A 461,373-nucleotide genomic window follows, 5' to 3' on the forward strand; every position below is an offset into this window, starting at 1 on the left:
GAGGTGGACGGTCGTTATCAAGTGCCGGGCCTGCCGGATGCCAATCCGGGCGATTTCCTGCCCGGGCTTTTGCTCGATCCTTTGGACGGAATCGGTTTTACCCCGGCATGGGTTGCGGATATGTCGAACTACCGCAACTATTGCTTGGCGGAAAACTTACTCTTGAGTCCAGTGCTCGACGAGCAGGCGCCAGCGAATGAGGCCATCGCGCGCTGGTTGCAGCTGACCAACAGCGAGCTGGTGTGGTCTGCCGGTCAACTCAAGGTGATCCCCTACGGCGACCAGGCTGTCACCGGCAACGGTGTGACGTGGTTTCCGAACATCACGCCAGTGGCGGATCTGACCGATGACGATTTTCTCTCAGAGGAGGGTGGGCCTCCGGTCTCGCTCAAGATCAAGAGCCAGGCCGACAGCTACAACGAGGTGTCGCTGGAGATCCTTGATCGCGATCACGAGTACAACACGGACGTGGTGCGCGCGCCTGACCAGGCTGCGATTGAGCAATTTGGTTCCAAACCGATGGACACCATCAAAGCGTACGAGATCTGCAATATCGCCATCGGCGCCCATGCGGCGCAGTTGTTGGTGCAGCGCAAGCTGTACGTGCGCAACGAATATGAATTCTCCCTCGGCTGGCAGCATGTGCTCCTAGAGCCCATGGACCTGGTGACGATCACTGATCCAGGCTTGAACCTGCATCAGCGCCTGGTCCGGTTGATTTCGGTCGAGGAGGACGAAATGGGTAAGTTGGCGATCGTGGCCGAGGATGCGTTGCTGGGCGTCGGCAGCGCGCCCAATTATCCCGTGCAGAGCAAGAGCGGTTATCAGGGCAATCAAAACGTTGCGTCAGGCCCCGTCCTTCCGCCCATCATGTTCAACCCACCCGAAAGCCTGCTGCCCGCCGGTACGTTGCAGATCTGGGGAGGTGTTGCCGGTGCGGGTGAAGCCTGGGGCGGTTGCGAGATCTGGATCAGCGCTGATGGTGACAGCTATCGGTTAGCGGAGACGATTTACGGCAGGTCGCGCATTGGGCAGTTGACCGCAGCGCTCGCGTCCGGAAGCGACCCCGATACGGTCAACACCTTGTCCATTCAGTTGGCAGCGGCGACCGAGTTGGCAGCCGCCACTACCGCTGAGGCAGATAGTGGCGCCACGCTGTGTTGGGTTGCTGGTGAATTGCTGAGTTACCGTGACGCGGTGCTCACCGGAGTCGGAGGGTATGAGCTGAGCTATCTGAGACGCGGGCGTCTGAGCACGGCCATCTCCAGTCACTCGATCGGCTCGCCGTTTGTGCGGTTGGATGATGCGGTCTGGAAATACAGCTACACGTCCGACCAAGTCGGCAAAACTGTCTGGGTCAAGTTCCGCTCATTTAACGTGTTCGGCCGAGCGCTTGAGGATCTGGCGGATGTCACGGCCTACAGCGTCACGTTATCACCCGCCCGGGTAGCGCCTGATACTGCGCAAAACCTCGCTCTGGTCGGCGCCTTCGAGGCGCCGTACTTCACCGTGAGCTGGGTGGCCGGAGCTCGTGCAGAGGATCGCTTGGTACGTGTTCGTCACGCGGGCAGCAATGCTCTCCTGCGAGAGGTGGCGACCACCAGTACGGCATTCACGTACCAACGTGAAGATGCGTTGGTGGATGGTGCGCTCATTCGCAGCTATCGGGTGGAGGTCATCGAGCGCAACGCTGCAGGCCAGGCACAGTTGGTGTCGTTGTTGGTCACCAATACGGCGCCGGCGCCCGTTACGGGAACCGCCGCCACGGTCACTGGCACCACCACCGCGGATGTCAGTTGCGCGGCCAGTGCAGCTGCAGACACAGCGGGCTATGTGTTTGTGTATTCGACAGAGGAGGACTTTGATCCGGCAACAGCAGGAGCAGTCGGCTATCAAGGCATATCGCGCACCGGGCAGGTCACGGGACTGACAGCTAATACCACGTATTACCTCTGCGCTGCAGCGTACGACACCTGGAGCAGTGTGCGCAGTCAACTCAACTTCGCCCCGGCGATCACCTTCAACACCTGATAGAGACTCATCATGCAACCTATTCAATTCTTTGCCGCAAGGGCTGAGGACGGCGTATTGCTGCCTGGAGCCACCGTTCACGTCTACAGCAGTGGTACCTCAATTCTTACGGCGTTGTTTAGCGACGCAGAGGCGACTGTCCCACTTGCCAATCCGACTCATGCGGATGCGAGCGCACGGGTGTTTTTTTATGCAAAAGAACGAAGGATTGACGTATCGATTGGTTACGGAGGGTATGTTGCGCCTCTGCTGAAGGACATCGTAACGACGGATCCCGAGGATATTTTAAATGTGGTGGTTGAGGCTGCAGATCGGGCTGAAATTGCAAGTAGTCAAGCCCAGCTATCTGCAGGAATCTATGCGACTACGGCGCTCGGTTTAGCAGGTACGGTGTCGGGGAAATACTTCAGTGTGCCAACCGCTGATAACAATGAATATTTGATTCTGTATCAGAACAGTTCCGGGGTTGCGATTGAGGTCAAGCGCTACCCAAGCGCAGCAGCCGTGAGTGGTGTGACATCCCGAGTGGCAAGTATCGAGCCTCCGGTGAAGTCACTCAGCATCCAGGTCGGTAAAAACCTTTACAACAACGCCACGCAGGTTGCGGGAGGATCCTTTAATACGACAACTGGGGGAGATACGGCGCCGGGTGGGTCTTGGTATCGTAGCGAGTACATCCCAGTGGCAGCTGGCGCAACGTATAAGTTCTCTCTTGCTGCTGTCCCTGCAGCAGCGAATATGGCTTATGCCTTTTATACCGCCGCTAAAGCGTTTATTTCTGGCGCTGGAGGTGCCAACAGCGTGAGTGCTCCGGCTGGAGCTGCATACCTGCGGGTAAGCTTTAACTGGGCAGGTCCCATCACGGCAATCGTTGCTGCAGATGCGCTTCCTGGTCAGTACGTTCCATACCGGCTGGAGATGAACGGTAATAGCAGCGAGGCGGGGCTGTACATTGGTAAAGACCTGTTATCGAAAACGCTTGTTGAAACGGGGTCTGCCATAGTCGCCGGGTTGTCACCTCAACTGGATTATGTGACTGAGCGACATGCCTCTTTTATCGATACACCCTCTAATTTGTTTGATTACAGAGCACGGATAATCGGGAAAAATATAAGTTCGACAAATGGCTTGGAGGTCAACGTTGAAGGCTGGTGGGCGACCGGTTTTATTCCCGTTGCTAATGACGGTGCGACTTACCGATCAACAACAAAGTCATCAACCATCAACGTCATGCCCCAGCCGCAGTTCAGTACGCAAGGTGTGACAGGTGCATGGTATGACGCCGACAAGCGTTTCTTGGCCGGAATAGTGAACTTGAACAGCCTGACCGCGCCTGCAGATGCCGCTTATATACGTATTTCCTCCAACAGTGCTTCACCGGATAAGATCATGTTTACCAAGGGCGCCGACTTGCCTATCAGGTATGAGCCCTATCATTCTTCGTTATCGCTAACACGTGTGACCAATATGCTCCCACCGTTCTGGGGGAAGAAATGGTGCGCATTAGGGGACTCGTTCACTCAGCTGAATTTGTACGCGGCGAAGTTGTGTGACGTTACCGGGCTGCAGCAAACTAAAAATCTGGGAGTCAGCGGCCAGCTGTTGCGTACGATGGCGGATAACTTGGCGGCCGGTGATTTGGACGGGATTGATGTGGTGACCACCTGGGGCGGTACGAATGACTACGGCCACGGCAACTGTCCATTGGGCACCCTGACCGATCCGAAGGAAACGATCTCCATTCACGGCAACGTTCGCTATTTGATCGATAAGATCCTGACCATCAAGCCTACGGTTCAGCTGTTTTTTTTCACGCCGACGAACCGGGGTCAATTTGGCTCTGAGCCGGCGCCGCCGGCATTGAACAGTTATGGCTTGAGCATCCAAAGTATTGGCAAGGCCATGATGGATGTGTGTCGGGAAGTGGGCGTTCCGTGTTTTGACGTGGGCGGTCACTGCGGTATCAACAGTTACAACCTGTCGCTGTACACGACAGACAACCTTCATCCAAATCAACTGGGGGCTGACGTTCTTGGTGTTTTGATGGGTAAATTTATTAATAATCACTAACTAAGTTTAAGGTGTGAATATTAATTGATCAGTGGTAAATAAATACTCTATGTTTTTAGTTTTCGTGTGTGGCTATAGAGTGGTTAAATAATTAGCTAGATATTGCCTTCCGTGGCAATGGACCATACATAACTAGTAGAAAGATTATCATTTTTTGAGACGATACTTTTCCCACCCTACCTTAGATTCAATTCTTCCAGAATCTCCGAAGACGGTATAGCGTGTGGCCCTGTAAAAAGCTGTAGTTCTAGAAAATCCAAAACCTCTCACCTTTCGATACGCCCACAACCAACCTTTTTTTTCCGGTTTTTCTACGGGGTTAGTGGTCATCCAACTGTCCTTCATGTTGATGCTAAATTTTTCAGTGGATGATATCAAATAGCTGCGATGCAGAGTTTGACAAATAATAACTTTATGTTTTTAAGTTCTAGATTGAGTAGTTGGAAGATGTAAATTTCTGCATTGCAGTTTGTATAACTTACCTGAAACTAATCGCGTTGCGATTTTTGGAGTTAGGAAAATGTCACAGCTCTTAGTTGCTCAGGCGGGCAGCAGTAACGCACTCGCCTTTCTCGATATGCTCGCTTGGTCTGAGGGAACCAGTAGATCGCCGGTCACGGTATTGTATGGCTACGATGTCATTGTCACCGGAGTCGACAGGAAACCCGAGATCTTCAAGGACTTCAGTGATCATCCTTTCGCAAAAGGGCGTCCGTCGAAAGTCATCAACAGCAAGGGTCTGACCTCGAATGCCTCGGGCCGTTACCAGCAAATGTTGAGGGACTGGCCGTACTACCGAACGCTACTGGCCCTGCCTGACTTCAGTCCGATCAGTCAGGACCTGCTGGCTCTGCAGCACATCCGCGAATGCCGCGCACTATCGGACGTACATGCAGGCCAAGTTGAGTCCGCTATCGCAAAGTGCCGGAATATCTGGGCAAGCCTGCCTGGTGCAGGGTATGGCCAGCGAGAACACCGGCTTGACGATCTGATTCAGCAGTACCGCTTGGCGGGTGGGGCGCTGTCATGACGGCATTACGGAAGGGGTCCCGCGACCTTGCCCAAGCCGAGGAGGACCGTCTGTATTTTCCGTGCCCTGTCTGCGGCATCGCCCATGGTATTTCGCACAGCGCAGGGATTGGTCAACGTTGGGGGTGGAATGGGGAACTTGGACGCGCCGACGTTCCCGCCAAGCATTCTGGTCCGATACGACTGGTCGGACGGTCCGAGGGTTTGCCATTCGTTCGTGCCTGGTGGGCGCATTCAGTTTCTTGAGGACTGCACTCACCATCTGGCGGGGCAGACCGTCGATCTACCCCATTGGGAGGATTAGTAATGCTGACCACACCACAGAAACTAGCAGTCTTGCTGATCGCGATGATCATTGCGTTCGGCGCGGCCTGGCAGGTGCAAGCGTGGCGTTACGCTGGAAAGCTCGCAAGCCAGGCGGCGCTGCAGGCTGACGATCTAAACAATCTGACTCAGGCCGCACTCCGCCAGCAGCGGACCGAACAAGACAAGCGCCTGACCACAGAGCAACAACTTGCCATCTCCGATCAACAGCACACCCGAGAACTGTCCGATGCCAACCGTAAACAGGCTCTTTTGCGTGACCGGCTTGCTACTGCTGATGTGCGGCTGTCAGTCCTTCTCGACCCCAAGGACCCAGCCATTGGCTGCAACGTGTCCGCCACCCCCGCCACCGTCGGCGTGGTTCATGCAGCCCGTCGAGCCCAACTTGACCCAGCGCATGCTCAACGAATTTTCGGCATCACCGACGCCGGTGACCAGGGATTGATTGCCCTGCGTGCCTGTCAGGATTACGCTAGAAAAATTTCGAAGTTAAGGAAAAATTAATTTATAAGCTATAACTAATAATGTACGAGAACATTGCAGGTGTAATGATTATATCTGCCGTCAGTCGTTTATCGAACCATCCCTGGTAGGTTGGAATTACCTCGGTTTCCGTCAGTTTCGTGTATTTATTTTCTTAGGGCTTGATTGATGGGCTATCAGGTTTCTACATGAATATATTGTGTCAGGTAATAACCTCTATTTCTTACTGAGCGGAAAAGTTTATCTCCATATGAAGATTTTTTAAATTTTGCCTGCAGTCTGCTCATGCACATGCAAAGGCCCTTATAATTGTCAGGGTCCTTGTGAATGCGTTCTATTATCGTTTCGTTTTTTACGGGCTGTCCTGAGCAATTTGAAATTATAACAATCACGTCCCTCTCTGTTCTAGTAAGAGAAATGACAATCTTGTTGCAAGAGCTTACTAGTATTTTATCTTTTTTTTTAATATCCAATAGTTGACTTTTCTTGCTGTGACGGTGGCGAGCTTTGCTGTGTCCAGATACAATTTGTTAAATACCTGTATAGTTAAGTTTTTAATTGTTTTTTGGTGTTGATTTTTTCTAATCGATTTGATAGCTGCTTTTTATAATTGAGGGTCACCCTTTTTACCTAACTGCGGATCCGAGGATTCAGCCGCGTGTAATTATAAGGGGGGGTTCCGAGAATGGTCGATGAATGTTAGGTTTTGTCAGTGTATGGATAAGCGCCTAAGTTTAATATGTGTAACGATAATTTGGCGTCAAATTTATGGTTTTGGGTGCGCTGGCATGTGTCAGGCTCAAGCTAAAAAAAGTATAAATTTTAATTAGTGCATATTGGTTTGGGGTGGGGCTGTGAAATCGGTAGATGTGAAAGAAGGAGTACTCTTTGCGCGAAGAATATACTTCCCTAGAGTTTTAGGTACATTGTTATGCGGGTTTATTATCGCGGTTACAGCTTACGGGGGAATGTCATTGGTAGAGTGTATGCTCCTTACTCTCAATAGTTTTATATGGGCTCATGTCGCTTTTTGCTTATCTCGCAATTCGAGTAATCCATTTAAAATGGAGAAGATAAACCTTCTAGCGGATTCTCTGTTTTGTGGTTTTTGGATCGCGGTTATGCACGTGAGGCCACTTCCTTCAGTTGTAATATTTTCAATGGTAGCTATGAATAGCGTGGATGTTGGAGGTCCGAAATTTTTATTTAAAAGCCTAGGTTTCCAAAGCCTAGGTTTTGCTGTGGTATTTTTGTTTTCTGACGTGGATTATAAGTTTGATATTAGTACTGTGTCTGAGGTTTTACTGTGTCTTCCTTTGGTGGGTATATACCCGATTGTGCTAGGGCTATCTTTTTATAATTTGGCCGCTGAATTAAAGAGTAGTAAGGTGTTGTTGAGGCAGTTAAGTTGTACTGATTCTTTAACGGGTTTACTTAACCGTCGATATTGGTGTGAGCTGGTCTCGGGACATATGAGTCGGCCAAAATTAATGGAGTCAGCTATTCTTGTAATGGTTGATATTGATCGTTTTAAGTTTATAAATGATGCATATGGCCATAATGCTGGCGATAAAGCACTCTGCATTTTGGCAGATACTTTTAGGTCAAAGCTTAGAGGCGTAGATTGTATATGCAGATTTGGTGGGTGCGAGTTTTGCATATTTCTCAAGAATATTTCGGCTAAAGAGTCAGTTGCGAGAATGGTTGAGGTTAGTGAAATATTTGAGGCCGAGGTAGAGAGGGCTTTTCCGGCATCTAATGCGACCCTAAGCGCGGGAGTTATGCCTTGGGATCCTAGTATTGTTGACGTGGATAGTTGGCTCGCGCTTGCTGACAAAAATTTATACAGTGCAAAAAGAAATGGACGCAATCAGGTTTTTATAGAGCTCGTAGTATAAGCTTTGAATCGCCCCGGGTTTTCTAGGCTCTCTCCAAGCTCACTGTGTAGCGCTTTTCAAAACTCTATCGATGACAGCTGATTGTTGAAACCATGATGTCGCTTTGGGTTGTAAAAATTATCTCGATGCAATCGAATACATCCCCACGAGGATCTTGCCGAGGGGTGTGGATTTTTCTCTTGATTCTTTGACACTTCAGCAGCTGGAAAAAACTCTCAGCTACGACATTGTCGTGGCAGTTACCTCGACGGCTCATGCTGGCGACCAGGGTTTTGGCCTTTAAAAAGCTGCGCCAAACAGAGCTGCTGTGCTGGCTGCCCTGATCAGAGTGAACCCTCCTTCTGCTTCGGCTTACGCCTCCACACGGCCATCAGCAGTACATCAATGGCCAAGTCGCTGGCCATGCGACTTCATTGACCAACCAACGAGTTGGCGTGAAAACAGATCGAGCGCAACGGCCACATACATCCAGCCTTCATGTGTTCGGATGTAGGTGATGTAGGTGACCCAAACTTTGTTGGGTGCTCTGACATCGAACTGGCGCTTAGGTAAGTTTGGTGAGAAAACTGCTGGAAGGAGGGAGCGCCGATTGTACGTGTATTTGTACGTCTGGCAGAAGCAACAAGGGCCTGCATCGCTGCAAGCCCTTGTTTTTTAATGGTGCCGGCACCAGGAGTCGAACCCGGGACCTACTGATTACAAGTCAGTTGCTCTACCAACTGAGCTATACCGGCGTGTTAGGGCGACGATTATAGCGATTGGAAAGGTTCTGTAAACCCCTGAATTCTGACTATTTTTGCAAAACCCAAGCTTTTCTCACAGTCGCCCCTTTTTTCGACCAGCAAGGGTAGGATTCTTCTCTTAATGCCGGAGGGTCTATCTCGGCAATCTTGTCCAAACCAAAGGAAGCCCCATATGAAACGGACTCTCTCCCTGTCCCTCGTCCTCCTCACCGCCGCTCTCGGCGCGTGCTCCACCCATCAGTCGGCCAACGACCCCGCGCTGGTTGGCACTTGGAAAGGCTTGCGCACCGAGACCGGTAAATGCCAGTTCCTGTCGTGGACCAATACCCTCAAGCCTGACGGTCGTTTCATTATTACCTTCTACCGCGATGCGCAGCAGACGCAGGTGATACAGACCGAGCAGGGTTCGTGGGCGGCGGCCAATGGTAAGAATGAGCTGCGCACAGATGGCGTGCGCTCGCCGGATGTGTACACCTATAAGCTGCTGGACGCAGACACCGTTCACTATGTGAGTGTGGCATCGGACCCCACCAGCGATTGCCAAGACGACTACCAGTTCACCGAGCGCCGTGTCCGCTGACAAGGCAGGTTTGCTTCAAAACCGGGCACTCGGGTGCCCGGCCGTCACAAGTTTCAACTCCCTTGCGCGCACTTGCCCGCACCTTTCTCGTAGTCCAATACCTTTTTTTGCCTGGCGTGAGCATCAGCAGCAAAAGCCTACAGCCTGACTGCGATCAATTTGGTCTAGTTAATGGGGCGTATCTTTCAGGCTCAGCAGGTTTAGCGCTCTGGAGGTGTCGGCCCTGTGTCATTCGGCGTGGGTTTTGCTTCGTGGTCTTGGCTGTCTGCACAGCGATATACGGTCCGTGGCTTTGCGGGCGGTTGCGGCTCGACCGCTCGGCAGTTTCGCCCTTGAATACAGGCGAGGTTTCCGTATTCTGTCGCGCGATATAAACCGTCTGTTTAATCGCGGTTGTGTGTAGGCAAATTTTTGAGACAGTGTAGGGCAATCGAATATTTGTTTATGGGTATGTCAGATTAGTGCCGTTTCTGACCACTCAGCCAACAAAGAATACGATAAATCAGTGCAAGTTCATGTTCTTACAGCGAATGCATTCTCTCTAAAGAATTCGTCATAAAAATGGCGCCATGCCGTTCGTCGGATAAGATTGAGCGAAAAGCATCAAAATACTGACACCATCATTGTGATATCACAGAATGCGCCCGACACCACATAACTAAAAAAATACAAGGTCAGCCTATTGCTGACCTTTTTATCGCCTTTAAAGCGCAAACCAGGTGGGGAGGGGCAGTGAGTGAGTCGAGCAGATGACATTTCAAAACTATTCAACAAGCTGGGTGCCAACCCGAGTGGCTACCGCGAGATCGACTTCGTCCACGAGTTCATCGAGGACGATGTAGAGGTCCTGGAAACCCCGGCGGTCGTTCGAGCCCTGCCTGTGATTGAAGCGCCGTCAGCGCCTTTGCTGCGTCTGTTGGAAGAGCTGAGCCAAGGCGAAGCCGACCACCTGCAGCCGCCCGAAGTGGTGGAGGGGCGAAACGGTGAGGTGTACTCGGAGCATTCCAGCCCCAAAGTCGTGGTGGTTGTCTCGGTAAAAGGCGGCGTCGGCCGCAGCACCCTAACTGCCGCGATTGCCAGTGGTTTGCAGCGTCAGGGGCGCCCGGCACTGGCCCTGGACCTGGACCCGCAAAACGCCCTGCGCCACCACTTGTGCCTCGGTCTCGACATGCCCGGCGTGGGCGCGACCAGCTTGCTCAATGAAAGCTGGGAAGCGCTGCCCGAGCGCGGTTTTGCCGGGTGCCGCTTGGTGGCATTCGGTGCTACCGACCACGAGCAGCAACAGAGCCTGAATCGCTGGCTGGGCCAGGATGACGAGTGGCTGAGCAAACGCTTGGCCGGCCTCAAATTGAACGGCCAGGACACCGTGATCATCGACGTCCCGGCCGGCAATACCGTGTACTTCAGCCAAGCCATGTCGGTCGCCGACGCAGTGCTGGTAGTGGTGCAGCCGGACGTGGCGTCGTTCAGCACGCTCGATCAGATGGACAGCGTGCTCAAGCCCTCTCTCAATCGCAAAAAACCGCCACAACGCTTCTATGTGATCAACCAACTGGACGGTGCGCACCGCTTCAGCCTGGACATGGCCGAGGTGTTCAAGACCCGCCTGGGTGCTGCCCTGTTGGGGACGGTCCACCGCGACCCCGCGTTCAGCGAAGCCCAGGCCTACGGGCGTGATCCCCTTGACCCCACCGTCAACAGTATCGGCAGCCAGGACATCCATGCCCTGTGCCGCGCATTGCTCGAACGAATCGACTCGGACCTCCCATGACCGACACTACGTCCTCCACGCCCTTCGTCGAAGGGCGCGCTGAACAGCGCCTAAATGGCGCCATCGCGCGCTTCAATCGGTGGCCTTCGGCGCTGCGTACGGTACTGGTTGTTGCCAGTTGCGTGCTCGGCGCCATGCTGCTGCTGGGCATTATCAGCGCGCCGCTCGACCTCTACAGCCAATGCCTGTTTGCCGCCGTGTGCTTCCTGGCGGTGCTGGTACTGCGCAAGATCCCGGGGCGCCTGGCGATCCTCGCCTTGGTGGTGTTGTCGCTGGTGGCGTCGTTGCGCTACATGTTCTGGCGCCTCACCTCCACCCTCGGCTTTGAAACCTGGGTCGACATGTTCTTCGGCTACGGCCTGGTCGCGGCCGAGTTCTACGCCCTGATCGTGCTGATCTTCGGCTACGTGCAAACCGCCTGGCCGCTGCGCCGCACGCCGGTGTGGCTCAAGACCGAGCCGGAAGAGTGGCCGACGGTCGACGTGTTCATCCCGACGTATAACGAAGCGCTGAGCATCGTAAAGCTGACCATTTTCGCCGCCCAGGCAATGGACTGGCCCAAGGACAAGCTGCGGGTCCACGTGCTCGACGACGGTCGCCGCGACGACTTCCGCGACTTCTGCCGCAAGGTCGGCGTGAACTACATCCGGCGCGACAATAACTTCCACGCCAAGGCCGGTAACCTCAACGAAGCGTTGAAGGTCACCGACGGCGAATACATCGCCCTGTTCGACGCCGACCACGTGCCGACGCGTTCCTTCCTGCAAGTGAGCCTGGGCTGGTTCCTGAAAGATCCGAAGCTGGCGATGCTGCAAACGCCGCACTTTTTCTTCTCGCCGGACCCGTTTGAAAAGAACCTCGACACGTTCCGCGCCGTGCCCAATGAAGGTGAGCTGTTCTACGGCCTGGTGCAGGACGGCAACGACCTGTGGAACGCCACCTTCTTCTGTGGCTCCTGTGCCGTGATTCGCCGTGAGCCGCTGCTGGAAATCGGCGGCGTAGCCGTTGAGACCGTGACCGAAGACGCCCACACCGCGCTCAAGCTCAACCGCCTGGGCTACAACACCGCTTACCTGGCCATCCCGCAAGCCGCGGGCCTGGCCACTGAAAGCCTGTCGCGCCACATCAACCAGCGTATTCGCTGGGCACGGGGCATGGCGCAGATTTTCCGCACCGACAACCCGCTGCTGGGCAAAGGCCTGAAGTGGGGCCAGCGCATCTGTTATGCCAACGCCATGCTGCACTTCTTCTATGGTTTGCCGCGCCTGGTGTTCCTGACCGCGCCGTTGGCCTACCTGGTGTTCGGCGCAGAAATTTTCCATGCGTCGGCGTTGATGATCGTTGCCTACGTGCTGCCGCATTTGGTGCACTCCAGCCTGACCAACTCGCGGATCCAGGGGCGCTTCCGTCACTCGTTCTGGAACGAGGTGTACGAGACCGTACTGGCTTGGTACATCCTGCCGCCGGTGCTGGTCGCGCTGGTCAATCCCAAGGCGGGTGGCTTCAACGTCACCGACAAGGGCGGCATCATCGACAAGCAGTTCTTCGACTGGAAACTCGCCCGCCCCTACCTGGTGTTGTTGGCGGTCAACCTGATCGGTCTCGGCTTCGGTATCCACCAGTTGATCTGGGGCGATGCGTCCACTGCCGTGACGGTGGCGATCAACCTGACCTGGACCCTCTATAACCTGATCATCACCAGTGCCGCCGTGGCCGTGGCCTCGGAAGCACGCCAAGTGCGTTCCGAGCCGCGTGTCAGCGCCAAGCTGCCCGTGAGCATCATTTGCGCCGACGGCCGCGTGCTTGATGGCACCACCCAGGACTTCTCGCAAAACGGCTTCGGCTTGATGCTTTCCGATGGTCACTCGATCACCCAGGGTGAACGCGTGCAATTGGTACTGTCGCGCAACGGCCAGGACAGCCTGTTTGACGCCCGCGTGGTGTTCAGCAAGGGCGCGCAGATCGGCGCCCAGTTCGAAGCCCTCAGCCTGCGCCAGCAAAGCGAACTGGTTCGCCTGACCTTCTCCCGCGCCGATACCTGGGCCGCGAGTTGGGGCGCCGGTCAGCCGGATACGCCGCTGGCGGCCCTGCGCGAAGTCGGCTCCATCGGCATCGGCGGCTTGTTCACCCTCGGCCGCGCCACCCTACACGAACTGCGTCTGGCCTTGAGCCGCACCCCCACAAAACCGCTAGATACGCTGATGGACAAGCCATGACCTCGAACATATTCGCTCGCCCTCATCCGCGCCGTGCACTGGCGCTGATGATCGCCTCGCTGATGGGCCTCAACACCCTCGCGCAAGCTGCCGAGCAAGCGGTTGCCACCGTGCCGGTACAAAGTACCGACACCGGCTACAGCCTGACCCTCAAGCAATTGGGGCGTCGCGACACCATGAACCTGCAAGGTGTGGAGTCGTCCGACAGCGTCAACTTTGATATCCGTGCCGATGAAGTGGTGAAGGGCGCGCAACTGTTGCTCAAGTACAGCTACTCGCCGGCGCTGCTGGCCGATCTGTCGCAGATCAACGTGCTGGTCAACGGCGAAGTCGCCGCCAGCCTGCCGCTGCCTAAAGAAGGCGCGGGCACGCCGCAAGAGCAGTTGGTGCAGATCCCGGCGCACTTGATCACCGAGTTCAACCGCCTGAGCCTGCAGTTCATCGGCCACTACACCATGTCTTGCGAAGACCCGCTGCACAGCAGCCTGTGGGCCAAGATCAGCAACAGCAGTGAGCTGAAAGTGCAGGTCGAGCCGATCGTGCTCAAAGACGACCTGGCCGTGCTGCCGCTGCCGTTCTTCGACAAGCGTGACGCACGCCAGGTGAGCCTGCCGTTCGTGTTCGCCACCGCTCCCGACAGCGCCGCGCTGGAAGCCGCCGGCGCTCTGTCGTCGTGGATCGGCGGCCTCGCCAGCTACCGCGGCGCGACGTTCCCGACCACCCTCGGTGAGTTGCCGGCCAAAGGCAACGCCATCGTGCTGGTGCAAACCGCCGACGCGATGGACATACACGGTGTTGCCGTTGCCAAGCCGGCCGGCCCGACCCTCACCCTCATCGCCAACCCGAACGACGCCAACGGCAAGCTGCTGATCGTCACCGGCCGTGACGGTGCAGAGCTCAAGCGCGCCGCCAACGCGGTGGTGCTGGGCAACCCGGTATTGGCCGGTAACAGCGTGGTGATCACCAAGCTGGATACCCTCGCACCGCGTCGTCCATACGATGCCCCGAACTGGCTGCCAAGCAACCGCCCGGTCCGCCTGGGCGAGTTGATCGAGCAGCAAAAACTCAGCGTGTCGGGCTACAACCCAGGCGCGATCAGCGTCGATATGCGCCTGCCGCCAGACCTGTTCAACTGGCGTGAAGAGGGTGTGCCGCTCAAGCTCAAATACCGCTACACGCCGCAGCAGGTGTCGACCAACTCGTCGCTGCTGATCGGCCTGAATGATCAGTTCATGAAGTCCGTCGCATTGCCGTCGGTGACCAACCTGGGCGGCGGCCAAACCCTGCTCGACCAGTTGAAGAAAGACGAAAGCCTGCCGCGTGAAGTGACGACCCTGTTGCCGATCAGCTCGGCATCGCCCAAGTCCAAACTGCAAGTGCGCTTCATGTACGACTACATCAAAGAAGGCGAATGCCGCGACATCATCGTCGACAACATGCGCGGTACGGTCGACCCGGACTCGACCCTCGACGTCACGGGCTACCAGCACTACATCGCCATGCCGAACCTGGGCGTGTTCAACGACTCGGGTTTCCCGTTCACCCGTTTGGCTGACCTGTCGGAGTCGGCCGTGGTCATGCCCGACAATTACGGTACCGACGAGCTGACCGCCTACCTGACGGTGCTTGGCCGTTTTGGCGAAGCCACCGGCTACCCGGCCACTGCGGTAAAAGTAGTGCAGGCCAAAGACGTGCAAAGCGTTGCCGACAAAGACCTGTTGGTGCTCGCCACCGCTGCCAACCAACCGCTGCTCAAGCAGTGGCAGCAATACCTGCCGGCGACCAGCGATGGCGAGCAACACCAGTTCCTACTGTCTGACCTGCCACGTTATGTGCGCAGCTGGATCAGCCCGGACCCGGCGGCCAACCAACACCCGGCCAACACCGGCATTACCTTCAAGGGCCTGAGCAACAGCACGTGGCTGGCGGGTTTCCAATCGCCGCTCAAGAGCGGTCGCAGCGTGGTGCTGATCGCCAGCAACCAGCCTCAGGGCCTGCTGGAAGCGACCAACGCGCTGATCGGCGGTGACGACTATAAAGACTCGATCCAAGGCAGCCTGGCGGTGGTGCAAGGCACGCAAATCAGCTCGCTGGTAGGCGATGAGCAGTACTACGTCGGCAAGCTCAACTACTTCAAATTCATGCAGTGGCAACTGTCGCAGAACCTGGGTTGGATGCTGTTGATCACCTTCCTCGGCCTGGCCGTGGTCACCAGCCTGATCTACTTGTCGCTGCGTGCCCGTGCAAAACGGCGGTTGGCATGAGCCCGCTTAAGAGCATGGCCCTGGCGGCGCTGGGCGCGGTGATGTTCGTCGGTAGCGCGCAAGCGCAAACCTGCGACTGGCCGTTGTGGCAGAACTACGCCAAGCGCTTCGTGCAGGATGATGGGCGCGTGCTGAACTCGTCCATGAAACCCACCGAGAGCAGCTCGGAAGGCCAATCCTATGCGATGTTCTTTGCCTTGGTCGGCAACGACCGTGCGAGCTTCGACAAGCTGTGGACCTGGACCAAGGCCAACATGTCGGGCGCCGACATCGGCCAGAACCTGCCCGGCTGGTTGTGGGGCAAAAAAGCCGATAACACATGGGGTGTGATCGACCCGAACTCCGCCAGCGACGCCGACTTGTGGATGGCCTACGCCTTGCTCGAAGCGGCACGCGTGTGGAATGCACCGCAGTACCGGGCCGACGCGCAATTGTTGTTGGCCAACGTTGAACGCAACCTGATCGTGCGTGTGCCTGGCCTCGGCAAGATGCTGTTGCCAGGCCCGGTGGGCTACGTGCACGCCGGTGGCCTGTGGCGCTTCAACCCGAGCTATCAGGTGCTGGCGCAACTGCGTCGCTTCCACAAAGAACGCCCGAATGCCGGCTGGAATGAGGTGGCCGACAGCAACGCCAAAATGCTTGCCGATACGGCCAGCAACCCTCACGGCCTAGCGGCCAACTGGGTCGGTTACCGCGCCACCAGCGCCAACACCGGGCTGTTCGTGGTCGACCCGTTTTCCGATGACCTGGGCAGCTATGACGCGATCCGCACTTACATGTGGGCCGGCATGACCGCCAAGGGCGATCCGCTGGCGGCGCCCATGTTGAAATCCCTGGGCGGCATGACGCGGGCCACCGCAGCATCGGCCACCGGCTACCCACCGGAAAAAATCCATGTACTGACCGGCGAAGTCGAGAAAAACAACGGCTATACGCCGATGGGCTTCTCGGCCTCCACCGTCGCCTTCTTCCAGGCTCGCGGCGAAACCGCGCTGGCGCAGTTGCAGAAGGCCAAGGTCGACGACGCGCTCGCCAAAGCCCTGGCCCCTTCGGCGCCGGACACCGCGCAGCCGATCTACTACGACTACATGCTCAGCCTGTTCAGCCAGGGCTTTGCCGATCAGAAGTACCGTTTTGAACAAGACGGTACGGTCAAACTTTCCTGGGAGGCCGCATGCGCCGTCACACGCTAGCCATTGCGATTCTCGCCGCCCTGGCCTCCACCGCCAGCGTCGCTGAAACCAGCGACCCGCAGTCCCTGCTGATTGAGCAGGGCTACTACTGGCAGGCGAAAAAGAACCCCGAACGCGCCCTGGAAACCTGGCAGAAATTGCTGCGCCTGAGCCCGGACCAACCGGATGCGCTGTACGGGATCGGCCTGATCCAGGTGCAACAGAACCACCCGGCCGAAGCGCAAAAGTACCTGGCCCGTTTGCAAGCGTTGAGCCCGGTGCCGCGCCAGGCCTTGCAACTGGAACAGGACATCACCGTTGCGGTTCCGGACAACGCCAAGTTGCTGGAACAGGCGCGTGAACTGGGCGAGCCGGAGGCCGAGCGTGAACAGGCTGTGGCGTTGTATCGCCAGATTTTCCAGGGCCGTCAGCCTCAAGGCCTGATCGCCCGCGAGTACTACAACACCCTGGGCTTTACCGCCAAAGGCAGCAGCGAGGCCATCGCCGGCCTGCAGCGCCTGACCCGTGAACGCCCGAACGACCCGATCGTTGCGCTGTTCCTGGCCAAGCACCTGGCGCGTAACCCGGCCACCCGGCCTGACGGTATCCGGGCCCTGGCTAAACTGGCATCGAACAACGACGTGGGCGGCAACGCCGACGAAACCTGGCGCTTCGCGCTGGTCTGGCTCGGCCCGCCGAAGCCGGACCAGGTTTCGCTGTTCCAGCAGTTCCTCACCGTGCACCCGGATGACAGCGAGATCCGCGCGCTGATGAACAAAGGCATCGCCCAAGGTAAAGGCGGTGGCACCTGGCAGCGTGATCCGCAGATGACCAAGGCTTTCAAGGCGTTGGATGACGGCGACCTGAAAACCGCCGAGCCTCTGCTGGCGGCGCGCCTTGCGCAAAAGTCCAATGACGTTGATGCCCTCGGCGGCATGGGCGTGTTGCGTCAACAGCAAGAGCGCTACAGCGAGGCGGAAAACTACCTGGTCCAAGCCACGCGCTTGCCGGGTGGCGCTGCTTGGCAGTCGGCCTTGAATGATGTGCGCTACTGGAACCTGATCAGCCAAAGCCGTGACGCCCAGCGTGCCGGTCGTAGCGCCCAGGCCCGCGACCTGGTGGCCCAGGCCGAACGCCTGAACCCAGGCCAGCCTGGCGCGGCTATTGCGCTGGCGGGCTTCCAGGCCCAGGACAACCAGTTCGACGACGCCGAAGCGGGCTACCGCAAAGTGCTGGCTCGCCACCCTGGCGACCCGGATGCCTTGAGCGGCTTGATCAACGTGCTGTCCCAGTCGGGCCAGCCGGATGAAGCCTTGAAGCTGATCGACTCGGTGTCGCCGGCCCAGCGCGCCAAGTTCGCACCGAGTGTGAAAATCAACGCGTTGCGCGCGACCCAGGTGGGCAAACTGGCCGAGCAGCGGGGGGATCTGAAGGCCGCGCAAGCCGCCTATCGCCAGGCCCTTGATGCCGACCCGGAAAACCCCTGGACCCGCTTCGCCTTGGCGCGCATGTACCTGCGCGACGGGCAGATCCGCAACGCGCGAGCCTTGATCGACGGCTTGCTCAAGTCCCAGCCCAACCAACCCGATGCGCTGTACACCAGCACCTTGTTGTCGGCGCAATTGAGCGAGTGGAAGCAAGCCGAGGCCACCTTGGGGCGCATCCCCACGGCACAGCGCACGGCGGACATGAACGAACTGGCGACCGACATCGCGCTGCACCAGCAGACCGACATCGCTATCGAAACCGCTCGCCGTGGCCAGCGCCCGGAAGCCTTGGCGTTGCTCGGACGTTCCGAACCGCTGACCCGCAATAAACCCGAGCGTGTGGCCGTGTTGGCCGCCGCCTATGTGGAAGTGGGGGCTGCGCAGTACGGTCTGGACATGATGCAGAAGGTGGTGGAGAACAACCCCAACCCGACGGTCGACCAGAAGCTGCTGTACGCCAACGTGCTGCTCAAGGCCAACAAATACAGTGAGGCGGGCGAGATCCTGCGCGAAGTACAAGGCCAGCCTTTGACCGAGACCGGCCGCCAGCGCTACGACGATTTGATCTACCTGTACCGGGTCAAGCAGGCCGACGCCCTGCGTGAGAAGAACGACCTGGTGGCGGCTTACGACATGCTGTCCCCGGCCCTGGCCCAGCGCCCGAACGACGCCTTGGGCGTCGGCGCCCTGGCGCGGATGTACGCCGCCAGCGGCAATGGCAAGAAGGCCATGGAGCTGTACGCGCCGTTGATCCAGCAGAACCCCAATAATGCGCGCCTGCAACTGGGCCTGGCGGACATCGCCCTGAAAGGTAATGACCGTGGCTTGGCGCAAAGCGCCAGTGACAAGGCGTTGGCCCTGGAGCCGGGTAACCCGGAGATCCTCACCTCGGCCGCGCGCATCTATCAGGGCCTGGGCAAGAACAGCGAAGCCGCGGAACTGCTGCGCAAGGCCCTGGCGATTGAAAACGCCATGAAGGCCAAGACCCAGGTAGCCCAGGCCAGCGCTCCAGGTACGTCGTATAACCCGTTCGTGGGCTTGCCAGGCCAGCGTCGCCAGGTCACCGACCTGACCGTTGCCGGCGCGGTACCGCCACCGATCGATGCACCGACCAAGTCCGTGACGTCCAACGCGTTTGCGAGTGCCACGTCCAACGACTTGAGCGACCCGTTTGTGCCGCCATCGAGCATTGCGTCGATCGACAGCCCCGAGCTGAGCCCGGCGCGTCGTGCGCTGGACACTATCCTGCGTGACCGTACCGGTTATGTGGTGCAGGGCTTGAGCGTACGCAGCAACAACGGTGAGAAAGGCTTGAGCAAAATCACCGATGTGGAAGCGCCGTTTGAAGCGCGGATGCCGGTGGGGGATAACACTGTGGCGCTGCGGGTGACGCCGGTGCATTTGAGTGCTGGTAGCGTCAGCGACGATGCTGCATCGCGCTTCGGCGGCGGCAAGACAACCTCGCCACGTACCCAAAGCGATACCGGTGTTGGCTTGGCCGTGGCATTTGAGAACCCTGATGAAGGCCTTAAGGCAGACGTCGGCGTAAGCCCATTGGGCTTCCTCTACAACACCATCGTCGGTGGCGTGAGCGTGTCGCGTCCGTTCGAGGCCAACTCGAACTTCCGCTACGGCGCGAATATCTCGCGGCGCCCGGTCACAGACAGCGTCACTTCCTTCGCAGGTTCCAAAGACGGCGACGGGTTAAAGTGGGGCGGCGTGACCGCCAACGGCGGGCGTGGTGAGTTGAGCTACGACAACCAGAAACTGGGTGTCTACGGCTACGGCTCCTTGCACCAACTGATGGGTAACCACGTTGACGACAATACCCGCATGGAATTGGGCAGCGGTATCTATTGGTACCTGCGCAATAACCCACGCGACACGCTGACCCTGGGCATCAGCGGTTCTGCACTGAGCTTCAAGGAGAACCAGGACTTCTACACCTATGGTAACGGCGGCTATTTCAGCCCGCAGCGCTTCTTCTCCCTGGGTGTACCGATTCGTTGGGCGCAAAGCTTTGATCGCTTCAGCTATCAGGTAAAAAGTTCGGTGGGCTTGCAGTATATCGGCCAAGATAGTGCGGATTTTTTCCCGGGCCACAAAGAGCTGGGTGGGCAGAAGTACAACGGCTCGGATAAAACCGGCGTCGGCTACAGCTTCAACGCCGCCGCCGAATACCGCTTGAGCTCGCGCTTCTACCTGGGCGGCGAAATCGGTCTCGACAACGCCCAGGACTACCGCCAGTACGCCGGTAATGCTTATCTGCGCTACTTGTTCGAAGACCTGAGCGGGCCTATGCCCTTGCCGGTCAGCCCGTACCGTTCCCCTTATTCCAACTGATTAATCGGAGTCATTCATGCCTGTTTCTGCGATTGCCGGCCTAACCATGCTGGTATTGGGCGAAAGTCATATGAGCTTTCCCGATTCGTTGCTCAACCCGCTGCAAGACAACCTCACCAAGCAAGGCGCGGTGGTTCACTCCATCGGTGCGTGCGGTGCCGGTGCGGCGGATTGGGTTGTGCCGAAAAAAGTCGAATGCGGCGGCGAACGCACGCCCACCGGCAAGGCCGTGATCTATGGCAAAAACGCCATGAGCACCACGCCGATCCAGGAGCTGATCGCCAAAGACAAACCCGACGTGGTCGTGTTGATCATCGGTGACACCATGGGCTCCTACACCAACCCGGTGTTCCCTAAAGCCTGGGCCTGGAAAAGCGTGACCTCGCTGACCAAAGCCATCACCGACACCGGCACCAAGTGCGTGTGGGTCGGCCCGCCATGGGGCAAGGTCGGTTCGCAGTACAAGAAAGACGACACCCGCACCAAGCTGATGTCGTCGTTCCTCGCCAGTAACGTGGCGCCGTGCACCTACATCGACTCGCTGACGTTCTCGAAGCCAGGCGAGTGGATCACCACCGACGGCCAGCACTTCACCATCGACGGCTACCAGAAGTGGGCCAAGGCCATCGGTACAGCCTTGGGTGACCTGCCGCCATCGGCCTACGGTAAAGGAAGCAAATAATGAAACGGATGACCCTGGGCCTGGCGACCTTGCTCGCCAGTGTCAGCGCCTACAGTGCCGACATCCCGCTGTACCCGACCGGCCCGGAGCAAGACGCAGCATTCCTGCGTTTTGCCAACGGCACCCCTGGCGAATTGAAGCTGGTGGCGGACGGTTCCAAGGCCAGCCTGGTGTTGAGCGGCGACAAACCCGTGTCGGCGTTCCTGCCGGTTGTCGGCGGCGACAAGCCGATCAAAGGCGTATTGAGCAGCGGCGGCAAAAACGCTGATTTCTCGGTGAAAGTGGCGCCGGGCGAATTCGCCACGGTGGTTGCACTGGTCGATGCCAAGGGCGCCACGCGCCAATTGGTGGTGCGTGAAGTGCCGGACGACTTCAATGCGCTCAAAGCCTCACTGGCCTTCATCAACGCCGACGCCACCTGCGCCGACGCCAGCCTGGAAGCCGTGGCGCAAAAGGCCGAGCTGTTCAAGCAGGTCGCTGAAGGTGCCGTGCAGCGGCGCATGATCAACCCGGTGGAATTGTCGGTGCAGCTCAAATGCGCCGGTTCGCCGGTGGGCCAGCCGCTGACGTTCACCCTCAAGGCGGGCGAGCGCTACAGCGTATTGGCCGTTCCTTCAGACACAGGCTCGAAGTTGCTGTTCGCCTCTGACGCACTCGCTAACTGATCGGGCCCGACACCACCATGGTCTTTGCCTCACTCGAATTCCTCACGCTGTTCCTGCCGGCCTTCCTGTTGATCTATGCCCTGGCTCGTCCGAGCTGGCGCAACGTGATCCTGTTGATCGGCAGCTGGTTGTTCTACGGCTGGTTGAGCCCGTTGTTCCTGTTCCTGCACATGGTGTTGACCGTGGTGGCATGGGTCGGCGGCTTGCTGGTGGACCGCTCCCGTGAGGACGGCAAAGGCCGGGTGCGCCTGTTGATCGCGTTGATCGTGTTCAACACGGCCGTGCTGTGTTGGTACAAGTACGCCAACATCGTCGCTGGCACGGTGAGCGAGGTGATCACCTGGTACGGTGCGATGCCGCTGGACTGGCAGCGCGTGGCCTTGCCGGCGGGCTTGTCGTTCATCGTGTTGCAGGCGATTTCCTACCTGGTGGATGTGCACCGTCATACGGTGCCGGTGGAGCGCAGCTTCATTAACTACGCCACCTATATCTCGATGTTCGGGCACTCGATTGCGGGCCCGATCATCCGTTACGACTGGGTCCGCCGTGAGCTGAGCCAGCGGTATTTCAACTGGGCGAATTTCTCCCTGGGCGCACGGCGCTTCATGATCGGCATGGGCATGAAAGTGCTGGTGGCCGACACCTTGTCGCCGCTGGTGGACATTGCCTTCCACCTGGAAAACCCTAGCCTGGTGGACGCCTGGATCGGTTGCTTGGCGTATTCGCTGCAACTGTTTTTCGACTTCGCCGGCTACAGCGCCATGGCCATCGGCCTGGGCTTGATGCTGGGCTTCCACTTCCCGGAAAACTTCAACCGGCCGTACCTGGCCAGCAGCATCCAGGACTTCTGGCGGCGTTGGCACTTGTCGTTGTCCAGCTGGCTGCGCGACTACCTGTACATCGCGCTGGGCGGTAACCGTGACGGCGTCTGGCGCACCTACCGCAACCTGTTCCTGACCATGGCGATTGCCGGGTTGTGGCACGGCGGCGACAGCTGGAACTACCTATTGTGGGGGGCCGCCCACGGCGTGGCGCTGTGTGTTGACCGCGCATGGTCGCGGTCGAGCTTGCCGAGCATTCCGCCGGTGCTGTCGCACGTTCTCACGCTGCTGTTTGTGTGCCTGGCCTGGACGTTGTTCCGCGCGCCGGACTTCCATTCGGCACTGACCATGTACGCCGGCCAGTTCGGTCTGCACGGCATGGCCTTGGGTGACGCGATGGCCGTGGCCATGCGCCCGGCCCATGGCATGGCGGCGTTGCTGGGGCTGGTGTGCATCATCGCGCCGATCTGGCAGGTGCGTTGCGAACAGCGCTTCGGCACCCAGCCGTGGTTTGTGATGGCGGCCTCGCTGTGGCCGGTGGCCGGGTTTGTGTTGTCGTTCGCGCTGATTGCCAGCCGCGACGCCGTACCGTTTCTGTACTTTCAGTTCTAAGGACGCCCGACCATGCCTGCTCCTACCGCGCCGACTCCACCGAGCGACTTGGCCGTTCGCACCAGCCCCTTGGCGGCCTGGGTGCTGGTGCCCTTTTTGGCGGCGGGGCTGCTGTCCTGCGTTTGGCTGATGGTGAAGGGGCCGATCAGTTATGTGCCGGCCAAGGTCGACAGCGACATGTTGCTGCACGGTGACCTGACCCATCGGTTTGCCAAGGAACTGGCCAAGGCGCCGATGGCGATCCAGGCCGCCAACCTGGAGCGCGGCGGCAGCTGGCTGGCGTTTGGCGACACCGGGCCGCGCGTACGTCCGGGTTGCCCCGGCTGGCTGTTTATCAGCGATGAGCTGCGCATCAACCGGCATGCCGAGGCCAATGCCCAGACCAAGGCCCAGGCGGTGATCGACCTGCAAAAACAACTGGGTCAAAAAGGTATCGACCTGCAAGTGGTTGTGGTGCCGGACAAGAGCCGCATCGCCGCCGCCCAACGCTGTGGCCTGTACCGCCCGGCGGTGCTCGATAACCGGGTGCGGGATTGGACCGCCATGTTGCAGGCCGCCGGCGTTTCCGCGTTGGACCTGACCGAAACATTGAAACCGCTGGGCGCCGAAGCCTACCTGCGCACCGACACCCACTGGAGCGAAATCGGCTCCAACGCGGGGGCCAAGGCCGTGGCGCAGCGTACTCAGCAGCGCGGCATCAAGGCCACGCCGGAGCAAACCTTCGACATCTCCCAGGCGCCGCTCGCCGTGCGTCCGGGCGATTTGGTGCGCCTGGCCGGTCTCGACTGGCTGCCGCCCACGTTGCAGCCGCCAGGGGAATCGGTCGCGGCCAGCACGGCCCATGAAACCGGTGGTGCGACCAGTAATGCCGACGACCTGTTTGGCGATGCCGGCCTGCCCAATGTGGCGCTGATCGGCACGTCGTTCTCGCGTAACTCCAACTTTGTCGGCTTCCTGCAAAAGGCCCTGAATGCGCCTGTGGGCAATTTCAGCAAGGACGGCGGCGAATTCTCCGGTGCGGCCAAGGCGTACTTCGACAGCCCGGCGTTCAAGCAAACCCCGCCTAAGTTGTTGATTTGGGAGATTCCAGAGCGCGATTTGCAAACGCCGTACGATGTCATCACGATTGGCCAGTAATTTGACGATTGTCCGTTTGTCTAAAAAATAAACAGTGCAAGCATCAAAATAATGACACTTTTGCGGGCTTGAAGCAGACTGCCTGCACAAGGGCGACGACAAAAAGACCTGCGGTAAGCAGCCGGATGAGCTGGCCTTTTCACGTCGTTAAGCTTCGCCGTGATGAGGAATCCGCTATGAGCTTTACAGATGGTCTTCTCGTTCTGCTGGGCAAAGATGTCAGCCGTGATGCCCAAGGGCTGGATGCGCGGCTGCATTTTTTTGGCAGCATTCCCGTGGATGACGGCACCCCGTTTCCCCCTCAAGCCCCCAGTGCGCAGGCGCAGTCCCAGTCCGTGGATAAGGGGGTACGACGTCCGTGCGTGGTGGCGTTGGTGTCGGTCAATGGCGGCGTGGGGCGCAGTACCTTGGCGACGGCCTTGAGCAGCGGTTTGCAGCGCCTGGGTGAGTCGGTGGTCGCCGTGGACCTGGACCCACAGAACGCCCTGCGGATGCACTTCGGTGTCAGCCCTGCCTCGCCGGGTATCGGCCCGACAAGCCTGCGCAATGCGCAGTGGCACAATATCCAGCAGCCAGGCTTTGTCGGCAGTCGTGTGATCACCTTTGGCGATACCGATATGCGCCAGCAGGACGACCTGCAACGTTGGCTCAAACATGAACCGGACTGGTTGGCGCAGCGCCTGTCTGCATTGGGCCTGAGCGCCCGTCATACCGTGATCATCGACACCCCCGCCGGCAATAACGTCTACTTCCATCAAGCCTTGAGTGTGGCCGACGTGGTGCTGGTGATTGCCCAAGCCGACGCCGCCTCCCTGGGCACACTGGACCAACTCGACGGGCTGTTGGCACCGCACCTTCAGCGCGAGCGCCCACCGCATGTGCACTTTGTGATCAACCAACTGGATGAGGACAATGCCTTCAGCCTGGATATGGTGGAGGCGTTCAAGCAGCGGCTCGGCACCAGAGAGCCTCTGGAGGTGCACCGCGATATGGCGATCAGCGAGGCGCTGGCGTTTGGTATCGATCCATTGGATAGCCAGGCATTGAGCTTGGCGGGGGACGATATCACCGAGCTTTGCCGGCTGCTGATTGCACGTAAAAAGCGGCTATAAATTGCGCTTTATTCGCTTAACGCCAGATGCTTATGCACAATCGGTTGGAGGGCAATGTCCCGAAACAGCCGTTGTGTGGAGGCGTTCTCATCACGCCGCAACTGCCTGTTTTGAGTGCGTTTTATTTTGTGAACAAAAAATGACCAGCCTGGCTTTTGGCCTGTAACGCAGATGGCTACGGGCTCTGTAAAGAATTCATCAACAGAGTTATCCACAGGCTGTGCCGCGACAATTTCGCCCCTTAATCGCGCTCGGCAAGCACCATCAAGTTGCGCGGCGTCAATGCCGGTTCGCAAAAGGTGCCGACTTCCACCCTGTAGCCGTTTTCGCTGAGAAACAGTGCCCGATCCAGCACCAGCCATAACTCCAGCGGCCGCCGAAACAGACCACGCACCAATTCCAGGTTTCTGACCTCTGCCAGGCGTCGCCAGCCATACGCCTCTAAACCCGCCCAATCCTGTTCGTCTGTGGATAACCCTTTGAGCTTTGCCAGCGCGTGGCAGTAGTCCGCGAAGGGCCTGTCCAGCCAGCTCGCGGGCAGGGACGGCGTGGGCAGGTACTCGTCACAGCCACGCAACTGGCGTTGCAGTTGATCGAAACCCAGGCGTCGCGCCATGGACGTGTCCCGCTGCAAACGCACCCGTTTGCCCGCGGTGACGGTTTCGCTCAGCGGCAGGCCGAGGTCATCGATCGACAGTTGCAGGGGTGAAGCGCGACCGGCGCTGGAGAGTGGCTGGTAGGTCTGGGCGTTGATGCGGTTGTAGCAGCAGGGCGCCAGCGCCAACTGTTTGCAGCCGGCGGCGCTGGCCAGGTGCAGCAGGCGTACATGCAGGTCGCCACAGGCATGCAGGGCGACGGGCGTGTGTTCGGGGCCGATAGCCACAGCGGCCATCACGTCTTGCAGGCAATGCGTGACGGGCAGGCCGTGATGCTCGCTCAAGGCCTGGCCTGCGGCGATCAGTGCCGGGTCGTATTCCAGGCAGGTCAATGCTTGATCTGCCTGCAACAGGCGACGACCCAGATGGCCTTTTCCCGCACACCAGTCCAGCCAGTGCCTGGGCTTTTGCGCAAACTGCAGCGCGGCGCCGAACGCTTCGATTTGTGCCCATTTACGGCCAGGTACATCGACGCTAAGGCGATGGCGAGCGGGTGCCAGGGGCTGCATCGGTAACTTATCCACAGCACTGAGCTGCCGGGCTTGCGCGGCAAGCTGCGGAAACGGCGCGGGTGCCGCCAGGTCGTGGGGCTGATTGTGGCTGGCTTCGGCAGCGGCTAACGAGCGTCGGCGTAGCCACTGGGCGAGTTCGGGGTGCTGGGTTTCCCAAGGTAAATACAGGTGCGTAAAGGGCCGTGGTTTCCACAGCCCTTGGTGTTCGGTCAGGAATGCATCCAGCGCCTGGAAGCGTGCCTCAACGTCCTTGACAGGCATCGACGCGCAGCCAGCGTTCCAGCAGTTTGAAGCCGCGTACCAGCAGGTACGACATCAGCAGGTAGAACACACCGGCGGTGAAGAACATATCCACTGTCAGGTAGTTGCGCGCAATGATCGTCCTGGCCATGCCGGTCAGCTCAAGCAGCGTTACCGTACTCGCCAGCGAGCTGGCCTTGAGCATCAGGATCACTTCGTTGCTGTAGGCCGGCAAGCCGATACGCGCGGCGCGCGGCAGGATGATGTAGAACAACGTCTTGGGCTTGGACATGCCCAGGGCGCGAGCGGCTTCGATTTCGCCCGGGGGAATAGCCTGTATCGCACCGCGCAGGATCTCGGCGATGTACGCGGCGGTGTGGAGGGTCATGGTGGCCGTGGCACACCAGAACGGATCACGCAGGTACGGCCACATGGCGCTGGTACGCACGGCATCGAACTGGGCCAGGCCGTAGTAGACCAGGAACAGTTGCACCAGCAGCGGTGTGCCACGGAAGAAAAAGATGTAGGCGTAGGGCAGCGAACGCACATACCAACGCTTGGACGCACGAGCGACGCCCAGCGGAATCGCGAGTATCAGGCCAAGAATGACAGCGATGCCCACCAGTTCCAGGGTCAGGATGGCGCCTTGGATAAACTTTGGCAGCCACTTGATGATGACTTCCCATTCCATTACGTCGTCCTCACGAAGCCGCGGGCGGCGCGTTGTTCCAGGAAATGCATGCCGACCATCGACAGCGAGGTCAGGCCCAGGTAGATGAAGGCCGCGACCAGATAGAAGGTGAAGGGTTGCCGGGTAACGGTGACCGCGATCTGCGCGTGACGCATGATTTCTTCGAGGCCGATGACCGTGACCAGCGCAGTGTCCTTCATCAGGATCATGAACAGGTTACCCAGGCCTGGCAGCGCGATGCGCCACATCTGCGGCATGATCAGGCGGGTGAAAATCCGGGTTTTCGACAGCCCCAGCGCCAAACCGGCTTCGCGATGGCCCTTGGGGATGGCGATGATCGCGCCACGCAGAACCTCGGTGGCATAGGCGCCGTAGCACAACCCCAAGGCGATGACCCCGGCGGCGAAGGCGCTGAGTGAAAGGTCGGGGATGCCGAAAACTTCACCCAGTTCGCGCACTACATTGATCGTGCCGAAATAAATGAGCAGCACCCACAACAGTTCCGGCACGCCACGCACGATGGTCGAATAGGCTCCGCCCACCCATTGCAGCGGTTTGTGCGCAGAAGTCTTGGCCAAGGCACCGGCCAGGCCGAGCATCAGCCCCAGGCACAGGGCCGTGAGCGCCAGTTTGACGGTCATCAGCGCGCCAGCGGCAAGCGCCGGGCCGAATCCGTAGAGATCGAAATTCATGGTGTTTTCATATCGCGGCAGGCAGTGCAAAAAGCCGACGCGCTCAACTGAGCGCGTCGGGCATACCGTTCAGATCATTCGATGCTGAAAGGGAAGTACTTGTCGTTGATCTTCTTGTAGGTGCCGTCCGCCTTGATCTCTGCCAGGGCTTTGTTCAGGCGCTCGCGCAGTGGGTCGCCCTTGCGTACAGCGATACCGATCTTGTCGCTTTCGACCACCGGATCGCCTTTGAACTCGTAGGCGGAACCGTCTTTGCTCTTGAGCCATTCGTACTGCACGTACTTGTCGGCGAGGATGCCGTCGAGACGACCGGAGGTCAGGTCGAGGTAGGCGTTTTCCTGGGTGTCATAAAGCTTGGCTTCGGTTTCAGGCAGCTTGTCTTCCAGGTAGGTGCCGGCCAAGGTCGCACGCTGTGCACCGATGACCTTGCCTTTCAAGTAAGCCGCGTCAGTCTTGAAATCGGCGGTGGCTTTCGGCGCGATGAACTGCAGCTTGTTGGAGTAGTACGGGTCGGTGAAGTCGACGGCTTGCTTGCGCTCATCGGTGATCGACAGCGAGGACACCAGGAAGTCGAATTTCTTGGCGTTCAGGGCCGGGATGATGCCGTCCCAGTCGGACACATACACTTCGCACTTTTCGATTTTCATCTTGGCGCACAGGGCGTCGCCGATGTCTTTGTCGAAGCCCACGACGTTGCCGCTGGCGTCTTTGTTGTTGAACGGCGGGTAGGCCGCTTCGATCCCCATTTTCAAGGTTTCTGCCATGGCCGTGGCGCTGAACGCCATCGAGACGGCCGCGGCCAGAAGGAATTTTTTATAGTTCTGCATGCATGTTGCTCCGTTAGCGGTTGCTGGACATGAATTGTTTGCAGCGCGCCGAAAGCGGGTTTTCAAACACCTGCTGTGGCGATCCTTGCTCTTCGACCAGGCCTTGGTGCAGGAACACCACTTCACTGGACACCTGGCGGGCGAAGCCCATTTCATGGGTGACCAGCAGCATGGTGCGGCCTTCTTCGGCCAGCGCGCGGATCACATTAAGTACTTCCTGAACCATTTCCGGGTCAAGGGCCGAAGTGGGCTCGTCAAACAGGATGACTTTAGGCTGCATCGCCAGGGTGCGTGCGATGGCCGCCCGTTGTTGCTGGCCGCCGGACAATTGCGCCGGGTAAGCATGGCGCTTGTCGGCGATGCCGACCTTGTCCAGCAGGGCTTCGGCCACTTCGATGGCCTCGGCCTTGCTTTGGCCGAGCACGCGGCGAGGGGCCTCGATGATATTGTCGAGGATGCTCATGTGCGGCCACAGGTTAAAGTTTTGAAACACAAAACCGATTTCGCTGCGCAGGCGGTTGATCTGCTTGCCGTCGGCGGCCATCAGCTCGCCGTTTTTCGCGGCCTTGAGCTTGAGTTCTTCGCCGGCCACCAGGATCTGGCCCTGGTGCGGGTTTTCCAGCAGGTTGATGCAGCGCAGGAAGGTGGACTTGCCGGAACCGGAGGAACCCAGGATCGAGATCACATCGCCGTCGCGAGCGGTGAGCGAGATACCTTTGAGTACCTCCAGCTCACCATAGCGTTTATGCAAGTTGCGGATTTCAAGCGCGGGCGTGGCCTCGGCCATGTGGGGTCCTCATTGTGTTCATTGCGATCTTCGCTGTTGGGCCGCCTTCCTGGCGAGGCGCCAAGCTAGCATAGCGTCTTGATAGCAGCCAACAGCGTGGCTTGGGGTAAACAGGTGGTGTGCGGCAGGGTGTCGCATCGGCACAGCAGCGTGTCGCGCCATCAACAACCGAACAACCGTTTGAACCCGAAAAACCGCGGGCTTCGCTTAAAAAGGGCGCGATGGTGCCAGCTTTGGCCGGGTGTTGGAAGGGTTAACCGGGCAAACGGTGCGTATCAGCCCTTTTGTGGGGCGTCACGTACTTTTTGTGTGTGTTTATGGTGCGTTTATTCGTCTTGAATGTGAGTCGCACGGTAACGCTATAGCGGAATGCCATTGTTCTCAATGACTTGCGATGGTTGTTGAATCGTCCTGCAGCCCGCGTCAATCGTGGATCTGTAACATTTTGGCGCAAATATTGCGTAAAAAATAAAGAACGCCCCGTTGGTTTCTTTTCACGAGAAAGATCCCGGGCCGGGCCGACCGTTTTCGCAATTCCTCGTAAAGGTGTGTCAATGAGTAGTACGCAAAGCTCCAATGACCTCGAACAGGGGCTCAAACCGCGTCACGTCACCATGCTCTCGATTGCCGGCGTCATCGGTGCCGGTCTGTTTGTCGGCTCCGGCCACGCGATTGCCGCCGCCGGCCCGGCCGTACTGCTGGCGTATGCCGCTGCGGGCACACTGGTGGTATTGGTGATGCGCATGCTGGCCGAAATGGCCGTCGCGTCGCCTGACACCGGTTCGTTCTCCACTTACGCCGACCGCGCAATCGGTCATTGGGCCGGGTTTACGATCGGTTGGTTGTACTGGTGGTTCTGGGTGCTGGTGATTCCGTTGGAAGCCAACGCTGCCGCGACCATCCTGCACGCCTGGTTCCCGGATGTGGCCATTTGGGCCTTTACCCTGATCATCACCTTACTGCTGACGGCCACCAATCTATTCAGCGTGAAGAACTACGGCGAGTTTGAGTTCTGGTTTGCGTTGATCAAGGTCGTGGCGATCGTGGGCTTTGTGATCCTTGGCCTGGCCGCGATTTTCGGCTTCCTGCCGACCAGCCAGGTCAGCGGTGTTTCGCACCTGTTTGACACCCAAGGCTTTATGCCAAATGGCATGGGCGCCGTACTGGCCGCGATCCTCACCACCATGTTCTCGTTCATGGGCACCGAGATCGTCACCATCGCCGCCGCTGAATCGAAGAACCCAGGCCAGCAGATCACCAAGGCCACCAACTCGGTGATCTGGCGGATTGGTTTGTTCTACCTGCTGTCGATCTTCATCGTGGTGTCCCTGGTCCCTTGGAACGATCCGACCTTGGCGGCCGTAGGTTCCTACCAGACGGTGCTGGAACGCATGGGCATTCCGAACGCCAAGCTGATTGTCGACCTGGTGGTGCTGGTTGCCGTAACCAGCTGCTTGAACTCGGCGCTGTACACCGCTTCGCGCATGCTGTTCTCCCTGGGCCGTCGCGGTGATGCACCGGCCGTGGCCAAGCGCACCAACAAGAGCGGCACGCCGTATTGGGCAGTGTTGTTGTCCACCGGCGCCGCGTTCCTGGCGGTATTCGCCAACTACGTGGCTCCGGCGGCCGTGTTCGAGTTCCTGCTGGCCAGTTCCGGCGCCATCGCGTTGCTGGTGTACTTGGTGATTGCGGTGTCGCAACTGCGCATGCGCCAGAAGCGCACGGCGGCGGGCGAGAAGATCGTCTTCAAGATGTGGCTGTTCCCGGGCCTGACTTACGCGGTGATGGTGTTCATCGTGGGTACGTTGACCATCATGCTGTTCCAGGAAGCGCACCGGGTTGAGATCATCGCGACCGGCGTGCTGAGTTTGCTGGTGGTGGCGGCAGGACTGTTTGTATCAAGCCGTCGCAAGGCGCAGAGAGCAGGCGCTGCGGTGTTGAGCTGACGAAGTGCTGTAGAAAATGTGGGAGGGGGTTTGCCCCCGATTGCGGTGTGTCAGCGTCAGATGTGCTGGCTGATCTACCTCAATCGGGGGCAAGCCCCCTCCCACATTTGGTTTTGTATCAGTCCTGGGAGCTGGTCAGCGCCTGTGATGCCGCCACGTAATCGGCCTGGAACTGCGGCGACTCGATCCACGCCAGCGCGGCGGCTTCATCGTCGGTGTCCGTGGCCCACTGCCGATACTCGATCAGTGCGGCAAGAATGAAGTCGGTGGCTTCCTCCTCGCCTTCCTGTTCCAGCACCAGCGCCAGCAACGGGTGAGCCAGGAACACGGCACACAATGCCTGCTGGCTGATCTCGCCTGCGGTGCGCATCTCCACGAACAGCTCGGTCAAATCCACTGACTCAAGGTCGATGCGGCTGTCATCGCCGGCAAACGCGTCCGGCTTGGTCGCGACAGCGCGTTGGGTACGGTTTTGCTTGGCCTTGGCCTTTGCCCGGTGGGCGCGTTTTTGCTGCTTGTTCGGCGAGGCCATGGCTCAACGTCCTGGAATGCTGGATCTGGGTGGGGTATTGAAGCGCAGGTTGGCAGAAATCCCAAGGGTATCCGCCGTTAATTGCCCGTTTTGAAGCCATTCCAGTGCAATCGGCCACAACCGATCCTGATACTCGCTGCGAAAAAAAGCGAAATGTCCGACTTCCTTTTCGCCGATGTCTTCAGGGGCGATGCGCAGATGTGTGCGCCCACTGCTGTCGAAGTAACCCAGTAGCCGCTCGATGGCCGCGACTGTCCCGAACGGATCATCGGTCATGCTGATGGCCAGTATCTGCGCGTTTACACGACTGAAAGGCAGCTCACCCAACGCTCGTCCACTGGGGCGCGTTTCATACCTGGGCGTCAGCGTGCTCCAGTCCCGTACCACGCCCGCCGGCGTGTCTTCCAGCCAGCCCAGGCGCTTGCCGGGGAAGTGCCCGCACAGCGCCGTCACCAGCGGCATCACCACATGCCACTTGGCAAACATCCGCCAACGCACGCTCGCCGCATAGTCGCGCCAGTACGCAAACTGCGCACCGACTGTCACCATCCGCCGAATGACCGCGCCCGACGCCCCGAGCCCTGCCGCGCAGCCGCCAAAACTGTGGCCGACGACGTCAATCGGCTGCCCTGGAAACTCCCGCTGCGCTCGCTGCAGCATCGCCTCGAAATCCAGCACGCCCCAATCCGACCACGAGGCGTTGAACCCCCGCAACGACCCGCTGCGAGATTCGCCGATGCCACGGTAGTCGTAGGTGATGACATCGAAGCCGTTGGCGAACAGGTAGTCGGCGAAGCGGGCGTAGTGGCGGCAGCGCACGGAAGTGGCGGCGTTGATGATGACGAGTGGGCGTTCGACGTCGGTGCGCAGGTGGCGCCAGGTGAAGCCGCCCAGGGAGTAGCCGTCGGTGGCGGGTTCGTGGAACGCTAGCGGGGTGGGGCGGGTTGGAAGGTTCATGGCGCTACTGGGTCCTTACGCCTCGGGTGAGGGCATGCAGGCTCACGCGTTTTTATAAGACGTCGAACTTAACAAATTCCGTGCACCGTGATCGCGGAGATTGTCAGGGTGCTCGACCTTGCCACCTCGTATGCTTAGGCTGACCACCTTTCGATCCATCTGAGCCAGCCTTCATGTCCCGCGACACCCTCGAACACAACCAGATTCCGGTCTACTTCGCAGCCGTGCTGCTGGCGGCCGTTTTCGGCCTGCTCGCCCCCTCATGTGCCCACAGCCTCAGCGCACTGGTCACGCCCGCGATCGCGGTGCTGATGTATGCGATGTTCCTGCAAATCCCGTTTCTGGACCTGCGTCAAAGCTGGGGCAACAAGCGCTTCCTGTCGGCATTGCTGCTGGCCAACTTTATTCTCGTTCCGTTACTGGTGTGGGCATTGACCCAAAGCCTCGTGGGCCGTCCGGCGTTGCTCGTGGGCGCTTTGCTGGTGTTGCTGACGCCCTGCATCGACTACGTAGTGGTGTTTACCCACATCGGTAAGGGGGATTCGCGGTTGATGCTGGCGGCTACGCCGGTCCTGTTGCTGCTGCAGTTGGCGCTGTTGCCGATCTATCTGGGCCTGATGCTCGGCGCGCAATCCGAGGGGGTGGTCGAGGCGCGGCCGTTTATCGAGGCGTTCCTCTTGTTGATCGTGGTGCCGATGCTGCTGGCCGTGGTCACGACTGCGCTGGCGCGGCGATCATCGATTGCCAGTGTCTGGAACAGCGCCTGGGCGTGGCTGCCGGTGCCGGCGATGGCGCTGGTGTTGTTTGTGGTGGTCGGCTCGCAAATCACCTCTGTGGTGCGGGATATCAACCTGTTGCTGCCGGTGATTCCGGTGTACATCGGCTTCGTGTTGCTGGCGCCGCTGATGGGGGCGCTGGCGTCGCGGCTGTTTGCGCTTCCTGCGGTAACGGCGCGGGCGGTGACGTTCAGCGCGTCGACACGTAACTCGCTGGTGGTACTGCCCTTGGCATTGGCTTTGCCCGAGGATGTGCGCGGGTTGGCGGCGACGGCTGTGGTCCTGCAAACCCTGGTCGAACTCATGGGGGAGTTGATTTACGTTCGGTTGATCCCGCAGTGGATATGGCCCGCAGGTCGGTAAACGCGGGAATGTTCAGGTCTGTTCAGGCGCTATTCAGCAGGGCGGTCTGCACCATAAGTCGGCGTCCCTTACCTGACAGGTCAACCGATGGATCACCGCAGCCGTTTTCGCCTGGAATCACTGGGCATTTTTGTGTTCGCCCTAGTGCTGTTCACCTTGGGAATCTGGGATCAGCAGCCCCAAGGATTTGACGGCCGCTGGGCGCTGTTCCTGCAAGAAATGTTTCGCCATGGTGCGAGTCTTTTCCCGACCACCTACGGGCAGCCTTACGCGGATTACCCCGGCACCGCGACCTTCTTCAGCTGGGTGTTTGCCCGACTGTTGGGGGCGCCCAACCATCTGGCGAATGTGCTGCCTACCGCCCTGGCGTCCGCTGGGGTGGTGGCCGTGATCTATCGCTTGCTGGTTCCGGCGAATCGCCAGTGGGCGCTGCTCACGGTGTTGTTGACCCTGCTCACCACCCAACTGCTCGAAAAATCCCGCTCGGTGTGCCTGGACCAGATGGTGGCGTTGCTCTGTGTCGGCAGTTTCTACCTGCTGCACAGCGGTGGTCGCTGGAGGCGGCTTGCGGTATTCCCTCTGTTCATTCTGGGCTTCGCGATACGTGGGCCGTTGGGCTTGATCGAGGTCTGCGGCGTGGTGTGCGTGTATTGGGCGCTGGGCAAGCCTGGAGAGCGTGTGAAGCAGGTGCTGATCCACGGCAGCGTCGGCCTGGTGCTGTTGGCAGCCTGTTGGTGGTTGTTGATGAAGTTGGCGCGCATCAGCGGGGGTGACGCATTTGCCGATGAGGTGTTCAAGATGCAGGTGGGTGGGCGTCTCGATGAAATCGGCGAGCCGTTCTATTTCTACTTCCAGCTGAGCTTGTACCGCTACTTCCCGGTGGTGCCGTTGGCGCTGGCCACAATGATTGCCCTGCGTCACCGCTGGCCCGAGCGGTTCGAGGGCACTCTGCACTTGGTGGCGCGGCTCGGCGCCTGCGGCTTGATGATCCTGCTCGGGCTGTCGGTGCCGCACTTCAAGCGCGCCTATTACATCCTGCCCATGGTGCCGATGTTTGCGGCTGTCGCAGCCTATGGGCTGCTGCAGGCGCAAGGGTGGCTCGCGGGCGTACGTCGATGCTACGAAGGGCTTGTCGCGGCGGTGCCGGCGTTGTGCGGGGTGGTGGTCTTTGTCTGTCGGCATGCCTGGCAGAAGCATGGCTATTGGCCAAACGTATCGTTGCCGTTGCTGATCGGCGTGCTGGTGGTGCTGCAAATGGCGGCGCTGGTCGCCTGGCGTCGGGTTGGCCGTTTGGTATGGCTCAGCCTGATTGCATTGGCGGCGCAATGGCTGCTGTTGGTGTCGGTGGTGGAGCCGGCCAAGGATCTGCAGTTCGATACCCGGCAGTTTGTTGGCCAGGTAGAGGCGCTGCGTGCCGAGCAGCCGGGTCCGCTGGTGTTTATCAACCTGGGTCGGGACACGTGGGCGGTGCGTTACATGATGAACCTGGATCACGACGAGCAACCGGTATTTATCGGCAGTAAAGCGCTTGAGCAACTGGGGGGCTTGCCCCGACCGGCCTGGGTGATAGTGGCGCGTAAGGAAACTGCGCTGCTGTACGGAACGCCTCTGGAGTATCTGGCTCCAAGCTTTGAAGGGCGGTTGAACGACAATCCACTGATGGTGTTTTTGCTGAAATAAATCAGCCACTTGCTGTATTTTCGGCTAGCTGAGTGACCGACTGGTCATTCAGTTGTGCTGTTTTTTTGAGTTGTCGTACTGGAAGCATCATGGATATGACGAAAAAGGACGTTAAGCGGCCTGACGGAGGCCACGTGATCGGCCGCTCCCGATTTGGCCGGTTGAGCATTTGCTTTGACGGTGGCTGCAGCTACCCGGCGATGATCAATGTGTTGAGGGCTGTCTTCAAGCGCTACGGGCGACTGGTGCGCTTTGGGGAGAGGCTGTCGGCGCAGGGTTGGATTGATCGGGTCGAGGCGCGGGGGTTTCAGATTTCCGATCAGGAGCGGGTGGCGGTGTTTACGTTGATGTGGGATCGGGGGGCAGCGATCCGTTGGGGCGAGGTTGAATCGCCTCAGGCGGGTGACAGAGACCGAATCGAACCCGCCGATACACCCCTTCATGTCCGAACCGCTTGAAACCACGGGTTACTGTGACCTGCGCAAAATACACTGACGCACATTTTCAAGGATTGAAATGAAAGCCACATTGCTTGTGTTATCCGCCTTCATGTTGCTCTACGGCTGCGCTACGCCGCTTACCTCCGACATGTCTAGTCCGTCGATTGCCGACACCAAAACGGTGGTGTTCGGCGGCAAGACGTTCGTCCTGAAATTCCAAAAACCGGGCTTGTGGGAGTATTTCCCCGCAGAGGAAAGCATCGATGCCTGGAATGAAATGGTGGACTTTACCGTCGTACCTCGCGAGATGAACCGCTTCAAACCCCTCGACCTCGCCAAGCGCGCCATCCAGCTTCACCAGCAAGAAAATCCGAACATGCCGGCGATCCTGCTGACCGACAATAAAACCGGAATCGATTATTCGATGATGTTTTATCCCACGTCATTGCGTAAAGACGGGCAATTCTCGGAAATCAGTTATTTCAAGTATTACAAGGACGGCCCCACCGGGCAGACCATTATCTTTCACTTTGCCAGGAATATCCCAAGACCGAGCGATCCCTCGGAAAGTGCAATAGAGACAGGCCGGGAAATAGTGCCGCTGATAGAGGCATTCCCGCTGTATCGGCCGTAATGTCGTTGAGCGGACACAGAGCGCAGCTTGAAGGTCCAGAAACGAAAAAACCCCTGAGACCTTGCGGAATCAGGGGTTTCGGTATTTGGTGCCCAGAGACGGAATCGAACCGCCGACACGGGGATTTTCAATCCCCTGCTCTACCGACTGAGCTATCTGGGCAACGGGGCGCATTAAACGGGTTTTTCAGGGGGTCGTCAAGCAAGTTTTCAAAAAATATTTAATTATTACCGTCGCTTACGTGCCGACCCTGGTTTTTGATCAATTATTGAGCAGGCGGCACGTAGCCGTCGGCCTTGGCGTATTCCTCGCCGGAAAAGAACTTGTCCATCTCGCCCGCCAGGTATTTACGATCTTCGGCGTTCATCATGTTCAGGCGTTTTTCGTTGATGAGCAGGGTCTGGTGTTTCAGCCAGTCGCCCCAGGCTTTGGCGGAGACGTGATCGAAAATGTCCTGGCCCTTGGCGCCCGGATACGGAGGGCGTTCCAGGCCTGGCAATTCTTCTTTGTACTTGCGGCAGATAATGGTGCGGGTCATGACGAAACTCCTGCGTTCAATACGTCGGCCGCGCGCTTCAGCAGTTTTTTCACCGGGGCGGCAAGGCCCAGGCGCGGCGGGGTGGCGAGGTTATACCAGAGCCAGTCGGCCTCGGCCACGTGATGGGCGGATTCCTCGACCTGGACCAGCCAGGGTTCGATGGCGAGCTGGAAGTGGCTGAAGGTGTGGATCAACCCCGGCAGTTCCTGTGGCTTGCCCAGTTCCAGCGCGTGCTGGTTGGCCAGGTGTTCGAGGTCTTGCAGGTCGTCCAGCTCGGGCAAACTCCACAGGCCGCCCCACAGGCCCGTGGAAGGGCGACGGTAAAGCAGGATCGCGCCCTCGGCATTGGCCAGCAGCGGCATCAGCGTGCGCTTCTGCGGGATGGTCTTGCGCGGCTTGGGGATCGGGTAGCGCGTCTCCAGGCCGAGCATGTGGGCTTCGCAGCCTTTTTCCAGCGGGCACAGCAGGCAGCTGGGTTTGCTGCGGGTGCAGAGGGTGGCGCCCATGTCCATCATCGCCTGGGTGTAGGCATTGACGCGATCATGCGGCGTGAAGCGTTCTGCGGTGGCCCACAGCTGCTTGGCCACCTTGGGTTCGCCGGGGTAGCCCTCTTGTGCGGTAAAACGTGCCAGTACGCGTTTGACGTTGCCGTCGAGGATCGGCGCACGCAGTCCCATGCTCAGGCTGGCGATCGCGCCGGCGGTGGACAGGCCGATGCCCGGCAGTTCGGTCAGCTTTTCGACGTCCCTGGGAAACTCACCACCGTACTCGGCCACGACAATCTTCGCGGTCTTTTGCAGGTTGCGCGCCCGGGTGTAGTAACCAAGGCCGGTCCACAGGTGCAGCACTTCGTCTTCCGGCGCGGCGGCCAGGGCTTCGACCGTCGGCAGCGAGGCCATGAATCGGTCGAAGTAATTGAGCACGGTGCTCACCTGGGTCTGCTGCAGCATGATCTCCGAGACCCACACCCGATAAGGCGTGATGCCCTGTTGCCAGGGCAGGTCATGGCGGCCGTGGCGGTCGTACCAATCGAGTACGGCCTCTGAAAACTGCTCGTTTCTCATCGCTTGAACAGGCCCTTCAAAGCGTCTTTAAGCTGCGGGTTCACCTTGTCGAGTTTCTCTTCCAGCTTGTCGCTGAGCTTGTTGCCGGCCGCCTTGATGGCGACCTGGGTCAAGCCGTCCTTGTCCAGGCGGCACGCCTTGGCGCCCAGTTCCAGCGGGCCACGGCAGCGCAGCGGCACTTCGATGCCCTGGAAGTTGGCGCCGACCTGGCAGGCGGGGTCCGGCGTTTCACGCTGGTCGCCTTCGACGATGATGCCGACGCGGTAATCCATGCCCAGCACACGCAGGTCGACGTCGCCATTACCGTTGACGGTCAGGCCTGGGATGCGCACTTTCAGGTCAGGGTTGCTGGCGACCCCGTTGCGGAAGGTCAGGTTGCCCTTCAGCTCCTGGAACGGCGTGTCCTTGCCTTGCGGCGTGCTGCTCAAGGTCTTGCGGTTGAGCAAGGCGATGCCGGTGCACAGTTGCTGCTCAAGGTTGGCATTGAGCAGCACACCGTTGTTGATCACAAAACTGGCGGTGCCGTTGAGGCTGTCGATCAAGGCTTTCTGGCTGTTGCCACGGCCTGTGAGGTTGCTGTCGAGGGTGATCTGGCCCTTCACCGGCGGGGTTTGCCCCTGGGCTTGCAGGATGCGCTCGACCGGTACTTGCTTGATCCGGCTCTGCAGCGCCAGCACGGGAATGTCCTGGCGCACATCAAGGTTGCCGTTGGCCTGGAAGCTACCGTTGTAGAGACCGCCACTCAAAGTGTCGAGCTTGAGCTGGCCATCAAGGCCAGAGGCTTTGAGCACCGCATTCTGGATCGGCAACTTGCTCAGGGTCAGTTGGCCGAACGCAAGGTCGGCGTCCACGTCCAGCGTGCGCAGGCGGGTCAATGGCAATAGTTTGTCGGTGCTCCAGGCGCCTTTGGTCGGAGCGTCGGGCAGCGGCGTGGTGCCGCCGGCGGCCATGGCTCCGGCTTCGCTGTTCTGTACTTCGGCCTGGCGTGCGGCCGCCGCACCCTTGGCCGATTCAGACTTGGCCGGCAGGTAGTTGTCGGCGTTGAAGGTGTCGCCCTTGAGCTGAACGCGCAGGGATTGCTTGGCGAAATCCTCCACGGCGACGCGACCGGTGAAGGTGCTGCCGTCGAGTTTCAGGTTCAGGTCTTCCAGGGCCACGCTGGTCGGCGTGCCCTTGAGGCGGCTGACCAGCTCGACCTTGCTCAGGCTGCCGTCGGCCATCGGCGGCAACGGGTGGCCGACGCTGTCGAGGAACTTGGCCAAGTCAAACTGGGCGATCGACAGGGCGCCGCTGAGCTGCGGAGTCTTGTCCAGGTCGTTGACCTTCAGTTCGCCCAACGCGCGCAGTTGGTTGGCCGACAGCTTCAGGTTGGTCCATTCGGCGATATTGGCCGCCTGGTCCACCAGCAGTTGGCCCTGGGTGGAGAACGTCACGGTCTTGCCTTGCAGCGGCTCGCCCGTGGCTTCGCCGGTGATCTTCATGTCTTCAAGCTGATAGCGCTTGAGTGCCCGCTGGATCCGCAGGTTGCCGTTGAGCTCGGTCTTGACGCGCATCACCGGCTGGTTGCTGCCGAAGAAGGCGGTGAGTTTCACCGGGATGCTGGCGCCTTCGTGCACCGCACCGGCGCTCAGTTGAATGCTTTCGGCGCTGAACTGTTTGCCGGTCTGCTCATCGTTGTATTCAACGCGGGCGTTGTTGATGGTCAGGCTGTCGATGTCCAGGCGGATGGGTTTTGCCGGCTTTTCCGGTTCGGATTCGGCCGGCTGCTCAACCGAGCCAGGGCTGCCGACGCTCGCCTCAGTCACGTTCTTGCCGATGTCTTCCCAGTTGCCATGACCTTGCTTGTCACGGTTGAGGCGCAGGTTCAGGCCTTCGACACGCACGTCGCTCATCTGCACTTCGCGGCGCAGCAAAGGCAGCACGCGCACCGAGAGGCCGAGCATCTGCAGGTCGGCGAACGGTTGGGTCGGCGCGGTCAGGGTTGCCACGCTGGCTTCGTGCAGTTCAAGGCCGAGCCACGGGAACAGGCTCCAGCCGATATCGCCATTGAGCGTCAGCTCGATGTGGGCCTTGTCGCGGGCAATCTGGCGAATCTCGTCTTTATAGTCGTTGGGATCGAAGAGATGGGTCAGGGCAAAACCCAGAGCCACAATGATCAGCAACAGCCCGAGAAGTACCAGACCCAGGATTTTGCCGAACGCTTTCATGGGCGAGTCCTTGTATGTCGATTTCAAAATTTAGCCGCAGAGTATAACGCCCGACGGCCTGCGTCAGTGCCCTGATCGTTACATTGTATCCAGGGGCGGGGAAAGCGGGTTTTTGGCGTCAAAAAAACAAATTTCCTGAAAAAGGTGATGTCACTTTGGTTTTTCTGTCATCGACAGGTGCTAATCTCTGCACGTTCGTCCGCCTTCTGCGACCTAAGGTCGCGCCTAAAATGGAGCTTCACTCAACAAAACGGCCACGCTTTGCGTGCAAGGCCGAGGGAGAGAGCGCCTGACGGACACATACTAACAACTGGGGGAAACACCAATGAGCACTAGCACTGCGGCAGGTTCATCTGCTGCAAAGCCAGCGTTCCTGTCCAAGGAACGCATCATCGCCAAGCCCGGCTTCAACCGCTGGCTGGTTCCACCGGCCGCCCTGGCCATCCACCTGTGCATCGGCATGGCCTACGGGTTCTCGGTGTTCTGGCTGCCTCTGTCCAAGGCACTGGGCGTTACCAAACCGGTCGCCTGCGCGCCGGACATGAGCTTCATCGCCCAAGTCTTCTCGTCCCAATGCGACTGGCCCATCTCCATGCTGGGCTGGATCTACACCCTGTTCTTCATTTTCCTGGGCTGCTCGGCAGCGATCTGGGGTGGCTGGCTGGAACATGCCGGGCCACGTAAGGCCGGTGTTGTATCGGCGTTGTGCTGGTGCGGCGGGCTGCTGATTTCGGCGTTGGGTATCTATACCCACCAGATCTGGCTGATGTGGATCGGCTCCGGGGTCATCGGCGGTATCGGCCTGGGCCTGGGCTACATCTCTCCCGTGTCGACCCTGATCAAGTGGTTCCCGGACAAGCGTGGCATGGCCACCGGTATGGCGATCATGGGCTTTGGCGGCGGCGCGATGGTAGGTGCACCCCTGGCCGCAGCGTTGATGGGCCACTTTGCCACGCCGACCAGCGTGGGCGTATGGCAGAGCTTCCTGGTGATGGCGGCGATCTACTTTGTGTTCATGATCGGCGGCGCACTGTCTTATCGCGTTCCGCCGACCGGCTGGAAACCTGAGGGCTGGACCGCCCCGGCGAAAAAGGCCAGCAACGCGATGATCACCCACCGTCACGTGCACGTGAACGTGGCGTGGAAAACCCCGCAATTCCGCCTGGTTTGGTTGGTGTTGTGCCTGAACGTATCCGCCGGTATCGGCATCCTCGGCATGGCTTCGCCGCTGCTGCAGGAAGTGTTCGGCGGCAAGTTGCTGGGTGTTGATGTGCCGTTCGGTCAACTGGATGCCGGTCAACTGGCCTCCATCGCGGCCATCGCGGCAGGTTTCACCGGTCTGTTGAGCCTGTTCAACATCGGCGGCCGCTTCTTCTGGGCGTCGTTCTCCGACTACCTGGGCCGTAAAAACACCTATTTCGTGTTCTTCGCCCTGGGCTTTGCCCTGTACGCGCTGATCCCGAACCTGGGGCACTTGGGCAACGTGGCGCTGTTCGTGGCGGCGTTCTGCATCATCCTGTCGATGTACGGGGGTGGTTTTGCGACCGTTCCTGCCTACCTGGCCGACCTGTTCGGTACGCAAATGGTCGGCGCGATCCACGGTCGCCTGCTGACCGCCTGGGCCGCTGCGGGCGTCTTGGGCCCGGTGCTGGTGAACTACCTGCGTGAATATCAGTTGAGCATCGGCGTTGAACGCGCGGCTGCCTATGACATCACCTTGTACATCCTCGCCGGCCTGCTGGTGCTGGGTTTCATCTGCAACCTGCTGGTTCGCCCGGTGGCGGACAAGTACTTCATGACCGATGCCGAATTGGCCGCCGAACAGGCGCTGGGTCATGACAAAGGGGCGGATGCCACCACTTCCCTGGAGTGGAAAGCCGCTTCCGGCACCGTGCCATTGGCCATCGCGGCCTGGCTGGTGGTGGGTATTCCGTTGGCGTGGGGTGTGTGGGTGACCTTGCAGAAGACTGCGGTGCTGTTCCACTGATTTAGATGCGCTCTGTGTGGCAGCCCGCTTGTTGTAGTGAGCGGGCTTGCCCCGCGCTGGGTTGCGAAGCGACCCAATGAAGCCACCTCGTTCTTTCAGTCAGCGCGCCGTGGCTGTTTCTGGGGTTGCTTCGCAACCCAGCGCGGGGCAAGCCCGCTCACCACACAAGCCTGCTCCCGCAGTTGTATGCACATGTCTATCTCCGACACTCCATCAGTCTTATCCCCTCCGATGTTTCTGTTTAGCGCCCGCGCCCCTATAATGGCTGCCTTTTTCGCCCAATGATTTTGCGGAGCTGGTGATGGCCGAACGTAAGGCGTCCGTCGAGCGCGACACTCTGGAAACCCAGATCAAAGCCTCGATCAACCTGGATGGCACCGGAAAGGCCCGATTTGATATCGGTGTACCTTTTCTTGAGCACATGCTGGACCAGATCGCCCGTCACGGGCTGATCGACCTGGATATCGTCAGCAAGGGCGACCTGCATATCGACGACCACCACACGGTGGAAGACGTAGGCATCACCCTCGGCCAGGCATTTGCCAAGGCCATCGGCGACAAAAAAGGCATCCGTCGCTACGGCCACGCCTATGTCCCGCTGGACGAAGCGCTGTCGCGTGTGGTCATCGACTTCTCTGGCCGCCCAGGCCTGCAGATGCACGTGCCCTACACCCGCGCCACCGTCGGCGGCTTCGATGTCGACCTGTTCCAGGAATTTTTCCAGGGTTTCGTCAACCACGCACTGGTCAGCCTGCACATCGACAACCTGCGCGGTACCAATACCCACCACCAGATCGAAACCGTGTTCAAGGCCTTCGGCCGCGCACTGCGCATGGCCGTAGAGCTGGACGACCGCATGGCCGGGCAAATGCCTTCGACCAAGGGCGTCCTGTAATGCAGACGGTCGCGGTTATCGATTACGGCATGGGTAACCTGCACTCGGTGGCCAAGGCCCTCGAACATGTAGGCGCCGGCAAAGTGCTGATTACCAGCGATGCCAACGTGATTCGCGAAGCTGACAGGGTGGTGTTTCCCGGCGTTGGCGCGATTCGCGACTGCATGGCCGAGATCCGCCACCTGGGCTTTGACAGCCTGGTGCGCGAAGTCAGCCAGGATCGTCCGTTCCTCGGCATCTGCGTAGGCATGCAAGCCTTGCTCGACAGCAGTGAAGAGAACGATGGCGTCGACTGCATCGGCCTGTTCCCAGGCCAGGTGAAGTTCTTCGGCAAAGACCTGCATGAAGACGGCGAACACTTGAAAGTCCCGCACATGGGCTGGAACGAAGTGCGCCAGAGCGTCGATCACCCGCTCTGGCACGAAGTGCCGGACATGGCGCGCTTCTACTTCGTGCACAGCTACTACATCGCCGCCGGTAAGCCGGGCCAGGTGGTGGGTAGCGGGCACTACGGCGTCGACTTCGCCGCCGCGCTGGCCGAAGGTTCGCGGTTTGCCGTGCAGTTCCACCCGGAGAAGAGCCATACCCATGGCCTGCAATTGCTGCAGAACTTCGCCGCCTGGGACGGGCGCTGGTAAATGGCCAGGAAGCCGAAGCAGCCGGTCTTGAACCTCACGCCCGAACAGGAGAGTGAGGCTACCCTCAAGATCAAGCGCTTCATGGAGGACCGCTTCGAGCTCAAGCTGGGCTCGTTCGAGGTCGCCGAAATTCTTGAGCTGTTCACCACCGAAGTGGCTCCGCACTATTACAACAGGGCGATTTTCGACACGCAGACGCTCCTTAAAGAAAGGTTCGAAAGCATCGAAAGCGACCTGTGGTCGCTTGAGAAACCCTGATTTCCCAAGCATTGCTGAATATCGAATAAGGTTTGCCAGATGCTGATTATTCCCGCTATCGATCTCAAGGACGGCGCCTGCGTACGTCTGCGCCAAGGCCGCATGGAAGACTCCACCGTGTTCTCCGATGACCCGGTGAGCATGGCTGCCAAATGGGTGGAAGGGGGCTGCCGTCGTCTGCATCTGGTGGACTTGAACGGCGCCTTCGAAGGCCAGCCGGTCAACGGCGAGGTGGTCACCGCGATCGCCAAGCGCTACCCGAACCTGCCGATCCAGATCGGCGGCGGTATCCGCTCGCTGGAAACCATCGAGCACTACGTAAAAGCCGGCGTGAGCTACGTAATCATTGGCACCAAGGCTGTGAAAGACCCTGCTTTCGTCGCCGAAGCCTGCCGCGCGTTTCCTGGCAAGGTCATCGTGGGCCTGGACGCTAAAGATGGTTTCGTCGCCACCGACGGTTGGGCCGAGATCAGCACTGTGCAGGTGATCGACCTGGCCAAGCAGTTCGAAGCTGACGGCGTGTCCGCCATCGTTTATACCGACATCGCCAAAGACGGCATGATGCAGGGCTGCAACGTGCCGTTCACCGCTGCGCTGGCCGCTGCGACCAAGATCCCGGTGATCGCTTCCGGCGGTATCCACAACTTGGGCGACATCAAGTCGCTGCTGGACGCCAAGGCCCCCGGCATCATCGGCGCCATCACCGGCCGCGCGATCTACGAAGGTACCCTGGACGTCGCCGAAGCCCAGGCTTACTGCGACGCCTACAACGGCTGAGGACTGACCATGGCGCTGGCCAAACGCATCATCCCTTGCCTGGACGTCGACAACGGTCGCGTGGTCAAGGGCGTCAAGTTCGAGAACATCCGTGACGCCGGAGACCCGGTGGAAATCGCCCGTCGCTACGATGAGCAGGGTGCCGACGAGATTACCTTTCTCGACATCACTGCCAGCGTCGATGGCCGCGACACCACCCTGCATACCGTCGAGCGCATGGCCAGCCAGGTGTTTATCCCGCTGACCGTGGGCGGTGGCGTGCGCACCGTGCAAGACATCCGCAACCTGCTCAATGCCGGCGCGGACAAGGTCTCGATCAACACTGCTGCGGTGTTCAACCCGGAGTTTGTCGGCGAGGCCGCGCAGCACTTTGGCTCGCAATGCATTGTGGTGGCCATCGACGCCAAGAAAGTCTCCGGCCCAGGCGAAACCCCGCGCTGGGAGATCTTCACCCACGGCGGCCGCAAGCCGACCGGCCTGGATGCGGTGGAATGGGCGATGAAGATGGAAGGCCTGGGCGCCGGTGAAATCCTGCTGACCAGCATGGACCAGGACGGCATGAAAAACGGCTTCGACCTGGGCGTGACCCGTGCCATCAGCGATGCGTTGGGTATCCCGGTGATCGCTTCCGGCGGCGTCGGCAACCTGCAGCACCTGGCTGACGGTGTGATCGAAGGCCACGCCAGCGCGGTGCTGGCGGCGAGTATTTTCCACTTTGGCGAATACACCGTCCCCGAGGCCAAGGCCTACATGGCGGCGCGCGGTATCGTCGTTCGCTAAACGCTGCTGGACACCATGGCAAGCGCGCGGCAATCTCTGCGCTTGCCATGGATTCCGGTAACCTTCATGTTCAAACACCTGCTGCTCGCCCTCGCCAGTACGTCGCTCCTGTTGGCTGGCCCTGGCCACGCCGATGAATCGTCTGACGCCTCCCTGGTGTTGCTGACGGAAAACTTTCCGCCCTACAACATGGCGAAAAACGGCAAGAATTTCGCCAAGGACGAGAACATCGAAGGCATCGCCGTGGACATCATGCGCGAGACCTTCAAGCGCGCCGGCATTTCCTACAGCCTCACCCTGCGTTTCCCTTGGGAGCGAATCTACAAACTCGCCCTGGAAAAACCCGGTTACGGCGTGTTCGTGATGGCCCGCCTGCCGGACCGTGAAGCGCTGTTCAAATGGGTCGGGCCTATCGGCCCAGACGATTGGGTACTGCTGGCCAAGGCAGATAGCAAGATCCAGTTGAGCGACCTCGAGCACGCCCGTCGCTACAAGATCGGCGCTTACAAAGGCGACGCCATCGCCGAGACCCTGGAGAAGCAGGGCCTTAAGCCGATGGTGGTGTTGCGCGACCAGGACAACGCGCAAAAGCTGCTGGAGGGGCAGATCGACCTGTGGGCTACCGGCGATCCGGCCGGCCGGTACCTGGCTCGCCAGATCGGTGTGACCGGGCTCAAGACGGTGCTGCGTTTTAACAGTGCTCAGCTTTACCTCGCGCTGAACAAGGACGTGCCTGATGAGCTTGTGGACAAGCTTCAAGCAGCGTTGAACCAACTGCGCAAAGAAGGGCGTGTTGACGAGATCATGGCGCGTTACCTCTAGTGGTCAACGTGGTTTGAGCAGGTCCACGCGCAAATCTGAAGGCCGGCCTGCCTGGTCGAATGCGTAGGTGCAGATTTTTATCGGCTGGTTATGCGTGGAAATAATCTGCGCGAACTTCTGATGCGGTGCATCGGGGGCCTGGTCCAGGGGAGGCATGCCGAAGAGGTCCTCTGCGTCATCGGATTCTTCCGTATCGCTGCGCTTGGGCGGCAGTGTCCGATAGCCTTCGGGTGCCAGGCAATCTGTGCGCTGAGCTGGGCCAAATTTGTAGGTGTAGCGGCTTACAAAGGGTGGCGCCAGGTTCCAGATAACGGTGTAGCGCTGCAAGAACTGCCTGTCGAGCACTATGCTGACATCTGGGGCGCGGGTCGCCGCCGGTTCAGCGAGTTCGACCGCCAGCGTCAAGGCATTGCGCATCGCGCTGTTGCTCACCGCCTGGTCTGATTCGACCCCCAGGATGCACAACAGATGCATGCCGGTTTGCGGGCCGATGGGGTCCTTGATCGATGCGTTGTGGCTGTTGATCGGCGGGCTGTAATGCACGGGGTTTTCACATTCGCTGGCACGGCGTACGGCCTTGTAGCGATAGAGCCGGCTGGTGGTAGTAAATTCCAGGTTCCAGCCTGGCGTGATATTCCGGCCCTTGTCTCCGGGCCTTTTGACGAAATATTGTTGCAGCGGCTCAGGGCTGCTGAAGGTGATGGACGTCGCGGGGTAGAGGTTGCAGGTCTGCTCGTTGTCAGTCAGCACGCCCTCCACAAAACAGTGCTTGAGGAACACGACAGGACTGCCGTAGTTACTGTCGGCATGCCAACTCGCCTTGCCATCCCTCACCTCGCATGGTGCGTCGCGCTGACACTTTTTAGCTGCGGCCTGGCCGATGGTTGTACTGCTGAGAATGCCGAACAGCGTATTGGTGGCGCGATCCACCAGCGGTGCACCGAATGCGCCTGATTGCACGCCCTTGCACTGGTTTTTCATGGTTACGCGCCAGACAAAAGGTTGCTCCACCACCTCTTGAGAGGCCTGTTGAAGGCACGCTGACAGGTGTAGCGTGTTCCATTCAGGGACGATCAGAGCAAGAATCGGGCGTGCTTCGGCAGGTAGGTCCTCGGCCAGTTTCATCGGCTCGATGCCATTGCTGATCAAGGCGGACAGCGGAATATCGAGCTCGATGAGTGCCAGGTCGACGCCGTGGCTGCTACCCCACTTCAGGGTCTTGAGCGGGTAGGTCTTGAGCTGCTCCAACGTGTCATCAAAGTAGTTGAAGCTGATATGACCCTTGAGTACCTGGTCCTTGATGACGGCACCACTGACACGGTGAATGCAATGGCTGCTGGTGATGATGTAAGCCGGGCCGGAAATGCCTTGTTCATCGCGGGTATCCAGTAGGGTCGCGGTGCAGAGTGCCTTATCGTTGCGGATGCGGCCGATGCCGCTCCAGTGATTATGTTGTTGGTTGGCGTTGGTCAGCAGGCGTGGAGCGCTGGCGTTGGCCAGGCCTTCACCAAAGTCTTTGGACGCGCCCCACAGATACACAGGGCACGCAGTCAGCAGCGCGCAGATCAGCGCGGGATAAAGGGTTTTCATGGTCATCCTCGAATTGATGCGGGGCAGGCGTCAACTATCGAGGGGGCAACTGGCAGAGCAGGGGTAGTTATTTAGTCGGCGATGGGCGGTAGGTGCCATTTTTGCCGTGCCCGGCCACGGCCTGGTTGCCGCGTACGCTGATCATCAACTTGATATCAATCCAGTCGACGCCCTGGGCCTTGAGCTTGGGCAACTCGCGCTCCAGCACTGCCAGGGTTTGTGGGTAAGGGTGGCCGATCATCACGGCCGAACCTTGTTTGTGTGCCAGCTTGATTGCGGTTTGCAACTGCGTGGTAATCGCCGCCTCGGTGCGCTCGTCATCGAGGAACACATCCCGCGAGACATGCGCCAGGCCGATCTTCTGCGCTTCTGCCGCCGCGACGGTTTGCGCGCTGGTGCGGCTGTCGACAAAGAACTTGTTGCGCCGTTGCAACTCGGCCATCAACCAGGCCATGGCGGCCGGTTGCGCCGTCATGCGGCTGCCCATGTGGTTGTTGATGCCGGCGGTATAGGGCACCGCCTGGAACGCGGCATCCAGTCGCTTGCCAAGTTCTTCGATAGGCAATTCGGGGTGCCAGGCGAACGGCCCCGTGGCCGGGTCCATGGGCATGTGGAGGATCACGATCTTGCCGGCCTTGTGGGCTTCGCGGGCGAATTCGGCGGCGTGGGGCGTGTCGGGCATGATCGCGGTGGTCACCGGCCCGGGCAAGGCCAGCACGCGACGATCCCGGGGCAGGTTTTGCCCGAGGTCGTCGATGATGAGGGTCAGGTAGGCTTTTTGAGGCTCGCCGGCAGGCGTCGCGTGGGCGACGCCTGCCAGGCTGCACAGCACAGCGATGATCAGGGCAAAACGCATATCAACGGCTGCGGGTGATGCTCAAGCCCTTGAGCAGGCTAAGCGCCTGGGCCAGCTGGTAGTCATCGTCCTGCGGCATTGGCTTGGCTTTCTTGCCGCTGCCGGTCGGCTGGTCGGCGCCGCCGTTGCCATTGCCCAGGTGACCTTGCAGGTCAGCTTCCTTGTAGTACTCGCTGTCGATCTCGTTGGTGATCTTGGCCTTGCGCACCTCGATGTCCGGCACGATGCCTTGAGCCTGGATCGAGCGGCCGTTCGGCGTGTAATACAGCGCGGTGGTGATCTTCAGCGCACGCTCGTTGTTCAGCGGCAACACGGTTTGCACCGAGCCTTTGCCAAAGCTGGTGGTGCCCATCAGCACGCCGCGCTTCTGGTCTTGCAGAGCGCCCGCGACGATCTCCGACGCCGAAGCGCTGCCGCCGTTGATCAGCACGGCCAGCGGTACGTTTTCGCTGAGGTCATTGCCGGTCGCCGAGAAGCGCAGCTCGGAGTTGGCGATACGGCCTTTGGTGTACACGATCAGGCCCTTGGTGATGAAGTGGTCGACCACTTCCACCGCCGACTGCAGCACGCCGCCTGGGTTGTTACGCAGGTCGAGCACGATGCCGCTGAGTTTCTTGCCGTTGTCCTTGCGCAGCTTGGCCAGCGCCTTGGCCACTTCGTCGCCGGTCTTGACCTGGAATTGGGTGATGCGGATGTAGCCGTAGCCCGACTCCAGCAGCTGGCTCTTCACGCTCTTGACCACAATGGTCGCGCGGGTCAGCGTCACGTCGAACGGGTTGCCGCCGTCGCGTACCAGGGTCAGGGTGATTTTCTGGCCGATCTTGCCGCGCATCTTGTCGACGGCTTCGGTCATGGTCTGGCCACGGGTCGGCTGGCCGTTGATCTTCACGATGAAGTCGCCGGCCTGGATGCCAGCCTTGGACGCCGGGGTGTCATCGATCGGCGAGACGACCTTGATGTTGCCGTCTTCGGCGCCGACTTCAATGCCCAGGCCGCCGAATTCACCGCTGGTGCTCTCCTGCAGCTCGGCAAAATCTTCCGGGCCCAGGTAAGCGGAGTGCGGATCGAGGTTGCTGAGCATGCCCTTGATGGCATTCTCCAGCAGGGTCTTGTCATCTACGGGTTCGACATAAGCGGCCTTGATCCGGTCCATGACCTCGGCAAAGGTGCGCAGCTCGTCCAGCGGCAACGGCGCCTTGGTGGTTGCGGCCGTGGCGGCGGGTGCAGCCGGAGCGGCCTGGTCGGCGAATGCCAGAGGCGCGCCGATCACCAGGGCGATCGTCAAGGCCAGCGAAGTGAGGCGGGACAAATGCAGCATGTCGAACGAACTCCTAATGTAGATGCGACCCTATCCTTGGGATCTGCACCATTGTGCAGGATCGCTCGGGCGACCCTGCTGACGAATAGCGAAGTACAGCGCCGGGGTGTCCTGGCCACCACTGTTACCGACAGTGGAGATGGATTCACCGGCTTTTACAACATCACCTGCCGACTTGAGTAAAGTCTGATTGTGGCCGTAAAGGCTCAAATAGCCATTGCCGTGGTCAAGAATCACCAACAAACCGGCGCCCCGCAGCCAATCGGCAAACACGACACGGCCACCGTGAACAGCGTGGACCTGGCTGCCGGCGGAGGCGCTGATCATCACACCATCCCACTTGGCGCGGGTGTCATCGCCACGGGTTTCCCCAAAGCGTGCCAGTAATCGACCATCAACCGGCCATGGAAGTTTGCCGCGCGCTGAAGCAAAAGGGCCACCGAACGATTCGCCGGCGCTGGAAACCAGCGGGCCAGGGGCTGCATGCGCCGGTTTACGCGGTGCCGGGGCGTCCGAGGTGGCAGCCATCTCGGCCTCACGCTGGCGCTTTTTTTCGGCTTCCTGCTGGGCGATCAGCGCTTTTTGCCGCGCTTCTTCGGCCTCGCGTGCCTGGCGAGCCAGGGTTTCTTCGATGGTCTTGAGCACTTTGGCCAGGTCGGCCTGGTCCTGCTCGCGGGCCTGCAGCTTGGCGTCACGGGCTTTTACGTCGTCATTGAGCTTGGCCAGGGCGACCTGGCGCTCCTTGCGCACCTTGTCCAGCTCGTCGCGCTGGGCAGTGAGGCTGCTTTTCTGGTCTTCCAGCTGCGATTGCTGGTTGGCGATTTCCTGTTCGACGTTGACCAACTGGCGCAGGGTCTCGTTGAAGCTTTTCAACTGCTCCATACGGGCCTTGCTCAGGTAGTCGTAGTAGGTCAGGGTGCGCGCGAATTTTTCCGGGTTCTGCTGGTTGAGCAGCAGCTTGAGGTATTCCTGGCGGCCGTTCTGGTAGGCGGCACGGGCCTGGATAGCGATCAGGCGTTGCTGTTCAACGCGGGCGCTCTGGAGTTTTTTTTTCTCAGCGTCGAGTCGCTCCAGTTCCGACTCGCTCTTCTTTAATTCTTTTTGTAGCTCCTGGACCTGCTTCTCGAGCTTGCCCATCTCGGTTTCCGTACCGCGCAGGTCTTTCTGGACCCCGGATTTTTCTTCCTGGAGCTTGCCGAGCAGTTTTTTCAGCTCGGTAATGTCCTGACGCGTAGCGTCCAACTGTTGTTGGGTTTGTGCGCGCTCATCGGCAAACGCCGGTTGGAGCAGGCAGACAAGAGCAAGGGTAATCAAGGCGCGAAGCATAGAGGCGGGCGACACCAGGGAAAGGGACGGCCTAGTATGCCCGCCAAGCGCGGCAAAAAAAACGCCCAATTCGGGCTGGAAGGCAAGATAGGTGCCGAGCGGCGCTGGAATGGCGAAAAGATATCTACCAAACACAGAAGATCCAATGTGGGAGGGGGCTGGCCCCCTCCCACATTATTTTTCGGTGATGCTGGGAATCAGACCAGGATCGAAGTGCCCGTCATTTCCACCGGCTTCTCCAACCCCATCAGCATCAACATTGTCGGTGCCACATCCGCCAGCACGCCGCCATCACGTACTTTGAAGTCGCGCTTACCGACGTAGATGAACGGCACCGGCTCGGTGGTATGGGCGGTGTGGGCTTGCCCAGTGGATTCGTCGGACATCTGCTCGCAGTTGCCGTGGTCTGCAGTGATCAGTGCTTCACCGCCAACGTTCTCCAAGGCATCGACGATGCGGCCGACGCACAGGTCCAGGCATTCCACGGCCTTGGTCGCGGCTTCCAGGTTGCCGCTGTGGCCGACCATGTCGCCATTGGCGTAGTTGACCACGATCACGTCGTAACGCTGGTTGTCGATGGCGTCGACGATCTTGTCGGTGACTTCCGGCGCACTCATTTCCGGTTGCAGGTCGTAGGTGGCGACCTTTGGCGATGGGATCAGGATGCGTTCTTCGCCTGGGAACGGTTCTTCGCGGCCACCGGAGAAGAAGAACGTCACGTGGGCGTACTTCTCGGTTTCGGCGATGCGCAGTTGGGTCTTGCCGTTTTTCGCCAGGTAGTCGCCCAGCACGTTATCCAAAGTGCCGGCGGCAAAGGCGGCGGGGGCCGGGATGCTGGCGGCGTATTGGGTCAGGCCCACATATTGGACTTTTGGCTGACGGGCGCGCTCGAATTCCTTGAAACCATCTTCGACAAATACGCGGCTCAGCTCGCGTGCGCGGTCTGCGCGGAAGTTCATGAACACCACGGCGTCGCCGTCTTCGACCTTCACCGGCTCACCGATGGTGGTGGCTTTGACGAACTCGTCGCTTTCGCCACGGGCATACGCGGCTTCAAGGCCTTCCTGGGCGGTGGCGGCGTGGAAGTCGGCCTGGCCGTCGACGATCAAGTTGTAGGCCTGGGAGACGCGGTCCCAGCGGTTGTCGCGATCCATGGCGAAGTAGCGGCCCACCAGGCTGGCGATACGGCCCTTGCCCAAGGCGGCGAACGTGGCGTCCAGCAGCTCAATGGAGGATTGCGCGCTTTTCGGCGGTGTGTCGCGGCCATCGAGGAAGGCGTGCAGGTAGATCTTGTCGGCGCCGCGCTTGAAGGCCAGTTCGGCCATGGCGACCAGGTGGTCCTGGTGGCTGTGGACGCCGCCATCGGACAGCAGGCCCATGAAGTGCACCGCTTTGCCGGCGGCGACGGCTTTATCGACCGCGGCGCAGATGGTCGGGTTCTCGAAGAACTCGCCGTCGCGGATCGCTTTGGTGACGCGGGTGAAGTCTTGATAGACCACTCGTCCGGCGCCGAGATTCATGTGACCGACTTCCGAGTTGCCCATCTGGCCGTCCGGCAGGCCCACGTCCATGCCCGAGCCGGAGATCAGACCGTTGGGTACGGTGGCGGTCAGGCGGTCGAGTACGGGCTTCTTGGCCGCGTATACCGCGTTGTCGTGGTGGCTTTCACTGTGTCCGAAGCCATCGAGAATTATCAGGACCAAAGGTTTAGGCGTAGTAGTCATAGATCCTCTCGCGGCGGTAATAAAGGAAGACAATTGAAAAGGGAGTGGCAGTTTAAAGCGAAGTTCCGACCACGTCACCGCTTTACGGGGGTTGGCCCCCCCTGGCGGCTGTGTATACTTACCGCCATTTTAACGCCCTGGAACCTCCTTGATGGTTGATCACCTGATTGCATTTGCCACTGCCCACTATCTGCTCGTGGGTGCCTTCGTCATCCTGCTGGCGCTGCTGATTGCTCATGAAATGAGCCGTGGTGGCCGCAGCCTGAGCACGTCGGAGCTGACCGCGCTGGTCAACAAGGATGAGGCCGTTGTCGTTGATATCCGCCCGGCCAAGGATTTCGCCGCCGGCCATATCGTCGGCGCCCTGAATATTCCACAGGACAAGCTGATCGCACGCCTGGCCGAGCTGGAAAAATACAAGGCCAAGACCATCATTCTGGTCGACGCCCAAGGCCAGCACGCCGGCACTCATGCGCGCGAAATGCTCAAGGCCGGTTTCACCGCCGCCAAGCTGTCCGGTGGCATCAGCAGCTGGCGCGGCGATAACCTGCCACTGGTGAAGTGATATGAGCCAGGTCGTCGTGTATTCCAGCGATTGGTGCCCTTACTGCATGCGGGCCAAGGCCTTGCTGGAGAAAAAGGGCGTTGCCTTCGAAGAAATCAAGGTCGATGGCAAACCCCAGGTGCGTGCCGAAATGGCCCAGAAGGCGGGGCGCACGTCAGTGCCGCAGATCTGGATCGGCGCCAAACACATCGGTGGCTGCGACGACCTGTTCGCCCTGGAGCGCGCGGGTAAACTCGATGCGCTGCTGCTCGTCTGACTCCCAACCCCTAAAAGACCCCAAGATCAAGGATCTGAGATGACTGACCAACAGAACACCGAAGCAGCAGAAGCCCAAGGCCCACAATTCTCGTTGCAGCGCATCTACGTGCGTGATCTGTCGTTCGAAGCGCCGAAAAGCCCGGCCATCTTCCGTCAGGAATGGACCCCAAGCGTTGCGCTGGACCTGAACACCCGCCAGAAAGCACTGGAAGGCGACTTCCACGAAGTCGTGCTGACCCTGTCCGTTACCGTGAAGAACGGCGAAGAAGTGGCCTTCATCGCTGAAGTGCAACAGGCCGGTATCTTCCTGATCCAGGGCCTGGACGAAGCATCCATGAGCCATACCCTGGGCGCGTTCTGCCCGAACATCCTGTTCCCGTATGCCCGCGAGACCCTGGACAGCCTGGTCACCCGTGGCTCGTTCCCTGCGCTGATGCTGGCACCGGTGAACTTCGATGCCCTGTACGCGCAAGAGCTGCAGCGCATGCAACAGGAAGGTTCGTCGACGGTTCAATAAGTCGACGCGGTAAAAATGTGGGAGGGGGCTTGCCCCCGATAGCGGAGTGTCAGTCACATAGATGTCGACTGGCACTCCGTCATCGGGGGCAAGCCCCCTCCCACACTTGTTTTACGGTGTTATTTGAAGCCGAGTTGGCGCCAGCCTTCATAGACGGCGACGGCCACGGTGTTGGACAGGTTCAAGCTGCGGCAACCCTCGCGCATCGGCAGGCGCAGGCGATGGCCGTCGGGCAGGGCATCGAGTACCTCGGCCGGCAGGCCCCGGCTTTCCGGACCGAACAGGAAAGCATCGCCCTCGGCAAAGCTGGCATCATGGAACGGCCGTGAACCCTTGGTGGTGAACGCGAACAGTCGCGGATGCCCCAGGCTCTCCAGGCAGCTGGCCAGGTCGGCGTGGCGCTTGAGGGTGGCGTACTCGTGGTAGTCCAGCCCGGCGCGGCGCAGGCGCTTGTCGTCCATGTCAAAGCCCAGGGGCTCGATCAAATGCAGGTGGCAGCCACTGTTGGCGCACAGCCTGATAACGTTGCCGGTATTCGGCGGAATTTCTGGTTGAAAAAGGATGACGTGAAACATGCACGGCTCCGAAGGCAAAGATGCGCTGCATTCTACCCCCGAAGAGGACCCAAGGCCGAAGCTAATGCCGAGGGTCATGGGTTCGTTGGCGATTGTCGGCCTGATGGTGGGCCTGATGATTGGCCGGCTGACCACGCCGGACCCGGTCGAGCTGCAGCAGGTCGAGACTGTGGCGGACGGCGTGGTGGTGTGGTTCAACAGCGAACCCAAGCTGCACGGCGAGCTGATCGACGGCACGGTGGCGCTGCTATTCGACGCACAGGGCAAGGCGGCCAGTGGGCAACTCAAGTTCAATGAAAAGGACGTGAACTGGCGCGTGCGCAAGACCGATGCTGGCCTGCTGCTGAACCTGGTGGCGGCTCGGCCGTTGCGAGGGGAGTGGAAAGGCGAGAAAGCCGATGGCCGCTGGCGGCTGGAGATCCATCTCCAAGAGCAATAAAAGAGGGAATCCCCGGCCTGCCTGTACCAAGGTCCCCAAAACGGGCTGGGGCTATGGGCGCTGCGCCACATAAGCCCCGGGTGTAAAGAAGGGAGTTCCCGGCCTGCCTGTACCAGGGCTCCCAAAACGGGGTGAAGCCTCGAAGGCTTCGGTGTTAAAGAGGGGATTCTCGGCCTGCCTGTACCAAGGTCCCCGAAACTGGGTAGTACGAGGGTTATTGCAGGGCGCGTGCCAGAGTTGCCAGATTGTGCCAAAAAAATTCTCCAGAAAGCGCAAAGCCCCGGAATACGGGGCTTTTGTGTTTTTGGTGTTCAGTTTTTTTTCAATGAGGCATAGGTTTCAGGTGTCGGATCCATGCCCGATGCCGGTTCATGGTGCATTGAAGCGGTGCACAGTCTTGAACCTTGTGAAGATCCAAATGTGTAGGTGATCCAAATGTGGGAGGGGGCTTGCTCCCGATGGCGAGTGTCAGTCGACATCCATGTGACTGATCCACCGCCATCGGGAGCAAGCCCCCTCCCACATTGGATTCTCAGAAGATTGGAGGTTGGGATTCAGCCCTCATCACCCTCGTCATCATCCCCACCATCAACCTTCATCCCCAGCTCCTTGATCTTGCGCGTCAGGGTATTACGGCCCCAGCCCAGCAGCACGGCGGCGTCGCGACGGCGCCCGGCGGTGTGCTTCAGGGCGGTTTCGATCATGATCCGCTCAAACGCAGGCACGGCGCTGTCGAGCAGGTTTGACTGGCCGCGTGCCAGGGCCTGATCGGCCCATTGGCGCAGCGCCTGTTCCCAGTTGGTGACGGGGGCAGAGTCCTGCGGCAGGCTCAACAGCTCCGGCGGCAGGTCGCTGATGTGCACTTCGCGCCCGGACGCCATCACGGTGATCCAGCGACAGGTGTTCTCCAGCTGGCGCACGTTGCCCGGCCACGGCAGGTTCTTGAGGTATTCCTCGGTCTCGCTTTTCAGCAGCTTCGGCTCGACGGCCAGCTCCTGGGCGGCGCGGCTGAGGAAGTGACGGGCGAGGGTCGGGATGTCTTCGCGACGGTCCGACATGCGCGGAATATGGATGCGGATCACGTTGAGGCGGTGGAACAAGTCCTCACGGAATTTGCCTGCATGCACCAGGGTTTCCAGGTTCTGGTGAGTTGCCGCGATGATGCGCACATCAACTTTGACCGGCGTGTGCCCGCCCACCCGATAGAACTCGCCGTCCGCCAGCACGCGCAACAGGCGGGTCTGGGTATCGGCCGGCATGTCGCCGATCTCATCGAGGAACAGGGTGCCGCCGTCGGCCTGTTCAAAGCGACCGCGACGCAGGTTGGCCGCGCCGGTAAACGCCCCTTTTTCATGGCCGAACAGCTCGGACTCCATCAAGTCCTTCGGGATCGCCGCCATGTTCAGCGCGATAAACGGCGAGGCCGCCCGTGGGCTGTGACGGTGCAGGGCATGGGCCACCAGCTCTTTACCGGTACCCGATTCGCCGTTGATCAGCACGGTGATGTTGGAGTGGCTCAAGCGCCCGATGGCGCGAAACACTTCCTGCATCGCCGGCGCTTCGCCGATGATCTCCGGGGTGCGGGTCAGGGCGGGCGGAGCTTCTTGGTTCTGCTGCTCCTGGGCGTGCTGGTTGGCGCGCTTGACCAGCGCCACCGCCTCGTCCACGTCGAACGGCTTGGGCAGGTATTCAAAGGCGCCGCCCTGATAGGACGCGACAGCGCTGTCCAGGTCCGAGTGCGCGGTCATGATGATCACCGGCAAGCGTGGGTGCTGCTCGCGAATCCGCGCGAGCAGGTCCAGGCCGCTGGCGCCGGGCATGCGGATGTCGGAGATGATCACGTCGGGCTGCTGGCGAGCCAGGCGGCTCATCACCCCGTCCGCGCTGTCGAAGCTCTGGGTGGTCATGCCTTCCTGTTGCAAGGCTTTCTCGAGGACCCAGCGGATAGAACGGTCGTCATCGACGATCCAGACGGTTTCACTACGGCTCATGTCGATGGGGCTCCTTGTTCCAGAGGCAAAAAGATCGAGAAGGTGGTGTGGCCAGGATGGCTCTCACATTCGATCAGACCCTGGTGCTGGCTGATGATGTTCTGGGTAATGGCCAGGCCCAGCCCGGTACCGTCCGGGCGGCCGCTGACCATGGGAAAGAAGATGGTTTCCTGGAGTTCCGCAGGAATGCCTGGGCCGTTGTCGATGATCTCGACTTTGGTCACCAGGCGATGGCGCACATGGCCGATGGTGAACTGGCGCAGGGCACGGGTGCGCAGGCTGATGCGGCCCAGGCGCAGCTCGTTCTGGCTGCTGATGGCCTGCATGGCGTTACGCACGATATTGAGCACCGCCTGGATCATCTGTTCGCGGTCGATCAATACGTCGGGAATGCTCGGGTCGTAGTCGCGCACCAAGGTGATGCAGCCCTGGCTTTCGGCTTCCACCAGGTGACACACGCGTTCGAGCACTTCGTGCACGTTGGTCATCGCCAGCGATGGCAGCTTGTTGGAGCCGAGCATGCGGTCTACCAGGTTACGCAGGCGGTCGGCCTCTTCGATGATGACGTTGGTGTAGTCCTTGAGGTGTTCCTCTGGCAGCTCGCGGGCCAGCAGTTGTGCCGCACCACGAATGCCGCCCAGGGGGTTCTTGATTTCGTGCGCCAGGCCGCGCACCAGCATCTTGCTGGTTTCCTGCTTGGACAGTTGCGCTTCTTCCTTGGTGATGCGCAGCAGGCGGTCGCGGGGGTGCACTTCCAGCAGCAGCAAGGTCGCACCGTTGCTCAGGATAGGGGTCACGGCGTAGTCGACCGTCAGCGTCTGGCCGGTAAGCGCAGTGAGCATGGCTTCGCGCTTGGTGAACGGGTGTGCTTGCTCCACTGCCTGGCGCAATGAGCTCAAGGCTTCGGCCGACTCGGTGAACAATTCGCTGATGAACTGCCCATGGCTGCGCTGGCCGCTGATGGCCAGGAGCATCTCTGCCGCCGGGTTCATGTACTCAAGGCGCAAGTCGTCATTGAGCAAGATGGTCGCGGTGGTCAGGTTGTCGAGTAGCAAACGGTGCAGTGCATCGCTGATGGTCATTGGGACCTCTTTTGGAGCAAGGCGCGGGCTTGAGGCACACGCTGATACAAGGAAAATGCAAAAACCAAACCAAGGCTCCGAAAAGAAGCGTGCAAGCCCTGAAATGGGGGATTTAGGCGCGAAACTGTGGCGTTCTGCCAGCTTGCTCGGGAAGTTTCGAACCAAAATGGGCTGGCCAGGTGGGAAGGGTGCAGTCTATCGCACCAATATAGTGCGGTTTTATGAAGGTTGTTCAGGAAGTGGCGAGTGGATCGTTTTCAGGGCGGGATGAAAACGATCCGGAGTGGGGGATGGATCAGTGTTGTTCGGACAGTGGCATGCCCGGACGGCCCGCGTAAAAGACCAGCAGCTCGACCGGGGTGTTGCCGGTAATACCACGATGTTCAATGCCTACCATCTCGGCCAGGGTTTGCCCTTGCCTCAAGGTGCGCGTCAGTCCGCCCTTACGGGTTTCAACGGTCAGTTCTCCCGAAACGATGTAGGCGGCATTTGGCATTGGGTGAGTGTGCCAGGGCAATTGCGTGTGCGCAGGGATCTTGAGGCGTATGAGCGTCAGTTGCGGCGGACCTGAGGGGTAGGCTTTGTAAGGTGTGCCATCCCATGACGCGCTGCGTTCAAGCAACACCTCTTTTTCGATGTGTACGGCGTTCTTTGGGTGGGTGCCGCAGCCAAGCAACGACAAACCCACCGCTGCTGCAATCAAGCACTTGAGGGTGATCATGGTTCCATCCTGTTCGATAAATGAACAGTCAGGCTATGGCTACCGACCTCGGTGAAGATGCAGGACGGGTCCTCAAATCAAGTAGGTCCAGTGCACAGTTCGGCTGTGGCGCGGATCATCGCCAGCTGACGCAACGGATCGTTCAGTGGCTCATGCACGGCCTCGGCCAACCATTGCGGGCACTGCGGGTCGGCACGCTGCGGGGTGAAGTCGGCCAATTGCTGCAGCAGGCGTTTCTGCAGCTCGTCCAATTGCGGACGGATCTGTTTCACTAGGTCGGGGCGTGGATCGTCAGGTGCCTTGCCCTGGAATTGCCAGTCGGAGAGGTGGGTGTACTGCACCAGTTTGTTGGCTTCGATCTGCGCCGAGAAGAACTGCTCGGCAGCGCCAGGTGGCAGCTTGTAGCTCGGTGCCTGGGCGGCGACGCTGGCGATCACCTCTTGTTCGCGCTTTTTATCTTCTACAGGCTTTTTGCTGTCCCATTTGCTCAGTGCGACCTGATCGGCAATCTCCAAGCGTTCGGCGATGCTGTTGAGCAGCGGTTCGAGCGTGGGTGGCGCGGCACTCGCAGTGGCACTGACGAACAACAGAGCTAACACAAATCGAAACTTCAAGGGTGATCTCCTGTGGGAGGGGCTTGCTCCCGATGGGGGGGTATCAGTTGACCTCTATTTGACTGAACCACCGCCATCGGGAGCAAGCCCCCTCCCACATTTAGATTGGGTTTGCAGGTTTTGAGCGGCGTCAGTCAGAGGCTACCTTAACTTGCGTGGTTGCCTACAGGTGCGCCAGAATCCGCCGGCTTGTACGGCTGGCTTGTCGTCTCTAAGGTTGCTCGGTCGCTGCTCATCAGCGATCAGGTTTAGTAGCCTGAGGGTTAAGTTAAGCTCGTACCGCGCCGATCTTATGGCGGCTGTGTGCAGGGCATCTTCGGATGCGCCGGTTTTTGCTTAACTTCCCCGGTCTACTAACCTGCGCATAGCTGCCACCCCTATCGTTTAGTAGCGAGTCGATGGCGGCCTCATTCGAGGAAGTTAAGACATGTTCAAGCCAACCCCAAATCCACCCCCATCAGTCTTCACAATCGCCGACGATATCGACGACGAAGCCCTGATGATCAACAGCTTCGAGACCTTCTCCTCGGTCAGCACCTTGTTGCTGGATCTCTCTGAGGATCTGGATGGCAAGCACCGCGATGCAGCGCTGGCCATCCACCAGTTGAGTGCATTGGGCACGTTGATGGTCAGCCGGATGCTCGACCGCCAAGCGGCCATCTGATAATCCCAAGGCAAAAAAAAGACCTCCCGGAGGAGGTCTTTTTTGTCACGCCGCTCTAAGAAGCGGCGCTACCGGATCAGCAGCTGTAGTACAGCTCGTATTCCAGTGGGTGTACGAAGGTACGCACCTTGATTTCTTCTTCGCTTTTCAGGCCGATGTAAGCGTCGATGAAGTCGTCGCTGAACACGCCGCCTTTGGTCAGGAACGCACGGCCCTTGTCCAGCTCTTCCAGGGCTTCTTTCAGGCTGCCACACACTTGTGGGATCTCTTTGGCCTCTTCAGGCGGCAGGTCATACAAGTTTTTGTCGGCGGCGTCGCCAGGGTGGATCTTGTTCTGGATACCGTCCAGGCCGGCCATGACCAGGGCAGCGAAGGCCAGGTATGGGTTGGCTGCTGGATCCGGGAAGCGGGCTTCGATACGGCGAGCACGAGGGCTGGACACGTAAGGAATACGGATCGACGCGGAACGGTTACGTGCCGAGTAGGCCAGCATTACCGGTGCTTCGAAACCTGGGACCAGACGTTTGTAGGAGTTGGTCGACGGGTTGGTGAAGCCGTTCAGGGCCTTACCGTGCTTGATGATACCGCCGATGAAGTACAGGGCAGTGTCGGACAGGCCGGCATAACCTTCGCCAGCGAAGGTGTTCTTGCCATCTTTGGCGATGGACAGGTGAACGTGCATACCCGAACCGTTATCGCCGTACAGAGGCTTAGGCATGAAGGTAGCGGTACGGCCGTAAGCAACGGCGGTGTTGTGTACGCAGTACTTCAGGGTCTGTACTTCGTCAGCCTTGGCAACCAGGGTGTTGAACTTCACACCGATTTCGTTCTGACCGGCAGTGGCCACTTCGTGGTGGTGCACTTCGATGACCAGGCCCATGTCTTCCATGGCGTTGCACATGGAGGTACGGATTTCGTGGTCGTGGTCGAACGGCGGAACTGGGAAGTAGCCCCCTTTGATACCTGGACGGTGGCCATGGTTGCCGCCTTCCACGTCTTGGTCGGACATCCAGGAGCCTTGTTCGGAGTAGATCTTGAACATGGAACCGGAGATGTCGGACTTGAACTTAACCTGGTCGAAGATGAAGAATTCTGGCTCTGGGCCCACGAATACGGTGTCACCGATACCGGTGGACTTCAGGTATTCCTCGGCACGCTTGGCGATCGCACGTGGGTCGCGGTCGTAGCCTTGCATGGTCGAAGGCTCGATCACGTCGCAGACGAGGATCAGGGTTGGCTCTTCGGTGAACGGGTCAAGTACGGCAGTGCTGTCGTCCGGCATCAGGATCATGTCGGAGGCTTCGATGCCTTTCCAGCCGGCGATGGAGGAACCGTCGAACATTTTGCCTTCTTCGAAGAAAGCATCATCCAGCGCATCGCGAGCCGGCATGGTCACGTGGTGCTGAGTGCCTTTGGTGTCCGTGAAGCGCAGATCAATCCATTTAACGTCATGATCTTTGATGAGTTGAACCGACTTCGACATAGTGTCCTCCGGGTGGCTTCGGGCTGGGGTAGTGGAGTTAGCCCTTAGAATGTGGGTGATGCCGGCGCGGATAGTCCGCCATGGCAACCTGCCTCACAAGAGAGCAAATTGCATGCCAGTGCGCCAACATGGGTTTTTTGCTCCAAAAACGCCCCTATAACGGTGCATTGCGACAAAAGCCCAAAAAACGCGCACCTCAATGTGGCGCAAAAGCGCGCAAATGCACCTATTTAGTGCGTAGCGCTTACTGTGCATATTAACTGGTTAAACCTTGAGCGATTTCCGCTATAATCCGCGCCCCCCTTTTTCAGCAGGCCCGGCGCGCGCTGTTTCCATGAAATTAATCGTTAAAGTCTTCCCCGAGATCACCATCAAAAGCCGACCGGTACGGACGCGTTTCATCCGTCAGTTGGCCAAGAACATCCGTGCCGTGCTCCGCGATCTGGACCCGGCTGTGGTGGTGAACGGCGTGTGGGACAATCTCGAGCTGGAAACCCGTATCACCGAGCCCAAAGCCTTGAAGGACATGACCGAGCGCCTGAGCTGCATGCCGGGCATCGCGCATTTCCTGCAGGTGGATGAGTACCCACTGGGCGACTTCGACGACATCACCGAGAAGTGCAAGCAGCACTACGGCCAGTCGCTTGAAGGTAAGATTTTTTCGGTGCGCTGCAAGCGTGCCGGCAAGCACACCTTCAGCTCCATGGATGTCGAGAAATATGTCGGCAGCAAGCTGCGTCGCGAGTGCGGCGCCGCCGGAATTTCCCTGAAAGCGCCGCAAATTGAAGTGCGCATGGAAATTCGCGACCAACGGTTGTTTGTGATCCACAGCCAGCACGACAGCATCGGCGGCTACCCGCTGGGCGCCCTGGAACAGACCCTGGTCCTGATGTCCGGCGGTTTCGATTCCACGGTGGCGGCCTACCAGATCATGCGCCGCGGCCTGATGAGCCACTTCTGCTTCTTTAACCTGGGCGGGCGTGCACACGAATTGGGCGTGATGGAAGTCGCGCACTTTATCTGGAAGAAGTACGGCAGCTCCCAACGCGTGCTATTTGTAAGTGTGCCCTTCGAGGAAGTGCTGGGCGAAATTCTCGGCAAAGTCGATAACAGTCATATGGGCGTAGTTTTGAAGCGTATGATGTTGCGCGCTGCGTCCCGGATTGCCGACCAGTTGCAGATTGATGCGCTGGTGACCGGTGAAGCGATCTCCCAGGTCTCCAGCCAGACGCTGCCGAACCTGTCGCTGATCGATTGCGTCACCGAAAAGCTGGTGTTGCGCCCGCTGATCGCCAGCCACAAGCAGGACATCATCGACCTGGCAGAAGAAATCGGCACCGCTGACTTTGCCAAGCATATGCCTGAATATTGCGGGGTCATCTCGGTGAACCCCAAGACCCACGCCAAGCGCAACCGCGTGGAGTACGAAGAACAACAGTTTGATATGGCGATTCTGGAGCGTGCGCTCGAGAACGCCAAGCTGGTCCCGATCGATCGCGTTATCGACGAACTGGGCCAGGATGTGCAGATCGAAGAAGTCAGCGAAGCCCTGGCCGGCCAGATCGTCGTCGACATCCGTCATCCGGATGCCGCTGAGGATGAGCCGCTGGAAATCGCCGGCATCGACGTGCAAACGTTGCCGTTCTATGCATTGAACGCGCGTTTCAAGGAACTGGATAACAGCCGTCAGTACCTGCTGTATTGCGACAAAGGCGTGATGAGTCGCCTGCATGCCCACCATTTGCTCAGTGAGGGGTATGCCAATGTGCGCGTTTATCGACCGAGCTAAGAGCCCGGGGCTGTTTGCCTGTGGCCTGCGTCACCGGCCCCCCGACTCTGCCGTCAAGCTGTAACGGCAAGGCCTGACTCTACTGTTAATCGCTGCCACGACCTGTCAGCACACCGAATCCTCTGATCGAGATACACAAGTGATCGAAAATCTACGTAACATCGCCATCATTGCTCACGTTGACCATGGTAAAACCACCCTGGTAGACAAACTCCTGCGTCAATCCGGCACCCTGGAGCGCAACGAGCTCAACGACGAGCGCGTGATGGACTCCAACGACCAGGAAAAAGAGCGCGGTATTACCATCCTGGCTAAAAACACCGCGATCAACTGGAACGGCTACCACATCAACATCGTGGATACCCCGGGCCACGCCGACTTCGGCGGCGAAGTAGAACGCGTAATGTCGATGGTTGACTCCGTTCTGCTGCTGGTTGACGCTCAAGACGGCCCTATGCCGCAAACCCGTTTCGTGACCAAGAAGGCTTTCGAAGCCGGCCTGCGTCCGATCGTGTGCATCAACAAGGTCGACCGTCCAGGCGCGCGTCCGGACTGGGTTCTGGACCAGATCTTCGACCTGTTCGATAACCTGGGTGCCACCGAAGAACAGCTGGATTTCCAGGTGATCTACGCCTCGGCCCTTAACGGTATTGCCGGTCTGGAACACACCGCCATGGCGGAAGACATGACCCCGCTGTACCAGGCGATCGTTGACCACGTTCCACCACCGAAGGTTGACCGTGAAGGTCCGTTCCAGATGCAAATCTCGGCACTGGACTACAACAGCTTCCTGGGTGTTATCGGCGTTGGCCGTATCGCGCGTGGTAGCGTCAAGCCGAACACCCCGGTTGTTGCTATCGGCGCCGACGGCAAGAAGCGTAACGGTCGTATCCTGAAGCTGATGGGTCACCACGGTCTGCACCGTATCGACGTTGAAGAAGCGTTCGCCGGCGACATCGTGTGCGTGAGCGGTATGGACTCGCTGTTCATCTCCGACACCCTGTGCCAGCCGGACACTGTCGAGGCGATGAAGCCTCTGACCGTTGACGAGCCAACCGTTTCCATGACCTTCCAGGTAAACGACTCGCCTTTCTGCGGTAAAGAAGGCAAGTTCGTGACGTCCCGTAACATCAAGGAACGTCTGGACAAAGAGCTGCTGTACAACGTTGCTCTGCGCGTTGAAGAAGGCGACTCGGCTGACAAGTTCAAGGTTTCCGGCCGTGGTGAGCTGCACCTCTCGGTACTGATCGAAACCATGCGTCGCGAAGGCTTCGAAATGGGCGTTGGTCGTCCAGAAGTGATCATCCGTACTGTTGACGGCGTGAAGCAGGAACCGTTCGAAAACGTCACCATCGACACCCCTGAAGAATCCCAGGGCAAGGTCATGGAAGAGATGGGCCTGCGTAAGGGCGACCTGACCAACATGGTGCCGGATGGCAAAGGCCGTGTACGTCTGGAATACAACATCCCTGCTCGCGGTCTGATCGGTTTCCGTAACCAGTTCCTGACCCTGACCAACGGTGCTGGCATCCTGACCTCGATCTTCGATCGCTACGACACCATGAAGTCCGGCGACATGTCCGGCCGTCAGAACGGTGTTCTGGTATCGGTAGAAACCGGCAAGGCGCTGACCTACTCCCTGGAAACCCTCCAGGCACGTGGCAAGCTGTTCGTTGAACACGGTCAAGAGATCTACAACGGCCAGATCGTTGGTCTGAACAGCCGTGACAACGACATGGGCGTCAACCCAACCAAAGGCAAGAAGCTCGACAACATGCGTGCTTCGGGTAAAGACGAAACCATCGCTCTGGTTCCACCTGTTCGCTTCACCCTGGAACAGGCCCTGGAATTCATCCAGGACGACGAGCTGTGCGAAGTCACGCCTAAGTCGATCCGCCTGCGTAAGAAGATCCTGGACGAAGGCGAGCGTACCCGCGCTGCCAAGAAAGCCAAGAACTGAGTTAACTCAGGCTGAATGAAAAACGCCCCCGGTCGAAAGGCCGGGGGCGTTTTTTTGTGCCTGCAGTTTGTGTGCAGAGCGCGCTCTTGTAGTGAGCGGGCTTGCCCCGCGCTGGGGGGCGAAGCCGCCCCAAAACTTGATACCTCGTTCTAACTGGAGAAACGCTGTGCCTGGGTTGGGGCGGCTTCGCCCCCCAGCGCGGGGCAAGCCCGCTCACTACAGGGGATCAGAATTTGTCGAGGGTCTTGAACTTGGTCTCGCGCACTACTTCCTTCGGCTTATACGCACAGTACCCCGGGCGCGGCCCGATTTTCGGGTGGTTGCGGCAGGTATCCGGGCGCTTGTCATAAATAGTGCAGAAGCGCGTCTTACGATCCAGGTACAGGCAGTCGTTGTTGCTCATGCGCTGCAGGGTAAAGATCTCGGATTTGGAATTGAAACGCTCGACGATGCCTTCCTTCTGCAACCGCTTGGCGATGTTCTTCGGCGGGTCGCCGCGCTCGAATTCATCGACGATGCCGATGCGGATCAGGTCCTTGATCTTCACTTCGACCGGCAGCGTGCAGCAGCTGGACACGCAACCACCGCACATATGCGCGGAATATTTCTGCCACGTTTCAAGACGGTCGAGTTCCGCGGCGGCGATCAATTGAGGCTTCATCAGGGTTCCAAAGGTGGGGCTGTATCCGGGCGCGCGATCATACCGGGATTGGTGATTTTTTGAACAATATTTTGCGGTTTTCAGCTCAAAGGTGTGCCGGCGGGCTGAACGGGCACGACCCCTGCATCTAATTCGCGTAAAGGTGAATGAGTTAAAAAACTGCCGAACCAGAGCGTCTACCGTCTGTCAGACCGTCTAGGCTCTAGCAACTCCTTCTATCTCGCCCGAGGTCGCAATTGATGTCTCAGGAACCACTTGCACGAGAAGCAGAGGTAGCCGCATTTCGCGATGCCGTCTTGACCAAACTCACCTACGCGGTGGGCAAGGACCCGGATCACGCCTTCGACCATGACTGGTTCGAAGCCATTGCCCTGGCCGCACGCGACCAGATGGTCGACCACTGGATGGACCATACCCGGCGGATTTACCGCAAAGGCCAGAAGCGGGTGTATTACCTCTCGCTGGAATTCCTTATCGGTCGTTTGCTCTACGACAGCCTGAGCAACCTTGGCGTGCTGGAAATCGCGCGCGAAGCACTGTCCGAGCTGGGCGTCGACCTGGAGCGCATCCGCCTGCTGGAGCCCGACGCGGCGCTCGGCAACGGCGGACTGGGCCGCTTGGCGGCGTGCTTTATGGAGAGCATGTCGACCCTTGGCATTGCCGGCCACGGTTATGGCATCCGTTATGAACACGGCCTGTTCCGCCAGGCGATTGTCGATGGCTGGCAACAGGAGCAGACCGAACGTTGGCTGGATTTCGGCAACCCGTGGGAGTTTGAACGGGCCGAAGTGATTTACCCGATCGGCTTTGGCGGCAGCGTCGAAACGCTGCCGGATGCCGCCGGCAAGCAAATCCAAGTGTGGTCGCCGAGCGAAACCGTACGCGCCGTTGCCTACGACACGCCCGTCGTCGGCTGGCGTGGCGCCAGCGTCAACACCCTGCGCCTGTGGCGTGCCCGGGCGGTGGAAGACCTGCACCTGGAGCGCTTCAACGCCGGTGACCACTTGGGCGCTGTTGCCGAAGTGGCCCGCGCTGAAAGCATCTCCCGAGTGCTTTACCCGGCCGACAGCACCGAAGCGGGGCAGGAGCTGCGCCTGCGCCAAGAATATTTCTTCGTCTCCGCGTCCCTGCAGGACCTGCTGCGCCGCCACAAAAACATGCACGGCTCAGTGCTGAGCCTGGGCGAGCACGCCGCGATCCAACTCAACGACACCCACCCGTCGATCGCCGTGGCCGAGTTGATGCGCCAACTGGTCGACCTGCACGACATTCCCTGGGAAGCCGCCTGGGACGTGACGGTCGAAACCTTGTCGTACACCAACCACACCCTGCTGCCTGAAGCGCTGGAAACCTGGCCGGTCGGCCTGATGGAACGCATGCTGCCCCGGCACATGCAGATCATCTACCTGATCAACGCCCAGCATATCGACTCGCTGCGCGCCAAAGGCATCCACGACTTTGATGTGCTGCGCGCGGTGTCGCTGATCGAAGAAGACAACGGCCGTCGCGTGCGCATGGGCAACCTGGCATTCCTCGGTTCCCACAGCGTCAATGGCGTGTCCGGCCTGCACACCCAGCTGATGCGCAGCACGGTGTTTTCCGAGTTGCACAAGCTGTACCCGGACCGTATCAACAACAAAACCAACGGCATTACCTTCCGCCGCTGGCTGTACCAGGCCAACCCGAAGCTCACCCAGATGCTGGTGGAGGCATTGGGCCCGGACATTCTCGACAACATGGAAACCCGCCTGGGCGAATTGGAAACCTTCGCCGAGAAGCAGACTTTCCGCAAAGCCTTCGCCGACCAACGCTTGCACAGCAAGCGCGCGCTGGCCGACATCATTCACGAGCGCCTGGGGATTGCGATCAACCCGGCGGCGATGTTCGATGTGCAGGTCAAGCGTATCCATGAATACAAACGCCAACTGCTGAACCTGCTGCACACCGTGGCGCTGTACCAGGCCATTCGTGCCGAACCTGGCACCGATTGGGTGCCGCGCGTGAAGATCTTCGCGGGCAAGGCAGCGGCGAGTTATCACCAGGCCAAGTTGATCATCAAGCTGACCAACGACATCGCCCGCACCGTCAATAACGACCCGACGGTGCGCGGGTTGCTGAAGGTGGTGTTCCTGCCTAACTACAACGTCAGCCTGGCGGAAAGCATCATCCCAGCGGCGGATTTGTCGGAGCAGATTTCCACTGCCGGCTTTGAAGCCTCGGGCACCAGTAACATGAAGTTCGGCCTCAACGGCGCGCTGACCATCGGCACCATGGACGGCGCCAACGTGGAGATGCACGAGCGCGTGGGCGCCGATCACATGTTTATCTTCGGCCTCAGTGCGCAGCAGGTGGAAGCCCGCAAGCATGCCGGTGAATTCAACGCCGGGCCGGACATCGCCGCGTCCCATCGTCTCAACGATGTGCTGCAAGCGATCCGCGGCGGGGTGTTCTCGCCGGATGACCCGGGCCGCTATGTGGGCTTGATCGACGGGTTGATCGACTACGACCGCTTCCTGGTGTGTGCCGACTTCGATTCCTATTGGGATGCCCAGGCGCGGGTCGAAGCGCATTGGCATGACTCCAAGGCGTGGTGGCGTTCGGCGGTACTCAATACCGCGCGTATGGGCTGGTTCTCTTCGGACCGGACGATCCGCGAGTACGCTACTGAGATCTGGAAAGCGCTCGACTAAACACGGCTGATCCCAAGGTGTGGGAGGGGGCTTGCCCCCGATAGCAGAGTGTCAGTTTGCAGATATGTCGACTGGTGCACCGCTATCGGGGGCAAGCCCCCTCCCACATTGAGCCCGCGTCGATATACTGAGCGCCGGTTTGCCTAGGGAATATCGACCATGCAATGGATTTTCATGCTGATTGGCCTGGTGCTCGGCTGGACGCTCGATGAGTCGTTCAGTGATGCGGGCATCGGTGCGCTGCTGGGGTTGGGCATTGGCCAGGCGATTCGCCTGGCGAAGCTGTCGGCCCAGGCGGACCAGCAGGCGCGTCAGTTGGAAACCACGCAGAAATCCCTGATAGCTCTGGGTGAGCGCCTGCGGCAACTGGAAGTGCCCACGCCCACGCCTGCGAGCACTGCGTTTGTTGAACCCTCTATTGCGCAACCAACGCCTGTCGCTAAGGCGCCCGAGTTGGTGTGGGAACTGCCTGCCGAGCTGACGCCCGTCGCGGTGGTCGCCGAGCCGAGCCAGCCGCTGCCGGACGATGTCTGGACGCCCGCCCCGACCCCGCGCCTGCAAGAGCCCGCCATTCCCCGTGGCCCCAACCTGATCGAACGTGCCATCAGTGGCGCGCGCAACTGGCTGTTTGGCGGCAATACCGTGTTGCGGGTCGGCGTGGTGCTGTTGTTCCTCGGCCTGGCCTTCCTGCTGCGCTATGCCACCGAGGGCATGGTAGTGCCGATCGAGGTGCGCTACGCCGGCGTCGCCGCCGCTGCATTGGGCCTGCTCGGCCTGGGCTGGTGGCTGCGCCTGCGTAACAGCCATTACGGTTTGATGCTGCAAGGCACCGGTATCGCCGTGCTGTACCTCACGGTGTTTGCCGCGATGCGTTTGCACCCGCTGATTGATCCGAGCGCGGCGCTTGGGCTGCTGGTGGCGGTCACGGTGTTTTCGGCGATCCTGGCGATTACCCAGGATGCACTCGGGCTCGCGTGCGCAGCGGCGCTCGGCGGTTTTGCTGCACCGATCCTCACGTCGACCGGCGCCGGTAACCATGTCGCATTGTTCAGTTACTTCGCCCTGCTCAACGCCGGCATTCTTGCCATCGCCTGGTTCAAGGCTTGGCGGCTGCTCAACCTCATCGGTTTTGTCGGCACCTTTGGTATTGGCTTCGCCTGGGGCATGCGTTCCTACACACCGGAACTGCTGTGGAGTACCGAGCCGTTCCTGATCCTGTTTTTCCTGATGTACCTGGCCATCGGCCTGTTGTTCGCCCGGCGCAAATTGCTCGAGCTGCGCGACGCGCCTGAGGATGACAGCCGTGGCGCGCTGCTGCGCTGGTCGGCGGCCAAAGGTGATTATGTCGACGGCAGCATGCTGTTCGGCCCGCCGCTCGTGGGCTTCGGCCTGCAGTTCGCCCTGGTGCAGCACCTGGAATTTGCCGCAGCGTTCAGCGCCTTGGGCCTGGGCATCCTCTACATGGGCCTGGCCCGACTGCTGAGCGGCGGGCGTGCCTTGCTGCTGGCGGAAACTTGCCTGGCCTTGGGCGTAATCTTTGCCAGCCTGGCGATCCCCCTGGGCCTCGACGCACGTTGGACGGCGGCGGCCTGGGCGGTGGAAGGTGCCGGCATCTTCTGGCTCGGCTTGCGCCAGCAGCGGCCATTGGCGCGGGCCTTTGGCGTATTGCTGCAAATGGGCTCGGCGCTGGCGTTCCTCAGTGAACTGCGCGTCGGTGAACAGGCGTTGCTCGACGGCGCTCCGTTGGGGGCGTTGCTGTTGGGCGCGGCGCTGTTGTTCAGCTTTGATCAGCTGCGTAAGGCTTCGCCCGAGCAGGCGGCGGATTGGGAACGCAAAGGCCTGCCCGTGCTGGCGAGCCTTGGCTTGAGCTTTTTGTACCTGCTCGCGCCCTTGCTGTTGCAGACCCAAGGCACCGCCATCAGTTGGGCCATCGCTGGCCTGATGACGCTGGTCATCGGTCTGCGCATCGGCTCGCGTACCTTCTTGTTCACCGCGTTCGCCGTGCAATTGTTGGGCGGCGCGTTGTTCCTGCTGCGATTGCAAGGTGGCGACGGGGCGGCTGTGTTCAATGCGGGCTGGAGTGGTTTGTTGACCGCTTCACTGATCGGCCTGGCCTTGATCGGCGGCATGCTGCTGGCGGCACGCGATGACAGGGTGCGCGGCGATGTCCGACTGCTGCGCGGGTTGTCGGTGGTGCTGCTGGCGGGTCTTGTACTGATCAATCTTGCCGTGTTGTTCGTGCTGCCATGGGAAAGCGCCAGCGGCGTGTGGGCGGCCAGCGGTTTGTTGATTGTCTGGCTGAGCCTTTACCTGCAACAACGCGTCAGCTTTGTGTTCGGCTTGCTGCTGCAACTGATCGGCGGCGGGTCTTTCCTGCTGGCGGTACCCGAATTGCTCGGGCCATTGACCCGCGAGGGTTTGCGTCCGCTGGCCCACAGCGGTTTCTGGACGCCGATGGTGCTGGGCCTGGCCGCACTGGTCGGCGCCTGGCGCTTGCAGCGTGAACCGCATGCGCCGGTGTTTGCCGTGTTGAAACTGCAACGCCTGTCCGACCTGCTGTTGGTGTGGGGCGCGGCGTGGTGGACGTTGGCGCTGGTCAGCGAAGTGTTGCGCTTTATCCCACAGGAATTGCAGGGCGCGTTCCTGCTGGGCGGCGCGGCGATCAGCGTGGCGATCTGGATGCTGCTGGCGTCGCGTCTGAACTGGGCGTCGCTGGGCACACTGTGCACGTTGCTGATGCCGGCGGTGGGCGTGGTGTTGCTGGTGCGCGCGCATACCTATTACCACCCGGCGGCGCAGTACGGCTGGCTGGCATGGCCGGCGGTGTTTGCTGTGCATTTCATCTCGCTGCGGCGTTTGGCGGCGATCGCTCCCGCCAAGGCGCTGAGCGTGGCCCACGTGCTGGGCTGCTGGATGCTGATCGGTATGTTGGCGCTGGAGTTGCGCTACGGTCTGCTGAGGCTGTCGGCCGAATACAACGCCTGGCGCTGGCTGGGGTGGGCGATTCTGCCAAGCCTGTATCTCGTGCTGGCTGCTGCGCCGCGCAATTGGCCATGGCCGGTGGCGGCGTATCCAAAGGAATATCGAGTGTTGGCGGCCTTGCCATTGGCGGTGCTGATGCTCGGCTGGTTCTGGCTGGCGAACAGCTTCAGCGACGGCACGGCCAAGCCGCTGCCCTATGTGCCGCTGATCAACCCGCTGGACCTGGGCCTGTTGTTCGCGCTGCTGGGTGTGTACCTGTGGTCCCGCAGTGTGGCGCCACAGCGCGGGCCGCGCGCCGAGCTGATCGCCCAGGGTGTCGCGGGCGTCTCGCTGTTTGCGTTCTTTACCGCGCTGGTGATGCGCACCGCCCATCATTGGGGCGGCGTGCCGTTTCACTTGGACGCGTTGCTTGAGTCCATGCTGGTACAGGCAGGCCTGTCGATCGTCTGGACCTTGATCGCCCTCGGCCTGATGATCGGCGGTCACCTGCGCCATCGTCGTGAAGTGTGGCTGATCGGCGCGGCGTTGATTGCGGTGGTGGTGGCCAAGCTGTTCTTTGTCGAACTGAGCAACCGCGGCGGCCTTGCGCGGATCGTGTCGTTTATCGGTGTGGGTGGGTTGTTGCTGGTGGTGGGTTACTTTGCACCGCTGCCGCCCAAGCGTGCCGAACCTGCGTTGGAAACTGAAGGAGCATCCTCTTGATCGGTAAGTTGAGCGTGGTCGTGGTCGGCTTGTGTACGGCCTTGTCAGTGTGGGCGCAGGAAACGCCCGCCGACTTCACCACCCAGGTGCCACTGAGCATCAGCGGCAGCGGGCCCTGGTATCGCCTGGAACTGCCGCTGGCCGTGCAATTGAATGCGCGCCAGGCTGATCTCAGCGATGTGCGGGTATTCAACGCTGCCGGCGAGCCGCAAGCCTATGCGTTATCGCGTCAGTCCTCGCAGCGCACCGAAAGCCGCAACGTCACCGACGTTAAGTGGTTCCCGCTGTACGCCGCCGACACCCAGCAAGCCTTGCCCGACGTGGTGATGAAGGCCACTACCGCAGGCACCCTGGTTGAAATCAAGCCGTCCACCGCGACGAAACCCGGCAAGCAAGTGTTGCGTGGCTGGGTGCTGGACGCCAGTGCAATCAAGGCGCCGCTGCAGCAACTGAGCCTGGACTGGAGCCGCGAGCAGGAGGGCTTCCAGCGTTTCAGCATTGAAGCCAGTGATGACTTGCAGCACTGGGACGCCTGGGGCGATGGTCAGGTGGCGCGCTTGTCGTTCGCCGACGAACGGGTCGAGCAGCATGACGTGAGCCTGCCTGGGCAACCGGCGCGTTACTTGCGGCTGGTCTGGCAAGGCCAGGCGGCACCGTTGCTGACCTCGGCCAAGCTGGTGAGCGCGACCAGTAGCAGCTTGCCGCTGCCATGGGTCTGGTCGCAGCCGTTGGCAGGCACGCGGCTCAAGGCCGGTGAATACAGTTGGCAGTTGCCCATGGGGCTGAGTATCGAGCGGCTGCGCATCGAGTTGAAGCAACCCAACACGTTGGCGCCCGTGACGTTGGCGGGGCGCAGGGACAGCAAACAGGCGTGGCAGCCGCTGAGCAACGGTTTGCTGTATCGCCTGACCCAGAATGGCAAAGACGTGGTGCAGGATGAACTGCAGCTGCCGGGCCAACCGGTTGCCGAGCTGAAATTGCAGGTGGATGAACGCGGCGGTGGCCTGGGCGTTGAAGCCCCAGCGCTGCGTTTTGCGGTGCGCGCCACGCAGTTGGTGTTCCTGGCTCGGGGTGAGCCGCCGTTTACGCTGGCGCTGGGGAGTGCGTCAGCCAAGGCGGCGAACCTTCCGCTTTCCACCCTGATCCCGGACTACAACGCTGAGCGTCTCAAGACAGTGGGGCAGGCCAAGGTCGTCGGGGAAGTGGTGGTCACGTCACCTCCCACCGCCGCTGCTGTCGAGGCCGGGACGGACTGGAAAAAGCTCGGCCTCTGGGCCGTGCTGCTGCTCGGCGTGGCGGCACTGGGCGCCATGGCCTACAGTTTGCTGCGCAAGCCGCCGGTGGCACGTTAAATAAAGTCCATGAACTCTATTGGGTTTAAATCCTCTGATAGGAGGAAATACGCCCCGACTCGCGCTAAACTGCGCGGGTTTTTAGCCCCCCATTCTCCGGAGCCTTCCATGTCCCGCGTTACCTTGAGTCGCTATTTGATTGAGCAGACCCGCAGCAACAACACGCCTGCCGATCTGCGCTTCCTTATCGAAGTGGTGGCGCGTGCCTGCAAGGAAATCAGCCACGCCGTGTCCAAAGGCGCACTGGGTGGTGTCCTGGGCAGCATGGGCACTGAAAACGTGCAAGGCGAAGTGCAGAAGAAGCTCGACGTCATCTCCAACGAGATCCTGCTCGAAGCCAACGAATGGGGCGGTCACCTGGCCGGCATGGCGTCCGAAGAAATGGACAATGCCTACCAGATCCCGGGCAAATACCCGAAAGGCGCGTACCTGCTGGTGTTCGACCCACTGGACGGCTCGTCCAACATCGACATCAACGCACCGGTTGGCACCATCTTCTCGGTACTGCGTTGCCCGAACGAATACCTGAGCCAGAACGAAGCCCTGAACGAAAAGGCCTTCCTGCAGCCAGGCACCGAGCAGGTGGCTGCCGGTTACGCCATCTACGGCCCGCAGACCATGCTGGTGCTGACCCTGGGCGACGGCGTCAAAGGCTTCACCCTGGACCGCGAAATGGGCAGCTTCGTACTGACCCACGAAGACATCACCATTCCTGCATCCACCCAGGAATTTGCGATCAACATGTCCAACCAGCGCCACTGGGAAGAGCCGGTCACGCGTTACGTGGGCGAGTTGATGGCGGGCGAAGAAGGCCCGTTGAAGAAGAACTTCAACATGCGTTGGGTCGCCGCGATGGTGGCTGACGTGCACCGTATCCTGACGCGTGGTGGCTTGTTCATGTACCCACGTGACAGCCGCGAGCCGTCCAAGCCAGGCAAACTGCGCCTGATGTACGAAGCCAACCCAATGTCCTTCCTGGTCGAGCAAGCCGGCGGCGCGTCCACCGATGGCCACCAGCGTATCCTCGACATCCAGCCCGAAGGCCTGCACCAGCGTGTGGCGGTGTTCTTGGGTTCCAAGGAAGAAGTTGAGCGCGTGACGGCCTACCACAAGAAGTAAGTCTTCGCGATAAGTGATCGGCATTGTTGTGAGCCGGTTCACCCTTGAAGAAGCCCCGAAACGTTTCAGCGTTTTCGGGGCTTTTTTGTTTTTGCTCATCGGGAACCAGAAACCTCTTTTCCCTTCTAAGCTTCTGGCAGACCCCCATGCTGCTCAGTCCCTCCAGGAGTTTTTCCATGTCGTTACGCCGTCTCTCCCTGCTGGCTTTTTGCGTGCTGTTGGCCGCTTGCAGCAAGGTCAACCAAGAAAATTATCAAAAATTGTCGGCTGGCATGGCCAAGACAGAGGTCGAGTCGTTGCTGGGCAAGCCGACTGATTGTTCCGGCGCACTGGGCATGTCCAGTTGCACTTGGGGCGATAAAAACAGCTTTATCAGCGTTCAATATGCCGGTGACAAGGTTCTGATGTTTTCCGGGCAAGGCCTGAAGTAAACCGGGGCGAAAGCCTGCGGGAGAAGAAGAATGATCCGTTTTGTTTTGTTCCTTTGCGCCAGCCTGTTTTTGGCGGGCTGCGCCAGCCATTCTGGCGATGATCTGCAACCCAAGACCGCGAACAACGTCAACCTCAAGCGTTACCAGGGCACCTGGTATGAGTTGGCGCGATTGCCGATGTACTTCCAACGCAACTGCGCACAGTCCGAGGCGCGCTACACGCTGCTGCCGGATGGTGATATGTCGGTGTTCAACCGCTGCCTGACGACCGAATGGAAGTGGGAAGAAGCCAAGGGCACGGCCACGCCGCAAGTGCCGGGCAAGACCGACAAGCTCTGGGTGGAATTCAATAACTGGTTTACCGCCCTGTTGCCCGGCGTTGCCAAGGGCGATTACTGGGTGCTGTACGTCAGCGATGACTACAAGACCGCGATTGTCGGCAGCCCGAGCCGGCGTTACATGTGGATCTTGTCGCGCACGCCGACGGTCAATGCGGACACCCGCGAAGACCTGCTGAGCAGGGCGCGGCAGCAGGGGTATGACACCACACGGCTGATCTGGCGCACGTCGGACAAGCAGATGGCGAAGACCTCGCAGTAACCCTGGATCAGCGCCAATCCAATGTGGGAGGGGGCTTGCTCCCGATTGCAATGTGTCAGTCAGCACGTCTGAAACTGATACACCGCCATCGGGAGCAAGCCCCCTCCCGCATGGGTTATGGGTTGCCGGTTAGCCCAGCAAATCCCTCAAGACCTGCGTGAACGCACGGCCGCTTTCTTCCTCGCCGGCATGATGCCCGTCCCGCACCACCCACTTGCCGTTGACCAGCACATCACGCACTTGCCGATCACCGCCTGCGAACAGCCAGCGATTGAGAATCCCGTCCTCTGTCGCTGTCGCCAGGTAAGGGTCGTTACCGTCCAGCACAATCCAATCCGCACGCTTACCCACTGCCAACTGACCAATCGGTTGTCCCAATGCCTGGGCACCACCGTCCAGGGCGGCATCAAACAGCGTGCGGCCGACCATCGGTTGATCGCTGCGATACAAGCGATTGCGCCGTTGATCACGCAAGCGCTGCCCATATTCCAGCCAACGCAGTTCTTCCACCACGCTCAGTGATACATGGCTGTCGGAACCGATGCCCATGCGTCCGCCCTGGGCGAGGTAGTCCACCGCCGGGAAAATCCCGTCACCCAGGTTGGCCTCGGTGGTCAGGCACAAGCCGGCAATGGCGCGGCTCTTGGCCATCCGTGTCACTTCGTCTGCGTCGGCATGCGTGGCGTGCACCAGGCACCAGCGTTCATCGATGTCGACATTGTCATAGAGCCATTGCAGCGGGCGCTTGCCGCTCCAGGCCAGGCAGTCGTCGACTTCTTTCTGTTGTTCGGCGATGTGGATATGCACGGGGCACGCCTTGTCGCTGGCGGCCAGCACGTCACTGATTTGCTGTGGCGTGACCGCGCGCAACGAGTGGAAGCACAGGCCCAATTGCTGCGCCGGTTGCGCCGCGAGGACCGGCCGCAGGCGTGCTTGCAGGTCCAGGTAGTGTTCAGTGCTGTTGATAAACCGGCGCTGGCCCTCATTGGGTGCCTGGCCGCCAAAACCGGAATGGGTGTAGAGCACCGGCACCAGCGTCAGGCCGATCCCGCTGCTGGCCGCTGCCTGGCTGATCTGGCGCGACAGTTCCGTGCGGTCGGCATACGGCTGGCCGCTGACGTCATGGTGCACATAGTGAAACTCGGCCACGGACGTGTAGCCGGCCTTGAGCATCTCGATGTACAGCTGGCGCGCGATCACCTGCAATTGATCCGGGCTGATCTTGCCCACCATGCGGTACATCAGGTCGCGCCAGGTCCAGAAACTGTCATTCGGGTTGCCGGCGACTTCGGCCAAACCGGCCATGGCACGTTGGAATGCATGGGAGTGCAGGTTCGGCATGCCCGCCAATACCGGGCCTCTCAGCCGTTCGGCACCCTCTGCGCTGGCATTGGCCTCAACCTGTGTCAGCAGCCCATCGGCGCTGACTTCAAGACGTACATCATTGGCCCATCCATTAGGCAGCAGCGCGCGTTCGGCAAAGAAAGCGGACATGATCAAGGCACCCCGGTCGTGTGTTTATTTGTATATACATATACAGACGTTTGCCTGCTCGGTAAACTCCGGCAATCTATGCATCTTTTCCCCCTGCAAGGATTCCCTGTGCCGACTCCGCCCGCCAAGTCTCCACTGGCTGCCCACATGGACGAAAGTCCGGCGCCCTTGTATGCCCGTGTCAAACAGATGATCAGCCAGCAGATCCTCAACGGCAACTGGCCGCCCCATTACCGCGTGCCGTCGGAGAGTGAACTGGTCAGCCAGCTGGGTTTCAGTCGCATGACCATCAACCGCGCCCTGCGCGAGCTCACCGCCGAAGGTCTGCTGGTGCGTATGCAAGGGGTGGGCACCTTCGTCGCCGAGCCCAAGAGCCAATCCGCGCTCTTCGAAGTGCACAACATTGCCGATGAGATCGCCTCTCGCGGTCATCGCCATACGTGCCAGGTCATCACTCTGGGTGAAGAGGCCGCCGGTTCCGAGCGCGCTGTCGCCCTGGAAATGCGCGAAGGCGGTCGGGTGTTCCACTCGCTGATCGTGCATTTCGAAAACGATATCCCCGTGCAAATCGAAGACCGCTTCGTCAACGCCTTGGTCGCGCCGGAATACCTGCAGCAGGATTTCACCCAGCAGACGCCCTATGCCTATTTGAACCAAGTGGCGCCGCTGACCGAAGGTGAGCACGTGGTTGAAGCCATCCTCGCCGACGCCGCCGAATGCAAGTTGCTGCAGATCGAGCCTACCGAGCCATGCCTGTTGATTCGCAGGCGCACTTGGTCTGGCCGTCAGCCGGTGACTGCCGCGCGTTTGATCCACCCCGGTTCCCGTCATAGCTTGGAAGGACGTTTCAGTAAATGAGTGCAATAAGCGTCTGGCGCGCCGTCGATTACGTGCGCATGCCGTGGAAAAACGGCGGTGGCAGTACCGAAGAAATCACCCGTGATGCAGGCACCGGCCTGGAGGGTTTTGGCTGGCGCCTGTCGATTGCCGATATTGGTGAGTCGGGCGGGTTTTCCAGCTTCGCCGGCTACCAGCGCGTGATCACTGTGATCCAAGGCGCCGGCATGGTGTTGACCGTTGATGGTGAAGAGCAGCGCGGGTTGTTACCGCTGCAACCCTTCGCGTTCAAGGGTGACAGCCAGGTGTCCTGCCGATTGATCACGGGGCCGATCCGCGATTTCAACCTGATCTATGCGCCAGAGCGTTACCACGCGCGGTTGCAGTGGGTGGATGGCGTGCAGCGGTTTTTCAGCACGGCGCAGACGGTGTTGGTGTTCAGCGTGGCGGATGAAGTGAAGGTGTTGGGCGAGAAACTCGGCCATCACGATTGCCTGCAAGTGGACGGTAACGTTGGCTTGCTGGATATCTCGGTCACTGGCCGTTGCTGCATCATTGAACTGACCCAACGCGGTTAAAAAATGTGGGAGGGGGCTTGCCCCCGATAGCAGTGTTTCAGTCATAGATGCACCGACTGATCCACCGCCATCGGGGGCAAGCCCCCTCCCACATTTGTTTTTGCGCTGTTTACATAATCTGTTTCCAGTCCTCGCACCAATTTGTTACCGAATGCCCCAGCGTGGCGCAAAACCTCGCTCTGGTGACAAACCTCCCTCGCCTTAAATCTCCCTCTTAAGAAATTTCATCATGCCTTGAAGCCTTAATTTCCAAGGCTTGCACGCATTTTCCAAAAAAATCCAAACACCTCGCCCAGAAAGTTGGCCGCTCGATTGCATATGCTTGTATGTACAAGTAAAGATGTGTGCGTAAGAGTCGTCTTCGCACCCACCAAGCATGCGCATCGATCGCCGAGGAGTCCTAGCTGTGACCAAGCCTACAAAATACCGTGACGTCGAAATCCGTGCCGCCCACGGTAACAAGCTCACCGCCAAAAGCTGGCTGACTGAAGCGCCGCTGCGCATGCTGATGAACAACCTCGACCCGCAAGTGGCCGAGAACCCAAAAGAATTGGTGGTGTACGGCGGTATCGGCCGTGCGGCACGTAACTGGGAGTGCTACGACCAGATCGTCGAGAGCCTCACCCACCTGAACGACGACGAAACCCTGCTGGTGCAATCCGGTAAACCGGTCGGTGTGTTCAAAACCCACAGCAATGCCCCGCGTGTTCTGATCGCTAACTCCAACCTAGTGCCGCACTGGGCGAGCTGGGAACACTTCAACGAACTGGATGCCAAGGGCCTGGCCATGTACGGCCAGATGACCGCCGGCAGCTGGATCTACATCGGCAGCCAAGGCATCGTCCAGGGCACCTATGAAACCTTCGTCGAAGCCGGTCGCCAGCACTACGATTCAAACCTCAAGGGCCGTTGGGTGCTCACTGCCGGTCTCGGCGGCATGGGCGGTGCCCAGCCGTTGGCTGCAACCCTGGCCGGTGCGTGCTCGCTGAACATCGAGTGCCAGCAGGTCAGCATCGATTTCCGCCTGAACAGCCGTTACGTCGACGAACAAGCCACCGACCTCGACGACGCCCTGGCGCGCATCGCCAAATACACCCAGGAAGGCAAGGCCATCTCCATTGCCCTGCTGGGTAACGCGGCGGAAATCCTGCCGGAACTGGTCAAGCGTGGCGTACGCCCGGACATGGTCACCGACCAGACCAGCGCCCACGACCCACTCAACGGCTACCTGCCGGCCGGCTGGACCTGGGACGAATACCGCGCCCGCGCCAAGACCGAGCCCGCCGCCGTGATCAAGGCCGCCAAGCAATCGATGGCCGTGCACGTCAAAGCCATGCTCGCGTTCCAGAAACAAGGCATCCCGACCTTCGACTACGGCAACAACATCCGCCAGATGGCCCAGGAAGAAGGCGTGGAAAACGCCTTCGACTTCCCAGGCTTCGTACCGGCCTACATCCGTCCACTGTTCTGCCGTGGCGTCGGCCCGTTCCGTTGGGCGGCTCTGTCCGGCGACCCGCAAGACATCTACAAGACCGACGCCAAAGTCAAAGAGCTGATCCCGGACGACGCTCACCTGCACAACTGGCTGGACATGGCCCGCGAACGCATCAGCTTCCAGGGCCTGCCGGCGCGTATCTGCTGGGTTGGCCTGGGCCAGCGCGCCAAGCTCGGCCTGGCGTTCAACGAAATGGTGCGCAGCGGCGAGCTGTCGGCCCCGGTCGTGATCGGCCGTGACCACCTGGACTCCGGCTCGGTCGCCAGCCCGAACCGCGAAACCGAAGCCATGCAGGACGGCTCCGACGCTGTGTCCGACTGGCCGCTGCTCAACGCCTTGCTCAACACCGCCAGCGGCGCGACCTGGGTCTCGCTGCACCACGGCGGCGGCGTGGGCATGGGCTTCTCCCAGCACTCCGGCATGGTGATCGTCTGCGACGGTACCGACGAAGCGGCTGAGCGGATCGCGCGCGTACTGCACAACGACCCGGCCACCGGGGTGATGCGTCACGCCGATGCCGGCTACCAGATCGCGATCGACTGCGCCAAGGAACAGGGCCTGAACCTGCCGATGATCAAGTAACCCAGGGGGGAGGGGGCAAGCCCCCTCCCACATTTGATCTGCAGTGAACCAGAAAACAATCCATCAGAGGTTGAACAACATGGCTGCAAATGACACCACCCCGTTGATCGAAAGGCGTTCGATCGACTACATCCCGGAAGTGGAAAGACACGGTCGTCTGTTGAGCCAGTTCACCCTATGGATGGGCGCCAACCTGCAAATCACCGCGATTGTCACCGGGGCCCTGGCCGTGGTGCTGGGCGGTGATGTGTTCTGGTCGTTGATCGGTCTGCTGATCGGTCAACTCATCGGCGGTGGTGTCATGGCGCTGCATGCGGCGCAAGGTCCCAAGCTTGGCCTGCCGCAGATGATCTCCAGCCGGGTTCAGTTCGGCGTGTACGGCGCGGCCATCCCGATCGTGCTGGTGTGCCTGATGTACCTCGGTTTCACCGCCACCGGCACCGTGCTTTCCGGCCAGGCGCTGGGCCAGTTGTTTGGGGTCAGTGACAGCGTCGGCATCCTGATCTTCGCCAGTGTCATTGTGCTGGTCACCGTGCTGGGTTACCGGGTGATCCATTTCATCGGCCGCGTCGCCAGCGTCATTGGCGTGATTGCCTTTGTCTACCTGTTCAGTCGCCTGGTGAGCCAGACCGACGTTGGCGCCCTCCTGCAAATCCGCCACTTCAGCTGGAGCAGCTTCCTGCTGGCGGTGTCGCTCGCGGCCTCCTGGCAGATCGCTTTCGGCCCTTACGTGGCGGACTATTCACGCTACCTGCCGAGCGCGACGTCTTCGGTGAAAACCTTCCTCGCCGCCGGCGCCGGTTCGGTCATTGGCGCGCAGGTGGCGATGGTCCTCGGCGTGTTTGCCGCGGCCATGTCCAACGGGCAGTTCGCCGGTCACGAAGTGGCCTACATCGTGGGTTTGAGCGGTACCGGTGCCACCGCGGCGCTGCTGTACTTCAGCATCGCGTTCGGCAAGGTCACCATCTCTACGCTGAACTCCTACGGCAGCTTCATGTGCATTGCGACCATCATCAGCGGCTTCCGTGGCCGCCTCGAGGTCACGCGCCTGCAACGCCTGGTGTTCGTGTTGGTCATCGTCGGTACCGCGACCCTGATCGCGTTGCTCGGCCAGCACTCGTTCCTCGGTGCGTTCAAGTCTTTCATCCTGTTCCTGCTGGCGTTCTTTACGCCCTGGAGTGCGATCAACCTGGTGGACTACTACTGCATCACTCGCGAGCGTTATGACGTGCCGGCGCTGGCCGACCCGAACGGTCGCTACGGCCGCTGGAACCTGCTCGGTATCAGCGTCTATGTGTTCGGCGTGCTGGTGCAATTGCCGTTCATCTCCACCAAGTTCTACACCGGCCCCTTGGTGGCCGCGCTGGGTGACGTGGACATTTCCTGGATCATCGGTCTGGTACTGCCTGCAGCCCTGTATTACCTGTGTGCGAAAAAATGGCACGGCACAGTGCCCGATCACCTGATCCTGCCGGTAGAGCAGGGCGCTACACCAACAACAAACGGGCTGGCCGCACAAGCCTGATGGGACGTGGACAGGGCAGGATGCCTACTGACTGCCGTAATCCATTTCAAGATTGGGAGCGTCACAACAATGAAAATGCATAAGACCCTGCTGGCCACCTTGCTCTCTGCAGGTTTGCTGGCCAGCGCTGGCGCCCAGGCGGCCGGTTGGTGCGAATCCGGCAAACCGGTGAAATTTGCCGGCCTGAACTGGGAAAGCGGCATGTTGCTCACCGACATCCTGCAAACCGTGCTGGAAAAAGGCTACGACTGCAAAACCGACAGCCTGCCGGGCAACTCCATCACGATGGAAAACGCCCTGAGCAGCAACGATATCCAAGTGTTTGCCGAAGAATGGGTCGGCCGCAGTGAAGTCTGGAACAAGGCCGAGAAGGCCGGCAAAGTCGTCGGCGTTGGTGCCCCGATTGTCGGCGCCATCGAGGGCTGGTACGTGCCGCGCTACGTGATCGAAGGCGACGCCAAGCGCAAGTTGGAACCCAAGGCCCCGGACCTGAAAAATATCGCCGACCTGGCCAAATACGCCTCGGTGTTCAAGGACCAGGAAGAGCCGTCCAAGGGCCGCTTCTACAACTGCCCGGCCGGCTGGACCTGCGAGCTGGACAACAGCGAAATGCTGAAGAGCTACGGCCTGGAAAGCACCTACACCAACTTCCGCCCAGGCACCGGCCCGGCGCTGGATGCGGCGGTGCTGTCGAGCTACAAGCGCGGCGAGCCGATCCTGTTTTACTACTGGTCGCCCACGCCGCTGATGGGCCAGGTCGACCTGGTCAAGCTGGAAGAAAAACCCGGTGTGGATAAAAGCGTGAGCATCAAGGTTGGCCTGTCCAAGGCTTTCCACGAGCAAGCCCCGGAATTGGTGGCCGTGCTGGAAAAGGTCAACCTGCCCATCGACCTGCTGAACCAGAACCTGGGTCGCATGGCCAAGGAGCGAATTGAGTCGCCGAAACTGGCGAAAATTTTCCTCAAGGAACATCCTGAAGTCTGGCACGCCTGGGTGAGTGAAGACGCAGCCAAGAAAATCGACGCGGCCTTGTAGGTCAAGCGTGCCCGGCTACCCTGAGGGGCAGCCGGGCGCCTGGCCACAACCCACTGGATCGAGAGCACGCTATGTTTCCTGAGAGTTTTACGTTTTCCATCGCCGACTGGGTCAACGGTTGGGTGGACTCACTGGTCACCAACTACGGTGATGTGTTCCGGCACATCTCCGACACCCTGCTATGGGCCATCGTCAACCTGGAAGGGTTGCTGCGCGCAGCCCCCTGGTGGCTGATGCTGGCCATCGTCGGCGCGGTTGCCTGGCACGCCACCCGCAAGGTGGTGACCACGGCGGTGATCGTCGGTTTGCTGTTCCTGGTGGGCGCGGTTGGCCTGTGGGACAAGCTGATGCAAACCCTGGCGCTGATGATGGTCGCCACGGTGATCTCGGTGCTGATTGGCATTCCGTTGGGCATTCTGTCGGCGCGCAGCAATCGCCTGCGTTCGGTGCTGATGCCGTTGCTCGACATCATGCAGACCATGCCCAGCTTCGTGTACCTGATCCCGGTGCTGATGCTGTTCGGCCTGGGCAAGGTCCCGGCGATTTTTGCCACGGTGATCTACGCCGCGCCGCCGCTGATCCGCCTCACCGACCTGGGCATTCGCCAAGTTGACGGCGAAGTCATGGAAGCGATCAACGCCTTTGGTGCCAACCGCTGGCAGCAACTGTTCGGCGTGCAGCTGCCGCTGGCGTTGCCGAGCATCATGGCCGGTATCAACCAGACCACCATGATGGCGCTGTCGATGGTGGTGATCGCCTCGATGATCGGCGCCCGTGGCTTGGGTGAAGACGTGCTCGTCGGCATCCAGACCCTCAACGTTGGCCGAGGCCTCGAAGCCGGGCTGGCGATCGTGATTCTCGCCGTGGTCATCGACCGCATTACCCAGGCCTATGGTCGTCCACGACACGAGGCGAGCAAATGACTACTGTCAGCAAAATCGAAGTCAAAAACGTCTTCAAGATCTTCGGTAACCGCTCCAAGGAAGCGCTGGCGCTGGTTGGCCAGGGCAAGACCAAGGATCAGGTCCTGGCCGAGACCGGCTGCGTGGTCGGCGTGAATGACCTGTCCCTGAGCATCGGCACCGGTGAGATCTTCGTGATCATGGGCCTGTCGGGCTCGGGCAAATCCACCTTGGTGCGCCACTTCAATCGCTTGATCGACCCGACCAGCGGCGCGATCTTGGTGGACGGCGAAGACATCCTGCAACTGGACATGGAAGCCCTGCGCCAATTCCGTCGGCACAAGATCAGCATGGTGTTCCAGAGCTTCGGCCTGCTGCCCCACAAGAGCGTGCTCGACAACGTCGCCTACGGCCTCAAGGTGCGTGGTGAAACCAAGCAGGTGTGCGCCGAACGCGCCCTGCACTGGATCGAAACCGTGGGCCTCAAGGGCTACGAAAACAAATACCCGCACCAGCTTTCCGGCGGCATGCGCCAGCGTGTGGGCCTGGCTCGCGCACTGGCGGCCGACACCGACATCATCCTGATGGACGAAGCCTTCAGCGCCCTCGACCCGCTGATCCGCGCCGAGATGCAGGACCAGTTGCTGGAGCTGCAAAAGACCCTGCACAAAACCATCGTATTTATCACCCACGACCTCGACGAGGCCGTGCGCATCGGCAACCGCATTGCGATCCTCAAGGACGGCAAGCTGATCCAAGTCGGCACGCCTCGGGAGATCCTGCATTCGCCGGCGGATGAGTATGTGGATCGGTTTGTTCAGCGACGGGCGGCGGTGGTCTGACCTGGATTTGTTGGTGAGGCTGATGGCCTTGTCGGGGGCAAGCCCCTCCCACATTGGCCCTGTGTTAACCCGATCAAAGGTGGGAGGGGGCTTGCCCCTGATAGGGCCGGTAAGGCTGCACAAGAATTGAAGAGAGTACGAAGATGTCCCAGGCAACAACAATCACCCTCGCCGATACGCCATTGCGCTGGCAGGACGTAGTCGCCGTCGCCCGCCACGGCGCGGTGCTCGAGCTCTCGGGCCAGGCCTGGGCGCGCATCGATAACGCCCAGGCCATCGTGCAGCGCATCGTCACCCGCGGTGAGCGCGCCTATGGCGTGAACACCGGCCTGGGCGCGTTGTGCAATGTGTCGCTCAAGGGCGAGCAACTCAGCCAGCTGTCGCGCAACACCTTGCTCAGCCATGCCTGCGGCGTCGGCCCGGCATTGAGCGACGAGCAGACCCGCGCAATCATCTGCGCGGCCATCATCAACTACAGCCATGGCAAATCCGGCCTGCATCCGCAAGTGGTGCACTCGCTGCTGGCGCTGCTCAACCACGGCATCACGCCGCAAGTGCCGTCCCAGGGCTCAGTGGGTTACCTGACCCATATGGCCCACGTCGGCGTGGCCTTGCTGGGTGTGGGTAATGTGAGTTACCGCGGTCAGATCGTTCCCGCTCAAGAGGCATTAAGTGCGGAAGGCTTGCAGCCGGTGGTGCTCGGTGCCAAGGACGGCCTGTGCCTGGTCAACGGCACGCCGTGCATGACCGGCCTGAGCTGCCTGGCCCTGGCTGATGCGCATCACTTGCTGCAATGGGCCGACGTGATCGGCGCCATGAGTTTCGAAGCCCAGCGCGGGCAGATCGATGCGTTCGATGAAGAAATCATCGCGCTCAAGCCGCACCCTGGCATGCAGCACGTGGGGATGAACCTGCGCGCCTTGCTCGATGGCAGCGAAGTGATCGCCAGCAGCAAAGGCATTCGCACCCAGGACGCCCTGAGCATCCGCTCGATCCCACAGATCCACGGCGCGGCGCGCGACCAGGTGGCGCACGCCACCCGTCAAATCGAGACCGAACTCAACAGCGCCACCGATAACCCGTTGGTGCTCGGCACACCGGACAACTATCGCGTGGTGTCCCAGGCCAACCCGCATGGGCAATCCGTGGCGTTGGCGGCGGACATGCTGGCGATTGCCATGGCTGAAATCGGCTCAGTGGCCGAACGCCGCCTGGATCGCCTGATCAACCCGCACGTCAGCGGCCTGCCGGCGTTCCTGGTGAGCAACCCCGGGGTCAACTCCGGGATGATGATTGTGCAGTACGTCGCCGCTTCACTGTGTGGGCAAAACCGCCAACTGGCGCAACCGGCGGTGCTCGACAACTTCGTCACCTCGGGCCTGCAGGAAGACCACCTGAGCATGGGCACCAATGCCGCACTCAAGCTGCATCAGGTATTGGCCAACGTCACTCAGATCCTCGCCATCGAGTATTTGCTGGCGGCCCAGGCGTTCGAATTTTTGAAAGACCAGCACTTCGGCGTGGGCACCGACCGCGCCTGGCGCCTGTTGCGTGAAGTGGTGCCGGCCTATGAACAGGACCGCTGGCTGGCGCCGGACATTGCGGCGGCTGCCCAGGTGCTCAAAGACACCGCATTACCCAATTTGCACTGAAGACTTATTCAAAAAGAACAATTCACAAGGAGTATGAATGTGACTGCGCTAAACCTGATTCCAGGCCAGCTGAGCCTTGCCCAACTGCGCGCCATCTACCAGCAGCCGGTAACCCTGCGCCTGGATGACAGCGCCACGGCGCAGATCGAAGCCAGTGTGGCCTGCGTGGAGCAGATTCTCGCCGAGAACCGCACCGCCTACGGCATCAACACCGGTTTTGGCCTGCTGGCCTCGACCCGCATCGCCAGCGAAGACCTGGAAAACCTCCAGCGTTCGCTGGTGCTGTCCCACGCCGCCGGCGTCGGTGAGCCGATCAGCGATGCGCTGGTACGACTGGTCATGGTGCTCAAGGTCAACAGCCTGAGCCGTGGGTTCTCCGGGATCCGCCGCCAGGTGATCGATGCGCTGATCGCACTGATCAACGCCGAGGTGTATCCGCACATCCCGTTGAAAGGTTCGGTCGGCGCTTCCGGCGACCTGGCGCCGCTGGCGCACATGTCCCTGGTGCTGCTCGGCGAAGGCAAGGCGCGTTACAAAGGCGAATGGCTGGAAGCGACCGAAGCGTTGAAAGTCGCGGGCCTGACGCCGCTGACCCTCGCCGCGAAGGAAGGCCTGGCGCTGCTCAACGGCACCCAGGTGTCCACCGCCTATGCCCTGCGTGGCCTGTTCGAGGGCGAAGACTTGTTCGCCGGCGCCCTGGCCTGCGGCGGCCTCACCGTGGAGGCGGTGCTGGGTTCGCGTTCGCCGTTCGATGCGCGCATCCACGCAGCTCGCGGCCAACGCGGCCAGATCGATTCCGCTGCGGCCTATCGCGACCTGCTGGGTGAAAGCAGCCAGGTGTCCCAGTCGCACCAGAACTGCGACAAGGTCCAGGACCCGTACTCCCTGCGCTGCCAGCCACAAGTCATGGGCGCGTGCCTGACCCAGTTCCGCCAGGCTGCTGAAGTGCTGGTGGTCGAAGCCAACGCGGTGTCGGATAACCCGCTGGTGTTCGCCGCTGAAGGCGACGTGATTTCCGGCGGCAACTTCCACGCCGAACCCGTGGCCATGGCTGCCGACAACATGGCGCTGGCCATTGCCGAAATCGGTTCCCTGAGCGAGCGTCGTATCTCGCTGATGATGGACAAGCATATGTCGCAACTGCCGCCTTTCCTGGTCGGCAATGGCGGGGTGAACTCCGGTTTCATGATCGCCCAAGTGACCGCCGCCGCACTCGCCAGCGAGAACAAGGCTCTGGCTCATCCCCATAGCGTCGACAGCCTGCCGACTTCCGCCAACCAGGAAGACCATGTGTCGATGGCCCCGGCTGCCGGCAAACGCCTGTGGGAAATGGCCGAGAACACCCGTGGCATTCTCGCCGTGGAATGGCTGGCCGCGTGCCAGGGCCTGGACCTGCGCGAAGGTCTGAAAACCTCACCGAAGCTGGAAAAAGCACGTGGGATTTTGCGCGACAAAGTGGCGTTCTACGACAAGGACCGCTTCTTCGCCCCGGACATCAACGCCGCCAGCGAATTGCTCGCCACTCGCTGCCTGAATGAGCTGGTGCCGGCCAATCTCCTGCCGAGCCTGTAACCGCAACACCCTGTAGTGAGCGGGCTTGCCCCGCGCTGGGCTGCGCAGCAGCCCCAAAACCTGCCGTCGCGTTCTGTCTGAAGACATGCGGTGGCCATTTCAGGGCTGCTTCGCAGCCCAGCGCGGGGCAAGCCCGCTCACTACAGTTGTCAGGCGCCAGGTTTGGATTTTTCTCAGGATAAGAATAATTAAGGACGAGAAATGCAACAGCAAGAAAAGGGTTTGAAACGCGGGCTCAGCGCCCGACATATTCGCTTCATGGCACTCGGTTCCGCGATCGGCACCGGGCTGTTCTATGGCTCTGCCTCTGCGATCCAGATGGCGGGCCCCGCTGTGCTGCTGGCCTACCTGATCGGCGGCGCCGCCGTGTTCATGGTGATGCGCGCCCTCGGCGAAATGGCCGTGCACAACCCGGTCGCCGGCTCCTTCGGCCAGTACGCCAGCACCTACCTGGGCCCAATGGCGGGGTTTATCCTCGGTTGGACCTACGCCTTTGAAATGATCATCGTCTGCCTGGCCGACGTCACCGCCTTCGGCATCTACATGGGCTTCTGGTTTCCCGACGTCGCGCGCTGGGTCTGGGTCCTCGGCATTGTGTTTCTGATCGGCGGCCTGAACCTGTGCAACGTCAAAGTGTTTGGCGAAATGGAGTTCTGGCTGTCGCTGCTCAAGGTCGGCGCCATCGTCGCGATGATCCTCGGCGGTTTCGGCATCATGCTGTTCGGCATCCATTCGGCCGGTGACACCCAGGCCAGCGGTCTCAGCAACCTGTGGGCCCACGGTGGCTTCATGCCCAATGGCATCGGCGGCCTGATCGCCTCGTTCGCGGTGGTGATGTTCGCTTTTGGCGGCATTGAAATCATCGGTATTACCGCCGGCGAAGCCAAGGACCCGCAACGCGTGATCCCCAAGGCGATCAACGCGGTGCCGCTGCGTATCCTGTTGTTCTACGTGCTGACCTTGTTTGTGTTGATGGCGATCTACCCATGGCCGCAGATCGGCAGCCAGGGCAGCCCGTTCGTGCAGATCTTCAGCAACCTGGGCATCGGCTCGGCGGCGACCATCCTCAACATCGTGGTGATCTCGGCAGCCGTCTCGGCCATCAACAGCGACATCTTCGGCGCCGGCCGCATGATGTACGGTCTGGCCCAACAAGGGCAGGCGCCCAAGGGCTTTGCGCAGTTGTCCAAGCACGGCGTGCCGTGGATGACCGTGGTGGTGATGGGCGCGGCGCTGCTGGGCGGTGTGGTGCTCAACTACCTGATCCCGGAAAACGTGTTCCTGCTGATCGCCTCGATCGCGACCTTCGCCACTGTGTGGGTCTGGCTGATGATCCTGTTCACCCAGGTCGCGATGCGCCGCTCGATGACCCAGGAACAAGTCGCCGAGCTGAAATTCCCCGTGCCGTTCTGGCCTTATGCGCCAGCAGCGGCCATCGTCTTCATGCTGTTCGTGTTTGGCGTGCTGGGTTACTTCCCGGACACCCAGGCCGCTTTGTTGGTCGGTGCCGTGTGGATCGTGCTGCTGGTGGTTGCCTACCTATTGTGGGTCAAGCCTGCAGCCGGGCAAGCGGCCAAGGTGCACTACGACCCGGCTTTGTCTCATCGTTAATCTAGGGAGGCGTTGATGAAAACGCTTTGGCAACACTGCCACGTCGCAACCATGGCCCAGGGCAAATACTCGATCATCGAGGACGCCGCCCTGGTGACCGCCGGTTCGCTCATCGAGTGGATCGGCCCCCGCAGCCAGGTACCGACGGCGAATTACGCCCAGGTGCATGACCTGCACGGCGCGTGGGTCACCCCCGGGCTGATCGACTGTCACACCCACACGGTGTTCGGTGGCAACCGCAGCGGCGAATTTGAGCAGCGCCTCGAAGGTGTCAGCTACGCCGAGATCGCGGCCAAGGGCGGCGGTATTGCCAGCACCGTGCGTGCCACCCGCGCGGCGACGGAAGATGAACTGTTTGCCAGCGCCCACAAGCGCCTGCGCAGTCTGCTGCGCGACGGCGTCACCACGGTGGAGATCAAGTCCGGCTATGGGCTGGACCTGGTCAACGAACGCAAAATGCTGCGAGTGGCCCGTCGCCTCGGCGAAGCGCTGCCGGTCAGCGTGCGCGCCACGTGCCTGGCGGCCCACGCGTTGCCGCCGGAGTACAAGGACCGCGCCGACGATTACATCGACCACATCTGCACCGAAATGCTGCCGGCTTTGGCGGCCGAAGGCTTGGTGGACGCGGTGGATGCGTTCTGCGAATACCTGGCGTTCTCCACCGAGCAGGTGGAGCGCGTGTTCAAAGTCGCCCAGCAACTGGGCCTGCCGGTGAAGCTGCACGCCGAACAGCTTTCGTCGCTGCACGGCTCCAGCCTCGCGGCGCGTTACTACGCGTTGTCGGCGGACCACCTGGAATTCATGACCGAAGAAGACGCCATCGCCATGGCCGTCTCCGGCACCGTCGCGGTCTTGCTGCCCGGCGCGTTCTACTTCCTGCGCGAAACCCAGTTGCCGCCGATGGAGGCCTTGCGCAAACACGGTGTGAAAATCGCCATCGCCAGCGACCTCAACCCCGGCACGTCCCCAGCGCTGTCGGTGCGCCTGATGCTCAACATGGCCTGCACGTTGTTCCGCATGACCCCGGAAGAAGCCCTCGCCGGTGCTACGCAACATGCCGCCACTGCGCTGTGCATGGGCGACACTCATGGTTCGTTGGAAGTGGGCAAGGTTGCGGATTTTGTGGCCTGGCAGATCGATCGCCCTGCCGACCTGGCCTATTGGCTGGGTGGCGAGCTGGATAAACGCGTCGTGCGCCACGGCGTCGACGTCACTGTTTGAGGAGTATTGCTTGTGGATAAGGTTCTGAACTTCACACAAGGCCGCGTGCCGCTGCTGATCAGCATGCCCCACGCCGGCCTGCGCCTCACACCTGCCGTCGAGGCAGGGTTGATCCCCGAGGCGCAAAGCCTGCCGGACACCGACTGGCACATTCCCATGCTGTATGACTTTGCCGAAGCCCTGGGTGCCAGCACCCTGTCGGCCGAATATTCGCGGTTTGTGATCGACCTGAATCGGCCCTCCGACGACAAGCCACTGTATGCCGGTGCCACCACCGGCCTGTACCCGACCACGTTGTTCGAGGGTGTGCCGTTGTTCCGTGAAGGGTTGGAGCCGAGCGAGACCGAGCGCGCCAGTTACCTGCAAAAGATCTGGGGCCCCTATCACCGCACGCTGCAAGAAGAACTGGCGCGGCTCAAGGCCGAGTTCGGTTATGCCTTGCTGTTTGACGCGCATTCGATCCGCTCGGTGATCCCGCACCTGTTCGACGGCAAGTTGCCGGACTTCAACCTTGGCACCTTCAACGGCGCTGCCTGTGATCCAGGGCTCGCCAGCCAGTTGGAGGCCATCTGCGCCACCCATCCGCAGTACAGCCATGTACTCAACGGACGTTTCAAGGGCGGCCATATCACCCGGCATTACGGTGACCCGGCGCAGGATATCCATGCTGTGCAGCTGGAGTTGTGCCAGAGCACTTACATGGAAGAGGTTGAGCCGTTCCTTTATCGCCCGGACCTGGCCGAGCCGACGCGGGTGGTGCTCAAGCAATTGCTGGAAGGGGTGTTGGCTTGGGGGCAAGCGCACTATCGGTGAGTGGTGGTGTTGCTGAAATAGCTATCGGGGGCAAGCCCCCTCCCACACTTGACCGCGTTTTGTCTGGATGACCGCGGTTCAATGTGGGAGGGGGCCCCGATGACGTTTGCCGGCAGGCTCTACACGCCGCGGGCGTATCCACTCTGTGTACCCCGATGGCCGGGGGAGAGAAGGGCTGACACAGGTCTAAGCGCTCAAGGACATGCTCATTGCACAATTCGGGTTTATAGTGCCAGACGGCAAAATAAAAGACGTCCCCCCAGGGATGAACCCGACCCCTTACGGAGCGCGCAATGCAGACTTGGTACCCGCAGATCAAACCCTACGCCCGGCACGATCTGGCAGTCGATGACACCCACACGCTGTACGTCGATGAAAGTGGCTCCCCCGAAGGCTTGCCCGTCGTATTCATCCATGGTGGCCCTGGCGCAGGTTGCGACGCACAGAGCCGCTGCTATTTTGACCCGAACCTGTACCGCATCGTCACCTTCGACCAGCGTGGTTGCGGGCGCTCCACCCCTCGCGCCAGCCTGGAAAACAACACCACCTGGGACCTGGTCGCCGACCTTGAGCGCATTCGCGAGCACCTGGGCATCGACAAATGGGTGCTGTTCGGCGGTTCCTGGGGCTCGACCCTGGCCCTGGCCTACGCGCAAACCCATCCAGAGCGTGTGCATGGCCTGATCGTGCGTGGCATTTTCCTGGCCCGCCCGCAGGATATCGAATGGTTCTACCAGGCCGGTGCCAGCCGTCTGTTCCCGGATTACTGGCAGGATTACATCGCGCCTATCCCGGCGGAAGAGCGCCACGACATGATCGCGGCCTATCACAAGCGTCTCACTGGCAACGACCAGATCGCCCAGATGCACGCGGCCAAGGCCTGGTCCGGCTGGGAAGGCCGCATGCTGGGGCTGTGCCCGAGCCCGCAGCACGTGGAGCGGTTTTCCGAGCCGCAGCGCGCGCTGTCCATCGCGCGTATCGAATGTCACTACTTCACCAACAACTCCTTCCTGGAGCCCAACCAGCTGATCCGCGATATGCACAAGATTGCGCATCTGCCTGGCGTAATCATCCACGGTCGCTACGATATGATCTGCCCGTTGGATAACGCGTGGGAGCTGCATCAGGCGTGGCCCAACAGCGAGCTGCAGGTGATTCGCGAGGCTGGCCATGCGGCGTCGGAGCCCGGCATTACCGATGCGCTGGTCCGCGCGACCGCTGAAATGGCACGGCGCCTGCTTGATCTGCCGCCTGAAGAAGCATGAAGGGCCTGTTGCAACGGGTGCGAGGCGCCCGGGTCGAGGTGGCGGGCGAAATCGTCGGCGCCGTCGATCAGGGGTTGCTGGTGCTGGTGGCTGTCGAGCCTTCGGATACGCCGGAGAGTGCCGATAAACTGCTGCACAAGCTGCTGAACTACCGGGTATTCAGTGACGACGAAGGCAAGATGAACCTATCGCTCAAGGATATCGACGGCGGTTTGTTGCTGGTGTCGCAGTTCACCCTGGCGGCGGATACCAAGAGCGGGCTGCGGCCGAGCTTCTCCACAGCGGCCCCGCCGGCCCTGGGAGCAGCGCTTTTCGATCATTTGCTGTTACAAGCGCAACAATTGCATGGCAAGGTGGCGTCGGGGCGTTTTGGCGCCGACATGCAGGTGCATTTGGTCAATGACGGGCCTGTCACCTTCCTCTTACAGACGTGAATGTATTAAAAACGACTTTTAATGCCTAAAAACGTAGGGTTTCGCTACAAATACTTCGTTATCCCTGATGCGTTGTTTCGCGGGCTACTAGATAATCGCGCGCTACGGGGATCAGCGTTGTTTGGTCCATTTTTGACTTAGGTAGAGACTTGTCCGACAACCGATGGGGAATCATTTTGCCCAAGGGGAGTCGGAACAATGCTCGCCAACCTGGCATATAGATAGCTGGCCGTTGGTTTTTTGATCTGTTTTCGGCGAGGGTTGCTCGTGATTGTTAGTCCCTGTAATGCACCAAAATTGTCAGCCAAACGGTTACGAAACGCACTGGTGACGGGCTCTGCCCTGTTTTGCCTGTTCGGCGCGGGTCAACTGTGGGCATTCAGTCTGGATGATGTGTCGGCCAAGGCAAAAGAGCTGGCCGGGCAGAAATACGAAGCTCCGCGCAGCAATCTGCCGAACGAATTCCGCGAAATGAAATTCGCGGACTACCAGAAGATTCGTTTCCGCAACGAAAAAGCCGAGTGGGCCGATCAGAACACCCCGTTCAAGCTGTCCTTCTATCACCAGGGTATGCACTTCGATACACCGGTGAAAATCAATGAAGTCACCGCCGACAGCGTCCAGGAAATCAAGTACGACCCGACGCGTTTCGATTTCGGCGACGTGAAGTTTGATCCTAAAGCCACCGAACAGCTGGGTTATGCCGGCTTCCGTGTGCTGTACCCGATCAACAAGGCCGACAAGCAAGACGAAATCATGACCATGCTCGGCGCGAGCTACTTCCGCGTGGTCGGCAAAGGTCAGTCGTATGGCCTGTCCGCCCGTGGCATGGCGATCGATACTGCATTGCCGTCCGGCGAAGAATTCCCGCGCTTCACCGAGTTCTGGATCGAACGTCCAAAGCCGGGTGAGAAACAACTGGTGATCTTTGCCCTGTTGGACTCGCCACGGGCTACCGGCGCTTATCGCCTGATCCTGCGTCCGGGCACCGACACCATTGTCGATGTGAAATCGCAGATGTTCCTGCGCGACAAGGTCACCAAACTGGGCGTAGCCCCGTTGACCAGCATGTACCTGTTCGGTGCGAACCAGCCGTCCAAAGTGCTGAACTACCGTCGCGAGCTGCACGATTCCAGCGGCCTGTCGATCCATGCCGGCAATGGCGAGTGGATCTGGCGTCCGCTGAACAACCCTAAACACCTGTCGGTCAGCAACTTCACCGTAGAGAACCCGAAAGGTTTCGGCCTGCTGCAACGCGGCCGCGACTTCAGCCACTACGAAGACCTCGACGACAACTACGACAAGCGCCCAAGCGCCTGGATCGAGCCTGAGGGCGACTGGGGCAAAGGCACCGTCAACCTGGTAGAGATTCCGACCGCCGATGAAACCAACGACAACATCGTTGCCTTCTGGAGCCCGGAAAAACTGCCGGAAGTGGGCCAGCCGCTGGACGTTTCCTACCGCCTGCACTGGACCATGGACGAGAAAGCCTTGCACCCGGCCGACAGCGCCTGGGTCAAGCAGACCCTGCGCTCCACCGGTGACGTGAAGCAATCCAACCTGATCCGCCAGCCTGACGGCAGCGTGGCCTACCTGGTCGACTTCGAGGGCCCGTCCCTCAAGGCGCTGCCGGCGGATGCCCCGGTGCGCAGCCAGGTCAGTGTCAGCGACAACGCCGAGCTGGTTGAAAACAGCGTGCGCTACAACGAGCACACCAAAGGCTGGCGCTTGACCCTGCGCATGAAGATCAAGGACGCAGGCAAGCCGACTGAAATGCGCGCGGCGCTGGTGCAGGATGTTGCACCGCCGGCCCCTGAGCAGGACTCGAGCCACGTGCTCAAGGCTGACAAGGTCCTGGCCAAGCAACACGAGAAACAGGCCAAGAAAGACGCGAAAGACAAGGAAGCCAAGCAGCCAGAAGCTGCCCCAGCCACGCCGGAGCCGATCAAGACCGAACAAGTCCTGACCGAAACCTGGAGCTATCAGTTGCCTGCCGATGAGTAATTCTCAAGTAACGCCTGAGACTCTGTCCGAGTACCTGGCGCATCTACCGATGACCGCTGAGCAGCGCGCCGAACTGGCGGGCTGCACATCCTTCACCGAGTTGCACGAGCGTTTGTCGTCTTCGACGTTCGACGCGCCCACCGACGCCGCCCAGGCGTCGGTAGGCCGCCGTTTGACCCTCAACACGGCCGAAGAGCTGCAAGACGCCGAAATGCTGGTGCTGGATGCCAGCGGCCGTGTGTGCCTCAAGGCCACGCCGCCGATTCGTCGTACCCGTGTGGTGCCGGAACCGTGGCGCACCAATATCCTGGTACGCGGCTGGCGCCGTATCACTGGGCGTAGCAATCCGCCGGCCCCGCCGAAGGATGAGCGCGTATTGCCGGCCGCCCGCTGGCGTACCGTGGGTTCGATCCGTCGTTACATCCTGCTGGTGCTGATGCTCGGCCAGACCATCGTCGCCGGTTGGTACATGAAAGGCATCATGCCGTACCAGGGCTGGTCGCTGGTCGACTTCGACGAAATCCGCAACCAGACCTTGTTGCAAACCGCTACCCAGGTACTGCCTTACGCCCTGCAAACCAGCATCCTGATCATGTTCGGGATCTTATTCTGCTGGGTCTCGGCGGGTTTCTGGACCGCGTTGATGGGCTTTCTGGAGCTGCTCACCGGCCATGATAAATACCGGATCTCCGGTAAGAGTGCCGGCGACGAGCCGATTCCGAAAGACGCCCGCACCGCGTTGGTGATGCCGATCTGCAACGAAGACGTGCCGCGTGTATTCGCGGGTCTGCGTGCGACGTTCGAGTCGGTCGCCGCCACCGGTGACCTCGACCGCTTCGACTTCTTCGTGCTCAGCGACAGTAATGACGCCGACATCTGCATCGCCGAACAGCAAGCCTGGCTTGACGTGTGTCGTGAAGCGGGTGGTTTCGGCAAGATCTTCTATCGCCGCCGTCGCCGTCGCGTAAAGCGCAAGAGCGGCAACCTCGACGACTTCTGCCGTCGTTGGGGCGGTGACTATAAATACATGGTTGTGCTCGACGCCGACAGCGTCATGAGCGGCGAATGCCTGACCAGCCTGGTGTGCCTGATGGAAGCCACGCCGGACGCCGGGATTATTCAGACCGCGCCGCGTGCGTCGGGCATGGACACCCTGTATGCACGCATGCAGCAGTTCGCGACCCGCGTCTACGGCCCGCTGTTTACCGCCGGCCTGCACTTCTGGCAGTTGGGTGAATCCCACTACTGGGGTCACAACGCGATTATCCGCATGAAGCCGTTTATCGAGCATTGCGCCCTGGCGCCATTGCCGGGTAAAGGCGCGTTCGCCGGTTCTATTCTGTCCCACGACTTTGTTGAAGCTGCGCTGATGCGCCGTGCCGGCTGGGGCGTGTGGATTGCCTACGACCTGCCGGGCAGCTACGAAGAACTGCCGCCGAACCTGCTGGACGAACTCAAGCGTGACCGTCGCTGGTGCCACGGTAACCTGATGAACTTCCGCCTGTTCCTGGTTAAAGGCATGCACCCGGTGCACCGTGCGGTGTTCCTGACCGGTGTGATGTCCTACCTGTCGGCGCCGTTGTGGTTCCTATTCCTGGTGCTGTCCACGGCCCTGCTGGCGGTGAACACCCTGATGGAGCCGCAGTACTTCATGGCGCCACGCCAGCTGTACCCACTGTGGCCGCAATGGCATCCGGACAAAGCGGTGGCGCTGTTCTCCACCACCATCGTGCTGTTGTTCCTGCCGAAGCTGCTGAGCATCATCCTGATCTGGGCCAAAGGCGCGAAAGAGTTCGGCGGCAAGTTCAAGGTGACCTTGTCGATGCTGCTGGAGATGTTGTTCTCCATGCTGCTGGCACCGGTACGGATGATCTTCCACACCCGTTTCGTACTCGCCGCGTTCCTCGGCTGGGCCGCGACCTGGAACTCGCCGCAGCGTGACGATGACTCCACCCCATGGGGTGAAGCGATCAAGCGCCATGGCACCCAGACCTTGCTCGGCTTCTTTTGGGCGTTGCTGGTGGTGTGGTTGAACCCAAGCTTCCTGTGGTGGCTGGTGCCGATCGTGGGTTCGCTGATGCTGTCGATCCCGGTGTCGGTGATTTCCAGCCGTGTCGGGCTGGGCCTCAAGTCCCGCGACGAGAGCCTGTTCCTGATCCCTGAGGAATACAATCCGCCGCAAGCGCTGCTGTCCACCGACAAGTACACCCACGAAAACCGTTGGCATGCGCTGAATGACGGCTTTGTGCGCTCGGTGGTCGACCCGCAGCAGAACGCCCTGGCCTGTGCCCTGGCGACCTCGCGTCACGCGCAGGCCGAGCCGATCGAGTACCTGCGTGCCGAACGTGTGCGTCACGCGTTGAAAGTCGGTCCTGCCGGCCTCAACAACGGTGAACGCCTGGCCTTGCTCAGTGACCCGGTAGCCCTGGCTCGCCTGCACGAGCAGGTCTGGAGCGAAGGCCATGCCGAGTGGCTCGCCGCCTGGCGGGAATCGATCAAGGCTGACCCGCACGCGCCGTTGCTGCCGCTGCAACCGCTGTCGTCCCAGGCCCAACCGGCCTGATTCAGACGCCCCCGAGGGTTCTCCTCGGGGGTGTTCCGAACGCTGGTCCTACAGCGTTTTCCGTTGCTTTCCCTCTCGGCTTAACCTCTTGTTATTTCGAAACAAAAGACCCTTGTTCGAGGCGTATTGCCGTGCCCGTGGCTGAGTTAGCATCGCCCCGAATTTAACCGGCTACTGGGGTCTTCATGAGCAAAGGCTATTGTTCTGCGCTGCTGATCAGCGCTGTCGCATGGATTCACATGGGCCTGGCACAGGCCGGCGCGATTGACGACGCCGTTCGACGCGGCGCGCTCAAGGTCGGCACCACGCCCAACTACGTGCCCTTCGAAATGACCGATAAACAGGGACGCATCGTCGGCTTTGAAATCGACCTGCTCAAGGTCATGAGCCAAGCCTTGGGGGTCGAGCTTGAATTGGTCACTGTGCCCTACACCGAGCTGGTGGCGGGGTTGCAGGCAAAGAAATTCGACCTGATCGGCAGCGGCATGACCGTCACCCAGGAACGCAACCTCAAGCTCAACTTCAGCGACTCGTTCATCGTGGTCGGCCAGTCGGTGGTGTTGCACCCAAGGCTTCTGGGCAAGGTCAGCAGTGTCGAGGACCTGGATGACGCCAGTTACCGGATCGCCACCACCGAAGGCACCACGGGTGAGGCGGCAGCACGACGGTTTTTGGGGGCGGCCCGCATCAGCAGTTTTGCCACTCCGGAAGAAGGGGTACGCCAGGTGTTGGCGGGAGCGGCCGATGCTTTTATTCATGACGCACCCTACAACCTGATCGCCCTTAGCCGCCCGGAAAACAGCACGCTGCTGGCACTTGAGCAACCCTTTACCTTCGAACCCTTGGCATTCGGCTTGAAAAAGGGCGATTTCGACAGCCTCAACTGGATCAACCATTTTCTTAATCAAGTGGCCCAGGATGGGACCTACGATCGCCTGCACGACAAGTGGTTTAAAGACACCGATTGGTGGGTGGAAATCGACTGAAAGTCATAACTGCTTACACATCAACCGGTTGCCGGTACTCCTCTGCGTAAGTGTCTGCCCCTGAGCTTTGCCGCACCGATGTGGGGCTTTTCCGACATATGCCGATAACAAATAGCCGTGAAACCTTTGTGACGAGCATCGAGTGGGTTAGGATCGCACCCCGAAATGGTGCAGCCCTTATGCGCGCCGACCTTACAAGAATCGTTCAGGGGACTTGATGATGAAAAAGTATCTTTCGATGCTGCTGCTCGGCGTCACCGCACTGGTCGCGGCCACTGCGGCCCAGGCGGGTGCGATCGATGATGCGGTCAAGCGCGGCACGCTGAAAGTCGGCATGGACCCGACCTACATGCCGTTTGAAATGACAGACAAGCGCGGTGAAATCATCGGCTTCGAAGTCGACATCCTCAAGGCCATGGCCAAGTCCATGGGGGTCAAGCTGGAGCTGGTATCCACCGGCTACGACGGCATTATCCCCGCCTTCCTGACCGGCAAGTTCGACATGATCGGCAGCGGCATGACCCTGACTCAGGAACGCAACCTGCGCCTGAACTTCAGCGAACCCTTCATTGTGGTCGGCCAGACCCTGCTGATCCGCAAGGAACTGGAAGGCACCATCAAGTCCTACAAAGACTTGAACGACGAGAAATACCGCCTGACCTCCAAACTGGGCACCACCGGGGAGATGGTCGCCAAAAAGCTGATCTCCAAAGCCAAGTACCACGGGTACGACAACGAGCAGGAAGGCGTGCTGGACGTGGTCAACGGCAAGGCCGATGCCTTTGTGTATGACGCGCCGTACAACGTGGTTGCCGAGAAAAAAGTCGGCAATGGCAAGCTGGTGTTCCTGGAAGAACCCTTCACCTTCGAACCCCTGGCGTTTGGCCTGAAGAAAGGCGACTACGACAGCATCAACTTCATCAACAACTTCCTGCACCAGATCCGCAACGACGGCACCTACGATCGCATCCATGACAAGTGGTTCAAGAGCTCCGAGTGGCTCAAGGACATGGAATAAGGCTGGCGCGCGCCCGACTCTTTTGGATACTGAGTAAATGAAACAGAAAAAAGCCCAATGGCCCTGGCACCTGCTGACTGTGGTCGTGCTGGTTGGCCTGGCCGGTGCGCTGTACTACGCCACCTCGCTGATGTCCTACGAATGGCGCTGGAACCGCGTACCGCAGTACTTCGCCTACCAGGCTGAAGAGTCCCAACGCGCCGCTGACATCTCCACGGTTGTCGAGTTGGTCCGCAAAGGCGACGTCGCCGAAGTGACCTTGCGCAACGACGCCGGCACCGAGCAAAAGCTGACTGTTGCCGACAACAGCCTGCAAGTGGCGCGCGGTGACGATGTCGCCGAAGGCGATGTGGTGGGCGTGACCCGGCATTGGGCGTTGGGGCCATTGATGTGGGGTTTGTGGACCACGCTATGGTTATCGGTAGTGTCCGGAATCCTCGGCCTGGCGATTGGTCTGGCGACCGGCTTGTGCCGCTTGTCCAGCAACCCGACCTTGCGTGATCTGTCGACGATCTACGTCGAGCTGGTGCGCGGTACGCCGCTATTGGTGCAGATCTTCATCTTCTATTTCTTTATCGGTACGGTGCTCAACCTGTCCCGGGAATTCGCCGGGATTGCGGCGCTGTCGCTGTTTACCGGTGCCTATGTGGCTGAAATCGTCCGCGCCGGTGTGCAGTCCATCACCCGTGGCCAGAACGAAGCCGCGCGCTCCCTGGGCCTGAGTGCCAGCCAGTCGATGCGCCATGTGGTACTGCCGCAGGCGTTCAAGCGCGTGCTGCCACCGCTGGCCGGGCAATTTATCAGCCTGGTCAAGGACACGTCCCTGGTGTCGGTGATCGCGATTACCGAATTGCTCAAGAGCGGCCGTGAGGTGATCACCACTTCATTTTCGCCGTTTGAAATCCTGTTCTGCGTGGCAGGCCTGTACCTGCTGATCAACCTGCCGCTGTCGAAAATGGCCAGCCGGCTTGAGCGGAGGCTCGCGCAAAGTGATTGAAGTCCGCGATCTGGTAAAAGTCTTCGACACCCGTGGCCATGTGGTCCGTGCGGTGGACCATGTGACCACCCAGGTGGCCAAGGGCGAAGTGCTGGTGGTGATCGGCCCGTCCGGCTCCGGCAAGTCCACGTTCCTGCGTTGCCTCAACGGCCTGGAGGAGTTCGACTCCGGCTCGGTGAGCATCGACGGCTTGCAACTGGCCGACCCGAAGACCGACGTGAACGCCTACCGCCGCGAAGTCGGCATGGTGTTCCAGCACTTCAACCTGTTTCCGCACATGACCGTGCTGGAAAACCTGTGCCTGGCGCAGAAAGTCGTGCGCAAGCGCGGCAAGCAGGAGCGTGAGGCCAAGGCCCTGGCGCTGCTGGAGAAGGTCGGCATTGCACAGAAGGCCAATGAGTTCCCCTCACGCTTGTCCGGTGGCCAACAGCAACGGGTCGCGATTGCCCGGGCGTTGGCCATGGAGCCCAAGGTGATGCTGTTTGATGAGCCCACCTCGGCCCTCGACCCGGAAATGGTCGGCGAAGTGCTGGACGTGATGAAGACGCTCGCCTTGGAGGGCATGACCATGGTCTGTGTGACCCACGAAATGGGCTTTGCCCGTGAAGTGGCGGACCGCGTGCTGTTCTTCGATCATGGCAAGTTGCTGGAAGATGCGGCCCCGGCCGAGTTCTTCGACTCACCGAAAGACCCTCGCGCCCAGGCGTTCCTGCGTCAGGTCCTGTAGTAAACACTTCCAGAGCGCTAAAAGTTGACCTGTAGTGAGCGAGCTTGCTCGCGCTGGGCCGCGTAGCGGCCCCCATAAACCCCCGGCGTTTTTTAAGCCAAATCGCAGTGGCAGGTTTTTAGGGCCGCTTCGCAGCCCAGCGCGAGCAAGCTCGCTCGCCACAACAAGCACGTCGCCACACATGTGGTGAGTCTCAGAGCCTGAATTTGCCGACCAGTGTCTGCAGGTCAAGGCTCAATCTCGTCAACTGAACGCTCGCCGCCGCCGTTTCCTCGCTGGCGGCTGCGGTTTGTTCGGAAACATCCCGTACCTTCAACACACTGCGATTGATCTCCTCGGCCACGGCGCTTTGTTGTTCGGCGGCGGCGGCAATCTGCGGGTTCATTTCCTGGATGATCGACACCGTCCGGGCAATCGCCGCCAGTGCGTCACCGGCGTCGCGGGTCAGGCCGACGCTGTGGTCGGTCAGGTGGCGGCTGCTGTCCATGATGTCGGCAACCTGTTGTGTACCGGCGTGCAGGCCGCTGATCAGCCCTTCGATTTCTTCGGCCGATTCCTGGGTGCGTTGCGCCAGGCTGCGTACTTCATCGGCTACCACCGCAAACCCTTCACCGGCATTGCCCGCGCGTGCGGCTTCGATGGCCGCGTTCAGCGCCAACAGGTTGGTTTGCTGGGACACGGACTTGATCACGTCCAGCACACTGCCGATTTTTTGGCTCTCCTGCTGCAGTGCCAGCATGGCGCGGCTGGACAGGGCCATTTCACTGGCCAGATGGCCGATCTCCTCAATAGCTTGTGCAACCACCTTGTCACCGGCGCTGGCCTGTTGGTCCGCTTCATTGGCCGCGATAGACGCCTGCTCGGCGTGCCGGGCGACTTCCTGGGCGGTGGCGAGCATTTCGTTCATGGCGGTGGCCACCTGATCGGTTTCGTCCTTTTGGTTGCTGAGCCCGGCGCGGGTCTGCTCGGAGACAGTGGACAGCTGTGTGGCGGCACTGGCGATTTGTCGGGCGCTGTCGCCAATACCGCTGATCAGGCCGCGTAGGTTGCGCACCATTTGCCCGATGCTTTGCTGCAACTGGCCCAGCTCATCCCGGCGAGAGGTGCTGGTGGTGGTGCTCAGATCGCCCTCGGCGATCCGATTAGCCGTCAGCAATACTTGGCGCAGCGGTACGACGATCTGGCCCGCGATCACCCAGGCGGCCAGGCTGCCCAGCAGCAGTGCGGCGACGGTGACATTCAGCAGCAGGGTACGCGCCAGGCTCGCTTCGTTGTTTCGCTTGGTGCTCTGGTCTTCGCTTAACTGGTCGCTTTCCTTGAGCAACTGATCCAGTTGCTGTTCGAGTTGGAACTGCCGGGCTTCAGTACTGAGTTGGGCCTCCTTGAGGTCGGTCAGATGAGTCCGATAGTTGAGCAGGACTTTTTCCAGTGCGGCGCCGTTGACGGGCAATGCAGTGACCGCTTTCTGGGTGCGGTCCAAGGTTTGGATCGCAGTATCGACACTGTCGCCATAGGCCTCCAAAGAGGCGGCTGCCCAAGCCTGGGCCTGGGCACGATCTTCGGCTTGTTCCAAGGCGTGGCGCAGTTGTTCGATGGCCTGCAGGGCGTTTTCATCATCTTGGCTGGGCAGGTCGCTGGTGAGTTCGGCAAGCGCGTCGCTGGTCTCTGCGGCGCTGCGCTTGAGCTGTGCACGGGTGCTTTCACGGTGTTTGATCAAGCTGTCCAGGCCATTCAGGGCGGCTTTGAAGCTCGCCGCAAAGTCCCGGCTGTTCTGCAGTTGGCGTTGGTTGAGCGGGTCGGTAAAGCGTGGTGAAAGCTCAGTCAGGATGCGGTCGATCTTCTCCATGTGCGAGCTGATCCTTGCCAGGCTCTCCGGGTTGCTGAGGGTGCGGTAAAGGATGCGATCAGCGCGCAACTCTTCGCCGACAATCGCGAGTTGCGAGAGGATTGTCAGTTTCTGTGAGCGATCGACCGATTTGTTCAAGGCTTGCCAGCCGGTTGACGCGATGATCAGGCTGAGGGCCAGCACCAGGCCAAAGCCCAGGGCAAGTTTCAGGGCGATGCTGGTGTTTCCCAGCAGGCGGGTCAGTGGACTAAACATAGTGAACCTCCAACGAATCAAAGATAGCGTTTCGAGATTCCGGCTGACGCGGGTCAGGGGAAGTTGAAACGCTACTTTTTTCGCCGCCATACAAGTCGGTTCACGACCTGAAAAACGTGTAGGAAATTTCACAAATTGTCGGTGGCGACCCTGATGGCCGCCACGCGGGGATCAAACCTTGAAGCGGCCTACCAGGGTTTGCAGGTAGATACCCAGGCGCGCCAGCTCAGCGCTGGAGGCTGCGGTTTCTTCGCTGGCCGAAGAGGTTTGTTCCGACACATCGCGCACGTTCAACACACTGCGGTTGATCTCCTCGGCCACCGCGCTTTGCTGCTCGGCCGCCGTGGCGATCTGCGAATTCATCGCCTGGATGGTCGAGACCGTACGGGTGATGTTCGCCAGGGCGCTACCGGCACGGCGGGTCAGCTCGACGCTGCTGTCGGTCAGGCCACGGCTGTTGTCCATGATGCTTGCGACCTGTTGGGTGCCGTTTTGCAGGCCGACGATCAGCTCTTCGATCTCTTCGGTGGACTTCTGTGTGCGCTGGGCCAGGCTGCGTACCTCGTCCGCCACCACGGCGAAACCTCGCCCGGCTTCGCCGGCACGTGCGGCTTCGATCGCGGCGTTGAGGGCCAGCAGGTTGGTTTGCTGGGCCACGGACTTGATCACGTCGAGCACGCTGCCGATTTTGTCGCTTTCGCGCTTCAGGTCGCCCATGGCCGCCGTGGAGTTGCCCACTTCGGTGGCCAAGCGTTCGATCTGGGCGATGGCTTCGCCGACCACTTTGTCGCCTTCACGGGCCTGCTGGTCAGCGGCCACGGCAGCTTCGGAGGCTTCCTCGGCGTTGCGCGCCACTTCTTGCACGGTGGCGGCCATTTCGTTCATGGCGGTGGCGACCTGGTCGGTCTCGACCTTCTGGCTGTTGACCCCGGCGCTGGTTTGCTCGGTCACGGCGGACAGCTGTTCAGCGGCGCTGGCGATTTGGGTGACGCCGTCGCTGATGCCACCGATCAGCTCACGCAGGCCGACGGTCATGCTTTGCATGGCGCGTTGCAGTTGACCCAGTTCGTCCTGGCGTAGAGAGGTCAGGTTGTGGCTCAGGTCACCCGAGGCGACGCGTTCGGCCACCTGGAGCGTCTGGTTGAGCGGGATGATGATCTGGCGGGTGATGGCCCAGGCGGCGACGAGGCCGAAGATCAGCGCCAGTACGGTGGCCAACAGCAACAGCTGCTTGGCGTTTGCCGCATCGGCGTCACGCACCACCGTTTGCGAGGTGGTCAGCTTGTTACTGCGGTCCAGCAGTGTGTCGCCCTGCACGCCCATGATTTTCATCGCTGCAGCGGTGGCAACCTGAGAATCGCGGTATTGGCTGACCGCTGCGCGATAGGCTTGCAGTGACACGCTGGCCTGTTGCAGGTTGGTCGAATATTGCTCAGGGATTTGGCCCGTGAGGCTGGCGATCTTTTTCAGGGCATTATCGATGGCGTCCAGCGCCGGCTGCTCTGCTTCGACCTTGCCGCTGTAGGTATAGCCGCGCACCTGAAAGCGCGCTTGCTGGATCAGTTTGCTCACATCGACAACGCTGTTGAACTGGCTGACGCTGTCACCTTGCAGCAGGGATTTTTCGACTTCGTTTACCTTGAGTACCGCGTTGTCAGCGGTATCGCCCAATTTGCTACGGGCGTTTTCGCGATTGGCTCCGGCCTGGACCATGGCATCAAATGCCCGCTTGTACTGGTCGACCCCTGCCAGTTGATCATCGATCAGGGCAATATCGGCGGGCTGCTCAATCAGTGTGCGCGCGGTTTTCAGGCCGCCTTCCAGCTTGCCAAGCAGCTCATTGACGGCGGCCGGCCCCTGTTCGCCACGGCGCATTTCGAAGTCCAGGCGCGCAATGCGCAGGTCCTTGCTCAGGTCGTTGAGGCTGGCGATATAACCCAGTTTGTCCCCGCGACTGATCACGCCTGAGAGCCCGGTCCAGCCGGTGAAGGTGATCATTAGCGTCAGCAGTAATACCAGGCCGAAGCCCACGCCAAGTTTGGTTTTGACGCTGACATTCCCCAGCTTTTCGGCTAACCAACGATACATACTGCAAACTCCCGTGGAACAAGGCTTGGACTTATTCACGGGTTATCGGCAGATACGCAGGAATCTGTAGTGACACAGGGGAGCTGCGTCGTTTGCCAGGTTTGTGGTTAGAAGAGCCGGGCGAGCAGGGCGGTGACGGCCGTTTCGACCCGTAGGATGCGTGCACCGAGTTGCACCGGCTGCAGCCCTGCTTGGGTCAGCAGGTCCACTTCGTAGGGAATCCAGCCACCCTCAGGCCCGATCGCCAGGGTCACCGGCTCATCCAGCCCACGTGGGCACGCCGGGTAATCGCCTGGGTGACCGATCAGGCCCAAGGTGCCTTCGGTCATGGCCGGCAGGCGGTCTTCGACGAAGGGTTTGAAGCGCTTTTCGATAACGATCTCGGGCAACACCGTGTCCCGGGCCTGTTCCAAGCCGAGGATCAATTGCTCGCGAATCGCCTCGGGCTCCAGGAACGGGGTTTGCCAGAAGCTCTTCTCGACCCGGTAGCTGTTGACCAGCACCACCTTGGGCACGCCCATGGCGGCCACGGTCTGCAGCACCCGGCGCAGCATTTTCGGGCGCGGTAGGGCCAGCAGAAGCGTCAGCGGCAGTTTGGCCGGTGGGGGTTGGTCGAAGCTCACTTGCAGTTCGGCTTCGCGGGCTTCCAGGCGCACCAGTTGTGCATTGCCCATCAACCCGCCGACGCGCCCGACACGCAGGCTGTCGCCTACGACGGCGCGGTGGACTTCCTGCATGTGCACCAGGCGCCTATCACGCAGCACCACACGGTCGGCCGCGATAAAGTCGGCCTCTTCCAGCAGCAGCAGGTTCACGGCTGGGTCGCTGGCGGCTGGTCGTCGTCGGCGGTTTGGTCATCCGGGTGTTCGCCGCGCTTGGTGATCAAGCTGCTGAACAGGATGCCAATCTCGAACAGCATCCACATCGGCACGGCCAGCAGGGTCTGGGAGAAAATATCCGGCGGGGTGAGAATCATGCCGACCACGAAGCAGCCGATGATCACGTAGGGGCGGATCTTTTTCAGGTATTGCACGTTGACCACGCCGATCCACACCAGCAACACCACGGCCACCGGGATTTCGAAGGCCACGCCAAAGGCGAAGAACAGCGTCATCACGAAGTCGAGGTAGCTGGTGATGTCGGTCATCATTTCCACGCCGGCCGGGGTGGCGGCGGCGAAAAATTTGAAGATCAACGGGAACACCAGGAAGTAGGCGAACGCCATGCCGGTGTAGAACAGCAGGATGCTCGACACCAGCAACGGCACCGCGATGCGCTTCTCATGCTTGTACAGGCCCGGCGCGATAAAGCCCCAGATCTGATGCAGGATCACCGGGATCGCCAGGAACAGCGAGACCATCATGGTCAGCTTCAACGGCGTCAGGAACGGTGATGACACATCGGTGGCGATCATCGTCGCGCCGGCCGGCAGGTACTGGCGCAGCGGCGTGGAGACGAAGGTGTAGATCTGCTGGGTAAAGGCGAATAACCCGGCAAAGATGATGAAGATGGCCGCTACGCAACGCAGCAGGCGGGTACGCAGCTCGGTGAGGTGCGAGACCAGCGGCATATGCTGGTCGTTTTCCGGTTTATCAGCGCTCATGGGGCTCGCGGCGGCAATGTGGGGTCATGGGGCGCGGGCGACGCGGCAGGCGTCGGCGCAGGCTCGGTTGGCGCGGTGGGCTGCACGGGAGCGGCCTCAACGGTTGGCGCGATGGTGTTGTCAGCCACCGGCTCCACCGGTTTGGCGGGTTCCTGCACGGGTGACAGAATCTTCCGGGCTTCCTGCTCCAACGACAGAATATGTTCGTTGTGCAGTTGCCGGCGGATTTCGTCGGCGCCGATTTCCCTTTCAACTTCCTGTTTGATGGCGTTGAAACTGCGTTTCAGGCGCCCGATCCACAGGCCGGCCGTGCGTGCCGCACCGGGCAGGCGTTCCGGCCCCAGTACCAGCAGGGCTACCAGGCCGACGAGCAGCAGTTCAGAGAAGCTGATACCAAACATTAGTCAGTGCTCACGAGTCTTTGCGGGTCGGCTCTTCGACTTTTTCAGCCTGCACGTCGAAGGTACGACGCTCGGTGATCGGCTGGGTGGCCTGCGGGTGCACAGGCTGGGCCGGCGGTACGGGATTGACCACCGGGTCGGCCGGTTTTTCGTCGTCGTTCATGGCTTTACGGAAGCCCTTGATCGACTCGCCGACGTCGGTGCCGAGGTTCTTGAGTTTCTTGGTGCCGAATACCAGTACCACGACCACCAGAATGACGATCCAGTGTTTCCAGTCAAAAATGCCCATGCTGCAATTCCTCAGTCAACGTTATTCAAGCGGACGGGCGCGAAGCCTTTTCGGCATGCCCGGACAAGCCGAAGCGACGGTCCAGTTCATCCAGCACTGCCTGTGGATGCTGCCCCAGTTGGGCGAGCATGACCAGGCTGTGGAACCACAAGTCGGCGGTTTCGTAGATCACATCGCTGCAGTCGCCGCTGATTTGCGCGTCCTTGGCGGCGATGATCGTCTCGACGGATTCTTCGCCGAGTTTTTCCAGGATCTTGTTCAAGCCCTTGTGGTACAGGCTGGCGACGTAGGAGCTGTCGGCGTCCGCGCCTTTGCGGTCTTCCAGCACCTGGGCCACACGGTTCAGGGTATCGCTCATGTTCAGTGTCCTGCCGAGTAGATGGCGTGCGGGTCTTTGAGCACCGGCTCCACGACTTTCCATGCGCCGTCCTCGAACACGCGATAGAAGCAGCTGTGACGGCCGGTGTGGCAGGCGATGTCGCCGATCTGCTCGACCTTGAGGATCACCACGTCGGCGTCGCAGTCGATGCGCATCTCGTGCAGGGTTTGTACGTGCCCGGACTCTTCGCCCTTGCGCCACAGTTTGCCACGCGAGCGTGACCAGTAGATGGCGCGCTGCTCAGTGGCAGTGAGGCTCAGGGCCTCGCGGTTCATCCAGGCCATCATCAGCACGCGCCCGGTCTTGTAGTCCTGGGCAATGGCCGGCACCAGGCCGTCACTGTCCCACTTGATCTCGTCCAGCCAGTCTTTCATGTTCGGCTCCGGCAATTTGCGACAGTGTATAACCGGATTGGCTATCGACGCACGATCAGATAAACACCCACGGCGACCATGATGCCAGCCGGCCAGTGGCCCAGTTGGTTCAGCGGACCACCGATGGCCAGCATTACCCCGCCGACCAGGTGCGCAGCGCCCAGCAGGCGCAGGAACCAGTCGTCCTTGCGCTTCTTCCAGGGTGGCGCCGGGTCCTTGGCGTGGGGCTGGGACATGCGCTCCAACAGGTCGCGGGTCATGTTGGCCAAGTGCGGCAGTTGTTCCATCTGGCTGTGCAGGTTGCCCAGCACGGTTTTCGGGCTCATCCGCTCGCGCATCCAGCGTTCGAGGAACGGCTGGGCGGTATTCCACAGGTCGAGGTCCGGGTACAGCTGGCGGCCCAGGCCTTCGATGTTGAGCAGGGTTTTCTGCAACAGCACCAACTGTGGCTGCACTTCCATATTGAAGCGCCGCGCGGTCTGGAACAGGCGCATCAAGACCTGGCCGAAGGAAATATCTTTTAACGGTTTTTCAAAGATCGGCTCGCACACGGTGCGGATCGCCGCTTCGAATTCGTTGAGCTTGGTCTCAGCCGGCACCCAGCCCGAATCGATGTGCAATTGCGCCACGCGGCGGTAGTCGCGCTTGAAGAAGGCGAACAGGTTGCGGGCCAGGTAGTCCTGGTCTTCCGGCGTCAGGCTGCCGACGATGCCGCAGTCGATCGCGATGTACTGCGGGCTCCACGGGTTGACGGTGCTGACGAAGATATTGCCCGGGTGCATGTCGGCGTGGAAGAAACTGTCGCGGAACACTTGGGTGAAGAAGATCTCCACGCCACGCTCGGCGAGCATCTTCATATCGGTACGCTGGTCGGCCAGCGTCGCGAGGTCGGTGACCTGCACGCCGTAAATGCGCTCCATTACCAGCACTTTGGGGCGGCACCAATCCCAATACACTTGCGGCACGTACAGCAGCGGCGAGCCTTCGAAGTTGCGCTTGAGTTGGCTGGCATTCGCGGCTTCGCGCAGCAGGTCGAGTTCGTCGTAGATGGTTTTTTCGTAGTCAGCGACCACATCCACCGGGTGCAGCAGGCGCGCATCGGCCGAGAAACGCTCGGCAGCGCGGGCGAGAATGAACAGCCACGCCAGGTCCTGGCCAATGATCGGCTTGAGGCCGGGGCGGATCACCTTCACCACCACTTCTTCGCCGGTCTTGAGCTGCGCCGCGTGCACTTGTGCGACCGAAGCAGAGGCCAGCGGGTCGACGTCGAAGCGGCTGAACACCTCGCTGATCTTCTTGCCCAGCTGTTCTTCGATGAGCTTCATCGATTGCTGGGAATCGAACGGCGGCACGCGGTCCTGCAACAGCATCAGCTCGTCGGCAATGTCTTCGGGCAGCAGGTCGCGGCGGGTCGAGAGGATCTGACCGAACTTGATGAAGATCGGCCCCAGGTCCTGCAGCGCCAGGCGCAGGCGCGCGCCACGGCTCAGCTCCAGCTGTTTGCGCGGGAACCAGCGCCACGGCAGTACATAACGTACAGCGAGCAGGAACCACGGCAGCGGCAGGGCGAACAGCAGGTCATCGAGGCGGTAGCGGATTACGACGCGCTGGATACGAAACAAACGGCGGACGGCGAGCAGCTTCATGCGTTATCGCTTGGATCAAGGGAACGGCTCAGGCGCTCGAAGCGGGCCTCGAGGCGTTCCAGGTCGATTTTGGCCTTGTCGAGTTCACGAAAGCGCGCTTGCGCTTCCCGTTCTCCGACCAGGGTGCGCGATTCTTCGCTCAGGTATTCGGCGAGGTTCTGGTTGAGGCTGGCGAACCCCTGCTGGTACCAACGCGAGCGGCTGCGCAGGTGCCCGCTGATCAACTGGGTGGCGACGGGGCCGATCCAGCGCGACAGCTCGTATTCCCAGTCCAGCTCCAGGTCCTGCAGCACGGCGGCCAGGTCCATCAGCACCGAGCTGTCACCTTCCAAATGCACTTCAGTGCCGTGGAGGATGGCGGTCTTGTTACGGCTCAGCGCCAGGTGCAACAGGCTGGACGCCGGCGCACGCAGGGTGCAATCGGCCTCGGCAGCCCATTGGGTCGCGAGCAGCAGGCCTTCATCGCTGGGCAGGATGAACAGCTGCAAGGCGGGGCTGCTGCAGTCGACGGCGATGACCTTGCCGTTCAAGTGCGCAAGCCGCGCCAGGGCGGTGCTGTCCAGGCGCAGCACACGGTTAAGGCCGTGTTCGACGCTGGCGAGAAGACCTTTGAGCAGCATCAGGGCTTGATGCCGCGGTGCAGGGCCACGATGCCCGAGGTCATGTTGTGGTAGGTCACACGGTCGAAACCGGCCTCTACCATCATCGACTTCAGGGTTTCCTGATCGGGATGCATGCGGATCGATTCGGCCAGGTAGCGATAGCTCTCGGCGTCATTGGTGATCAGCTTGCCCATCAACGGCATGAAGGCGAAGGAGTAGGTGTCGTAGACCTTGGACATCAGCGCGTTGGTCGGCTTGGAGAACTCCAGCACCAACAGGCGGCCGCCCGGCTTGAGGACGCGCAGCATTGAGCGGATCGCGTCTTCCTTGTGGGTCACGTTGCGCAGGCCGAAAGCGATGGTCACGCAATCGAAGTGGTTGTCGGGGAACGGCAGCTTTTCCGCATCGGCCTGGACGAATTCGATATTGCCGGCCACGCCCTTGTCGAGCAGGCGGTCACGACCGACCTTGAGCATCGAGCCGTTGATGTCCGCCAATACCACTTGGCCGGTCGGACCCACGAGCTTGGAGAATTTGGCCGCCAGGTCGCCCGTACCGCCGGCGATATCCAATACGCGGTTGCCGGTGCGTACACCCGACAGCTCGATGGTGAAGCGCTTCCACAGGCGGTGCATGCCGCCGGAGAGCACGTCGTTCATCAGGTCGTACTTGGCCGCTACGGAGTGAAACACCTCAGCGACTTTTTCCGCTTTCTGGCTTTCCGGGACGTTCTTGAAACCGAAGTGAGTGGTGGGTTCGGCATCGCTGCCTTTGCGCTGATCAGTCATATCGCTGTCACCAAAAGAGAATGCGGGACATGATAATCCCCAAGGCCTGCTTTGTCTTGGCAAGGCTGAAGGTAAGATGGGCGGTCACCGAGACCTTTTGCCGCATCGAAGGTATCCAAGTCCCTATAAAGAGGAGTCATTGCAATGGCCCGTATAACCGTTGAGCGTGCACATTCCCTGGGTAAAGAAGGCGCACGGGCAAAGGCCGATAAGTTGGCGCTCAAACTCAAGGAGCAATATGGCCTGGAGCCTTCGTGGTCCGGCGATACCTTGAACCTCAAGCGTTCGGGGGTTAAAGGCACGGTATTAGTCGCCGATGATTCGCTGCGCATTGATGTGGAACTGGGGCTGTTGATGTCGGCCATGAGTGGCACCATCAAGTCCGAAATCGAGAAGGCCCTGGATAAGGCACTGGTTTGATCCGATTGTTCTTAGGGTGCCGATTCTAATTTTCCAGCCTACTTTGTGCCCAAGCCCTCAACTCCTGTGGGCCGTTCCTCCCCCCTATTTTGCGTGAGGTGCACCATGGCCAAAGTTATCCTGAAGAAAAAAATCGACGCCCAGACCACTGCCCTGAGTGACGTTAAATCCTACGCCCGCAAGATCTGGCTGGCAGGACTCGGTGCCTACGCCAAGGTCGGAAGCGAGGGCAGCGAGTACTTTAAAGAGCTGGTTAAGTCGGGCCAACATGTTGAAAGTAAAGGTAAAAAAGTTGCAGTTGAACAACTTGAGGCCGCCAACAGTCAGATTGACCAAGTAAAGAGTAATGTCTCCTCTGTCAAAGGTCTGGTAGAAGTTCAGCTGGATAAAGTTGAAAAAGCTTTTGATACTCGTGTTGCAAGTGCCTTGAATCGAATCGGCATTGCGTCTAAACATGACGTGGAGACACTCTCTGCTAAGCTCGAAGAGCTGACGGCATTGCTCGAACGTGTCGCGCGTAAACACTAAGGAGACATCGGGATGGCTGTTAAAAAGACTACTCAGAAAGAAGGCAGCTCGTGGGTCGGGGAAGTTGAAAAATATTCCCGTAAGATCTGGCTTGCTGGTTTAGGCGTGTACTCGAAGGTTAGCAGTGACGGTGGCAAATACTTCGAGACTTTGGTCAAGGACGGCGAGAAGGCCGAGAAACTGACCAAAACCACGGTTGGTAAAAAAGTTGAAGCCGCCAAGGCAACTGCCGGTTCCGCCAAGTCGAGCATTTCTGACACCTGGGGCAAGTTGGAAGAGACTTTCGACAAACGCCTCAACAGTGCCATTTCGCGACTGGGCGTGCCGAGCAAAGCTGAATTGAAAACGTTGCACAGCAAGGTTGATACCCTGACCAAGCAAATTGAAAAACTCACCGGCGCCAAAGTGGCTCCGGCGAAAACCGCAGCGGCCAAACCGGCTGCCAAGCCTGCCGCTAAAACGGCCGCTGCCAAACCGGCTGCAAAAGCTGCCGCCAAGCCCGCCGCCAAAGCTGCCGCTAAGCCAGCAGCCAAGCCAGCGGCCAAAACCGCAGCCGCTAAGCCGGCCGCCAAGCCTGCTGCTAAACCGGCAGCGGCTAAAGCGGCTGCCAAGCCTGCCGCTAAACCCGCAGCCAAGGCAGCAGCAAAACCCGCCGCCAAGCCTGCGGCCAAAACCGCCGCTGCAAAACCCGCTGCCAAACCGGCCGCTGCGAAACCTGCAGCCAAGCCAGTCGCCGCGAAGCCGGCGGCCAAGCCTGCCGCAGCCAAACCAGCGACAAAACCTGCCGCCGCGAAGAAGCCTGCTGTAGCGAAAAAACCAGCAGCACCGAAGCCTGCTGTTGCGGCCAAGCCTGCTACCGCGCCAACCGCTTCCACAGCCAACTCGGTGTCCGCACCGACCCCTGCTGCTGTGACCCCGACTGCAACGCCGGCAACCCCGACGCCATCCAGTCAGTCCTGATCTTTTCAGGGCACAAAAAATGCCCGGCCTGCAAAGGTCGGGCATTTTTTATGTGTGGGGGTCATCGAGGTATTTCAGCGCGAACTTCTCGGTTGCCTGCCGCGCCGGTGGCAGCAAGTGCGGCGCTACCAGCATCATGATCTGGTAGACCACCACCTGCACCTCACCTTCGCGATCGAGGATCCGCTGGTAATCCAGGGAAAACAGCAGGGTCAGGGTGATCTGCTCCACCAACTGCCCCAACGCCTGGGTGCCGCTGACCAACTGGCCCGCCGCCTTCAACCGCGCGAGCAATGACGCCAGCGTACGTTTGAGCGCCGTCAGCAGGTTGCGAATGCCCTTGGCCAATTTCGGCAGGCGCCCCGCCAGATTCGACAGGTCTTGAAACAGAAACCGGTAATGGGCCATGCGCTCGACGATCAGGTGCAGGAACAGCCAGTAATCCTCGGCTTCCAGTTGGGCATCCGCCGGCGGGTCGAGCAAGGGCGCCAGCTCATTCTGGAACCGCTCGAACAGCCCGAGCACCAGTGGCTCCTTGCCATGGAAGTGGTAGTAGAGGTTGCCGGGGCTGATCCCCATTTCATTGGCCACCTCCATGGTCGACACGTTCGGCTCGCCCTTCTGGTTGAACAACTGCAGGGCACATTCAAGGATACGGTCGCGCGTCTTCATCCAGTCTTCTTAATGTGATCGTTGAGCTCAGCGCACCCGCACATAGGTGCCCGGCGCCGCTTCCATCGGTGGGTAATTCTGGTTGCCCAGGGCGGTGAGGGTTTCGCGTTGTACGCCTGAGCGCTGCTGGATCCACTCCAGCCACTGCGGCCACCAACTGCCTTCGACGTGGTTGGCGTCGTAGTACCAGGCACGCGGGTCGCTGCTCAGCTTTGGGTTCTCGACGTAGTTGGCCTTGGGGTTGCCCGGTGGGTTGAGAATGCTCTGGATATGCCCGCTGTTGGACAGCACGAAGCGCCGCTCACCGCCGAGCAATTGGGTGGAGCGATACACCGCGTCCCATGGCGTGATGTGGTCGTTGATCCCGGCCACGCTGAAGCTGTCTACCGTGACCTTTTGCAGGTCGATGGGTGTACCGCACACCTCCAGCCCACCGGGGTGGCTGAGCGGGTTGTGCTTGAAGAAGTCCAGCAGGTCACCATGCAGCGCGGCAGGCAGGCGCGTGTTGTCGTTGTTCCAGTACAGGATGTCGAAGGCCGGCGGTTCCTTGCCCAGCAGGTAGTTGTTGATCCAGTAGTTCCAGATCAGGTCGTTGGGGCGCATCCAGGCGAACACCTTGGCCATGTCGCGGCCGTCGAGCACGCCTTGCTGATAGGAGCGGCGCTTGGCGGCTTCCAGGGTTTGCTCATCGGCGAACAGCGTGGCGGGGCTGTCGATCTGGCTGTCCAGCAGGCTCACCAGGTAACTGGCGCTGGAGATCCGCCGCAGCTGGCGTTTGGCTTGCAGGTGGCCTTGCAGGGCGGCAATGGTCAGGCCGCCTGCGCAGGCGCCCATCAGGTTGACTTCGCGGGAGCCAGTAATGGCACGGCAGACGTTGAGCGCTTCTTCCAGCGCCGCCACGTAGGTGGAGAGGCCCCATTCGCGATGCCGCACATCCGGGTTGCGCCAGCTGACCATGAACGTCTGCAGGCGGTTTTTCAGGGCGTATTGCACAAAACTGTTGGCCGGGCTCAGGTCGAAAATGTAGTACTTGTTGATTTGCGGCGGCACGATCAGCAGGGGCTTGGCGTACTGTTTTTCGCTCATGGGTTTGTACTGGATCAGCTCCAGCAGCTCATTGCGAAACACCACTGAGCCGGGCGTGGTGGCCACGGTTTTGCCGACTTCAAAGGCCTGCTTGCTGACCTGCCGCGGCAGGCCGTTGTTGTGCAGCAGGTCGTCGAACAGGTTGCTCACGCCACGCACCACGCTGTTGCCGCCGGAGTTGAGCAGCTCCTTGACGGCCAGCGGGTTGAGCAGGGTATTGGAGGGCGAGACCGCATCGTTGAACAGCGAGAAGGCAAAGTTCGCACGGGCGCGGTCATCGGCACTCAGCGTGCTGTCATCGATCCAGTGACGGGTCTGTTTCTGCCAGGCCAAATACGCTTGCAGGCTGCGTCGGTAGAACGGGTTGAGCTTCCACGTCGGGTCAATGAAGCGGCTGTCGTGAGGGTTGGGTTCATGCACCGTCTCCCCCAGCAGGACGCGACCCAGTTGACCGCCCAGCGCCATGGCGTGACGGGCGGTATGCACCGGGTTTCGCAAACCATGGGCGGCAACGCTGCGCAGGGTCGACAGCAAATCCCGCCCCCGCAGGCCGGTGATTGCATTTTGCGCATTGATGAACGCGGCAGGGGTGGGCGCCGGGTTCGTCACGGGTCTTTCTCGCATGAGCCAACACTCCTTCGTCAAGCCATCAACAGGCACGCCAATTCAGAACCATAGTCGGTTCTCGGCAAGTTGCGCGGCAGTGTGGTCCTTACACTGCAGGTCGCGGGTGAATCACCGCGCGCATGCGCTCCTCCTCGAGAAACTTCATGATGATCGGTGCAACGGCTTCGGCCCGGGTGATCAGGAACAGGTGGCCGTCATCGATGATGTGCAACTGTGCATTGGGGATGCGCCAGGCGAGCATGCGCATGTTGATCAGTGGGATCAGCGGGTCGTCGTCTCCCGCCAGCACCAGCGTCGGTTGGCGGATCTTGTGCAGCCAATGGATGCTGGTCCAGCCCAACCCGGCGAACAGCTGCCAGTAGTAGCCCAGTTTGCCCGCCGAGCGCACTTTGCTCGCGTGCTCGGCGGCCAGTTTCGAATCGCGGCGGAACGAGCCGCCGTAGATCATCGGCGCAATGCGCACCACGTGGGACGGTTGGATGTAACGGCGTGGGCTGGCCATCAGCCACAGCACTTTGGGCTTGCCCGGCACCATCACCGCACCCGCCGCCGTGGCCGCGAGGATCAGCTTTTTGCAGCGCTCCGGGTAGTCGTAGGCAAATTGCTGTGCCAATGCGCCGCCCCACGACACGCCCACCGCATTGACCTGGCCATAGTCCAGGTAATCGAGCATGCGTGCAGTGAGTTTGGCCAGGCCGGGAAAGCGGTACGGCCGGTTCGGTGTGGATGAACCGCCCACGCCGGGCACGTCGAAGGCGATCACTTCCAAGTCCGGGTCCAGCGCCTGGACGAACGGAAACACCAACTCAAGGTTGGCGCCGATGCCATTGAAGATCAGCAACGGCGTCAAGTGAGGCTTGCCCGGGCGTACCGCCGTGCGGATGGTCTGGCCATCCAGGTCGATGGTACGGAAGATGAACGGTTGCGGCATGCTCAAGCCCTGTGAAATGGTGGGGTTGGAATGCAATCAATGTGGGAGGGGGCTTGCCCCCGATGCAGGGTGTCAGTCAGTACATCTGTTATTGATGCGCCGCCATCGGGGGCAAGTCGAATCGTCGCACCGCCCCTCCCACCTTTGAACGCATTTCAATCTAGCGCTCGTGTACATATGTGCCTGGCGCCGCCTCTGCTGCGGTGTAGGTTTTGTTACCCAGGCTTGTGGGTGCCTTCTTCATCTTGCCCGCCCGCTCCGCCTGCCACACTTGCCAGTGCAGCCACCACGAATCCGTGTGCTTGGTCGCGTTCTCCTGCCACTCAAGCGGCTTGCCCGCCAGGCTGTCGCTGGTCTGGTAGCGTGCCTTGGGGTTGCCCGGCGGGTTGAGGATGCTCTGGATATGCCCACTGCTGGACAGCACGAACTCGACCTTGCCACCAAACAGCTGTGCCGACTTGTAGCAGGACTGCCACGGCGTGATGTGGTCGTTGGTGCCGGCCAGTGAGTAGATATCGGCGGTGACCTGCTTGAGGTCGATAGGCGTGCCGCACACTTCCAGGGCGTTGGCGCGCACCAGTGGGTTATTTTTGAACAATTCGATCAGGTCGCCGTGGAAGGCGGCCGGCAGGCGTGTGGTGTCGTTGTTCCAGAACAGGATGTCGAACACCGGCGGCTCGTTGCCCAGCAGGTAGTTATTGACCCAGTAGTTCCAGATCAGGTCATTGGGGCGCATCCAGGCAAACACCTTGGCCATGTCGCGGCCTTCCAGCACGCCGGCCTGGTAGGAGTGGCGCTTGGCCGCTTCCAGGGTCTGCTCATCGACGAACAGCGCCACCTGGGTGTCCAAGGTGGTGTCCAGAACGCTCACCAGCAGGGTCAGGGCGTTGACCTTCTTCTCCCCCAGCGCCGCGTAGTGGCCCAGCAGGGCAGTGCAGGTGATGCCGCCGGAGCAGGCGCCGAGCATATTCACGTCTTTGCTGCCGGTAATCGCCGTGACCACGTCGACCGCTTCCTTCAGCGCTTCGATATAGGTCGACAGGCCCCACTCGCGCTGGGCCTTGGTCGGGTTGCGCCAGCTGACGATAAACGTCTGTTGGCCATTGCGCAGGCAGAAGCGCGCCAGGCTCTTCTCCGGGCTCAGGTCGAAGACATAGAATTTGTTGATCTGCGGCGGCACCACCAGCAGCGGGCGTTCGTGCACCTGTTCGGTGATCGGCTTGTACTGGATCAGCTCCAGTACGTCATTGCGAAACACCACCGCGCCTTCGGTGGTGCCCAGGGTCTTGCCCACTTCAAACGCGCCCATGTTGACCTGGCTCGGCATGCCGCCGTTGTGCACCATGTCCTTGGCCAGGTGGGACAGGCCATCGAGCAGGCTCTTGCCGCCGGTCTCGAAGAAGCGTTTGACCGCCGCCGGGTTGGCCGCGCTGTTGGTGGGGGCCATGGCTTCGGTCATCAGGTTGATCACGAAGTGGCCGCGACTGATGTCCTGTTCCGACAGGTTGCTGTCGCCGATCCAGTCGTGCAGTTCCTTGCGCCACGCCAGGTAGGTTTGCAAATACCGTTTGTAGAGCGGGTTCTGGCTCCAGGCCGGGTCGTGGAAGCGGCGGTCGTCGCTTTCGGGGGTCAGTTGGGATTTGCCGAACATCACGTTCTTCAACTCGACGCCAAAATGCGCGACATGCTTGACGCTGTGCAACGGTTGCTTGATGGCTTGGGTCAGCACCATCTTCGCCGACGCCAATAAATCCTTTTTGCGTAACGCGATGATCGGGTTAAGCCCCAGGGTGTTTTCCGAGGCCTGGCGTTTCAAGTCATCGTTGTTCTTGTTACTCATCTACGACGCTCCATTGTCCGAAAGACGAGTACCGGGTACCGCTGCGTACGAAGTTTCGATACACAACACACGCCTGGTACTGCGACTCGGGTGACCGTTGATACCGCATCGTCAAATGCAGGGAACTTGCCAGCTCCATTGGTTACCCGAGTTTAATTTTTTTCGCAAGCGGACCAATCTTTGGTCACGCGACAGGGCATTCAAGCAGAAGCGATTAGAAAATGCCCACTAATGAGCAAGAGGCCTGGACTAGAGCATCAGGCGGACGACCGACTCGCTCGGGTCGCGGGTTTTGCCGGCCGCTTTGAGCTCGGCGAGATAATCAGCCCACAGTGCATCCTGACGCACGGCCAGTTGGTAGAGGTAGTCCCAGGTGAATAGTCCGCTGTCATGCCCGTCGTCGAAGGTCAATTTCAGTGCGTACTGGCCGGCCGGTTCGATCTTGGTCAACCGGACGTTGAGCTTGCCGAATTGCAGGATGGGTTTACCGTGGCCCTGGACCTCGGCGGAAGGCGAGTGGGTGCGCAGCAGTTCGGCAGGCAGTTGATACACCTCGTCGGGCCCGTAGGTGAGGCCGAGGGTGTTGGAGGTTTTGTGCAGGTTTACCGCGGTGGGGAATTTGGACATAGGTAATGATCCTGAAGAAACCGGCTTCAACATGTGGGAGGGGGCTTGCCCCCGATAGCAGTGTGTCAGTCAGCATATATCTGTCTGACAAACCGCTATCGGGGGCAAGCCCCCTCCCACATTGAAGCGAAGCGATTCTGTGTGAGGCTTACAGAATGTAGCGCGACAAGTCTTCGTTCTGCGCCAATTCGCCCAAGTGGCTGTTGACGTAATCCGCGTCGATCTTGATCACTTCGCCATTCTGCGCACCTGCCAGGTCACCGGCGCTGAAGGACACTTCCTCCAGCAAGCGCTCCAGCAAGGTGTGCAGGCGACGCGCACCGATGTTCTCGGTCTTCTCGTTGACCTGCCAGGCGATCTCCGCCAGGCGCTTGATGCCGTCCGGTTGGAACTCGATGCCCAGGCCTTCGGTTTTCAGCAGCTCACGGTACTGCTCAGTGAGCGACGCATGCGGCTCGCTGAGGATGCGTTCGAAATCGCCCGGGGTCAGCGCCTTGAGCTCCACGCGAATCGGCAGGCGGCCTTGCAGCTCCGGCACCAGGTCGCTTGGCTTGCTCAGGTGGAACGCACCGGAGGCGATGAACAGGATGTGGTCGGTCTTGACCATGCCCAGCTTGGTGTTCACGGTGCAGCCTTCGATCAGCGGCAGCAGGTCGCGCTGTACGCCTTCACGGGATACGTCCACGCCGCCCGAGTTACCGCGCTTGGCGACCTTGTCGATCTCGTCGATAAACACGATGCCGTGCTGCTCGACCGCCTCCAGGGCCTTGGCCTTGAGTTCTTCCTCATTCACCAGGCGCCCGGCTTCTTCGTCGCGCACCAGTTTCAGCGCTTCCTTCACCTTGAGCTTGCGGCTTTTCTTCTTGCCCTTGCCCATGTTGGCAAACAGGTTCTGCAACTGGCTGGTCATTTCTTCCATGCCAGGCGGCGCAGAGATGTCGACGCCGGAGACTTCGGCGACTTCGATCTCGATTTCCTTGTCGTCCAGCTGGCCTTCACGCAGACGCTTGCGGAACAGCTGGCGGGTATTGGAATCCGAGGCCGGCGCGGCGTCTTCGTTGAAGCCCATGCGGGCCGGTGGCAGCAGGGCATCGAGGATGCGTTCTTCGGCGGCGTCTTCGGCGCGGTGGCTGACCTTGGTCATTTCCTGTTCGCGCAGCAGCTTCAAGGCGGCGTCGGCGAGGTCACGAATGATCGACTCGACGTCGCGGCCGACGTAGCCTACTTCGGTGAATTTGGTGGCTTCGACCTTGATGAACGGCGCGTTGGCCAGCTTGGCCAGGCGACGGGCGATTTCGGTTTTACCGACGCCGGTCGGGCCGATCATCAGGATGTTCTTCGGCGTTACTTCAACGCGCAGTTCTTCGGGCAGTTGCATCCGGCGCCAGCGGTTACGCAGCGCAATGGCAACGGCGCGCTTGGCATCGTCCTGGCCGATGATATGGCGGTTGAGTTCATGGACGATTTCGCGGGGAGTCATGGACATAGTGTTTGGCGGCCTCAAGCGCGAATAAGCCTACGGCTTACTCGGCGAGGTCCTGCTCCTCAATGGTCTGGTTGTGGTTGGTGAACACGCAGATATCACCGGCGATGCCCAGGGCGGTCTCGACGATTTCGCGGGCCGACAGGTCGGTTTTCTTCAACAGTGCGCTGGCTGCGGCTTGGGCGTAGCCACCGCCGGAACCCATGGCGATCAGGCCATGTTCAGGCTCAACCACATCGCCATTACCGGTGATGATCAGGGAAGCGTCTTTGTTGGCGACGGCCAGCATGGCTTCCAGGCGGCTGAGGGAGCGGTCGGTGCGCCACTCTTTGGCGAGTTCGACGGCGGCACGCACGAGGTGGCCCTGATGTTTCTCAAGCTGGCCTTCGAAGCGCTCGAAGAGGGTGAAGGCGTCGGCGGTAGCGCCGGCAAAGCCTGCGAGAACCTGGCCGTGGTACAGGCGACGCACTTTCTTGGCGTTGCCTTTCATCACGGTATTACCCAGGGAAACCTGGCCGTCGCCGCCCATGACGACTTTGCCGTGGCGACGTACTGAAACGATGGTGGTCAAGGGGAGAGTCTCCACGCAGCGGGGCGAAAATGCCCTGATGGAAACTGATATGGGGGTGGTGGGGGGGATTTCAACTGTAGGGGTTTATGGCGGACGAGTGGTGTTTATCGGTCTGACACACATTCCAGAGCGGTGCAAAACCAAATGTGGGAGGGGGCTTGCTCCCGATGGCAGTGTGTCAGTCACCGAAAATGTTGACTGATCTACTGCTATCGGGGGCAAGCCCCCTCCCACATTTGATCCAGGTTGGCTGAAGGTCAGCGGCTCTGGCGTTGTTGTAACAACAGGTTGCTAAACCCGGCGCCGGCCAATTGTTTCTGCGCCACGGTCAGTTGTTCACGGTTGCTGAACGGCCCCACCAGCACGCGATACCACGTCGCCTCTTTCACCGTGCCGGACTCTACCGTCACCGTCTGGCCCAGCAGAATGATCTGCGCCCGCACGCGATCCGCGTCCGCCTGTTTCGGGAACGAGCCCGCCTGCAGGAAGAACTTGGTCACCGGTGCGGCCTTGGTCTCTGCTACCGGCGGGGCTGGCGGCGGCGTAATCCCGGCCAGTGCAGCCTGGGCACGCGCGGTGTCGATTTTTGCCGCTTCCGCCGGGGTCACCGGTGTGGTCGGCACTTGCGGTGTCGGCAGGGTTTTCTCCGGAACGGCGTCAGGCGGCACGATCACTTCCGATTCCGGCAGCAGCGTGTAGAAGTCGTACTTCGGCTTCACCGGTGCCGTCGGGCTTGGTGCGGTCTTGTTGGCTTCGGCCATTTTGGTGGCTTTCTGCTGCTCCTGTTTGACGCGTTTGACGTCGTCACCCTGGCCGGGGTCCAGCTTCATCAGAAACACGACAAACGCGCCGACCGTGAGGCCGATCGCCATCCACAACCAGCCCGGGATCGGCTTTTTCGCTGGGGCCTGGTAGCGGCTGGCGCCGCGCTTGGGTGCAGGTTTTTTCTTGGCAGCCAACTTACATACGCTCCAGGGTTTCCAGGCCTAACAATTCCAGGCCTTGCTTGAGGGTCCGTCCAGCCAGTGCGGCGAGGCGCAGGCGACTTTGCTTCTGGGCTTCGTCGTCGGCGGTGAGGATCGGGCAGTTCTCGTAGAAGCTGGAGAACAGGCCGGCGACTTCGTACAGGTAGGTGCAGAGGACATGCGGCGTGCCTTTTTCACCCACGCTGTTCAGCACTTCGCCAAATTGCGCGAGCTTGGCGGCCAGCTCCTGTTCGTGCGGCGCTTGCAGGTCGATCTGGCCTTCGACTTCACTGAAGTCCTTGCCCAGCTTGCGGAACACGCCGGCCACGCGGGTGTAGGCGTACAGCAGGTAGGGCGCGGTGTTGCCTTCGAAGTTGAGCATCAGGTCGAAGTTGAAGCTGTAGTCGCTGGTGCGGTGCTTGGACAGGTCGGCGTATTTCACCGCACCAATGCCCACCACGCGGGCGATGTTGCGCAGGTCAGCCTCGGCCAGCTCAGGGTTCTTCTCCTTCACCAGGGTGTAGGCCCGTTCCTGGGCTTCGGTCAGCAGGTCGATCAGCTTCACGGTGCCGCCGTCACGGGTCTTGAACGGGCGGCCATCGGCGCCGTTCATGGTGCCGAAGCCCATGTGTTCCATGTCCATCGGGTGGGTCACGAAACCGGCCTTGCGCGCCACGGCGAACACTTGCTGGAAATGCAGGGCCTGGCGCTGGTCGACGAAGTACAGGGCGCGGTCAGCCTTGAGCGTGCCACTGCGGTAGCGCACGGCGGCCAGGTCGGTGGTGGCGTAGAGGTAGCCGCCATCGGCCTTGACGATGATCACCGGCAGCGGCTCGCCGTCGGCGTTCTTGAATTCGTCGAGGAACACGCACTGGGCGCCGTTGCTCTCGACCAACATGCCCGCTGCCTTCAAGTCATTGACCACGTTGATCAGGTCGTCGTTGTAGGCGCTCTCGCCCATCACATCGGCCATGGTCAGCTTGACGTTGAGCAGTTCGTAGATCTTCTGGCAGTGGGACAGCGAAATGTCTTTGAACTTGCTCCACAGTGCCAGGCATTCGGCATCACCGGCTTGCAGCTTGACGACCAGGCCGCGGGCGCGGTCGGCGAACGCTTCCGACTCGTCAAAACGTTTCTTGGCGGCGCGGTAGAAGTTTTCCAGGTCCGACAGTTCATCGCTGGTGATCGGGTTTTCCTGCAGGTAGGCCATCAGCATGCCGAACTGCGTGCCCCAGTCGCCCACGTGGTTCTGGCGCACGACCTCATCACCGAGGAACTCCAATACCCGGGCCACGCCGTCGCCGATGATGGTCGAACGCAAGTGGCCAACGTGCATCTCTTTGGCCAGGTTAGGCGCCGACAAGTCGACCACGGTGCGCTGGGCCGGACCGGCCTTGCGCACGCCCACGCGGGCATCGGCCAAGGCCGCGTCGAGACGGCCGGCCAACGCCTGGGTGTTCTGGAAGAAGTTGATGAAACCTGGGCCGGCGATTTCGGCCTTGGTCACACTATCGTCGACAGGCAGCGCAGCGATGATTTTTTCCGCCAGGTCGCGCGGTTTCATGCCTGCAGGCTTGGACAGCATCATCGCGATGTTGCTGGCGAAGTCGCCGTGGGTCTTGTCGCGGGTGTTTTCCACCTGGATCGCCGGCGTCAGGCCTTCAGGCAACACACCTTCGTTGACGAGTTGGGTGAGGGCTTGTTGGATCAGCTGGCGAATGGTGTCTTTCATGGTGTTCTCTTTCGACCGCAAGCGGCGGTGCGCGATGCGCAGGTGGAAAAACTGGGCATTATCCGTGGCGAGGGCGGGCTTGCCAACCTTCGTCGGACCTTCACAGACGATTAACCTGTGGCGAGGGAGCTTGCTCCCTCGCCACAAGGCAATTCAATAAAGGTCTACCGGGTCAACGTCCAGCGACCATCTCACCTGTCGGCCACTGGGCATTTGCTCCAAGGCAAGCAACCAGCTACTTAATAGCCGATGCAGGGGCGCGCGCGAGGTTGCCTGCAAGAGTAGCTGAGCCCGATAGCGCCCGGCGCGGCGCTCCATGGGCGCGGGCACCGGGCCGAGCAGTTCGATGCCGCTCAGACCCAGTTCGCCGAGCAGACGTTCGGCGGCGCTGCACGCTTCATCCAGAAAGCTCTCTGCTTGCCCCGGTTTGTGGGCCTCGGCGCGCAGCAAGGCCAGGTGGGAAAACGGCGGCAGGCCGGCGGCGCGGCGTTCGCTGAGCGCCTGTTCGGCGAAGGCAAAGTAGCCTTGTTCCGTCAGTTGGATCAGCAGTGGGTGGTCGGCCAGGTGCGTCTGGATAATCACCCGGCCTGGCTCTTCGGCGCGGCCCGCGCGGCCGGCGACTTGGACGATCAACTGTGCCATGCGTTCGCTGGCGCGAAAATCCCCGGAGAACAGCCCGCCATCGGCATCCAGGATCGATACCAGCGTCACTCGTGGAAAGTGGTGCCCTTTGGCAAGCATTTGCGTGCCGATCAGGATGCACGGCTGGCCTTTCTGGATGGTCGCGAACAGTTGGTTCATCGCGTCCTTGCGCGACGTGCTGTCCCGGTCGACGCGCAGTACCGGGTAGTCTGGGAACAGGATGCCCAGGCGTTCTTCGGCCCGTTCGGTCCCTGCGCCTACCGGTCGCAGGTCGACCTTGCCGCACTGCGGGCAGTGACGCGGCACCCGTTCCACATGGCCGCAATGGTGGCAGCGCAACTCGCCATGGCGCTGGTGCACGGTCATGCGCGCATCGCAGCGCTCGCATTCGGACATCCAGCCACAGTCATGACACAGCAAGGTCGGCGCAAAGCCTCGGCGATTGAGAAACACCAACACCTGCTGGCCGGCGGCGAGGGTCTGGCCGATGGCTTGTTGCATCGGACCGGAAATACCGCTGTCCAGCGGGCGGCTTTTGACGTCCAGGCGCAGGAAACGTGGCTGCTTGGCGCCGCCCGCCCGCTCGTTCAGGCGCAGGAGGCCGTAACGGCCGGTGTAGGCGTTGTGCAGGCTTTCCAGGGACGGCGTGGCCGAACCCAGCACAATCGGGATGTCTTCCTGGCGTGCGCGCACCAGTGCGAGGTCGCGAGCGTGGTAGCGCAGGCCTTCCTGCTGCTTGTAGGAGCCGTCATGCTCCTCGTCGATGATGATCAGCCCGGGGTTTTTCATCGGCGTAAACAGGGCCGAGCGGGTGCCGATAATAATGTCGGCGTCGCCATCGCGCGCGGCCAGCCAGGACTCCAGGCGTTCACGGTCGTTGACCGCCGAGTGCACCAGCGCGATGCGTGCGTTGAAGCGCTGTTCGAAGCGCGCCAGGGTCTGCGGGCCCAGGTTGATCTCGGGGATCAGCACCAGCGCCTGTTTGCCGGCCTGCAGGGTTTCGCGGATCAACTGCAGATAGACTTCGGTCTTGCCGCTGCCGGTGACGCCGGCCAGCAGGAAGGCGTGGAAACTGTCGAAGCCGGCGCGAATCGCCTCATAGGCGGCGCGTTGTTCGGGGTTCAGCGGCAGTTCCGGTTGCGCCAGCCAGTGTTCGTGACGGGCATCGGGGGCGTGCTTGCGGATTTCCACCTGCACCATGCCTTTGGCCAACAGCAGGTCGAGGCTGTCTTTGCTCAGCATCAGCTTGCTTAATAGCTGGTGAGCCACGCCATGGGGGTGCTGCGCCAATGTGGCCAAGGCTTCACGCTGGCGCGGCGCGCGAGCGATGCGCGGGTCGTCGAGTCGCGCCCCGGGGACCATCGACCAGAAGCGTTCCTGGCGCGCTTCGGCCAGTTCACCCTGGCGCAGCAGCACCGGCAGCGCCCAGCTCAAGGTGTCGCCCAGGCTGTGCTGGTAATACTGGGCGGTCCAAAGGCACAGCTTGAACAGCGCGGGTGGCAGCGGTGGGGTGGCGTCGAGGATCGCCAAGGCCGGCTTGAGTTTCTCGGCCGGCACTTCGCTGTGGTCGGCGATTTCTACCAGGATGCCGATCATCTCGCGGCGCCCGAACGGTACGCGCACGCGCATGCCCGGCTGCAACTGCGCCCGCAGCACGCCGGCCGGGGCCCGGTAATCGAACAGGCGGCGCAGGGGCGAGGGCAGGGCTAGGCGCAATATGGCGTCGGGCACGCGAGGGGTCTCATATAAAGGCAGGCGGTGGCGCAGGGGCGCGAGCCTAGCAGACGAGGGGTGGCTTGGGTATGCCGCGCTTTTCTGATGAAAGGTGCTTTTATCTTTACAAGCAAATAGTGTCGCCGCTTGCACGATTGAAAAGGTCTGGTAGAATCCGCGGCCTAATTACGTGCGGTATTCGACAATAGTGTCGAGTGGCGGCACGCTAGCCCGAGGAAGTGCCATGAAAGCCGATATCCATCCAGCGTACGAAACCATCGAAGTCACCTGCAGCTGCGGCAACAAGTTCGAAACCCGTTCGAACCTGTGCAAGCCACTGGGTACTGACGTATGCAACGAGTGCCACCCGTTCTACACCGGTAAGCAGAAAACTCTGGACACCGGCGGCCGTGTACAGCGCTTCGCAGATCGCTTTGGTGCTTTCGGCAAGAAGCCTGCTGCTACTCCAGCAGAGTAAGGCTCAAAAGTCTTATGGGCTTTTGCCAGCTGTTGAAAAAGGCGTCCCTCGCGGGCGCCTTTTTTATGCCTGGGATTTGGCTTTCAGTCGCCCAGGCCGAGGTGTTTTGCCCCGCTCCGGCCGCCCTGGCCCAGGTGGAGGTGCAGCGCGTGGTGGATGGCGACACGGTGCGCCTCAAGGATGGTCGCAGCGTGCGGATGATTGGCCTCAATGCACCGGAAACCGGCAAGCGTGGCCGCTCCGATGAGCCCTATGCCGTCGCTGCCCGCCAGCATTTGCAGGCCCTGGTGGATGCCAGCAACCACCGCGTCGGGCTGGTGCCAGGCCGCGAGAGCAAGGACCGTTACGGCCGAACGTTGGCCCACCTCTACAGCGCTGACGGCGAGAACCTGGAAGCACAACTGCTGGCCCAGGGGCTGGGGTTTCAAGTAGGTGTTGCGCCCAATGTCGATCTCGTCGCTTGCCAGCAGGCTGCCGAAAACGCTGCCCGCAAGGCGCGGCTGGGTCTTTGGCGGCAATCACCCGTGCAAAATGTGGCGCAACTCAAGCAATCCGGCTTTGCCTTGGTCAGCGGGCGGGTAAGCAAGATCGAGCGCAATCGCGGCGGAGTCTGGATCGAATTGCAGGGGGCACTGGTATTACGCATTGCACCCGACCTCGTCCGCCAATTCGACGCCGCATGGCTCAGTGGTCTGCAAGGTAAGACAATTGAGGCCCGTGGCTGGGTGCAGGACCGTGCTGAGCGTGGCGGCCTGAAAAACGACCAGGCCCGCTGGCTGTTGCCGCTGACCGATCCCAGTATGCTTAAATCGACTGAATAAGAAAAAATTGTAGACATTTTTTTGGTCGATTGTGAACAGTTGAGCCCTTGTATCCCGTGGCCTTAGACCAAAGTACGGCGCTTTGGGGCCTTGACACCTGTGACCGCCCAGTCTTGTAGGGACTTTACGACACGCGTATCCTCGGCGGTCCGTCGACCAACAGTAAAAGCGGAATGCCGATATGTCTGATTTGAAAACTGCCGCTCTCGAATATCATGCCCATCCTCGTCCAGGAAAGCTGAGTGTAGAGCTCACCAAGGCCACTGCCACCGCCCGCGACCTGTCGCTGGCCTACAGCCCTGGTGTTGCCGAGCCCGTACGTGAAATCGCCCGCGACCCTGAACTGGCGTACAAGTACACCGGTAAAGGCAACCTGGTTGCAGTGATTTCCGATGGCACCGCGATTCTCGGCCTGGGTAACCTCGGCCCATTGGCTTCCAAGCCGGTGATGGAAGGTAAGGGCGTGCTGTTCAAGCGCTTTGCCGGCATCGACGTTTTCGACATCGAAGTCGACTCCGAGAGCCCGCAGGCTTTCATCGACACGGTCAAGCGCATTTCCATCACCTTCGGTGGCATCAACCTGGAAGACATCAAGGCACCTGAGTGCTTCGAGATCGAAAAGGCCCTGATCGAACAGTGCGACATTCCGGTATTCCACGATGACCAGCACGGCACCGCGATCGTTACCGCGGCCGGCATGATCAACGCCCTGGAAATCGCCGGCAAGACCCTGGCTGATGCCAAGATCGTCTGCCTGGGCGCCGGCGCTGCAGCCATCTCTTGCATGAAGCTGATCGTCAGCATGGGCGCCAAGCTGGAAAACATCTACATGGTCGACAGCAAGGGCGTGATCCAGTCCGAGCGTACCGACCTGAACCAGTACAAGGCGATGTTTGCCCACCCGTCCTCCAAGCGCACCCTGGCTGACGCCCTGAACGGTGCCGACGTGTTCGTCGGCCTGTCCGGTCCGAACCTGCTGAGCGCCGAAGGCCTGAAGTCCATGGCGGCCAACCCGATCGTGTTCGCCTGCTCCAACCCAGACCCGGAAATCGCCCCGGAACTGGCGCACGCCACCCGTAACGACGTGATCATGGCGACTGGCCGTTCGGACTACCCGAACCAGGTCAACAACGTACTGGGCTTCCCGTTCATCTTCCGTGGCGCCCTGGACGTTCGCGCCAAGCGCATCAACGAAGAGATGAAAGTGGCGGCCGCCAACGCCCTGCGCGAACTGGCCAAGCTGCCGGTGCCTCAGGATGTGTGCGATGCCTACGGCGGCGCCAAGCTGGAATTCGGTCGTGAGTACATCATCCCGAAACCAATGGATAAGCGCCTGATCACCCTGATCTCCGATGCCGTGGCCAAAGCCGCCATCGAGACCGGTGTGGCCACCCTGCCGTATCCGAAAAACTACCCGCTGCAAAGCGTGGATGATGTGTTCAACGGTTAAGCCGTTGTAGCGCACCAACAAAAAGCCCCGGCTCTCACGAGTCGGGGCTTTTTGCTGTCTGGAGTTCGCCGATGGCCTTGTAGTGAGCGGGCTTGCCCCGCGCTGGGTGGCGAAGCCGCCCCAACACCTGACACTTCGTTCTAACTGGAGAAACTCGGTGCCTGGATTAGGGCGGCTTCGCCACCCAGCGCGGGCGGTGCGACGACTCGACAAGCCCGCTCACTACAGGTCAGAACAAATCGATCGGCGCCGCCTCGTCCGCCGGCAGTGGGCTGCCCGGCGCAACACCATTGCCCAGCTCATTGACCGATGGCGGCGTGTCTTCGCTCTTGAACAGTTCGAAGTACGCATTCGGCGTGCTTGGCGAGGCCGCGCGGCCGCTGACCGGGTCGATGCGCAGGCTGAGGATGCCTTCCGGCTCAGGCTGCGTGTGCGGCGGCTTGTCCTTCAAGGCCGCGCCCATGTAGCTCATCCAGATCGGCAGTGCGACGGTGCCCCCGAACTCGCGGCGGCCCAGGCTTTCCGGCTGGTCATAACCGGTCCATACGGTGGTCACGTAGTCGGCGTTGTAGCCGGAGAACCAGGCGTCCTTGGACTCGTTGGTGGTACCGGTCTTGCCGGCGATGTCCGGACGGTTCAGCGCCAGTGCGCGGCGGCCGGTACCTTTCTTGATGACGTCTTCCAGGATGCTGTTGAGGATATAAGTGGTACGGCCGTCGACGATGCGCTCGGCGACGGCAGGCGTCTGGGGCTCAGCTGGCGTGCCGTTGGCCGCAGGCGTTGTGCCTGGGGTCGGCTCGATGGTGATGCCTCCGTTGCTCGGAGCTGCCAGGCCATCAGTCGCCGCCACGCCGTTGACCACATCACCCGGCACGCGCGGCGGGTTGGCCGTGAACAGGGTGTCGCCATTGCGGCTTTCGATCTTGTCGATCAGATACGGCGCGATCTTGTAGCCGCCGTTGGCAAACGTGCTCCAGCCGGTGGCGATTTCCATCGGTGTAAGGGTCGCCGTACCCAAGGCCAGGGACAGGTTCGGCGGCAGGTCCGACTTGGCGAAGCCAAAGCGCGTCATGTAATCGATTGTCTTGCCCACGCCCATGGCCTGCAGCAAGCGGATCGACACCAGGTTACGCGACTTGTACAGCGCCTCACGGATGCGGATCGGGCCGAGGAAGGTGTTGGTGTCGTTCTTCGGACGCCAGACCTTGTCCAGGTACTCGTCGACAAACACGATAGGTGCATCGTTGACCAGGCTGGCGGCGGTGTAGCCGTTGTCCAGTGCGGCGCTGTAGATGAACGGCTTGAAGCTCGAGCCCGGCTGGCGCTTGGCCTGGGTCGCGCGGTTGTAGTTGCTCTGCTCAAACGCGAAGCCGCCGACCAGGGCGCGGATTGCACCATTCTGTGGGTCCAGCGAAACCAGCGCGCCTTGGGCCAGTGGCACCTGGCTGAATTTGAGGCTGTCGTCCTTCTGGCGTTGTACGCGGATCAGATCGCCCACTTGAGCCACGTCCGACGGCTGCTTAGGCATCGCGCCCATGCTGTTGGTATTCAGGAAAGGGCGCGCCCATTTCATGCTGTCCCACGCCACATGGGCTTCGCCGGTACGGGTCAGCACCTGCACGCCATCTTTCTTCACCTGGGTGACGATGGCCGGCTCCAGGCCGCTGATCGGGCGTTGTTTGCCAAGCTCTGTGGTCCAGGCGCTCAGCGTTTTGCCCGGCAGGCGCGATTCAGGGCCCCGGTAACCGTGGCGCTGGTCGTAGGTGATGAGGCCTGAATGCACCGCCTCATTGGCGATGTCCTGCAAGTTGCTCGGTACGGTGGTGGTCACGCGGAAGCCTTCTGTGTAGGCCTCGCTGCCGTAACGGCCGACCATCTCGGCACGCGCCATCTCGGCGATATAAGGGGCGTTCACTTCCGGTGTCGGCACGTGGTAGCTGGCGTTCAAAGGCTCGGCCACGGCGCTTTCGTAAGCGGCCTGGTCGATTTTGCCCAGCTTGTACATGCGGCCCAGGATCCAGTCGCGACGTTCTTTGCTGCGGGCCGGGTTGGCCAGTGGGTTGAAGCGCGATGGCGCTTTGGGCAGGCCGGCAATCATGGCCATCTGCGCCAGGCTGGCGTCACGGATGGACTTGCCATAGTAGACCTGGGAGGCCGCCTCGATTCCGTAGGCGCGGTTGCCCAGGTAGATCTTGTTCACGTACAGCTCGAGGATCTCGTCCTTGGTCAGCTGACGTTCGATCTGCAGTGCCAGGAGGATCTCGGTGGCCTTGCGCGAAAAGCTGCGCTCGCTGGTGAGGAAGAAGTTCTTCGCCACCTGCATGGTGATGGTGCTGCCGCCGGATTGAATGTGTCCGCTTTTTACCAATTGTGTCGCCGCACGCACCAGGCTGCTGGGGTCGACGCCATAGTGGTTGGCAAAATTATCGTCTTCGGCCGAGAGCAGGGCGCTGATGAAATTGGGCGGAATATCGGCAAAACGGATCGGTGTGCGGCGCATTTCGCCGAACTCCGCGATCAGTTTTTCATCGCTGCTGTAGACCCGCAAAGGAATCTGCAACTGGATACTTCTGAGGGCCTCTACGGAAGGCAAACCCGGACTAAGGTAGAGGTAGGCCCCGCTGAGCACGAGCAGCAGCCCGCAAACGATGGCGACAATGGAGTACCCGAAAAACTTCAGCAGACGAATCAAGGCTTTTGGATTTCCAGAGAAAAGAATGAGTTAGGCGTCGGGGCATGCATGGCAAACGATGGATCGACCCGAGCTGCAGATAAAAAGCGGGAAAAAACGCTGGGCATTAAAGCATTTTTCGACTTCGGGCGTCATTCGCGCCTGTTCAACAAGTCGACCGAATGCATGGCGCCCGGCGGCAATCAGGCGGTATGACAGACAAAGTGTTGGGGAGTTTTATGGGAAAGGGATTTTTCACGCGCAAAGTCGACACGCTTCTGGGTGTCGACATCAATGACAGGGCCATACGGCTGGTCGAGCTGGGCCGCTGCACTTCAGGCTACAGCGTTCAGGGCTACGTCACGCAGGCATTGCCTGCGCACGCAGTGGTCGACGGCACATTCCTCGATCTCGACGCTGTGGCACGCGCTCTGCGCAGTGCGTTGTCGCGGTTGTCGACGTCGGCCCGTGGCGCTGCGGCTGCCGTGGCCGGGCCTTCGGTGATCACGCGGATGATCGAGATGGAGGCCGGGCTCACTGACGATGAGATGACCTGGATGATCCAGATGGAGGCGGACCAGTACATTCCTTATCCGCTGGATGACGTGGCTATCGACTTTCAAGTGCGCGGGCCAACAGCCCTCAATCCAGGCCGCGTCGAGGTACTGCTGGCCGCGTGCCTGAAAGAGCAGGTAGAGGCGCGGGAAGCCGTTCTGGCCCTGGCCGGGTTGGTGCCGAGGGTGGTCGACGTCGAAGCGTTTGCATTGGCGCGCGCTTGCAGTCAGGATTTCGCCAGCTTCACGCCGGGCCATCGAGTCGATGGTGCACAATGGGCCGTGGATGCCCAAGGGATGGGAATTGCTTGCGGGCTGGCCCTGAGGAGTTTCGCTTGAAGACACGAATCAACCTATTGCCATGGCGCCAGGCGCTGGCAGAGCGGCGACGCAAGTATTGGCTGGCGTTTTTGCTGGCGTTCGCCTGCGCCACGCTCGCCGCCGTATGGCTGGCGGACCAGGTGATCGACCAGGCGATTGACCGGCAGGTGACCCGCAATGACCATCTGGGCAAGGACATCGCTGGCCTGGATTCGCGTATCAAGACCATCGACGACCTGCAGGAACAAAGCCAGCAATTGGCGCAGCGCATGAAGGTCGTGCAAGACCTGCACGATGCCCGCTCATCCGGTGCTCAACTGCTGGATCAGTTGGCGCGCGCGGTACCCGACGGGGTGCACCTGCACGAAGTGGTGGCGAAGGGCGATACGGTGAGTATCAGCGGCAGCGCCGAATCCAGCCAGGACATCGCCCAGTTGATGCGCCGCCTGGAGGCGGCGCAAGGTGCCCATTCCACTCAGTTGCAACAGGTGCGAACGGATGGCGCACGCGGTAACAACGAATTCCAGCTGATGGTGCGCCAGGGCCAGTCCTCCGGGGCTCAACCTTGAGCCTGCCAAGGCTCACTCTTTCTGCACTCACTCACAACGCTGCGAAATGGCCCCTACCTGGCAAGGCCCTGTTGGGCTGTGCACTGGCGGGCGTGGTGTTTGTGGTGGGCGACCTTGTGTACCTGAGCCCTTCGCGGGAGCGGTTGCGCCAGGTCGAGGCGCGGGAAGTGGCCCTGCAGCAGCACGTCACACAGAAGACAGTCCTGGCTGCCAGCCTTGAGGCGCGCACGCAACAGCTCCAGCTGATGCAGGCGACAGCCGATGAGCTTTTTCAGGCGCTGCCTGGAGCGTCCGAAATGCCCGGCTTGCTGGAAGACATCGCTGGCTTGGCGTTGGCCAATGGTTTGCTGGTCGAGAGTGTCACTCCACTGGATGAGCAGCCTCGGTCGTTCTATCACGAGCAGCCGGTGCAGATCGGTTTGACCGGGGCTTATCACGACCAGGCAATGTTCCTGAGCAGCCTGGGTAGCCTGCCGCGAATCGCCACGGTGCACGACGTTACCCTACGGCGTGAGGGCACGCTGGTGCGCCTCGATCTGCTGGTCAAGACCTACTGGCGGCAAGGCGGCGGGGTGGCTGGGCAGGTCCAGCGGGGGCAGCCCCTTGTCTACGACATCAGCGGCTTGCGCGATCCTTTCCAGCGGCTTGCCGTTCAAGTCGATCATGTTCCTGGTCGGCCAGCCCGTGCGCCGGACCTCGGCCGGCCGCGCGGAGCCCTGGAAAGCCTTGCGGTGGAACAGTTCCAGATGGTCGGCACGCTGGCCCGTGGGCTGCAGGCTTTTGCCCTGCTGCGTGCCGCATCCAAGGTGCATCGCCTGGCGGTCGGTGACTATTTGGGGCCGGACCATGGCCGGGTCACGGCCATTCATGAGCGTTATATAGAACTGGTCGAACTGTTTCCTGATGGCCAGGGAGCCTGGCTGGAACGCCCTCGAACCCTCGTGTTAAACGTCAACTCATAACGGAATCAAACAATGAAAAGGACTTTCTCGTCCTTCGGTGTGGCGCTATGGATAGCGTTCACGACACCGATGGTTGTTGCTGTGCCCAATCGCGTAGACCTGATCCAGTTGCCGCCCCCCGCTAACGTCACAGTGGGCGCCTACAAAGGGGACAGGCTTAACCTCAACTTCCAGAGCATCGAGCTGCGCACCGCGCTTCAGCAAATTGCCGATGTGGCGGGCCTCAACCTGATCGCCAGCGACGATGTGCAGGGCTCGATCACCCTGCGCCTCAAGGATGTGCCCTGGGACCAGGCGCTGGACCTGGTGCTGCAAGCCAAAGGCTTGGATAAGCGGGTCAAGGCCGGCGTATTGCTGGTGGCGCCCGCCGAAGAGTTGGCTGCGCGTGAGCTGCTGACCCTCGAGTCGCGCAAGCAAATGGCTGAACTGGCGCCCTTGCGGCGGGAGCTGTTGCAAGTCAATTACGCCAAGGCGGCCGACTTGGCCAAACTGTTCCAGTCGGTCACCGGCCTTGAGGGCGTCACCGACGAGCGTGGCTCGGTAGCCGTCGATGACCGCACCAACAACATCATCGCCTACCAGACCGGGGAGCGTTTGGAAGAGCTGCGGCGGATCGTGGCACAGCTGGATATTCCGGTGCGCCAGGTCATGATCGAGGCGCGGATTGTCGAGGCCAATGTCGATTACGACAAAAGTCTGGGCGCACGCTGGGGTGGGCGACTCAATCGCGGTAACTGGGGCGCGGGCGGCATTCCCAAACCTCAACCTGAAGGCGCGGAACCGCCGGAAAACCCGCCCAGTTCGCCCTTTGTCGACTTGGGTTCGCTGACGGGCACCTCGGGCCTGGGCATCGCCTTTATCACCGATAACCTGCTGCTGGACCTGGAGCTGACCGCCATGGAGAAAACCGGCAATGGTGAAATCGTCTCGCAACCCAAGGTGGTCACTTCTGACAAGGAAACCGCGCGCATCCTCAAGGGCACCGAGATCCCCTATCAAGAATCCAGCTCCAGTGGCGCCACGTCGGTGTCCTTCAAGGAGGCTTCGTTGTCGCTGGAAGTCACCCCGCAGATCACCCCTGACGACCGGGTGATCATGGAGGTCAAGGTCACCAAGGATGAGCCTGACTACCTCAACAAACTCAACGACGTACCGCCGATCAAGAAAAACGAGGTCAACGCCAAGGTGTTGGTCAAGGACGGCGAGACCATTGTCATCGGCGGGGTTTTCTCCAATACCCAAAGCAAAGTGGTAGATAAAGTGCCATTTTTGGGCGATGTGCCGTATCTTGGCCGCCTTTTCCGGCGCGATGTGGTGGCGGAGAAAAAATCCGAGCTGCTGGTATTCCTGACTCCGCGTATTATGAATAACCAGGCGATTGCTGTGAGTCGTTGATTCTGTGCGAAATTTGATTCTTGTAGGACCGATGGGGGCTGGAAAAAGCACCATCGGCCGTTTGCTGGCCAAAGAGCTGCGCCTGCCATTCAAAGATTCCGACAAGGAAATTGAATTGCGCACGGGTGCCAATATCCCATGGATCTTCGATAAGGAAGGCGAGCTGGGCTTTCGTGACCGCGAGCAGGCGATGATCGCTGAGCTGTGCGGCTGCGATGGCGTGGTATTGGCCACGGGCGGTGGTGCAGTGATGCGCGATGAAAACCGCCGCGCGCTGCATGCCGGTGGTCGGGTGGTGTACCTGCATGCGTCGGTTGAGCAGCAGGTGGGCCGCACTGCCCGAGATCGCAATCGTCCGTTGCTGCGTACGGCCAACCCGGAGAAAACCTTGCGGGACCTGCTCACCTTGCGTGATCCGCTCTATCGGGAAATCGCCGATCTGGTGGTAGAAACCGATGAGCGGCCACCTCGAATGGTGGTCCTCGACATTCTTGAGCGCCTGCAACGGCTGCCACCCCGTTAAAGCCAGGCCCGAAATGCGCTATTCTCGGCGGCGCGCTATCACCCTGTGGGGTGTGGCGTAGAGCCATCAGGTGACGCCAGCGCTTGGCGTTGCCGGTCGTCAATACATCTTCAACGCGGGGACACATGCAGACACTTAAGGTCGATTTAGGCGAGCGCAGCTACCCGATCCATATCGGCGAAGGTCTGTTGGACCAACCCGAGCTGCTCGCACCGCATATTGCCGGGCGGCAAGTGGCGATCATCTCCAACGAAACGGTCGCGCCGTTGTATCTTGAGCGTCTGAACCGCAGCCTGGCGGCGTACTCAGTGATTTCTGTGATCTTGCCCGACGGCGAAGCCCACAAGAACTGGGAAACCCTGCAACTGATTTTTGATGGCCTGCTCACCGCTCGCCATGACCGCCGCACCACCGTGATCGCCCTGGGCGGCGGTGTGATCGGCGACATGGCCGGCTTTGCAGCGGCCTGCTACCAGCGTGGCGTGGACTTTATCCAGGTGCCGACCACCCTGCTGTCCCAGGTCGATTCGTCGGTGGGCGGCAAGACCGGTATCAACCACCCCCTGGGCAAAAACATGGTCGGTGCGTTCTATCAGCCGCAAGCCGTGCTGATCGACACCGCGACCCTCAATACCCTGCCACCGCGTGAGTTGTCGGCGGGCCTGGCGGAAGTCATCAAGTACGGGTTGATCTGCGACGAGCCGTTCCTGACCTGGCTGGAAGAACACGTGGATGCGTTGCGCAACCTCGACCAGGTGGCGCTCACCGAGGCGATTTCGCGCTCCTGTGCCGCCAAGGCGCTGGTGGTGAATGCCGACGAACGGGAGTCCGGTGTACGGGCCACCTTGAACCTGGGCCACACCTTCGGCCATGCGATCGAAACGCACATGGGCTATGGTGTGTGGTTGCATGGGGAGGCCGTCGCGGCTGGCACGGTGATGGCATTGGACATGTCGCAGCGCCTGGGCTGGATCAGCGCCCAGGAGCGTGATCGTGGCATCCGTCTGTTCCAGCGCGCCGGTTTGCCGGTCATTCCGCCTGAGGAGATGACCGAGGCGGACTTCCTCGAACATATGGCGATAGACAAGAAAGTGATCGACGGTCGACTGCGACTGGTGCTGCTACGCCACATGGGCGAAGCGGTCGTGACCGACGATTATCCGAAAGAGATTTTACAGGCCACGCTGGGAGCGGATTACCGCGCCCTGGCTCAGCTGAAAGGTTAATAAGACCCGATGACTAGTTTGCATGCCGACGAGGCGTTCCTCGGCCACTACCAGTTAAGCCACGACCCTTTTGCTCCGCGGGTGCCTGGTTTCAAATTCTTCCCGGCCCAGCGCAAACCGGTGCTGGGTCAGTTGCACCATCTGGCGCGCTACAGCCAACTGCTGCTGGTCGTAACCGGCCCGTTGGGCAGTGGCAAGACCCTGCTGCGCCAGGCCCTGGTGGCCAGCACCAACAAGCAGTCGGTACAGAGCGTGGTGGTGTCGGCCCGTGGTGCCGGTGATGCGGCGGGCGTGTTGCGCCAGGTCGCCCAAGCGCTGGAGGTGGCCACCGCTGAGCCGAACGCGATCCTCAAGCAGGTCGTGCAACTGGGCCTGACCGGCCAGGAAGTCTACCTGCTGGTGGATGATGCCGAGCAGCTCGACGAATCCGCCCTTGAAGCGCTACTGGCGCTGGCGGCGGGTACGCCGGAAGGTCGCCCGCACGTGTTCCTGTTTGGTGAGTCGTCGTTGATCGCCGACCTGGAGCAGATCAGCGGTGAACAGGAGCTGTTCCACGTTATCGAGTTGCAGCCGTACGAAGAGGAAGAAACCCGCGAATACCTGGCTCAACGCCTGGAAGGCGCAGGGGCGGGCATCGAACTTTTCTCTGCTCAACAGATCTCTGATATTCACGAAAGCTCCGACGGCTGGCCTGGCACCATCAATCAGGTCGCCCGCGATGCCATGATCGAAGCCATGATTGCCAGCCGCACTGCGGTCAAGCGTCCAAAGATGGGGTTCACTATGCCTAAGAAACACGTATTGGCTATTTCCGCCGTTGTTGTGGTCGCTGTCGCTGCCGCCTGGTTGATCCCAGGCCGCAGCAAGGCACCGACGACCGCCGGCGCGCCAACCGAACAGGCGCAGTTGCCACTGGGCAAGCCCACGCCAAATGTCGAATTTGCCAACTCCGGTCAACCGACCAGCCTGCCGATGGTGGGCCAACCTGTGATGCGCGGCCCGCTCGCCGAAGAAGCCGGTGGTATCTCCGAAGGTGACGACGGTGTGCCGGTGGAAGGCTCCAGCGCCACGCCGCCGACCGTGACCACGACTGCACCGCCTGCGGGCGTGCCAGCGGGTCAGGCAGCCGCCAAGCCAACGCCTGCGCCAACGGTCGCCACCGCGAAGCCGGCACCGGTTACCAAGCCTGTCGCCCCTGCACCGGCCGCCAAGCCAGCGCCAGCGGCCAAGCCAGCGCCAGCGGCCAAGCCTGCTGAAAAACCCGCCGCCACTGTCGCCAAAGCCGGCGCCGCTGGCAGCAGCTGGTACGCCAGCCAACCTACCGGCAACTTCGTGGTGCAGATCCTCGGCACCAGCTCCGAAGCCAACGCCCAGGCGTTCGTGAAAGAGCAGGGCGGCGAGTACCGTTATTTCAAGAAAGTGCTCAACGGCAAGCCTCTCTACGTGATCACCTACGGCAACTTCTCCAGCCGTGCCGCAGCTGATTCTGCCATCAAAGCCTTGCCAGCGAAGGTTCAGGCTGGTAAACCTTGGCCTCGCACTGTCGCCAGCGTTCAACAAGAACTGGCAGCAACTCGCTGAAGATCCGGCGGCCTTACCCAGGCCGCCCTCCCGGCACCTCAAAAAAGATCGCAAGGCGTGCAGCCCCTCCAGGCCGCGCGCTTTGTGGTGTCTGCGTCACAGTGGCTTTTGAGTCGTAGCGGTCAGAATTAAAAAAGTTTTGACTAGCACAGCATATCGCTTTAAACCTTTCATAAATGCGACATAGATTTGCGACATTTCGTCGCTAAATTTGTGGGCGTCTGTGTCGGTGTGTACAATGACCTCCCTTTTGCCCCCGCTAAGTCGGCGTACGTTCGACGTGGAAGGTAACCGGTTGAATTGAAAAGAAATTTGCCTCGATATAAGAGGCAGCCTGGTGAGAAAGTGTCTATGAAAGCAGGTCTGTACCAACCCGATGAATTCAAGGATAACTGCGGTTTCGGCCTGATAGCCCATATGCAGGGCGAGCCCAGTCATACCCTTTTGCAAACGGCCATCGAGGCCCTGACCTGCATGACCCACCGCGGTGGGATCAACGCCGACGGCAAGACCGGTGACGGTTGCGGCTTGCTGATTCAAAAGCCCGACCTGTTCCTGCGCGCTGTCGCCAAAGAGCACTTTGCGGCCGACCTGCCCAAGCAGTACGCCGTGGGCATGGTGTTCTTCAACCAGGACCCGGTCAAAGCCGAAGCCGCTCGCGAGCACATGAACCGCGAGATCCTCGCTGCCGGCCTGCAACTCGTCGGCTGGCGCAAAGTGCCGATCGACACCAGCGTGCTCGGCCGCCTGGCCTTGGAGCGCCTGCCGCAGATCGAACAAGTGTTCATCGCCGGCGACGGCCTGAGCGACCAGGACATGGCGATCAAGCTGTTCACCTCCCGTCGTCGCTCGTCGGTGTCCAACGCCGCCGACACCGAACACTACATCTGCAGCTTTTCCCACAAGACCATCATTTATAAAGGCCTGATGATGCCGGCGGACTTGACCGCCTTCTATCCAGACCTGAGCGATGAGCGCCTGCAAACCGCAATCTGCGTGTTCCACCAGCGCTTCTCCACCAACACCCTGCCGAAGTGGCCGCTGGCCCAGCCATTCCGCTTCCTCGCCCACAACGGCGAGATCAACACCATCACCGGCAACCGCAACTGGGCCGTGGCCCGTCGCACCAAGTTCGCCAACGACTTGATGGACCTGGAAGAGCTCGGCCCGCTGGTCAACCGCGTGGGCTCCGACTCCTCCAGCATGGACAACATGCTCGAGCTGATGGTCACCGGCGGCATCGACCTGTTCCGTGGCGTGCGCATGATCATTCCGCCTGCGTGGCAGAACGTCGAAACCATGGACCCGGATCTGCGTGCGTTCTACGAGTACAACTCGATGCACATGGAACCGTGGGACGGCCCGGCCGGCGTGGTCATGACCGACGGCCGCTACGCGGTGTGCCTGCTCGACCGTAACGGTCTGCGCCCGGCGCGTTGGGTGACCACCACCAACGGCTTCATCACCCTCGCGTCGGAAATCGGCGTGTGGAACTACCAACCCGAAGACGTCATCGCCAAAGGCCGCGTAGGTCCTGGCCAGATCCTCGCCGTGGACACCGAAACCGGGCAGATCCTCGACACCGACGCAATCGACAACCGCTTGAAGTCCCGTCACCCTTACAAGCAATGGCTGCGCAAGAACGCCCTGCGCATCCAGGCGACCATGGAAGACAACGACCACGGTTCGGCTTTCTATGACGTCGACCAACTCAAGCAGTACATGAAGATGTACCAGGTCACGTTCGAAGAGCGCGACCAGGTGCTGCGCCCGCTCGGTGAGCAAGGCTACGAGGCCGTTGGCTCCATGGGCGACGACACGCCAATGGCCGTGCTGTCCCAGCGCGTGCGTACGCCGTACGACTATTTCCGCCAGCAGTTCGCCCAGGTGACCAACCCACCGATCGACCCGCTGCGTGAAGCCATCGTGATGTCCCTGGAGGTGTGCCTCGGTGCCGAGCGCAACATCTTCCAGGAATCGCCTGAGCACGCTTCTCGCGTGATCCTCAGCTCGCCGGTCATTTCGCCGGCCAAGTGGCGCTCGCTGATGACCCTGGAACGCCCAGGCTTCGACCGCCAGATCATCGACCTGAACTACGACGAGAGCCTCGGCCTTGAAGCCGCTGTGCGTAACGTCGCCGACCAGGCCGAAGAAGCTGTGCGCGCCGGTCGTACCCAGATCGTACTGACCGACCGTCACATTGCGCCGGGCAAGCTGCCGATCCACGCCTCGCTGGCCACCGGTGCAGTGCACCACCGCCTGACCGAAAAAGGCCTGCGCTGCGACTCCAACATCCTCGTGGAAACCGCCACTGCCCGCGACCCGCATCACTTTGCGGTGTTGATCGGCTTCGGCGCCTCGGCGGTGTACCCGTTCCTGGCCTACGAAGTGCTGGGCGACCTGATCCGTACCGGTGAAGTGCTGGGCGACCTCTATGAGGTGTTCAAGAACTACCGGAAGGGCATCACCAAGGGCCTGCTGAAGATCCTGTCGAAGATGGGCATCTCCACCGTCACCTCTTACCGTGGCGCACAGCTGTTCGAAGCCATCGGCCTGTCTGAAGAAGTGTGCGACCTGAGCTTCCGTGGCGTACCGAGCCGCATCAAGGGGGCGCGTTTCGTCGACATCGAAGCCGAACAGAAAGCCCTGGCAGCCGAAGCCTGGAGCGCGCGCAAGCCGATCCAGCAAGGTGGCCTGCTCAAATTCGTACACGGTGGCGAATACCACGCCTACAACCCGGACGTGGTCAGCACCCTGCAAGCCGCCGTGCAGCAGGGCGACTACGCCAAGTTCAAGGAATACACCGCGCTGGTGGATAACCGCCCGGTGTCGATGATCCGCGACCTGTTCAAGGTGAAAACCCTGGACACGCCACTGGCCATCAGCGAAATCGAGCCGCTGGAATCGATCCTCAAGCGCTTCGACTCCGCCGGCATTTCCCTGGGTGCCTTGTCGCCAGAGGCTCACGAAGCCCTGGCCGAAGCCATGAACCGCCTGGGTGCGCGTTCCAACTCCGGCGAAGGCGGCGAAGACCCGGCGCGCTACGGCACCATCAAGAGCTCGAAAATCAAGCAGGTCGCGACTGGCCGGTTCGGTGTAACCCCGGAATACCTGGTCAACGCCGAAGTGCTGCAGATCAAGGTCGCCCAGGGCGCCAAGCCCGGTGAAGGCGGCCAGCTGCCAGGCGGCAAGGTCAACGGTCTGATCGCCAAGCTGCGTTATGCAGTGCCGGGCGTGACGCTGATTTCGCCGCCACCGCACCACGACATCTATTCGATTGAAGATTTGTCGCAGCTGATTTTCGACCTGAAACAAGTCAACCCGCAGGCCCTGGTCTCGGTGAAACTGGTAGCAGAAGCCGGCGTGGGCACCATCGCCGCCGGTGTGGCCAAGGCCTATGCCGACCTGATCACCATCTCCGGCTACGACGGCGGCACCGGCGCTTCGCCGCTGACCTCGATCAAGTACGCCGGTGCACCGTGGGAATTGGGCCTGGCGGAAACCCACCAGACCCTGCGCGGTAACGACCTGCGCGGCAAGGTTCGGGTACAGACCGACGGCGGCCTGAAAACCGGCCTCGACGTGATCAAGGCCGCGATCCTCGGCGCCGAAAGCTTTGGCTTCGGCACTGCACCGATGATCGCCCTGGGCTGCAAATACCTGCGCATCTGCCACCTGAACAACTGCGCCACCGGCGTCGCCACTCAGAACGAGAAGCTGCGCAAGGATCACTACATCGGCACCGTCGACATGGTGGTGAATTTCTTCACCTACGTGGCCGAAGAAACCCGTGAGTGGCTGGCCAAGCTGGGCGTGCGATCCCTCGAAGAGCTGATCGGGCGTACCGACCTGCTGGACATCCTCGAAGGCCAGACCGCCAAGCAGCATCACCTGGACCTGACGCCGCTGTTGGGCAGCGATCACATCCCGGCCGACAAGCCGCAATTCTGCCAGGTTGACCGCAACCCACCGTTCGACAAAGGCCTGTTGGCCGAGAAAATGGTCGACATGGCCGGCTCCTCGATCAATGACGCCAGCGGCGGCGAATTCGCCTTGGATATCTGCAACTGCGACCGCTCCATCGGTGCACGCATCTCCGGCGAAATCGCGCGCAAGCACGGTAACCAGGGCATGGCGAAAGCGCCGATCACCTTCCGCTTCAAGGGCACCGCTGGGCAGAGCTTCGGCGTGTGGAACGCCGGCGGCCTGCACATGTACCTGGAAGGCGACGCCAACGACTACGTGGGCAAGGGCATGACCGGCGGCAAGCTGGTGATCGTTCCGCCTAAAGGCAGCGTCTACAAGACCCAGGACAGTGCCATCATCGGCAACACCTGCTTGTACGGCGCCACGGGTGGCAAGCTGTTCGCCGCCGGTACCGCCGGTGAGCGTTTCGCCGTGCGTAACTCCGGTGCCCACACCGTGGTGGAAGGCACGGGCGATCACTGCTGTGAGTACATGACCGGGGGCTTTGTCGCGGTATTGGGCAAGACCGGTTACAACTTCGGTTCGGGCATGACCGGCGGTTTCGCCTACGTGCTCGACCAGGACAACACCTTCGTCGACAAGGTCAACCACGAGTTGGTCGAGATCCAGCGGATCAGCGGCGAAGCCATGGAATCCTACCGGAACCACTTGCAGCACGTGCTGGACGAGTACGTCGAGGAGACCGGCAGCGAATGGGGTCGTAACCTCGCCGAGAACCTCGATGATTACCTGCGTCGTTTCTGGCTGGTCAAGCCCAAGGCTGCCAACCTGAAGTCGTTGCTTTCCAGCATCCGTGCCAACCCGCAGTGATATGCGCCTGAAGAGTTTGATGAGGTTTTAACATGGCTGAACGTCTGAATAACGACTTCCAGTTCATCGATGTCGGGCGCAAAGATCCGAAGAAGAAACTGTTGCGTCAACGCAAGAAAGAGTTCGTGGAGATCTACGAACCCTTCAAACCGCAGCACTCGGCCGACCAGGCCCACCGCTGCCTGGGGTGCGGTAACCCGTATTGCGAATGGAAGTGCCCGGTGCACAACTTCATTCCCAACTGGCTGAAATTGGTGGCCGAGGGCAACATCCTCGCCGCCGCCGAGCTGTCGCACCAGACCAACACCCTGCCGGAAGTCTGCGGCCGGGTGTGCCCGCAGGACCGTCTGTGCGAGGGGGCCTGCACCCTCAACGACGGCTTCGGCGCGGTGACCATCGGTTCGGTGGAGAAGTACATCACCGACACCGCGTTTGCCATGGGCTGGCGTCCGGACATGTCCAAGGTCAAGCCGACCGGCAAGCGCGTCGCGATCATCGGCGCGGGCCCGGCGGGCCTGGGCTGTGCCGACGTACTGGTGCGTGGCGGCGTGACCCCGGTGGTGTTCGACAAGAACCCGGAAATCGGCGGCCTGCTGACCTTCGGCATCCCCGAGTTCAAGCTGGAAAAAACCGTACTGAGCAACCGTCGTGAAGTGTTCACCGGCATGGGTATCGAGTTCCGCCTCAATACCGAAATCGGCAAAGACATCACCATGGAGCAGTTGCTTGAAGAATACGATGCCGTGTTCATGGGCATGGGCACCTACACCTACATGAAGGGCGGCTTTGCCGGTGAGGACCTGCCGGGTGTGTATGACGCGCTCGACTTCCTGATCGCCAACGTCAACCGCAACCTGGGCTTTGAAAAATCGCCGGAAGACTTCGTCGATATGAAAGGCAAGAAGGTCGTGGTACTCGGCGGTGGTGACACCGCGATGGACTGTAACCGTACGTCGATCCGCCAGGGTGCGAAGTCGGTAACCTGTGCGTATCGCCGTGACGAAGCCAACATGCCGGGCTCGCGCAAAGAGGTGAAGAACGCCAAGGAAGAAGGCGTGAAATTCCTCTACAACCGCCAGCCGATCGCTATCGTCGGTGAAGACCGCGTCGAAGGCGTGAAGGTGGTCGAGACCCGTCTTGGCGAACCGGACGCCCGTGGCCGTCGCAGCCCCGAGCCGATCCCGGGCTCCGAAGAGATCATCCCGGCCGACGCCGTGGTCATCGCTTTCGGCTTCCGCCCAAGCCCGGCGCCATGGTTCGAGCAGTTCGAGATTCAGACCGACAGCCAGGGCCGCGTGGTTGCCCCGGAGCAAGGGAAGTACAAGCACCAGACCAGCAACCCGAAAATCTTCGCCGGTGGCGACATGGTGCGCGGCTCTGACCTGGTGGTGACGGCGATCTTCGAAGGCCGCAATGCGGCTGAAGGGATCCTGGATTACCTGCAGGTCTGATCCTGATCCCGGATTGGAATGGGATCAAACTGTGGGAGGGGGCAAGCCCCCTCCCACATTTGTTTTGCGGTGGGTTCAAGCTACCGCGACAAATTGACCCGATAGACAAAAGGCACGGCTCATTCCGTGCCTTTTGCGTCCGGCTCTGAGAAAATGCCCGCACTTTTTTTGCGGATGCCGACATGACTGCCCTCAAGAACGACCGTTTCCTTCGTGCCCTGCTCAAGCAACCCGTGGACGTCACCCCTGTGTGGATGATGCGCCAGGCCGGTCGCTACTTGCCGGAATACCGCGCCAGTCGCGCCAACGCCGGCGACTTCATGAGCCTGTGCATGAACCCGGAGTTCGCCTGCGAAGTCACGATGCAGCCGCTGGACCGCTACCCACAACTGGACGCGGCGATCCTCTTCTCCGACATCCTCACCATCCCTGACGCCATGGGCCAAGGCCTGTACTTCGAAACCGGCGAAGGCCCGCGTTTCAAAAAGGTCGTCAGCACCCTGGCCGACATCGAAGCCCTGCCGATCCCCGATCCACACAAAGACCTCGGTTACGTGATGGACGCCGTCAGCACCATCCGCCGCGAGCTTAACGGCCGCGTGCCGCTGATCGGCTTCTCCGGCAGCCCGTGGACCCTGGCCACCTACATGGTCGAAGGCGGCTCGTCGAAAGACTTCCGCAAGACCAAGGCCATGCTCTACGACAACCCCCAAGCCATGCACCTGCTGCTGGACAAGCTGGCGCAGTCAGTCACCAGCTACCTCAACGGCCAGATCATGGCCGGCGCCCAGGCGGTGCAGATCTTCGATACCTGGGGTGGCAATCTCTCGGCGGCGGCGTACCAGGAATTCTCCCTGGCCTACATGCGCAAGATCGTCAGCGGTCTGATCCGTGAACACGAAGGCCGTAAGGTTCCGGTGATCCTATTCACCAAGGGCGGCGGCCTGTGGCTGGAAAGCATCGCCGACGCCGGTGCCGATGCACTGGGCCTGGACTGGACCTGCGACATTGGTGAAGCTCGCCGTCGCGTTGGCGGCCGCGTGGCGCTGCAAGGCAACATGGACCCGACTGTGTTGTACGCCAAGCCGGAAGCGATCCGCACCGAAGTCGGCCGCATCCTCGCCAGCTACGGCAAGGGCACCGGGCATGTGTTCAACCTGGGCCATGGCATCACTCCGGAAGTGAACCCGGAGCATGCAGGTGCGTTCCTGCGCGCGGTGCACGAACTCTCAGCGCAGTATCACGAGTAAACGCAAAACCAATGTGGGAGGGGGCTTGCTCCCGATAGCGGTGTGTCAGTCACCAGATTCATTGGCTGACACACTGCAATCGGGGGCAAGCCCCCTCCCACATTAAAAGCAAGATCGCGTCAGGCCCGCACATTCCCCAACGGCGGCAACTTCGCCAACTTCAACGCCACCAGCAACGCGCCGATCAGCAGCGCGATGATGAACGCTCCAATCCCATTCCACCCGGCAAAGTGCCAGAAAAACCCGCCCGCCGTCCCGGCAATACTCGACCCCACGTAGTAGCAGAACAGGTACAGCGACGACGCCTGCCCCTTCGCCTTCACCGCGCGGCGGCCGATCCAGCTGCTGGCCACCGAGTGTGCGCCGAAGAAGCCGAAAGTGAAGATCAGCATGCCCGGCACCACCAGCCACAAGGGCGTGAACAGGGTCAGGGCCATACCGGCGAGCATCAGCACGATGGTGGCCCACAGCACACGGCGGCGACCGAGGCGGTCGGCGAGGGAGCCGATTTTCGCCGAGCTGTAGATACCCGAGAGGTACACCAGCGACAGCAGGCCCACCACGGCCTGGCTCAGGTCGTAGGGATCGGCCAGCAGGCGATAGCCGATGTAGTTGAACATCGTCACGAACGCGCCCATCAGCAGGAAGGCTTCGAGGAACAACCAAGGCAAGCCTGCGTCTTTAAAGTGCATGACAAAGCCGTTCACCAGGTTGCGCGGCTTGAGGCTGCTGGCGCGGAAGTTGCGCGATTCCGGGAGGATTTTCCAGAACACCGTCGCGGCGATCAACGCCAGGGCGCCGATGATCAACATTGCCGTGTGCCAACTGACGAAGTCGATCAACACGCCGATGATCAGGCGCCCGCTCATCCCGCCAATCGCATTGCCGCCGATGTACAAACCCATCGCCAGGCCGATGTGCTGCGGGTGGATCTCTTCGCTCAGGTAGGTCATGGCCACGGCGGCCAGGCCGCTCAATGACAAACCCACCAGCGCGCGCATGAATAAAATCCCTTCCCAGGACGGCATCAAGCCACTGGCAATCGTCGCGAGCGCTGCGCAGAACAACGCGGCGACCATCACCGGTTTACGTCCAAGGGTGTCGGAAATCGGCCCGGTAATCAGCAGGCCCAGCGCGAGCATCGCGGTGGACACGGACAGGATCAGGCTGCTTTGCGCTGCATTGATGGAAAACTCGTGGGACAGCGCCGGCATCATCGGCTGCACGCAATACAGCAGGGCAAAGGTCGCAAAACCACCGGAGAACAGCGCCAGCACGGTGCGCATGAACATCGGTGTGCCTTTTTCGATGTACGCGTCATTGAGCTGGGCCACCACCTCATCGAGGGCAGTGGGCGGGACTTCTTGAGCGAGTGGAGCGACAGCAGAATTCACGGGGACCTCGGGGAGGAAGGGCGTGCCAGGACCGGCCATGCAAAAAAGAATATAGCTGGCTAATGATTCTTTCCAATATATTGTTCGACCTGTTTGATAGCTTTTACGACCTAATGAGGCTTGCATGGAATTGCGTCACTTGCGGTACTTCATTGCCGTCGCCGAAGAACTGCACTTTGGCCGGGCTGCCCAGGTGCTGGGCATCTCGCAGCCGCCTCTGAGCCAGCAGATACAGGCGCTGGAGCAGGAGGTGGGCGCACGCTTGTTTGAGCGTACCAATCGTCGGGTTGAGCTAAGCGAGGCGGGGCGGTTGTTCCTGCATGAGGCGCGGTTGGTGCTGGCGCAGGTCGACAAGGCGGCAGATGTGGCGCGCCGGGCGCAGTTGGGTGAGCTGGGTGAATTGAAGATCGGCTTCACGTCATCGGCACCGTTTAACTCCAGCATTCCCCAAGCGATCTTTGCGTTTCGCCAGGCGTTCCCGGCAGTGCATCTCAATCTGCAAGAGATGAGCAGCACCGAAGTGGCTGATTCGCTGGTGGATGAGTCGATCCAGGTTGGGCTGATGCGCCCCCTGCCGTTGCCGGATTCGCTGAGTGTGGTCGAACTGATGCGTGAGCCGCTGGTGGCCGTAATGAACGCTGGCCACCCGTTGGTAGCAGGCAGTGAGCGTGGCCTGCACCTGGCGCAGCTGGCGGAAGAACCGTTCGTTTTTTTCCCGCGCAGCTACGGCAGTGGTCTCTACGCGCAGTTGCTAAGCCTGTGCCGTGACGCCGGGTTCAGCCCGCATTTTGCCCAGGAAGCGGGGGAGGCGATGACCATCATCGGTCTGGTGGCGGCGGGGTTGGGCGTGTCGGTGTTGCCCGCGTCTTACCAGCGCATACGGATCGACGGGGTGGTGTATCGCACGCTGCTGGATCAGGAGGCGGTGACGGCGGTGTGGCTGGTGCAGCGAAAAGGCGCGCAGACACCGATGGCTGCGGCGTTTGTGGAGTTGTTGACGCGCAAGGCGGTGGTGTAGGCACCGTCACATATCAGGTAACGCAACCGGCTTAGTTATTCGCCGGAAAGTTACGCAGAATTGCTTTTTCTCAAGCGAGTGATATGGATGGCACTTTTCTATCAGCCTAAGGAGGGCAGCGTGTTGATTTGTGATTTCCGAGGTTACGAAGTACCGGAAATCATCAAGATCCGCCCGGTCATTGTGATACGCAAGCACCGAACCAATAAGTTGCTGGTGACGGTTGTACCCTTGAGTACCACTGCCCCGCAGACGATTCTGGATCACCATTTGCAACTCGATAGTCATCTTCAAGGAGCGAGCCCTATCTGCTGGGCAAAATGTGACATTGTGGCGACCGTCAGCCTGAGCAGACTCGACCGAATCAAAAGCAAAGACCGTCATGGCAAACGAACTTACAAAATCGCTGAACTCACCTCTGATCAGTTTCTAGCGATAAAAGCGGCGGTGCGCAGTGCGCTGGGGTTGCGCTGAGGGATGAACGGCACTTTGCCACGGGTTGCTGGGAAACTGTTTTCAGGCATACTGCACAAGTTCCCGAAAGGGGCTTGTGAGACTCTGAGGATCCTGGGCAACCAGCCATCGCAGAGCCGGGCAGGAAGCGGCGATGACAAGCCAACCTGTTTGTGAAGAGGGCGCCGAAAGGCGCCCTTTGTCGTTTCTGGAGCGCAGCGAACTTCAGTTTTATTTCGAAGTACCGGTCTGCTCAAACAACTGCGCCGCCGTCCCCGCCTCATTCACGCCATTACTGCGCAACCCCGCCATGATGTCGCTGTCCAGATTGTTCACCCAGCGGTTGTAGTTGCGATGGATCTTGCCGTCCTTGTAGCCCAGTTCGCGGCTGTCGCGGTAGGTGATCGCGTAGCTGTTGCGGGTGTAGCGGATGTCGATGGCCGCGTAGTACTGGTTACGCACGTTGATCTCGGCCTGCACCAGTTGCGGGCTCAGGCGTTGAACCGTCCACTCGCGCTTTTGCAGGGCGTTGACGATCACCGTTTTCATTTTTTCTTCGCTGACCTGGGCGTTGGCCGGCAGGTCGTGCTGGGTGTTGAGGATCGGCTTGCTGGTGCAGCCGGCGGTGACCAGCAGGGCCAGGGTGATCAGGGTGACGCGTAGCAAGGAAGACATTCCGTATTCTCCAATCGATTAAAAAGTCAGGACCAGCGGCGGAAGATCAGCGACGTGTTGACGCCGCCAAAGGCAAAGTTGTTGTTCATCACGTAATCGTGGTGCATCTCGCGGAATTCACCCTGCAGGTAATCCAGCTCGCCGCAGTGCGGGTCTACCGAATCCAGGTTGAAGGTGTGCACGTACTGGTCGCGGTTCATCATCTCGATGCTGAACCAGGACTCCAGCGCACCGCAGGCGCCCAGGGTGTGGCCGAGGAAGCTTTTCTGCGAACTGATGGGCATCCGGCTGCCGAACAGGCTACTGGTCGCCAGCGTTTCGGCGATGTCGCCTTGGTCGGTGGCGGTACCATGACCGTTCACGTAGCCGATCGCGGAAGGCTCAAGCCCGGCATCTTCCAGGGCCAGCTCCATCGCGCGGCGCATGGTTTTCTGTTCCGGGCGGGTGGTGTGCTGGCCGTCGGCGTTGCTGCCAAAGCCGACAATCTCAGCGTGGATATGCGCACCGCGCGCGAGGGCGTGTTCCAGTTCTTCGAGCAGCAGCATGCCGCCGCCTTCACCGATCACCAGGCCATCGCGGCCGCTGTCGTACGGGCGTGGGCTGGTTTGCGGCGCGTCGTTTTTCAGGCTGGTGGCGTAGAGTGCGTCGAACACCATGGCTTCGGTGGGGCACAGCTCTTCGGCACCGCCGGCGAGCATCAACGGCAGGCGGCCGAACTTGATCGCCTCATAGGCATAGCCGATGCCCTGGCTGCCGCTGGTGCAGGCGCTGGAGGTAGGGATCAATCGCCCGGTGAGGCCAAAGAAGATGCTGATATTTGCCGCCGTGGTGTGCGGCATCATGCGCACGTAGGAGTTAGCGTTCAGCCCCTCGGCGACTGAGTTCAGCAGCATATTGCCGAACGCCTTGATCTCGTCGGTGCTGCCGGTGGACGAGCCACAGGCCACGCCCATGCGCCCGTCCTTGATCGACTCGTCGCCGAGCAAGCCGGCGTCCCGCAACGCCTGCTCCGCCGCCCACACCGCCAGGCGCGATACGCGGCCCATGCTGCGCAGTTGCTTGCGCGTCCAATGGGCGGGCACGACGAAATCGTCGATCGGCCCGGCCAGGCGCGTGTTCAATTCGGTAAAGCGGTCCCACTCATCCATGCGGCGGATGCCGCTGCGGTTGGCGCGAAAGTTGGCCGAGATGGTCTCCCAATCGCCGCCCAGGGAGGTCATGCCGGCCATGCCGGTGACGACGACGCGTTTCATCAGCACAGGCCTCCATTCACGGCCAACACCTGGCGCGTGATATAGCCCGCCTCGGCCGACATCAGGAAATTCACCGCGCCGGCCACCTCCTCCGGGGTGCCCATGCGCTGCGCCGGGATCATCTTCATCAGCTCTTCCACGGGCACGTTTTCATCCAGCATCGCCGTGTCGATCAAACCGGGAGCCACGCAATTGACGGTGATCTTGCGTTTGCCCAGCTCAATGGCCAGGGCCTTGGCTGCGCCAATCAGGCCGGCTTTCGAGGCGCTGTAATTGACCTGGCCGCGGTTGCCGATCAAACCGGAAACCGAGGTGATGCAGACGATACGCCCGGCCGCGCGACGACGAATCATCGGCATCATCACCGGGTGCAGCACGTTATAGAAACCGTCGAGGTTGGTGCGCATCACCACGTCCCAATCGTCTTCCGACAGGGCCGGAAACGCACCGTCACGGGTCAGGCCGGCGTTGAGCACCACGCCGTAATAGGCGCCATGTTGCTCCACATCCGCCTCGAGGATTTCCTTGCACAGCGCGCGATCCGCCACATCGAATTGCAACACCCGCGCCTGGCGGCCCAGGGCTTCAACCTCAGCCTGCACCGCATCGGCATCGCTACGGCCGCTGCGGCAGTGCAGCACGATGTCATGCCCGGCCTGGGCCAGGCGCAGCGCGATGGCGCGGCCGATGCCACGGCTGGAGCCGGTGACCAGTACGGATTCAGTCATGGCGTTACGTCCTTCGATTCTTCTAAATAATTGGCCGCCTGGGGCGGTCGAAATACATTCAAGCGGGCGCTGGCCTGGATACCGTCACCGGTCAGGTGACATTCGAACACACCCATGCCGTTGTCGTCTTCCAGCGATCGCAGGCCGTGGATGCTCAGCTCGGTGCCTGCCGGGAAAGACGCCACGTTGCATTCGAACTTACGTGTGCCGAGCAGGAAGCCCAGCGCCACCGCTTGACCTTTCTGGCGCGCGCGGCAACCGGCGTAGGCGGCGACGCTTTGCGCCATCAACTCGATGCCGACCCAAGCCGGCAGGCTCCCGTCCGGGCGGTTGAACAGGCCGCCGGGCTTGACGAGGGTGCGGGTGCGGATCTGCTCTTCATCGAACGACAGCACCTGGTCGATCAGGATCATGTCGCCCGCGTGGGGCAGCAGTTCGGCGAGTGGCCAATCGATCATGGGGCCTCTCCGATAATCAGGCTGACATTGTTGCCGCCGAAGGCAAACGAGTTGCTCATCAGGCAGCGTTTTTCCAGGGTGGCGCCGGCGGTAGCCCAGTGCAAGGCGGGCAGCGCGGGGTCGGGCTGGCCGTCCCACACATGCGGCGGCAGCCGATTGTGAACCAGGCTCAACCAGCAGAACGCCGCTTCCAGCGCGCCGGCTGCACCCAGGGTGTGGCCGCTCATGGGTTTGGTCGACGAGCACGCCACCCCTTCCGGGAACAGGCGGGCGACGGCCAGGCTTTCCATGGCGTCGTTGTGCTGGGTGGCGGTGCCGTGCAGGTTCAGGTAACCGATCTGCCCAGGCTGCAATTTAGCGCTGGCCAGGGCCTTGCGCATGGATTGCAATGCGCCTTTGCCGGTAGGCTCGGGGGCGGAGATATGGTGCGCATCGCAACTGGCGCCGCTGCCCAGCAGGGCGATGGGCGCAGGCTCTTTGCTCATCAGAAACAGCACCGCCGCTTCGCCGATGTTGATGCCGTCGCGGTTCACCGAAAACGGCTTGCAGCGCTCGTTCGACACCGCTTCCAGTGAGCTGAAACCGTTAAGCGTCAGCTTGCACAGGCTGTCGACGCCGCCGCAGATCACCGCATCGCACACGCCCAAGTCCAGCAGGCGCTGGGCACTCATCAACGCGCGGGCGCTGGACGTGCAGGCGGTGGAGATCACATAGGCCGGGCCGCTCAATTGCAGCCAGTCGACGAGGAAATTCGCCGGAGCGCTGAGCTCCTGTTGCTGGTAGTCGTAGTCGTTGGGGAACTGATGGTCGCGCAGGTAATGGGCGATGCCGCGACTGGCCTCATCGATTCCCGAGGTGCTGGTGCCCAGCACAATACCGACCCGCGCCGCGCCGTGGCGCTGGATCGCCAGGCGGATCTCGCCCTCGATCTGCAACGCGGCCTCCAGCAGCAACTGGTTATTGCGACTGCTTTGCTGGCCCAACTCGGGCGGGATGGTTGCCAAGTCGCCTTTCACGGCGCCCACCGGCAACACGCGCTCCGGCACCCAGCCGCTTTCGGGGCGCATGCCTGAGCAGTCGCCGGCAAACAGGCTGCGGCTGACCTCGTCCTGGCCACGACCGAGGGCGCAGATCACGCCGAGGGCGTTGAGGTAGGCGCTCATCGGGCCGCTCCAAGTGGCGTGATGCGATAGCTCAACGGCTGCCCGCTGATGTTCACGCGAAAGACCTCAGACGATTGATACACGATCTGCCAATGGCCCGGCAGAGTGCGCGTCAAGTCCATCGCCTGCGCGCTGGGGTACAGCGCGCGCAGGTCATCCGGCGAGGTCAGCGCGAACAGCAACGCGGCAAACAACTCGCGGGCCTGGGGATTGGGCGGCAGCAAGCCATCGGCCTGCCATTCCCCATTGATCAGCTTCTGACGGGCCTGGGGGATGCCCAGCGGGTCCATCATCGACCAACGAATGCCCGCGCCTTCGCGCTGGATCACCAGCAGCCAGTCCTGGCTCTGGCCGTCGGCCAGGCGCTGCACATGCAGTTGCAGCGGCAAGGCCAGGGTTGGGGGTTTCTCGGGCAGCGGCGGCTGGCTGGCGCAGGCGCTCAGCAGCAACAGGCAACCGATCAAGAGCCAGCGCATCATGGTGCGGCACTCGCCAAGGGTTTGCGTGCCACGCAGTTGACCAGGGTTTCTTCGCGCTGGCCCACCGGCGGCGCCTTGCGCAGGCCCCAGCGTTCCAGCAGGCCGAAGTCGCTGGAGCGGCTCCACCACAAGTACGGGTACGAGACGTTCTGTGGGCCGAATTCAAAACCCTGCTCGCGGAGCATCTCCAGGTATTCTTCGGCGCTTTTTTGCACATGCATCGGGTGGCGGAACAGCCAGCGGATTACCCAGGTGTCGATATAGGCTTCGGTGGATTCGGCAAACAACAGATAGCCGCCGGGCTTGAGCACGCGGTAGAACTCTTTGAGGGCGCGGTGCTGTTCAACCAGATGGTGGAAGGTCTGGTGGCAGAACAGGATGTCGACGCTGGCGTCCGGCACGTCGAGGGTGGCGCAGTCGCTGCCGATCAGTTCTACGCTCAAGCCTTGGCGCGTGGCCTCAACCTGGCTCAACGCCAGGCTGTGGGGGTCGGCGTCCAGGCCGATCAACCGTGAAGGCGCAAATACCTGCTGCAACAGCGTGAAGGATTTGCCTTGTCCGCAACCGGCATCCAGCAATACCGGCGCCTCAGGCAATGGCTCCGTGAACAGGCTGCGCAAGTCGTTGATCGCCACGCGCAACACGCGATGCTGCCAGGTGTGACTGCGCAGGAACCAGAGGCCGAATTTGGTTTCTTCGACGTAGTGCTTACTTAAATAGTTTTTATCAAGAGAAGGACTGCTCATACCGGCTCACTCGCACAAATCTCCGACAACATCCGCAACCGCCGCTTGGGCTCACTCACAAACGGGTTGCGCTCATCCCACGCGTAGCCGGCGAGGATCGCACTGATCATCCGACGAATCTCCGGCGAGCTGCTCGGATGGAAAATCACATCCTGGAAGGTCCCGGCGTACCAGCCTTCAACGTAGCAGCGGAACGTGTCGACGCCACGTTTCAATGGCTCGGCAAATTCGGTTTGCCAGTCCACGGTTTCACCGTTGAGCTGACGGTGCAGCACACCGGCCGCCATGCTCGCCGAACGCATGGCGATGGTCACCCCGGAAGAGAACACTGGGTCGAGGAACTCCGCTGCGTTGCCCAGCAGTGCAAAGCCCGGCCCGTGCAGGCTTTTGACATTGGCCGCGTAGCCGCCGATGGTCCGCGCCGGTGTATCCCATACCGCGTTTTTCAGCACACCGGAGAGGCTTGGGGTTTCGTCGATAAAACCGCGCAGGCAGGCGTCGAGGTCACTGTCGCGGCCGTCGAAGTGCTGTTTGGCCGCGACCACACCCACCGAGCAGCGACCGTTGCTGAACGGGATGGTCCAGAACCAGATATCGCGCTGAGTCGGATGGGTGGTGACGAGGATCTTGGTGCGATCAAAGCCTGGGTGTTCGATACGGTCCTCGACGTGGGTGAATACCGCCTGGCGCACCGGAAAGTCCGACGGCACGTCCAGCTCCAGCAGGCGCGGCAGCACGCGGCCGTAACCGCTGGCATCCAGCACGAACTTGGCCTTGAGGTGATACTCGCTGCCGTTCTCGCGACGCACGTGCAGGTAGCGGGATTCGCCTTTGAAATCCACGCCGACGATGGTTTCGCCGTAACGGATTTCCACACCCTGCAGCGCGGCCTGATCCGCCAGCAGCTTGTCGAACTCGCCGCGCTGCACCTGGAAGGTGGTGGGCTTGCCGTTGCTGAACGTATCGCCGAAATCAAACGCGCTGTAGCGCTCGCCCCAGGCGAACGCAGCACCGGTTTTCACCTGGAAACCCGCGGCCTGCACGGCCTCCAGCATGCCGGCTTCTTCGATAAAGTCGATGCAGTGGGACAGCAGGCTTTCGCCAATCGAGAACCGCGGGAAATGCTGGCGCTCGACGATCAATACATCATGCCCTTTGCGCTTGAGCAGCGCGGCGGCGATGGCCCCGGAGGGGCCGGCACCGATCACCACCACCTGGCGACGTTCCATTTCAACTGTGGGCACGAGGGCTCCTTGCCACATTGGCGATAATCACATTCATAAGGCGTGCTTCTGTTGCCCGGCCCAAGGCGCCAGCATAAAGCTGAATGCCAGGCCGAGGCTGACCGATAAGCCGAAATTACTCACTGCCGGCGTGCTGGACACCGCCAGCAGGCCAAACGACAACCAGGTCGTCAGCGCCGCCAGCAATGTGCCCAACAGGCTGACCGCAGGGCCGCCGATCTGCTCGCGCATCAGGATCGCGTAGTCGACGCTGATGGCCGTGACCAACAGCAGGCCGAACAGGCTGAACAGCGTCAGCGGCTGGCCCAGCCAGCCGAGGCTGGCCAGGCTGCACAGGGCTGCCAGCAGTGGCAGGGCGACAATGCGCAGGGCGCCGCCAAAGCCGAATGGCAGGATCAGCAGCAGCACGATCAGCACGCACGACATCAACTTCAATTCGGCGGCGCTGATCTGCGTGTCGGCGAACACGCGGTTCAAGTCGCCCAGACGGTCCACCAATTGCACGCCCGGCAAATCCAGCGCTTGCACCCGCAGCAGCGCCGGGTTGTTCAAGCCTTGCAGACTGACCATCGCCGCCACGCCGCCGTCGACCGGACCAAGCCACAGGGTGCGCCAAGGTTCGGCCAACGGGCCCACCAGCGCGCTGTCGATGTCTTCGGTGGGCAGCGCTTGCAGTTTCGCCACTTCGGCGTGCAGGGCGCTGGCGGGGACGCCGAGGTCCAGCAGCGGCTGCCAATGTTCCGGGAGTTTATTCAGCGCATCACGCAGCTGTTGTTGCTCGGCGGGCAGGCTGACCAGTTGGTTGAGCGCCAGGTAGCCCTGGAGTTTGTCCATGTTCACCAACTGATCCAGGCGCTGGCCCAAGGCTGCCTGGCGCTCCAGCAACTGCTGCTGATTGTCCGCGCGTACCAGGAAGAACTGGCTGGTGGGCTGGAACCCGGTAATGCGTGCCACGGCCTGCGCTTCTTGCAGCAATTGCGGCGGTGCACCGATCCATTGGCGAATGTCGTTTTTGCTGTTCAGGTGCCACAGGCCGCCCGCGCAAAACAGCAGCAGCAACGCCAGCAGGACAGGGCTCGGCACGCGCTTGAGTAACGAGGCGCGTACCAGCCACAGGCATTCAGCGATGTGCAGCGGCCATTGCGCCGGGCGCAGTTCGACACCCTTGAGCAGCGCCGGCAACAGGCACACGGCAGACAGGTACGCACCGACCAGACCGGCAGCGGAGAACACCGCAATCTGGGTCAGTGCCGGGAACGGCGTCCAGGCCAGCGCCAGGTAACCGATGCAACTGGTCGCCAGGCTCAGGCTCAGCCCCGGCAGCGTCAGACGCAACGCCGGCCAACTGCGCCACGGCTGCAGGCTCCAGCTTTTCGACAGATAGTGCAGCGGGTAATCCACCGCCACGCCGATCAGGCTGGAACCCAATACCAAGGTCATCACATGCATATGGCCGAACAGTGCTACACAGGCCACCGCGCCAAACAGCATGCCCACCAGCACCGGCACAAAGGCCAGCAGCACGCGCCAGCGCCGGAACGCCAGCAACAGCAACAACAGGATGCCGACGGTAGCGCCGCCGCCCACCCAGGTGATTTCCCGCGTGGCCTGTTGCTGGCCATTGGCGGCGTAGAGCAAGCCGCTGGCGGCGAGCAACTGCGCGCCTTGCCCGCTGGCCTGTTCGCGGCTGACCTGGAGCAGGTCTGCCACGTGCAGCGGCAGTGTCATGTCGAAGGCATTGCCGGTGGTGCGTGCACGCAGTAGCACCCAGCTTTTGCCGTCGGCATCGGCGATCAACGCGCCGCTGCCGATATCCAGTTGCACCGAGCCGTGTTGCGGCTGACTGTTCTGGATACGCCCGGTCAGGCCCAGCCAGTCGTCCTGGCTCGGCACCAGGCTGAACCCGGTGAAGGGGTCGAACAGCGCTTGTACGCGCTGCTGGATAAACGCGTCGGGCTGTTTAACCAGTTGCTCACGGTCCTTGGCCGAGAGCATCGCCAGGCGGCCGCGCAGCAATTGCTCGCGCAGCGCCGGCAAGTCGGCTTGCAGGTTCCACTGCACCTTTTCAAACAGCCCGCTGGCCTGCCAGCGCTCGCCCAACTGTTGCGCCACGGCGACGGCTTGCTGACGGTCGGCATGCCCCACCAACACCAACATCTCGCGGTTCAGCGGCTCTTGCATGCGCTGTTCGGCTTGCTGTTCCAAGGCGTCCGGCGTATTGCCCGGCACCAGTTCCATCAGGTTGGCCGACAAGGGCGCACCGTGGCGCCACTGCCAGCCGGCCAGGGCCAGCACGGCCACCAGCAGGATCAGGAACAGGCGGGGTAGCAGGCGTTCACTGGGCAAAATCGTGTTGCTCCGCTTCGCTCAACGGCAGGTCGGCGTGGCTGTCCTGCATGCGCAGCACGGTGCTGTCGCCCTGGGTTTCCAGCAATTCGATGTTCTGCACCAGGTCGCCACCGTCGATATTGATTTGGGTGAACACCTGCTTGAGCAGCAGCGAGCGCGGGACCAGCGTCAATGTCCATTGCTTGGCCTCGCCTTGCAGGTGCAATTCGAAGTCACGCTGCAAGCCGCTGCTGTCACCCTGCAGCACCGCAAGGAACAGGCGGTTCTGTTCGGCGCCGGCGCTCTTGTTCGGCAGCAGTTGCCAGCCGTTGGCGTCGCGGCGGGCAATACCTTGGGCGCTGATGCGGTAGTCCTGTTGCAGCGGGGTCTTCAGCAGCCACAGCAGGCCGTGGTCCTTGGCGAGCACGAAGGTGCCTTTGCTGACCAGCGGCTGGGGCAGGGCACGCAGGTGTTTTTCCTGGGTGAAGCTGCCGTGGATCACTGAGGGTTTTGCAAGTTGGTCGCTGAGTTGTTGCAAGTCAAAAGCATGTGCACTAAAGCTCAGGAAAAAACCGATCAAAAATGTGGGAGCGGGCTTGCCCGCGATGAGCCTGAGGGCGCTGCGTAGTGTCCGGCGGATCGCGTTATCGTTGAAGTCCATCGGGGGCAAGTCGAGTCGTCGCACCGCCCCTCCCACATGTGATTTCATTTCAGGGCCCTTTCGACGGCGTTGGTGAAGACTTTGGGGGAAGCCAGTTGCATCTCGCGCGTGGCGATTTCAACGGCGACTTGCACGGTGCTGGCACGGGTCAAGCGCTCGCCACTGGCGAGGTCGGTGATCAGGTAATTGACCTTCAAGCGGTTCTCCCACTCCACCAGGCTGGCGCGCACGTTGATCGTCTGGCCGAACACGGCGCCGCGCACGTAGCGCAGTTGCATGTCGATCACCGGCCAGGCGTAGCCCGATTCGAGCATCGCCGTGTAGTTGTGGCCGATCTTGTCCAGCAGCGCGCAGCGCGCCACTTCCAGGTACTTCACGTAGTGCCCGTGCCACACGACGTTCATGGTGTCGACGTCAAAAAACGGCACGAGGATTTCGGTGTCGCTGTGCAACACGCCCTGGCTACGCATGCAGCCTCCAGTGTTGCTCGGCGATGCGTTGCAGGCACAGGCGCAGTTCGCCTTCCAGCGCGCGGTCTTCGATGACCGGCGGGAAGTCCTTGGCCAGTTCGTCATGCATGGCGGCCAGGGCTGGCGGCAGCGGGCGCGCCTCCTCGGCCTGGGCCCGCAGCCACACGCCTTGGTTGGCGGCGAGCAGGGTTGCGGCGGCGACCTGTTCGGTCAGTTCCAGTACGCGGATCGCATCGCGGGCGGCGATGGTGCCCATGCTCACCTTGTCCTGGTTGTGGCACTCGGTGGAGCGCGAGAACACGCTGGCCGGCATGGTGTTTTTCAAGGCTTCGGCGGTCCAGGCGCTGGTGCCGATCTGCACCGCCTTGAAGCCGTGGTTGATCATGGCGCGGTCCGCCGGGGCGCCGGACAGGTTGCTCGGCAGGCCATGGTTGTAACGCACGTCCACCAGCAGCGCGAGTTGGCGGTCCAGCAGGTCGGCGACGTTGGCGACCAGGGTCTTGAGGCTGTCCATCGCAAAAGCGATATGCCCGCCGTAGAAGTGCCCACCGTGCAGCACGCGTTCTTCTTCGGCGTCGATGATGGGGTTGTCGTTGGCGCTGTTCAGCTCGATTTCGATAAACGAGCGCAGCCAGTTCAGGCTGTCCGCCAATACGCCGAGCACGTGGGGCGCGCAACGCAGTGAGTAGCGGTCCTGCAGGCGATGCAGCGGCGCGGTCGGCGCATCGATCGCCAGGTCCTTGCGCAGCCAGGCGGCGACCTGCATCTGCCCTGGGTGCGGCTTGGCGGCGAACAAGCGCTCGTCGAAGTGCTCCGGGTTGCCTTGCAGCGCCACCACGTTCAACGCGGTAATGCGCGTGGCCAGTTGCAGCAGGTAGTCGGCGCGGGCGAAGGCCAGGCACGCCAGGCCGGTCATCACGGCGGTGCCGTTCATCAGCGCCAGGGCTTCCTTGGGGCGCAGGACCAGCGGCTCCCAACCCAGCTCACGGTGCACGTCGGCCGCCTGGCGACGTTCGCCACGCAACATCACTTCGCGTTCGCCGGACAGGGTCGCAGCCACATAGGACAGCGGCGTCAGGTCGCCGCTGGCGCCGACCGAGCCTTCTTCCGGGATCAGCGGCAGTACGTCGTGCTCAAGAAACGCATGCAGGCGCTCCAGCAACTCCACGCGCACACCGGAAACGCCGTGGCACAGCGACTGCAACCGTGCGGCCAGCACCGCGCGGGTGGCTTGGGCATCGAGCAGCTTGCCCAGGCCGCAACCGTGGAAGGTGTACAAATGACGGGGCAGGGCCTCGACGTGCTGCAACGGCACCGCCACTACGCAGGAGTCGCCGTAGCCGGTGGTGACGCCGTAGATCACGCCTTCCTTGTCCAGCAGCGAGTCGAGGAACTGCGCGCCTTTGGCAATGCGCTGGCGATACGCGGTGTCGCCCTGCAATTGGGTCGGCGCCTGACGGTTGGCCAGGGCCAGTACGTCTTCGATGCGCAAGGCGCGTTCGCCAAAGGTTACCGGCTCAAGATGCGTCGTCATCGGTCTTCCAGAAAGGGTAAAAGTTGAACCATTGTTGGGGCGCTTCCAGGCAGAACTGGCCCAGGCGTGCGGCGTAGTGCGCGGTCCACAGGGCGATGACCTGCTCGCGGGTGTTGCGTTTCCATTCGATCGATTCGGCGAAAGGCTCAATGCTCAGGCGATAGCGGCTTTTGTGCTTGAGGCACATCAGCAGGTTCACCGGGCATTTGAGCAAACCGGCCAGCAGCCACGGGCCTTGAGGGAAGGCGGCGTCATGGCCGAGGAAGTCCACGCGCACCGTGCGCCCGCCATGCAGTGGCACGCGGTCGCCGGCGATGGCCAGCCATTCGCCGTCGTCCAGGCGCTGGCTGAGCAGCAGCATGGTGGCCGGGTCCAGCTCGCTGACCTGGATCAGGCGCAAGTGGGTGGCGCCGGCTTCGCCCAGCAGGCGGTTGAATTGTTCGGCGTGCTTGGTGTGCACCAGCACGTTCATGGTGACTTGTTCACCGATCTCGGCGAGCGCGCGACACACTTCGAGGTTGCCCAGGTGTGCCCCCACCAGCATCTGCCCGCGCCCGCCGCGCAGCTTCCCGCGCAATTGCGCCGGGTCGTTGATCTCGATCTGTTCCAGGCGCAGCTTGCCGTTCCACACGTCGAGTTTGTCGAGCAGTGAATCGGCAAACGCCATGAACTGGCCGAAGACTTTCCAGTGGCTGGGCCGCAGTTCCTCGCGCCCGCTCCACTCGGCCAGGCGCTGCTGGTATTGCCAGGCGCTCTGGCGTGCGGTGCGGCCGAACAGGAAAAAATACAACACGATGCCGTACAACAGCGGGCTCAACACGCGGCGGCCAAGGACCTTGGCGGCAAAGGCGGTGAGCTTCATCAGCCGGTAGCTGCCGCGCTCTTCGCGGTCGGCCCAGTGCTTGGTGCTGTCGCTCATGCCTGCCACCGTCGCCACAGGATCATCGGCGCGCGCACCAGCATGCCGAAGAACAACCGGGTGTGCATCGCCGAGATGCGCACGTTGTCACGGAACAGGCGGAAGTGCGACAGGCCATCGGCGGGGTAGTGCACCTGGGTCGGCAGCCAGCGCATCGGCTGGTTGCGCCAGGCCAGGCGCACCAGGATGTCCGAGTCGAAATCCATGTGCGTGCCGATGTAGGCCGAGTCCATCAGCGCCAGCACCGGCGCCAGCGGGTAGACGCGAAAGCCGCACATCGAGTCGCGGATCTGCAACGACAGGGTGTTGATCCACACCCACACGTGGGTCAAGTAGCGCGCGTACAGGCGGCCTTTGGGCACGCTGTCGTCGTATTCCGGGTAGCCGCAGATGATCGCGTCGGGGTGCCGGCGCGAGGTGTCGATAAAGGTCTCGACTTCGCGCAGGTCGTGCTGGCCGTCGGCGTCGACTTGCAAGGCATGACTGAAGCCCAGGCGTGCGGCTTCGCGGAAACCGGCCATGACGGCGCCGCCCTTGCCCTGGTTGCTTGGCAGGGTCAGCAGGGTAACGTTATCCAGGGTCGCCAATTGCGCCAGCACGGCGGCGCAGGCCGGGCTGCTGCCGTCGTCGACCAGCAGGCAGGGCAGGCCGCTGCCCAACAGGCTATGGACCACAGCGGGTACGGCGGCTTCGTGGTTGTAGACCGGGATCAGGGCGCAGGGGTTATGCATGAAATGGCCCCCTGTGGCGAGGGCGCTTGCTCACGATGGGCTGCGCAGCAGCCCCAACACAGGCGACCGAAATCATCCTGGCACAGTGCGGTGCCTGGGTTGGGAGCGCTTCGCACTCCAGCGGGAGCAAGCTCCCTCGCCACAGAAGCCTACTCACTTGGCATCTCCAGCACTATTCGGCCGCTGGAGCAGGCGGCGACGCCATTGCGATACGCAAAGTAAAGCTTGCTGCGCTCCGGGTCGAAGCGCAGGTGCAGTTCGATCGCATCGCCCGGCCGCACCAGTTGCTGGAACTTGAGCACTTCCATACCGGCAAAGGTCGGCGGCACATCGAGCAGTTGCTGGCCCAGGTTGAAGGCCCACTCCACCTGCACCACCCCCGGCAGCACCGGCGTGACCGGGAAGTGCCCGCTGAAATAGGCCAGGTCCGGCGGCACGCTCAGTTGCACGGTCCATTCGCCGTCGGCTTCGACGTGCTCCAGCACTTCCGGCGCCTTCGGCCGGGGCGCCAACAGCAGCGCCTCGACATCGGCCTGTGGCAGCTTGCCCTGGCTGTTCAGGGGCAACTGTCTCAGCAGTCGCCAGCGCCGTGGCAGCGCCAGGGCTTCGCAATGTTGGCTCAAATGCTGGCGCAGGGTCTGGGTGAGCGTGCGTCGCCCCTGATTGCGCAGGGCATGCAGGCCCTCGGCGCTCAACACCACCAGCGCGCCGAGAGAGGCGCGGTTTTCCTGCACCACGCCCAGCCGGGTTTCCGCGACCCACGGGTGGGCCATCAGCGCGTTTTCCAGCATGGGCAGTGAGATGCGTTTTTCTTCCAGCTTGACGATGCGATCCAGGCGGCCCAGCAGTTCGAAACGGCCATCGGCATGAATGCGTGCCGCGTCGGCGGTTTGTTCGACATGCCCCTCAGGCAGATACGGCGAGGCGATGCGCAGGGCGCCGTCGGCATCCTGGCTCAGGTGCACGTCGGCAAACGGCTGCCACGGCTGCGCACCCTGGCGCCAGGCGATACCACCGGTTTCCGAGCTGCCGAGGATCTCTGTCGGCCATTGTTGCAAGCGGTCGTACAGGCTGCCGGCGGCTTCCACCGGCAGCGCGCCGCCGGACGAAAACACCCGCGACACCCGGCTCAGCGCGGGCCAGTCAAGGTTGTCACCCATGCGCTTGAGCAACGCCGGGCTGGCGACCCAGGCAAATTGCGTGTTATCGCGGCTGGCGCGCTGCAAGTCTTCGGGGAAGGCCAGCTGTTTGCGCACAAAAGTGCGGCCGGCGCACAGCGGCCATAGCACGCGGAACAGCAAGCCGTAGATGTGTTGGGTCGCGACGCTGCCGATGATGCAGGCGTCTTTGAGGTCCGGGCCCCACAATGTTTCCAAGGCCTCGACCTCGTTGGCCAGTTGGCGCAGGGTCTTGTCGATGCGCTTGGGTTCACCGCTGGAACCGGAGGTGCACAGGCTCAGTTGGCACGCGTCCAGGTCGAGGGCGGCAGCGCTCAGTGGTGCCTGGTACAGCGCATCCAGGTCCTCGGCTTCGGTCAGCCAGGCGTCGACGGCTTCATCCCAGCGTTGGCGGGTCTGAGGTTGCAAGTCGGCGGGCAGCAGCACGCTGACCCCGGCCCGCCACGCGCCCAGCAGGGCCACCGCCAGCAGGCCTGCATCTTCCAGGTACACGGCCAGGCGCCGGATACCCCGCGCTTGCAGGCCCGCCGCCAGGCTCAGGGATTGCTCCCACAGCTGGGCGTGACTCATTGCAGGTTCGGTGGTGACCGAACGCTGTTCCAGCGGCTCAAGCAGCAAATGCTCAAGTTTCAACCCATTCATACGCGGCCTCGAACCCTTTGTCGTACCAGCCATTCCACGGCAAACAACAGCCCCATCAACCCGTAGGCGATCAGGCCGTTGTACAACGTCCACCAGCTCAGCGGCGCCCACAGGGTGAGGGCGGCGGCGAGCAGGCCATTACACAGAAAAAACACGCTCCACACCACGGTCACCCGGCGGGTATACACGATGGCATGGGGCGGCAACACAGGATCGGTCATGCGCGCCAGGCGCTCGACCATCGGCGGGCCGTACTTGAGGCTCAAGCCGAACAGCGCCAGCATGAACGCACTGACCAGGCTCGGGTACCACCGCAGCAGGCGGGGGTTGTCGAACCAGGCCAGCAGCAGGCAGAACACGATCACCGCCAGTGCCATCCAGCGGCTGCCGGGGCGTCGTGCACCGGTCAGCGCACGCAGCAGCCATAGGCCGCCCAGCAGCAGGCCGAATTGCCACGGCGCAAAGTGTTCGGTGCCGTAATACACCGCAAAAGGGTACAGCAGCCCTGCCAGCAGCAGGCCAAGGCCGATCAGCCGGCTCATGCGGCAGGCTGGACCAGACGGTACACCGCCTCAACCACGTCGTTCACGGTACGCACCGCCTTGAATTCCTCGGCGGCGATCTTCTTGCCGGTCTGGCGCTTGATATGGTCGATCAAGTCGACGGCATCGATGCTGTCGATTTCCAGGTCCTGGTACAGGTTGGCGTCAAGGGTGACGCGTTCCGGCGGCAGTTCAAACAGTTCCACCAAGGCGTCGCGCAAGGTGTTGAAAATATCGTCACGAGTTTGCATGGTCCGGTCTCAAGCTGCCTGTCTGGCCGTGACGAACGCCGCAAGGCTGGCCACGTTGGTGAAGTGATTGCGGGTGTCCTTGGCGTCGGCATCGATCTTGATGCCGTACTTTTTCTGGATCGCCAGACCCAATTCCAGGGCGTCTACCGAATCCAGGCCGAGGCCTTCGCCGAACAGGGTTTGCTCGCTGCCGATGTCGTCGACGCCGATGTCTTCCAGGCCCAGGGCCTCGATGATCAGCATCTTTATGTCGTGCTCAAGGCGGTGTTGGTCGCTCATCTTCGGCGAGCTCCTTAATAAAATAGTGATGCAGGTAATCGTTGAGCTTGCGTGAGGCCTGGGGCGCGGGCCCCATTGATGCGAACGCCTGTGGTTCTATATCGGCACCCACCCGCAAACTGAAGTGCACGCGGCATTTTGGGATGCGATACCAGGGTTCGGCCTTGGTCAGCGTGGTGGGGCTGACCTTGATCACCACGGGGGTGATGATTGTCGCACCGCGCAGCGCAATGGCGGCACCGCCGCGATGAAAGGCAGGCGCCGCGCCAGGTGTGGTGCGGGTGCCTTCGGGAAAGATGATCAGGGTCTGGCCGCTGCGCAGGGCATCCGCCGCCGCATCGAGCATCTCGGCACTGCCGTCATTGCTGATATAGCCCGCGTCACGCACCGGCCCACGGGTGAAGGGGTTCTGCCACAGGCTCTGCTTGACCACGCAGTTGGCCTGGCGCACCAGGCCGATCAGGAACACCACGTCGATCAACGACGGGTGGTTGGCGATGATCATCTGGCCTGGGCGGCCGAGGTTTTCCGCGCCATCGACGCTGTAGGTGAGCACGCCGGCGCGCTGCATCAGGCGAATAAAGAACCAGAACAGCCAACTGATCGTGTGGCGGGCGCGGCTGCGGTGTTTTGCAGCGTCCCCTGGCAGGCAACTGAGCAACGGGAACACCAGCAAACGCAGGCACAGCCCACCGAAGCCGAACAGCGCGAAGCTGGCGGCGGTGGCGAACAGGCGCCAGTAGTAGGCGTCCCGTGGCTTGTCGTTCACGGCTTGCGTTGCCAGTTCCATACTCGGTTCTTCCAGGCATGTTGGCAGGCACCCTGATCAGTGAGCAGGGTGCGCAGCAGGTTCAGGGCGTGGGGCCACTGGGCTTGAGTGAGTTGGACAGCGCCGCTGTTTAGTTCCAGTTGCCACTCGTCGCCCGGTGTCAGCAGCAGGCCGACGGCGTAGGGGAAGGGCACGTCAACGATCCAGCTGGCGTAGGCGGCAGGCGGCTGCTCTTCGGTAATCACCAGCAAAACGGCCGGCGCGCCTTCGTTGAGCAGTGCGGCGGCTTCGAGCATGCCGTGTTCCAGGCCGTCGCCTGCGGCGGCGAGGGCGGTCATTTCGCTGGTTTCATTGCGCAGGATCGACCACAGGCCAATTACCGCGTTGTGCACCGACAGGCTGAACTGGGTCGGCGACAGTGGCTGGTCGTTGGCCAGGTCGCTGAGGATGTCGAGGGTGCGCGGGGTTTCGCCATGCCGGGAGATAAACACCAGCGGCAAGTCTTCCAAGCCCTCAGCCAGGGGCCAGCCCACACGGAATGCCATGCGCGCCAGGCGGCTGAGGCGGCGACGGTGCATGGCGGGTAGGAACGAGACGTCGGGGGAGGCTTCGCTTGCAGGCAGCAACACCGGGGCCTGGCACCAGGCGTGCCAGTCGTCCGCACTCTCCAGGCCAGGGGCCCAGGCGCGCCATTGGGCGATGTTGAAAGTGATCACTGAGACGTTATCCCGCCCCTGCGGGCTTCCATGTGCGGCAGTTGGCCCCGAATACCGGGACAGGAAGCAATAGCCGAATGGCGCGCATTATCCCGGTGCCGTGGGGTTCTAGCAAACTTTGGTAAAGAATTGTGCATAGGGAATTACAAATCGGTGAAAAAGATTTACAGATTTTCCTTCACCTGGGGCTGGGATGGTGTGTGGGACGGTTCTTTTTAACCGGTGAGCTGTGTATGACAGCCAGATCGCCAATGGTTCGTGATGCAGCAGTGCATGGATGAACGAGGTAGCTAACAGGCGCTTTTGCCCTCTACACTCGGACATTCATTGATACACGGAGGTTTTTCCATGCGGCGTGTGGTGTTCAATCAGAAAGGCGGCGTGGGCAAGTCCAGCATCGCCTGCAACCTGGCGGCGGTGAGCGCCAGCGAAGGCTATCGAACCCTGTTGGTGGACCTCGATGCACAAGCCAATTCAACCCAGTACCTCACCGGGCTGACCGGCGACGATATACCGATGGGCATTGCCGAATTCTTCAAGCAGACCCTGTCTTCCGGGCCGTTTTCGAAGAAAAACCGGGTGGATATCTACGAAACCCCCTTCGACAACCTGCACGTCATCACCGCGACCGCCGAATTGGCGGACCTGCAGCCCAAGCTTGAGGCCAAGCATAAGATCAACAAGCTGCGAAAGCTGCTGGATGAGCTGAGCGAGGATTACGACCGGATTTACCTGGATACGCCACCGGCGCTGAATTTCTATGCGGTTTCGGCGTTGATCGCCGCTGATCGTGTACTGATTCCCTTTGATTGCGACAGCTTCTCGCGTCAGGCGTTGTATGGCCTGCTGGCTGAAATTGAAGAGTTGAAGGAGGACCACAACGAAGGTCTCGAAGTGGAAGGTATTGTGGTCAACCAATTCCAGGCCCGGGCGAGCTTGCCGCAGCAGATGCTGGATGAGTTGATTGCCGAAGGCTTGCCGGTGCTGCCGGTGTACCTGGCCAGTTCCGTGCGCATGCGTGAGTCGCACCAGGAGAACAAACCCCTGATCCACCTGGACCCACGGCATAAGCTGACGCAGCAGTTTGTGGAGCTGCATAACCTGCTGGAAAACGCGTGATCTAAACGACAACACAAAACCCTGTGGGTGGGGACTTGCTGCCGATTGCGGTGCTTCAGTAACAGATGTACTGACTGACACACTGCTATCGGGAGCAAGCCCCCTCCCACATTTTTATCGCGTTTCGGCAGATGGAAATGGATGTGTCCCACACAGTCTGTAGGACGGGTCTGGCAATGGGGGTTGTGTCTTGTAACGTTGCCTACAGGTAAGCCAGAATCCGCTGGCTTGTGCGTCTGGATGGGCTTCTCTTAAGGTTCTCGGGCCGCTGAATTCTCAGTGGCCGGGTTTAGTAGCCCAAACAGACGAAAGTATGTGCACCGCTCCAAAAGCATGGCGTTTTCTCGCCTATCTGATGGTGGCTGTGCGCAGGGCACCTTCGGGTGCGCCGGTTTTTGCTTTCGTTCCCGGTCTACTAACCTGCGTACAGCTGCCGCCCTCGTTTAGTAGCGAATAGGTGGTGGCCCTATCAGAGAACGAAAAGCATGTTATTCACCGTTGCACCCAACCTCCCCACCGAAACCCTCATCCTCAACAGCTACGAAACCTTCTCCTCCGTCCGAACCCTGTTGCTCAACCTGTCCAACGACCTCAGCGGCGAACACCGCGACGTTGCCTTGGCCATCCACCAATTGAGCGAACTCGGCGTACTGCTGGTCGGCCAAATAATGGACCGCGAAGCCCCGCTGGCCTCAAGGTAAAGCGCGGTCACAATGTGGGAGGGGGCTTGCTCCCGATAGCGGTGGGTCAGCCGGCTTATGTACTGACTGACACACTGCCATCGGGAGCAAGCCCCCTCCCACATGGGGTCTGGGTGGTTTTCAAGGCCAAGTTACACGCCCTGGCTACGCAACCAGCTCATCAACTGCGGCAATGGGAACGCCCCACTCTGGCGCGCCACTTCGCGGCCGTTCTTGAACAGAATCAAACTGGGAATCGAGCGAATCCCCAACTGCGCCGACAACTGCTGATTGGCCTCGCTGTCCAGCTTGGCCAAGCGGCACTTGCCCGCCAACTGCCCGGCCGCCTGCTCGAACACCGGCGCAAACGATTTACACGGCCCACACCAGTCGGCCCACACATCCACCAGCAACGGCAAATCGCCTTTGATCTGGCTGGCGTAATCGCCCTGTTTCAACTCAAAAGGCTTGCTCAACAACACCGGCTGCTTGCAGCGCCCGCATTTTGGCGCGTCACTCAGGCGTTCGCCGGGGATGCGGTTGAGGCCGTTGCAATGAGGGCAGGGGATTACAAGCGGTTCGGGCATGATGGGCTCCTTGGGTGTGGCCAATGGACTGTATCTGGAGTCGGGCGAGGTGTTTATCAAGGCGGGGAGAGGGTGACTTATCCACTGACAGTTTTGCCCGTGCTGATGTGGGGCCGCCTATCTAGGCTGTCAGAGCCTGTTCTGTTTTGAACCATCGGTCTGTTTGCGATTATCGCAAATTGCGATATTCGGAATTCGAGTTTAACCTTCATAGCAAGATGCGATAAGGATGTTGCATGCGAGTGATCAGCGAGAAAAGGATCTGGGAAGCAAAGGAAAAGTGGCCACGGTCAGCAACCGCGTTGGATCAGTGGTATCGAGTAATGAAGCGAAATGACCCCAAAGATTTCGCGGCGATGAAAGCCATGTTCCCCGCCACGGATAAGGTCGGGGAGTTTCACGTTTTCGATATTGGAGGCAATAAGCTGAGGTTGATTGCTGGCGTGGAGTATCAGGCGCAGCGCGTCTACATCAAGCATCTGCTTGATCACCGCGATTATGAGAAAGATAAATGGAAGGAAAACATCAGATGAGCGCGCTTATGCGAGTAGCCGCCGAACACTGGCAATTTGTTTCACCCGTGATGCGCAAACCAGAAAACGAGGCAGACTACGACGCGCTGGTATGTGGTTTGGACGAGTTGCTGAGCCTGATCGGTGAAAATGAAGACAGTCCGCTGATGAGCCTGGTGGATATCCTCAGTGACTGGATCGAAGCCTACGATCATAAGCACCGCCCAATGCCCGTCGCCAGTGGTGCTGATGTATTGCGCTACATGATGCGCGAACACAACCTCACTCAGAGCGACCTGCCGGGGGTTGGTGCCCAGTCGGTGGTCTCTGAGGTATTGAGCGGAAAACGCCAACTCAACATACGGCAAATTCGTTGGCTGGCTGAGCGCTTCGGCGTATCAGTAGAAACCTTCATTTAAAGGTTTTACGACGAACAACTAATCTCCAAATGCTTGCCCCAATCCGGAGGCCGCTGCGCGTATTGCTCCATCCCCGCTTGTTCCTCGAACGGCTTGGACAGCACCTCATGCAACCGCCGCACTTCGCTGTAATCCCCTGACTCGGCGGCAGCGATAGCGTTCTGCGCCAGGTAGTTGCGCAGGATGTACAGCGGGTTCACCGCATGCATCCGCGCACGGCGTTGTTCTTCGCTGTGGTCGCCATCCCGTTCAACGCGGGCCTTGTACTGCTCGGCCCAGGCATCAAACCCGGCCAGGTCGACAAAGTCATCGCGCAGACGCGTCACCGCCAGCGCCGCGGGCTCGTCCCCCAGGCGCCGGAAGAACAGCGTGTAATCCACGCCGCTGTTCTGCATCAGCTTCAATAACCGCTCGACCAGCTTCTGGTCATCGTCTTCGGCGGTGGTCAGCCCCAGCCGTCGGCGCATCAGGTCCAGGTAATTGGCCTGGTACAGCGGCAGGTACAGGCCGAGCGCTTCCTTCAAGGCATCAACGCTGATGAACGGCGTCAGCGCCTGCGCCAGGGCGCTGAGGTTCCACTGGCCGATCGGCACCTGGTTGCTGAAGGAGTAACGCCCCTCGTGGTCGGAGTGGTTGCAGATGAAGTGCGCGTCGAAGTCGTCCAGGAACGCAAACGGCCCGAAGTCGAAGGTGATACCGAGGATCGACATGTTGTCGGTGTTCATCACCCCGTGGCAAAAGCCATAGGCCTGCCATTTGGCGATCAGTTCGGCATTGCGCTCGACGATTTCGCGGAACATGGCCAGGTAGGGTTCAGGCTGTTCGCGGCATTCGGGGTAGTGCAGGTTCAGCACGTGTTCGGCCAACTCGGCCTGCTGCTCGGGTTTCTTGGTGTAGTAGAAGTATTCGAAATGGCCGAAGCGGATATGGCTGTGAGCCATGCGCAACACCATGGCGCCGCGTTCCTGCTTCTCGCGCCACACGGGCGTGTCGGAACCGATCACGCACAATGCGCGGCTGCTGGGGATACCCAGCGCGTGCAGCGCTTCGGACGCCAGGAACTCGCGGATCGACGAGCGCAACACGGCGCGTCCATCGCCCATGCGTGAGTAAGGCGTCATCCCGGCGCCCTTGAGGTGCAGGTCCCAGTGTTCGCCGGCCTCGTTGTACACCTCGCCCAGCAACAACCCACGGCCATCGCCCAGTTGCGGGGTGTAGCCACCGAACTGATGCCCGGAATAGACCATCGCCCGCGGCTCGGCTTCGGCCCACAGCTTGTGCCCACTAAACAGCTCGGCGAATACCGGCGTTTCAGCCACCGCCGGGTCGAGGTCGAGCAACGCCATGGCAGCGTTACTCGCCACGACCAGGCGCGGCGCGTCGAGGGGCTCGGGCAGTACGTGGGTTGAAAACGCGTCGCCCAGGCGTGCGAAGCGGTTGTCGAAGGTCAGTTCGTCGAGGGCTTTCACCGGCCATCTCCAGCAGAATGTCCGAGCATTCTGCTGGGGATAGCGCGGTTAGTCGAGTTTGCTCGGCGGCGGTTCCGGCGCGTCATCAACTTTGCTGGCTGGCGGCTCGGGGGCGTCCTGCTCCGGGGCCGGCCCAGCGATGGTCTTGCGATCATCCTCGACCGGCACCAGCTTGTACTCCTGACCGTGCATGTTCTTGAGGTACACCTCCATCTGCCGGAACGAGATGTTGATGTGCTGTTTCTTGAATTCACGGTTGATGTAGCGGTTGACCTCGTCCAGCACCGGGTTGCGGTCACCCAGGTCACGCACGTGCATGCGCAGTTCGTGGTCGAGGGTACTTTCGCCAAAGTTGAGGAAGTACACGTGCGGTTCGGGTTCTTTCAGTACCCGTGGGTTCTCCCTGGCGGCCTTGAGCAGCAGCTCCTTCACCAGGTCCAGGTCGGAGCCGTAGTCCACGCCGAGTTTCAGGGTGACCCGCGTGATGGTGTCGGTCAGCGACCAGTTGATCAGTTGCCCGGTGATGAAGGTCTTGTTCGGGACAATGATGTCCTTGCGATCAAAGTCGGTGATCGTGGTGGCGCGGATGCGGATCTTGCTCACCGTGCCCGACAGGTTGCCGATGGTGATGGTGTCGCCGATGCGTACCGGGCGTTCGAACAGGATCATGATGCCGGAGATAAAGTTGGCGAAGATCTCCTGCATGCCGAAGCCCAAGCCCACCGACAGTGCTGCCACCAGCCATTGCAACTTGTCCCAGCTCACGCCGAGGGTCGACAAGGTGGAGACAAAACCGACGCCGGCAATCACGTACGACAGCAAGGTGGTGGTCGCGTAGGCGCTGCCCTGGGCCAACTCCAGCTTGGACAGCACCAGCACCTCCAGCAGGCCGGGCAGGTTGCGCGCCAGCGCGAAGGTAATACCGATGATGATCAGCGCACCGAGCAAGTCGCCGATGCTGATGGGCACCATGCTGATATTCGCGCCGGTGCCGCTGGTGTATTCGTAGAGGGTGACGTTGTCGAGGTAGGAAAACACCGAGATCAAGTCCGACCACACCCAGTACAGCGCTGCGATAAATCCGCCGAGCAGGGCCAGGCGGATCAGGCGCATGGACTGTTCGTTGACCTGCTCGATGTCCAGGGTCGGCTCTTCGATCACCGCTTCACCGTCGCCAGCTTCCTTGGCGGCCTGGCGTTTGGCCAGGGCGCGCGCATAAGCCAGGCGCCGGGCGGCAACGCCCAGGCCGCGCACGAAGGTGGCTTCGATCACCAGCCAGAACATCAGCAGGTACAGGGTGTTGATCAGCCGGTCGCTGAGCTTGAGCGCGGTGTAGTAATAGCCGAAGCACACGGCGATAAACAACGCGACGGGCAGTGCGGTGAATAACAGGCCCACGGCCTTGCGAAACAGCGAGGCTTTTTCATGGGTCGGGCTATGCAGCAGCAAGCGACCCAGCAGCCAGGCCATCAGCGCATAACAGGTCAGTACCACGCCGATGCCCAGCACGTCGTCGGCGAGCGCCGCCGGTTGGTGCTCGGCAATCGCCACCACGGCCACCAGCGCGAGCACCACCAGCCCGAGCTTGCGCACCCAGCCTTGTAGGAATTCGACCTGGGGTTTTTCCCAGCGGAAGTGCAGTTCGGCCACGCCGCCTGGCGCCAGGATGCGGTAGGCGGTGTAGAACACCAGCCACGCCTGGGCGATCTGCAGCAATGCCGCGCCCAAGTTGGCGTTTTGCCCCCGGGCGTCGATCTGCAGCGCGTAACCGCACAGCGCCAAGCCCAGGGACACCGGCATCGCCAGCAGGATATTGATCAGGATGGCCTGCGGCGTGTGCCATTGGCTGTCGCGCTTGAAGTGACCGATGTCCAGGTGGACCTTGTTCAGGCGCTGGTACAGGGCTTTGCGTCGCCACAGCAGCGCGCCGATCAACAGCAGCAGCGGCAGGAACAGCAGCGGGCGTTGGGTCAGGCCGTCGTACAGTTCGCTGACGCTGGACGCCCAGGGCAGGGTGGTGACTTGCTTGCTCAGGTGCGCCGGGACGGTTTCCAGCCACTCGGTATCCAACGGCTTGTTGCTGGGAATCCAGAACATCTGCTCATCCAGCGTCGCCCGCAATGTCGTGGCAGTGCTGAGCAGTTGTTTCTGGTTCAGTTGCAGGGTGATGGACTCGTTGAGCAGCGCGCTCAGCTCGCGGCTCAGGCGCTCCAGCAGGTCGCTGCGGGTGATCGCCAGTTCCAGCAAAGTACGGCGCAGTTGCGGGGTGACGTCTTCCGGCGATTGGTTCGCCAGCAAGTTATCCACATAGGCACTGGGCGAGCTGATCAGCTCGCGCTGCTGGTTGACCTCGAACTGGTACAGGCGAATGTTGGCGATATCGTCCGCCAGGTCGCGGTCGACCGTCAGGCGCGGCAAGGCCTGCTTTTGTTTGTAGAGGATCTTCGACAGCAGCAGGCTGCCTTTGAGCACGTTGATCTGCTCGTCGAGGGCCGAATCGCTCTGGGTTACGGTGTCGAGCTGCTGTTTGGTCTGCAGGTTTTTCTGGGTCAGGTCGTTGAGGCGGTCGGTGCTTTTGAGCAGGTAGTCAGACAGTTTCAGGTTGGCCGCGCTTTCCGTGGCCAGCAGGCTGCTGCCGCCGGCCTTTTGCGCTTCGATGGACTGTTGGGTCACGGTCTGCTGGGACTGGGCCAGGCGCTTCTGGTTGATCAGGGTCTGCAGGTCTTGGATCTCTTGTTCCAGGCGCGCGGTCTTTTCCATCACCAGGTCGTGCTGGCTGTTGCCCAGGTCTTGCAGTTGGCTGTTGCCGGCCAGTTCCTGGCGGCGCAGCGGGATCAGCGCATTGAGGGCCGCGAGTTCGGCGTTGAGCTGGTTGCGCTGGTCGCCGCTGAGGGATTTACCGTTGTCTTTGCCGGCCTTGAGGATCGAATTGATCTGCTGGATACGCGTCTGGCTGCTGCTGATCTCGGTCTGGGCGCGCTCCGGGCGAGTCTGGGCAGCGATGGACAGGCTGTTGGCGTCGGCCAGTTCTTTCTGCAGGTCGCCTTGCTGAGTGCTGCGCTGCACCAGTAATTGCTCAAGCTGCGGCACCGGCAGGCTGGCGTAGCGCTGGGCGACCGGGATGATTTTGGTGGCCTTGAGCCGGGTCAGCTCGCGCTGGTTCTCGACGGTCTGGCGCGGCGCATCTTCCAATTGGCGCTTGAGATCGACCAGCCGCTGCTCGTAATCCTGCTTGTTGCCGAGGTAGGTCAGGGTCTGTTGCAGAATGGTCTGCAGCGCCTTCATGTCGGCATCGGGCAGCTTGCGGTCAGGCAGCTTGTCCAGGGTTTGCTGGATGGCGTCGGCGCTGGGCGGGTCGGCCGCGTGAACGGTGCCGATACAAAGAGTCAAGCTCAGCAGGGCAGTGGCGAGAAAAGTGCGCAGGGTTGGCATAGAGACCGGTCGAGCAAGGTGAAGAATCGGGGGCGTCGTCGCCCCGCAGTTTAGAGGAAGAGTCCGGGGCCCGGGCGACTTCCTTCGGGGAATCTGACGCCGACTTTGCCAATCTTGTTCCCGTCCATGACCGCGACGGTCCAGATGGTGTTGTTCCACTCCACCTGGTCGCCGACGACTGGCGCCCCCCCCACTTTCTGGGTGATGAAGCGGCTCAGTGGCATGTCCGGGTCGATGCCTTCCAGCTTCAGGCCGTACAGGGCGGAAACCGCGCCCAGCTGGGCGTCGCCTTCGAGCACGAAGTCGCCGAAGAAGCGTAAATCCAAACCGCGTTGCGGTGCCTGGCTGAACAGTTTGCCGAGGGCCGGCAGGTTGTGTTCGTGGCCGATCACGCAGAGCAAATCGCCGACTTCCAGCACGGTACTACCCGACGGATGGAGCAGTTGCTGGCCACGGAACAGCGCGGCGATCCGCGTGCCTTCAGGCATTTTCAGTTCGCGCAGGGCTGCGCCGATGCACCATTTTTCCGCACCGAGGCGGTAGACGAACAGCTCCCACTCGCTGGTGACATGCACTTCCAGAGCTGCGCGGGAAATCGGCGCCGGGTCCGGCGGTACGGTGACCTTGAGCAGCTTGGCCACCCACGGCAGGCTGGTGCCCTGCACCAGCAGCGAGACCAGCACGATAAAGAACGCCAGGTTGAAGTACAGCTGCGCATGCGGCAGCCCGGCCATCAGCGGGAACACTGCCAGAATAATTGGTACCGCGCCGCGCAGGCCGACCCAGGCGATAAAGGCTTTTTCGCGGCCGTGGAACGCCTTGAATGGCAGCAGGCCGACCATCACCGACAGCGGCCGCGCAAACAGGATCATCCACAGCGCCAGGCCCAGGGCCGGCAGTGCGATAGGCAGCAAGTCGTGGGGTGTAACCAGCAGGCCCAGCACCAGGAACATGCCGATCTGCGCCAGCCAGGCCATGCCGTCGAGCATATGCAAAATGCCATGACGGCTGCGCACCGGGCGGTTGCCGATCACCAGGCCGCACAGGTACACGGCGAGGAAGCCGCTGCCGTGCAGGGCGTTGGTCACGGCAAACACGAACAGGCCACCGGCGATCACCAGGATCGGGTACAGGCCGGTGGCCAGGTTGATACGGTTGACCATCTGCAGCATCAGCCAGCCGCCACCCAGGCCGACCACGCCGCCGATGCCGAACTCGCGCACCAGGTGCGTCAGCAGGCTCCAGTGCAGGCCGGTCTGGCCGCTGGCGAGCATGTCGATCAAGGTGACGGTGAGGAACACCGCCATCGGGTCGTTGCTGCCGGATTCGATTTCCAGGCTGGCGGTGACCCGTTCGTTCAGGCCCTTGCCGCCGAGCAACGAGAACACCGCCGCAGCGTCCGTGGAACCGACAATCGCGCCGATCAACAGGCCCTGGATGATATTGAGGTCAAACAGCCAGGCTGCCGCCATGCCGGTGAGGCCGGTGGTAATCAACACCCCCACCGTGGCCAGCGATAAAGCCGGCCAGAGTGCCACGCGGAAACTCGCCACCCGCGTGCGCAGGCCGCCATCGAGCAGGATCACTGCCAACGCGAGGTTGCCCACCAGATAGGCGGTTGGGTAGTTATCGAAGATGATGCCGCCGCCATCGACGCCGGCGACCATGCCCACGGCCAGGATGATCACCAGGATCGGGATGCCCAGGCGGGACGACAGAGAACTTACCAGAATGCTCGCACTCACCAGCAACGCGCCGATCAAGAACAGGCTGTTGATGGTCGTCGCATTCAAAGGCAGTACTCCATGAGCAAACAAGACAGGGCGCAAACTGACCATGCAGTCTGCGTGCCAGCGATTCTAACCTGTTGAATTGCTGCGCTGTCAAAAAGCTTTTTATGATTCACAGGGAACCGAATGTGGCAGGGCGCTTGCTGTGTTGGGCAGGCCTGTTGTGATGAGCAGGGCTTGTTGTGGTGAGCAGGCTTGCCCTGCGCTGGGCTGCGAAGCAGCCCCAAAACCATTCACCGCGGTCTATCTGTAAAAATGAGGTGTGACGGTTGGGGCTGCTTCGCAGCCCAGCGCAGGGCAAGCCTGCTCACTACAAACTTTTCTGGTGGGGTGTCAGTTAGAGCTGGAAGCGTCCTACCATCCCGTTCAGATCCACCGCCAGGCGCGACAACTCGCTGCTCGCCGCACTGGTCTGGCTGGCGCCGGTGGCCGACTGTACCGACAAATCACGGATGTTCACCAGGTTACGGTCCACTTCCCGCGCCACCTGCGCCTGCTCTTCTGCCGCGCTGGCGATGACCAGGTTGCGTTCGTTGATCTCCACAATCGCGGTGTTGATGGTGTCCAGTGACATCCCGGCGCCTTTGGCGATGTTCAGTGTCGATTCGGCGCGTTCGGTGCTGTTGCGCATCGAGTCCACCGCGTGCTCGGTGCCGGCCTGGATGCTGCCGATCATCCGTTCGATTTCGCTGGTCGACTGCTGGGTGCGATGGGCCAGGGCCCGCACTTCATCGGCGACCACCGCAAAGCCACGGCCGGCTTCACCCGCACGGGCCGCTTCGATGGCGGCGTTCAGGGCCAGCAGGTTGGTCTGGTCAGCCAGGCCGCGAATCACGTCCAGCACCTTGCCGATATCGCGCGACTCATTGGCCAAGTCGCCAATCAGTGTTGCGGTCGCTTGTACGTCGCCGCTCATGCGTTCGATGGCGCTGACGGTTTCTTGCACCAAATCACGGCCATCCCCGGCGGAGGTGGTGGCGTTGCGCGAAGCTTCGGACGTGCTGACCGCATTGCGTGCGACTTCTTCGACGGCACTGGTCATCTCGTTCACCGCCGTGGCGGCTTGTTCGATTTCGTTGTTTTGCCGGGTCAGGCCACGGGCGCTTTCGTCGGTGACCGCGTTCAGTTCTTCGGCGGCCGACGCCAACTGGCTGGCGGAACCCGCGATGCGTTGCAGGGTGTCGCGCAGTTTGTCCTGCATCTTGGCCATGGCCGCCAGCAGGCGTCCGGCTTCGTCGTTGCCGTCGACCTTGATCGGGCGGGTCAGGTTGCCTTCGGCCACTTCTTCCGCCGCTTCCAATGCCAGGGAAATGGGCAGGGTGATGCTGCGGGTCAGCCGCCAGGCGAACAGCATCGTCAGTGCCGTGGCGATAATCAGCAGGCCAATCACCCAGTCGAAGGCCATGTTGTACTGCTCTTCGGCCTGTTGATTGGTGGCAAGGGCGGCCTTGTTGTTGTAGTCCAGCAGGCGGTTGAGCACGGTGTTGACCTGCTCGGAGTTGCTCAACAGCTCGGTGTTGAGCAGGGTGCGCAGCTCTTCGACCTGGTTGGCGCGCGACAGGCTCTTCATGCGCGCTTCAATCTGTTGGTACTGGGCAAGCAGGCGGGTGTATTCGTCGTAGATCGAGCGCTCCTCACTGCTGTCGATCAGTTTTTCGTAAGTGCCCTGAGCGGCGCGGATCTGCTGGTTGCGCAGTTCGAAGGCTTCCAGGGTCTTTTGCTGAACGTCCGGCTCGCGGTTGGTCAGCAAGCGATAGGACAACACCCGCAGGCGCAAGGTGAGTTGGGTGAAGTCATCAAGGGCGCGGATGCTCGGGACGCTGGACAGGGTGATGTCTTGGGTGGCGCCACGGATCTTGCTCATCTGATTCAGCGCGAAAATACCGAGAAGCAGCATCAATGCGCCAATAAACGCGAAGCCGAGGAAGGCCCTCGGGGCGATATTCATATTACGAAGCGACATGCGGGAATCCTGGGGGAGAGCGCGATCCGTGCGGCCATGAGACGGTCTGTGCCTCTCTATCGGTCGTACGACTAAAGTCTAAAGGAGCCTGTGCGGTTTTGTCGCATCTGACGAGGGGTTTGGCCGATTCAGGAACCAGATCGGGTAAATGCAGTCACTAAGGCTCGAAAGTGCGGCCCGGCCCTTAAAAAACGGGCTGCGCGCCGGGGATAACCCTGGCATCCGAGGTGAATTTTCTTTATCGTCACCGCCCTTTGAAAAAGCCCGAGAAATCAAAATGTTAGAAGCATCCCTCAGCCAATTGGAACAACTGGTCAGCGACCTCGTACAGCAGAATCAGGACCTGTTGGGCAGCAACGAATCCCTCAAGGCCGAACTGGCGCGTGCCAAGGATGAGAACGACAGCCTGCAACTGAACCTCATGGAGCAGGAAGAAAAACACGGCGCGACCGCCGCGCGTATCCAGGCGCTGGTTGAGCGTGTGAGCGCAGGGCCTGTCAGCGCATGAGTGAAGGGATAAAGGTCGTTTCGATTCTCGGAGAGGATTACTCGATCAAGGCACCGGCCGGCGAAGATAAAACCCTGATGCACGCCGTGACCCTGCTCAAGGCCTCCCTGGCCAACACCAAGAAAAAGTACCCGACCCTGATCGGTGACAAGTTACTGGTGCTGGCGGCGCTGAACCTGTGCGCCGAGCAGATCGAAATGCAGCAGGCGCACCAGCAGGAACTCGACCGTTACCAAGAGCAAGTCAGCGCCACGGTCGATGTGATTTCCAAGGCGATCGGAACGCCTTAGAACCACTCATCTTGCATACTGAGGCACGTATCATCGCGGGCCTCCAGAATTGCCAGCTCATGATGGCAGCTCGGTACTTCCCAGGTCAGGAAGTATCGGGCCGCCTGGAGCTTGCCTTTATAGAAGGCCACATCGGCCGCCTCGCCCTTGGCCAGTCCTTCTTCGGCGCGAATCGCCTGTTCCAGCCAGCGCCAGCCAATCACCGTATGCCCGAACACCTTCAAGTACAGCGCCGAGTTCGCCAGGCTGCTGTTGACCTTGCCGTGGGCGAGATCCGTCAGCAGGCCGATCGTCACGCTTTGCAGGCGGTTGACCAACTGTTCCAGCGGTTCCCTGAGCAGGCTGAGGCTTGGGTATTCCTGCGCGCGGGCACCGGTTTCGGCCATCAGCCTGATGAGTTGCTTCAAGCCCGCGCCACCGTTCTGCGCCAGCTTGCGCCCAAGCAAATCCAGGGACTGGATGCCATGGGTGCCCTCATGGATCGGGTTCAGGCGGTTATCGCGGTAGTACTGTTCCACCGGGTATTCACGGGTGTAACCGTGGCCACCGAGGATCTGGATCGCCAGTTCGTTGGCCTTGAGGCAGAACTCCGAGGGCCAGGATTTGACGATGGGCGTCAGCAGGTCCAGCAGTTCGTGGGCGTGCTTGCGCTCGGCGTCGGTTTCCAGGGTGGTGGTGTCGTCGAACAGGCGTGCGGCGTAGAGGCCCAGGTCGAAGGCGCCTTCCACGTAGGCTTTTTGCGTCAACAGCATACGTTTGATGTCGGCATGCTGGATGATCGAGACCGGCGCGGTCGTAGGGTCTTTACTGTCGGGCAGACGCCCTTGCGGGCGTTCGCGGGCGTACTCCAGGGAGTAGAGGTAGCCGGCGTAACCGAGCATCACCGCGCCCATGCCCACGCCGATGCGTGCTTCGTTCATCATCTGGAACATGCAGCTCAAACCTTGGTGCGGCTTGCCCACCAGATAGCCGACACAGTGGCCGTTATCGCCGAAATTCAGCGCCGTGGACGTGGTGCCGCGCCAGCCCATCTTGTGGAAAAGCCCGGCCAGCAGCACGTCGTTGCGCTCGCCCAGGCTGCCGTCGTCGTTGACCAGGAACTTGGGCACGATAAACAGCGAAATGCCCTTCACCCCAGCCGGTGCGTCCGGCAGCTTGGCCAGCACCATGTGCACGATGTTTTCCGACAGCGGGTGATCGCCGCCGGAGATGAAGATCTTGTTGCCCTTGAGTCGATACGTGCCGTCGGCCGCAGGCTCTGCGCGGGTACGAATATCTGACAGCGATGAACCGGCGTGGGGTTCGGTGAGGGCCATGGTGCCGAAGAAACGGCCGTCGATCATCGGTTGCAGAAAGCGCTGTTTCTGATCGTCGGTGCCGAAGCTTTCGATCAGGTTGGCGGCCCCCATGGTCAGGAACGGGTAGGACGTCGAGGCGGCGTTGGCCGACTGGAAATGCGCGAAACAGGCTTGAGACAGCAGCGTGGGCAGTTGCATGCCGCCCGCTTCGAAACTACGCGCCGCGTTGAGAAAGCCGGCTTCGAGGAACGCATCCACCGCCGGTTTCACCTCCGGAATCAGGATCGCCTGGCCGTCTTCGTAACGGGGTTCGTTTTCGTCGTTCTTGCGGTTGTGGGGGGCGAAATACTTCTCGGCGATCGTGCGGGCGGTGCTGATGGCCGCGTCGAAGGTTTCGCGAGTGTGCTCGGCAAACCGCTCGCGCTGGGTCAGGCCCTCGGCATCGAGGACTTCGTACAGCTCGAAAGCCAGATTGCGGGAACTGAGCAGCGTCTCGGACATGGCGGCTTACCTTTGGAGGAATTGGCCTGAGTCTAAGTGCGCGAATAGAAGCTGGATAGCAAGATTGATTTGGGTGATGCACAGGCAAATGTGGGAGGGGGCTTGCCCCCTCCCACATGCCTTACTGCATTCCTTCAGGCAGTTAACCGATAGTCATGAGGCTGGCGTTACCGCCAGCTGCCGCCGTGTTAACACTCAACGCCCGCTCAATCACCAGACGCTCCAGCGCAATCGCCGTCTCGCCTTGCGACAAACCATGCACCCCAACAATCGCGCCACCACGCTGGGCCACTTGCTGGCACACCGCACGCAGCTGGTCGGAATCGCCGTGGTGCAGAACCGCGTCGAACACCACCTCGTCCTTGGTCCAGTCGGCCACGCGCTTGATCTTCGCCTGAATCTCCTTCGGCAGGCGTGGGAACAAGGCCTTGGTCAGGTCGGTTTCCGGCCATACCGCCGAGCCGCCGACGGCCAGCACCGCCGCCAGTTGAGTCAGCAGGTCGCCTTCCACGTCCGCCAGGCACAGCACGTGCTCGCGGGGCAGGATGGCGTAGCTGTTGCGCTCGCCGGTCGGGCCGGCCAGTTGGCGGGTGATGCCGCTTTGCGATTGCGCGGCGAACTGGCTGCACAAGGCGCTCAGTTCGCTGAGCTTATTGCTGTCGGCCCAGGTGTTCAGGGCGGTCAGCGGTTGGCTCATGGCGTCGCGCAGGCGCACGTCCGGTGCGGCCAATGCGTCGCCGCGTACGAAGGATTGCTCGATGGCATCCGTAGGACGAGTCGACAGCAGGCGATACAGGTACAGCGGGCCACCCGCTTTCGGGCCAGTGCCCGACAGGCCTTCGCCGCCGAACGGTTGTACGCCGACTACGGCACCGACGATGTTGCGGTTCACATAGACGTTGCCGGCATTGACGTTGTCGATCACCTTGGCGATGGTCTCGTCGATGCGCGTATGCACGCCGAGGGTCAGGCCGTAGCCGGAAGCGTTGATCTGGCCGATGAGCTGGTCGATCTCTTTGCGCTTGTAGCGCACCACGTGCAGCACCGGGCCGAAGATTTCACGTTGCAGTTCATCGAAGCTTTCCAGCTCGATCAGGGTAGGTGTCACGAAGGTGCCGCGCTTGATCTCTTCGCCGTCGGCAATCGCCACCTGGTACACGTTGCGGCCTTTGTCGCGCATGGCCTGGATGTGTTTCTCGATGCCGGCCTTGGCTTCGGCATCGATCACCGGGCCGATATCGACGGACAAGCGCTCCGGGTTGCCCAGGCGGCATTCCGCCATGGCGCCCTTTAGCATTTCGATGACGCGGTCTGCCGAATCTTCCTGCAGGCACAGTACGCGCAGGGCCGAGCAACGCTGGCCAGCGCTGTCGAAGGCCGAGGACACCACGTCGATGACCACTTGTTCGGTCAGCGCCGAGGAGTCGACGATCATCGCGTTCTGGCCACCGGTTTCGGCGATCAGCGGAATCGGGCGGCCCTGGGCATCCAGGCGACCGGCGACATTGCGTTGCAGCAGGCGCGCCACTTCGGTGGAGCCGGTGAACATCACGCCTTTGACGCGATCATCACCTACCAAGCGGGCACCGACGGTTTCGCCCTGGCCCGGCAGCAGTTGCAGCACGCCTTCCGGAATGCCGGCTTCCAGCAGGATGCGCACGGCTTGTGCGGCGACCAGCGGGGTTTGTTCGGCCGGCTTGGCCAATACCGGGTTGCCGGCGGCCAGTGCGGCAGCCACTTGACCGCTGAAGATCGCCAACGGGAAGTTCCACGGGCTGATGCACACCACGGGGCCCAGGGGGCGGTGGGCGTCATTGGTGAAATCGTTGCGCGCCTGCACCGCGTAGTAGCGCAGGAAGTCTACGGCTTCACGCACTTCGGCGATGGCGTTGGCGAAGGTCTTGCCGGCTTCGCGGGCCAGCAGGCCCATCAATGGCTGGATCTCGCCTTCCATCAGGTCGGCGGCTCGCTCCAGGATCGCGGCACGTTCGGCGGGCGGGGTGGCCTGCCAGATCGGACCGGCGCTGATGGCGCACTGGATGGCGTTGTCGACGTCTTCGACGGTGGCTTCCTGCACATGGCCGACCACATCACGCAGGTCGGATGGGTTCAGCACCGGCGCCGCCGCTTGCTCGCTGGCGGCGCAACCGAGCATCGGTGCGGCTTTCCAGTTGTTGTGCGCGGTCGCCAGCAGGGCGCAGGACAGCGATGCCAGACGGTGTTCGTTAGCCAGGTCAATGCCGGCCGAGTTGGCGCGGTCTCTGCCGTACAGGTCGCGCGGCAGTGGAATACGCGGGTGCGGCAGGCCGAAGCCGCCTTCCAGCGTGGCCATCTGCTCGATGCTGGCCACTGGATCGGCCACCAGCTCCTGGATCGAGATGGATTGGTCGGCAATGCGGTTGACGAAAGAGGTGTTCGCGCCGTTTTCCAGCAGGCGACGTACCAGGTAGGCCAGCAGCGTTTCGTGGGTGCCGACCGGTGCGTACACGCGGCACGGACGGTTCAGCTTGCCGTCGGAAACCTTGCCGACCACCTGCTCGTACAACGGTTCACCCATGCCGTGCAGGCATTGGAACTCGTACTGGCCCGGGTAATAGTTCTGACCGGCGATATGGTAGATGGCCGACAAGGTGTGGGCGTTATGCGTGGCGAATTGCGGGTAGATGACTTCCGGCACCGACAGCAGTTTGCGTGCGCAGGCAATGTAGGAAACGTCGGTGTACACCTTGCGGGTGTACACCGGGTAGCCTTCCAGGCCTTCGACCTGGGCGCGTTTGATTTCGCTGTCCCAGTACGCGCCTTTCACCAGGCGGATCATCAGGCGATGGCGGCTGCGGCGCGCCAGGTCGATGACGTAGTCGATCACGTACGGGCAACGTTTCTGGTAGGCCTGGATCACGAAGCCGATGCCGTTCCAGCCGGTCAGTTGCGGTTCGAAGCACAGGCGCTCGAGCAGGTCGAGGGACAGCTCCAGTCGGTCGGCTTCTTCGGCGTCGATGTTCAGCCCGATGTCGTATTGCTTGGCCAGCAGCGTCAGCGACAGCAGGCGCGGGTACAGCTCGTCCATCACGCGCTCGTACTGCGCACGGCTGTAGCGCGGGTGCAGCGCCGACAGCTTGATGGAAATACCGGGGCCTTCATAAATCCCACGGCCGTGGGAGGCTTTGCCGATGGAGTGAATGGCTTGTTCGTACGAGGCCAGGTACTTCTGCGCATCACGTTCGGTGAGCGCGGCTTCACCGAGCATGTCGTAGGAGTAGCGGAAGCCCTTGGCTTCGAACTTGCTCGCATTGGCCAAGGCTTCAGCGATGGTTTCGCCGGTGACGAACTGCTCGCCCATCAGGCGCATGGCCATGTCGACGCCCTTGCGGATCATCGGTTCGCCGCTCTTGCCGATGATGCGGCTCAGGGACGAGGTCAACCCCGCTTCGTTATGGGTGGCGACCAGTTTGCCGGTCAGCAGCAGGCCCCAGGTCGCCGCGTTGACGAACAGCGATGGGCTGTTGCCCAAGTGCGGCTGCCAGTTGCCGGTGCTGATCTTGTCGCGGATCAGCGCGTCGCGAGTGCCTTTGTCCGGGATGCGCAGCAGCGCTTCGGCCAGGCACATCAAGGCCACGCCTTCCTGGGATGACAGGGAAAATTCCTGCAGCAGGCCCTGAACAATCCCGGCACGGCCGCCGGCGCTTTTCTGATTACGCAGTTTCTCGGCAATCGACGCAGCAAGCTTGTTGGTGGCTTCGGCCATTGGCGCCGGCAGGCGGGCCTGCTCGATCAGCATCGGCACGACTTCCGGCTCTGGGCGGCGGTAAGCGGCGGTGATCGAGGCGCGCAGCACGGATTGCGGCAGGATGCTTTCAGCGAACTCAAGGAAGCACTGGTGGGCGTGATCCGTCTGGACGTCGCCTGCGTCGTCAGTGCCGTTGCTGCTCAAACCATTGAGTTCAGTCAGGGTTGCACCACCCTCCAGTTTCTCCAGGTAATTGAAAATCGCCTGCTTGATCAGCCAGTGCGGCGTGCGATCAATGGAGGTCGCGGCCGCCTTGAGGCGCTCGCGGGTCGGGTCGTCTAGTTTGACCCCAAGGGTGGTCGTAGCCATTTTGTTATCCTCATGGGTGCCACTACCGAGTGGCATCAGCTGGCCGCCAGATTAGCTTTGCGCATGAATAGGTGCAACCGGGTGCAACCCATTTTGTTCATGAAATTTCTAACGCTTGATCGGAAATAATTTGGCCTTCGACAGAATTCGCTTCGCCCTGGTGCGTTTGCTTCTGAGATCGGCTGTTCTTGCTCCGAAAAGGAGCAAAAACGGGGTGTTTTGCACTTTTCACACCTGGGTGCAACTTATTCTCGCGAAACTGGTTGCACCTTATTTGCTTTGTTGAATAGCATTCGCGGCCAAGGTGCAACCACCTCCACGGGTCGGTTCATCGGCTGACGGCTTTCCTGGGGAAACGTCAGTCATAAATGCGCGGCACGCAGCTACGTCTACCTACTTCCAATGGGTGGCCGTCTGACAGACCGTCGCTACATAAAAACAAAGCCAGGGCGTCACTCTATGAGCGTTAGTAATCCAACCCTGATCACGTTCGTGATCTACATCGCAGCAATGGTGTTGATCGGCTTCATGGCCTATCGCTCCACCAACAACCTTTCCGATTACATCCTGGGCGGTCGCAGCCTCGGTAGCGTGGTGACTGCCTTGTCGGCCGGCGCTTCCGACATGAGTGGCTGGTTGTTGATGGGCCTGCCGGGCGCGATCTACATGTCTGGTTTGTCGGAAAGCTGGATTGCCATTGGCCTGATCGTCGGTGCCTACCTCAACTGGCTGTTCGTCGCCGGTCGTCTGCGGGTACAGACCGAGCACAACGGCGACGCACTGACCCTGCCGGATTACTTCTCCAGCCGTTTCGAAGATAAAAGCGGCCTGCTGCGGATCATCTCCGCCGTGGTGATCCTGGTGTTCTTCACCATCTATTGCGCGTCCGGCATCGTCGCCGGTGCCCGCCTGTTCGAAAGCACCTTCGGCATGTCTTACGAGACTGCGCTGTGGGCCGGTGCTGCTGCAACGATTGCCTACACCTTCGTCGGTGGTTTCCTGGCCGTGAGCTGGACCGACACCGTACAAGCCACGCTGATGATCTTCGCGCTGATCCTTACGCCGATCATCGTGCTGCTGGCTACCGGTGGTGTCGATACCACCTTCCTGGCGATCGAAGCCAAGAACCCTGACAACTTCAATATGCTGAAAAACACCACCTTCATCGGCATCATCTCGCTGATGGGCTGGGGCCTGGGTTACTTCGGCCAGCCGCACATCCTCGCGCGTTTCATGGCGGCGGATTCGGTCAAGTCGATTGCCAAGGCACGTCGCATCTCCATGACCTGGATGATCCTGTGCCTGGGTGGCACCGTGGCCGTGGGCTTCTTCGGTATCGCCTACTTCTCGGCGCACCCGGAAGTGGCCGGTCCTGTGACCGAAAACCACGAACGTGTGTTCATTGAACTGGCCAAGCTGCTGTTCAACCCGTGGATCGCCGGTGTACTGCTGTCGGCCATTCTGGCTGCCGTGATGAGCACCCTGAGCTGCCAATTGCTGGTGTGCTCCAGCGCCCTGACCGAAGACTTCTACAAAACCTTCCTGCGCAAAAACGCCTCCCAGGTTGAGCTGGTGTGGGTCGGTCGCTTGATGGTGCTGCTGGTTGCGCTGATCGCCATAGCCATGGCCGCCAACCCCAACAACCGCGTACTCGGCCTGGTCAGCTACGCCTGGGCCGGTTTCGGCGCCGCGTTTGGCCCTGTGGTGCTGATCTCGGTGATCTGGAAACACATGACCCGTAACGGCGCACTGGCCGGTATCCTGGTCGGCGCGATCACTGTGATCGTTTGGAAACACTTCGAACTGCTGGGGCTGTACGAGATCATTCCAGGCTTTATTTTCGCCAGCCTGGCGATCTACTTCGTGAGCAAGATGGGCGCACCGACGGCGGGTATGGTCGAGCGTTTTGATGCGGCGGAGAAGGACTACAACCTCAACAAATGATTCATCGGGCGTTGAGCGCCTGTTGAGTTGAGAGAAAGGCCCGCGTCCTACGGATAGCGGGCCTTTTTTTGCCTGTGTTTTACGCCGCTCCGAAGAGGATTCCGACGCGTTTGTGTAGGGTTTTACTGATTTGTCCGGAGCGGGCCCAGGAGGGGGGAACAGTGATGCAAAATCAGCCCCCCACCCCTCGCAGAGAAACACCGGATGTTCGCTCCTGCCAATCAAAGTGCCTTTACCCTGTCCCTCGACGGTGAGCCCAGTGAACTCAAGGTGTTGGAGTTTACGGGCCGTGAATCCATCAGCCAGCCTTACCATTTTGATCTCGAGTTGGTCAGCGAACAGCCCGATCTCGACCTGGAAGGCTTGCTGCATCGCCAGGTGTATCTCGGGTTCGATGATCAGGGCCATGGTGTTCATGGGCTGGTCTACCGGGTGGCGCAGGGCGATTCCGGACGGCGCCTGACGCGTTATCAGCTGACGCTTGTGCCGCAGCTGGCCTATCTGGCGCACAGCAGCCACCAGCGCATTTTCCAGCACAAGACGGTGCCGCAGATTGTTGCGCAGGTACTGGAGGGGCAGGGCATCCAGAGTGACCGCTTCGAATTCCGGCTCAGCGGTGCCTACCCCGAGCGCGAGTATTGTGTGCAGTTTGGCGAGACTGACCTGGCGTTCATTCAGCGGCTGTGCGCGGAGTTGGGCATTCACTATCACTTCCAGCATTCGGCCGAGGGGCATTTGCTGGTGTTTGGGGATGACCAGACGGTCTTTGCCCAGCCCGAACACCCCACGCCTTACACTCCCGGTTCCGGGATGGTGGCGGATACCCCGGCAATCAAGCGGTTTGCGGTGCAGGTGCAGACCCGCACCACGGCCGTGAACCTGCGCGATTACGACTTTCGCAAGCCGAACCTGGGCCTGGAAAGCGCGGTCGCTGGCGAGCAGCTTCCGATGCTTGAAACGCAGGATTACCCCGGTCATTTCAGCGACCGCGCCCATGGCAAATACCTTGCGCAGCGAGGCCTGGAGCGTCATCGCAGTGATTACCGCATCGCCCATGGCAACGGTGATGAGCCGGCATTGGCCGGCGGCAGATTCCTCAGGCTGGCGGGCCACCCTCGGGGAGAGTGGAATGGCCTGTGGTTGGCGACACACGTAACTCACGAGGGTAAACAACCGCAAGTCCTGGAAGAGGCTGTGACCGAGGTCGCCGGTGGGGACTTTCGCCAGGGTTATCGAAACAATTTTGTCGCCGCGCCGTGGGACGTGATTTTCCGCCCGTCTCTGGACGAGCATGCGCGCCCAGTGATCTCGGGTTATCAACATGCCGTGGTGACCGGCCCCGCCGACAGTGAAATTCATTGCGATGAGTACGGCCGGGTCAAGGTGCAACTGGCCTGGGACCGTGCCGGTGAGCATAACGACCATTCCAGTTGCTGGCTGAGGGTTGCCAGTGGGTGGGCGCATGATCGCTATGGTTCGGTGCTGATCCCGCGAGTCGGCATGGAAGTGCTGGTGGGTTTCGTCAATGGCGACATGGACATGCCGTTGGTGATGGGCTGTTTGCCCAACGCGGCGACCCAGGTGCCCCTCGACCTGCCGGCGGACAAGACCCGCAGTATCTTGCGCAGCCAGAGCAGCCCGGGCGGCGGTGGCTACAACGAGCTACGTATCGAGGACCGCAAGGGCGCCGAGGAAATCTACCTGCGCGCCCAGCGGGATTGGACGCAGCATGTACTGCATGATCAACAGGTGCAGGTCGATAACGGGCGTCGTATCACCGTGGGTGGCGAGTCGCACCATGAGTTGCGCGGTGAAGAGCAGCGCATTACCCACGGCAATCGCCTGACGCAGCTCAAGCAGGATGATCACGTGGTGGTCGCCGGTTCGCAGCAGGTGCGCGCCGAGCGGACTATTCAGATAGGGGCAGGGCAAAGCGTCGTCATTGATGCGGGCGCGACTGTCACGATCCAGGCGGGTGGGCAGTCGATCACGCTGTCGGCCGGTGGGATTTTCAGCAGTGTGCCGATCCAGCTTGGCAGCTCGCCCGCTCCGGCGGCCGCACCGTTGATGCCTGGCGTGAAAGAGACGTTACTGGCCGTGATTCCGGCGCCGCTGAGCCGTGTGCAAGTGGCCAGTTTCAAGCGCAGCGCACCGTTTTGCGAAGAGTGTGAGCGCTGCAAGAACGGCCAGTGCGATCTCCCCCGACACAGCAATGCACCCCAACCTTAAAAGGACGGTATGCCGATGCTTCAACCCTTGCGTGCGGGTGAACAGATCTTCGCGGTCATGGGCGCTGCCAGTGACGCCAAGCCCCAGGAGGCTTGGCGAGCGCTTGCCGCCGGAACCTCGCCACAATCCGTGTGGGCCGGCACGGCCTATGCGACATGGACGGAGGTCATGCCCTATGTGGCTGTTGTCGAGCCGGACAGCCCATTCCTTGAGTGGGCCGCTTCAACTGATGCTACGGATTGGGGCTGGCTGGCCGTATCGTCCAGCCCGCTGGAAAGCGTGATTGCACACCTGCAAAGCCTGACCAAGGTGTTCCTGCCGGATGGCCAGGAAGTGTTTTTGCGCTTTTGGGATGGGGCGCAGTTTCTGCCGATCATTCAGCAGCGAGGTGATGAGATATTGCCGGTTTTCCAGCGCTACCTGATCAATGGCCAGTCGCTGGCGGGCGCGACGGGCCCGGTCACTGCTGTCAAGGCCAGCCCATGGTGGCGAGTGCCTTCAGCGTTATTGGAGCACCTGGCCGAGCAATCGCCACACACCCTTATCCACAACCTGTTGCAATGGCTCGAAGAGCAACGACCCGACCTCTACACCGCCTTTGCGCCGACGACCTTGCAGCACAAGGTCGCCTACTTCGCGCGCAGTGCGGATACCCGCTATCAGGCGCTGGCCGACTACCTGGCCTCAGAGCTGAGTTGAGCCGAGCGCTTGCTGCAGGTCTTCGAGCAGGTCTTCAATCGCCTCAATGCCGACCGACAGGCGAATCATCTCCGGCTTTACGCCGGCCTTGGCTTGTTCCTGCTCGTTCATCTGCCGGTGGGTGGTGGAGGCGGGGTGGCAGGCCAGGGATTTGGCATCGCCGATGTTCACCAGACGCTTGAAGATTTGCAGTGCGTCATAGAAGCGTACACCGGCGTCGTAGCCACCCTTCAGACCAAAGGACAGGATCGCTGACGGTTTGCCCTGCAGGTATTTCTGCGCCAGTGCGTGGTGCGGATGATCCGGCAGGCCGGCGTAGCTGACCCACTCCACATCGGCATGCCCTTGCAGGAACTGCGCGACTTTCAAGGCGTTTTCGGTATGGCGCTCCATGCGCAGGGGCAGGGTTTCCAGGCCTTGCAACAGCAGGAAGGCATTCATCGGTGCCAGCGCCGCGCCGGTATTGCGCAGCGGCACGGTGCGAGCGCGGGCGATGAAAGCGGCAGGGCCGAATTTTTCGGTGTAGACCACGCCGTGGTAAGCGGCATCCCTTTCAAGGTCTTTAGTAAAATCCCCTGAAATTTCATTCAGGGGTACCGAAAGATGTGGGCCGATGTTCTAGCGCGTTTCGAGAAAAAAGCACCTGCGAGCGTCATGGCCAAGTTGGCGCTCGAACAGGCTATTGCCCCTGAGTGGGTCGATCAGGTTTTCGAGGAGCATCGGCAACGGCAGTATTCTCGTGAGCTACTGTTCTCGACCATCATCAAGCTGATGTCCCTTGTTTCATTGGGCTTGAAGCCATCCCTGCACGCCGCCGCGCGGCAACTGGAAGATCTTCCTGTCAGCTTGGCGGCCCTTTACGACAAGATCAGTCGTACCGAGCCTGCTCTGTTGCGTGCCCTGGTTACCGGCTGTGCACAGCGCCTGACTCCAACCATCAGAGAGCTGGGCTGCACGGCGATGCTGCCGGGTTGGCAAGTTCGGGTAGTGGACGGTAATCACTTGGCATCCACTGAGAAACGCTTGGGGGCTTTACGTCAGGAGCGCGGCGCTGCTCGTCCCGGTTTTTCGGTGGTGGCCTACGACCCCGACCTGGATCAGGTCATCGACCTTCAGGCGTGTGAGGATGCCTATGCAAGCGAGCGCGTTTGTGTGCTGCCTCTATTGGCCAATGCCGAGCCAGGCCAAGTGTGGCTGGCTGATCGACTCTATTGCACGCTCCCGGTTATGGAGGCTTGTGAGCAGGTCCAAACCTCCTTTGTCATTCGTCAGCAAGCCAAGCATCCACGCTTGATTCAAGAGGGTGAGTGGCAAGAGCCAGTGCCTGTGGAAACAGGCACTGTGCGTGAGCAGATAATTCAGGTCAGAGGCGGTTACCAATGCCGGCGTGTCGAACTGACCCTTCATTCCCCAACGGACTCGGGTGACAGCAGCTTGATGTTCTGGAGCAATCTTCCCCAGAGCGTCAGTGCACAGCAGATCGCCGAACTCTATCGCCGCCGCTGGAGCATTGAAGGTATGTTCCAGCGACTGGAAGCAATCCTGGAAAGTGAAATCGAAACCCTTGGCAGCCCAAAGGCCGCCTTACTCGGGTTCGCTACTGCGGTATTGGCCTACAACGTCCTGGCCGTCCTCAAACGAAGCGTCGAGCAAGCTCATCGGGGTACCCAGCCTGAAGGATGGGAGGCCTCGATCTATCACTTGGCGATTCAGGTTAGAAGTGGTTATGAGGGAATGCAGATTGCGCTGCCCTCGGAACATCTTCCCGTCATTGCTCTGGAAAAACTGGCCCGGCGCTTACTGGAGCTGGCTAGAAACATCCAACCAAAACAAGTGGCGAAAAGCCCCCGCGGCCCCAAGGTGCCTAAGCCCAAAACATGGGTCCAAGGCACTGCGGTACATGCACATGTTTCAACCGACCGGGTAATCAAGGCTGCCAAAACGAAAAGACCTTGAAAGGGATGGTGGTAAGCGGGCTCTGGGGTGTTGAGGCCGGGGAATTTGTCCGGGTAATCGGTCCAGGGGAAGGTGCCGCTGTCGACGATCACGCCGCCCAGGGAGTTGCCATGGCCGCCGATGTATTTGGTGACCGAGTGCACCACGATATCGGCACCGAACTGGATCGGCTTGCACAGGATCGGCGTGGCCACGGTGTTATCCACCACCAGCGGCACGCCGCGGGCGTGGGCGACGTTGGCCAGGGCTTCGATGTCGATGATATTGCCCGCGGGGTTGCCGATGCTTTCGCAGTACACCAACTTGGTATTGTCGTCGATCAGCTCTGCGATGGCGCCGGCAGAGTCATCACGGGCGAAACGCACATCGACGCCGAAGCTCGGCAGCAAGTGCGCGAACAAGGTGTAGGTGCCGCCGTAGAGCTGCGGGGTGGTGACGATATTGTCGCCCGCTCGGGTGAGGGTCTGGATCGCGTAGTGGATGGCCGCGCTGCCCGCCGATACCGCCAGGCCAGCGATACCGCCCTCGAGCGCGGCGATGCGCTGTTCCAGCACGTCATTGGTGGGGTTCATGATCCGCGTGTAGATGTTGCCAGGCACGTCCAGGTTGAACAGGTCGGCGCCGTGCTGGGCGTTGTCGAATTCGAACGCGACGTTCTGGTAGATCGGCACGGCGACGGCCTTGGTGGTCGGGTCCGACTTGAAGCCGTGGTGCAGCGCGATGGTGGCGTCTTTCATGGGGTTACTGACCTCCCTGGATGGTGGATCGCCACAATAAATCCGCCCCGGCGCCGGCATTTAGATTTTTTTCAGTCGCAAGCCTGCCTTTTCGACATAAGCACCGCCCGGCACGCCGCCCTGCACTTGAGCCTGCGTAAAAGGTAAACTTCGCCCCCTGCGCAGGAGCAACCATGAATTATCGTCACGCCTTTCACGCCGGCAACCATGCCGATGTCTTCAAACACCTGACCTTGACCCGTCTCATCGCCCTGATGTCGCGCAAGGAGCAGCCGTTCGCCTACCTCGACACCCACGCCGGCATTGGCCTGTACGACCTGCAGGGCGACCAGGCCAACCGCACCGGTGAGTACCTGGAAGGCATCGCCCGCCTGTGGGGCGAAAGCGACCTGCCGCCGCTGACCGCCGACTACATGCGCGTGCTGCATGAGATGAACCCGGATGGCGAGTTGCGCTACTACCCCGGTTCGCCGGAGCTGGCGCGACGCCTGACGCGGCCCCAGGACCGAGTGCTGCTCAATGAAAAGCACCCGGAAGACGGCGTGCTGCTCAAGGACAACATGAAGGGTGATCGCCGCGTCAAAGTGCACCTGGGCGAAGGCTGGCATGTGCCGCGTGCCTTGCTGCCGGTGCCGGAAAAGCGCGCGTTGATGCTGATCGATCCGCCGTTCGAGAAGCTCGACGAAATGCAACGCTGCGCCGCATCCCTCAAGGAAGCCGTGGGCCGCATGCGCCAGACCGTCGCGGCCATCTGGTACCCGGTCAAGGACCAGCGCATGCTGCGCCGTTTCTACCAGGACCTGGCCGGCACCGGTGCACCAAAGTTGTTGCGTGTGGAATTGCTGGTGCACCCGCTGGACACCCCCAACACCCTGACCGGCTCGGGCCTGGCGATCGCCAACCCGCCGTGGGGTCTGGAAGAGGAACTGCGTGAGCTGCTGCCGTGGTTGTCCAAGAAGCTTGGCCAGACCCAGGGTGGGTGGCAAATGGATTGGCTGATCGCTGAATAACTGTAGTGAGCGGGCTTGCCCCGCGCTGGGCTGCGTAGCAGCCCCAATAAATCCACTGAGATGTTTCAGGTAAACCGCAGTGTGAGGTGTTGGGGCTGCTTCGCAGCCCAGCGCGTGGCAAGCCCGCTCACTACATGACCCTGTTCGTCTGGGTATAGCGTCAGATTGGGCAGGTCACGCCCGTGCCGCCGATCCCGCAATAGCCCTGCGGATTCTTCGCCAGGTACTGCTGGTGATAGGTCTCGGCGAAGTACACCGTCGGCGCCTCTTCGATCTCTGTGGTAATCACACCCAGGCCGGCCTTGGTCAATTCAACTTGATAAGCCTCGGCGCTGGCCTGCGCCGCCGCCAGTTGCTCCGGGGTGGTCGCATAGATCACCGAACGGTACTGGCTGCCGATGTCGTTGCCCTGGCGCATGCCCTGGGTCGGGTTGTGCAGTTCCCAGAACATTTTCAGCAGGTCTTCGTATGTCACCTTGGCCTGGTCATACACCACCAGCACCACTTCGCTGTGGCCGGTCAGGCCCGAGCAGACTTCTTCATAGGTCGGGTTCGGCGTATAGCCGCCGGCGTAACCGACCACGGTGCTGACCACGCCGTCGCGTTGCCAGAACTTGCGCTCGGCGCCCCAGAAACAACCCAGGCCGAAGATTGCAAAGCCGACGTCATCAAGGAACGGACCCAGCAGCGGGTTGCCGTTGACGAAGTGCGTCTCTGGCAGCGCCATTGGGGTTTCACGACCAGGCAGAGCTTGTTCTTGAGTAGGCAGCACGTTTTTGTTCACCAGAATTTCCGAGCGCAAGACCATGATCAGTCCTCTCGTCAGGTTGAGTTAGCAGTAAAGATTCAGACCGCCAGTGTGCCCGAGTGTTACGACGCTGTCAGGCGATTGGCCCGCGCGGGTAACGTTTGAGCATCGCCAGCAGCTCTGCGCCGGGGATTGGTCGGTCGAACAGGTAACCCTGGCCCACGTCGCAACGATGCCGGCGCAGGAACGCCAGCTGCTCGGCGGTCTCAATGCCTTCGGCCACGACCTTGAGCTTGAGGTTGTGGGCCATGGCGATCACGGCGGAGGTGATTTCCATGTCGTCCTGGTTATCCGGGATTTCGTGGATGAAGCTGCGATCGATCTTGATGATATCGATGGGGAATTTTTTCAAGTAGCTCAGCGACGAGTAACCGGTGCCGAAGTCGTCCATGGCCAGGGTCAGACCGAAGCTTTTCAGCTGGTCGAGTTGCAGGCGCGTGTCTTCTGTGGCCTCCAGCAGCAAGCCTTCGGTCAGTTCCAGCTCCAGCAGGTTGGCCGGCAGCCGTTCTTCCTTGAGGATCGTGGCAATCGAGGCCACCAGGTCCGGGTCGGAGAACTGCTTGGGTGACAGGTTGATCGCCACCTGCAAGTTGCCCATGCCTGCGGCGGTCAACTGCCGGCTCATGCGGCAAGCCTGGCGCGCAATCCATTTGCCGATGGGGATGATCAGTCCAGTCTCTTCCGCCACGCTGATGAATTGGTCGGGGCGGATCATGCCCTTTTCCGGATGGTTCCAGCGTAACAGTGCTTCCATGCCCAGCAGGCGGCCGCTGCGCAGGCACAGCTTGGGCTGGTAGAACACGTCCAATTCGTTCTGGGTGAGGGCGCGGCGCAGGTTGTTCTCGACGAACAGCTTGTAGCTGGCCTCGGCGTTCAGCGCTTCGGTAAACACTTGTACCTGGTGTTTGCCGTTGGCCTTGGCCTTGTGCAGGGCCAGGCCGGCGTTGCGCATCAGGGTCTGCGGGTCGCGGCCATGCAGCGGCGCACAGGCCAGGCCCACGGAGCCGGTGACGCTGATCAATTGGTTGTCGACGAACATCGGTTTGTCGAGGGTCGCCAGCAGCTGGCTGGCCACCAGTTGGCCGGTCTCCAGGTCGGTATCGTCGAGCAACACCGCAAACTCGTTACTGGCAAAGCGCGCCAGGCTGCCGCCGGTACTCAGGCTGTTGCGCAAACGGCGGGCGAGGCTGATCAACAGTTTATCGCCGGTCTGGTGGCCGAGGCTGTCGTTGATGCGCTTGAAGTTGTCGATGTCCACCAGCAACAGGCTGATCGGGCTGTCGCTGTCACGTGCAAAGCGTTCATCGAGGTTGCGGATGAACGCCGGGCGGTTGCCCAGGTTGGTCAGGTTGTCGGTGTAGGCCAGGCGCTCGATGCGCTGCTGGGCCAGCTTGGTTTGGGTGATGTCTTCGTAGATGCCGATGTAATGCGTCAGCTCTCGGTTGTCGCCATACACCTTGGAAATCGACAACTGGCCCCAGTAGGGTTCGAGGTTCTTGCGCCGGCTCTTGAATTCACCCTGCCAGCTGTTGCTCTTGGCGAGGCTCGACGGTGCGTCGAAAAGCAATTCGCTGAGGTTCTCCAGTGCCGGCAACTGGGCCAGGCGGTGGCCGTGGACCTCTTCGGCGCTGTACTGGGTGATCGCGGTGAAGCTCGGGTTGACGTACTCCACCACGCCGTCGCAGTTGACCAGCAGAAAGGCGTTGGCACTTTGCTCCACGGCGCGCTGGAACAGGTGCAGGGCGCTGGTGGCGGTGCGGCGGTTGTGGTTGTTGATGACTTGCGCGAACTGGTCTGCCAGTTCGCCGGCAAAGGCAATTTCATCGGCCTGCCAGGCGCGCGTGCAGCCGCTTTGTTCCAGGCACAGCACGCCGACGACCTGGCCATCGACGCGGATGCTCGCGTCGAGCATGGCGTGAATGTCTTTCTTCTCGGCCATTTCCCGGGTACGCGGATCGCGTAAGGCGTTGGTGGCGTCAATGGCGCGGCTGGTGTGCAGGGCTTCGAGGTAATCCGGGAAGCAGCTTGCGTCAATGGATTCGGGCATGTGGTGCTGCTGATCGTCGCGGTGGTAGGCCGAGATGGGCACCAGGCGTTGGCCTTCGAGGTTCCAGATGCTGGCGCAGTCGATCCGGTAGATGTCACAGGCGCTGCGGGTGATCAGCTCCGCCGCTTCTTGCAACGAGTTATGGGTGGTGTAGCGCTGTCGGGCCAGCAGCAGGATCAACGCCTGTTGGGCGCGCACTCGCTCCAGATGCTGCAACTGTTCCTGTTGGGCGCGCTGGTTGAGCTCCAGGGCGATCTGCAGGCGACTGTTCTGGTTTTCCAGGTCTGCCGTGGGAACGGCAGTGGGGATCTCACTGAACAGGCCATCGACCACCATCAGGTAGCCGCGCAGCAGGTGGCGATTGTGTTGTTTGTAGGCTTCGCCCATTTCCAGCAGGCTCAGGGGGCCGTCGCTGGTGTGCAGGGTGTAGCGCACCAGATAGTGAGGGCTCAGGGCCAGTTGCTGCTGGATGGTGTCGTGCAATTCGTAGCGCGCCTGGGGCTCCATCAGGCTGGCATATGGCGTACCGATCAGGGCGCAAAGCTCGACGGCCGACAGGCCGAATTGGCGTTCGCAATTGGGGTCGAGGTAAAGAAGGGCCCAGCTTGCCTCATTAAGCCGCTCGAAACGCAGCATACCGAGGCGCGAAGGCACCGGTAACTGCGTCACTACCTCGGCCGCCATTCGGGCGACATCGGGCTGGCTTTTCATGGGGGAGACTCACTTGAAATAACGCACTTGGCGCCGGGCTCACGCCCTCTTTTCGGTTGCCTGCGGCAAGGTTGCATCATGCGGCGCGGGCTGACAAGAGAGGATGAAGGCTAAGTGCTATAAGGGGGTTATCGGCCGCGTGAGGGGTTTCTTCAATCGGAGCGATGGAAGGTGTACAAACCTGTTTGTATTGTCCAAATTCAGGCGCGGAACGCAGGCAAAAAAAGCCCCGCCAAGTGGCGGGGTTGAGGTACGAGCGTGGCGCTCGAAAATCGTTGCCGCCAGGCCTCCTCGGTGCAGAGGAGGCCGCTGCGGCTTACAGCAGGATAGTGCGGATGTCGTTCAGCAGTTGGCTCAGGCGCTGCGTGAAGCGTGCAGCTGCGGCGCCGTTGATCACGCGGTGATCGTAGGACAACGACAGTGGCAGCATCAGCTTCGGTTGGAACGCTTTACCGTCCCACACTGGCTGGATAGTGGCCTTGGACACACCCAGGATCGCCACTTCCGGCGCGTTGACGATTGGCGTGAAGCCAGTGCCGCCAATGTGACCGAGGCTGGAGATGGTGAAGCACGCGCCTTGCATGTCGTCTGCGGTGAGCTTCTTGTCGCGGGCCTTGGCAGCCAGCGCAGCAGCCTCAGCGGCAAGCTGCAGCAGGCTCTTCTGGTCGACGTTCTTGATGACCGGTACCAGCAGGCCTTCTGGGGTATCGACCGCAAAGCCGATGTGTACGTATTTCTTGCGAATGATCGCCTTGCCGCTTGGCGCCAGCGAACTGTTGAAGTCCGGCAGTTCCTTGAGCAGGTGCGCACACGCCTTGAGCAGCAGTGGCAGCACGGTCAGTTTCACGCCGGCCTTCTCGGCCACGGCTTTCTGCGCAACGCGGAAAGCTTCCAGGTCGGTGATGTCGGCCTGGTCGAACTGAGTCACGTGCGGGATGTTCAGCCAGCTCGCGTGCAGGCTCGACGCGCCGATTTGCATCAGGCGGGTCATCGGCACTTCTTCGGTTTCGCCGAAGCGGCTGAAGTCCACGGTGCGGATTGGCGGAATGCCCGAACCACCGGTAGCGCCACCGGCAGCCGGCGCTTCCTTGGCTTTTTGCATCATGGATTTGACGTAGACCTGCACGTCTTCCTTCAGCACGCGGCCGTGAGGGCCGGTTGCCGACACAGCATTCAGCTCAACGCCGAATTCACGGGCCAATTGACGCACGGCAGGACCGGCGTGAACCTTGGCACCACTTGGCGCAGGCGCGGCAGCAGCAGGGGCCGGAGCGGCCTCAGCTTTTGCAGCAGGCGCAGGGGCGGCAGCAGCCGGAGCAGCTTCAGCCTTGGCAGCCGGAGCGGCGGCCGGCGCTGGAGCGGCTGCAGGCGCAGCGCCTTGTACTTTCAGCTTGAGGATGAAGTCACCGGTGCCGACTTCGTCTTCCAGCTTGACCGCAATGCTTTCCACCACGCCGGCGGCCGGCGAAGGGATTTCCATGGAGGCCTTGTCGGACTCCAGGGTGATCAGCGACTGGTCGGCTTCGACGGTGTCGCCGACCTTGACCAGCAGCTCGATGATCTTGGCCTTGCCCGACGAGCCGATGTCCGGGACGTGGATGTCCTGAACGCTGGCGGCGGCAGGTTCTGCAGCCGCAGGGGCTGCAGGGGCCTCGGCAGCCGCAGGTTTTTCAGCAGCCGGCGCGGGTGCGGCAGCGGCAGCAGGCGCCGCCGCAGGCGCTGCATCAGCAGCCCCTTCGATTTCCAGTTCCAGCAGTTCGTCGCCTTCTTTCAGGCGGTCGCCCAGCTTCACTTTCAGGCTCTTGACCACGCCGGCCTTGGGAGCAGGGATTTCCATGCTCGCCTTGTCCGACTCCAGGGTCAGGATGCTCTGGTCGGCTTCGACGGTGTCGCCGACCTTCACAAACAGCTCGATTACTTCACCTTCACCGCTGCCGATGTCAGGTACGCGAATGAGTTCGCTCACAAAAAGTCTCCTCAGCAGTCCAGTGGGTTGCGTTTTTCCGGGTTGATCCCGAACTTGACGATAGCGTCAGCCACCACCTTAGGTTCGATCTCACCACGGTCAGCCAAGGCTTCCAGGGCTGCCAACACCACGAAGTGACGGTCAACTTCGAAGAAGTGACGCAGCTTCTTGCGGCTGTCACTGCGGCCGAAACCGTCGGTGCCCAGGACTTTGAATTCCTTGGACGGGACCCACTGGCGAATTTGTTCAGCAAACAGCTTCATGTAGTCGGTGGACGCGATGACCGGACCTTTACGGCCGTTCAGGCATTCTTCGACATAGCTCAGTTGTGGCTTCTGGCCTGGGTGCAGGCGGTTGTTGCGCTCTACGGCCAGGCCGTCGCGACGCAATTCGTTGAAGCTGGTAACGCTCCACACGTCAGCGCCGACGTTGAACTCGTCACGCAGGATCTTCGCCGCTTCACGCACTTCACGCAGGATGGTGCCGGAGCCCATCAGCTGTACGTGGTGCGCCGCTTCCTTGGTGTCTTCTTCGAGCAGGTACATGCCCTTGATGATGCCTTCCTCGACACCGGCCGGCATGGCTGGCTGCTGGTAGGACTCGTTCATCACGGTGATGTAGTAGAAAACGTCCTGCTGCTCTTCGGTCATCTTCTTCATGCCGTCCTGGATGATCACCGCCAGCTCGTAGCCGTAGGTTGGATCAAAGGTGCGGCAGTTCGGGATGGTGGCAGCCAGGATGTGGCTGTGACCGTCTTCGTGTTGCAGGCCTTCGCCGTTCAGCGTGGTACGGCCGGCGGTGCCGCCGATCAGGAAGCCACGGGTACGGCTGTCGCCTGCTGCCCACGCCAGGTCGCCGATACGCTGGAAGCCGAACATCGAGTAGAAGATGTAGAACGGCAGCATCGGTTGGTTGTGGCTGGAGTACGAAGTACCGGCAGCGATGAAGGAGCTCATGGCGCCCGCTTCGTTGATGCCTTCTTCGAGGATCTGGCCCTTCTTGTCTTCCTTGTAGAACATCACTTGGTCTTTATCGACTGGCTCGTAGAGCTGGCCGACGGAGGAGTAGATGCCCAACTGACGGAACATGCCTTCCATACCGAAGGTACGGGCTTCGTCCGGGATGATCGGCACGATGCGCGGACCGATTTCCTTGTCCTTGACCAGCTGCGCGAGGATCCGCACGAAGGCCATGGTGGTGGAGATTTCACGGTCGCCCGAGCCGTCCAGGATAGCCTTGAGGGTATCCAGCGGAGGTGTCGGGATGTTGAAGCTCTTGGCGCGGCGCTGTGGCACGAAACCGCCCAGTGCGGTGCGACGCTCGCTCAGGTAGCGGGCTTCGGCGCTGTTCGGCTCCGGCTTGAAGAACGGCAGGTTTTCCAGCTCTTCGTCCTTGACCGGGATGTCGAAGCGGTCGCGGAACAACTTCAGGCTGTCGACGTCGACTTTCTTGGTGTTGTGCGCAGTGTTCTTCGCTTCGCCGGCACCGGTGCCATAACCCTTGATGGTCTTGGCCAGGATGACGGTGGGTTGTTCTTTGTGGTTGACCGCTTCGTGGTACGCTGCGTAGACCTTGTACGGGTCGTGGCCGCCACGGTTGAGCTTCCAGATCTCGTCGTCGGACAGGTCGGCAACCATCGCCTTGAGTTCAGGCGTGTTGAAGAAGTGTTCACGCACGAACGCGCCGTCTTTGGCCTTGTAGTTCTGGTACTCGCCGTCGATGACTTCGTCCATGCGACGTTGCAGGATACCGTCGACGTCCTTGGCCAGCAGTGGGTCCCAGAAACGGCCCCAGATGACTTTGGTCACGTTCCACTGAGCACCGCGGAACACGCCTTCGAGTTCCTGGATGATCTTGCCGTTGCCGCGAACCGGGCCGTCGAGGCGCTGCAGGTTGCAGTTGATGACGAAGATCAGGTTGTCGAGCTTCTCGCGGCCGGCCAGGGAGATAGCGCCCAGGGATTCCGGCTCGTCGCACTCACCGTCGCCCAGGAAGCACCAGACTTTCTGCTTGCCTTCAGGGATGAAGCCACGGGCTTCCAGGTACTTCATGAAACGTGCCTGGTAGATCGCTTGAATTGGACCCAGACCCATGGAAACGGTCGGGAACTGCCAGAAATCAGGCATCAGCCAAGGGTGCGGGTACGACGACAGGCCGTTACCGTCCACTTCCTGGCGGAAGTTGTTCATGTGTTCTTCGGTGATGCGGCCTTCCATGAACGCACGGGCGTAGACGCCTGGGGAGGTGTGGCCCTGGAAGTAGATCAGGTCGCCGCCGTGTTCGTCGGTCGGGGCCTGGAAGAAGTAGTTGAAGCCGATGTCATACAGGGTTGCGCTGGAAGCGAAGCTGGAGATGTGACCGCCCAGGTCCGAATCTTTCAAGTTCGTGCGCATTACCATCGCCATGGCGTTCCAACGTACCAGCGAGCGAATGCGGCGTTCCATGAACAGGTCGCCAGGCATGCGTGCTTCGTGGGTAACGGGGATGGTGTTGCGGTATGGCGTAGTGATGGCGTAAGGCAGTTGCGAGCCGCTGCGGGTCGCGAGTTCGCCCATACGGGTCATCAGGTAGTGAGCACGGTCTTCGCCTTCTTTGTCGAGAACCGATTCCAGGGCGTCCAGCCATTCCTGGGTTTCGACGGGATCGAGGTCTTGCATGGCTTGCTCCAGGGCGGAAAGGCTACCAGAATCGGTTGCCTGAAGTTTGCGACTGGCCTTGTGGGCAGACGACATAAATTCTTGGATGGCCGAAGGTTGCTTCGGCGTCCTGTAGTTTTACTACAAATCGTCGGCCATTTCAGCCTTTCGAATGTATATACGAGTAGTAAAACTACACAAGACTGAGCGTATGGCTCGGTCTGGCTGGTGAGCATAATCGTTATTGTTGATCTTTTGCGAACAAGAAAAGGTAGAAGTTTAATGTTCCCTGCCAACAACTATGAATTTTCAGCTATTTATAACCTTTGTTCGACAGTCCTTCATGTAGCGCCGGTATCACGTCCACAGCAACAAGCCATTTACGCGCCGATCAAGGATAGACCATGAGCCTGCCAATACTGGCCGAACTGCCGGCCATTCTCTTGCCAAAAGCCCAGCGGGCCGAGCAGTCATTTCGTGACGCCGTGGCCGCGCTGGACGACGATCATGGACTTTCTGCGTGGACGCCGCAACGGTGGGCCGACTTCACCCGCGTGTGCGCCGCCAGTGATTTCGTGATTGAACAGAGTGTTCGTGACCCTTTGATGTTGCTCGAGCTGGTGGCCTGGGGCGAGTTGGACCGTGGTTTCGCGCCCGGCGAGCTGTGTGGGCAGATTGCTGGCGCCGTGCAACAAGCGGAAACAGAAGACCAACTGGGCCGTGTCCTGCGTCGCCAGCGCACGCGCCAGCAGGTGCGCATCATCTGGCGCGACCTGACCCGCCAGGCCGACCTGGTGCAAACCTGCCGTGACCTCTCCGACATGGCCGATGCAAGCATCGACCAGGCTTACCAGTGGCTGTACCTGCGCCATTGCGTACAGTTCGGCACGCCCACCGGGCGGCGCAGCGGCGAGCCGCAGCACATGGTGATCCTCGGCATGGGCAAGCTCGGTGCGGTGGAGCTGAACCTCTCGTCGGATATCGACCTAATCTTCGCCTACCCTGAGGGCGGCGAAACCGTCGGCGTCAAACGCGCCCTGGACAACCAAGAGTTTTTTATCCGCCTTGGTCAAAAATTGATCAAGGCCCTTGACCCGATGACCGTCGACGGCTTCGTATTCCGCGTCGATATGCGCCTGCGTCCTTATGGTTCGGCGGGCGCGCTGGTGCTCAGCTTCAACGCGCTGGAACAGTATTACCAGGACCAGGGGCGTGACTGGGAACGCTACGCCATGATCAAGGCGCGCGTGGTTGCCGGCGACCAGGTGGCCGGTGCGCAACTGCTCGACATGCTGCGGCCCTTCGTTTACCGCCGTTACTTGGACTTTTCCGCCATCGAAGCGCTGCGCACCATGAAGCAGTTGATCCAGCAGGAAGTGCGGCGCAAAGGCATGGCCGACAATATCAAGCTGGGCTCGGGCGGCATCCGCGAAGTGGAATTTATCGCCCAGGCATTCCAGCTGATCCATGGCGGCCGCGACCTCAGCCTGCAACAGCGGCCGCTGCTCAAGGTGCTCGGCACGCTGGAGGGCCAGGGTTACTTGCCACCGGCGGTGATTGCCGAGTTGCGCAATGGCTATGAATTCCTGCGTTACACCGAACATGCCATCCAGGCGATCGCCGACCGCCAGACGCAAATGCTCCCGGACGACCCGGAAGATCAGGCGCGCATTGCCTTTATGCTGGGGTTCGCCGACTGGGCCGCGTTCCATGAGCGCCTGATGTACTGGCGCGGGCGGGTGGACTGGCACTTCCGCCAAGTCATTGCCGATCCAGACGAAGAAGAGGGTGAAGAGAGCGAACTGGTCGTGGGCGGTGAGTGGTTGCCGCTGTGGGAAGAATCCCAAGACGACGAAGCTGCGTGCCGCCAATTGGCCGAAGGCGGTTTCAGCGACGCGACCAAGGCCCTCAAAGCGCTGACTGGCCTGCGCAATAGCCCGCAATTGCGTGCCATGCAGCGCCTGGGCCGCGAACGCCTGGATGCTTTTATCCCGCGCCTGCTCGCCCAGGCCGTCGAACATGCCAACCCGGACCTGGTGTTGGAGCGCGTGTTGCCGCTGGTGGAAGCTGTCGCCCGGCGCTCCGCTTATCTGGTACTGCTCACGGAAAACCCCGACGCCCTGCGTCGCCTGTTGACCCTGTGCGCCGCCAGCCCGTGGATCGCCGAGCAGATCACGCGCTTCCCGCTGCTGCTCGACGAATTGCTCAACGAAGGCCGCCTGTTCAAGCCACCGTTGGCGCCGGAGTTGGCCGCCGAGCTGCGCGAGCGCCTCACGCGTATCCCCGAAGATGACCTTGAGCAACAGATGGAAGCCCTGCGTCACTTCAAGTTGGCCCACCGCCTGCGCGTGGCCGCGTCGGAAATCGCCGGCAGCCTGCCACTGATGAAAGTCAGCGACTATCTCACCTGGCTCGCCGAGGCGATCCTCGAGCAAGTGCTGGCCCTGGCCTGGCGCCAGACCGTTGCGCGCCACGGCTCACCGCAGCGTTTGGACGGCACCCTGTGCGATCCTGGGTTCATCATTGTCGGTTATGGGAAAGTCGGCGGGATCGAACTGGGGCATGGTTCGGACCTGGACCTGGTGTTTATCCATGACGGCGACCCGCAGGCTGAAACCGATGGCGCCAAGCCGATCGACGGTGCGCAGTTTTTCACGCGCCTGGGCCAGCGCATCATTCACCTGCTGACCACCCAGACCAACTCGGGCCAGCTGTATGAAGTGGACATGCGCCTGCGACCTTCCGGCGCGTCCGGGCTGTTGGTCAGTTCATTGGGCGCATTTGATCGTTATCAACAAAATGAAGCCTGGACCTGGGAACATCAGGCCCTGATCCGCGCGCGGGTGCTGGTCGGCAGCCAGGACGTGGGCCAGGCGTTCGAGCAGGTGCGGGCTAAAGTATTGGGGCGCGAAAGGGACTTGGCGAAGCTGCGCCAGGAGGTCAGCGAGATGCGCGCGAAAATGCGTGACAACCTGGGCACCAAGGCCACGACGGCCGGCACCGGCGCCAACGCCTTTGAAGCCACGGCGGCGTTCGACCTCAAGCAGGACGCCGGAGGTATCGTCGATATTGAATTTATGGTGCAATACGCGGCTTTGGCGTGGTCTGCGCAACATCCATCGTTGCTGCGCTACACCGACAATATCCGCATTCTGGAAGGCTTGGAGCAGGTGGGTTTGATGCCCGCCGCCGATGCCCATTTGCTGCGTGAGGTGTATAAGGCCTACCGTTCCGCTGCACACCGCCAGGCCTTGCAGAACGAGGCCGGTACGGTGGCCGGGGATCAGTTCGCCGACGAACGGCGCCAGGTGATGCGAATCTGGCAGGCGCTGGGGTTGAGCTGAAACACTATTAGGGCGGGGAGGCATAAGCCTCCCCGCATCGTTTGTGGAAACTACATGAATATTCTGATCGTTGGGCCCAGTTGGGTCGGTGACATGGTGATGGCGCAGACACTGTTCCAGTGCCTGCGTATGCGCTACCCGGACTGCCAGATCGACGTGCTCGCCCCCGAGTGGAGCCGGCCGATCCTCGAGCGCATGCCCGAGGTGCGCAAGGCCTTGAGCTTTCCGCTCGGCCACGGTGCCCTGGAACTGGCGACCCGCCGTCGCATCGGTAAATCCCTGGCGGGGCAATACGACCAGGCAATCCTGCTGCCCAACTCGCTCAAATCGGCGCTGGTGCCGTATTTCGCCGGCATCCCCAAGCGCACCGGCTGGCGTGGCGAATTTCGCTACGTGCTGCTCAATGATGTGCGCACGCTGGACAAAGCCCGCTACCCGCTGATGATCGAACGCTTCATGGCCTTGGCGTACGAGCCGGGTGCCGAGTTGCCCAAGCCGTACCCGCGCCCCAGCCTTCAAATTGACCCGGTGAGCCGCGACGCGGCCCTGGCCAAGTTCGGCCTGGCACTTGATCGTCCGGTCCTGGCGCTGTGCCCTGGCGCCGAGTTTGGCGAGTCCAAGCGCTGGCCGTCGGAGCACTACGCCAAGGTCGCCGAGGCCAAGATCCGCGAAGGCTGGCAGGTGTGGCTGTTTGGTTCGAAGAAGGACCACCCGGTGGGTGAAGACATTCGCCAGCGTCTGATCCCCGGTCTGCGCGAAGAAGCGGTGAACCTCAGCGGCGACACGTCCCTGGCCGAGGCCATCGACTTGTTGTCCTGCGCCGATTCGGTGGTGTCCAACGACTCCGGGCTGATGCACGTGGCTGCCGCGCTGAATCGCCCGCTGGTGGCGGTGTACGGTTCCACCTCGCCGGGGTTCACCCCGCCATTGGCCGACCAGGTCGAAGTGGTACGCCTGGGCCTGGATTGCAGCCCGTGTTTTGATCGCACCTGCCGTTTCGGCCACTACAACTGCATGCGCCAGTTGCTGCCGCAGCCGGTGAACGAGGCCTTGCAGCGGTTGCAGGGCTCTGCGGTCGAGGTCCGATAGTTTGCGCGTACTGGTAATCAAGACCTCATCCCTGGGCGACGTGATCCATGCCTTGCCGGCACTGACCGATGCCGCGCGGGCGATCCCCGGCATTCAATTCGACTGGGTGGTGGAAGAAGGCTTCGCCGAGATTCCCACCTGGCATCCGGCGGTCGACAAGGTGATCCCGGTGGCGATCCGCCGCTGGCGCAAAAACCTCTGGCAGACCCTTAAAAGTGGCGAATGGCGGCGTTTCAAGCAACGCATCCAGTCGACCAAATACGACTTGGTGATCGACGCCCAGGGCCTGCTCAAAAGCGCCTGGCTGACCCGCTATGTGCGGGCACCGGTGGCGGGTTTCGACAAGCACTCGGCCCGCGAGCCCATCGCCGCGCGCTTCTATTCCCGGCGCCTGGCCGTGGCCCGTGGGCAACACGCGGTGGAGCGCCTGCGCCAGTTGTTTGCCGTCGCCCTCGGCTACGACTTGCCCAAAGGCCTGGGCGACTATGGCCTGAGCGTCGACAAACTGCTCGGCCTGCCGCCGAAAAAACCGTTCGTGCTGCTGCTGCACGGCACCACCTGGGACACCAAGCATTGGCCCGAAGCCTATTGGCGTGAGCTGGCCGAACGCATGGGGCGACTGGGCGTGGACGTGAAGTTGCCGTGGGGCAACGCTGATGAAAAGGCCCGCGCCGAGCGCCTGGCCCAGGGCCTGCAAAACGCTGAAGTACTGCCCAAATTGAACCTGGCCGGTGTCGCCCGTGTATTGGCCGGCGCTCGTGCTTGTGTGGCGGTGGACACCGGTCTCGGTCACCTCGCTGCCGCGCTGGATGTGCCGACCATTTCCCTGTTCGGCCCGACCAACCCCGGGCTCACCGGCGCCTACGGCAAGGGCCAGATTCATCTGGCGAGTGACTTCCCCTGCGCACCGTGCCTGCAAAAACACTGTACCTACCAACCGACGGCCGACGACCTGCGTCGGTTCGACCTCAAGCGCGAGTCGCCCCTGTGCTTCACGCGCCTGAACCCTGAGCGTGTGGCCAGCCGACTGAGCACGTTGTTATTGGCTGAGGAGCTGCACTGATGCAACTGGCTTTTGTTCTGTACAAATACTTCCCCTTCGGTGGCCTGCAGCGTGACTTCATGCGCATCGCCCTGGAGTGCCAGCAGCGCGGCCATCAGATTCGTGTGTACACGCTGATCTGGGAAGGCGAAATCCCGCCCGGCTTCGAAGTGCTGGTGGCGCCGGTCAAGGCGTTCTTCAACCATCGGCGCAATGAAAAGCTCAGCGCCTGGATGGAAGCCGACCTGGCCAAGCGCCCGGTTGATCGTTTGATTGGCTTCAACAAAATGCCCGGCCTGGATGTGTACTACGCCGCCGACGGCTGCTTTGAAGACAAGGCGCAAAACCTGCGCCACTCGCTCTACCGCTATTTTGGTCGCTACAAGCACTTCGCCGAGTACGAGCGGGCGGTGTTCGCCAAGGACGCCAAGACGGAGGTCTTGATGATTTCCGAAGTGCAGCAGCCGCTGTTCATCAAGCATTACGACACGCCGCTGGAACGCTTCCACCTGCTGCCGCCGGGCATTGCCCAGGACCGCCGTGCGCCGCCGAATGCCGCCGAGATTCGCGAGGGTTTCCGTCAGGAATTCAGCCTCGGCGACGACGACCTGCTGTTGGTGCAAATCGGCTCGGGCTTCAAGACCAAAGGCGTCGACCGCAGCCTCAAGGCCGTGGCCGCGCTGCCGTCTGAGCTGAAAAAACGCACGCGCCTGTTTGTAATCGGCCAGGACGACCCCAAAGTATTCCAACTGCAAAGCGCGACGCTGGGGCTGGGGGACAACGTGCAGTTCCTCAAGGGCCGCAGCGATATCCCGCGTTTCCTGCTGGGCGCCGACCTGTTGATCCACCCGGCGTACAACGAAAACACCGGTACCGTATTGCTCGAAGCCCTGGTGGCCGGGTTGCCGGTGCTGGTCTCGGCCGTGTGTGGGTATGCCCATTACATTGCCGAAGCCGACAGCGGCCTGGTGCTGGATGAGCCGTTCGAGCAGAGCCAGCTCAACCAGTACCTGACGCACATGCTCACCGACACTGCACAGCGCGCGGCCTGGAGCCGCAATGGGTTGGCCTTTGCCGAGACGGCCGACCTCTACAGCATGCCGCAGCACGCTGCGGATGTGATTCTGGCGGAGCCAAAACGATGAAATTGATGCTTGCCGAACCGTTCAAGACGTTGTGGGCCGGGCTTGATGCCTTTGCCGAAGTCGAGAAACTGCAAGGCCAGGTCTTCCGTGAGTTGGCGGCGCGTCGAACGTTGCGCACCGAGGTCGCTGGCCGCCCGTATTTTGTGAAAATCCACCGCGGCATTGGTTGGGCGGAAATCTTCAAGAACCTGATCACCGCCAAGTTGCCGGTACTGGGTGCCGGCCTGGAGTGGGACGCCATCCACCGCTTGCAGGCGCTTGGCGTACCGACCATGACCGGCGTGGCCTTCGGCGAAAAAGGCAGCAACCCGGCAGACCAGCACTCGTTCATCATCACCGAAGAGCTGGCGCCGACCATCAGCCTCGAAGACGTGACCCTTAACTGGGTCGCCGAACCGCCAACACCTGCGTTGCGCCACGCCCTCACGGCCGAGTTGGCGCGCATGGTCGGCGACATGCACCGGGGTGGCGTCAATCACCGCGATTGCTACCTGTGCCACTTCTTGCTGGACACCTCCAGCCCCATCGACGCGAACAACATCAAGCTGTCGGTGATCGACCTGCACCGCGCCCAACTGCGTGCCCATCTGCCGTTGCGCTGGCGCGACAAGGACCTGTCCGCGCTGTACTACTCGGCGCTGGAGATCGGCCTGACCCGTCGCGACAAACTGCGCTTCCTCAAGGGTTACTTCCGCCAGCCATTGCGCCAGATCCTGGCCGAGCAATCGGCATCGTTGAGCCTGATGCAGCGCAAGGCCGACAAGCTGTATGCGCGCAAGCAACGTTATGGGGACGCGATCTGATGGCGGGTTGGAACCTGGAACCTGCTTACGCCACCCTGGCGGATGATTTTGGAAGCCTCGAAGCGGTATTCGCCCTGCAAGGCGAGCGGCTGACCCGCGACCCGTTGTCTGAAGTGATCCGCGTGGAGCGCGGCGGGATCAATTACTACGTCAAGCGCTACACCGGCGCCGGCAAGGGCCTGCGGCGTTACCTGGGCAAGCCGCGGGTCAAGTCCGAATGGCAGAACCTCAAGCGTTTCGCCAAGTGGGGCATTCCCACCGCTGACGTCGTGGCCTGGGGGCTGGAGCGTAAAGGCCTGGCCTACGAACGCGGCGCGATGATCACTCGCGAGTTGCCGAAAACCGAAGACCTTTCGGTATTGGCCGAGCGTAACGATGCACGCCTGCGCGACCCCAAGTGGGTCGACGCGGTGAGCCGCCAGCTCGCCGAATACACGCGCACCATGCACGATCACCGCTTTACCCATAACGACTTGAAGTGGCGCAACCTGCTGATCGACGACCAGTCCACGCTGTACCTGATCGATTGCCCCAACGGCGATTTCTGGCGCGGGTTCTGGCTCAAGTACCGTATCACTAAAGACCTGGCCTGCCTGGACAAGGTGGCCAAGTATCACCTGTCCGCCACCCAGCGCCTGCGCTTCTACCTGCAGTACCGTCAGAGCCGGCACCTGAGTGCGTCGGACAAACGGCGTATTCGCCACGTGGTGAAGTTTTTCGAGGGACGCGAATGAGTGATTTCCTGGCGGCTGAAGACCGTGCGCTGCTGGAGCGCAACGGCCTGGCGACGTTCGACGCCTTGTGGGCCAAGCAGTTGGAGGCGGTGGACGAGCCCAATACCAGCCGTGGCGGCTGGAGCAGTGTGTTTCGCCTGGAGCTCGACGGCCACGGCTACTACCTCAAGCGCCAGAGCAACTACCTGACGCGCAGCCTGCACCGTCCGTTTGGCGAGCCGAGTTTTTCCCGCGAATTTCGCAATATCAGCCGTTACCGCACCCTTGGCATTCCAGCGTTGCAGGCGGCGTTCTACGGGGAGCGCAAGGTCGCTGGCGAGCACCGCGCGATGCTGCTGACCCGCGCGTTGGACGGTTGGAATGACCTGGATTCCTTGCTGGAGCAGTGGTCGCAACTGAGCGACGCCCAGCACCGTGCAATCCTGCTGGCCTGCGGCCAACTGGCACGCCGGCTGCACAGCGTCGGCCAGGTGCACGGCTGTTTTTACCCCAAGCATATTTTCCTGCAGGCGACCGGTGACGGTTATGCCGCGCAATTGATCGACCTGGAGAAAACCCGCCCGTTGTTGTTTGGCTGGCGTGACCGGGTCAAGGACCTCGAGCCGCTGTTGCGCCGGGCGCCGCAGTGGTCGGACGCGCAGGTGCGTCAGCTGTTGGCAGCTTACCTCGATCAGCCTGAGGACAGTGCACTGGTCGGCAGTTGGCTGCAGCGCCTGACGGCCCGACGTAGCCACAAGGAGAACCGTTGATGCGCCTGTCCGAGCTGAAAAGCGCCGGCCGCACCCCGAGCCTGCCCCTTACCCTGGACCTGGCGGATGCCGCAGGCCCTGGCCAACTGCAACTGCTCAGCCTGCTGCGCGTGTTGCCGGGCGAGCGGTATGTCGGCGCAGCGGTATGGCGCTGGCGTCCGGTACTGGCCAAGTTATTGGTGGGCAGCAAGGCCGCGCGGCACTTCCAGCGTGAACTCAGCGGCGTGCGTTTGCTGGCCGAGCAAGGCCTGACCACGCCATTGTTGTTGGCCGATGGTTTGCAGGAAGGCGAGGGCGGCTGGCTGCTGTTCGAATTCATCGAGGGCGCCGAGAGCTTGGCTAACGCCTGGCAGGCCGTCGAAGCGTTGCCGCCGTTGGCTGACGAACAAACCGCCGTGCTGGCTGAGGCGTTGGGTGCGATAGCGCAGATGCACACCAAAGGGCTGTGGCAGGAAGACCTGCACCTGGACAACCTGCTGCGCCAGAACGGCAAGCTGTATTTGATCGACGGTGCCGGGATTCGCGTCGAAGAGGCCGGCAAGCCGCTGTCGCGCAACCGCGTGCTGGAAAACCTCGGTGTGTTTTTCGCTCAGTTGCCAAAAAATCTCGAGCCGTTTACCGAAGAACTGCTGGTGTACTACCTGCTGAGCAACGGTGAGCACGCCCTGCCTTTGGAAGCCCTGGAGAAACAGGTGCGCAAAGTCAGCGCCTGGCGCCTCAAGGACTTTTTGAACAAGATCGGCCGCGAATGCACGCTGTTCAGCGTGGTGCGTGGCGCCTTTGCTTTGCGCGCGATTCGCCGTGAAGAAGCGCCGGCGATGTTGCCGGTGCTTGAGCAGGCCGATGCGCTGCTGGACCAAGGCCATTTGTATAAAACCGGCGGCGCCGCCAGCGTCGCCAAAGTCGAGGTTGCTGGCCGGCCGCTGGTGATCAAGCGCTACAACATCAAGGGTTTTGCCCATTGGCTCAAACGTTTCTGGCGCCCGAGTCGAGCCTGGCATTCCTGGCGCGAAGGCAACCGCCTGGCGTTCCTCGGTATTGCCACGCCAAAGCCGCTGGCCGTGCTGGAGAAGCGCTTTTTCTGGCTGCGCAGCCGCGCGTACCTGATCACCGAATACCTGCCGGGCCCGGACATCATCGAACGCTTCGCGCCGTATGTTGAAAGCGGTGAAGCGCCGGAAAACGAACTGCAGGCGCTGGATCACCTGTTCGCCGAATTGATCCGCGAGCGCATCAGCCATGGTGACTTCAAGGGCCACAACCTGTTCTGGGACCAGGACCGCTGGTCGATGATCGACCTTGATGCGATGTGCCAACACACCTCCGCCGCCAGCTTCGCCCCGGCGTATGCCAAGGACCGTGCGCGGTTCATGCGTAATTGGCCTGAGAGCAGTGCGTTGTATCAACTGATTGATCAGCGCTTGCCTAAGCAGGTGAGCTGATCCTCCCTGTGGCTTGCCAGCGATCGCAGTCGGGTAGGCTCCGGGCTCATCTGGTGTAAAACAGTCCAAATGTGGGAGGGGGCTTGCTCCCGATGAGGGAGTGTCAGCTGATACATCTGTGGCTGATCCACCGCTATCGGGAGCAAGCCCCCTCCCACCGTTTGATCTGCATGTATCCAGCTGTTGCCTGAGCAACAGCAATCGGGCAGTTGATGGTCAATAGCGACAGCTTTTTTTATCGCGTGTTTCTATCCATTTGATTTTGCAGGATAAAAATCCTGGCACGGGCTCTGCAATGTCACTGGGTGAACCCTTTCACCGGTGGCTCAGGAGCCCTGTATGCCTTCCAGCCTTTCCTCGTTTTCCCGTTTGATCTGCCTCGGCGCCGCGCTGTTGTTGAGCGGCGCGGCCTATGCCGCGGACGGTGACGACGCCGTGCCGTCCCTGGCCGGCAAGCGCATCGCTGTGAGCATGACCGGCACCAGTCACTACTTCGATATCAAGGCATTCCAGGCGCAGGTCGATGAGATCAAGCGCCTGGGCGGCACGCCGATCACCCTTGATGCCGGGCGCAACGACAAGAACCTGGTGACGCAGCTGCAAACCGTGGTCACCCAGAAGCCCGACGCGGTGATCCAGACCCTCGGCACCCTCAGCGTGATCGACCCCTGGCTCAAGCGCATCAGCAAGGCCGGCATTCCGCTGTTCACCATCGACGCGCCGTCGCAATACAGCCTCAACAACACCACCTCCGATAACGTCGCCACCGGCAAGGCGCTGGCCGATCAGCTGATCAAGGACGCCGGCGGCAAGGGCAAGATCCTGGTGTTCAACGGCTTCTACGGTGTGCCGGTGTGTGCGATCCGTTATGACCAGTTGAAGCTGGCACTCAAGGACCACCCGCAGTTGGAGATCATCCAGCCCGAGTTGCGCGATGTGATCCCCAATACCGTGCAGGATGCCTATTCCCAGGTGTCGGCGCTGCTCAACAAGTACCCGGCGGGCAGTGTTTCGGCAATCTGGTCGGCGTGGGACATCCCGCAGTTGGGCGCGAGCAAGGCGTTGATCGATGCCAAACGTACCGAGATCAAGACCTATGGCGTCGACGGCACCCCCGAAGTGCTCGCGCTGCTCGGCCAGGCGAACTCGCCGGTCGGTGCAGTGGTGGCGCAACAGCCTGCGCTGATCGGCAAGACCGCCGTGCAGAACGTGGCGCGTTACCTGGCCGGGCAACGTGACTTGCCCAAGGAGACCCATGTGGCCACGTTGCTGACCACCGCCGGCAACCTGGCGCAGGTCCAAGCACTGCGGGGTGACTGATGGCAGCGTTGCACCTGCAGAATCTGCACAAACGCTTTGGCGCCACGCTGGCGCTGGATGATGCGAGCCTCAAGGTCGAGCGCGGCACCATCCATGGCCTGGTCGGCGAGAACGGCGCAGGCAAGTCGACGTTGATCAAGGTGCTGGCCGGCATCCACAAGGCCGATGCCGGGCAGGTGAGTATCGACGGTCAGTCGTACGCCGCACTGTCACCGCGTCAGGTCGACGCATTGGGTGTGCAGTTCATCCATCAGGAGCGCCTATTGCCAGCGAGTTTTACCGTGGGCGAGGCGTTGTTTTTCGGCCATGAACTGCGCCGTGGGCCGTTTGTGGATCGGCGTCGACAGCAGCGTGAAGCCGATCGTTTGCTGGCCGAATATTTTGATGTGCAGCTGCCTGCCGGCGCGCTGGTGGGCGAGTTGAACAGCGCCGAGCGCCAGGTGCTGCAAATCACCCGGGCGTTGATTCGCCAGCCCAAGATCCTAGTGTTCGATGAACCCAGCGTCGCGCTGGTCAAGCGCGAGGTCGACCAGTTGCTGCGCATCGTCAAGCGCCTGCGCGACCAGGGCCTGTCGATTCTGTACATCTCCCATTACCTGCAGGAAATCGACAGCCTGTGCGATGAGGTCACTGTGCTGCGCAATGGCCGCGATGTGGCGGTGGTGCAGCCTCGGCATACGTCCAGCGCCGAGATTGCGCGGCTGATGGTCAACCGCGAGGTGCAGGAGATGTACCCCAAGGTGAAGGTCGAGCTGGGCGAGCCGTTGTTGCAAGTGCGCGGGCTGAGCCTGGCGCGGCGCTACCGGCAGATTGACCTGGAAGTGCGCCGCGGTGAAATCGTCGGCCTGACGGGGCTGGTGGGGTCGGGCGCCAAGGCGTTGTTCAAGACCCTGTTTGGCGTCGAGCAGGCTGACAGTGGCAGCGTTCATCTGCACGGGCGGTTGCTGCGCCTGCGCTCGCCAGGCCAGGCGATTGCCGAGGGCATCGCATTGGTGCCCGAGGAGCGTCGAAGCCAGGGAGTTGCGCCGGTTCTGTCAGTGTTGGAAAACCTCACGCTGGCGGGGCTGTGCCGGTTCAGCCGCTGGGGCTTGTTGAGTCGCGCCAAAGAGCAGGCGGAAAGCTTGCGGCTGATGGAGGAATTGGCAATCAAGGCGCCGGGTCCGCACGCGGCGGTCAGCCAGCTCAGTGGCGGCAACCAGCAGAAGGTTGCCCTGGGGAAATGGCTGAGCCGTCGCTCGGCCGTGTACCTGCTTGATGAGCCGTGTGTGGGCGTGGATGTCGGCGCCAAAGTCGAGATCTATCGTTTGATCGGGCGTCTGGTGGAGGAGGGGGCGGCGGTGTTGGTGTTGTCGTCGGACTTGCCCGAATTGCTCGGGATCAGCGATCGCATCCTGGTGCTGCATCGCGGTGAGATGGCCGGTGAGTTTCGTGCGGGAGAAGCCGACAGCGACCAGTTGCTGGCGTGTGCCACCGGCGCTGTACCGGCCGCCGCTGCGCCGGTGCGGGAGGTCGAGCATGCTTGAAGCCATTCTGCGACGAGGTTCGGTGGGGGTGTTTCTGGCGATTCTCGTGGGGTTTGCCGTGGCGGCGCCGAATTTCTTGTCGGTGGGCAACCTGGCGAATGTGTTCAGCCAGTCGGCGATTCTTGGTGTGCTGGCCTTCGGGTTGACCTGCGTGATCATCGGCGGAGGTTCGAATGTGGTCTCCGGTGGGCTCGACCTGTCGCTGGCGGCCAACCTGGGGTTGTGCGCGGCGGTATTCAGCCGTCTCAACAATGCCGGCCTGGAGCTCTGGCTGACCGTGCTGCTGACCCTGGGCTGCGGCCTGGCGGTCGGCCTGCTCAATGGACTGGCCGTGGTAGTGCTGCGTTTGCCGCCGCTGTTGGCGACGCTGGCGAGCATGAACGTGCTGGCCGGGCTGGAACTGGTGTTGACCGAAAACACCGTGGTGTCCACTGACTCGCCGCTGCTGGATGTGCTCAGTGGCGGCACTGGGTTAGGTGTGCCTGCCTTGGCATGGGTGCTGTTGGTAACGGCGGCGCTGCTGACCTTGCTGATCCAGCATTCGCCCTACGGGCTGCGCCTGCACGCCGCTGGCGAATACCCCCAGGCGGCCGAAGCGGCGGGCATTCGTGTGCCTGGCTATGTGCTGTCGAGTTACCTGTTGTCGGGACTGTCTGCCGCCGTAGCGGCGTTGTGCTCGGCGGCGTTTTTCAGCGGCAGTACCACCGGGTCGGGCGACATGCTGTTGTCGGTGGTGGCGATTGCGTTTCTTGGCGTGGTGTTTTCCCGCCGGCTGGTGGCAAGCATTCCAGGTACGTTGCTGGCGGCGCTGTTGATCGGGTTTCTGATCAATGGCTTTCAACTGCTTAACCTGTCGAACTTCTGGGTCAATGGTGTGCAGGGCGTGTTGATCTTGTTGGTGGTCGCGGCGTCCAGCGCGCTTAACCGGGGAGCGACGGCATGAACCTGCGCGCCTGGTTACCACTGACATTGCCCCTGGTGTTCACGCTGATCGTCGGCGTGTTTGCGTTGCAGGCGCCGGGCTTCCTCAGCGCCGGCAACCTGCAAAGCCTGGTGTTGAACAATTTCGTGTTGCTGGCGATTGTGGCCATCGGCATGACCTACGCCGTGGCGGCCGGCGGCATTGATCTGTCGGTGGGCACGGCGCTGGACTTCGCCAGTTTCAGCTTTGTGGTGCTGCTCAATGGCGGGCATGGCTGGGCGTTTGCCGCGACCGGTGCGTTGCTTGCCGCGCTGCTGGTCGGCCTGGTGAACGCGGGGCTGATCGCCGGGCTGCGGATCAGTCCGTTCCTTGCCACCCTGGGCACGTTGTTCATCGGCACCAGCGCCCAGCAATTGCTCTCGGACGGGGGCCAGCCCATCTATATCGTCCAAGGTTTGAAACCTGAACTGACGGGGCTGGCGCCGTTGTCGATCGTGTTGGGGCTGGCGCTGTTCTACGGTGTGGCACTGGCGCGCGGACGCCTGGGGCGGGAGCTGCTCGCACAAGGTACGCAGCCGCTGCTGGCGTATTACTCAGGGTTGTCGGTGCGGCGTATCGTCACCGTCGTGGCCTTGGCCACTGCGTTGGCGTGTGGGGTGGGCGGGGTGCTGCTCAGCTCAACGGTCAGCGCCTATGTGCCGTTGTCCGGCAACGCATTTTTGCTCAACGCGATTGGCGCGGTGTTCATCGGCACAACCCTGAACCGACAGGGGCGGGCGAATATTCCAGGGACCCTGCTGGGCGTGCTGTTCATCAATGTAATCGCCAACGGCCTGCTGCTGATTGGCTGGAATTTCTACTGGCAGCAGGTGGCGACCGGTGTGCTGATTTTCGGGGTGTTGACCTTCAGCTTTGCCAGTCGGCGCCTGCTTGAGCGCTATTGATCGGCGCTATTGTGCGTTGATCAGCGTCGTGCGGGTTGTGTATTTGCCCTTGACGACGTCCTGTTGGGTGAAGAAATACCCGTAGTCCTGCAGGTACATGACGGTGCTGGTCGCCTGGTAGTTATCACCCGTCGTGGTGCAATTGAGCGCCTTGGCAGTGCCACTCAGCGCCGAGTTGATGTCGCTGGCCGGCACTTCGCGTGCTACCACACACGTCGCGTCGCGGGACAGCACGCGTTCCTCTTCAGCGGTGTTGCGATTGAGCTCTTTGAGCTTGAACCCCAGCGTTGTCCCGATCGGCATGTGCTTCCAGTCGCCGCTGAAACTGAGTTGCTCAACCGTGCTGGCGGCCGAGACGTTCATCCCGCGCAGTTCAAATTCGCTTTGGAAGGTCAGGCTGAACACGCCTCGGAATGTCGTGATGTTGGCACTTGAGAATGGGGTGGCACGGCGGAGTTTAAGCAGGTTGTTCCCCGCCCCGGGCTCAATGAACACCTCAGTGCGCAAGCTGGAGGAACCCAATTCGCGCTTCTCCACAAGGTGGTGCAGAGGCTTGGCTGGGGCGGGCATGCCCAGTGCGGAGATCGCCTCCGTCACCGTTGCCGGGACAGGCGCGGGTGTCAGGGTTTGCATGAGCTTGGTGCGCGTAACGGCTACCGGCAGCTGCGCTGCTGTTGGCGAGCACGCGGCCTTGAGCAGGGTCCGGGTGTCCGCCTCGGCGGTGCTGAAGGGCTGGTCGATGGGAACGGCTACCACGTTGCCGAAGGTCACGGTGTTTTTCGGCGTGAGGCTGAAGGCGGCCAGGGTCCGATAGGTCTGGCGGCTGCAACTGACCTCCCAGTGCAGACGGGTCTGGGCATAGGGCATTTTTTTGAGTGTATTGATCAGGATGAGCGGCTCATCGTAGGCGCCCCAGAACTCGATTTTCTCGCCCACGGTCTTGAGGCTGGCACGGTCGATCAACAATTGGCGCTGGGTGTCTGTCGTGCTGACGAGGCGCCAGTCCGGGCGCGGCGTGCGGGCGCACGCGTCGGTAAAGCTGGCGTTCTGTTGCAGTTCGCCGATCACTTCCGGCGCCAGGTTGCGCATGACGGTGATGCGCGTGGGCTGGCCATCGGCACCTGGGGTGCCGGGGGCCTCCATATACAACAGGCTCCCGCTCGGGGTGGCACAGGACGCCTGAAGCTGTGCGATATCCGGCACGGCGACATTGTCGGTCAGTGTGACGTGAACCTGGTAACTGAGGTCGTCGCCGTCACGCATGACCGAGTCGGCCAGCAGCGGCTTCTTGAGCATGTCTTTATACGGGGCCTCGGCCGTGCCGCCGTGCTTCATGCCCTGCACGCCACAACCACTGAGCAGACCCAGGGCGACGATAACCGCGATGTGTTTCATGAGCGTTCCTTGCAGAGAAGACAGGTGATCAGGGGCTTTCGACCGCCCGCAGGGTTTTTTGTGCGGGCGCACTGATCAGAATTGGTATTCCGCACCGGCGCCTGCATACCAAGAGCGCCCTGGCGCCGCTTCGTAGTAGCGGTTGTTGCCGTCGCCGACGATCACTGAGCCGACGTACTGGCGGTCGAGCAGGTTATCCAGGCGCAGGGTCTGGTGGAAGGTCCAGTGTTCGACCTTCTGTTCGAAACGGGCTCGCCAGTTGAATACGCTGTAGGCCGGTGCGGCGTGCTGGCTATTGGTGTCCTCGACGTAGACCTTGCTGCGGTACAGGCCTTCGATGGCAGTGCTGACCCAGTCGCGGGGTTTCCAGTTCAGCTCGGCGAACAGCGTGGTTTGCGGCACGCCGGGCAGGTAGTTGCCCTTGTCGACGGCGGTGCTGCCGCCGCTGACGAAGTCACTGTCGTAGGTGGCTTGCAAGCGGGTGTAGGCGAGGTTGGCGGTCCACTGTTCGCTGAGTTGGCTTTCGACGCTCAGTTCGAAGCCGCGACGCAGGGTGCGGCCGGCGTTTTGGTAAGTGGTACGGCCGCCGCTGGATTGCTGTACCACCAACTCGTCTTCGGTGGTGATTTGGAAGATGGCGGCGTTGACGCGGGTGTCCTGTCCGACCCGCGCCTTCACGCCGATTTCATATTGTTTGCTGACCGATGGCTTGAGCGCGAAGTTGAAACCGTTGACGGTGCTGGAATACGCCGATTCGGCCTGGGTTGGGGTTTCGAAACCCTTGCCTGCGCTGACGTAACCGTGCAAATCCTCGGTGAAGGCGTACATAACGCTGACCGACGGAGTGTTCTTTTGGTACGTCTTGCCGCCGCTGTCGTTACCGTCGCTGAGAAAGTGGTCGTCCACCTCCATTTCCATGGTGCTGTGGCGCAGCCCTGCTTGCAGGGTCCAGTCACCCAGCAGCCAGTTGGCTTGAACGAACGGGTCGAGGCTGGTGGCGGTGTCGATTTCGTCACGGCCCAGGGCACCTTTGACACCCTGCACACCGTTGACGGTGTTGGAGTAGCCTTGGCGATCATCCACGCTGCGGTCGTAATCGAGGCCAGCAATCAGCGTCAGATCGCCAGGAGCGCTGGTGATGGGTTGAAGCCAGTGTATGGAGCCGCCGTAGAACTTACGGTCAAAAGCCACCACGCCGCCACGGGCGTTCGCAGGGTTGATCGCGCCACTGCTGGGAAACCTGTCGGGAATCGACAAATACTGAATCACACTCCGCCGCCCCGTATACCCATTCACCTGCAACGTCGCATCCACGAAATAGCGCGCGTAATTCATGCCCAATTGCTGGTGATCGATGCTTTTACGCGTGTTGTACGTCAGCGAGTTGACACTCACCGAGCGCGGATCAGCCTTGTACGCCGCCCACGTCTGCCCCAGCGGGTCCTGCGTGCCGTTCTGCTCCAGGCTGCTATAGATCAGCGCCAGCTTGCTGTCGTCATCCGGGCGGAAGTTGAGCTTGGCAAAGGTCTGGTCTCGCCGCGCGCTGCTGTGGTCGCGATAGCCGTTGGTGTCCATCCGCGAGGCGTCCAGCACGAAACCTGCGCCGTTGGCGGCGCCTTCGGCGGTCAGGTGGTTTTTGTTCAGGCCGTCGCTGCCCACCAGGGTCTCGGCGCCGATACGGGGCGAGCCTTCGCCGTCGCGGGAGAACATCTGGATCACGCCGCCGGCATTGCTGCCATACAAGGTGGCTGCCGGGCCGCGCAGCACTTCGATACGTTCGGCGGTGTCGAGGTTGAACGTGGCTGCCTGGCCCTGGCCATCCGGGGTGCTGGCGGGAATACCGTCGGCGATCAGCTTGAGTCCGCGCACGCCGAAGGCCGAGCGGGCGCCGAAGCCACGGGAAGAAATCTGCAGGTCCTGGGCATAGTTCTGACGGTTCTGCACCACCAGTCCGGGCACGCGGGACAGGGCTTCGGAGGCGTTGATGCCCAATTGGCCGTCGCTGATCTGCTCGTGGCTGATGCCGTCCACCGAGTAGGGCAGATCGAAGGTCGGGCTGGCGCTGCGCGAGCCGGTGACGACGCTGGGGTCGAGGGTCAGGGCTGTGTCGTCTGCCTGGGCGGTGTCGCACAAGGCGAGCAGGCTGGGCAACAACAGGGTAAGACGGGTGAGGTTGTTCATGAGTCAGCCGGAATCCGTGGCGCTTTGTGTGTAAACGCGCAAAAGGTCGCGAGTTTAGTGAGTCAGGCGATTTTTATCATTTAGGAATCAGCCTACGGTGCGAATCGGTGCTTTTACACCAACGATGTAAGCCTGATAGACCTCGGTGCCGGTGCCGTCCCTATCATCGCCATCGAATTCGTGGCCTCCGGCGTGCTGGACACGCGGGTGCTGCCCTACACGATCTACCGTCAAAACAAGGACGGCAGCATCGAGATCTTCCGCTAGTCCCTCTTGACGCTTCCCGCTAACAGTTTCCCACCTCTTTTACGCTATAATCCCGCCCTTTAGCTGTTTCCTGCCCAGGCGGGAAGCACACTTTTTTCAGGCGCAACCCGCCTGCATGCAGACTAAAAGAGGCTAGACCCCTGTGGCATTGACGATTCTTGGCCTGTCCGGCGCCCTTAGCCATGATCCTTCCGCAGCCTTGTATATCGACGGCAAGCTGATCGCGGCCGCCGAAGAAGAGCGCTTCGTGCGCGACAAACATGCAAAGAACCGCATGCCCTACGAGTCGGCGAAGTTCTGCCTGGAGCAGGCCGGCATCAAGCCTTCCGACGTTGACGTGGTGGCGATCCCGTTCGCCCCGATCAGCCTGTTCGGCGAGGCGCGCTGGCACTACGCCAAACGTTACTGGTACGCCCCGGACCGCGCCCTCGACGCGATCCTGATGGGCAACCGTCGCTACAAGCGCTATCGCAACAAGATCGTCTGGTGCCTGGAGCAACTGGGCTTCGATCCGAAGAAAATCAAGATCGAGCCGGTTGAACACCACCTGGCCCACGCTTCCAGCGCCTACCACTGTTCCGGCTTCCAGGAAAAAACCGCGATCCTCGGTATCGACGGTAAAGGTGAGTACGCCACCACGTTCTTCGGCTACGGCGAAAACGGCAAGATCCACAAGATCAAGGAATTCTACGATCCGGACTCCCTCGGCGGCCTGTACGGCGCGATCACCGAGTTCCTCGGTTTCGAGATGCTCGACGGTGAGTTCAAGGTCATGGGCATGGCGCCGTACGGCGACGCCAGCAAATACGACTTCTCGCGCCTGGCCTCCTTTGAAAACGGCGAACTGGTGATCAACACCGACTACGCCAATGTCATCGGTCTGCGCCGTTATAAAGAGAAGGGCAAGGGTTTCTACTTCTCGCCCAAACTGATCGAGTGGCTGGGTCCGAAGCGCGAAGGCGATATCGCCGACGAACCGTACATCCACTACGCGGCCAGCATGCAGGCGCTGTTCGAGAAGCTGGCCCTGCAGATGATTGACCACTACCTGGGCGACATCCTCAAGGACACCGGCAAGCTGGCCTTCGCCGGCGGTTGTGCACTGAACGTCAAGCTGAACCAGAAGATCATCGCCCGTGACGACGTGAAAGAGCTGTTCGTGCAGCCGGCGTCCGGCGATGCCGGCACCGCGGTGGGTGCGGCGGCCTATGTGTCCCACGCCCGTGGTGTGCCGGTCGAGAAGATGGAACACGTCTACCTCGGCCCGTCCTACAGCAACGAAGACGTGATTGCCGCGTGCGCCAAGCACGAGAGCAAGCCGAACTGGCGCAAGATCGAAAACATGCCTAAGCGCATCGCCAAGATCATGGTCGACGGCAACCCGGTGGCCTGGTTCCAGGGGCGCATGGAGTTTGGCCCGCGTGCCTTGGGCGGTCGTTCGATCATCGGTTGCCCTAGCGCTACCGGCGTGGCTGACCGCATCAACCACCAGATCAAGTTCCGCGAGCGCTGGAGGCCTTTCTGCCCGTCGATGCTCGACACCGTGGCCCCGCAGATGATCAAGGTCGATCACCCGGCGCCGTTCATGACCTTCACCTTTGAAGTGTCGGAAGAGTGGAAAACCCGCGTGCCGGAAGTGGTCCACGAAGATGGCACCTCCCGCGCCCAGGTGCTCAAGCGCGAGTACAACCCGCGCTACTACGACATGATGAAAGAGCTGGAAGTACTGACCGGTAACGGCGTGTCGCTGAACACCTCGCTCAACCGTCGTGGCGAAGCGATGATCTGCTCACCGACCGACGCGCTGAACATGTTCTTCGGCTCTGACCTGCAGTACCTGATCATGGAAGACATCCTGGTCGTCAAGGACGGCGTGGACCCTTATGACGCTGTGGTCTAAATGCTGAACCGCTTCCAGGCTTGGCGTGAGCGTGGCTGGGCGCCTGTCGAGGCCGAGGTTTACGCCCAGGCCTGGCAGCGGTTTGGCGGCAGCGTGGCGACCCATCCGCAGGTCGTCGAGCGGTTGGCGAACCTGGCGCAGATTCCGGTGCGTTACCTGGGCTGGGAACAGGACGGCGAACTCAAGGGGGCAATTGCCACCTGGGGACGCGACCTGGCCCTGTCCAAGGACGTGCTCAAGCGCAGCTGCAAGAAAGGCCTGTTTGACCTCGGCAATGCCGAGATCATCCTGCCGATCGCCGCCGATGCGCAGTTGCCGGTGCGCCATCGTGGGCGCTACTTGTCAGCGCTGAACGAGGGCCGCATCAGCACCCTCAAGCCGCAGGCCGAGCAGTTGGCCATGGCGCGCACCCCCGAAGACCTGTCGAAGAAATTTCGCTACAACCAGCGCCGCGAATTGCGTCTGCTGGAAGAGGCGGGTGGCGTGGTGCGGGCGGTGAATGAGTTTTCCAGTACGGAACTGGCGGCCATCTACTGCGATCTGTTCCAGCGCCGCTGGGGTTTCCCCGCCACCGGCGCCGAGCGCCTGGCTGAGGTGCTGGCGTTGCTCAAGGATTTCCTGATGGGCTCGGTGCTGTTTCTCAACGATGCGCCGATTGCCGTGCAGCTGGTGTATCGCGTCGAGTCGCCTGAGTGGGTCAGCATTGAATACGTCAACGGCGGTGTCGACCCTGAAACCCGAGCATTCAGCCCCGGCAGCGTACTGAGTTTTCTCAATACGCAAAGCGCCTGGGAACAGGCGCGGGCGGTGGAGAAACCGCTGCGCTTTTCCTTCGGGCGTGCCGACCGCGAGTACAAGGAGCGCTGGTGCAACCCAGTGCCGGTGTTCAGCGTATGAGCCGTAAACAGCAACTGCTCAAGCGCCACCGCCGCAATAAACGCATTGCGCTGCTGATCGGCCTGCTGGTGTTGATTGCGGCCGGTGTGCTGGTGGCCTGGTGGCTGCCGTTGATCCTCGCGATTGTGCTGTGGGTGGCCCATGAAGCCTGGTTTGCCGACCATCTGTTTTATTCGCCCAAGGATGACTACCACTACCGTTTTGCGTCGAGTGGCCAGCAGGTCGGCTTGCGTCTGGAAGGCGGCAAGTTGCTCGCCGATACGCCGCTCGAGCTGGCTGGCGATGAAACGCTGATCGTCGAAGTACAGCTCAAAAGCAACCTATGGGGCCGTTTCTTTGATCCTGCGGTTGAGTTTCTGGACGATCGCCAGGCGTTCGAGCGCGGCGTGGCCGGCAAGCGTTACCTCAACCTCACCGGTTCGGCGGCGGCATTGGCCGGCGGTGAACTGCGCCTGCGCGGTCGTTTTTGCCGCGTGATCGGCCAGCCTGTCTTGTGGGTCTTTCGTCAGCCGGACGCTGCCCGCCAGCGGGTGATGGTGATCGCGCCCCATGCCGACGATGCCGAACTGGCCGCCTTCGGCCTGTATGGCCAGGCCGATGAAAGCTGGATCGTGACCCTGACCGCCGGTGAAATCGAGGCCGAACACTATCAGCAGATGGGCATGCCCCCGGCTGAAGCGGCGCGGATCAAAGGGCGCCTGCGTGCCTGGGACAGCATTGCCGTGCCGCGTTGGGCCGGCGTACCCGAGGCGCACTGCGTGCAGTTGGGGTACTTTTGCCTGCAGCTGCCGGCTATGCGCGACGCCCCCGATCAGCCCCAGGTCTCGCGCGAAGCGCAGCTGGACGATACGCGGCTGTTCCGCCAGTTCAATGCCTTGGCGTTGCCGGGCGATGTGGACGGCGCGCCGACCTGGGACAACCTGATTGCCGACCTGCGCGCGGTGCTGCTCAAGGCGCGCCCCGAGGTGATTGTGTTGCCGACGCCGGTGCTCGACCCTCACCCGGACCATATTTGTGCACACACTGCGGTGGTGCAAGCGTTGCAGGGGCTTGAGTGGCAACCGGGCACCTTGCTCGGCTATGCCAACCATCTGCATGATAACGACCGCTGGCCCATGGGTGATTCAGGCGCCGGCATCGCTTTGCCGCCGCAGTTCGATGCCGCCCAGGTGCTTGAGCCTTATTGCCGGGTGCTGAGCCTGAGCCAGCAGCAAGACAAGGCCATGGCGTTGGGCATGATGCATGACCTGCAGCCCCGTGCGCCGTTCAAGCGTCGGGTACGTCGCCTGTTGCAGCAATTACTGGCGGGTCGTGGTCCATCGCCTTACGGCGAGAACGAATTTTTCCGCAAGGCCGTGCGCCGTCACGAGCTGCTTTGGGTGCTGAAGCAGGACTGAAATTGAATTTTTTCGTCGGGCTGCCCGCGTGTAGCAGCCCGGTTGCCTCATGGAGTGATATGAAGCCTCGTTTCAAGGTTTTGCAGTTGCAGCCGGACTACAACGTCAAGCTCAATGATTTCGCCGACCTCGGCGAGCAGATCGTCAAGGCGCTGCCGACGGAGCGCTTTGAGGTGACGTCGGCCTTTCTCAGCGGGCGACCGCAGCCGGGCCAACCGTTGAGCGTGGCGGACCACTCCAAGTACTTCGAGTTTCCCGAGAAGGCGCTCAAGGGCATTCGCCTGGGCGCCATGTGGGAGATCTACAAGTATTGCCGCGAGCAGAAGTTTGACGTGGTCATCTGTAACCGCTTCAAATCGGTGAACATGATGCTGTCCCTCAACCGCTGGTTGAAGATCCCATTGTGCATCGGGATCTCCCATGGCTTTGGCGAGTACGAGCGCGCCTATCGCCGGCGTCAGACCCGCCGGTTGGTCAGCCCGGCCTGGCGTTTTGTCGGGGTGTCGGCGGCGGTCAGGGATTACCTGATCGGCCTCAACTGCGGCTTCACCCGCGAGAACACCACCTTCGTCACCAACGCCATCGATATTCCCCAGGCCGAAGCCTTGCAGCTGCCGCGTGAGCAAGCGCGCCAGGCACTCGGGCTGCCGCTCGACGCACGGATCATCGGCGCGCTGGGGCGCCTGGTGCCGATCAAGGGCCATACGCACCTGCTGCAGGCGTTTGCCCGTCTCAAGGACAAATACCCCAATGCCCACGTCGGCATCATCGGTTCCGGCCGTGCCGAAGCAGACTTGCGTGCGGACATCGAGCGCCTGGGCCTCACCGGCCGCGCGCACCTGCTGGGCTTTCGCGAAGACGGTCTCAAGTATGTGCGCGCCTTCGATATCTGGACCATGCCTTCCTTGCTTGAAGGCCTGGGCCTGGCGCTGCTGGAAGGCATGAGCGGGCGCTTGCCGGTGATTGCTTCCAACGGGCCGGCCATGCTGCCGCTGGTGGAAGGGGCGGGCGGTTTGTCCCACGAGCCCGGCAATGTCGAGCAACTGACAGTGGCCCTGGACACTTACCTGGCCATGAGTGACGAGCAATTGCGCGCCAAGGGTGAACAGGTGTTCCGTTACCTGGAAGAAAACCACGCCCTGGCCGAATTCCAGCAGAAGTACCTGAACCTCATCGAAACCGGTTTGAAAGAAGTAGGTAGAGCATGACAGCGCAGCAACCCCTGGTCTCGGTGATTATCGCGTCCTACAACCACGGCCGGTATATCGAAGAGAGCATCCTCAGTGTGCTTGGCCAGACGTACCCGAATATCGAGCTGCTGGTGGTGGACGACGGCTCCAAGGATGACAGTGTCGAGCGCATCCAGCGGCTGCAGGCCGAGCACGGTTTTGATTTCCAGGTGCAACAGAACCAGGGCCTCACCGCCACGCTCAATGGTGCCATCGCCCGCGCCAAGGGCAGCCTGATCGCCCCGTTCGGGTCGGATGACATCATGTTGCCGGACCGCATCGCCACCCAGGTGGCCTACATGGAAGGCAAGCCAACGGTGGGGATGTGTGCGGGTAACATCGAGCTGATCGATGGCGACGGCAACCTGCACCCGGAGAAAAAACAGCGCCGCGACGTGCCGTTCCGCAGCCTGGATTTCGACGACATGTTCATGGACCGCAAGCCTTTTCCGCCGGCGCCGACCATGCTGATTCGCCGGGAAGTGCTGGAGGAAGTCGGTGGGTTCGATCCGCAGATTCCCCTTGAAGACCTGCTGATCCAATTGAAAATCACCGCCGCGGGCTACACCATCGACGCCCTCGGCGTGGTGATGGCGCGCTATCGGCAGCACGCGGCCAACACCTACAAGAACCACCGCTACATGATCCAGAACATTCTCAAGACCTACGCCAAGTTCAGCGACCACCCGGCCTATGACGCGGTGCGCTATAACTTCCTGAACTCGATGTTCCTCAAGACGGCCGATCGTGACCGGCCACTGGCGCGGGAGATCCTCAAGCAGATTCCGCTGAAGTTCTGGGGGCGCAAGACCTTGCGTGGGCTGGTGCGGTTATATCTGGCGCCCCTCAGGAAGTGAGGCGGCGAGGGGAGTGAAAAAGGCGACTATCAGCAGTGATAGTCGCCTTTTTTATCAGGCGGCGGGGCTGGCCAGTGCCAGCACCTGCTCACGGAGCTTGGCCGTGGCGCCTTGGCTGGCAACGGACGCATAACCTTTGGCGAGCTGTTCGAAGTGTGTCTCGAACAACCAGGCGCGGTCCTGCGGGTAGCGTTGCATATGGCGCAGGTTGCGCTGGCGCAAAGCATTGCGCAGCGGCGACGGGAAGATGCGCAGATCGGCGATATCGATCAGGCCGAACTCACCGTCATCCATCAGCAGCACATTACCCAAGTGCAGTGAGCGGAAGTACACGCCGCGCTCATGCAGCTGGGCCATGAACTGGCCGAAGCGTTCGATCAGCGACTCGCGCAGGCTGCTGTCCAGGCTTTGCAGGGCCTGGCGCAGGGTCAGTCCGGGCAGTGGCGTGTAGCTGACGGCGCTGCTGGCGTCGCGCAGACCATAGAGGCCCAGGATCTGCGGTGTGGGGATGCCCAGGGTGCGCAATTGCTCGGCGTTGCTGGCAAACCGTTCGGAGTAGGGGTTGAAACTGCCCGAGGTGTACCAGCGGCGCGGACGGAAGATCTTCAGGAAGCGGCCGTCGGCCAGGCGCAGCACCTTGGGCCCCAGGCCGTCGGCTTCAATCACCTGGGCATCGCTGCACAGTCGGTCGAAAGCCTCGGGCTTGAGCGTTTGCACCGGCATACGCAGCACGCTGCGGCGGCGCTGGGCGATGCTCAGGCCGGCGATGATGGCCAGCGGGATCCACAGCAGGAACCAATGCTCCTTGGGCCGCGACAGGATGCCACCGCCTTCGGTCAGCCCGGCGCCGATACCGTAGGTGAGCAGGGAGGACGCCAGGATGAACAGTGGTTGGGCGCGTTCTTTCAGGCCTTTGTAGAGTCCCCAGCCGATCATGAAGATCCATGGGATAAAGCCGATGATGCCGACGTAATACAGCACGCCCAGGGCAAAGCTGTGCGGTTCGCGCAGTTCGTAGCCGTCGGCCAGGGTCAGGTACAGCTCGGAATCGTAGCTGTGGCCGATCCATGGGTGTTCGGCGATGCGTTGCAGCGACATGCCCCAGAGCTCGAAGCGGAACGAGCTGCCGCGGTTGGTGATCAGCTCCGGGTAGAACAGCAGGAGCCCCGCGGCACCCAGGACCATGCCGGTGATCAGCAGGGCCGAGCGGCGGTTGCGGCTGACGAAGGTCATCCAGAGAATGGTCAGGGTCAGCGCGACCAGTGGCGTGCGCGAACCGGTGGCCAGCACCGTCAAGGTCATAATTGCCAGGGCTGGAATGCTGAACCACAGCACCTGCAGGCGCTGGGTGGTCATGCAGATGTACAGCCAGTAGACGCAGAAAAAGCCGAAAACGTGGGAGCTCAGCAGCGGGTTGTCGAGGGCGCCACGGCCACCGATCATGCGCATGCCCGTGCCGGGTTCAAAACCCTTGGAGAACGCCACGAGGTTGCACACGCACACCACCAGCGCAATCACGGCGGCGCTGAAGAAGATCGGCTTGAACAGCTCATTGCGGTAATGCAGCAATAGCCCGCAGCCGGCAAACAGCATGAAGGTGTGCAGTGGGCGCTTGAACAGGTCGGTGTCGGCGTGATGCTCCGGGCTCCACAGCAGGCTGGTCAGCGCCCAGGCGGAAAACACCAGGAACGCGATCGCCAGAGGCTCGCGCAGCAGCTCCTTGATTTCCCTGGGGCGCAGGCACAGCAGCAACAGGGTGGGAGCACTGAAGAAGCCGTAGTAGAACTTGTGCAGCACATTGCGATTGGTGACGAAGAACAGCGAGCTCAGCAGCAACAACAAGCCAATGGGCAAAATCCACAGGACCAGGAAGTCGAAAACGCGATTTGAGCCATAGATCAGGCGCTTGGAGTGCATACAGTAAAAGCCATTCCAGATTGAGAAAGCCGACCATCTTAAAGTAGTGGCTATATAATGTCGCCGGTTGGATCCAACCGGGCTACGGGTCATGCAGGGTGCAAGTACAACAGAGAAGCTGTGCTAAAGTCAGCCTCCTTTTTCAAAACGCCGCGTGATATGACCGACTCCAGTCCGAGCGCAAGCCCTTCGAGCTTGAAAATATACTTCCGCCTGCTCAGTTACGTTAAGCCTTATGCCGGCTTGTTCGCATTGAGTATCGTCGGATTTCTGATTTTCGCGTCGACCCAGCCAATGCTGGGGTACATCCTCAAGTACTTCGTCGACGGCCTTTCCAACCCTGAAGCCGTGCTGTTCCCCAGCGTGCCATTCCTGCGCGACCTGCAATTGCTGCAAGCCGTGCCGCTGCTGATCATCCTGATTGCCGCCTGGCAAGGCCTCGGTTCGTTCCTGGGCAACTACCTGTTGGCCAAGGTTTCCCTGGGCCTGGTCCATGACCTGCGCGTGCAGTTGTTCAACAACTTGCTGACGCTGCCCAACCGCTACTTTGACAATCACAACTCCGGGCACCTGATTTCACGCATCACCTTCAACGTGACCATGGTCACGGGGGCGGCGACCGATGCGATCAAGGTGGTGATCCGTGAAGGCATGACGGTGATCTTCCTGTTTGCCTCGCTGCTGTACATGAACTGGCGCCTGACGCTGGTGATGATCGCCATCCTGCCGTTGATCGCGGTGATGGTGAGCACGGCCAGCAAGAAATTCCGCAAGCAGAGCAAGAAGATCCAGGTGGCCATGGGCGACGTCACGCATGTCGCCTCGGAAACCATCCAGGGCTACCGCGTGGTGCGCAGCTTCGGGGGTGAGGTCTACGAGGAAAAACGCTTCCTCAAGGCCAGCCAGAGCAACACCGACAAGCAACTGCGCATGACCCGCACCGGGGCGATCTACACGCCGGCGCTGCAACTGGTGATCTACACCGCCATGGCGGTGCTGATGTTCCTGGTCCTTTATCTGCGCGGCGATGCTTCGGCTGGTGACATGGTGGCCTACATCACCCTGGCCGGCCTGCTGCCCAAGCCGATTCGCCAGCTCTCGGAAGTCAGCTCGACTATCCAAAAGGGTGTGGCGGGTGCTGAAAGCATCTTCGAACAGCTGGACGAAGACGTCGAAATCGACAACGGCACCCTCGAGCGTGACAAGGTCAGCGGTCGTCTTGATGTGCGCAACCTGAACTTCACCTACCCCGGCACCGAACGCCATGTGCTCAAGGACATCAGCTTTACCGCCGAGCCTGGGCAGATGATCGCGCTGGTCGGGCGCTCGGGCAGCGGTAAGTCGACCCTGGCCAGCCTGATCCCGCGTTTCTACCACCATGCCAGCGGTGAAATCCTGCTGGACGGCGTCGAGATCGAAGACTACAAGCTGCTCAACCTGCGCAAGCACATCGCCCAGGTGACCCAGCACGTGACGCTGTTCAGCGACACGGTGACCAACAACATCGCCTACGGCGACCTGGCCGGCGCGCCACGGGCGGACGTTGAAGCGGCAGCGGCGGATGCCAATGCCAAGGACTTCATCGACCAACTGCCCAAGGGCTTCGACACCCAGGTTGGCGAAAACGGCGTATTGCTGTCCGGTGGCCAACGCCAGCGCCTGGCGATTGCCCGTGCCTTGCTGAAGAACGCGCCGTTGCTGATTCTCGACGAGGCCACCTCGGCCCTCGACACTGAGTCCGAGCGGCACATTCAGGCGGCGCTGGACAAGGTCATGCAAGGCCGCACCACCCTGGTGATCGCGCACCGTTTGTCCACCATCGAGAAGGCCGACCTGATTCTGGTGATGGACGACGGCCGGATCGTCGAGCGTGGCACCCACAGCGAGCTGCTGGCGCAGAACGGCTACTACGCCCGCCTGCACGCTATGGGCCTGGATGCGCCGGTGTCGGCTGACATCACCTGATCCAATGGCTGCACAAGCCTCATGTGTGCGGGCTTCCTGTGTGGTGAGCGGGCTTCCTGTGGTGAGCGGGCTTGCCCCGCGCTGGGCTGCGAAGCAGCCCCATTGGATCTTCAATGCACCCGCCGGGAGCGGCCCGTCGAATCCTTGCCCCGCCCCTCACCACAGCAAGCCCGCTCCCCCATTTGACCCTCCGCGGATTCACTGCTCCACAAGCCTCCTGTAACCCTGTGCTAATATCGCGCCCCTGTTCATTTTGTATGTGGGTTGCTCCATGAAGTTGTCCATGCCGCGATTCGATCAAGCCCCTGTCTTGGTGGTCGGCGATGTCATGCTCGACCGTTACTGGCATGGCGGTACCTCACGGATTTCCCCTGAGGCGCCGGTACCGGTAGTCAAGGTCGAGCAAATCGAAGACCGTCCAGGTGGCGCTGCCAACGTTGCCCTTAATATTGCCGCCCTCGGCGCCCCGGCCTCCCTGGTCGGTGTGACCGGCGACGACGAAGCCGCCGAAAGCCTGGCCAACAGCTTGCGCGGTGCTGGCGTGCGCGCACTGTTCCAGCGCATTGCCCACCAGCCGACCATCGTCAAGCTGCGGGTCATGAGCCGTCACCAGCAATTGCTGCGTATCGATTTTGAAGAACCCTTCGCCACCGACGCCCTGGCCCTGAACGGTCAAGTCGACGAGTTGCTCGAAGGCGTCAAGGTGCTGGTGTTGTCGGACTACGGCAAAGGCGCCTTGAAGAACCACCAGGAACTGATCCAGGCCGCCAAGGCCAAAGGCATCCCGGTATTGGCCGATCCCAAGGGAAAGGACTTCTCGATTTATCGTGGAGCCAGCCTGATCACGCCTAATCTCAGCGAGTTCGAAGCCATCGTCGGCGGTTGCGCCGATGAGCACGACCTGGTGACCAAGGGCGCGGCGCTGATGGCCGACCTCGACCTGGGCGCCTTGCTGGTGACCCGTGGCGAGCACGGCATGACTTTGCTGCGCCCCGGCCACCCGGCCATGCACTTGCCAGCACGGGCCCGTGAAGTGTTCGACGTCACCGGCGCTGGCGACACCGTGATTTCCACCCTGGCCGCCTCGATTGCGGCGGGCGAAGAACTGCCCCACGCCGTGGCCCTGGCCAACCTGGCGGCGGGCATCGTGGTGGGCAAGTTGGGTACCGCCGCGATCAGCGCGCCTGAATTGCGCCGTGCGATCCAGCGTTCCGAAGGTTCGGAACGTGGAGTGCTGACCATCGAGCAGCTGCTGCTGGCGATTGACGATGCGCGTGCCCACAACGAAAGCATTGTGTTCACCAACGGCTGCTTCGACATCCTGCACGCCGGTCACGTGACTTACCTTGAACAAGCGCGTGCCCAAGGCGATCGCCTGATCGTTGCGGTCAACGACGACGCTTCGGTGAGCCGCCTGAAGGGCCCTGGCCGCCCGATCAACAGTGTCGACCGGCGCATGGCCGTGCTGGCTGGCCTGGGTGCGGTGGACTGGGTGATCAGCTTCCCGGAAGCGACCCCGGAAAACCTGCTGGCCCAGGTCAAGCCGGATGTGCTGGTCAAAGGCGGCGATTATTCCGTCGACCAGGTCGTGGGGGCAGATATCGTCAGTGCCTACGGCGGCAAGGTCAAAGTACTGGGCTTGGTCGAGAACAGCTCGACCACCGCCATTGTCGAGAAGATCCGCAACAATGAGTAAGCAGGTTCTTATCACCGGCGGCGCCGGTTTTATCGGCTCGCACCTGGTCGATGCGCTGCTTGCCAAGGGCTACGGCGTGCGGGTGCTGGACAACCTGTCCACCGGCAAGCGCAGTAACTTGCCGTTGCACGATCCGCGCGTCGAACTGCTGGAAGGTGATGTGGCCGATGCCGATTTGGTAGCCCGTGCTGCCGTCGGCGCAACAGCGGTGGTGCACCTGGCGGCCGTGGCCTCGGTGCAGGCGTCGGTGGATGACCCAGTCAGCACGCACCAGAGCAATTTCGTCGGCACCTTGAATGTCTGCGAAGCCATGCGCAAAGCAGGCGTCAAACGCGTGGTGTATGCCTCCAGCGCTGCGGTGTATGGCAACAATGGCGAGGGTGCTTCGATTGACGAAGAGACCACCAAGGCGCCGTTGACGCCCTATGCGTCCGACAAGTTGGCCAGCGAGCACTACTTCGACTTCTACCGCCGCCAGCACGGTCTGGAGCCGGTGATCTTCCGCTTCTTTAATATCTTCGGGCCACGCCAGGATCCTTCATCGCCGTACTCCGGCGTGATCAGTATCTTCAGCGAGCGCGTGCAGCAGGGCGTGCCGATTGCCGTGTTTGGCGATGGCGAGCAAACCCGTGACTTCATGTACGTGGAAGACCTGGTGGATGTGCTGGTGCAGGCCATCGAAGCGCCAGCCGCGCCGCTGGGCGCAATCAATGTGGGTTGGAACCGCACCACTACGCTCAAGCAAGTGTTGCAGGCCCTGGAAGAAGTGGTGGGCACGGTGCCGACTATCACTTACGGGCCGGCGCGCTCTGGTGATATCCGCCACTCGCGGGCGAATAACCAGCGCTTGCTGGCGAGCTTCACGCTGCCCGAGCCCACCTCGTTGAAGGTCGGACTGGAACGCTTGCTCAACGGCTGACGCAATGTGTAGTGAGCGAGCTTGCCTCGCGCTGGGTGGCGCAGCCACCCCAAACCCGACAACGCAGTGTGCCTGACACAATGAGGCGGCCCTGTTGGGGCGGCTCCGCCACCCAGCGCGGGGCAAGCCCGCTCACTACAGTCCTTGGCCTTTGGTTTGCGTAGCCAATCCTCTCGCGGGCGAATAACCAGCGCTTAACGCGGTGTACCTGACACAATGAGGCGGCCCTGTTGGGGCGGCTTCGCCACCCGGCGCGGGGCAAGCCCGCTCACTACAGTCCTTAGCCCTTGGTTTGCGTAGCCAATCCTCTCGCGGGCGAATAATCAGCGCTTGCTCAACGGCTGACGCAATGTGTAGTGAGCGAGCTTGCCTCGCGCTGGGTGGCGAAGCCACCCCAAACCCGACAACGCAGTGTGCCTGACACAATGAGGCGGCCCTGTTGGGGCGGCTTCGCCACCCAGCGCGGGGCGAGCCCGCTCACTACAGTCTGATTCAGCCCTTGGCTTTTTTCTTCGGCACGATCTTGCGCAGTACCCGCTGGGCCAGGCGCTTTAGTTTCGATTCTTTCTCAGGTGCTGCCAGGCCTTGCTGGCGCAGCCAATCCTTCCAGCGAATCCGCTCCTCACGCACCAGCCAACCTTCCTGCTGGGCGAAGCTTTCCGCCAGGTACAAACCCCGCGTGCTCGCTGGGTACAGCTGGTCTTTCTTGACCGTGTAGAGCTCAGCCTGGGGTTGGCCGTCTTTCAGCGGCATCAGATACAGGTCGGGGCGCTGACGGTCGAGGCGGGCAACCAGTTGGTCGCCTTCCAGGCGCTCGTCCACATGGAACAGGCTCAGGGATTTGGCTTCCTTGGGGACTTCAAGACGCAGGTCGTAAATCAATTGCAGCGATGCGGTGGGCAGGTGCACATAGGCGCGCGGGCGTTCGATCAACTGCGTGGTGGCGCATCGAACCGGGCGGGCTGCACCGGACAGCGGGCTGAGGCGAAAGGGCAGGGCTTCGCGGTAATGCAGCGCGGCCGAGTATGGCGCCGGCAACCACGTGTCGTTGAAGCGCCCGCTGAGCCAGCCTTCCGGGGTCTCCAGCAGGCATTCTTCGGCGATTTCCTGGATGGCGGTGTGCAGCGGCAGGTTCAGTTCATGGGCGGGCACGTAGCCGGAGATCAGCTTGAGCACCACGTCGCCACGGTCCTGGCGGCGCTGGCGCACCAGCACCCAATAGTCCTTGTTTTGCCAATGCAGGGTGAGGCGCACCGACACGCCAAGGTTGGCCAGTTCCAGGGCGAAGCGCTCGGGGTCGGCCACCTCCACCGGCTTGCGCCGTTGCAGGGTCTGGGCAAAGTTGAGCGGCATGCCGACGCTCTGGTAGCTCAGGCCTTCGGGGGTGGCTTCGACGTGCAGCGGCAGTGTTTTAAAGTTGCTGGGGTTTTTTCTTATGAGCGTTCGCGGCATGTCGGCTCCTTCTTGCGACGGGGTCGGCCGCGTCGGCGGCATCAGAGTTGACGAATGACTTGGGCAGCGGTCGCCACGTTATGGGCCAGGTGCAGCGGATTAATGGTCCCGACAATAGCACTGGCGACGCCCGTTTGCGCAAACAACAACATGAAACTGGCACGAATTGGATCCATTCCCGGCTCCAGGCACACGTGGCCGCTGGCCAGGGCTTTTTTCACCAGGATGCCCTTACCGTGGGCCGCTGCATACTCAATGACGGCTTTCTCGGCCTGTTCGTTCAGATTGTAGGTGACCATGGCGCAATCGCCCTGTTCCAGAGCCTTCACGCCGCCCTCGACGGTTTTCCCGGAGAAGCCGAAACCACGGATCTTGCCTTCCTGCTTCAGCGCCGCCAGCGTGTCGTACACCTCGCAGTCGTTGAGGATGTGCAGGTCGTTGCCGTCGGAGTGCACCAGCACCAGGTCGATAAAATCAGTTTCAAGTCGTTTCAAGCTGCGCTCGATGGACATCCGCGTGTGAGCGGCGCTGAAGTCGTGGCTGGACGCGCCATTCTCGAATTCTTCACCGACCTTGCTGACAATCACCCAGTCCTTGCGCTGGTCACGCAGCAGCGGTCCCAGGCGTTCCTCGCTCATGCCATAGGCCGGCGCGGTATCGATCAGGTTGATCCCCAGTTCGCGAGCCTGGCGCAACAGCATGCGGGCTTCGTCGTCACCGGGAATCTGGAAGCCACTGGGGTATTTGACCCCTTGGTCGCGCCCCAGCTTCACGGTGCCCAGGCCCAGCGGCGAGACCAACAGGCCGGTGCTGCCCAGGGGGCGATGCAGGTCGTGCAGGGTGGGTAGGCTCATGGCAACAATTGCTCCCAGGCAGGTACGCCGATGGCGGGTTTTGGCAGGTCGGGCAACGGCTCGCTGGCGCTTGGGCGGATGCCGTCACGTTCAAGGCTGCCGATGACGCGATCAGCGAAGTCCGGTGCCAACGCCAGTTTGGTCGGCCAGCCCACGAGCAGACGGCCTTGCTCGGCGAGGAAGGCGTTGTCGGGGCGGCTCAGGCCTGATTGCAGCGGCTCGGCACGGTCGACGCGCAGCGTGGCCCATTGGGTCTGGCTCATGTCGATCCACGGCAGCAATTGCGCCAGCTCTTTCTGGGCCGTGGCGATCTGTTCCTGCGGTGTGCGGGCCACGCCATCGGCTTCGGCGATGTCGCCACCCATGTACCAGACCCAGTTGCCATCCGCCGCAGGGTGCGTGGTGACGGTGATGCGCGGCTTGGTGCCGCCGCCCAGGCAGTGCGCGTACAGCGGTTTCAGGCCGGGGCCTTTGGCGATGATCATGTGCAAGGGGCGCGTCTGCATGGCCGGCTGGCTCAGGCCCAGCGCGGACAGCAGATCAGCCGTGCCGGCGCCGGCACTCAGCACGATGCGCTGGGCGCGGATCTCGCGACCGTCGACCTTCAGGCCTACCAGTGCGTCGCCTTCGCGCAACGGTTCGATGTGTTGCCCGGCAAGCAAACCATCGCCGGCCAGTTGCGCCAGGCGATCAATCAGGCTGGGCACATCGATGACCAGCTCCGCCAGGCGATAGACCTTGCCCTTGAAGCGGCGGTCTTGCAGGGCCGGGGGCAGGTCGTCGCCCTTGACCTGGTCGACACGGCCGCGCACGGCCTTGCTGGCGAAAAAACTGGTGAGGTTGCCGGCGAGGGTGCCGGGGGACCACAGGTAATGCGCTTCGGACAGCAAGCGCACGCCGGACAGGTCCAGCTCGCCACTGCCCGCCAACGCTTCACGCCAGCGGCGCGGCATATCGGCAATGGCTTCGGAAGCGCCGGTGAGCGCGCCGTGCAGGGCGTATTTGGCACCGCCGTGAATAATCCCCTGGGACTTCACGCTTTGCCCACCCCCCAAGGTGGCGCTTTCCACCACCACCGTGGAAAACCCCTGGCGGCGCAGGCGCGCATTCAGCCAGAGGCCGGCAATCCCGGCGCCGACAATCAGAACGTCGGTGGAAATAACGGATGGCATGGGCGACCTCAGTGTTCAAGACAAGAGGCGCAGTATACAGGCTGTTGAGAGGTGGTCAGTGCCCGGCGGTTTTCGAGAACAGCTGAATCACTACCACGCCCAGCACAATCAGGCCCATCCCCAGCATCGCCGGAATATCCAGCTTCTGCCCGTAGATAAACAGCGCCGCGATGCTCACCATCACAATGCCCATCCCGGCCCACACCGCGTAGGCCACGCCCACCGGCACCGTGCGCACGACCAGCGTCAGCATCCAGAACGCCACGCCGTAGCCGACGATCACCAGCAGCAGTGGGATCGGCGTGCTCCAGCCCTTGATGGCTTTCATGGAAACGGTGGCGATCACTTCCGAGCAGATGGCAATGGCCAGGTAGCAGTAAGCGGCGTTCATGGGTCAATCCTCGGGGTAATGCAATCAGATAAGGCTGGCATTCTAGCCTTCAATCAGATGGGGTAAAGTCATTACCTATCCGAATTAGAGATGGGTTGAGCCATGAGCGTGCAATGGGATCTGGAGCAGATGCGCCTATTTGTCAGCGTCGCCGAGCAGCGTTCGTTTTCGGCGGTAGCGCGCCAGCAGCGCAAGGCCCAATCGGCGGTCAGTAACGCGATTGCGATGCTGGAGACGGACCTGGGCGTGAGCCTGTTCGAGCGTAGCAGCGGCCGCCAGCCGCGGCTGACCGAAGCCGGCAGCGTGTTGCTGGAGGAGGCGCGCGAAGTGCTGCGCCAGTGCGAGCGGCTCAATGGTCGAGCGCTGTCATTGACACGCGGCGAGGAGGCTTGCCTGCGCCTGGCCCAGGATGAAGCGATGTTGTTCCAGCCGGTGCTCGATAGCCTGGAGGCACTGGCCGTGCAATACCCGTTGCTGGAGGTGCAACTGTCCAGCGCGGCCCAGGGCGATGTGGCGCGCAAACTGGTGGAGCGCCAGGCTGATTTAGGCTTGCTGTTCTATCACGACCAGATCCCCGAAGCCCTCGAGCGGCGGGTGGTCGGCAGCGTGGAGATGGTCACCGTGTGCGGCGTGAATCACCCGCTGGCCAAGGAAACGTACGTGACCTGCCAGCGCCTGGCGCAGTTCCGGCAGTTGCTGATGTCGACCCAGACCAGTGTCTACCCCGGCAGCGAAGCGGCCAGTCCGCTGGTGTGGCGTGCCGACAGTTTCTACGTGCTGGCCGAATGGTTGATGAGTGGCCTGGGCTGGGCCTGGCTGCCCCGGCATATCGTGCAGTACCCGACCTATCAGCAACAGATGGTGGAACTGGACAGCGAATGGACGCCACCGGCCCTGGTGGTGGAGCTGGTGTGGCGACGCGACGAGCATCTGGGGCCCGCCGCGCGCTTCCTGGCCAAACGATTTGCCGAGTGCTTGCAGGCGATCGACTGAAAAAGCCGATAAACTCCGCCGCCATGAATAGAACTCTCTACAGCTGTCTGTTTTACCTGGCGCTGCCCTTGGTGGCTTTACGTCTGTGGCTGCGCGCGCGCAAGGCGCCGGCCTACGCCAAGCGCGTTGGCGAGCGCTTTTCCTATGGCTTGCCGGTGATGCAGCCGGGCGGGATCTGGGTGCATGCGGTATCGGTGGGCGAAAGCATCGCTGCCGCGCCGATGGTGCGCGGGTTGCTGGAACGCTATCCGACGTTGCCGATCACCGTCACCTGCATGACGCCGACCGGTTCCGAGCGCATCCAGGCACTGTTTGCCAATGAACCTCGAATCCAGCACTGCTACTTGCCCTATGACTTGCCGTGCGCCGCCAAGCGCTTCCTTGATCGTGTGCAGCCGAAACTGGCGGTGATCATGGAAACCGAGCTTTGGCCTAACCATATCCACGCCTGCGCCCAGCGTGGCATTCCGGTGGCATTGGCGAATGCGCGGTTGTCGGCGCGCTCGGCCAAGGGTTACGCGCGCTTTGCCAAGCTGACGGCGCCGATGCTGTCTGAGATGAGCTTGTTCGCCGTGCAGACGCAGACCGAAGCCCAGCGCTTCCTGAGCCTCGGCGCCCGACCGGAAACCGTTGAAGTCACTGGCTCGATCAAGTTCGACCTGACCATCGACCCCCAATTACCGGTGCGTGCGGCTGCGTTGCGCGAGCAATGGGGCGCCAGCGAGCGTCCGGTGTGGATCGCCGCCAGCACCCATGAAGGTGAAGATGAGGTGGTGCTGGCCGCCCATCGTCAACTGCTCGAAAGCTATCCCAACGCGCTGCTGATTCTGGTGCCGCGTCACCAGGAACGCTTCGGCCCGATGTTCGAACTGTGTGAACAGCAAGGTTTTACCACGGTGCGTCGTTCCAGCGACGAGCCGGTCACGGCGGGCACTTCGGTGTTGCTCGGTGACACCATGGGCGAGCTGCTGTTTCTCTATGCCTTGGCCGACAGCGCCTTTGTCGGCGGCAGCCTGGTGGCGACCGGTGGGCATAACCCGCTGGAGCCGGCCGCGCTGGCCAAGCCGGTGATGATGGGCCCCCACGTGTTCAACTTCCTCGAAATCACCGCGATGATGCGTGAAGCGGGTGCGTTGCGAGAAGTGGAGGACGCCGAAGGATTGGCTGAGGCCGTACGGCAGTTGTTCGAACTGCCGCAGGATGCCCGCAAGATGGCGCAGGCAGGCCTTAAGGTGATGCAGGCCAATCAAGGCGCGTTGAGGCGTTTACTGGATGGTTTAGGTCGACTGCTAGCTAACTGAATCACCACCTAACCAAATGTGGGAGGGGGCTTGCCCCCGATGGCGGTAGATCAGTCACCTATACAGTGCCTGACACTCTGCTATCGGGGGCAAGCCCCCTCCCACATGGGTTTGCAGTGGATTCAGTTGGCGGGGCGGGCCTTGAGTTGTTCGGCCGCCGCTTTGGCCAGGTCCGGCGGCAGGAAGTCGCGGTCGGGGTTGTAGTCAGCCTTGAGGTAGCGCGCCAAGTCCTGCAGGTCACCTGGGTTCAAGGTGCCCGCCGCCTGCTTCAAGCGCAGGTTGTCGAGGATGTAGTCATAGCGGCTGTTGTTGTAGTTGCGCACCGATGCGTAGAGCTGGCGTTGGGAATCCAAGACGTCGACGATGTTGCGCGTCCCCACCTGGTAACCGATTTCCGTGGCTTCCACCGCGCTCTGGTTGGAGATGATCGACTGGCGGCGTGCCTGCACCTGTTCCACATCGGTGTTCACCGCACGGTGCAGGTTGCGGGTGTTTTCCACCACCTGGCGGCGCAGGCCTTCGCGCTGTTGCTCGGTCTGGCCCAGGCGCGAGTAGGATTCACGCACTTGTGAACTGGTCAGCCCACCGCTGTAGAGCGGGATGTTCAGGCGCAGGCCGATGGTGCGTTGTTCCACATCGCCGCGATAGGGGGTGCCGAAGGCATTCGGGTTGCTGAAACCAAGGGCGTCGTTATCGCCTTTTTCATATTGCGCCACTGCGTCGAGCGTCGGGGCATGCCCGGCCTTGCGCTGCTTGAGGGTTTCTTCGGCGGCGGTAACGGCGTAGTTGCTGGCGAGCAGGTTAAGGTTCTGGCGGCCGGCGGTTTCAACCCAGGCCTTGGCGTCGTTCGGCAGCGGTGGCAGCACCGGCAGCGTGTGGACGATGCCCTGGATCGAGTTGTACTGGCGGTTGGTCAGGGTGATCAGTGCTTCAAAGGCGTCTTCCACTTGGCGCTGGGCCAGGATCCGATTGGCACGGGCAGTGTCGTAGCTGGCTTGGGATTGCAGCACGTCGGTCTTGTCCGACAGGCCCACGTCAAAGCGCTCGTTGGACTGGTCCAGCTGGCGCTTGAAGGCGTTTTCTTCGGCCTTGGTCGAGGCCAGGTTGTCTTGGGCGCGCAGCACGGCAAAGTAGCTTTCGGCGCTTTGCAGGATCAGGTTTTGTTCCGTGGCCGACAATTGCAGCGCGGCCTGTTCGTTGGTGGCCTCGGCAGCCTGCAACTGGAACCAGCGGTCGGCGCGGAACAGCGGCTGGCTCAAGGTCGCGCGCCAGGAATGCGCATCGCGGTTGGCGGTGGCGGCCGGGGTGTCGATCTGGGTGCGCACGTTGTTGATATCGGCACCGCCCGACAGGTTGGGCAGCAGCCCGGCGCGGGCCTGGGGCACCACTTCTTTTTGCGCGCCGTACTGGGCGCGGGCAGCGGCCAGGTCGGCGTTGTTGTCCACCGCTTCCTGGTAGACGCTGACCAAGTCAGTTTTGGCGGACAAGGGCGCTTCAGCTGCCCAGACCATTCCGTTGGTCGCACAAGACACGGCGAGAGCCAGTGAAAGTTTGCGCAGCATGAGGCGATCCCTAGTTTGAATATTACGATTGTAATTTGGCGCTCAAGGCTAAGGCGGCGAACGCCTAGCGTCAAGGGCTTGAGCAGTCACCGAGTGTAGTGGCGCGATCACCACACAACAATCCTGCAAAAGAGCCATTCATCACGCTGAATGCACCGCCATTGGCAATTTCCCCATGGCATGGTCTAGACTGGCCGCGTTCTTGTCGGGGTGCCTTGTTGGAAGGCTGAGATCGGTAAATACCGGATCCCGTTGAACCTGATCAGGTTAGCGCCTGCGTAGGGAACAAGATTTCTCGTCACCCGGCGAGTCCTCTTGTGCTTCGTCCGGGATGCTGTTCGACCATCGAACAGCCCTCGTGCCTAGCACAGCACTGGTTTCAGTGCGTCCATCCGTCACAGGTTCGCTCCGACAAAAATCCACCGCCTGGATAGTTGGAGAGCCCGTGATGAGCACAGAAATAAAAAGTACAAAACTGAAAAACACCGTGCACTTGAGTGAATCGGCCAAGGTCGACTCCGGCTCCGTGCAGCCGTTTACCCGCTCGCAAAAAATCTACGTGCAGGGCACTCGCTCGGACATCCGCGTGCCGATGCGCGAAATCAGCCTGGACGTCACTCCCACCGACTTCGGCGGTGAAATCAACGCCCCCGTGGTGGTCTATGACACCTCCGGCCCGTACACCGACCCGAATGTGATCATCGATGTGCGCAAAGGCCTGGGCGATGTGCGCTCGCCGTGGATCGAAGTGCGTGGTGACACCGAGCGCCTGTCCGGCCTCAGCTCGCATTTTGGCCAACAGCGCCTCAGCGACGCCGAACTGACCGCCCTGCGCTTCGCCCACGTGAAAAACCCGCGCCGCGCCAAGGCCGGTGCCAACGTCACGCAGATGCACTACGCACGCAAAGGCATCATCACCGCCGAGATGGAATACGTCGCCATCCGCGAAAACATGAAGCTGGAAGAAGCCCGCGCCAGCGGCCTGCTCGACCAGCAACACGCCGGCCATAGCTTCGGCGCCAGCGTGCCGAAAATCATCACCCCTGAATTTGTGCGCGAAGAAATCGCCCGTGGCCGAGCGATCATCCCGGCCAACATCAACCACACCGAACTGGAACCGATGATCATCGGCCGTAACTTCCTGGTGAAGATCAACGGCAACATCGGCAACAGCGCCCTGGGTTCGTCCATCGAAGAAGAAGTGGCGAAACTCACCTGGGGCATTCGCTGGGGCTCGGACACGGTGATGGACCTGTCTACCGGCAAGCACATCCATGAAACCCGCGAGTGGATCATCCGTAACTCGCCCGTGCCAATCGGCACCGTGCCGATCTACCAGGCCCTGGAAAAAGTCGGCGGCGCCGCCGAGGACCTGACCTGGGAGTTGTTCCGCGACACCCTGATCGAGCAGGCCGAGCAGGGCGTCGACTACTTCACCATCCACGCCGGCGTGCTGTTGCGCTACGTGCCGCTGACCGCCAAGCGCGTCACCGGCATCGTGTCCCGTGGCGGTTCGATCATGGCCAAGTGGTGCCTGGCGCACCACAAAGAGAACTTCACCTACACGCATTTCGACGAAATCTGCGAAATCATGAAGGCTTACGACGTCAGCTTCTCCCTCGGTGACGGCCTGCGCCCGGGCTCGATTGCCGACGCCAACGACGCCGCGCAATTCGGCGAGCTGGAAACCTTGGGCGAACTGACCAAGATCGCGTGGAAGCACGACGTGCAAACCATGATCGAAGGCCCTGGCCACGTGCCGATGCAGTTGATCAAGGAGAACATGGATAAGCAGCTCGAGTGCTGTGACGAAGCGCCGTTCTACACCCTCGGCCCGCTGACCACCGACATCGCGCCGGGCTACGACCACATCACCTCCGGCATCGGTGCGGCAATGATCGGCTGGTTCGGTTGCGCCATGCTTTGCTACGTCACGCCCAAGGAACACTTGGGCTTGCCGAACAAGGATGACGTGAAGACCGGGATCATCACCTACAAGATCGCTGCCCACGCGGCTGACCTCGCGAAAGGCCATCCGGGCGCGCAGATCCGCGATAACGCCTTGAGCAAGGCGCGCTTCGAGTTCCGCTGGGAAGACCAGTTCAACCTCGGCCTGGACCCGGACACCGCGCGTTCGTATCACGATGAAACCCTGCCGAAGGACTCGGCCAAGGTCGCGCATTTCTGCTCGATGTGCGGGCCGAAGTTCTGCTCGATGAAAATCACCCAGGAAGTGCGTGAATACGCGGCCAACCAACGGATTGAAACGGTGGACGTGGAGGTGGCCAAGGGCTTGGCCGAACAGGCGGAGCGGTTCAAGCAGGAAGGCAGTCAGCTGTACAAAAAGGTCTGACCCCAGACCTGTGGCGAGGGAGCTTGCTCCCGTTGGAGTGCACAGCACTCCCACTCCCTGCAAGGGTGTTTTTACTGACACGCTTCGGTTGCCGGTTGTGGGGCGGCTTCGCCACCCAGCGGGAGCAAGCTCCCTCGCCACAAGGGCTTACAACAATATTCCTCAGAGATAACCCCCTTGAGCATTCAACCCAGCACCTATTCCCCGGACATCGCGGTTCCCGCTGACAAACGCGTCTTCGGCGCCCGCGACCTGTTCTCCCTATGGTTCTCCCTCGGCATCGGCCTGATGGTCCTGCAGACCGGCGCGTTACTCGCGCCGGGCCTGGGGCTGTCCGGCTCGTTGTTGGCGATTTTGCTTGGCACCCTGGTCGGCGTGCTGTTGCTGGCCGCCGTCGGCGTGATCGGCAGTGATACCGGCCTGTCCGCCATGGCCGCGCTCAAGCTCAGCCTGGGCGCCAAGGGAGCGAGCCTGCCGGCACTGCTCAACCTGCTGCAACTGATCGGCTGGGGCTCTTTCGAAATCATCGTGATGCGCGACGCGGCCAGTCTGTTGGGCACGCGGGCGTTCAGCGACGGTAGCCTGCTGGCCAGCCCATTGCTGTGGACCCTGTTTTTTGGCGGTCTGGCGACCCTGTTGGCGGTCAGCGGTCCACTGACCTTCGTGCGCCAGATCCTGCGCAAATGGGGTATCTGGCTGCTGCTCGCTGCCTGCCTGTGGCTGACCTGGAACCTGTTCGCCAAGGCCGACCTCGCCGCTCTCTGGGCCCAGGCCGGTGACGGTTCGATGCCGTTCGCGGTGGGCTTTGATATCGCCATCGCCATGCCGCTCTCATGGCTGCCGCTGATTGCCGATTACTCACGCTTCGGCACGCGCGCAAAAAGCGTGTTTGGAGGGACGGCGTTGGGGTTCTTTATCGGTAACTTCTGGCTGATGAGCCTGGGCGTGGCCTACACCCTGGCGTTCGCGCCGAGCGGTGAGGTGAATGCGCTATTGCTGGCCTTGGCCGGTGCGGGCCTGGGCATTCCGCTGTTGCTGATCCTGTTGGACGAGTCGGAAAACGCCTTTGCCGATATCCACTCGGCGGCGGTGTCCAGCGGGATTCTGTTGCGCTTGAAGGTTGAGCACCTGGCGCTGGCCATCGGTGTGATCTGCACCCTGATCGCCTGTTTTGCGCCGTTGGCCCAGTACCAGAACTTCCTGCTGCTGATCGGTTCGGTTTTTGCGCCGCTGTTTGGCGTGGTGTTGGTGGATCACTTCATCTTGCGTCGCCGTGGCCGAGGGGCGATCGCCGCTCTGCGTTGGCCGGCGTTGTTGGCCTGGCTGGGTGGCATCGCGACTTACCACCTGCTGGCCAATCTGTATCCGGACATCGGCGCGACCCTGCCGGCGCTGGTGCTGGCAGGGCTGTTGCAGTTCATCCTGGGGCGGGCCTTCAGCGGCGCGCCGGCACCAGCTCAGGCCTGAGGATGCCATCGAGGCGCGAGTAGGGGATCTGCAACTCGACATGGCCCAGGGCATACGGCGCGATGGTGCTGGTGGGGTACTTGAGGATCACGCCACCATAGGTCAGCGCCACGTTTGGGGTTTTCTGGAAGGGGTAGGTCTTCACATACTCCGGCTCCAGGCTCAGGCGGGTGCTGATCAGCCAGCTGTTGTGTGCCACTTGGGCGGCTTTCCAGAACGCGTCTTCCTTGCCGGGTAACAGCATGTCGGTCAGGGTCAGGGCTTTTTGTTGCTGGCGCGAATAGTTGATGAAGGCACGGCCAGGCTCGCCGTGGGTGGCGCCCTGGTCCAGGTAACTGGACAGCTCGATGATCACCAAGCCGTCATGCTGCTCACGTACCTTGGCCTGCAAGTACATGCTGTTACGCGGGGCGGCGGTGCGCAGGAATTGCTCTCGGTAGGTGTCAAGGCTGGTCGGCAGCGGGTCGTTCGGGCTGGTGCTGGTCATTTCCAGCAGGCGCTGTTCGATCAGCGCATCGAGCTTGGGCTCCTTGGCAAAGTGCACCGTGTCAATATTCACCAGCGGGCAGTCGGCGCTGGCGCAGCCTGGCTTGCTTTGCTCGGTGGCGTCGCGAGTGGCTTCCAGCGGGGTCTTGAAGCTCGGTTGGAACAGGCTCTGGCAAGCGCCGAGGGTCAATGCGATGCAGGCCACGGAGGCGATTTTTAAAAGCGACATGTAAGTCCTTCGTCTATCGATAAGAGCGAAATTTGTGCAGCTTCGACTGCCAGCACGGCAGTCAGTTCGCCACTAAGCTGATTAGAGTGTGTTTGACGCCCGCCGTCTATCCCGGCAACCGGAAAGGGGCTGCGCCAAGGTGCAGGAGCGCGTTAGGATGGCGCCCATTGCGCAGGCTAAACGAGGATGGGACATGACGGACTTTGCAAAATCGACGCCGAGCAAGATCGAGATTGTTCAGCGCGAAAATGCCTACAAGGGCTTCTATAAGCTTGACCGTGTGCAGCTGCGCCACGAGAAATTCGATGGCGATATGAGCCGGGTGATCAATCGGGAAGTCTTCGTTCGTCACGACGCCGTGTGCGTGCTGCCCTACGACCCGCAGCGCGATGAAGTGGTGTTGATCGAGCAGTTTCGCGTCGGCGCCATGGGCCGCACCGACAACCCGTGGCTGGTGGAAATGGTCGCTGGCCTGATCGACAAGGACGAAGAGCCCGAGGAGGTTGCACACCGCGAAGCCGAGGAGGAAGCTGGGCTTACATTCTCCGCGCTGTGGCCGATCACTAAATATTTTCCATCGCCCGGTGGCAGTACTGAACTCGTGCATTTGTACCTGGGCCGTTGCGACAGCTCGGGCGCGGGTGGCGTCCATGGATTGGAAGAAGAAGCTGAAGATATCCGCGTCACCGCATGGGCCTTCGAAGACGCCCTGCAAGCGGTGCGTGACGGCAAAATTTCCAACGCAGCCAGCATTATCGCCCTGCAATGGCTTGCGCTTAATCGCGCGGAAGTGAGGGGGTTATGGCAGTAAAGGCACGGGAACGTTATCGAGTCGACCTGATCGGGCTGCAAGCGGCGTGCGAGGCCAACTATGCGCGGCTGATGCGCCTGCTCCCCGACATGCGCCACGCCCCCGAGGCGCGGCGCATCGGCGTCACCCATGGCGACCAGATGCTCGGCGTGCTGGCCCTGGAAGTCATCGTCAATTGCCCCTACACCACCACCCTGCGCGTGCGCCAGGAACACAGCCTGCCGTGGCTGCCGGTACCGCAGCTGGAAGTACAGGTGTACCACGATGCGCGGATGGCCGAAGTGATCAGCGCCGAACATGCGCGACGCTTTCGCAGCATCTATCCTTACCCTAACGTGTTCATGCACCAACCCGATGAGAAAGCACAGCTCAATGTGTTCCTCGGTGAATGGTTGAGCCACTGCCTGGCCCTGGGCCATGAGTTCGAAGCTGTGCGGTAGATGTGAACTGCGTCCGCTTCCTGGGTTTCCCCTTTGTGTCCTGCCCCAGCATAATCACGCCAAACGACCCTTTACTGTGATTGCCTTGGGAGAGCGCCTTGCCGAGCGTATCCACTGTGAACCCCGACGGTTCAGCGTTGCTGGTGCAACTGTCCGACAGCCATCTGTTTGCCGAGGGCGACGGCACGTTGCTGGGCATGAACACCCGTGACAGCCTGCAAAGTGTGATCGAGCTGGCGCGCGCGCAGCAGCCGCGGATCGACCTGGTGCTGGCCACGGGGGATCTTTCCCAGGACGGCACGCTGGAGTCGTATCAGCAGTTTCGCGATATGACTGCCCCCATCGGCGCCCCAACGCGCTGGATTCCGGGTAACCACGATGAGCCGCAGATCATGGCCCGTGCTGCCGTGCACAGCGATTTTCTGGAGCCGGTAGTCGATATCGGCCATTGGCGCGTCACCCTGCTGGACTCCGCTGTACCCGGCTCGGTGCCCGGTTACCTTCAGGACAGCCAACTGCAACTGCTCGCCCAGGCCCTGAGCGAAGCGCCGAACCTTCACCACCTTGTGTGCTTCCACCACCATCCGGTGTCCATCGGTTGCGCCTGGATGGAACCGATTGGCCTGCGCAACCCTGAAGCCCTGTTTGCCGTGCTCGATCGTTTCCCCCACGTGCGCGCGGTACTTTGGGGGCACGTGCATCAGGAGATCGATCGCGAGCGTGACGGCGTGCGCCTGCTGGCGTCGCCGTCCACCTGCATCCAGTTCGCGCCGGGCAGCGAGGATTTCAAGGTCAGTGAGCAAGCGCCGGGGTATCGCTGGCTGCGCCTGCATGCCGACGGACGGTTGGAGACGGGGGTGGAGCGTGTCCAAGACTTCGAATTTACCGTGGACTACGGCAGCAACGGCTACTAAAAGCTGTAAACACCGATCAAAAATGTGGGAGGGGGATTGCTCCCGATAGCGGGGTGCCAGGCAATACATAGGCTGGCTGACCCACCGCTATCGGGCGCAAGCCCCCTCCCACATTGGATCTTCGGTGTATTGAAGGCTGAGGTCATCACACAAGGCTTGGATCCCTGTAAACTGCGCCTCTTTGGCTGAGTCATGGAGAGCCCGGCATGTCCGCTTCGATCCTGTATATCCACGGTTTCAACAGCGCGCCGGCGTCCAACAAGGCCAGCCAGCTGATCACCGTGATGGACAACCTTGGCCTGGCCGAGCAACTGCGCGTACCGGCCCTGCATCACCATCCCCGTCAGGCGATTCCTCAGTTGGAAGCGGCTATCGCCGAACTGGGGCGGCCACTGCTAGTCGGCAGCTCACTCGGCGGCTACTATGCAACCCATCTTGCCGAACGCCATGGCCTCAAGGCGTTGCTGGTGAACCCGGCGGTCAGCCCTCATCGGATGTTCGACGGTTACCTGGGCACCCAGAAGAACCTCTACACCGATGAAACCTGGGAACTGACCCACGACCACGTCACGGCGCTGGCTGAGTTGGAAGTACCGGCTCCCCAGGACGCCGCGCGTTATCAGGTGTGGTTGCAGACCGGCGATGAAACACTGGATTATCGCCTCGCCCAGCAGTACTACCGGGCCTGTGCCTTGCGCATCCAGGCCGGCGGCGACCATGGGTACCAGGGGTTCGCCCAGCAATTACCGGCCATGTTGAGCTTTGCCGGCATTGGCGCAGATCAGTATCAATCCTTCGATTTTTCTTCATTGTAAGAATCGCAGGTCATTATTTAATCGAACGACTCACGACGAGACCCCATGGCCACTCCCAGCGCTAGCTCTTATAACGCCGACGCCATCGAAGTCCTCTCGGGCCTCGACCCGGTGCGCAAACGCCCCGGCATGTACACCGACACCAGTCGGCCGAACCACCTTGCCCAGGAAGTCATCGACAACAGCGTCGACGAAGCCTTGGCCGGGCACGCCAAATCGGTGCATGTCATCCTTCACGCTGACCACTCCCTGGAAGTGTCCGACGATGGTCGCGGCATGCCGGTGGACATTCACCCGGAAGAGGGGGTGTCGGGCGTTGAGCTGATCCTCACCAAGCTGCACGCCGGCGGCAAGTTCTCCAATAAGAACTACCAGTTCTCCGGTGGCTTGCACGGCGTGGGTATTTCCGTGGTCAACGCCCTGTCCAACCACGTGCGGGTCAAGGTCAAGCGCGACGGCAACGAGTACGAGATGACCTTTGCCGATGGCTACAAAGCCACCGACCTGCAGGTGATCGGCACCGTTGGCAAGCGCAATACCGGCACCAGCGTGTACTTTGCCCCGGACCCGAAATACTTCGATTCACCGAAATTCTCCATCAGCCGCCTCAAGCACGTGCTCAAGGCCAAGGCCGTGCTGTGCCCGGGCCTGCTGGTGACCTTTGAAGACAAAGGCACTAACGAGAAGGTCGAGTGGCACTACGAAGACGGCCTGCGCTCCTACCTGGAAGACTCCGTCAGCGATTTTGAACGCCTGCCCAACGAGCCGTTCTGCGGCAGTCTGGCCGGTAATAAAGAAGCGGTCGACTGGGCGCTGCTGTGGTTGCCGGAAGGTGGCGACAGCGTGCAGGAAAGCTACGTCAACCTGATCCCTACCGCCCAGGGCGGCACCCACGTCAACGGTTTGCGCCAAGGTTTGCTGGATGCCATGCGCGAATTCTGCGAATACCGCAGCCTGTTGCCGCGTGGCGTGAAGCTGGCACCGGAAGACGTGTGGGAGCGCATTGCGTTCGTGCTGTCGATGAAAATGCAGGAGCCGCAGTTCTCTGGCCAGACCAAAGAGCGCCTGTCGTCCCGTGAGGCGGCGGCGTTTGTTTCCGGTGTGGTCAAGGATGCCTTCAGCCTGTGGCTCAACGAGCACCCGGAATTGGGCCTGGCCCTGGCCGAGCTGGCGATCAACAACGCCGGCCGTCGTTTGAAAGCCAGCAAGAAGGTCGAGCGCAAGCGCATCACCCAGGGCCCGGCGCTGCCCGGCAAGCTGGCTGATTGCGCCGGGCAGGACCCGATGCGCTCCGAGCTGTTCCTGGTGGAAGGTGATTCCGCCGGCGGTTCCGCCAAACAAGCGCGGGACAAAGAATTCCAGGCGATCCTGCCGTTGCGCGGCAAGATCCTCAATACCTGGGAAGTCGACGGCAGCGAAGTCCTGGCCAGCCAGGAAGTGCACAACATCGCCGTGGCCATTGGCGTTGATCCAGGCGCGGCGGACATGAGTCAGCTGCGTTACGGCAAAATCTGCATCCTCGCCGACGCCGACTCCGACGGCCTGCACATCGCCACCTTGCTGTGCGCGCTGTTCGTCCAGCATTTCCGCCCGTTGGTGGATGCCGGTCACGTCTACGTCGCCATGCCGCCGCTTTACCGCATCGACCTGGGCAAAGAGATTTTCTACGCCCTGGACGAGGCCGAGCGTGACGGCATTCTCGACCGCCTGGTGGCCGAGAAAAAACGCGGTAAGCCACAGGTCACGCGATTCAAAGGCCTGGGTGAAATGAACCCGCCGCAACTGCGCGAAACCACCATGGACCCGAACACCCGGCGCCTGGTGCAGTTGACCCTGGATGACTTCGCCGCCACCTCGGAAATGATGGACATGCTGCTGGCGAAGAAACGCGCGCCGGACCGCAAGTCCTGGCTGGAATCCAAAGGCAACCTGGCTGAGGTTCTGGGCTGATGCGCACAGGTTTCGCCCTGGCGATCCTGATAGTGAGCGGGCTGGTGACCACCCACGTGGTTGCCGCGCCCGTGGCTGAGCTCAAGCTGGTGTCCGAACACCCGGTGGACGGCATGCGTGGCGGAAACCTGTCGGGCCTGGCGCTGTGTGGCCAGGCATTGTGGACAGTCTCCGACCGTGATGACGACCAGATCTACCGCCTGGATATCAGCGCGCCGACCTGGCAAGCCGAAGCGGTCAAGATCGACGTGCCGCCGGTGCCGGAGTCCGGGCTGCCTTGGGGCTTGCGTTCGCGCACCAAAGCCGCCTCGTTGATTCGCGGTGGCGACCTGGATTTCGAAGGCATCACCTGCGACGCCGCCGGTAACCGCTACATCGTTAGCGAAGCCCATGCGGCGGTGCTGCAAGTGCCGGTGACCGGTGCGCCGCAGTGGTTGAAGATTGCCCCGAGCATGGTCAGGGAGGCCCGGGCGAGCGGCATGTTGCTGCACTTCAACGCGTTGTTTGAAGGCCTGGCGATCAACCCCGAAGGCAATCAGATGTGGTTGGCGGCGGAGCGTGAGCGACGCGGGCTGATTTCGATCAAGCGTCCGCAAAGCCTGTGGGACTGTGACGGTCCGTGTGTGTTGTTGAGCGAGGCCGGCCAGGAAGTGCAGCCGGCCAAGTTCCTCAATGCCAAGGCGGTGTCCAAGGACTTCGCCGACCTGGCGCTGTTCAACGGCAAGCTGTTCACCCTTGAGCGCAATGCGTTCCAGATTTGCCGGCGCGATGCGGTCACGGCCAAGGTCGAACTGTGCTGGTCGTTTGCCGATGAGACGTTGACGCCCGAACGGCGTTACCCCCAAGCCTATGGCCTGGCCGAAGCCCTGGTGGTGGATGCCGAGGGTGCCTGGCTGGGTATCGACAATAATTTCGGCGCGCGCGCCGATGGTGAAAAACGCCCCGTGGTCTATCGTTTCGCCGCCCCTGCCGGCGGCTGGAGCGCCCAGCCATGAGCCCCGCTTTTTTTGAACTGACCCGGTGCAGCGGCAGTTCCGCTGCGCCTTACCAAACAATGATGAGGCCCGCATGAGTGACATCCTCGCAGACAGCTTAGACGGCGTAGAACGCCGGTCGCTGGCTGACTTCACCGAAAATGCCTACCTCAACTACTCCATGTACGTGATCATGGACCGTGCCCTGCCGCATATCGGCGACGGCCTGAAGCCTGTACAGCGGCGCATTATCTACGCCATGAGTGAGTTGGGCCTGGACGCCGATTCCAAGCACAAGAAATCGGCGCGTACCGTCGGTGACGTGCTCGGTAAGTTCCACCCCCACGGCGACTCGGCGTGCTACGAAGCCATGGTGCTGATGGCCCAGCCGTTCAGCTACCGCTACACGCTGGTGGACGGCCAGGGCAACTGGGGTGCGCCGGATGATCCAAAGTCCTTCGCCGCGATGCGTTACACCGAAGCGCGTCTGTCGCGTTACTCGGAAGTACTGCTGAGCGAGCTGGGGCAGGGCACTGCGGACTGGGGGCCGAACTTTGACGGCACTCTCGACGAACCGCTGGTGTTGCCGGCACGTTTGCCGAATATCCTGCTCAATGGCACCACCGGTATCGCCGTCGGTATGGCCACAGATGTACCACCGCACAACCTGCGGGAAGTCGCCACGGCCTGCGTACGTTTGCTTGATGAACCGAAGGCCACGGTGGAGCAACTCTGCGAGCACATCCAGGGCCCGGACTACCCGACCGAAGCGGAAATCATCACGCCTCGTGCCGACCTGCTGAAGATGTACGAAACCGGCAAGGGCTCGGTGCGCATGCGTGCCGTGTACCACATCGAGGATGGCGACATTATCGTCACCGCGCTGCCGCACCAGGTGTCGGGCGCCAAGGTGCTGGAGCAGATCGCCGCGTTGATGCAGGCCAAACCGTCGAAACTGCCGCAGGTCGCCGACCTGCGTGACGAGTCCGACCACGAAAACCCATGCCGCATCGTGATCATCCCGACCAACAGCCGGGTCGACCACGAAGTGCTGATGCAACACCTGTTCGCCAGCACTGAGTTGGAGTCCAGCTACCGGGTCAACGTCAATATCATCGGCCTGGACGGTAAGCCGCAGCTGAAAAACCTGCGCAACCTGCTGGTGGAGTGGCTGGAGTTCCGGATCAATACCGTGCGCCGCCGCCTGCAATTCCGTCTGGATAAGGTTGAGCGCCGCTTGCACCTGTTGGACGGCTTGCTGATCGCCTACCTCAACCTGGACGAAGTGATCCACATCATTCGTACCGCCGAGCACCCGAAAGCCGAGCTGATCGCGCGTTTCGAGCTGAGCGAAATCCAGGCGGACTACATCCTCGATACCCGCTTGCGCCAATTGGCGCGACTGGAAGAAATGAAGCTGCGTGACGAACAGGACGCGTTGCTCAAGGAACAAGCCAAGCTGCAAGCGCTGTTGGGCAGCGAAGCCAAGCTCAAGAAGCTGGTGCGCAGCGAGCTGATCAAAGACGCCGAAACCTATGGCGATGACCGCCGTTCGCCGATCGTGCAGCGTGCAGAGGCAAAAGCGCTGACCGAAACCGAGCTGCTGCCGAACGAGAAAATTACCGTCGTTCTGTCGGAAAAGGGTTGGGTTCGTTCCGCCAAGGGGCATGATATTGACGCCACTGGTTTGTCGTACAAGGCGGGTGACGGGTTCAAGACCGCTGCCGCCGGGCGTTCCAACCAGTTTGCGGTGTTTATCGACTCCACCGGACGCAGTTATTCGGTGCCGGCCCACACCTTGCCATCGGCACGCGGGCAGGGCGAGCCGTTGACGGGGCGGCTTACGCCGCCGCCGGGGGCGAATTTTGAATGTGTGCTGCTGCCGGACGACGACGCGCTTTACGTGATCGCCTCCGACGCGGGTTACGGTTTTGTGGTCAAGGGTGAAGACCTGCAGGCCAAGAACAAAGCGGGCAAGGCCTTGCTGAGCTTGCCGAACAACGCCAAGGTGATCCTGCCGCGGCCAGTGGACGACCGAGAGAGCAACTGGCTGGCGTCGGTGACCACCGAAGGGCGTTTGTTGGTGTTCAAAATCAGCGACTTGCCGCAGTTGGGCAAAGGCAAGGGTAACAAGATCATTGGTATTCCCGGCGAGCGGGTGGCCAGTCGCGAAGAGTACGTGACCGACATCGCAGTGATCCCGGAAGGTTCGACCTTGGTGCTTCAGGCCGGGAAACGCACGTTGTCACTGCGTCCCGATGACCTTGAGCACTACAAGGGCGAGCGTGGTCGGCGTGGTAACAAACTGCCTCGGGGCTTCCAGCGAGTGGATGCGTTGCTGGTGGAAACGCCGGTTTAACGCGTTTTAGAGCCCTCGATCTACGATTTAACGCGTAGATCGACGCTTTGGCGCTGGAGTCATGGCGCATATTCACGGATGATATGGCCTTTCCAGCGCCGGCGTGGCCGAGCGTGTTTAGGTTATTTTTAGTATTACATTGTGGTTCGCCTTGTGGCAGCCACCTGGATGGGATGATGACTGCTCCACGCCTTCCTTTTATTTTCATGCTCGCTGGCCTTTTGGGGCTGGCGGGTTGCAGCACACACCAGCCGGTGTCGCTGTACCAGTTGGACAGCGGAAGTCCAGCTCAACCTGCGCAGACTGCCGGCATGGCGGTGTTGCTGGGCCCGGTGGTCGTCGCCGACTACCTGCAACGTGAAACCCTTCTGCAACGTCAGAACGACGGCAGCCTGCAAGGTTCCACCGATGGTCGTTGGGCGGGCAGTTTATCGTCCGACATCAACCAACTGATGTTGCGCCAGGTGGCGGGTCAGTTGGACAGTCAGCGTGTGGTCCTGGCGCCGGCGCCAGCCGGTTTTTCGCCGGATGTACAGGTCTTGCTGACCATTACCCGGCTCGACTCCGGTACGTCGCAACCGGCGATCCTCGATGCGCAATGGCGCTTGATCGACCGTCGTGGCCAGGTACGCGATAACCGCATCGTGCACCTGCAGGAAGAACACACCGGTAGCACCGCGTCCCAGGTCCAGGCACAGGGCGTGCTGTTGCAGCATTTGGCGCAGCAGTTGTCGGTGGCCCTCAAGCCATTGGCCAACCAACCGCCGATTGCCGAGGCGCCCCGCAAGCAGAGCGCCCCGGTACAGGCCAAGCCGGCAGAGCCGCAGAAGCCGAAGATGCCGATGGCTACGCCGATCCGTACGGACATGGAAGTGTTCAGGTTCTGATCTGAATCGCGCACAAACAAAAGGCCCGCTGACTCAGCGGGCCTTTTTATTTGTGCGCGGTTTGAGCCACGCCGCTGACCCAATGTGGGAGGGGACTTGCCCCCGATAGCGGTGGTTCAGTTAATGATGTGTTAACTGATACTCGGCTATCGGGAGCAAGCCCCCTCCCACATGAGCCCTACCGTTTTATTTGGTGCGGGTCTCATGCATCCGCGCCAACTGCCGTTCCAGCATCGACGGGTACGGCTCCATCAACCGCTCCACGCAACTGGCACCTTCAGGGCTGGCAATCGGGCGGATACGCGCGCGTTGGCGGATCAGCGTGTCTTCGCTGATCTTGCGCTCCACCAGCAGCAGGTTGCGGCTGTGTTGTGAGAGGGCCAATGCATCCTGGGCCATTTCGGTCAGCAACAGGTCGATCTGGCTCATGCCGAACAGGTCGTCGCCTACCGTCAGGCCGAGCTGCAATTGCAGGGTGATGCCGCTGTCGGCCACTTCGATCTGCAATTCATGGCCCAGGGCGCGCAGCAGCTCGCCGCAGCAAATCGCGTTGGTCAGGTAGTCTTCGCCGCTGTCTTCGCTGTGGAACAGCATCAACGTGCTGCCATCGTTCAGGGTGTGCAGTTCGCTCTGGTACAGCGAAGCAGCCTGGTCGAGGCAGTCACGGTAGCGTTCCAGCAATTCGGTCAGGCGGGCGCGGGGCAGGCGGCGCAGTTGGTCCTGGGCGCCCAGTTGTACGGCGAGCACTGCACTGTATTGTGGCTCGGTGCTGCGTACCGGGGCCGGCTTGGGCGCAATGGCGCCGCTGTCGGCGGACGTATCACGCAGGTCGGCAAAGGGATCGTCTTCGTCCAGCTCGTCTTCTTCGGCCTTGAATGCATGGCGCGGCACAGGCTTGAGGCCCGCCACCGGAGGGCGCTCGTCGAAACCCGGATCACGCAGGTTGCGTACTTCAAACTCCGGCTCTTGCTCGTAGTCGGTGTCGTCGAACTCCGGCTCCGGCTCAACTTCAGGCACCACGGGTTCCGGGGCAAAGCTGGCGTGTAACTGGCGGGCGAGGTCGCCGATTTCATCCTGGCGGTCGGTGGCCGGGGTGTGCTCATCAATGTCCCGCAGCCAGATACGCAGTTGCATCAACGGCGTGGAAATATGCCGACCCAGGCGTAAGCTCAAGGCCAGGGCCAATGCCAGCAGGATCGCGCTGAGGATCCCCATGCTCTGCAGGCTGATGGTCATCGGCTGCTGGAATTGCTGCATGTCCAGGCTGATGCGCAGTTGGCCGGCCTTCACATCCTGAAAGGTAATGTTGCTCTGGTAGAGGCCTTCGGCTTCACCCAGCAAGCCGTTTTTCGGACGTTGCCCGGCCTCGGCCATGATCCGGTTGTCCACGCTGTAGATGGCGGCGTGGGCCACCAGCGGGTTCTTGGTCAGGTTGTTGAGCAGCACGTTGAGGCTGAGGATGTCGTTGGACACCAGCAGCTCAGTCGCCGAGGTGGCGGTCTGGGTGGTCAAGCTCTCGCCCAGGGCATCGGCTTGCTCGTGCATGGCCTGCTTGAACTGCAAACCCATCACGCAGGCGTAGATCACCAGGGCCAGGGCGACCAGGATCACGTTATGGCTGGCGATGCGTAATGCGATCGGTACACGGCGGTGGCGCAGTGCCCGGAAGATCAGCAGGAAGAAATTATCGGTTTTTACTGGCGTGGGCCGGTTCACTTGCGCTCGGCTCTTGGTCCGTGAAGTTGACGCGCAGTATAGCGACAGCCCTAGGACCGGCAAAGCGCTGGCTGTGCCCGATGGTCACTGAAAGTGGGTAGAATGCGGTTTTTTTCCAGCCTGGGGGTGCGCCTTGCGCGAAATTGTCCTGATTAACATCACTGGTGAAGACCGCCCGGGTCTTACTGCGGCTATTACGGGAGTGCTGGCCCAGGGTGGTGTGAACATTCTCGACATCGGCCAGGCGGTGATCCACGACACCCTGTCGTTCGGGATCCTGGTCGAGATCCCGAGCACGGAACAGGCGTCTTCGGTACTCAAGGACATCCTGTTTACGGCTTACAAGCTGGACCAGCAGGTGCGTTTCACGCCAGTGTCCGAAGAGGACTACCAGCAGTGGGTCGCCGGCCAGGGCAAAAAACGCCATATCGTGACGCTGCTGACCCGCAAGGTCACCGCCGAGCAACTGCAGCGCGTCAGCTCCATCACCGCGCACTATGGCCTGAATATCGACCATATTGACCGTCTGTCGGGTCGCATGCCGCTGGACACTCCGGCCGACAAGGGCAAGGGCTGCATCGAGTTCTCCGTGCGCGGTGAACCGGCCGACCCGCAAGCCCTGCGCGCCGAATTCCTCAGCGTGGCCCAGGAGCTGAACGTCGATATCGCCTTCCAGGAAGATTCGCTGTTCCGTCGCAACCGTCGCCTGGCGGTGTTCGACATGGACTCGACGCTGATCGAAGCTGAAGTCATCGACGAACTGGCCAAGGCGGCCGGCGTGGGCGAGCAGGTTTCCGCAATCACCGAGCGCGCCATGGCCGGTGAACTCGATTTCCGCGCCAGCTTCAAAGAGCGCCTCGCGCTGCTCAAGGGCCTGGACGTGAGCGTGCTGGACGCCATCGGCGCCTCCCTGCGCCTGACCGAAGGCGCCGAAACCCTGTTCGCCGAACTCAAGCGCCTGGGTTACAAGACCGCCATTCTGTCGGGCGGCTTCACCTACTTCGCCAAGCAATTGCAGGCCAAGCTGGGCATCGACTATGTGTTCGCCAACGAGCTGGAAGTGGTGGATGGCAAGGTGACCGGCGTGGCGGTGGAGCCGATTGTCGACGCCCAGCGCAAAGCGGACTTGCTGAAGGAATTGGCCCACAAGGAAGGTTTGCGCCTGGAGCAGACCATTGCGGTCGGCGATGGGGCCAATGACTTGCCGATGCTGGCGATTGCCGGGTTGGGCGTGGCGTTCCGTGCCAAGCCGCTGGTGAAACAGTCGGCCAAGCAGGCGATTTCGACGTTGGGGCTGGACGGGGTGTTGTATCTGTTGGGCTTCCGCGACCGCGATGGTCAGCTTTAACTGAATAAACGCAGTTCAAAATGTGGGAGGGGGCTTGCCCCCTCCCACATTGAGTTTGCGTCAAGCTTTAGGCGCGGCGATGCCTTGGCCCATTTGCACTGGGCTGCCCGCCACCAATTCTTCCGCCCACTTCACCTGATCCGGCCCGAACAGCACGATCGCGGTCGAGCCCAGTTTGAAGCGACCCAGCTCCGCACCCTTCTCCAGGTGAATCGGCGCACGTGCTGCTTCGTCATAGCGGAAGGTTTTCAGCTCGCGCTTCGGCGGCGTCACCAGCCCGGCCCACACGGTTTCAATCGAAGCCACAATCATCGCGCCCACCAATACCACGGCCATCGGGCCGCGTTCGGTGTCGAAGATGCACGCAACGCGCTCGTTGCGTGCGAACAGCTCGGGTACGTTTTCCGCGGTGGTCTGGTTCACCGAGAAGATACGTCCAGGGATGTAGACCATCTCGCGCAGAGTGCCGGCGAGTGGCATGTGCACGCGGTGGTAGTCTTTCGGCGACAGGTAAACGGTGGCGAAATCGCCGCCCATGAACGGCGCAGACAAGGCCGCATCGCCACCCAGCAGTTCCAGTACGCTGAAGCTGTGGCCTTTGGCCTGGAACACACGACCATGCTCGATCGGGCCAAGCTGGCTCACTGCGCCATCGGCGGGGCTCAACACCGCACCAGGGGTTTGATCCAGTGGGCGTGCGCCGTCTTTCAATGCGCGAGTGAAGAAGGCGTTGAAGTGCTCATAAGCGGTCAGGTCCTCAACCAGGGCCTGGGACATGTCCACTTGATAGCGCTTGGCGAACCAGGCGGTGAAGGCATTCTTGAACCAACGCACGCGGCACTCGGCAATGCAGCCTGCCAGGCGCGACAGCAGGTGGTGCGGCAGCAAGTACTGGCTGAGGATAAACAACTGCTTTTTCATTTACTGTCCTTAAACCTTAAATCTCGACGGGGGTGTCGGGGTGGTTGCCCCATTCGCCCCAGGAACCGGCATAACCTTTGACTCGCGGATAACCGAGCGCCTTGGCCACCAGGTAGGTGAAGCCAGAGCGGTGGTGAGTCTGGCAGTGGGTGATGATTTCTTTGTCTTTGGTCAGCCCGAGGTCTTCGAGGATCTGCGGCATGTCGCGGCGGATACGCAGGTTGCGTGCCTTGTCCATGCCGGCCGTCCATTCGAGGTTCACCGCGCCGGGGATGTGCCCGCCTTTGGCCGCCAGCACCTTCTCGCCGGAATACTCCAGCGGGCCGCGTGCGTCCCAGATGCCCAGGTCGGCCGCGCCCAGGCGGCTTTGCAGGTATTCACGGGTGGCGGTGGGGCCGTCGTGCAGCGTCAGGCTGACCGGGCCGCCGACTGGGGCGGGCACGTCGGTGGAGACCGGGTGTTTTTCGTCCAGCCACGCCAGCAGGCCGCCGTCAAGGTAGTGGTATTTCTGGTGGCCGATCACATCGAGCATCCAGATAAAACGCCCGGCCCAGCCGCCGCCTTCGTCGTCATAGACCACGTAGGTGGCGTCGGGGGTATGGCCCAATTCGCCGAACAGTGCTTCCAGGTCAGCTTTGTTGGGCAGCAAGCCGGGCGCCGGCGCCTGGCCCAACTGGGTGCGCTTGGGGTCAACGAAATGCGCGCCGGGGATATGCCCTTCGGCGTAGCGGGCGGCACTGGTGAGGTCCACCAGAATCAGGTGTTCGGCCTCCAGGCGGCCGAGCAGGTCGCCGGATTCGATCACCAGCGGCAAGCCAGAGAAGTCAGGCATGTGAGGTCTCCTGGGCACAAATGTTGGCATTAAAGGACCGCGATTGTAGCGCAAGCATCAGGCGCTGCGGTTGGTAAAGCAGTGCAGGGCTTTCTCGATGCATTGGGCGGTTTTGCCGAAGGCCTGCACGGTGGTTTCCGAGAACGGCCCGCCACCCTGGTCGGCCACCATCAGCATCACCACCTTGCCATTGCAGCTCAGGGAGCGCAGCAACAGGTGTTCGCCAGTAAACAGGCGGCGCAGGATCGGCGGCAGCAGTGCCGAGAACTGCGCGTGGTTGTCCGGCGTGAGGCGCACCTGGGCGGACTTTTCCAGCAGGCGCTGCAGCAGCGTGCTGTTGACCACGTCCAGGCTCAGGTTGGCCGCGTCTTTCGGCAGGCCGTCGACCTGATGCACGCGCAACATGCTCTGCGCGCGATCGGTCATCAGCAACATGACCCGCTGCATGCCGCTGGCCACCAAGGCCTCCTTGGCGCACGTGGTCAGGTGCATGGCATTGGCAAAGCGGCTGGGCTCTACCAGCAGCTCGGTGCAGCGCTTGCGCCACACGGCCAGGGCCTCGGCGGTGGGCGGTGGCGCGGGTAGCAGGCCGCGATGAATTTTCTGCACATGCCAGGGCCAGATCAGCGACAGCGCCGGGTGCCAGAGGTCAGGCATCAACGTGTTGCGGGCGCTGGCGACGGCTTGCTGGTGAACCTGTTGTTGCACCTCGCCCAACGGCTGTTGCAGGTACAGCGCCGTGAGGCGCTGCCAGCGCTCGGTATGCGGGCAGGTCCAAGACTCCTGGGCCGACATCGCCAGGCCGTTGGCCAGCAACACCGTATTGGCCGGCTGGTTGAGCCAGCGGCGCAGGTTGGGTTCGGCGTCGAGCAATTGTTGATGGCGCAGGGGGTCTTCTTCGCGGGCGATATGCAGCGCCTTGACCAGCAAACGCTGTTCGGTCAACAGCAGCTTGTAGCCCTGGGATACCCAGATCGGCAGGTGCCAGGCTTCGGTCAGGCCGACGCACAGGTCCAGCAGGCGCACGCCGAATAAGGCCTGTTCCACCTCGCGGGCCGACTGGCCTTTGTGGATCACCCGCAGTTCCCATTCTTCCAGGAGTTTGGGGTACGCGACCGCCATCGGCCACAGCGGCGACAGAAACAGCAGGCTACCCCAGTGAATGTCTTGCCACAGGCGCGCCAGGCGGCTGCCGAACAAACCGTTGGCTTGCTGCGAAGCGTGCTGGCTCACCAGCAACAATTGGCGCAGTGCCACGGGAATCTCGTTTTCGGGCACTGCGGGCAAGCGCGCCAGCAGTTCTTCGGCGCGCTTGAGGCCCAGGCGGTTAAGCGCCACTTCGAGATTTTCTGCCGGCTCAGCCAGGCTGCCGTGGGTGTGGCTGTTGGCCTCGCGCATCACGCTGAGCACCAGCGCCGGGCTGTCTTGCATCAGCTCGGCAATATCCCGCAATGAACTGCGGCTGTCGCGGATGCCCTTGCACACACGGTCGTGGCTGGCCTGTGGAACAGGCAGCAGCACATCGTCCAGGCGCTTGATCCAAGCGGCGAGAGAGGTAGGTTTAGCAGTTGGGACTGTCGTTTCATTAGCCATGATTGGGGCGCGATCATCACTTGCGGTCAACACACCCGGAGCGGGCCGAACTGGCTTTTCGCCTTAACGGGCTATAGTCTGGCGCAGTTTTGCCGATAAGAGGAACAAGAGTTTTCAGTTCCCCCCAATATGTCCATGAACCCGACGGCGCAAGTACTCATCTCCTATGGCTAAAATTATCGGCATCATTGTCGTCATCGCAAGTGTGCTCGGTGGGTACGTCCTGTCCCACGGTAAAATTGCTGCGCTGATCCAGCCCTTCGAAGTGCTGATCATCGGTGGTGCGGCATTCGGCGCATTCTTGCAGGCGAACCCCGGCTACATGACGATGCACGTGGTCAAGAAATCCCTGGGCATGTTCGGTTCACGCTTCACCCACACCTTCTATCTGGAGGTGTTGGGCCTGGTCTACGAGATCCTCAACAAGAGCCGCCGCGAAGGCATGATGGCCATCGAAGGTGACATCGAGGACGCTGCGGCCAGCCCGATTTTCGCCAAGTACCCGGCCGTGCTCAAAGATGAGCGCATGACCGCCTATATCTGTGACTACTTGCGCATCATGTCCTCCGGCAACATGGCTCCCCATGAGCTGGAAGGCCTGTTCGACATGGAGTTGTTCAGCCTTAAAGAAGAGCTGGAGCACCCGTCCCACGCCGTGACCGGTGTCGCTGATGGTATGCCGGGTTTCGGTATCGTCGCGGCGGTACTCGGTATTGTGGTGACCATGGCCTCCCTGGGTGAAGGCGACCAAGCCGCCATCGGTATGCACGTCGGTGCGGCACTGGTCGGTACCTTCTTCGGTATTCTCGCGGCTTACGGCTTCTTCGGTCCGTTGGCCACCTCCCTGGCCCATGACGCCAAGGAAGAAATCAACCTGTACGAATCGATCAAGGCCAGCCTGGTGGCTTCCGCTTCCGGCATGCCGCCGTCGCTGGCGGTGGAGTTCGGTCGTAAAGTGCTGTACCCCAAGCATCGCCCAAGCTTCGCCGAGTTGGAACAAGCGGTTCGCGGTCGCTAAGCCATGGAAAACAACCAGCCGATAATCATCAAGCGCGTCAAGCGCTTCGCTGCGGGGCACCATGGTGGCGCCTGGAAAATCGCCTTCGCCGACTTTGCGACGGCGATGATGGCGTTCTTCCTGGTGCTGTGGCTGATGTCCACCGCCACGCCGGAACAGAAGATTGCCATCGCCGGCTACTTCAAAGACCCCATTGGTTTCTCGGAAAGTGGCACGCCCTTCGTGATCGACCTGGGCGGTTCGCCGCAGTTGGCGCCTGAGCGCACCATCAACCCGGAAGTCAAAACCGAAGCGCCTCAGGAAAAGATCCCGATCGAGCGCGATACTGTTGAGGCCATGGCGGAGCAGGTCGAGCAAGAGCGCCTGGAACTGTTGCTGCAAGAACTGCAGACCAAGGTTGAGGAAAACCCGCAACTGCTGAAGTTCAAGGACCAGATTTCGTTCGAGATCACCCCGGACGGCTTGCGCATCCAGATCACCGATGCGGCCAACCGGCCGATGTTCGACTCGGGCAGTGCGCGCCTGAAGCCGTACTTTGAAGACATCCTGCTGGCCATGGCCGACACCATCAAGGCGGTGCCGAACAAGATCAGCATCAGCGGCCACACCGACGCCAAGCCGTATGCGGGCCAGGGCGACTTCGGCAACTGGGAGCTTTCGGCCAACCGTGCCAACGCCGCACGTCGCGCGCTGGTGGCCGGCAGTTACCCGGACCCGCAAGTGGCGCGGGTGGTGGGGTTTGCATCGTCGCAGCTGTTTGATCACAAGGAGCCGTTCAACCCGATCAACCGCCGTATCGATATCGTCGTGCTGACCAAAAAGGCCCAACGTGCGATTGAAGGTGATCAGCCGCCGGCTCCTCAGCCCACTCCGGGTGCAGGCGCACCGGGTGAGGTTCCGACCGATCCGAACGCCATTCCGCCAGGGCAAGAGCCATTGCCGGCGCATGAACTGCGCCAGAAGCTGAATCTGTTTGATGAGGGTGGGGTGAAGGATCCTACGGTGCCTAAGGCTGGGTCGTAGGTTTCACATACAACAAGGCCGCGATGATCGCGGCCTTGTTGTTTCTGCGGTTTAGTAACTGCTTTCGGGCAAGCTCGCGATAATCGACCGATAGCTATTCATCCGCTGCTGCTGCACACGCCCATCTTCCAGGGCCTTGAGCAGCGCACAGCCCGGCTCGCGGTCGTGTTTGCAATCGCGGAAGCGGCAGGTGCCGATCAGGTCGTTGAATTCGATAAAGCCCGCTTCCACGTCGCTGCGGCTGACGTGGCCGAGGCCGAATTCGCGGATACCCGGGGAGTCGATCAGCTCACCGCCGCCGGGGAAGTGGAACAGTCGCGCGGTGGTGGTGGTGTGAGTGCCCTGGCCGGACAGTTCCGACAGTGGGCCCACGCGGGTGTCGACTTCCGGCAGCAGGCTGTTGACCAGCGAGGATTTACCCACGCCCGATTGGCCGACAAACACGCTGATACGTCCGTCCAGCTGCTGTTGCAGCTGTTCCATGCCATTGCCGTGATGCGCCGACACTTCCAGCACTGGGTAGCCGAGGGTGCGGTACACCGCCAGCAAGGCGTTGAGCGCTGGGGCGTTCTGCTCGTCAATCAGGTCGAATTTGTTCAGCAGCAGCAGCGGACGAATGCCCGCGTGCTCGGCGGCGACCAGGTAACGGTCAATCAGGTTGGCATGGGGCTCGGGCAGCGGCGCGAACACAATGACGATCATGTCGACGTTGGCCGCTACCGGCTTGAGCTGGCCACGACTGTCCGGGCGACGCAGTTCGGTGGTGCGTGGCAACTGGGCGACGATCACGCCGATACCCTGGTTGCCGGCCCGCCATACCACTTTATCGCCGGTGACCAGCGCAGGGAGGTTGGCGCGCAGGTGGCAACGGGACACTGATCCTGCGAGTTCGCCTTCGAGCGCCTCGACTTCGACCTGCACACCAAAGTGCGCGATCACCAGGCCCGTCTGCTCGGGGCCCAGGTCGCCGCCCTCGAGCGCTTCCACGGCGGAGGATTCACGTTTGGCGGCGCGTGCGGCGCGTTCGCCTTGAATCTTTTCGATGCGCCAGTTTTGGCGACGGTTGAGCTGGCGTTTGGCCATTGGTGTTCCGTGTCGATAATGCAAAGGTTAGATAAAACGGTCGCGAGTCTAGCACGCCCCTGCCTGCTAAACTGCGCAGCTACGCCAAGGTGCCAAGAGAATCAAGCCATGCAAAACCCACAGAACCTGATTTGGATCGATCTGGAAATGACCGGTCTGAACCCCGACACCGACGTCATCATCGAGATGGCGACCATTGTCACCGACAGCAACCTCAACACCTTGGCGGAAGGTCCGGTGATCGCCATCCACCACAGCGACGCCGTACTCGCCACCATGGACGAGTGGAACACCCGCACCCACGGCAACTCCGGCCTGACCCAGCGCGTGCGCGACAGTCGCATCAGCATGGCTGAGGCCGAGGCTGAAACCATCGCGTTCCTGGAAAAGTGGGTGCCCAAGGGCAAGTCGCCGATCTGCGGTAACAGCATCTGCCAGGACCGGCGCTTCCTTTATACGCACATGAAGGGGCTGGAAAGCTACTTCCACTACCGCAACCTGGATGTGTCCACCTTGAAAGAGCTGGCTGCGCGCTGGGCGCCGGAAGTCAAAGACAGCTTCCATAAAGGCAGCACTCACTTGGCGCTGGACGATATTCGCGAGTCGATTGCTGAGCTGCAGCATTACCGCAAGCATTTCATCAAGGCCTGAGTGTTTGGCGCCTGTATCGACCTCATCGGGGGCAAGCCCCCTCCCGCATTTGACTGCGATCACACATCAAGGTGTGGGAGGGGGCTTGCCCCCGATGATGTGACGCGGTCTTTCGCCAAGCGCCCCCTTTTGGTGCCATCAGCAAATGATTAGACTGCCGGCCTCAATGCAAGGATCGCCCTCATGCTGCTGATGCTCTACCTCATCGCCATCACCGCCGAAGCCATGACCGGTGCGTTGTCAGCCGGGCGGCGTGGCATGGACTGGTTTGGCGTGGTGCTGATCGCGTGTGTGACGGCGCTGGGCGGTGGTTCGGTGCGTGACGTGCTGCTCGGCCATTACCCGCTGACCTGGGTCAAACACCCGGAATACCTGGTGCTGACCTCCGTTGCCGCGCTGGTGACGATCTTCATCGCCCCACTGATGCGCCATCTGCGCTCGCTGTTCCTGGCGCTCGACGCCGTGGGCCTGGTGGCCTTCACCCTGATCGGCTGCATGACCGCCCTGGAAATGGGCCACGGCATGCTCGTAGCGTCGGTCAGCGGGGTGATCACCGGTGTATTCGGCGGCATCTTGCGCGACATCTTCTGCAACGATATCCCGCTGATCTTCCGCCGCGAGCTGTACGCCAGCGTGTCGTTCCTCGCCGCCTGGTTCTATTTGCTCTGCCTTTATCTGGAGTTGCCCAGCGAACAAGCGATTCTGCTGACCCTGTTCAGCGGTTTTCTATTGCGCCTGCTCGCAATCCGCTTTCACTGGGAAATGCCCAAGTTCGTCTACAACGACGACGTGCACTAGCGCGAAGCGTGCTGGTTCAGCGCCCATTCCACGTGCTCGCGCACCAGCTCGGAGGGATAATCCTGGCGTGCCTTCAAGGCTTCCAGCACCGGAATGCTCGACGGCGCGTTGCCCAGGCCTACCGCCAGGTTGCGTAACCAGCGCTCATAACCGGCGCGACGTAGCGGCGAGCCTTCGGTGCTGCTGAGGAATTTATCCTCGTCCCACATAAACAGTTCGGCCAGTTCCGCGTTATCCAGGTTGTGGCGTGGCTTGAAATCGCTTTCTGCGGTGGCGCCGGCGAAACGATTCCACGGGCAAACGATCTGACAGTCATCGCAGCCAAACACGCGGTTGCCGATCAACGGGCGCAAGTCTTCGGGGATCGCGCTTTTGAGCTCAATGGTCAGGTAGGAAATACAGCGCCTCGCGTCCAGCACATAGGGGCCGACGAAGGCATTGGTGGGACAGATATCCAGGCACGCCGTGCAGCGCCCGCAGTGTTCGGTGCTGTGGGGCGGGTCCACTGGCAGCGGTAAGTCGACAAACAGTTCGCTCAGGAAGAAGTAACTGCCGGCCTTGCGATTGAGGACCAGGGTGTTTTTACCGATCCAGCCCAACCCGGCTTTTTCGGCGATGGCTTTTTCCAGCACCGGCGCGCTGTCGACGAAGGCGCGGAAACCAAAGGGGCCGATCTGCGCTTGAATGCGGTCGGCCAGTTGCTGCACGCGCTTGCGGATCAGCTTGTGGTAGTCGCGGCCCAGGGCGTAGCGCGAGATATAGGCTTTTTCCGGCTTGGACAGCAGTTGCGCCATCTGCGTGTCGCCGGGCAGGTAGTCCATGCGCAGCGAGACCACGCGCAGAGTGCCAGGCACCAGCTCTTCGGGGTGCGAGCGTTTGCTGCCATGGGCGCCCATGTACTCCATCTCGCCGTGGTAACCCGCGTCGAGCCAGCGTTGCAGGTGCTGTTCATGCTCGGCCAGGTCCAGGCCGCTGATGCCGACTTGTTGAAAGCCCAGCTCGCGGCCCCAGTCTTTGATCGATTGGGCGAGGGCAGGCAGATCGGTGGTGATGGCAGGCATGAGACAAGGGAAACCGCAGGTTAGATAGGTATAATTCTGCCAGACATCGGAGCTTGAAGACGCATGCCGCAGACAAAACACGCAATAACCGACGTACAGCCCCTGTTGCACGGCCACTTGCCGCAACTGGCCGCACGTTCCCCGGACGCCCATAAAGGCCAGTTCGGCCACCTGTTGGTCATTGGCGGTGACCGCGGCTTTGGCGGCGCAGCGCTGTTGAGTGCCGAAAGTGCCCTGCGCAGTGGCGCCGGCATGGTGTCCCTGGCGACCCGCCTGGAGCACGTTCCCGCAGCGTTGACGCGTTTGCCGGAGGTCATGACCATTGGGGTGAGCTCGGCCAATCAACTGATGAGCCTATTGGAAAAAATCTCGGTCATTGTGATCGGTCCCGGCCTGGGCGAAGCCGCCTGGGGCAAAAGCCTCTTGTCCGTTGCGGCCAACGCCAAGCAGCCGCAAGTCTGGGATGCCGACGCGCTGAATCAACTCGCCACCGGCGGCGTCGGCCTGCCGGCCAACTGCGTGATCACTCCGCATCCGGGGGAGGCTGCGCGCTTGCTGGGTATGTCGACAGCCGAGGTTCAGGCTGATCGTCTTAAGGTAGCGCGCGCGTTGAGCGAGAAATTCAACGCCGTGGCTATCCTCAAGGGGGCTGGCAGTTTGATTGCCAGCCCGGACGGACGTGTTTCGCAATGTGACCAGGGCCACCCGGCCATGGCCGCGGCGGGGCTCGGTGACGTGTTGGCCGGCCTGGTGGGGGCACTGCTTGCCCAAGGCATGCTGGCTTTTGAGGCAAGCTGCCTGGCCGTGTGGTTGCACGCCACGGCGGGGGATCGCCAGGGCACCTTTGGTCGCGGGCTGGCGGCAAGCGACCTGATACCCGCCATTCGTCAATTGCTGGAGGAGCAGTCGCCGTGTCTGAAGTAATCCTTTTCCTGGCCGATGAAGAGGCCATGGTTGCTTTCGGCCAGCGCATTGCCCAGGTCACCGCCGGGGCAGGGCTGATCTTTCTGGAGGGCGACCTGGGGGCGGGCAAGACCACACTGTCCCGGGGGATCATTCGCGGGTTGGGGCACGCCGGGGCGGTAAAAAGCCCGACGTTCACCTTGGTGGAACCCTATGAAATTGGCGAGGTGCGGGCGTTCCATTTCGACCTCTATCGCCTGGTCGATCCCGAAGAGCTGGAGTTCATGGGCATCCGTGATTACTTCGATGAAGATGCGTTGTGCCTGATCGAGTGGCCAGATAAAGGCACAGGCTTTTTGCCAAAGCCGGACCTGACCATTACCATTACGCCGCATGAGCATGGACGTCAGCTGAAGTTGTTGCCCCAAAGCGCGCGCGGCCAGTCGTGGTGCGCCGCTTTGGCATTGGAATTCAAATAATTGGTGGGGTTAGGTATGCGCTTTCGCGCGTTGGTTGCTGTCGTAGGGGTGTTGCTTGCGGCAATGACTGTCAATGCTCTGGCTGCTTCACAGGTGAAAAGCGTTCGCCTGTGGCGAGCGCCGGATAACACGCGACTGGTGTTCGACCTGTCTGGCCCGGTCCAGCACAGCGTCTTTACCCTGACGGCGCCTGATCGCCTGGTGATCGACATCAACGGTGCGACCCTGGCCGCGCCGCTGAAAGTCTCCACCGCCAACACCCCGATCACCGCCATGCGCTCGGCCCAGCGTACGCCGACCGACCTGCGCGTGGTGATCGACCTGAAAAAGGTCGTGACCCCGAAAAGCTTCTCCCTGGCGCCAAACGCACAGTATGGCAACCGTTTGGTGGTCGACCTGTTCGACAATGCCGCCGATGCCGCACCGCCGCCCGCGCCAACCCCAAGCGTCGCAACGGTGCCGGCCGTGCCGGTCAGCCCGTCGCAGCCGCAGGTCAAGCTGCCACCGCCGCCACCGGCTCCGGCCGGCAAGCGCGATATCATTGTGGTGATCGACGCCGGCCACGGTGGCGAGGACCCGGGGGCCTCCGGCTCGCGCGGCCAGCATGAAAAAGACGTGGTGCTGGCCATCGCCCGCGAGTTGCAGCGCCAGGTCAATGGCATGAAAGGCTATCGCGCCGAGCTGACGCGTACCGGCGACTACTTCATTCCATTGCGCGGGCGTACCGAAATCGCCCGCAAGAAAGGCGCCGACCTGTTTGTGTCGATCCACGCCGACGCCGCGCCTTCAGCGGCTGCCTTTGGCGCGTCGGTGTTTGCCCTGTCGGATCGCGGCGCTACGTCCGAGACTGCGCGTTGGCTGGCCGACAGCGAAAACCGTTCCGACTTGATCGGCGGCGCCGGCAATGTGTCCCTCGATGACAAGGACAAAATGCTCGCCGGCGTGCTGCTCGACCTGTCGATGACGGCCTCGCTGACGTCCAGCTTGAACGTTGGCCAAAAAGTACTGAGCAACATCGGCCGGGTGACCTCGCTGCACAAGCAGCGCGTGGAGCAAGCCGGGTTCATGGTGTTGAAGTCGCCGGACATCCCGTCGATTCTGGTGGAAACCGGGTTTATCTCCAACTCCAACGAAGCCTCGAAGCTGGCCAGCGCCAGCCATCAACAGGCGCTGGCACGCTCGATCAGTGCCGGTATTCGCCAGTTCTTCCAGCAGAATCCGCCACCGGGCACCTACATCGCCTGGCTGCGTGACTCGGGCAAAATCGCCCAGGGCCCGCGTGATCATCGCGTGCAGCCCGGCGACACCCTGGCGATGCTGGCGGTGCGGTTCCAGGTCTCGGCCGCTACCTTGCGCAGTGCCAACAACCTGAAAACCGATGAGCTCAAAGTCGGCCAAGTGTTGACCATCCCCGGCACTGAATTGGCGGCACAGTAATGAGCGAATCAACCTTGAACAGTGGGTCGCGTATCGAGCTGCTCAGCCCGCGCCTGGCGAACCAGATCGCAGCGGGGGAAGTGGTTGAGCGTCCCGCATCGGTGATCAAGGAGCTGCTGGAAAACAGCATCGACTCAGGCGCCAAGCGTATTGATGTCGACGTGGAGCAGGGCGGCGTCAAGCTGCTGCGGGTGCGTGACGATGGCAGCGGCATCTCCTCCGACGACCTGCCGTTGGCCCTGGCCCGTCACGCCACCAGCAAGATCCGCGACCTGGAAGACCTTGAGCGCGTGATGAGCCTGGGCTTTCGCGGTGAGGCCCTGGCGTCGATCAGCTCCGTGGCACGTCTAACCCTGACGTCACGCACCCGTGACGCCGATCAAGCCTGGCAAGTGGAAACCGAAGGCCGCGACATGGCGCCTCGAGTCCAGCCGGCCGCCCACCCGGTGGGGACGTCGGTGGAAGTGCGCGACCTGTTCTTCAACACCCCGGCGCGACGCAAATTCCTCAAGGCCGAAAAAACCGAATTCGATCACCTGCAGGAAGTCATCAAGCGCCTGGCCCTGGCCCGTTTCGACGTGGCCTTCCACCTGCGCCACAACGGCAAGACCATCCTTAGCCTGCATGAAGCCCATGACGACGCGGCGCGTGCTCGCCGGGTGTCGGCTATTTGCGGCGCGGGGTTCCTGGAGCAGGCGCTGCCGATTGAAATCGAACGCAATGGCCTGCGCCTGTGGGGCTGGGTCGGTTTGCCGACCTTCTCCCGCAGCCAAGCGGACCTGCAGTACTTTTTTGTGAACGGCCGTGCAGTGCGCGACAAGCTGGTAGCCCATGCGGTGCGCCAGGCGTACCGCGATGTGCTGTTCAATGGGCGGCACCCGACGTTTGTGCTGTTCTTCGAGGTCGACCCGTCGGTGGTGGACGTCAACGTGCACCCCACCAAACACGAAGTGCGCTTCCGTGATGGGCGCATGGTGCATGACTTCCTTTACGGCACCTTGCACCGCACCTTGGGCGATGTGCGTCCGGATGATCAGTTGTCTGCCCCCATCGTAACGGCAGTGGTGCGGCCGAGCGGCCCGGAAGCCGGTGAGTTCGGCCCCCAGGGCGAAATGAGCCTGGCGGCCAACCTGCTGCAATCGCCGCAGCCGCAGCCGTCGTACACCGCGCCGGGTTCCGGTTCGGGGGCGGGTTATCAGTACCAATACACGCCGCGTCCGCAATCGGCGGTGCCGGTGGCCGAGGCCCAGGCGGCATACCGCGAGTTTTTTGCGCCGCTGCCGGGGGCTGAGCCGGGTGCACCTGTCGCCTTGCCGGAGGGCGGTGGAGATATTCCGCCGTTGGGTTATGCGCTGGCGCAGCTCAAGGGTATCTACATCCTGGCGGAAAACGCCCATGGCCTGGTGCTGGTGGATATGCACGCCGCCCACGAGCGGATCATGTACGAGCGCCTCAAGATTGCCATGGCCAGTGAAGGCCTCAGCGGCCAGCCGCTGCTGGTGCCGGAATCCCTGGCGGTCAGCCAGCGTGAGGCTGATTGCGCAGAAGAGCACCACAGCGTGTTCCAGAAGCTGGGCTTTGAACTGCAACGCCTGGGCCCGGAAACCCTGGCCATCCGCCAGATCCCCGCACTGCTCAAGCAGGCCGAGGCCAACCGGCTGGTAGCTGACGTACTCGCCGACCTGATGGAGTACGGCACCAGTGACCGTATCCAGGCGCACATCAACGAATTGCTCGGCACCATGGCCTGCCACGGTGCCATTCGCGCCAATCGCCGCCTGGCCCTGCCGGAAATGAACGGCTTGCTGCGCGACATGGAAAACACCGAACGCAGCGGGCAATGCAACCATGGTCGGCCGACCTGGACCCAGATGGGCCTGGACGACCTGGACAAACTGTTCTTGCGCGGCCGTTGATGAGTGCCTTGCCCCCCGCGATCTTCCTGATGGGTCCTACGGCCGCCGGCAAGACCGACCTGGCCATCGAGCTGACCAAGGTGTTGCCATGCGAGCTGATCAGTGTCGACTCTGCCCTGGTTTACCGGGACATGGACATTGGCACCGCCAAGCCTTCCAAAGCGCTGTTGGCACAGTATCCGCATAAGTTGATCGACATTATCGACCCGGCCGAGAGCTATTCGGCGGCGGATTTCCGTACCGACGCGCTGGCCGCCATGGCCGAGATCACCGCGCGGGGCAATATTCCGCTGCTGGTGGGCGGTACGATGCTCTATTACAAGGCTTTGCAGGAGGGGCTGGCGGATATGCCGGCGGCCGACGCCCAGGTGCGCGCCGAGCTTGAGGAAGAGGCTGCACGCCTTGGCTGGCAGGCCCTGCACGACCAGTTGGCGGCAATAGACCCGGTATCCGCCGCGCGCATTCACCCCAACGACCCCCAGCGCCTTTCACGGGCCCTGGAAGTCTGGCGTGTGAGCGGGCAGACCATGACTGAACACCGGCTGAAACAAAGTGCGCAAAGTGCTGACGCAGGCGCATCTGGGCAGTCACAATTGCCCTATACTGTGGCGAATCTGGCCATCGCTCCGGCAAATCGCCAGGTGCTGCATGAACGAATTGCACAAAGATTCACAATTATGTTGGAACAGGGGTTTGTGGACGAGGTCGTAGCACTGCGTTCAAGAGGTGACCTGCATCCAGGGTTGCCGTCGATACGTGCTGTAGGCTACCGCCAAGTCTGGGATCATCTGGATGGAAAGCTGACGTCAGCTGAGATGCAGGAGCGCGGCATCATTGCCACGCGCCAATTGGCGAAACGCCAGTTCACCTGGTTGCGCAGCTGGAGCGATTTACACTGGCTGGACAGCCTGGACAGCGACAATCTGTCACGCGCCTTGAAATACTTGGGAACGGTCTCCATATTGAGCTGAGTCCTTGCAATTGCCGTCTATCCTTGGGGGTGTGACGGCCATAAGCTATCTATTTTCCGATTTTTTATTATTGATCCTTAAAGGAGTGCGGCACATGTCAAAAGGGCATTCGCTACAAGACCCTTACTTGAATACTTTACGTAAAGAGAAAGTGGGGGTTTCCATCTATCTGGTCAACGGTATCAAGCTGCAAGGCACGATCGAGTCGTTCGACCAGTTCGTGATCCTGCTGAAAAACACCGTCAGCCAGATGGTATACAAGCACGCTATCTCGACAGTCGTCCCCGTTCGTCCAATCCGTCTGCCTAGCGCAGCAGGTGATGATGCAGCTGACGCTGAGCCAGGTAACGCCTGATAGGAGTCTCCTTTGTTCTTTGAGCGCCACGGTGGTGGTGAGCGAGTAATCCTCGTTCACTTGGATGGACAGGACCCTGAGGCGCGCGAAGATCCGCAGGAGTTTCAGGAGTTGGCAAATTCGGCCGGCGCCGAGACCGTTGCGTTTTTTAACGTGCCGCGTCATCGGCCAACCGCCAAATACCTGATTGGCAGCGGCAAGGTCGAGGAACTGCGCGACCTGGTCCACGCTGAAGAAGCCGATCTGGTGATCTTCAATCACACCCTCACGCCCAGTCAGGAACGTAACCTCGAACGTGTCTTCGAGTGTCGCGTGATCGACCGCACCGGTCTGATTCTCGATATTTTCGCCCAACGCGCCCGTACCCATGAAGGCAAGCTCCAGGTTGAACTGGCCCAGCTTGACCACATGAGCACGCGGCTGGTCCGCGGCTGGACTCACCTTGAGCGTCAGGGTGGCGGTATCGGCATGCGGGGGCCGGGTGAAACCCAGCTCGAAACCGACCGCCGCCTGCTGCGGGTCCGCCTGCGCCAGATCAAGGGCCGCCTGGAGAAAGTCCGCAGCCAGCGCGAGCAATCGCGACGTGGCCGCTCGCGCGCGGATATCCCTACCGTGTCCCTGGTGGGCTATACCAACGCCGGCAAATCCACGCTCTTCAACAACGTGACGAAATCGGACGTGTACGCGGCCGACCAACTGTTCGCCACCCTTGACCCGACCTTGCGCCGTTTGGATCTGGACGACCTGGGGCCGATTGTCCTGGCCGATACCGTGGGGTTCATTCGTCACTTGCCGCACAAGCTGGTCGAGGCATTTCGGTCTACGCTCGAAGAGTCGAGCAATTCCGACCTGCTGTTGCACGTGATCGATGCGGCCGAACCGGATCGCATGTTGCAGATTGAACAGGTGATGCTGGTGCTGGGCGAGATTGGTGCCCAGGACTTGCCGATCCTCGAGGTCTATAACAAACTCGATTTGCTTGAAGGCGTTGAGCCACAAATCCAGCGCGACGAGAACGGCAAACCCCAACGGGTGTGGTTGTCGGCGCGAGATGGCAGTGGCCTTGAGTTGCTTGAACAAGCGATTGCCGAGTTGCTCGGCGGTGATTTGTTCGTTGGCACCTTGCGCTTGCCCCAGCGTTTTGCTCGACTGCGTGCACAGTTTTTCGAGCTGGGCGCGGTCCAGAAAGAAGAACACGACGAAGAAGGTGTCAGCTTGCTGGCCGTTCGATTGCCGCGCTCGGAGCTGAATCGGCTGGTCAGCCGTGAAGGTGTGGTACCGACAGAGTTCATCGAACAACACACTTTGCAATAAAAGCCTCCGAAAGCGGTTGTGCCGCAGTGGCAGGCATTCTGTAGCATTGGTCGGCGCGCCGTGGGTGCGTCTTTGCTTTATCAGATGGAGAGCGCTATGGCTTGGAATGAGCCGGGTGGCAACTCGAATAATCAGGATCCTTGGGGTGGTAAACGCCGCAATAATGGCGACCGCAAGGGGCCACCAGATCTCGACGAGGCCTTCCGAAAGCTGCAGGAAAGCCTGAATGGGTTGTTCGGTGGTGGGAAAAAACGCGGTGGTGACGAAGGCGGTCGCACAAGCAAGGGCGGCGGCTACGGCCTGCTGGGCCTGGGTCTTGTCGTGCTGGCGGCCGTATGGCTGTACAGCGCCGTATACGTAGTGGACGAGCAGGAGCAAGCCGTGGTGCTGCGCTTCGGCAAGTACTACGAAACCGTCGGCCCAGGCCTGAATATCTACTTCCCGCCGATCGACAAGAAGTACATGGAGAACGTCACGCGTGAGCGTGCCTACACCAAGCAGGGCCAGATGCTGACTGAAGACGAGAACATCGTCGAAGTGCCGCTGACCGTGCAGTACAAGATCAGCAACCTGCAGGACTTCGTGCTGAACGTCGACCAGCCGGAAATCAGCCTGCAACACGCCACTGAAAGTGCCCTGCGCCACGTCGTCGGTTCTACCGCGATGGACCAGGTGCTGACCGAAGGCCGTGAGTTGATGGCCAGTGAGATCAAGGAGCGTCTGCAACGCTTCCTCGATACGTACCGCACCGGTATCACGGTTACCCAGGTCAACGTACAAAGCGCAGCCGCACCGCGTGAAGTACAGGAAGCCTTCGATGACGTGATCCGCGCCCGTGAAGACGAGCAGCGTTCGCGCAACCAGGCTGAAACCTACGCCAACGGCGTCGTGCCGGAAGCCCGTGGTCAGGCCCAGCGCATCCTCGAGGATGCCAATGGTTACCGCGACGAAGTGGTCTCCCGCGCCAAGGGTGAGGCGGATCGCTTCACCAAGCTGGTTGCCGAGTACCGCAAGGCTCCAGAGGTGACGCGTGAGCGTCTTTACCTGGACACCATGCAGGAAGTCTTCAGCAACACCAGCAAGGTCCTCGTGACCGGCAGCAAAGGTGGGCAGAACAACCTGCTGTACCTGCCGCTGGACAAGATGATCGAAGGTGGTCGTAGCAGCACCAGCGCACCGTCCACCGGTTCCAATGCCGCTGCCAACGAAGCGAGCGCCCGTGCGGCCGCTGACTTGCTGCAACAGCAAACACGTACCAGGGAGAGTCGTTGATGAGCAATAAATCGCTGACCGCCCTGATTGTGGGCGTCGTCGTGGTCATCGCTGCCTGGAACTGCTTCTACATCGTGGCTCAGACCGAGCGTGCGGTGCTGCTGCAATTCGGTCGCGTGGTCCAGGCGGATGTCCAGCCGGGCCTGCATGTGAAAGTCCCCTACGTCAACCAGGTGCGCAAGTTCGACGCTCGCCTGATGACCCTGGATGCACCGACACAGCGCTTCCTGACCCTGGAAAAGAAAGCCGTGATGGTTGACGCCTACGCCAAGTGGCGCGTCAAGGATGCCGAGCGCTTCTACACCGCGACCTCCGGCCTCAAGCAGATTGCCGACGAGCGTTTGTCGCGCCGTCTGGAATCGGGCCTGCGTGACCAGTTTGGTAAGCGCACCCTGCACGAGGTGGTATCCGGTGAGCGTGATGCGCTGATGGCGGACATCACGCGTTCGCTGAACACGATGGCGGAAAAAGAGCTGGGCATCGAAGTGATCGATGTTCGGGTCAAGGCTATCGACCTGCCGAAGGAAGTGAACCGCAGCGTGTTCGAGCGTATGAGCACCGAGCGTGAGCGTGAGGCTCGTGAGCACCGCGCCAAGGGTAACGAGCTGGCTGAAGGTATCCGTGCGGATGCCGACCGTCAGCGTCGTGTACTGCTGGCAGAGGCCTATCGCGAGTCTGAAGAGGCGCGTGGTGATGGTGATGCCCAAGCTGCGGCGATCTACTCCAAGGCGTACGGCCAGGACCAGGAGTTCTACGCGTTCTACCGTAGCCTGCGTGCCTACCGTGAAAGCTTCGCGAACAAAACCGACGTCATGGTGTTGGACCCAAGCAGCGAGTTCTTCCGCTACCTGGAAAAGTCCAAGTAACCGGCCTGTGATTCTGTAGGGCTCACTCCCGTCGGGCGGCTAAAATGCCTGGCGGGGTGATCCTTTCAGAAAACGGGTGTATGATGCGGCAGCCGGGAAATTCCCGGCTTTTTTGCGTCTGCATGTTTGATTCGGCAGGCGTGACAGGTTTTTCGAGGAAAGTGCCCGACGAGGCCGTTTTCAGGTCGTTCGTCACGTCGCTCTTGCGCGTGGTTTATGCAGGGGGCGGGTGTTTTCTGCTTCACTCAAGGCTCGGCCGAGGGCTGGCCGCCCGGATCATAGGGGAATGGCGTAATGGCAACGGTAGACCGCTGGCTGCTGCCAGATGGCATCGAAGAAGTACTGCCACCAGAAGCTGCGCGCATTGAAGTAGCGCGTCGCCAGGTGTTGGATCTGTTCCAGAGCTGGGGTTACGAGTTTGTCGTGACCCCCCATATCGAGTACCTGGAATCCCTGCTGACCGGCGCGGGCCAGGACCTGGATCTGCGCACCTTCAAGGTCATCGACCCGCAATCGGGCCGGCAAATGGGGTTCCGTGCCGATATCACGCCGCAAGTGGCGCGCATTGATGCGCACACCCTGCGCCGTGAAGGTCCGAGCCGCCTGTGCTATGCCGGCAGCGTGCTGCATGCGCAGCCGCGTGCATTGTCGTCTTCACGCAGCCCGATCCAGTTGGGCGCCGAGTTGTACGGTGACGCCAGCCCGAGCAGCGACGTTGAAGTGATCAGCCTGATGCTGGCCATGCTGCAACTGGCTGACGTGCCGGATGTCCACATGGACCTGGGTCACGTCGGTATCTACCGTGGCCTTGCCCGTGCGGCCGGGTTGTCCGGTGAAGTGGAGCAACAGTTGTTCGATGCCCTGCAACGCAAGGCTATCGATGAAGTTATCGCGCTGACCGAGGGCGTGCCTGCGGATCTCGCCGGCATGCTGCGTGCGCTGGTGAACCTGTGTGGCGGCCGTGAAGTGCTGGTAGCTGCGCGTGAGCGCCTGGCCAATGCGCCGGCGCCGGTACTGGCGGCACTGGACGACGTGCTGGCCATTGCCGAGCAACTGTCGGCGCGCTTCCCGCAGTTGCCGCTGTATTTTGACCTGGGTGAGTTGCGCGGCTACCACTACCACACCGGTGTGGTGTTCGCGGTATTTGTACCGGGTGTTGGCCAAGCCATCGCCCAAGGCGGTCGTTATGACGATATCGGCGCCGACTTCGGTCGTGCGCGTCCGGCCACCGGTTTTTCCACCGATTTGAAAACCCTGGTGACCCTGGGGCGTGCTGAGGTCGAGCTGCCGTCTGGTGGCATTTGGATGCCCGACAGTACGGACGCAGCACTCTGGCAGCAGGTTTGCCAGTTGCGCAGTGAGGGTCAGCGTGTTGTCCAGGCCTTGCCTGGCCAGCCATTGGCCGCCGCCCGTGAAGCGGACTGCGACCGGCAATTGATTCTGCAGAACGGGCTTTGGCAAGTATCGCCACTGGCTTCTTGAGTTTTCCTGCCGGCCCATCGCCGGCACCAAGTTTGCGCGAATGAGGACAAGTGTTATGGGTAAGAATGTCGTAGTCCTGGGCACCCAATGGGGTGATGAGGGCAAAGGCAAGATCGTTGATCTGCTGACCGAACATGCTGCCGCCGTAGTGCGCTACCAAGGTGGCCACAATGCTGGCCACACCCTGGTCATCGATGGCGAAAAAACCGTTTTGCACCTGATTCCGTCGGGCGTACTGCGCGAAGGCGTGCAGTGCCTGATCGGCAACGGCGTGGTGGTTGCACCTGACGCCCTGTTGCGCGAGATCACCAAGCTGGAAGAGAAAGGCGTACCGGTGCGCGAGCGCCTGCGTATCAGCCCATCCTGCCCGCTGATCCTGTCCTTCCACGTTGCGCTGGACCAGGCCCGTGAAAAGGCCCGTGGCGAGCTGAAGATCGGCACTACCGGTCGCGGTATCGGCCCGGCTTACGAAGATAAAGTTGCACGTCGTGGCCTGCGTGTGGGCGACCTGCTCAACATGCCGCGCTTTGAAGACAAGCTGCGTGAACTGGTGGATTACCACAACTTCATGCTGGTGGGTTACTACAAAGAGCCGGCCATCGAGTTTGAAAAGACCCTGGCTGAGTGCAAGGAATACGCTGAGCTGCTCAAGCCGCTGATGCTCGACGTGACGGCTGAGCTGCACGACCTGCGTCGCGCCGGCAAAGACATCATGTTCGAAGGCGCCCAGGGGTCCCTGCTGGACATCGACCACGGCACCTACCCGTACGTGACCAGCTCAAACACCACCGCGGGCGGCGTTGCGACCGGTTCGGGTGTTGGTCCGATGTTCCTGGACTACATCCTGGGCATCACCAAGGCTTACACCACGCGTGTGGGGTCGGGTCCGTTCCCGACTGAGCTGTTCGACGAAGTCGGTGCGCACTTGGCCAAGCAAGGTCATGAGTTTGGTGCGACCACTGGCCGTGCGCGTCGTTGCGGCTGGTTCGACGCGGTTATCCTGCGTCGCGCTATCGATGTGAACAGCATCTCGGGCATCTGCTTCACCAAGCTGGATGTGCTCGACGGTCTGGAAACCATCAACATCTGCGTCGGCTACAAAGACGCAGACGGTAACGATGTTGCCCCGACTGACGCTGACAGCTACGTGGGCTTGCAGCCGGTGTACGAAGAAGTGCCGGGCTGGACCGAATCGACCGTTGGCGCCAAGACCCTGGAAGAGTTGCCGGCTAACGCCCGTGCGTACATCAAGCGCGTTGAAGCGCTGATCGGCGCACCGATCGACATTATTTCGACGGGCCCGGACCGCAACGAGACCATCGTTCTGCGTCACCCGTTCGCTTAATAAGCTGTTGATGTAAAAAGCAAAGGGCTCCTTCGGGAGCCCTTTGTCGTATCTGTTCGCCAAGCGGCACGACCCTTGCTGTGTTTCTCTTTTTCGCGGTGCTATCAAATTAATGGCACCCGTGGTGGAGGGATTTCCGATGTCTGCCGTTCTCTCATTGTTACAAAGCCGTTTGTTGCGGCCGGTGTTCGTTACCCTAGGTATCGCTCTTTTAGTGCAAGTGCTGGTGGCCGTCGCTCTAACCCGGAGCACGGTCACGGCGTTGGAAGCGGATTTGGGCAATCGCCTGGGAATCGACAGCCAGAAGCTGTCCGGCGAATTGGCCCAGGCCGGCAAGGAAGTCACCTCCAGCCTGGACAGCCTGTCCACCAGCACCCGTCAGCGTCTGACGGCGGGGCTGTCGACCCGCCTGCAGGAAGAGCAGAAGCAACTGCGTGCGACCTTGGAAAAAGACCTGCAGGACTCCGCCAATGACATGGCGCAGTTACTGGCCTCAGTGGCGCCCCGCGCCATGTGGGACAGCGACGTGCCGACGTTGTCGGAGTTTGCTCGACGCGCCCAGCGCAATCCCAATGTGCTGTTTGTGGTCTACGACGACGCGGCTGGCGAGCACCTGACCCGCTACCTCAACCGTGAAAACCCGATCAATCAGGCGCTGCTGGCAAAGGGCGTCGGTGACCGTGCGCTGGATAAAGTGCTGGATGCGGCTAAGAGCGACTCTTCTGTTTACTACGTGGAAGCATCCATCAGCCCCAATGGGGTAGAGATCGGCAAGGTGCGCATGGGCGTTTCGACCGCGTCGGTTGAAGCGGATCTGCAAGCGCTCGACAAGCGCTTCGCAGCCCTGATCGCCAGCGGTGATCAACTGGTCGGCGATAGCCTCAAGGGTGCGGCAGCCGACAGCGCTGCCGCCATGGGCGCCCGTCTGCAGTCCGCCCAAGCCACCGCCACCCAGATGACCGCCAACACTACCAGCGCTGTTCAGGACGCTGCTGGCACCTTGCGCTGGCGCATCGGCATGGGGCTTGCGCTGGTCGGTCTAGGCGTATTGCTGTTGATCGCCATCGTGCTGGGCCGCCGTGTGGTCAACCGCCTGAAGCTGCTGATCGCAGCCATGGATGATTTGGCGGCGGGCGAGGGGGACCTCACCAAGCGCGTGCAGATCAGCAGCAAGGACGAAATCGGCGATATGGCCTCGGCGGTCAATCGCTTTGTGGATAAGTTGCAGCCTATCGTGCGTGAGGCGGGAGATGTGGCCCAGCGTACCGGCGTGGAAATCGGTGCAATGACCTTGCGCAATGCCGGTGCTGACGCAGCGGCCGGCTTGCAGCGTGATGAGGTGGCTGAAAGCCTGCGCGCACTGTCGCAAATGGCCGACGAGGCGCAGGCCGAAAGCCATGCGATGCAGGCGGCGTTGCAGCAGGTGGTGGATATTCGCCAGGCCACGGATGAGAACTCGCGCACGTCAGCCGAAGTCGGCAGCCTGATCGAGGCGCTCGCGGGCCAGGTGCAGGCAGGCTCTCAGGTCATCGAGCGCCTGGCTCAACAAAGTGAGCAGATCGAGGTGGTGCTGACCGTGATTCACGGCATCGCCGAGCAGACCAACCTGTTGGCGCTCAACGCGGCCATCGAAGCAGCGCGTGCCGGCGAGACCGGGCGTGGTTTTGCGGTGGTGGCGGATGAGGTGCGTGCGCTGGCCAGCAAGACGCAAAGCTCCACGGGCGATATTCAGGCGCATATCGTGGCGTTGCAGCAGGGCGCGCGCGAGGCGGTGGAAACCATCGGTAAGGCCGGGCGCCAGGCCAGCGAAGGTTTGCTGGTGCTGCGCGACAGCGTGCGCCTGCAACAGACGGTGCAGGCTTCGGTGGAGCAGGTGCATGCGGCGATTGGCTTGGCGACGCGCGCGGCTGAGCATCAGGCGCAAGGTGCGCATGCGGTGCGTGGGCGGGTTGAGGTGATCCACGCCCAGGCCGAGCGGGCTGCGCAGGCGGTGGTGGAAACGACGGCCAGTGGCAAGGTGCTGGACGGGTTGGCAGCGCAGTTGAAGGCGAGCTTGGGGCAGTTCAGGGCCTAGTATCGCCTGTACCGACCTCATCGGGGGCTGGTCCCCTCCCACAGTTGACCGAGTTCCAACGTTGGAATGCAGGCAAATGTGGGAGGGGGCTTGCCCCCGATAGCGGTTTCAGCGGCTCAAATACATCCGTGTCGTGAGCAGGTAAACCGGCAATCCCGACACCACTATCAACAGTGCCGCATACGGCGCCGCCGCCGCGAATTCCACATTCGAGGTGTGCGCCCACACAGCTGTCGCCAAGGTATTCAACCCTGTCGGACTGAGCAGCAATGTCGCCGTCAATTCCTTCATCGCATCCAGGAACACCAGCGCAAACGCCGCGCCCAAAGCCGGGAAAATAATCGGCAAGGTAACCCGACAAAACGCGCTGAACGACGACGCTCCCAGCGTGCGTGCGGCCTCTTCCAGTTGCGGCGCCGCCTTGTTCAGGGCCGTACGAATCGGTGCCTGAGCCAGCGGTAGAAACAACAACGCATACGCGATCAGCAACAATGCCGACGTCTGATACAGCGCCGGCACGTAATGCAGTGCGAAGTACACCAGCGTCAGCGCAATCACCAAACCGGGCAGCGCGTGCAGCAAGTACGGCAGACGCTCGGCCCAGATCGCCAGTTGGCCTTTGTGGCGCACCACCAGCAGCCCCACCGGCACCGCCAATACCAGGCACAGTGCGGCGCCGCCGAGCGACAGCGCCAGGGAGGACAGCAGTGCCTCGCTGATCTCGGCGACCGGGAATGCGGCGGAAGAGCCCACCGCCAGCCAATAACCGAGCATCCCCAGCGGAATGCCACTGCCGATGATTGCCAGCGCCAGGCAATAGGCTTGGCCGAGCGGTGCCCACTTGCCCAGTCGCACCTGCTCTGCATGCCGCGCAGCGCCCTGGCCGATACGAACATGTCGGCCCTTGCCGCGTACGCGTAGCTCCAGCCATAGCAGGGTCAGGCACATCATCAGCAGCACTGCCGACAGCATCGCGGCATTGGCATTGCTGAATTCCAGCTCGAATTGTTGATAGATCGCGGTGGTAAAGGTCTGCAGGCCGATGATCGACAAGGCGCCGAACTCCACCAGCATATGCAAGGCGATCAAGAGGGCTCCCGCCAGTAGCGAAGGCCACAGCAAAGGCAGCGTAATCCGAAAAAACACGCCCCAGCGATTCAGTCCCAGCGTTCGTGCAGACTCCTCCAGGGACGGATCAAGATTGCGCAATGTCGCCGCCACCGGCAGAAACACCAGCGGGTACTTGGACAGGCTCATCACCAGGATGGCGCCGCCCAGCCCTTCGAAATGGGCGCTGAGCGACACCCAGGTAAAGCTGCTGACAAAGGCGGGTACCGCAAACGGCAGGCACAGCACCACGCCCCAGATACGTCGCCCCGGCAGGTTGCTGCGTTCCAGCAACCAGGCCAGGGACAGGCCGACCACGCCGCATACCAGCGTCACGCCGACCATCAATGCCAGGGTATTGCGCAGCAGCCCGAACACATACGGCCGCCACAGCAGATGCATCGCCTCCGCCCAGCCGGCCTGCCAGGCCTTGAGTCCGACATACACCAGCGGCAGCAGGCTCAAGCCCACCAGGAGCAGGACGGGCAGCACCAGCCAGATCGACGGGCGCTTGCGCCTTGGGCGCAAACCCCCGTGCAGGGCGGAAGCGGGTCGCGATGGGTTCATCAGTTCAAGCCAACGTCACGTTCCAGGTCCAGGGCTTCTTCGGCGTTGCCCAGGTCGGCGGGGGTGACTTTCGGCGGTTGCAGCTCACTGAAAGGCTTGAGGCCGCGGTTGGATTCCATGCCTTTACGCAGCGGGTATTCCGCCGAGGTGTTGGTAATCACGCGTTGGCCTTCTTCACTGGCCATGAACGCCAGCAGTTGCTGGGCTTCCTTGGGGTGTTTGCTGGATTTCAATGCGGCGGCGGAGGACACGGTGATCAGGCCGCCAGCATCGCCGTTGGTGAAGTAATGCAGTTGGGAATCCAGGTTGGTTTTTTCCTTTTTCAGGGCAAACCAGTAATAGTTATTCACCAGCACAGTGGCCACTTCGCCATTTTCCACAGCCTTGAGGGCGACCATGTTGTTGCTGTACACCTTGCCGAAAGCGCGCAAACCGGTCAGCCATTCTTCAGCCGCCTCGCGACCGTGCAGCTTGATGATCGCCACGGCTTGTTCCTGGAAGGCGCCGCTGGTGGGGACAAAGCCGACTTTGCCTTGCCACTCGGGACTGGCGAAATCCAGAACCGACTTGGGCAAGTCTTTTTCAGCAATCAGTTTCGGATTAAAGGCCACGACGCGGGTGCGTGCGGTCACGCCCATCCAGTCGCCATGGGCGCCAACATAGTCCTTGGGCAATACGTCGAGTGTGCTGGCGTCAATCTTGGCCAGCAGGCCTTGCTCGCCGAGTTTGTTCAGCGGCGGCGACTCTTCGGTGTAGATCACGTCGGCGGGGGAGCGGTCGCCTTCTTCGACGACCTGGCTGGCCAGCTGGTTGCTGCTGCCTTTGCGCACGTTGACGTGGATGCCGGTTTTGGCCTCAAAGGCCTTGGCGAGTTCGTCGCCGACCTCTTTGTGCTGGCCGTTGTACAGAGTCAATGAGATCTTGTCGGCGGAATAGGCGGTAGGTGAGAGCAGGGTCAGGCCGAGCAGGGTGATGGTCAGGCCACGCAGAAGGGATGTCTTGAGACGGGTATCGCGGATCATCATCCGGGGTGTTCCTCACTTGTATGCAACAAATACTTACAAGGATAAACGATAAAACTTCTCAAGTGCGGACGAGGGGCAAATCGCGGGGGAAGTTTCCACGCTGAGTTTTTCAAACCCCGGAAACGAAAAAACCCGCTTTCGCGGGTTTGATCTGAATTTGGTGCCCAGGAGAAGACTCGAACTTCCACGACCTTGCGATCACCAGCACCTGAAGCTGGCGTGTCTACCAATTTCACCACCTGGGCATTATCAACAACGCTTGCGCCGTTGATGGAGCGAACTATACGGAGCGCTTTTTGATCTGTAAACCCCTGATTCAAAAAAATAAATCAAGTTTTCTGTTGAAAATCAAAGGCCTGAAACGAAAAAACCCGCTTTCGCGGGTTTGATCTGAATTTGGTGCCCAGGAGAAGACTCGAACTTCCACGACCTTGCGATCACCAGCACCTGAAGCTGGCGTGTCTACCAATTTCACCACCTGGGCAGCATCAACAACGTTGCCGTCGTCGATGGCGCGCACTATACGGAGGGGATTTTAAGCTGTAAACCCCCGCCATGAAAAAAGCCTGGAAAATTTCGCCAGTGGTCGTGCAAGGTGTGCGCTGGGGGCTTTAAAAGGCTTGTTGACGTCTGAAATTTCCCGTTTCAATACGCGTATGCCAAACTAACCCGCATATAGACAAGGTGAAAACTCTCTAATGGCCGATTGGCAGTCCCTCGATCCCGAGGCCGCTCGTGAAGCGGAAAAATATGAAAACCCTATTCCTAGCCGCGAACTGATCCTGGCGCACCTCGCCGATCGGGGTTCGCCTGCTAGCCGCGAGCAGCTGGTTGAAGAGTTCGGTCTGACCACCGAAGACCAGCTCGAAGCCCTGCGCCGCCGTTTGCGTGCCATGGAGCGCGATGCTCAACTGATCTATACCCGCCGTGGTACTTACGCGCCGGTGGATAAGCTCGACCTGATCCTGGGCCGCATTGCCGGCCATCGTGACGGCTTCGGCTTCCTGATCCCGGACGACGGCAGTGACGACCTGTTCATGAGCCCGGCGCAAATGCGCCTGGTGTTCGATGGCGACCGTGCGCTGGCACGCGTGTCGGGCCTGGACCGTCGCGGTCGTCGCGAAGGTGTGATCGTCGAAGTGGTGTCCCGTGCCCACGAGTCCATCGTCGGCCGTTACTTCGAAGAAGGCGGCATCGGCTTTGTGGTGCCGGATAACCCGAAGGTCCAGCAGGAAGTGCTGATTACCCCGGGCCGCAATGGCGCCGCCAAGGTCGGCCAGTTCGTAGAGGTGAAAATCACCCACTGGCCAACGGCACGCTTCCAGCCTCAAGGCGATATCGTTGAAGTGGTCGGCAACTACATGGCGCCGGGCATGGAAATCGACGTCGCGCTGCGCACCTACGATATTCCTCACGTCTGGCCTGAGGCTGTGCTGAAAGAAGCCGCCAAGCTCAAGCCGGAAGTTGAAGAGAAAGACAAAGAAAAACGCATCGACCTGCGCCATCTGCCGTTCGTCACCATCGACGGCGAAGATGCCCGCGACTTCGACGATGCGGTCTACTGCGAAGCCAAGCCTGGCAAGCTGCGCCTGTTCTCCGGCGGCTGGAAGCTGTTCGTCGCGATTGCCGACGTGTCCAGCTACGTGAAAATCGGTTCGGCCCTGGACAACGAGGCGCAGGTACGCGGCAACTCCGTGTATTTCCCTGAGCGCGTGATCCCGATGCTGCCTGAGCAGCTGTCCAACGGCCTGTGCTCCCTGAACCCGAAAGTCGACCGTTTGGCCATGGTGTGCGAGATGACCATCTCGAAAACCGGCGAAATGACCGATTACCAGTTCTACGAAGCGGTGATCCATTCCCAGGCGCGCCTGACCTACAACAAGGTCAGCACCATCCTGGAACAGCCAAAAACCAGCGAAGCCAAAGCGCTGCGTGGCGAGTACGGGCATGTCGTGCCGCACCTCAAGCAGCTTTACGCTTTGTACAAAGTCTTGTTGGGCGCACGTCATGTGCGGGGTGCGATCGATTTTGAAACCCAGGAAACCCGGATTGTCTTCGGTTCCGAGCGCAAAATCGCCGCCATCACCCCGACCACGCGCAACGACGCACACAAGCTGATCGAGGAATGCATGCTGGCGGCCAACGTGGCCACCGCTGAATTCCTGAAGAAGCACGAGATCCCTGCGTTGTACCGTGTACACGACGGTCCGCCGCCGGAGCGTCTGGAAAAACTGCGTGCGTTCCTCGGTGAGCTTGGCCTGTCCCTGCACAAAGGCAAGGACGGCCCGACGCCGAAGGATTACCAGGCATTGCTGGCGAGCATCAAGGACCGTCCGGATTACCATGTGATCCAGACCGTCATGCTGCGCTCCCTGAGCCAGGCGGTGTACAGCGCTGACAACCAGGGCCACTTCGGCCTGAATTACGAGGCGTACACCCACTTCACCTCGCCGATTCGCCGTTACCCGGATCTGCTCACGCACCGCGCGATCCGCAGCGTGATCCACTCCAAGCAGAACACCCCGCACGTCCAGCGCGCCGGTGCCATGACCATTCCGAAGGCACGGATCTATCCGTACGACGAAGCGGCCCTGGAACAGTTGGGCGAGCAGTGCTCCATGAGCGAGCGCCGCGCCGATGAAGCCACCCGTGACGTCGTGAACTGGCTCAAGTGCGAGTTCATGAAAGACCGCGTGGGCGAGTCGTTCCCAGGTGTGATCACAGCCGTGACCGGCTTTGGTCTGTTCGTCGAGCTGACCGATATCTACGTCGAGGGTCTGGTGCATGTCACCGCCTTGCCGGGCGACTACTACCACTTCGACCCTGTGCATCACCGCTTGGCGGGCGAGCGCACCGGTCGCAGCTTCCGCTTGGGCGACACGGTTGAAGTGCAGGTCATGCGCGTCGACCTCGACGAGCGCAAGATCGATTTCGGCATGCCTGATAAACCCGCCGAAGCGCCGAACAGCCGTAAAAAGCGTGGCAGCGAACCTGCTGCGCCAGCCAGCAAAGGCAAGGGCGCTCCTGTGAAAGCAGCGGCTGCCGAGCCTGCGCCAGCCAAGGCCGGTCGTCGTTCTTCTGCCAAGGACAAGGCCCCAGAAGCCTACCGCCCAAGCGACGCAGCGGCGAAGAACGCCGAGCTGCGCAAGAGCCGTGAGTTGAAGCAGCAGTTGCTCAACGAAGCCAAAAGCGGTGGTAAAGCGGCGTCTGGGGGAAAGTCCCGCGAGGCGGAAAAACCGTCGAGCAAGCCAAGTAAACACCGTAAAGGCCCGCCCAAGGCGGGTTCGGCTCCCGCGAAAAGCGGCGGGTCGCGCAAACCTAAGGCCAAGTCATGAGTCTGGAAAAAATCTACGGCGTACACGCCGTAGAAGCACTGCTGCGTCACCACCCTAAACGCGTCAAGCAAGTGTGGTTGGCAGAAGGTCGCAGCGAGCCGCGCGTGCAAGCGCTGGTCGAGTTGGCCACCCAAAACAAAGTTGCCATCGGCCAGGCCGAGCGTCGTGAAATGGACGTGTGGGTTGAAGGCGTTCACCAGGGTGTGGTGGCGGACGTCAGTCCTAGCCAGGTCTGGGGCGAAGCCATGCTCGACGAGCTGCTCGACCGCACCGAAGGCGCGCCGCTGTTGCTGGTGCTGGACGGCGTGACCGACCCGCACAACCTCGGCGCCTGCCTGCGTTCGGCGGATGCTGCCGGCGCGTTGGCGGTGATCGTGCCTAAAGACAAGTCGGCGACCCTGACGCCGGTTGTGCGTAAAGTCGCCTGCGGTGCGGCCGAAGTGATTCCGCTGGTCGCCGTGACCAACCTGGCGCGCACCCTGGAGAAGCTCCAGCAACGCGGCCTGTGGGTCGTGGGCACGGCGGGGGAGGCTGAGGTCAGCATTTATGACCAGGACCTCACCGGCCCGACCATCCTGATCATGGGTGCAGAAGGCAAGGGCATGCGTCGCCTGACCCGCGAGCATTGCGACTACCTGGTGCATTTGCCGATGGCCGGCAGTGTCAGCAGCCTCAACGTGTCGGTCGCGACCGGCGTGTGCCTGTTCGAAGCCCGGCGCCAACGGGGTGCCAAGGCCAAGACCAAGAAGTAGTCAGGCCTGGCGCAAGACTCAATGTGGGAGGGGGCTTGCCCCCGATAGCGGTGTCTCGGTTGCAGATAATGTGGCTGATCCTCCGTAATCGGGAGCAAGCCCCTTCCCACATTTGCGTTTGTGGTGTTTGGGGGGGGATTGTTCAAATAATCACCAATCACCTTGCGCGCTTCCTCCCCCTTCTCTACAATTGCGCCCCTTGCCTTCCTGGCGGGCACCGATGTGCCTCCCTGCGGCAAGATCCATAAGTGTCATTCACTCCTTGTCTGACCGTTTTTGAGCGGCAGGCTACAACCCGTAAGGAGCATTCATGCGTCATTACGAAATCATCTTTTTGGTCCACCCGGATCAAAGCGAGCAAGTCGGCGGCATGGTTGAGCGTTACACCAAGCTGATCGAAGAAGACGGCGGCAAAATCCACCGTCTGGAAGATTGGGGCCGTCGTCAACTGGCCTACGCAATCAACAATGTTCACAAGGCTCACTACGTGATGCTGAACGTTGAGTGCACTGGCAAGGCCCTGGCCGAGCTGGAAGACAACTTCCGCTACAACGATGCAGTGATCCGTAACCTGGTCATCCGTCGCGAAGAAGCCGTTACCGGCCAATCCGAGATGCTCAAGGCTGAAGAAAACCGCAGTGAGCGCCGTGAGCGTCGCGACCGTCCTGAGCACGAAGGCGCTGATAGCGCTGACAGTGATGACAGCGACAACAGCGATAACGCTGACGAGTAATCCACGGACCTTTTAAGGAGCCTATCAAATGGCACGTTTCTTCCGTCGTCGTAAATTCTGCCGCTTCACCGCTGAAGACGTGAAAGAGATCGATTACAAAGATCTCAACACTCTGAAAGCCTACGTATCCGAGACCGGCAAAATCGTTCCAAGCCGTATCACCGGTACCAAAGCACGTTATCAGCGTCAGCTGGCCACCGCTATCAAGCGCGCCCGCTTCCTGGCCCTGCTGGCCTACACCGACAGCCACGGCCGCTGAGACCGGGCAGTCGACAAGTAGTAAGGGATTGAATGCATGCGCGCCTTAGCTGAGTTCATCATGCGCGGTCGCGTGCAGGCCACTCTGGTAGTGGCTGGATGTGCAGCATTGCCGTTGTTGTATTGGTTGGGTGCTGCCGCTGGATGCCTTGTGCTCCTGCGGCGCGGTTTGCGGGACGCCTTTGGCGTCCTGGCCCTGGGGTTGCTGGCCGCCTTGATCTGGTGGCTGCAATTGGGCGAACCCAAGGTACTTTTGGTACTGCTGGGGTCGTCGAGCCTTGCGTTGGTTTTACGCGCAAGTGAGTCCTGGGTCCGCACGCTGCTGGTCAGCGTGGCATTGGGGTTGGTGTTTTCGGTGTTGATTGACGCGGCTTTCCGCCCGCAAATCGAGGCGCTGTCGCAAGAGATCGTCAAGATCCTGCCGATGGCCCTCGGGGAACTCTACCAGCAGCTGTCGGTAGAAGAGCGAGCGCGACTGGCAACACTGATTGCACCGGCCCTGATCGGCCTGATGGCGGTAATGATGCAGATCGTCAGCGTGCTGAGCCTGATGCTTGGGCGATATTGGCAGGCGTTGTTGTACAACCCGGGTGGTTTTGGTCGCGAATTTCGCAGTATCAGAATCCCCGTGGGCCCGGCGATGTTGCTGCTGGCTCTCATGGTTATCGGGCCGAACCTCGGTTCGCAGATGGCCTTGATGGTGCTGTTTTGCAGCGTACCGCTGGTGTTTGCCGGGCTGGCCCTGATTCATGGGCTGGTCGCGCAGAAGCGCCTGGCCAAGTTTTGGCTGGTGGGGATGTACGTAACGATGTTGCTGTTCATGCAGCTGATCTATCCGTTACTCGTGGTTCTGGCCATTGTCGACGGCCTGATTGATTTTCGCGGTCGTCTGGCGCCGAAAGACGCCGATAACGCGAACGGTGAAGGTTAAAAGTTAGAGGATTTTCACATGCAACTGATCCTTCTGGAAAAAGTCGCCAACCTGGGCAACCTGGGCGACAAAGTGAACGTTAAGGCCGGTTACGGTCGTAACTACCTGCTGCCTTACGGCAAAGCCACCGCTGCAACCGCTGCCAACCTGGCTGCGTTTGAAGAGCGTCGTGCTGAGCTGGAAAAAGCAGCAGCAGACAAAAAAGCTTCGGCCGAAACTCGCGCTGCCCAACTGGCTGAGCTGGAAGTGACTATCACTGCCACCGCCGGTGACGAAGGCAAGCTTTTCGGTTCGATCGGCACCCACGACATCGCTGATGCACTGACCGCCTCCGGCGTTGAAGTGCAGAAGAGCGAAGTTCGTCTGCCGAACGGCACCATCCGCAACGTAGGCGAATTCGACGTAGCCGTGCACCTGCACGCCGAAGTTGAAGCCACCGTACGCGTTGTCGTGGTAGCAGCTTAAGCAGCACTAACTGACTGGCACCTCGCGTGTCAGGCAGTTAACATCGGGCACGATCCTGTTTACAGGTCGTGCCTTTTGTTTTTCTACACACCCCTAATTCCAAGTGGCCATGAACGATATTTCAGCTCCTGAGCAATACGATCTGCAAACCGCTGCCCTGAAGGTGCCGCCGCATTCCATCGAGGCCGAACAGGCCGTGCTCGGTGGTTTGATGCTGGACAACAACGCCTGGGAACGCGTGCTGGATCAAGTCTCGGACGGTGATTTCTATCGTCATGACCACCGCCTGATCTTCCGGGCCATCGCTAAGCTGGCCGACCAGAACTCGCCGATCGACGTGGTGACGCTGGCCGAGCAGTTGGACAAGGAAGGCCAGACCTCCCAAGTTGGCGGCCTGGGCTATCTGGGCGAACTGGCGAAAAACACGCCCTCTGTCGCCAACATCAAGGCCTATGCCCAGATTGTCCGTGAGCGGGCCACCCTGCGGCAGTTGATCGGCATCAGCACCGAGATCGCCGACAGCGCCTTCAACCCCGAAGGCCGCACCGCCGCCGAGATCCTCGACGAAGCCGAGCGCCAGATCTTCCAGATCGCCGAAGCGCGCCCGAAAACCGGCGGCCCGGTCAGCGTCAACGACCTGTTGACCAAGGCCATCGACCGCATCGATACGCTGTTCAACACCGATGCCGCGATTACCGGGATTTCCACCGGTTATGCCGACCTGGACGAGAAAACCAGTGGCCTGCAGCCTTCCGACTTGATCATCGTCGCCGGCCGTCCGTCCATGGGTAAGACCACCTTTGCGATGAACCTGGTGGAAAACGCCGTATTGCGCAGCGACAAGACCGTCCTGGTGTACTCCCTCGAGATGCCAGGTGAATCGTTGATCATGCGGATGCTCTCGTCCCTGGGCCGTATCGACCAGACCAAGGTGCGTTCCGGCCAGTTGGAAGACGACGATTGGCCGCGCCTGACGTCGGCGGTCAACCTGCTCAACGATCGCAAGTTGTTTATCGATGACACCGCCGGTATCAGCCCCTCGGAAATGCGCGCGCGCACCCGCCGCCTGGTGCGTGAGCACGGCGACATCGCGCTGATCATGATCGACTACCTGCAGTTGATGCAGATCCCGGGCTCCAGCGGTGACAGCCGGACCAATGAAATTTCCGAAATTTCCCGGTCCCTCAAAGCCCTGGCCAAGGAATTCAACTGCCCGGTGGTGGCGTTGTCGCAGCTCAACCGTTCCCTGGAACAACGTCCCAACAAGCGCCCGGTGAACTCCGACTTGCGGGAATCCGGAGCGATCGAGCAGGACGCCGACGTGATCATGTTCGTGTACCGCGACGAGGTGTACCACCCCGAGACCGAGCACAAGGGCATCGCCGAGATCATCATCGGCAAGCAGCGGAACGGCCCCATCGGGTTTATCCGGCTGGCCTTCATTGGTAAGTACACCCGCTTCGAAAACCTTGCGCCGGGCAGCTACAACTTCGACGACGACGAGTAACCCGTCTGCTCAATTCCGACCATTACCGTCGGAATTGGTCAAAATTTGTGCTATATTCCGCGCCCGCGATTTTTCATCTCAACACCGGTCACCGTCATGCAAACAGCCAAGCCGTTATTTGACTATCCCAAGTACTGGGCCGAATGTTTCGGTCCTGCGCCATTCCTGCCGATGAGCAGGGAGGAGATGGATCAGCTTGGCTGGGATTCCTGCGACATCATCATCGTCACCGGTGATGCGTACGTTGACCATCCGTCGTTCGGCATGGCGATCATCGGCCGGCTGCTGGAGTCCCAGGGCTTCCGCGTCGGGATCATTGCGCAGCCGAACTGGCAGTCCAAAGACGACTTCATGAAGCTCGGCGAGCCGAACCTGTTCTTCGGTGTCGCGGCCGGCAACATGGACTCGATGATCAACCGCTACACCGCCGACAAGAAAATCCGTTCCGACGACGCCTACACCCCCGGCGGCATGGCCGGCAAACGCCCGGACCGCGCGAGCCTGGTGTACAGCCAGCGTTGCAAGGAAGCCTACAAGAACGTGCCGATCGTACTCGGCGGCATCGAAGCCTCCCTGCGCCGCATCGCCCACTACGACTACTGGCAGGACCGTGTGCGCAACTCGATCCTGATCGATGCCACCGCCGATATCCTGCTGTACGGCAACGCCGAGCGCGCTATCGTCGAAGTTGCCCAGCGCCTGTCGTGGGGCCACAAGATCGAAGACATCACCGACGTGCGCGGCACCGCGTTCATTCGTCGTGATACGCCTGCCGGTTGGTACGAAGTGGACTCCACGCGTATCGACCGTCCGGGCAAGGTCGACAAGATCATCAACCCGTACGTCAACACCCAGGACACCCAGGCCTGCGCCATCGAGCAGGAAAAGGGTCCGGTTGATGATCCGGAAGAAGCCAAGGTCGTGCAGATCCTGGCCAGCCCGCGCATGACCCGCGACAAGACCGTGATACGCCTGCCATCGGTGGAAAAAGTCCGTGGTGATGCGGTGCTCTATGCCCACGCCAACCGCGTGCTGCACCTGGAAACCAACCCAGGCAACGCCCGCGCCCTGGTGCAGAAGCACGGTGAAGTCGACGTGTGGTTCAACCCACCACCGATTCCGATGACCACCGAAGAAATGGACTACGTGTTCGGCATGCCTTACGCCCGCGTCCCGCACCCGGCGTACGGCAAGGAAAAAATCCCGGCCTACGACATGATCCGTTTCTCGGTGAATATCATGCGTGGCTGCTTCGGCGGCTGCACGTTCTGCTCGATCACCGAGCACGAAGGTCGCATCATCCAGAACCGTTCCGAAGAGTCGATCATTCGCGAAATCGAAGAGATCCGCGACAAGGTCCCAGGTTTTACCGGCGTGATCTCCGACCTCGGCGGCCCGACCGCGAACATGTACCGCATCGCCTGCAAGAGCCCTGAGATCGAATCCGCGTGCCGCAAGCCGTCGTGCGTATTCCCTGGCATCTGCCCGAACCTGAACACCGACCACTCGTCGTTGATCCAGCTGTACCGCAGCGCTCGTGCATTGCCGGGTGTGAAGAAGATTCTGATCGCCTCCGGCCTGCGCTACGACCTGGCCGTTGAGTCGCCGGAGTACGTCAAAGAGTTGGTCACCCACCACGTCGGTGGCTACCTCAAGATCGCCCCGGAACACACCGAGGAAGGTCCGCTCAACCAGATGATGAAGCCGGGCATTGGCAGCTATGACAAGTTCAAGCGCATGTTCGAGAAGTACACCAAGGAAGCGGGCAAGGAGCAGTACCTGATTCCTTACTTCATCGCCGCCCACCCGGGCACCACCGATGAAGACATGATGAACCTGGCCCTGTGGCTCAAGGGTAACGGCTTCCGCGCCGACCAAGTGCAGGCGTTCTACCCGTCGCCGATGGCCACTGCCACCGCGATGTACCACTCGGGCAAGAACCCGCTGCGCAAGGTCACCTACAAGAGTGACGCGGTGACCATCGTCAAGAGCGAAGAACAGCGCCGTCTGCACAAGGCCTTCCTGCGCTACCACGACCCGAAAGGCTGGCCGATGCTGCGTGAAGCGTTGACCCGCATGGGTCGCGCCGACCTGATCGGGCCGGGTAAGGACCAGTTGATCCCGCTGCACCAGCCGTCTACGGACAGCTACCAGAGCGCGCGTCGTAAGAACTCGACGCCGGCCGGCAGCCACAAAGTGGCCAAGGAAACGACGACCAAGATCCTCACCCAGCACACTGGCCTGCCACCTCGCGGCAGCGATGGCAGCAACCCGTGGGACAAGCGGGAACAAGCCAAGGCCGCGGCCCAGGCGCGCAACAAGCAGGCAGCCAAAGAGCGCACTGATGCGGCCAAGGGCAAGGGCGGCAAGCCTGCGCGCAAGCCGGTCGTGCCGCGTTGAGTCCAGCCTGAACATGCCAAACGCCAGCCTCGTGCTGGCGTTTTGCTTTCTAGTCGATGGGTAGCCTGTTTGTTAAGGTGGCGGCCATTGAATCGCTATCGGGGGCAAGCCCCCTCCCACATTCGACCGCATTCTCATGCTGGAACTCGGTCAACTGTGGGAGGGGGCTTGCCCCCGATGAGGCCCCACCGGCCACTATCACTTTCAAGGAAGAACACCCATGGGCAACCCCCTGGCCGGCATCGGCATGGACACCAACCGCTCGCAGTTCATGGCGCGCCAGCGCATTGAAAGCCAGATCAACCTGCCGCGCCTGTTCGCCGCCATCGATGCCGACCCCGGCATTGTTGGTGCGGGTGTTGTGTATATCGACGCTGATTTCAACGTGGTCACCCTGCGCGAATTCCAGCCGATCTGCAGCATTGCCCCCAAACGCATTATTTTGCGTGAGGCGCAGAAATACATCGCCCCGGCGCAGTTTGCGCAACAGGTGCAGGACAATCCCCGCGAATCGCGCCTGGTGGGAGAGGCGATCAACACCTCCCTATCCTGTGCAGGCGCGATCCTCGGTTGGCTTGTGGTGCTCAGCGGCACAGTCGCCGTGCCGTTCACGGCGGGCGCGAGCAGCGTGGTGACGGTGATCGGCTATACCGCTGCCACCGCCAGCACACTCCAGTGTTTTGCCAGTGGCTATCGCGTCAGCAATGAGATCAGTAATCCCGCCAAAAATGACAAGCTCGACAGCTCGGAGTGGTATCAGTACACGATGATCGCGCTGGATGCTGCGTCTTTGATCGGGGTCGGTGCCTCGACGTTGACCACGGTAAAACTGGTGCGGTTGAACCAGGCCACCACCGGTAAAAGCGTGAGGGAAGTGCTGCGCGGATTGAACCGGCAAGAGCGTGCCAAGCTGACGAAGGAGCTGCTCAGCATCCAGGATCCGCGCATGAGCGCCAAAATGCTCAAGTTGAAACAGTTGTCCGGCGAGGCGACCAAGCGTTTCACGCCGGCGCAGGTCAAGCATGCAACGGTGACCCAGATACAGGATGCCCTTAGCGCTGCCATCGGGTTTACCGGCAGTGCGCTTTCGGGGAATGTGCGCACCATTGCCGTGGGGTTGTATGAGGAAATGAGCGATGAATGAGCTGCCCAGCATTCGTAGTTTTCTGGCGCACTATTTTCCGGTCTTCATGGGCGCGATTTTCGCGGCCGTGTTTAGCCTGGTGTTTGCGGTGCCGCTGATTGTCGACAGTTATTTCCCACGCTTGCCGCTGGACGATAACCTCCAGTATTCCTTCCTGGGTGGCCTCGCGCTGACGTGGGGCATCGTGCAGTGCAATTTCATGATCGCGCGCGGGCGGCCGAAGTGGGTCTGGCCGCTGGTGATGCTGCTCGCGCTTTGTGTTCTGGCGGCGCTGCCCACTATCGCCTTTGGTCCGCATTGGCTGTCCTATGGCTTGAGCGTGTTGTTCCCCCTGCTGGGATTGCTGTTGCTCAACAGCAGGCGTCACCGCGAAATGCGCCAGAAACTGGTTGAAGTGCGACGGCTGCGCCAAGCCATCATTGCAACGCACAAAGCGCGCTAGCTGGGTAGATTCACCACTGATCCTCACACGCACGCCACAAATATGTGCGTTACTTGCACCATGGCACCCCCCGCTGGCGCCGTTTTGGTGCTGTACTGCACCGGGTCTTACGATAAAGCGCAACGACGGCCGCTCTGGCATAAGTCTTGCGCGGTTTGTGTCCATGCCCTGGCTCGCAGGAGGCCGCCGTGTCGATTCATGTCGCGTTGCACCACGTTACGCATTACCGTTACGACCGCGCGGTCGAACTCGGCCCGCAGATTGTGCGGTTGCGTCCGGCTGCCCATAGCCGTACGCGGATTTTGTCCTACGCACTGAAAGTGCTGCCCGAGCAGCACTTCATCAATTGGCAGCAAGACCCTCAGGGCAATTACCTGGCGCGCTTGGTGTTTCCGGAAAAGACCGATGAACTGCGCATTGAGGTCGACCTGGTCGCCGAGATGGCGGTGTTCAACCCGTTCGACTTTTTCCTCGAGCCCTATGCCGAAAAAATCCCCTTCCGCTACGCCGCCGATGAACAGCGCGAGCTGGCGCCGTACCTGGAAACCCTGCCGCTGACGCCGAAGTTTGCCGCGTACCTGGCGGGTATCGACCGCACACCTTTGCCGGCGGTGGACTTTCTGGTGGGCCTCAACCAGCGCCTGGCGGCCGATATCGGCTACCTGATCCGCATGGAGCCGGGCGTGCAAACGCCGGAATTCACCCTCGAAAACGCCTCCGGCTCGTGCCGCGACTCGGCTTGGCTGCTGGTGCAATTGCTGCGCAACCTCGGGTTGGCGGCACGGTTTGTCTCCGGTTATTTGATCCAGCTGACCGCTGACGTCAAAGCCCTTGACGGGCCATCCGGCACGGAAGTGGACTTCACCGACCTGCACGCCTGGTGCGAAGTGTATTTGCCCGGCGCGGGATGGATCGGCTTGGATGCCACCTCCGGGCTGTTCGCCGGTGAAGGCCATATTCCATTGGCCTGCAGTCCCGATCCCTCGTCTGCCGCACCGATCAGTGGGCTGGTGGAACCGTGCGAGTGCGAATTCACCCACGAAATGTCGGTAGAGCGGATTTGGGAAGCCCCACGGGTCACCAAGCCCTACACCGAAGACCAATGGCTGGCGATCCAGGCCTTGGGCCGGCAGATCGACGGTGACCTGCTCAAGGACGACGTACGCCTGACCATGGGGGGCGAGCCGACCTTCGTGTCCATCGACGACCCCGACGGTGCCGAATGGAACACCGCTGCGCTCGGGCCGGATAAACGCCGCCTGTCCGCCGAACTGTTCCAGCGCATGCGCAAGCACTACGCGCCCAAGGGCCTGGTGCACTTCGGCCAGGGCAAGTGGTACCCCGGCGAGCAGCTGCCGCGCTGGTCGCTCAATTGCTACTGGCGCCGCGACGGTGTGCCGATCTGGCACAACAGCGCGTTGATTGCCGATGAACAGCAGGACTATGGGGCGGACGGCGCGCTGGCCGGGCGTTTCCTGGCCAGCGTCGCTGAACGCCTTAAACTGCCGGCGCGCTTTGTGTTCCCGGCCTTCGAAGACAATTTCTACTACCTGTGGCGTGAAGGCGCGCTGCCGCAAAACGTCACCGCCCAAGACCCGCGCCTGAGCGATGACCTGGAGCGCGAACGCCTGCGCAAAGTGTTCGCCCAGGGCCTGGATAAAATCATCGGCCAAGTGCTGCCCCTGGCGCGCACGGCGGCCAATGACCGCTGGCAAAGCGGGCGCTGGTACCTGCGCGACAACCATTGCCGCCTGGTGCCGGGCGACTCACCGCTGGGCTACCGCCTGCCATTGGCCTCGCAGCCTTGGGTGACGGCGGCGGAATATCCATTTGTGCACCCGACGGACCCTAACCAGGACCAACCGGAGCTGCCGACCACCTCCCAACTGCAAACCCACGGCGAACCCGCGCCGGTTGATGAACGCGTGCCCAAGGTGGACGAGTCCGCCGATTGGCTGACCCGCACGGCCCTGTGCGCCGAAGCACGGGAAGGGCGCCTCTATCTGTTCATGCCGCCCCTGGAACGCGTCGAAGACTATCTGGAACTGGTGGCTGCCATCGAGGCGACGGCCGAGGAACTGCACTGTCCGGTGTTGCTGGAAGGCTATGAACCGCCAGCCGACAACCGACTGAGCAACTTCCGCGTCACCCCGGACCCCGGTGTGATCGAGGTCAACGTGCAGCCGTCCGCCACCTGGGATGAGTTGGTGGAACGCACCGAATTCCTCTACGAAGAGGCCCGGCAAACCCGCCTCACCACCGAGAAATTCATGATCGACGGGCGCCACACCGGCACCGGCGGCGGTAACCACTTTGTGCTCGGCGGCGCGACGCCCAAGGACTCGCCGTTCCTGCGCCGACCCGATCTGCTGCGCAGTCTGATCAGCTACTGGCATAACCACCCGTCGTTGTCCTACCTGTTCTCCGGTCTGTTCATCGGCCCGACGTCCCAGGCGCCGCGTGTGGACGAGGCGCGCAACGATGCGCTGTACGAGCTGGAAATCGCTTTCGCGCAAATGCCCGAACCCGGCGAAGAATGCCCGCCATGGTTGGTCGACCGCCTGCTGCGTAACCTGCTGATCGACGTGACGGGCAACACCCATCGCGCCGAATTCTGCATCGACAAGCTCTACTCGCCGGATGGCGCCACCGGCCGCCTGGGCCTGCTGGAACTGCGCGCCTTTGAGATGCCGCCCCACGCACGCATGAGCCTCACGCAACAGCTACTGCTGCGCGCCTTGGTCGCGCGCTTCTGGCGCGAACCCTATGCACCACCGAAGCTGGCGCGCTGGGGCACCGAGCTGCACGACCGTTTCCTGTTGCCGCACTTTATCGAGCAGGACTTCGCCGACGTGATCGTCGAACTCAACGCGGCCGGCTACCCGCTGCGCGCCGAATGGTTCGCCGCGCACCTGGAATTCCGTTTCCCCAAGGTCGGCGACTATGCCGTCAGCGGTATCGAACTGGAACTGCGCCAGGCCCTGGAGCCCTGGCATGTGCTGGGCGAGGAGGGCGCGGTGGGCGGCACGGTGCGCTATGTGGATTCGTCCCTGGAGCGCCTGCAAGTCAAATTGACCGGGCTGCCACCGCAACGCTACCTGCTGACCTGCAACGGCATCCCGGTGCCGCTGCACGCGACCGGGCGCGTGGGTGAGTTCGTCGCGGGCGTGCGTTATCGCGCCTGGCAACCGGCCAACTGCCTGCAACCGACCATCGCGGTGCATGCGCCGTTGGTGTTTGATCTGCTGGACACCTGGATGCAACGCTCGCTGGGCGGTTGCCAGTACCATGTCGCCCATCCGGGCGGGCGCAATTACGACAGTTTGCCGGTGAATGCCAACGAGGCCGAAAGCCGGCGCATGGCGCGGTTTTTCCGCTTGGGGCACAGCCCAGGGAAGCTCCCTGTGCCAAGCTTGGTGATCAACGACGAGTTGCCGATGACCCTGGATCTACGGCGTTTCCCCAATAAAAAAGACTAAACACGATACAAATGTGGGAGGGGGCTTGCTCCCGATTGCGCTGAATCAGCCGATACATGAGTTGACTGACTCACTGCCATCGGGAGCAAGCCCCTTCCCACATTAGATTTCGGTGAATTTGAATTAAACTGAGCCCCCTTGCCCCTGCCGAGCGTTCCATGTCCGACTTGCTCGACCGTTACCCGCTGACCGCGGGCACCTATCACGAATTGCTGGACGACAGCGGTGCGGTACGTGCCCATTGGCGACGCCTGCTTGACCACCTGCAACGCAGCACCCCCGCGCAACTGGCCCAGCGCCAGGCGCTGCTGACGCGGCAGATCCAGGAAAACGGCGTGACCTACAACGTCTACGCCGACCCCAAGGGCGCCGACCGTCCGTGGGAACTGGACCTGCTGCCCCATGTGCTGGCCGCTGACGAATGGCGGCACCTGTCGGCCGGTATCGCCCAGCGTGCGCGGCTGCTCAATGCCGTGCTCGCCGACCTGTACGGCCCGCAACGCCTGATCAAAGAGGGCTTACTGCCGGCCGAACTGGTGTTCGGGCATAACAATTTCCTGTGGCCGTGCCAGGGCATCCAGCCGCCGGACGGTGCGTTCCTGCACCTGTACGCCGTGGACCTGGCGCGCACCCCGGATGGCCGTTGGTGGGTCACCGCCGACCGTACCCAGGCGCCGTCGGGTGCTGGCTATGCATTGGAAAACCGCACCATCGTGTCCCGTGCCTTTCCGGACTTGTACCGTGACCTGCAGGTGCAGCACCTCACCGGTTTTTTCCGCACGCTTCAGGAAACCCTGGCCCGCCAGGCGCCGAGTGATGACCAGCCGCCATTGATCGTGCTGCTCACGCCAGGCCGTTTCAACGAAAGCTACTTCGAACACCTCTACCTCGCGCGCCAACTCGGCTACCCGTTGGTGGAAGGCGGCGATCTCACCGTGCGCGACAGCACCGTGTTCCTGAAAACCCTCAGCGGCCTGCGCCGGGTACACGCGATCATGCGCCGCCTGGATGACGATTTCTGCGACCCGCTGGAACTGCGCACCGACTCGGCCCTCGGCGTGCCTGGCCTGCTCGATGCCGTGCGCCAAGGCAATGTGCTGGTGGCCAATGCCCTGGGCAGTGGCGTGCTGGAATCACCGGGCTTGCTTGGCTTTTTACCCAAGATCAACGAATTCCTGTTCGGTGAAACGCTGATCCTGCCGTCTATCGCCACGTGGTGGTGCGGTGAAGCACCGGTGCTCGCCGAAGCCCTGGAGAAACTGCCGGAACTGCTGATCAAGCCCGCGTTTCCGTCGCAAAGTTTCGCCCCGGTATTCGGCCGTGACCTGAACGATGAACAACGCCAGGCCCTGGCCGAGCGCATGCGCGCGCGCCCATACGCCTACGTCGCCCAGGAACTGGCGCAATTGTCCCAGGCGCCGGTATGGCACACCGTGGATGACCACCTGCAGCACCGCGCCATCGGCATGCGCGTGTACGCCGTGGCCAGCGCCGAGGGTTACCGTGTGCTGCCTGGTGGCCTGACGCGGGTGGCCGCCGAGGCTGATGCCGAAGTGGTGTCGATGCAGCGCGGTGGGGCAAGCAAGGACACGTGGGTGCTGGGTGAACGCGCCGCCGGTGGCGAGCAGTGGCGCGCGCAGCGCGCGATCGGCGCCCACGACCTGGTGCGCCGCGATCCTTATCTGCCGTCCCGCGTGGTGGAAAACCTGTTCTGGTTTGGTCGTTACTGCGAGCGCTGTGATGACAGCGCGCGCTGGTTGCGCATCGTGCTGGCGCGCTATGTGGACGGCGACGATCCGTTGGCCTTGCAGGCGGCCGTCGAGCTGGGTGAAAACCTGCGCCTGCTGCCGGAGGAGGGCGAGTTGCCCGAACGCCTGCTGGCTGCGCTGCTCGGTGACGACTGGCCGTCGAGCTTGCGCGCCAACCTGCAACGCTTGCAGTGGGCGGCATCCCAGGTGCGCGGCAAGTTGTCCAGGGAGAACTGGCAGGCCTTGGTAGAGCTGCAGCGCGAAGCCATGGAGCTGGAAAGCGACACCCCGGACTTTGGCGAATTGCTGGATTTCCTCAACCGCCTGGTGATGTCCCTGGCGGCGCTGTCCGGGTTTGCCCTGGACGACATGACCCGCGACGAAGGCTGGCGCTTCTTGATGATGGGCCGGCGCATCGAGCGCCTGCAATTCCTCAGCAGCAGCCTCGCGGCGTTTTTGCGTGGCGTGGCGGTGTTTGATCAGGCGGGGTTGGAGTGGTTGCTGGAGCTGGGCAACAGCAGCATCACCTACCGCTCGCGTTACCTGGCCGTGCCGCAGTTGATCCCGGTGCTCGACCTGCTGCTGCTGGACGAGCAGAACCCCCATGCGGTGTTGTTCCAATTGAAACTGGTGAGCCGTACCCTGCGGCGGCTCAACGATGATTTCGGCGTGCCTCGGGAAACCGGTCTCGCCCCGTTGATCGAACGTTTGGCGCGTTTCGACCTGGGCTGCCTGGAGAACCCGTTGTTTGGCGAGTCCAGTGTGCGTGCCGCGTTGGATGGCCTGGCGGACCTGCTGCAAGCGGTCGCCGATGAGAGTGGGCAAGTGTCGGATCGCCTGGCCTTGCGCCATTTCGCCCATGTGGATGATGTCAGCCAGCAAACGGTGTCGGTGTGATGAGTGCGCGCTACCAGATTTTCCACGATACCCATTACCACTACGACAGCGCGGTGTCCCTGGCCCAGCAGTTGGCGCACCTGTGGCCTCGGCCGTGCGCCTGGCAGCGCTGCAGTTCGCAGCAGTTGGAGATCAGCCCGCAGCCATCGTCACGTCGCGATGAGCTGGATGTGTTCGGCAACCCGATAACGCGCCTGGCCTTTGAGCGACCCCATGATGAATTGCTGGTGAACGCCGGGCTGACCGTGGAAGTGCTGGCGCGGCCGGCATTGGATTTCCGGCAGTCGCCGCCCTGGGACCAGACCCGCGATAGCCTCACCTACAGCAGCCAGGCCATGTCCCCTGAGCTGATCGAGGCTTGCCGCTACCGTTTTGAATCGCCCTACGTGCACCTGAAAAAAACCTTCGTCGAGTTTTCAGAAAGTTGTTTCCCGCCGGGCAAACCGTTGTTGCTGGGCGTGCAGGCGTTGATGGAGAAAATTTTCAGCGAGTTCACCTTCGATGCCGAAGCCACCCAGGTTGCCACGCCGCTGGTAGAGGTGCTGGAGCGCCGACGCGGTGTTTGCCAGGACTTCGCCCACCTGATGCTCGCCTGCCTGCGCTCGCGCGGGCTGGCGGCGCGCTACATCAGCGGCTACCTGCTCACCCAGCCACCGCCCGGCCAGCCACGGCTGATCGGCGCCGATGCGTCCCATGCATGGGTGTCGGTGTATTGCCCAGTGTCGGGCTGGGTGGATTTTGATCCGACGAACAATGTGCAACCGGCACTGGAGCACATCACCCTGGCCTGGGGCCGGGATTTCTCTGATGTGTCGCCGTTGCGAGGGGTGATTCTGGGAGGGGGGAACCATGACCCGGAAGTGCGGGTGACGGTGATGCCGCTGGAATAACGGTTGATTGTGCCGAGCCGGAGGCGCCGGCTCAGCACAAAGGAAATTATTCAGCCGGATCTTTTGGTGTTTCGGTCGCGTCGCTCGTTACTTCAACATCACCCTCAGCATCCGGGTTCAGTGCGCCGGCTTCTTCATCTGCAGCGGCTTTCTTGCGTTGCAGTTTTTCCTCTTTCTTCTGTTCCTTGGCCAAGTCTCTCTGACGTTTGGCGAAGGAGTAATTAGGTTTGGCCATGGGCGATCCTCTAGGGTCGAAGGTGAGGGTGGCGGCACGCAGCTGCCTTGGGACGACATGGTAGCAGCTTCAAGGTGCGCTTGGCCTTCACTTACCGCAGGCGTAGGCAGCCAACAGGCCGTTGAACAGTTGATTGAGGTGCATGGCTCGGACTCCAGTGGGTGATGGGCCGATCATAGGCAGGTGGCAGTACTTTGGCTGGTTGATTGTGTTGATCAGTCTGATAGCCTAAAGTTGTATACAATCTGTTGATTCAGATCATAAGAATTTATGCCTGTATCAGGCACCCTTGTCGCATGACGTATTGTTTAAACCCTGCCTTGGAGATTCACATGTTTGCCAAACTCGTTGCTGTTTCCCTGCTGACTCTGGCGAGCGGCCAGTTGCTTGCTGCAGAGTGCAAGGTCACCGTCGACTCCACTGACCAGATGTCCTTCAACACCAAAGCCATTGAAATCGACAAGAGCTGCAAGACATTCACCGTCGAGCTGACTCACTCCGGCAACCTGCCGAAAAACGTCATGGGCCATAACTGGGTGCTGAGTTCCGCCGCCGACATGCCTGGTGTTGCCAGCGACGGTATGGCTGCCGGTATCGACAAGAATTACCTGAAAGAAGGCGATACCCGCATCATCGCCCACACCAAGATCATCGGTGCCGGCGAGAAAGACTCGGTGACCTTCGACGTGTCGAAGCTGGCCGCCGGGACTGACTATGCGTTCTTCTGCTCGTTCCCAGGCCACATCTCGATGATGAAAGGCACTGTGACGGTTAAGTAAGCCGACGCCGGTCGAAAAAAAAGCGCCCTGAAGGGCGCTTTTTTGTGGGCGGCCAGTTGAACCGAGTCATCGTTCATCGCAGGCAAGCCAGCTCCCACATTCCACCGCATTCTCATGCTGGAACCCGGTCAACTGTGGGAGCTGGCTTGCCTGCGATAGCGGTCTAACAGTCAACACCAGCCTATCTGGTTCACTTCACGGCGCAAACGGCATGACCCGCTTGTGCTCAGTCTTGCGGTACGTCTCGCAGATAATCTGGAACGCTTCCTCACGCACCGGCTCACCGTGCAGAAAGGCATCGATCTCGGCGTAGGTCACGCCATGGGACGCTTCATCCGGCTTGCCCGGCGACAAGTCTTCCAGGTCGGCCGTCGGAACCTTCTCCACCAGCGACTCCGGCGCCCCAAAGTGCCGTGCAATCGCACGCACCTGGTTCTTCACCAGCCCGCTCAACGGTGCCAAATCGCAGGCCCCATCACCGAACTTGGTGAAAAAGCCCATCACCGCTTCCGCCGCATGGTCGGTACCGATCACCAGCCCACCCGCCGCGCCCGCGATGGTGTACTGCGCCACCATGCGCATGCGCGCCTTGGTGTTGCCCAGCACGAAATCGCGGGACACCGCCGCCTTGCCTTCGAACGCCGCCACTTCATTGGCCAGGGCTTTCACCGCTGGGCCGATGTTCACGGTGTGACGCTCGTCGGGCTCGATAAAGTCCACCGAGGCCTGGGCGTCGAGCTCATCGAACTGGGTTTCGTAGGGCAGGCGCACGGCGATAAAACGGTAGGCCTCATCACCGGTGCTGGCGCGCAGTTCCTGCATCGCGCGTTGGGCGAGCAGGCCGGCAGTCAGGGAGTCGACGCCACCACTGATGCCCAGCACCAACGTTTTGAGCCCGGAATTGCGCAGGCAATCCTGGATAAAGGTCACGCGGCGGGCAACCTCGGCCTCAAGGGCGGCCTGGTCGTTAAACGGCGCTTGGACCTTGAGCTGTTCAGCAATCTCACGCTGTACGGCTTGCATGATTCACTCCTTGCTAGAGATGGCAGGTACTTTGAAAACATGACGCAAATAGGCGACGAAATTCGGGTCGGTGCAGTGGGTCTTGCCCGCTTCATCGGAGATCTTCGCGACGGGCTGGCCATTGCAGGCGGTCATTTTAAGCACGATGCTCATCGGCTCGACACCTGGAATGTCGCAGGTCAGGTTGGTGCCGATGCCAAAGCTCACATTGATCCGACCGCGCAGCGCACGGAATATTTCCAGGGCCTTGGGCAGCGACAGGCTGTCGGAGAACACCAGGGTCTTGCTCATCGGTTCGATGCCGAGCTTGTGGTAGTGGGCGATGGCTTTTTCCGCCCACTGCACCGGGTCGCCGGAGTCATGGCGCAGGCCGTCGAAAAGCTTGGCGAAGTACAGGTCGAAGTCGCCGAGGAACGCGTCGGTGGTGATGCAGTCGGTCAGGGCGATACCCAGCAGGCCACGGTATTCGCGGACCCAGCAGTCCAGCGCGGCGATCTGGCTGTCGATCAGGCGCGGGCCGAGTTGCTGGTGGGCCATGATCCATTCGTGGGCCATGGTACCCAGCGGCTTCATATCGAACTCGCGGGCCAGGTGCACGTTGCTGGTGCCGACAAAGCGCCCAGGGAAGTCATGCTTGAGCACGCTGACCACCTCTTCCTGCACCCGGTACGAGAAGCGTCGGCGCGTGCCGAAGTCGGCCACTTGCAGCTCGGACAGCTCGTCGCTGCTGGCGTTGGCGGTCAGCCAGTCGAACTTGCGGTACAGCTGTTCGCGGGCCTGTTCTAGGATCACGGTCTGGTAGCGGTAGCGGTTGCGCACTTCGCTGACGATGGCCAGCATCGGCACTTCAAACAGGATGACATGCAGCCACGGCCCGCGCAGGCGGATGAACAGCTCGCCGTTCTCGATGCCGGTCTGCACATAACGCAAGTTGAAGCGGAACAGCCCGAGGAACCGCAGGAAGTCCGGCTTCATGAAGCTGATGCGCTCCAGGAAACCCAACTGATCCGGGCTCAGGCTCAGCTCGGCGAGGCGTTCGATCTGGTAACGGATCTCCGCCAGGTACGGACGCAGGTCTTCGCTGTTGCGGCAACGAAACTCCCATTCAACTTCCACGTTGGGGTAGTTGTGCAGCACCGCCTGCATCATGGTCAGCTTGTAGAAGTCGGTGTCGAGCAAGTTCTGCACGATGCGATCGGCAAACACACTCTCGCTCATAACGGGAATCTCCAGACGGGTCGGCGATGGGTGCCGACCTTTACGCACAATTAAGGAAAGGGGGCTAGTGGCGCATAGACGTGGGTCGGTTTGCCAGTGATTTTTTTGCCAAGGCCACCGGCGCCATCGGGAGCAAGCCGCCTCCCACAGTTGAAATGCATTCCAAATGTGGGAGGGGGCTTGCTCCCGATAGCGGTATTCCAGGCACTAAATAACTTGCTCCATCATCCACTTCACAAAATCCCGCACCTTGGGCACCTCCGCCGAATGCTCCGGGTAGGCCAGGTAATACGCGTCCTGGCTCGGCATCGCATGCTGCCAAGGAATCACCAACTTACCGTCGGCCAATTCCTCCTCCACCAGAAACCGCGGCAGCAGCGCGACACCACACCCTACCTGCGCGGCCCGAATGCACATATAGAAGGTGTCGAAACGCGGCCCGTGGTAGCTGTGTTCGGTGTGAAAGCCCTGGCTGGCGAACCAGTCATGCCAGCCCTGTGGCCGCGAGGCGTTTTGCAGCAGCACCAGGTCGCTCAGTTGCGTGGGATCGGTGAACGGCTGCGCCGGCAAGCTCTCCGGCGCGCACACCGGCACCAGCTCCTCGCTGAAGAGTTTCAGGCTCTCGGTGCCGGGGCGTGAGCCCTGGCCGAAGTAGAAGGCCATATCGGCCTTGCCTTGCAGCAGGTCGTCTGCGTCCTGCTCGTTGCACAGGTCCAGATGGATCTGCGGATGACGCAGCCGCCAGCCCTTGAGGCGCGGCACCAGCCAGCGCGCGCCGAAGGTGTAGGGCGTGGAGACGCGCAACACTTCGGTCTCGCCGCCATAGGAGCGCAAATAGTGGGTGGACATCTCCACCTGCGTAAGGATCTTGCGCACTTCCACCAGGTACAGGTCGCCCGCTGGCGTCATCTGCAAACGGCGGCGCACCCGACGAAACAGCAGGTGTTGTAACAATTCTTCCAACTGCGCCACCTGCTTGCTCACCGCGCTTTGCGTGAGGTTCAGCTCCTCGGCCGCGCGGGTAAAGCTGAGGTGGCGGGTCGCGGCTTCGAAACACTGCAGGGCAGTGATCGAGGGCAAATGTCTTTTGTTCAGCACGGCACGCCTCTTTTTATTCTTTGCATGAATAAACGGAATGATATCTCGCCTAATCGTCGTTTGTTGGCAAGTCTTGGGCCAGCTACAAATAAGGTCTGGATCGCCGTGCGGGCCGCGGCGCAATTTTTTGTTTGCAGAATGAAGGAGTGACCCATGGTTGCCGCATTGCTTGATCGTCTCGGGGTAAACCCGGCGCTGTACCAGTCGGGCAAACAGCCTGTGCATTCGCCGATTGATGGCAGTCGCATCGGCGCCGTGGACTGGGAGGGCGCGGCCGAGGTGGAGCAACAGGTCAGTCGCGCCGAGCATGCATTCGAAGCCTGGCGCAAAGTGCCGGCACCGCGCCGTGGCGAATTGGTACGTCAATTTGGCGATGTACTGCGTGAATACAAGGCCGACCTGGGCGAGCTGGTGTCCTGGGAAGCCGGCAAGATCACCCAGGAAGGCCTGGGTGAAGTGCAGGAAATGATCGACATCTGCGACTTCGCCGTCGGCCTGTCGCGCCAGTTGTACGGTTTGACCATCGCCTCTGAGCGTCCGGGCCACCACATGCGTGAAACCTGGCACCCGCTGGGTGTGGTCGGCGTGATCAGCGCCTTCAACTTCCCGGTGGCCGTGTGGGCGTGGAACACCACCCTGGCCCTGGTGTGCGGCAACGCGGTGATCTGGAAACCGTCGGAAAAGACCCCGCTCACCGCCCTGGCCTGCCAGGCGCTGTTCGAGCGCGTGTTGAAGCAATTCGACGGCGCTCCCGAGTACCTGAGCCAAGTGATCATCGGCGGCCGCGACGCGGGTGCCGCGCTGGTGGATGACCCGCGCGTCGCCCTGATCAGCGCCACCGGCAGCACGCGCATGGGCCGTGAAGTGGCGCCGAAGGTCGCCGCACGTTTTGCCCGCAGCATTCTTGAGCTGGGCGGCAACAACGCGATGATCCTCGGCCCAAGCGCCGACCTGGACATGGCCGTACGCGCGATCCTGTTCAGCGCCGTCGGCACCGCCGGCCAGCGTTGCACCACCTTGCGTCGCCTGATCGCCCACGCGTCGGTCAAAGAAGAAATCGTCACGCGTCTCAAGGCAGCCTATTCCAAAGTACGCATCGGCCACCCGCTGGAAGGCAACCTGATCGGCCCGCTGATCGACAAGCATGGTTTCGACAATATGCAGGACGCCCTGGAGCAAGCCTTGAGCGAAGGCGGCAAGGTGTTCGGTGGCAAGCGTCAACTGGAAGACAAGTTTCCCAACGCCTACTACGTGTCGCCGGCCATTGTGGAAATGCCCGAGCAAAGCGATGTGGTGTGCACCGAAACCTTCGCCCCGATTCTCTATGTGGTGGGCTACAGCGACTTCGCCGAAGCCCTGCGCCTGAACAATGCCGTGCCGCAAGGCTTATCGTCGTGCATCTTCACCACCGACGTGCGTGAAGCCGAGCAATTCATGTCGGCGGTCGGCAGCGATTGCGGCATCGCCAACGTCAACATCGGCCCGAGTGGCGCGGAAATCGGTGGCGCGTTTGGCGGTGAGAAAGAGACCGGTGGCGGGCGTGAGTCGGGTTCGGATGCGTGGCGCGGGTACATGCGTCGCCAGACCAATACCGTGAACTACTCGCTGGAGTTACCTTTGGCTCAAGGCATCACCTTCGACTGATCCCTTAAGTTGGAGTGAGGTCAAAATGTGGGAGGGGGCTTGCCCCCGATAGCGGTGGATCAGATGTACATCTGTCGACTGACACACCGCCATCGGGGGCAAGCCCCCTCCCACATTGGATTGGGTTAGCAATTCAGAACACTCGTTGTTTGTTAGGTCTCATCGGAGTCTGGCAATGGCACTGCGCGAAACATGTTTGTGGGAACACCTCACCCCAGGCCGGCCGGATCGCGCTGCGCTCAGCGGCGAGGTTAAGGTCGATGTGTGCGTGATTGGTGCCGGCATCACTGGCCTGTCGGCGGCCATTCATTTGTTGGAACAGGGTAAAAGTGTTGCCGTGCTGGAGGCCCATCGTACCGGCCATGGCGGTTCGGGGCGCAATGTGGGGCTGGTGAACGCGGGGATGTGGATCCCGCCGGACGAGATCGAAGCCGGTTTCGGCGAGGCGGTGGGCAGTCAGCTCAACCGGATGTTGGGCGCGGCGCCGTCGCTGGTGTTCAGCCTGATCGACAAGTACAACATTGATTGCCAATTGCGCCGCGAGGGCACCTTGCACATGGCGCACAACGCCCGTGGCGAGGCAGATTTGCGCAGCCGTGAACAACAATGGAAGCGTCGTGGCGCACCGGTGGAATTACTCACCGGCCAGGCCTGCGAGGACGCTACGGGCACGCGCAAAATCGCCGCTGCCTTGCTGGACAGACGTGCCGGCACCTTGAATCCGATGGCTTACACCAGTGGTTTGGCCAACGCGGCAGTCGATCTGGGCGGGCATCTGTTCGATCATTCTCCCGTCACCCAACTGGAGCGCCAGGGTGCGCACTGGTCGGTGCAAACCGCGCAAGGCTCAGTGCAGGCTGCACAGGTGGTGATTGCATCCAACGCCTACACCGAAGGCGAATGGACCGAGCTGCGGCGTAATTTCTTCCCCGGCTATTACTATCAGGTCGCGTCGGCCCCGCTGACCGACGACGCCGCCAGGCAAATCCTCCCGGGCGGCCAAGGCTCTTGGGACACACGCCAGGTCTTGAGCAGCATCCGCCGCGATGCCGATGGCCGCTTGTTGCTCGGCAGTTTGGGCAACGGCAACCAGAAACCCGCTTGGTTCCTCAAGGCGTGGGCTGATCGGGTGCAGCGGCATTACTTCCCGTACCTCAAATCGGTGCAGTGGGAGTTCACCTGGACCGGTTGTATCGCCTTCACCCCGGATCACTTGATGCGCCTGTTCGAACCCGCTCCGGGACTGTTGGCGGTCACCGGTTATAACGGGCGCGGCGTGACCACTGGCAGCGTGGTCGGCAAGGCGTTTGCCGACTATGTGTGTCACCAGAATCCCCAGGCGCTGCCGATTCCATTCGCGCCGATGCAACCGTTGGCCGGCGTAGGCCTGCGTAGCTGTCTGTATGAAGCTGGATTCTCGCTGTATCACGCCGGGCAATGCCTGAGGATCGTGATCTGATCAACGAAATACCGCTCAAAAGCCTGCATTTTCTTAGCAGCCTACTAATCTGTATTGGTGCAAGTCGTAGCAATCACGCACTGTAAATGTGCAGTTCCGTTACGCATGCGGTTACAGCTGCAGGAGCTGTCGTTTATCCCTCTGGTTGCAGGTGCCACCTTCCAGGGTTGTACTTTTTGCAGTCATTGGTTGCACCTCCGCGTGCCAGGCGGTTGCACGTCCTGGCAAAAGGCGCCGAAACGCCTGCAATAACAATGACACCGTGTCTTTTTGAAGAATAAAAACCTAATGGCACGCGCTTTGCTCTGGGCTTTCAGTGAAAAGTTTGAACGCAAGTTGTCGTGCCAAAAATCAAAAATATCGGAGCACCACTCATGTCCCAGACGTTTTACAAGAAAGGTTTTCTGGCCCTCGCCGTTGCTGCGGCGCTGGGTGTTTCTACGTTTGTTCAAGCTGATGTGAAGATTGGCGTTGCGGGGCCGATGACCGGTGCCAACGCCGCTTTCGGTGAGCAGTACATGAAGGGTGCCCAGGCGGCAGCCGATGTGATCAACAAGGCCGGCGGTATCAACGGCGAGAAAATCGTGCTGGTTGCCGGCGATGATGCCTGCGAACCCAAGCAGGCCGTGGCCGTGGCCAACCGCCTGGCGGACCAGGACAAAGTGATCGGCGTGGTCGGGCACTTCTGCTCCTCCAACACCATTCCGGCGTCCGAGGTGTATGACGAAGCGGGCATCATCGCGATCACCCCAGGTTCCACCAACCCACAAGTGACCGAGCGCGGCCTGGGCGCCATGTTCCGCATGTGCGGCCGCGACGACCAGCAAGGCATCGTCGCCGGCGATTACATCGTCGACGTGCTGAAGGGCAAGAAAGTCGCGGTGATCAACGACAAGGACACCTACGGCAAAGGCCTGGCCGACGCCACTGCTGCCCAGTTGACCAAGCGTGGCGTCAAGCCGGTGCTGGAAGAAGGCCTGACCCGTGGCGAGAAAGACTTCAGCGCCCTGGTCACCAAGATCCGCTCCATTGGTGCCGACGTCGTCTACTTCGGCGGCCTGCACCCTGAAGCCGGCCCACTGGTCCGCCAGATCCGTGAAGCGGGTCTCAAGGCTGCATTCATGTCCGACGACGGCGTAGTGACCGACGAACTGGCGAAAACCGCCGGTGGCAACCAGTACGTCGATGGCGTCTACATGACCTTCGGTGCCGACCCACGCCTGTTGCCAGACAGCAAGGCGGTCGTCGACGACTTCCGTAAGGCTGGCTACGAGCCGGAAGGCTACACCCTTTACGCCTACGCCTCGGTCCAGGCCCTGGCCGCCGGCTTCAACGGTGCCAAATCCAATAAAGGCGAAGATGCCGCCAAGTGGCTCAAGGCTCACCCGGTGAAAACCGTCATGGGCGAGAAGACGTGGGATGCCAAGGGCGACCTGAAAGTCTCCGACTACGTGGTTTACCAGTGGGATAAAGACGGCAAATACCACCAGCTGGAAAAGCAGAAGTAAGACTGAGCGCCACCTTTCCAATGTGGGAGGGGGCTTGCCCCCGATAGCGCAGTGTCAGCCAACACATGCATGACTGACGCACCGCAATCGGGAGCAAGCCCCCTCCCACAGGGGAGTGGTGTTGTTATTGAAATCTGTCTTTTCCTCCAGAAGCGCCGCACACCGACTGGTGTGCAGGTGCTCACCGCGTGAGATTGCGTTATGGATGGTATTTTCCTGCAGCAACTGGTCAACGGCCTGACCCTCGGGTCGGTCTATGGCCTGATCGCCATCGGCTACACAATGGTCTATGGCATCATTGGCATGATCAACTTCGCCCACGGCGAGGTTTATATGATTTCCGCTTACCTCGCGGCGATCAGTCTGGCACTGCTGGCTTACTTCGGCATCGAATCCTTCCCGCTGCTCATTCTCGGCACCCTGATCTTCACCGTAGTCGTCACCGGCGTGTACGGTTGGGTTATCGAACGGGTCGCCTACAAACCGCTGCGCAACTCCACCCGACTGGCTCCGCTGATCAGCGCCATCGGGATCTCCCTGATCCTGCAGAACTACGCGCAGATCGCCCAGGGCGCCAAGCAACAAGGTATTCCAACCCTGCTGGCCGGGGCCTGGCGTGTCGATATCGGCACAGGCTTCGTGCAGCTTACGTACACCAAAGTGTTCATCCTGGTCGCGGCATTCGCCGGCATGGCCTTGCTGACCTACATCATCAAGTACACCAAGCTCGGCCGCATGTGCCGCGCTACCCAGCAAGACCGCAAGATGGCTTCGATCCTGGGGATCAACACCGACCGCGTCATTTCCTACGTATTTGTCATCGGTGCTGCCATGGCGGCCCTGGCCGGCGTGCTGATCACCCTCAATTACGGCACGTTCGACTTTTATGCCGGCTTCATCATCGGCATCAAGGCGTTTACCGCAGCGGTACTCGGCGGCATCGGCTCCCTGCCTGGGGCGATGCTGGGCGGGATCATCCTCGGTATCTCCGAGTCGTTGTTCTCAGGGTTGATCAACTCTGACTACAAAGACGTGTTCAGTTTCTCCCTGCTGGTGGTGATTCTGATTTTCCGTCCTCAGGGCCTGCTTGGTCGCCCACTCGTGGCGAAGGTGTAAACATGTCTGCTGCCAAACCCATCGATATCAAGAAAAGTGTGGTCGATACGGTCCTCGCCGGCCTTATTTCGCTGATCGTGTTCGGTCCGATCGTCGGCGTGGTCCTCGACGGCTACAGCTTCAACCTGGAACCTGCGCGCGTGGCCACCCTGGTCGCCATCGTGATGGCCGGGCGCTTTGCCCTCAGCCTGTTCCTGCAAACCCCCAAGGGCCTGAAGATTCTGCAAGGCTTCGAAAGCAGCGGTTCCGGCGTGCATGTGCTGCCACCGGACTACAAGTCGCGGCTGCGCTGGATCATCCCGGCGCTGATCGTGATCGCCATCGTGTTCCCCATCTTCGCCAACAAGTACCTGCTGACCGTGGTGATCCTCGGGCTGATCTACGTGTTGCTGGGCCTGGGCCTGAACATCGTGGTCGGCCTGGCCGGGCTGCTCGACCTGGGTTACGTGGCGTTCTACGCCATCGGTGCCTACGGCCTGGCGCTGGGTTATCAATACCTCGGCCTGGGCTTCTGGAGCGTGTTGCCGCTGGCAGCCATCGCGGCAGCGCTGGCGGGGTGCATACTCGGCTTCCCGGTGTTGCGAATGCACGGTGACTACCTGGCCATCGTGACCCTGGGCTTCGGTGAAATCATTCGCCTGGTCCTCAACAACTGGCTGTCGTTCACCGGCGGCCCCAACGGTATGCCGGTGCCTTCGCCAACCTTCCTGGGCCTGGAGTTCGGGCGCAAGGCAAAGGAGGGCGGGATTCCGTTCCACGAGTTCTTCGGCATCGATTACAACCCCAACATCAAGTTCATGTTCATCTACATCGTGCTGTTCCTGGTGGTGCTGGCCGTGCTGTACATCAAGCACCGCCTGACCCGCATGCCGGTCGGCCGCGCCTGGGAAGCCTTGCGCGAAGATGAGATCGCCTGCCGCTCCATGGGCCTGAACCACGTGCTGGTCAAGCTCTCAGCCTTCACCATCGGCGCGTCCACGGCCGGTTTGGCCGGGGTGTTCTTTGCCAGTTACCAAGGCTTCGTCAACCCATCCTCGTTCACCTTCTTCGAATCGGCGCTGATCCTTGCCATCGTGGTGTTGGGCGGCATGGGCTCGACGGTCGGCGTGGTGATCGCGGCGTTCGTATTGACCGTCGCCCCTGAACTGCTGCGCAGCTTCAGCGAATACCGCGTGCTGCTGTTTGGCGTGTTGATGGTGGTGATGATGATCTGGCGACCGCGCGGCCTGATCCGCATCAGCCGTACCGGTGTGACCCCACGTAAAGGAGTGGCGCCATGAGCAAGGAAGTCGTCCTCTCTGTGGAACACCTGATGATGCACTTCGGTGGCATCAAGGCCTTGAGCGATGTGAGCCTCAAGGTCGAACGCAACTCGATCTTCGCCCTGATCGGCCCTAACGGTGCCGGCAAGACCACGGTGTTCAACTGCCTCACCGGCTTCTACAAAGCCAGTGGCGGCAAGATCGAACTCAACATCCGTGGCCAGCAGACCAACGTGATCCAGCTGTTGGGCGAGCGCTTCAAGGCCATCGACTTTGTGTCACCCAAAAGCTTTTTCAGCCGCGTGTACTACAAGATGTTCGGCGGCACCCACCTGGTCAATCGTGCCGGCCTGGCGCGGACTTTCCAGAACATTCGCCTGTTCAAGGAAATGTCGGTGCTGGAAAACCTGCTGGTGGCCCAGCACATGTGGGTCAACCGCAATATGCTCGCGGGTATCCTCAACACCAAGGGCTACCGCAAGGCTGAAAGCGACGCCCTCGACCACGCCTTCTACTGGCTGGAAGTCGTCGACCTGGTGGACTGCGCCAACCGCCTGGCCGGTGAGCTCTCCTACGGCCAGCAGCGTCGCCTGGAAATCGCCCGCGCCATGTGCACCCGGCCGCAGATCATCTGCCTGGACGAACCCGCTGCGGGCCTCAACCCCCAGGAAACCGAAGCCCTCAGCGCGATGATTCGCCTGCTGCGCGACGAACACGACCTCACGGTGGTGCTGATCGAACACGACATGGGCATGGTGATGAGTATTTCCGACCACATCGTGGTGCTCGACCACGGCAACGTGATCGCCGAAGGGGGGCCGGACGCGATCCGCAACGACCCGAAAGTGATTGCTGCCTACCTGGGCGCCGACGAAGAGGAGTTGGTATGAGCGGACCTATCCTCGAAATGAAGGACCTGGACGTGTTCTACGGCCCGATCCAGGCCCTGAAAAAAGTCTCACTGCACATCAATGAAGGCGAAACCGTCAGCCTGATCGGCTCCAACGGCGCGGGCAAATCCACGCTGCTGATGTCGATCTTCGGCCAGCCACGGGCCGAGTCGGGGCAGATCCTCTACAACGGCGTGGACATTACCCACAAGTCGTCCCACTACATCGCCTCCAACGGCATTGCGCAGTCGCCGGAAGGGCGGCGGGTGTTCCCCGACATGACCGTCGAGGAAAACCTGCTGATGGGCACCATCCCCATTGGCGACAAGTTTGCCCAGGAAGACATGCAGCGCATGTTCGAGCTGTTTCCACGGCTCAAGGAGCGGCGTAACCAGCGTGCCATGACCATGTCCGGCGGCGAACAGCAAATGCTCGCCATCGCCCGTGCGCTGATGAGCCGGCCGAAGCTGTTGCTGCTCGACGAGCCGAGCCTGGGGCTGGCGCCGATTGTGGTGAAGCAGATCTTTTCCACACTGCGTGAGCTGGCGTCCACCGGGATGACCATCTTCCTGGTGGAGCAGAACGCCAACCATGCGCTGCGCCTGTCGGACCGGGCATATGTGATGGTCAATGGCGAGATTCGCCTGACCGGTACCGGTAAGGAATTGCTGGTGAACGAGGAAGTGCGCAACGCCTACCTCGGCGGTCACTGATCTAACTCATAATGCAGGACCCCTGTGGGAGGGGCGGTGCTCCTCCCACATTGAGCAGATCCAGATTTGTTTTTAAGGTGTCCACACGCGCTCCACCAAATTGTGGAAAACAAATCCAGCCCGCCTCCAAAGCGCGACATATAGCCGCCGCAAATCCCTGTTTTGTCACAGTTTTGACTTGTCCCCATCCACTGTGGAACCGGCTGTGGGTAACGTGGGAGTAGCTGGCTGAACGCCTTTAAAACCGTGGCTTTCAGCCTTGTGGTTGTTTTTTGATCAGTGGTTTTTTTGCGACCGGCCGAGGGGTTTGTCAACCTGTTTAAAGACACAGGTATGTGACCGGAAAAAGTCTGTTCATCCTGTGGATAAGTCTGTGACTAAACTCTGGAAAGACGGCCGCAGAGTCCGGAATGACTGGCCTGGAGCCATCGTCTGAAATTTCCCTCTGCCCATGGGCCTACATACGCTCCGGCCGAGGTCAAGCAAAAAACTTTCTAAAACCGCCTGTAGGCCTTGTGTATAGAGGCCTGAGGCTTTTTGCACTTGCCCCCAAAGACTGTGGGCGCAGTTGTGGATAACCTGCGCGCATATGGCTGCAAGCCACGGTTCATATGGCGTTGCTCGGGCCGATTAAAAAATGATCAGCTGGGCGTGGACGTGTGTGCGTAGCGGTTGCCGCAAGCGCTGCGTAAAGGCATTCTGCTGGCTGATTTTTTTCCCGATGCCCGCAAGGAGAACACCATGTCCGACACGCTGTTTATTACTGGCGCAACCTCAGGCTTCGGCGAAGCCTGCGCCCGTCGCTTTGCCGACGCCGGCTGGAAACTGGTGCTCACTGGCCGTCGCGCCGACCGCCTGAATGCGCTGGTCGAAGAGCTTTCCAAGCAGACCGAAGTGCATGGCCTGGTCGTGGATGTGCGTGACCGCAAGGGCATGGAAGACGCCATTGCCAACCTGCCGCCCTCGTTCGCCACGTTGCGTGGGCTGATCAACAACGCCGGCCTGGCCGTGGGCACTGACCCTGCGCCCAAGTGCAGCCTCGACGATTGGGAAACCATGGTCGACACCAACATCAAGGGCCTGCTGACCACCACCAGCCTGCTGCTGCCGCGCCTGATTGCGCACGGCCGTGGCGCCGGGATCATCAACCTGGGCTCCATCGCCGGCAGCTACCCGTACCCAGGCAGCCACGTGTATGGCGGCTCCAAGGCGTTCGTGAAGCAGTTCTCGCTGAACCTGCGCTGCGACCTGCAAGGTACCGGCGTGCGCGTCACCAACATCGAGCCAGGCCTGTGCGAGAGCGAGTTCACGCTGGTGCGCTTCGGTGGCGACCAGGCACGGTATGACGCGACGTATGCAGGTGCCGAGCCGATCCAGCCGCAGGATATTGCGGACACGATCTTCTGGGTCATGAACACACCGGCACATGTGAATATCAACCGGTTGGAGTTGATGCCGGTGAGCCAGACGTGGGCTGGGTTTGCGATTGAGCGCGGTGCCAAAAGCTGAAATACCTTTCGGGGGTGAGCGGGGCAAGCCCTCTCACCACAAAGGTTTTGACAGGAGGAAATGTGAGTAACCGAGGTGAGCAGGCACTGCTCAAACAATCGACCATCCTGATGTTCGCCGTGGCGATCGCCGGGATTGTCACGGGTGTGGTATCCGGCGCCCAATCGATTCTGTTCGACGGCTTTTTCTCGCTGATCGCCACCGCCATCAAGGTGTTGATGCTGATCACAGCCAAGCTGATCGCCAAGAAAAGCAACGAGCGCTTCCAGTTCGGCTATTGGCACCTGGAGCCGATGGTGCTGCTGATCGAAGGCAGTTTCCTGCTACTGATTGCCATCTATGCATTTCTCAACGGTGTGTTCGGCATTATCAATGGCGGACGCGAGATCGAGTTGGGGCTGGTGATCATTTATGCGGCGGTGTTTACCGTCGTCGAGTTTGCCTACTTCTTTTATGTGCGCTACCGCAATCGCACGCTGAAATCATCGCTGATCCAGTTCGACAACATCAGTTGGCTGGTGGACGCGATGCTGTCGGTGGGTTTGCTGATCAGCTTCCTGGCGGCGCTGTTGCTCAAGTCTCAGGGCTATGGCGAGTGGGCGGTGTATGTCGACCCGTTGATCCTGATCCTGCTGGCCCTGAGCATGCTGGCGCCGGCATTCAAGATCCTGCGCCCGGCATTGCGCGAGGTGCTGGGGATCGCCCCGGACCAGTTGGATGACAAGGTGCGTGAAGTGATGGAGGCGGCGCAGGCCAAGCATGGTTTCGACGACTACGTGTCCTATGTGCAAAAGCACGGGCGGGCGCGGTTTATCGAAATCCATGTGGTGTTGCCGGCGGATTACCCGGTGGATAACGTCGCGACTCTGGACGAGCTGCGCGAAGAAATATCCACAGGGCTTGGCACGCCGGATGCGGCGCGCTGGCTGACGATCAGCTTTACCGGGGATCGCAAATGGATTGCTTAAGGCCCTGGTAACAGGTTGCCAGGTGATACGGCGTGGTCGAAGGCATATCCCACCGGCTCACCGCTCCCTGGGCATCCAGGCATTCATGCCAGCCTTTGGCATGCAGGAAACGTTGTTGCAGCGCCAGCAATTGGCGTTGCAGCACCGCTTCGTTGTTCGGCCGCAAGGTCAGTGCCCGCAGGTACTCGGCCTGGGCCCAGATGCGTTGGGTGCCGTCGCGCATCGTGCCGTCCAGCGCCAGCATGCCGCTGACCGCACCGCTGGTGTTATCCACACCCTTAAGCTCTGCGTAGGCAAAGGCCCGTGTCAGCGAAGCATGCAGCGGCGTACCGCGCAGTACCGCCGAAGACTCCAGCAAGAAGAACCACTCGAACTGGTGCCCCGGCTCGAACCAGTTATCCACCGCGCCCAGCGGTTTTTCCATCATCACGCCGTGCTGGCGGTCGATGAAGCGCTGTTGCATGGCCGTCGCCAACGCCAACAGGGCTGCCCGCACCTGGGGGTCTTCACGCACGGTGAGGGTGGCGAGGAAGCCTTCGGCCAAATGCATCAAGGGATTCTGCAACGGGCCGGAATTGAGGGACGACCAATTGCGGTCCAGCACGGCTTCGTAAAGACCGTCGCCGGTGGAAAATCGCTCGGCGACGACTTCCAAGGCAGCATTGAGCACCGACTCCACCAGCGGTTCGCGCACCTTGGCCCAGTAGTGGGCACAGGCAAAGATGATGAACGCGTGGGTGTAGAGGTCTTTGCGCTTGTCCAGCGGCTGGCCGGCCGGGTCGATGCTGTAGAACCAGCCGCCGTGCTCGGCGTCGTGGAAGTGCCGTTGCAGAGAGCGGAACAACGCCGCGGCGCGTTCTTCGGCAAACGCCGCATCGGGCTCGCCGATCAGGCTGGCGAACAGGTACAACTGCCGGGCGCAGGCCATGGCGCGGTAGCGTTGTGGGGGCAGTGGCTGGTGATCGGCGTCCAGCGCCTCATAGGGCAATGCCAAGTCGGCATTCCAGCCGGGGCCTTGCCAGAGCGGCACGATCAGGCGGTGGAAGTGCGTTAGCAGGGTGTTCAAGGAGGGTTGGAAAGCGCTGGGCATTGGCTGGCGTCGTCACGGCAGGGGTGTAGGCGCGCATGGTAGCAGGCTTGGGTTCGGTGGTGTCTGGTCTACCGCTATCGGGGGCAAGCCCCCTCCCACACCTGGACCGTATTTCAAGGATGTACTCGGTCAACTGTGGGAGCGGGCTTGCTCGCGAAGGAGCCTTCAGCAGCGCCGCGAATCAGCCCGCCAGCAACCAAACCCCAGTCGCCGCCGAAGCCGCCCCGGCAATCCGCACCAACGGCGCCGCTGCCGCCGGCAGAAAGCGCACCATCGCATAACCGGCCGCGTGCAGCACCGCCGTTGCACCGACAAATCCGGCTGCATACGCCCAAGGGCTGGACATGTCCGGCAGCTCCAAACCATGCGCCACGCCGTGGAACAGCGCGAACAAGGCCGTCGCACCCACCGCCATAAACAGCGGCGGACGCACCGCCAGCGCTACCGCCAGGCCCAGGGCCAGCACCGACGCCGCAATCCCGCTTTCCAGCGCCGGCAACGCCAAGCCTTCAAAACCCAGCACGCCGCCGATCAGCATGGTGCCGACAAAGGTGCACGGCAGTGCCCAGCGCGCCGCGCCTTTTTGTTGGGCGGCCCACAAACCGACCGCCACCATGGCCAGCAAGTGGTCGATACCGCTCAGGGGATGGCTGATACCGGCCACCAGGCCGTTGTCGCCGTGGCCCGGGTGAGCAAAGGCCAGGGCGGGGGCCAGCAGCAGGGCGGCCGCTGCGAGGAGTTTTTTGAGGCTCATGGACAGGTTCCTTATGGGTTGATCAGGCGGCGGTCAGCAGGCCTTGGCGTTCGATGAAGGCGACGATCTCCTCCAGGCCGACACCGGTTTTCTGGTTGCTGAACACAAAGGGTTTACCGTTGCGCATGCGCTGGGTGTCGCTGTTCATCAGCTCCAGCGACGCGCCGACCAGCGGTGCCAGGTCGATCTTATTGATCACCAACAGGTCGGATTTGCAGATGCCGGGCCCGCCCTTGCGTGGCAGCTTGTCGCCGGCAGACACATCGATCACGTAGATGGTCAGGTCGGACAGCTCCGGGCTGAAGGTGGCCGAGAGGTTGTCACCGCCGGACTCCACCAGGATCAGGTCCAGGCCGGGGAAGCGACGGTTGAGTTGGTCGACCGCCTCCAGGTTGATCGAGGCGTCTTCACGAATCGCGGTGTGCGGGCAGCCGCCGGTCTCCACGCCGATGATGCGCTCCGGTGCCAGGGCCTGGTTGCGTACCAGGAAGTCGGCGTCTTCGCGGGTATAGATGTCGTTGGTGACCACGGCCAGGTTGTAGCGATCGCGCAGTGCGAGGCACAGGGCCAGGGTCAGGGCGGTCTTGCCGGAGCCTACCGGGCCGCCGATGCCGACGCGCAAAGGTTGTGTGTTCATGAGTGTGTTCTCCTAGGAACGGAACAGGCGGCTGTACTGGCGCTCGTGGGCCATGCACGCCAGGGACAGGCCAAAGGCGGCGCTGCCGAGAGGGTTGGGGTCGATGCGGCTGGCGTCCTGCTGGGCTTGTTGCAACAGCGGCAGCAATTCGCTGGTCAGGCGTTGGGCGGCTTGCTGGCCCAGCGGCAGGGTTTTCATCAACACGGCCAATTGGTTTTCCAGCCAGCTCCACAGCCAGGCGGCGAGTGCGTCGGCGGGGCTGATGCGCCAGGCACGGGCGGCGAGGGCCCAGCCCAAGGCCAGGTGCGGCTCGGTGTGTTGTTCGAGAAAACGTCGCGCGGCGTCGTCCAGTTCCGGCAGGCCATTGAGCAGTTGTTGCAGCGAGTAGCCCATCTGCCGGCTCTCCTGATACAGCTCGCGGGTTTCGCGACTGGCGCGGTGTTCTTCACACCGCTGCGCCAGGCGTGGCCAATCCGCTTCCAGCGCGGCTTGGCAATGGGCGAGCAGCAGCGGGGCTTCGAAGCGCGCGAGGTTGAGCAGCAACTGGTCGCTGATCCAGCGTCGCGCACTGGCCGCGTCAGCGACACGGCCGTTCTCCACCGCCATTTCCAGGCCCTGGGAATAGCTGTAGCCGCCAATCGGCAATTGCGGACTGGCCAGACGCAGCAGCGCCCAGGCTGGGTTCATAGACGTACGCCGAACTGGTGCAGCTTGGGGGGGTAGTTGAAATCTTCGTCGCCATGGCGCGAATGATGATGGCCGCCGCCATAGGCGCCATGCTCCGGCTGGAACGGCGCCTCGATGGTTTCAGTCTGCGCACCCAACTGTTCGAGCATGGCCTTGAGCACATAGTCATCGAGCAGGCGCAACCAGCCGTCTCCCACTTGCAACGCCACGTGGCGATTGCCCAGGTGATACGCCGCACGGGTCAGTTCAAACGCATTGCTGCAGGTCACGTGCAGCAGTTGTTCAGGCCGAGCACACACACGTACGACGCGTCCGTCTTCAGCCTGTAGGAATTCGCCATCGTGCAGCGGTGGCTGGCCACGCTCCAGGAAAAGGCCGACGTCTTCACCGTCGGCACTGAAACAGCGCAGGCGGCTTTTGCTGCGTGCTTCGAAATTCAGCAGCAGCTCGGCGGCCCAGAGGGCTTGAGGGGCGATTCTGCGGTGGATCACCAGCATCAGGAAGCTTCCAGCTATGAGCGATGAAACAGCTAGAGCAAGGGGCTTGCCAATCTCAAGGGGAAGTAGGAATTGCCTGTAGGCAGTACGTTGACGCCACTAAATAGGGCGAGAGGAGATTCTTTGTGTGCGCCAAATTGGTGCGAATTATTGCTGGTTGCACGCGCGATGGGCATTTTCGGATTTTCCCTACAGGGTATGCGGAATCGGCGTCCATCAGCTTACCTGCGAGAACAGTAGGCTGTGCGCCGTGTTTAATTCACTGCGACGTCCATCATGTTCAAGTCATTTTGTTGCCTGGTTATCGTGGGTTTGTCTTTCACTCTTTCATCGGCTTCCGCCAATCTGACCTCCCATCCCTCGTTCACGGCTTCACTGAAGCAAGCGTCTATCGATGATGTGGTTGACCGCGCCCATGAACTGCTGGGTACGCCTTACAAGTGGGGCGGCACCTCGGCGGATCAGGGCTTCGATTGCAGCAGTTTCCTGGTCTATCTGTTCAAGACCCAAGCCAATATCCAACTACCGCGCACCACGACGGCCATGCAGCGGTCGACTGCCGCCACCATCAAACGCAACGCACTGGAGCCCGGCGATGCGGTGTTTTTCAAGGGGAATGGGCGCGGCCAGGTCGGCCACGTGGGCCTTTATGTAGGTGAGGGCAAATTTATCCATTCGCCACGCACAGGCAAGAACGTCCGTATCGATTCCTTGAGCAACACCTACTGGAACAAAAACTACACCACCGCCAAGCGTTTTCACTCGTCTGGGTGATTGCCTTATTCAGTGCTGCCCAGCCCTTGCCAATGCTTCAAGCCAATAAAGATGAAGCGCAATTGCTGGGTGATTTTCGCCTGGGGCGTGAGGTGGTCCGGCAGCGCCTGGGCGGGTGGGTCGATGATGTCGGGGAGGGTGGCGAACACGCTCTTGACGATCAGGTCGGCCATCACGTGCAGGCCTTCTGGATCCAGATGCTGCAGTTTGGGCATCAGCGTCAGGTCGGCAGCCAAATCACGGGTGATGTCTTCGCGCAATGCACCAATCGCTTGGCGCACGGCCAGGCAGCCACCGTATTGCTCGCGGGCCAGGAACAGGAATTGCGAACGGTTGGCCGAGACCACATCGAGAAAGATCCGCACGGAGGCATCGATAATGCCGCCCATCACGAATTCGTTGTGGCGCACCAGGCGGATCGTGGCGCGGAAGGTCTGGCCCACTTCACTCACCAGCACGAGTCCAAGTTGGTCCATGTCGGCAAAATGACGATAAAAACCGGTGGGCACGATGCCGGCCGTCTTCGCCACTTCGCGCAGGCTCAGGCTGCCAAACCCACGGCCACACTCCATCAGATGGCGGGCTGCGTCCATCAGGGCGAGGCGGGTCTGTTGCTTCTGTTCGGCGCGGGGCAGCATGGGCGGGCGGGCTTTGTCGGCAAGTACAGCGACGCACTCTAGCAAAACAGCTTCGCTGGCGTCGAACTTGGCGGGGAGGGCGGGCGTGTCAGGGTCTACAAACAGGGCCTACAAAAAGTCAAAAGCCCGATCGACTGATCGGGCTTTTTTCTGGGCCACCACGGGGTTAGCTCTGTGCTTGATGCAGTTCTTGCAGACGGTCTGCACCGCCTTCGGCAACACCTTCGGTGTAGGCGCGTTCGTTGGCTTGTTCAGCGCCGCCTTCAACCAAACCTTTCTGTTCCAGGCGATCACGGCCGCCTTCGGCAACAGCGTTACGTTCCTGCAGGCGGTCAGCACCGCCTTCAACCAAGCCTTTTTGTTCGAGGCGGTTGCGGCCATTTTCGGTCAGGCCTTCGGCGTAAGCGCGTTTGTTGGCGTGTTCCGAACCGTTTTCAGCAACAGCGCCTTTGGCATAGTCACGGTTCTCGTCTTCTTGCGAACCGCTGCGGGCCAACGTCTGGTTGAAGTGAACGGCGTCGGCTTTGACTTGTGGAGTGGCCTGTTCGGCAGCTGGCAGGGCAAAGGCGCTGGAAGCCAGGATGGATAACAGGACGGTAGCGAGTACTTGGCGTTTCATGATGGGTTGCTCCTTGGGAGGGCGATAAAGTGGGTACAGGGCTAATGCTACTCTCGATAAGTCGATATAAAAGTTCATAAACACAATGGTAATAATCAACGGAATTGATTGTTCTTGGCGGGGGCTCTAGAACGGGCCTCTCAAGCACGCGGTTTTGCACCGGTGTGGGTATTTTCGACACGCGCATGGGTAACAATGGTGCGCCTTCGTAGGGGGAATCTGTCGAGCTGGTCAGAAATTGAGGTTTTTCCCGGCAAATCCAGGATTGGGTTAAACCCCCGTAGGGTTTGCCAGTCGTAGTTCTATAAGCTGTCCTTAAAGGCTGTCACCCAGCCAGTCGTATTCAGGAGTTATGTGCAATGACGCGCACTCGTAAAATCGTCGCTTGGAGCTGCGCCAGCTTCGTACTGTTAATCGCCGTGGTGGTATTGGTCCTGGTGTTCTTTGACTGGAACCGCATCAAGCCGCCACTCAATGCCAAGGTTTCCGAGGAGTTGCATCGACCGTTTGCCATCAACGGCAACCTGGCGGTGGTATGGGCGCGTGAGCCCGATGAGGGCGGTTGGCGCGCCTGGGTACCGTGGCCTCACGTGATTGCCGAGGACCTGACCCTGGGCAACCCCGACTGGTCGAAAAAACCCCATATGGTCACCCTCAAAAAGGTTGAGCTGCGTATCTCGCCTCTGGCGTTGCTGGTGCAGCGCGTGGTGATCCCGCGCATCGACCTCACTGAGCCGGACGCGCAGCTGCAGCGCCTGGCCGACGGGCGCGCCAACTGGACCTTCAAGTTCGACCCCAAGGACCCTGACGCCGAACCTTCCAACTGGGTGGTGGACATCGGTGCCATCGGCTTCGACAAGGGCCACGTGACCCTCGACGACCAAACCCTCAAGACCCAACTGGATGTGATCATCGATCCGCTGGGCAAGCCCATTCCCTTCGGCGAAATCGTCGGCGATGCCGATGCCAAGAAGGCGTTGGAGAAAGGTTCCGCGCCCCAGGACTACGCATTCGCCCTCAAGGTCAAAGGCCAGTATCACGGCCAGAAACTCGACGGCAGCGGCAAGATCGGCGGCCTGCTGGCCCTGCAGGACGCGGCCAAGCCGTTCCCGTTGCAGGCCCAAGTCAAGATTGCCGACACCAGCATCGCCCTGGCCGGCACCCTCACTGACCCGCTCAACCTGGGTGCCCTCGACCTGCGCCTGAAGCTCGCCGGTTCCAGCCTGGGCAACCTCTACCCGCTGACCGGCGTGACCCTGCCGGACTCACCGGCCTACTCCACCGACGGTCACCTGATCGCCAAGCTGCACGAAGCCAACGGCGCCTCGTTCCGCTATGACAACTTCAACGGCAAGATCGGCAACAGCGATATCCATGGTGACCTCGCCTACGTCGCCAGCCAGCCGCGGCCTAAGCTCAGCGGTGCGCTGGTGTCCAACCAACTGCTGATGACCGACCTCGCCCCCCTGATTGGTGCCGACTCCAATGCCAAGCAAAAAGCCCGTGGCGCTGACAGCAAGCAACCCGCGAACAAAGTGCTGCCGGTGGAAGAGTTCCGCACCGAGCGCTGGCGTGTCATGGATGCCGATGTGGAATTTACCGGCAAGCGCATCGTGCACAGTGCCGATCTGCCCTTCACCGACCTCTACACTCACTTGGTGCTCAATGACGGCGAACTGAGCCTCGAACCTCTGCGTTTCGGCGTGGCCGGCGGCAAGTTGGACGCACAAATCCGTTTGAACGGTCGCACGACCCCGATGGAAGGCCGCGCCAAACTCACCGCGCGCAACTTCAAGCTCAAGCAGTTGTTCCCGACGTTCGAACCGATGAAAACCAGCTTTGGTGAACTGAACGGCGATGCCGATATTTCCGGTCGCGGTAATTCCGTGGCAGCGCTGCTGGGCACTTCCAACGGTGACCTGAAGATGCTGATCAACGACGGCGCAATCAGCCGTGGCCTGATGGAAATCGCCGGGCTCAATGTGGGCAACTACGTGGTAGGTCGCTTGTTTGGCGACAAGGAAGTGAAGATCAACTGCGCGGCAGCAGACTTCGGGATCAAGACCGGCCTGGCGACGACGCGGTTGTTTGTGTTCGATACGGAGAACGCCATCATCTACATCGATGGCACGGCGAACATGGCCACGGAGCAGTTGGACCTGACCGTCACCCCGGAATCTAAAGGCTTCCGCCTGTTCTCCCTGCGTTCACCGTTGTACGTGAACGGACCGTTTATCAAGCCGAATGCCGGTGTGAAAGCCATCCCCCTGACGCTGCGTGGCGCAGGCATGGTGGCGCTGGGAGTCATCGCTGGTCCGGCCGCCGGGCTGCTGGCGCTGGTTGCCCCAAGCGGTGGTGAGCCCAATGAGTGCGCACCGTTGCTGCAACAGATGAAGGAAGGCAAGGCGCCCAAGACCGTGAAAGGCTAACGGGTCATACACAGTTAACAAATGTGGGAGGGGGCTTGCTCCCGATGGCGGCATATCAGTCGATATCTCAATTGACTGATCCACCGCTATCGGGAGCAAGCCCCCTCCCACATAGGTATTGCGTGTTGCTGGGTTACAGGCTTTCGAGAATATCCGCCATGTCATCGGCGTGCTCTTCTTCCTGAGCGAGGATTTCTTCGAACAGACGGCGCGTGGTTGGGTCTTTATCGCCGATGTACTGGATGATTTCGCGGTAGCTGTCCACGGCGATACGCTCGGCGACCAGATCTTCGTAGACCATTTCCTTCAGGTCTTTGCCCGCGACGTACTGCGCGTGGGAGTTCTTCGACAACAGGTCCGGGTTGAACTCCGGTTCACCGCCCAGCTGCACGATGCGCTCGGCGAGTTTATCGGCGTGTTCGGCTTCCTGAGTCGCGTGCTCGAGGAATTCCTGCGCGGCCACCGCGGCCTTGATGCCACTGGCCATGAAGTAATGACGCTTGTAGCGCAATACGCAGACCAGCTCAGTGGCCAGCGAGGCGTTCAGCAGGCGAATGATCTCTTCGCGGTCGGCGTCGTAACCCTCGGTCACGGCACCGTTTTCGACGTTCTGGCGGGCGCGGCTGCGCAGGGTCGCAACGTCAGTCAAGTTTGCTTCAGTCATCTCAATCTCCTGGGGCTAATCCGGGTTTACGCCACGCTCTGTCGGCGTGATCGCTTCCAGTTGTGAGTGGTGGGCTGCGCAAAAAGTTTTATCGGATTTATGTCACAACCTCGTCGCGGGACTCGGCTAGCCTATTGGCATCCCTTCCTGATCACGGACGTTCGGCCCATGCCGCAGTCATTAGCCACGCGTTACCCCCTGGTGTTGGTGCCCGGCATGCTCGGATTCGTGCGCCTGGGGTGGTTCCCCTACTGGTACGGCATCGTCCCGGCACTGCGGGCGGGTGGGGCGCAGGTGTTTCCCGTACACGTGGCGCCGCTGGATTCCAGCGAGGTGCGCGGCGAGCAATTGCTGGTGCAGATCGAGCGCCTTCGCCGTGAAACCGGGGCCGACAAGGTCAACCTGATCGGCCATAGCCAAGGCGCACTCACTGCCCGATACGCGGCGGCCAAGCGCCCGGAGTGGGTGGCGTCGGTGACCTCGGTGGCCGGGCCCAACCATGGGTCGGAACTGGCAGACCATATCCACACCCATTACCCCGTTGACGGCGCCAAAGGTCGGATCATGAGCGCGCTGTTTCACCTGGCCGCCTGGGTGATGGGCGTGTTGGAAACCGGGTACCGCGGGCCACGCTTCAAGGCGGATTTGCAGGCGTCCCACCACTCCCTGACCAGCGCCGGCGTGGCGCTGTTCAATCAAAACTATCCACAGGGGTTGCCGCAGACATGGGGCGGGCAGGGCGCCGAGGAGGTCAATGGCGTGCGCTATTACTCGTGGTCCGGCACCTTGCAACCGGGTATCACCGACCGTGGCCGCAACCTTTTCGACGGCACGAATCGCAGCTGCCGCGTGTTCGCCCGCAGCTTCGTGCGCGAAAAGGGCCAGTGCGACGGCATGGTCGGGCGCTACAGCTCACACCTGGGCTTGGTGATCGGTGATGACTACCCCTTGGACCACTTTGATATCGTCAACCAGTCGCTCGGGCTGGTGGGCAAGGGGGCCGAGCCGATCCGGCTGTTTGTCGAGCATGCCCGGCGCTTGAAGGCGGCCGGGGTTTAACGCACCGGCGTGGTCCAGCGTTCCGACAAGATCACCCCGCCCAAGGTCAGCAGACCGCCCACCAAGTGATACAGCGCCAGCTCCTCCTTCAACACCACGGCGGCAATCAACGCGGTGATCAGCGGCAGCAGGTTGAAAAACAACGTTGTGCGGCTCGGGCCCAAGGTCTTCACCGAATGCATCCACGCCAGCGGCGCCAACATCGAAGCCAGCAGGCATGCATACAGCACCAGCGGAATGTTCGCCCAGCCAAGGCCGGCCTTGGCCGAGAACAGGAACAGCGGAAACAGCACCACCACCGCCACCAGTACCTGTAGATACAGCAACACCAGCGGTGGCAGGCGCAGTTGCCATTTCTTCAGCAGGGTGCTGTAGACCGCATACGCCAGGGTCGCGACCAGCATCATGCCGTCGCCCAGGTTGACCCCATGCTCCAGCAATGCGCCGAGGCTGCCGGCCGACACCACCACGACCACGCCGGCGAATGACAGCACCGCGCCGGTCAGCGCGCCGTAGGTCAGGCGCTGGCCGAGGCTGATGATGGCCGCCGTCAGCGCCATCAACGGCATCAGCGACAGGATAATGCCCATGTTGGTGGCGCTGGTCAGCGACGCGGCGTAGTACGCCAGGCTTTGATACACCGCCATGCCGAGTACGCCGAGGATGAACACTTTGCCCAGGTTTGGGCGGATCAGCGCCCAATTGGCGATCACCGGCTTGACCATGAATGGCGTAAACAGCAGCGCCGCCAGCAGCCAGCGATAAAAGCCGATTTCCGCCGGGAAGATCGAGCCCACAGCCAGTTTGTTGACGACGGTGTTGCCGGCCCAGATAAAAATGGCCAGCAAGGGATAAGCGTATTGCATCGAAAGGAGCCCGGTGTGTAGATGAGGCAGGATTATCCATTGTCTGGATCGAAGCTTATACTGCGATCCAGACAAACGACCTTTGTATCCAGACAATATGGCCAAGCACAACGTACGCCTTGCGGATTTCCCTCGGTTGCCGAGCCCGGTGTACTTCCGCTACTCGGACTTCGCACCGGATACCGAATGCACCCCACACCAGCATTTCTGGGGCTCGCTGGATTACTCCGCGAGGGGGGTGATGCGCATGGAAGTGGCCGGCAGCCGCTTCATGTCACCGCCGCAGTACGCCGTGTGGGTGCCGCCGCATACCGAGCACAGTTCCTACAACGCCGAAGCGATCGTCTATCACTCGGTGGGGTTGGCGCCGGAACTCTGCGAGCAACTGCCGCAGCAGCCTTGCACCCTGGCCATCAGCGATATTCTTAAGGCCATCCTCAGCGACTTCGCCCAGCGTGACGTGAATATCCCGCACACCGACGCTGACATCCGCCTGGCCCAAGTGCTGGTGGACCAGCTCAAGCAAGCGCCAATCCATGAGTGCTTCCTGCCCTACGCCCGTCACCCCGGCCTGCTCGGTGTGTTGGAAGGCATGCAGGCCGGCCCCGGCGACAACCGCCCGCTGGCGCACTGGGCCGAACAGGTGCACGTGAGCGAACGCACCCTGGCGCGCCAGTTTGTGCGGGAACTGGGCATGAGCTTTGGCGAGTGGCGCCAACGCCTGCGCTACCTGGCGGCCATCGAGGCCCTCGACAGCGACCGCAGCGTGCAACAGGTGGGGTTCGACCTCGGCTACAGCACCGCGTCGGCGTTTATTGCCATGTTCCAGCGCCAGGCCGGTTGCACCCCTGAGCAGTACCGTCGGACGCATATCCGCGGCCGATGAAGATGTAACAAGCTTTGACTACACTGCTGGGTAGGCCGTGCCCTCCGGCACGGTAACAGGGAGAAAACTCCATGAAGATGCTGCGAATTCCGCTGTTGATGATGGGCCTGCTGCTGTGTTCCCAGGGTTTTGCCGCCACCGCCCAGCAAAACAAAATGACCACCTGCAACGCCGAAGCCACCACCAAGACGCTCAAGGGCGACGAGCGCAAGGCGTTCATGAAGACCTGCCTGTCGGCCCCGGCGGCCAATGACGCCAAGACCCTCACACCGCAGCAGCAGAAGATGAAGGATTGCAATGCGTCGGCGAAAACCAAAGCGCTGACCGGTGATGCGCGTAAAACCTTCATGAGCACCTGCCTGAAAGGTAGCTGATTACGCCCGTCGACGGTGGGAGCGGTTTTTTTTGTGGTGAGCGGGCTTGCCCCGCGCTGGGCTGCGGAGCAGCCCTATTGGGATGTGTGGTGATGCCGTCGGGGGGCAAGCCCCACTCACCACAGCAAGCCAGCTCCCACACTTGATCGCATTCACAACCTACCCACTCGCTTGATTCACTCAAGGCTGGCAGACTGCCCATCCTTTAACGCCGCTCGTTTTGAGGCTGTATGCCAACGTTTTCTCAGCGTCATGTGTTGTTGCTGGCCAGCTACATCATCATTTTCGGCGGGTTGCTGCTGGTGCTGCCGCTCAAATTGCTGCCCAGCCTGCTGGCCGGCTTGTTGGTCTATGAACTGGTCAACATGCTCACCCCCCAACTGCAACGGTTGATCGAAGGCCGGCGCGCGCGCTGGCTGGCGGTGGCTTTGCTTGGCACCTTGATTGTCAGCGTGCTGGCCCTGATCTTTGCCGGCGCCATCAGCTTCCTGCTCCACGAAGCGGAAAACCCTGGTGCGTCCCTCGACAAATTCATGGGCGTGGTCGACCGTGCGCGCGGCCAATTGCCGCCGTTCCTCGACGCCTACCTGCCCGCCAGTGCCGCCGAGTTCCGCGTCGCCATCGGCGATTGGCTGAGCAAGCACCTGAGTGAACTGCAACTGGTCGGCAAAGACGCCGCCCACATGTTCGTTACACTGCTGATCGGCATGGTGCTCGGCGCCATCATCGCCTTGCAACGCGTGCCCGACCTGACCAAACGCAAACCCCTGGCCGCCGCGCTGTTCGACCGCCTGCACCTGCTGGTCCAGGCGTTTCGCAACATTGTTTTCGCCCAGATCAAAATCGCCGCGCTCAACACTGCCTTCACCGCCATATTCCTGGCGGTGGTGCTGCCGTTGTGCGGGATTCACCTGCCGCTGACCAAGACCCTGATCGTACTGACCTTCCTGCTCGGCCTGCTGCCGGTCATCGGCAACCTGATGTCCAACACCCTGATCACCATCGTCGCGCTGTCGCTGTCGATCTGGGTGGCGGTGGCGGCGCTGGGGTATTTGATCGTGATCCACAAGGTCGAGTATTTCCTCAACGCGCGGATCGTGGGCGGGCAGATCAGTGCCAAATCGTGGGAGTTGCTGTTGGCGATGCTGGTGTTTGAAGCCGCATTCGGCCTGCCGGGCGTGGTGGCGGGGCCGATTTATTATGCGTATTTGAAGAGTGAGCTGAAGCTGGGCGGAATGGTTTAAGGCATGTTTGCCTGGGCGGGCCTCATCGGGGGCAAGCCCCCTCTCACATGTACTGTGGTTACACCTGTCGACGTGTGAACACAGTCAGTGTGGGAGGGGGCTTGCCCCCGATGGCGTCACCCCGGTGTTTCAGCTGAAATTCAGCAGCCGTAGCGCTTACTGGCCTCAATCGCCAACCCGCTACCGATACTGCCAAAGATATTCCCTTCCACATGCCGCGCATTCGGCAACATCGCCGAGATGCTTTGGCGCAGTGCCGGAATGCCGCTGGAACCCCCGGTAAAGAACACCGTGTCCACCTGCGCCACGCTCACCGAGGCGTCGGTCAGCAGTTGCGTCACGCTGTTGCGCACGCGCTCCAGCAAGCCATCAATGGCCGACTCAAACAGTGCCCGGCTCAGCTCCACGCTCAACCCCGGTTCAACCCGGTCCAGCAACACGTGGCGGCTGTCTTCGTGGGTCAGTTGGATCTTGGTTTCTTCCACTTCCATCGCCAGCCAGTGCCCGGCGCGCTGTTCAATCAACTTGAACAGGCGGTCGATGCCGCCGGTGTCTTCGATGTCGTAGCGCATGCTGCCCAGGGCCAGCTGGGATTTTTGCGAGTACACCGAGTTGATGGTGTGCCAGGTGGCCAGGTTCATGTGGTGGCTGGTGGGCATGTAGGCGCCGCTTTTCATGCGGCTGCCGTAGCCGAACAGCGGCATCATGCCTTGCAGGCTGAGCTGTTTGTCGAAGTCGGTACCGCCGATGTGCACACCGCCGGTGGCGAGGATGTCATCGTGGCGGTTGTCGTTGTGACGGCGGTCCGGGGACAGGTGCACCAGGGAGAAGTCGGAAGTACCCCCGCCGATGTCGACGATCAGCACCAGCTCTTCCTTCTCGATGGTGGACTCGTAGTCGAATGCGGCCGCAATCGGCTCGTACTGGAACGAGATGTCCTTGAAGCCGATCTTGCGCGCCACGTCGACCAGGGTGTTTTCGGCTTCCTGGTCGGCCATCGGGTCGTCATCGACGAAGAACACCGGGCGGCCCAGCACCACTTCTTCGAACTCGCGGCCGGCGTTCGCTTCGGCGCGGCTCTTGAGTTGGCCGATAAACAGCGCCAGCAGGTCGGTGAAGGGCATCGCGGTGCCGAGCACGCTGGTGTCGTGCTTGATCAGCTTGGAACCCAGCAGGCTCTTGAGGGAGCGCATCAGCCGGCCTTCATAGTTCTCCAGGTACTCGTGCAGCGCCAGGCGACCGTAGACCGGGCGGCGCTCCTCGAAGTTGAAGAACACCACCGACGGCAGGGTGATCTTGTCGTCCTCCAGCGCGATAAGCGTTTCCATGCCGGGACGGATCCAGCCGACGGTGGAGTTGGACGTGCCAAAGTCGATACCGCAGGCACGGGCTGGGGATGGGTTTTTCATGTCTATCGGGTTCCGGTTGAAAAACGGCCGCGCAGTGTATGCCAGTCGAGGGCGGATGCGTAGGCCGACCATCCGTTAAATCGTGCTTGAAACTGGGGGATTTGCCCCCACATCTGCTGCATACGGCAAGTGCCGATAACACTTTGACGCACCCCCAGGCCACAAGACTCAACAGGTGCAAAGCAGCGCACGTTGTGCCCCGGGCTGTGCGATCTCGATAAAGGATGGTGAACCGCCGATGGATTTCAAAGACTACTACAAGATTCTGGGTGTCGAGCCGACCGCCGATGACAAGGAAATCAAGGCGGCCTATCGCAAACTCGCACGCAAGTATCATCCTGATGTCAGCAAGGAAAAAGACGCCGAAGCCAAGTTCAAGGACGCGTCCGAAGCCTATGAAGCGCTTAAAAGCGCCGACAAACGCGCCGAATACGACGAACTGCGCAAATACGGCCAGCATGGCCAACCGTTCCAGGGACCTCCGGGCTGGCAGAGCCGTGGTGGCTATGGCGGTGGCGGCGGTGGTGAGGATTTTTCGGACTTCTTCAGCTCGATCTTCGGCTCGCGCGGCGATGCCTTCGGGGGTGGCCAGCGCCGTCCTGCCGGGCGTAAAGGCCAGGACGTGGAGATGCAGCTGTCGGTATTCCTGGAGGAAACGCTGTCCACCGAGTCCAAGCAGATCAGCTTCCAGGTGCCGCAATACGACGCCTCGGGCCGCCATGTCAGCAACACCACCAAGAGCCTGAATGTGAAGATCCCGGCCGGTGTGGCCGATGGCGAGCGTATCCGCCTCAAGGGCCAGGGCGCGCCGGGGATTGGCGGTGGGGCCAATGGCGACCTGTACCTGATCATCAAGTTTGCCCCGCACCCCAAGTTCGAAGTGGACGGCGAAAACCTGATCATCAACCTGCCCCTGGCGCCATGGGAATTGGCGTTGGGCACGGAAGTGGCGGTGCCGACCCTCACCGGCAAGATCAACCTCAAGGTGCCGGCCGGCAGCCAGAACGGCCAGCGTATGCGCGCCAAGGGCCATGGCTTGCTGAACAAGGCCGGGCAGCGCGGCTACCTGTTTGTGCAACTCAAGGCGGTCATGCCGAAGAACACGGATGACGAGGTCAAGGCGCTGTGGCAGGAACTGGCGCAAAAGGCCGCGTTCGATCCGAGGGAAGCCTGGAGCAACTAAGGGGTATTTAGTTGACGTCCATCTGCAGGGGGCCATGCGTAGATTAAGCGATCCGTCTTAATTTACGCGCAGGTCCCCGCAATGCCAGAACTGTCAGCCCCAAACAGGCCCGTGACACGCCATCAAGGCGTCCACTTTGAACTGATCAAAAACGCCATCCCGCAGTGCCTGTTGCAATCGTCAACGGCTCGGCGCAAAGCCCTCAAAGCGATACAGCCCGACAGCCCCGACGGGTACCAGGCACTCACCGAACCCCAGCAGTCAGTCTTGAAAACACTGACCGAGGCCAGTTGCCACGCGCAAAACCAGTTCGATCTGTCGAACCGGGGCATTCAGGACATCACAGACTTCGCCAAACCCTTGCTGGTGGCGGCCCTCAAAGCGGCCGGCCATGAGCTGGATGTCGATAACACCTGGCTGCGGCTTTATTACCCGGTGGAATACACGTTTTTCGGCATACCCGTGGGCGTTAATACGGCGGGTTATCGCACCCGCACGTTCTCTCTGTTACAGGCGGCCCTGAACAACTTCGAGGCGTTTGAAGCCCTGCCCGATTACTTCGACAGCGTGTCTTCATTTATCAGTGCGCCCGATGCCCAGGGACATTTCGATATCGTTCGCATCAAGCTCACGGTTGCGCAGTTTGTAGCGATTTGCCGAACCCTGGATATCGGTGGGCTTTACGCCAAACACGTGAACGATTTTTTCCACGGCGGTACGCAGGCGGAGCAAGTCGCCATTTCCACCGCGTACACCTTGAACCAAAAGGCGGCGTTAAAAGCAGCGGCGTATTTGGCGCTGCTCAAAGAAGACATCGAACTTCGGCACTACGAGCTGTTGGTTGACGTGATCCATGACAAAGACGATGTCCGGGACAACGGACGCCCGGTCACCTACAGCCCGCTGCGCATCCTGGGCTACAACCTGACGGAGTGTGCCGTGTTTTTTCGCACACACGCCAACCGCTACGACGGTAGTTACGTCATTGCCTACATCCCGGATGACCCCGATCACCCGGTGAAAACCTATCCGTCCTTCCGTGATTTCGAAGCAGAGTTGACCCACCAACTGATGTACCGGCCCGAGGGCAGCCGTATTGACAGCGGGCGCGACGTGCTCACCGACTACCAGCGTTTTTTCAGCCGTTTTCTCTCGGAGAAGGACCGGCCGCACTTTTTCCTGCGCCTGACTCAAAAGGTTCTGGATTCTCCAGCGGGGAGCAATTGGAAGGACGACCTGCGCGGTTACCTCAAATACCTCAGCCCTGTCTCGAACTTGAAAGGCCCCATCGAGGATCGTCACTGGCGACGTGACCCTCGGGAAAATGTTGAACTGCATATCAGCCTGTCGCTGAACTTCCAGTGGGTCGGTCTTTCAGGCATCTGGTACGAAATGTTCGGCCAGTGGCGTCAGCGCCGGCTGGACGATGGTCAGGTGCTGGCGGTGTCCACCGCCAAGGAAGACACCCAGACGCGCGAGCGCCGACTGTCCAACTTCCTGAATGTGGGCATGCTCGTCGTCGGCATTGCCGCCTTTGTGGCACCGCCCGTGGGCGCCGCGATGCTGCTGGTGACCGCCAACCAGCTGATCAGCAGTGTCTTCGAGGGCGTGCGTGATTGGCGCCAGGGCGATGTTGAGGCCGCGTGGGCGCACCTGACCGACGTTTTGGAAAGCCTGGCGACGCTGGCGGAAATGGCGGTGATCTTTCACTACGTGGCCTCGCCATTTGTCGAGGGCTTGAAGGCCGTCAAATTGCCCAACGGTCAAACGCGCCTATGGAAGCCAAACCTGTCGGCGTATGCCCGACGTGTGCCGCTGCCCACCGACTCACAGCCGGATCACCTGGGGCTGTATCGTTTACCGGGGCGTTCGGTACTGCTGCTGGACGAACAGCAGTACGAGGTCGTGCAAGACCCGCAAAGCGGTCATTACTCCGCGCGCCATCCCACGCGCGGCAACGCCTACCAACCGCGCTTGCGCCACAACGGCGAAGGGGTCTGGACCCATGAACTCGACCAGCCGCTGCAATGGCAAGGTGCGCAGCTGCGTGACCGCCTGGGCGTGGCGTTCGAGCGTTTCGATGATGTCCAGCGTAAGCAGATATTGGCCGTCAGCACGATGAGCGAGGACGTCTTACGCAAGCTGTACGTCGAGTCCGAGCCGTTTCCCGGCCTGCTCAAGGACACGCTGCGGCGCTTTGCCGCTGATGCCGATGCGCGTGAGGTCATTGAGCAGATACGTCGCGGCCGTTGCAGCAGCACGCTGTGCGACTACGCGGCGGCACTGATGGTCGACCTCCCTGGGTGGCCCGCCAACACCGTCATCGAGGTGTTCAGCCCGTTCGGTGAGCAGGCGCGTTATGGCCTGCGCAGCGCAATGGCAGGTGACATCCTGAGGGTGTCCAAGGCCGACTTGATGGCCGGGAAACTGCCCGAACGTAGTGTGCAATTCCTTAACGACGAACAGATCAAACAGGTGCTGGGCCAGCACGCCCCTGCGGACGCCACAGCGCGGGCCGCGCAGTTGCAGCAGCGGCTGGCCGCCTTCGCCGAGCGCAGTGGGCAGCGGCTGTTCAACAGTCTTTACAGCGACGAACCGCTGCTGAGTGGTGATTCACAACGGGCATTGATTCAGGTGATCCAGCGTCGTTTTCCCGAGATGCCCACCAGCATCGTTAGGGAGGTACTTTACCGAGCGACACCCAAGGAACTTGAGACCCTGAACGCCCCCTTTGGTCCAAGCGCCGAGCAGCGCCGACTGATACCGCTGCGGATCAGCGAAGCACTGCGTTACCTGCAGCAGCGTGTACGAATAGCACGGGCGTATGAAGGCCTTTACCTGGAGAGTCCGGCCAATCCCGACGCGCCAACGCTGGTGCTTAAAACCCTGGAAACCCTGCCGGGATGGAGCGGCGAGGTGCGCATTGAGCTTCGCGATGAGTCCCTGTCCGGCTCGCTGCGCACCAGCGTTGGTCCAGCGTTTGCGCTTGAGACCAAAGTGCTGGTGAAAAACGGCACGCGGTATCAGGCATTCGACGGCCAAGGCCATGAGCTGCATGCGCCGGACACCCTGTATGCCGCGTTGCAACATGCTCTGCCCGATAGCGAACGTACCGCCATGGGACGGCCGCATGTGAGTGAGGCGCCTGCGTTGAAACACGCGATTCAGGACAACGCACTGGCACCCAAGGCCCTGAGAAAGGCCTTGAACCTGCCGGTGGAAACACCTTGGTTTGAACGCGTGATGCGCGTGGCCGCCCGTCGTGACGGCTACCCCTTGAATGCCGTGTGTGGGGAGGTGGCCTTATGAACGGCGGTTGCGAAGTGACCAATCAGGACCGCGCAAGAGTGCGTCAGATCTACCCCTATTGGCGCACCAGCGAAGTCGATAGCTTTTTGCGCAGCCTGGCTGACCGGCGCGGGGCGCGCCTCACCGAGTTGGAGGCGCAGTTCGCCAGTTTGAAGCAGACCCTCGACGCCTGGCATGGGCTGGCCCTGGAGTGGCCCGCGCAAGAGGGCAAGGTGGTGCGGGCGACCGATTATGCGCGCAGCGTCATCCGCATGAAGCTGCTCAACAGTTGGCAGGAGGTCGCAGGGGAGCCTGTTTACAGTCGCAGTCACCGGTTTATGGGTTACAAACTCAGCTTCAACGGTTTCGAGGCGCCCACATTGCCGGTCTTGCCTGCCGGGTCCTTTCCGTTCATCAGCTTTATCGACCTGGGGCACATGAGCTTGCTTGAGGTCCCGGCCGAGTTTTTACGCGCGTTCCCTCATCTGAAAACGTTCGAGGCCCCCAACAACCGCCTGACGCAGGTGCCTGCGGCGTTGGGTGAGCAGACGCGTCTGGTAACCCTGGACGTAGCCAACAATGATCTCACCACCCTCGATACCCCGCTCTTGCAACGCTGCACGACGTTGCGTCGGCTGACACTGCGAGGCAACCCACTGGAGGGCGCGCTGGATCTGAGCGCCCTGACGTGGCTGACCCACATTGATCTGGTCAGCATGGGCCTGACCCGCATGCCCTCGGGCCTGCGTGAGCTGGCGAACCTTGAGATCCTCGACCTGCGTGACAATCAGATCACCCAGGCGTCCAACGAGCTGCTGGACCCGGCTGACGAGGACCCTGTCGCCATGCGCAGAATTTTTATCGCCACCTACCTGGACGGTAACCCGCTTTCCGCCCAGGGGCTCGATGACTACGCAGAGGTGCACGTACGGGTCACCCAGCCGGGCAGGGTGCCCCAAGGGCCGCTGGCAGTGACGGCGCCAGAGCCGGTGATAGCCAGCGCCAGTGAGCGCTTGGCGCAATGGATGCGTGATGTGCCTGAGGGGGAGCGGGCCGCCAGGACCGAGCGTTGGACACTGCTCAACGCAGCGCTGATCGAGCGCGAGGCACCGGGTGTGGAACCCGACGGAACAATCCTGCCCAGTGAGAAGTTTTTCAGGCTGTTGAGTGAGTTGAGCAAAACCGATGATTACAAAAACGCCTATTCGAATCTGGCCTCACGGGTATGGGCCCTGTTGGATGCGGCGGCCGAATCGGGTGAGCTACGCGAAAGCCTGTTTGAGTTGGCGGGTGAAGTAGACACCTGCCAAGACGGTATTACGTTGGTGTTCAGTCGGCTGGAATTGCGCCGCCTGTCTGACGAGGAACTGGGCGTGGTTGATGATGCACAGGCCTCAACCCGCTTGCTCAAATTGGCCCAGGGCCTGTTTCGTCTCGATGAGGTGGAGCGTATTGCACAGCGAGATGCCGACACGCGTCTTGAAGTCATTGCCCAGTCCCATGACACGCTCAAAAGCAAGGTGAAACGGGCCTTGGCGATCGACCGCGTGGAAATACGCCTGGCCTACCGTATCGGCTTGCGCGACCGCCTGGGCTTACCGGGGCAACCGCAAGAGGCGGTCTACCTGGCCACTGCGCAGGTTACCCCGCAGATGCTGGCCGCGGCCGAAGCTGAAGTGCTGGGATTGGAGGGCTCGGCCAAGGCATTTATCGCCACCACCCAGCGCGAGTTCTGGCAGGTGTTTTTACAGCGCAAATACGCCGATCAGTTTGCGGCTAACCGCGACCCCATCCTGGCGCGGCTTGAAGCCTTGAGCACCGAAGATGACCTCACAAGCGAGCGCTACCGTGACGCCAGCAACGCCTTGATGAATGAGTGGTCGACCCTCAAGCAAGCCCTCATCAAAGGGCTGACCGCTGCTGAAATGGCCGAACAGCCATAACCGGACAACCCTGCATAGTTAAGGCTTGCGTCTTGTGGGTGATGAATACGATGACGGCTTCATCACCCAATAAGGTATCGGCCATGACCTTGTCTTCGGCTACATCCCCGGCGGGCTCATCAGCCACACGTTGTACCCGCGACTGACCGACGTCAGAACAGAAAATAACGTTGGGCCATGGGTAACATCTCCGCTGGCTCGCACCACAGCAACACGCCGTCGGCCTTGACCTGATAGGTCTGTGGGTCCACCTCGATATCCGGCAGGTAGTCATTGTGGATCAAGTCGGCTTTCTGCACGTTCCGGCAGCCCTTGACCACGGCAATCTGCTTCTTCAAGCCCAGGGCGTCGGGCAATCCGGCGTCCAAGGCCGCCTGGCTGATAAAAGTCAGGCTGGTCGCGTGCAGCGAGCTGCCGAAGCTGGCGAACATCGGGCGGTAGTGCACCGGTTGCGGGGTGGGGATCGAGGCGTTGGCGTCGCCCATCAGGCTGGAGGCAATCGCGCCGCCCTTGAGAATCAGGGTCGGCTTGATGCCGAAGAACGCTGGGCGCCAAAGCACCAGATCGGCCCATTTGCCCACTTCGATCGAACCGACAATATGGCTGATGCCATGGGTGATCGCCGGGTTGATGGTGTACTTGGCGATGTAGCGTTTGGCGCGGAAGTTGTCGTTGCCGGGACCGTCGCCGGGCAAGGCGCCGCGTTGTTTTTTCATCTTGTCGGCGGTCTGCCAGGTGCGCGTGATCACCTCGCCGACGCGGCCCATGGCCTGGCTGTCGGAGCTGATCATCGAGAACGCACCGAGGTCATGCAGGATGTCTTCGGCGGCGATGGTTTCGCGGCGGATGCGGCTTTCGGCGAAGGCCACGTCTTCTGCAATGCTTGGGTCCAGGTGATGGCAGACCATCAGCATGTCGAGGTGTTCGTCGATGGTGTTGCGGGTGAACGGCCGGGTCGGGTTGGTCGAGCTGGGCAGCACGTTGGAGAAGCCACACGCCTTGATGATGTCCGGTGCGTGACCGCCACCGGCGCCTTCGGTGTGATAGGTGTGGATGGTGCGGCCCTTGAGCGCGGCCAGCGTGGTTTCGACGAAGCCGGATTCGTTGAGGGTGTCGCTGTGGATCGCCACCTGCACGTCGTAGTCATCGGCCACGCTCAGGCAGTTATCGATACTGGCCGGGGTGGTGCCCCAGTCCTCATGCAGCTTCAAGCCGATGGCGCCGGCCTTGACCTGCTCGATCAATGGCTCGGGCAAACTGGCGTTGCCCTTGCCGGTGAAACCGATGTTCATCGGGAACGAATCGCTGGCCTGGAGCATGCGCGCCAGGTGCCAAGGGCCCGAGGTGCAGGTGGTGGCGTTGGTACCGGTGGCAGGTCCCGTGCCACCGCCGATCATGGTGGTGACGCCGCTGGTCAGCGCTTCTTCGATCTGCTGTGGGCAGATGAAGTGCACGTGGGAGTCGATGCCGCCTGCGGTGAGGATCATGCCTTCGCCGGCAATCACTTCGGTGCTGGCGCCGATGGCCATGGTCACGCCGGGCTGGATGTCCGGGTTGCCGGCTTTGCCGATCGCGTGAATGCGGCCGTTTTTCAGGCCGACGTCGGCCTTGACGATGCCCCAGTGGTCGATGATCAGCGCGTTGGTGATCAGCGTGTCGACCACTTCATGGGCGAGCAACTGGCTCTGGCCCTGGCCATCGCGGATCACTTTTCCGCCGCCGAATTTCACCTCCTCACCATAGACGGTGAAGTCTTTTTCGACCTCGACGAACAACTCAGTGTCGGCCAGGCGGACCTTGTCACCGACGGTGGGGCCGTACATGTCGGCGTAGGCTTGGCGGCTGATTTTCATGTGATTGCCCTGAAGATATGTGTTGAATATGAAATCGCTATCGGGGGCATGCCCCCGATGAGGCCCTAAAGATCGCCCATGATCCGCCCGGCAAACCCGAATACCCGTCGCCCGCCGCTCAAATCCACCAACTCGATTTCTCGACTCTGCCCCGGCTCAAACCGCACCGCCGTGCCCGCCGGAATATTCAGGCGCATGCCACGGCTGGCGGCGCGGTCGAAGGTCAGCGCGTCATTGGTCTCGAAAAAATGGTAATGCGAGCCCACCTGGATCGGCCGGTCGCCGCTGTTGGCCACACTGAGGGTGACGGTGCGGCGGCCGACGTTGAGTTCGATATCGCCAGGCTGAATCTGATATTCACCAGGAATCATGCAGGTTGCCCCAGGGTCTTGAAGTAGATGGCGGTCGGGCTGTAGCGCCCGTCCGGGCTTTGGCAGTAGTCGGGCAGCTCACCGATCTTGGTGTAGCGCAGCGACTGGTAGAAGGCTTCGGCCGGCGAGCCGGCTTCGGTGTCCAGGTACAGCAAGCCGCGCTTGTGCTGGCGCGCGGCAAGTTCCAGGGTGTTCATCAACTGTTGGCCCAGGCCATGCCGGCGCGCGCTGCTGTGCACCAGCAGCTTTTGCACCTCGGCGCGGTTCAGGCCATTGGCCTTCTGGCACAGCGCCAACTGCACGCTGGCGATCACCTGCTCGTCGCGTACCACGACCCATAGCAGCAGGCTGGCGTCTTCGATGCTCACTTGTACGCCGCTCAGATAAGCGCGCGCTTGAGCCTCATCAAAGTCAGCCATGAAGCCGACCGAAGCACCATGCTTCACCGCGTCCAGCAACAGCTCGATCAAACCCAGTCGGTAGTGGGCAAAACTTTCTGCATTGACTCGACGCAGGTGCGCGGCATTCATCGATCTCACTCCTTGGGCGGTTCCGCGCCCGGATTCAAAGCCAGTTGCATAAAGGTCAGGTCCAGCCAGCGACCAAACTTGATACCCACTCGGGGCATCTGCCCGGTGGTGATGAAGCCTTGGCGCTCATGCAGGCGGATCGAGGCCTGGTTGCCGCTTTCGATGGCGGCGACCATCACGTGTTTACCGCAGGCGCGGGCGCGTTCGATCAGGGCTTGCATCAGCAGTGGGCCGAGGCCTTTGCCGCGTTGGTCGTTGCGCACGTACACCGAGTGTTCGACGCTGTAGCGGAAGCCCTCGAAGGGGCGCCAGTCGCCGAAGGAGGCGTAGCCGGTGACTTCCGCGTTTTCGACGCTGACCAGGATCGGATAACCCTGGGCATGCCGTGCGCTGAACCACGCCTGGCGGTTGCCCAGGTCCACCGGTTGTTCGTTCCAGATCGCTGTGGTGTTCAGCACCGCGTCGTTGTAGATATCGCGGATCGCCGGCAAATCGTTTTGGGTCGCGTCACGAATCATGGCCGTGCCTCAGGCGATGGGTTGGTGGACGGTGACCAGCTTGGTGCCGTCGGGGAAAGTGGCTTCCACCTGGATATCCGGGATCATCTCCGGGATGCCTTCCATCACCTGTTCGCGGCTGAGCAGGGTGGTGCCGAAGTGCATCAGGTCGGCCACGGTGCGGCCGTCGCGCGCGCCTTCCATCAAGGCGGCGGAGATGTAGGCGATGGTTTCCGGGTAGTTGAGCTTCACGCCGCGTGCCAGGCGCCGTTCGGCCACTAGGCCGGCGGTGAAGATCAGCAGTTTGTCTTTTTCCCGTGGGGTCAGGTCCATGGTTCAGTCCGTCGTGAAATACATTCGTAAATACAATGGAGATCAAGTGTGGGAGGGGGCTTGCCCCCGATAGGGCAGTGTCAGGCAATACATCTGTCACTGACCCACCGCTATCGGGAGCAAGCCCCCTCCCACATATTGATCTTCATGTGCTCCAGATTCGTGGTGCGACCGCCTCTCGCCCAAACATGACGGGGCGTAACAATTTCCATAAATCAATCAACCATCCCCGCGCCAGCAACGCTTCGCTGGCCAGGCAGCGGGCGACCAGCAAGCCGGGCAGTTGGGTCAGGTCGCCGCGCACGGCGTGGGGCAGGGCGCGGCAGTGTTCGAGTAATTCGGGCTCTATATCGCCGGTCACCAGCAGCGTGGCGAACACTGGTTGGCCGTCCAGGCCGATGGGCGAGTCGAGCAGGCCGTCGGCGCCCACAATGCGCTGGCGCTCGTGCCAGAGCAACTGGCCGTCGCGGCGGATATCCAGGTGCGATTGGAAGTGGCCGAGGTCGAAACGCTCATTGCTGGCCGGGCGCCCCAGGGCGACCACATCCCAGTAGAACAGCCGCGCATCGCCTTGCAGTTCGATACGCGTGGTGAGTTCGGCCTGGGCGGCACTGAAGACGATGGTTTCCTGGGGCAGCCACTCCAGCGTGGCGCCGGCTTCCACGCAGAGGTCCAGTTGCTGATACGCCGGGCCGCCGGCGCGGTACCACTTGGCCGCGCCAGGGCTGGTCAATTGCGCCCAGGCGCCGGCGCCGACATGGGCGCTGATATCCAGGCGATCACCGCCGGCAATCCCGCCAGGCGGGTGCACGATGATGTGCTGGCACACCTCGGGGCCTTCGGCGTACAGGTGCTTCTGCACCCGCAGCGGGCCGAGGTGGCGGCGCATTACCGGGCGCGTGGTGTCGCCGAAACGCGCGTAGCCGAGTTCCAGCTCGGCGTGCCAGCTGGGGGTGAACAGGGCAGGGGAAACGGGCAGGTTCATGGCGTGTGCTTATCGTCAGGAGGCTACAGATTAGATGGTTACGAGACCACGTACACCCTCACGTTCCATATTTTCACCTCGGCCTTGCTGGACGATTTCACCCCGGGACATCACCAGGTACTGGTCGGCCAGTTCGGCGGCAAAGTCGTAGAACTGCTCGACCAGCAGGATCGCCATATCGCCGCGCTCGGCGAGTTTCTTGATCACTGCGCCGATCTCCTTGATCACCGACGGCTGGATGCCTTCGGTGGGCTCATCGAGGATCAACAGGCGCGGGCGGCTGGCCAGGGCGCGGCCAATCGCCAATTGCTGCTGCTGACCACCGGACAGATCGCCGCCGCGCCGGTGCTTCATTTGCAGCAGCACCGGGAACAGCTCGTAGATAAACGCCGGCACTTCCTTGGCTTCGGCGCCTGGGAAACGCGAGAGCCCCATCAACAGGTTTTCTTCCACCGTCAGCCGCCCAAAAATCTCTCGGCCTTGAGGCACGTAGGCAATCCCCGCGTGCACACGCTGGTGCGGCTTGAACCCGGTAATGGCTTTGCCTTCCCAGTTCACCGCACCTTCTTTGGCCGGCAACAAACCCATCAAGCACTTGAGCAGCGTGGTCTTGCCCACGCCGTTACGGCCGAGCAGGCAGGTGACCTCGCCGACTTTCACATCAAAGGACAGCCCGCGCAGGATGTGGCTACCGCCGTAGTACTGGTGCAGCGTGTCGACTTGCAGCATATTCAAAACCTCCACGATTCCCTTGTGGGCGCCAGCGCCCACATAAAGCCTCAACGACCGAGGTAAACCTCGATCACCCGCTCATTTTCCTGCACCTGTTCCAGCGACCCTTCGGCCAGCACACTGCCCTGGTGCAACACCGTGACGTGGTCGGCAATCGAACCGACAAAGCCCATGTCGTGTTCCACCACCATCAACGAATGCTTGCCCGCCAGGCGCTTGAACAGTTCGGCGGTGAACTCGGTTTCAGCGTCAGTCATGCCCGCCACCGGTTCGTCCAGCAGCAACAGTTGCGGGTCCTGCATCAGCAGCATGCCGATCTCCAGGAACTGCTTCTGGCCGTGAGACAGCAGGCCCGCCTGGCGATGCGCCGAGGCCGTCAGGCGGATGGTGTCGAGCACTTCCTCGATACGGTCTTTCTGCTCGCCGCTCAAGCGCGCGCACAGGCTGGCCCACACCGATTTGTCGGTCTTCTGCGCCAGCTCCAGGTTTTCGAACACGCTCAACGCTTCGAATACCGTGGGTTTCTGGAACTTGCGGCCGATGCCGGCCTGGGCGATCTGCACTTCGCTCATGCCGGTCAGGTCGAGGTTTTCACCAAACCAGGCGGTACCGTGGCTGGGGCGGGTCTTGCCGGTGATCACGTCCATCAGCGTGGTCTTGCCCGCGCCGTTGGGGCCGATGATGCAGCGCAATTCCCCGACGCCAATGTAGAGGTTCAAGTCGTTGAGGGCCTTGAAACCGTCGAAGCTGACGCTGATGTCTTCCAGCGTCAGGATGGTGCCGTGGCGGGTGTTGAGGCCCTTGCCGGCGGCCTGGCCAAGGCCGATGGCATCGCGGCCGCTGCCCGCATCAAAAACAGGTTCGAGCATGACGTTCCTCATTTCTTCAGCAAGCCGATGACGCCCTTGGGCAGGTACAGGGTGACGATGATGAACAGCGCCCCGAGGAAAAACAGCCAGTATTCCGGGAAGGCCACGGTAAACCAGCTCTTCATGCCGTTCACCACACCGGCGCCGAGCAATGGGCCGATCAGCGTTCCGCGCCCGCCCAATGCCACCCACACGGCGGCTTCGATGGAGTTGGTCGGCGACATTTCGCTGGGGTTGATAATGCCCACTTGCGGCACATACAACGCGCCCGCCAAACCGCACAGCACGGCGCTCAACACCCAGACGAACAGCTTGAAGCCACGGGGGTCGTAGCCGCAGAACATCAGACGGTTTTCGGCATCGCGCAACGCGGTCAGCACCCGGCCGAACTTGCTCTGTGCCAGCCGCCAGCCGAGGAACAAACTCGCCACCAGCAGCGCGACGGTGGCCACAAACAACACGGCCCGCGTGCCTGGCTCGGTAATGCCAAACCCCAGGATGCTGCGGAAATTGGTGAAGCCGTTGTTCCCGCCAAACCCGGTCTCGTTGCGGAAAAACAGCAGCATCCCGGCGAAGGTCAGGGCCTGGGTCATGATCGAGAAATACACGCCCTTGATCCGCGAGCGAAAGGCGAAGAAACCGAACACCAGCGCCAGCAAGCCCGGCGCCAGCACCACCAGGCACATCGCCCAGAGGAAGTGCTCGGTGCCGACCCAATACCAGGGCAACTCGGTCCAGGACAGGAAGGTCATGAACGCCGGCAACTCATCGCCGGACGCCTGGCGCATCAAGTACATGCCCATCGCATAACCGCCCAGGGCAAAGAACAATCCGTGGCCGAGGGACAACATCCCGGCATAGCCCCACACCAGGTCCAGCGCCAGGGCGACGATGGCGTAGCAGAGGATCTTGCCCACCAGCGTGAGGGTGTAGGCCGAGACATGCAACGCGTTGTCCGCCGGCAGCAGTGACAGCAAAGGCAGCGCCAGCAGCACGACAAGCATCAGCACGCCGACGGCAATCGTCACCTTGGGACCGGCCTTTTGCGCGGCCGTAAGCATCAATGGCTGGTTCATCAGTCGATCACCCGTCCTTTCAGTGCGAAGAGTCCTTGCGGGCGTTTCTGGATAAACAGAATGATCAGCGCGAGGATCAGGATCTTGCCGAGCACGGCGCCGATCTGTGGCTCCAGAATCTTGTTGGCGATGCCCAGCCCGAAGGCGGCCATGACGCTACCGGCCAACTGGCCGACACCGCCGAGCACCACCACCAGGAACGAGTCGATGATGTAGCTCTGGCCCAGGTCCGGGCCGACGTTGCCGATCTGGCTCAGTGCTACGCCGCCTAAACCAGCGATACCGGAGCCGAGGCCGAAGGCGAGCATGTCCACGCGGCCGGTGGGCACGCCGCAGCAGGCGGCCATGTTGCGGTTCTGGGTAACCGCGCGCACGTTGAGGCCCAGGCGGGTCTTGTTCAGCAGCAGCCAGGTCAGCACCACCACGCACAGCGCGAAGGCGATGATCACGATACGGTTGTAGGGCAGCACGAGGTTGGGCAGCACTTGAATGCCGCCGGACAGCCAGGCGGGGTTGGACACTTCGACGTTCTGCGCACCGAACACCAGGCGCACCAGCTGGATCAGCATCAGGCTGATGCCCCAGGTGGCCAGCAGGGTTTCCAGCGGCCGGCCGTAGAGGTGGCGAATCACCGTGCGTTCCAGGGCCATGCCGATGGCGGCGGTGACAAAAAACGCCACCGGCAGTGCGATCAGCGGGTAGAACTCGATGGCGGCCGGCACATAACGCTGCATCAGCATCTGCACCACATAGGTGGAGTACGCGCCGAGCATCAGCATCTCGCCGTGGGCCATGTTGATCACGCCGAGCAGGCCGAAGGTGATCGCCAGACCGAGGGCCGCCAGCAACAGGATCGACCCCAGGGACATGCCGCTGAAGGCCTGGCCGAGGATCTCGCCGAGCATCAATTTGCGTTTGACCTGGGCCAGGCTGGTCTCGGCGGCGGTGTGCACGGCGGTATCGGTTTCGACGCCGGGCGCAAGCAAGGCTTCAAGACGCGTGCGGGCCAGTGGGTCGCCGGTGCTGCCGAGCAAGCGCACGGCGGCCAGGCGCACCACCGGGTCGCTGTCAACCAGTTGCAGATTGGCCAGGGCCAGGCTGAGTGCGGTGTGCACGTCTTCATTCGTTTCAGCGGCGACGCGCTGGTCGAGGAATTTCAACTGCGCAGGTTGTGCGCTTTTTTGCAGGGTTTGCGCAGCGGCCAGGCGCACCTTCGGGTCGGCCGCAAGCAGTTGTTGGCTGGCCTGCACGTTGTCGATCAAGCCGCGCAGGCGGTTGTTCAGGCGCACGGTCTTGGTTTCGCCGTTGAGCGTGAGCTGGCCTTGTTGCAGGGCATCCACCAACTCGATGCGTGCCGGGTCGGGCTGGGCGGCCCAGTCCTGGAGGAGTTTGGCTTGTTGGCTGGGGTTGGCGGAAAGGAAGTCTTCGGCGTCGCTGGCGTGTGCGGCCAGGGGCAGCAACAGCAGCAAGGCCAGGAAATAGCGGTAGAGGGCAGTGGGCATAAACAAATGTCCTGATCATGCGCGGACAAGCTTTAGATAGGAGGGGGCAAGCCCCCTCCACACTTTTATCGGCGCGTGGGGCTTAGTTGCTCTTGACGGCGTAGTCCGGCTTCTTGTCATTGCCTGGGATGTACGGGCTCCACGGTTGCGCGCGGATCGGCTCCTGGGTCTGCCACACCACCGAGAACTGTCCATCCGCCTGGATCTCACCGATCATCACCGGCTTGTGCAGGTGATGGTTGGTCTTGTCCATGGTCAGGGTGAAGCCCGACGGCGCAGCGAAGGTCTGGCCGGCCAGCGCTTCACGCACTTTGTCGACATCGGTGGACTTGGCTTTTTCGGCGGCCTGGGCCCACATGTGGATACCGACGTAGGTGGCTTCCATCGGGTCGTTGGTCACGGCTTTATCCGCGCCCGGCAGGTTGTGCTTCTTGGCGTAGGCTTTCCAGTCGGCGACGAATTTGGTGTTCACCGGGTTCTCCACCGACTGGAAGTAGTTCCAGGCCGCGAGGTTGCCCACCAGTGGCTTGGTATCGATGCCACGCAGTTCCTCTTCACCCACCGAGAACGCCACTACCGGCACGTCGGTAGCCTTCAAGCCCTGGTTGGCCAGTTCTTTATAGAACGGCACGTTGGAGTCGCCGTTCACGGTGGAAATCACCGCAGTCTTGCCGCCGGCGGAGAACTTCTTGATGTTGGCAACGATGGTCTGGTAATCGGCATGGCCGAATGGGGTGTAGACCTCTTCGATATCTTTGTCCGCCACGCCTTTGGAATGCAGGAACGCACGCAGGATCTTGTTGGTGGTGCGCGGGTACACGTAGTCGGTGCCGAGCAGGAAGAAGCGTTTGGCGCTGCCGCCTTCTTCGCTCATCAGGTACTCCACTGCGGGAATCGCCTGCTGGTTCGGCGCCGCACCGGTATAGAACACGTTCGGCGACATCTCTTCGCCTTCGTACTGCACGGGGTAGAACAGCAGGCCGTTGAGCTCCTCGAACACCGGCAGCACCGATTTACGTGACACCGAGGTCCAGCAGCCGAACACGACGGCGACTTTGTCCTGGGTCAGCAATTGCCGGCCTTTCTCGGCGAACAGGGGCCAGTTGGACGCGGGGTCCACCACCACCGGCTCAAGCATCTTGCCGTTCACCCCGCCCTTGGCATTGATCTCGTCGATGGTCATCAACGCCATGTCTTTAAGCGACGTTTCGGAGATTGCCATGGTCCCGGACAGCGAATGCAGGATGCCGACCTTGATGGTCTCGGCGGCTTGCACGGTCCAGGTCAGGCCCATGGCGACAATGGAGGCGGACAGGGTGAAAGCCTTGATCAGACTGCGACGCTTCATGGTGCGATCTCCAGAAACTCAATGTTTTTATGAGGGTAGAAACAGCTGCTGAGCAAGCGATTGCAAAGGCTGTGCCGAGAGGGCTAGGGCGTGTCGCCACGAGGCGGGATGGCTCCGCCATGCACAGGCGTGCACCAGGTTGGCGCCGGATTGATGCGTGAGTGCAGCCGCAGCCCCGAAACAGGGCGAGGTAGCTATGCAACGCAATGGGTGGGTGGGCATGGGCCAGGATGGCCCGTACTTTTATCCCTATTGCCAGTGAATGCCCATGGAAAATACTCCGGTAAATCCGCCCGCCTCCCGTGCGGAACTTCCCCCTCTGAGCCCGCCCTTTGTCACGGCTGATGATGCCGCCCGCTGGGCACATGAGCGCATTGCTCGCCACAGCCGTGACCGCGAGTACGGTGGGGCGATTTTCAAACGCGGTGGTCGGTTCTACGCCACCGAGCCGGTGCCGGATCAACACGTCATGTTCGATCACGCCTTGATATTACCCACCGATAAGAATGGCGATTTCGTGCTGCCCGAAGGCTATACGGGCGAGGCCTACTACCACTCCCATCCGCTGGACCCCGACGAGGTCGCGCGGCAGAACCCTGGGATGACAGGCTCACAGGTGGTGATTTTCCAGAGCCTTTTTTCCATTCCCGACATGAGGTTTATCGTCGAACACCGAAAGACGGCGCGCGCGCATTACCTGTCTGGGCCGAACGGCAGTTTGCTCAAGTATGTGAGCAGTGACTCGACCCAGGAGCAGACCCTTTACCTGCAATGGACCGGCAAACTGCCGATTGAACAGTCCAGTGTTTTCGAAAATCTGATCTGGCTGCTCGCCGAGGCGGGAGAGTTGCGCGTGATCGAGCCCATTGCCGAGTGGGGGGGTGTGCGTGGCAAGGTCACGCGGGCCTGGAAAGTCGGCAAGCCGGTCGCGCTGCCAGGCACCGTTCGGGAGCAACCCGCCTTCACTCAGGTGTTTGGCCGTGCTGAACTGGCTGTTCTGAGTGCCCTGGCGAATGCGCCGACAGCAGTGCCCGCTCGCACAATGGGGGTTGTGCTCAAGCACACCCAGAGTGACGGTTATGTCGCCACCTATCCGCAGGCAACGGGTCAGCCGCTGTTCGCGCTCGATGGCCTGTTCCCCAAGCGCCCGGACGGCAAGCCGAGGTTTCCTTCGCAATGGCGGCTCGAGGCGATCTATTACACCTCCAGGCCGGATGAAACCGCGTTTCCCAAAAGAGAGCCTTGGTTATACGCGCACTTTTTCACGCCTGCGGAAATGGTCGCGGCCATCATCCAATCGCGCCTGACCGCGGGTATTCAAGACAAAGCCCGCGGCCTTGCGCTGTACATGAAGGCTGAGGACGGTGCTCTGTTGCGGTTCAAACTGCCGGGTGGTGCTGAACACACCCGCCTGGCGCTGGTGCAAAGTGATGGTGTGCTCAACGACAACGGCGCTCAGGCAGGGCTCCTGGCGGGAACCCTGACGCCGCGTGAGTACGTGCGTCGGGTGCTGGGCGCCGGTGACCTGTCGGTGGTGCAGCCCGGCGAACTGTGGCGCTATGAAGGTCGCGTGGATGACCGTTCGACGCTGTTGACCTCATTTTATGAGGTGGCGCTCAGTCGATCCTTTTTGTCGGACGTCGACGCGGCGGCGCATGCCCACGAGCAGATCGGCTATCCACGCGATCGCTATTACGGCGGCTATGTGCTCAAGGGAGAGGACGGCCGATTTGTCATTACCGAACCGCTTGAAAGCGACGCAAACCCCTTCGACAAACCGTTGTTTTTCCCGGCAGGGGGCAAGGGTCCTTTGATCCCGCCGGAGCTCTATCAGTTACACGGTCGTTATGGTTCTCATCCGGCCTTGTCCATGGTTGACCCGGCCTGGGTCGAGCAGCGTGGTTGGACGCGGGATGATGCAATGATCAACATGCAGGCGTTTGCCGATGATGAAATCCGTGAGGTCATCCGGCAAAAGCGCGTGGCGTTCCTGTCGGGCTCTCAGGGGTGTTTACTGTCTTACACCCCGAACTCGTCGTCCCACGAACAGGTGCTCCTGGCGAACGTGGCGCCACAGGCTGGCGGCAGCCGAATCCGCCAGCACCTGAGCAGCGGCCTCATCACGCCCACTCAGTGGGTCACCCGCCTGGCCGAGGCGGGTGATTTCAAGGTCATTGAAGGCAATGCGTTGTGGGGGCCACGCTCGGTGGTCTACAGCGACTGGACACCCAATTTCAGCTACGCCCCCAGGTCGGGTGCGCCGGATTACGCCACGTTCGGGGCGCTCTTTGGCAGTGCCGATGAGGCTGCCCGCAACCTGCATGCCCGGGTTCATGGCCGTAGTCTTGCCCATCAATCCTGTTTTAGCTTCATTCTCAGGCACCCGAAAAGCGACGAGTTCGTCGCCTCGCAGGTGGTTGGCGTGAGTGCCCGCTACGCGCTTTTCAACCTCAACAGTGTCTTTGCCTCCTCCGAAAAGCCCGGCGACTTCCGCTTTCCCGAGGGGTTTGTGTTACATGCACTCTTTCGTTCCCAACAATGGCAGCCCACAGGCCTGGGGGCCGCTGACTCATGGCTTGCCCGCTATTTTGTGCAGCCTGGCGATCTGTACGCCGCACTTTATGACGCCAAGCGTCGGGGGGAGAAATACAACGCCGGGCAGTACCTGCCGATTTATTTCTCGACCGACGAAGGCGCATTGCTGCGGTATGTGTCATTGCCGTTTCAGTTGGGCGGTGGGGGGCCGCTGGAGCGAAACTTCGAGGACACCATTGCGCAATTGAACTCCGGTGCAAAGACACCCGTGGAGTTCGTCAGGGAGACGGCCAAGCGGGGTCAGCTGACGGTCCTGCGGACCAGCCAGTATTGGGACAAGGAAGGTCTGGTTGACCCGGATTGGAACGGTTACTCGTCCATGACACGTCGCCGCCTTGGCCCCACCTTTGCGAGTGCCGATGATGCTGCGCGCCATGCGCAGGCGTTGGTGGGCACGGTTCGGCAGCGGGCTTACGGTGGGGTGGTATTACGCCTCGCCAATGGCGCGTTTACCGCAACCGACCCGCTGGCAGTGCCTCCCCAAGGGTTTGCCCGGAACTGGATTTACCCGGACGAAGCCATTTCGCAGGGGTTGTATCCAGGCGGCGCTTCTATCGTCGCGCGCTATCGCTCGCGGTTGGACGTGGAGGTGGAGCTTTTGTTGGCCGCAGCACAAAAAGCCGTTTACAAAAGCATGCTGCCCAGCGCGGTGTTGGCGTATCTGTTGCTGCATGAAACGCAGGTCAAGCGCGAATACCTGTTCGGCCCGGATGGCTCGATTCTCAGCTATCAGCGCACGGACTCCGCCGAAGAGGCCGCTCTTAGAAGTCGCCTGGCTCCGCTGAATGCGGTCAGGGGCGATTACACCGACAATCTTGTCGAACAGCAAATACGCCAGGGGACGCTGCTGCCTACGGAGTTCGTGACCGAGGTCGCCAAGGCCGGTGACCTGCGGGTGATCAGTGGCAGCGTGCTGTGGGGGCCGGCGAGGTTACTGGTAGACACGTTCGTCTTGAATGTTGAGCAACCGCCGGCGCGGGAGATCCGCCAGGCATTGGCCGACCCACCGTGCAGCCCGTTGTATACCCGGGCCATCGATGCGGTACGCGCCCTGCAGTTGGGGTCGACCACGCCAGCGCAACTGACCTTTGGCTACGTGCTCAAATCAGCCAAAAAGCAGCGCTATATGGCGACTGCGCCCTTGGCCCGTGAGAGCTTCGTCAAGCTTGAGCAAGTATGGGTTGCTGGCCAGTTACCGCAAGGCTACGTGTGGGATGGCCTGTATTTGCAGGCGCCGACCGTCCAGGCGTCCAGTCTTGAGGGTGAAATGGCCAAGCACTTTTTTTGGCCGCAGGAGGTGGTCAACGCACTCAGCGCTGCAAAACGCTTTGGCAATGGCCGGGTGCTGACGCTGTACTTGATGTGCGCCGACGGTGCGCTGCTGCAGTATGACTTTGAGCGCAGTGCGTTGTTGTTCGAGATGCTCAACCAGGCGCCGCGACTTCGCGCGAGCCTGCTCGATGGTTCGCTGAAGATGCAGGATTATGTCCGCAGTCTTGCGGTACGGGGGGACATGCAGGTTTGGGTGCGCAGCCCGATATGGGCCAGTGTCGGGAAGGTGGGGCTGGACTGGTCACCTAAAGTCGTGACGGGCCACTCGGGCAGCGGGCCGTACGCTCATCTGTTTTGCGATGCGTTGTATTTCTATGCCGATGACGCCGCCCGCTCCGCGCAAAAGCGTGTGGGGCGCTTCAATGGCATCGAGTACCTGGGGGCGGTTCTGGTGCCGCCGGATGAGTCCGGCTTTGTGGCACTGGAGCCAGTGGAGGATCGGTCGCTGCCGTTTCCGGGGAGCCTGGCGCGTTTGTTTCGTCTCGCCGGCTTTGGACTCAACCTGACGAATGCCTACGCCCTGTACTTTTACAACATCGCCGCGATCCAGGCGTTTTATAAAGTCATCCCTTCAACCACCAGCCTGGAGGCGAAGGACCTGCGTTTGCTCAAGCGCTTCGCGTCGCTGGATGACTGGCGGCGTTATGTGTCGATTGTAAAAACCAACCTACCGGTGGCCGAGAGCTGCTACCTGGTCTGTCGCGAGGGCGCATTACTCAAGTATGTCCCTGGCCATACGCAGGAGGAGAGTGCGCTGCTCGGCCCTGGCCTGGCCCCTGATCCCAGTGTGCTGGTGGAGCGAATGAGGCGTGTGGGTAACCTGTCGGTATTGGAAACCGATGACTTCTGGACCCGCCGTGGCGTGTTGGGGCCTGACTGGCCCCACAACGGTGTGCAATCGCTGCCGGATACCGATGACATGCTGTATGGCCGCGACAAGGATGAACTGTGACGCGTGACCGGTATGACTCAACGCTTGCGCATCAAGCCAATGAAGAACAGCCCGCCAATCGCTGCCGTGGCGACGCCGATCGGTAGATCCTCGGGGGCGATCAGGGTGCGTGCGGCCACATCCACCCACACCAGGAACAGGCTGCCCAGCAGTGCGCACACCGGCAATAAGCGCCGGTGCTCGGCGCCCACCAGGCGGCGGGCAATGTGCGGCACCATCAGCCCGACAAAACCGATGGAGCCGCTGATGGACACCAATACGCCGGTCATCAATGAGGCAATCAGGAAGACGTTCAGGCGGACGGTGCGTGCGTTCAGGCCAAGGGTCACGGCCGTCTGTTCACCGGCCATCAGCGCGTTCAGCGGGCGGGCCATGCCGAGCAGCAGCACCAGCCCGAGCAGCACGCTCGCGGCGGGGATGGCCAACAACTCCCAGCGCGCCAGGCCCAGCCCGCCGAGCATCCAGAACATCACCGCCGACGCGGCGCGATGATCGCCCATGAACAGCAAGAGATTGGCGGCGGCCATCATCACAAACGACACCGCCACGCCGCACAGCAGCAGGCGATCACTCTCCAGCCGACCGTTGCGACTGGCCACCGCCAGCACCACCAGCATGCTCGCGAGTGCACCGACAAACGCGGCGATGGGCAGGGTCAGCAGGCCGATGACTTCACCCACATGCAACACCACGATCACGGCGCCCAACGTGGCGCCGGAAGTGACACCGAGCAGGTGCGGGTCGGCCAGCGGGTTGCGCGTGACCGCCTGCAACACCGCGCCGATCAAGGCCAACCCCGCGCCGACCAAGACACCCAGCAATAGGCGCGGCACGCGGATCAGCCACACGATAGGTTCCTGCCCGGCCGACCAGGTTGCCTCGCCGATGCCAAAGGTCTTGTACAGCAGGATTCGCCCCACCACCTCCACCGGCACCCGCGCCGGGCCGAAGCCCAGCGAGATCACGCAAGAAACCAGCAACACTGTGCCAAGGGCGACGAGCAGCAGGGCGTAGCGACGCGTGATCATTCGCCGTGGAACCCCTTGGCCAGGGTTTCAACGGCCAGCACGTTGTCGATGCCCGGCGTGGCCTGCACGTAAGGGATGACGATAAAGCGCTGGTTCCTGATCGCGTCCACGGCTTGCAAGGCCGGGTTGTTCAGCAGGAATTGCTGTTTCTGTTCGGCGGTGATTTCGCTGTAGTCGACGATCACGATCACTTGCGGGTTGCGCTCCACCACGGTCTCCCAGTTGATGCGGGTCCAGCTGGCGTCGACGTCATCGAGGATGTTGCGCCCGCCGGCTGCTTCGATCAGCGCCTGGGGCATGCCCAGACGGCCGGACGTCATGGCGCGGTCTTCACCGCTGTCGTAAAGGAACACCCGAGGCTTATCGGCCGGCAGGTCCTTTTGCACGTCGGCGACCTGTGCCTGCATCTGCGCGATCAAGGCAGTGGCGCGGTCCTGCACATCGAAGATTTTGCCCAGGTTGCGCAGGTCGTTATAGGTGTCGTCCAGGGTGGCGGCCGGGCGCTTCATCACAAAGGCGCACGACTCGGTCAACTCATACACGTTGATGCCCAGCGGTTGCAGGGTGTTCGGCGTCAGGTCGCCGCCCACTCGCATGCCGTAGTCCCAACCGGCGAAGAAAAAGTCCACGTTGGCATTGAGCAGGGTTTCCACCGATGGGTACTTGCTCGCCAGCTCCGGCAAGCCATCGAGCAGGTGCGCCATTTCCGGCGTCACCGACTTCCAGCCGGAGACCCCGCTGTAACCGGCCATGTGCGACTTGAGGCCCAGGGCAAGCATCATCTGGGTCATGTTGATGTCGTGGCTGACCGCGTGTTTCGGGGCCTCCTGGAAGGTCACGTCACGGTTGCAGCTCTTGATGGTGACGGGGTAGTGGGTCGCTTCGGCGAACGCCTCGGCGGCACTGAACAGCAAGGTAACGGCAAGCAGAGCGCGCAGGATCATGGTTGGGTTATCCAGGTGATTCGGGGGTAGCCGGACAAGGGGTGGGTGTCGATCAGTGCTTCGACGCCAAACACGTCGCGCAGCAAGGCGGCGGTGAGCACCTGATGCGGGGTGCCGCTGGCGACGATGCGCCCGTGGTTGATCACGTACAGGCGATCACAGAATGCAGCCGCCAGGTTGAGGTCGTGGATGCTGGCCAGAGTGCCGATGTTCAGGCGTTTGACCAATCGCAGCAGCTCCAGCTGATAGCGCGGGTCGAGGTGGTTGGTGGGCTCGTCGAGGATCAGCAGTTGCGGTTGCTGGGCCAACGCGCGAGCCAGAATGACGCGTTGTTTTTCACCGCCGGAGAGGGTGGCGAACGCGTGGTCCTCAAAGCCCTGCATGCCGACCGATTCCAGCGTCTGCTGAATCATCTTCTGGTCGTGCAGCGTGTCGCCATCGAACAGGCCCTTGTGGGGCGTGCGGCCCATGGCGACCACCTCATCCACCCGCAGGCCGAAGGCATCGGGGAATTCCTGCAAGACCACCGCGATGCGCTGCGCACACCATTTGGCGCTCTGCTTCCACACGTTCTGGTGCGCAAGCCATACGTCACCCTGCGCCGGCTTGCTGAACCGATAGGCGCAGCGCAACAGGCTGGTCTTGCCGCTGCCATTGGGCCCGATCAGCCCGACAAACTCCCCTGCGCCGACCTGCAGGCTGGCCTCACGCAGGTGGAACTGGTGATGGCAGTGGCCGGCAGGTGACCAGTTGAGGCCGGTGAGGGTGAGTGACGTCATCAATGCTCTCAAGTCCACCACAGTGGAACGGTGTTTTGGTCATTTAGAAGGTGTAGTCCGCTGTGACGAAGAGGGCGCGCGGCTCACCGAGGATCCATTGTTGGCCGTCGTTGTACTGGCTGACGGCGTAGGTGCGGTCGAACAGGTTGTTCAGCTGCAGGCCCAGGGTGGTGTTGCGCATAGCGTTCCACGACACGCTGGCGTCGACCACGGTGTAGCTCGGCAGCTCGTTCTGGTTGGCCATGTCGGCGTAACGCGCGTCGACATAACGCACGCCGGCACCCGCGCGGATGTCCTCGGTCACGGCCTTGCTCAGCCACAGGTTGGCGGTGCGGCGCGGTACGTCCACCGGGCGGTTGCCGTCGCGGGACACTTGCACGCCGCCGACGTCCTGTTTGAAGTCGTCGTACTGCGCATGGACGATGGCCGCGTTGGCTTGCAGTTGCCAGGCGTGTGGCAGTTGCAGGTCGAGGCTGGCTTCCAGGCCACGTGATGATTGTTGGCCGACTTGCTGCTTGAGGTCCGGGTCGCCCGGCACGTCGGTGAGCAGTTTCTTCTTGACGATGTGATACGCCGCCAACGTCCATTCGCCGCGCTGGTCCCAGAAGGCCTGCTTGATGCCGACCTCGGTCTGCTTGGCGGTGGACAGGTCGAACTGCTGCTGGCCTGGGCTCAGGGAAATCAGGCCGCCAACACCGTCGGTGCTGGTGGCGTACTGCCCGTATACCGAGGTATCGGGCGTGATCGCGTAGATCAGGCCGGCCTTCCAGTTGTTGCCGGTGAGGGTTTTGTCGCTCTGGCTGCCGTCGCGCAGATCATCGCGGTCCACATGGGCGTAGTCACGACGGATGCCGGTGATCAGCGACAGTGAGTCGGTGAGTTGCAAACGGTTTTCCGCGAAGCCGGCGACGGTTTTAGTGGTGGTGGCGAACAGTGGCTTGAACGCGTTCTGGCTGTCGAACGCGGCAGGTGCCGGGTGATTGATATCGATAGGCTGACCACTCGCCAGCACGTCGTTGAACGGCGAGTTACTGGCCAGGCGGAAGCGGATGCGGTTGTATTCCACACCGGCCACGGTCTGGCTGTCGAGGCCGAACAGCGTGTGTTTGAAGGTGAAGGTCTGACGGTCGCCCACCTGTTCCTGATTGTGCTTGATGCCGAAATTACCGCTGCGAGTGAGCTGGCCGTTGGTGAAGTTGTAGTTCTCGGCGTTCTGCCAGCGGCGCTGGTTTTTCAGGTAAAACAATTCGTTGGTGGCGCTGACGCTGTCGTTGATCTGCCACTCGCTGGTCAGGCGCGTCCACTGGTCGTTGTAGTGCTGGGTGTCGTTGCTGACGTTGTAGTTTTTGTCGCGCAGACCCTTGTGCAACTCGCCGTTGATCAGTGGCGTGCCGAAGTAGTTTTGCGGACGCTGGTCGCCGTAGTCGCTGGCCAGGGTGAAGCTCAAGTTGTCCGCCGCCTGCCAGCGCAGGGCGCCACTGACGAAGTCGCTGCTGGCGTCGCCACGGTCGATGAAACCATTGCTGCGCAGGCGATTGAGGTTCAGGCGATAGCTCAGGGTGTCGGTCAGCGAACCGCCGCTGTCCAGAGCTTGTTGCTGGCGGTCGTAAGAGCCATAGCCCAGGCGGAGGTGGTTTTCGATCTCGCCTTCAAACGGCTTTTTCGGCACGGTATTGATCACCGCACCCGTAGCGCCTTCGCCGTACAGCACCGAGGCCGGGCCGCGCAGCACATCAACGCGTTCCACCGACCAGGTGTCTACCGGGAAGGTCGACGTGCCCATGCCCATGTACATGCGGTTGCCGTCGTACAACTGCATCACCGAGCCCTGGCCTGTGAAACCACGGGCTGACAACGACGTGCCGCCATCGCCCGGCGTGCCGGTACGGCTGATACCGGTGGCGCGGGAGATTGCGTCCTGCACACTGGCATCGCCGCGTGCGCGGATCTGTGCGCCGGTCTGGCTCTCGACACTGCCGGGGGTTTGCAAGGCCGTGAGATTCAAGCGCGAACCGGCGGTGGTCGGGGTGTTGAGGTCAACGTGTTCGTGGTCCACGGCGGTGGCGGTGACAGGGCTGGCGGGCAAGGTCAGGGCCTGGGCGCTGTTATGCAGGGCGAGCAGGCACAGGCTGGACGCGAGGTACTTGTTCATCGGTCGATCGGTCTTCTTGGAGGGGTACTCGCCGCAGGGCGCGGCGAGCAACGATAACGCAGAAAGTGTTATAAGTTAACACTTATTCGCTGCGGGACAAAAGTCCGCGCAAGGCTACAGAAGGGCTCTGTACCGGGCATCTCGCCTGTTTCATGCCGAACCTGAGGCAGATTCACGTTGGCCAAAAAAGCGTGACAGCACCAGGCAATCCAGCGCCCACACGAGGATCAGAGAGGCCCCCACCAGCGGGAAAATGATCGCGAGGGCGAGCATGATCACCCTCGCGGTTTTCCACTTCGGCAGATCATGCCGCAACGGCGGAACGCCCAGGCCGCCCGTTGGCCGGCGCTTCCACCAGATCACCACGCCACTGATCGCACTGAGCAGAATCATCAGGCAGATCAGCAGCACGATCAGTTGATTGACCCAGCCGAACATCTTGCCTTCGTGCAGCATCACGCCGGTCTCGGTGGCGCGGGCGACGGTGTTGTAGTGCGCCCAGCGCACATCGGCCAGGACCTTGCCGGTGTACTGGTCCACATGCAGGGTGGCGTCGTTGCGTGGATCGTTGGCAAACACCGCAACGGTGAACACGCCCTCGGCCGTGGTCGGGAAGGTGATGCTGTAGCCGGGCTCGACCTTGCGCGCGGTCGCCAGGTCGACCACCTGTTGCAGGCGCAAGGTGGGCGCGGCCGGCGCTGAGTGCATCGCGCCGTGGTTCATGTGTTCGGCATGGTCGCCGGACATCGGCATCGGCGTGTTTTCCAGGGCCCAGGGCACGGTCTGTTGCGTTGCGGTATTGAGTACTCGCGCCTGCTGGTCGGACTGCGGCACGTTGTTCCACATGGCCGCCGGGAACCTGTTCCACAGGTCGGCGTATTGCTTGCCCCAGAAGCCGGTCCAGGTCATGCCGCTGAGCAGCATCACCAGCAGCAGCGACGCGCCCCAGAAGCCCGTGACCGCGTGCATGTCGCGCCAGAACACCCGGCCGCGACTGCTGAACCTTGGCCACAGCACACCCGCCGAGGACTTGCCGCGCGGCCACCACAGGTACAGGCCCGACACCACCAGCATCACGCCCCAACCGGCGGCGAGTTCCACCAGGCGATCGCCGACGGTGCCGATCATCAGCTCCCCATGCAGCGCGCGGGCGATGGCTTGCAGGTTGTATTTGGCGTCCTGCTCACCGAGTACGGTGCCGCGATACGGGTCGATGAACACCGTCACTTCGCGGCCGCCGTTGTGCATCACGAATTGTGCGCTGCGGGTGGCGTCGGCCGGCGGCAGGTACTTGCTGATCGCGCCGTTGGGGTAGGCGGCCTGGGCGCGTCGCAGTTGCTCGTCGGCGCTCAATGCGTGTTCGGCGGTCTGGACCTTGAGCAGGTCGCCGTACATCAGCGGGTCGAGCTGGGGTTTGAACAGGTAGATGATGCCGGTCAGGGCCAGCAGCACCATGAAAGGGGCGACGAAAAGGCCGGCGTAGAAATGCCAGCGCCAGGCCAGGTTGTAGAAGGATACTTTTTGAATGCTCATCGGGGGCTCCGCAAGGCTTTGAGTTTTTTGTGTCTGGTCGGCCGTCATCGGGGGCAAGCCCCCTCCCACACTTTTGATTTTGTGAACACCTTCAAATGTGGGAGGGGGCTTGCCCCCGATGCTCTTAGAAGCTCATGTCGACTTTGGTCCAGAGCGTTCGGCCTGGCTCCTTGATGGCCTGCGGGTCACTGGCCGGGTAGCCGAACCCGGCGTTGCCGGCCAGGTTCAGGTGCTCGGCGTAGGCCTTGCCGAACAGGTTGTCGACGCCGGTGCTGACCTTGAAATGTTTATTGAGGCGGTACGCCGCGTTCAGCGAGAACACGCCAAAGCCGCCGCTCTTGTCAAAGTCCTTGCCGACCACGTTGCCCTTGTTCTGATCGATGCGATTTTGCGCCGCGACCACGCGCCATAACGCGCCGGCACTCCAGTCATCCTCGCTGTAGGTGAGGCCCAGGCGTGCGTCCAGCGGCGGCATTTGCGGCAGCGCCTTGCCGTCGCTGCTGTTCTTGCCCCAGGCGTAGGCGAGGGTGGCGTCGGCCTTCCAATTGCGCGTCAGTTTGTACGCCGTGCCCAGTTCGCCGCCCATGATGCGTGCGTCGACGTTGCGCGCCTGGGAAGTGGTGCCCATCATCCCTGGCCTGTAGTCGAACAGGATGAAGTCCTGCACCCGGCCGATGTAGCCCGAGGCCCAGGCTTCGAGGTCGTCGGCTTTGTATTGCGCGCCGAAGTCGAGCTGGGTGGTCTTCTCCGGCTTCACGCCGTCGAAGGCATTCACCGAACCGACCGCGCCGGTGTTGGGGGAAAACAGCTCCCAATAATCCGGGAAACGCTCCGAGTGGCCCAAGCCCGCGTAGAGGGTGGTGGGGCTGTCGGCCAGGTCGTGTTCATAACGCATGAAGCCGGACGGCAGAGTATCGGCTCGGGTGTCATCGGCAGTCGGGTTGGCGCGGCTGCTCATGCCGGAACCGGTGGTTTGCCGGAAGTCCTTGGCCGAGGCGCGATCCAGGCGTGCGCCGGTGATCAGGCGATCGCGGTCGGCGGCGTACCACGTGAGTTCGCCGAACACGCCGTAGTTGTGGAAGTTGGCGTCCTTGACCTTGGGCAAGTCCTTGTAGGTGTCGATGCCCATGCTGCTGCGCTGGCGGTGTTCGTTGGTCTGCGCGTCCAGGCCGCTGATCAACTGCACATCGGCCCAGCGCCAGGTGGCCTTGATCCGCGCGCCGAGGGTGCGCCGGTCGACGTTGGAGGCCATCGGCCCGGCCATCATGCCGGTGCCCGACGGTGTGCGCAGGCTGTAGTTGTCCATCACGTGGTCGGCGTAATTGTAGTAAACCTGGGCTTCGACCTTGTCCAGCACGTCGCCGATGTTGGATTTTTCGAAGCGCAGCCCCAGGCTTTCGCGCAGGAACTGCGAGCCGTCCATGCCACGCCCGGCGTAGCGTGCTTCGCCATCGCCACGGCCAGCGGTGAGTTCCAGCAGGGTGTCGGCATCGGGGGTGAAGCCGACCGCCACATCACCGTTCCACTTGTCGTAGCGCGAGGCGACGGTGTCGTTGTTGCCGTCCTTGTAGTCATCGGCATGGGCCTGGTTGCCGATTACCCGTACATAGCCCAGCGGCCCACCGGCAGCGGCATCGATGACCTTGTCGAAGCGCCCGTTGGAACCGGCCAGCACACTGGCGTTGAGGCGCGCGCCCAGCTCGCCGAATTGCTCCGGCTCGCGCTCGAACAACACGGTGCCGGCGGAGGCGCCGGGGCCCCAGAGCACGGTTTGCGGGCCTTTGATCACGGTGAGCTTGTCGTAGGTTTCCGGCGAGATGTACGAGGTGGGGGCGTCCATGCGGCCGGGGCAGGCGCCGAGCATCATGCTGCCGTTGGTGAGGATATTCAGGCGTGAGCCAAACATGCCGCGCAGCACCGGGTCGCCATTGGTGCCGCCATTACGCACCAGAGCGAAGCCGGGGATGGTCTTGAGGTAGTCGCCGCCATCGCTCGCGGGCACCGGCTGGCGTGGGTCCTTGGGGTTGGTGATCACGGTCAGTGGCGAGCTGGGGGCGATCGCGGTGATCACGGTGGGGCTCAGTTCATGCTCGTCAGCGTGAACCTGGGGAGCCAGTAATGCGCCGCATAAGGCAGCGAGCATGGGGGTACATCCCAAACGGGTGTCAGCAGAAAACCTGGACATGACAAATTCCATCAATCAATCGTAAACAACACGGCCAGCAGCCTGCGGCTGTCTGTCTAAAGTCGGCCGGGGTGAAGTAACGGTGTGAAGGGCTTACGAGGCGATGGGCGGCGCGCGGCTACGGGCGCCGGGGAAGATGCTCTGCCGGGCATGACCCAGGCGCGTGGCGGGGGTGAGGGCATTGGCCGGTGGCGGGCTGCTCAGGGTAAAGGTTGAAATGCCACCGGGCAGGGCGGGGCAACTGTAAAGCAGGTCGCAATAGCCGCACTTGGACCAGAGGGCGTGGTGTTCGTCAGGGGCTTTCTTGTGATGGGCTTCGCCGTGCTCCATCGGCATGTCCATCGACATACCGGCGTGGTGGTCCATCGGCATCGCTTGGGAAATCAGCGGACCGATAAAGATCATTAGCATGGCGAACAGGCTGATCCAACTGCCGCGTTTCAGGCGGGAGTGTGGGGATAACCTGGCGCGAGGGGCGCCCATCGAGTGTCAGTCTATTGAGGGTGTTTGTGCTCGTGGCCAGCCATGGGCGGCACTTTCTGCACCGACACTTCCACCTCGACCTTGCCGGCTTTTTCGAAGGTCAGGGTCAGTGGGAATTGCTTGCCGTCGGCCAACAGGCTGCGGTCTTTGAGGCCCAGCAGCATCACGTGATACGCCATGGGCGCGAAGGTCAAATCACCCTTGGCCGGTACCGCCACGCTCGGCACTTGTTGCATCTTCATCAAGTCGCCCCGCATGACATGCTCATGCAGCTCGGCCTTGTCCGCCACGGGCGTCTCGACGCTGAGCAGGCGGTCCGGGCTTTCACCGGTGTTATGGATGACAAAATAGGCCGCGACAGTCGGCGCATTGGGCGGCAACTCCTGGGACCAGGGTTCGCTGACCACCAAGTCGCCGGCCTTGTAGTCCTCGGCATTGGCAGCACTGAACACCGGCAGCAACAACGCAGCCAGAAGCAGGGAAGATTTGAGCATGGCAGTTCTCCAGAACGGTTCTAAACGCAGTTCACTTGCGAAGAAATCAGACCGTTGGAGAGGCGCGGGGGTTAAGGCTTGGCCATTGCTGGCGCGGGGTGGGTTGCTGGAGCGCAGACGGCGTCAGATTTCGGAATGCGTCGAACCGCGTCACATACAACTGCGGCACGTGCCCCGGCAACGCCACCAACGAAGGTGAGCCCGAACAACACCAGCAATGTTGCATGGTGGAGTGATCGTCCTGCTGCGGCGCCGGGATTTCCAGCTTGCCCAGGGCAATCGTCTTAAGGCTCGCGCCATTGGACGAGCAGAAACTGCCCCACAGCAATTGCTTGACCGGGTCATCCGCCTGCTGCATCGCACTGGCCATTGGCATGGCAAAGGCGTTGAACAGCACTGCTAGGCAGGCGATCCAGGCGATTGCAAAGCGTTGACGGGCCATGGCGGACAATCCGTAGGGTTAAACGATCAGGAGGGTATTTAGCCTGATCGGCGGGGATAAGTAAAAAGGGTGGGTGTGGTTTGGTGTCGCAGTGACTGGCTTGAGGATAGACGGGTAATCGAGTGGATGCCGATCTTCAACGCTGCACAGTTCAAATGTGGGAGGGGGCAACCCCCTCCCACATTTGGCCGGTGTTCGGCAATGAATAGGGGCAAGCAGAAATATCCGACAGGCCTTTAAGGTTGTCCCTAGGACACTCAATCTCTAGTCTCCGTACACCGCAGAAAACTCAGCGGTCGGGCGTCGCGGCCCGAACGGATCAAGCATTGCCTCCTTTCAGTTGACGCTTTTTTATCGTCTACTGTGCGGCGCTATGGTGGCTGTGCGCGGGATACCTTCGGGTATGCCGGCTTCCTTGATCTCCGGTCCGCGAACCTGCGTACAGCTGCCACCCCTATCGCGTCGCGGCGATGAGTGGCAGCTCCACTTAGATTAAGGAGCTTCACAATGATCAAACCCACCCCAAATCCCCCCGTCCGGCTCTTCACCGTAGCCGACGGCATCAGCACCGAAGACCTGTTGGTCAATCTCAGCGAAACCCTTGCCTCGGCGAATGCGCTGAGTTGCGATCTTGCGTTTGACCTGGAAGGCTCGAAACGAGAGGAATTGCTTGGCGTTGCGCAGTTGATTGAGCTGGCGCTGCTGCTGGCTGATCGTGTGCATGATGGTGTCGGGCAAACGAAAAACGCTGCGTGATGATGCAGTTCTAAAGGTGGGAGGGGGCCTGCCCCCGATTACGGTGTGTCAGTCTATACATCTGTGAGTGATCTACCGCTATCGGGGGCAAGCCCCCTCCCACATAGAATCGATGGTGTTTAGAGAGTGGTGATTGCCTGTAGAACCGCAGGCACAGTAGTGAATTCTCGATCCACTGCTGCCAACACCGGCCGCTTCAACACCAACACCGGCACTCCAAGCTCCCTTGCCACTTCCAGCTTCGGCTCCGTCGCGGTGCTGCCGCTGTTCTTGCTGATCAGCACATCAATGCCACGCCGTGCGAACAACGCACGCTCATCTTCGATCAAGAACGGCCCACGCGCGCCGATCACTTCACAGCGCTCGTTCCCCGGATACACATCCAACGCGCGCAGTGTCCAGAACTGCTCTGGCGGGATCTCATCAAGGTGCTGCAACGGCTCTCGCCCCAACGTGAACAACGGACGCTTGAAGGGTTTGAGCGCTTCAATAAGCGAAGCCCAATCACTGACCTCACGCCAGTCATCCCCCGCCTGCGGCTGCCACGCCGGTCGGCGCAATGCCCAGCAGGGCACGCCGCAAGCGCTTGCGGCCTCGGCGGCATTGCGGCTGATCTGCGCAGCATACGGATGGGTCGCGTCGAGAATCAGACTAATCCCCTCATTCCGTACAAACTGCGCCAACCCCTCAGCCCCACCATAACCGCCGACCCGCACCTGGCAGGTCAGGTCGGTGGGCACGCGCCCAACCCCGGCCAGGCTATAGATATGTTCCGGGCCCAATGTACGAGCGATGGCCAGCGCTTCAGTCACGCCACCCAACAGCAGGATGCGTTTCATAGCGGCTTGACCACTTCCAGCAAGGTAATCGGCAACGCCTGGCGCCATGTATCAAACTCCCCCAACGGCTGCGCCTGAGCGACATGGATGCGCGTCAGTTCGCCGCCATACTGCGCACGCCAGTTCATCAAGGTCATTTCGCTTTGCAGGGTCACGGCGTTGGCGACCAACCGCCCGCCAGGGCGCAGGTGTTGCCAGCAGGTGTCGAGCACGCCTTCGCGGGTCACGCCGCCGCCGATGAAGATGGCGTCTGGTGCTTCCAGGCCAAGCAATGCAGCGGGGGCCTTGCCGCGAATCAGTTGCAGGCCGGGCACGCCAAGGGCGTCGCGGTTGTGTTCGATCAGGCCTTGGCGGCCTTCATCGGCTTCAATCGCCAGCGCGCGACAACTGGGATGCGTGCGCATCCATTCAATCCCAATGGAGCCGCTGCCCGCACCCACATCCCACAGCAGTTCGCCGGGCATCGGCGCAAGACGGGCAAGGGTCATGGCGCGCACATCGCGTTTGGTCAGTTGGCCGTCGTGCTTAAAGGCTGAGTCCGGCAAACCTGCAAGACGCGACAGGCGCGCAGTATGGGCGTCGGCCAGGCAGTCGATGGCGACGAGGTTCAAATCGGCGACCGAGGTGTGTTCCCACGAGTGCGCCAACCCGTCGATGCGCTGCTCATCCGCGCCGCCCAAGTGTTCAAACACAGACAAACGGCTAGCACCGAACCCGGATTCGCTTAGCAGCGAAGCAATCAACGCCGGGCTGCGGCCATCATTGCTCAACACCAACAACCGCACCCCGCTGGCCAGGTGCGCATTCAGCGCCGCCAGCGGCCGGGCCACCACGGATAACGTCACCACCTCCTGCAACGGCCAACCCAACCGCGCCGCCGCCAACGATACCGACGAAGGCGCCGGCAAAATCAGCAGCTCATCCGCCACCACCTGCCGCGCCAAACTCGCCCCCACGCCATAGAACATTGGATCGCCACTCGCCAGCACACACACCGGCTCCCCGCGTCGCGCCAGCACCGGCTCCAGCGAAAACGGGCTCGGCCACACCTGGCGCTCGCCACGAATACACACTGGCAACAGGTCCAACTGGCGCTGACCTCCTATAATCCGCGTGGCGCGCAACAGGGCATGCCGGGCATTCCTGCCCAGCCCCTTGAAGCCGTCTTCACCGATGCCTACAACCGTCAGCCAGGGCGACATATGGATTCCTTGAACGACATCCGACGGGCAGGCTTTTCATGCCGCCGGACAAAGCAGGCATAATACCGCGCCTTTACCTGCAAACCGGTAGCCCCGTGAACCCAACGCCCGCTGTGAATACCTTGCGCCCCTCGGCTTGTCCGGGGTTGCTGCGTATCGTCCAGGCGTTGGATGGCGGCATTTGCCGGATCAAACTGGCCGGTGGTTCGATCACCGCAGCGCAAGCCCGCGCGGTGGCAGGTGCGGCCCAGGCCTATGCCGGCGGGGTGATCGAGGCGACCAACCGCGCCAACCTGCAGATTCGCGGGATCGGCGCCGAAGAGGACGCCTTGATCGCCAGGCTGCTGGCCGCCGACCTCGGGCCCAGCAACGCCGCCGGTGACGACGTACGCAACCTGATGCTCAGCCCCAGCGCCGGTATCGACCCGCAGATGCTGTTCGACACCCGGCCGCTGGCCGATGAAATCCTCGCTACCCTGCAAACTCATCCGCGTTTTCATCAGCTGTCGGCCAAGTTCGCCGTGCAACTGGATGGCGGTGAAGCGCTGGCGATGCTCGAACATCATCATGATCTGTGGCTGTCGGCGTTCGTGCGCAATGGCGAGACGCTCCTCGCGTTCGGCTTGGCCGGTTGCCCTGGGCTGGATGCACCGTTGGCGGCCGTGCCATTGGAGCAGGGCCATGCGCTGGTGGTTGCGGTGCTGGAGGCGTTTCTTGACCTCGCCACCCCGGAACAAACCCGCATGCGTCATCTGCCTGTGGGTAACCTGCTGAGCCGTTTGCACCTGAAGCTGCTGCCGGTCGACGGCTTCAATCGCCCGCCCAGTGGTGCTTTGCTGCACCTTGGGACTTATCCACAGGCGCAAAAAAATCAGTTCTATGTCGCTGCCATCGCACCCTTGGGCCGCCTGGATTCGGCGATGCTCACGGGCGTCGCACAACTCGCCAGCGAGTACGGCGACGGCACCTTGCGTTTCACCCCTTGGCAGGGCGTGCTGCTGCCCAACGTTGAAAAGCCTCACGCCGTGACCGAGCGCCTGGCGCAACTGGGCTTCCTCTGCTCAGCTGACCAACCGCTGGCGCGCATGACCGCCTGCACGGGCTCCAGCGGCTGCGGCAAAGGCCTGGCCGACACCAAGGCGGATGCCCAGCAACTGGCCGCGCTCGACCCAGGCGTCGACGTGCATGTGTCCGGCTGCCCACGTTCCTGCGCCGCGGCGCACGTTGCGCCGGTGACCTTGTTGGCAGTGAGCCCCGGCCACTACGACCTCTATTTCCGCGATGCAGCCCACCCAGGGTTTGGCCGGCTGCACGCGCGCACCCTTTCTATTGAAGCGACGGGCGCCTTGCTGCGCGCTCGCCCACGGAGCAACACCGATGATTGATTACATCCGCGACGGTCAGGAGATCTACCGCAACTCCTTCGCCATCATTCGCGCGGAAGCCAAGTTGGACCGCATCCCGGCCGACCTGGAAAAACTCGCGGTGCGCGTGATTCATGCCTGCGGCATGGTCGAGGCCATCGACGGCCTGCAGTTCTCCGAAGGTGCGGGCAAGGCCGGGCGCGATGCGCTGGCTGCCGGTGCGCCGATTCTGTGTGATGCGCGGATGGTCTCTGAAGGCGTGACCCGCGCGCGCTTGCCGGCTAACAACCCCGTGATCTGCACCTTGCGTGACGACAGCGTCCCTGACTTGGCGCGCGAGTTGGGCAACACCCGTTCCGCTGCTGCGCTGGAGCTGTGGCGCCCGCACCTGGAAGGCAGCGTGGTGGTGATCGGCAACGCCCCGACCGCCTTGTTCTACCTGCTGGAAATGCTCGATGCCGGCGCACCGAAACCGGCGTTGATCCTCGGCTTCCCGGTCGGCTTTGTGGGCGCCGCCGAATCCAAGGCGATGCTGGCCGCCGACAGCCGTGGCGTGCCGTTCGTGATCATGCAGGGCCGCCTGGGCGGCAGTGCCATGGCCGCCGCCGCCGTGAATGCCCTGGCCACGGAGGTCGAATAATGCAGGCACGCGGACGTTTGATCGGCTTGGGCGTAGGCCCCGGTGACCCGGAACTGATCACCCTCAAGGCCCTGCGCCTGCTGCGCGAATCGCCGGTGGTGGCGTACTTCGTGGCCAAGGGCAAAAAGGGTAATGCCTTCGGCATCATCGAAGACCACCTGGTGCCGCAACAGACGCTGATGCCGCTGGTGTACCCGGTGACCACCGAGGTATTGCCGGCGCCGATGTCCTACGAGCAAGTGATCAGCGACTTCTACGACGCCGCCAGCGTCGACGTTGCCGCGCATCTGGACGCCGGCCGCGATGTGGCGGTGATCTGCGAAGGCGACCCGTTCTTCTACGGCTCCTACATGTACCTGCATGACCGCCTCGCCGAACGCTACGACGCCCAGGTCATCCCTGGCGTGTGTTCGATGCTCGGCGGCGCCTCGGTACTGGGCGCGCCGTTGGTGTATCGCAACCAGAGCCTGTCGGTGCTCTCGGGCGTGCTGCCCCATGAGGACCTGAAGCGCCGCCTGGCGGATGCCGATGCGGCGGTGATCATGAAGCTGGGGCGCAACTTCCCGAAGGTACGCCAGGTGCTGGAAGAACTTGGCCTGGCCGAGCGCGCGTTGTATGTGGAACGCGCCACCATGGCCAACCAGAAGATCGTGCCGCTTGATCAGGTGGAGCCGATGTCTTCACCGTACTTCTCGCTGATCATCGTGCCCGGTGAACGGTGGCAAGGTTGATGAGCCCGGCGATTGTCATCCTCGGCCAGGGCAGCCTGGCCACTGCGCGCAAGATCCAGCAGGTGTACCCCGGCGCCCTGATCCACGGCCTGGCCGGGCGCGTTGAAGGTGCGGACCAGACTTACAGCGAGTTCGGTGCCACCCTGCGCCAGCTCTATCAACACGGCACGCCGCTGATTGCGCTGTGCGCTGCAGGTATCGTGATTCGCACCCTCGCGCCGCTGCTGCTGGAAAAGGGCGAAGAGCCTGCCGTGCTGGCCGTGGCCGAAGACGGCAGCGCCGTGGTACCGCTGCTCGGTGGCCTCGGTGGCGTGAACGTCATGGCGCGGGAGATTGCCGCTGCGCTGGACGTGGCCGCTGCGATTACCACCAGTGGCGAGCTGCGGTTCGGCACCTGCCTGCTCAACCCACCCAAGGGGTATGAGCTGGCCGATCTGGAGCTGGGCAAGCGCTTCGTCTCGGACCTGCTGGCCGGCGAAAGCGTGCGCATCGAAGGCGCGGCGCCCTGGCTGGACCAGGCCAACCTGCCCCAGGATCAGCAGGCACGCCTGGCGATTCACGTGGGCAGTGCCGAGCGCGTACCCGCCGCCAATGAATTGCTGATCTATCCGAAGAACGTCAGCGTGACCTGCCAGCCCGGCGCGCAACTGGCACAGCGCGTGCGCACGGCATTGCATGAGGCCGGCATCGCTGTGCAATCCCTGGCGTGCCTGCTGGCCAGCGATACGCAGATGGCCGAAGCGTCGTTGCATGAGGCAGCGTTGGAACTGGGTGTGCCGTTGCGGTTTGTCAGCGCCAGCCAAGAGGCCGATATCGTTGTTGATGTCGCTGAGCAGCCGTTGGACCTGTCGCGCGTCGGACGTCTGCGTGGTCGCCTCGCCGTGATCGGCCTGGGCCCTGGTGCGGCCGAGTTGATGGTGCCCGCCGTGAAGGCTGAACTGGCACGCTGCACCGACGTGCTCGGCTACGAAACCTACGTGCGCATGGCCGGTCCGTTCCGCGATGATCAGGTGCAGCATTGCACCGACAACCGCGAAGAAATGCAGCGCGCGCGTCACGCCTTCGAGTTGGCGGCCCAAGGTCGCTCGGTGGTGGTGGTGTCGTCCGGCGACCCTGGCGTGTTCGCCATGGCCGCTGCGGTGATCGAGGCCTTGCACGCGTCCAGCGACCCGGCGTGGCATCAGGTCGACCTGCAAATCCTACCCGGTGTCTCGGCCTCCCTGGCCACCGCCGCCCAGGCGGGCGCGCCGTTGGGCCATGACTTCTGCGTGATGTCGCTGTCGGACAACCTCAAGCCTTGGTCAATCATCGAAAAGCGCCTGGACCTGGCGTCCCAGGCTGACCTGGCCTTGGCGTTCTACAACCCGATCTCGCGTTCGCGACCATGGCAACTGGGGCGCGCGCTGGAAATCGTCGCCCTGCATCGCACACCGCAAACGCCGGTGGTGCTGGGCCGCGATATCGGTCGCCCGGGGCAGACCCTGCGCGTGACCACGCTTGGGCAACTGACGCCGGAACAGGTGGACATGCGCACCATGGTGCTGATCGGCTCGTCCACCACCTGCACTTTCCCCCGTGCCGGTGGCGGTGAGTGGGTGTACACGCCGCGGTGGTACGGCGAGAAACCCGCGTCCTGAAAACCGCCGCTGGGCTGCCTGAAAGCGCCGAATGACGCAGGGATTTTTCTGATGTTGTTCGGCGCTTTTTCTTTTTATGGCGACGAAATCCGGAAGCTCGCCAGGCACCCTGCGTGATTGCTGGGTGCCAGGGTTTGACGGGCCGCACCAAGGGGTTTTTATCGCCAGGGAAACCCGTCGGGCAGTGGACTAGGGTGAACATAAGCCTCGAGTTGGGGTGCTTGTGGAGAATCAAAATGGAGCGACATCACAAAAGGATCAACAGTACAAAAAGGCGCAAGTTGATTGCCGCCTACAAGTTGCCGGGAGCGTCAGGCACGCAGGCGGACCTACCGCTGGACACCGAGGACAACTTCAATGCGGCGGTGGTCAACAACAGCGTCATCTCATTTGCCGAAGGGCTGTCCGGCCTGAATCGGGAATACATCCGTAAAAGCTACCTGCTGGCCAGCAGCTACGTAAGCGATGTGTTGAAAGTCCAACGCGGTACCGAGGTCTGGTACGAAGAATTTATCAAGGTGATGATCAGCCTGGGCTGGCTGCCGGTACGCAGCCGCTTCGAGCGGATCTCCCGTTCGGGAAAGGGCCTGACGGTGCAATTGGCGGCGCTGAATATCATGGCCGCGCTGTGGGCGGCTACGTCATTGTCCGGAACGCTGCTCACCGCGCTGCCGAAACTGGCGGCCGATGCGTTGGAGGCGTTGAAGCAGACGCCTGCGACTTTCGAGTTGTTCAAACGCAACAGTTCGGTACACCAAGGCGGTGATTTCGGCCTGGCGTCCTGTGCTGAAACCGATGGTGAACTGATGATGGTGCTGGTGACCTACAGCACCCACGGCGTGAGCAAACAGGTGGGGTTGCCGTTCCTGGAGTGGGACAGCTCTTCGTTCGAAGCCTTCAGCGGGCAGACCTGCCTGGTGCTGAACACCTCGGTGGTCAACGAAAAAACCATCCAACTGATGCGCGAAAGCGCGGGAGACAAGGTGCAATTGGCGATCGCCAAGTACCGGATCTAGGGCACCAGGTAGCCGCGTACCCCGGTGAAAATGATTTGCGCGGCGAGGGCGCACACGAACAAGCCCATCAACCGGCTGACGATCTGCAAGCCCTGGTCACCGAGGATACGTTCGATGCGGTTGGACAGGTACAGCACCACGCCCACCGTGAGGCTGGCCAGGGCGATGCTGAGGATGGCGGTGAGTTTGTCATCCCAGTGCGGTTGACTCACGCCCATCACCAGCAGTGCACCGATGGTGCCGGGGCCGACGGTGAGGGGGATGGTCAGCGGCACGATGGTCACGTCCTGCTGCACGTTGTCGGTCTGCACCGCCGACTTGCCTTGGGCCATGCCCAGGGCGGAGATGAACAGCACACTGCCGGCGCCGATGCGGAAGGCGTCGACGGTGATGCCGAACACACTGAAAATTACCCGGCCGAACAGGTAGAGCAACACGCTCGATACCAGGGTGGCCAGCGCCACTTTCCAGGCCAGGCGCCGCCGCTCTTTACTGGAGTAGCCACGGGTAAGGCTGATAAAGCAGGACAGCACGAAGAACGGGCTGTAGAGCACCAGCATTTTCAGGTAGACGCTGAATAACACGTGGAGCATGAAGGGCGGCTCGCGGGCGGAAAAAGTGTGGGCAGTCTATCAGGCGAAACAAATCAAATGTGGGAGCTGGCTTTTGTGGTGAGCGGGCCGGATTACAAGTCAGGAAGGCGCGTGTTCCGGCCTTTGTTGGCGCTGTGCCACCCAGAACTCCACCAGTTCCCGCAACTGCGACAACTCCACCGGCTTGGCCATGTGCCCATCCATCCCGGCCTGGCGGGCGCGCTCTTTATGTTCCGTCAGAATGTGCGCCGTCAACGCCACCACCGGCGTACGAATGCGTTGGTGGCTCACCTCCCACGCACGCAGTTGCTGGGTCGCCGAGAAACCGTCGAGGATCGGCATTTCACAATCCATCAATACCAGGTCATAACGCTGGGCTTTCATCGCCTCCAACGCTTCCTCGCCATTGCTGGCGGTGTCCGGGTTGAGGTTGAGCTTGCCGAGCATGCCACGGATCACTTTGGTGGAGATGCTGTTGTCTTCGGCCACCAGGATGCGGAAGTCAGCGGGCACCGTGACGGCTGCCGGTACGGCGAGGGGCGGGCGTGATTGCAACGTGCCTTTGCTGCGCTGGGTCAGTTCGTCGGCCAGGGTGGTCTTGAGCGTGTAGCCGGCCACCGGCTTGGCGAGGATGCGCTTGATCCCGCAATTGCGCGCGATGATCTTACTCGGCGCGTTGCTGATGCCAGTGAGCATGATCAGCAGGATGTCGTGGTTCAGGCTCGGGTCTTCCTTGATCTTCGCCGCCAGTTGCATGCCGGTCATGCCGGGCATGTTCTGGTCCAGCAGCACCACGTCGAAGTAGTCACGCAGGTGCGCCTTGGTGCGCAGCAACGCCAGGGCTTCCTTGCCCGAGGGCACGGCGCTGACGTTCAGGCCCCAGGCCGAGCATTGCTGCACCAGCACTTTGCGGCAGGTGTCGTTGTCGTCCACCACCAGCACCCGTGCGCCTTTGAGTGGGCCGTCGAGGTCGGAGGTCGGGTGCTCCAGGCGTTCCGGGTCCAGCGGCAGGGTCAGCCACAGGGTGCTGCCCTGATGGCTGCCGCTCTTGATACCGAACTCGCCGTTCATCAACAGGATCAATTGGCGGGCGATGACCAGGCCCAGGTGACCGTTCAGGCGGGTGGCCGAGAAGAAATTCTTGCTGTGCAGTTCGCTGTGCAGCAAGGCGTCGCGCTCGGCCGCTTCCATCGGCAGGCCACTGTCCTGCACGGCAATGCGCAGGCGTGGCTTGGTGCTGCGGTCATCCAGCGCGACGACGATCAGCACTTCGCCTTCGTCGGTCTTCTGCAGGGCGTTTTCCAGCAGGCTCAACATGGCCTGGCGCAGGCGGGTCGGGTCGCCGCTGATCACGCGGGGCACCTGAGGCTGGATAAAGCTGATCAGCTCGACGTTCTGCTGCTCGGCCTTGGCGCGGAAGATGCTCAGGCAGTCTTCGATCAGCGCATTGAGGTCGAACTGCACGTCATCCAGTTCGATCTGGCCGGACTCCAGCTTGGAGATGTCGAGGATTTCGTTGATCAGCGTGAGCAGTTCGTTACCGGCGCTGTGGATGGTCTGCACATAGTCGCGTTGTTTCACCGACAGCGGCGTGCCCAGCAGCAGTTCGGTCATGCCGAGCACACCGTTCATGGGGGTGCGGATCTCGTGGCTGATCTTGGCCAGGAACTCGGCCTTGGCGGCGATCTCGGCGTTGCTCGCCGCCAGGTCGCGGCTGAGGCTGAAGCGCGCCTCGACAATCGCACGCTGGCGTTCGCCCAAAGCCAGGCTCATCAACAGGCCGCTGAGGCAGATAAAGGCCAGCAACGTGACGATCAGACCCTGTGGCGAGACCATCGTCAGGCCCAGCAGCGCCGGCAGGATGATCAGCGTACCGATGTTGAACACCACCATCGCGGCCACGAACAGGCGTGCCGGGCGGTAGCCTTTCTGCCAGTGATAGGCCGAGACAAACAGCATGCTCAAGCCGGCCAGGGCCACCAGGGCGTAGGTGATGATGTTCAGCGGCAGGGTGTTGACGAACAACAGCAGCAGGCCGCACAGCACAATGAACAGGATGTCGCCCATCAACAGTTTGTTCAGCGGGTGCGGGCCCAGTGGCATGAAGAATCGGTAGGCGAACATCAGCCCGCACGGCGCGGTCAGCAGCAGCGCCAGGTAAGCGCCGGGTGTCTGGACCGCATGCCAGTTCGGCAGCCATGGACCTATCAGATTGAGCAGCAGTGCCAGGCTGAGCATCAACAGCACTTCGCAAGCCGCCAGCCACAGGCTGCTGCGCGAGCGGTGGTAGGCGAAGCGCGTGAGGTTGTGCAGGATCAGCATCAGCAAGCAGCCGAACAGCAGGCCGTAGATCAGCGTCTGGGTCTGGTCGGCGGCGGCGAGCACGGCCGGTTCCAGGGTGATGTAAGGGCGCAGCTCGTGTTCGGAGACCAGGCGCAGGTAGACCTCAAGGGGCCTCTGGCTCTGGGGCATCGGCAGCATGAAGTCGCTGCTGGGCAGCGGCCGTTCTGCCTGGGGCTGGCGCGTGCCGGTGCTCTGTTGTTCCACCAGGGTGTCGCCGTCCAGCACATACAGGCTCAGGTGCGACAGGTCCGGGGCGAATACCCGCAGCACTTGCTCGTGCTTGCCGGGTTGCAGCTTGAAACGTACCCACAACGCACCGTCCGGTTCCGCAGCGGTGATGCGGTCCAGTTCGATGGGGCTGAATTGATTGGTGTAGCGCGAGGACCGGATGTCGCTCAGTTGCAGGTCGGCCTGTTCATCAAGCAATACTGCCCAGCCACTGCCTTGCGCGGCGGCCTGGGCCGGGAACAAGCAGAGCAGTGTCAGCAGGCTGACAGTAAAACCTATGGCGATCCTGAGCCAGCGCACGGCGAAATCCCTTCGTAGGTTGATGCACGGGTTAACTATGCGCGGGTAGGCCTGCATACGGCAAGGGCCAGAGGCCCTTGCCTAGCCGAACGGATAGCTACTGACGGCGGCTGCTTAGCTGCTCTCGCCCCGTTCACGGGCGATGGCGCGGTAGCCGATGTCCTTGCGGTAGAAGCAGCCGTTCCAATCGATCTTCGCGGCCAACGTGTACGCCTGTTGCTGCGCGGCGTCGACACTGGCGCCCATGGCAGTGGCGCACAACACGCGGCCACCGGCGGTCACGACCTTACCGTCCTTGAGCGCGGTGCCCGCGTGGAACACTTTGCCTTCCAGGGTCGCCGCCGCATCGAGGCCTTCAATCACATCGCCCTTGGCGTAGTCGGCAGGGTAACCACCGGCCGCCAGCACAATGCCAACGCTCGGACGTGGGTCCCACTGCGCTTCAACCTTGTCCAAGGCCTGGGCCAGGGCGGCTTCCACCAGCAGTACCAGGCTCGATTGCAGACGCAGCATCACCGGTTGGGTTTCCGGATCGCCGAAGCGGCAGTTGAACTCGATGACTTTCGGGTTACCGGCTTTGTCGATCATCAGGCCGGCATACAGGAAGCCGGTGTAGACATTGCCTTCATCGGCCATGCCACGCACGGTCGGCCAGATCACCAGGTCCATGACGCGCTGGTGCACGTCGGCGGTGACCACCGGGGCCGGGGAGTAGGCACCCATGCCGCCGGTGTTCGGGCCGGTGTCGCCGTCGCCGACGCGTTTGTGGTCCTGGCTGGTGGCCATCGGCAAGACGTTCTTGCCGTCGACCATCACGATGAAGCTGGCTTCTTCGCCGTCGAGGAATTCTTCGATCACGACGCGCGAACCGGCGTCACCAAAAGCGTTGCCGGCGAGCATGTCGCGCACGGCGTCTTCGGCTTCCTGCAGGGTCATGGCGACGATCACGCCTTTACCGGCGGCCAGGCCGTCGGCCTTGATCACGATCGGCGCACCTTTTTCACGCAGGTAAGCCAGGGCCGGCTCGATCTCGGTGAAGTTCTGGTAATCGGCCGTCGGAATCTTGTGGCGAGCCAGGAAATCCTTGGTGAACGCCTTGGAGCCTTCCAGCTGGGCCGCGCCGGCGGTTGGGCCGAAGCAGTCCAGGTTGCGGCTGCGGAACAGGTCCACGACGCCAGCCACCAGCGGCACTTCCGGACCGACGATGGTCAGGGACACGTTCTTTTCAGCAAAATCTGCCAGTTGCTCAAGGGCCAGCACGTCGATAGCGACGTTCTCGCACTTGGCTTCAATGGCGGTACCGGCGTTGCCGGGAGCGACGAAAACCTTCTGGACGCGCGGGTCCTGGGCAACTTTCCAGGCCAGGGCGTGTTCACGGCCACCGCTGCCAATGATCAAAACATTCATTTCAAAAACCTCAAATTCTGTAGGCGCTGCAGGAGCGCTTTATGTGGGAGGGTTCTTGTGGTGAGGGGGGCGTCCCCCGCCGGTTTCACTGGAGATCCAGTGGGGCTGCTGTGCAGCCCAGCGCGGGACACGCCCGCTCACTACAAAAAGCCCCTTCCACATTTGGATCAGTGACGGAAGTGACGCATGCCGGTGAAGACCATGGCGATGCCGGCTTCATCAGCGGCGGCGATCACTTCAGCATCACGCATCGAGCCGCCCGGTTGGATCACGGCGGTCACGCCAGCTTTCGCGGCATTGTCCAAGCCATCACGGAACGGGAAGAATGCGTCGGAAGCCATCACCGAACCCACCACCTGCAAACCGGCGTGTTCGGCCTTGATCGCAGCGATACGCGCCGAGTTCACGCGGCTCATCTGGCCAGCGCCGACACCGATGGTCTGGCGGTTCTTGGCGTAGACGATGGCATTGGACTTCACGTACTTGGCCACTTTCCAGGCGAAGATCAGGTCGTTGATCTCTTGCTCGGTCGGGGCGCGCTGGGTCACCACTTTCAGGTCTTCGCTGCCGATCATGCCGATGTCACGGCTCTGTACCAGCAAGCCGCCGTTGACGCGCTTGTAGTCCCAGGCAGCGGCGCGGTCAGCCGACCACTCGCCGCAGGCCAGCAGGCGCACGTTGGCTTTGGCCGCCACGATGGCGCGGGCTTCTTCGCTGACGCTTGGGGCAATGATCACTTCAACGAACTGACGCTCGACGATCGCCTTGGCGGTCTCGGCGTCCAGTTCACGGTTGAAGGCGATGATGCCGCCGAAAGCCGATTCGGTATCGGTGGCGTAGGCCAGTTCGTACGCTTGGCGAATGCCGCCTTCCGCGTCCGGGCTCACGGCCACGCCGCACGGGTTGGCGTGCTTGACGATCACGCAGGCCGGCTTGACGAAGCTCTTCACACATTCCAGCGCGGCGTCGGTGTCGGCCACGTTGTTGTAGGACAGCTCCTTGCCTTGCAGTTGGGTCGCGGTGGCGATGCCGACTTCAGCAGGCTTGGCCTCCACGTAGAACGCCGCGCTCTGGTGCGGGTTCTCGCCGTAGCGCATTTCCTGGGCCTTGATGAACTGGCTGTTGAAGGTGCGCGGGAACTGGCTGCGGCCTTCGGTGCTGAGGGTTTCAGCGGCTTGGTTCACGGTGCCCATGTAGTTGGCGATCATGCCGTCGTAGGCGGCGGTGTGTTCGAACGCCTTGAGCATCAGGTCAAAACGCTGGGCGTAGGTCAGGCCACCGGCCTTCAGGCTTTCGAGCACCTGGGCGTAGTCGCTGGCGTTGACCACGATGGCCACGTCTTTATGGTTCTTGGCGGCCGAGCGAACCATGGTCGGGCCGCCGATATCGATGTTTTCGATGGCAGTCGGCAGGTCGCAGCCTGGCTTGTTGATGGTGGCTTCGAACGGGTAGAGGTTGACGGCCACCAGGTCGATCGGCTTGATGCCGTGTTCGGTCATGATGGCATCGTCGATCCCGCGACGGCCGAGGATGCCGCCGTGGATTTTCGGGTGCAGGGTCTTGACCCGACCGTCCATCATTTCTGCGAAACCGGTGTAGTCCGCCACTTCCACTGCGGCCACGCCGTTGTCCTGCAGCAGCTTGAAGGTCCCGCCCGTGGAGAGGATTTCCACACCCAGAGCTTCCAGCTCGCGGGCAAATTCGAGGATCCCGGTCTTGTCGGAAACACTGATCAAGGCGCGGCGGATCGGCAGGCGGGTAGTCTGGTCGGTCATTTCAATTTCCATCAAAAGCAAAGGAGTCAGCAAAAAAGGCGACCGGTTTTACGCGGGCGCCTTTCTGGTTTGATTGAATGCTTACAGCAAATCGTATTGTTTGAGCTTTTTGCGCAAGGTGCCACGGTTGAGGCCCAGCAGCTCACTGGCTTTGGTCTGGTTGCCCTTGACGTAGTTCATCACGCTTTCGAGCAAGGGCGCCTCGACTTCGGAGAGCACCAGGTTGTACACGTCCGTGACGGAAGCGCCCTCAAGGTGGGCGAAATAATTGTGCAGCGCCTTCTCGACACTCCCGCGAAGGGTCTGACCTTCTTCGCTCGGCGTGTTGAGGTGCTGTTTCAAATTGACGTTGTCGCTCACGGGTGTTGTTCCACTCACTAAAGTCTCGGTCATCATCGTCATGCGGCCACCCCCTCTCCGTCCCCTGTCCCCAGGCTCTTTTCACGCTCGCTGAAGTACTCTCGAACGGTGGCGACCTGTGCTTGCGTATCATCCAAACGATTGAAGTGGGCGCGAAACTCCCTGGCGCCCGGCAAGGTTGCGAGATACCAGCCGACATGCTTGCGGGCAATGCGTACTCCCATCACGTCTCCATAGAAAGCGTGCAGGGCGGCCAAATGCTCTAGCAGAATACGTTCCACCTCGATCAGCTCCGGTGCCGGCAATACGTCGCCAGTACGCAGAAAATGCTCGATCTCACGAAAAATCCACGGTCGCCCCTGGGCGGCCCGGCCAATCAACAAACCATCGGCACCGGTGGCGTGCAGCACGCGCCGGGCTTTCTCGGCGGAGTCGATGTCGCCATTGGCAAACACCGGTATCGACACCGCCTGCTTGATCGCAGCGATGGTGTCGTACTCGGCTTCACCGGTGTAAAGGTCGGCGCGGGTGCGGCCATGCACCGCCAGCGCTGTAATGCCTGCCTGTTCGGCGATCTTCGCCACCGTCAGGCCGTTCTTGTTGTCCCGGTCCCAGCCGGTGCGAATCTTCAGGGTGACCGGCACATCGACTGCGGCGACAACGGCCTGCAGGATCTCGGCAACCAATTGCTCATCTTTCAACAGCGCGGAACCGGCGGCCTTGTTGCAGACCTTCTTGGCCGGGCAGCCCATGTTGATGTCGATGATCTGCGCCCCCAACTCCACGTTGGCCCGGGCCGCATCCGCCAGCATCTGTGCATCTCCACCGGCGATCTGGACCGAGCGGGGCTCGGGATCGCCTTCGTGGATCATGCGCATCCGCGATTTGCGGGTGTTCCACAAGCTCATGTCGCTGGTGACCATTTCCGAGACTACTAGACCCGCGCCCAACCGCTTGCACAGCTGACGAAAGGGCTGGTCAGTGACACCCGCCATCGGGGCGAGAATCAAGCCGTTCTGCAATGTGTATGGGCCGATGCGTACCGCCGACATAGGACTTCCCTGTTGTGGGGCCGGATCATTAGAGTTCGAAAAAGGGTTGGCATGATACCCGCTCTCGATGACTGGATAAAGGCTGAATTGGATAAAATCTGAACAGTTATTTCTTTATCGCTACCGGTTTGGTCGCGCGGGGCTGAGTCAATAACTCGCCGTCAAACCTCGGTGCGTGAACCGATTCACTCGGGCGAGTGAAAGCTCAGGCTGTAATTAACGGCTTTATTGCCCGGATCGAGGATATCCAGGGAGATATGGATCGGCGTTTGCGATGGCATTTCGCTCACACCGGCCAACTCGCCGCTGAGGTATTCGGCGGGTTTGAAGCGACGACTGGCAATCAGGCTGCCATTCAGGTCGGCAAAGCGCAGCTCCAGCAGCGGGAAGGGCTGGGAGAATGTCGCACGGTTATAGATGATGGCGTCCACCACCAGCGCCCCGGCGAAGTCCGGATGGCTGCGTACCACCAGGTTACTGCTCTTGATATGGGCGATATCGACCCGCGACGGCACCGTACAGCCCAGTGTGGGGCACAGTTGCTGGAACCACGGACGGTAGGCGTCCTGGCGGGCCAGGTCGTCGAATTGGTAGGCGATGTACTGGGCTGCGAGGCCGCCGGCGGCGATCAGCACCAGCAACAGCCAGATCAGGCGACGGCCCAGGCTGGCCGGACGCTTTTGCGCGTAGAGGTGCAGCGGATCGTCTTCGAGATCCAACAGTTGCTCGTCGTGCACACTCGTTTCGGTGCGCGGGCGCTTGCGAGAGGGTTTGGGGCGTTCTTCGGGTTCAACGTCATCGGCCGATTGGGTCAATGGCGTGAACGGTGGATCGACGTCGTCATCGTCTGGCATGGAGCGCAGGGGTGGCTCATCGTCGAGGTCGTCGGTGTGAAACGACATGGACGGCTCGGTGCGCTGCTTGGTCGCAGGTGCGTTCGTCGGTTCGGGTTCGATGTGCGTGGCTTGCACGCGCTCTTCAGGCGGTTCGCTGAACAGGCTGGCAGCCCATTTTTCTTCTTCGGCCTTGACGGTGTTGCGGCTGGCGCTGAGAGGCTCATCTTTTTGCCGACGATCAGTACCCGCTTGGCGACGTTCTGCGCCGGCAGGCTGGGTGTGCTGAATCTCGCGACGTTCCAGCTTGGCCAGTTCTTCGTCCAGGTCCAGGTTGTCCAGGTCCAGCTCTTCGGCGGTCCACTGCTTTTGGCTGATAGCCCGTGGCAGCTCTGGCTCAGCCGCAGCCGGCAGCTCGGGCGCTGGTGTACCGGCAGCACGCTGCTCCAGCAACTGGCGAGCCGCATTGAACACTTGCAGGCACGAGCCGCAGCGAACCACGCCACGGGCCACGCTCAATTGAGCGTGGTTGACGCGAAAGCGCGATTGGCAATGCGGGCACTGGGTGACGAAACTGTCGGTCATGCGGCCATCCGATTCAGGCAAGCGCTCATTCTAGCGCCGACGACCGCTGATGCGTACCCAGCCATCGCGGTTGGCGATCGGATCCAGCTCGAAATCCTTCGCGTAGGCGGCGGCGACGTCTTCGCCTTGCTCGGCAAGGATGCCCGACAGCGCCAGGCGGCCGCCCGGCTTGACCAAGCTCGACAACTGCGGCGCCAGGGACACCAGCGGCCCTGCGAGGATGTTGGCGACCAGTACGTCGGCCTGCACCTGGGGCAATTGCTCCGGCAGGTAGAGTGGGAATTTGCCTTCAGGAATGTTGTTGCGCCCGGCGTTATCGCGCGAGGCTTCCAGCGCCTGCACGTCGATATCGGTGCCCACGGCTTCCTTGGCGCCCAGCAACAGGGCGGCAATCGCCAGGATCCCCGAGCCGCAACCGAAGTCGAGCACGTGGCTGTCGGTCAGGTCCTGGCCGTCCAGCCATTCCAGGCACAGCGCGGTGGTTGGGTGGGTGCCGGTGCCGAACGCCAGGCCCGGGTCCAGCAGCAGGTTGACCGCGTCCGGCTCAGGCGCGGCATGCCAGCTCGGCACGATCCACAGGCGCTGGCCGAAACGCATCGGCTGGAAGTTGTCCATCCAGCTGCGTTCCCAGTCCTGGTCTTCGATGACTTCGCTGTGATGCTCCGGCAGCGGGCCGCCGGTGAGCAATTCCATATGGGCCAGTACGGCGGCGGCATCGGTGCCGTCTTCGAACAGGGCCAGCAAATGGGTGTGCGACCAGAGCGGGGTGGTGTTGAGTTCGGGTTCGAAGATCGGTTGGTCTTCGGCGTCCATGAACGTGACCGAGACAGCGCCGACTTCAAGGAAAGCGTCTTCGTAGGTTTCGGCTTGTTCTGGGCTGATGGCGAGACGGACTTGCAGCCAAGGCATGGCGGGCACCTTTGAAAAAATGAGTGTGCGACTGCTGGGTCGCGAAAGCGCGCAAGTTTACGCGAGAGCAGGGCAGAAGACGACTGTGCCGACGATATGCAGTGCTCAGGATGTACAGGGACCACCTGTGGGAGGGGGCTTGCTCCCGATAGCGGTGTGTCAGTGGTGAATTAATCAACTGAACCACCGCTATCGGGAGCAAGCCCCCTCCCACATTGGATTGTGTGCATTCATAAAGACCGGTGCCGCAGAAACAACAAAGCCGCCCGAAGGCGGCTTTGTTGAGTGGAGCACTTACTGGTTAGCCAGCTTGTGTTCCAGGTAGTGAATGTTCACACCACCCTCGCAGAAGCCTTCATCACGGACCAGGTCCCGGTGCAGCGGGATGTTGGTCTTGATGCCGTCGACCACGATTTCGTCCAGGGCGTTACGCATACGGGCCATGGCCTCGTCGCGCGTGGCGCCCCAGGTGATCAGCTTGCCGATCAGTGAGTCGTAGTTGGACGGAACCTTGTAGCCGCTGTACAGGTGCGAATCGACGCGAACGCCGTTGCCGCCCGGTGCATGGAAATGCTTGACCAGGCCTGGACTCGGGATAAAGGTTTTCGGGTCTTCGGCGTTGATGCGGCACTCCAGGGAGTGGCCGTGCATCTTCACGTCGTCCTGGGTGAAGGACAGTACGTTGCCGGCGGCGATGCTGAGCATCTCCTTGACGATGTCGATACCGGTGACCATCTCCGACACCGGGTGCTCTACCTGCACACGAGTGTTCATCTCGATGAAGTAGAAACGACCGTTCTCGTAGAGGAACTCGAAAGTACCGGCGCCACGGTAGTTGATGTCGATGCACGCCTTGACGCAGCGTGCCAGCACTTCCTGGCGAGCCTTTTCATCCAGGCCCGGTGCCGGTGCTTCTTCCAGTACCTTCTGGTGACGACGTTGCAGCGAGCAATCGCGGTCGCCCAGGTGGATGGCGTGGCCCTGGCCGTCGGACAGTACCTGAACTTCCACGTGACGTGGGTTGGTCAGGTATTTTTCCAGGTAGACCATCGGGTTGCCGAACCAGGCGCCCGCTTCGGAGCGGGTCTGCTTGGCGGCTTCGATCAGGTCTTCTTCCTTGTGCACCACGCGCATGCCGCGACCACCACCGCCACCGGCGGCCTTGATGATCACTGGGTAGCCGACTTCACGACCAATGCGCAGAGCGGTTTCTTCGTCTTCCGGCAGTGGGCCGTCGGAGCCAGGAACGGTGGGTACACCGGCGGCGATCATGGCGTCCTTGGCCGAGACCTTGTCGCCCATCAGGCGAATGGTGTCGGCTTTCGGGCCGATGAAGGCAAACCCGGATTTTTCCACCTGTTCGGCGAAATCGGCGTTTTCCGCGAGGAAGCCGTAGCCCGGGTGGATGCCATCAGCGCCGGTCACTTCCGCGGCCGCTATGATGTTCGAGACTTTCAGGTACGAGTTCGTGGCCAGTGGCGGGCCGATGCAAATGCTTTCGTCCGCCAGTTTCACGTGCATCAATTCGGTATCGGCCGTCGAGTAAACAGCGACGGTCTTGATGCCCTCTTCCTTACAGGCGCGCAGGATACGCAGCGCGATCTCGCCGCGGTTGGCGATCAGGACTTTTTGCAGTTTCTTCGCAGGTTTCAACATCGAAGGCGCTCCGCGGTTCAAACGATGGTGAACAGCGGCTGGTCGTACTCAACCGGCTGACCGTTTTCTACCAGGATGGATTCGATGACGCCGGCTTTTTCAGCCGTGATGTGGTTCATCATTTTCATCGCTTCTACGATGCAGATGGTGTCGCCCACTTTCACGGTCTTGCCGACTTCAACGAAGGCTGGCGAGGTCGGTGCCGGGGTGCGGTAGAACGTACCGACCATTGGCGACTTGACCACGAAGCCGTTCAGCGCAGGCGCGGCTGGAGCGGCAGGTGCGGCGGCAGCAGGTGCGGCGGCCGGTGCAGCAGCGGCTGGCGCCGGTGCTTGCATCTGTGGCGCGTAGAACTGCTGGGCCGGGGTCTTGCTGTGACGGCTGATCCGTACGGACTCTTCGCCTTCCTTGATTTCCAGCTCGTCGATACCGGATTCTTCCAGCAGTTCGATCAGTTTCTTAACTTTACGGATATCCATGAATCATCAACTCCCAAGGGTCGGTCAGGGGCGCTTGGCCGGTTGTTCAAGCTGTTCCAGGGCGGCCTCCAGGGCCAGTCGGTAACCGCTGGCGCCAAGGCCGCAGATCACTCCTACCGCTACGTCGGAGAAGTAAGAGTGATGGCGGAAAGGTTCGCGTTTGTGCACGTTCGACAAATGCACTTCGATGAATGGGATGCTCACCGCCAGCAACGCGTCACGTAATGCAACGCTTGTGTGTGTAAAAGCGGCGGGATTGATCAGGATAAAGTCCACGCCTTCGCCGCGCGCGGCATGGATGCGATCAATCAATTCGTACTCGGCATTGCTTTGCAGGTAGAGCAGATGGTGGCCGGCTTCACGCGCCCTGCGTTCAAGATCGAGGTTGATCTGATCGAGGGTCACTGCCCCGTAGACGCCCGGTTCACGGGTGCCGAGCAGGTTCAGGTTGGGTCCGTGAAGAACCAGTAAGGTCGCCATCGGCTGTTCCTTGTTATTGATGTGGGTACGGCAGAACTCGGCGACTATGCCGCAAAGCCTTTGTGACTGTCCAGTTCTATGCAGTAGGCGGCACGATTAGCGAGGATTGCGCAAAATTTGTGACTACGGGCCGGGATCCGGTCATTGGCGAGACAGCGTTGAATCCGGTGGAGATCAATGTGGAAGGGGGCTTGCTCCCGATGGCGGTGCATCAGTCAACACGTACAGTGGCTGATACCCCGCAATCGGGAGCAAGCTCCCTCCCACCTTTTGATCTCCACAGGGCAATAGATCAGGTCACACGCGGAAGGCCTGCACCGCCGTATTGAGCTGCCCACCCAGCACCAGCAAATGCTCGCCCTGGCTGCGGCCCTGGCCAATGCGCAGCAGATTATCCTCGCCCAACTGGTGAATCCGCTCGCTGTTGTCGCGAATCTCACTGACGGCACCACTTTGCTGCGCCGTCACATCCGCGATGCGCACGGCTGTTTCGGAAATGGTCTGGATGGCACCGACGATTTCATCCAGCGCGCCGTCCGCGGCCTGGGCCTGCTGGGCGGTAGCTTCGGCGTGTTCGACCTGCGCGCGCATGCCTTGTACCGATTGGTGGGCGGCGCTTTGCAGGCCGGCGATCAGGGTCTGGATTTCTGCGGTGGCGCCGGCGGTGCGCTGGGCCAGGGAGCGGACTTCGTCGGCGACCACGGCAAACCCACGGCCGGCTTCACCGGCGCGGGCGGCCTCGATGGCCGCGTTGAGGGCCAGCAGGTTGGTCTGGTCGGCAATCGAGCGGATCACCGTCAGCACGCCGCCGATGGTGGCCGATTCCTCGGCGAGTTTTTCGATCATCTGCGCATTTTGCTGCACTTCGCCCACCAGGGCATGCAGCCCGGTCAGGCTCAGGCCGATCACACGCTGGCCTTGCTCCACCGCCTGGCCCGCGCTGCGGCTGGCGCCGGCGGCCTGGCTGGCATCGCCGGCGACTTGCTGGATGGTCGCTTCCAGTTCACCCAGCGAATCGCGGATCTGCGCAGTGTCCCCAGCCTGGCGTTCGGCGCCGTCGTGCAGGCCGCTGCTCAGTTCGGCGAGGGCGCGGCTGCTGCCCGCGACTTCCTCGGCATTGCCGCGAATCGTGCCGACCAGGTCCACCAGGTAGGCGCGCAGGCGGTTCAACGAGGCTTCGATATCGTGGAGTTCGCGGTTGGTCTTGCCCAAGGCAATCGGCTGGCTGAAGTCACCTTCGGCCCAGGTCGACAGGGCGGGTGCCAGGTTGGTCAGCACCCGTGCCAAGCGTCGTTGCAGGGTGTCGATCAGCAGCGCGATCAGCAGGATCAGGCCGATCATCACCCCTTGCATCACACGCACTTCGCCCTGGATTGCCCCATGCTGTGCGCGCACAACCGGTTCCAGGCCAGCAATGGCCTGCTGCACTGCGTTGATTTTCAGGCGGGTGCGGGCGGCCAGGTCAGCGCGTTGCTGGATTTGTTCGCGGGTGCGCTTGAGTTCAGCGGGATAGCGGGTCAGCAGGCTGTTGAGTTCGCGTTTGAGGTCGACGCCGGTGTCCTGGACTTCGGCTTTTTCACTGTTTTCCAAGCCCATCATGGCCGAGAAGTCATCGGCGCCGGATTCGGCACTGGCCTTCACCCCCAGCAAGGGCAGTTGCTCCAACAGGTCGGCCTGGGTGCGGATATTGGCGACTTCGCGCTCCACATCCGTGGCCAATTCCGCGCGTCCGCTGCTCACCAGTTTGTCGCGGGCCAGGGACAGCTTGGCCAGGTGCTGGGATGCCGCCAGCAGTGGGGGCAAGTAACGCGCAGCTTCGGCAGAATTCACGCCGCTGGCGTATTGGCTCAGTTGCTCCAGGTTCGCGCCCAATTCGCGCTCGGCCTGCAGCAGCAAGGCTTGTGGGTCGCCAGCCAGCTTGCCGGCAGCCAGCAAGTCGGTTTTGCTGAACGCATCCAGGTCGACCAGGCTGGGGCGCAGGTTTTGCGCGAGGTCCGCAGGCAGTTCATCCAGATGCTGCAACAGGCTTTCCAGGCTCTGGCCGGCGCTGCTCAGGCGCAAGGCATCGCCACTGGCCAGGTAGTCGTCGATGTTGCGTGCAGCCTGGTTCTGGAAGGTCTGCGACAGGCCCAGGTAACGTTCCATCAGCAGATAAGGCCGCTCCAGCGCCCGTTGCGACCACCACAGCGTCGCCCCCAGCGCCAGGCACACGGCCACCAGAAGAAGGGTATTGAGATTGGTCAGCAGCTTCAGGCGCATGCGTGGTATCAACCGACAGCAAAAGATAAGTGCCTGAAGTTATTGCGTTTGCGTTACAGCGTTATGACCGAATCAGTGGATTCCGGTGAAAAGATGGCACTTTGCTTTGATGCGCGCGCAGCCTGCACGCGGTTGCGTCCGGCGTGCTTGGCGCGGTACAGCGCCTCGTCGGCCTGGGCGGCCATCATCAGGCTGTCGGAGTCGTCGCACAGCTCCACCAGCCCGGCGCTGAACGTGCACCATAAATCCTGCGGTTGGGCCGGGTAGTGGATTTCGGCAAAGCGGCCACGGATTTCATCCAGTACCTTGCAGGCCGATTCCAGGTCGGTGTCCGGCATCACAATGGCGAACTCTTCGCCGCCGTAGCGCCCGATGTAGTCGGTCTTGCGCAGGCGCTGCTTGAGAAACAGCGCCAGGCTTTTGATCACGCGGTCACCCATGGGGTGGCCGTGGCTGTCATTGACCCGCTTGAAGTGGTCGATATCCAGCATGGCAAAGCTCAGCGGCTTGTTCTCGCGGCGTGCGCGGAAGCTGCAGTCTTCAAGCAGTTGCAGGATGTGAGTGTGGTTGTACAGGCCGGTCAGGCTGTCGCGCACCATCCGTGCCTTGAGGTTGCGTGCGCGAGCGGCGCGGTTGCGCACGGTGGTGATCAGGTGGCGCGGCTTGATCGGCTTGGTGAGGAAGTCGTCGCCGCCTTCGCTCATGGCGTCCAGTTGTTTATCCAGGTCGTCCTCGGCCGACAGGTAGATGATCGGTACGCTGACATAACGGTCGTTATGGCGGATCACCTTGGCCAGTTCGGTACCGGTACAGGCGGGCATATACATGTCGAGGATGATCAGGTCGGGCTGGAAGTCCGCCAGTTCAGCCATGGCCTGGATCGGTTCGATCAGCGTGCGGGTGACGATACCGGCGCTGTTGAGCAGCCGCTCGGTGTGCAGCGCCTGGGCCCGCGAGTCGTCGATGATCAGCACCTTATACGGCTCGTACTGGGCGACGCAGGTCAGCACTTCGATTTTTTCCAACAGGCTTGAGGCTTCCAGCGTCCCGGTCAGGAACTCCTGGCCCCCGGCGCGCACGGCGGCCAGCCGGGTAGGGGTGTCGGTCTCGTGCAGGCTGAAGAACAGCAGCGGCAATTTGTGCTCCAGCCCTTCCTGGGCTTCGGCGGCGAGCTTGAGGCCCAGGCCGGTGCCGCAGAAATCCACGTCCATTACAATCGCTGAAGGCAGGCGCTCGGCCATCGCCGCCCGAAACGCGGCCACGCTGTCGAGGGATTGGGCGCTCAAACCGAAAAATTCCAGCTGCTTGGCCAGCCGCTCGGCGCGGTCGTGATCGGCCAGCATGACGTAGATCGGCTTGCGCATCGGCGGCAGGAAGGTTTGTTCCAGCTGGTCACCCTGGCGCAGGCCGGTGCGGGACAGGCGCTGCATCAAGCGATTGAGTTCGGTGATCAGGTGGCTGCTGAGGCGCCCACGGTTCTCGTCGACTGCCTTGAGGGAGTCGCCGATGTGTTGCGCCAGCTGGCGGTGTTCCGGTTGTTCGAAGCGCTCGGCAAACCGCAGCAGGCGCAAATTAGCCTCGCTGAGCTCGGAAAGGTCGGTGCCGGACCACTCGCTGCGTTGCAGGCGCTGCCAGATCTCAAGAATTTGACGTGCCTGATGAATTACCCGCTGGGCAAAATGCTGCTTGAGACGCTCACGGCTGGGGTCTTCTGGCTCGGTCATATCCTGACTACTAGTTAGGGTGCATGCTGAGGTCGACTGATGGCTCTATGCTAGCACCTCTTTTCCTTGGGATGAGTGTCATGCATCAATAAACTGTGTGTTCCGGGTATTCAGTTGCTGACCCGGTGGTCGCGCAGCGTAAAAAGCGTGCATCCTTTATAGTCGAATACCCTCTGTGCGCCAGTTTGGTGAAAAGCCCCGCACGGGCGGGCACGATGGGGTAGGGTTGTGGTCGGAGTGTTTGAACGCACGCCATCAATTCAAGTGCATGAACTCAAGTGATTGAAAGGATATCGCCATGCTGGACTGGAAAAACCGTGCAGGCAGTGCCAAAGGCCCCGCCCCTGAGCCCAAGTCGGCCAACCGCAGTTATCTTCGTACCGTGCTGATGAGCCGTGCCGTGCTCAGCGTGCTCGGCCTGTACCTGCTGGTCACCGGCGCCCTGGGCTGGTACTGGAGCGAAGAGCCGGCACTGTTTCCGGTCCAGCAAAACGCGCAGATTGCCGCCGAAAAAGAAGGCAAGCAGATGGTGGTGGGCTTTACCACCGTCGAAACCCTCAAGACCGTGGTCGGCACCTTGCTGAACAAGCCCGGCGGCTACATTTCCAACGACCGTTTCCCTCCAGGCCTGTGGATGGACAACATGCCGAGTTGGGAATATGGCGTGCTGGTGCAGGTGCGCGACCTGACCCGCGCCCTGCGTAAAGACTTCGCCCGCTCGCAGTCGCAGTCGGCCGAAGACGCTGACCTGGCCAAGGCCGAGCCGCGCTTCAACTTCGACAACAAGAGTTGGGTGCTGCCATCCAGTGAGTCGGAATACCAGGAAGGCATCAATTCCCTGAGCCGCTATGAAGCGCGCTTGTCCGACCCGAACCAACGCGGCGCACTGTTCTACGCACGTGCCGATAACCTGAACAACTGGCTGGGCGATGTCGCCACCCGCCTGGGCTCGCTGTCGCAACGCCTGTCGGCCAGTGTCGGCCGGGTAAAACTCAACACCGCACTGAAAACCGAAGCCCTGGCTCCGGGTGAGGTGCCGCAGGTCGATGAAGAAGTGGTGGAAACCCCATGGATGCAGATCGACAACGTGTTCTACGAAGCACGCGGCCAGGCCTGGGCCCTGTCGCACCTGCTGCGCGCCATCGAAGTCGACTTTGCCGACGTGCTGGCCAAGAAGAACGCCACTGTCAGCGTGCGCCAGATCATTCGTGAGCTGGAGGCCTCGCAAGAGCCGGTGTGGAGCCCAATGATCCTTAACGGCAGCGGCTTTGGCGTATTGGCCAACCACTCGTTGGTGATGGCCAACTACATTTCCCGGGCTAACGCTGCGGTGATCGATTTGCGTCAGCTGCTCAACCAAGGTTGATGATGGACGCTACTCAAAAGGAGGCCGCCCACCGCGCGGCTTCCGATGCCGAACTGATCTGCTGGGTCGATGAGCAGGACACTCTGCTCGGCAGTCTTGTCAGGGCCGATCTGCGCCAGCGCGGGTTGATCGGCCGTTGCACCTTTATCTTCCTGTTCAATTCGGCCGGTGAGCTGTGTGTGCACCGGCGCACCCTGAGCAAAGCCATGTACCCCGGTTTCTGGGACACGGCGGCGGGTGGGATGGTAGCGGCAGGTGAATCCTATGCCGTGTCTGCTGCCCGAGAGCTGGAAGAAGAGTTGGGTGTCGGCGGGGTGGAACTGGTCGAACACGACCATTTCTACTTCGAAGATGGCGACAGCCGGCTCTGGTGCAAATCCTACTCGGCAGTCTGGGATGGGCCGCTGCGCCTGCAGCCGGAAGAGGTCATGGAAGCGCGCTTTTTGCCTATAGGCACTGTCCTGCAGGAGGCCGAACAAAAGCCTTACTGCCCGGACGCCCAAGAGGGGCTGCGACGTTATCTGGCCTCACGTCGCTAAAGTTGCATAAATTGGCGCCATTTGGCTCTTAGCAAGTCAGCTTTTTGTGGTTACACTGCGCGACTTTTCACCCGAACCACCCTGGTGGTTCGGTAGCGCTGCCCCTGCCTGAGTGGGGCTTCGCGGTTGGTGACTCGCCTCTTTTAACCAGAGCCGAGCGCTGGCCAGTCTTTGTCCTCCCAAGAGGATTGCCGGTGGCCAAAAAAGCCGCATCCTTCGCCGCCCTTGGTGGCCTGGTATTTTCCACCGATGCAGGTCGACACTGCCCGGACTGTCGTCAGCCCGTGGATTCGTGTACCTGCAAACAGACCCTGATCCCTGAAGGCGACGGTATTGCCCGCGTGCGCCGCGAAAGCAAAGGCCGTGGCGGCAAGACGGTGACCACCATCACCGGCGTGCCGTTGGCCGAAGAGGCGCTGAAGGAACTGGCCACCACGCTGAAAAAGCGCTGTGGCACCGGTGGCGCGTTGAAAGACGGGGTCATCGAGATCCAGGGCGATCACGTCGAGTTGCTGTTGGCCGAGCTGATCAAGCTCGGGTACAAGGCCAAGAAGTCCGGCGGCTGAAAGCCTCTTCCCAACCTGTGTCTAAACTCTGTCCTGCGCGTGGGGTCTACCTTGCTTGCAGGCAAATCGTCATTTTCATTCTTTAGACTGCGCCAGCCTCGAACCAGGGGCGGTGCCTTCGACTTCATATATAGGGGACTTCGATGTCCGTACGACGCACACGCAAAGACGATGGCAGCCAATGGACAGTTGCGGACAGCCGCAGTGTTTACGGGATTCGCCATTGGGGGGCCGGTTATTTCGCGATCAATGAAGCCGGTCGCGTAGAAGTCCGTCCGAACGGTCCGAACAGTACGCCCGTCGACTTGTACGAGCAGGTCGATGAACTGCGTAAAAGCGGCCTGTCCCTGCCGTTGCTGGTGCGCTTTCCTGACATCCTGCAAGATCGCGTACGCCAATTGACCGGTGCCTTCGATTCGAATATCGAGCGCCTCGAGTACCAGAGCAAGTACACCGCGCTGTACCCGATCAAAGTGAACCAGCAGGAAGCGGTGATCGAGAACATCATCGCCACCCAGAACGTGTCCATCGGCCTGGAAGCCGGCTCCAAGCCTGAGCTGCTGGCGGTATTGGCCCTGGCGCCGAAGGGCGGCACTATCGTCTGCAACGGTTACAAGGACCGTGAGTTCATCCGCCTCGCGCTGATGGGCCAGAAGCTCGGCCACAACGTGTTCATCGTGATCGAGAAAGAATCTGAAGTTGAGCTGGTGATCGAAGAGGCTGCCAGCCTTAAGGTCAAGCCCCAGGTCGGCCTGCGCGTGCGCTTGTCGTCGCTGGCGTCGAGCAAGTGGGCGGACACCGGTGGCGAGAAGTCCAAGTTCGGTCTGTCGGCGGCGCAGTTGCTGTCCGTGGTCGAGCGCTTCCGCGCGGCGGGCCTGGACCAGGGCATCCGCCTGCTGCACTTCCACATGGGTTCGCAGATCGCCAACCTGGCCGACTACCAGCACGGTTTCAAGGAAGCCATCCGTTACTACGGCGAGCTGCGCAACCTCGGCCTGCCAGTGGACCACATCGACGTGGGCGGTGGCCTGGGCGTGGACTACGACGGTACTCACTCGCGTAACGCCAGCTCGATCAACTACGACATGGACGACTACGCCGGCGTGGTCGTGGGCATGCTCAAGGAGTTCTGCGACGCGCAGAGCCTGCCGCACCCGAACATCTTCTCCGAAAGCGGCCGTTCCCTGACCGCGCACCACGCCATGCTGGTGGTGCAGGTGACCGACGTCGAGAAACACAACGACGAAATCCCGGTCATCGAAAACAAGGAAAGCCTGCCGGAAACCGTGCAATGGCTGGTAGACCTGCTGGGCCCGACCGACATCGAGATGGTCACCGAAACCTACTGGCGCGCCACCCACTACATGAGCGATGTGGCCACCCAGTACGCCGACGGCAAACTGACCCTGGCCGAAAAAGCCCTGGCCGAACAGTGCTACTTCGCCGTGTGCCGCCGCCTGCACAACTCGTTGAAAGCCCGCCAGCGCTCGCACCGCCAGGTGCTGGATGAACTCAACGACAAGCTGGCCGACAAGTACATCTGCAACTTCTCGGTGTTCCAGAGCTTGCCGGACACCTGGGCCATCGGCCAGGTACTGCCGATCCTGCCGCTGCACCGCCTCGACGAAGAGCCGCTGCGCCGTGCCGTGCTGCAAGACCTGACCTGCGACTCGGACGGCAAGATCAAGCAGTACGTCGACGAGCAAAGCATCGAAACCAGCTTGCCGGTACACGGCTTGAACGAAGGTGAAGACTACTTGCTGGGTATCTTCCTGGTGGGGGCTTACCAGGAAATCCTGGGGGACATGCACAACCTGTTCGGCGACACCGACTCGGTGAATATCTACCAGCGTGAAGATGGTTCGGTGTACAGCGCCGGCATCGAGACGCACGACACCATCGAAGACATGCTGCGCTATGTGCATTTGTCGCCGGAAGAGCTGATGACGCATTACCGTGACAAGTGTGCGAGCGCGAAGATCAGTGCGGCGGAGCGTACGCAGTTCCTGGATGCCTTGCGTCTGGGGCTGACGCGTTCGTCCTACCTGTCCTCGTAAAAAATCTGGGAGGGGGGCAAGCCCCCTCCCACTTTTGACGCAGTGCTAATCCTGAAATTGTCTGAGGGCTGAGCAATGTTGAGTCAATGGCTGCAGGTGCTCACCCTGGCAATGGCAGCATTCTTGGCCGCCTGCTCCCCGATCAAAGTCCTCAACGCCCTCACTCCTTCCAATACCTTCACCCAAACCGCTGCCATCGCCTACGGCGATGATTCCCGCCAGAAACTCGATGTCTACCGGCCTGCGCCTGCTATCTCCAACGCGCCGGTGGTGGTTTTTTTCTACGGCGGCAGCTGGAACAGCGGCTCCAGAAATGACTACGGTTTCGTCGGCGAAGCCCTGGCTTCACGTGGCATTGTCGTGGTGATTGCCGATTACCGGCTCTACCCTCAAGTGCGCTACCCCGCGTTTCTCCAGGACGGCGCCCGAGCGGTGGCCTGGACCCATCAGCACATCGCCGACTACGGTGGTGACCCGCAGCAGCTCTACCTGATGGGCCACAGCTCCGGTGCATACAATGCTGCGATGCTCGCGCTGGACGCGCGATGGCTTGAGCATGTGAACCTGTCACCGTCGATGCTCAAGGGCTGGATCGGCCTGGCCGGGCCTTATGACTTCCTGCCGATTGAAAACCCGGAGGTAAAACCGGTGTTTTTCTTCCCCGATTCACCGCCCGATTCCCAGCCGATCAACCACGTCAGCGCCGGCGCACCGCCGAGCCTGTTGATGGCCTCGACCGACGACAAGCTGGTCAACCCCTCGCGTAATACCGGCGGCCTGGCCAACACGTTGCGGGCGGCGGGCGTGCCGGTTGAAACCTTCTACTTCGGCAAGACCAATCACCAGACGCTGGTGGCCGCGCTCTCCAAGCCGCTGCGCTGGCTGGCACCGGTACTGGATCGGGTCACGGCGTTTATCCAAGCCACTGATCCTGCCGGTTCAATCGCCAGGCAATCGCCCACAAAGTGAGGCTGCGCAGGGCCATGAACAGCAGGAAGGTTATCCACAGGCCGTGATTCCCCAAACCCTGCAACGCCCAGGCGATTGGCAACGTCAGCAACAGGGTCAGCAGCATGCCGTTGCGCATTTCCCGTGCGCGGGTCGCACCGATGAACAAGCCGTCCAGCAAGTAACTCCACACCGCAATCAACGGCAGTAGCGCCAGATAGGGCAAGTAGATGTCGGCGGTTTCGCGCACGCTGGGGATATCGGTCTGCATGGCGATAAACAGGTGGCCGGCGAAGGTGAACAGCACGGCAAAACCAACGCTGGCGATCAGTGACCAACCGCCGGCCACCACCAGTGAGCGGCGCAGGGATGGGCGGTCGTGGGCGCCGATCGCGTGACCGCACAGGGCTTCGACCGCGTGGGCCAATCCATCCAGGGCGTGAGCCGTCAGTAACAGGCCGTTGAGCAATAGCGCGTTGGCCGCCACGGTAGCGTCGCCAAGGCGTGCGCCTTGCACCGTGATCATGAAAAACACCGATTGCAGCGCGAGGCTGCGGATGAAAATGTCGCGGTTGACCGCCAGCAGCGGGCGCCAGCTCTCCCAGCGTTTCAACGCCGCCCAGGCGAGATGGCCGGGGTAGGCGCGCAGGGCTTTTTGCGTGAGCGCCAGGCCGAGCAGGGCGCCGGTCCATTCGGCGACAACGGACGCGCGCGCCGAACCGACCACACCCCAATCCAGGCCAAGGACGAACCACAGGTTGAGGGCGATGTTGACCAGGTTGGTGGTCAGCAGGATCGCCAAGGGCGCGCGGGCGTTCTGCGTGCCGAGGAACCAGCCGACCAGTGCGTAGCTGGCCAACGCGGCGGGCAGGCCGAACAGGCGGGTGTGGAAGAAGTCCTGGGTCAGTTGATTCAGTTCGGGAGAGGGTTGCATCCATTCCAGGGCCAGATGGCTCAGGGGGATGCCCACTGTGCCTAATAGCATCGCCAGGCCCAGCGCCAGCAGCAGGCCTTGCAGCAGGATTTGCCGCAGTGCGGCGCCATCGTTGCGCCCGGCGGCTTGCGCGGCAAAGCCGGTGGAACCCATGCGCAGGAAGCCCATGGCCCAGGCAAGAAAGGTATACAGGCTGGCTCCGACCGCCACGGCGCCCAGTTGATGGGCATGGGGCAGGTGGCCGATGACCATGCTGTCGACCAGGGCCACCAGTGGCACCGAGATATTCGACAGGATCATCGGCGCAGCCAGGGCCCAGACGCGGCGGTGGGTGGGGCGGTGGCGCCAGTCGGTGAGTAGGGTGTGCATGCGGGCTCCTTCAGAGGAGCGGCATTGTAACGGGCCCTTAATGTCACTGCAGAACCAATGTGGGAGGGGGCTCGCCCCCGATGACAGTCTGTCAGTGGGTGAATCTGGAGCTGACCCACCGCCATCGGGGGGCAAGCCCCCTCCCACATTTGGATCGTCAGCGTTTGTGGGATTTGGCTCCGCTCGCGTTCCCTCAAGAACCAAACCACCCTCCGTCGGTCAATGTGACCGGCACCTCATCGGCCCCACTCGGGCTGATATATAGTTCACCCCTCGGATCCCTCTCACGACGAGTTCCCCATGCTTAACAAAGGACTGTTCCTTGCCTGCGCGCTGGCCCTGCTGAGCGCCTGTGATTCCTCCGATAAACCGGCTGCTCCGACCGCGCCTGCGGCGGCGACGGTTGCCCCCAAGCCGGCCAAGGCCGCCGTGGATGTGGCGGCGCTGAAGCAGCGCTACGCCGGGCGTGAATTGAGCGTGGTGGATGTGTCCGAGGTGCAGCTCGACGGGGCCAGTACCTTGTCGGTGAGCTTTTCCATTCCGTTGGATCCCGATCAGAAATTCGCTGACAAACTTCACTTGGTCGACAGCAAGTCGGGCAAGGTCGATGGTGCCTGGGAAATCTCCGACAACCTGATGGAGCTGCGCCTGCGTCACTTGGAGCCGCAGCGCAAGTTGGTGCTGACGGTCGACCCCGGCGTGAAGGCCGTGAATAACAACCTGCTGCCCGCCGAGTACATCGCCCGCCTGGAAACCCGCGACCTGCAAGCCACCGTCGGTTTCGCCAGCCGTGGCACGCTGCTGCCGACGCGCCTGGCCGAAGGCCTGCCGGTGATCGCGCTGAACGTCGACAAGATCGACGTCGAGTTCTTCCGCATCAAGCCCGAGTCCTTGCCGTCGTTCCTGGCGCAGTGGGGGCGCAACACCAGCCTGCAAAGCTATGAGTCCCGCGAACTGCTGCCGCTGGCCGATTTGGTCTACGGCGGTCGTTTCGACCTGAACCCGGCGCGTAACACCCGCGAAACCCTGTTGCTGCCGATCGCCGGCCTCAAGCAATTGCAGCAGCCGGGCGTGTACCTGGCGGTGATGCGTGCCTCGGGCACCTACAACTATTCCCAACCGGCGACGCTGTTCACCTTGAGTGATATCGGCCTGTCGGTGCACCGCTACGCCAATCGCCTGGACGTGTTTACCCAGGCGCTGGAAGGCGGCAAGGCGCTGGATGGCGTCGACCTCGAAGTGCTCGACGCCGAGGGCCGCGTGCTGGGCCAGGGCAAGACCGAGAAGGGGGGCCACGCTGAGTTGCCTTTGCCGAAAAAGGCCCAGGTGCTGCTCGCCAAGCAGGGCGAACAGACCAGTATGCTGCGCCTCGACAGCGCCGCGCTGGACCTGGCCGAGTTCGACATTGGCGGCCAACCGTCCCACCCGTTGCAGTTCTTTGTCTTTGGTCCGCGCGACCTGTATCGCCCTGGCGAAACCGTGCTGCTCAACGCCTTGCTGCGGGACAAGGATGGCAATGCCGTCAAACCGCAGCCGGTGAGCGTCGAAGTGCGTCGCCCGGATGAACAGGTGAGCCGCAAATTCGTGTGGGATGCCGATGCCTCCGGCCTCTATCAATATCAACTGCAACTGGCCGGCGAAGCACCGACCGGGCGCTGGCAGTTGGTGTTCGACCTGGGTGATGGCAAGCCGCAGTTGTATGAATTCCTTGTCGAAGACTTTTTGCCCGAGCGCCTGGCGCTGGAACTCAAGGGCAGTGACACGCCGTTGAGCCCGGCAGACGACGCGGTGATCCAGGTCAACGGTCGTTACCTGTACGGCGCGCCTGCGTCGGGCAATCGGGTCAGTGGGCAAGTCTATGTGCGGCCGCTGCGCGAAGCGGTCAAGTCGCTGCCCGGTTACCAGTTCGGTTCCGTCACCGAAGAAGAGCTGAGCCAGGATTTCGAGCTGGACGAGAGCGTGCTCGACGCCAAGGGCCAGGAAGCACTGACCCTGGAAAGCAAATGGGCCGAGGCCAAGTCACCGCTGCAACTGATCGTACAGGCCAGCCTGCAAGAGTCGGGCGGGCGGCCGATCACGCGGCGCCTGGTGCAGCCGATCTGGCCGGCCGAGCAACTGCCGGGCCTGCGCGGGTTGTTTGACGGCACGGAAACCAACGGCGATGGCCCGGCGGAATTCGAAGTGCTGCTGGCCAACCAGGACGGGCAGAAACTCGCCGCGCTAAACCTCAAGGTGCGCCTGGTGCGCGAGCGTCGCGATTACTACTGGAACTACTCCGAGAACGATGGCTGGAGCTATCACTTCAACGAGAAATTCCTCAACCTCGACGAACAGACCCTGAACATCAAGGCCGGCGACACCGCCAAGGTCAGCTTCCAGGTGGAGTGGGGCCCTTACCGCGTTGAAGTGGAAGACCCGCAGACCGGCTTGGTCAGCAGCTTGCGTTTCTGGGCCGGCTACCAGGCCCAGGACAACACCGAAGGCGGTGCCGTGCGCCCGGACCAGGTCAAGCTGGCGCTGGATAAACCGGCGTATGGCGATGGCGACACAGCCAACGTCACCGTCACGCCGCCGGCGGCCGGTAAAGGCTACCTGCTGGTGGAGTCTGCCGAAGGGCCGCTGTGGTGGCAGGAAATCGATGTGCCGGCCGAAGGCAAAAGCTTCGCTGTGAAGCTCGACCCGAAATGGTCGCGCCATGACCTGTACGTGAGCGCCTTGGTGATTCGCCCGGGCGAGCGCAAAGCCAATATCACCCCAAAACGTGCAGTAGGCCTGCTGCACCTGCCGCTGGATCGCACCCAACGCAAACTGGGCGTGACCCTCACCGCGCCGGAAAAAATGCGCCCCAAACAACCGCTGACGGTGAAGATCGCTGCTAAAAATGCCGATGGCAGCGTGCCCAAGCAGGTGCATGTGTTGGTGGCGGCGGTGGACGTGGGCATCCTCAATATCACTGAATACCCGACGCCGGACCCGTACTCCAGCCTGTTCGGCCGCAAGGCCTACGGCGTGGACCAATTCGATATCTATGGCCAGTTGATCGAAGCCGGGCAGGGCCGCCTGGCCAGCCTGGCGTTTGGTGGCGACGCGGCGTTGGCCAAGGGCGGCAAGCGCCCGGACACCAGTGTGACCATCGTCGCCCTGCAAAGCGCGCCGGTGACCTTGAATGAGCAAGGCGAGGGCGAAGTCAGCGTCAACATTCCCGACTTCAACGGCGAACTGCGCCTGATGGCCCAGGCCTGGACCGATGATCGTTATGGCATGGCCGAAGCCAAAACGGTGATCGCCGCGCCGCTGATCGCCGAGCTGTCGGCACCGCGCTTCCTCGCCGGGGGGGACCAGACGACGCTGGCGCTGGACCTGTCCAACCTGTCGGGCAAGGCGCAGAAGCTGGAGGTGCAACTGAGCGCCGACGGGCAGTTGGAGTTGATCAACAGTGGCGCGCAAACCGTTGAGCTGAAACCAGGCCAGCGCACCACCCTGCGCATCCCGGTGAAAGCGTGGGGCGGGTTGGGCCAGGGCAAGGTCAAGGTGACGGTGAACGGCCTGGACCTGCCGGGCGAGACCCTGCCGCCGTTTACCCGTGAGTGGACTCTGGGCGTGCGGCCTGCGTACCCGGCGCTGCTCAAGCATTACCGTGCGGTGCTCAAGGATCAGGCATGGACTCTGCCGGTGGGCACCCTGGATCAATTCGATGCCTCGGGGCGCCAGGCACTGCTGAGCCTGTCGAGCCGGCCACCGCTGAACCTCGGTGCGCAGATCACTGCACTCAAGGCCTACCCCTACGGTTGCCTGGAGCAGACCGCGAGCGGCCTGTACCCGTCGCTGTATGCCGACGATGCATTGCTCAAGCGCCTGTCGATCAAAGGCGAGTCGGACAGCGAGCGTAAACGCAAGATCGAGCTGGGCATCGAACGCCTGCTGGGCATGCAGCGCTACAACGGCAGCTTCGGTTTGTGGGGCGCTGATGGCGAAGAAGAATACTGGCTGACGGCTTACGTCACCGACTTCCTGCTGCGTGCCCGTGACCAGGGTTTTGCGGTGCCGCCTGAAGCGTTGAAAAAGGCCAGCGAGCGCCTGCTGCGATATGTGCAGGAGCGTAACCTGATCGACGTCGACTACAGCGATAACGCCGACCACACCCGCTTTGCCGTGCAGGCCTACGCCGGCATGGTGCTGGCGCGCAGTCAGCAGGCGCCGCTGGGGGCGCTGCGCAGCATCTTCGAACGACGCAGCGATGCGCGCTCCGGTTTGCCGCTCGTGCAGTTGGCCATCGCATTGCAGAAGATGGGCGACCAACCCCGCGCGGACCAAGCCTTGCTCGCCGGGCTGGCGGCACAGCGCAATGCCAATGAATGGCTGGCCGACTACGGCAGCCCGCTGCGGGACCAGGCGATGATCCTGGCGCTGCTGGAAGAGAACGACCTGGCCAAAGGTAAGCGTGAGGAGCGCTTGTTCACCCTGTCGGACCAGTTGGCCGCCAGCCCCTATCTGTCGACCCAGGAGCGTAACGCGCTGTTCCTGGCCGGGCGCCTCGGGTTCGCCAAGCCGGATGCGAACTGGCAGGTGTCGCTCACCGGCAGTGGCGGTGTGCAGGAATTGAATAATCAGCAACCGACGCTGACGTTGGAGGGCAAGTGGCTGTCCAGCGACTTGAGCCTGAGTAATCAGGGCGAGACGCCGGTGTACCAGCAACTGACGATCTCGGGTTATCCACAGGTGCCACCCGCGCCTGGCGGTGACAACCTGAGCATCCGTCGCGAATACCTGGGCATGAACGGCCAGCCGCTGAACCTGCGCAGCCTCAACAGCGGCGATCTGGTGCTGGTGCATCTGGCGGTCAGTGCCAAGCAGCGTGTGCCGGATGCCCTTGTGGTGGATTTGCTACCGGCCGGTTTGGAGCTGGAAAACCAAAACCTGGCGCAAAGTGCCGCCAGCCTGGAAAACGCCAGCAGCCAGGTGAAGGAGTGGCGTGAGTCGATGCAGAACGCGTCGCTCAAGCATCAGGAGTTCAGGGACGACCGCTACGTGGCCGCGATCAATCTGGAAGGCTCTGGCACGACGCACCTGCTGTACCTGGCGCGTGCCGTGACACCTGGGACTTACCGCGTGCCGCCGCCGCAGGTGGAGTCGATGTACCGGCCGAACTGGCAGGCGGTGGGAGAGACGCCGGCGGATCTGGTGATCAAGGGGCGCTGATATTTAAATGAAGGAACTGGGTGCAAATGTGGGAGGGAGCAAGCCCCCTCCCACAGGTGATGTGTGGTGCTTTTGGGTCAGTGGACGACCCAGCTCAGGAGCCACAGGCCCAGCAGCAGCCAGATGATGCCCATGATGATCGAGGCGCGCATGAAGGCACGCACGGCCGAGTACAGCAGCATCAGGCCGATGATCAGGGTAATGATGCTGATGATCGAGGTGTCCATGCCCAACGTGCGGGACAGGCCGTCGATGAAGTTGCCACCGGCGTTGGTCAGGGCACCGAACAGGCCGCTGAGTCCGTCGACGATAAAGCGGATGACGGAACCGAGCGCTTGGCCCAACCATCCGAAAAAGCTTTCTACCTGCATGTGTGTGTCCTGATGAGAGGGTGGGCGTGTCTGTGCCTTTGGTTGTTATTGCAACAGGCTAGTTCCCTATAAGCATAGAGGTTTGCCAGTTTGAGTTTGCGTTTAGTTGCCCGCTGGACCCTGGCCAGCCTTTTGTTGGTGATCGCCTTGCTATGGCTGGCCGACCGCATCTGGCCGTTGCCCCTGCCCCAGGACGATCTGGCGCGGGTGGTGCTGGCTGAGGATGGCACGCCGTTGTGGCGGTTTGCCGATGCCAATGGGGTGTGGCGTTATCCGGTGCAGACCCGCGAGGTGTCGCCGTATTACCTGGAGGCGTTGCTGACCTATGAAGACCGTTGGTTTTACCAGCACCCTGGCGTAAACCCACTGGCGCTGGTACGGGCGACGTGGCAGAACCTCACCGGCACGCGGGTGGTGTCGGGCGGCAGCACCTTGTCGATGCAGGTGGCGCGGTTGTTGGATCCGCATTCGCGCACGTTCCATGGCAAGTTGCGCCAGTTGTGGCGCACGGCGCAGTTGGAATGGCACCTCTCCAAGGCAGAAATCCTTAACCTCTACCTGAACCGCGCACCGTTTGGCGGTACGTTGCAAGGCGTGGCGGCCGCCAGTTGGGCGTATCTGGGTAAATCGCCTTCACAGCTGACCCATGCCGAAGCCGCCTTGCTCGCCGTGCTGCCCCAGGCGCCCAGCCGTTTGCGTCCGGACCGTCACCCGCAACGCGCCCAGGAGGCCCGTGACAAAGTGTTGCGTCGACTCGCCGAGTTCCAGGTGTGGCCGCAAGCTGCCGTCGACGAAGCCCTGGAAGAACCGCTGCTGCTTGCCCCGCGCCTGGAACCGAGCTTGGCGCCGTTGCTCGCTCGCCGCCTGAACCGCCCCGACAGCCCGCCGCTGATTCGCACCACCCTGGACGCCACCCTGCAACGCCGCCTTGAAGACCTGCTGCTGGGCTGGCGCGCGCGTTTGCCGGAGCACACCTCTGCCGCCATTCTGGTGCTGGAGGAAGAAACCATGGCCGTGCGTGCCTACCTCGGCTCGGTGGACATCAATGATGCCAAGCGCTTTGGCCATGTAGACATGATCAGCGCCCTGCGTTCGCCGGGCTCCACCTTGAAACCTTTCCTCTATGGCATGGCCCTGGACGATGGGCTGATTCACTCCGAATCCCTGTTGCAGGACGTACCCAGGCGTTATGGCGATTACCGGCCGGGCAACTTCTCGATGGGTTTTACCGGTGCGGTGCCGGCGAGCACGGCGCTGTCCAGTTCGCTCAACCTGCCGGCGGTGCAGTTGTTGGAAGCCTATGGGCCGAAGCGGTTTGCCGCCGAGATGCGCATCGGCGGCGTGCCTCTGGCATTGCCCGCATTGGCCGAGCCGAACCTGGCGCTGATCCTGGGCGGCGCAGGCAGTCGCCTCGAAGATCTGGTGAGCGGCTACAGCGCCTTCGCCCGGGACGGCAGGAGCGCCAATATTCGATTACAGCCGGACGATACGCTTAGGGAGCGACCGTTACTGTCGCCAGGGGCCGCCTGGATTGTGCGGCGCATCCTCAGTGGCCAGGCGCGGCCGGACCGCGACCCACGTGCCGAGTTGGTGCAGCGTCCCGTGCTGGCCTGGAAAACCGGCACCAGCTATGGCTTTCGCGATGCCTGGGCGATTGGCGTCGGCCCGCGTTATTTGATCGGTGTGTGGATCGGCCGACCGGACGGCACGCCGGTGCCCGGACAGTTCGGCCTGGCCTCCGCAGCGCCGTTGATGTTGCAGGTGCACGATGTGCTGACCAACCGCGACAGCCAGCGGGGCATCAGCGCGCCCGTCAAGCCGGTGCCGGCGAATGTTGGCGTGGCGGCGATCTGTTGGCCGTTGGGCCAGCCCATGAGCCGCAGCGACCCCAATTGCCGTCGCCAGCGCTTCGCCTGGACGCTGGACCACACCACGCCGCCGACCTTGCAGGCGCTGGACCAACCGTTGAGCGTGGGCTTGATGGAAAGTGTGTGGGTGAATGCCAAGGGCTTGCGGGTCGACGCCCATTGCCCTGGCGCCGAGCCCAAGACCATCGCCCTGTGGCCCGCGCCTCTGGAGCCCTGGCTGCCCAGGGCCGAGCGCCGCGAAGCGCGCATCCCCGCGGCGGACCCCGATTGCCCGCCACCGGCGCTGGCCGCGTCGTCACCGCTGTCGATTGTCGGTATCCGCGAAGGTGACCAACTGCGCCTGCCTGCCGCCAGTCAACAAGCCCTGCGCCTGAAAATCTCCGCCCTGGGCGGCAGCGGGCGGCGCTGGTGGTTCGTCAACGGCGCGCCCCTGGGCGACAGCGCTAACCAGGACTTCATCAACGCCAGTTTCGAGCACTTGGGCCGCTATCAACTCAGCGTCCTCGACGAAGCCGGGCAAACTGCCAGGCTTGAGTTCAGCGTCGTTGATTAGATCGCCATCGGGAGCAAGCCCCCTCCCACACTTGGATGTGTTCACCTGCCAAAGGTGGGAGGGGGCTTGCCCCCGATAGCGATCTGAAGGTTCACTTGCCTTCAAGGCCATTCCCCCCGAAGCTATCCACCTTCAGGAGCCCCCGCATGAACCTCGAACACCTCACCGAACGCCTGCACCGCATCCGCGATAACAACGACTGGAAGCCATTCCACAGCCCGAAAAACCTGGCCATGGCCGCCAGCGTCGAAATGGCCGAGTTGGTGGAAATCTTCCAATGGCTGACCGAAGACCAATCGCGCCAGCTCTCTGCCGATAAGCTCGCCCATGCCGGGCAGGAAGTCGGCGATATCGTGCTGTACCTGCTGTTGCTGTGCAGCGAGTTGGGCCTGGACATGAACGAGGTGGTGCGCGCCAAACTGGCCGACAGCGAACGGCGGTTTGCCCAATGAGTGACCGCCATTTCGACCAGTTGGCCACGCGTTTCGCCGAGAAAATCTACGGCGGTGCCAAAGGGGCGATTCGCCTGGCAGTGCTGCAGGCCGACTTGACCGAAGCCCTGCCCAAGCGCCCCTTGCGTGTACTGGATATCGGCGCGGGGCTGGGCCATATGTCGCTGTGGCTGGCCGAGCAAGGCCACGCGGTCACCCTGGCCGAACCTGCCGAGCCGATGCTCGAAGGCGCCCGCCAACGTTTCGCCGACGCCGGGCAGACCGCAACTTTTATCCATGCACCATGGCAAGCGCTGCTGGGCCAGCTCACCGAACCCTACGACGTGGTGCTGTGCCACGCCGTGCTGGAATGGTTGGCCGAACCCCATGCGATCCTGCCGGTGCTGCACCAACTCACGGTCCCCGGCGGCTGGCTGTCGTTGGCGTTCTACAACCGCGATGCGCTGATTTACCGCAACCTGCTCAAAGGCCACTTCCGCAAAATGCGCAAGAACGACATGGCCGGCGAAAAGCAGAGCCTCACGCCGCAACAACCACTCGATCCGCGTGAGTTGGCGGCGCAACTCGTAGACCTTTGGCAGGTCGAAAGCCAAAGTGGTGTGCGGGTATTTCATGACTATATGCCGGTGGAATTCCAGGCCCGCGCGGATTTGCAGGACCTTCTGGAGATGGAACTCGCTCACCGTCGTCACCCAAGCTTTGCCGGACTTGGGCGTTATTTGCACTGGATCTGCCGTCCGGTTTAAGCGGCCCAGTCTGCGGAGGTCGAAATGCGTCGTCTCTGTTTGATCCTGTTGTCCCTGGGGTTGGGCGCCTGTTCAAGCCCCAACCCTTATGTCGCCACCTCGGCGCCGATCCCGCCGGCGCCTCCCCAGGCCGCCAACACCTTTGATGCCAGCGCCTACCCGGCGCCGGTGCGCGACTACGGCGCCTACCGCAATTGGGCCTGGCGCAACGGCCAACTGCCGGCAGGCACGGCCTGGGCGGATTCGGCACAGATTGCCGAGGCGGTCAGCGGTGCCCTCGACCAACGCGGCCTGCGGCCCTTGCATGACAACCGCCCCGCGGACCTGCTGGTGAGCGCCGACGTGCGCCTGGAGAAGCGCCTCAAGCAGGTCCAGGACGACTACGGCTACGGTTACGGCGGCTATAACCGCTATGGCAATGGCTACGGCATGTACAACTCGGTGCCGATCGTGCGCACCTATGAGGTCCAGGTCGTGGTGGTTCGCGTCAACCTGTTCGATGCCCGCTCCGGGCAGCCGGTGTGGAGTGCCAGCGCCGAAACCGGCAGCCAGGGCAGCCTCAGCGAGCGGAGCGATGCCTTGCGCCAGGCGGTGCAAAAGGCGATGACGGCGTACCCTCCCAGTTAACCGCTATTCTCATCTCAAGCGCGGGTCGCTCTTTGGAGAACAACCATGTTTCGTCGTATCGCTACGCTAGCTGTCGTCCTCTTGCTGGGCGGTTGCCAGACCAGCCAGGTCAACCACGACTTTGATGCCAGTCGAGACTTCGGCGCCTACCGCAGTTGGGCCTGGAAAGACCCGGCCCTGCAATACCGCCCCGATGATCCGCGCATCAAGAGTGACCTCACCGAAGAACGCATCCGCCAAGCCGTGGGTGAACAGCTTGATCAGCGCGGCCTGCGCCCAGCCGCGCCGGGCAGCAAGGCTGACCTCAATGTGCAGGCCTACCTGATCGTCGAAGATCGCCAGCAACAAGTCACCACCAACTACGGCGGCGCGTGGGGCGGCCCATGGAATGGCTACTGGGGCGCGCCGATGTACAACGAAACGCGCAACATCACCTACAAAGTGGCGACCGTCCAGATCGACCTGCTCGACGGCAAGGACGGCAAACTGGTCTGGCGCGGCAGCGACGAACAAATGATGGCCAGCTCGCCCAACCCCCAGGATCGCGACAAAGCCATCCGCACCACCGTGACCCGCATCCTCTCCAGCTACCCACCCCACTAAAAAACCACACAAACCCATTGTGGGAGGGGGCTTGCTCCCGATAGCGGTGTATCAGTAACAGCTGAGCTGGCTGACACTCCGCTATCGGGAGCAAGCCCCCTCCCACATGGGTTCTCTGCCAGCCTTCAACCCTGTTAGTCGTTCCTGTGGCGACTGGCCAGCCTTTGTCTACACTCCAAGCAACTACGGAGAGTAAGCGCTAAGGAGTGCCTGATGTCTCCCCGACTTCGTTCCAGGCAGCGCGGTGCGATTGGCTTGATGGCAGCGGGCACCCTGGCGGTGGCGCTGGTCTTCATGCTACTGGTGGTGGACAGCGGCCGCCTGTACATGGAAAAGCGCAAGTTGCAGTCCATCGCCGACACTTCGGCCCTGGAAGCCGCCGGTCGTGGCGGCCTGTGCAGCCCCACCACCACCGCGAACGACTACGCCAAGGAAAACGCCACGCGCAATGGCTTCACCGTGGTCGCCGGCGACAACAGTCGTGGCCTGGTCGTGACCTGCGGCCTATTAACGACCAATGCCAACAGCGTGCGTGTGTTTACCCCTGACGCGACCAAAAACGATGCCGTACGCGTGGTTGCCACGCGCAGCGTGATGACCAGCATTGCCACGGGTATCTGGAGCATGTTCAGCGGCGCCCCGGTTTCCAGCCAAATGATGCTGAGTGCGACCGCCGTGGCCGCGTATGCGCCGCCAGTGGCGCAGCTGACGATTCGCAGCAGCCTGGCGGCAGTGAACTCCGCCAACTCCCCTCTGCTGAACGTGGTCATCGGTAATTTGTTGGGCGGTAGTCTGTCCCTGACGGCTGCGGGGTGGAATGGTCTGCTTGGGACGAACGTGAACCTGCTCGGCTACTTGGATCAGTTGGCGATTCAATTGAACGTCAAGGCGGGGGACTATGATGCGCTGCTGAGCACCGCCGTATCCGCCAGCCAGTTGATCGACGCAGCAGTGAAGGTCCTGCAAAAAAATGGCGCGGTCGCCACGGCGGTAATCAACGACGTTATTACATTGAAAGCCATCGCTGCGAATACTCAGTTGTTGACGGTTGGAGATCTGCTGAAGGTCGCCACCGGTACACCGGCCGCCGCCTTGAATACTAATGTGCAGTTGTTTCAATTGCTGCAGACCGTGGCGCAACTGTCCAGTAGCAAGAGTGCGGTGAGTGCCGCCGCTCAGTTGAGCATTCCATTGATAGGAAACGTGACGGTCCAGACCAAAGTGATTGCCCCCCCACAAATGTCGGCTATTGGTAATCCTGCAAAGGCTAAAGCGGGTTTGTTGAAAACCCCACAGGCGGATCAGATTTTTGTGCGTACGGCGCAAGTCCGTACGCTGGTGTCTATTCAGCTGCCCGTGCTCAATGGGCTGAATGATTTGACGTCTGCGGTTTCCGCCTTGACTACTCCGGTAACCGGGGTGGTCAATAACCTTTTGCACCTGAATCTTGTGGGCCTGCTGGATCCACTTCTGTGCCTGGTATTGAAGCCTTGTGATCATACGGATGTGCAGTTGCTGAGCGGTTTGGACATCAACATTGAAGTGGCCAGCGCGAAGGCTTATGTCTCTGATTTCAGTTGTGCAAGCAGTGCAACGAAATCTCTCACCGTTCAGGCGAGTACAGCGCTGGTGGATGTGTCGGTTGGAAAAGTCGATCCGGTGCAGGCATTCACCTCGGCAGTGGCGACCACTGTTCAGCCAGTCGCTCTCGTTGATATTGGCGTACAGACATGCACGGGGATTTTCGGGTGTGCCCCGCGCAAGGCCGGGGTCGGTGGCAGCTTATTGTTATCGGTTGTACACGCGACGGTCGGGGGTAACACTCAAAGCATGACTTTTTTACCGGTCAACGAAATGAATCTGGCACCCACCTATCAATCAGTGGCTCCCGCATCAAACGTGGTTGGAAGTCTAGTCAACACACTGGGCGGCATTCAGGTGACGTACGTTCCTCCTCCTGGAAATCCAGCGAGCGGGCCATTGTCTGGCGTCTCAAGTTTGCTCGCGACCATTACCAATACATTGATAACGGCGGTCAAAAACGTTCTGTCGCCGGTGCTGGACCCGATTGTGAACGGATTACTGGGGGCGCTCGGTATCACTGCTGGCAACGCCGAAGTCGGCGCCAACCTCAGCTGCCATATGGGCCGCGCCTACCTGGTGATCTGATCCACCGGCAGCTCCACACAAAACTGTGCCCCTGCCGGCCCATTGACGACGCTCAAGCGTCCGCCCATGTTCTCCACAATCCCGTAACTCACCGACAACCCCAACCCCGTGCCCACGCCGATCGGTTTGGTGGTAAAGAACGGTTCGAAAATCCGCTCGATCAACCGGGGGTCGATCCCGCCGCCGTTGTCTTCCACCCAGAGCCGCACATGGCGGCTGTCATGTTCGCAATGCAGTGCGATCCACGGGCGGAATGCCGGGTCCTTTTCGTGTTTGCTCAACAACGCGTCACGGGCATTGACCATCAGGTTGATCAGCACCTGCTCAAGCTGGTCGACATGACCTTTAACCTGCACCGTAAAGTCCGCCGGGGTGACGCGCACGTCCACACCTTTACCGCGCAGCCCTTCGCCCAGCAGCGACAGCGTGCCTTCCACCGCCTGTGACGGGTCGAAGGGCTGTTGTTCGATTTCCGAGCGGCGGCCAAACACGCGCATATGGTCCACCACCCGCGCCGCCCGCTGTACCTGGGCGTCGATACGCTGCAGTTTTTCGGTGAGGTAGTCGACCTGCGCATCACCGCTGGCCAGGCGCTTGAGCACATTGACGATGGCCATGCGCATCACGTTGAGTGGCTGGTTGATTTCATGGGCCAGGCCCGTGGCCATTTCGCCCAAGGTGGCCATCTTGGCGCTCTGGGTCAGTTGCTGCTGGGAGCGGCGCACTTCGGTGTTGTCGCGGCCCACCGCTTGCACTTCCACCAGCACGCCTTGTTCGTCAAATACGCCACGGTCCGACCACACCCACCAGGCATGTTCGCGGCCGGGCAACTCCAGGCTGATCTCGGCGGTGCTGACCGGGAATTCCGGGGTCAACTGGCTGATGCGCTGCACAAAGTGCTGGCGTTGTTCATCCGACAGCCAATGGCCCAGGTTCAACCCCGGCAGTTGTGCAGGCAGGCACTCCAGGTAGTTGGCCAGCGGCGTGTTGCCGAAGGTCAGGGTCAGGTCCGGGCGATAGCGGCAGATCATCGCCGGCGAGTCTTCAACCAGGATGCGGTAGCGCTCTTCGCTCTGCTTGATCTGCTCGGCGGCCAGGGTCGCCTCGGTGACATCCAGCCACAGGCCGACGGCTTCCAGCGGCAACCCGAGGTCGTCACGCAGTAATTTGGCTTCATCCAGCAGCCAGTGGTAGTGGCCCTGTTTGTCGCGCAGTCGGTAGCGGCTGCGCACGGCGCCTTCGCGCAGGAGTCGGCGGGTACGTTCAAAGTAAAGGTCGCGGTCTTCGGGGTGGATCAATGATGCCAGGCTGTCGTGGTTGCAGTCGTCCAGCGTCCAGCCCAACAGCGGCAGCAGGCTGTCACTGAAAAACGCCGGGTGCAGGGCGCCGCTGACATAACGCTGCACATAGATCACCGCCGGTGAACTGGCGATGAGGTTATCCAGGCGCGCATGGGCGGCAGCGGCTTGCAGTTGCTGGTTCTTGATGTCGCTGATGTCGAGCATGAAACCGACCCAGCGTCGCTGATCGCCCATCCCCAGCACGTGGCCCTGCAGGCGGTACCAGAGGGGGTTGTGCTCGGTGTCGGTGCGTTGCAGGCGCACGCTGGTCAGCAGTGGTTTGTCGAGGGTTTGCAGGTCGTGCAGGCGGCTGGTGAGTGCCTGGCGATCGGCGGGGTGTATCTGTTCCAGCCATACACCCAGCGCCTGGCGAGTCGGGCCGTCCTCCAGGCTGAGGCTGTGCTGTAACTGCGGGGCCAGCTGGATTTCCTGGGTGGCGGGCAGCAGTTCCCACCAGCCGGTGCCGAGCAGGCCTTGCAGGGCATCCATGCGGTCGAGCTGTTGGTGATCGCGTTGCTCGCGCAAGCGGCTCAGCAGCGGAGCGGCGAGGGCGGCAGTCAGGTTCAGCCATTCCCGGTCGCGGGTGTGTTGCTGGCCATTGTAGAGGCCGCAGAGCAACCAGGCGGCGACGCCCTGACTATCGCGATAGGGCACCAGGAACCCGTCGGCGTTGCCGAAAATACCGTTCAGGCTTGGGTGTTCGCGGCGCGCCTGGGCCAGGCTCAATGGCGCGCTGCCATTGGCGCTGTCCAGCAGGGTGCCCAGGTGCTGGCCGGTCTGCCACAAGGCGGGCGCGTCGTGGGCGGTGTAGTGGCTGTAGATCCGCCAGCCTTGGTCTTCTGCATCGAACAACGCCAGGGCCACACAGGGGATCTGCCAGTGCTGGGCCAAGTTGCGCAGGTGCTCGTTGAACACCTCGGGCAAGCGACTCAGGCTGCACAGCTGCAGTTGCTCGCTCATCCGGCTGATGAGTTGATGGTTCTGCTCGCGGTGCTGGGCCAATTGCCGGTCGGCGAGCAAGTCCCCCACGTCGAGCAGGCGCAGGCTCCAGCCATCACCTTCGGGTTCGACCCAGCCACGGGTGTGCAGCACCTGGCCGGTCGTGCACTGGAAGTCCAGGTCCAGGCTCTGGTGTTGCCAGTCTGCGGGGCGGCCTTCGACACTCAAGGCGCTGCCGGCACACAGCAGTTCACGCAGCAGCGGCGGGGTCGCACCCATCCCGTGCGTCGCGAGCTGTGGGCGCAGGATACCGCTGATACTCAGCACGTGGCCTTGAGGGTCCAGTTGCAGGTGCAGCCCTGGCACGGACACGCCGGGTGTGTCGAGGGGCGGGGCGCCGGTGCGGCCGAGCAGGCGCCCGAACAGGTTATCCCCCGAGGTCAAAACTGAAGACTCGAACGCGCGGACAGGTTGGCCGGCAGATTCGGCACCGTGCCGATGCCCGGCACCACCAGTACCGGGAACACGGAATAGAGGAGGTGGGTGGGGTAGCTGATCGTGACGTTCAGTGTGGTGCCGGTGTAAGTCGCGCTGACGAAATCACGTGAAAATTGAAAACTGGTGGGGATCCAGTCCAACTGGGTCATGACGGTATCTTTGGCGCGCTCGGTGACTTTCGTAGGATAGGTGTCTGCGGCGGCCACCGGGTCCACCGCCATGGCCTGACGCACGGCCTCCAACGCCGCTTGGTTGAAGGACTGCATCAGCAGCAACGGAAGGGTATAGCTGATCAACCCATAGAACACTGCAAAAAAGATCCCGAAGACCAGGGCGAACTCTATCGCCGCAGCTCCTTTTTGTTTTCTGGGGAGGCTTGTTTTCATGATTGCGTCTACCCTGACGGCTACTACTTGATATCAGCATAGAATCATTCAGCGGAAAGGGATGTTTTTTACGTGATCCATGGCGTGGTGATAATGCTCTGGCTGGGGCTCTGTGCGTTGCAGGATGGGCGTCAACGGCAAATCTCCAACGGCTTGACGCTGGGTGTGGCGCTGCTGGCGTTGTTCTACTTGGCGTGGATGGGCACTACCTGGTTGGGTGCGCCCGCCAGCGAAGGGGGCTGGGCCTTTGCCGTGGCGCTGCTGCTGACGTTGCCCGGTTATGCGCTGGGCCGTTTTGGCGCGGGGGACGTGAAGCTGTTGGCCGCCTTGGCCCTGGCCAGCACGCTGGATGCGGTGTTGTGGTCGCTGATCGGTGCCGCGCTGTTCCTGGGCGGCTGGGGGCTTATCAGTCAAAGGCTTAGCGCGCGTCGGCTAACCCCGGCGACTGAAGCGTCAAAAAAACAGCCGTTTGCTCCGTTCGTATTGACAGGGTTTGCGCTGTACTGGTTTTGGATCCACTAGTCGCACAAGGCCTCTATCGATATGTACAGAGTCGAAAAGTAGGTCTACGTTTATTGAATGAAAGTCTAGGATTCTTCGTCAAAAGGGATAGGTCAGACCTTTGGCTTGCCAGGCATGGAGTAGCGCGTGAACAAGCTAACCTCAGCGGTAAAAGTGCTCGTGGTCGACGATCAGCCGTTGATCGTGGAAGAGCTCTGCGAATTTCTCGAAAGCAGTGGTTACCGTTGCGTGCCGTGTGAGTCCAGCCGACATGCGTTGCAGCGCTTCAGCGAAGAGGCCGAGATCGGCCTGGTGCTGTGCGACCTGCACATGCCGGACATGGATGGCATCGAGTTGGTGCAGGCCATGCAAAAAATCGCCGGCAAGCAGCGGGCGTTTGAGGCGATCATGCTCACTGGGCGTTCCGACAAACAGGACGTGATCAAGGCCCTGCGCGCGGGGATCTCGGATTACTACCAGAAACCGATCAACCTCGATGAATTGCTCGAAGGCGTGCAGCGCCAGGAAGCGGCGTTGGAAGAGCGGCAAAAAGAGCTGCAGCTGGGGCACCTGAACCTGAAGCTGCAATACCTCTCAGAATCCATCAATGACCTGTACCAGGACCTCGACAAAGTGCGCCGTAGCCCCGGCGCCGGCGTGGCGGATGAGGGCGAGCCGGTTGCCGAAGACGCCGGGCCGATCGAGATCCCGACCATTTTCAACCAGCTGTCGCCGCGCCAGCTGGACGTTGCGCGCCTGGTGGGCAAGGGCCAGACCAACTACCAGATCGCCTGTGAACTAGGGATCACCGAAAACACGGTCAAGCTCTACGTGTCCCAGGTGTTGCGCCTGACCCATATGCATAACCGCACGCAGTTGGCACTGGCCCTGTCGCCGAACACCTCGGCGATGCGCCAACGGGTGACGGCGCACTGACGCGCCAGGGTGTTATTGACTGTTCCCACCTTTAGACGACCCACCGGACGGCGATTCAAAAAACTCCGGGATCGGATGTTTGTGACTGTCCAGCCAGCGCTGCAAGGACTGCTCGCGTTCTGCGGGCGTGGTCCTTTGCGGCGTGGGTGAAGCGGCACGGCCATTGATCTGCAAGGCCATCCAGTTTTCGGTTTCCGCTTGCTGCGGTGACGACGGGCCCGGTTCGATGGCCAGTGCGCTCAGCGGTAGCAGTGCCAGGCCGACAAGGTAATGTGCTTTCATCGATCACTCCTCACTTGATAGCCACCGTATGGCCTCGCTGACCGCGGCGATTTTGCGCGCCGGCGCACTGGGGCTTGGGCTTGGGCTGGGGCTTGGACCCTTGAGTTTTTCCGCGCGGGCCTGGGCATCGGTGACCTGCTCGGGGCTCAGGCCCAATTGGCTGGCCACCTTTGCCGCTTGCCCCCAGTTGTCCTGATAGATCAGCAAGGTCACCAGGTTGACGGCCGCCAGCGGGTCGCTTTGCTTGAGCTCGATGGCGGTCATGAATTCAAAGCGCGCGTCTTCCATGCGCAACTGGTTGAGGTACACCACGCCCAGGTCATTGCGGATTTTTTCGTCGGTGGGCGCCAACTGCGCCGCCCGTTGCATATGCGCCATGGCCTGGCCGTTGTCGCCCCTGGCTGCCGCCAATTGCCCCAGGCCGTGCTCGCCTTCGGCGTTCATGCAGGTACCGAGCAGGCTGCGGTACAACGGCTCGGCCTCGCTGCGCCCGAGCAGGCGGTAGTTGCGGGCCTTGCGCTGGCGCACCTGGGGCAAGGCCTCGGGCAGGCTTTGCAGGTTGGCCAGGCTGGCGTGCAGCTTGCCTTCGTTGGCCAGGTCATCGGACAGGTTGAGTGCCAGTTCCTGGTCCGAACTTGGCTTGGTGCAACTGTTGGATGAGGTCAACGCCGCCCAGGGTGATTGGCCATTGGTGGCGCAGCCGCCGAGCATCAGCAGGGCCAGGCCGGCAATCAGTGCTTTCATCAACGACTCCTTAAAAGTGACTCAACGCGCGGGCGATGCCGATAAAGGCCGGGCCGCCGAGCACGATCAGCAAAGCAGGGAACAGGAACACCATCATCACCACCGACATTTTTGCCGACATCTTCGAAATGTATTCCTGCAGGCGGGTCAGGCGTCGGTCGTCGAGCAGTTGCTTGAGGGCCAGCAGGGACTTCATCGCGCCGCCGCCCTGCTGGATCAATTGCTGGAGGATGATGCAGGTGTCGGTGAACTCATCCACCTCCAGCACGTGGACGGTCTTGCCCAGTTCCTCGCTCAGCTCCAGGCCGGAATCGACCCGCGCCAGGATCAGGCGCAGTTCATGCGTGAGGTGGGGGAGTAAACGCTGGGCCTCGTTGCCCAATACACGCAGCGATTGCTCAACCGCCATGCCTGACTCGAACAGAATGCGCAGCAGCGGAATGAAGGTGGAAATTTCTTTGGCGATGGCTTGCTGGCGATGTTTGGCGGCCGCCGCAAGCACGCGTTTTGGCAGCAGGTAGCCGATGCCCAGGGCAAACATCGGGGCAATCCAGGCGGGGTCCGCGTGTGGGAACAATAGTTGCTGGCCGAGGAGGGTCAAGCCCAATAACACGATGGGCGTACCGATCTGGAAGGCTGCAAACAGCGAGCGTTGGCTGGACTTGCGCCAGCCAACCCGATTGAGCAGGGCCTGGGTCTCGTTGTCCAGGCTGACCGAGCGCTGGGCCAGCGAGCTTGCGCCCAGTTGGCGGATGAGCGTGCCGAGTCTGTTATCGCTGACCATCTTGCCTTGCAAGCGCTCAGCGACCCGCCGTTCGCGGCGGCGATGCTCGAGCAATTGCCCGCCCACCAATACCGCTGCGGCGAGCAACAACAAAGCACAGGCCAGAAGCACCATCTCAGACACTCCTCAGCATGCGCCACATGATAAAGGTGCCGCCGAGGTCCATTGCCAGCGCGCCGAAGAGCATGATGCGCCCCGTGCCGTCGTGCCACATGTTCATCAAGTAGCCGGGGTTGACCACCAGGAAGTAGCCCACGATCAGCACCGGCAGACCGCCCAGCACGTAAGCGGTCATGCGAGTTTCGCCGGTCATGGCCTTGAGTTGACGGGCGCCCTGTTCCCGCTCGCGAATCATTTTGATCAGGTTTTCCAGCAGCTCGCTGGCGTTGCCGCCGTAGCGGTGGTTGACCTTCAGGCCAAGGGCGAACAGGCGGAACTCGTCCTGTTCGTAGAACTCGGCGAAGTCGCTGACCGAATCCGGCAGGCTGACGCCCATGCGCACATTGCGTTGCACGCGGCCCATGGCGTCCCTGAGTGGGTTTTCAATGCTCTCGACCCCGCCCAGTACGGCGTCTGCCAGGGTTCTGCCGGACTTGAGGCTGCGCACGCTATGGTCCAACAACTGCGGCAGTTGCTCGACCATGCGCTGCACGCGTTGTTGATAACGCCAGGCGATAAACACGCGCAATGCCAGGGGCGGCCCCACGATCATGGCGATCAGGCCCAGCCCGTCGGCGAGTAGCCAACCCAGCAGCACGCCGATCACCCAGGCGCTCGCCCACAGGCCCAGACGGTCTGTGGGTTTGCCCAGCCCGGCACGCTGGAACATGCGCTCGAGGCCCGTCCATGTGGTCGTGGTTTCCTGTGCCTCGGGCTGGCCGTTGCCGAGGCGTTCCAGCACACGGGCCGTCTGGGCCTTGCGCAGGCCATGGTGAAACTGCCAGAACGACAGACCAATCAGCAGCAGGCAGATAAGCAACAACACCGGTCCTGTCATCAAGCGCTCCCTATGACTGCAACGTCGATTCGCGACGCAGTTTGTCGCCGGCCGGGTTGAGCGCTTCGCGCAGGAAACCGAAGCCGGTGCGCCGATCCAGACGGAACAGCGTATTGGTGACATACACGTCATCGCGCACGCCGACCACTTCCACCACCTCGCTTACGCAGCGGCGGCCATCGGGCATACGCGTCAGTTGAATAATCACGTCCAGCGCGGCGCAAATCATCTGGCGCAGGGTTTTTTCCGCGATCACACGGCCGGTCAGGCCGACCAGGGTTTCCAGGCGCAGCAACGCATCCTGGGCATTGTTGGCGTGCACGGTGCTCATGGAGCCGTCGTGGCCGGTGTTCATCGCCGTCATCACATCGAGCACTTCCACGCCACGGATTTCGCCGAGGATGATGCGGTCCGGGCGCATCCGCAGGGCGTTGCGGATCAGGTCGCTGGACCTGACCTCGCCGTGACCTTCGGCATTCGGCGGGCGGGTTTCCAGGCGGACCACGTGGGGGTGGCCCAATTGCAACTCGGCGACGTCTTCGATGGTCACCAGGCGCTCGTGGGGGTTGATCAGTTGGCTGAGGATATTCAGCAGCGTGGTCTTGCCGGTACCCGTGCCGCCGCTGATCAGGATATTGCAGCGCTTGCCCACGGCCTCCTGGAAGAACTCGAAAATGCTCTGGTCGATGGTCTGCATGGCGACCAGGTCGCTGCTCTTGAGCATGTCCTTGCGGAATTTTCGAATCGACAGGCATGGCCCGTCGAGGGCAATCGGCGGGATGATCGCGTTGACCCGGCTGCCGTCGGGCAGCCGTGCATCCACCATCGGCGACGACTCATCCAGGCGGCGGCCCAGCGGCGCGAGGATGCGCTGCATCACGCGTTCTACGTGATGGTCGTCGATGAAGCGCAGGTCACTTTGGTGCAGCAGGCCGTCGCGCTCGATAAACACCCGGTGCGGCCCGTTGACCAGGATCTCAGTCACCGAAGGGTCACGCAGCAGCACTTCCAGCGGGCCGAACCCGGTGAGCTCGTCGACAATCTCTTCGGCCAGGCGCTCCATTTCATAGCGCGAGATCGCCAGGCGCATGCGCGTGATGTACTCGGAGACCTTGTCGATGACAAATTGCGCCAGAGACTGGCGTGTGCCTTCGAGCAGGTTCTTACCCGACTCCTCGATGGCGTCGATGATGTAGCGATGCAGCACCAGTTTCAGGCCATCGTGATCGCTGTTGCCTCCGGCGCTGCGGGCCGGGCCGCCAAACAGTTTTTCGCCGTTCATCGTCCCGCCCCCAGGATGCGTTCAAACCAGCGCATGGAAGGTTTTGCCAGACCCTCGGAGCGTTTGGCCAGGCGCTCGCCCAAGGCGCGCACGGCTTGGGTCAACGGCTCACGAGGGGCCAATGCGAACAGGGTTTGGCCCTGATTTTTCACATTCAGGCGCAGTTCGGCACTCAGGGGCAGCACGGCGACGCATTCGAGGCCGAATCTTTTTTCCAGGGCCTCCGTGTCCGGGGCACAAGCCTTGATGTAGCGGTCCACCACCAGTTTGGCGTGGTCGAGTTTCATGCCTTTATCGCGCCAGCGACTGAGCACCGCAAGGTTGCGGCGACAGTCCAGCACGTTCTGGTCGGTGCACCACAGCAGTTTGTCGCAGTGGCTGACAAAGGTGCGCAGCGCTTCGCTGTCCGGCTGCCCGGTGATGTTCACGACGATGTGCTGGAAGTGTTGGCGCAGTGCGCTGAGCAACATGAACAACTCGGCGGCGCTGGTCAGTTTGAGCGGCTCGTCACCGGTGGCGTACGCCAGGATGCGCAGGCCATCCAGCGCCGTGGTGAAGGCGCTGTTGATCAACGTCGTATCGAGGCGACGCAGATGCCGCAACGCATCGCCGAAATTGAACGTGCTCTCCAGGCCCAGCAAGGCCAGGCTGTCACTGCGTGGCAGGCCCAGGTCGAGCAGCAGGGTTTGCTGCCCGCTCTTCTGCACCACCAGTGCCAAGTGCGTCGCCAGCATGGCGCCATCGGCGTTGCTCTGGGTGCCAAACAGCACGGTCAGACCGCCCAGCTGCGCATTGTGGGCGACGGTTGGCAAGCGCTTGCTCAGGCGGCGCACCAGCCCCGCCACTTCGCTGGAGCGTGAGCCGTAGGCCACGAAGTCGCGGGCGCCGGCCCGCATGGCGTTCAGAACAAGCTGGTTGTCCATGCCATCGCCGAGGGCGACCACCGCGAGCATCGGCTTGGCCTCCAGGGCACCTTCGATCAGCGCGCTCTGGGTGACCACGTTTTCCCGGTCGAGGCCGACAAACACCAGGCTGGCGAACGTCACGTCCACCAGCGCCAGCAACTCGTCCAGGCTGCCGGTGCCGGCGCTGACGACCTGGCCAAGGGGCGCCAGGGCGCCCTGCAGCCACTCCAGGTCGGTGGCGTTGCGGGTGATGGCGAGGAAGGTCTGGCTCAGGCTATCGCTCATTGGGAAAGTCCACTGCGACGGTCGAAATTACCGTTTTCCAAGAAGAACAGCCGGAACCAGTTCGGGTCGTAGCTGCGCAGTTTCTCGCCGGGCAACGAGGGCAGTTGGGCGTTGGCGGCCAACGGCTGCACCAGGTGCGGCGTGACGATCATCAGCAGTTCTTTCTCTTCGCGGCTGATATTGGAGTCGCGGAAAAACGCCCCCAGGATCGGGATATCGCCCAGCCCTGGAAACTTGCTGATCGTGGAGCGGTTGTTGGTGCTGATCAGGCCGCTGATCACAAAACTTTCGCCATCGGCCAGGGACACGCTGGTGTCGGTGCGGCGCACGGTAAGTGCCGGCACCTGGATGCCCTGGATGATGACGGCGTTGCTGTAGTCCAGCTCGCTGACTTCCGGCGCCACCTTGAGGGTGATGCGGTTGCGGTCAATCACCGTGGGGGTCAGGGTCAGGCGAATGCCGAACTCCTTGTACTCGATGGAGATGGTGTCGCTGCCGGCGCTGGGCACCGGGACGGGCACTTCGCCGCCGGCCAGGAAGGAAGCACTCTGGCCGCTCATGGCCACCAGGCTGGGGCGCGCCAGGGTGTAGGCAAAGCCGCTGCGTTCCAACGCGTTGATCATGGCCGAGACCCGGCCGCCGCCAAAACCGACGTTGAAGCTGTCAGTGCTCACCGGCAATTTGAAGACCCCCTCCGAGGGTGACAGCAGGTTGGGGCTGCCGAGGAAAAAGTTTTTGCCGGTGCCTAACAGTCGGGTGCTGGCCTCCTTGAGCTTGGTGCGGCTGACTTCCACAAAGCGGATGTCGGTCTGCACCTGGCTGGGCAGCAGGGGATCTTCCGACGGCGACAGCGACAGGCTGGTCAGCGCCGAAGTGGCCTTGCCCTTGACGAACACCATGCTTTGACGCGGCGTGCTCGCGCAGGCGGTCCATACCATCAGGCTGGTGGCGCCGGACGCGACCCCGGTGAGCAGGAAATGCCGGTCGCCGTTGACCCGCACGTCGGCGATTTTAGGGTCACCGATGGCCAGGCGCGTGATTGCCACCGGCGATTGCAGCTCCTGTTGCAAGCCTTCTCCCACCTCGACCACGGCCGGCAACTGGCCCAGGGCGCTGCAGTTTCCCGGTGCAGCCAGGGCCATGCCGACGGGCAGGCTCGAGAGCATCAGGGCCCAAGCCATCTGCATGAACAGGGGTGCGTAGCGCTGGCTCATTCAAGGCATCCTTGCTCGATCACGGAGTTTGTGGCGCCCCTTGGGCACCGCGAATCACTTCAATGCCTCGGCGCACGCTCGGTTCGCCACCGGCTGGCGCCATGCGTTTGGGCGGGCCGATCAGGGCCAGTTGGGTGAATTGGTAGAGATCGCGGTTGGCACTTTCGATCTTCTGCGGTGCTTCGCCCTCGCCGGCCCAGTAGCGGCTGAGCAGGTGTTCCTCGGCGCTGCGTACGGCCAGGCGCAGGGTCCCGGCTTGAGCCGCGAGCATCAGGCGGCTTAACAGTGGCTCCGGTACGGCGAGCACCACGGTACGCGCGGCGGCTCGACGTTGGGCGGCCTGGGCGCGTTCTTCAACCGTGACCGGTGGTGGCACCGCGGGCTGTCCATCGTTGGCCAAGCCCAGCTGGTCGCCGACGCTGAGCAGGCGCATGGCCGGAAGCACGATCTGGGCCGACTGTTCGGCATTACTGTCATCCTGGCGCAGGAACAACAGCACATCCACGTAATCGCCGGGGGTCAATTGGCCGGCGGCGCCGATCACTTCATCCACGGCCACCGCCAGTGCACGCTCGTCGGGGCGGATCATGCGAGCGAGCGGGCCGCCGCCGGTAAAGCTGTCTTCGGTGAGCCAGGTGCCCGCGCCAAGCGCGCGCAGCGGCATGCGGCCGATGGCCTGGTCGAGCTGAGTGAGGCTGCCGACGGGCACGGTGCGCAGTCTTTCCACGGCCAGGTCGGCAGCGGTCAGCGCACGGTAGGCAGGCACGTCATGCACCAGGACCACCACCGGTTGGCGGGTCTGGTCTTCGGCGGCAGCGATGGTTTTTTCAACGGAAACGACAGGTGCGGCAGGGACTGCGACAGGCTCCGGTGCGCGGCTCAACACTAACCCCCAGTACCCGGCGATCAATGCCCCGATCAGCAACAAGCCGGCCAGGACCATGCTGATGCGACTGTTCATGACGGCTCTCCCTTTCCCGTTGCACTGCACGCCCGTGTAATCCCAACGGGCTAATCCGCAACCTGGCTGTGATGAACATCTAACGATTTGGCTATTTGAAGGTAGCTCAGCTAGGACGAAATGCCATTACCCCGGGAAAAATTTATCGAAACTATAATCAGGACTCTAAAAGTGCCCCTTTAAATGGCGGGATGCCTGGCGTCGGCTTTTCGACTAATACTTTGTGATTAATCCGTTCTTACAGTTGTGAGGCTGAGGTTTGTTGACAATGCTCTAGTGGCACGCCGCGGACATCGTGCTAGAGCCGTACCGGCTCTTAATGGCGTTTTAGGGAGAAGTTTTATGTTCCTTGACCTGATGTTGAAGCTTTATGTTCAGACACAACTTTTCTTTCAGCGCAAAGAGGGCGCGTCGGGGATCGAATACGCGATTATCGTAGCGATGGTTGCACTGGTGATCGTCGGTGCCGGCTCAGGGCTTGGAACTAAGATCAAATCCATTTTCGATAGCGTTGCGACCAAAATGACAACTTGATAGTCCGCTGAAAAATGTGGAAACCCCTAATCAAAGTTTCTCCAGTTCAGGTACTGCCATGAGCGTTTATCCGCCTTCCCGCCAACAAATTCTTTTGGTGGACGACGAAGAGGACGCGCTGATCGAACTCGCCGAATCCCTCGAACACGAGGGATTTGTCTGTTTTACCGCCACCTCCGTCACCTTCGCGCTGCAAGAATTGACACTTCATCCTGATATTGCCCTGGTCATCACCGACCTGCGCATGCCCGAGGAAAGCGGCATCTCCTTGATCAAACGCTTGCGCGAACACACCTCGCGTTCTCACCTGCCGGTGATTGTGATGTCCGGCCATGCCGAAATGGATGATGTAAGCGACATGCTGCGCCTGCAGGTGCTGGACCTGTTTCGCAAGCCGATCTACCTGGTGCGGCTCATCGACACCTTGAACAGCCTGTTTCCCCTCTCAAATCCCACCCTTAATCGAACATTGTAGTGAGCGGGCTTGCCCCGCGCTGGGTGGCGAAGCCGCCCCAAATCGAGGCGACTCAGTTCTAACCAGGGAAACTCAGTGCTCCAGGAGATGGGACGGCTTCGCCGCCCAGCGCGGGGCAAGCCCGCTCACTACAGGTCAGGGTTGGTAGCTGAAACTCAATGAATACCGTGGCCGTCGATCAATACCTTGAACAGCCTGTGTCCCCTCTCAAAACCCCACCTTTAAGCGAGCTCTGTAGTGAGCGGGCTTGCCCCGCGCTGGGTGGCGAAGCCGCCCCAAACCCAGGCGACTCAGTTCTAGCCAGGGAGACTCAATGCTCCAGGAGATGGGACGGCTTCGCCGCCCAGCGCGGGCGGTGCGACGATTCGACGAGCCCGCTCACTACAAATCAGAGTTGGTAGCTGAAACTCAATGAGTACCGTGGCCGTCGATCGAAGCTGTCCAGTGCCACGTCCGACATCGGCTTGGCGACTTCCAGCGCGACGTTGTAGTACTTGGCATCGCCAAAGCGCAGCCCCACCGCCGCCGATGACATGTCGTTGCCCTTGACCGGCAGGTCGTTGAACCAGGTCTTGGCGCGGTCGAGCACCACGTAGGGTTGCAGGATCCTCACCCAATCGCCCGCGCGGTTGTAGCTGTAGTTGACCTCGTAGGCCGCGCCCCAGCCTTTGTCGCCCGTGCCCTGGTCATCGGGGTAGCCGCGCCCGAAGCTTTGCCCGCCGAAGGTCGCGCGCTCGCTGTCGGGCAGGTTGTCGTTGCTCCAGTAGAGCGCGCCGGACAGCACGCCTTGCCAGTTATCGAAGAGTTTGTTGCTCTGCACGCCGGACAGGCGCAGGCGGAAGAAGTCGAGGTCGGGCTTTAGGCCACCGAAGTCCGTATGGGTCTTGGCGCCCATGCCATTGATGCCTTGGTACACGCCGCCGCTGATGATGCGCAGTTGGGTGGTGTCAGCTTTACGCCAGTCCCCTTCGAAGGCCAGGGCGCGCAGGTTGGTTTGCAGCTCAAAGCGCTGGGGGAAACCTTCCAGTGTGTAACGGTTGGTCTGGTCGACGGCGTAGAGGCGCGTACCGAGGCTCAGCGACTCGCTGGGCGAGGCGATAAAGGGGTGGCTGACGCCTATGGAGTAACGGTCGATCTGCTGGTGCGGCTTGAGTTCAAGGCCGTCGCCCAACTGCAGGCGGGTGCTTGGGTCCGCGCGGTAGCGTTCCCCCGAGAGTGCAAGCTGGGTGCCTTCAGCGTTGATGAACTGGCTGTAGGACGCGCGGTAGTAATGTTCTTTGTCCTCACCCGGCGGGAACAGGCCGCTGACGCTCAGTTGTTCGCCCATCGACGTCCACGAGTTGCTGGTGCCGGTCAGCAAGGCCTGGGTACCGCCACGGCTCGCCTCGTTGAGGCTCATGCTGGTGGTGAAGGGCTTGCGGCTGGCACTGATCTGCATGTGCGTGCCGCCATCGGTGGTGCTCGGAGGCGGCACCTGGGCTTGCACGGTCACGCCTGGGATGGCGCTCATCAGCGTGGTGTAGCGTTCGAACGTCTTGCGCGTGAGCGGGCGCTCGGCCTTGAGTTTTTCCGCCAGTTTGTCGACGTAGGACGAGACCGAACCGATGTCGCCTTGCAGTTGGTAATCACGGATGTAACCCTCCACCAGCACCACATGCACCAGGCCGCCTTCGAACCGTTGTTCCGGCAGGAAGGCGTAGGACAGCAGGTAGCCGTCTTCCTGATAGCGCCGGGTGATGCTGCGGGTGGCTTCGATCAATTGCGCCAGGTTGGTTTCATGACCAATCAAGGGTTCGAATACCTGGGCGACTTCTTTGAGCGGGTACACCGTGCCGCCATCGATCTGCAGTTTGCGGATGGGCACTTTGGTGTCCATCAGCAAGGGCTGCTCGGCCGTCGCCGCAGGCACCGGCACCTGGGTGGGCGTGGCGGCCGGTCGGTAGGCGTCGGCGGGCAGGTTGGGCACCGGCAGGTTGCGGATGGTGTCGTTGCTATTGAGGAAGCTGGGCAGGGTATCGGCGTGGGCGTAAGCACTGAGGGTGAGCAATAACAACGGCGTCAAAGCGCGCATAGGACACTCCATGGTCAATACTGCAGCGGCGTTTCGCAGATGCCCGCCGGGCTCTGGGGGCGCGGTTCGGGGGCTTTTACGGATCGATCATTGATCCATAAAAAAGACGAGAGACTTAGTGGGTCTCTCGTCTCAACCAAGCGTAGGCGCTGTAGGTGAGGCCGTCTAATCGGCCAGGTGCAATTCTATTTTTTGCCGCCCAGGCCACCCAACAGCCCGCCCAGGAGACCACCGTTTGCGCTTGCGCCAGCACCGGCAGAGGCGCCAGCGCCTACATTCAGGCCACCCGCGAGCAAACCGCCGCGGGTATTGGTGCCGCCAGTGACCAGGCCGCCGATCGACGCCACGGTGCCACCCACGGCGGTCACGGTACCGCCCAGGGCGTTGGTGACCGGGTTGGCGTTGGTGCCGCTGATGTTGCCGCCCAGGTTGCTGACCGCACCGCCGACACGGGTGACCAGGCCGTTGACCGGAGCACCGAGGCCAGTGGCACCGCCGATGTTTTGAGTCAGGCTCTGTACGCCGCTGGTGACAGGGTTGAGTGCATTGCCGATCGGGCCGGTCAGCCCGGCGACCGGAATGCTGGTTTTAGTGCTGGGTGTGCCGCCACCGAGGGCCGCCACGGTGGTGCCCGCCTTGACGCCGGTAACGCCCGCCGCGCTGACCACGCCATTGGTGCTGCCCGCATCCAGGCCGCTGCCGGCTCCGGCGATCACGCCACCGATGAGTTCGGCCAGGCCGAGTTTGCCGATGCCGCCGCCGGTACCACCGCCATTGCCGCCGCCACTGCTATCCGCATCCCGGTCGACATAACCGCTGGCCTTGCCGACCGCGGTGCCGACACCATTGAGCACATTGCCTACCGCGTCGGTCACCGGGTTGCCGGTGCCGCCGGTGTCGGCGACTTTATCGCCCAGGCCGTCGACGGTATCGCCGACTTTTTTCAGCAAGCCGCCCACGGGCGAGTCAAGACCGGTCGCGGTGCCGACTTTGCCGGTGGTGTTTTCCACCAGGGACACCACAGGCACCAAGACTTTTGCGCCGACGGTGTGGGTGACCGACCCCAGGGGGCCGGTGGTGCTGGCGGTGCTTAAGGTGTCGCCGAGCATCGTCACGGCATTGCCAACCTTGCCCACCACGTTGCCGACCACGGGGGCGGCGCCGCTGACCACCGGCACATTCCCCAGCAACGTGGCGACGTTGGCACCGGTAACGGTCACGCCATCACCCAGGTCGGAAACACCGTTGGCCACGCCGGCAACGGTTTTGCCCAGTGCGTTGCTGTCAGTGCCCAGTGAACCCAGGCCATCCGAAAGGCCGTTGCCGATGCTGCCGACGGCGTTGCCGGCCGCAGTCACCAAGTCGCCAGCCGTTTCGCCCACGATCGGCAGGCTGCCGAGGGTGGTGCCTAGACTGCGGACGGTGCGGCTGAGGCGGGTCACGGTATTGCCGGCGGTGTCGACCACGGTGGCGGTGACCAGCGGCGAGGCGGTGCCGCCGGGGTTGGTGCCAGGGTCAGTGCCGCCACCCCCCGTGCCAACCCCAGCGCCAGCATCCGAGGAGCCACCACTGTGATGCCCGCCACCCCCGCTGCTGCAACCGCCGAGTGCCAGTGTGACTGCCAGGGCCAGCGCGGTACTTGTTTTCCAAAACACGACGTGAGTATTCATGATTGAGTTCCTCGCACCTGTACAACCTTGGTTGTCTTCAAACGCTCACTATTTCTTGGGCTAGCGATGCGTTTGTCCGTGTGGCTATAACAGTCCCGGAGGTGCGTTCTCTCAATGCTCTACTTGGTATTAACGATTTATATAGAACCGGGATGTACCGTTTAAGTGACTAATGCCAACGGTATAAGGTGAGGATGTATCAAGATGTATATTTGTTTTTTAACAATGACTTAGAAGAAAAAAGCGGACTTCAAAAAGTCCGCTATTACTTAGGGTGTATATATACAATTCATCAGTCTTATTTCAGGCAATCGGCTGCCACTTGCCTACCATATGTTCAATATCGCCCGCGCCTTTGAGCCACAACGCTCCGCTGGAACCGGCGCCACTCGCTAATAACGTCACTTCACTGGGCAGGCGCACGGGTTTCCTGAACTCGACGTGTATCTCGATATTGGCGGCGGGCAGGTGTTCGCCGAGGGCGGCGAGGGTGTGCGCCTTGTTCCACAGCCCGTGGGCGATGGCCTGGGGAAAGCCGAACAGCTTGGCGGTCAGGGCGCTGAGGTGGATCGGGTTGTAGTCGCCGGAGACCCGCGCATAACGGCGGCCGATATCGGCGGGCGCCTTCCAGCGGGACAGTTCACTGACCTGGGCGGGGGAGGGTTGGGCGATATCCTCTGCCTCACCTTCCAATTTCACCCCACGGCAGAGCATTCGGCTCTCGGCTTCCCACAGCAGGCCCAGGGAATCTTCGACCGTGGTCACCAAGTCAAAGGTCGCACCCTTGGGATGAGGCCTGAGGTTCTGCGTGTGTACGCCGACAGACAATTCGCTGACACCACCGAGGGGGCGATGGACGCGGATGCGGTTACTCAGGTGAATCAGCCCCAGCAGCGGGAAGGCAAAGCTTTTATCGGTGAGTAACTGCATCTGCAGGCCGAACGCCAGGACGTGCGGATAAGTCGCCGGCAAGAGAGGGCTGTCGGCAAAACCGCAGACCTTGCGATAGGCCGCCACCTGCTTGGGGTTGATGCTCACCCGGCAGCGCAATCCGTGTTCAGGCAAGGTGCTGCCGGTGATCTTGCGTTTGAGCGCCGCGCGCCAATACAGCGGCGGCAAAAATGGCGTAGTGCCCAGCGTCTTCCATTGCATGCTTACGCTCCCAAGAGACTTTGCCCACATACCCGCAGCGCTTGCCCGCTGACCGCACCTGAACCCGGTTGGCCCAGCCACGCCACCGCTTCGGCGACGTCCTGCGGCAGGCCTCCCTGGCCCAGCGAACTCATGCGTCGCCCGGCTTCACGCAAGGCGAACGGAATATGTGCGGTCATCTGGGTTTCGATAAAACCCGGCGCCACGGCGTTGATGGTGATGCCGCGCTCTTTAAGCAGCGGCGCCCAAGCCTGTGCGAGGCCGATCAACCCCGCCTTGCTCGCCGCATAGTTGGTCTGCCCACGGTTACCGGCGATGCCGCTGATCGACGCCAGCAATACCACGCGGGCGTTGTCGTGCAGGGTGTCGCTGTCGAGCAGCGCCTGGGTCAGTACCTGTGGCGCATTGAGGTTGACCGCGAGCACCGCGTCCCAGTACTCCGGGGTCATGTTCGCCAGGGTTTTGTCACGGGTGATACCGGCGTTGTGCACCAGGATGTCCAGCCCATCGGGGAGGTGCTCGATCAATTGACGGGCGGCGTCTTCAGCACAGATATCCAGCGTGACGGTGCGCGCACCCAGGCGCGCGGCCAGGGCTTCGAGGTCGGCCTTGGCCTGAGGCACGTCGAGCAGGATCACGTCGGCGCCGTCGCGGGCCAGGGTTTCCGCGATGGATGCACCAATGCCTCGTGCGGCACCGGTGACCAGCGCCTTGCGCCCGGCCAGGGGGCGCGTCCAGTCTTCGACCGGCGTGGCGCAGGCCTCCAGGCGAATCACCTGGCCAGAGATGTAGGCGCTTTTCGGTGAGAGGAAAAAGCGCAGTGCGCCTTCCAATTGGTCCTCGGCACCGTCGCCGACGTAGAGCAATTGCAACACGCCGCCATTGCGCAGCTCTTTCGCCAGAGAGCGGCTGAAACCCTCCAGGGCGCGCTGGGCGCTGGCGGCGAAGGGGTCGCTGAGGCTTTCCGGCGCACGGCCGAGGATCACCAGGTGCGCGCTGTTATCCAGGTTTTTCAGCAGCGGTTGGAAGAATTCGCGCAGCTGTTTGAGTTGATCAGTGTGTTGCAACTCGCTGGCGTCGAACACGACCGCCTTGAGTGTGGGGCCATGGCCGGGAATCCACGTCGACGTCTCGGCGCCGTAGGTGTAAATGGCGTCGGTGAGCCGGTTGGCAAATGCCTGTACCTGAGTGGCCAGCGCACCGCCGCCCAGCAGCAATGCGCCCTCCACCGGACGCAGGCGCCCGGCCTGCCAGCGTTCCAGGTGTACCGGTGACGGCAGGCCAATGGCGGCGACCAGGCGATGGCCGAGGCTTGAGTTGGCGAAGTCGATATAACGGTCAGACATGGAACGCTCTCCGAAGGCTGGGGTTCAAAGGGTGGACCACCCCGGGGTGGCAGTCGTTCGATTGAGCCTAGGCTAGGCTTGGTGATTCCACCTACAACCATCAGGGAGCTTTTCATGACTCAATTGCGCCGTGTAGCGATCATTGGCGGTAACCGCATTCCTTTCGCCCGCTCCAATGGCCCCTATGCCACGGCGAGCAACCAGGCGATGCTGACCGCCGCCCTGGAAGGCCTGATCGAGCGCTACAACCTGCACGGCCTGCGCATGGGCGAAGTGGCTGCCGGTGCGGTGCTCAAGCATTCGCGGGACTTCAACCTCACCCGTGAATGTGTGCTGGGTTCGCGTCTGTCGCCGCAAACCCCGGCCTATGACATTCAGCAGGCATGCGGCACCGGCCTGGAAGCCGCGTTGCTGGTGGCCAACAAGATCGCCCTGGGGCAGATTGAGTGCGGGATTGCCGGTGGGGTGGACACCACCTCCGACGCGCCGATCGGTGTAAATGAAGGCCTGCGCAAGCTTCTGCTGCACGCCAACCGCAGCAAGTCCATGGCGGATAAATTAAAACTGCTGTTACAACTTCGTCCCCATCACCTCAAGCCGGAACTGCCGCGTAACGGCGAACCCCGTACCGGTTTGTCCATGGGCCAGCACTGCGAGTTGATGGCGCAGACCTGGCAGATCCCCCGCGCCGAGCAGGACCAGTTGGCCCTCGAAAGCCATCAGAAAATGGCCGCGGCCTACGCCGAAGGCTGGCACAACGATTTGCTCACACCGTTTCTGGGCCTGACCCGCGACAACAACTTGCGTCCCGACCTGACCCTGGAAAAACTCGCCGCGCTCAAGCCCGCCTTCGAGCGCAGCGAAAAGGGCACGCTCACCGCCGGCAATTCCACGCCGCTCACCGATGGCGCGTCGCTGGTGCTGCTGGGCAGTGAGGCCTGGGCCCAGGCGCGTGGTTTGCCGATCCTCGCGTATTTGCGTGATGGCGAAGCGGCGGCGGTGGACTTCGTCAACGGTGCCGAAGGCCTGCTGATGGCGCCGGTGTACGCGGTGCCGCGGCTGCTGGCGAGAAATGGCCTGACGCTGCAGGACTTCGATTACTACGAGATCCACGAAGCGTTCGCTGCCCAAGTTTTGTGCACGCTCAAGGCCTGGGAAGACGCGGACTACTGCAAGACGCGCCTTGGGCTGGACGCACCCTTGGGGTCCATCGACCGCAGCCGACTGAATGTGAAGGGCAGCTCCCTGGCCGCCGGGCACCCGTTTGCCGCCACGGGTGGGCGTATCGTCGCCAACCTGGCCAAGTTGCTGGATGCGGCGGGCAAAGGCCGTGGCCTGATTTCGATCTGCGCGGCGGGTGGCCAGGGTGTTACGGCGATCATTGAGCGTTGATTGCGGCGAAAATTGGCATATTGGATGCATTCTTGAGCGGTCAGAGGTCGGTAGCCTCTCCCACCGGCGAGCCGATTGCCGTATAACGAGTGCCATACGCGTATTTGGTAATAAAGGACCCACAATAAAAGCTGATGAAGACTCCTAAACGCATTGAACCCCTGATCGAAGACGGTCTGGTCGACGAAGTGCTGCGCCCACTCATGAGTGGTAAAGAAGCAGCTGTTTATGTGGTGCGCTGCGGCAACGAACTGCGTTGCGCCAAGGTTTACAAGGAGGCGAACAAACGAAGTTTTCGTCAAGCGTCCGAATACCAGGAAGGCCGTAAGGTCCGTAACAGCCGGCAGGCCCGGGCCATGGCCAAGGGCTCCAAATTCGGTAAGAAAGAAACCGAAGATGCCTGGCAGAACGCTGAGGTGGCGGCGTTGTTCCGCCTGGCCGGTGCGGGCGTTCGCGTGCCCAAGCCGTACGACTTCCTTGAAGGCGTGCTGCTGATGGAACTGGTGGCCGACGAGTACGGTGACGCGGCGCCGCGTCTGAATGACGTGACACTGGAGCCGGACCAGGCGCGTGAATACCACGCCTTCCTGATTTCCCAGATCGTGCTGATGCTGTGTACCGGCCTGGTGCACGGTGACTTGTCCGAGTTCAACGTGCTGCTTACGCCAACGGGCCCGGTGATCATCGACCTGCCCCAGGCGGTGGATGCGGCGGGCAATAACCACGCGTTCAACATGCTGGAGCGGGACGTGGGCAACATGGCTTCCTACTTCGGGCGTTTTGCCCCGGAGTTGAAGGCGACCAAGTACGCCAAGGAAATGTGGGCCCTGTACGAAGCCGGCACCCTGCACCCAGCCAGCGTCTTGACCGGCGAGTTCGACGAGCCGGAAGAGTTGGCGGACGTCGGCGGTGTGATCCGCGAGATCGAAGCGGCGCGGCTGGATGAAGAGCGCCGCCAGGCGATTCGGGCTGCCGATGATGCGCCTCCGAGCAAGGTGCCGGACGAGCCCCCGCCGCCGCCTTGGATGCAGTGATGTCCAGATAAGTGGAGATCAAAAATGTGGGAGGGGGAAGCCCCCTCCCACATTTGGTTTTGTGTGTGTCCAGTTAGATCCGCTCAGGCGCAGCAGCTTCCGGACGCCAACTCCTTGAGTATCGGACAATCCGGCCGATCATCGCCCTGACAGTGCTCCACCAGGTCTTGCAAGGTATCGCGCAATTGCCCCAGTTCCAGGATCTTCTGGTTCAGCGCCTCAATATGCTGGCGCGCCAACGCCTTCACATCGGCACTCGCCCGTTGCCGGTCCTGCCACAGGGTCAGCAGCTTGCCGACCTCTTCCAATGAAAACCCCAAATCCCGCGACCGCTTGATAAACGCCAGGGTGTGCAAGTCCTCGCTGCCGTACACGCGATAGCCACTGTCGGTGCGGTGGGCAGCCTTGAGCAGGCCGATGGACTCGTAGTAGCGAATCATCTTGGCGCTGAGCCCGCTCTGGCGTGCGGCTTGGCCGATGTTCATGGGTGTTGATCCTCCAAGTTCTTAGGCTTCCACGTCTTCAACAGTAATGCATTGCTCACCACGCTGACGCTGGACAAGGCCATCGCTGCACCCGCGAGTACCGGGTTGAGCAGGCCGAACGCCGCCAGGGGAATGCCGATCAGGTTATACACAAAGGCCCAGAACAGGTTCTGGCGGATTTTGGCGTAGGTCTTGCGGCTGATCTCCAGCGCAGCAGGCACCAGGCGCGGGTCGCCGCGCATCAGGGTGATACCGGCCGCGTGCATGGCCACGTCGGTACCGCCGCCCATGGCAATGCCGATATCGGCAGCGGCCAGGGCCGGGGCGTCGTTGATGCCGTCGCCGACCATGGCCACCACGCCGGTTTTTTTCAACGCGACGACGGTGGCGGCTTTGTCGGCGGGCAGCACTTCGGCGTGCACATCGTCGATGCCCAGCGCCTCGGCGACCACACGGGCGCTGCCGCGATTATCGCCGGTGAGCAAATGGCTGCTGATGTGCCGGGCCTTGAGTTGCTCCACCGCCTCCAGTGCACCGGGCTTGAGTGTGTCGCCAAACGCGAACAGCCCCAGCACACGTGGTTGCGCACCTTGCTCGATCAGCCAGGACAACGTGCGGCCCTCGGCTTCCCAGGACTTGGCGGAGTCGGCGAGGTCGCCTGCGCTCAAGCCGCTTTCTTCCAGCAGGCGACGGTTACCCAAGGCCAACGGCCGGCCATCGAGCGTGCCGGCGATGCCGCGTCCGGTCAGGGATTGGCTGGCCGTCACATCGGCCACGGTCAGGCCTTTTTCGTTGCAGGCATCCAGTACGGCCTTGGCCAACGGGTGTTCGCTGCCGCGTTGCAGCGCGCCGGCTTGTTGCAGCAGTAAGGCTTCGTTGCCATCCACCGCGGCCAGGTGGGCAATCCTGGGCGTGCCGGAAGTGAGAGTGCCGGTCTTGTCGAAGACCACGGCGCTCACTGCATGGGCACGTTCCAGGGCTTCGGCGTCCTTGATCAGGATGCCGTGGCGCGCGGCAACGCCGGTGCCGGCCATGATCGCGGTCGGTGTGGCCAGGCCCAGGGCGCAGGGGCAGGCGATCACCAGTACGGCGACGGCATTGATGATCGCCGTTTCCAGGGGCGCGCCATACAGCCACCAGCCCACCAGCGTGACCAACGCCAGCACCAGCACGGTCGGGACGAAGACCTGGCTGACTTTATCCACCAGCTTCTGGATCGGTGCCTTGGCGGCCTGGGCGTCCTCGACCAGGCGGATGATCCGCGCCAGCACGCTTTCGGCACCGAGGGCCAGGGTGCGTACCAGCAGGCGGCCTTCGCCGTTGATGGCGCCGCCGGTGACGTTATCGCCAGGTTGTTTGGGTACGGGCAGGCTTTCGCCGCTGATCAAGGCTTCGTCCGCGTGGCTTTGACCCTCCACCACCTCACCGTCCACCGGGAAGCGTTCGCCGGGTTTTACCAGTACCAGATCATTGAGCTTGAGGGCGTTGATGGCGACGTCTTCTTCACGACCGTCGAGTACTCGAATCGCCCGCTCAGGACGCAGGGCTTCCAAGGCGCGGATGGCGCTAGCGGTCTGGCGCTTGGCGCGGCTCTCCAGGTACTTGCCCAGCAGCACCAGGGCGATTACCACTGCCGAGGCTTCGAAGTACAGGTGCGGCGCCATGCCGGGGTGAGCGGTGAGCCATTCATAAATACTCAGGCCATAACCGGCGCTGGTGCCGATGGCCACCAGCAGGTCCATGTTGCCGGCACCGGCACGCACGGCTTTCCAGGCGGCGATATAGAAGCGCGCGCCGAAGATGAATTGCACCGGTGTGGCCAGGGCGAACTGTGCCCAGGCGGGCAGCATCCAGTGCAGGCCGAAGGGCTCGACCAGCATCGGCAGCACCAGCGGCAATGCCAGCAGGATCGCCAGCAGCAGCGCCCAGCGCTCGTGGTGCAGGCGCTGGGCTTGGTTGGCGTCGGTGGCCGATTCGCTTTGGGGCAGGCTGGCGGTGTAGCCGGCCTTGTCGACAGCGGCGATGAGCACGCCGGGGTCCATCTGGCCCAGCACTTCAACGTGGGCGCGCTCATTGGCCAGGTTGACGCTGACGCTTTGCACCCCCGGCACCTTGCCCAGCGCGCGTTCGACCCGGCCGGCACAGCTGGCGCAGGTCATGCCGCTGATGGGCAGGTCAAAGGTGGTGGATCCATTCATGGGGCAGTCCTCCAGAAGACGTTGCCCGTAGGATCAACCTTGACCTGTGGGGAAGGTCAAGTGCCTTTAGTATTCCAGTGCGGCGGGTTTGAGATACATGCCGTCCGGGCCCTGGGCGATGCGCAATTTGCGCACGTCACCGGCCTTGAGTGTGATGTTCTGCGCGGGCGGTGCCAGCAGTCCCGGCAGGCAGCCTGGGGTTTGGCCCGGCAGCAGTTTCAGGCGCAAGGATAGGTTGCCCGCCGGCAGGTTGAACGACGTGGCCTGTTCCTGGAACAGCCGGCCTGCCAGCTGGTCATTCAGGTACAGACCGATTTCGCAGTTGGTCGGCACTTCCAGGCGTTCCCGGGAAATGATCAGCACCGCATAGTCTTCTGCGGCGATGGCTTGGGGCGCAGCGGCGGACAGGCTCATCAGGCCGAGAAGGGCAAAAAACGACCAGCGCATGGCGAATGCTCCGTGGTGTGAATCAAAGATGGGTGAAGCTTGGCCGACGATGCCGCCGAATACCAGCCCGGCAGCTATTCGAGGAACTTGACCTTACCATCGTGGCAAGGTCGAGACTGGGTTCAACCTCATCAAAGGAGTCATGTCATGCAAGTATTCAGCGTTGAAGGAATGACCTGCGGCCATTGCGTTCGTGCGGTGACCCAGGCGGTGCAGAGCCAGGACCCGGCGGCCAGCGTGAAGGTCGACCTGGCGGCAAAGGAAGTGGGCGTCGACAGCCGCTTGTCTGCCGAGCAAGTGATCGCGGCGATCACCGAAGAGGGTTACAGCGCTAAGCTGGCCTGATGCGGAAAAATAGTTAGCGAGCTATCGTGTTCAATGCACCCAAGCGCGGCTAGACTATCGGGCTGCCGTCTCACTTGGGTGCCCGATGAACCTTCGCATAATCCTGATTCTGGGGGCCTTGAGCGCCTTCGCGCCGTTGGCGATCGATTTTTACCTGCCGGGCTTCCCGGCCATGGCCACGGCCTTCGCGACCGATGAAAAACACATCCAGCTGACCCTGGCGGTGTATTTCGCTGGCCTGGCCATCGGCCAATTGATCTATGGCCCGCTGGCGGACCGCTTTGGTCGACGCGGCCCGCTGCTCAGTGGGGTCACCTTGTTTACCTTGGCGTCCTTTGCGTGCGCCTTTGCACCTTCGCTGGAGTGGCTTATCGCAGCACGTTTTGTGCAGGCCCTGGGGGGCTGCGCGGGCATGGTGATTTCCCGTGCGGTGGTCAGCGACAAATGTGATGCCGTGGGCTCGGCCAAGGTTTATTCACAGTTGATGCTGGTGACGGGCCTGGCGCCGATTCTCGCGCCGTTGGCGGGTGGGCTGATGGTCGGTGTGTGGGGCTGGCAGTCGATTTTCCTGGCGTTGTCCCTATTCAGCGTGATGGCGGCCATCGCTGTGGCGGTCGGTTTGCCGGAAACCTTTCCCGCCCACCAGCCGCGTCAGCCGCTGTCCGGGTCGCTGCGACGCTATGGGGCGCTGTTGTCCGATCGGGTTTACCTCGGCTATGCCTTGACCGGTGGTATTTCGATTGCCGGGATGTTTGCCTACATCGCCGGTTCACCGTTCGTGTTTATCAAGCTCTACGGCGTACCCGCCGAGCACTACGGCTGGCTGTTTGGTTCCAACGCCGCGGGCTTCATATTGGTGGCGCAGGTCAACGCGCGGCTGCTGGCCAAGCGCGGCCCGGCTTTTTTGCTGTCGCGCACGGTATGGGTGTACCTGCTGGCGGCGTTGACGTTGCTCGGCATCGCGGCCTTGCGCACCGATGCGCTGTGGCCATTGCTGGTGCCGTTGTTTATCTGTATCGCCAGCCTCGGCTGCATTTTGCCCAATACCTCGGCGTGTGCCATGAGCGGGCAGGGTGCGCGGGCTGGTAGCGCTTCGGCGTTGCTCGGCTGCATCCAGTTTGGCGTGGCGGCGGGGGCTGCGTCGTTGGTGGGCGTGTTGCACGACGGCACCGCAATGCCGATGGCGATGGTCATCAGTTTGTGCGGGGTATTGGCCGTGACGATTGCGATGTCGACCCAGCGCCTGCAACGCAAACGGGCCTTGCAGGCGCAGGTCTGAACAGTGGTTCAGCCAGCGGCGGAGCGTTGCTGGCTGCTTGGAAAACGGTGGGGCGCCTGGATACGGGCTTGCAGGGTGTCGGCAAAGGCACGCGCCTCGGCCTCGGTGCGGAAGGTGAACGCGTCCTGGTCGAGACGGACCTGCCATTTATTGCCTGCGGATTTTGCTAACGCTTTTATCAGGATCTTCATTGCTGACTTCCTCACGTAAAAGAATCGTGGCAAAGGCGGCCAATATAAACCCGAATACGCTCACAAATATGACAAAGATCAACTCTCGGACTAGTGGTGTCGTCCATTACTCACATGAATAATGGACGACCCTGACAGCCGTTTTTTCAGAACCCTTCCAGCACGATCTTGCCTTTGGCCTTGCCGCTTTCCAGCAGTGCATGGGCGCGCCGCAGATTCTCTGCATTGATCACACCGAAGTGCTCGCCCACCGTGGTTTTCAGGGTGCCGGCGTCGATCAGGTCGGCCACGCGATTGAGCAGGTTGTGCTGTTCGATCATGTCCGGCGTCTCGAACATCGAACGCGTGTACATGAACTCCCAGTGCAGCGACAGGCTCTTGCGCTTGAGCTTGCTGACGTCCAGTGCCTTGGGATCGTCGATCAGTGCCAGCTTGCCCTGGGGTTGCAGGGCTTCCACCAGTTGGTCCAAGTGATGATCCGTCTGGGTCAGGCTGGCGACGTGGGTCACTTGCGGGTGTCCGGCGGTTTTCAGCGCTTCGCTCAGCGGTTGGCTGTGGTCGATCACCAGGTCCGCACCGAGTGACTTGGCCCATTCCTGGGTTTCCGGGCGCGACGCCGTGCCAATCACGGTCAAGGCGGTGAGCTGGCTGGCCAATTGCGTCAGGATCGACCCCACGCCACCGGCAGCGCCGACGATCAGCAGGCTCTGGCCTTCATCCTTTTTGCCTTCACGCACTTGCAGGCGTTCGAACAACAATTCCCAGGCGGTAATGGCGGTCAGCGGCAGCGCAGCGGCATCGCTGAAACCAAGGCTTTTCGGCATGTGGCCGACGATGCGCTCATCCACGGCGTGCAGTTCGCTGTTGCCGCCCGGGCGCACCAGGGAACCGGCGTAGAACACCTTGTCACCGGCCTTGAACAACGTCACTTCGCTGCCGACGGCCTTGACCACGCCGGCCACGTCCCAGCCCAGCACTTTGGCGGCGCCGTTTTCCGGGGCGACGTTCTGGCGCACCTTGGTGTCCACCGGGTTGACCGAGATGGCTTTGACTTCCACCAGCAGGTCGCGCGGGCCGGCGACGGGTGCTGGCAACTCGATGTCTTGCAGGGCGTTTGGATCGTTGATCGGCAGTGAGGCGTAGTAGGCAATAGCTTTCATGATGGCTCCGGAAAAGGGCGGTGATCAGGCGAGGAATTTCAGGCGCTTGAGTTCGAAGTGTTCGAGCACATCAGTCGCCTTGGCGCGAAAGCTCTGGATGTGTGCGCTCTGGTCATGGTCGGCCAGCGCGGCGTCATCGCTCCAGCGTTCGAGCATGTAGAAGGTTTCGGGGTGTTGCAGGTCCTGGTGCAGGTCGTACTGCTCGCAACCGGCTTCCAGGCGCGTGGGTTCCAGCAGGCCACGCAGCAAGGTTTCCAAGGTGGCCTGTTGGCCGGGCTTGGCGATCAGCGTGGCGATGACGTTAAAGGCTGTGGACATATTCAACTCCAGACACGTGATAAGCGGGATGCACAGATGATTGGCTATTTCCCGTCGCGATAAAAGCGGCTAAAACAGCAGTCTGTTTCAATAAGATTTTGATAATGGGCGGGATGCATGCTGCGTTTTGATGATTTGCAGTTGTTCGTGCGGGCGGCGGACCTGGGCAGCCTGTCCGCTGCGGCACGGGTGATGGACCTGTCGCCTGCGGTGGCCAGTGCGGCGCTCAAGCGTATCGAGCAGCAACTGGGCGCGCGCTTGCTGGCACGCTCCACGCGCAGCCTGCGCCTGACCGCCGAAGGCGAGGGTTTCCTGGAATACGCCCGCGCGGCGTTGAGCTCGCTGGATGAAGGACGACGCTTGTTGGCCAGCGGCCAGGACCATGTCAGCGGGGTGCTGCAACTCTCGGCCCCTTCGGATTTCGGGCGTAACCAACTGCTGCCGTGGCTGGACGAGTTCCAGCGTGAGTACCCGCAGCTCACCGTGCGCCTGCTGTTGGGCGATCGTATTGCCGATCTGTTCCGTCAACCGGTGGATATCGCCCTGCGTTACGGTGAGCCCGAGGATTCCAGCCTTGTCGCGCTGCCTGTCGCACCGAATAACGTTCGCGTGCTGTGTGCCTCCCCCAGTTACCTCGCTCGGCAGGGTGAGCCTCGGCATCTGGAGCAATTGGCCCAACACAATTGCCTGCTGTATATGCTCGGCAGTCGGGTCCACGATCACTGGAGCTTTCACGATGGCAAACGTGAAGTCAGCCTGACGGTCAGCGGCGACCGTTTCAGTGACGATGCCGACGTCGTCCGCCGTTGGGCGGTGGCGGGTGTGGGCATTGCCTACAAGTCCTGGCTCGATGTCAGCACCGACGTGCTGGCTGGGCGATTGCGCGTGATCCTGCCTGAACTGCGTGGCGAGCGCACGCCGCTCAACCTGCTGTGCGCTCACCGTGCGCAACTGAGCAAGCCCATCAACCTGTTGCGGGAAATGCTCGTGTCCCGTTGTGCGACGTTGACCGCCCAGTTGTCGGAGCGATGGCACGCGAGGTAACGGCTTCCATCACAGTAGGAAATTTCACTCAGATCCCGTCCCTATCCACGCTGTCAGACGCGGTGGAACTGCCGGTGGGCGCCCCTATACTTTGGCGCCAACCTCATCAGAACAATAAATCGACAGGGAGTGAAAGATGGAAGCAGCGCCTTGTATCAGTCAGATCGCCAGCTTGCTCGCCGAGCCCAAACGCACCGCCATGCTGTGGGCCTTGATGGATGGCTCGGCCAAGTCGCCGGTAGAGTTGGCGACGCTCACCGGGTTGTCGGCGACCTCCGCCAATGCGCATCTGGCGCGACTGACCGCGGGTGGTTTGTTGCGGGTAGAGGCCCGGCGTGGCAAGCGCTTGTTTCGCGTGGCCGCGCCTGATGTCAGCGCCGCCATCAATGCCATGGCCAGGACCACCATGGCCTGCGCCGTACGCAGTGCGCCGGACACGTTACCGCAACCGCTGGCGGCCCCGCCGTCGTTGCGCCATGCCCGGCTGTGCCATGGGCACCTAGGCGGCGAGCTGGGAGCGCAGCTGTATCAACATATGCTGGAGGCGGGGTGGATCGAGCGCTACGAGCAACGTACCGATGTCACGGTAAAAGGCGCGCAGCATTTGGCGGGCCTGGGTATTTTCACCCAGGCGCTGGCGTCGCCGCTGGTGTGTAACTGTTTCGACTGGAGCCAGCAGCAGCCGCACTTGGGCGGTGCGTTGGGGGCGGGGTTGTTGCAACTGTTTTTACAGTCGAATTGGATCAGCGTGATCAACGAGTCACAAGCCTTGCAGGTCAATGATCTCGAGCAGTTGGAAATCACCCGATTGACCCTGCCTGCGTGATCCTGCGCGGTGGCGGCAGAGGGCAAGGCTTAGCCGTTGTGGGAGCGGCGGTGTGACGTGCTCGCTCCCACAGTTAGCCTGCATTCACTCAGTGAATGAGGCTTATGGCTTGACCAGGCGCGCATCCAGGCTGTTCTGCGCCAGGCGTTTGGCTTGGTCCTGGGTCATGCCCAGCGAGGTGTACAACGCGTGGAAGTTCTCGGTGACATAACCGCCGAAGTAGGCCGGGTCATCCGAGTTCACCGTGACCTTCACGCCGCGCTCGAGCATGTCGAGGATGTTGTGTTGGGCCATGTCGTCGAACACGCACAGTTTGGTATTGGACAGTGGGCACACGGTCAGCGGAATCTGTTCGTCGATGATGCGCTGCATCAGGCGCTCGTCTTCGATGGCGCGTACGCCATGGTCGATGCGCTGGATTTTCAGCAGGTCGATGGCTTCCCAGATGTATTCGGGCGGGCCCTCTTCGCCGGCGTGGGCCACGGTGAGGAAGCCTTCGTGGCGGGCACGGTCGAACACACGCTGGAACTTGCTCGGCGGGTGACCCATTTCCGAACTGTCCAGGCCCACGGCCACGAACGCATCACGGAACGGCAAGGCCTGGTCGAGGGTTTTCTCGGCTTCGGCTTCGCTCAGGTGGCGCAGGAAGCTGAGGATCAAACCGCTGGTGATACCCAACTGCTGCTCGCCATCTTTCAGCGCAGCGGCGATGCCGTTCAGCACCACTTCGAACGGAATGCCACGGTCGGTGTGGGTTTGCGGGTCGAAGAAGGGTTCGGTGTGGATCACGTTCTGCTCTTTGCAACGCAGCAGGTAGGCCCAGGTGAGGTCGTAGAAGTCCTGGGAGGTGCGCAGCACATCGGCGCCCTTGTAGTACAGGTCGAGAAACTCTTGCAGGTTGTTGAAGGCGTAGGCCTTGCGCAGGGTTTCGACGTCGTTCCACGGCAGCGCGATCTTGTTGCGCTCGGCCAGGGCGAACAGCAGCTCCGGCTCAAGCGAGCCTTCCAGGTGCAGGTGCAGTTCAGCCTTGGGCAGGGCATTGAGCCAATCGTACATTTTCTAAATTCTCATCAGGTGCAATGGCGGCATTCTACAGGCCATGGCCGAAATAATCGGCAAAACCTGACCAGCAGGAGAGTTTTGCTTTTATTTACGCAAGGGCCGTGTGAACTAAGGTGTAACGAAACGTTAGCGGCTTGGCGCAGTCTGTACCCCATCAATGACTGATTTGCCGTACTAAAAGGCCCGTAATGCTCACATCCCTCAAGCAAGAAAAATTCATGCTGCTGGCGCTGATTGCCGCCATCGCCGCCTACCCGTTGGAGCACTGGATGCTCCATAGCGGGCAAATGGTGGCGCTGCTGGCCGGCGTGGCGCTGATCGGCTTTATCGTCGTGGCATCGATGCGCGTGGCTCATCACGCCGAGCAATTGGCGGAAAAGGTCGGCGACCCCTACGGCACCATGATCCTCACGCTCGCTGCGGTGCTGGTGGAAGTGGTGATCCTGGCGATCATGATGAGTAATGAACCGTCGCCCACCCTGGTGCGCGACACCATCTACTCGGCGGTGATGCTCGACATCAACGGGATTCTCGGCCTGGCCGCGCTGATGGGCGGCATCAAGCATGGTGAACAATCCTACAATGACGATTCGGCGCGCACCTACAGCGTGATGATCCTCACCGCCATGGGCGTGTCGATGGTGGTGCCGGAATTTATCCCCGAAGCCGACTGGAAAATTTACTCGGCGTTCACCATTGGCGCGATGGTGGTGCTTTACACCCTGTTCCTGCGCATGCAGGTGGGGCCGCACAGTTATTTTTTCAGCTACAGCTATCCGGAAAAACGCCGTAAGAAGCAGCCGCAAGAGCAGGACGCACCGTCGGTCAACCTGGCGTTCTCCATAGGCACCTTGGTGTTCGGGGTGATCGTGATTGGCGCGCTGGCCGAGGTGATGTCCAAGACGCTCGACCTGGGCCTGGAAGGTACGGGGGCGCCGCCGGTGATCACGGCGATCGTGGTCGCGGCTATTTCGGCGGCGCCGGAGATTTTGACCGCGTTGCGCGCTGCGTTGGCGAACCGCATGCAGTCGGTGGTGAATATCGCGTTGGGTGCATCGTTGTCGACGGTGATCTTGACGGTGCCGGTGATGGAGGCCATGGCGCTCTACACTGGCCAGCCGTTCCAGATGGCGATGACGCCGGTACAAACGGTGATGGTGTTTATCACGCTGATTGTCAGCGCGATCAACCTCAACGATGGCGAAACCAATGCCATTGAGGGTATGACGCATTTTGTGTTGTTTGCGACCTTTATCATGTTGTCGCTGCTGGGGTTGTAACCGGTTCTTCAATCCACCACAAAAACGAAGGTGGGAGGGGGCAAGCCCCCTCCCACATTTTGACCTGTGTTTGGCTTAGGTTCCGGCGATCAGTTGTTTCGCCGCCTGGCTGTGATCGGCGATCAGGCCTTTCAGATCCAGTCCTTCGACTTGGCCATCGATTACGCGCCACGTGCCGCCGATCATTACCCGATCCGCCCGATCAGCGCCGCACAACAGCAGCGCCGAGATCGGATCGTGGCTGCCGGAGAAGCGCAGCTCATCGAGCTTGAACAGCGCCAGGTCGGCCTGTTTGCCGACAGCCAATTCACCGATATCCGTACGCCCGAGTAACTGCGCCGAGCCTTTGGTCGCCCAGCCAAGTACACCTTCCGGGGTGATTTTTTCTGCGCCATAACGTAGACGCTGGATATACAAGGCCTGGCGGGTTTCGAGGATCATGTTCGACGCGTCGTTGGAGGCGGAACCGTCCACGCCCAGGCCGATGGGCGCGCCCGCAGCGAGCAGGTCCAGAGTCGGGCAGATGCCGGACGCCAGGCGCATGTTCGAGCTTGGGCAGTGGCAGATACCGGTGCCGGCGGCGCCCAGGCGCGCAATTTCATCCGGGTTGAAGTGAATGCCATGGGCCAGCCAGGTCCGCGGACCGAGCCAGCCGACGCTGTCGAGGTAGTCCACGGTGCGCAGCCCGAAACGTTGGAGGCAGAAGTCTTCCTCGTCGAGGGTTTCCGCCAGGTGAGTGTGCAGGCGCACATCCAGGGTGTTTGCCAGTTCGGCGCTGGCTTGCATGATTTCCGGGGTGACGGAAAACGGTGAGCAGGGTGCCAGGGCAATCTGGATGTGTGCGCCATCGCCGCGTTGGTGGTATTCGCGGATCAGGCGCTGGCTGTCTTCGAGGATGACTTGGCCTTGTTGTACGGTCTGTTGCGGCGGTAGGCCACCGTCGGCTTCGCCCAGGCTCATGGAACCGCGGGTGAGCATGGCGCGCATGCCCAATTCGCGCACGCTGTCGACTTGCACGTCGATGGCGTTTTCCAGGCCGTCGGGGAACAGGTAGTGGTGGTCGGCCGCCGTGGTGCAGCCCGAGAGCAGCAATTCTGCGAGTGCCACCTTGGACGCCAGGGCAAGTTTTTCCGGGGTCAGCCGTGCCCATACCGGGTACAGGGTTTTCAACCAGGGAAACAAGGGTTGATTGACCACCGGCGCCCAGGCGCGGGTCAGGGTTTGATAGAAGTGATGGTGGGTGTTGATCAGCCCTGGCAGGACCACATGCTCACGCGCATCGAACACTTGGGTGCAGGGGTGTGCGGGTGCTTGGCCTTGGGCCAGCACTTCGCTGATCACACCGTCTTGCAGCACCAGGCCGCCACGGGCGTCGAGGCCGTTGGCAGTGAAAATGGCGAGGGGGTTTTTTAACCAGATACGGGTCGCAGGCATTGGCCGGCTCCTCTGAATGATGGGTTCAGGTTTGCCAGCTCAGTGTTGCCCTGTCTGCTGATCCAGGGTCGCCGGGGAGGGCGAGGTGGGTAGATTACGTGTAGTTCGAGATCTGGTCTACCTGCAGGAATAGAGCGCGTTCAGTGTGGGAGGGAGCAAGCCCCCTCCCTTCCATCTGTTCATCCTCGGGGGTTACCAGGCGATGGTGTCGCCTTTGTAATCGATGAAGTGATGACCGCCTTTGCCAGTGTAGGCGTTCACTTGGTCAACCAGGCCACGCACGCTGGTGTCGACGTCGATGTGCGCGTTTTCGCCGCCCATATCGGTCTTCACCCAGCCCGGGTGCAACGACAGTACGGTCGGCTTGTGATCACCCAGCTGGGTGATAAAGCTGTTGGTCATGGAGTTGAGCGCGGCCTTGCTGGCTTTGTACAGCGCCAGGTCTGAGCCGTCGGGGATGGTCACGCTGCCCAATACCGAACTCATGAAAGCCAGTACGCCGCTGTCCTTGCGGATCTGCCCGACAAAGCGCTGGGCCAGGTTGATCGGCGCCACGGCGTTGGTAAAAAACAATTGGCCGACTTCGGCCAGGGTGGCGTGCCCCGGCTCCTGATTGGCAGGGCCTTTGACGCCGGCGTTGACGAACAGCAGGTCGAAGGTGCGTTCCTTGAGGCGTTGGGCCAGGGCGATCACGGCTTGTTGATCGTCCATGTCGAGTTTTTCGATCTGGACCGGGCCAACGGCTTTCAGGGCATCGGCCTTGCTCGGATCACGCACGGTGGCGGTCACGTCCCAACCGTCCTGAAGCAGTTGCTTGACCAGGCCAAGGCCCAGCCCGCGCGAGGCGCCGATGATCAATGCGGTTTTTGGCGTAGACATGAAAAGCTTCCTTTGGAGTCGCGGTTCAGGGAGTGCAACGTTAGCAGTTTCAGCGTTGTAGCAGGATACGCCCACGGCTGAGGTCGGCGAGTTGAGTTTGCAGGATGTCGATATGGGCTTCGCCCAAGGCGAGCTGCAACTCGACGCCGTTGGCGGTGAAGGTTTCTTCAATCACCAGCCCGCCCAGTTCAGCGACGCGCAATTTCACCAGGTTCAGCTCGGCGAACCCACAGGCGCAACTCAGCGGGACGCGGCTGATCAGTTCGATGCGTTCGGCATTTTGCAGGCATTTATTCGCGCCGCCGCCATACGCACGGGCGAGACCGCCGGTTCCCAGCTGGATGCCGCCGTACCAGCGAATCACCAGCACCGCGACCTGATCAAAACCCTGTGCCTCGATGGCCGCCAGGATCGGCCGTCCGGCGGTGCCGCCGGGTTCGCCGTCGTCATTGCTGCGGTATTGGTCGGCAAGTTTCCAGGCCCAGCAATTGTGCGTGGCGTTCAGGTCGCTGTACTGCTCGAAAAACGCCTGGGCGTCTTGCGGGCTGGTGATCGGGGCGGCGAGGGTGATAAAGCGGCTTTTGCGTATTTCTTCGCGAAACTCGCAAAGGCCGGTGAGCGTGAAAGGCATAAGTCGCTTCGTTTAATAGGCGGGCTTGATGCCACAGCCCTTGAGAATGATGTGGATCAGGTTGGTGCCGGCGTCTTCCATGTCCTGCTTGGTCAGCTTGGTGCGACCGGTGACGCGGCAGATCTGGGTGGCGAAGTCGGCGTAGTGCTGGGTGCTGCCCCACAGCAGGAAGATCAGGTGCACGGGGTCTATCGGGTCCATCTTGCCGGCGTCGATCCAGGCTTGGAACACGGCCGCGCGGCCGCTGAACCAGGCGCGGTAATCCTGGCTGAAATATTCGGTGAGGCATTCACCGCCGCTGATGATCTCCATGGCGAAGATCCGTGAAGCCTGGGGTTGGCGCCGTGAGAATTCCATCTTGGTGCGGATGTAGCGGGTGAGGGCCACGGCCGGATCATCCTCGGCGGTCAGCGCGTTGAAGGTGCTGTCCCACAGTTCGAGGATATTGCTGAGCACCGCGATATACAGGCCCAGCTTGTTGGTGAAGTAGTAGTGCAGATTGGCCTTCGGCAGCCCGGCACTGGCCGCGATGGTGTTCATGCTGGTGCCTTTGTAGCCATGGCGCGCGAACTCGTCTTCAGCAGCCTGGAGAATCGCTTGTTCGTTCTTTTGCCGAATGCGGCTGGCGGGTTTACCGGCTTGGTTGCTGTGGGCAGGAACTTCGAGGCTCATGGAGGTTTCCGTGCTGATCGATAGAGACGACGTGTGCACAGATAACCCACCCTCAAGCCTCAGACAAGTCCTGATGCAATAAAACCGTCAAAGCGGTTCCAGTGTGTCGCTTTCCGTTGTGTGGTTTGCGTCAGCACGGGAGGCTTTGGCTTCCGGCAATAACAGGCACAACACGATGGCCGTCAGCCCGCCGCTGGTGATGGCCGAATCGAACAGGTTCTGCACCAGCATAGGCATCAAGTGCAGCAGGTTCGGTTGGGCGGCGATGCCCAGGCCGACACCAAACGACGTGGCGATGATCAGCATGCTGCGCCGGTCCAGCGGTGCCTGGGCGAGGATGCGCACGCCGGCGGCGGCCACACTGCCGAACATCACCAAGGTTGCGCCGCCCAGTACCGGTTTGGGGATTTGCTGCAGCACTGCGCCGATCAACGGAAACAGGCCCAGGCCAAACAACACCACGCCGATATATAAGCCGACGTAACGGCTGGCCACGCCGGTGAGTTGGATCACGCCGTTGTTTTGCGCGAAGGTGGTGTTGGGGAAGGCGCTGAAGGTGGCGGCGATCATGCAGCTCACGCCATCGCCGAGTACGCCGCCCTTGAGCCGGCTTATATAGGAAGGGCCGCTGATGGGCTGGCGGGCGATCATGCAGTTGGCGGTGAGGTCGCCGACGGTTTCGATGCTGCTGATCAGATAAATCAGCGCGATCGGCAGGAAAGCGCTCCAGTCGAAGTTGAAACCGAAGCGAAACGGAATCGGCAGGCTCACCAGCGGCAGGTCGGGCAGGGCTTGGGGCACGAGTTTGCCGCTGAACCAGGCGGCCAGGCTGCCAAGGGCCAGGCCGATGATGATGGCCGAGAGGCGTACCCACGGCGTGTTGGAGCGGTTGAGCAGGATGATCGTCAACACCACGAACAGACCCAGCGCCAGGTTGGTGGGTGCGCCGAAGTCGGGGGCGTTTAAACCGCCGCCAAGATCAGTGATGCCGACCTTGATCAAGCTGATGCCGATCAGGGTGATGACAATCCCGGTCACCAGCGGCGTGATGACCCGACGCAGTTGACCGATGAATCGGCTCAGCACGATCTGCACCGCGGCGCCGAAAAAGCACACGCCAAAGATCATTGCCATGATGTCTTCCGGACTGCCGCCGCGTTGCTTCACCAGGAAACCCGCCGACAGCACCGCGCCGAGGAACGCGAAGCTGGTGCCTTGCAGGCAGATCATCCCGGCGCCGATACCAAATGGCCTACGCGCCTGGATGAAGGTGCCCACACCGGAAACCATCAACGCCATGCTGATCAGGTACGGTAAATGCGCGGTGAGTCCCAAGGTAGAACCGATGATCAGCGGCGGGGTGATGATGCCAACAAAGGCGGCCAGCACGTGTTGCAGTGCGGCGAGGAAGGCCGGGGCAGGTTTCGGCCGGTCGTTGAGGCCGTAGATAAGGTCGCTGGGGCTGGAGGTTTCTGGTGGCATGGCGGGCAAACTCGAGTCGGACGGTTCTAGGTCCTTGTGCGCTTGCAAAAAGCTGTCCAGTTGCTCAGCTTTTCACAAAAAACCTGGGTTAGCGCGTTGCGGCCAGGCTTTCGAGGAAGCTTTCCAGCACCAAATGGGGGCGGCGGCCCTTGCGCGTGACCGATGCGAGGCTCAAATCGTAAAAACGTGTAGCCGGTTTCAGCGCACGCAGTCGGCCTTGTTGTACCCACAGGCTGGCGTAGTGATCGGGCAAGTAGCCGATGTAGCGACCGGTGAGGATCAGGAAGGCCATGCCTTCGCGGTCGGAGGCGCTGGCGGTGCAGTTGAGGACTTGGTAATGGGCCTGGATCTCGGCGGGCAGGCGGAAGGTCGGGGCGATGGCGTCCTGGGCATCGATGCGTGCATCGTCCAGCTGCCTGTCTTCGGCATAGAACAACGGATGGCCCACCGCGCAGTAGAGCAGTGAACGCTCGCTGTACAGCGGCTGGTATTCCAACCCCGACAGGGCGCTGGCCTGGGGCACCACGCCGACATGCAAGCGGCCGTCGAGTACGCCTTGTTCAACTTCGTTGGGGGCGATCATACGGATCTGGATCTGCACGTCCGGGCCGCGCTCCTTCAATTGCGCGAGCGCGTGGGTGATGCGCATATGGGGCAGAGTGACGAGGTTGTCGGTGAGGCCGATGATCAGTTCCCCGCGCAGATGCTGGTGCAGGCCGTTGACCTCGGTGCGAAAGCTTTCCAAGGCACTTAATAGTTGCAGGGCCGATTGGTAGACCTCGCGACCCTCTTCGGTCAGGGAGAACCCGGCGCGGCCGCGTTGGCACAGTCTTAATCCGAGCCGTTGCTCAAGATCGCTCATTTGCTGGCTGATCGCCGAACGCCCGATGCCCAGCACGGTTTCCGCCGCCGAAAAGCCCCCGCACTCCACCACGCTGCGAAAGATGCGCAGCAGGCGGATATCAAAGTCGCTGACTTGCGCCAGGGGATCGGGTCGACGGCTGCTCATAGTTTAGTGAAGGCCTGACTGAAGGTTAGAAGAGTTGGATTTCACCGACTTTATCGCCGTGGCAATTTAGCTGCAACAACGCTTTTTCAATCCCGACGCTGCCTTTTGCCTTGCGAGGTTTTGCTGATGAACATGCCCGAAAACGCCCCATCGTCCCTGGCCAGCCAATTGAAGCTGGACGCTCACTGGATGCCGTACACGGCCAACCGTAACTTTCAGCGAGACCCGCGCCTGATCGTGGCGGCTGAAGGTAGTTGGTTGATTGATGACAAGGGGCGCAAGGTGTATGACTCGTTGTCGGGCCTGTGGACCTGCGGCGCCGGGCACACGCGTAAGGAAATCCAGGAAGCGGTCGCCAAGCAACTGGGGACTTTGGACTACTCGCCGGGCTTCCAGTACGGTCATCCGTTGTCCTTCCAATTGGCGGAAAAAATCACCGACCTGACCCCTGGCAACCTGAATCATGTGTTCTTCACCGATTCCGGCTCCGAGTGCGCCGACACCGCGGTGAAAATGGTGCGTGCGTACTGGCGCCTCAAAGGCCAGGCCACCAAGACCAAGATGATCGGCCGCGCCCGTGGTTATCACGGTGTGAACATCGCCGGTACCAGCCTGGGTGGCGTCAACGGTAACCGTAAGTTGTTTGGCCAGGGCTTGATGGACGTTGACCATCTGCCGCACACGTTGCTGGCAAGCAATGCCTTCTCCCGCGGCATGCCGGAGCAGGGCGGTATCGCGTTGGCCGATGAGCTGCTCAAGCTGATTGAATTGCACGATGCGTCGAACATCGCTGCGGTGTTTGTCGAGCCGATGGCGGGTTCCGCTGGCGTGCTGGTGCCGCCTCAGGGTTACCTCAAGCGCCTGCGTGAGATCTGCGATCAACACAACATCCTGCTGGTGTTCGATGAAGTGATCACCGGTTTCGGCCGTACCGGCTCGATGTTCGGTGCCGACAGCTTCGGCGTGACCCCGGACCTGATGTGCATCGCCAAGCAAGTCACCAACGGCGCCATCCCGATGGGCGGGGTGATTGCCAGCAGTGAGATCTATCAGACGTTCATGAACCAGGCGACGCCGGAGTACGCAGTTGAATTCCCGCACGGCTACACCTATTCGGCGCACCCGGTAGCCTGCGCCGCCGGCCTGGCGGCATTGGAGCTGTTGCAGAAGGAAAACCTGGTGCAGAGCGTCGCCGAAGTCGCCCCGCACTTTGAGAATGCGCTGCATGGCCTGAAGGGCAGCAAGAACGTCATCGACATCCGAAACTACGGGCTTGCGGGCGCTATCCAGATTGCCCCGCGTGACGGTGATGCGATCGTGCGCCCCTTCGAGGCCGGCATGGCCTTGTGGAAAGCCGGTTTCTACGTGCGTTTTGGTGGCGACACCCTGCAGTTCGGGCCAACCTTCAACAGCAAGCCGCAGGACCTGGATCGCCTGTTCGATGCGGTCGGCGAAGTGCTGAACAAGATCGACTGATTTCTCCTTCTATATAGAACAACTTTTCAGGAGCCCTGCATGAGCCTTATCCAGCATTTGATCAACGGCGAGTTGGTCAACGACAGCGGTCGCAGTGCCGACGTGTACAACCCGTCCACCGGGCAGGTGATCCACCAGGTGCCGTTGGCCAGCCGTGAAACCATTCAACAGGCGATCGACTCGGCCAAGGCGGCGTTCCCGGCTTGGCGTAATACCCCGCCCGCCAGACGTGCTCAGGTGATGTTCCGTTTCAAGCAATTGCTGGAGCAGAACGAAGCGCGTATCTCGCAGTTGATCAGCGAAGAGCATGGTAAGACGCTGGAAGACGCCGCCGGTGAGCTGAAGCGTGGGATCGAAAACGTTGAGTACGCGTGCTCGGCGCCGGAGATTCTGAAGGGCGAGTACAGCCGTAACGTAGGGCCGAACATTGATGCGTGGTCGGATTTCCAGCCGCTGGGGGTAGTGGCTGGTATCACGCCGTTCAACTTCCCGGCGATGGTGCCGTTGTGGATGTACCCGCTGGCGATTGTCTGCGGGAACTGTTTCATTCTGAAACCCTCGGAGCGTGATCCGAGTTCGACGCTCTTGATCGCACAGCTGCTGCAGGAGGCGGGTCTGCCTAAAGGCGTGCTGAGCGTGGTGCACGGTGACAAGGGCGCTGTGGATGCGCTGATCGAAGCGCCGGAAGTGAAAGCGCTGAGCTTCGTGGGCTCGACGCCGATTGCCGAGTACATCTATTCCGAAGCGACCAAACGCGGTAAGCGCGTACAGGCACTGGGTGGCGCGAAGAACCACGCGGTACTGATGCCGGATGCGGACCTGGATAACGCCGTCAGTGCTTTGATGGGCGCGGCGTACGGTTCCTGCGGCGAGCGTTGCATGGCGATCTCGGTGGCTGTGTGCGTGGGTGACCAGGTGGCGGATGCGTTAATCGCCAAGCTGGTGCCGCAGGTCAAGGCGTTGAAGATCGGTGCGGGCACCTCTTGTGGCCTGGATATGGGGCCGCTGGTGACCGGTCAGGCGCGTGACAAAGTCAGTGGCTATATAGAAGACGGTGTTTCTTCGGGCGCCAAGTTGGTGGTGGATGGCCGCGGGCTGAGTGTTGCGGGCCATGAAGAGGGGTTCTTCCTGGGGGGCAGTCTGTTTGATCATGTGACGCCTGAAATGCGTATCTACAAAGAAGAGATCTTTGGGCCGGTGCTGTGCGTGGTGCGGGTGGCTAGCCTGGAAGCGGCGATGCAACTGATCAACGACCATGAATACGGTAACGGTACGTGTATCTTCACCCGTGATGGTGAAGCGGCGCGTCTATTCTGCGATGAGATTGAAGTGGGCATGGTGGGCGTTAACGTTCCACTGCCGGTGCCGGTGGCGTATCACAGCTTTGGTGGCTGGAAGCGTTCGCTGTTTGGCGACCTGCATGCCTATGGGCCGGATGGGGTGCGTTTCTATACCCGTCGCAAGGCGATTACCCAGCGTTGGCCGCAACGGGCCAGCCATGAAGCGTCGCAGTTTGCCTTCCCTAGCCTGTAAGGTGTGCTAGAAAGCCGGCCCCTTGGGGCCGGCTTTTGCGTTTTTGAGCGCTTTTTGACCGATATGACAGAAATGTGAAAAAAGGTGTTGACGGCAGATCCTGGAAGTCTATAATTCGCCCCACTTCCGGCGCAGTCGAAACGGAAAACTCATTGGTAAACAAAGAGTTACGAAAGATTCGACAGCGAGTTGCTTCAGTTCATCGAAGCCCAGAAGGAGTTGGTAGGGCAGTGTTGTTTGGCTCTATTAACGTTTCGATCCTCTCGGTCGAAAGCGGAGAAAAAGAGGTGTTGACAGCAGCGTGTAACGCTGTAGAATTCGCCTCCCGCTAACGAGAGATCGGAAGCGCAAGTGGTTGAAGTTGTTGAAGAAATCTTCGAAAACTTCTGAAAATAATCGCTTGACAGCAAATGAGGCTGCTGTAGAATGCGCGCCTCGGTTGAGACGAAAGATCTTAACCAACCGCTCTTTAACAACTGAATCAAGCAATTCGTGTGGGTGCTTGTGGAGTCAGACTGATAGTCAACAAGATTATCAGCATCACAAGTTACTCCGCGAGAAATCAAAGATGTAACCAACGATTGCTGAGCCAAGTTTAGGGTTTCTTAAAAACCCAAAGATGTTTGAACTGAAGAGTTTGATCATGGCTCAGATTGAACGCTGGCGGCAGGCCTAACACATGCAAGTCGAGCGGTAGAGAGAAGCTTGCTTCTCTTGAGAGCGGCGGACGGGTGAGTAATGCCTAGGAATCTGCCTGGTAGTGGGGGATAACGTTCGGAAACGGACGCTAATACCGCATACGTCCTACGGGAGAAAGCAGGGGACCTTCGGGCCTTGCGCTATCAGATGAGCCTAGGTCGGATTAGCTAGTTGGTGAGGTAATGGCTCACCAAGGCGACGATCCGTAACTGGTCTGAGAGGATGATCAGTCACACTGGAACTGAGACACGGTCCAGACTCCTACGGGAGGCAGCAGTGGGGAATATTGGACAATGGGCGAAAGCCTGATCCAGCCATGCCGCGTGTGTGAAGAAGGTCTTCGGATTGTAAAGCACTTTAAGTTGGGAGGAAGGGCAGTTACCTAATACGTGATTGTTTTGACGTTACCGACAGAATAAGCACCGGCTAACTCTGTGCCAGCAGCCGCGGTAATACAGAGGGTGCAAGCGTTAATCGGAATTACTGGGCGTAAAGCGCGCGTAGGTGGTTTGTTAAGTTGGATGTGAAATCCCCGGGCTCAACCTGGGAACTGCATTCAAAACTGACTGACTAGAGTATGGTAGAGGGTGGTGGAATTTCCTGTGTAGCGGTGAAATGCGTAGATATAGGAAGGAACACCAGTGGCGAAGGCGACCACCTGGACTGATACTGACACTGAGGTGCGAAAGCGTGGGGAGCAAACAGGATTAGATACCCTGGTAGTCCACGCCGTAAACGATGTCAACTAGCCGTTGGGAGCCTTGAGCTCTTAGTGGCGCAGCTAACGCATTAAGTTGACCGCCTGGGGAGTACGGCCGCAAGGTTAAAACTCAAATGAATTGACGGGGGCCCGCACAAGCGGTGGAGCATGTGGTTTAATTCGAAGCAACGCGAAGAACCTTACCAGGCCTTGACATCCAATGAACTTTCTAGAGATAGATTGGTGCCTTCGGGAACATTGAGACAGGTGCTGCATGGCTGTCGTCAGCTCGTGTCGTGAGATGTTGGGTTAAGTCCCGTAACGAGCGCAACCCTTGTCCTTAGTTACCAGCACGTAATGGTGGGCACTCTAAGGAGACTGCCGGTGACAAACCGGAGGAAGGTGGGGATGACGTCAAGTCATCATGGCCCTTACGGCCTGGGCTACACACGTGCTACAATGGTCGGTACAGAGGGTTGCCAAGCCGCGAGGTGGAGCTAATCCCACAAAACCGATCGTAGTCCGGATCGCAGTCTGCAACTCGACTGCGTGAAGTCGGAATCGCTAGTAATCGCGAATCAGAATGTCGCGGTGAATACGTTCCCGGGCCTTGTACACACCGCCCGTCACACCATGGGAGTGGGTTGCACCAGAAGTAGCTAGTCTAACCTTCGGGAGGACGGTTACCACGGTGTGATTCATGACTGGGGTGAAGTCGTAACAAGGTAGCCGTAGGGGAACCTGCGGCTGGATCACCTCCTTAATCGACGACATCAGCTGCTCCATAAGTTCCCACACGAATTGCTTGATTCATTGAAGAAGACGATAAGAAGCAGCCCGAAATTGGGTCTGTAGCTCAGTTGGTTAGAGCGCACCCCTGATAAGGGTGAGGTCGGCAGTTCGAATCTGCCCAGACCCACCAATTTTGTGTGGGAAACGCCTGTAGAAATACGGGGCCATAGCTCAGCTGGGAGAGCGCCTGCCTTGCACGCAGGAGGTCAACGGTTCGATCCCGTTTGGCTCCACCACTACTGCTTCTGAAGTTTTGAAAGCTTAGAAATGAGCATTCCACCCAGACGGTGATGAATGTTGATTTCTAGTCTTTGATTAGATCGTTCTTTAAAAATTTGGGTATGTGATAGAAAGATAGACTGAACGTTACTTTCACTGGTAACGGCTCAGGCTAAGGTAAAATTTGTGAGTTCTCTTAGTTGAGAAATTCGAATTTTCGGCGAATGTTGTCTTCACAGTATAACCAGATTGCTTGGGGTTATATGGTCAAGTGAAGAAGCGCATACGGTGGATGCCTTGGCAGTCAGAGGCGATGAAAGACGTGGTAGCCTGCGAAAAGCTTCGGGGAGTCGGCAAACAGACTTTGATCCGGAGATGTCTGAATGGGGGAACCCAGCCATCATAAGATGGTTATCTTAAGCTGAATACATAGGCTTAAGAGGCGAACCAGGGGAACTGAAACATCTAAGTACCCTGAGGAAAAGAAATCAACCGAGATTCCCTTAGTAGTGGCGAGCGAACGGGGACTAGCCCTTAAGTGGCTTTGAGATTAGCGGAACGCTCTGGAAAGTGCGGCCATAGTGGGTGATAGCCCTGTACGCGAAAATCTCTTAGTCATGAAATCGAGTAGGACGGAGCACGAGAAACTTTGTCTGAATATGGGGGGACCATCCTCCAAGGCTAAATACTACTGACTGACCGATAGTGAACTAGTACCGTGAGGGAAAGGCGAAAAGAACCCCGGAGAGGGGAGTGAAATAGATCCTGAAACCGTATGCGTACAAGCAGTGGGAGCCCACTTTGTTGGGTGACTGCGTACCTTTTGTATAATGGGTCAGCGACTTATTTTCAGTGGCGAGCTTAACCGAATAGGGGAGGCGTAGCGAAAGCGAGTCTTAATAGGGCGTCTAGTCGCTGGGAATAGACCCGAAACCGGGCGATCTATCCATGGGCAGGTTGAAGGTTGGGTAACACTAACTGGAGGACCGAACCGACTACCGTTGAAAAGTTAGCGGATGACCTGTGGATCGGAGTGAAAGGCTAATCAAGCTCGGAGATAGCTGGTTCTCCTCGAAAGCTATTTAGGTAGCGCCTCATGTATCACTGTAGGGGGTAGAGCACTGTTTCGGCTAGGGGGTCATCCCGACTTACCAAACCGATGCAAACTCCGAATACCTACAAGTGCCGAGCATGGGAGACACACGGCGGGTGCTAACGTCCGTCGTGAAAAGGGAAACAACCCAGACCGTCAGCTAAGGTCCCAAAGTTATGGTTAAGTGGGAAACGATGTGGGAAGGCTTAGACAGCTAGGAGGTTGGCTTAGAAGCAGCCACCCTTTAAAGAAAGCGTAATAGCTCACTAGTCGAGTCGGCCTGCGCGGAAGATGTAACGGGGCTCAAACCATACACCGAAGCTACGGGTATCACGTAAGTGATGCGGTAGAGGAGCGTTCTGTAAGCCTGTGAAGGTGAGTTGAGAAGCTTGCTGGAGGTATCAGAAGTGCGAATGCTGACATGAGTAACGACAATGGGTGTGAAAAACACCCACGCCGAAAGACCAAGGTTTCCTGCGCAACGTTAATCGACGCAGGGTTAGTCGGTCCCTAAGGCGAGGCTGAAAAGCGTAGTCGATGGAAAACAGGTTAATATTCCTGTACTTCTGGTTATTGCGATGGAGGGACGGAGAAGGCTAGGCCAGCTTGGCGTTGGTTGTCCAAGTTTAAGGTGGTAGGCTGAGATCTTAGGTAAATCCGGGATCTTAAGGCCGAGAGCTGATGACGAGTTACCTTTTAGGTAACGAAGTGGTTGATGCCATGCTTCCAAGAAAAGCTTCTAAGCTTCAGGTAACCAGGAACCGTACCCCAAACCGACACAGGTGGTTGGGTAGAGAATACCAAGGCGCTTGAGAGAACTCGGGTGAAGGAACTAGGCAAAATGGCACCGTAACTTCGGGAGAAGGTGCGCCGGTGAGGGTGAAGGACTTGCTCCGTAAGCTCATGCCGGTCGAAGATACCAGGCCGCTGCGACTGTTTATTAAAAACACAGCACTCTGCAAACACGAAAGTGGACGTATAGGGTGTGACGCCTGCCCGGTGCCGGAAGGTTAATTGATGGGGTTAGCTAACGCGAAGCTCTTGATCGAAGCCCCGGTAAACGGCGGCCGTAACTATAACGGTCCTAAGGTAGCGAAATTCCTTGTCGGGTAAGTTCCGACCTGCACGAATGGCGTAACGATGGCGGCGCTGTCTCCACCCGAGACTCAGTGAAATTGAAATCGCTGTGAAGATGCAGTGTATCCGCGGCTAGACGGAAAGACCCCGTGAACCTTTACTATAGCTTTGCACTGGACTTTGAATTTGCTTGTGTAGGATAGGTGGGAGGCTTTGAAGCGTGGACGCCAGTCTGCGTGGAGCCAACCTTGAAATACCACCCTGGCAACTTTGAGGTTCTAACTCAGGTCCGTTATCCGGATCGAGGACAGTGTATGGTGGGTAGTTTGACTGGGGCGGTCTCCTCCTAAAGAGTAACGGAGGAGTACGAAGGTGCGCTCAGACCGGTCGGAAATCGGTCGTAGAGTATAAAGGCAAAAGCGCGCTTGACTGCGAGACAGACACGTCGAGCAGGTACGAAAGTAGGTCTTAGTGATCCGGTGGTTCTGTATGGAAGGGCCATCGCTCAACGGATAAAAGGTACTCCGGGGATAACAGGCTGATACCGCCCAAGAGTTCATATCGACGGCGGTGTTTGGCACCTCGATGTCGGCTCATCACATCCTGGGGCTGAAGCCGGTCCCAAGGGTATGGCTGTTCGCCATTTAAAGTGGTACGCGAGCTGGGTTTAGAACGTCGTGAGACAGTTCGGTCCCTATCTGCCGTGGACGTTTGAGATTTGAGAGGGGCTGCTCCTAGTACGAGAGGACCGGAGTGGACGAACCTCTGGTGTTCCGGTTGTCACGCCAGTGGCATTGCCGGGTAGCTATGTTCGGAATAGATAACCGCTGAAAGCATCTAAGCGGGAAACTAGCCTCAAGATGAGATCTCACTGGAACCTTGAGTTCCCTGAAGGGCCGTCGAAGACTACGACGTTGATAGGTTGGGTGTGTAAGCGCTGTGAGGCGTTGAGCTAACCAATACTAATTGCCCGTGAGGCTTGACCATATAACACCCAAGCAATTTGACTACTCTAACGAGCATCAGATTGCGGTGTGTGAAGACGAAATGAACCGAAAGTTCGACGCTCACAAAGCACCGAAAGCTATCACATACCCAATTTGCTGAAGCGAGGCCAGCTGGCCGCGACTCAGTACCCGAATTTCTTGACGACCATAGAGCATTGGAACCACCTGATCCCATCCCGAACTCAGTAGTGAAACGATGCATCGCCGATGGTAGTGTGGGGTTTCCCCATGTGAGAGTAGGTCATCGTCAAGATTAAATTCCGAAACCCCATTTGCGAAAGCAGATGGGGTTTTGTTTTGGGCGGTCGAAAACCCAAAACCGGCACTTGATCCCCTGACAAATTTGCACAGTTATTTCTGAACTAGACCACTAGAATAGGCACCTAACCTTTTTTAGAGTCCGAGCCCTATCTATGCCCGATCCGGTTGATGCCCTTGAGGTGTCGGATTTACCACTGGACGACCTGGTGGCATGCCACGAGTGCGACTTGCTGATGCGCAAGCCAGTGCTCGCCCTCGGCGAAAAAGCCCAATGCCCCCGTTGCGGTTACGAGCTGTATGCTCACCGCCACAATGTCGTTGAACGTAGCCTTGCCCTGGTACTTGCGGCACTGTTGCTGTACATCCCCGCGAACTTTTTACCCATCATGCAGCTCAATCTACTCGGGCAGTCCTCTGAAGACACCGTCTGGAGCGGCGTTGTTGGCCTTTTCGATACAGGCATGCAAGGCGTGGCTGTGGTGGTGTTCCTATGCAGCATGGGCATTCCTTTGCTCAAGCTGCTCTGCCAGTTGGCAGTGTTGCTCAGCATCCGTTGGAATATCGGCCGCAGCTATGGACTGCTGCTGTACCGCATCTACCATCACATGAAGGATTGGGGGATGTTGGAGGTTTATTTGATGGGCGTGCTGGTGGCGATCGTAAAACTTGCCGACATGGCCTCCATCACAGTCGGACTGGGCCTGGTCTGTTTTGTCAGCCTACTAATGGTTCAGGTGTTGCTTGAGGTGGTGATGTCGCCCCACCAGATCTGGCAAGCGCTCTCAGGAGAGGACGATCATGCGGGCGATTGATGCAGGCATTCTGATTTGTACCGAATGTCATGAATTGAACAAACAAGACGCTGATTCGGATGAGCAGATCTGTACACGTTGCGGTGCGCTGATCCATGCCCGCCGTCCCAACAGCCTCACACGTACCTGGGCGTTGCTGGTCACGGCAGCGATTTTGTATATCCCGGCTAACCTGCTGCCCATCATGACCATCAATTCCTTGGGCCAAGGTGATCCCAGTACCATCATGGCCGGTGTGATCCAACTGGTGCAGCACGGTATGTTCCCGATTGCGGCAGTCGTATTCATCGCTAGCATCCTGGTACCGACGTTCAAGCTGGTAGGCATAGGTTTGCTACTGTTCTCGGTGCAGCGTCGCCAACCGCTGTCCGCGCAACAACGCATTGTGATGTACCGCTTTATCGAATTCATCGGTCGCTGGTCCATGCTGGATATCTTCGTGATTGCCATCTTGGTGGCCGTTGTAAATTTTGGACGACTTGCCAGTGTCGAGGCCAATCTCGGTGCTGCAGCGTTCGCCAGTGTGGTGATCTTGACGATGCTTGCCGCAGTAACTTTTGATCCCCGACTGATTTGGGATAACACGGAGTCGGACGACGACCATGAGTGATTTGCCTAAAGCTAAAACCCGCCCGGCCTCCAATTGGTCGGCCATTTGGGTGCTGCCCCTGATTGCCCTGATCATTGGTGGCTGGCTGGGATGGCGTGCCTATTCCCAGCAGGGCATCGATATCCAAGTGCGCTTTGAAAGCGGCGAAGGTATCCAAGTCAACAAAACCGAAGTGGTCTACAAAGGTATGCCGGTGGGCAAGGTCAAGGCCCTGGCCCTGGACGACGAAGGTAATAATCGAGGGGTGATTGCCACCATCGAGATGAACAAGGACGTCGAGCAATACCTCAAGACCAATACCCGCTTCTGGTTGGTCAAACCCAGCGTCAGCCTGGCCGGCATCACCGGCCTGGAAACCCTGGTATCGGGTAACTACATCGCCGCCAGTCCAGGCGACGGTGAGCCCTCGCGCAAATTCAAGGCGCTCTCTGAAGAGCCACCCTTGTCCGACGCCAAGCCCGGTCTTCACCTGACCGTCAAGGCCGACCGTCTTGGCTCCCTCAACCGTGGCAGCCCGGTGTTCTATAAGCAGATACAGGTTGGGCAAGTCAAAAGCTACCTGCTTTCCGAGGACCAGAGCACCGTCGAAATCAAGGTCTATATCGAACCGACCTACGCCAGCCTCGTGCGCAAACACACCCGTTTCTGGAACGCCAGTGGCATCAGCATCGACGCCAACCTGTCCGGGTTGAAGGTGCGCAGCGAATCGCTCTCCAGCATCGTTGCCGGTGGCATCGCCTTCGCCACGCCAGAGAATCGCAAGGACAGCCCGCCGACCGACCCAAGCCTGCCTTTCCGGCTCTACGAAGATTTCGACGCCGCCGCCGCCGGGATCAAGGTGAAGGTCCAGCTGGCAGATTTCGAAGGTCTGCAGGCCGGGCGTACTCCGGTCATGTACAAGGGCATCCAAGTTGGCAGCCTGAAGACCCT

379 protein-coding genes, 6 tRNA genes, 3 rRNA genes, 7 pseudogenes and 1 riboswitch (2 of these 396 cut by a window edge) are annotated in these 461,373 nt (G+C 61.2%); of the genes and pseudogenes, 213 read left to right on the forward strand and 182 right to left on the reverse strand.

From position 1 onward, the window contains the following. The 4 genes from ACI512_RS04780 to ACI512_RS04795 form a co-directional block, all read left to right on the forward strand. Window positions 1-2,031: the 3' portion of a phage tail protein gene (locus ACI512_RS04780; RefSeq protein ID WP_405121674.1), read on the forward strand. 480 nt of this gene lie to the left of the window's left edge; 2,031 of the gene's 2,511 nt are visible here — the last part of the coding sequence; the start codon falls outside the window, past its left edge; it ends in the stop codon at window positions 2,029-2,031. 12 nt (window positions 2,032-2,043) lie between these two features. Beyond that, complete coding sequence (locus ACI512_RS04785; RefSeq protein ID WP_405121675.1) at window positions 2,044-4,101, forward strand: SGNH/GDSL hydrolase family protein; 2,058 nt, start codon at window positions 2,044-2,046, stop codon at window positions 4,099-4,101. A 520-nt stretch (window positions 4,102-4,621) separates the two neighbouring features. Further along, window positions 4,622-5,131, forward strand: a complete 510-nt coding sequence (locus ACI512_RS04790; protein ID WP_405121676.1) for a glycoside hydrolase family 104 protein — start codon at window positions 4,622-4,624, stop codon at window positions 5,129-5,131. Between the two features lie 308 nt (window positions 5,132-5,439). Further along, a complete protein-coding gene (locus tag ACI512_RS04795; protein ID WP_405121880.1) occupies window positions 5,440-5,958 on the forward strand; it encodes a lysis system i-spanin subunit Rz in 519 nt (172 codons plus the stop codon). A gap of 155 nt (window positions 5,959-6,113) precedes the next feature. Here ACI512_RS04795 and ACI512_RS04800 read toward each other — a convergent pair whose 3' ends face one another. Next, window positions 6,114-6,410: a winged helix-turn-helix domain-containing protein gene (locus ACI512_RS04800; RefSeq protein ID WP_405121677.1), complete on the reverse strand. Its 297-nt coding sequence runs from the start codon at window positions 6,408-6,410 to the stop codon at window positions 6,114-6,116. Window positions 6,411-6,791: 381 nt separating this feature from the next. Between ACI512_RS04800 and ACI512_RS04805 the strand changes: the two genes are divergently transcribed. Further along, window positions 6,792-7,835, forward strand: a complete 1,044-nt coding sequence (locus tag ACI512_RS04805) for a diguanylate cyclase (RefSeq protein WP_405121678.1) — start codon at window positions 6,792-6,794, stop codon at window positions 7,833-7,835. 56 nt (window positions 7,836-7,891) lie between these two features. Here the strand turns inward: ACI512_RS04805 and ACI512_RS04810 are convergent. Both ACI512_RS04810 and ACI512_RS04815 read right to left on the reverse strand, forming a co-directional pair. Further along, window positions 7,892-8,396, reverse strand: a pseudogene (locus ACI512_RS04810) (IS3 family transposase); the annotation flags it as partial. Window positions 8,397-8,493: 97 nt separating this feature from the next. After that, a tRNA-Thr gene (locus ACI512_RS04815) sits at window positions 8,494-8,569 on the reverse strand. 181 nt (window positions 8,570-8,750) lie between these two features. Between ACI512_RS04815 and ACI512_RS04820 the strand changes: the two genes are divergently transcribed. The 11 genes from ACI512_RS04820 (at window position 8,751) to bcsQ (ACI512_RS04870) (ending at window position 25,440) form a co-directional block, all read left to right on the forward strand. Continuing rightward, complete coding sequence (locus ACI512_RS04820; protein ID WP_236383762.1) at window positions 8,751-9,158, forward strand: hypothetical protein; 408 nt, start codon at window positions 8,751-8,753, stop codon at window positions 9,156-9,158. A 736-nt stretch (window positions 9,159-9,894) separates the two neighbouring features. Then, the gene (bcsQ, locus tag ACI512_RS04825; RefSeq protein ID WP_405121679.1) at window positions 9,895-10,929 is read left to right on the forward strand and encodes a cellulose biosynthesis protein BcsQ; all 1,035 of its coding nucleotides are present in this window, start codon (window positions 9,895-9,897) and stop codon (window positions 10,927-10,929) included. After that, entirely contained in the window at window positions 10,926-13,145 is a 2,220-nt protein-coding gene (gene bcsA, locus ACI512_RS04830; protein ID WP_236380717.1) for a UDP-forming cellulose synthase catalytic subunit, read from the forward strand. Before bcsQ (ACI512_RS04825) ends, bcsA begins: the two co-directional genes overlap by 4 nt. Further along, the gene (gene bcsB, locus ACI512_RS04835) at window positions 13,142-15,409 is read left to right on the forward strand and encodes a cellulose biosynthesis cyclic di-GMP-binding regulatory protein BcsB (protein ID WP_236380718.1); all 2,268 of its coding nucleotides are present in this window, start codon (window positions 13,142-13,144) and stop codon (window positions 15,407-15,409) included. The genes bcsA and bcsB overlap by 4 nt, the downstream gene beginning before the upstream one ends. After that, on the forward strand, window positions 15,406-16,602 hold the full coding sequence (gene bcsZ, locus ACI512_RS04840; RefSeq protein WP_093542959.1) for a cellulose synthase complex periplasmic endoglucanase BcsZ: 1,197 nt from the start codon (window positions 15,406-15,408) through the stop codon (window positions 16,600-16,602). Before bcsB ends, bcsZ begins: the two co-directional genes overlap by 4 nt. Further along, on the forward strand, window positions 16,584-20,411 hold the full coding sequence (locus tag ACI512_RS04845; protein WP_236380719.1) for a cellulose biosynthesis protein BcsC: 3,828 nt from the start codon (window positions 16,584-16,586) through the stop codon (window positions 20,409-20,411). The genes bcsZ and ACI512_RS04845 overlap by 19 nt, the downstream gene beginning before the upstream one ends. A 16-nt stretch (window positions 20,412-20,427) precedes the next feature. Continuing rightward, complete coding sequence (locus ACI512_RS04850) at window positions 20,428-21,093, forward strand: SGNH/GDSL hydrolase family protein (RefSeq protein ID WP_028615346.1); 666 nt, start codon at window positions 20,428-20,430, stop codon at window positions 21,091-21,093. Further along, window positions 21,093-21,758, forward strand: coding sequence for a cell division protein FtsQ (locus tag ACI512_RS04855; RefSeq protein WP_102059950.1), 666 nt, complete (start codon window positions 21,093-21,095; stop codon window positions 21,756-21,758). Before ACI512_RS04850 ends, ACI512_RS04855 begins: the two co-directional genes overlap by 1 nt. Window positions 21,759-21,775: 17 nt before the next feature. Further along, the gene (locus ACI512_RS04860) at window positions 21,776-23,191 is read left to right on the forward strand and encodes an MBOAT family protein (RefSeq protein ID WP_236380722.1); all 1,416 of its coding nucleotides are present in this window, start codon (window positions 21,776-21,778) and stop codon (window positions 23,189-23,191) included. A 12-nt stretch (window positions 23,192-23,203) separates the two neighbouring features. After that, a complete protein-coding gene (locus ACI512_RS04865) occupies window positions 23,204-24,328 on the forward strand; it encodes a cell division protein FtsQ (protein ID WP_405121680.1) in 1,125 nt (374 codons plus the stop codon). A gap of 176 nt (window positions 24,329-24,504) precedes the next feature. Beyond that, a complete protein-coding gene (gene bcsQ / locus ACI512_RS04870) occupies window positions 24,505-25,440 on the forward strand; it encodes a cellulose biosynthesis protein BcsQ (RefSeq protein WP_236380725.1) in 936 nt (311 codons plus the stop codon). A 241-nt stretch (window positions 25,441-25,681) separates the two neighbouring features. Here bcsQ (ACI512_RS04870) and ACI512_RS04875 read toward each other — a convergent pair whose 3' ends face one another. From ACI512_RS04875 to ACI512_RS04895, 5 genes are all read right to left on the reverse strand, one after another. Next, the gene (locus ACI512_RS04875) at window positions 25,682-26,869 is read right to left on the reverse strand and encodes a methyltransferase (RefSeq protein ID WP_236380726.1); all 1,188 of its coding nucleotides are present in this window, start codon (window positions 26,867-26,869) and stop codon (window positions 25,682-25,684) included. Next, window positions 26,850-27,539, reverse strand: coding sequence for an ABC transporter permease (locus ACI512_RS04880; protein ID WP_012721732.1), 690 nt, complete (start codon window positions 27,537-27,539; stop codon window positions 26,850-26,852). Before ACI512_RS04880 ends, ACI512_RS04875 begins: the two co-directional genes overlap by 20 nt. Continuing rightward, window positions 27,539-28,231: an ABC transporter permease gene (locus ACI512_RS04885; protein WP_046034625.1), complete on the reverse strand. Its 693-nt coding sequence runs from the start codon at window positions 28,229-28,231 to the stop codon at window positions 27,539-27,541. The genes ACI512_RS04880 and ACI512_RS04885 overlap by 1 nt, the downstream gene beginning before the upstream one ends. Before the next feature lie 74 nt (window positions 28,232-28,305). Then, entirely contained in the window at window positions 28,306-29,058 is a 753-nt protein-coding gene (locus ACI512_RS04890; protein ID WP_236380727.1) for an ABC transporter substrate-binding protein, read from the reverse strand. Between the two features lie 13 nt (window positions 29,059-29,071). Continuing rightward, complete coding sequence (locus tag ACI512_RS04895) at window positions 29,072-29,845, reverse strand: ABC transporter ATP-binding protein (RefSeq protein ID WP_012721734.1); 774 nt, start codon at window positions 29,843-29,845, stop codon at window positions 29,072-29,074. Window positions 29,846-30,399: 554 nt separating this feature from the next. On the opposite strand from ACI512_RS04895, the gene gabP reads away from it, so the two are divergent. Next, the gene (gabP, locus tag ACI512_RS04900; protein ID WP_236380731.1) at window positions 30,400-31,791 is read left to right on the forward strand and encodes a GABA permease; all 1,392 of its coding nucleotides are present in this window, start codon (window positions 30,400-30,402) and stop codon (window positions 31,789-31,791) included. Between the two features lie 118 nt (window positions 31,792-31,909). Here gabP and ACI512_RS04905 read toward each other — a convergent pair whose 3' ends face one another. Continuing rightward, window positions 31,910-32,323: a hypothetical protein gene (locus tag ACI512_RS04905; RefSeq protein WP_012721736.1), complete on the reverse strand. Its 414-nt coding sequence runs from the start codon at window positions 32,321-32,323 to the stop codon at window positions 31,910-31,912. 3 nt (window positions 32,324-32,326) lie between these two features. Next, entirely contained in the window at window positions 32,327-33,280 is a 954-nt protein-coding gene (locus ACI512_RS04910) for an alpha/beta fold hydrolase (RefSeq protein WP_236380734.1), read from the reverse strand. A gap of 173 nt (window positions 33,281-33,453) precedes the next feature. Here ACI512_RS04910 and ACI512_RS04915 point away from each other — a divergent pair, with 173 nt between their 5' ends. The 4 genes from ACI512_RS04915 to ACI512_RS04930 all read left to right on the forward strand — a co-directional run bounded on the left by ACI512_RS04915 (window position 33,454) and on the right by ACI512_RS04930 (window position 37,173). Beyond that, window positions 33,454-34,419, forward strand: a complete 966-nt coding sequence (locus tag ACI512_RS04915) for an arsenic resistance protein (RefSeq protein ID WP_236380737.1) — start codon at window positions 33,454-33,456, stop codon at window positions 34,417-34,419. 87 nt (window positions 34,420-34,506) lie between these two features. Then, entirely contained in the window at window positions 34,507-36,099 is a 1,593-nt protein-coding gene (locus ACI512_RS04920) for a glycosyltransferase family 39 protein (RefSeq protein ID WP_236380740.1), read from the forward strand. Window positions 36,100-36,188: 89 nt separating this feature from the next. Continuing rightward, complete coding sequence (locus ACI512_RS04925) at window positions 36,189-36,557, forward strand: hypothetical protein (RefSeq protein ID WP_250948024.1); 369 nt, start codon at window positions 36,189-36,191, stop codon at window positions 36,555-36,557. A gap of 58 nt (window positions 36,558-36,615) precedes the next feature. Next, window positions 36,616-37,173, forward strand: a complete 558-nt coding sequence (locus ACI512_RS04930; RefSeq protein ID WP_236380911.1) for a hypothetical protein — start codon at window positions 36,616-36,618, stop codon at window positions 37,171-37,173. Window positions 37,174-37,259: 86 nt separating this feature from the next. Here ACI512_RS04930 and ACI512_RS04935 read toward each other — a convergent pair. From ACI512_RS04935 to ACI512_RS04950, 4 genes are all read right to left on the reverse strand, one after another. Next, window positions 37,260-37,335 (reverse strand) — tRNA-Phe (locus tag ACI512_RS04935). A 103-nt stretch (window positions 37,336-37,438) separates the two neighbouring features. Further along, window positions 37,439-37,711: an oxidative damage protection protein gene (locus ACI512_RS04940; protein WP_012721742.1), complete on the reverse strand. Its 273-nt coding sequence runs from the start codon at window positions 37,709-37,711 to the stop codon at window positions 37,439-37,441. Next, window positions 37,708-38,775 (reverse strand): A/G-specific adenine glycosylase, encoded by a 1,068-nt coding sequence (gene mutY / locus ACI512_RS04945; protein WP_012721743.1) that lies wholly within the window; start codon window positions 38,773-38,775, stop codon window positions 37,708-37,710. Before mutY ends, ACI512_RS04940 begins: the two co-directional genes overlap by 4 nt. After that, window positions 38,772-40,982 carry an AsmA family protein gene (locus tag ACI512_RS04950; RefSeq protein ID WP_236380913.1) on the reverse strand — a complete coding sequence of 737 codons (2,211 nt, stop codon included), beginning with the start codon at window positions 40,980-40,982 and terminating at the stop codon, window positions 38,772-38,774. The genes mutY and ACI512_RS04950 overlap by 4 nt, the downstream gene beginning before the upstream one ends. Window positions 40,983-41,307: 325 nt before the next feature. On the opposite strand from ACI512_RS04950, the gene ACI512_RS04955 reads away from it, so the two are divergent. The 7 genes from ACI512_RS04955 to ACI512_RS04985 all read left to right on the forward strand — a co-directional run bounded on the left by ACI512_RS04955 (window position 41,308) and on the right by ACI512_RS04985 (window position 47,139). After that, window positions 41,308-42,969 carry an OFA family MFS transporter gene (locus ACI512_RS04955; protein ID WP_012721745.1) on the forward strand — a complete coding sequence of 554 codons (1,662 nt, stop codon included), beginning with the start codon at window positions 41,308-41,310 and terminating at the stop codon, window positions 42,967-42,969. A gap of 301 nt (window positions 42,970-43,270) precedes the next feature. Then, window positions 43,271-43,864, forward strand: coding sequence for an imidazoleglycerol-phosphate dehydratase HisB (hisB, locus tag ACI512_RS04960; protein ID WP_003218037.1), 594 nt, complete (start codon window positions 43,271-43,273; stop codon window positions 43,862-43,864). Further along, complete coding sequence (gene hisH / locus ACI512_RS04965; protein ID WP_236380915.1) at window positions 43,864-44,502, forward strand: imidazole glycerol phosphate synthase subunit HisH; 639 nt, start codon at window positions 43,864-43,866, stop codon at window positions 44,500-44,502. Before hisB ends, hisH begins: the two co-directional genes overlap by 1 nt. Beyond that, entirely contained in the window at window positions 44,503-44,760 is a 258-nt protein-coding gene (locus ACI512_RS04970) for a DUF2164 domain-containing protein (protein ID WP_012721747.1), read from the forward strand. Between the two features lie 39 nt (window positions 44,761-44,799). After that, the gene (gene hisA / locus ACI512_RS04975) at window positions 44,800-45,537 is read left to right on the forward strand and encodes a 1-(5-phosphoribosyl)-5-[(5-phosphoribosylamino)methylideneamino]imidazole-4-carboxamide isomerase (protein WP_003187784.1); all 738 of its coding nucleotides are present in this window, start codon (window positions 44,800-44,802) and stop codon (window positions 45,535-45,537) included. Window positions 45,538-45,546: 9 nt separating this feature from the next. After that, window positions 45,547-46,317 carry an imidazole glycerol phosphate synthase subunit HisF gene (gene hisF, locus ACI512_RS04980; protein ID WP_003171107.1) on the forward strand — a complete coding sequence of 257 codons (771 nt, stop codon included), beginning with the start codon at window positions 45,547-45,549 and terminating at the stop codon, window positions 46,315-46,317. Window positions 46,318-46,383: 66 nt separating this feature from the next. After that, a complete protein-coding gene (locus tag ACI512_RS04985) occupies window positions 46,384-47,139 on the forward strand; it encodes an ABC transporter substrate-binding protein (protein WP_236380917.1) in 756 nt (251 codons plus the stop codon). 3 nt (window positions 47,140-47,142) lie between these two features. Here the strand turns inward: ACI512_RS04985 and ACI512_RS04990 are convergent, their stop codons facing one another. The 5 genes from ACI512_RS04990 to gpmI form a co-directional block, all read right to left on the reverse strand. Beyond that, a complete protein-coding gene (locus ACI512_RS04990; protein ID WP_236380919.1) occupies window positions 47,143-48,729 on the reverse strand; it encodes a serine protease in 1,587 nt (528 codons plus the stop codon). A 67-nt stretch (window positions 48,730-48,796) separates the two neighbouring features. Further along, entirely contained in the window at window positions 48,797-49,585 is a 789-nt protein-coding gene (locus tag ACI512_RS04995) for a divergent polysaccharide deacetylase family protein (protein WP_236380921.1), read from the reverse strand. 1 nt (window position 49,586) lies between these two features. Further along, window positions 49,587-50,903: a S41 family peptidase gene (locus ACI512_RS05000; protein ID WP_012721751.1), complete on the reverse strand. Its 1,317-nt coding sequence runs from the start codon at window positions 50,901-50,903 to the stop codon at window positions 49,587-49,589. A gap of 30 nt (window positions 50,904-50,933) precedes the next feature. Then, on the reverse strand, window positions 50,934-52,229 hold the full coding sequence (locus ACI512_RS05005) for a murein hydrolase activator EnvC (RefSeq protein WP_064054095.1): 1,296 nt from the start codon (window positions 52,227-52,229) through the stop codon (window positions 50,934-50,936). Window positions 52,230-52,426: 197 nt separating this feature from the next. Next, window positions 52,427-53,953 carry a 2,3-bisphosphoglycerate-independent phosphoglycerate mutase gene (gene gpmI, locus ACI512_RS05010; protein WP_012721753.1) on the reverse strand — a complete coding sequence of 509 codons (1,527 nt, stop codon included), beginning with the start codon at window positions 53,951-53,953 and terminating at the stop codon, window positions 52,427-52,429. Window positions 53,954-54,104: 151 nt separating this feature from the next. Between gpmI and ACI512_RS05015 the strand changes: the two genes are divergently transcribed. The 3 genes from ACI512_RS05015 to secB are packed head-to-tail and all read left to right on the forward strand — an operon-like array spanning window position 54,105 to window position 55,293. Continuing rightward, window positions 54,105-54,518 (forward strand): rhodanese-like domain-containing protein, encoded by a 414-nt coding sequence (locus ACI512_RS05015; protein WP_064054093.1) that lies wholly within the window; start codon window positions 54,105-54,107, stop codon window positions 54,516-54,518. 1 nt (window position 54,519) lies between these two features. Next, complete coding sequence (grxC, locus tag ACI512_RS05020) at window positions 54,520-54,774, forward strand: glutaredoxin 3 (RefSeq protein WP_010213876.1); 255 nt, start codon at window positions 54,520-54,522, stop codon at window positions 54,772-54,774. Window positions 54,775-54,813: 39 nt separating this feature from the next. Continuing rightward, entirely contained in the window at window positions 54,814-55,293 is a 480-nt protein-coding gene (gene secB, locus ACI512_RS05025) for a protein-export chaperone SecB (RefSeq protein WP_012721755.1), read from the forward strand. 119 nt (window positions 55,294-55,412) lie between these two features. On the opposite strand, the gene ACI512_RS05030 is transcribed toward secB, so the two are convergent. Continuing rightward, window positions 55,413-55,868, reverse strand: a complete 456-nt coding sequence (locus ACI512_RS05030; protein WP_003171120.1) for a tRNA (cytidine(34)-2'-O)-methyltransferase — start codon at window positions 55,866-55,868, stop codon at window positions 55,413-55,415. Between ACI512_RS05030 and ACI512_RS05035 the strand changes: the two genes are divergently transcribed. Next, the gene (locus tag ACI512_RS05035) at window positions 55,867-56,307 is read left to right on the forward strand and encodes a hypothetical protein (RefSeq protein ID WP_012721757.1); all 441 of its coding nucleotides are present in this window, start codon (window positions 55,867-55,869) and stop codon (window positions 56,305-56,307) included. The genes ACI512_RS05030 and ACI512_RS05035 overlap by 2 nt on opposite strands. Window positions 56,308-56,861: 554 nt before the next feature. On the opposite strand, the gene ntrC is transcribed toward ACI512_RS05035, so the two are convergent. From ntrC to ACI512_RS05055, 4 genes are all read right to left on the reverse strand, one after another. Then, entirely contained in the window at window positions 56,862-58,298 is a 1,437-nt protein-coding gene (gene ntrC, locus ACI512_RS05040) for a nitrogen regulation protein NR(I) (protein WP_003218003.1), read from the reverse strand. Continuing rightward, window positions 58,295-59,380, reverse strand: coding sequence for a nitrogen regulation protein NR(II) (gene glnL, locus ACI512_RS05045; RefSeq protein ID WP_046034638.1), 1,086 nt, complete (start codon window positions 59,378-59,380; stop codon window positions 58,295-58,297). The genes ntrC and glnL overlap by 4 nt, the downstream gene beginning before the upstream one ends. Before the next feature lie 295 nt (window positions 59,381-59,675). Continuing rightward, window positions 59,676-60,101 carry a cupin domain-containing protein gene (locus tag ACI512_RS05050; RefSeq protein ID WP_012721759.1) on the reverse strand — a complete coding sequence of 142 codons (426 nt, stop codon included), beginning with the start codon at window positions 60,099-60,101 and terminating at the stop codon, window positions 59,676-59,678. Between the two features lie 77 nt (window positions 60,102-60,178). Then, window positions 60,179-60,715 carry a chorismate mutase gene (locus ACI512_RS05055; protein ID WP_236380923.1) on the reverse strand — a complete coding sequence of 179 codons (537 nt, stop codon included), beginning with the start codon at window positions 60,713-60,715 and terminating at the stop codon, window positions 60,179-60,181. Window positions 60,716-61,142: 427 nt separating this feature from the next. Here ACI512_RS05055 and ACI512_RS05060 point away from each other — a divergent pair, with 427 nt between their 5' ends. Further along, entirely contained in the window at window positions 61,143-61,379 is a 237-nt protein-coding gene (locus tag ACI512_RS05060) for a DUF6124 family protein (RefSeq protein ID WP_046034640.1), read from the forward strand. Window positions 61,380-61,455: 76 nt separating this feature from the next. On the opposite strand, the gene glnA is transcribed toward ACI512_RS05060, so the two are convergent. Next, window positions 61,456-62,862 (reverse strand): type I glutamate--ammonia ligase, encoded by a 1,407-nt coding sequence (glnA, locus tag ACI512_RS05065; RefSeq protein WP_064054085.1) that lies wholly within the window; start codon window positions 62,860-62,862, stop codon window positions 61,456-61,458. Window positions 62,863-63,196: 334 nt separating this feature from the next. On the opposite strand from glnA, the gene thiI reads away from it, so the two are divergent. Both thiI and typA read left to right on the forward strand, forming a co-directional pair. Beyond that, window positions 63,197-64,651, forward strand: a complete 1,455-nt coding sequence (gene thiI / locus ACI512_RS05070) for a tRNA uracil 4-sulfurtransferase ThiI (protein WP_012721763.1) — start codon at window positions 63,197-63,199, stop codon at window positions 64,649-64,651. A 139-nt stretch (window positions 64,652-64,790) separates the two neighbouring features. Then, entirely contained in the window at window positions 64,791-66,611 is a 1,821-nt protein-coding gene (typA, locus tag ACI512_RS05075) for a translational GTPase TypA (protein WP_053140412.1), read from the forward strand. A gap of 226 nt (window positions 66,612-66,837) precedes the next feature. On the opposite strand, the gene ACI512_RS05080 is transcribed toward typA, so the two are convergent. Next, window positions 66,838-67,272: a YkgJ family cysteine cluster protein gene (locus tag ACI512_RS05080; protein WP_017529542.1), complete on the reverse strand. Its 435-nt coding sequence runs from the start codon at window positions 67,270-67,272 to the stop codon at window positions 66,838-66,840. A gap of 239 nt (window positions 67,273-67,511) precedes the next feature. Here ACI512_RS05080 and ACI512_RS05085 point away from each other — a divergent pair, with 239 nt between their 5' ends. From ACI512_RS05085 to ACI512_RS05110, 6 genes are all read left to right on the forward strand, one after another. After that, window positions 67,512-69,962 carry a glycogen/starch/alpha-glucan phosphorylase gene (locus ACI512_RS05085; RefSeq protein ID WP_046033996.1) on the forward strand — a complete coding sequence of 817 codons (2,451 nt, stop codon included), beginning with the start codon at window positions 67,512-67,514 and terminating at the stop codon, window positions 69,960-69,962. Window positions 69,963-70,121: 159 nt separating this feature from the next. After that, window positions 70,122-73,646 (forward strand): DUF2339 domain-containing protein, encoded by a 3,525-nt coding sequence (locus ACI512_RS05090; RefSeq protein WP_405121681.1) that lies wholly within the window; start codon window positions 70,122-70,124, stop codon window positions 73,644-73,646. Then, entirely contained in the window at window positions 73,646-74,998 is a 1,353-nt protein-coding gene (locus ACI512_RS05095) for a DUF3999 domain-containing protein (protein ID WP_236379352.1), read from the forward strand. The genes ACI512_RS05090 and ACI512_RS05095 overlap by 1 nt, the downstream gene beginning before the upstream one ends. A gap of 108 nt (window positions 74,999-75,106) precedes the next feature. Beyond that, window positions 75,107-76,117, forward strand: coding sequence for a class 1 fructose-bisphosphatase (locus tag ACI512_RS05100; RefSeq protein WP_003237460.1), 1,011 nt, complete (start codon window positions 75,107-75,109; stop codon window positions 76,115-76,117). Between the two features lie 176 nt (window positions 76,118-76,293). Continuing rightward, window positions 76,294-76,548 carry a hypothetical protein gene (locus ACI512_RS05105; RefSeq protein WP_012721768.1) on the forward strand — a complete coding sequence of 85 codons (255 nt, stop codon included), beginning with the start codon at window positions 76,294-76,296 and terminating at the stop codon, window positions 76,546-76,548. A gap of 30 nt (window positions 76,549-76,578) precedes the next feature. Then, the gene (locus ACI512_RS05110; RefSeq protein WP_012721769.1) at window positions 76,579-77,148 is read left to right on the forward strand and encodes a lipocalin family protein; all 570 of its coding nucleotides are present in this window, start codon (window positions 76,579-76,581) and stop codon (window positions 77,146-77,148) included. Between the two features lie 129 nt (window positions 77,149-77,277). Here the strand turns inward: ACI512_RS05110 and ACI512_RS05115 are convergent, their stop codons facing one another. After that, window positions 77,278-78,642 (reverse strand): formimidoylglutamate deiminase, encoded by a 1,365-nt coding sequence (locus ACI512_RS05115; RefSeq protein WP_236379323.1) that lies wholly within the window; start codon window positions 78,640-78,642, stop codon window positions 77,278-77,280. 78 nt (window positions 78,643-78,720) lie between these two features. On the opposite strand from ACI512_RS05115, the gene hutC reads away from it, so the two are divergent. The 20 genes from hutC (at window position 78,721) to ACI512_RS05215 (ending at window position 103,301) form a co-directional block, all read left to right on the forward strand. Then, the gene (hutC, locus tag ACI512_RS05120) at window positions 78,721-79,500 is read left to right on the forward strand and encodes a histidine utilization repressor (RefSeq protein WP_173390376.1); all 780 of its coding nucleotides are present in this window, start codon (window positions 78,721-78,723) and stop codon (window positions 79,498-79,500) included. Continuing rightward, window positions 79,497-80,057, forward strand: coding sequence for a HutD family protein (locus ACI512_RS05125; RefSeq protein WP_231809397.1), 561 nt, complete (start codon window positions 79,497-79,499; stop codon window positions 80,055-80,057). The genes hutC and ACI512_RS05125 overlap by 4 nt, the downstream gene beginning before the upstream one ends. A 406-nt stretch (window positions 80,058-80,463) precedes the next feature. Continuing rightward, on the forward strand, window positions 80,464-82,134 hold the full coding sequence (gene hutU / locus ACI512_RS05130) for a urocanate hydratase (RefSeq protein ID WP_012721773.1): 1,671 nt from the start codon (window positions 80,464-80,466) through the stop codon (window positions 82,132-82,134). Between the two features lie 79 nt (window positions 82,135-82,213). Continuing rightward, window positions 82,214-83,659: a cytosine permease gene (locus ACI512_RS05135; protein WP_012721774.1), complete on the forward strand. Its 1,446-nt coding sequence runs from the start codon at window positions 82,214-82,216 to the stop codon at window positions 83,657-83,659. Window positions 83,660-83,728: 69 nt separating this feature from the next. Further along, window positions 83,729-84,694: an ABC transporter substrate-binding protein gene (locus ACI512_RS05140; protein ID WP_012721775.1), complete on the forward strand. Its 966-nt coding sequence runs from the start codon at window positions 83,729-83,731 to the stop codon at window positions 84,692-84,694. A gap of 71 nt (window positions 84,695-84,765) precedes the next feature. Then, a complete protein-coding gene (locus ACI512_RS05145; RefSeq protein WP_012721776.1) occupies window positions 84,766-85,617 on the forward strand; it encodes a proline/glycine betaine ABC transporter permease in 852 nt (283 codons plus the stop codon). Then, complete coding sequence (locus ACI512_RS05150; RefSeq protein WP_046034013.1) at window positions 85,614-86,438, forward strand: glycine betaine/L-proline ABC transporter ATP-binding protein; 825 nt, start codon at window positions 85,614-85,616, stop codon at window positions 86,436-86,438. The genes ACI512_RS05145 and ACI512_RS05150 overlap by 4 nt, the downstream gene beginning before the upstream one ends. Before the next feature lie 143 nt (window positions 86,439-86,581). Beyond that, complete coding sequence (hutH, locus tag ACI512_RS05155) at window positions 86,582-88,090, forward strand: histidine ammonia-lyase (protein WP_064054077.1); 1,509 nt, start codon at window positions 86,582-86,584, stop codon at window positions 88,088-88,090. A 33-nt stretch (window positions 88,091-88,123) separates the two neighbouring features. Beyond that, entirely contained in the window at window positions 88,124-89,662 is a 1,539-nt protein-coding gene (gene hutH, locus ACI512_RS05160; protein WP_012721778.1) for a histidine ammonia-lyase, read from the forward strand. A 201-nt stretch (window positions 89,663-89,863) separates the two neighbouring features. After that, window positions 89,864-91,273 carry an amino acid permease gene (locus ACI512_RS05165; protein WP_012721779.1) on the forward strand — a complete coding sequence of 470 codons (1,410 nt, stop codon included), beginning with the start codon at window positions 89,864-89,866 and terminating at the stop codon, window positions 91,271-91,273. A 15-nt stretch (window positions 91,274-91,288) separates the two neighbouring features. Continuing rightward, window positions 91,289-92,494 (forward strand): imidazolonepropionase, encoded by a 1,206-nt coding sequence (gene hutI, locus ACI512_RS05170; RefSeq protein WP_236379325.1) that lies wholly within the window; start codon window positions 91,289-91,291, stop codon window positions 92,492-92,494. A gap of 12 nt (window positions 92,495-92,506) precedes the next feature. Next, window positions 92,507-93,307: an N-formylglutamate deformylase gene (hutG, locus tag ACI512_RS05175; RefSeq protein WP_236379327.1), complete on the forward strand. Its 801-nt coding sequence runs from the start codon at window positions 92,507-92,509 to the stop codon at window positions 93,305-93,307. Between the two features lie 293 nt (window positions 93,308-93,600). Further along, entirely contained in the window at window positions 93,601-94,572 is a 972-nt protein-coding gene (pip, locus tag ACI512_RS05180; RefSeq protein WP_012721782.1) for a prolyl aminopeptidase, read from the forward strand. After that, a complete protein-coding gene (gene dtd, locus ACI512_RS05185; RefSeq protein WP_012721783.1) occupies window positions 94,569-95,006 on the forward strand; it encodes a D-aminoacyl-tRNA deacylase in 438 nt (145 codons plus the stop codon). Before pip ends, dtd begins: the two co-directional genes overlap by 4 nt. 267 nt (window positions 95,007-95,273) lie before the next feature. Continuing rightward, window positions 95,274-97,010, forward strand: a complete 1,737-nt coding sequence (locus tag ACI512_RS05190) for a glucan biosynthesis protein G (RefSeq protein WP_043206109.1) — start codon at window positions 95,274-95,276, stop codon at window positions 97,008-97,010. Continuing rightward, complete coding sequence (gene mdoH, locus ACI512_RS05195) at window positions 97,003-99,573, forward strand: glucans biosynthesis glucosyltransferase MdoH (protein ID WP_405121682.1); 2,571 nt, start codon at window positions 97,003-97,005, stop codon at window positions 99,571-99,573. Before ACI512_RS05190 ends, mdoH begins: the two co-directional genes overlap by 8 nt. Window positions 99,574-99,758: 185 nt before the next feature. Beyond that, window positions 99,759-100,559: a transporter substrate-binding domain-containing protein gene (locus ACI512_RS05200; RefSeq protein WP_236379334.1), complete on the forward strand. Its 801-nt coding sequence runs from the start codon at window positions 99,759-99,761 to the stop codon at window positions 100,557-100,559. 220 nt (window positions 100,560-100,779) lie between these two features. Beyond that, window positions 100,780-101,577, forward strand: a complete 798-nt coding sequence (locus tag ACI512_RS05205; protein WP_046034015.1) for a transporter substrate-binding domain-containing protein — start codon at window positions 100,780-100,782, stop codon at window positions 101,575-101,577. Window positions 101,578-101,614: 37 nt separating this feature from the next. Further along, window positions 101,615-102,574 carry an amino acid ABC transporter permease gene (locus ACI512_RS05210; protein ID WP_012721788.1) on the forward strand — a complete coding sequence of 320 codons (960 nt, stop codon included), beginning with the start codon at window positions 101,615-101,617 and terminating at the stop codon, window positions 102,572-102,574. Then, entirely contained in the window at window positions 102,567-103,301 is a 735-nt protein-coding gene (locus ACI512_RS05215) for an amino acid ABC transporter ATP-binding protein (protein WP_032890203.1), read from the forward strand. The genes ACI512_RS05210 and ACI512_RS05215 overlap by 8 nt, the downstream gene beginning before the upstream one ends. 193 nt (window positions 103,302-103,494) lie before the next feature. Here the strand turns inward: ACI512_RS05215 and ACI512_RS05220 are convergent, their stop codons facing one another. The 12 genes and pseudogenes from ACI512_RS05220 to ubiE all read right to left on the reverse strand — a co-directional run bounded on the left by ACI512_RS05220 (window position 103,495) and on the right by ubiE (window position 113,572). Continuing rightward, window positions 103,495-105,402 (reverse strand): methyl-accepting chemotaxis protein, encoded by a 1,908-nt coding sequence (locus ACI512_RS05220; RefSeq protein ID WP_236379338.1) that lies wholly within the window; start codon window positions 105,400-105,402, stop codon window positions 103,495-103,497. A 171-nt stretch (window positions 105,403-105,573) separates the two neighbouring features. After that, window positions 105,574-106,446: a methyl-accepting chemotaxis protein gene (locus tag ACI512_RS05225; RefSeq protein WP_375360247.1), complete on the reverse strand. Its 873-nt coding sequence runs from the start codon at window positions 106,444-106,446 to the stop codon at window positions 105,574-105,576. Window positions 106,447-106,479: 33 nt separating this feature from the next. After that, window positions 106,480-107,490 (reverse strand): annotated as a pseudogene (locus ACI512_RS05230) (methyl-accepting chemotaxis protein); the annotation flags it as partial. Window positions 107,491-107,597: 107 nt separating this feature from the next. Continuing rightward, entirely contained in the window at window positions 107,598-108,305 is a 708-nt protein-coding gene (locus tag ACI512_RS05235) for a 16S rRNA (uracil(1498)-N(3))-methyltransferase (RefSeq protein ID WP_064054067.1), read from the reverse strand. Next, a complete protein-coding gene (tatC, locus tag ACI512_RS05240) occupies window positions 108,302-109,093 on the reverse strand; it encodes a twin-arginine translocase subunit TatC (protein ID WP_012721793.1) in 792 nt (263 codons plus the stop codon). The genes ACI512_RS05235 and tatC overlap by 4 nt, the downstream gene beginning before the upstream one ends. Then, window positions 109,090-109,494: a Sec-independent protein translocase protein TatB gene (gene tatB, locus ACI512_RS05245; protein ID WP_012721794.1), complete on the reverse strand. Its 405-nt coding sequence runs from the start codon at window positions 109,492-109,494 to the stop codon at window positions 109,090-109,092. The genes tatC and tatB overlap by 4 nt, the downstream gene beginning before the upstream one ends. A gap of 10 nt (window positions 109,495-109,504) precedes the next feature. Next, window positions 109,505-109,783 carry a twin-arginine translocase TatA/TatE family subunit gene (locus tag ACI512_RS05250; RefSeq protein ID WP_012721795.1) on the reverse strand — a complete coding sequence of 93 codons (279 nt, stop codon included), beginning with the start codon at window positions 109,781-109,783 and terminating at the stop codon, window positions 109,505-109,507. Window positions 109,784-109,808: 25 nt separating this feature from the next. After that, a complete protein-coding gene (locus ACI512_RS05255; RefSeq protein WP_003209299.1) occupies window positions 109,809-110,141 on the reverse strand; it encodes a phosphoribosyl-ATP diphosphatase in 333 nt (110 codons plus the stop codon). A gap of 2 nt (window positions 110,142-110,143) precedes the next feature. Further along, on the reverse strand, window positions 110,144-110,536 hold the full coding sequence (gene hisI / locus ACI512_RS05260; RefSeq protein WP_236379348.1) for a phosphoribosyl-AMP cyclohydrolase: 393 nt from the start codon (window positions 110,534-110,536) through the stop codon (window positions 110,144-110,146). A gap of 41 nt (window positions 110,537-110,577) precedes the next feature. Beyond that, a complete protein-coding gene (ubiB, locus tag ACI512_RS05265; protein ID WP_012721797.1) occupies window positions 110,578-112,182 on the reverse strand; it encodes a ubiquinone biosynthesis regulatory protein kinase UbiB in 1,605 nt (534 codons plus the stop codon). Next, window positions 112,179-112,802 (reverse strand): SCP2 domain-containing protein, encoded by a 624-nt coding sequence (locus tag ACI512_RS05270; RefSeq protein ID WP_012721798.1) that lies wholly within the window; start codon window positions 112,800-112,802, stop codon window positions 112,179-112,181. The genes ubiB and ACI512_RS05270 overlap by 4 nt, the downstream gene beginning before the upstream one ends. After that, window positions 112,802-113,572, reverse strand: coding sequence for a bifunctional demethylmenaquinone methyltransferase/2-methoxy-6-polyprenyl-1,4-benzoquinol methylase UbiE (gene ubiE, locus ACI512_RS05275; protein WP_003171186.1), 771 nt, complete (start codon window positions 113,570-113,572; stop codon window positions 112,802-112,804). Before ubiE ends, ACI512_RS05270 begins: the two co-directional genes overlap by 1 nt. Before the next feature lie 144 nt (window positions 113,573-113,716). Here ubiE and ACI512_RS05280 point away from each other — a divergent pair, with 144 nt between their 5' ends. The 3 genes from ACI512_RS05280 to ACI512_RS05290 all read left to right on the forward strand — a co-directional run bounded on the left by ACI512_RS05280 (window position 113,717) and on the right by ACI512_RS05290 (window position 115,480). Next, window positions 113,717-113,992, forward strand: coding sequence for a polyhydroxyalkanoic acid system family protein (locus ACI512_RS05280; RefSeq protein WP_012721799.1), 276 nt, complete (start codon window positions 113,717-113,719; stop codon window positions 113,990-113,992). A gap of 105 nt (window positions 113,993-114,097) precedes the next feature. Continuing rightward, a complete protein-coding gene (locus ACI512_RS05285) occupies window positions 114,098-114,520 on the forward strand; it encodes a phasin family protein (RefSeq protein WP_046034008.1) in 423 nt (140 codons plus the stop codon). Between the two features lie 12 nt (window positions 114,521-114,532). Beyond that, window positions 114,533-115,480: a phasin family protein gene (locus tag ACI512_RS05290; protein WP_405121683.1), complete on the forward strand. Its 948-nt coding sequence runs from the start codon at window positions 114,533-114,535 to the stop codon at window positions 115,478-115,480. A 48-nt stretch (window positions 115,481-115,528) separates the two neighbouring features. Here the strand turns inward: ACI512_RS05290 and ACI512_RS05295 are convergent, their stop codons facing one another. The 10 genes from ACI512_RS05295 to ACI512_RS05340 all read right to left on the reverse strand — a co-directional run bounded on the left by ACI512_RS05295 (window position 115,529) and on the right by ACI512_RS05340 (window position 128,387). Then, entirely contained in the window at window positions 115,529-116,152 is a 624-nt protein-coding gene (locus tag ACI512_RS05295) for a TetR/AcrR family transcriptional regulator (RefSeq protein ID WP_012721802.1), read from the reverse strand. Window positions 116,153-116,179: 27 nt separating this feature from the next. Next, window positions 116,180-117,862: a class II poly(R)-hydroxyalkanoic acid synthase gene (gene phaC / locus ACI512_RS05300; protein ID WP_236383497.1), complete on the reverse strand. Its 1,683-nt coding sequence runs from the start codon at window positions 117,860-117,862 to the stop codon at window positions 116,180-116,182. A gap of 88 nt (window positions 117,863-117,950) precedes the next feature. Continuing rightward, window positions 117,951-118,796, reverse strand: a complete 846-nt coding sequence (gene phaZ / locus ACI512_RS05305; protein WP_016979176.1) for a poly(3-hydroxyalkanoate) depolymerase — start codon at window positions 118,794-118,796, stop codon at window positions 117,951-117,953. Between the two features lie 160 nt (window positions 118,797-118,956). After that, window positions 118,957-120,636 carry a class II poly(R)-hydroxyalkanoic acid synthase gene (phaC, locus tag ACI512_RS05310; protein WP_012721805.1) on the reverse strand — a complete coding sequence of 560 codons (1,680 nt, stop codon included), beginning with the start codon at window positions 120,634-120,636 and terminating at the stop codon, window positions 118,957-118,959. Window positions 120,637-120,885: 249 nt separating this feature from the next. After that, the gene (locus ACI512_RS05315; RefSeq protein WP_012721806.1) at window positions 120,886-121,263 is read right to left on the reverse strand and encodes a gamma-butyrobetaine hydroxylase-like domain-containing protein; all 378 of its coding nucleotides are present in this window, start codon (window positions 121,261-121,263) and stop codon (window positions 120,886-120,888) included. A gap of 148 nt (window positions 121,264-121,411) precedes the next feature. Next, complete coding sequence (hslU, locus tag ACI512_RS05320) at window positions 121,412-122,749, reverse strand: ATP-dependent protease ATPase subunit HslU (RefSeq protein WP_012721807.1); 1,338 nt, start codon at window positions 122,747-122,749, stop codon at window positions 121,412-121,414. Between the two features lie 37 nt (window positions 122,750-122,786). Beyond that, on the reverse strand, window positions 122,787-123,317 hold the full coding sequence (gene hslV, locus ACI512_RS05325) for an ATP-dependent protease subunit HslV (RefSeq protein ID WP_003171209.1): 531 nt from the start codon (window positions 123,315-123,317) through the stop codon (window positions 122,787-122,789). Window positions 123,318-123,574: 257 nt separating this feature from the next. Further along, window positions 123,575-124,276 (reverse strand): SPOR domain-containing protein, encoded by a 702-nt coding sequence (locus tag ACI512_RS05330; RefSeq protein ID WP_046033857.1) that lies wholly within the window; start codon window positions 124,274-124,276, stop codon window positions 123,575-123,577. A gap of 1 nt (window position 124,277) precedes the next feature. Next, a complete protein-coding gene (argS, locus tag ACI512_RS05335) occupies window positions 124,278-126,014 on the reverse strand; it encodes an arginine--tRNA ligase (RefSeq protein WP_236381060.1) in 1,737 nt (578 codons plus the stop codon). Window positions 126,015-126,167: 153 nt separating this feature from the next. Continuing rightward, window positions 126,168-128,387: a primosomal protein N' gene (locus tag ACI512_RS05340; RefSeq protein WP_012721810.1), complete on the reverse strand. Its 2,220-nt coding sequence runs from the start codon at window positions 128,385-128,387 to the stop codon at window positions 126,168-126,170. 226 nt (window positions 128,388-128,613) lie between these two features. On the opposite strand from ACI512_RS05340, the gene rpmE reads away from it, so the two are divergent. The 3 genes from rpmE to ACI512_RS05355 all read left to right on the forward strand — a co-directional run bounded on the left by rpmE (window position 128,614) and on the right by ACI512_RS05355 (window position 131,118). Beyond that, window positions 128,614-128,847 (forward strand): 50S ribosomal protein L31, encoded by a 234-nt coding sequence (rpmE, locus tag ACI512_RS05345; RefSeq protein ID WP_005784030.1) that lies wholly within the window; start codon window positions 128,614-128,616, stop codon window positions 128,845-128,847. A 14-nt stretch (window positions 128,848-128,861) separates the two neighbouring features. Then, entirely contained in the window at window positions 128,862-129,668 is an 807-nt protein-coding gene (locus ACI512_RS05350; protein ID WP_236381061.1) for a thermonuclease family protein, read from the forward strand. Between the two features lie 181 nt (window positions 129,669-129,849). Continuing rightward, window positions 129,850-131,118, forward strand: a complete 1,269-nt coding sequence (locus ACI512_RS05355) for a malic enzyme-like NAD(P)-binding protein (RefSeq protein ID WP_064054058.1) — start codon at window positions 129,850-129,852, stop codon at window positions 131,116-131,118. A gap of 229 nt (window positions 131,119-131,347) precedes the next feature. On the opposite strand, the gene ACI512_RS05360 is transcribed toward ACI512_RS05355, so the two are convergent. Next, entirely contained in the window at window positions 131,348-133,807 is a 2,460-nt protein-coding gene (locus tag ACI512_RS05360) for a penicillin-binding protein 1A (RefSeq protein WP_370636104.1), read from the reverse strand. A gap of 51 nt (window positions 133,808-133,858) precedes the next feature. Between ACI512_RS05360 and ACI512_RS05365 the strand changes: the two genes are divergently transcribed. The 11 genes and pseudogenes from ACI512_RS05365 (at window position 133,859) to hemE (ending at window position 148,418) form a co-directional block, all read left to right on the forward strand. After that, the gene (locus ACI512_RS05365) at window positions 133,859-134,005 is read left to right on the forward strand and encodes a hypothetical protein (RefSeq protein WP_156521570.1); all 147 of its coding nucleotides are present in this window, start codon (window positions 133,859-133,861) and stop codon (window positions 134,003-134,005) included. 23 nt (window positions 134,006-134,028) lie between these two features. After that, a complete protein-coding gene (gene pilM, locus ACI512_RS05370; protein ID WP_064054090.1) occupies window positions 134,029-134,682 on the forward strand; it encodes a type IV pilus biogenesis protein PilM in 654 nt (217 codons plus the stop codon). Continuing rightward, the gene (locus tag ACI512_RS05375; RefSeq protein WP_236381062.1) at window positions 134,679-135,233 is read left to right on the forward strand and encodes a PilN domain-containing protein; all 555 of its coding nucleotides are present in this window, start codon (window positions 134,679-134,681) and stop codon (window positions 135,231-135,233) included. The genes pilM and ACI512_RS05375 overlap by 4 nt, the downstream gene beginning before the upstream one ends. Beyond that, a complete protein-coding gene (locus tag ACI512_RS05380; RefSeq protein ID WP_236381063.1) occupies window positions 135,230-136,195 on the forward strand; it encodes a pilus assembly protein PilP in 966 nt (321 codons plus the stop codon). The genes ACI512_RS05375 and ACI512_RS05380 overlap by 4 nt, the downstream gene beginning before the upstream one ends. Before the next feature lie 138 nt (window positions 136,196-136,333). Next, window positions 136,334-137,590 (forward strand): annotated as a pseudogene (locus tag ACI512_RS05385) (type IV pilus secretin PilQ); the annotation flags it as partial. 4 nt (window positions 137,591-137,594) lie between these two features. After that, complete coding sequence (gene aroK / locus ACI512_RS05390; protein ID WP_010213757.1) at window positions 137,595-138,113, forward strand: shikimate kinase AroK; 519 nt, start codon at window positions 137,595-137,597, stop codon at window positions 138,111-138,113. A gap of 125 nt (window positions 138,114-138,238) precedes the next feature. After that, window positions 138,239-139,339 (forward strand): 3-dehydroquinate synthase, encoded by a 1,101-nt coding sequence (gene aroB / locus ACI512_RS05395; protein ID WP_012721816.1) that lies wholly within the window; start codon window positions 138,239-138,241, stop codon window positions 139,337-139,339. 9 nt (window positions 139,340-139,348) lie between these two features. Then, window positions 139,349-140,920, forward strand: coding sequence for an SPOR domain-containing protein (locus ACI512_RS05400; protein WP_236381064.1), 1,572 nt, complete (start codon window positions 139,349-139,351; stop codon window positions 140,918-140,920). Between the two features lie 351 nt (window positions 140,921-141,271). Beyond that, window positions 141,272-145,717 (forward strand): glutamate synthase large subunit, encoded by a 4,446-nt coding sequence (gltB, locus tag ACI512_RS05405; protein ID WP_064054055.1) that lies wholly within the window; start codon window positions 141,272-141,274, stop codon window positions 145,715-145,717. Window positions 145,718-145,749: 32 nt separating this feature from the next. After that, window positions 145,750-147,168 carry an FAD-dependent oxidoreductase gene (locus ACI512_RS05410; protein WP_012721819.1) on the forward strand — a complete coding sequence of 473 codons (1,419 nt, stop codon included), beginning with the start codon at window positions 145,750-145,752 and terminating at the stop codon, window positions 147,166-147,168. Window positions 147,169-147,350: 182 nt separating this feature from the next. Then, a complete protein-coding gene (hemE, locus tag ACI512_RS05415) occupies window positions 147,351-148,418 on the forward strand; it encodes a uroporphyrinogen decarboxylase (RefSeq protein WP_236382220.1) in 1,068 nt (355 codons plus the stop codon). A 119-nt stretch (window positions 148,419-148,537) separates the two neighbouring features. Here the strand turns inward: hemE and ACI512_RS05420 are convergent, their stop codons facing one another. Further along, window positions 148,538-149,755, reverse strand: a complete 1,218-nt coding sequence (locus tag ACI512_RS05420) for an MFS transporter (RefSeq protein ID WP_405121881.1) — start codon at window positions 149,753-149,755, stop codon at window positions 148,538-148,540. Window positions 149,756-149,936: 181 nt separating this feature from the next. On the opposite strand from ACI512_RS05420, the gene ACI512_RS05425 reads away from it, so the two are divergent. Together ACI512_RS05425 and ACI512_RS05430 are read left to right on the forward strand one after the other, a co-directional pair. After that, window positions 149,937-150,830, forward strand: a complete 894-nt coding sequence (locus ACI512_RS05425; RefSeq protein WP_064054053.1) for a LysR family transcriptional regulator — start codon at window positions 149,937-149,939, stop codon at window positions 150,828-150,830. 87 nt (window positions 150,831-150,917) lie between these two features. Continuing rightward, entirely contained in the window at window positions 150,918-151,304 is a 387-nt protein-coding gene (locus tag ACI512_RS05430) for a type II toxin-antitoxin system PemK/MazF family toxin (protein ID WP_064054052.1), read from the forward strand. 210 nt (window positions 151,305-151,514) lie between these two features. On the opposite strand, the gene ACI512_RS05435 is transcribed toward ACI512_RS05430, so the two are convergent. The 20 genes from ACI512_RS05435 to ACI512_RS05530 all read right to left on the reverse strand — a co-directional run bounded on the left by ACI512_RS05435 (window position 151,515) and on the right by ACI512_RS05530 (window position 169,049). Beyond that, window positions 151,515-151,958, reverse strand: coding sequence for a hypothetical protein (locus ACI512_RS05435; protein WP_046033867.1), 444 nt, complete (start codon window positions 151,956-151,958; stop codon window positions 151,515-151,517). A gap of 26 nt (window positions 151,959-151,984) precedes the next feature. Further along, window positions 151,985-153,211 carry a beta-ketoacyl-ACP synthase gene (locus ACI512_RS05440; RefSeq protein ID WP_236382222.1) on the reverse strand — a complete coding sequence of 409 codons (1,227 nt, stop codon included), beginning with the start codon at window positions 153,209-153,211 and terminating at the stop codon, window positions 151,985-151,987. Then, a complete protein-coding gene (gene fabG / locus ACI512_RS05445; RefSeq protein ID WP_064054049.1) occupies window positions 153,211-153,939 on the reverse strand; it encodes a 3-oxoacyl-ACP reductase FabG in 729 nt (242 codons plus the stop codon). The genes ACI512_RS05440 and fabG overlap by 1 nt, the downstream gene beginning before the upstream one ends. Beyond that, the gene (locus tag ACI512_RS05450; protein WP_231808953.1) at window positions 153,936-154,397 is read right to left on the reverse strand and encodes a hotdog family protein; all 462 of its coding nucleotides are present in this window, start codon (window positions 154,395-154,397) and stop codon (window positions 153,936-153,938) included. The genes fabG and ACI512_RS05450 overlap by 4 nt, the downstream gene beginning before the upstream one ends. Further along, the gene (locus ACI512_RS05455) at window positions 154,394-155,560 is read right to left on the reverse strand and encodes a beta-ketoacyl-[acyl-carrier-protein] synthase family protein (protein ID WP_046033869.1); all 1,167 of its coding nucleotides are present in this window, start codon (window positions 155,558-155,560) and stop codon (window positions 154,394-154,396) included. Before ACI512_RS05455 ends, ACI512_RS05450 begins: the two co-directional genes overlap by 4 nt. Beyond that, the gene (locus tag ACI512_RS05460; protein ID WP_064054046.1) at window positions 155,557-156,039 is read right to left on the reverse strand and encodes a hypothetical protein; all 483 of its coding nucleotides are present in this window, start codon (window positions 156,037-156,039) and stop codon (window positions 155,557-155,559) included. The genes ACI512_RS05455 and ACI512_RS05460 overlap by 4 nt, the downstream gene beginning before the upstream one ends. After that, window positions 156,036-156,785, reverse strand: a complete 750-nt coding sequence (locus tag ACI512_RS05465; RefSeq protein WP_231808956.1) for a class I SAM-dependent methyltransferase — start codon at window positions 156,783-156,785, stop codon at window positions 156,036-156,038. The genes ACI512_RS05460 and ACI512_RS05465 overlap by 4 nt, the downstream gene beginning before the upstream one ends. Beyond that, window positions 156,782-158,029 carry an NAD(P)/FAD-dependent oxidoreductase gene (locus tag ACI512_RS05470; RefSeq protein ID WP_012721830.1) on the reverse strand — a complete coding sequence of 416 codons (1,248 nt, stop codon included), beginning with the start codon at window positions 158,027-158,029 and terminating at the stop codon, window positions 156,782-156,784. Before ACI512_RS05470 ends, ACI512_RS05465 begins: the two co-directional genes overlap by 4 nt. A gap of 33 nt (window positions 158,030-158,062) precedes the next feature. Next, window positions 158,063-160,375, reverse strand: coding sequence for an MMPL family transporter (locus ACI512_RS05475; RefSeq protein ID WP_236382224.1), 2,313 nt, complete (start codon window positions 160,373-160,375; stop codon window positions 158,063-158,065). Further along, complete coding sequence (locus ACI512_RS05480; RefSeq protein WP_064054042.1) at window positions 160,365-161,018, reverse strand: outer membrane lipoprotein carrier protein LolA; 654 nt, start codon at window positions 161,016-161,018, stop codon at window positions 160,365-160,367. The genes ACI512_RS05475 and ACI512_RS05480 overlap by 11 nt, the downstream gene beginning before the upstream one ends. Before the next feature lie 44 nt (window positions 161,019-161,062). Next, window positions 161,063-161,488 (reverse strand): thioesterase family protein, encoded by a 426-nt coding sequence (locus ACI512_RS05485; RefSeq protein ID WP_064054041.1) that lies wholly within the window; start codon window positions 161,486-161,488, stop codon window positions 161,063-161,065. Further along, window positions 161,481-163,022, reverse strand: a complete 1,542-nt coding sequence (gene hutH, locus ACI512_RS05490; RefSeq protein WP_236380112.1) for a histidine ammonia-lyase — start codon at window positions 163,020-163,022, stop codon at window positions 161,481-161,483. The genes ACI512_RS05485 and hutH (ACI512_RS05490) overlap by 8 nt, the downstream gene beginning before the upstream one ends. Continuing rightward, window positions 163,006-163,941, reverse strand: a complete 936-nt coding sequence (locus tag ACI512_RS05495) for a glycosyl transferase (RefSeq protein ID WP_236380113.1) — start codon at window positions 163,939-163,941, stop codon at window positions 163,006-163,008. Before ACI512_RS05495 ends, hutH (ACI512_RS05490) begins: the two co-directional genes overlap by 17 nt. Beyond that, window positions 163,938-164,672 carry a glycosyltransferase family 2 protein gene (locus tag ACI512_RS05500; RefSeq protein WP_236380114.1) on the reverse strand — a complete coding sequence of 245 codons (735 nt, stop codon included), beginning with the start codon at window positions 164,670-164,672 and terminating at the stop codon, window positions 163,938-163,940. Before ACI512_RS05500 ends, ACI512_RS05495 begins: the two co-directional genes overlap by 4 nt. 149 nt (window positions 164,673-164,821) lie before the next feature. Further along, entirely contained in the window at window positions 164,822-166,492 is a 1,671-nt protein-coding gene (locus ACI512_RS05505; protein ID WP_236380115.1) for an acyl-CoA synthetase family protein, read from the reverse strand. Then, on the reverse strand, window positions 166,489-167,034 hold the full coding sequence (locus tag ACI512_RS05510) for a hypothetical protein (protein ID WP_102061106.1): 546 nt from the start codon (window positions 167,032-167,034) through the stop codon (window positions 166,489-166,491). The genes ACI512_RS05505 and ACI512_RS05510 overlap by 4 nt, the downstream gene beginning before the upstream one ends. Continuing rightward, on the reverse strand, window positions 167,031-167,285 hold the full coding sequence (locus ACI512_RS05515) for an acyl carrier protein (protein WP_003187949.1): 255 nt from the start codon (window positions 167,283-167,285) through the stop codon (window positions 167,031-167,033). The genes ACI512_RS05510 and ACI512_RS05515 overlap by 4 nt, the downstream gene beginning before the upstream one ends. A 9-nt stretch (window positions 167,286-167,294) precedes the next feature. Further along, complete coding sequence (locus ACI512_RS05520; RefSeq protein WP_012721837.1) at window positions 167,295-167,564, reverse strand: phosphopantetheine-binding protein; 270 nt, start codon at window positions 167,562-167,564, stop codon at window positions 167,295-167,297. Continuing rightward, window positions 167,542-168,354, reverse strand: a complete 813-nt coding sequence (locus ACI512_RS05525) for a 1-acyl-sn-glycerol-3-phosphate acyltransferase (protein WP_236380116.1) — start codon at window positions 168,352-168,354, stop codon at window positions 167,542-167,544. The genes ACI512_RS05520 and ACI512_RS05525 overlap by 23 nt, the downstream gene beginning before the upstream one ends. Next, window positions 168,330-169,049, reverse strand: a complete 720-nt coding sequence (locus tag ACI512_RS05530) for a beta-ketoacyl synthase chain length factor (RefSeq protein ID WP_236380118.1) — start codon at window positions 169,047-169,049, stop codon at window positions 168,330-168,332. Before ACI512_RS05530 ends, ACI512_RS05525 begins: the two co-directional genes overlap by 25 nt. Before the next feature lie 348 nt (window positions 169,050-169,397). Between ACI512_RS05530 and ACI512_RS05535 the strand changes: the two genes are divergently transcribed. Beyond that, window positions 169,398-170,168, forward strand: coding sequence for a ParA family protein (locus ACI512_RS05535; RefSeq protein ID WP_012721840.1), 771 nt, complete (start codon window positions 169,398-169,400; stop codon window positions 170,166-170,168). Between the two features lie 485 nt (window positions 170,169-170,653). Further along, window positions 170,654-170,869 (forward strand): DUF6124 family protein, encoded by a 216-nt coding sequence (locus ACI512_RS05540; protein WP_236380120.1) that lies wholly within the window; start codon window positions 170,654-170,656, stop codon window positions 170,867-170,869. Window positions 170,870-171,000: 131 nt separating this feature from the next. Here the strand turns inward: ACI512_RS05540 and trxC are convergent, their stop codons facing one another. Then, window positions 171,001-171,435: a thioredoxin TrxC gene (gene trxC / locus ACI512_RS05545; RefSeq protein WP_236380122.1), complete on the reverse strand. Its 435-nt coding sequence runs from the start codon at window positions 171,433-171,435 to the stop codon at window positions 171,001-171,003. Between the two features lie 236 nt (window positions 171,436-171,671). Here trxC and ACI512_RS05550 point away from each other — a divergent pair, with 236 nt between their 5' ends. Beyond that, window positions 171,672-171,968, forward strand: coding sequence for a type II toxin-antitoxin system HigB family toxin (locus tag ACI512_RS05550; protein WP_102061109.1), 297 nt, complete (start codon window positions 171,672-171,674; stop codon window positions 171,966-171,968). Then, on the forward strand, window positions 171,965-172,366 hold the full coding sequence (locus ACI512_RS05555) for a type II toxin-antitoxin system HigA family antitoxin (RefSeq protein WP_012721844.1): 402 nt from the start codon (window positions 171,965-171,967) through the stop codon (window positions 172,364-172,366). Before ACI512_RS05550 ends, ACI512_RS05555 begins: the two co-directional genes overlap by 4 nt. Window positions 172,367-172,371: 5 nt before the next feature. On the opposite strand, the gene selO is transcribed toward ACI512_RS05555, so the two are convergent. The 5 genes and pseudogenes from selO to ACI512_RS05580 form a co-directional block, all read right to left on the reverse strand. Next, a complete protein-coding gene (selO, locus tag ACI512_RS05560) occupies window positions 172,372-173,835 on the reverse strand; it encodes a protein adenylyltransferase SelO (RefSeq protein ID WP_236380124.1) in 1,464 nt (487 codons plus the stop codon). A 48-nt stretch (window positions 173,836-173,883) separates the two neighbouring features. Further along, on the reverse strand, window positions 173,884-177,267 hold the full coding sequence (mscK, locus tag ACI512_RS05565; protein WP_236380125.1) for a mechanosensitive channel MscK: 3,384 nt from the start codon (window positions 177,265-177,267) through the stop codon (window positions 173,884-173,886). Between the two features lie 50 nt (window positions 177,268-177,317). Then, a complete protein-coding gene (locus ACI512_RS05570) occupies window positions 177,318-179,060 on the reverse strand; it encodes a potassium/proton antiporter (protein WP_012721847.1) in 1,743 nt (580 codons plus the stop codon). Window positions 179,061-179,394: 334 nt separating this feature from the next. Further along, window positions 179,395-180,267 carry a methyl-accepting chemotaxis protein gene (locus ACI512_RS05575; RefSeq protein ID WP_405121882.1) on the reverse strand — a complete coding sequence of 291 codons (873 nt, stop codon included), beginning with the start codon at window positions 180,265-180,267 and terminating at the stop codon, window positions 179,395-179,397. 30 nt (window positions 180,268-180,297) lie between these two features. Continuing rightward, a pseudogene (locus ACI512_RS05580) lies at window positions 180,298-181,020 on the reverse strand (MCP four helix bundle domain-containing protein); the annotation flags it as partial. A gap of 277 nt (window positions 181,021-181,297) precedes the next feature. Between ACI512_RS05580 and ACI512_RS05585 the strand changes: the two are divergent. Together ACI512_RS05585 and ACI512_RS05590 are read left to right on the forward strand one after the other, a co-directional pair. Beyond that, complete coding sequence (locus ACI512_RS05585; RefSeq protein WP_012721849.1) at window positions 181,298-181,528, forward strand: hypothetical protein; 231 nt, start codon at window positions 181,298-181,300, stop codon at window positions 181,526-181,528. Next, window positions 181,525-181,818, forward strand: a complete 294-nt coding sequence (locus ACI512_RS05590) for a cell division protein ZapA (RefSeq protein WP_012721850.1) — start codon at window positions 181,525-181,527, stop codon at window positions 181,816-181,818. Before ACI512_RS05585 ends, ACI512_RS05590 begins: the two co-directional genes overlap by 4 nt. On the opposite strand, the gene ACI512_RS05595 is transcribed toward ACI512_RS05590, so the two are convergent. Both ACI512_RS05595 and putA read right to left on the reverse strand, forming a co-directional pair. Then, window positions 181,815-183,617: an acyl-CoA dehydrogenase gene (locus ACI512_RS05595; RefSeq protein WP_236380127.1), complete on the reverse strand. Its 1,803-nt coding sequence runs from the start codon at window positions 183,615-183,617 to the stop codon at window positions 181,815-181,817. The two genes, ACI512_RS05590 and ACI512_RS05595, sit on opposite strands and share 4 nt — an antisense overlap. Before the next feature lie 142 nt (window positions 183,618-183,759). Further along, window positions 183,760-187,713 (reverse strand): trifunctional transcriptional regulator/proline dehydrogenase/L-glutamate gamma-semialdehyde dehydrogenase, encoded by a 3,954-nt coding sequence (gene putA, locus ACI512_RS05600; protein ID WP_012721852.1) that lies wholly within the window; start codon window positions 187,711-187,713, stop codon window positions 183,760-183,762. Between the two features lie 459 nt (window positions 187,714-188,172). Between putA and putP the strand changes: the two genes are divergently transcribed. The 3 genes from putP to ACI512_RS05615 all read left to right on the forward strand — a co-directional run bounded on the left by putP (window position 188,173) and on the right by ACI512_RS05615 (window position 192,585). Beyond that, window positions 188,173-189,657 carry a sodium/proline symporter PutP gene (gene putP / locus ACI512_RS05605; RefSeq protein WP_236380128.1) on the forward strand — a complete coding sequence of 495 codons (1,485 nt, stop codon included), beginning with the start codon at window positions 188,173-188,175 and terminating at the stop codon, window positions 189,655-189,657. A 204-nt stretch (window positions 189,658-189,861) separates the two neighbouring features. Continuing rightward, entirely contained in the window at window positions 189,862-191,886 is a 2,025-nt protein-coding gene (locus ACI512_RS05610; RefSeq protein WP_236380129.1) for a type VI secretion system tip protein VgrG, read from the forward strand. Between the two features lie 15 nt (window positions 191,887-191,901). Further along, window positions 191,902-192,585, forward strand: coding sequence for a DUF4123 domain-containing protein (locus tag ACI512_RS05615; protein ID WP_236380130.1), 684 nt, complete (start codon window positions 191,902-191,904; stop codon window positions 192,583-192,585). On the opposite strand, the pseudogene ACI512_RS05620 reads toward ACI512_RS05615, so the two are convergent. Next, window positions 192,571-193,134 (reverse strand): annotated as a pseudogene (locus tag ACI512_RS05620) (PLP-dependent transferase); the annotation flags it as partial. The gene ACI512_RS05615 and the pseudogene ACI512_RS05620 overlap by 15 nt on opposite strands. 105 nt (window positions 193,135-193,239) lie before the next feature. Between ACI512_RS05620 and ACI512_RS05625 the strand changes: the two are divergent. After that, a complete protein-coding gene (locus ACI512_RS05625) occupies window positions 193,240-194,541 on the forward strand; it encodes an IS4 family transposase (RefSeq protein WP_082893840.1) in 1,302 nt (433 codons plus the stop codon). Window positions 194,542-194,549: 8 nt separating this feature from the next. Here the strand turns inward: ACI512_RS05625 and ACI512_RS05630 are convergent. Continuing rightward, window positions 194,550-195,278: pseudogene (locus ACI512_RS05630) on the reverse strand (aminotransferase class V-fold PLP-dependent enzyme); the annotation flags it as partial. A gap of 173 nt (window positions 195,279-195,451) precedes the next feature. Between ACI512_RS05630 and ACI512_RS05635 the strand changes: the two are divergent. Next, window positions 195,452-196,288 (forward strand): 23S rRNA (adenine(2030)-N(6))-methyltransferase RlmJ, encoded by an 837-nt coding sequence (locus ACI512_RS05635; protein WP_010213693.1) that lies wholly within the window; start codon window positions 195,452-195,454, stop codon window positions 196,286-196,288. Window positions 196,289-196,448: 160 nt separating this feature from the next. Here the strand turns inward: ACI512_RS05635 and msrA are convergent, their stop codons facing one another. The 4 genes from msrA to aceE form a co-directional block, all read right to left on the reverse strand. Further along, window positions 196,449-197,096, reverse strand: coding sequence for a peptide-methionine (S)-S-oxide reductase MsrA (gene msrA / locus ACI512_RS05640; RefSeq protein WP_236379768.1), 648 nt, complete (start codon window positions 197,094-197,096; stop codon window positions 196,449-196,451). Between the two features lie 73 nt (window positions 197,097-197,169). Next, a complete protein-coding gene (locus ACI512_RS05645) occupies window positions 197,170-199,854 on the reverse strand; it encodes a bifunctional diguanylate cyclase/phosphodiesterase (RefSeq protein ID WP_236379770.1) in 2,685 nt (894 codons plus the stop codon). Between the two features lie 316 nt (window positions 199,855-200,170). Then, window positions 200,171-201,820, reverse strand: a complete 1,650-nt coding sequence (gene aceF, locus ACI512_RS05650; protein WP_065945559.1) for a dihydrolipoyllysine-residue acetyltransferase — start codon at window positions 201,818-201,820, stop codon at window positions 200,171-200,173. Window positions 201,821-201,831: 11 nt separating this feature from the next. Continuing rightward, window positions 201,832-204,477: a pyruvate dehydrogenase (acetyl-transferring), homodimeric type gene (gene aceE, locus ACI512_RS05655; protein WP_064054015.1), complete on the reverse strand. Its 2,646-nt coding sequence runs from the start codon at window positions 204,475-204,477 to the stop codon at window positions 201,832-201,834. Window positions 204,478-204,860: 383 nt separating this feature from the next. On the opposite strand from aceE, the gene glnE reads away from it, so the two are divergent. The 12 genes from glnE (at window position 204,861) to ACI512_RS05715 (ending at window position 219,513) form a co-directional block, all read left to right on the forward strand. Then, the gene (glnE, locus tag ACI512_RS05660) at window positions 204,861-207,800 is read left to right on the forward strand and encodes a bifunctional [glutamate--ammonia ligase]-adenylyl-L-tyrosine phosphorylase/[glutamate--ammonia-ligase] adenylyltransferase (protein WP_236379773.1); all 2,940 of its coding nucleotides are present in this window, start codon (window positions 204,861-204,863) and stop codon (window positions 207,798-207,800) included. Between the two features lie 54 nt (window positions 207,801-207,854). Next, on the forward strand, window positions 207,855-208,889 hold the full coding sequence (gene waaF / locus ACI512_RS05665) for a lipopolysaccharide heptosyltransferase II (RefSeq protein WP_012721862.1): 1,035 nt from the start codon (window positions 207,855-207,857) through the stop codon (window positions 208,887-208,889). 1 nt (window position 208,890) lies between these two features. Continuing rightward, entirely contained in the window at window positions 208,891-209,952 is a 1,062-nt protein-coding gene (gene waaC, locus ACI512_RS05670) for a lipopolysaccharide heptosyltransferase I (RefSeq protein ID WP_046033896.1), read from the forward strand. Next, a complete protein-coding gene (locus ACI512_RS05675; protein WP_236379775.1) occupies window positions 209,952-211,076 on the forward strand; it encodes a glycosyltransferase family 4 protein in 1,125 nt (374 codons plus the stop codon). Before waaC ends, ACI512_RS05675 begins: the two co-directional genes overlap by 1 nt. Next, a complete protein-coding gene (rfaP, locus tag ACI512_RS05680; protein WP_231808767.1) occupies window positions 211,073-211,879 on the forward strand; it encodes a lipopolysaccharide core heptose(I) kinase RfaP in 807 nt (268 codons plus the stop codon). The genes ACI512_RS05675 and rfaP overlap by 4 nt, the downstream gene beginning before the upstream one ends. After that, entirely contained in the window at window positions 211,879-212,613 is a 735-nt protein-coding gene (locus ACI512_RS05685; protein WP_012721866.1) for a lipopolysaccharide kinase InaA family protein, read from the forward strand. The genes rfaP and ACI512_RS05685 overlap by 1 nt, the downstream gene beginning before the upstream one ends. After that, window positions 212,610-213,362 (forward strand): lipopolysaccharide kinase InaA family protein, encoded by a 753-nt coding sequence (locus ACI512_RS05690; RefSeq protein WP_046033897.1) that lies wholly within the window; start codon window positions 212,610-212,612, stop codon window positions 213,360-213,362. The genes ACI512_RS05685 and ACI512_RS05690 overlap by 4 nt, the downstream gene beginning before the upstream one ends. Further along, the gene (locus ACI512_RS05695; protein ID WP_405121687.1) at window positions 213,362-214,804 is read left to right on the forward strand and encodes a lipopolysaccharide kinase InaA family protein; all 1,443 of its coding nucleotides are present in this window, start codon (window positions 213,362-213,364) and stop codon (window positions 214,802-214,804) included. Before ACI512_RS05690 ends, ACI512_RS05695 begins: the two co-directional genes overlap by 1 nt. A 339-nt stretch (window positions 214,805-215,143) precedes the next feature. Beyond that, complete coding sequence (locus ACI512_RS05700) at window positions 215,144-216,124, forward strand: sugar ABC transporter substrate-binding protein (RefSeq protein ID WP_046033901.1); 981 nt, start codon at window positions 215,144-215,146, stop codon at window positions 216,122-216,124. Next, on the forward strand, window positions 216,124-217,647 hold the full coding sequence (locus ACI512_RS05705) for a sugar ABC transporter ATP-binding protein (RefSeq protein ID WP_236379777.1): 1,524 nt from the start codon (window positions 216,124-216,126) through the stop codon (window positions 217,645-217,647). The genes ACI512_RS05700 and ACI512_RS05705 overlap by 1 nt, the downstream gene beginning before the upstream one ends. After that, on the forward strand, window positions 217,640-218,590 hold the full coding sequence (locus ACI512_RS05710) for an ABC transporter permease (RefSeq protein WP_236379778.1): 951 nt from the start codon (window positions 217,640-217,642) through the stop codon (window positions 218,588-218,590). Before ACI512_RS05705 ends, ACI512_RS05710 begins: the two co-directional genes overlap by 8 nt. Beyond that, window positions 218,587-219,513, forward strand: a complete 927-nt coding sequence (locus tag ACI512_RS05715) for an ABC transporter permease (protein WP_236379779.1) — start codon at window positions 218,587-218,589, stop codon at window positions 219,511-219,513. Before ACI512_RS05710 ends, ACI512_RS05715 begins: the two co-directional genes overlap by 4 nt. Before the next feature lie 6 nt (window positions 219,514-219,519). On the opposite strand, the gene ACI512_RS05720 is transcribed toward ACI512_RS05715, so the two are convergent. Next, window positions 219,520-220,908: a hypothetical protein gene (locus tag ACI512_RS05720; protein WP_236379780.1), complete on the reverse strand. Its 1,389-nt coding sequence runs from the start codon at window positions 220,906-220,908 to the stop codon at window positions 219,520-219,522. Window positions 220,909-220,983: 75 nt separating this feature from the next. Continuing rightward, a complete protein-coding gene (locus tag ACI512_RS05725; protein WP_236379781.1) occupies window positions 220,984-223,089 on the reverse strand; it encodes a TonB-dependent receptor in 2,106 nt (701 codons plus the stop codon). A gap of 153 nt (window positions 223,090-223,242) precedes the next feature. Here ACI512_RS05725 and ACI512_RS05730 point away from each other — a divergent pair. The 6 genes and pseudogenes from ACI512_RS05730 to ACI512_RS05755 all read left to right on the forward strand — a co-directional run. After that, window positions 223,243-223,356: pseudogene (locus ACI512_RS05730) on the forward strand (YceK/YidQ family lipoprotein); the annotation flags it as partial. Between the two features lie 142 nt (window positions 223,357-223,498). Next, window positions 223,499-225,256, forward strand: coding sequence for a carbamoyltransferase (locus ACI512_RS05735; RefSeq protein WP_003187998.1), 1,758 nt, complete (start codon window positions 223,499-223,501; stop codon window positions 225,254-225,256). Next, window positions 225,257-226,153, forward strand: a complete 897-nt coding sequence (locus ACI512_RS05740) for an antimicrobial resistance protein Mig-14 (protein WP_236379782.1) — start codon at window positions 225,257-225,259, stop codon at window positions 226,151-226,153. It begins immediately after the preceding gene. After that, window positions 226,150-227,550, forward strand: coding sequence for a PIG-L deacetylase family protein (locus ACI512_RS05745; RefSeq protein WP_236379783.1), 1,401 nt, complete (start codon window positions 226,150-226,152; stop codon window positions 227,548-227,550). Before ACI512_RS05740 ends, ACI512_RS05745 begins: the two co-directional genes overlap by 4 nt. A gap of 59 nt (window positions 227,551-227,609) precedes the next feature. Then, window positions 227,610-228,758, forward strand: coding sequence for a glycosyltransferase (locus tag ACI512_RS05750; RefSeq protein WP_236379784.1), 1,149 nt, complete (start codon window positions 227,610-227,612; stop codon window positions 228,756-228,758). Beyond that, complete coding sequence (locus tag ACI512_RS05755; RefSeq protein ID WP_064054004.1) at window positions 228,755-229,636, forward strand: glycosyltransferase; 882 nt, start codon at window positions 228,755-228,757, stop codon at window positions 229,634-229,636. Before ACI512_RS05750 ends, ACI512_RS05755 begins: the two co-directional genes overlap by 4 nt. A gap of 54 nt (window positions 229,637-229,690) precedes the next feature. On the opposite strand, the gene ACI512_RS05760 is transcribed toward ACI512_RS05755, so the two are convergent. Beyond that, entirely contained in the window at window positions 229,691-231,553 is a 1,863-nt protein-coding gene (locus tag ACI512_RS05760) for a bifunctional O-antigen ligase/aminoglycoside phosphotransferase family protein (protein WP_236379786.1), read from the reverse strand. A 159-nt stretch (window positions 231,554-231,712) separates the two neighbouring features. On the opposite strand from ACI512_RS05760, the gene msbA reads away from it, so the two are divergent. The 3 genes from msbA to ACI512_RS05775 all read left to right on the forward strand — a co-directional run bounded on the left by msbA (window position 231,713) and on the right by ACI512_RS05775 (window position 236,133). Continuing rightward, complete coding sequence (gene msbA, locus ACI512_RS05765) at window positions 231,713-233,518, forward strand: lipid A export permease/ATP-binding protein MsbA (RefSeq protein ID WP_064054002.1); 1,806 nt, start codon at window positions 231,713-231,715, stop codon at window positions 233,516-233,518. Between the two features lie 271 nt (window positions 233,519-233,789). After that, entirely contained in the window at window positions 233,790-235,214 is a 1,425-nt protein-coding gene (hldE, locus tag ACI512_RS05770) for a bifunctional D-glycero-beta-D-manno-heptose-7-phosphate kinase/D-glycero-beta-D-manno-heptose 1-phosphate adenylyltransferase HldE (RefSeq protein ID WP_012721880.1), read from the forward strand. Continuing rightward, window positions 235,207-236,133 (forward strand): NAD-dependent epimerase/dehydratase family protein, encoded by a 927-nt coding sequence (locus ACI512_RS05775; RefSeq protein WP_231808754.1) that lies wholly within the window; start codon window positions 235,207-235,209, stop codon window positions 236,131-236,133. The genes hldE and ACI512_RS05775 overlap by 8 nt, the downstream gene beginning before the upstream one ends. 492 nt (window positions 236,134-236,625) lie before the next feature. On the opposite strand, the gene ACI512_RS05780 is transcribed toward ACI512_RS05775, so the two are convergent. Genes ACI512_RS05780 through ACI512_RS05795 form a run of 4 tightly spaced genes read right to left on the reverse strand, consistent with a single transcriptional unit; the run spans window position 236,626 to window position 240,002 of the window. Further along, complete coding sequence (locus ACI512_RS05780) at window positions 236,626-237,585, reverse strand: hypothetical protein (RefSeq protein WP_012721882.1); 960 nt, start codon at window positions 237,583-237,585, stop codon at window positions 236,626-236,628. A 41-nt stretch (window positions 237,586-237,626) separates the two neighbouring features. Beyond that, entirely contained in the window at window positions 237,627-238,439 is an 813-nt protein-coding gene (locus tag ACI512_RS05785; protein ID WP_012721883.1) for an aldo/keto reductase, read from the reverse strand. Further along, window positions 238,436-239,611, reverse strand: a complete 1,176-nt coding sequence (locus tag ACI512_RS05790) for an FAD-binding oxidoreductase (protein ID WP_236379832.1) — start codon at window positions 239,609-239,611, stop codon at window positions 238,436-238,438. Before ACI512_RS05790 ends, ACI512_RS05785 begins: the two co-directional genes overlap by 4 nt. 55 nt (window positions 239,612-239,666) lie before the next feature. Beyond that, window positions 239,667-240,002 (reverse strand): multidrug efflux SMR transporter, encoded by a 336-nt coding sequence (locus tag ACI512_RS05795; RefSeq protein ID WP_012721885.1) that lies wholly within the window; start codon window positions 240,000-240,002, stop codon window positions 239,667-239,669. A 102-nt stretch (window positions 240,003-240,104) separates the two neighbouring features. Here ACI512_RS05795 and ACI512_RS05800 point away from each other — a divergent pair, with 102 nt between their 5' ends. After that, entirely contained in the window at window positions 240,105-240,995 is an 891-nt protein-coding gene (locus ACI512_RS05800; RefSeq protein WP_012721886.1) for a LysR family transcriptional regulator, read from the forward strand. A gap of 23 nt (window positions 240,996-241,018) precedes the next feature. Beyond that, complete coding sequence (gene waaA / locus ACI512_RS05805) at window positions 241,019-242,296, forward strand: lipid IV(A) 3-deoxy-D-manno-octulosonic acid transferase (RefSeq protein ID WP_236379834.1); 1,278 nt, start codon at window positions 241,019-241,021, stop codon at window positions 242,294-242,296. 122 nt (window positions 242,297-242,418) lie between these two features. On the opposite strand, the gene ACI512_RS05810 is transcribed toward waaA, so the two are convergent. Further along, entirely contained in the window at window positions 242,419-243,858 is a 1,440-nt protein-coding gene (locus tag ACI512_RS05810) for a TolC family outer membrane protein (protein ID WP_012721888.1), read from the reverse strand. A gap of 196 nt (window positions 243,859-244,054) precedes the next feature. Then, a riboswitch (TPP riboswitch) is annotated at window positions 244,055-244,160 on the forward strand. A 146-nt stretch (window positions 244,161-244,306) separates the two neighbouring features. Here ACI512_RS05810 and thiC point away from each other — a divergent pair. After that, on the forward strand, window positions 244,307-246,211 hold the full coding sequence (thiC, locus tag ACI512_RS05815; protein WP_236379836.1) for a phosphomethylpyrimidine synthase ThiC: 1,905 nt from the start codon (window positions 244,307-244,309) through the stop codon (window positions 246,209-246,211). Between the two features lie 177 nt (window positions 246,212-246,388). Next, a complete protein-coding gene (cytX, locus tag ACI512_RS05820; protein ID WP_236379838.1) occupies window positions 246,389-247,678 on the forward strand; it encodes a putative hydroxymethylpyrimidine transporter CytX in 1,290 nt (429 codons plus the stop codon). Here the strand turns inward: cytX and ACI512_RS05825 are convergent. Continuing rightward, window positions 247,647-248,393: an RsiV family protein gene (locus ACI512_RS05825; RefSeq protein WP_064053995.1), complete on the reverse strand. Its 747-nt coding sequence runs from the start codon at window positions 248,391-248,393 to the stop codon at window positions 247,647-247,649. The genes cytX and ACI512_RS05825 overlap by 32 nt on opposite strands. A gap of 193 nt (window positions 248,394-248,586) precedes the next feature. Here ACI512_RS05825 and ACI512_RS05830 point away from each other — a divergent pair, with 193 nt between their 5' ends. From ACI512_RS05830 to ACI512_RS05865, 8 genes are all read left to right on the forward strand, one after another. Beyond that, the gene (locus ACI512_RS05830) at window positions 248,587-249,204 is read left to right on the forward strand and encodes an NUDIX domain-containing protein (RefSeq protein ID WP_236379840.1); all 618 of its coding nucleotides are present in this window, start codon (window positions 248,587-248,589) and stop codon (window positions 249,202-249,204) included. Further along, complete coding sequence (locus tag ACI512_RS05835) at window positions 249,195-249,644, forward strand: DUF1249 domain-containing protein (RefSeq protein ID WP_012721893.1); 450 nt, start codon at window positions 249,195-249,197, stop codon at window positions 249,642-249,644. The genes ACI512_RS05830 and ACI512_RS05835 overlap by 10 nt, the downstream gene beginning before the upstream one ends. A gap of 98 nt (window positions 249,645-249,742) precedes the next feature. Continuing rightward, window positions 249,743-250,558 (forward strand): 3',5'-cyclic-AMP phosphodiesterase, encoded by an 816-nt coding sequence (gene cpdA, locus ACI512_RS05840; protein ID WP_236379842.1) that lies wholly within the window; start codon window positions 249,743-249,745, stop codon window positions 250,556-250,558. Between the two features lie 206 nt (window positions 250,559-250,764). Continuing rightward, window positions 250,765-251,373 carry a YqiA/YcfP family alpha/beta fold hydrolase gene (locus tag ACI512_RS05845; RefSeq protein ID WP_064053993.1) on the forward strand — a complete coding sequence of 203 codons (609 nt, stop codon included), beginning with the start codon at window positions 250,765-250,767 and terminating at the stop codon, window positions 251,371-251,373. Window positions 251,374-251,418: 45 nt separating this feature from the next. Then, the gene (gene parE / locus ACI512_RS05850; protein ID WP_046033920.1) at window positions 251,419-253,323 is read left to right on the forward strand and encodes a DNA topoisomerase IV subunit B; all 1,905 of its coding nucleotides are present in this window, start codon (window positions 251,419-251,421) and stop codon (window positions 253,321-253,323) included. Continuing rightward, window positions 253,323-254,318: an esterase-like activity of phytase family protein gene (locus ACI512_RS05855; protein WP_236379844.1), complete on the forward strand. Its 996-nt coding sequence runs from the start codon at window positions 253,323-253,325 to the stop codon at window positions 254,316-254,318. The genes parE and ACI512_RS05855 overlap by 1 nt, the downstream gene beginning before the upstream one ends. Window positions 254,319-254,391: 73 nt before the next feature. Further along, window positions 254,392-256,656 carry a DNA topoisomerase IV subunit A gene (gene parC, locus ACI512_RS05860; protein WP_012721898.1) on the forward strand — a complete coding sequence of 755 codons (2,265 nt, stop codon included), beginning with the start codon at window positions 254,392-254,394 and terminating at the stop codon, window positions 256,654-256,656. Between the two features lie 176 nt (window positions 256,657-256,832). Continuing rightward, window positions 256,833-257,543, forward strand: coding sequence for a membrane integrity-associated transporter subunit PqiC (locus ACI512_RS05865; RefSeq protein WP_043204688.1), 711 nt, complete (start codon window positions 256,833-256,835; stop codon window positions 257,541-257,543). 186 nt (window positions 257,544-257,729) lie between these two features. Here the strand turns inward: ACI512_RS05865 and ACI512_RS05870 are convergent, their stop codons facing one another. After that, a complete protein-coding gene (locus ACI512_RS05870) occupies window positions 257,730-259,259 on the reverse strand; it encodes an AhpA/YtjB family protein (protein WP_236379846.1) in 1,530 nt (509 codons plus the stop codon). A 133-nt stretch (window positions 259,260-259,392) separates the two neighbouring features. Here ACI512_RS05870 and serB point away from each other — a divergent pair, with 133 nt between their 5' ends. Continuing rightward, window positions 259,393-260,607 carry a phosphoserine phosphatase SerB gene (gene serB / locus ACI512_RS05875; protein WP_012721901.1) on the forward strand — a complete coding sequence of 405 codons (1,215 nt, stop codon included), beginning with the start codon at window positions 259,393-259,395 and terminating at the stop codon, window positions 260,605-260,607. Window positions 260,608-260,667: 60 nt separating this feature from the next. On the opposite strand, the gene asd is transcribed toward serB, so the two are convergent. From asd to ACI512_RS05890, 3 genes are read right to left on the reverse strand one after another with little or no spacing between them, the layout of a single operon-like run. Beyond that, window positions 260,668-261,528 carry an archaetidylserine decarboxylase gene (asd, locus tag ACI512_RS05880; RefSeq protein ID WP_012721902.1) on the reverse strand — a complete coding sequence of 287 codons (861 nt, stop codon included), beginning with the start codon at window positions 261,526-261,528 and terminating at the stop codon, window positions 260,668-260,670. 16 nt (window positions 261,529-261,544) lie between these two features. Further along, on the reverse strand, window positions 261,545-262,360 hold the full coding sequence (locus ACI512_RS05885; RefSeq protein WP_405121689.1) for a rhodanese-like domain-containing protein: 816 nt from the start codon (window positions 262,358-262,360) through the stop codon (window positions 261,545-261,547). Window positions 262,361-262,417: 57 nt separating this feature from the next. Continuing rightward, a complete protein-coding gene (locus tag ACI512_RS05890) occupies window positions 262,418-263,953 on the reverse strand; it encodes an HDOD domain-containing protein (RefSeq protein WP_064053988.1) in 1,536 nt (511 codons plus the stop codon). Window positions 263,954-264,119: 166 nt separating this feature from the next. Between ACI512_RS05890 and motA the strand changes: the two genes are divergently transcribed. Together motA and motB are read left to right on the forward strand one after the other, a co-directional pair. After that, a complete protein-coding gene (gene motA / locus ACI512_RS05895; RefSeq protein ID WP_064053987.1) occupies window positions 264,120-264,971 on the forward strand; it encodes a flagellar motor stator protein MotA in 852 nt (283 codons plus the stop codon). Window positions 264,972-264,974: 3 nt separating this feature from the next. Then, window positions 264,975-265,994 carry a flagellar motor protein MotB gene (gene motB, locus ACI512_RS05900; protein ID WP_064053986.1) on the forward strand — a complete coding sequence of 340 codons (1,020 nt, stop codon included), beginning with the start codon at window positions 264,975-264,977 and terminating at the stop codon, window positions 265,992-265,994. 51 nt (window positions 265,995-266,045) lie between these two features. On the opposite strand, the gene rsgA is transcribed toward motB, so the two are convergent. Beyond that, complete coding sequence (rsgA, locus tag ACI512_RS05905; RefSeq protein ID WP_003171340.1) at window positions 266,046-267,077, reverse strand: small ribosomal subunit biogenesis GTPase RsgA; 1,032 nt, start codon at window positions 267,075-267,077, stop codon at window positions 266,046-266,048. Between the two features lie 108 nt (window positions 267,078-267,185). Between rsgA and orn the strand changes: the two genes are divergently transcribed. Further along, window positions 267,186-267,728, forward strand: a complete 543-nt coding sequence (gene orn, locus ACI512_RS05910; RefSeq protein WP_003171343.1) for an oligoribonuclease — start codon at window positions 267,186-267,188, stop codon at window positions 267,726-267,728. Between the two features lie 183 nt (window positions 267,729-267,911). Then, window positions 267,912-268,526, forward strand: coding sequence for a trimeric intracellular cation channel family protein (locus ACI512_RS05915; protein WP_012721908.1), 615 nt, complete (start codon window positions 267,912-267,914; stop codon window positions 268,524-268,526). Here ACI512_RS05915 and queG read toward each other — a convergent pair. Further along, on the reverse strand, window positions 268,523-269,587 hold the full coding sequence (gene queG, locus ACI512_RS05920; protein WP_236379850.1) for a tRNA epoxyqueuosine(34) reductase QueG: 1,065 nt from the start codon (window positions 269,585-269,587) through the stop codon (window positions 268,523-268,525). The two genes, ACI512_RS05915 and queG, sit on opposite strands and share 4 nt — an antisense overlap. A 63-nt stretch (window positions 269,588-269,650) precedes the next feature. On the opposite strand from queG, the gene ACI512_RS05925 reads away from it, so the two are divergent. The 12 genes from ACI512_RS05925 to ACI512_RS05980 all read left to right on the forward strand — a co-directional run bounded on the left by ACI512_RS05925 (window position 269,651) and on the right by ACI512_RS05980 (window position 284,001). Beyond that, window positions 269,651-270,511 carry an NAD(P)H-hydrate dehydratase gene (locus tag ACI512_RS05925; protein ID WP_236379852.1) on the forward strand — a complete coding sequence of 287 codons (861 nt, stop codon included), beginning with the start codon at window positions 269,651-269,653 and terminating at the stop codon, window positions 270,509-270,511. Then, the gene (tsaE, locus tag ACI512_RS05930; protein ID WP_046033925.1) at window positions 270,499-270,969 is read left to right on the forward strand and encodes a tRNA (adenosine(37)-N6)-threonylcarbamoyltransferase complex ATPase subunit type 1 TsaE; all 471 of its coding nucleotides are present in this window, start codon (window positions 270,499-270,501) and stop codon (window positions 270,967-270,969) included. Before ACI512_RS05925 ends, tsaE begins: the two co-directional genes overlap by 13 nt. Before the next feature lie 15 nt (window positions 270,970-270,984). Then, the gene (locus ACI512_RS05935; RefSeq protein ID WP_012721912.1) at window positions 270,985-272,406 is read left to right on the forward strand and encodes an N-acetylmuramoyl-L-alanine amidase; all 1,422 of its coding nucleotides are present in this window, start codon (window positions 270,985-270,987) and stop codon (window positions 272,404-272,406) included. Beyond that, entirely contained in the window at window positions 272,406-274,322 is a 1,917-nt protein-coding gene (gene mutL, locus ACI512_RS05940) for a DNA mismatch repair endonuclease MutL (RefSeq protein ID WP_043204692.1), read from the forward strand. Before ACI512_RS05935 ends, mutL begins: the two co-directional genes overlap by 1 nt. Then, a complete protein-coding gene (miaA, locus tag ACI512_RS05945; RefSeq protein WP_012721914.1) occupies window positions 274,322-275,293 on the forward strand; it encodes a tRNA (adenosine(37)-N6)-dimethylallyltransferase MiaA in 972 nt (323 codons plus the stop codon). Before mutL ends, miaA begins: the two co-directional genes overlap by 1 nt. Before the next feature lie 94 nt (window positions 275,294-275,387). Then, window positions 275,388-275,648: an RNA chaperone Hfq gene (gene hfq / locus ACI512_RS05950; protein ID WP_003171355.1), complete on the forward strand. Its 261-nt coding sequence runs from the start codon at window positions 275,388-275,390 to the stop codon at window positions 275,646-275,648. A 12-nt stretch (window positions 275,649-275,660) separates the two neighbouring features. Next, window positions 275,661-276,962 carry a ribosome rescue GTPase HflX gene (gene hflX, locus ACI512_RS05955; RefSeq protein ID WP_012721915.1) on the forward strand — a complete coding sequence of 434 codons (1,302 nt, stop codon included), beginning with the start codon at window positions 275,661-275,663 and terminating at the stop codon, window positions 276,960-276,962. Window positions 276,963-277,058: 96 nt separating this feature from the next. Continuing rightward, entirely contained in the window at window positions 277,059-278,234 is a 1,176-nt protein-coding gene (gene hflK, locus ACI512_RS05960) for an FtsH protease activity modulator HflK (RefSeq protein WP_012721916.1), read from the forward strand. Then, entirely contained in the window at window positions 278,234-279,100 is an 867-nt protein-coding gene (gene hflC / locus ACI512_RS05965; RefSeq protein WP_043204695.1) for a protease modulator HflC, read from the forward strand. Before hflK ends, hflC begins: the two co-directional genes overlap by 1 nt. 294 nt (window positions 279,101-279,394) lie before the next feature. Then, complete coding sequence (locus ACI512_RS05970) at window positions 279,395-280,582, forward strand: ATP phosphoribosyltransferase regulatory subunit (RefSeq protein ID WP_012721918.1); 1,188 nt, start codon at window positions 279,395-279,397, stop codon at window positions 280,580-280,582. A 55-nt stretch (window positions 280,583-280,637) separates the two neighbouring features. Further along, window positions 280,638-281,927, forward strand: coding sequence for an adenylosuccinate synthase (locus ACI512_RS05975; RefSeq protein WP_012721919.1), 1,290 nt, complete (start codon window positions 280,638-280,640; stop codon window positions 281,925-281,927). Window positions 281,928-282,066: 139 nt separating this feature from the next. Continuing rightward, window positions 282,067-284,001 carry a methyl-accepting chemotaxis protein gene (locus tag ACI512_RS05980; RefSeq protein ID WP_405121690.1) on the forward strand — a complete coding sequence of 645 codons (1,935 nt, stop codon included), beginning with the start codon at window positions 282,067-282,069 and terminating at the stop codon, window positions 283,999-284,001. 108 nt (window positions 284,002-284,109) lie between these two features. Here the strand turns inward: ACI512_RS05980 and ACI512_RS05985 are convergent, their stop codons facing one another. The 4 genes from ACI512_RS05985 to ACI512_RS06000 all read right to left on the reverse strand — a co-directional run bounded on the left by ACI512_RS05985 (window position 284,110) and on the right by ACI512_RS06000 (window position 287,184). Continuing rightward, entirely contained in the window at window positions 284,110-285,675 is a 1,566-nt protein-coding gene (locus ACI512_RS05985; protein WP_236380907.1) for an iron ABC transporter permease, read from the reverse strand. Beyond that, window positions 285,675-286,700, reverse strand: a complete 1,026-nt coding sequence (locus ACI512_RS05990) for an iron ABC transporter substrate-binding protein (RefSeq protein ID WP_236380905.1) — start codon at window positions 286,698-286,700, stop codon at window positions 285,675-285,677. The genes ACI512_RS05985 and ACI512_RS05990 overlap by 1 nt, the downstream gene beginning before the upstream one ends. Before the next feature lie 158 nt (window positions 286,701-286,858). Next, a tRNA-Leu gene (locus ACI512_RS05995) sits at window positions 286,859-286,945 on the reverse strand. A 152-nt stretch (window positions 286,946-287,097) separates the two neighbouring features. Further along, window positions 287,098-287,184: transfer RNA gene (locus ACI512_RS06000), tRNA-Leu, on the reverse strand. A gap of 214 nt (window positions 287,185-287,398) precedes the next feature. On the opposite strand from ACI512_RS06000, the gene rnr reads away from it, so the two are divergent. From rnr to ACI512_RS06065, 13 genes are all read left to right on the forward strand, one after another. Continuing rightward, window positions 287,399-290,035 (forward strand): ribonuclease R, encoded by a 2,637-nt coding sequence (gene rnr / locus ACI512_RS06005; protein WP_064053978.1) that lies wholly within the window; start codon window positions 287,399-287,401, stop codon window positions 290,033-290,035. After that, complete coding sequence (gene rlmB, locus ACI512_RS06010) at window positions 290,032-290,787, forward strand: 23S rRNA (guanosine(2251)-2'-O)-methyltransferase RlmB (protein ID WP_012721924.1); 756 nt, start codon at window positions 290,032-290,034, stop codon at window positions 290,785-290,787. Before rnr ends, rlmB begins: the two co-directional genes overlap by 4 nt. A 310-nt stretch (window positions 290,788-291,097) precedes the next feature. Continuing rightward, the gene (gene rpsF / locus ACI512_RS06015) at window positions 291,098-291,520 is read left to right on the forward strand and encodes a 30S ribosomal protein S6 (protein ID WP_003236224.1); all 423 of its coding nucleotides are present in this window, start codon (window positions 291,098-291,100) and stop codon (window positions 291,518-291,520) included. 28 nt (window positions 291,521-291,548) lie between these two features. Next, window positions 291,549-291,779 carry a 30S ribosomal protein S18 gene (gene rpsR, locus ACI512_RS06020; protein ID WP_002551829.1) on the forward strand — a complete coding sequence of 77 codons (231 nt, stop codon included), beginning with the start codon at window positions 291,549-291,551 and terminating at the stop codon, window positions 291,777-291,779. Between the two features lie 36 nt (window positions 291,780-291,815). Further along, on the forward strand, window positions 291,816-292,709 hold the full coding sequence (locus tag ACI512_RS06025) for a hypothetical protein (RefSeq protein WP_012721925.1): 894 nt from the start codon (window positions 291,816-291,818) through the stop codon (window positions 292,707-292,709). An 18-nt stretch (window positions 292,710-292,727) separates the two neighbouring features. Then, a complete protein-coding gene (gene rplI, locus ACI512_RS06030) occupies window positions 292,728-293,174 on the forward strand; it encodes a 50S ribosomal protein L9 (RefSeq protein ID WP_003171376.1) in 447 nt (148 codons plus the stop codon). Window positions 293,175-293,283: 109 nt separating this feature from the next. Next, on the forward strand, window positions 293,284-294,681 hold the full coding sequence (gene dnaB / locus ACI512_RS06035) for a replicative DNA helicase (RefSeq protein ID WP_012721926.1): 1,398 nt from the start codon (window positions 293,284-293,286) through the stop codon (window positions 294,679-294,681). Window positions 294,682-294,777: 96 nt separating this feature from the next. Then, window positions 294,778-297,081 (forward strand): YgiQ family radical SAM protein, encoded by a 2,304-nt coding sequence (locus ACI512_RS06040; protein WP_012721927.1) that lies wholly within the window; start codon window positions 294,778-294,780, stop codon window positions 297,079-297,081. A 220-nt stretch (window positions 297,082-297,301) separates the two neighbouring features. Further along, a complete protein-coding gene (locus ACI512_RS06045) occupies window positions 297,302-298,225 on the forward strand; it encodes an NAD synthetase (protein WP_236380899.1) in 924 nt (307 codons plus the stop codon). After that, window positions 298,218-298,667 carry a hypothetical protein gene (locus ACI512_RS06050; RefSeq protein ID WP_236380897.1) on the forward strand — a complete coding sequence of 150 codons (450 nt, stop codon included), beginning with the start codon at window positions 298,218-298,220 and terminating at the stop codon, window positions 298,665-298,667. The genes ACI512_RS06045 and ACI512_RS06050 overlap by 8 nt, the downstream gene beginning before the upstream one ends. Before the next feature lie 188 nt (window positions 298,668-298,855). Next, window positions 298,856-302,146 (forward strand): DUF2126 domain-containing protein, encoded by a 3,291-nt coding sequence (locus ACI512_RS06055; RefSeq protein WP_064053972.1) that lies wholly within the window; start codon window positions 298,856-298,858, stop codon window positions 302,144-302,146. Between the two features lie 158 nt (window positions 302,147-302,304). Further along, window positions 302,305-304,791, forward strand: a complete 2,487-nt coding sequence (locus tag ACI512_RS06060; protein ID WP_012721931.1) for a circularly permuted type 2 ATP-grasp protein — start codon at window positions 302,305-302,307, stop codon at window positions 304,789-304,791. After that, window positions 304,791-305,681 carry a transglutaminase family protein gene (locus ACI512_RS06065; protein ID WP_043204700.1) on the forward strand — a complete coding sequence of 297 codons (891 nt, stop codon included), beginning with the start codon at window positions 304,791-304,793 and terminating at the stop codon, window positions 305,679-305,681. Before ACI512_RS06060 ends, ACI512_RS06065 begins: the two co-directional genes overlap by 1 nt. A 46-nt stretch (window positions 305,682-305,727) precedes the next feature. Here ACI512_RS06065 and ACI512_RS06070 read toward each other — a convergent pair whose 3' ends face one another. Further along, the gene (locus ACI512_RS06070; protein WP_043204701.1) at window positions 305,728-305,916 is read right to left on the reverse strand and encodes a hypothetical protein; all 189 of its coding nucleotides are present in this window, start codon (window positions 305,914-305,916) and stop codon (window positions 305,728-305,730) included. 332 nt (window positions 305,917-306,248) lie between these two features. On the opposite strand from ACI512_RS06070, the gene azu reads away from it, so the two are divergent. Next, window positions 306,249-306,695, forward strand: a complete 447-nt coding sequence (azu, locus tag ACI512_RS06075; RefSeq protein ID WP_046033930.1) for an azurin — start codon at window positions 306,249-306,251, stop codon at window positions 306,693-306,695. 195 nt (window positions 306,696-306,890) lie between these two features. Here azu and nadE read toward each other — a convergent pair whose 3' ends face one another. From nadE to ACI512_RS06090, 3 genes are all read right to left on the reverse strand, one after another. Then, window positions 306,891-307,718: an ammonia-dependent NAD(+) synthetase gene (gene nadE, locus ACI512_RS06080; RefSeq protein WP_064053969.1), complete on the reverse strand. Its 828-nt coding sequence runs from the start codon at window positions 307,716-307,718 to the stop codon at window positions 306,891-306,893. A gap of 3 nt (window positions 307,719-307,721) precedes the next feature. Next, window positions 307,722-308,936 (reverse strand): nicotinate phosphoribosyltransferase, encoded by a 1,215-nt coding sequence (gene pncB / locus ACI512_RS06085; RefSeq protein WP_012721934.1) that lies wholly within the window; start codon window positions 308,934-308,936, stop codon window positions 307,722-307,724. A 207-nt stretch (window positions 308,937-309,143) separates the two neighbouring features. Next, entirely contained in the window at window positions 309,144-310,034 is an 891-nt protein-coding gene (locus ACI512_RS06090; RefSeq protein WP_012721935.1) for a LysR family transcriptional regulator, read from the reverse strand. Between the two features lie 153 nt (window positions 310,035-310,187). Between ACI512_RS06090 and ACI512_RS06095 the strand changes: the two genes are divergently transcribed. The 9 genes from ACI512_RS06095 to ACI512_RS06135 all read left to right on the forward strand — a co-directional run bounded on the left by ACI512_RS06095 (window position 310,188) and on the right by ACI512_RS06135 (window position 321,103). Further along, a complete protein-coding gene (locus tag ACI512_RS06095; RefSeq protein WP_236381609.1) occupies window positions 310,188-311,678 on the forward strand; it encodes an aldehyde dehydrogenase family protein in 1,491 nt (496 codons plus the stop codon). A 175-nt stretch (window positions 311,679-311,853) separates the two neighbouring features. Next, on the forward strand, window positions 311,854-313,137 hold the full coding sequence (locus ACI512_RS06100) for an FAD-binding oxidoreductase (RefSeq protein WP_236381607.1): 1,284 nt from the start codon (window positions 311,854-311,856) through the stop codon (window positions 313,135-313,137). A gap of 374 nt (window positions 313,138-313,511) precedes the next feature. Next, window positions 313,512-314,645: a branched-chain amino acid ABC transporter substrate-binding protein gene (locus ACI512_RS06105; protein ID WP_012721938.1), complete on the forward strand. Its 1,134-nt coding sequence runs from the start codon at window positions 313,512-313,514 to the stop codon at window positions 314,643-314,645. Window positions 314,646-314,846: 201 nt separating this feature from the next. Further along, the gene (locus ACI512_RS06110) at window positions 314,847-315,761 is read left to right on the forward strand and encodes an ABC transporter permease subunit (RefSeq protein ID WP_003188099.1); all 915 of its coding nucleotides are present in this window, start codon (window positions 314,847-314,849) and stop codon (window positions 315,759-315,761) included. Window positions 315,762-315,763: 2 nt separating this feature from the next. After that, window positions 315,764-317,041: a high-affinity branched-chain amino acid ABC transporter permease LivM gene (livM, locus tag ACI512_RS06115; protein WP_053134492.1), complete on the forward strand. Its 1,278-nt coding sequence runs from the start codon at window positions 315,764-315,766 to the stop codon at window positions 317,039-317,041. Then, entirely contained in the window at window positions 317,038-317,913 is an 876-nt protein-coding gene (locus tag ACI512_RS06120; RefSeq protein WP_012721941.1) for an ABC transporter ATP-binding protein, read from the forward strand. The genes livM and ACI512_RS06120 overlap by 4 nt, the downstream gene beginning before the upstream one ends. Next, complete coding sequence (locus tag ACI512_RS06125; protein ID WP_012721942.1) at window positions 317,910-318,626, forward strand: ABC transporter ATP-binding protein; 717 nt, start codon at window positions 317,910-317,912, stop codon at window positions 318,624-318,626. Before ACI512_RS06120 ends, ACI512_RS06125 begins: the two co-directional genes overlap by 4 nt. A gap of 741 nt (window positions 318,627-319,367) precedes the next feature. Further along, window positions 319,368-320,135, forward strand: a complete 768-nt coding sequence (locus ACI512_RS06130; RefSeq protein ID WP_236381605.1) for an SDR family oxidoreductase — start codon at window positions 319,368-319,370, stop codon at window positions 320,133-320,135. Window positions 320,136-320,197: 62 nt separating this feature from the next. Beyond that, complete coding sequence (locus ACI512_RS06135) at window positions 320,198-321,103, forward strand: cation diffusion facilitator family transporter (protein WP_046033933.1); 906 nt, start codon at window positions 320,198-320,200, stop codon at window positions 321,101-321,103. Here ACI512_RS06135 and ACI512_RS06140 read toward each other — a convergent pair. From ACI512_RS06140 to ureE, 5 genes are all read right to left on the reverse strand, one after another. Beyond that, complete coding sequence (locus ACI512_RS06140; protein ID WP_236381602.1) at window positions 321,075-322,193, reverse strand: AGE family epimerase/isomerase; 1,119 nt, start codon at window positions 322,191-322,193, stop codon at window positions 321,075-321,077. The genes ACI512_RS06135 and ACI512_RS06140 overlap by 29 nt on opposite strands. A gap of 181 nt (window positions 322,194-322,374) precedes the next feature. Continuing rightward, the gene (locus ACI512_RS06145) at window positions 322,375-322,947 is read right to left on the reverse strand and encodes a HupE/UreJ family protein (RefSeq protein ID WP_236381594.1); all 573 of its coding nucleotides are present in this window, start codon (window positions 322,945-322,947) and stop codon (window positions 322,375-322,377) included. 22 nt (window positions 322,948-322,969) lie between these two features. Then, on the reverse strand, window positions 322,970-323,584 hold the full coding sequence (ureG, locus tag ACI512_RS06150; RefSeq protein ID WP_012721947.1) for an urease accessory protein UreG: 615 nt from the start codon (window positions 323,582-323,584) through the stop codon (window positions 322,970-322,972). Window positions 323,585-323,596: 12 nt separating this feature from the next. Continuing rightward, complete coding sequence (locus ACI512_RS06155; protein ID WP_064053967.1) at window positions 323,597-324,271, reverse strand: urease accessory protein UreF; 675 nt, start codon at window positions 324,269-324,271, stop codon at window positions 323,597-323,599. Then, the gene (ureE, locus tag ACI512_RS06160; RefSeq protein WP_012721949.1) at window positions 324,268-324,768 is read right to left on the reverse strand and encodes an urease accessory protein UreE; all 501 of its coding nucleotides are present in this window, start codon (window positions 324,766-324,768) and stop codon (window positions 324,268-324,270) included. The genes ACI512_RS06155 and ureE overlap by 4 nt, the downstream gene beginning before the upstream one ends. 276 nt (window positions 324,769-325,044) lie before the next feature. Between ureE and ACI512_RS06165 the strand changes: the two genes are divergently transcribed. Further along, on the forward strand, window positions 325,045-325,542 hold the full coding sequence (locus tag ACI512_RS06165; RefSeq protein WP_046033935.1) for a C40 family peptidase: 498 nt from the start codon (window positions 325,045-325,047) through the stop codon (window positions 325,540-325,542). Between the two features lie 5 nt (window positions 325,543-325,547). On the opposite strand, the gene ACI512_RS06170 is transcribed toward ACI512_RS06165, so the two are convergent. Together ACI512_RS06170 and ACI512_RS06175 are read right to left on the reverse strand one after the other, a co-directional pair. Further along, window positions 325,548-326,180 (reverse strand): TetR family transcriptional regulator, encoded by a 633-nt coding sequence (locus ACI512_RS06170; RefSeq protein ID WP_012721951.1) that lies wholly within the window; start codon window positions 326,178-326,180, stop codon window positions 325,548-325,550. A gap of 166 nt (window positions 326,181-326,346) precedes the next feature. Then, window positions 326,347-326,799, reverse strand: a complete 453-nt coding sequence (locus tag ACI512_RS06175; RefSeq protein WP_405121695.1) for a hypothetical protein — start codon at window positions 326,797-326,799, stop codon at window positions 326,347-326,349. 359 nt (window positions 326,800-327,158) lie between these two features. On the opposite strand from ACI512_RS06175, the gene ACI512_RS06180 reads away from it, so the two are divergent. Next, window positions 327,159-329,228: an AsmA family protein gene (locus tag ACI512_RS06180; RefSeq protein WP_405121696.1), complete on the forward strand. Its 2,070-nt coding sequence runs from the start codon at window positions 327,159-327,161 to the stop codon at window positions 329,226-329,228. Between the two features lie 133 nt (window positions 329,229-329,361). Here the strand turns inward: ACI512_RS06180 and ACI512_RS06185 are convergent, their stop codons facing one another. Then, a complete protein-coding gene (locus tag ACI512_RS06185) occupies window positions 329,362-329,892 on the reverse strand; it encodes a bacterioferritin (RefSeq protein WP_010213553.1) in 531 nt (176 codons plus the stop codon). Window positions 329,893-330,060: 168 nt separating this feature from the next. Between ACI512_RS06185 and ACI512_RS06190 the strand changes: the two genes are divergently transcribed. After that, window positions 330,061-330,951: a triacylglycerol lipase gene (locus ACI512_RS06190; RefSeq protein WP_064053963.1), complete on the forward strand. Its 891-nt coding sequence runs from the start codon at window positions 330,061-330,063 to the stop codon at window positions 330,949-330,951. Here ACI512_RS06190 and ACI512_RS06195 read toward each other — a convergent pair. Next, window positions 330,948-331,817 (reverse strand): DMT family transporter, encoded by an 870-nt coding sequence (locus tag ACI512_RS06195; RefSeq protein WP_064053962.1) that lies wholly within the window; start codon window positions 331,815-331,817, stop codon window positions 330,948-330,950. The two genes, ACI512_RS06190 and ACI512_RS06195, sit on opposite strands and share 4 nt — an antisense overlap. Before the next feature lie 97 nt (window positions 331,818-331,914). Between ACI512_RS06195 and ACI512_RS06200 the strand changes: the two genes are divergently transcribed. From ACI512_RS06200 to ACI512_RS06210, 3 genes are all read left to right on the forward strand, one after another. Further along, the gene (locus tag ACI512_RS06200) at window positions 331,915-332,703 is read left to right on the forward strand and encodes a helix-turn-helix transcriptional regulator (RefSeq protein ID WP_236379870.1); all 789 of its coding nucleotides are present in this window, start codon (window positions 331,915-331,917) and stop codon (window positions 332,701-332,703) included. Window positions 332,704-332,774: 71 nt separating this feature from the next. Next, window positions 332,775-333,077: a PsiF family protein gene (locus tag ACI512_RS06205; RefSeq protein ID WP_010213547.1), complete on the forward strand. Its 303-nt coding sequence runs from the start codon at window positions 332,775-332,777 to the stop codon at window positions 333,075-333,077. Between the two features lie 230 nt (window positions 333,078-333,307). Further along, window positions 333,308-334,321, forward strand: coding sequence for an AI-2E family transporter (locus ACI512_RS06210; RefSeq protein WP_012721958.1), 1,014 nt, complete (start codon window positions 333,308-333,310; stop codon window positions 334,319-334,321). A gap of 140 nt (window positions 334,322-334,461) precedes the next feature. On the opposite strand, the gene ACI512_RS06215 is transcribed toward ACI512_RS06210, so the two are convergent. Beyond that, window positions 334,462-335,730, reverse strand: a complete 1,269-nt coding sequence (locus ACI512_RS06215) for an Hsp70 family protein (protein WP_405121697.1) — start codon at window positions 335,728-335,730, stop codon at window positions 334,462-334,464. 238 nt (window positions 335,731-335,968) lie between these two features. Here ACI512_RS06215 and ACI512_RS06220 point away from each other — a divergent pair, with 238 nt between their 5' ends. The 3 genes from ACI512_RS06220 to ACI512_RS06230 all read left to right on the forward strand — a co-directional run bounded on the left by ACI512_RS06220 (window position 335,969) and on the right by ACI512_RS06230 (window position 342,144). Then, entirely contained in the window at window positions 335,969-336,913 is a 945-nt protein-coding gene (locus ACI512_RS06220; RefSeq protein WP_012721960.1) for a DnaJ C-terminal domain-containing protein, read from the forward strand. Window positions 336,914-337,180: 267 nt separating this feature from the next. Next, complete coding sequence (locus tag ACI512_RS06225; RefSeq protein WP_236379866.1) at window positions 337,181-340,222, forward strand: dermonecrotic toxin domain-containing protein; 3,042 nt, start codon at window positions 337,181-337,183, stop codon at window positions 340,220-340,222. Next, complete coding sequence (locus ACI512_RS06230; protein WP_405121699.1) at window positions 340,219-342,144, forward strand: NEL-type E3 ubiquitin ligase domain-containing protein; 1,926 nt, start codon at window positions 340,219-340,221, stop codon at window positions 342,142-342,144. Before ACI512_RS06225 ends, ACI512_RS06230 begins: the two co-directional genes overlap by 4 nt. 152 nt (window positions 342,145-342,296) lie before the next feature. Here the strand turns inward: ACI512_RS06230 and ureC are convergent, their stop codons facing one another. The 11 genes from ureC to urtA all read right to left on the reverse strand — a co-directional run bounded on the left by ureC (window position 342,297) and on the right by urtA (window position 352,240). After that, the gene (gene ureC / locus ACI512_RS06235; RefSeq protein WP_405121700.1) at window positions 342,297-343,997 is read right to left on the reverse strand and encodes an urease subunit alpha; all 1,701 of its coding nucleotides are present in this window, start codon (window positions 343,995-343,997) and stop codon (window positions 342,297-342,299) included. Between the two features lie 65 nt (window positions 343,998-344,062). Further along, window positions 344,063-344,368, reverse strand: a complete 306-nt coding sequence (locus ACI512_RS06240; protein WP_012721964.1) for an urease subunit beta — start codon at window positions 344,366-344,368, stop codon at window positions 344,063-344,065. Continuing rightward, complete coding sequence (locus ACI512_RS06245; protein ID WP_405121702.1) at window positions 344,365-344,898, reverse strand: GNAT family N-acetyltransferase; 534 nt, start codon at window positions 344,896-344,898, stop codon at window positions 344,365-344,367. Before ACI512_RS06245 ends, ACI512_RS06240 begins: the two co-directional genes overlap by 4 nt. 5 nt (window positions 344,899-344,903) lie before the next feature. Then, a complete protein-coding gene (locus ACI512_RS06250; RefSeq protein WP_093542793.1) occupies window positions 344,904-345,416 on the reverse strand; it encodes a GNAT family N-acetyltransferase in 513 nt (170 codons plus the stop codon). A gap of 9 nt (window positions 345,417-345,425) precedes the next feature. After that, the gene (locus ACI512_RS06255; protein WP_010213535.1) at window positions 345,426-345,728 is read right to left on the reverse strand and encodes an urease subunit gamma; all 303 of its coding nucleotides are present in this window, start codon (window positions 345,726-345,728) and stop codon (window positions 345,426-345,428) included. Window positions 345,729-345,873: 145 nt separating this feature from the next. Next, window positions 345,874-346,713: an urease accessory protein UreD gene (locus ACI512_RS06260; protein ID WP_064053956.1), complete on the reverse strand. Its 840-nt coding sequence runs from the start codon at window positions 346,711-346,713 to the stop codon at window positions 345,874-345,876. A 30-nt stretch (window positions 346,714-346,743) separates the two neighbouring features. Further along, window positions 346,744-347,442 carry an urea ABC transporter ATP-binding subunit UrtE gene (gene urtE / locus ACI512_RS06265; RefSeq protein ID WP_064053955.1) on the reverse strand — a complete coding sequence of 233 codons (699 nt, stop codon included), beginning with the start codon at window positions 347,440-347,442 and terminating at the stop codon, window positions 346,744-346,746. Between the two features lie 50 nt (window positions 347,443-347,492). Beyond that, the gene (gene urtD / locus ACI512_RS06270) at window positions 347,493-348,326 is read right to left on the reverse strand and encodes an urea ABC transporter ATP-binding protein UrtD (RefSeq protein WP_405121703.1); all 834 of its coding nucleotides are present in this window, start codon (window positions 348,324-348,326) and stop codon (window positions 347,493-347,495) included. Then, complete coding sequence (urtC, locus tag ACI512_RS06275; protein ID WP_012721970.1) at window positions 348,323-349,390, reverse strand: urea ABC transporter permease subunit UrtC; 1,068 nt, start codon at window positions 349,388-349,390, stop codon at window positions 348,323-348,325. The genes urtD and urtC overlap by 4 nt, the downstream gene beginning before the upstream one ends. Beyond that, the gene (gene urtB, locus ACI512_RS06280; RefSeq protein WP_064053954.1) at window positions 349,390-350,892 is read right to left on the reverse strand and encodes an urea ABC transporter permease subunit UrtB; all 1,503 of its coding nucleotides are present in this window, start codon (window positions 350,890-350,892) and stop codon (window positions 349,390-349,392) included. The genes urtC and urtB overlap by 1 nt, the downstream gene beginning before the upstream one ends. A gap of 82 nt (window positions 350,893-350,974) precedes the next feature. After that, entirely contained in the window at window positions 350,975-352,240 is a 1,266-nt protein-coding gene (urtA, locus tag ACI512_RS06285) for an urea ABC transporter substrate-binding protein (RefSeq protein ID WP_012721972.1), read from the reverse strand. Window positions 352,241-352,508: 268 nt separating this feature from the next. On the opposite strand from urtA, the gene ACI512_RS06290 reads away from it, so the two are divergent. Next, complete coding sequence (locus ACI512_RS06290; protein WP_405121704.1) at window positions 352,509-357,119, forward strand: DUF4329 domain-containing protein; 4,611 nt, start codon at window positions 352,509-352,511, stop codon at window positions 357,117-357,119. Between the two features lie 17 nt (window positions 357,120-357,136). On the opposite strand, the gene ACI512_RS06295 is transcribed toward ACI512_RS06290, so the two are convergent. The 9 genes from ACI512_RS06295 to ACI512_RS06335 form a co-directional block, all read right to left on the reverse strand. Next, window positions 357,137-358,147: an iron ABC transporter permease gene (locus ACI512_RS06295; RefSeq protein ID WP_093542787.1), complete on the reverse strand. Its 1,011-nt coding sequence runs from the start codon at window positions 358,145-358,147 to the stop codon at window positions 357,137-357,139. Next, window positions 358,144-359,091, reverse strand: a complete 948-nt coding sequence (locus ACI512_RS06300; RefSeq protein ID WP_012721975.1) for an ABC transporter substrate-binding protein — start codon at window positions 359,089-359,091, stop codon at window positions 358,144-358,146. Before ACI512_RS06300 ends, ACI512_RS06295 begins: the two co-directional genes overlap by 4 nt. Next, window positions 359,088-359,870, reverse strand: a complete 783-nt coding sequence (locus tag ACI512_RS06305) for an ABC transporter ATP-binding protein (RefSeq protein ID WP_405121706.1) — start codon at window positions 359,868-359,870, stop codon at window positions 359,088-359,090. The genes ACI512_RS06300 and ACI512_RS06305 overlap by 4 nt, the downstream gene beginning before the upstream one ends. A 43-nt stretch (window positions 359,871-359,913) precedes the next feature. Further along, on the reverse strand, window positions 359,914-362,022 hold the full coding sequence (locus tag ACI512_RS06310) for a TonB-dependent receptor (RefSeq protein ID WP_405121707.1): 2,109 nt from the start codon (window positions 362,020-362,022) through the stop codon (window positions 359,914-359,916). A gap of 150 nt (window positions 362,023-362,172) precedes the next feature. Next, window positions 362,173-363,555, reverse strand: a complete 1,383-nt coding sequence (locus tag ACI512_RS06315; protein ID WP_405121708.1) for a PepSY-associated TM helix domain-containing protein — start codon at window positions 363,553-363,555, stop codon at window positions 362,173-362,175. 124 nt (window positions 363,556-363,679) lie between these two features. Further along, on the reverse strand, window positions 363,680-365,740 hold the full coding sequence (locus ACI512_RS06320; protein ID WP_405121709.1) for a TonB-dependent copper receptor: 2,061 nt from the start codon (window positions 365,738-365,740) through the stop codon (window positions 363,680-363,682). A 93-nt stretch (window positions 365,741-365,833) separates the two neighbouring features. Then, window positions 365,834-366,223: a DUF2946 domain-containing protein gene (locus ACI512_RS06325; RefSeq protein WP_012721980.1), complete on the reverse strand. Its 390-nt coding sequence runs from the start codon at window positions 366,221-366,223 to the stop codon at window positions 365,834-365,836. An 11-nt stretch (window positions 366,224-366,234) separates the two neighbouring features. Next, entirely contained in the window at window positions 366,235-366,717 is a 483-nt protein-coding gene (locus ACI512_RS06330) for a copper chaperone PCu(A)C (protein WP_405121710.1), read from the reverse strand. A gap of 46 nt (window positions 366,718-366,763) precedes the next feature. Next, window positions 366,764-367,159: a DUF2946 domain-containing protein gene (locus tag ACI512_RS06335; RefSeq protein ID WP_236382780.1), complete on the reverse strand. Its 396-nt coding sequence runs from the start codon at window positions 367,157-367,159 to the stop codon at window positions 366,764-366,766. 507 nt (window positions 367,160-367,666) lie between these two features. On the opposite strand from ACI512_RS06335, the gene ACI512_RS06340 reads away from it, so the two are divergent. Further along, entirely contained in the window at window positions 367,667-367,915 is a 249-nt protein-coding gene (locus ACI512_RS06340) for a DUF6124 family protein (RefSeq protein WP_231807674.1), read from the forward strand. 119 nt (window positions 367,916-368,034) lie between these two features. Here the strand turns inward: ACI512_RS06340 and ACI512_RS06345 are convergent, their stop codons facing one another. Together ACI512_RS06345 and cbiE are read right to left on the reverse strand one after the other, a co-directional pair. After that, on the reverse strand, window positions 368,035-368,754 hold the full coding sequence (locus ACI512_RS06345; protein ID WP_236382778.1) for a cobalt-precorrin-6A reductase: 720 nt from the start codon (window positions 368,752-368,754) through the stop codon (window positions 368,035-368,037). Then, window positions 368,751-369,956, reverse strand: coding sequence for a precorrin-6y C5,15-methyltransferase (decarboxylating) subunit CbiE (gene cbiE / locus ACI512_RS06350; protein ID WP_236382776.1), 1,206 nt, complete (start codon window positions 369,954-369,956; stop codon window positions 368,751-368,753). The genes ACI512_RS06345 and cbiE overlap by 4 nt, the downstream gene beginning before the upstream one ends. Before the next feature lie 38 nt (window positions 369,957-369,994). Between cbiE and cobG the strand changes: the two genes are divergently transcribed. The 5 genes from cobG to ACI512_RS06375 all read left to right on the forward strand — a co-directional run bounded on the left by cobG (window position 369,995) and on the right by ACI512_RS06375 (window position 375,344). Further along, window positions 369,995-371,341 carry a precorrin-3B synthase gene (gene cobG, locus ACI512_RS06355; protein ID WP_250948600.1) on the forward strand — a complete coding sequence of 449 codons (1,347 nt, stop codon included), beginning with the start codon at window positions 369,995-369,997 and terminating at the stop codon, window positions 371,339-371,341. Next, window positions 371,334-371,960: a precorrin-8X methylmutase gene (locus ACI512_RS06360; protein WP_012721987.1), complete on the forward strand. Its 627-nt coding sequence runs from the start codon at window positions 371,334-371,336 to the stop codon at window positions 371,958-371,960. The genes cobG and ACI512_RS06360 overlap by 8 nt, the downstream gene beginning before the upstream one ends. After that, window positions 371,960-372,691, forward strand: coding sequence for a precorrin-2 C(20)-methyltransferase (locus ACI512_RS06365; RefSeq protein WP_046033963.1), 732 nt, complete (start codon window positions 371,960-371,962; stop codon window positions 372,689-372,691). The genes ACI512_RS06360 and ACI512_RS06365 overlap by 1 nt, the downstream gene beginning before the upstream one ends. Next, window positions 372,691-374,328 carry a precorrin-3B C(17)-methyltransferase gene (cobJ, locus tag ACI512_RS06370; RefSeq protein ID WP_405121711.1) on the forward strand — a complete coding sequence of 546 codons (1,638 nt, stop codon included), beginning with the start codon at window positions 372,691-372,693 and terminating at the stop codon, window positions 374,326-374,328. The genes ACI512_RS06365 and cobJ overlap by 1 nt, the downstream gene beginning before the upstream one ends. A gap of 236 nt (window positions 374,329-374,564) precedes the next feature. Then, entirely contained in the window at window positions 374,565-375,344 is a 780-nt protein-coding gene (locus tag ACI512_RS06375; RefSeq protein ID WP_064053939.1) for a hypothetical protein, read from the forward strand. Here ACI512_RS06375 and ACI512_RS06380 read toward each other — a convergent pair. The 13 genes from ACI512_RS06380 to ACI512_RS06440 form a co-directional block, all read right to left on the reverse strand. Then, window positions 375,341-375,937, reverse strand: a complete 597-nt coding sequence (locus tag ACI512_RS06380; RefSeq protein ID WP_003171467.1) for a MarC family protein — start codon at window positions 375,935-375,937, stop codon at window positions 375,341-375,343. The two genes, ACI512_RS06375 and ACI512_RS06380, sit on opposite strands and share 4 nt — an antisense overlap. A 99-nt stretch (window positions 375,938-376,036) precedes the next feature. After that, a complete protein-coding gene (locus ACI512_RS06385) occupies window positions 376,037-378,808 on the reverse strand; it encodes a hybrid sensor histidine kinase/response regulator (protein ID WP_102061152.1) in 2,772 nt (923 codons plus the stop codon). Window positions 378,809-378,922: 114 nt separating this feature from the next. Next, the gene (purD, locus tag ACI512_RS06390; RefSeq protein WP_231808867.1) at window positions 378,923-380,215 is read right to left on the reverse strand and encodes a phosphoribosylamine--glycine ligase; all 1,293 of its coding nucleotides are present in this window, start codon (window positions 380,213-380,215) and stop codon (window positions 378,923-378,925) included. 167 nt (window positions 380,216-380,382) lie between these two features. Further along, window positions 380,383-381,990 carry a bifunctional phosphoribosylaminoimidazolecarboxamide formyltransferase/IMP cyclohydrolase gene (purH, locus tag ACI512_RS06395; protein WP_064052022.1) on the reverse strand — a complete coding sequence of 536 codons (1,608 nt, stop codon included), beginning with the start codon at window positions 381,988-381,990 and terminating at the stop codon, window positions 380,383-380,385. 81 nt (window positions 381,991-382,071) lie between these two features. Next, complete coding sequence (gene fis / locus ACI512_RS06400; protein ID WP_002555375.1) at window positions 382,072-382,392, reverse strand: DNA-binding transcriptional regulator Fis; 321 nt, start codon at window positions 382,390-382,392, stop codon at window positions 382,072-382,074. After that, a complete protein-coding gene (gene dusB, locus ACI512_RS06405; RefSeq protein ID WP_236380998.1) occupies window positions 382,389-383,402 on the reverse strand; it encodes a tRNA dihydrouridine synthase DusB in 1,014 nt (337 codons plus the stop codon). The genes fis and dusB overlap by 4 nt, the downstream gene beginning before the upstream one ends. A 185-nt stretch (window positions 383,403-383,587) precedes the next feature. Beyond that, the gene (locus ACI512_RS06410) at window positions 383,588-384,820 is read right to left on the reverse strand and encodes a DUF3426 domain-containing protein (protein ID WP_236380999.1); all 1,233 of its coding nucleotides are present in this window, start codon (window positions 384,818-384,820) and stop codon (window positions 383,588-383,590) included. Window positions 384,821-384,850: 30 nt separating this feature from the next. Further along, on the reverse strand, window positions 384,851-385,729 hold the full coding sequence (gene prmA, locus ACI512_RS06415) for a 50S ribosomal protein L11 methyltransferase (protein ID WP_010213491.1): 879 nt from the start codon (window positions 385,727-385,729) through the stop codon (window positions 384,851-384,853). Between the two features lie 294 nt (window positions 385,730-386,023). Next, window positions 386,024-387,385: an acetyl-CoA carboxylase biotin carboxylase subunit gene (gene accC / locus ACI512_RS06420; protein WP_046033970.1), complete on the reverse strand. Its 1,362-nt coding sequence runs from the start codon at window positions 387,383-387,385 to the stop codon at window positions 386,024-386,026. 17 nt (window positions 387,386-387,402) lie between these two features. Continuing rightward, entirely contained in the window at window positions 387,403-387,864 is a 462-nt protein-coding gene (gene accB / locus ACI512_RS06425; protein WP_012721998.1) for an acetyl-CoA carboxylase biotin carboxyl carrier protein, read from the reverse strand. A gap of 24 nt (window positions 387,865-387,888) precedes the next feature. After that, the gene (aroQ, locus tag ACI512_RS06430; RefSeq protein ID WP_012721999.1) at window positions 387,889-388,344 is read right to left on the reverse strand and encodes a type II 3-dehydroquinate dehydratase; all 456 of its coding nucleotides are present in this window, start codon (window positions 388,342-388,344) and stop codon (window positions 387,889-387,891) included. A 297-nt stretch (window positions 388,345-388,641) separates the two neighbouring features. Next, a complete protein-coding gene (locus ACI512_RS06435; RefSeq protein ID WP_405121883.1) occupies window positions 388,642-389,190 on the reverse strand; it encodes a methyl-accepting chemotaxis protein in 549 nt (182 codons plus the stop codon). 1,466 nt (window positions 389,191-390,656) lie between these two features. Beyond that, window positions 390,657-392,327, reverse strand: a complete 1,671-nt coding sequence (locus ACI512_RS06440; protein ID WP_122811422.1) for a PleD family two-component system response regulator — start codon at window positions 392,325-392,327, stop codon at window positions 390,657-390,659. A 388-nt stretch (window positions 392,328-392,715) separates the two neighbouring features. On the opposite strand from ACI512_RS06440, the gene ACI512_RS06445 reads away from it, so the two are divergent. The 5 genes from ACI512_RS06445 (at window position 392,716) to ACI512_RS06465 (ending at window position 397,824) form a co-directional block, all read left to right on the forward strand. Then, window positions 392,716-393,693, forward strand: a complete 978-nt coding sequence (locus ACI512_RS06445; protein ID WP_371916678.1) for a DUF2333 family protein — start codon at window positions 392,716-392,718, stop codon at window positions 393,691-393,693. Window positions 393,694-393,695: 2 nt separating this feature from the next. Beyond that, on the forward strand, window positions 393,696-394,232 hold the full coding sequence (locus tag ACI512_RS06450; protein WP_012722003.1) for an NUDIX hydrolase: 537 nt from the start codon (window positions 393,696-393,698) through the stop codon (window positions 394,230-394,232). Window positions 394,233-394,426: 194 nt separating this feature from the next. Then, entirely contained in the window at window positions 394,427-394,798 is a 372-nt protein-coding gene (locus tag ACI512_RS06455; RefSeq protein WP_012722004.1) for a translation initiation factor Sui1, read from the forward strand. Window positions 394,799-394,941: 143 nt separating this feature from the next. Next, on the forward strand, window positions 394,942-396,855 hold the full coding sequence (gene speA, locus ACI512_RS06460; RefSeq protein ID WP_012722005.1) for an arginine decarboxylase: 1,914 nt from the start codon (window positions 394,942-394,944) through the stop codon (window positions 396,853-396,855). Window positions 396,856-396,930: 75 nt separating this feature from the next. Then, window positions 396,931-397,824 carry an alpha/beta hydrolase gene (locus ACI512_RS06465; protein ID WP_236381002.1) on the forward strand — a complete coding sequence of 298 codons (894 nt, stop codon included), beginning with the start codon at window positions 396,931-396,933 and terminating at the stop codon, window positions 397,822-397,824. Here the strand turns inward: ACI512_RS06465 and ACI512_RS06470 are convergent. Then, complete coding sequence (locus ACI512_RS06470) at window positions 397,769-399,106, reverse strand: MATE family efflux transporter (protein ID WP_236381003.1); 1,338 nt, start codon at window positions 399,104-399,106, stop codon at window positions 397,769-397,771. The genes ACI512_RS06465 and ACI512_RS06470 overlap by 56 nt on opposite strands. Before the next feature lie 300 nt (window positions 399,107-399,406). Here ACI512_RS06470 and ACI512_RS06475 point away from each other — a divergent pair, with 300 nt between their 5' ends. Beyond that, window positions 399,407-404,305, forward strand: coding sequence for an alpha-2-macroglobulin (locus tag ACI512_RS06475; protein WP_405121712.1), 4,899 nt, complete (start codon window positions 399,407-399,409; stop codon window positions 404,303-404,305). Between the two features lie 77 nt (window positions 404,306-404,382). Here the strand turns inward: ACI512_RS06475 and ACI512_RS06480 are convergent, their stop codons facing one another. Further along, window positions 404,383-404,676 carry a hypothetical protein gene (locus tag ACI512_RS06480; RefSeq protein ID WP_012722009.1) on the reverse strand — a complete coding sequence of 98 codons (294 nt, stop codon included), beginning with the start codon at window positions 404,674-404,676 and terminating at the stop codon, window positions 404,383-404,385. Between the two features lie 90 nt (window positions 404,677-404,766). On the opposite strand from ACI512_RS06480, the gene pbpC reads away from it, so the two are divergent. The 6 genes from pbpC (at window position 404,767) to ACI512_RS06510 (ending at window position 411,694) form a co-directional block, all read left to right on the forward strand. Continuing rightward, on the forward strand, window positions 404,767-407,097 hold the full coding sequence (gene pbpC / locus ACI512_RS06485; RefSeq protein WP_405121713.1) for a peptidoglycan glycosyltransferase PbpC: 2,331 nt from the start codon (window positions 404,767-404,769) through the stop codon (window positions 407,095-407,097). A 146-nt stretch (window positions 407,098-407,243) separates the two neighbouring features. Next, window positions 407,244-407,549, forward strand: a complete 306-nt coding sequence (locus ACI512_RS06490; RefSeq protein ID WP_012722011.1) for a MazG-like family protein — start codon at window positions 407,244-407,246, stop codon at window positions 407,547-407,549. Continuing rightward, a complete protein-coding gene (locus tag ACI512_RS06495) occupies window positions 407,546-408,295 on the forward strand; it encodes a methyltransferase (RefSeq protein ID WP_231809475.1) in 750 nt (249 codons plus the stop codon). The genes ACI512_RS06490 and ACI512_RS06495 overlap by 4 nt, the downstream gene beginning before the upstream one ends. Window positions 408,296-408,319: 24 nt before the next feature. Next, window positions 408,320-408,922, forward strand: a complete 603-nt coding sequence (locus ACI512_RS06500; protein WP_064052159.1) for a DUF4136 domain-containing protein — start codon at window positions 408,320-408,322, stop codon at window positions 408,920-408,922. Window positions 408,923-408,967: 45 nt separating this feature from the next. Then, window positions 408,968-409,525, forward strand: a complete 558-nt coding sequence (locus ACI512_RS06505; protein WP_405121714.1) for a DUF4136 domain-containing protein — start codon at window positions 408,968-408,970, stop codon at window positions 409,523-409,525. Between the two features lie 213 nt (window positions 409,526-409,738). Next, a complete protein-coding gene (locus ACI512_RS06510; RefSeq protein WP_012722015.1) occupies window positions 409,739-411,694 on the forward strand; it encodes a pilus assembly protein TadG-related protein in 1,956 nt (651 codons plus the stop codon). Here ACI512_RS06510 and ACI512_RS06515 read toward each other — a convergent pair. Then, window positions 411,679-414,417 (reverse strand): ATP-binding protein, encoded by a 2,739-nt coding sequence (locus ACI512_RS06515; protein WP_405121715.1) that lies wholly within the window; start codon window positions 414,415-414,417, stop codon window positions 411,679-411,681. The genes ACI512_RS06510 and ACI512_RS06515 overlap by 16 nt on opposite strands. Further along, window positions 414,414-414,857 (reverse strand): TadE/TadG family type IV pilus assembly protein, encoded by a 444-nt coding sequence (locus ACI512_RS06520; protein WP_064052163.1) that lies wholly within the window; start codon window positions 414,855-414,857, stop codon window positions 414,414-414,416. Before ACI512_RS06520 ends, ACI512_RS06515 begins: the two co-directional genes overlap by 4 nt. A gap of 72 nt (window positions 414,858-414,929) precedes the next feature. Between ACI512_RS06520 and ACI512_RS06525 the strand changes: the two genes are divergently transcribed. Continuing rightward, the gene (locus ACI512_RS06525) at window positions 414,930-415,379 is read left to right on the forward strand and encodes a prepilin peptidase (RefSeq protein WP_405121716.1); all 450 of its coding nucleotides are present in this window, start codon (window positions 414,930-414,932) and stop codon (window positions 415,377-415,379) included. Between the two features lie 126 nt (window positions 415,380-415,505). Continuing rightward, entirely contained in the window at window positions 415,506-416,294 is a 789-nt protein-coding gene (locus ACI512_RS06530) for a response regulator transcription factor (RefSeq protein WP_122811415.1), read from the forward strand. A 12-nt stretch (window positions 416,295-416,306) separates the two neighbouring features. Here the strand turns inward: ACI512_RS06530 and ACI512_RS06535 are convergent, their stop codons facing one another. From ACI512_RS06535 to cpaB, 8 genes are read right to left on the reverse strand one after another with little or no spacing between them, the layout of a single operon-like run. Continuing rightward, entirely contained in the window at window positions 416,307-416,576 is a 270-nt protein-coding gene (locus tag ACI512_RS06535; protein ID WP_064052166.1) for a DUF3613 domain-containing protein, read from the reverse strand. Window positions 416,577-416,579: 3 nt separating this feature from the next. Continuing rightward, window positions 416,580-417,320: a tetratricopeptide repeat protein gene (locus tag ACI512_RS06540; RefSeq protein ID WP_405121717.1), complete on the reverse strand. Its 741-nt coding sequence runs from the start codon at window positions 417,318-417,320 to the stop codon at window positions 416,580-416,582. 10 nt (window positions 417,321-417,330) lie between these two features. Beyond that, on the reverse strand, window positions 417,331-418,218 hold the full coding sequence (locus ACI512_RS06545) for a type II secretion system F family protein (protein WP_231809480.1): 888 nt from the start codon (window positions 418,216-418,218) through the stop codon (window positions 417,331-417,333). Between the two features lies 1 nt (window position 418,219). Further along, window positions 418,220-419,101, reverse strand: a complete 882-nt coding sequence (locus ACI512_RS06550) for a type II secretion system F family protein (protein WP_405121718.1) — start codon at window positions 419,099-419,101, stop codon at window positions 418,220-418,222. 10 nt (window positions 419,102-419,111) lie between these two features. Further along, window positions 419,112-420,383: a CpaF family protein gene (locus tag ACI512_RS06555; RefSeq protein ID WP_236379389.1), complete on the reverse strand. Its 1,272-nt coding sequence runs from the start codon at window positions 420,381-420,383 to the stop codon at window positions 419,112-419,114. Next, window positions 420,380-421,573, reverse strand: coding sequence for a pilus assembly protein (locus ACI512_RS06560; RefSeq protein ID WP_064052170.1), 1,194 nt, complete (start codon window positions 421,571-421,573; stop codon window positions 420,380-420,382). The genes ACI512_RS06555 and ACI512_RS06560 overlap by 4 nt, the downstream gene beginning before the upstream one ends. Further along, on the reverse strand, window positions 421,570-422,787 hold the full coding sequence (locus tag ACI512_RS06565) for a type II and III secretion system protein family protein (protein WP_064052171.1): 1,218 nt from the start codon (window positions 422,785-422,787) through the stop codon (window positions 421,570-421,572). The genes ACI512_RS06560 and ACI512_RS06565 overlap by 4 nt, the downstream gene beginning before the upstream one ends. 19 nt (window positions 422,788-422,806) lie before the next feature. Further along, window positions 422,807-423,748: a Flp pilus assembly protein CpaB gene (cpaB, locus tag ACI512_RS06570; RefSeq protein WP_236379393.1), complete on the reverse strand. Its 942-nt coding sequence runs from the start codon at window positions 423,746-423,748 to the stop codon at window positions 422,807-422,809. A gap of 342 nt (window positions 423,749-424,090) precedes the next feature. Here cpaB and ACI512_RS06575 point away from each other — a divergent pair, with 342 nt between their 5' ends. Both ACI512_RS06575 and ACI512_RS06580 read left to right on the forward strand, forming a co-directional pair. After that, window positions 424,091-424,282 carry a Flp family type IVb pilin gene (locus tag ACI512_RS06575; protein ID WP_012722028.1) on the forward strand — a complete coding sequence of 64 codons (192 nt, stop codon included), beginning with the start codon at window positions 424,091-424,093 and terminating at the stop codon, window positions 424,280-424,282. 58 nt (window positions 424,283-424,340) lie between these two features. Further along, window positions 424,341-424,757, forward strand: a complete 417-nt coding sequence (locus ACI512_RS06580) for a response regulator (protein ID WP_064052173.1) — start codon at window positions 424,341-424,343, stop codon at window positions 424,755-424,757. A 388-nt stretch (window positions 424,758-425,145) separates the two neighbouring features. Here the strand turns inward: ACI512_RS06580 and ACI512_RS06585 are convergent, their stop codons facing one another. The 4 genes from ACI512_RS06585 to ACI512_RS06600 form a co-directional block, all read right to left on the reverse strand. Then, window positions 425,146-426,828 (reverse strand): ShlB/FhaC/HecB family hemolysin secretion/activation protein, encoded by a 1,683-nt coding sequence (locus ACI512_RS06585; RefSeq protein WP_236379395.1) that lies wholly within the window; start codon window positions 426,826-426,828, stop codon window positions 425,146-425,148. Window positions 426,829-427,013: 185 nt separating this feature from the next. Beyond that, complete coding sequence (locus tag ACI512_RS06590) at window positions 427,014-428,498, reverse strand: collagen-like triple helix repeat-containing protein (RefSeq protein WP_236379397.1); 1,485 nt, start codon at window positions 428,496-428,498, stop codon at window positions 427,014-427,016. A 303-nt stretch (window positions 428,499-428,801) separates the two neighbouring features. After that, complete coding sequence (locus ACI512_RS06595) at window positions 428,802-429,650, reverse strand: MaoC/PaaZ C-terminal domain-containing protein (protein WP_236379400.1); 849 nt, start codon at window positions 429,648-429,650, stop codon at window positions 428,802-428,804. A gap of 2 nt (window positions 429,651-429,652) precedes the next feature. Further along, window positions 429,653-430,996, reverse strand: coding sequence for a 3-oxoacyl-ACP reductase (locus tag ACI512_RS06600; protein WP_405121719.1), 1,344 nt, complete (start codon window positions 430,994-430,996; stop codon window positions 429,653-429,655). Between the two features lie 114 nt (window positions 430,997-431,110). Between ACI512_RS06600 and ACI512_RS06605 the strand changes: the two genes are divergently transcribed. Together ACI512_RS06605 and ACI512_RS06610 are read left to right on the forward strand one after the other, a co-directional pair. Then, window positions 431,111-432,388, forward strand: coding sequence for an acetyl-CoA C-acetyltransferase (locus ACI512_RS06605; protein WP_012722034.1), 1,278 nt, complete (start codon window positions 431,111-431,113; stop codon window positions 432,386-432,388). 134 nt (window positions 432,389-432,522) lie between these two features. Further along, window positions 432,523-433,422 carry a PA4780 family RIO1-like protein kinase gene (locus ACI512_RS06610; RefSeq protein WP_012722035.1) on the forward strand — a complete coding sequence of 300 codons (900 nt, stop codon included), beginning with the start codon at window positions 432,523-432,525 and terminating at the stop codon, window positions 433,420-433,422. An 83-nt stretch (window positions 433,423-433,505) separates the two neighbouring features. Here the strand turns inward: ACI512_RS06610 and cueR are convergent, their stop codons facing one another. From cueR to ACI512_RS06625, 3 genes are all read right to left on the reverse strand, one after another. Continuing rightward, entirely contained in the window at window positions 433,506-433,907 is a 402-nt protein-coding gene (gene cueR, locus ACI512_RS06615; RefSeq protein ID WP_046033989.1) for a Cu(I)-responsive transcriptional regulator, read from the reverse strand. After that, window positions 433,904-436,105, reverse strand: a complete 2,202-nt coding sequence (locus tag ACI512_RS06620; RefSeq protein WP_236379403.1) for a cation-translocating P-type ATPase — start codon at window positions 436,103-436,105, stop codon at window positions 433,904-433,906. Before ACI512_RS06620 ends, cueR begins: the two co-directional genes overlap by 4 nt. A 66-nt stretch (window positions 436,106-436,171) precedes the next feature. Beyond that, window positions 436,172-436,552 carry a hypothetical protein gene (locus tag ACI512_RS06625; protein ID WP_064052179.1) on the reverse strand — a complete coding sequence of 127 codons (381 nt, stop codon included), beginning with the start codon at window positions 436,550-436,552 and terminating at the stop codon, window positions 436,172-436,174. A 147-nt stretch (window positions 436,553-436,699) separates the two neighbouring features. On the opposite strand from ACI512_RS06625, the gene ACI512_RS06630 reads away from it, so the two are divergent. Together ACI512_RS06630 and ACI512_RS06635 are read left to right on the forward strand one after the other, a co-directional pair. Continuing rightward, window positions 436,700-436,897: a heavy-metal-associated domain-containing protein gene (locus ACI512_RS06630; RefSeq protein WP_012722039.1), complete on the forward strand. Its 198-nt coding sequence runs from the start codon at window positions 436,700-436,702 to the stop codon at window positions 436,895-436,897. A gap of 85 nt (window positions 436,898-436,982) precedes the next feature. Then, window positions 436,983-438,176, forward strand: coding sequence for a multidrug effflux MFS transporter (locus tag ACI512_RS06635; RefSeq protein WP_231809779.1), 1,194 nt, complete (start codon window positions 436,983-436,985; stop codon window positions 438,174-438,176). A gap of 8 nt (window positions 438,177-438,184) precedes the next feature. Here ACI512_RS06635 and ACI512_RS06640 read toward each other — a convergent pair whose 3' ends face one another. From ACI512_RS06640 to ACI512_RS06650, 3 genes are all read right to left on the reverse strand, one after another. After that, window positions 438,185-438,367, reverse strand: a complete 183-nt coding sequence (locus ACI512_RS06640) for a hypothetical protein (RefSeq protein ID WP_016977039.1) — start codon at window positions 438,365-438,367, stop codon at window positions 438,185-438,187. A gap of 146 nt (window positions 438,368-438,513) precedes the next feature. After that, on the reverse strand, window positions 438,514-439,527 hold the full coding sequence (locus ACI512_RS06645) for a zinc-binding alcohol dehydrogenase family protein (RefSeq protein ID WP_064052182.1): 1,014 nt from the start codon (window positions 439,525-439,527) through the stop codon (window positions 438,514-438,516). 24 nt (window positions 439,528-439,551) lie between these two features. After that, the gene (locus tag ACI512_RS06650) at window positions 439,552-439,845 is read right to left on the reverse strand and encodes a putative quinol monooxygenase (protein WP_236379405.1); all 294 of its coding nucleotides are present in this window, start codon (window positions 439,843-439,845) and stop codon (window positions 439,552-439,554) included. 117 nt (window positions 439,846-439,962) lie between these two features. Here ACI512_RS06650 and ACI512_RS06655 point away from each other — a divergent pair, with 117 nt between their 5' ends. Continuing rightward, window positions 439,963-440,889 (forward strand): LysR family transcriptional regulator, encoded by a 927-nt coding sequence (locus tag ACI512_RS06655; RefSeq protein WP_012722043.1) that lies wholly within the window; start codon window positions 439,963-439,965, stop codon window positions 440,887-440,889. Window positions 440,890-441,025: 136 nt separating this feature from the next. Further along, window positions 441,026-441,715 carry a helix-turn-helix transcriptional regulator gene (locus ACI512_RS06660; protein ID WP_236379407.1) on the forward strand — a complete coding sequence of 230 codons (690 nt, stop codon included), beginning with the start codon at window positions 441,026-441,028 and terminating at the stop codon, window positions 441,713-441,715. Window positions 441,716-441,817: 102 nt separating this feature from the next. Here ACI512_RS06660 and ACI512_RS06665 read toward each other — a convergent pair whose 3' ends face one another. Beyond that, the gene (locus ACI512_RS06665) at window positions 441,818-442,771 is read right to left on the reverse strand and encodes an adenosine deaminase (protein WP_012722045.1); all 954 of its coding nucleotides are present in this window, start codon (window positions 442,769-442,771) and stop codon (window positions 441,818-441,820) included. 194 nt (window positions 442,772-442,965) lie between these two features. Between ACI512_RS06665 and ACI512_RS06670 the strand changes: the two genes are divergently transcribed. Beyond that, on the forward strand, window positions 442,966-444,057 hold the full coding sequence (locus ACI512_RS06670; protein WP_012722046.1) for a calcium:proton antiporter: 1,092 nt from the start codon (window positions 442,966-442,968) through the stop codon (window positions 444,055-444,057). Between the two features lie 75 nt (window positions 444,058-444,132). Here ACI512_RS06670 and ACI512_RS06675 read toward each other — a convergent pair whose 3' ends face one another. The 6 genes from ACI512_RS06675 to ACI512_RS06700 form a co-directional block, all read right to left on the reverse strand. Beyond that, a complete protein-coding gene (locus ACI512_RS06675; RefSeq protein WP_236379409.1) occupies window positions 444,133-445,491 on the reverse strand; it encodes an 8-oxoguanine deaminase in 1,359 nt (452 codons plus the stop codon). A 192-nt stretch (window positions 445,492-445,683) separates the two neighbouring features. Beyond that, window positions 445,684-446,370, reverse strand: a complete 687-nt coding sequence (locus tag ACI512_RS06680) for an SDR family oxidoreductase (protein WP_064052185.1) — start codon at window positions 446,368-446,370, stop codon at window positions 445,684-445,686. A gap of 49 nt (window positions 446,371-446,419) precedes the next feature. Continuing rightward, entirely contained in the window at window positions 446,420-447,001 is a 582-nt protein-coding gene (locus ACI512_RS06685; protein WP_236379411.1) for a YigZ family protein, read from the reverse strand. Between the two features lie 12 nt (window positions 447,002-447,013). Further along, the gene (locus ACI512_RS06690) at window positions 447,014-447,673 is read right to left on the reverse strand and encodes a TetR/AcrR family transcriptional regulator (RefSeq protein ID WP_012722050.1); all 660 of its coding nucleotides are present in this window, start codon (window positions 447,671-447,673) and stop codon (window positions 447,014-447,016) included. 87 nt (window positions 447,674-447,760) lie between these two features. After that, window positions 447,761-449,155 carry a uracil-xanthine permease family protein gene (locus ACI512_RS06695; protein ID WP_236379413.1) on the reverse strand — a complete coding sequence of 465 codons (1,395 nt, stop codon included), beginning with the start codon at window positions 449,153-449,155 and terminating at the stop codon, window positions 447,761-447,763. A gap of 88 nt (window positions 449,156-449,243) precedes the next feature. Next, window positions 449,244-450,164 (reverse strand): LysR family transcriptional regulator, encoded by a 921-nt coding sequence (locus ACI512_RS06700; RefSeq protein WP_236379415.1) that lies wholly within the window; start codon window positions 450,162-450,164, stop codon window positions 449,244-449,246. A gap of 126 nt (window positions 450,165-450,290) precedes the next feature. Between ACI512_RS06700 and ACI512_RS06705 the strand changes: the two genes are divergently transcribed. The 10 genes from ACI512_RS06705 to ACI512_RS06750 form a co-directional block, all read left to right on the forward strand. Further along, window positions 450,291-451,640: an aspartate aminotransferase family protein gene (locus tag ACI512_RS06705; RefSeq protein WP_236379417.1), complete on the forward strand. Its 1,350-nt coding sequence runs from the start codon at window positions 450,291-450,293 to the stop codon at window positions 451,638-451,640. Between the two features lie 39 nt (window positions 451,641-451,679). Beyond that, on the forward strand, window positions 451,680-453,173 hold the full coding sequence (locus ACI512_RS06710) for a CoA-acylating methylmalonate-semialdehyde dehydrogenase (protein ID WP_236379419.1): 1,494 nt from the start codon (window positions 451,680-451,682) through the stop codon (window positions 453,171-453,173). 625 nt (window positions 453,174-453,798) lie between these two features. Further along, window positions 453,799-455,335 (forward strand): 16S ribosomal RNA (locus ACI512_RS06715). An 82-nt stretch (window positions 455,336-455,417) separates the two neighbouring features. Beyond that, a tRNA-Ile gene (locus ACI512_RS06720) sits at window positions 455,418-455,494 on the forward strand. Window positions 455,495-455,524: 30 nt separating this feature from the next. Next, window positions 455,525-455,600: transfer RNA gene (locus tag ACI512_RS06725), tRNA-Ala, on the forward strand. Window positions 455,601-455,848: 248 nt separating this feature from the next. Next, a 23S ribosomal RNA gene (locus ACI512_RS06730) occupies window positions 455,849-458,740 on the forward strand. 157 nt (window positions 458,741-458,897) lie between these two features. Continuing rightward, window positions 458,898-459,013 (forward strand): 5S ribosomal RNA (rrf, locus tag ACI512_RS06735). Together the 16S, 23S and 5S rRNA genes with 2 tRNA genes alongside form the textbook arrangement of a ribosomal RNA operon. A gap of 160 nt (window positions 459,014-459,173) precedes the next feature. Then, window positions 459,174-459,833, forward strand: coding sequence for a paraquat-inducible protein A (locus ACI512_RS06740; RefSeq protein ID WP_012722055.1), 660 nt, complete (start codon window positions 459,174-459,176; stop codon window positions 459,831-459,833). Then, window positions 459,820-460,443 (forward strand): paraquat-inducible protein A, encoded by a 624-nt coding sequence (locus ACI512_RS06745; RefSeq protein ID WP_012722056.1) that lies wholly within the window; start codon window positions 459,820-459,822, stop codon window positions 460,441-460,443. Before ACI512_RS06740 ends, ACI512_RS06745 begins: the two co-directional genes overlap by 14 nt. Further along, window positions 460,436-461,373, forward strand: the beginning of a protein-coding gene (locus tag ACI512_RS06750; protein ID WP_236379741.1) for a PqiB family protein. The gene runs 1,366 nt beyond the window's last position; only the first 938 of its 2,304 coding nucleotides appear in the window; its start codon is at window positions 460,436-460,438; its stop codon lies off the right edge, out of view. The genes ACI512_RS06745 and ACI512_RS06750 overlap by 8 nt, the downstream gene beginning before the upstream one ends.

The sequence above is a fragment of the Pseudomonas petroselini genome (assembly GCF_045037875.1).
Taxonomy (GTDB): domain Bacteria; phylum Pseudomonadota; class Gammaproteobacteria; order Pseudomonadales; family Pseudomonadaceae; genus Aquipseudomonas; species Aquipseudomonas petroselini.

Coding starts and splice junctions, on each gene's coding strand:
- ureC (WP_405121700.1), bottom strand. CDS start 343,997: ATGAAAATCAGCCGCCAAGCCTACGCCGACATGTACGGCCCCACCGTC.
- hutC (WP_173390376.1), top strand. CDS start 78,721: ATGCATCTTTTCCCCCTGCAAGGATTCCCTGTGCCGACTCCGCCCGCC.
- orn (WP_003171343.1), top strand. CDS start 267,186: ATGCAAAACCCACAGAACCTGATTTGGATCGATCTGGAAATGACCGGT.
- ACI512_RS05295 (WP_012721802.1), bottom strand. CDS start 116,152: ATGAAGACGCGCGACCGTATCCTTGAATGTGCCCTGCAGTTGTTCAAC.
- ACI512_RS06300 (WP_012721975.1), bottom strand. CDS start 359,091: ATGATCCTGCGCGCTCTGCTTGCCGTTACCTTGCTGTTCAGTGCCGCC.
- ACI512_RS06360 (WP_012721987.1), top strand. CDS start 371,334: ATGATTGATTACATCCGCGACGGTCAGGAGATCTACCGCAACTCCTTC.
- ACI512_RS06195 (WP_064053962.1), bottom strand. CDS start 331,817: ATGCAATACGCTTATCCCTTGCTGGCCATTTTTATCTGGGCCGGCAAC.
- ACI512_RS06140 (WP_236381602.1), bottom strand. CDS start 322,193: ATGCCCAGCGCTTTCCAACCCTCCTTGAACACCCTGCTAACGCACTTC.
- ACI512_RS05150 (WP_046034013.1), top strand. CDS start 85,614: ATGACTACTGTCAGCAAAATCGAAGTCAAAAACGTCTTCAAGATCTTC.
- ACI512_RS04905 (WP_012721736.1), bottom strand. CDS start 32,323: ATGGCCTCGCCGAACAAGCAGCAAAAACGCGCCCACCGGGCAAAGGCC.
- ACI512_RS06100 (WP_236381607.1), top strand. CDS start 311,854: ATGGCACTGCGCGAAACATGTTTGTGGGAACACCTCACCCCAGGCCGG.
- ACI512_RS06325 (WP_012721980.1), bottom strand. CDS start 366,223: ATGGGCGCCCCTCGCGCCAGGTTATCCCCACACTCCCGCCTGAAACGC.
- thiI (WP_012721763.1), top strand. CDS start 63,197: ATGAAATTAATCGTTAAAGTCTTCCCCGAGATCACCATCAAAAGCCGA.
- ACI512_RS06210 (WP_012721958.1), top strand. CDS start 333,308: ATGCCAACGTTTTCTCAGCGTCATGTGTTGTTGCTGGCCAGCTACATC.
- ACI512_RS06580 (WP_064052173.1), top strand. CDS start 424,341: ATGAGCGTTTATCCGCCTTCCCGCCAACAAATTCTTTTGGTGGACGAC.
- urtE (WP_064053955.1), bottom strand. CDS start 347,442: ATGCTGCAAGTCGACACGCTGCACCAGTACTACGGCGGTAGCCACATC.
- ACI512_RS05615 (WP_236380130.1), top strand. CDS start 191,902: ATGCTTCAACCCTTGCGTGCGGGTGAACAGATCTTCGCGGTCATGGGC.
- ACI512_RS06230 (WP_405121699.1), top strand. CDS start 340,219: ATGAACGGCGGTTGCGAAGTGACCAATCAGGACCGCGCAAGAGTGCGT.
- ACI512_RS06590 (WP_236379397.1), bottom strand. CDS start 428,498: ATGAATACTCACGTCGTGTTTTGGAAAACAAGTACCGCGCTGGCCCTG.
- ACI512_RS05510 (WP_102061106.1), bottom strand. CDS start 167,034: ATGAGCCGGCTGATCGGCCTTGGCCTGCTGCTGGCAGGGCTGCTGTAC.
- ACI512_RS05710 (WP_236379778.1), top strand. CDS start 217,640: ATGCTTGAAGCCATTCTGCGACGAGGTTCGGTGGGGGTGTTTCTGGCG.
- ACI512_RS05540 (WP_236380120.1), top strand. CDS start 170,654: ATGTTATTCACCGTTGCACCCAACCTCCCCACCGAAACCCTCATCCTC.
- ACI512_RS04820 (WP_236383762.1), top strand. CDS start 8,751: ATGAAACGGACTCTCTCCCTGTCCCTCGTCCTCCTCACCGCCGCTCTC.
- ACI512_RS06575 (WP_012722028.1), top strand. CDS start 424,091: ATGTTCCTTGACCTGATGTTGAAGCTTTATGTTCAGACACAACTTTTC.
- ACI512_RS05460 (WP_064054046.1), bottom strand. CDS start 156,039: ATGATGCGCTGGCTCTTGATCGGTTGCCTGTTGCTGCTGAGCGCCTGC.
- ACI512_RS05610 (WP_236380129.1), top strand. CDS start 189,862: ATGTTCGCTCCTGCCAATCAAAGTGCCTTTACCCTGTCCCTCGACGGT.
- putP (WP_236380128.1), top strand. CDS start 188,173: ATGAGCGTTAGTAATCCAACCCTGATCACGTTCGTGATCTACATCGCA.
- ACI512_RS05280 (WP_012721799.1), top strand. CDS start 113,717: ATGGCCCGTATAACCGTTGAGCGTGCACATTCCCTGGGTAAAGAAGGC.
- ACI512_RS05695 (WP_405121687.1), top strand. CDS start 213,362: ATGCGCCTGTCCGAGCTGAAAAGCGCCGGCCGCACCCCGAGCCTGCCC.
- ACI512_RS05980 (WP_405121690.1), top strand. CDS start 282,067: ATGTCTGCCGTTCTCTCATTGTTACAAAGCCGTTTGTTGCGGCCGGTG.
- waaF (WP_012721862.1), top strand. CDS start 207,855: ATGAATATTCTGATCGTTGGGCCCAGTTGGGTCGGTGACATGGTGATG.
- urtA (WP_012721972.1), bottom strand. CDS start 352,240: ATGAAGCGTCGCAGTCTGATCAAGGCTTTCACCCTGTCCGCCTCCATT.
- ACI512_RS06410 (WP_236380999.1), bottom strand. CDS start 384,820: ATGACCGACAGTTTCGTCACCCAGTGCCCGCATTGCCAATCGCGCTTT.
- ACI512_RS06190 (WP_064053963.1), top strand. CDS start 330,061: ATGCCGCAGTCATTAGCCACGCGTTACCCCCTGGTGTTGGTGCCCGGC.
- hisF (WP_003171107.1), top strand. CDS start 45,547: ATGGCGCTGGCCAAACGCATCATCCCTTGCCTGGACGTCGACAACGGT.
- rplI (WP_003171376.1), top strand. CDS start 292,728: ATGCAACTGATCCTTCTGGAAAAAGTCGCCAACCTGGGCAACCTGGGC.
- ACI512_RS06105 (WP_012721938.1), top strand. CDS start 313,512: ATGTCCCAGACGTTTTACAAGAAAGGTTTTCTGGCCCTCGCCGTTGCT.
- ACI512_RS06505 (WP_405121714.1), top strand. CDS start 408,968: ATGTTTCGTCGTATCGCTACGCTAGCTGTCGTCCTCTTGCTGGGCGGT.
- ACI512_RS06375 (WP_064053939.1), top strand. CDS start 374,565: ATGGAGCGACATCACAAAAGGATCAACAGTACAAAAAGGCGCAAGTTG.
- ACI512_RS05035 (WP_012721757.1), top strand. CDS start 55,867: ATGCACGGCTCCGAAGGCAAAGATGCGCTGCATTCTACCCCCGAAGAG.
- ACI512_RS06380 (WP_003171467.1), bottom strand. CDS start 375,937: ATGCTCCACGTGTTATTCAGCGTCTACCTGAAAATGCTGGTGCTCTAC.
- motB (WP_064053986.1), top strand. CDS start 264,975: ATGGAAAACAACCAGCCGATAATCATCAAGCGCGTCAAGCGCTTCGCT.
- ACI512_RS06315 (WP_405121708.1), bottom strand. CDS start 363,555: ATGAGCATTCAAAAAGTATCCTTCTACAACCTGGCCTGGCGCTGGCAT.
- bcsZ (WP_093542959.1), top strand. CDS start 15,406: ATGAGCCCGCTTAAGAGCATGGCCCTGGCGGCGCTGGGCGCGGTGATG.
- ACI512_RS05165 (WP_012721779.1), top strand. CDS start 89,864: ATGCAACAGCAAGAAAAGGGTTTGAAACGCGGGCTCAGCGCCCGACAT.
- ACI512_RS05100 (WP_003237460.1), top strand. CDS start 75,107: ATGTCCCGCGTTACCTTGAGTCGCTATTTGATTGAGCAGACCCGCAGC.
- ACI512_RS06240 (WP_012721964.1), bottom strand. CDS start 344,368: ATGATTCCTGGTGAATATCAGATTCAGCCTGGCGATATCGAACTCAAC.
- ACI512_RS05750 (WP_236379784.1), top strand. CDS start 227,610: ATGAAGCCTCGTTTCAAGGTTTTGCAGTTGCAGCCGGACTACAACGTC.
- ACI512_RS05535 (WP_012721840.1), top strand. CDS start 169,398: ATGCGGCGTGTGGTGTTCAATCAGAAAGGCGGCGTGGGCAAGTCCAGC.
- ACI512_RS04880 (WP_012721732.1), bottom strand. CDS start 27,539: ATGGAATGGGAAGTCATCATCAAGTGGCTGCCAAAGTTTATCCAAGGC.
- ACI512_RS05050 (WP_012721759.1), bottom strand. CDS start 60,101: ATGATCACCCTCAAGTGCTTGATTGCAGCAGCGGTGGGTTTGTCGTTG.
- secB (WP_012721755.1), top strand. CDS start 54,814: ATGACTGACCAACAGAACACCGAAGCAGCAGAAGCCCAAGGCCCACAA.
- pip (WP_012721782.1), top strand. CDS start 93,601: ATGCAGACTTGGTACCCGCAGATCAAACCCTACGCCCGGCACGATCTG.
- ACI512_RS05575 (WP_405121882.1), bottom strand. CDS start 180,267: ATGGCCAAGATGCAGGACAAACTGCGCGACACCCTGCAACGCATCGCG.
- dnaB (WP_012721926.1), top strand. CDS start 293,284: ATGAACGATATTTCAGCTCCTGAGCAATACGATCTGCAAACCGCTGCC.
- ACI512_RS06745 (WP_012722056.1), top strand. CDS start 459,820: ATGCGGGCGATTGATGCAGGCATTCTGATTTGTACCGAATGTCATGAA.
- msbA (WP_064054002.1), top strand. CDS start 231,713: ATGACCGACTCCAGTCCGAGCGCAAGCCCTTCGAGCTTGAAAATATAC.
- ACI512_RS06545 (WP_231809480.1), bottom strand. CDS start 418,218: ATGGTGCTTCTGGCCTGTGCTTTGTTGTTGCTCGCCGCAGCGGTATTG.
- hldE (WP_012721880.1), top strand. CDS start 233,790: ATGAAGTTGTCCATGCCGCGATTCGATCAAGCCCCTGTCTTGGTGGTC.
- gabP (WP_236380731.1), top strand. CDS start 30,400: ATGAGTAGTACGCAAAGCTCCAATGACCTCGAACAGGGGCTCAAACCG.
- ACI512_RS05825 (WP_064053995.1), bottom strand. CDS start 248,393: ATGTCGCTTTTAAAAATCGCCTCCGTGGCCTGCATCGCATTGACCCTC.
- ACI512_RS05890 (WP_064053988.1), bottom strand. CDS start 263,953: ATGGCTAATGAAACGACAGTCCCAACTGCTAAACCTACCTCTCTCGCC.
- ACI512_RS06065 (WP_043204700.1), top strand. CDS start 304,791: ATGAGTGCGCGCTACCAGATTTTCCACGATACCCATTACCACTACGAC.
- ACI512_RS06500 (WP_064052159.1), top strand. CDS start 408,320: ATGCGTCGTCTCTGTTTGATCCTGTTGTCCCTGGGGTTGGGCGCCTGT.
- ACI512_RS06330 (WP_405121710.1), bottom strand. CDS start 366,717: ATGCTCAAATCTTCCCTGCTTCTGGCTGCGTTGTTGCTGCCGGTGTTC.
- ACI512_RS06250 (WP_093542793.1), bottom strand. CDS start 345,416: ATGATTCGTGACGCGACCCAAAACGATTTGCCGGCGATCCGCGATATC.
- pilM (WP_064054090.1), top strand. CDS start 134,029: ATGGGAAAGGGATTTTTCACGCGCAAAGTCGACACGCTTCTGGGTGTC.
- ACI512_RS05480 (WP_064054042.1), bottom strand. CDS start 161,018: ATGGACTTCAACGATAACGCGATCCGCCGGACACTACGCAGCGCCCTC.
- ACI512_RS05450 (WP_231808953.1), bottom strand. CDS start 154,397: ATGATCGATTGGCCACTCGCCGAACTGCTGCCCCACGCGGGCGACATG.
- cbiE (WP_236382776.1), bottom strand. CDS start 369,956: ATGTCGCCCTGGCTGACGGTTGTAGGCATCGGTGAAGACGGCTTCAAG.
- ACI512_RS05845 (WP_064053993.1), top strand. CDS start 250,765: ATGTCCGCTTCGATCCTGTATATCCACGGTTTCAACAGCGCGCCGGCG.
- ACI512_RS05715 (WP_236379779.1), top strand. CDS start 218,587: ATGAACCTGCGCGCCTGGTTACCACTGACATTGCCCCTGGTGTTCACG.
- ACI512_RS06550 (WP_405121718.1), bottom strand. CDS start 419,101: ATGACAGGACCGGTGTTGTTGCTTATCTGCCTGCTGCTGATTGGTCTG.
- ACI512_RS05755 (WP_064054004.1), top strand. CDS start 228,755: ATGACAGCGCAGCAACCCCTGGTCTCGGTGATTATCGCGTCCTACAAC.
- ACI512_RS06290 (WP_405121704.1), top strand. CDS start 352,509: ATGGAAAATACTCCGGTAAATCCGCCCGCCTCCCGTGCGGAACTTCCC.
- ACI512_RS05705 (WP_236379777.1), top strand. CDS start 216,124: ATGGCAGCGTTGCACCTGCAGAATCTGCACAAACGCTTTGGCGCCACG.
- ACI512_RS06585 (WP_236379395.1), bottom strand. CDS start 426,828: ATGCGCGCTTTGACGCCGTTGTTATTGCTCACCCTCAGTGCTTACGCC.
- purH (WP_064052022.1), bottom strand. CDS start 381,990: ATGACCGACCAGACTACCCGCCTGCCGATCCGCCGCGCCTTGATCAGT.
- hutI (WP_236379325.1), top strand. CDS start 91,289: ATGAAAACGCTTTGGCAACACTGCCACGTCGCAACCATGGCCCAGGGC.
- queG (WP_236379850.1), bottom strand. CDS start 269,587: ATGCCTGCCATCACCACCGATCTGCCTGCCCTCGCCCAATCGATCAAA.
- ACI512_RS06655 (WP_012722043.1), top strand. CDS start 439,963: ATGCTGCGTTTTGATGATTTGCAGTTGTTCGTGCGGGCGGCGGACCTG.
- purD (WP_231808867.1), bottom strand. CDS start 380,215: ATGAATGTTTTGATCATTGGCAGCGGTGGCCGTGAACACGCCCTGGCC.
- ACI512_RS06295 (WP_093542787.1), bottom strand. CDS start 358,147: ATGATCACGCGTCGCTACGCCCTGCTGCTCGTCGCCCTTGGCACAGTG.
- ACI512_RS05315 (WP_012721806.1), bottom strand. CDS start 121,263: ATGTCCAAATTCCCCACCGCGGTAAACCTGCACAAAACCTCCAACACC.
- ACI512_RS06165 (WP_046033935.1), top strand. CDS start 325,045: ATGTTCAAGTCATTTTGTTGCCTGGTTATCGTGGGTTTGTCTTTCACT.
- ACI512_RS06200 (WP_236379870.1), top strand. CDS start 331,915: ATGGCCAAGCACAACGTACGCCTTGCGGATTTCCCTCGGTTGCCGAGC.
- ACI512_RS04865 (WP_405121680.1), top strand. CDS start 23,204: ATGCCTGCTCCTACCGCGCCGACTCCACCGAGCGACTTGGCCGTTCGC.
- ACI512_RS04950 (WP_236380913.1), bottom strand. CDS start 40,982: ATGAAAGCGTTCGGCAAAATCCTGGGTCTGGTACTTCTCGGGCTGTTG.
- ACI512_RS05745 (WP_236379783.1), top strand. CDS start 226,150: ATGAGCCGTAAACAGCAACTGCTCAAGCGCCACCGCCGCAATAAACGC.
- ACI512_RS04985 (WP_236380917.1), top strand. CDS start 46,384: ATGTTCAAACACCTGCTGCTCGCCCTCGCCAGTACGTCGCTCCTGTTG.
- ACI512_RS06520 (WP_064052163.1), bottom strand. CDS start 414,857: ATGAAAACAAGCCTCCCCAGAAAACAAAAAGGAGCTGCGGCGATAGAG.
- ACI512_RS05250 (WP_012721795.1), bottom strand. CDS start 109,783: ATGGGCATTTTTGACTGGAAACACTGGATCGTCATTCTGGTGGTCGTG.
- ACI512_RS05925 (WP_236379852.1), top strand. CDS start 269,651: ATGCCGCAGACAAAACACGCAATAACCGACGTACAGCCCCTGTTGCAC.
- gpmI (WP_012721753.1), bottom strand. CDS start 53,953: ATGACTACTACGCCTAAACCTTTGGTCCTGATAATTCTCGATGGCTTC.
- ACI512_RS05590 (WP_012721850.1), top strand. CDS start 181,525: ATGAGTGAAGGGATAAAGGTCGTTTCGATTCTCGGAGAGGATTACTCG.
- ACI512_RS05520 (WP_012721837.1), bottom strand. CDS start 167,564: ATGAGCGACCAACACCGCCTTGAGCACGACATAAAGATGCTGATCATC.
- hutH (WP_012721778.1), top strand. CDS start 88,124: ATGAATGTGACTGCGCTAAACCTGATTCCAGGCCAGCTGAGCCTTGCC.
- ACI512_RS05060 (WP_046034640.1), top strand. CDS start 61,143: ATGTTCAAGCCAACCCCAAATCCACCCCCATCAGTCTTCACAATCGCC.
- ACI512_RS05500 (WP_236380114.1), bottom strand. CDS start 164,672: ATGCATAACCCCTGCGCCCTGATCCCGGTCTACAACCACGAAGCCGCC.
- hslU (WP_012721807.1), bottom strand. CDS start 122,749: ATGTCCATGACTCCCCGCGAAATCGTCCATGAACTCAACCGCCATATC.
- ACI512_RS06475 (WP_405121712.1), top strand. CDS start 399,407: ATGCTTAACAAAGGACTGTTCCTTGCCTGCGCGCTGGCCCTGCTGAGC.
- ACI512_RS05525 (WP_236380116.1), bottom strand. CDS start 168,354: ATGGAACTGGCAACGCAAGCCGTGAACGACAAGCCACGGGACGCCTAC.
- ACI512_RS06480 (WP_012722009.1), bottom strand. CDS start 404,676: ATGCAGGTAGAAAGCTTTTTCGGATGGTTGGGCCAAGCGCTCGGTTCC.
- ACI512_RS05205 (WP_046034015.1), top strand. CDS start 100,780: ATGAAAAAGTATCTTTCGATGCTGCTGCTCGGCGTCACCGCACTGGTC.
- ACI512_RS05465 (WP_231808956.1), bottom strand. CDS start 156,785: ATGAGCAGTCCTTCTCTTGATAAAAACTATTTAAGTAAGCACTACGTC.
- ACI512_RS05700 (WP_046033901.1), top strand. CDS start 215,144: ATGCCTTCCAGCCTTTCCTCGTTTTCCCGTTTGATCTGCCTCGGCGCC.
- glnA (WP_064054085.1), bottom strand. CDS start 62,862: ATGTCGAAGTCGGTTCAACTCATCAAAGATCATGACGTTAAATGGATT.
- ACI512_RS04785 (WP_405121675.1), top strand. CDS start 2,044: ATGCAACCTATTCAATTCTTTGCCGCAAGGGCTGAGGACGGCGTATTG.
- ACI512_RS05495 (WP_236380113.1), bottom strand. CDS start 163,941: ATGAGCGACAGCACCAAGCACTGGGCCGACCGCGAAGAGCGCGGCAGC.
- ACI512_RS05485 (WP_064054041.1), bottom strand. CDS start 161,488: ATGCGTAGCCAGGGCGTGTTGCACAGCGACACCGAAATCCTCGTGCCG.
- ACI512_RS05785 (WP_012721883.1), bottom strand. CDS start 238,439: ATGAGCCTACCCACCCTGCACGACCTGCATCGCCCCCTGGGCAGCACC.
- ACI512_RS05725 (WP_236379781.1), bottom strand. CDS start 223,089: ATGAACAACCTCACCCGTCTTACCCTGTTGTTGCCCAGCCTGCTCGCC.
- rsgA (WP_003171340.1), bottom strand. CDS start 267,077: ATGGCCAAACGCCAGCTCAACCGTCGCCAAAACTGGCGCATCGAAAAG.
- accC (WP_046033970.1), bottom strand. CDS start 387,385: ATGTTGAAACCTGCGAAGAAACTGCAAAAAGTCCTGATCGCCAACCGC.
- ACI512_RS05675 (WP_236379775.1), top strand. CDS start 209,952: ATGCAACTGGCTTTTGTTCTGTACAAATACTTCCCCTTCGGTGGCCTG.
- ACI512_RS05015 (WP_064054093.1), top strand. CDS start 54,105: ATGGTTGATCACCTGATTGCATTTGCCACTGCCCACTATCTGCTCGTG.
- ACI512_RS05220 (WP_236379338.1), bottom strand. CDS start 105,402: ATGTTTAGTCCACTGACCCGCCTGCTGGGAAACACCAGCATCGCCCTG.
- ACI512_RS05145 (WP_012721776.1), top strand. CDS start 84,766: ATGTTTCCTGAGAGTTTTACGTTTTCCATCGCCGACTGGGTCAACGGT.
- dtd (WP_012721783.1), top strand. CDS start 94,569: ATGAAGGGCCTGTTGCAACGGGTGCGAGGCGCCCGGGTCGAGGTGGCG.
- ACI512_RS04910 (WP_236380734.1), bottom strand. CDS start 33,280: ATGAACCTTCCAACCCGCCCCACCCCGCTAGCGTTCCACGAACCCGCC.
- ACI512_RS06220 (WP_012721960.1), top strand. CDS start 335,969: ATGGATTTCAAAGACTACTACAAGATTCTGGGTGTCGAGCCGACCGCC.
- ACI512_RS06495 (WP_231809475.1), top strand. CDS start 407,546: ATGAGTGACCGCCATTTCGACCAGTTGGCCACGCGTTTCGCCGAGAAA.
- asd (WP_012721902.1), bottom strand. CDS start 261,528: ATGAAAAAGCAGTTGTTTATCCTCAGCCAGTACTTGCTGCCGCACCAC.
- ACI512_RS06145 (WP_236381594.1), bottom strand. CDS start 322,947: ATGAGCCTCAAAAAACTCCTCGCAGCGGCCGCCCTGCTGCTGGCCCCC.
- ACI512_RS04895 (WP_012721734.1), bottom strand. CDS start 29,845: ATGGCCGAGGCCACGCCCGCGCTTGAAATCCGCAACTTGCATAAACGC.
- parC (WP_012721898.1), top strand. CDS start 254,392: ATGAGTGACATCCTCGCAGACAGCTTAGACGGCGTAGAACGCCGGTCG.
- ACI512_RS06740 (WP_012722055.1), top strand. CDS start 459,174: ATGCCCGATCCGGTTGATGCCCTTGAGGTGTCGGATTTACCACTGGAC.
- putA (WP_012721852.1), bottom strand. CDS start 187,713: ATGGCTACGACCACCCTTGGGGTCAAACTAGACGACCCGACCCGCGAG.
- hfq (WP_003171355.1), top strand. CDS start 275,388: ATGTCAAAAGGGCATTCGCTACAAGACCCTTACTTGAATACTTTACGT.
- hisA (WP_003187784.1), top strand. CDS start 44,800: ATGCTGATTATTCCCGCTATCGATCTCAAGGACGGCGCCTGCGTACGT.
- ACI512_RS05985 (WP_236380907.1), bottom strand. CDS start 285,675: ATGAACCCATCGCGACCCGCTTCCGCCCTGCACGGGGGTTTGCGCCCA.
- ACI512_RS04995 (WP_236380921.1), bottom strand. CDS start 49,585: ATGCGTTTTGCCCTGATCATCGCTGTGCTGTGCAGCCTGGCAGGCGTC.
- ACI512_RS05800 (WP_012721886.1), top strand. CDS start 240,105: ATGAGCGTGCAATGGGATCTGGAGCAGATGCGCCTATTTGTCAGCGTC.
- phaC (WP_236383497.1), bottom strand. CDS start 117,862: ATGCGAGAAAGACCCGTGACGAACCCGGCGCCCACCCCTGCCGCGTTC.
- ACI512_RS05210 (WP_012721788.1), top strand. CDS start 101,615: ATGAAACAGAAAAAAGCCCAATGGCCCTGGCACCTGCTGACTGTGGTC.
- ACI512_RS04875 (WP_236380726.1), bottom strand. CDS start 26,869: ATGCCTGTCAAGGACGTTGAGGCACGCTTCCAGGCGCTGGATGCATTC.
- ACI512_RS06365 (WP_046033963.1), top strand. CDS start 371,960: ATGCAGGCACGCGGACGTTTGATCGGCTTGGGCGTAGGCCCCGGTGAC.
- ACI512_RS06600 (WP_405121719.1), bottom strand. CDS start 430,996: ATGTCTGACCGTTATATCGACTTCGCCAACTCAAGCCTCGGCCATCGC.
- ACI512_RS05455 (WP_046033869.1), bottom strand. CDS start 155,560: ATGAGCGCCTACCTCAACGCCCTCGGCGTGATCTGCGCCCTCGGTCGT.
- ntrC (WP_003218003.1), bottom strand. CDS start 58,298: ATGAGCCGTAGTGAAACCGTCTGGATCGTCGATGACGACCGTTCTATC.
- hflK (WP_012721916.1), top strand. CDS start 277,059: ATGGCTTGGAATGAGCCGGGTGGCAACTCGAATAATCAGGATCCTTGG.
- ACI512_RS06320 (WP_405121709.1), bottom strand. CDS start 365,740: ATGTCCAGGTTTTCTGCTGACACCCGTTTGGGATGTACCCCCATGCTC.
- ACI512_RS05780 (WP_012721882.1), bottom strand. CDS start 237,585: ATGCCGCGAACGCTCATAAGAAAAAACCCCAGCAACTTTAAAACACTG.
- trxC (WP_236380122.1), bottom strand. CDS start 171,435: ATGCCCGAACCGCTTGTAATCCCCTGCCCTCATTGCAACGGCCTCAAC.
- ACI512_RS04790 (WP_405121676.1), top strand. CDS start 4,622: ATGTCACAGCTCTTAGTTGCTCAGGCGGGCAGCAGTAACGCACTCGCC.
- ACI512_RS05030 (WP_003171120.1), bottom strand. CDS start 55,868: ATGTTTCACGTCATCCTTTTTCAACCAGAAATTCCGCCGAATACCGGC.
- tatC (WP_012721793.1), bottom strand. CDS start 109,093: ATGAGCGCTGATAAACCGGAAAACGACCAGCATATGCCGCTGGTCTCG.
- ACI512_RS05435 (WP_046033867.1), bottom strand. CDS start 151,958: ATGTCTTCCTTGCTACGCGTCACCCTGATCACCCTGGCCCTGCTGGTC.
- ACI512_RS05645 (WP_236379770.1), bottom strand. CDS start 199,854: ATGAAAAGCCAGCCCGATGTCGCCCGAATGGCGGCCGAGGTAGTGACG.
- phaC (WP_012721805.1), bottom strand. CDS start 120,636: ATGAGTAACAAGAACAACGATGACTTGAAACGCCAGGCCTCGGAAAAC.
- ACI512_RS04885 (WP_046034625.1), bottom strand. CDS start 28,231: ATGAATTTCGATCTCTACGGATTCGGCCCGGCGCTTGCCGCTGGCGCG.
- ACI512_RS06130 (WP_236381605.1), top strand. CDS start 319,368: ATGTCCGACACGCTGTTTATTACTGGCGCAACCTCAGGCTTCGGCGAA.
- ACI512_RS06340 (WP_231807674.1), top strand. CDS start 367,667: ATGATCAAACCCACCCCAAATCCCCCCGTCCGGCTCTTCACCGTAGCC.
- cueR (WP_046033989.1), bottom strand. CDS start 433,907: ATGAACATCGGCCAAGCCGCACGCCAGAGCGGGCTCAGCGCCAAGATG.
- ACI512_RS05290 (WP_405121683.1), top strand. CDS start 114,533: ATGGCTGTTAAAAAGACTACTCAGAAAGAAGGCAGCTCGTGGGTCGGG.
- ACI512_RS06095 (WP_236381609.1), top strand. CDS start 310,188: ATGGTTGCCGCATTGCTTGATCGTCTCGGGGTAAACCCGGCGCTGTAC.
- gltB (WP_064054055.1), top strand. CDS start 141,272: ATGAAAGCAGGTCTGTACCAACCCGATGAATTCAAGGATAACTGCGGT.
- ACI512_RS04915 (WP_236380737.1), top strand. CDS start 33,454: ATGTCCCGCGACACCCTCGAACACAACCAGATTCCGGTCTACTTCGCA.
- rpsR (WP_002551829.1), top strand. CDS start 291,549: ATGGCACGTTTCTTCCGTCGTCGTAAATTCTGCCGCTTCACCGCTGAA.
- miaA (WP_012721914.1), top strand. CDS start 274,322: ATGAGTGCCTTGCCCCCCGCGATCTTCCTGATGGGTCCTACGGCCGCC.
- ACI512_RS06470 (WP_236381003.1), bottom strand. CDS start 399,106: ATGCACACCCTACTCACCGACTGGCGCCACCGCCCCACCCACCGCCGC.
- ACI512_RS05720 (WP_236379780.1), bottom strand. CDS start 220,908: ATGAAACACATCGCGGTTATCGTCGCCCTGGGTCTGCTCAGTGGTTGT.
- hflC (WP_043204695.1), top strand. CDS start 278,234: ATGAGCAATAAATCGCTGACCGCCCTGATTGTGGGCGTCGTCGTGGTC.
- rfaP (WP_231808767.1), top strand. CDS start 211,073: ATGAAATTGATGCTTGCCGAACCGTTCAAGACGTTGTGGGCCGGGCTT.
- ACI512_RS05635 (WP_010213693.1), top strand. CDS start 195,452: ATGAATTATCGTCACGCCTTTCACGCCGGCAACCATGCCGATGTCTTC.
- ureE (WP_012721949.1), bottom strand. CDS start 324,768: ATGCTGGTGATCCACCGCAGAATCGCCCCTCAAGCCCTCTGGGCCGCC.
- ACI512_RS05115 (WP_236379323.1), bottom strand. CDS start 78,642: ATGTCCGCTTTCTTTGCCGAACGCGCGCTGCTGCCTAATGGATGGGCC.
- ACI512_RS05970 (WP_012721918.1), top strand. CDS start 279,395: ATGGCAACGGTAGACCGCTGGCTGCTGCCAGATGGCATCGAAGAAGTA.
- ACI512_RS05365 (WP_156521570.1), top strand. CDS start 133,859: ATGGCAAACGATGGATCGACCCGAGCTGCAGATAAAAAGCGGGAAAAA.
- ACI512_RS06660 (WP_236379407.1), top strand. CDS start 441,026: ATGGAAGCAGCGCCTTGTATCAGTCAGATCGCCAGCTTGCTCGCCGAG.
- ubiE (WP_003171186.1), bottom strand. CDS start 113,572: ATGACTGATCAGCGCAAAGGCAGCGATGCCGAACCCACCACTCACTTC.
- ACI512_RS06535 (WP_064052166.1), bottom strand. CDS start 416,576: ATGAAAGCACATTACCTTGTCGGCCTGGCACTGCTACCGCTGAGCGCA.
- ACI512_RS06155 (WP_064053967.1), bottom strand. CDS start 324,271: ATGAACCCAGCCTGGGCGCTGCTGCGTCTGGCCAGTCCGCAATTGCCG.
- ACI512_RS06650 (WP_236379405.1), bottom strand. CDS start 439,845: ATGTCCACAGCCTTTAACGTCATCGCCACGCTGATCGCCAAGCCCGGC.
- tatB (WP_012721794.1), bottom strand. CDS start 109,494: ATGTTTGGTATCAGCTTCTCTGAACTGCTGCTCGTCGGCCTGGTAGCC.
- ACI512_RS05865 (WP_043204688.1), top strand. CDS start 256,833: ATGACTGCTCCACGCCTTCCTTTTATTTTCATGCTCGCTGGCCTTTTG.
- ACI512_RS05855 (WP_236379844.1), top strand. CDS start 253,323: ATGCGCACAGGTTTCGCCCTGGCGATCCTGATAGTGAGCGGGCTGGTG.
- ACI512_RS06245 (WP_405121702.1), bottom strand. CDS start 344,898: ATGAATGCCGCGCACCTGCGTCGAGTCAATGCAGAAAGTTTTGCCCAC.
- ACI512_RS05975 (WP_012721919.1), top strand. CDS start 280,638: ATGGGTAAGAATGTCGTAGTCCTGGGCACCCAATGGGGTGATGAGGGC.
- ACI512_RS06620 (WP_236379403.1), bottom strand. CDS start 436,105: ATGAATGGATCCACCACCTTTGACCTGCCCATCAGCGGCATGACCTGC.
- ACI512_RS06310 (WP_405121707.1), bottom strand. CDS start 362,022: ATGAACAAGTACCTCGCGTCCAGCCTGTGCCTGCTCGCCCTGCATAAC.
- ACI512_RS06040 (WP_012721927.1), top strand. CDS start 294,778: ATGCAAACAGCCAAGCCGTTATTTGACTATCCCAAGTACTGGGCCGAA.
- ACI512_RS05425 (WP_064054053.1), top strand. CDS start 149,937: ATGGAATTGCGTCACTTGCGGTACTTCATTGCCGTCGCCGAAGAACTG.
- pncB (WP_012721934.1), bottom strand. CDS start 308,936: ATGAGCGAGAGTGTGTTTGCCGATCGCATCGTGCAGAACTTGCTCGAC.
- ACI512_RS05080 (WP_017529542.1), bottom strand. CDS start 67,272: ATGAAGCCTCAATTGATCGCCGCCGCGGAACTCGACCGTCTTGAAACG.
- ACI512_RS06670 (WP_012722046.1), top strand. CDS start 442,966: ATGCTCACATCCCTCAAGCAAGAAAAATTCATGCTGCTGGCGCTGATT.
- nadE (WP_064053969.1), bottom strand. CDS start 307,718: ATGCAAGCCGTACAGCGTGAGATTGCTGAACAGCTCAAGGTCCAAGCG.
- livM (WP_053134492.1), top strand. CDS start 315,764: ATGTCTGCTGCCAAACCCATCGATATCAAGAAAAGTGTGGTCGATACG.
- ACI512_RS04990 (WP_236380919.1), bottom strand. CDS start 48,729: ATGAAAACCCTTTATCCCGCGCTGATCTGCGCGCTGCTGACTGCGTGC.
- fabG (WP_064054049.1), bottom strand. CDS start 153,939: ATGACTGAATCCGTACTGGTCACCGGCTCCAGCCGTGGCATCGGCCGC.
- bcsA (WP_236380717.1), top strand. CDS start 10,926: ATGACCGACACTACGTCCTCCACGCCCTTCGTCGAAGGGCGCGCTGAA.
- bcsB (WP_236380718.1), top strand. CDS start 13,142: ATGACCTCGAACATATTCGCTCGCCCTCATCCGCGCCGTGCACTGGCG.
- ACI512_RS04940 (WP_012721742.1), bottom strand. CDS start 37,711: ATGACCCGCACCATTATCTGCCGCAAGTACAAAGAAGAATTGCCAGGC.
- ACI512_RS06465 (WP_236381002.1), top strand. CDS start 396,931: ATGTTGAGTCAATGGCTGCAGGTGCTCACCCTGGCAATGGCAGCATTC.
- ACI512_RS06450 (WP_012722003.1), top strand. CDS start 393,696: ATGGACGCTACTCAAAAGGAGGCCGCCCACCGCGCGGCTTCCGATGCC.
- ACI512_RS05690 (WP_046033897.1), top strand. CDS start 212,610: ATGAGTGATTTCCTGGCGGCTGAAGACCGTGCGCTGCTGGAGCGCAAC.
- ACI512_RS05270 (WP_012721798.1), bottom strand. CDS start 112,802: ATGCTGCTCAAAGGTCTTCTCGCCAGCGTCGAACACGGCCTTAACCGT.
- ACI512_RS05585 (WP_012721849.1), top strand. CDS start 181,298: ATGTTAGAAGCATCCCTCAGCCAATTGGAACAACTGGTCAGCGACCTC.
- ACI512_RS06680 (WP_064052185.1), bottom strand. CDS start 446,370: ATGTCTACGCCAAAAACCGCATTGATCATCGGCGCCTCGCGCGGGCTG.
- motA (WP_064053987.1), top strand. CDS start 264,120: ATGGCTAAAATTATCGGCATCATTGTCGTCATCGCAAGTGTGCTCGGT.
- mdoH (WP_405121682.1), top strand. CDS start 97,003: ATGAGTAATTCTCAAGTAACGCCTGAGACTCTGTCCGAGTACCTGGCG.
- ACI512_RS05795 (WP_012721885.1), bottom strand. CDS start 240,002: ATGAACGCCGCTTACTGCTACCTGGCCATTGCCATCTGCTCGGAAGTG.
- ACI512_RS06685 (WP_236379411.1), bottom strand. CDS start 447,001: ATGCCTTTCACGCTCACCGGCCTTTGCGAGTTTCGCGAAGAAATACGC.
- ACI512_RS06610 (WP_012722035.1), top strand. CDS start 432,523: ATGAAGACTCCTAAACGCATTGAACCCCTGATCGAAGACGGTCTGGTC.
- ACI512_RS04860 (WP_236380722.1), top strand. CDS start 21,776: ATGGTCTTTGCCTCACTCGAATTCCTCACGCTGTTCCTGCCGGCCTTC.
- ACI512_RS06705 (WP_236379417.1), top strand. CDS start 450,291: ATGAACATGCCCGAAAACGCCCCATCGTCCCTGGCCAGCCAATTGAAG.
- ACI512_RS06215 (WP_405121697.1), bottom strand. CDS start 335,730: ATGAAAAACCCATCCCCAGCCCGTGCCTGCGGTATCGACTTTGGCACG.
- rpmE (WP_005784030.1), top strand. CDS start 128,614: ATGAAAGCCGATATCCATCCAGCGTACGAAACCATCGAAGTCACCTGC.
- ACI512_RS06510 (WP_012722015.1), top strand. CDS start 409,739: ATGTCTCCCCGACTTCGTTCCAGGCAGCGCGGTGCGATTGGCTTGATG.
- fis (WP_002555375.1), bottom strand. CDS start 382,392: ATGACGATGATGACCGAGACTTTAGTGAGTGGAACAACACCCGTGAGC.
- glnL (WP_046034638.1), bottom strand. CDS start 59,380: ATGACCATCAGCGATGCACTGCACCGTTTGCTACTCGACAACCTGACC.
- ACI512_RS06690 (WP_012722050.1), bottom strand. CDS start 447,673: ATGAGCCTCGAAGTTCCTGCCCACAGCAACCAAGCCGGTAAACCCGCC.
- ACI512_RS04890 (WP_236380727.1), bottom strand. CDS start 29,058: ATGCAGAACTATAAAAAATTCCTTCTGGCCGCGGCCGTCTCGATGGCG.
- rnr (WP_064053978.1), top strand. CDS start 287,399: ATGGCCGATTGGCAGTCCCTCGATCCCGAGGCCGCTCGTGAAGCGGAA.
- ACI512_RS06345 (WP_236382778.1), bottom strand. CDS start 368,754: ATGAAACGCATCCTGCTGTTGGGTGGCGTGACTGAAGCGCTGGCCATC.
- ACI512_RS05835 (WP_012721893.1), top strand. CDS start 249,195: ATGGCAGTAAAGGCACGGGAACGTTATCGAGTCGACCTGATCGGGCTG.
- ACI512_RS06070 (WP_043204701.1), bottom strand. CDS start 305,916: ATGGCCAAACCTAATTACTCCTTCGCCAAACGTCAGAGAGACTTGGCC.
- cobG (WP_250948600.1), top strand. CDS start 369,995: ATGCCGCCGGACAAAGCAGGCATAATACCGCGCCTTTACCTGCAAACC.
- ACI512_RS06045 (WP_236380899.1), top strand. CDS start 297,302: ATGGGCAACCCCCTGGCCGGCATCGGCATGGACACCAACCGCTCGCAG.
- argS (WP_236381060.1), bottom strand. CDS start 126,014: ATGAAAGACACCATTCGCCAGCTGATCCAACAAGCCCTCACCCAACTC.
- ACI512_RS05935 (WP_012721912.1), top strand. CDS start 270,985: ATGCGCTTTCGCGCGTTGGTTGCTGTCGTAGGGGTGTTGCTTGCGGCA.
- ACI512_RS04850 (WP_028615346.1), top strand. CDS start 20,428: ATGCCTGTTTCTGCGATTGCCGGCCTAACCATGCTGGTATTGGGCGAA.
- ACI512_RS05595 (WP_236380127.1), bottom strand. CDS start 183,617: ATGTCCGAGACGCTGCTCAGTTCCCGCAATCTGGCTTTCGAGCTGTAC.
- cobJ (WP_405121711.1), top strand. CDS start 372,691: ATGAGCCCGGCGATTGTCATCCTCGGCCAGGGCAGCCTGGCCACTGCG.
- cpaB (WP_236379393.1), bottom strand. CDS start 423,748: ATGAACAGTCGCATCAGCATGGTCCTGGCCGGCTTGTTGCTGATCGGG.
- ACI512_RS05625 (WP_082893840.1), top strand. CDS start 193,240: ATGGCCAAGTTGGCGCTCGAACAGGCTATTGCCCCTGAGTGGGTCGAT.
- ACI512_RS05000 (WP_012721751.1), bottom strand. CDS start 50,903: ATGCTGCATTTGTCCCGCCTCACTTCGCTGGCCTTGACGATCGCCCTG.
- ACI512_RS05410 (WP_012721819.1), top strand. CDS start 145,750: ATGGCTGAACGTCTGAATAACGACTTCCAGTTCATCGATGTCGGGCGC.
- msrA (WP_236379768.1), bottom strand. CDS start 197,096: ATGGTCTTGCGCTCGGAAATTCTGGTGAACAAAAACGTGCTGCCTACT.
- ACI512_RS06185 (WP_010213553.1), bottom strand. CDS start 329,892: ATGACTGAAGCAAACTTGACTGACGTTGCGACCCTGCGCAGCCGCGCC.
- ACI512_RS06635 (WP_231809779.1), top strand. CDS start 436,983: ATGAACCTTCGCATAATCCTGATTCTGGGGGCCTTGAGCGCCTTCGCG.
- speA (WP_012722005.1), top strand. CDS start 394,942: ATGTCCGTACGACGCACACGCAAAGACGATGGCAGCCAATGGACAGTT.
- ACI512_RS06205 (WP_010213547.1), top strand. CDS start 332,775: ATGAAGATGCTGCGAATTCCGCTGTTGATGATGGGCCTGCTGCTGTGT.
- ACI512_RS05830 (WP_236379840.1), top strand. CDS start 248,587: ATGACGGACTTTGCAAAATCGACGCCGAGCAAGATCGAGATTGTTCAG.
- ACI512_RS06695 (WP_236379413.1), bottom strand. CDS start 449,155: ATGCCACCAGAAACCTCCAGCCCCAGCGACCTTATCTACGGCCTCAAC.
- glnE (WP_236379773.1), top strand. CDS start 204,861: ATGAGCCTGCCAATACTGGCCGAACTGCCGGCCATTCTCTTGCCAAAA.
- ACI512_RS06435 (WP_405121883.1), bottom strand. CDS start 389,190: ATGATCGAAAAACTCGCCGAGGAATCGGCCACCATCGGCGGCGTGCTG.
- hemE (WP_236382220.1), top strand. CDS start 147,351: ATGACTGCCCTCAAGAACGACCGTTTCCTTCGTGCCCTGCTCAAGCAA.
- ACI512_RS05285 (WP_046034008.1), top strand. CDS start 114,098: ATGGCCAAAGTTATCCTGAAGAAAAAAATCGACGCCCAGACCACTGCC.
- ACI512_RS06125 (WP_012721942.1), top strand. CDS start 317,910: ATGAGCGGACCTATCCTCGAAATGAAGGACCTGGACGTGTTCTACGGC.
- ACI512_RS06540 (WP_405121717.1), bottom strand. CDS start 417,320: ATGAAAGCACTGATTGCCGGCCTGGCCCTGCTGATGCTCGGCGGCTGC.
- ACI512_RS06025 (WP_012721925.1), top strand. CDS start 291,816: ATGCGCGCCTTAGCTGAGTTCATCATGCGCGGTCGCGTGCAGGCCACT.
- parE (WP_046033920.1), top strand. CDS start 251,419: ATGGCCACTCCCAGCGCTAGCTCTTATAACGCCGACGCCATCGAAGTC.
- ACI512_RS05125 (WP_231809397.1), top strand. CDS start 79,497: ATGAGTGCAATAAGCGTCTGGCGCGCCGTCGATTACGTGCGCATGCCG.
- ACI512_RS06335 (WP_236382780.1), bottom strand. CDS start 367,159: ATGGCCCGTCAACGCTTTGCAATCGCCTGGATCGCCTGCCTAGCAGTG.
- mutL (WP_043204692.1), top strand. CDS start 272,406: ATGAGCGAATCAACCTTGAACAGTGGGTCGCGTATCGAGCTGCTCAGC.
- ACI512_RS06255 (WP_010213535.1), bottom strand. CDS start 345,728: ATGGACCTGACCCCACGGGAAAAAGACAAACTGCTGATCTTCACCGCC.
- ACI512_RS05515 (WP_003187949.1), bottom strand. CDS start 167,285: ATGCAAACTCGTGACGATATTTTCAACACCTTGCGCGACGCCTTGGTG.
- ACI512_RS05915 (WP_012721908.1), top strand. CDS start 267,912: ATGCTGCTGATGCTCTACCTCATCGCCATCACCGCCGAAGCCATGACC.
- ACI512_RS04845 (WP_236380719.1), top strand. CDS start 16,584: ATGCGCCGTCACACGCTAGCCATTGCGATTCTCGCCGCCCTGGCCTCC.
- urtC (WP_012721970.1), bottom strand. CDS start 349,390: ATGAACCAGCCATTGATGCTTACGGCCGCGCAAAAGGCCGGTCCCAAG.
- ACI512_RS05885 (WP_405121689.1), bottom strand. CDS start 262,360: ATGCCTGACTTCTCTGGCTTGCCGCTGGTGATCGAATCCGGCGACCTG.
- ACI512_RS05555 (WP_012721844.1), top strand. CDS start 171,965: ATGAGCGCGCTTATGCGAGTAGCCGCCGAACACTGGCAATTTGTTTCA.
- aceE (WP_064054015.1), bottom strand. CDS start 204,477: ATGCAAGACCTCGATCCCGTCGAAACCCAGGAATGGCTGGACGCCCTG.
- rpsF (WP_003236224.1), top strand. CDS start 291,098: ATGCGTCATTACGAAATCATCTTTTTGGTCCACCCGGATCAAAGCGAG.
- ACI512_RS06260 (WP_064053956.1), bottom strand. CDS start 346,713: ATGAACCTGCCCGTTTCCCCTGCCCTGTTCACCCCCAGCTGGCACGCC.
- ACI512_RS06180 (WP_405121696.1), top strand. CDS start 327,159: ATGACGCGCACTCGTAAAATCGTCGCTTGGAGCTGCGCCAGCTTCGTA.
- ACI512_RS06305 (WP_405121706.1), bottom strand. CDS start 359,870: ATGACGTCACTCACCCTCACCGGCCTCAACTGGTCACCTGCCGGCCAC.
- phaZ (WP_016979176.1), bottom strand. CDS start 118,796: ATGCCGCAACCGTTCATCTTCCGTACCATCGACCTGGATGGCCAGACC.
- ACI512_RS06490 (WP_012722011.1), top strand. CDS start 407,244: ATGAACCTCGAACACCTCACCGAACGCCTGCACCGCATCCGCGATAAC.
- ACI512_RS06630 (WP_012722039.1), top strand. CDS start 436,700: ATGCAAGTATTCAGCGTTGAAGGAATGACCTGCGGCCATTGCGTTCGT.
- ACI512_RS06120 (WP_012721941.1), top strand. CDS start 317,038: ATGAGCAAGGAAGTCGTCCTCTCTGTGGAACACCTGATGATGCACTTC.
- ACI512_RS06560 (WP_064052170.1), bottom strand. CDS start 421,573: ATGAGCGATAGCCTGAGCCAGACCTTCCTCGCCATCACCCGCAACGCC.
- ACI512_RS05110 (WP_012721769.1), top strand. CDS start 76,579: ATGATCCGTTTTGTTTTGTTCCTTTGCGCCAGCCTGTTTTTGGCGGGC.
- rlmB (WP_012721924.1), top strand. CDS start 290,032: ATGAGTCTGGAAAAAATCTACGGCGTACACGCCGTAGAAGCACTGCTG.
- ACI512_RS06555 (WP_236379389.1), bottom strand. CDS start 420,383: ATGAACGGCGAAAAACTGTTTGGCGGCCCGGCCCGCAGCGCCGGAGGC.
- thiC (WP_236379836.1), top strand. CDS start 244,307: ATGAGCACAGAAATAAAAAGTACAAAACTGAAAAACACCGTGCACTTG.
- ACI512_RS05350 (WP_236381061.1), top strand. CDS start 128,862: ATGGGCTTTTGCCAGCTGTTGAAAAAGGCGTCCCTCGCGGGCGCCTTT.
- ACI512_RS05740 (WP_236379782.1), top strand. CDS start 225,257: ATGCTGAACCGCTTCCAGGCTTGGCGTGAGCGTGGCTGGGCGCCTGTC.
- bcsQ (WP_236380725.1), top strand. CDS start 24,505: ATGAGCTTTACAGATGGTCTTCTCGTTCTGCTGGGCAAAGATGTCAGC.
- ACI512_RS06645 (WP_064052182.1), bottom strand. CDS start 439,527: ATGAAAGCTATTGCCTACTACGCCTCACTGCCGATCAACGATCCAAAC.
- ACI512_RS06640 (WP_016977039.1), bottom strand. CDS start 438,367: ATGAAGATCCTGATAAAAGCGTTAGCAAAATCCGCAGGCAATAAATGG.
- ACI512_RS04970 (WP_012721747.1), top strand. CDS start 44,503: ATGGCCAGGAAGCCGAAGCAGCCGGTCTTGAACCTCACGCCCGAACAG.
- ACI512_RS06675 (WP_236379409.1), bottom strand. CDS start 445,491: ATGCCTGCGACCCGTATCTGGTTAAAAAACCCCCTCGCCATTTTCACT.
- accB (WP_012721998.1), bottom strand. CDS start 387,864: ATGGATATCCGTAAAGTTAAGAAACTGATCGAACTGCTGGAAGAATCC.
- ACI512_RS05105 (WP_012721768.1), top strand. CDS start 76,294: ATGTCGTTACGCCGTCTCTCCCTGCTGGCTTTTTGCGTGCTGTTGGCC.
- ACI512_RS06175 (WP_405121695.1), bottom strand. CDS start 326,799: ATGAAACGCCAAGTACTCGCTACCGTCCTGTTATCCATCCTGGCTTCC.
- hisI (WP_236379348.1), bottom strand. CDS start 110,536: ATGAAAGACTGGCTGGACGAGATCAAGTGGGACAGTGACGGCCTGGTG.
- ACI512_RS05355 (WP_064054058.1), top strand. CDS start 129,850: ATGTCTGATTTGAAAACTGCCGCTCTCGAATATCATGCCCATCCTCGT.
- ACI512_RS06170 (WP_012721951.1), bottom strand. CDS start 326,180: ATGCTGCCCCGCGCCGAACAGAAGCAACAGACCCGCCTCGCCCTGATG.
- prmA (WP_010213491.1), bottom strand. CDS start 385,729: ATGCCTTGGCTGCAAGTCCGTCTCGCCATCAGCCCAGAACAAGCCGAA.
- ACI512_RS05085 (WP_046033996.1), top strand. CDS start 67,512: ATGTCTCAGGAACCACTTGCACGAGAAGCAGAGGTAGCCGCATTTCGC.
- ACI512_RS06110 (WP_003188099.1), top strand. CDS start 314,847: ATGGATGGTATTTTCCTGCAGCAACTGGTCAACGGCCTGACCCTCGGG.
- ACI512_RS05005 (WP_064054095.1), bottom strand. CDS start 52,229: ATGCTTCGCGCCTTGATTACCCTTGCTCTTGTCTGCCTGCTCCAACCG.
- ACI512_RS05090 (WP_405121681.1), top strand. CDS start 70,122: ATGCAATGGATTTTCATGCTGATTGGCCTGGTGCTCGGCTGGACGCTC.
- ACI512_RS05440 (WP_236382222.1), bottom strand. CDS start 153,211: ATGAAACGCGTCGTCGTCACCGGCATGGCCGGCATGACCTCCCTGGGC.
- hisH (WP_236380915.1), top strand. CDS start 43,864: ATGCAGACGGTCGCGGTTATCGATTACGGCATGGGTAACCTGCACTCG.
- ACI512_RS04855 (WP_102059950.1), top strand. CDS start 21,093: ATGAAACGGATGACCCTGGGCCTGGCGACCTTGCTCGCCAGTGTCAGC.
- ACI512_RS05505 (WP_236380115.1), bottom strand. CDS start 166,492: ATGAATGGGTTGAAACTTGAGCATTTGCTGCTTGAGCCGCTGGAACAG.
- waaA (WP_236379834.1), top strand. CDS start 241,019: ATGAATAGAACTCTCTACAGCTGTCTGTTTTACCTGGCGCTGCCCTTG.
- ACI512_RS05200 (WP_236379334.1), top strand. CDS start 99,759: ATGAGCAAAGGCTATTGTTCTGCGCTGCTGATCAGCGCTGTCGCATGG.
- ACI512_RS05255 (WP_003209299.1), bottom strand. CDS start 110,141: ATGAGCGATACCCTGAACCGTGTGGCCCAGGTGCTGGAAGACCGCAAA.
- ACI512_RS06665 (WP_012722045.1), bottom strand. CDS start 442,771: ATGTACGATTGGCTCAATGCCCTGCCCAAGGCTGAACTGCACCTGCAC.
- ACI512_RS06565 (WP_064052171.1), bottom strand. CDS start 422,787: ATGAGCCAGCGCTACGCACCCCTGTTCATGCAGATGGCTTGGGCCCTG.
- hutH (WP_236380112.1), bottom strand. CDS start 163,022: ATGACGACGCATCTTGAGCCGGTAACCTTTGGCGAACGCGCCTTGCGC.
- grxC (WP_010213876.1), top strand. CDS start 54,520: ATGAGCCAGGTCGTCGTGTATTCCAGCGATTGGTGCCCTTACTGCATG.
- ACI512_RS06060 (WP_012721931.1), top strand. CDS start 302,305: ATGTCCGACTTGCTCGACCGTTACCCGCTGACCGCGGGCACCTATCAC.
- mscK (WP_236380125.1), bottom strand. CDS start 177,267: ATGCCAACCCTGCGCACTTTTCTCGCCACTGCCCTGCTGAGCTTGACT.
- hisB (WP_003218037.1), top strand. CDS start 43,271: ATGGCCGAACGTAAGGCGTCCGTCGAGCGCGACACTCTGGAAACCCAG.
- ACI512_RS05400 (WP_236381064.1), top strand. CDS start 139,349: ATGACTAGTTTGCATGCCGACGAGGCGTTCCTCGGCCACTACCAGTTA.
- ACI512_RS06440 (WP_122811422.1), bottom strand. CDS start 392,327: ATGACCGAGCCAGAAGACCCCAGCCGTGAGCGTCTCAAGCAGCATTTT.
- dusB (WP_236380998.1), bottom strand. CDS start 383,402: ATGTCGGCGGTACGCATCGGCCCATACACATTGCAGAACGGCTTGATT.
- ACI512_RS06445 (WP_371916678.1), top strand. CDS start 392,716: ATGAGCCGTGCCGTGCTCAGCGTGCTCGGCCTGTACCTGCTGGTCACC.
- ACI512_RS05135 (WP_012721774.1), top strand. CDS start 82,214: ATGGCTGCAAATGACACCACCCCGTTGATCGAAAGGCGTTCGATCGAC.
- ACI512_RS04920 (WP_236380740.1), top strand. CDS start 34,507: ATGGATCACCGCAGCCGTTTTCGCCTGGAATCACTGGGCATTTTTGTG.
- urtD (WP_405121703.1), bottom strand. CDS start 348,326: ATGAGGAACGTCATGCTCGAACCTGTTTTTGATGCGGGCAGCGGCCGC.
- ACI512_RS04930 (WP_236380911.1), top strand. CDS start 36,616: ATGAAAGCCACATTGCTTGTGTTATCCGCCTTCATGTTGCTCTACGGC.
- ACI512_RS06700 (WP_236379415.1), bottom strand. CDS start 450,164: ATGAGCAGCCGTCGACCCGATCCCCTGGCGCAAGTCAGCGACTTTGAT.
- ACI512_RS06710 (WP_236379419.1), top strand. CDS start 451,680: ATGAGCCTTATCCAGCATTTGATCAACGGCGAGTTGGTCAACGACAGC.
- ACI512_RS05990 (WP_236380905.1), bottom strand. CDS start 286,700: ATGATGATCCGCGATACCCGTCTCAAGACATCCCTTCTGCGTGGCCTG.
- urtB (WP_064053954.1), bottom strand. CDS start 350,892: ATGCCCACTGCCCTCTACCGCTATTTCCTGGCCTTGCTGCTGTTGCTG.
- aroQ (WP_012721999.1), bottom strand. CDS start 388,344: ATGGCGACCTTACTGGTTCTTCACGGACCCAACCTGAACCTGCTCGGC.
- ACI512_RS06625 (WP_064052179.1), bottom strand. CDS start 436,552: ATGCGCTGGTCGTTTTTTGCCCTTCTCGGCCTGATGAGCCTGTCCGCC.
- ACI512_RS04955 (WP_012721745.1), top strand. CDS start 41,308: ATGAGCACTAGCACTGCGGCAGGTTCATCTGCTGCAAAGCCAGCGTTC.
- mutY (WP_012721743.1), bottom strand. CDS start 38,775: ATGAGAAACGAGCAGTTTTCAGAGGCCGTACTCGATTGGTACGACCGC.
- ACI512_RS05140 (WP_012721775.1), top strand. CDS start 83,729: ATGAAAATGCATAAGACCCTGCTGGCCACCTTGCTCTCTGCAGGTTTG.
- ACI512_RS05775 (WP_231808754.1), top strand. CDS start 235,207: ATGAGTAAGCAGGTTCTTATCACCGGCGGCGCCGGTTTTATCGGCTCG.
- azu (WP_046033930.1), top strand. CDS start 306,249: ATGTTTGCCAAACTCGTTGCTGTTTCCCTGCTGACTCTGGCGAGCGGC.
- ACI512_RS05430 (WP_064054052.1), top strand. CDS start 150,918: ATGGCACTTTTCTATCAGCCTAAGGAGGGCAGCGTGTTGATTTGTGAT.
- ACI512_RS06050 (WP_236380897.1), top strand. CDS start 298,218: ATGAATGAGCTGCCCAGCATTCGTAGTTTTCTGGCGCACTATTTTCCG.
- ubiB (WP_012721797.1), bottom strand. CDS start 112,182: ATGAAGCTGCTCGCCGTCCGCCGTTTGTTTCGTATCCAGCGCGTCGTA.
- ACI512_RS05550 (WP_102061109.1), top strand. CDS start 171,672: ATGCGAGTGATCAGCGAGAAAAGGATCTGGGAAGCAAAGGAAAAGTGG.
- ACI512_RS05225 (WP_375360247.1), bottom strand. CDS start 106,446: ATGCAAAGCATGACCGTCGGCCTGCGTGAGCTGATCGGTGGCATCAGC.
- hutH (WP_064054077.1), top strand. CDS start 86,582: ATGTCCCAGGCAACAACAATCACCCTCGCCGATACGCCATTGCGCTGG.
- ACI512_RS05790 (WP_236379832.1), bottom strand. CDS start 239,611: ATGCCATCCGTTATTTCCACCGACGTTCTGATTGTCGGCGCCGGGATT.
- ACI512_RS05810 (WP_012721888.1), bottom strand. CDS start 243,858: ATGCTGCGCAAACTTTCACTGGCTCTCGCCGTGTCTTGTGCGACCAAC.
- ACI512_RS04925 (WP_250948024.1), top strand. CDS start 36,189: ATGGATATGACGAAAAAGGACGTTAAGCGGCCTGACGGAGGCCACGTG.
- ACI512_RS06595 (WP_236379400.1), bottom strand. CDS start 429,650: ATGCAATGGAAGACGCTGGGCACTACGCCATTTTTGCCGCCGCTGTAT.
- ACI512_RS06605 (WP_012722034.1), top strand. CDS start 431,111: ATGACTCAATTGCGCCGTGTAGCGATCATTGGCGGTAACCGCATTCCT.
- ureG (WP_012721947.1), bottom strand. CDS start 323,584: ATGAACACACAACCTTTGCGCGTCGGCATCGGCGGCCCGGTAGGCTCC.
- aroB (WP_012721816.1), top strand. CDS start 138,239: ATGCAGACACTTAAGGTCGATTTAGGCGAGCGCAGCTACCCGATCCAT.
- ACI512_RS05760 (WP_236379786.1), bottom strand. CDS start 231,553: ATGCACTCCAAGCGCCTGATCTATGGCTCAAATCGCGTTTTCGACTTC.
- ACI512_RS05685 (WP_012721866.1), top strand. CDS start 211,879: ATGGCGGGTTGGAACCTGGAACCTGCTTACGCCACCCTGGCGGATGAT.